The organism is Pseudomonas sp. AK181 (assembly GCF_051122975.1).
In the GTDB taxonomy this organism is placed as follows: Bacteria; Pseudomonadota; Gammaproteobacteria; order Pseudomonadales; family Pseudomonadaceae; genus Aquipseudomonas; species Aquipseudomonas lactis.
The window spans coordinates 453,369-906,186 of sequence record NZ_CP146348.1; the positions used below are offsets into that span (position 1 = coordinate 453,369).

At 58.0% G+C, this 452,818-nt stretch carries 433 protein-coding genes, 13 tRNA genes, 3 rRNA genes, 6 pseudogenes and 1 riboswitch (2 of these 456 only partly in view); of the genes and pseudogenes, 234 read left to right on the forward strand and 221 right to left on the reverse strand.

What is annotated here, in order from left to right; all coding sequences use genetic code 11:
• The 10 genes from V8689_RS02145 to madM all read left to right on the forward strand — a co-directional run.
• Positions 1 to 181, forward strand: partial view of a hypothetical protein gene (locus V8689_RS02145; RefSeq protein ID WP_150073306.1) — the end only. Its footprint begins 548 nt before the window's first position; 181 of the gene's 729 nt are visible here — the last part of the coding sequence; the start codon falls outside the window, past its left edge; it ends in the stop codon at positions 179 to 181.
• A gap of 83 nt (positions 182 to 264) precedes the next feature.
• A complete protein-coding gene (mdcA, locus tag V8689_RS02150; RefSeq protein WP_056783012.1) occupies positions 265 to 1,935 on the forward strand; it encodes a malonate decarboxylase subunit alpha in 1,671 nt (556 codons plus the stop codon).
• Positions 1,936 to 2,769, forward strand: a complete 834-nt coding sequence (locus V8689_RS02155) for a triphosphoribosyl-dephospho-CoA synthase (RefSeq protein WP_056783010.1) — start codon at positions 1,936 to 1,938, stop codon at positions 2,767 to 2,769.
• Positions 2,769 to 3,068 (forward strand): malonate decarboxylase subunit delta, encoded by a 300-nt coding sequence (locus V8689_RS02160; RefSeq protein WP_056783007.1) that lies wholly within the window; start codon positions 2,769 to 2,771, stop codon positions 3,066 to 3,068. Before V8689_RS02155 ends, V8689_RS02160 begins: the two co-directional genes overlap by 1 nt.
• Positions 3,061 to 3,903: a biotin-independent malonate decarboxylase subunit beta gene (locus V8689_RS02165; protein ID WP_056783005.1), complete on the forward strand. Its 843-nt coding sequence runs from the start codon at positions 3,061 to 3,063 to the stop codon at positions 3,901 to 3,903. Before V8689_RS02160 ends, V8689_RS02165 begins: the two co-directional genes overlap by 8 nt.
• A complete protein-coding gene (gene mdcE, locus V8689_RS02170; RefSeq protein WP_056783003.1) occupies positions 3,900 to 4,670 on the forward strand; it encodes a biotin-independent malonate decarboxylase subunit gamma in 771 nt (256 codons plus the stop codon). The genes V8689_RS02165 and mdcE overlap by 4 nt, the downstream gene beginning before the upstream one ends.
• The gene (locus V8689_RS02175) at positions 4,664 to 5,260 is read left to right on the forward strand and encodes a malonate decarboxylase holo-ACP synthase (protein ID WP_056783002.1); all 597 of its coding nucleotides are present in this window, start codon (positions 4,664 to 4,666) and stop codon (positions 5,258 to 5,260) included. The genes mdcE and V8689_RS02175 overlap by 7 nt, the downstream gene beginning before the upstream one ends.
• The gene (gene mdcH, locus V8689_RS02180; protein ID WP_056783000.1) at positions 5,257 to 6,156 is read left to right on the forward strand and encodes a malonate decarboxylase subunit epsilon; all 900 of its coding nucleotides are present in this window, start codon (positions 5,257 to 5,259) and stop codon (positions 6,154 to 6,156) included. The genes V8689_RS02175 and mdcH overlap by 4 nt, the downstream gene beginning before the upstream one ends.
• Positions 6,157 to 6,223: 67 nt before the next feature.
• Positions 6,224 to 6,616 (forward strand): malonate transporter subunit MadL, encoded by a 393-nt coding sequence (gene madL, locus V8689_RS02185; RefSeq protein WP_056782997.1) that lies wholly within the window; start codon positions 6,224 to 6,226, stop codon positions 6,614 to 6,616.
• 5 nt (positions 6,617 to 6,621) lie between these two features.
• On the forward strand, positions 6,622 to 7,386 hold the full coding sequence (gene madM / locus V8689_RS02190) for a malonate transporter subunit MadM (RefSeq protein WP_032897715.1): 765 nt from the start codon (positions 6,622 to 6,624) through the stop codon (positions 7,384 to 7,386).
• 126 nt (positions 7,387 to 7,512) lie between these two features.
• On the opposite strand, the gene V8689_RS02195 is transcribed toward madM, so the two are convergent.
• Entirely contained in the window at positions 7,513 to 8,427 is a 915-nt protein-coding gene (locus tag V8689_RS02195; protein WP_056782994.1) for a LysR family transcriptional regulator, read from the reverse strand.
• A 145-nt stretch (positions 8,428 to 8,572) separates the two neighbouring features.
• Here V8689_RS02195 and trhA point away from each other — a divergent pair, with 145 nt between their 5' ends.
• On the forward strand, positions 8,573 to 9,190 hold the full coding sequence (trhA, locus tag V8689_RS02200; RefSeq protein ID WP_046069907.1) for a PAQR family membrane homeostasis protein TrhA: 618 nt from the start codon (positions 8,573 to 8,575) through the stop codon (positions 9,188 to 9,190).
• On the opposite strand, the gene V8689_RS02205 is transcribed toward trhA, so the two are convergent.
• Positions 9,171 to 10,094 carry a LysR family transcriptional regulator gene (locus tag V8689_RS02205; protein ID WP_056782992.1) on the reverse strand — a complete coding sequence of 308 codons (924 nt, stop codon included), beginning with the start codon at positions 10,092 to 10,094 and terminating at the stop codon, positions 9,171 to 9,173. The two genes, trhA and V8689_RS02205, sit on opposite strands and share 20 nt — an antisense overlap.
• 106 nt (positions 10,095 to 10,200) lie before the next feature.
• On the opposite strand from V8689_RS02205, the gene V8689_RS02210 reads away from it, so the two are divergent.
• Positions 10,201 to 11,442, forward strand: coding sequence for a D-amino acid dehydrogenase (locus V8689_RS02210; protein ID WP_056782988.1), 1,242 nt, complete (start codon positions 10,201 to 10,203; stop codon positions 11,440 to 11,442).
• Positions 11,443 to 11,541: 99 nt separating this feature from the next.
• Positions 11,542 to 12,459, forward strand: a complete 918-nt coding sequence (locus V8689_RS02215) for a transporter substrate-binding domain-containing protein (RefSeq protein WP_162259473.1) — start codon at positions 11,542 to 11,544, stop codon at positions 12,457 to 12,459.
• A 61-nt stretch (positions 12,460 to 12,520) separates the two neighbouring features.
• Here V8689_RS02215 and V8689_RS02220 read toward each other — a convergent pair whose 3' ends face one another.
• On the reverse strand, positions 12,521 to 13,240 hold the full coding sequence (locus V8689_RS02220) for a 16S rRNA (uracil(1498)-N(3))-methyltransferase (RefSeq protein ID WP_056782985.1): 720 nt from the start codon (positions 13,238 to 13,240) through the stop codon (positions 12,521 to 12,523).
• A 137-nt stretch (positions 13,241 to 13,377) separates the two neighbouring features.
• Positions 13,378 to 14,784 carry an adenosylmethionine--8-amino-7-oxononanoate transaminase gene (locus tag V8689_RS02225; protein ID WP_034128920.1) on the reverse strand — a complete coding sequence of 469 codons (1,407 nt, stop codon included), beginning with the start codon at positions 14,782 to 14,784 and terminating at the stop codon, positions 13,378 to 13,380.
• Between the two features lie 272 nt (positions 14,785 to 15,056).
• On the opposite strand from V8689_RS02225, the gene V8689_RS02230 reads away from it, so the two are divergent.
• On the forward strand, positions 15,057 to 15,608 hold the full coding sequence (locus tag V8689_RS02230) for a cytochrome b (protein ID WP_056782984.1): 552 nt from the start codon (positions 15,057 to 15,059) through the stop codon (positions 15,606 to 15,608).
• Between the two features lie 32 nt (positions 15,609 to 15,640).
• Positions 15,641 to 16,219 carry a YceI family protein gene (locus V8689_RS02235; RefSeq protein ID WP_032894782.1) on the forward strand — a complete coding sequence of 193 codons (579 nt, stop codon included), beginning with the start codon at positions 15,641 to 15,643 and terminating at the stop codon, positions 16,217 to 16,219.
• A 157-nt stretch (positions 16,220 to 16,376) separates the two neighbouring features.
• On the opposite strand, the gene V8689_RS02240 is transcribed toward V8689_RS02235, so the two are convergent.
• From V8689_RS02240 to ahcY, 5 genes are all read right to left on the reverse strand, one after another.
• Positions 16,377 to 18,254, reverse strand: coding sequence for a DEAD/DEAH box helicase (locus tag V8689_RS02240; RefSeq protein WP_044271888.1), 1,878 nt, complete (start codon positions 18,252 to 18,254; stop codon positions 16,377 to 16,379).
• A gap of 222 nt (positions 18,255 to 18,476) precedes the next feature.
• Positions 18,477 to 19,280 carry a substrate-binding periplasmic protein gene (locus tag V8689_RS02245; protein WP_056782982.1) on the reverse strand — a complete coding sequence of 268 codons (804 nt, stop codon included), beginning with the start codon at positions 19,278 to 19,280 and terminating at the stop codon, positions 18,477 to 18,479.
• Positions 19,281 to 19,343: 63 nt separating this feature from the next.
• Positions 19,344 to 20,426, reverse strand: a complete 1,083-nt coding sequence (locus V8689_RS02250; protein WP_056782980.1) for a hypothetical protein — start codon at positions 20,424 to 20,426, stop codon at positions 19,344 to 19,346.
• A gap of 79 nt (positions 20,427 to 20,505) precedes the next feature.
• Positions 20,506 to 21,351 (reverse strand): methylenetetrahydrofolate reductase [NAD(P)H], encoded by an 846-nt coding sequence (gene metF / locus V8689_RS02255; RefSeq protein ID WP_003194992.1) that lies wholly within the window; start codon positions 21,349 to 21,351, stop codon positions 20,506 to 20,508.
• Between the two features lie 178 nt (positions 21,352 to 21,529).
• A complete protein-coding gene (gene ahcY, locus V8689_RS02260; protein WP_056782979.1) occupies positions 21,530 to 22,939 on the reverse strand; it encodes an adenosylhomocysteinase in 1,410 nt (469 codons plus the stop codon).
• 21 nt (positions 22,940 to 22,960) lie between these two features.
• A riboswitch (S-adenosyl-L-homocysteine riboswitch) is annotated at positions 22,961 to 23,067 on the reverse strand.
• A 198-nt stretch (positions 23,068 to 23,265) separates the two neighbouring features.
• On the opposite strand from ahcY, the gene V8689_RS02265 reads away from it, so the two are divergent.
• From V8689_RS02265 to V8689_RS02275, 3 genes are all read left to right on the forward strand, one after another.
• Positions 23,266 to 23,670: an acyl-CoA thioesterase gene (locus V8689_RS02265; protein ID WP_003194988.1), complete on the forward strand. Its 405-nt coding sequence runs from the start codon at positions 23,266 to 23,268 to the stop codon at positions 23,668 to 23,670.
• Between the two features lie 100 nt (positions 23,671 to 23,770).
• Complete coding sequence (locus tag V8689_RS02270) at positions 23,771 to 25,690, forward strand: patatin-like phospholipase family protein (RefSeq protein WP_056782978.1); 1,920 nt, start codon at positions 23,771 to 23,773, stop codon at positions 25,688 to 25,690.
• Between the two features lie 71 nt (positions 25,691 to 25,761).
• The gene (locus V8689_RS02275; protein ID WP_032894799.1) at positions 25,762 to 26,652 is read left to right on the forward strand and encodes a formate/nitrite transporter family protein; all 891 of its coding nucleotides are present in this window, start codon (positions 25,762 to 25,764) and stop codon (positions 26,650 to 26,652) included.
• A 19-nt stretch (positions 26,653 to 26,671) separates the two neighbouring features.
• Here the strand turns inward: V8689_RS02275 and V8689_RS02280 are convergent, their stop codons facing one another.
• Together V8689_RS02280 and V8689_RS02285 are read right to left on the reverse strand one after the other, a co-directional pair.
• Positions 26,672 to 27,961: a cation:dicarboxylate symporter family transporter gene (locus tag V8689_RS02280; RefSeq protein ID WP_223816946.1), complete on the reverse strand. Its 1,290-nt coding sequence runs from the start codon at positions 27,959 to 27,961 to the stop codon at positions 26,672 to 26,674.
• A gap of 34 nt (positions 27,962 to 27,995) precedes the next feature.
• Positions 27,996 to 28,409, reverse strand: a complete 414-nt coding sequence (locus V8689_RS02285) for a VOC family protein (RefSeq protein WP_019817440.1) — start codon at positions 28,407 to 28,409, stop codon at positions 27,996 to 27,998.
• Between the two features lie 92 nt (positions 28,410 to 28,501).
• Here V8689_RS02285 and V8689_RS02290 point away from each other — a divergent pair, with 92 nt between their 5' ends.
• Entirely contained in the window at positions 28,502 to 29,377 is an 876-nt protein-coding gene (locus V8689_RS02290) for a LysR family transcriptional regulator (RefSeq protein WP_056782975.1), read from the forward strand.
• Here V8689_RS02290 and V8689_RS02295 read toward each other — a convergent pair.
• A complete protein-coding gene (locus tag V8689_RS02295; RefSeq protein WP_056782973.1) occupies positions 29,361 to 30,596 on the reverse strand; it encodes a cation:proton antiporter in 1,236 nt (411 codons plus the stop codon). The two genes, V8689_RS02290 and V8689_RS02295, sit on opposite strands and share 17 nt — an antisense overlap.
• A gap of 103 nt (positions 30,597 to 30,699) precedes the next feature.
• On the opposite strand from V8689_RS02295, the gene V8689_RS02300 reads away from it, so the two are divergent.
• On the forward strand, positions 30,700 to 31,533 hold the full coding sequence (locus tag V8689_RS02300; protein ID WP_056782972.1) for an EamA family transporter: 834 nt from the start codon (positions 30,700 to 30,702) through the stop codon (positions 31,531 to 31,533).
• 29 nt (positions 31,534 to 31,562) lie between these two features.
• Complete coding sequence (locus V8689_RS02305; RefSeq protein WP_003194977.1) at positions 31,563 to 31,949, forward strand: MAPEG family protein; 387 nt, start codon at positions 31,563 to 31,565, stop codon at positions 31,947 to 31,949.
• Between the two features lie 164 nt (positions 31,950 to 32,113).
• Here the strand turns inward: V8689_RS02305 and mltA are convergent, their stop codons facing one another.
• On the reverse strand, positions 32,114 to 33,307 hold the full coding sequence (mltA, locus tag V8689_RS02310) for a murein transglycosylase A (RefSeq protein WP_056782971.1): 1,194 nt from the start codon (positions 33,305 to 33,307) through the stop codon (positions 32,114 to 32,116).
• Positions 33,308 to 33,436: 129 nt separating this feature from the next.
• Between mltA and V8689_RS02315 the strand changes: the two genes are divergently transcribed.
• Positions 33,437 to 33,886, forward strand: coding sequence for a c-type cytochrome (locus tag V8689_RS02315; RefSeq protein WP_003194972.1), 450 nt, complete (start codon positions 33,437 to 33,439; stop codon positions 33,884 to 33,886).
• A gap of 6 nt (positions 33,887 to 33,892) precedes the next feature.
• Here V8689_RS02315 and V8689_RS02320 read toward each other — a convergent pair whose 3' ends face one another.
• From V8689_RS02320 to V8689_RS02340, 5 genes are all read right to left on the reverse strand, one after another.
• Positions 33,893 to 34,288 (reverse strand): DUF1090 domain-containing protein, encoded by a 396-nt coding sequence (locus V8689_RS02320; protein ID WP_056782969.1) that lies wholly within the window; start codon positions 34,286 to 34,288, stop codon positions 33,893 to 33,895.
• A gap of 39 nt (positions 34,289 to 34,327) precedes the next feature.
• Positions 34,328 to 35,992, reverse strand: coding sequence for an NAD-dependent DNA ligase LigB (gene ligB / locus V8689_RS02325; protein WP_056782967.1), 1,665 nt, complete (start codon positions 35,990 to 35,992; stop codon positions 34,328 to 34,330).
• Between the two features lie 95 nt (positions 35,993 to 36,087).
• On the reverse strand, positions 36,088 to 36,438 hold the full coding sequence (locus tag V8689_RS02330) for a DUF1090 family protein (RefSeq protein WP_032894904.1): 351 nt from the start codon (positions 36,436 to 36,438) through the stop codon (positions 36,088 to 36,090).
• Positions 36,439 to 36,649: 211 nt separating this feature from the next.
• A complete protein-coding gene (gene metK, locus V8689_RS02335; protein WP_003194964.1) occupies positions 36,650 to 37,840 on the reverse strand; it encodes a methionine adenosyltransferase in 1,191 nt (396 codons plus the stop codon).
• 19 nt (positions 37,841 to 37,859) lie between these two features.
• Complete coding sequence (locus V8689_RS02340) at positions 37,860 to 38,855, reverse strand: ArsR/SmtB family transcription factor (RefSeq protein WP_003194962.1); 996 nt, start codon at positions 38,853 to 38,855, stop codon at positions 37,860 to 37,862.
• Positions 38,856 to 39,115: 260 nt separating this feature from the next.
• Between V8689_RS02340 and tkt the strand changes: the two genes are divergently transcribed.
• The 8 genes from tkt to V8689_RS02380 all read left to right on the forward strand — a co-directional run bounded on the left by tkt (position 39,116) and on the right by V8689_RS02380 (position 47,142).
• Positions 39,116 to 41,113, forward strand: a complete 1,998-nt coding sequence (tkt, locus tag V8689_RS02345) for a transketolase (protein WP_034133964.1) — start codon at positions 39,116 to 39,118, stop codon at positions 41,111 to 41,113.
• Positions 41,114 to 41,251: 138 nt separating this feature from the next.
• A complete protein-coding gene (gene epd, locus V8689_RS02350; protein WP_003194958.1) occupies positions 41,252 to 42,307 on the forward strand; it encodes an erythrose-4-phosphate dehydrogenase in 1,056 nt (351 codons plus the stop codon).
• Positions 42,308 to 42,324: 17 nt separating this feature from the next.
• Positions 42,325 to 43,488, forward strand: coding sequence for a phosphoglycerate kinase (locus tag V8689_RS02355; protein ID WP_056782965.1), 1,164 nt, complete (start codon positions 42,325 to 42,327; stop codon positions 43,486 to 43,488).
• Between the two features lie 31 nt (positions 43,489 to 43,519).
• On the forward strand, positions 43,520 to 43,747 hold the full coding sequence (locus V8689_RS02360; protein WP_003194953.1) for a hypothetical protein: 228 nt from the start codon (positions 43,520 to 43,522) through the stop codon (positions 43,745 to 43,747).
• A gap of 61 nt (positions 43,748 to 43,808) precedes the next feature.
• The gene (locus V8689_RS02365) at positions 43,809 to 44,141 is read left to right on the forward strand and encodes an MliC family protein (RefSeq protein WP_034133963.1); all 333 of its coding nucleotides are present in this window, start codon (positions 43,809 to 43,811) and stop codon (positions 44,139 to 44,141) included.
• Positions 44,142 to 44,417: 276 nt separating this feature from the next.
• Positions 44,418 to 45,482, forward strand: a complete 1,065-nt coding sequence (gene fba, locus V8689_RS02370) for a class II fructose-bisphosphate aldolase (RefSeq protein ID WP_003177554.1) — start codon at positions 44,418 to 44,420, stop codon at positions 45,480 to 45,482.
• Between the two features lie 144 nt (positions 45,483 to 45,626).
• Complete coding sequence (locus tag V8689_RS02375; RefSeq protein ID WP_056782961.1) at positions 45,627 to 45,878, forward strand: helix-turn-helix transcriptional regulator; 252 nt, start codon at positions 45,627 to 45,629, stop codon at positions 45,876 to 45,878.
• On the forward strand, positions 45,871 to 47,142 hold the full coding sequence (locus tag V8689_RS02380; RefSeq protein WP_056782959.1) for a type II toxin-antitoxin system HipA family toxin: 1,272 nt from the start codon (positions 45,871 to 45,873) through the stop codon (positions 47,140 to 47,142). The genes V8689_RS02375 and V8689_RS02380 overlap by 8 nt, the downstream gene beginning before the upstream one ends.
• A 45-nt stretch (positions 47,143 to 47,187) precedes the next feature.
• Here the strand turns inward: V8689_RS02380 and V8689_RS02385 are convergent, their stop codons facing one another.
• Positions 47,188 to 47,481, reverse strand: coding sequence for a hypothetical protein (locus V8689_RS02385; RefSeq protein WP_056782957.1), 294 nt, complete (start codon positions 47,479 to 47,481; stop codon positions 47,188 to 47,190).
• 473 nt (positions 47,482 to 47,954) lie between these two features.
• On the reverse strand, positions 47,955 to 48,620 hold the full coding sequence (locus V8689_RS02390) for a polysaccharide lyase family 7 protein (RefSeq protein ID WP_056782955.1): 666 nt from the start codon (positions 48,618 to 48,620) through the stop codon (positions 47,955 to 47,957).
• A 312-nt stretch (positions 48,621 to 48,932) separates the two neighbouring features.
• Here V8689_RS02390 and V8689_RS02395 point away from each other — a divergent pair, with 312 nt between their 5' ends.
• Genes V8689_RS02395 through V8689_RS02405 form a run of 3 tightly spaced genes read left to right on the forward strand, consistent with a single transcriptional unit; the run spans position 48,933 to position 51,895 of the window.
• Positions 48,933 to 51,038, forward strand: coding sequence for a putative bifunctional diguanylate cyclase/phosphodiesterase (locus V8689_RS02395; RefSeq protein WP_056782954.1), 2,106 nt, complete (start codon positions 48,933 to 48,935; stop codon positions 51,036 to 51,038).
• 42 nt (positions 51,039 to 51,080) lie between these two features.
• Positions 51,081 to 51,581, forward strand: coding sequence for a M48 metallopeptidase family protein (locus V8689_RS02400; protein WP_003194942.1), 501 nt, complete (start codon positions 51,081 to 51,083; stop codon positions 51,579 to 51,581).
• Positions 51,582 to 51,598: 17 nt separating this feature from the next.
• Complete coding sequence (locus V8689_RS02405) at positions 51,599 to 51,895, forward strand: winged helix-turn-helix domain-containing protein (protein WP_056782952.1); 297 nt, start codon at positions 51,599 to 51,601, stop codon at positions 51,893 to 51,895.
• Between the two features lie 97 nt (positions 51,896 to 51,992).
• Here the strand turns inward: V8689_RS02405 and V8689_RS02410 are convergent, their stop codons facing one another.
• Positions 51,993 to 52,445, reverse strand: a complete 453-nt coding sequence (locus V8689_RS02410) for a GNAT family N-acetyltransferase (RefSeq protein WP_003194938.1) — start codon at positions 52,443 to 52,445, stop codon at positions 51,993 to 51,995.
• A gap of 197 nt (positions 52,446 to 52,642) precedes the next feature.
• Between V8689_RS02410 and V8689_RS02415 the strand changes: the two genes are divergently transcribed.
• Positions 52,643 to 53,380 (forward strand): substrate-binding periplasmic protein, encoded by a 738-nt coding sequence (locus V8689_RS02415; RefSeq protein WP_003194936.1) that lies wholly within the window; start codon positions 52,643 to 52,645, stop codon positions 53,378 to 53,380.
• Positions 53,381 to 53,467: 87 nt separating this feature from the next.
• Here the strand turns inward: V8689_RS02415 and yccS are convergent, their stop codons facing one another.
• The 10 genes from yccS to betI all read right to left on the reverse strand — a co-directional run bounded on the left by yccS (position 53,468) and on the right by betI (position 68,200).
• Entirely contained in the window at positions 53,468 to 55,651 is a 2,184-nt protein-coding gene (yccS, locus tag V8689_RS02420) for a YccS family putative transporter (protein ID WP_434520678.1), read from the reverse strand.
• Positions 55,652 to 55,858: 207 nt separating this feature from the next.
• Positions 55,859 to 57,037, reverse strand: coding sequence for an NAD(P)/FAD-dependent oxidoreductase (locus V8689_RS02425; RefSeq protein ID WP_056783178.1), 1,179 nt, complete (start codon positions 57,035 to 57,037; stop codon positions 55,859 to 55,861).
• Between the two features lie 145 nt (positions 57,038 to 57,182).
• Positions 57,183 to 58,520 (reverse strand): ATP-dependent RNA helicase DbpA, encoded by a 1,338-nt coding sequence (gene dbpA / locus V8689_RS02430; RefSeq protein ID WP_229999345.1) that lies wholly within the window; start codon positions 58,518 to 58,520, stop codon positions 57,183 to 57,185.
• Between the two features lie 130 nt (positions 58,521 to 58,650).
• Positions 58,651 to 60,078 (reverse strand): multidrug transporter subunit MdtD, encoded by a 1,428-nt coding sequence (gene mdtD, locus V8689_RS02435; RefSeq protein WP_032894917.1) that lies wholly within the window; start codon positions 60,076 to 60,078, stop codon positions 58,651 to 58,653.
• A 36-nt stretch (positions 60,079 to 60,114) separates the two neighbouring features.
• Positions 60,115 to 61,005, reverse strand: a complete 891-nt coding sequence (locus tag V8689_RS02440; RefSeq protein ID WP_056782949.1) for an alpha/beta fold hydrolase — start codon at positions 61,003 to 61,005, stop codon at positions 60,115 to 60,117.
• 201 nt (positions 61,006 to 61,206) lie between these two features.
• The gene (locus V8689_RS02445; RefSeq protein ID WP_056782948.1) at positions 61,207 to 62,523 is read right to left on the reverse strand and encodes a TldD/PmbA family protein; all 1,317 of its coding nucleotides are present in this window, start codon (positions 62,521 to 62,523) and stop codon (positions 61,207 to 61,209) included.
• A complete protein-coding gene (locus V8689_RS02450; protein ID WP_056782945.1) occupies positions 62,523 to 63,965 on the reverse strand; it encodes a TldD/PmbA family protein in 1,443 nt (480 codons plus the stop codon). The genes V8689_RS02445 and V8689_RS02450 overlap by 1 nt, the downstream gene beginning before the upstream one ends.
• A 206-nt stretch (positions 63,966 to 64,171) precedes the next feature.
• Positions 64,172 to 65,866 carry a choline dehydrogenase gene (betA, locus tag V8689_RS02455; protein WP_056782944.1) on the reverse strand — a complete coding sequence of 565 codons (1,695 nt, stop codon included), beginning with the start codon at positions 65,864 to 65,866 and terminating at the stop codon, positions 64,172 to 64,174.
• Positions 65,867 to 66,023: 157 nt separating this feature from the next.
• A complete protein-coding gene (gene betB, locus V8689_RS02460) occupies positions 66,024 to 67,496 on the reverse strand; it encodes a betaine-aldehyde dehydrogenase (RefSeq protein ID WP_056782942.1) in 1,473 nt (490 codons plus the stop codon).
• 110 nt (positions 67,497 to 67,606) lie between these two features.
• A complete protein-coding gene (gene betI, locus V8689_RS02465; protein ID WP_044271839.1) occupies positions 67,607 to 68,200 on the reverse strand; it encodes a transcriptional regulator BetI in 594 nt (197 codons plus the stop codon).
• A gap of 389 nt (positions 68,201 to 68,589) precedes the next feature.
• On the opposite strand from betI, the gene V8689_RS02470 reads away from it, so the two are divergent.
• Positions 68,590 to 70,524 carry a BCCT family transporter gene (locus tag V8689_RS02470; protein WP_225931683.1) on the forward strand — a complete coding sequence of 645 codons (1,935 nt, stop codon included), beginning with the start codon at positions 68,590 to 68,592 and terminating at the stop codon, positions 70,522 to 70,524.
• A 155-nt stretch (positions 70,525 to 70,679) separates the two neighbouring features.
• On the opposite strand, the gene choV is transcribed toward V8689_RS02470, so the two are convergent.
• The 3 genes from choV to V8689_RS02485 all read right to left on the reverse strand — a co-directional run bounded on the left by choV (position 70,680) and on the right by V8689_RS02485 (position 73,717).
• Positions 70,680 to 71,858 carry a choline ABC transporter ATP-binding protein gene (choV, locus tag V8689_RS02475; protein WP_032894931.1) on the reverse strand — a complete coding sequence of 393 codons (1,179 nt, stop codon included), beginning with the start codon at positions 71,856 to 71,858 and terminating at the stop codon, positions 70,680 to 70,682.
• Positions 71,855 to 72,700 (reverse strand): choline ABC transporter permease subunit, encoded by an 846-nt coding sequence (gene choW, locus V8689_RS02480; RefSeq protein WP_003194913.1) that lies wholly within the window; start codon positions 72,698 to 72,700, stop codon positions 71,855 to 71,857. Before choW ends, choV begins: the two co-directional genes overlap by 4 nt.
• Positions 72,701 to 72,769: 69 nt before the next feature.
• Positions 72,770 to 73,717, reverse strand: coding sequence for a choline ABC transporter substrate-binding protein (locus V8689_RS02485; RefSeq protein WP_056782940.1), 948 nt, complete (start codon positions 73,715 to 73,717; stop codon positions 72,770 to 72,772).
• A gap of 416 nt (positions 73,718 to 74,133) precedes the next feature.
• Between V8689_RS02485 and V8689_RS02490 the strand changes: the two genes are divergently transcribed.
• Entirely contained in the window at positions 74,134 to 75,510 is a 1,377-nt protein-coding gene (locus V8689_RS02490; RefSeq protein WP_014720257.1) for an L-serine ammonia-lyase, read from the forward strand.
• Positions 75,511 to 76,034: 524 nt separating this feature from the next.
• Positions 76,035 to 77,138 carry a GlxA family transcriptional regulator gene (locus tag V8689_RS02495; RefSeq protein WP_003194907.1) on the forward strand — a complete coding sequence of 368 codons (1,104 nt, stop codon included), beginning with the start codon at positions 76,035 to 76,037 and terminating at the stop codon, positions 77,136 to 77,138.
• Positions 77,139 to 77,270: 132 nt separating this feature from the next.
• Here the strand turns inward: V8689_RS02495 and V8689_RS02500 are convergent, their stop codons facing one another.
• From V8689_RS02500 to choX, 5 genes are all read right to left on the reverse strand, one after another.
• On the reverse strand, positions 77,271 to 77,534 hold the full coding sequence (locus V8689_RS02500) for a hypothetical protein (protein ID WP_032894934.1): 264 nt from the start codon (positions 77,532 to 77,534) through the stop codon (positions 77,271 to 77,273).
• 224 nt (positions 77,535 to 77,758) lie between these two features.
• Positions 77,759 to 78,253 carry a thioesterase family protein gene (locus V8689_RS02505; protein WP_056782937.1) on the reverse strand — a complete coding sequence of 165 codons (495 nt, stop codon included), beginning with the start codon at positions 78,251 to 78,253 and terminating at the stop codon, positions 77,759 to 77,761.
• Between the two features lie 118 nt (positions 78,254 to 78,371).
• Positions 78,372 to 79,337, reverse strand: a complete 966-nt coding sequence (locus tag V8689_RS02510) for an L-carnitine dehydrogenase (RefSeq protein ID WP_056782935.1) — start codon at positions 79,335 to 79,337, stop codon at positions 78,372 to 78,374.
• 142 nt (positions 79,338 to 79,479) lie between these two features.
• Complete coding sequence (locus tag V8689_RS02515; RefSeq protein WP_056782933.1) at positions 79,480 to 80,367, reverse strand: 3-keto-5-aminohexanoate cleavage protein; 888 nt, start codon at positions 80,365 to 80,367, stop codon at positions 79,480 to 79,482.
• Positions 80,368 to 80,453: 86 nt separating this feature from the next.
• A complete protein-coding gene (gene choX / locus V8689_RS02520; protein WP_056782931.1) occupies positions 80,454 to 81,398 on the reverse strand; it encodes a choline ABC transporter substrate-binding protein in 945 nt (314 codons plus the stop codon).
• Between the two features lie 195 nt (positions 81,399 to 81,593).
• On the opposite strand from choX, the gene V8689_RS02525 reads away from it, so the two are divergent.
• On the forward strand, positions 81,594 to 82,538 hold the full coding sequence (locus V8689_RS02525; RefSeq protein ID WP_032894941.1) for a GlxA family transcriptional regulator: 945 nt from the start codon (positions 81,594 to 81,596) through the stop codon (positions 82,536 to 82,538).
• Positions 82,539 to 83,119: 581 nt separating this feature from the next.
• Entirely contained in the window at positions 83,120 to 83,548 is a 429-nt protein-coding gene (locus V8689_RS02530; protein ID WP_056782929.1) for a hypothetical protein, read from the forward strand.
• Between the two features lie 7 nt (positions 83,549 to 83,555).
• Here the strand turns inward: V8689_RS02530 and V8689_RS02535 are convergent, their stop codons facing one another.
• Both V8689_RS02535 and V8689_RS02540 read right to left on the reverse strand, forming a co-directional pair.
• On the reverse strand, positions 83,556 to 83,972 hold the full coding sequence (locus V8689_RS02535; RefSeq protein WP_056782928.1) for a DUF3010 family protein: 417 nt from the start codon (positions 83,970 to 83,972) through the stop codon (positions 83,556 to 83,558).
• A 40-nt stretch (positions 83,973 to 84,012) separates the two neighbouring features.
• Positions 84,013 to 84,414, reverse strand: a complete 402-nt coding sequence (locus V8689_RS02540) for a lysozyme inhibitor LprI family protein (RefSeq protein WP_014720247.1) — start codon at positions 84,412 to 84,414, stop codon at positions 84,013 to 84,015.
• Between the two features lie 218 nt (positions 84,415 to 84,632).
• On the opposite strand from V8689_RS02540, the gene V8689_RS02545 reads away from it, so the two are divergent.
• The 6 genes from V8689_RS02545 to V8689_RS02570 all read left to right on the forward strand — a co-directional run bounded on the left by V8689_RS02545 (position 84,633) and on the right by V8689_RS02570 (position 92,377).
• On the forward strand, positions 84,633 to 85,610 hold the full coding sequence (locus tag V8689_RS02545) for a dipeptidase (protein WP_003176573.1): 978 nt from the start codon (positions 84,633 to 84,635) through the stop codon (positions 85,608 to 85,610).
• A 78-nt stretch (positions 85,611 to 85,688) separates the two neighbouring features.
• Complete coding sequence (locus V8689_RS02550; RefSeq protein WP_005792152.1) at positions 85,689 to 86,219, forward strand: DUF5943 domain-containing protein; 531 nt, start codon at positions 85,689 to 85,691, stop codon at positions 86,217 to 86,219.
• Positions 86,220 to 86,234: 15 nt separating this feature from the next.
• Entirely contained in the window at positions 86,235 to 88,295 is a 2,061-nt protein-coding gene (gene dgcA / locus V8689_RS02555) for a dimethylglycine demethylation protein DgcA (RefSeq protein ID WP_056782926.1), read from the forward strand.
• A gap of 137 nt (positions 88,296 to 88,432) precedes the next feature.
• Complete coding sequence (gene dgcB / locus V8689_RS02560) at positions 88,433 to 90,376, forward strand: dimethylglycine demethylation protein DgcB (protein ID WP_044271824.1); 1,944 nt, start codon at positions 88,433 to 88,435, stop codon at positions 90,374 to 90,376.
• Positions 90,376 to 91,596 carry an electron transfer flavoprotein subunit alpha/FixB family protein gene (locus tag V8689_RS02565; protein ID WP_056782924.1) on the forward strand — a complete coding sequence of 407 codons (1,221 nt, stop codon included), beginning with the start codon at positions 90,376 to 90,378 and terminating at the stop codon, positions 91,594 to 91,596. Before dgcB ends, V8689_RS02565 begins: the two co-directional genes overlap by 1 nt.
• A gap of 4 nt (positions 91,597 to 91,600) precedes the next feature.
• Positions 91,601 to 92,377 (forward strand): electron transfer flavoprotein subunit beta, encoded by a 777-nt coding sequence (locus tag V8689_RS02570; protein ID WP_164545343.1) that lies wholly within the window; start codon positions 91,601 to 91,603, stop codon positions 92,375 to 92,377.
• Between the two features lie 73 nt (positions 92,378 to 92,450).
• Here the strand turns inward: V8689_RS02570 and V8689_RS02575 are convergent, their stop codons facing one another.
• The 3 genes from V8689_RS02575 to gbcA all read right to left on the reverse strand — a co-directional run bounded on the left by V8689_RS02575 (position 92,451) and on the right by gbcA (position 96,080).
• Positions 92,451 to 93,671 carry a lytic polysaccharide monooxygenase gene (locus V8689_RS02575; RefSeq protein ID WP_056782922.1) on the reverse strand — a complete coding sequence of 407 codons (1,221 nt, stop codon included), beginning with the start codon at positions 93,669 to 93,671 and terminating at the stop codon, positions 92,451 to 92,453.
• A gap of 51 nt (positions 93,672 to 93,722) precedes the next feature.
• Positions 93,723 to 93,935 (reverse strand): prepilin-type N-terminal cleavage/methylation domain-containing protein, encoded by a 213-nt coding sequence (locus V8689_RS02580; RefSeq protein WP_060766328.1) that lies wholly within the window; start codon positions 93,933 to 93,935, stop codon positions 93,723 to 93,725.
• An 849-nt stretch (positions 93,936 to 94,784) separates the two neighbouring features.
• Positions 94,785 to 96,080 (reverse strand): glycine-betaine demethylase subunit GbcA, encoded by a 1,296-nt coding sequence (gbcA, locus tag V8689_RS02585; protein WP_032894948.1) that lies wholly within the window; start codon positions 96,078 to 96,080, stop codon positions 94,785 to 94,787.
• A 282-nt stretch (positions 96,081 to 96,362) separates the two neighbouring features.
• Between gbcA and gbcB the strand changes: the two genes are divergently transcribed.
• Positions 96,363 to 97,463, forward strand: a complete 1,101-nt coding sequence (gene gbcB / locus V8689_RS02590; RefSeq protein WP_014720237.1) for a glycine-betaine demethylase subunit GbcB — start codon at positions 96,363 to 96,365, stop codon at positions 97,461 to 97,463.
• Between the two features lie 353 nt (positions 97,464 to 97,816).
• Here gbcB and V8689_RS02595 read toward each other — a convergent pair whose 3' ends face one another.
• The 3 genes from V8689_RS02595 to V8689_RS02605 form a co-directional block, all read right to left on the reverse strand.
• A complete protein-coding gene (locus tag V8689_RS02595; RefSeq protein WP_056782920.1) occupies positions 97,817 to 98,350 on the reverse strand; it encodes an REP-associated tyrosine transposase in 534 nt (177 codons plus the stop codon).
• A gap of 131 nt (positions 98,351 to 98,481) precedes the next feature.
• On the reverse strand, positions 98,482 to 98,682 hold the full coding sequence (locus V8689_RS02600) for a hypothetical protein (RefSeq protein WP_056782918.1): 201 nt from the start codon (positions 98,680 to 98,682) through the stop codon (positions 98,482 to 98,484).
• 193 nt (positions 98,683 to 98,875) lie between these two features.
• Positions 98,876 to 99,916 (reverse strand): threonine aldolase family protein, encoded by a 1,041-nt coding sequence (locus V8689_RS02605; protein WP_032894950.1) that lies wholly within the window; start codon positions 99,914 to 99,916, stop codon positions 98,876 to 98,878.
• Positions 99,917 to 100,006: 90 nt separating this feature from the next.
• Here V8689_RS02605 and V8689_RS02610 point away from each other — a divergent pair, with 90 nt between their 5' ends.
• The 8 genes from V8689_RS02610 (at position 100,007) to fdhA (ending at position 109,954) form a co-directional block, all read left to right on the forward strand.
• On the forward strand, positions 100,007 to 100,735 hold the full coding sequence (locus tag V8689_RS02610; protein WP_056782916.1) for a TraX family protein: 729 nt from the start codon (positions 100,007 to 100,009) through the stop codon (positions 100,733 to 100,735).
• A gap of 236 nt (positions 100,736 to 100,971) precedes the next feature.
• Complete coding sequence (gene glyA / locus V8689_RS02615) at positions 100,972 to 102,225, forward strand: serine hydroxymethyltransferase (protein ID WP_003194857.1); 1,254 nt, start codon at positions 100,972 to 100,974, stop codon at positions 102,223 to 102,225.
• A 22-nt stretch (positions 102,226 to 102,247) separates the two neighbouring features.
• On the forward strand, positions 102,248 to 103,498 hold the full coding sequence (locus V8689_RS02620) for a sarcosine oxidase subunit beta (protein WP_056782914.1): 1,251 nt from the start codon (positions 102,248 to 102,250) through the stop codon (positions 103,496 to 103,498).
• A gap of 15 nt (positions 103,499 to 103,513) precedes the next feature.
• A complete protein-coding gene (locus V8689_RS02625) occupies positions 103,514 to 103,816 on the forward strand; it encodes a sarcosine oxidase subunit delta (RefSeq protein WP_003194855.1) in 303 nt (100 codons plus the stop codon).
• Positions 103,813 to 106,830, forward strand: coding sequence for a sarcosine oxidase subunit alpha (locus V8689_RS02630; protein ID WP_056782912.1), 3,018 nt, complete (start codon positions 103,813 to 103,815; stop codon positions 106,828 to 106,830). Before V8689_RS02625 ends, V8689_RS02630 begins: the two co-directional genes overlap by 4 nt.
• A 125-nt stretch (positions 106,831 to 106,955) precedes the next feature.
• Positions 106,956 to 107,588 carry a sarcosine oxidase subunit gamma gene (locus tag V8689_RS02635; RefSeq protein WP_056782910.1) on the forward strand — a complete coding sequence of 211 codons (633 nt, stop codon included), beginning with the start codon at positions 106,956 to 106,958 and terminating at the stop codon, positions 107,586 to 107,588.
• A gap of 125 nt (positions 107,589 to 107,713) precedes the next feature.
• Positions 107,714 to 108,571, forward strand: a complete 858-nt coding sequence (gene purU, locus V8689_RS02640; protein ID WP_044271799.1) for a formyltetrahydrofolate deformylase — start codon at positions 107,714 to 107,716, stop codon at positions 108,569 to 108,571.
• 183 nt (positions 108,572 to 108,754) lie between these two features.
• Positions 108,755 to 109,954, forward strand: coding sequence for a formaldehyde dehydrogenase, glutathione-independent (gene fdhA, locus V8689_RS02645; protein ID WP_003194849.1), 1,200 nt, complete (start codon positions 108,755 to 108,757; stop codon positions 109,952 to 109,954).
• Positions 109,955 to 110,091: 137 nt separating this feature from the next.
• Here the strand turns inward: fdhA and V8689_RS02650 are convergent, their stop codons facing one another.
• Positions 110,092 to 110,595 carry a hypothetical protein gene (locus V8689_RS02650; protein ID WP_150073265.1) on the reverse strand — a complete coding sequence of 168 codons (504 nt, stop codon included), beginning with the start codon at positions 110,593 to 110,595 and terminating at the stop codon, positions 110,092 to 110,094.
• Between the two features lie 221 nt (positions 110,596 to 110,816).
• Positions 110,817 to 111,275, reverse strand: coding sequence for an anti-sigma factor domain-containing protein (locus V8689_RS02655; RefSeq protein WP_003194846.1), 459 nt, complete (start codon positions 111,273 to 111,275; stop codon positions 110,817 to 110,819).
• A 136-nt stretch (positions 111,276 to 111,411) separates the two neighbouring features.
• Here V8689_RS02655 and V8689_RS02660 point away from each other — a divergent pair, with 136 nt between their 5' ends.
• The 3 genes from V8689_RS02660 to V8689_RS02670 all read left to right on the forward strand — a co-directional run bounded on the left by V8689_RS02660 (position 111,412) and on the right by V8689_RS02670 (position 112,720).
• A complete protein-coding gene (locus V8689_RS02660) occupies positions 111,412 to 111,987 on the forward strand; it encodes a DUF2780 domain-containing protein (protein ID WP_056782909.1) in 576 nt (191 codons plus the stop codon).
• 173 nt (positions 111,988 to 112,160) lie between these two features.
• Positions 112,161 to 112,391: a hypothetical protein gene (locus V8689_RS02665; RefSeq protein ID WP_150073266.1), complete on the forward strand. Its 231-nt coding sequence runs from the start codon at positions 112,161 to 112,163 to the stop codon at positions 112,389 to 112,391.
• Positions 112,392 to 112,522: 131 nt separating this feature from the next.
• Complete coding sequence (locus tag V8689_RS02670) at positions 112,523 to 112,720, forward strand: hypothetical protein (RefSeq protein ID WP_056782907.1); 198 nt, start codon at positions 112,523 to 112,525, stop codon at positions 112,718 to 112,720.
• Between the two features lie 49 nt (positions 112,721 to 112,769).
• On the opposite strand, the gene V8689_RS02675 is transcribed toward V8689_RS02670, so the two are convergent.
• Positions 112,770 to 113,672, reverse strand: coding sequence for an acyltransferase (locus tag V8689_RS02675; protein ID WP_056782905.1), 903 nt, complete (start codon positions 113,670 to 113,672; stop codon positions 112,770 to 112,772).
• 171 nt (positions 113,673 to 113,843) lie between these two features.
• On the opposite strand from V8689_RS02675, the gene V8689_RS02680 reads away from it, so the two are divergent.
• The 5 genes from V8689_RS02680 to V8689_RS02700 are packed head-to-tail and all read left to right on the forward strand — an operon-like array spanning position 113,844 to position 118,040.
• Positions 113,844 to 114,344: an ATP-dependent zinc protease family protein gene (locus tag V8689_RS02680; protein WP_014720226.1), complete on the forward strand. Its 501-nt coding sequence runs from the start codon at positions 113,844 to 113,846 to the stop codon at positions 114,342 to 114,344.
• Positions 114,345 to 114,352: 8 nt separating this feature from the next.
• On the forward strand, positions 114,353 to 115,021 hold the full coding sequence (gene creB / locus V8689_RS02685; RefSeq protein ID WP_034133934.1) for a two-component system response regulator CreB: 669 nt from the start codon (positions 114,353 to 114,355) through the stop codon (positions 115,019 to 115,021).
• Positions 115,021 to 116,460, forward strand: coding sequence for a two-component system sensor histidine kinase CreC (gene creC / locus V8689_RS02690; RefSeq protein WP_056782903.1), 1,440 nt, complete (start codon positions 115,021 to 115,023; stop codon positions 116,458 to 116,460). Before creB ends, creC begins: the two co-directional genes overlap by 1 nt.
• Before the next feature lie 51 nt (positions 116,461 to 116,511).
• Entirely contained in the window at positions 116,512 to 117,861 is a 1,350-nt protein-coding gene (creD, locus tag V8689_RS02695) for a cell envelope integrity protein CreD (protein WP_056782901.1), read from the forward strand.
• Positions 117,858 to 118,040 carry a hypothetical protein gene (locus tag V8689_RS02700; protein WP_056782899.1) on the forward strand — a complete coding sequence of 61 codons (183 nt, stop codon included), beginning with the start codon at positions 117,858 to 117,860 and terminating at the stop codon, positions 118,038 to 118,040. Before creD ends, V8689_RS02700 begins: the two co-directional genes overlap by 4 nt.
• On the opposite strand, the gene V8689_RS02705 is transcribed toward V8689_RS02700, so the two are convergent.
• The 9 genes from V8689_RS02705 to V8689_RS02745 form a co-directional block, all read right to left on the reverse strand.
• The gene (locus tag V8689_RS02705; protein ID WP_056782897.1) at positions 118,025 to 118,654 is read right to left on the reverse strand and encodes a glutathione S-transferase family protein; all 630 of its coding nucleotides are present in this window, start codon (positions 118,652 to 118,654) and stop codon (positions 118,025 to 118,027) included. The genes V8689_RS02700 and V8689_RS02705 overlap by 16 nt on opposite strands.
• A gap of 162 nt (positions 118,655 to 118,816) precedes the next feature.
• On the reverse strand, positions 118,817 to 119,764 hold the full coding sequence (locus V8689_RS02710) for an IS110 family transposase (RefSeq protein ID WP_056791073.1): 948 nt from the start codon (positions 119,762 to 119,764) through the stop codon (positions 118,817 to 118,819).
• Between the two features lie 230 nt (positions 119,765 to 119,994).
• On the reverse strand, positions 119,995 to 120,177 hold the full coding sequence (locus tag V8689_RS02715; RefSeq protein ID WP_056783911.1) for a hypothetical protein: 183 nt from the start codon (positions 120,175 to 120,177) through the stop codon (positions 119,995 to 119,997).
• The gene (locus tag V8689_RS02720) at positions 120,174 to 121,277 is read right to left on the reverse strand and encodes a PepSY-associated TM helix domain-containing protein (protein WP_056783914.1); all 1,104 of its coding nucleotides are present in this window, start codon (positions 121,275 to 121,277) and stop codon (positions 120,174 to 120,176) included. Before V8689_RS02720 ends, V8689_RS02715 begins: the two co-directional genes overlap by 4 nt.
• Before the next feature lie 62 nt (positions 121,278 to 121,339).
• A complete protein-coding gene (locus V8689_RS02725; RefSeq protein ID WP_056783918.1) occupies positions 121,340 to 123,769 on the reverse strand; it encodes a TonB-dependent siderophore receptor in 2,430 nt (809 codons plus the stop codon).
• 209 nt (positions 123,770 to 123,978) lie between these two features.
• Positions 123,979 to 124,947: a FecR domain-containing protein gene (locus V8689_RS02730; protein WP_056783920.1), complete on the reverse strand. Its 969-nt coding sequence runs from the start codon at positions 124,945 to 124,947 to the stop codon at positions 123,979 to 123,981.
• Positions 124,944 to 125,462, reverse strand: coding sequence for an RNA polymerase sigma factor (locus V8689_RS02735; RefSeq protein ID WP_003194824.1), 519 nt, complete (start codon positions 125,460 to 125,462; stop codon positions 124,944 to 124,946). Before V8689_RS02735 ends, V8689_RS02730 begins: the two co-directional genes overlap by 4 nt.
• Before the next feature lie 154 nt (positions 125,463 to 125,616).
• Positions 125,617 to 126,324, reverse strand: a complete 708-nt coding sequence (locus V8689_RS02740) for a 3'-5' exonuclease (protein WP_056783922.1) — start codon at positions 126,322 to 126,324, stop codon at positions 125,617 to 125,619.
• The gene (locus tag V8689_RS02745; RefSeq protein WP_056784050.1) at positions 126,321 to 128,243 is read right to left on the reverse strand and encodes a putative nucleotidyltransferase substrate binding domain-containing protein; all 1,923 of its coding nucleotides are present in this window, start codon (positions 128,241 to 128,243) and stop codon (positions 126,321 to 126,323) included. Before V8689_RS02745 ends, V8689_RS02740 begins: the two co-directional genes overlap by 4 nt.
• A 246-nt stretch (positions 128,244 to 128,489) precedes the next feature.
• On the opposite strand from V8689_RS02745, the gene V8689_RS02750 reads away from it, so the two are divergent.
• Positions 128,490 to 128,936 (forward strand): response regulator, encoded by a 447-nt coding sequence (locus tag V8689_RS02750; RefSeq protein WP_056783925.1) that lies wholly within the window; start codon positions 128,490 to 128,492, stop codon positions 128,934 to 128,936.
• A gap of 245 nt (positions 128,937 to 129,181) precedes the next feature.
• On the opposite strand, the gene V8689_RS02755 is transcribed toward V8689_RS02750, so the two are convergent.
• On the reverse strand, positions 129,182 to 131,359 hold the full coding sequence (locus V8689_RS02755) for a malate synthase G (RefSeq protein ID WP_032894981.1): 2,178 nt from the start codon (positions 131,357 to 131,359) through the stop codon (positions 129,182 to 129,184).
• A 139-nt stretch (positions 131,360 to 131,498) separates the two neighbouring features.
• Positions 131,499 to 131,723: a hypothetical protein gene (locus V8689_RS02760; protein WP_155717306.1), complete on the reverse strand. Its 225-nt coding sequence runs from the start codon at positions 131,721 to 131,723 to the stop codon at positions 131,499 to 131,501.
• On the opposite strand from V8689_RS02760, the gene V8689_RS02765 reads away from it, so the two are divergent.
• Complete coding sequence (locus V8689_RS02765) at positions 131,722 to 132,234, forward strand: glycine cleavage system protein R (RefSeq protein WP_003194815.1); 513 nt, start codon at positions 131,722 to 131,724, stop codon at positions 132,232 to 132,234. The genes V8689_RS02760 and V8689_RS02765 overlap by 2 nt on opposite strands.
• A gap of 222 nt (positions 132,235 to 132,456) precedes the next feature.
• Here the strand turns inward: V8689_RS02765 and rarD are convergent, their stop codons facing one another.
• From rarD to V8689_RS02790, 5 genes are all read right to left on the reverse strand, one after another.
• Positions 132,457 to 133,341 carry an EamA family transporter RarD gene (gene rarD, locus V8689_RS02770; protein ID WP_056783927.1) on the reverse strand — a complete coding sequence of 295 codons (885 nt, stop codon included), beginning with the start codon at positions 133,339 to 133,341 and terminating at the stop codon, positions 132,457 to 132,459.
• A gap of 183 nt (positions 133,342 to 133,524) precedes the next feature.
• Positions 133,525 to 134,499 carry a serine/threonine protein kinase gene (locus V8689_RS02775; protein WP_003194811.1) on the reverse strand — a complete coding sequence of 325 codons (975 nt, stop codon included), beginning with the start codon at positions 134,497 to 134,499 and terminating at the stop codon, positions 133,525 to 133,527.
• 161 nt (positions 134,500 to 134,660) lie between these two features.
• Entirely contained in the window at positions 134,661 to 136,559 is a 1,899-nt protein-coding gene (locus V8689_RS02780; protein ID WP_056783930.1) for a PhoX family protein, read from the reverse strand.
• Positions 136,560 to 136,638: 79 nt separating this feature from the next.
• On the reverse strand, positions 136,639 to 137,403 hold the full coding sequence (locus V8689_RS02785; RefSeq protein ID WP_056783932.1) for a TOBE domain-containing protein: 765 nt from the start codon (positions 137,401 to 137,403) through the stop codon (positions 136,639 to 136,641).
• Between the two features lie 58 nt (positions 137,404 to 137,461).
• On the reverse strand, positions 137,462 to 138,199 hold the full coding sequence (locus tag V8689_RS02790) for a ComF family protein (RefSeq protein WP_056783934.1): 738 nt from the start codon (positions 138,197 to 138,199) through the stop codon (positions 137,462 to 137,464).
• Between the two features lie 92 nt (positions 138,200 to 138,291).
• On the opposite strand from V8689_RS02790, the gene bioB reads away from it, so the two are divergent.
• The 10 genes from bioB (at position 138,292) to V8689_RS02840 (ending at position 150,895) form a co-directional block, all read left to right on the forward strand.
• Positions 138,292 to 139,347 carry a biotin synthase BioB gene (gene bioB, locus V8689_RS02795; RefSeq protein ID WP_434520679.1) on the forward strand — a complete coding sequence of 352 codons (1,056 nt, stop codon included), beginning with the start codon at positions 138,292 to 138,294 and terminating at the stop codon, positions 139,345 to 139,347.
• Positions 139,348 to 139,492: 145 nt separating this feature from the next.
• Positions 139,493 to 140,674 carry an 8-amino-7-oxononanoate synthase gene (gene bioF / locus V8689_RS02800; protein WP_056783937.1) on the forward strand — a complete coding sequence of 394 codons (1,182 nt, stop codon included), beginning with the start codon at positions 139,493 to 139,495 and terminating at the stop codon, positions 140,672 to 140,674.
• Entirely contained in the window at positions 140,667 to 141,398 is a 732-nt protein-coding gene (locus tag V8689_RS02805) for an alpha/beta fold hydrolase (protein ID WP_056783938.1), read from the forward strand. The genes bioF and V8689_RS02805 overlap by 8 nt, the downstream gene beginning before the upstream one ends.
• The gene (bioC, locus tag V8689_RS02810; protein WP_056783942.1) at positions 141,391 to 142,203 is read left to right on the forward strand and encodes a malonyl-ACP O-methyltransferase BioC; all 813 of its coding nucleotides are present in this window, start codon (positions 141,391 to 141,393) and stop codon (positions 142,201 to 142,203) included. Before V8689_RS02805 ends, bioC begins: the two co-directional genes overlap by 8 nt.
• Positions 142,200 to 142,880, forward strand: a complete 681-nt coding sequence (gene bioD / locus V8689_RS02815; protein ID WP_047711931.1) for a dethiobiotin synthase — start codon at positions 142,200 to 142,202, stop codon at positions 142,878 to 142,880. The genes bioC and bioD overlap by 4 nt, the downstream gene beginning before the upstream one ends.
• 107 nt (positions 142,881 to 142,987) lie before the next feature.
• Positions 142,988 to 143,269 (forward strand): hypothetical protein, encoded by a 282-nt coding sequence (locus V8689_RS02820; protein ID WP_020302162.1) that lies wholly within the window; start codon positions 142,988 to 142,990, stop codon positions 143,267 to 143,269.
• Positions 143,270 to 143,592: 323 nt separating this feature from the next.
• Positions 143,593 to 145,398: a phenylacyl-CoA dehydrogenase gene (locus V8689_RS02825; RefSeq protein WP_056783945.1), complete on the forward strand. Its 1,806-nt coding sequence runs from the start codon at positions 143,593 to 143,595 to the stop codon at positions 145,396 to 145,398.
• Between the two features lie 318 nt (positions 145,399 to 145,716).
• Positions 145,717 to 147,006, forward strand: coding sequence for a GGDEF domain-containing protein (locus V8689_RS02830; protein ID WP_060766330.1), 1,290 nt, complete (start codon positions 145,717 to 145,719; stop codon positions 147,004 to 147,006).
• Positions 147,007 to 147,096: 90 nt separating this feature from the next.
• Entirely contained in the window at positions 147,097 to 148,866 is a 1,770-nt protein-coding gene (locus V8689_RS02835; RefSeq protein WP_056783948.1) for an acyl-CoA dehydrogenase C-terminal domain-containing protein, read from the forward strand.
• 250 nt (positions 148,867 to 149,116) lie between these two features.
• Positions 149,117 to 150,895: an acyl-CoA dehydrogenase C-terminal domain-containing protein gene (locus V8689_RS02840; protein WP_056783952.1), complete on the forward strand. Its 1,779-nt coding sequence runs from the start codon at positions 149,117 to 149,119 to the stop codon at positions 150,893 to 150,895.
• Positions 150,896 to 151,121: 226 nt separating this feature from the next.
• On the opposite strand, the gene V8689_RS02845 is transcribed toward V8689_RS02840, so the two are convergent.
• On the reverse strand, positions 151,122 to 152,021 hold the full coding sequence (locus tag V8689_RS02845) for a LysR family transcriptional regulator (protein WP_019817406.1): 900 nt from the start codon (positions 152,019 to 152,021) through the stop codon (positions 151,122 to 151,124).
• A gap of 209 nt (positions 152,022 to 152,230) precedes the next feature.
• On the opposite strand from V8689_RS02845, the gene V8689_RS02850 reads away from it, so the two are divergent.
• The 4 genes from V8689_RS02850 (at position 152,231) to V8689_RS02865 (ending at position 154,637) form a co-directional block, all read left to right on the forward strand.
• Positions 152,231 to 153,493 (forward strand): aspartate aminotransferase family protein, encoded by a 1,263-nt coding sequence (locus tag V8689_RS02850; RefSeq protein ID WP_056783955.1) that lies wholly within the window; start codon positions 152,231 to 152,233, stop codon positions 153,491 to 153,493.
• A gap of 225 nt (positions 153,494 to 153,718) precedes the next feature.
• On the forward strand, positions 153,719 to 154,084 hold the full coding sequence (locus V8689_RS02855; RefSeq protein ID WP_056783959.1) for a type II toxin-antitoxin system RelE/ParE family toxin: 366 nt from the start codon (positions 153,719 to 153,721) through the stop codon (positions 154,082 to 154,084).
• Positions 154,068 to 154,385 carry a helix-turn-helix domain-containing protein gene (locus tag V8689_RS02860; protein WP_034133912.1) on the forward strand — a complete coding sequence of 106 codons (318 nt, stop codon included), beginning with the start codon at positions 154,068 to 154,070 and terminating at the stop codon, positions 154,383 to 154,385. Before V8689_RS02855 ends, V8689_RS02860 begins: the two co-directional genes overlap by 17 nt.
• Before the next feature lie 93 nt (positions 154,386 to 154,478).
• The gene (locus V8689_RS02865; RefSeq protein WP_003194776.1) at positions 154,479 to 154,637 is read left to right on the forward strand and encodes a YqaE/Pmp3 family membrane protein; all 159 of its coding nucleotides are present in this window, start codon (positions 154,479 to 154,481) and stop codon (positions 154,635 to 154,637) included.
• A 5-nt stretch (positions 154,638 to 154,642) separates the two neighbouring features.
• On the opposite strand, the gene pqqE is transcribed toward V8689_RS02865, so the two are convergent.
• From pqqE to rpsU, 14 genes are all read right to left on the reverse strand, one after another.
• Entirely contained in the window at positions 154,643 to 155,773 is a 1,131-nt protein-coding gene (gene pqqE / locus V8689_RS02870) for a pyrroloquinoline quinone biosynthesis protein PqqE (protein ID WP_056783961.1), read from the reverse strand.
• Positions 155,766 to 156,041, reverse strand: coding sequence for a pyrroloquinoline quinone biosynthesis peptide chaperone PqqD (gene pqqD, locus V8689_RS02875; RefSeq protein ID WP_003194772.1), 276 nt, complete (start codon positions 156,039 to 156,041; stop codon positions 155,766 to 155,768). Before pqqD ends, pqqE begins: the two co-directional genes overlap by 8 nt.
• Positions 156,038 to 156,790: a pyrroloquinoline-quinone synthase PqqC gene (gene pqqC / locus V8689_RS02880; protein WP_003194770.1), complete on the reverse strand. Its 753-nt coding sequence runs from the start codon at positions 156,788 to 156,790 to the stop codon at positions 156,038 to 156,040. Before pqqC ends, pqqD begins: the two co-directional genes overlap by 4 nt.
• A gap of 11 nt (positions 156,791 to 156,801) precedes the next feature.
• Positions 156,802 to 157,713 (reverse strand): pyrroloquinoline quinone biosynthesis protein PqqB, encoded by a 912-nt coding sequence (pqqB, locus tag V8689_RS02885; RefSeq protein ID WP_056783965.1) that lies wholly within the window; start codon positions 157,711 to 157,713, stop codon positions 156,802 to 156,804.
• 71 nt (positions 157,714 to 157,784) lie between these two features.
• Positions 157,785 to 157,859 (reverse strand): pyrroloquinoline quinone precursor peptide PqqA, encoded by a 75-nt coding sequence (gene pqqA / locus V8689_RS02890; RefSeq protein ID WP_003194766.1) that lies wholly within the window; start codon positions 157,857 to 157,859, stop codon positions 157,785 to 157,787.
• Positions 157,860 to 158,017: 158 nt separating this feature from the next.
• Positions 158,018 to 160,393, reverse strand: coding sequence for a pyrroloquinoline quinone biosynthesis protein PqqF (pqqF, locus tag V8689_RS02895; protein WP_081089488.1), 2,376 nt, complete (start codon positions 160,391 to 160,393; stop codon positions 158,018 to 158,020).
• Positions 160,394 to 160,441: 48 nt separating this feature from the next.
• Positions 160,442 to 161,236, reverse strand: a complete 795-nt coding sequence (locus tag V8689_RS02900) for a carbon-nitrogen hydrolase family protein (protein WP_056783967.1) — start codon at positions 161,234 to 161,236, stop codon at positions 160,442 to 160,444.
• Between the two features lie 10 nt (positions 161,237 to 161,246).
• Positions 161,247 to 162,950, reverse strand: coding sequence for a flavin monoamine oxidase family protein (locus V8689_RS02905; RefSeq protein ID WP_032895015.1), 1,704 nt, complete (start codon positions 162,948 to 162,950; stop codon positions 161,247 to 161,249).
• 147 nt (positions 162,951 to 163,097) lie between these two features.
• Positions 163,098 to 163,544: an Lrp/AsnC family transcriptional regulator gene (locus V8689_RS02910; RefSeq protein WP_003194755.1), complete on the reverse strand. Its 447-nt coding sequence runs from the start codon at positions 163,542 to 163,544 to the stop codon at positions 163,098 to 163,100.
• A gap of 113 nt (positions 163,545 to 163,657) precedes the next feature.
• Positions 163,658 to 163,734 (reverse strand) — tRNA-Ile (locus V8689_RS02915).
• A gap of 15 nt (positions 163,735 to 163,749) precedes the next feature.
• Positions 163,750 to 167,493 (reverse strand): EAL domain-containing protein, encoded by a 3,744-nt coding sequence (locus V8689_RS02920; RefSeq protein WP_434520680.1) that lies wholly within the window; start codon positions 167,491 to 167,493, stop codon positions 163,750 to 163,752.
• Between the two features lie 134 nt (positions 167,494 to 167,627).
• The gene (gene rpoD / locus V8689_RS02925) at positions 167,628 to 169,475 is read right to left on the reverse strand and encodes an RNA polymerase sigma factor RpoD (RefSeq protein WP_003194751.1); all 1,848 of its coding nucleotides are present in this window, start codon (positions 169,473 to 169,475) and stop codon (positions 167,628 to 167,630) included.
• A gap of 67 nt (positions 169,476 to 169,542) precedes the next feature.
• Complete coding sequence (gene dnaG / locus V8689_RS02930) at positions 169,543 to 171,513, reverse strand: DNA primase (RefSeq protein ID WP_056783976.1); 1,971 nt, start codon at positions 171,511 to 171,513, stop codon at positions 169,543 to 169,545.
• A gap of 442 nt (positions 171,514 to 171,955) precedes the next feature.
• Positions 171,956 to 172,171, reverse strand: a complete 216-nt coding sequence (gene rpsU, locus V8689_RS02935) for a 30S ribosomal protein S21 (RefSeq protein WP_002551877.1) — start codon at positions 172,169 to 172,171, stop codon at positions 171,956 to 171,958.
• 203 nt (positions 172,172 to 172,374) lie between these two features.
• Here rpsU and tsaD point away from each other — a divergent pair, with 203 nt between their 5' ends.
• A complete protein-coding gene (gene tsaD / locus V8689_RS02940) occupies positions 172,375 to 173,400 on the forward strand; it encodes a tRNA (adenosine(37)-N6)-threonylcarbamoyltransferase complex transferase subunit TsaD (protein ID WP_056783979.1) in 1,026 nt (341 codons plus the stop codon).
• A 30-nt stretch (positions 173,401 to 173,430) separates the two neighbouring features.
• Here tsaD and plsY read toward each other — a convergent pair whose 3' ends face one another.
• The gene (gene plsY / locus V8689_RS02945) at positions 173,431 to 174,000 is read right to left on the reverse strand and encodes a glycerol-3-phosphate 1-O-acyltransferase PlsY (RefSeq protein WP_032895027.1); all 570 of its coding nucleotides are present in this window, start codon (positions 173,998 to 174,000) and stop codon (positions 173,431 to 173,433) included.
• 74 nt (positions 174,001 to 174,074) lie between these two features.
• Between plsY and folB the strand changes: the two genes are divergently transcribed.
• Together folB and folK are read left to right on the forward strand one after the other, a co-directional pair.
• The gene (gene folB / locus V8689_RS02950; RefSeq protein WP_032895029.1) at positions 174,075 to 174,428 is read left to right on the forward strand and encodes a dihydroneopterin aldolase; all 354 of its coding nucleotides are present in this window, start codon (positions 174,075 to 174,077) and stop codon (positions 174,426 to 174,428) included.
• Positions 174,419 to 174,937 (forward strand): 2-amino-4-hydroxy-6-hydroxymethyldihydropteridine diphosphokinase, encoded by a 519-nt coding sequence (folK, locus tag V8689_RS02955; RefSeq protein ID WP_056783980.1) that lies wholly within the window; start codon positions 174,419 to 174,421, stop codon positions 174,935 to 174,937. Before folB ends, folK begins: the two co-directional genes overlap by 10 nt.
• 72 nt (positions 174,938 to 175,009) lie before the next feature.
• Here folK and V8689_RS02960 read toward each other — a convergent pair whose 3' ends face one another.
• The 11 genes from V8689_RS02960 to V8689_RS03010 form a co-directional block, all read right to left on the reverse strand.
• Positions 175,010 to 176,242, reverse strand: a complete 1,233-nt coding sequence (locus tag V8689_RS02960; protein WP_056783983.1) for a multifunctional CCA addition/repair protein — start codon at positions 176,240 to 176,242, stop codon at positions 175,010 to 175,012.
• A 63-nt stretch (positions 176,243 to 176,305) separates the two neighbouring features.
• A complete protein-coding gene (locus tag V8689_RS02965; protein WP_003194736.1) occupies positions 176,306 to 177,871 on the reverse strand; it encodes a SpoVR family protein in 1,566 nt (521 codons plus the stop codon).
• Positions 177,868 to 179,139 (reverse strand): YeaH/YhbH family protein, encoded by a 1,272-nt coding sequence (locus tag V8689_RS02970; RefSeq protein ID WP_003194735.1) that lies wholly within the window; start codon positions 179,137 to 179,139, stop codon positions 177,868 to 177,870. Before V8689_RS02970 ends, V8689_RS02965 begins: the two co-directional genes overlap by 4 nt.
• Positions 179,140 to 179,252: 113 nt before the next feature.
• On the reverse strand, positions 179,253 to 181,175 hold the full coding sequence (locus V8689_RS02975) for a PrkA family serine protein kinase (protein ID WP_003194732.1): 1,923 nt from the start codon (positions 181,173 to 181,175) through the stop codon (positions 179,253 to 179,255).
• A gap of 285 nt (positions 181,176 to 181,460) precedes the next feature.
• Positions 181,461 to 181,790 (reverse strand): thiosulfate sulfurtransferase GlpE, encoded by a 330-nt coding sequence (gene glpE, locus V8689_RS02980; protein ID WP_056783987.1) that lies wholly within the window; start codon positions 181,788 to 181,790, stop codon positions 181,461 to 181,463.
• A gap of 9 nt (positions 181,791 to 181,799) precedes the next feature.
• Positions 181,800 to 182,651, reverse strand: a complete 852-nt coding sequence (locus V8689_RS02985) for a symmetrical bis(5'-nucleosyl)-tetraphosphatase (protein WP_056783990.1) — start codon at positions 182,649 to 182,651, stop codon at positions 181,800 to 181,802.
• Positions 182,651 to 183,031 carry a Co2+/Mg2+ efflux protein ApaG gene (gene apaG / locus V8689_RS02990; protein WP_056783994.1) on the reverse strand — a complete coding sequence of 127 codons (381 nt, stop codon included), beginning with the start codon at positions 183,029 to 183,031 and terminating at the stop codon, positions 182,651 to 182,653. Before apaG ends, V8689_RS02985 begins: the two co-directional genes overlap by 1 nt.
• Before the next feature lie 194 nt (positions 183,032 to 183,225).
• Positions 183,226 to 184,038 (reverse strand): 16S rRNA (adenine(1518)-N(6)/adenine(1519)-N(6))-dimethyltransferase RsmA, encoded by an 813-nt coding sequence (gene rsmA, locus V8689_RS02995; protein ID WP_056783997.1) that lies wholly within the window; start codon positions 184,036 to 184,038, stop codon positions 183,226 to 183,228.
• On the reverse strand, positions 184,035 to 185,024 hold the full coding sequence (gene pdxA / locus V8689_RS03000) for a 4-hydroxythreonine-4-phosphate dehydrogenase PdxA (protein WP_056784000.1): 990 nt from the start codon (positions 185,022 to 185,024) through the stop codon (positions 184,035 to 184,037). The genes rsmA and pdxA overlap by 4 nt, the downstream gene beginning before the upstream one ends.
• Positions 185,021 to 186,355: a peptidylprolyl isomerase gene (locus tag V8689_RS03005; RefSeq protein WP_138762894.1), complete on the reverse strand. Its 1,335-nt coding sequence runs from the start codon at positions 186,353 to 186,355 to the stop codon at positions 185,021 to 185,023. The genes pdxA and V8689_RS03005 overlap by 4 nt, the downstream gene beginning before the upstream one ends.
• A complete protein-coding gene (locus tag V8689_RS03010) occupies positions 186,336 to 189,110 on the reverse strand; it encodes an LPS-assembly protein LptD (protein ID WP_056784004.1) in 2,775 nt (924 codons plus the stop codon). The genes V8689_RS03005 and V8689_RS03010 overlap by 20 nt, the downstream gene beginning before the upstream one ends.
• A 130-nt stretch (positions 189,111 to 189,240) precedes the next feature.
• Between V8689_RS03010 and V8689_RS03015 the strand changes: the two genes are divergently transcribed.
• The 3 genes from V8689_RS03015 to V8689_RS03025 are packed head-to-tail and all read left to right on the forward strand — an operon-like array spanning position 189,241 to position 191,706.
• Complete coding sequence (locus tag V8689_RS03015; protein WP_056784006.1) at positions 189,241 to 190,266, forward strand: aminoglycoside phosphotransferase family protein; 1,026 nt, start codon at positions 189,241 to 189,243, stop codon at positions 190,264 to 190,266.
• Entirely contained in the window at positions 190,263 to 190,937 is a 675-nt protein-coding gene (gene murU / locus V8689_RS03020; RefSeq protein WP_056784009.1) for an N-acetylmuramate alpha-1-phosphate uridylyltransferase MurU, read from the forward strand. The genes V8689_RS03015 and murU overlap by 4 nt, the downstream gene beginning before the upstream one ends.
• A gap of 1 nt (position 190,938) precedes the next feature.
• Positions 190,939 to 191,706 carry a TerB family tellurite resistance protein gene (locus tag V8689_RS03025; RefSeq protein WP_047711911.1) on the forward strand — a complete coding sequence of 256 codons (768 nt, stop codon included), beginning with the start codon at positions 190,939 to 190,941 and terminating at the stop codon, positions 191,704 to 191,706.
• A gap of 142 nt (positions 191,707 to 191,848) precedes the next feature.
• On the opposite strand, the gene V8689_RS03030 is transcribed toward V8689_RS03025, so the two are convergent.
• A complete protein-coding gene (locus V8689_RS03030) occupies positions 191,849 to 192,823 on the reverse strand; it encodes an alpha/beta hydrolase family protein (protein WP_056784012.1) in 975 nt (324 codons plus the stop codon).
• A 213-nt stretch (positions 192,824 to 193,036) separates the two neighbouring features.
• Between V8689_RS03030 and V8689_RS03035 the strand changes: the two genes are divergently transcribed.
• The 4 genes from V8689_RS03035 to trpE all read left to right on the forward strand — a co-directional run bounded on the left by V8689_RS03035 (position 193,037) and on the right by trpE (position 197,310).
• On the forward strand, positions 193,037 to 194,185 hold the full coding sequence (locus V8689_RS03035; RefSeq protein ID WP_056784016.1) for an iron-containing alcohol dehydrogenase: 1,149 nt from the start codon (positions 193,037 to 193,039) through the stop codon (positions 194,183 to 194,185).
• A gap of 84 nt (positions 194,186 to 194,269) precedes the next feature.
• The gene (gene rpe, locus V8689_RS03040) at positions 194,270 to 194,944 is read left to right on the forward strand and encodes a ribulose-phosphate 3-epimerase (protein WP_032895049.1); all 675 of its coding nucleotides are present in this window, start codon (positions 194,270 to 194,272) and stop codon (positions 194,942 to 194,944) included.
• The gene (locus V8689_RS03045; protein WP_056784019.1) at positions 194,941 to 195,759 is read left to right on the forward strand and encodes a phosphoglycolate phosphatase; all 819 of its coding nucleotides are present in this window, start codon (positions 194,941 to 194,943) and stop codon (positions 195,757 to 195,759) included. The genes rpe and V8689_RS03045 overlap by 4 nt, the downstream gene beginning before the upstream one ends.
• 69 nt (positions 195,760 to 195,828) lie before the next feature.
• Positions 195,829 to 197,310: an anthranilate synthase component I gene (gene trpE, locus V8689_RS03050; protein ID WP_056784024.1), complete on the forward strand. Its 1,482-nt coding sequence runs from the start codon at positions 195,829 to 195,831 to the stop codon at positions 197,308 to 197,310.
• A gap of 121 nt (positions 197,311 to 197,431) precedes the next feature.
• Here trpE and estP read toward each other — a convergent pair whose 3' ends face one another.
• Positions 197,432 to 199,354 (reverse strand): esterase EstP, encoded by a 1,923-nt coding sequence (gene estP / locus V8689_RS03055; RefSeq protein ID WP_056784026.1) that lies wholly within the window; start codon positions 199,352 to 199,354, stop codon positions 197,432 to 197,434.
• A 413-nt stretch (positions 199,355 to 199,767) separates the two neighbouring features.
• Here estP and V8689_RS03060 point away from each other — a divergent pair, with 413 nt between their 5' ends.
• From V8689_RS03060 to V8689_RS03075, 4 genes are all read left to right on the forward strand, one after another.
• Positions 199,768 to 200,361, forward strand: a complete 594-nt coding sequence (locus V8689_RS03060) for an aminodeoxychorismate/anthranilate synthase component II (RefSeq protein WP_044269431.1) — start codon at positions 199,768 to 199,770, stop codon at positions 200,359 to 200,361.
• 9 nt (positions 200,362 to 200,370) lie between these two features.
• The gene (trpD, locus tag V8689_RS03065) at positions 200,371 to 201,420 is read left to right on the forward strand and encodes an anthranilate phosphoribosyltransferase (protein WP_003194694.1); all 1,050 of its coding nucleotides are present in this window, start codon (positions 200,371 to 200,373) and stop codon (positions 201,418 to 201,420) included.
• A complete protein-coding gene (trpC, locus tag V8689_RS03070; RefSeq protein WP_056784029.1) occupies positions 201,417 to 202,253 on the forward strand; it encodes an indole-3-glycerol phosphate synthase TrpC in 837 nt (278 codons plus the stop codon). Before trpD ends, trpC begins: the two co-directional genes overlap by 4 nt.
• 143 nt (positions 202,254 to 202,396) lie before the next feature.
• Positions 202,397 to 203,092: a lipoate--protein ligase family protein gene (locus V8689_RS03075; protein ID WP_056784031.1), complete on the forward strand. Its 696-nt coding sequence runs from the start codon at positions 202,397 to 202,399 to the stop codon at positions 203,090 to 203,092.
• Here the strand turns inward: V8689_RS03075 and crp are convergent.
• Positions 203,089 to 203,733, reverse strand: coding sequence for a cAMP-activated global transcriptional regulator CRP (gene crp, locus V8689_RS03080; RefSeq protein WP_044269426.1), 645 nt, complete (start codon positions 203,731 to 203,733; stop codon positions 203,089 to 203,091). The genes V8689_RS03075 and crp overlap by 4 nt on opposite strands.
• Positions 203,734 to 203,979: 246 nt before the next feature.
• Here crp and V8689_RS03085 point away from each other — a divergent pair, with 246 nt between their 5' ends.
• Entirely contained in the window at positions 203,980 to 204,402 is a 423-nt protein-coding gene (locus tag V8689_RS03085) for an OsmC family protein (protein WP_003194686.1), read from the forward strand.
• Between the two features lie 46 nt (positions 204,403 to 204,448).
• Here the strand turns inward: V8689_RS03085 and coq7 are convergent, their stop codons facing one another.
• From coq7 to hemJ, 6 genes are all read right to left on the reverse strand, one after another.
• A complete protein-coding gene (coq7, locus tag V8689_RS03090; RefSeq protein WP_056784034.1) occupies positions 204,449 to 205,096 on the reverse strand; it encodes a 2-polyprenyl-3-methyl-6-methoxy-1,4-benzoquinone monooxygenase in 648 nt (215 codons plus the stop codon).
• Between the two features lie 85 nt (positions 205,097 to 205,181).
• Positions 205,182 to 205,520 carry a histidine triad nucleotide-binding protein gene (locus tag V8689_RS03095; RefSeq protein ID WP_005792015.1) on the reverse strand — a complete coding sequence of 113 codons (339 nt, stop codon included), beginning with the start codon at positions 205,518 to 205,520 and terminating at the stop codon, positions 205,182 to 205,184.
• 44 nt (positions 205,521 to 205,564) lie between these two features.
• A complete protein-coding gene (locus V8689_RS03100; RefSeq protein ID WP_003194680.1) occupies positions 205,565 to 206,353 on the reverse strand; it encodes an SDR family NAD(P)-dependent oxidoreductase in 789 nt (262 codons plus the stop codon).
• 61 nt (positions 206,354 to 206,414) lie between these two features.
• On the reverse strand, positions 206,415 to 207,371 hold the full coding sequence (locus tag V8689_RS03105) for a DUF805 domain-containing protein (RefSeq protein ID WP_056784036.1): 957 nt from the start codon (positions 207,369 to 207,371) through the stop codon (positions 206,415 to 206,417).
• Between the two features lie 68 nt (positions 207,372 to 207,439).
• Positions 207,440 to 208,402 carry an NAD(P)H-dependent flavin oxidoreductase gene (locus V8689_RS03110; protein ID WP_044269422.1) on the reverse strand — a complete coding sequence of 321 codons (963 nt, stop codon included), beginning with the start codon at positions 208,400 to 208,402 and terminating at the stop codon, positions 207,440 to 207,442.
• A gap of 24 nt (positions 208,403 to 208,426) precedes the next feature.
• Positions 208,427 to 208,855 (reverse strand): protoporphyrinogen oxidase HemJ, encoded by a 429-nt coding sequence (gene hemJ / locus V8689_RS03115; protein ID WP_056784039.1) that lies wholly within the window; start codon positions 208,853 to 208,855, stop codon positions 208,427 to 208,429.
• 134 nt (positions 208,856 to 208,989) lie between these two features.
• On the opposite strand from hemJ, the gene argC reads away from it, so the two are divergent.
• Positions 208,990 to 210,024, forward strand: a complete 1,035-nt coding sequence (gene argC / locus V8689_RS03120) for an N-acetyl-gamma-glutamyl-phosphate reductase (RefSeq protein ID WP_044269421.1) — start codon at positions 208,990 to 208,992, stop codon at positions 210,022 to 210,024.
• 165 nt (positions 210,025 to 210,189) lie between these two features.
• Positions 210,190 to 210,540 (forward strand): iron-sulfur cluster insertion protein ErpA, encoded by a 351-nt coding sequence (erpA, locus tag V8689_RS03125; RefSeq protein ID WP_003176443.1) that lies wholly within the window; start codon positions 210,190 to 210,192, stop codon positions 210,538 to 210,540.
• A gap of 65 nt (positions 210,541 to 210,605) precedes the next feature.
• Here the strand turns inward: erpA and V8689_RS03130 are convergent, their stop codons facing one another.
• A complete protein-coding gene (locus tag V8689_RS03130) occupies positions 210,606 to 211,697 on the reverse strand; it encodes an anhydro-N-acetylmuramic acid kinase (protein WP_056784042.1) in 1,092 nt (363 codons plus the stop codon).
• Between the two features lie 3 nt (positions 211,698 to 211,700).
• Positions 211,701 to 213,113, reverse strand: a complete 1,413-nt coding sequence (locus V8689_RS03135) for a peptidoglycan DD-metalloendopeptidase family protein (protein WP_056784044.1) — start codon at positions 213,111 to 213,113, stop codon at positions 211,701 to 211,703.
• 209 nt (positions 213,114 to 213,322) lie between these two features.
• Here V8689_RS03135 and tyrS point away from each other — a divergent pair, with 209 nt between their 5' ends.
• The 55 genes from tyrS to bfr all read left to right on the forward strand — a co-directional run bounded on the left by tyrS (position 213,323) and on the right by bfr (position 255,780).
• Positions 213,323 to 214,522, forward strand: coding sequence for a tyrosine--tRNA ligase (gene tyrS, locus V8689_RS03140; protein ID WP_056784047.1), 1,200 nt, complete (start codon positions 213,323 to 213,325; stop codon positions 214,520 to 214,522).
• 495 nt (positions 214,523 to 215,017) lie between these two features.
• Positions 215,018 to 216,554: ribosomal RNA gene (locus V8689_RS03145) — 16S ribosomal RNA — on the forward strand.
• 82 nt (positions 216,555 to 216,636) lie between these two features.
• A tRNA-Ile gene (locus V8689_RS03150) sits at positions 216,637 to 216,713 on the forward strand.
• Between the two features lie 30 nt (positions 216,714 to 216,743).
• Positions 216,744 to 216,819, forward strand: a tRNA-Ala gene (locus tag V8689_RS03155).
• Between the two features lie 247 nt (positions 216,820 to 217,066).
• A 23S ribosomal RNA gene (locus tag V8689_RS03160) occupies positions 217,067 to 219,958 on the forward strand.
• Positions 219,959 to 220,116: 158 nt separating this feature from the next.
• Positions 220,117 to 220,232: ribosomal RNA gene (gene rrf / locus V8689_RS03165) — 5S ribosomal RNA — on the forward strand.
• The 16S, 23S and 5S rRNA genes sit together here with 2 tRNA genes alongside, the layout of an rRNA operon.
• Positions 220,233 to 220,377: 145 nt before the next feature.
• Complete coding sequence (gene birA / locus V8689_RS03170; protein ID WP_056785298.1) at positions 220,378 to 221,337, forward strand: bifunctional biotin--[acetyl-CoA-carboxylase] ligase/biotin operon repressor BirA; 960 nt, start codon at positions 220,378 to 220,380, stop codon at positions 221,335 to 221,337.
• On the forward strand, positions 221,327 to 222,076 hold the full coding sequence (locus V8689_RS03175; protein ID WP_047711899.1) for a pantothenate kinase: 750 nt from the start codon (positions 221,327 to 221,329) through the stop codon (positions 222,074 to 222,076). The genes birA and V8689_RS03175 overlap by 11 nt, the downstream gene beginning before the upstream one ends.
• A gap of 7 nt (positions 222,077 to 222,083) precedes the next feature.
• Positions 222,084 to 222,530, forward strand: a complete 447-nt coding sequence (locus tag V8689_RS03180; protein WP_032895069.1) for a hypothetical protein — start codon at positions 222,084 to 222,086, stop codon at positions 222,528 to 222,530.
• Between the two features lie 142 nt (positions 222,531 to 222,672).
• Positions 222,673 to 222,757, forward strand: a tRNA-Tyr gene (locus tag V8689_RS03185).
• Between the two features lie 24 nt (positions 222,758 to 222,781).
• A tRNA-Gly gene (locus V8689_RS03190) sits at positions 222,782 to 222,855 on the forward strand.
• Positions 222,856 to 222,881: 26 nt separating this feature from the next.
• A tRNA-Thr gene (locus V8689_RS03195) sits at positions 222,882 to 222,957 on the forward strand.
• Between the two features lie 143 nt (positions 222,958 to 223,100).
• A tRNA-Trp gene (locus V8689_RS03200) sits at positions 223,101 to 223,176 on the forward strand.
• Between the two features lie 45 nt (positions 223,177 to 223,221).
• A complete protein-coding gene (secE, locus tag V8689_RS03205) occupies positions 223,222 to 223,590 on the forward strand; it encodes a preprotein translocase subunit SecE (RefSeq protein WP_003194658.1) in 369 nt (122 codons plus the stop codon).
• Positions 223,591 to 223,599: 9 nt separating this feature from the next.
• The gene (gene nusG / locus V8689_RS03210; RefSeq protein ID WP_003176436.1) at positions 223,600 to 224,133 is read left to right on the forward strand and encodes a transcription termination/antitermination protein NusG; all 534 of its coding nucleotides are present in this window, start codon (positions 223,600 to 223,602) and stop codon (positions 224,131 to 224,133) included.
• Positions 224,134 to 224,249: 116 nt separating this feature from the next.
• Positions 224,250 to 224,681, forward strand: coding sequence for a 50S ribosomal protein L11 (gene rplK, locus V8689_RS03215; protein WP_003176435.1), 432 nt, complete (start codon positions 224,250 to 224,252; stop codon positions 224,679 to 224,681).
• Complete coding sequence (gene rplA / locus V8689_RS03220) at positions 224,681 to 225,376, forward strand: 50S ribosomal protein L1 (RefSeq protein WP_028618134.1); 696 nt, start codon at positions 224,681 to 224,683, stop codon at positions 225,374 to 225,376. The genes rplK and rplA overlap by 1 nt, the downstream gene beginning before the upstream one ends.
• Before the next feature lie 199 nt (positions 225,377 to 225,575).
• Positions 225,576 to 226,076, forward strand: coding sequence for a 50S ribosomal protein L10 (gene rplJ, locus V8689_RS03225; protein ID WP_003176433.1), 501 nt, complete (start codon positions 225,576 to 225,578; stop codon positions 226,074 to 226,076).
• 78 nt (positions 226,077 to 226,154) lie between these two features.
• Positions 226,155 to 226,520 (forward strand): 50S ribosomal protein L7/L12, encoded by a 366-nt coding sequence (rplL, locus tag V8689_RS03230; RefSeq protein ID WP_003176432.1) that lies wholly within the window; start codon positions 226,155 to 226,157, stop codon positions 226,518 to 226,520.
• Between the two features lie 219 nt (positions 226,521 to 226,739).
• Positions 226,740 to 230,813, forward strand: a complete 4,074-nt coding sequence (gene rpoB, locus V8689_RS03235; RefSeq protein ID WP_010206926.1) for a DNA-directed RNA polymerase subunit beta — start codon at positions 226,740 to 226,742, stop codon at positions 230,811 to 230,813.
• A gap of 64 nt (positions 230,814 to 230,877) precedes the next feature.
• The gene (gene rpoC / locus V8689_RS03240) at positions 230,878 to 235,077 is read left to right on the forward strand and encodes a DNA-directed RNA polymerase subunit beta' (RefSeq protein WP_003194653.1); all 4,200 of its coding nucleotides are present in this window, start codon (positions 230,878 to 230,880) and stop codon (positions 235,075 to 235,077) included.
• Between the two features lie 216 nt (positions 235,078 to 235,293).
• The gene (gene rpsL / locus V8689_RS03245; protein ID WP_002555494.1) at positions 235,294 to 235,665 is read left to right on the forward strand and encodes a 30S ribosomal protein S12; all 372 of its coding nucleotides are present in this window, start codon (positions 235,294 to 235,296) and stop codon (positions 235,663 to 235,665) included.
• 118 nt (positions 235,666 to 235,783) lie between these two features.
• On the forward strand, positions 235,784 to 236,254 hold the full coding sequence (rpsG, locus tag V8689_RS03250; protein ID WP_002555493.1) for a 30S ribosomal protein S7: 471 nt from the start codon (positions 235,784 to 235,786) through the stop codon (positions 236,252 to 236,254).
• A 30-nt stretch (positions 236,255 to 236,284) separates the two neighbouring features.
• On the forward strand, positions 236,285 to 238,390 hold the full coding sequence (gene fusA, locus V8689_RS03255) for an elongation factor G (protein WP_003194651.1): 2,106 nt from the start codon (positions 236,285 to 236,287) through the stop codon (positions 238,388 to 238,390).
• Positions 238,391 to 238,420: 30 nt separating this feature from the next.
• Complete coding sequence (tuf, locus tag V8689_RS03260) at positions 238,421 to 239,614, forward strand: elongation factor Tu (RefSeq protein ID WP_003176426.1); 1,194 nt, start codon at positions 238,421 to 238,423, stop codon at positions 239,612 to 239,614.
• A 157-nt stretch (positions 239,615 to 239,771) separates the two neighbouring features.
• Positions 239,772 to 240,083 carry a 30S ribosomal protein S10 gene (gene rpsJ / locus V8689_RS03265; protein ID WP_003186070.1) on the forward strand — a complete coding sequence of 104 codons (312 nt, stop codon included), beginning with the start codon at positions 239,772 to 239,774 and terminating at the stop codon, positions 240,081 to 240,083.
• Between the two features lie 81 nt (positions 240,084 to 240,164).
• Positions 240,165 to 240,800 (forward strand): 50S ribosomal protein L3, encoded by a 636-nt coding sequence (gene rplC / locus V8689_RS03270; protein ID WP_003194649.1) that lies wholly within the window; start codon positions 240,165 to 240,167, stop codon positions 240,798 to 240,800.
• Between the two features lie 12 nt (positions 240,801 to 240,812).
• On the forward strand, positions 240,813 to 241,415 hold the full coding sequence (gene rplD / locus V8689_RS03275) for a 50S ribosomal protein L4 (RefSeq protein WP_003176424.1): 603 nt from the start codon (positions 240,813 to 240,815) through the stop codon (positions 241,413 to 241,415).
• Positions 241,412 to 241,711, forward strand: a complete 300-nt coding sequence (gene rplW / locus V8689_RS03280) for a 50S ribosomal protein L23 (RefSeq protein ID WP_002555488.1) — start codon at positions 241,412 to 241,414, stop codon at positions 241,709 to 241,711. The genes rplD and rplW overlap by 4 nt, the downstream gene beginning before the upstream one ends.
• Before the next feature lie 14 nt (positions 241,712 to 241,725).
• A complete protein-coding gene (gene rplB / locus V8689_RS03285; RefSeq protein WP_003186055.1) occupies positions 241,726 to 242,550 on the forward strand; it encodes a 50S ribosomal protein L2 in 825 nt (274 codons plus the stop codon).
• 16 nt (positions 242,551 to 242,566) lie between these two features.
• The gene (gene rpsS, locus V8689_RS03290; protein ID WP_002555486.1) at positions 242,567 to 242,842 is read left to right on the forward strand and encodes a 30S ribosomal protein S19; all 276 of its coding nucleotides are present in this window, start codon (positions 242,567 to 242,569) and stop codon (positions 242,840 to 242,842) included.
• An 11-nt stretch (positions 242,843 to 242,853) separates the two neighbouring features.
• Positions 242,854 to 243,186: a 50S ribosomal protein L22 gene (gene rplV, locus V8689_RS03295; RefSeq protein ID WP_003103908.1), complete on the forward strand. Its 333-nt coding sequence runs from the start codon at positions 242,854 to 242,856 to the stop codon at positions 243,184 to 243,186.
• Positions 243,187 to 243,199: 13 nt separating this feature from the next.
• Positions 243,200 to 243,886, forward strand: a complete 687-nt coding sequence (rpsC, locus tag V8689_RS03300; protein WP_003176422.1) for a 30S ribosomal protein S3 — start codon at positions 243,200 to 243,202, stop codon at positions 243,884 to 243,886.
• Between the two features lie 12 nt (positions 243,887 to 243,898).
• Complete coding sequence (rplP, locus tag V8689_RS03305; protein WP_003176421.1) at positions 243,899 to 244,312, forward strand: 50S ribosomal protein L16; 414 nt, start codon at positions 243,899 to 243,901, stop codon at positions 244,310 to 244,312.
• Positions 244,312 to 244,503 carry a 50S ribosomal protein L29 gene (gene rpmC / locus V8689_RS03310; protein WP_002555481.1) on the forward strand — a complete coding sequence of 64 codons (192 nt, stop codon included), beginning with the start codon at positions 244,312 to 244,314 and terminating at the stop codon, positions 244,501 to 244,503. The genes rplP and rpmC overlap by 1 nt, the downstream gene beginning before the upstream one ends.
• Before the next feature lie 2 nt (positions 244,504 to 244,505).
• Entirely contained in the window at positions 244,506 to 244,772 is a 267-nt protein-coding gene (rpsQ, locus tag V8689_RS03315; protein ID WP_003194644.1) for a 30S ribosomal protein S17, read from the forward strand.
• Between the two features lie 23 nt (positions 244,773 to 244,795).
• Entirely contained in the window at positions 244,796 to 245,164 is a 369-nt protein-coding gene (gene rplN, locus V8689_RS03320; protein ID WP_002555479.1) for a 50S ribosomal protein L14, read from the forward strand.
• Positions 245,165 to 245,175: 11 nt separating this feature from the next.
• Positions 245,176 to 245,490 (forward strand): 50S ribosomal protein L24, encoded by a 315-nt coding sequence (rplX, locus tag V8689_RS03325; protein ID WP_003176416.1) that lies wholly within the window; start codon positions 245,176 to 245,178, stop codon positions 245,488 to 245,490.
• A gap of 22 nt (positions 245,491 to 245,512) precedes the next feature.
• Positions 245,513 to 246,052: a 50S ribosomal protein L5 gene (gene rplE / locus V8689_RS03330; RefSeq protein WP_003194642.1), complete on the forward strand. Its 540-nt coding sequence runs from the start codon at positions 245,513 to 245,515 to the stop codon at positions 246,050 to 246,052.
• A gap of 13 nt (positions 246,053 to 246,065) precedes the next feature.
• Positions 246,066 to 246,371 carry a 30S ribosomal protein S14 gene (gene rpsN, locus V8689_RS03335; protein WP_003176414.1) on the forward strand — a complete coding sequence of 102 codons (306 nt, stop codon included), beginning with the start codon at positions 246,066 to 246,068 and terminating at the stop codon, positions 246,369 to 246,371.
• Positions 246,372 to 246,579: 208 nt separating this feature from the next.
• Complete coding sequence (gene rpsH, locus V8689_RS03340) at positions 246,580 to 246,972, forward strand: 30S ribosomal protein S8 (protein ID WP_003176413.1); 393 nt, start codon at positions 246,580 to 246,582, stop codon at positions 246,970 to 246,972.
• A 12-nt stretch (positions 246,973 to 246,984) separates the two neighbouring features.
• Entirely contained in the window at positions 246,985 to 247,518 is a 534-nt protein-coding gene (gene rplF / locus V8689_RS03345) for a 50S ribosomal protein L6 (RefSeq protein ID WP_003194640.1), read from the forward strand.
• Positions 247,519 to 247,528: 10 nt separating this feature from the next.
• Entirely contained in the window at positions 247,529 to 247,879 is a 351-nt protein-coding gene (gene rplR / locus V8689_RS03350; protein WP_003186037.1) for a 50S ribosomal protein L18, read from the forward strand.
• Positions 247,880 to 247,882: 3 nt separating this feature from the next.
• The gene (gene rpsE / locus V8689_RS03355) at positions 247,883 to 248,383 is read left to right on the forward strand and encodes a 30S ribosomal protein S5 (RefSeq protein ID WP_003176409.1); all 501 of its coding nucleotides are present in this window, start codon (positions 247,883 to 247,885) and stop codon (positions 248,381 to 248,383) included.
• 2 nt (positions 248,384 to 248,385) lie between these two features.
• Entirely contained in the window at positions 248,386 to 248,562 is a 177-nt protein-coding gene (rpmD, locus tag V8689_RS03360) for a 50S ribosomal protein L30 (RefSeq protein ID WP_003176408.1), read from the forward strand.
• Between the two features lie 3 nt (positions 248,563 to 248,565).
• Positions 248,566 to 249,003, forward strand: coding sequence for a 50S ribosomal protein L15 (rplO, locus tag V8689_RS03365; RefSeq protein WP_003176407.1), 438 nt, complete (start codon positions 248,566 to 248,568; stop codon positions 249,001 to 249,003).
• Positions 249,004 to 250,332, forward strand: coding sequence for a preprotein translocase subunit SecY (gene secY, locus V8689_RS03370; protein WP_003194637.1), 1,329 nt, complete (start codon positions 249,004 to 249,006; stop codon positions 250,330 to 250,332).
• A 28-nt stretch (positions 250,333 to 250,360) separates the two neighbouring features.
• Entirely contained in the window at positions 250,361 to 250,477 is a 117-nt protein-coding gene (gene rpmJ, locus V8689_RS03375; RefSeq protein WP_002555468.1) for a 50S ribosomal protein L36, read from the forward strand.
• Positions 250,478 to 250,606: 129 nt separating this feature from the next.
• Positions 250,607 to 250,963, forward strand: coding sequence for a 30S ribosomal protein S13 (gene rpsM, locus V8689_RS03380; RefSeq protein WP_003194635.1), 357 nt, complete (start codon positions 250,607 to 250,609; stop codon positions 250,961 to 250,963).
• A gap of 30 nt (positions 250,964 to 250,993) precedes the next feature.
• Positions 250,994 to 251,383, forward strand: a complete 390-nt coding sequence (gene rpsK, locus V8689_RS03385) for a 30S ribosomal protein S11 (protein WP_002555466.1) — start codon at positions 250,994 to 250,996, stop codon at positions 251,381 to 251,383.
• 18 nt (positions 251,384 to 251,401) lie between these two features.
• On the forward strand, positions 251,402 to 252,022 hold the full coding sequence (gene rpsD, locus V8689_RS03390) for a 30S ribosomal protein S4 (RefSeq protein WP_003176404.1): 621 nt from the start codon (positions 251,402 to 251,404) through the stop codon (positions 252,020 to 252,022).
• 22 nt (positions 252,023 to 252,044) lie between these two features.
• Positions 252,045 to 253,046, forward strand: coding sequence for a DNA-directed RNA polymerase subunit alpha (locus V8689_RS03395; RefSeq protein ID WP_003176403.1), 1,002 nt, complete (start codon positions 252,045 to 252,047; stop codon positions 253,044 to 253,046).
• Positions 253,047 to 253,087: 41 nt separating this feature from the next.
• The gene (gene rplQ, locus V8689_RS03400; protein WP_003176402.1) at positions 253,088 to 253,474 is read left to right on the forward strand and encodes a 50S ribosomal protein L17; all 387 of its coding nucleotides are present in this window, start codon (positions 253,088 to 253,090) and stop codon (positions 253,472 to 253,474) included.
• A 237-nt stretch (positions 253,475 to 253,711) separates the two neighbouring features.
• Positions 253,712 to 255,160, forward strand: a complete 1,449-nt coding sequence (locus V8689_RS03405) for a catalase (protein WP_056785293.1) — start codon at positions 253,712 to 253,714, stop codon at positions 255,158 to 255,160.
• A gap of 155 nt (positions 255,161 to 255,315) precedes the next feature.
• A complete protein-coding gene (gene bfr / locus V8689_RS03410; RefSeq protein WP_056785292.1) occupies positions 255,316 to 255,780 on the forward strand; it encodes a bacterioferritin in 465 nt (154 codons plus the stop codon).
• Between the two features lie 67 nt (positions 255,781 to 255,847).
• On the opposite strand, the gene uvrA is transcribed toward bfr, so the two are convergent.
• A complete protein-coding gene (gene uvrA, locus V8689_RS03415) occupies positions 255,848 to 258,682 on the reverse strand; it encodes an excinuclease ABC subunit UvrA (RefSeq protein WP_056785288.1) in 2,835 nt (944 codons plus the stop codon).
• A gap of 178 nt (positions 258,683 to 258,860) precedes the next feature.
• On the opposite strand from uvrA, the gene V8689_RS03420 reads away from it, so the two are divergent.
• The 3 genes from V8689_RS03420 (at position 258,861) to tam (ending at position 261,727) form a co-directional block, all read left to right on the forward strand.
• Positions 258,861 to 260,255 carry an MFS transporter gene (locus V8689_RS03420; protein ID WP_056785285.1) on the forward strand — a complete coding sequence of 465 codons (1,395 nt, stop codon included), beginning with the start codon at positions 258,861 to 258,863 and terminating at the stop codon, positions 260,253 to 260,255.
• Between the two features lie 9 nt (positions 260,256 to 260,264).
• Positions 260,265 to 260,780, forward strand: a complete 516-nt coding sequence (locus V8689_RS03425; RefSeq protein ID WP_003194626.1) for a single-stranded DNA-binding protein — start codon at positions 260,265 to 260,267, stop codon at positions 260,778 to 260,780.
• Between the two features lie 185 nt (positions 260,781 to 260,965).
• Complete coding sequence (gene tam / locus V8689_RS03430; protein ID WP_056785281.1) at positions 260,966 to 261,727, forward strand: trans-aconitate 2-methyltransferase; 762 nt, start codon at positions 260,966 to 260,968, stop codon at positions 261,725 to 261,727.
• 21 nt (positions 261,728 to 261,748) lie between these two features.
• Here the strand turns inward: tam and V8689_RS03435 are convergent, their stop codons facing one another.
• Complete coding sequence (locus V8689_RS03435) at positions 261,749 to 262,312, reverse strand: cysteine hydrolase family protein (protein ID WP_056785279.1); 564 nt, start codon at positions 262,310 to 262,312, stop codon at positions 261,749 to 261,751.
• A 96-nt stretch (positions 262,313 to 262,408) separates the two neighbouring features.
• Between V8689_RS03435 and V8689_RS03440 the strand changes: the two genes are divergently transcribed.
• From V8689_RS03440 to V8689_RS03450, 3 genes are all read left to right on the forward strand, one after another.
• Positions 262,409 to 263,380, forward strand: coding sequence for a GlxA family transcriptional regulator (locus V8689_RS03440; RefSeq protein ID WP_056785276.1), 972 nt, complete (start codon positions 262,409 to 262,411; stop codon positions 263,378 to 263,380).
• 168 nt (positions 263,381 to 263,548) lie between these two features.
• Positions 263,549 to 264,658 carry a DUF3182 family protein gene (locus tag V8689_RS03445; RefSeq protein WP_056785274.1) on the forward strand — a complete coding sequence of 370 codons (1,110 nt, stop codon included), beginning with the start codon at positions 263,549 to 263,551 and terminating at the stop codon, positions 264,656 to 264,658.
• On the forward strand, positions 264,648 to 265,403 hold the full coding sequence (locus V8689_RS03450; protein ID WP_003194616.1) for an alpha/beta hydrolase family protein: 756 nt from the start codon (positions 264,648 to 264,650) through the stop codon (positions 265,401 to 265,403). Before V8689_RS03445 ends, V8689_RS03450 begins: the two co-directional genes overlap by 11 nt.
• Positions 265,404 to 265,516: 113 nt before the next feature.
• Here the strand turns inward: V8689_RS03450 and V8689_RS03455 are convergent, their stop codons facing one another.
• From V8689_RS03455 to V8689_RS03470, 4 genes are read right to left on the reverse strand one after another with little or no spacing between them, the layout of a single operon-like run.
• Positions 265,517 to 266,482: a lysylphosphatidylglycerol synthase domain-containing protein gene (locus tag V8689_RS03455; RefSeq protein ID WP_003194614.1), complete on the reverse strand. Its 966-nt coding sequence runs from the start codon at positions 266,480 to 266,482 to the stop codon at positions 265,517 to 265,519.
• Positions 266,472 to 267,734: a cardiolipin synthase ClsB gene (gene clsB, locus V8689_RS03460; protein WP_056785271.1), complete on the reverse strand. Its 1,263-nt coding sequence runs from the start codon at positions 267,732 to 267,734 to the stop codon at positions 266,472 to 266,474. Before clsB ends, V8689_RS03455 begins: the two co-directional genes overlap by 11 nt.
• Positions 267,731 to 268,522, reverse strand: a complete 792-nt coding sequence (locus V8689_RS03465; protein WP_434520681.1) for an endonuclease/exonuclease/phosphatase family protein — start codon at positions 268,520 to 268,522, stop codon at positions 267,731 to 267,733. The genes clsB and V8689_RS03465 overlap by 4 nt, the downstream gene beginning before the upstream one ends.
• Complete coding sequence (locus V8689_RS03470; RefSeq protein ID WP_056785269.1) at positions 268,519 to 269,445, reverse strand: DUF72 domain-containing protein; 927 nt, start codon at positions 269,443 to 269,445, stop codon at positions 268,519 to 268,521. Before V8689_RS03470 ends, V8689_RS03465 begins: the two co-directional genes overlap by 4 nt.
• Positions 269,446 to 269,633: 188 nt before the next feature.
• On the opposite strand from V8689_RS03470, the gene V8689_RS03475 reads away from it, so the two are divergent.
• A complete protein-coding gene (locus tag V8689_RS03475) occupies positions 269,634 to 271,718 on the forward strand; it encodes a mechanosensitive ion channel family protein (protein ID WP_056785266.1) in 2,085 nt (694 codons plus the stop codon).
• 112 nt (positions 271,719 to 271,830) lie between these two features.
• Positions 271,831 to 272,715, forward strand: coding sequence for a sugar nucleotide-binding protein (locus V8689_RS03480; RefSeq protein WP_056785263.1), 885 nt, complete (start codon positions 271,831 to 271,833; stop codon positions 272,713 to 272,715).
• Positions 272,716 to 272,881: 166 nt separating this feature from the next.
• On the opposite strand, the gene V8689_RS03485 is transcribed toward V8689_RS03480, so the two are convergent.
• The 5 genes and pseudogenes from V8689_RS03485 to V8689_RS03505 form a co-directional block, all read right to left on the reverse strand.
• Complete coding sequence (locus V8689_RS03485; protein WP_056785261.1) at positions 272,882 to 273,580, reverse strand: OmpW/AlkL family protein; 699 nt, start codon at positions 273,578 to 273,580, stop codon at positions 272,882 to 272,884.
• 148 nt (positions 273,581 to 273,728) lie between these two features.
• A pseudogene (locus tag V8689_RS03490) lies at positions 273,729 to 273,842 on the reverse strand (DUF3299 domain-containing protein); the annotation flags it as partial.
• Between the two features lie 20 nt (positions 273,843 to 273,862).
• Positions 273,863 to 274,822: a YbgA family protein gene (locus V8689_RS03495; protein ID WP_056785349.1), complete on the reverse strand. Its 960-nt coding sequence runs from the start codon at positions 274,820 to 274,822 to the stop codon at positions 273,863 to 273,865.
• Positions 274,823 to 274,934: 112 nt separating this feature from the next.
• Positions 274,935 to 275,150, reverse strand: coding sequence for a TIGR02450 family Trp-rich protein (locus tag V8689_RS03500; RefSeq protein WP_044271430.1), 216 nt, complete (start codon positions 275,148 to 275,150; stop codon positions 274,935 to 274,937).
• A complete protein-coding gene (locus V8689_RS03505) occupies positions 275,147 to 276,133 on the reverse strand; it encodes an NAD(P)/FAD-dependent oxidoreductase (RefSeq protein ID WP_056785346.1) in 987 nt (328 codons plus the stop codon). Before V8689_RS03505 ends, V8689_RS03500 begins: the two co-directional genes overlap by 4 nt.
• 212 nt (positions 276,134 to 276,345) lie before the next feature.
• On the opposite strand from V8689_RS03505, the gene V8689_RS03510 reads away from it, so the two are divergent.
• Positions 276,346 to 277,245 carry a TIGR01777 family oxidoreductase gene (locus V8689_RS03510; protein ID WP_054896874.1) on the forward strand — a complete coding sequence of 300 codons (900 nt, stop codon included), beginning with the start codon at positions 276,346 to 276,348 and terminating at the stop codon, positions 277,243 to 277,245.
• Positions 277,246 to 277,259: 14 nt separating this feature from the next.
• The gene (gene hemH / locus V8689_RS03515) at positions 277,260 to 278,285 is read left to right on the forward strand and encodes a ferrochelatase (RefSeq protein WP_056785343.1); all 1,026 of its coding nucleotides are present in this window, start codon (positions 277,260 to 277,262) and stop codon (positions 278,283 to 278,285) included.
• Positions 278,286 to 278,798: 513 nt separating this feature from the next.
• Here hemH and V8689_RS03520 read toward each other — a convergent pair.
• The gene (locus V8689_RS03520; protein ID WP_056785340.1) at positions 278,799 to 280,892 is read right to left on the reverse strand and encodes a TonB-dependent siderophore receptor; all 2,094 of its coding nucleotides are present in this window, start codon (positions 280,890 to 280,892) and stop codon (positions 278,799 to 278,801) included.
• A gap of 112 nt (positions 280,893 to 281,004) precedes the next feature.
• Complete coding sequence (gene algW / locus V8689_RS03525) at positions 281,005 to 282,165, reverse strand: Do family serine endopeptidase AlgW (protein ID WP_003188388.1); 1,161 nt, start codon at positions 282,163 to 282,165, stop codon at positions 281,005 to 281,007.
• Positions 282,166 to 282,266: 101 nt separating this feature from the next.
• Between algW and V8689_RS03530 the strand changes: the two genes are divergently transcribed.
• The 3 genes from V8689_RS03530 (at position 282,267) to cysN (ending at position 286,700) form a co-directional block, all read left to right on the forward strand.
• Positions 282,267 to 283,025, forward strand: a complete 759-nt coding sequence (locus tag V8689_RS03530; RefSeq protein ID WP_150073130.1) for a Nif3-like dinuclear metal center hexameric protein — start codon at positions 282,267 to 282,269, stop codon at positions 283,023 to 283,025.
• A gap of 849 nt (positions 283,026 to 283,874) precedes the next feature.
• The gene (gene cysD, locus V8689_RS03535; RefSeq protein ID WP_003171640.1) at positions 283,875 to 284,792 is read left to right on the forward strand and encodes a sulfate adenylyltransferase subunit CysD; all 918 of its coding nucleotides are present in this window, start codon (positions 283,875 to 283,877) and stop codon (positions 284,790 to 284,792) included.
• A 9-nt stretch (positions 284,793 to 284,801) separates the two neighbouring features.
• On the forward strand, positions 284,802 to 286,700 hold the full coding sequence (gene cysN, locus V8689_RS03540; protein ID WP_003188392.1) for a sulfate adenylyltransferase subunit CysN: 1,899 nt from the start codon (positions 284,802 to 284,804) through the stop codon (positions 286,698 to 286,700).
• Between the two features lie 215 nt (positions 286,701 to 286,915).
• Here the strand turns inward: cysN and V8689_RS03545 are convergent, their stop codons facing one another.
• The 3 genes from V8689_RS03545 to V8689_RS03555 all read right to left on the reverse strand — a co-directional run bounded on the left by V8689_RS03545 (position 286,916) and on the right by V8689_RS03555 (position 290,282).
• A complete protein-coding gene (locus V8689_RS03545) occupies positions 286,916 to 287,815 on the reverse strand; it encodes an acyltransferase (protein WP_056785337.1) in 900 nt (299 codons plus the stop codon).
• Positions 287,816 to 289,915: a phosphate acetyltransferase gene (gene pta, locus V8689_RS03550; protein WP_056785333.1), complete on the reverse strand. Its 2,100-nt coding sequence runs from the start codon at positions 289,913 to 289,915 to the stop codon at positions 287,816 to 287,818. It abuts the gene before it with no gap.
• Between the two features lie 79 nt (positions 289,916 to 289,994).
• Positions 289,995 to 290,282, reverse strand: a complete 288-nt coding sequence (locus V8689_RS03555) for a DUF3565 domain-containing protein (RefSeq protein WP_078802457.1) — start codon at positions 290,280 to 290,282, stop codon at positions 289,995 to 289,997.
• On the opposite strand from V8689_RS03555, the gene V8689_RS03560 reads away from it, so the two are divergent.
• Complete coding sequence (locus V8689_RS03560) at positions 290,281 to 290,766, forward strand: FKBP-type peptidyl-prolyl cis-trans isomerase (protein ID WP_003188398.1); 486 nt, start codon at positions 290,281 to 290,283, stop codon at positions 290,764 to 290,766. The two genes, V8689_RS03555 and V8689_RS03560, sit on opposite strands and share 2 nt — an antisense overlap.
• Before the next feature lie 289 nt (positions 290,767 to 291,055).
• Here V8689_RS03560 and rpsT read toward each other — a convergent pair whose 3' ends face one another.
• Positions 291,056 to 291,334 carry a 30S ribosomal protein S20 gene (gene rpsT / locus V8689_RS03565; RefSeq protein ID WP_003188401.1) on the reverse strand — a complete coding sequence of 93 codons (279 nt, stop codon included), beginning with the start codon at positions 291,332 to 291,334 and terminating at the stop codon, positions 291,056 to 291,058.
• Between the two features lie 253 nt (positions 291,335 to 291,587).
• On the opposite strand from rpsT, the gene murJ reads away from it, so the two are divergent.
• The 6 genes from murJ (at position 291,588) to ispH (ending at position 299,109) form a co-directional block, all read left to right on the forward strand.
• On the forward strand, positions 291,588 to 293,126 hold the full coding sequence (gene murJ / locus V8689_RS03570; protein ID WP_056785330.1) for a murein biosynthesis integral membrane protein MurJ: 1,539 nt from the start codon (positions 291,588 to 291,590) through the stop codon (positions 293,124 to 293,126).
• 119 nt (positions 293,127 to 293,245) lie between these two features.
• The gene (gene ribF / locus V8689_RS03575) at positions 293,246 to 294,184 is read left to right on the forward strand and encodes a bifunctional riboflavin kinase/FAD synthetase (RefSeq protein ID WP_003188404.1); all 939 of its coding nucleotides are present in this window, start codon (positions 293,246 to 293,248) and stop codon (positions 294,182 to 294,184) included.
• Positions 294,185 to 294,198: 14 nt separating this feature from the next.
• Positions 294,199 to 297,030, forward strand: coding sequence for an isoleucine--tRNA ligase (gene ileS, locus V8689_RS03580; protein WP_056785327.1), 2,832 nt, complete (start codon positions 294,199 to 294,201; stop codon positions 297,028 to 297,030).
• A complete protein-coding gene (gene lspA, locus V8689_RS03585) occupies positions 297,023 to 297,535 on the forward strand; it encodes a signal peptidase II (RefSeq protein WP_056785324.1) in 513 nt (170 codons plus the stop codon). The genes ileS and lspA overlap by 8 nt, the downstream gene beginning before the upstream one ends.
• Before the next feature lie 7 nt (positions 297,536 to 297,542).
• A complete protein-coding gene (locus tag V8689_RS03590; RefSeq protein ID WP_169855857.1) occupies positions 297,543 to 297,980 on the forward strand; it encodes an FKBP-type peptidyl-prolyl cis-trans isomerase in 438 nt (145 codons plus the stop codon).
• A 181-nt stretch (positions 297,981 to 298,161) separates the two neighbouring features.
• Positions 298,162 to 299,109, forward strand: coding sequence for a 4-hydroxy-3-methylbut-2-enyl diphosphate reductase (ispH, locus tag V8689_RS03595; protein WP_032893637.1), 948 nt, complete (start codon positions 298,162 to 298,164; stop codon positions 299,107 to 299,109).
• On the opposite strand, the gene V8689_RS03600 is transcribed toward ispH, so the two are convergent.
• Positions 299,063 to 299,644 (reverse strand): GspH/FimT family pseudopilin, encoded by a 582-nt coding sequence (locus V8689_RS03600; protein WP_056785322.1) that lies wholly within the window; start codon positions 299,642 to 299,644, stop codon positions 299,063 to 299,065. The two genes, ispH and V8689_RS03600, sit on opposite strands and share 47 nt — an antisense overlap.
• Before the next feature lie 195 nt (positions 299,645 to 299,839).
• Here V8689_RS03600 and pilV (V8689_RS03605) point away from each other — a divergent pair, with 195 nt between their 5' ends.
• The 5 genes from pilV (V8689_RS03605) to thiO are packed head-to-tail and all read left to right on the forward strand — an operon-like array spanning position 299,840 to position 303,150.
• On the forward strand, positions 299,840 to 300,325 hold the full coding sequence (gene pilV, locus V8689_RS03605; protein WP_056785319.1) for a type IV pilus modification protein PilV: 486 nt from the start codon (positions 299,840 to 299,842) through the stop codon (positions 300,323 to 300,325).
• On the forward strand, positions 300,322 to 301,029 hold the full coding sequence (locus V8689_RS03610; RefSeq protein WP_056785316.1) for a prepilin-type N-terminal cleavage/methylation domain-containing protein: 708 nt from the start codon (positions 300,322 to 300,324) through the stop codon (positions 301,027 to 301,029). Before pilV (V8689_RS03605) ends, V8689_RS03610 begins: the two co-directional genes overlap by 4 nt.
• Positions 301,030 to 301,034: 5 nt before the next feature.
• Entirely contained in the window at positions 301,035 to 301,565 is a 531-nt protein-coding gene (locus tag V8689_RS03615) for a pilus assembly PilX family protein (RefSeq protein WP_056785313.1), read from the forward strand.
• A gap of 11 nt (positions 301,566 to 301,576) precedes the next feature.
• A complete protein-coding gene (locus tag V8689_RS03620; RefSeq protein WP_056785310.1) occupies positions 301,577 to 301,981 on the forward strand; it encodes a type IV pilin protein in 405 nt (134 codons plus the stop codon).
• Between the two features lie 59 nt (positions 301,982 to 302,040).
• Positions 302,041 to 303,150, forward strand: coding sequence for a glycine oxidase ThiO (gene thiO, locus V8689_RS03625; protein ID WP_056785307.1), 1,110 nt, complete (start codon positions 302,041 to 302,043; stop codon positions 303,148 to 303,150).
• Here thiO and V8689_RS03630 read toward each other — a convergent pair.
• Positions 303,137 to 303,370 carry a PP0621 family protein gene (locus tag V8689_RS03630; protein ID WP_032897621.1) on the reverse strand — a complete coding sequence of 78 codons (234 nt, stop codon included), beginning with the start codon at positions 303,368 to 303,370 and terminating at the stop codon, positions 303,137 to 303,139. The genes thiO and V8689_RS03630 overlap by 14 nt on opposite strands.
• 127 nt (positions 303,371 to 303,497) lie before the next feature.
• Positions 303,498 to 304,523 carry an outer membrane protein assembly factor BamD gene (locus V8689_RS03635; protein WP_056785305.1) on the reverse strand — a complete coding sequence of 342 codons (1,026 nt, stop codon included), beginning with the start codon at positions 304,521 to 304,523 and terminating at the stop codon, positions 303,498 to 303,500.
• A 149-nt stretch (positions 304,524 to 304,672) separates the two neighbouring features.
• Here V8689_RS03635 and rluD point away from each other — a divergent pair, with 149 nt between their 5' ends.
• From rluD to V8689_RS03670, 7 genes are all read left to right on the forward strand, one after another.
• Positions 304,673 to 305,635: a 23S rRNA pseudouridine(1911/1915/1917) synthase RluD gene (rluD, locus tag V8689_RS03640; protein ID WP_003188422.1), complete on the forward strand. Its 963-nt coding sequence runs from the start codon at positions 304,673 to 304,675 to the stop codon at positions 305,633 to 305,635.
• Positions 305,632 to 306,357, forward strand: coding sequence for a peptidoglycan editing factor PgeF (gene pgeF, locus V8689_RS03645; protein WP_056785302.1), 726 nt, complete (start codon positions 305,632 to 305,634; stop codon positions 306,355 to 306,357). The genes rluD and pgeF overlap by 4 nt, the downstream gene beginning before the upstream one ends.
• Before the next feature lie 135 nt (positions 306,358 to 306,492).
• Positions 306,493 to 309,057, forward strand: coding sequence for an ATP-dependent chaperone ClpB (clpB, locus tag V8689_RS03650; RefSeq protein ID WP_003188426.1), 2,565 nt, complete (start codon positions 306,493 to 306,495; stop codon positions 309,055 to 309,057).
• Positions 309,058 to 309,352: 295 nt separating this feature from the next.
• Positions 309,353 to 309,428, forward strand: a tRNA-Asn gene (locus V8689_RS03655).
• A gap of 9 nt (positions 309,429 to 309,437) precedes the next feature.
• Positions 309,438 to 309,514, forward strand: a tRNA-Pro gene (locus V8689_RS03660).
• 5 nt (positions 309,515 to 309,519) lie between these two features.
• Positions 309,520 to 309,595: transfer RNA gene (locus tag V8689_RS03665), tRNA-Lys, on the forward strand.
• A 188-nt stretch (positions 309,596 to 309,783) separates the two neighbouring features.
• Positions 309,784 to 309,860, forward strand: a tRNA-Pro gene (locus tag V8689_RS03670).
• A 169-nt stretch (positions 309,861 to 310,029) separates the two neighbouring features.
• Here the strand turns inward: V8689_RS03670 and V8689_RS03675 are convergent.
• Both V8689_RS03675 and mobH read right to left on the reverse strand, forming a co-directional pair.
• A complete protein-coding gene (locus V8689_RS03675; protein WP_008432853.1) occupies positions 310,030 to 311,349 on the reverse strand; it encodes a site-specific integrase in 1,320 nt (439 codons plus the stop codon).
• Complete coding sequence (gene mobH, locus V8689_RS03680; protein WP_008432854.1) at positions 311,346 to 313,232, reverse strand: MobH family relaxase; 1,887 nt, start codon at positions 313,230 to 313,232, stop codon at positions 311,346 to 311,348. Before mobH ends, V8689_RS03675 begins: the two co-directional genes overlap by 4 nt.
• A gap of 205 nt (positions 313,233 to 313,437) precedes the next feature.
• Here mobH and V8689_RS03685 point away from each other — a divergent pair, with 205 nt between their 5' ends.
• Both V8689_RS03685 and V8689_RS03690 read left to right on the forward strand, forming a co-directional pair.
• Positions 313,438 to 313,926 (forward strand): hypothetical protein, encoded by a 489-nt coding sequence (locus tag V8689_RS03685; protein WP_019821334.1) that lies wholly within the window; start codon positions 313,438 to 313,440, stop codon positions 313,924 to 313,926.
• A gap of 235 nt (positions 313,927 to 314,161) precedes the next feature.
• A complete protein-coding gene (locus tag V8689_RS03690) occupies positions 314,162 to 314,485 on the forward strand; it encodes an Ac45/VOA1 transmembrane domain-containing protein (protein ID WP_008432855.1) in 324 nt (107 codons plus the stop codon).
• Between the two features lie 32 nt (positions 314,486 to 314,517).
• Here the strand turns inward: V8689_RS03690 and V8689_RS03695 are convergent, their stop codons facing one another.
• Genes V8689_RS03695 through V8689_RS03715 form a run of 5 tightly spaced genes read right to left on the reverse strand, consistent with a single transcriptional unit; the run spans position 314,518 to position 319,166 of the window.
• Positions 314,518 to 316,032, reverse strand: coding sequence for a conjugal transfer protein TraG N-terminal domain-containing protein (locus V8689_RS03695; protein WP_008432856.1), 1,515 nt, complete (start codon positions 316,030 to 316,032; stop codon positions 314,518 to 314,520).
• Positions 316,029 to 316,409, reverse strand: a complete 381-nt coding sequence (locus V8689_RS03700) for a hypothetical protein (protein ID WP_008432858.1) — start codon at positions 316,407 to 316,409, stop codon at positions 316,029 to 316,031. Before V8689_RS03700 ends, V8689_RS03695 begins: the two co-directional genes overlap by 4 nt.
• Before the next feature lie 8 nt (positions 316,410 to 316,417).
• Positions 316,418 to 317,779 carry an integrating conjugative element protein gene (locus tag V8689_RS03705; RefSeq protein WP_024073345.1) on the reverse strand — a complete coding sequence of 454 codons (1,362 nt, stop codon included), beginning with the start codon at positions 317,777 to 317,779 and terminating at the stop codon, positions 316,418 to 316,420.
• A gap of 20 nt (positions 317,780 to 317,799) precedes the next feature.
• Positions 317,800 to 318,741, reverse strand: a complete 942-nt coding sequence (locus V8689_RS03710) for a TIGR03756 family integrating conjugative element protein (RefSeq protein WP_008432863.1) — start codon at positions 318,739 to 318,741, stop codon at positions 317,800 to 317,802.
• On the reverse strand, positions 318,738 to 319,166 hold the full coding sequence (locus V8689_RS03715; protein WP_008432865.1) for a TIGR03757 family integrating conjugative element protein: 429 nt from the start codon (positions 319,164 to 319,166) through the stop codon (positions 318,738 to 318,740). The genes V8689_RS03710 and V8689_RS03715 overlap by 4 nt, the downstream gene beginning before the upstream one ends.
• Before the next feature lie 948 nt (positions 319,167 to 320,114).
• On the opposite strand from V8689_RS03715, the gene V8689_RS03720 reads away from it, so the two are divergent.
• The 5 genes from V8689_RS03720 to V8689_RS03740 all read left to right on the forward strand — a co-directional run bounded on the left by V8689_RS03720 (position 320,115) and on the right by V8689_RS03740 (position 323,703).
• Entirely contained in the window at positions 320,115 to 320,447 is a 333-nt protein-coding gene (locus V8689_RS03720; RefSeq protein WP_008432869.1) for a DUF2790 domain-containing protein, read from the forward strand.
• Between the two features lie 217 nt (positions 320,448 to 320,664).
• Positions 320,665 to 321,990, forward strand: coding sequence for an OprD family porin (locus tag V8689_RS03725; protein WP_008432871.1), 1,326 nt, complete (start codon positions 320,665 to 320,667; stop codon positions 321,988 to 321,990).
• A 219-nt stretch (positions 321,991 to 322,209) separates the two neighbouring features.
• Positions 322,210 to 322,485 (forward strand): metal/formaldehyde-sensitive transcriptional repressor, encoded by a 276-nt coding sequence (locus tag V8689_RS03730; protein WP_024073346.1) that lies wholly within the window; start codon positions 322,210 to 322,212, stop codon positions 322,483 to 322,485.
• 11 nt (positions 322,486 to 322,496) lie between these two features.
• A complete protein-coding gene (dmeF, locus tag V8689_RS03735) occupies positions 322,497 to 323,462 on the forward strand; it encodes a CDF family Co(II)/Ni(II) efflux transporter DmeF (RefSeq protein WP_008437453.1) in 966 nt (321 codons plus the stop codon).
• 43 nt (positions 323,463 to 323,505) lie between these two features.
• Complete coding sequence (locus tag V8689_RS03740; RefSeq protein WP_008437450.1) at positions 323,506 to 323,703, forward strand: DUF1289 domain-containing protein; 198 nt, start codon at positions 323,506 to 323,508, stop codon at positions 323,701 to 323,703.
• A 303-nt stretch (positions 323,704 to 324,006) separates the two neighbouring features.
• Here V8689_RS03740 and V8689_RS03745 read toward each other — a convergent pair whose 3' ends face one another.
• From V8689_RS03745 to V8689_RS03765, 5 genes are all read right to left on the reverse strand, one after another.
• Positions 324,007 to 324,474 (reverse strand): DUF411 domain-containing protein, encoded by a 468-nt coding sequence (locus tag V8689_RS03745; RefSeq protein ID WP_008437448.1) that lies wholly within the window; start codon positions 324,472 to 324,474, stop codon positions 324,007 to 324,009.
• 162 nt (positions 324,475 to 324,636) lie between these two features.
• Entirely contained in the window at positions 324,637 to 325,689 is a 1,053-nt protein-coding gene (locus tag V8689_RS03750; RefSeq protein ID WP_008437443.1) for a copper resistance protein B, read from the reverse strand.
• On the reverse strand, positions 325,661 to 325,906 hold the full coding sequence (locus tag V8689_RS03755) for a hypothetical protein (protein WP_024073347.1): 246 nt from the start codon (positions 325,904 to 325,906) through the stop codon (positions 325,661 to 325,663). The genes V8689_RS03750 and V8689_RS03755 overlap by 29 nt, the downstream gene beginning before the upstream one ends.
• A gap of 12 nt (positions 325,907 to 325,918) precedes the next feature.
• Positions 325,919 to 327,823 carry a copper resistance system multicopper oxidase gene (locus V8689_RS03760; RefSeq protein ID WP_008437439.1) on the reverse strand — a complete coding sequence of 635 codons (1,905 nt, stop codon included), beginning with the start codon at positions 327,821 to 327,823 and terminating at the stop codon, positions 325,919 to 325,921.
• A 177-nt stretch (positions 327,824 to 328,000) separates the two neighbouring features.
• Positions 328,001 to 328,207, reverse strand: coding sequence for a co-regulatory protein PtrA N-terminal domain-containing protein (locus V8689_RS03765; RefSeq protein WP_019821302.1), 207 nt, complete (start codon positions 328,205 to 328,207; stop codon positions 328,001 to 328,003).
• Between the two features lie 386 nt (positions 328,208 to 328,593).
• On the opposite strand from V8689_RS03765, the gene flgB reads away from it, so the two are divergent.
• Positions 328,594 to 329,007 carry a flagellar basal body rod protein FlgB gene (gene flgB / locus V8689_RS03770; protein WP_008437437.1) on the forward strand — a complete coding sequence of 138 codons (414 nt, stop codon included), beginning with the start codon at positions 328,594 to 328,596 and terminating at the stop codon, positions 329,005 to 329,007.
• A 30-nt stretch (positions 329,008 to 329,037) separates the two neighbouring features.
• On the opposite strand, the gene V8689_RS03775 is transcribed toward flgB, so the two are convergent.
• From V8689_RS03775 to V8689_RS03795, 5 genes are all read right to left on the reverse strand, one after another.
• On the reverse strand, positions 329,038 to 329,238 hold the full coding sequence (locus V8689_RS03775; protein ID WP_008437435.1) for a heavy-metal-associated domain-containing protein: 201 nt from the start codon (positions 329,236 to 329,238) through the stop codon (positions 329,038 to 329,040).
• Positions 329,239 to 329,349: 111 nt separating this feature from the next.
• The gene (locus V8689_RS03780; RefSeq protein ID WP_024073349.1) at positions 329,350 to 331,707 is read right to left on the reverse strand and encodes a heavy metal translocating P-type ATPase; all 2,358 of its coding nucleotides are present in this window, start codon (positions 331,705 to 331,707) and stop codon (positions 329,350 to 329,352) included.
• 2 nt (positions 331,708 to 331,709) lie between these two features.
• Positions 331,710 to 331,955 carry a DUF2933 domain-containing protein gene (locus V8689_RS03785; protein ID WP_032899631.1) on the reverse strand — a complete coding sequence of 82 codons (246 nt, stop codon included), beginning with the start codon at positions 331,953 to 331,955 and terminating at the stop codon, positions 331,710 to 331,712.
• 94 nt (positions 331,956 to 332,049) lie between these two features.
• The gene (locus V8689_RS03790) at positions 332,050 to 332,586 is read right to left on the reverse strand and encodes a cupredoxin domain-containing protein (protein WP_008437431.1); all 537 of its coding nucleotides are present in this window, start codon (positions 332,584 to 332,586) and stop codon (positions 332,050 to 332,052) included.
• 165 nt (positions 332,587 to 332,751) lie between these two features.
• Positions 332,752 to 333,105 (reverse strand): co-regulatory protein PtrA N-terminal domain-containing protein, encoded by a 354-nt coding sequence (locus V8689_RS03795; RefSeq protein ID WP_008437430.1) that lies wholly within the window; start codon positions 333,103 to 333,105, stop codon positions 332,752 to 332,754.
• A gap of 205 nt (positions 333,106 to 333,310) precedes the next feature.
• Here V8689_RS03795 and V8689_RS03800 point away from each other — a divergent pair, with 205 nt between their 5' ends.
• The 8 genes from V8689_RS03800 to V8689_RS03835 all read left to right on the forward strand — a co-directional run bounded on the left by V8689_RS03800 (position 333,311) and on the right by V8689_RS03835 (position 343,484).
• Complete coding sequence (locus V8689_RS03800) at positions 333,311 to 334,006, forward strand: heavy metal response regulator transcription factor (RefSeq protein ID WP_008437429.1); 696 nt, start codon at positions 333,311 to 333,313, stop codon at positions 334,004 to 334,006.
• Positions 334,003 to 335,391 (forward strand): copper resistance membrane spanning protein CopS, encoded by a 1,389-nt coding sequence (gene copS / locus V8689_RS03805; RefSeq protein ID WP_008437425.1) that lies wholly within the window; start codon positions 334,003 to 334,005, stop codon positions 335,389 to 335,391. Before V8689_RS03800 ends, copS begins: the two co-directional genes overlap by 4 nt.
• Positions 335,392 to 335,750: 359 nt before the next feature.
• Positions 335,751 to 336,134 carry a copper homeostasis periplasmic binding protein CopC gene (gene copC / locus V8689_RS03810; protein ID WP_008437424.1) on the forward strand — a complete coding sequence of 128 codons (384 nt, stop codon included), beginning with the start codon at positions 335,751 to 335,753 and terminating at the stop codon, positions 336,132 to 336,134.
• Between the two features lie 3 nt (positions 336,135 to 336,137).
• Entirely contained in the window at positions 336,138 to 337,076 is a 939-nt protein-coding gene (gene copD / locus V8689_RS03815; RefSeq protein WP_008437423.1) for a copper homeostasis membrane protein CopD, read from the forward strand.
• Positions 337,077 to 337,150: 74 nt separating this feature from the next.
• Positions 337,151 to 337,492, forward strand: a complete 342-nt coding sequence (locus V8689_RS03820) for a hypothetical protein (protein WP_073844967.1) — start codon at positions 337,151 to 337,153, stop codon at positions 337,490 to 337,492.
• Positions 337,493 to 337,591: 99 nt separating this feature from the next.
• The gene (locus V8689_RS03825; protein WP_008437421.1) at positions 337,592 to 338,848 is read left to right on the forward strand and encodes a TolC family protein; all 1,257 of its coding nucleotides are present in this window, start codon (positions 337,592 to 337,594) and stop codon (positions 338,846 to 338,848) included.
• A complete protein-coding gene (locus V8689_RS03830) occupies positions 338,845 to 340,329 on the forward strand; it encodes an efflux RND transporter periplasmic adaptor subunit (protein ID WP_008437420.1) in 1,485 nt (494 codons plus the stop codon). Before V8689_RS03825 ends, V8689_RS03830 begins: the two co-directional genes overlap by 4 nt.
• Positions 340,326 to 343,484, forward strand: a complete 3,159-nt coding sequence (locus V8689_RS03835; RefSeq protein ID WP_008437418.1) for an efflux RND transporter permease subunit — start codon at positions 340,326 to 340,328, stop codon at positions 343,482 to 343,484. Before V8689_RS03830 ends, V8689_RS03835 begins: the two co-directional genes overlap by 4 nt.
• Before the next feature lie 105 nt (positions 343,485 to 343,589).
• Here the strand turns inward: V8689_RS03835 and V8689_RS03840 are convergent, their stop codons facing one another.
• From V8689_RS03840 to V8689_RS03945, 22 genes and pseudogenes are all read right to left on the reverse strand, one after another.
• Positions 343,590 to 344,273, reverse strand: coding sequence for a DsbA family protein (locus V8689_RS03840; protein ID WP_008437415.1), 684 nt, complete (start codon positions 344,271 to 344,273; stop codon positions 343,590 to 343,592).
• On the reverse strand, positions 344,270 to 344,566 hold the full coding sequence (locus tag V8689_RS03845; protein WP_008437414.1) for a hypothetical protein: 297 nt from the start codon (positions 344,564 to 344,566) through the stop codon (positions 344,270 to 344,272). Before V8689_RS03845 ends, V8689_RS03840 begins: the two co-directional genes overlap by 4 nt.
• The gene (locus V8689_RS03850) at positions 344,563 to 347,526 is read right to left on the reverse strand and encodes a conjugative transfer ATPase (protein WP_024073351.1); all 2,964 of its coding nucleotides are present in this window, start codon (positions 347,524 to 347,526) and stop codon (positions 344,563 to 344,565) included. The genes V8689_RS03845 and V8689_RS03850 overlap by 4 nt, the downstream gene beginning before the upstream one ends.
• Positions 347,526 to 347,954: a TIGR03751 family conjugal transfer lipoprotein gene (locus V8689_RS03855; protein WP_008437412.1), complete on the reverse strand. Its 429-nt coding sequence runs from the start codon at positions 347,952 to 347,954 to the stop codon at positions 347,526 to 347,528. Before V8689_RS03855 ends, V8689_RS03850 begins: the two co-directional genes overlap by 1 nt.
• Positions 347,932 to 349,422 carry a TIGR03752 family integrating conjugative element protein gene (locus V8689_RS03860; RefSeq protein WP_024073352.1) on the reverse strand — a complete coding sequence of 497 codons (1,491 nt, stop codon included), beginning with the start codon at positions 349,420 to 349,422 and terminating at the stop codon, positions 347,932 to 347,934. Before V8689_RS03860 ends, V8689_RS03855 begins: the two co-directional genes overlap by 23 nt.
• Entirely contained in the window at positions 349,412 to 350,314 is a 903-nt protein-coding gene (locus V8689_RS03865) for a TIGR03749 family integrating conjugative element protein (protein WP_008437410.1), read from the reverse strand. The genes V8689_RS03860 and V8689_RS03865 overlap by 11 nt, the downstream gene beginning before the upstream one ends.
• Complete coding sequence (locus tag V8689_RS03870) at positions 350,314 to 350,967, reverse strand: PFL_4703 family integrating conjugative element protein (protein ID WP_020302977.1); 654 nt, start codon at positions 350,965 to 350,967, stop codon at positions 350,314 to 350,316. Before V8689_RS03870 ends, V8689_RS03865 begins: the two co-directional genes overlap by 1 nt.
• Positions 350,964 to 351,344 carry a TIGR03750 family conjugal transfer protein gene (locus tag V8689_RS03875; protein ID WP_008437403.1) on the reverse strand — a complete coding sequence of 127 codons (381 nt, stop codon included), beginning with the start codon at positions 351,342 to 351,344 and terminating at the stop codon, positions 350,964 to 350,966. The genes V8689_RS03870 and V8689_RS03875 overlap by 4 nt, the downstream gene beginning before the upstream one ends.
• A 13-nt stretch (positions 351,345 to 351,357) precedes the next feature.
• Complete coding sequence (locus V8689_RS03880; protein ID WP_008437401.1) at positions 351,358 to 351,696, reverse strand: TIGR03745 family integrating conjugative element membrane protein; 339 nt, start codon at positions 351,694 to 351,696, stop codon at positions 351,358 to 351,360.
• A gap of 18 nt (positions 351,697 to 351,714) precedes the next feature.
• Complete coding sequence (locus V8689_RS03885) at positions 351,715 to 351,954, reverse strand: TIGR03758 family integrating conjugative element protein (protein WP_008437400.1); 240 nt, start codon at positions 351,952 to 351,954, stop codon at positions 351,715 to 351,717.
• Positions 351,951 to 352,259, reverse strand: a complete 309-nt coding sequence (locus V8689_RS03890; protein WP_178110642.1) for an RAQPRD family integrative conjugative element protein — start codon at positions 352,257 to 352,259, stop codon at positions 351,951 to 351,953. The genes V8689_RS03885 and V8689_RS03890 overlap by 4 nt, the downstream gene beginning before the upstream one ends.
• Positions 352,260 to 352,416: 157 nt before the next feature.
• Entirely contained in the window at positions 352,417 to 352,728 is a 312-nt protein-coding gene (locus tag V8689_RS03895; RefSeq protein ID WP_008437393.1) for a hypothetical protein, read from the reverse strand.
• Between the two features lie 75 nt (positions 352,729 to 352,803).
• Positions 352,804 to 354,282: a UvrD-helicase domain-containing protein gene (locus V8689_RS03900; RefSeq protein WP_008437391.1), complete on the reverse strand. Its 1,479-nt coding sequence runs from the start codon at positions 354,280 to 354,282 to the stop codon at positions 352,804 to 352,806.
• Positions 354,283 to 354,291: 9 nt separating this feature from the next.
• Entirely contained in the window at positions 354,292 to 355,047 is a 756-nt protein-coding gene (locus V8689_RS03905) for a TIGR03747 family integrating conjugative element membrane protein (protein WP_008437388.1), read from the reverse strand.
• Between the two features lie 18 nt (positions 355,048 to 355,065).
• Entirely contained in the window at positions 355,066 to 357,282 is a 2,217-nt protein-coding gene (gene traD / locus V8689_RS03910; RefSeq protein WP_024073353.1) for a type IV conjugative transfer system coupling protein TraD, read from the reverse strand.
• Positions 357,283 to 357,285: 3 nt separating this feature from the next.
• Complete coding sequence (locus V8689_RS03915; protein WP_008437384.1) at positions 357,286 to 357,696, reverse strand: hypothetical protein; 411 nt, start codon at positions 357,694 to 357,696, stop codon at positions 357,286 to 357,288.
• Complete coding sequence (locus V8689_RS03920; RefSeq protein WP_024073354.1) at positions 357,656 to 357,940, reverse strand: hypothetical protein; 285 nt, start codon at positions 357,938 to 357,940, stop codon at positions 357,656 to 357,658. Before V8689_RS03920 ends, V8689_RS03915 begins: the two co-directional genes overlap by 41 nt.
• A gap of 7 nt (positions 357,941 to 357,947) precedes the next feature.
• Positions 357,948 to 358,451, reverse strand: coding sequence for an integrating conjugative element protein (locus V8689_RS03925; RefSeq protein ID WP_008437383.1), 504 nt, complete (start codon positions 358,449 to 358,451; stop codon positions 357,948 to 357,950).
• Positions 358,448 to 359,005: a lytic transglycosylase gene (locus V8689_RS03930; protein WP_008437382.1), complete on the reverse strand. Its 558-nt coding sequence runs from the start codon at positions 359,003 to 359,005 to the stop codon at positions 358,448 to 358,450. The genes V8689_RS03925 and V8689_RS03930 overlap by 4 nt, the downstream gene beginning before the upstream one ends.
• Positions 358,990 to 359,742 carry a TIGR03759 family integrating conjugative element protein gene (locus V8689_RS03935; RefSeq protein WP_024073355.1) on the reverse strand — a complete coding sequence of 251 codons (753 nt, stop codon included), beginning with the start codon at positions 359,740 to 359,742 and terminating at the stop codon, positions 358,990 to 358,992. The genes V8689_RS03930 and V8689_RS03935 overlap by 16 nt, the downstream gene beginning before the upstream one ends.
• Positions 359,743 to 359,782: 40 nt before the next feature.
• The gene (locus tag V8689_RS03940; protein WP_024073356.1) at positions 359,783 to 360,499 is read right to left on the reverse strand and encodes a hypothetical protein; all 717 of its coding nucleotides are present in this window, start codon (positions 360,497 to 360,499) and stop codon (positions 359,783 to 359,785) included.
• Between the two features lie 159 nt (positions 360,500 to 360,658).
• Positions 360,659 to 360,890 (reverse strand): annotated as a pseudogene (locus V8689_RS03945) (DEAD/DEAH box helicase); the annotation flags it as partial.
• A gap of 191 nt (positions 360,891 to 361,081) precedes the next feature.
• On the opposite strand from V8689_RS03945, the gene V8689_RS03950 reads away from it, so the two are divergent.
• The 5 genes and pseudogenes from V8689_RS03950 to V8689_RS03970 form a co-directional block, all read left to right on the forward strand.
• Entirely contained in the window at positions 361,082 to 361,387 is a 306-nt protein-coding gene (locus V8689_RS03950) for a transposase (RefSeq protein WP_093235877.1), read from the forward strand.
• A complete protein-coding gene (gene tnpB, locus V8689_RS03955) occupies positions 361,384 to 361,719 on the forward strand; it encodes an IS66 family insertion sequence element accessory protein TnpB (RefSeq protein ID WP_024073357.1) in 336 nt (111 codons plus the stop codon). The genes V8689_RS03950 and tnpB overlap by 4 nt, the downstream gene beginning before the upstream one ends.
• 61 nt (positions 361,720 to 361,780) lie before the next feature.
• Positions 361,781 to 363,088 (forward strand): annotated as a pseudogene (tnpC, locus tag V8689_RS03960) (IS66 family transposase); the annotation flags it as partial.
• A gap of 578 nt (positions 363,089 to 363,666) precedes the next feature.
• Positions 363,667 to 365,328 (forward strand): group II intron reverse transcriptase/maturase, encoded by a 1,662-nt coding sequence (ltrA, locus tag V8689_RS03965; RefSeq protein WP_024073359.1) that lies wholly within the window; start codon positions 363,667 to 363,669, stop codon positions 365,326 to 365,328.
• Between the two features lie 104 nt (positions 365,329 to 365,432).
• A pseudogene (locus V8689_RS03970) lies at positions 365,433 to 365,654 on the forward strand (transposase domain-containing protein); the annotation flags it as partial.
• 38 nt (positions 365,655 to 365,692) lie between these two features.
• On the opposite strand, the gene V8689_RS03975 reads toward V8689_RS03970, so the two are convergent.
• Positions 365,693 to 366,655, reverse strand: coding sequence for an arsenic resistance protein (locus tag V8689_RS03975; RefSeq protein ID WP_024073360.1), 963 nt, complete (start codon positions 366,653 to 366,655; stop codon positions 365,693 to 365,695).
• Between the two features lie 93 nt (positions 366,656 to 366,748).
• Here V8689_RS03975 and V8689_RS03980 point away from each other — a divergent pair, with 93 nt between their 5' ends.
• The 5 genes from V8689_RS03980 (at position 366,749) to V8689_RS04000 (ending at position 372,170) form a co-directional block, all read left to right on the forward strand.
• The gene (locus V8689_RS03980; RefSeq protein WP_024073361.1) at positions 366,749 to 367,183 is read left to right on the forward strand and encodes a MerR family transcriptional regulator; all 435 of its coding nucleotides are present in this window, start codon (positions 366,749 to 366,751) and stop codon (positions 367,181 to 367,183) included.
• Positions 367,184 to 367,448: 265 nt separating this feature from the next.
• Positions 367,449 to 367,580 (forward strand): hypothetical protein, encoded by a 132-nt coding sequence (locus V8689_RS03985; RefSeq protein WP_024073362.1) that lies wholly within the window; start codon positions 367,449 to 367,451, stop codon positions 367,578 to 367,580.
• Between the two features lie 514 nt (positions 367,581 to 368,094).
• The gene (locus V8689_RS03990) at positions 368,095 to 370,554 is read left to right on the forward strand and encodes a heavy metal translocating P-type ATPase (protein ID WP_024073364.1); all 2,460 of its coding nucleotides are present in this window, start codon (positions 368,095 to 368,097) and stop codon (positions 370,552 to 370,554) included.
• 46 nt (positions 370,555 to 370,600) lie between these two features.
• Positions 370,601 to 370,999 carry a zf-TFIIB domain-containing protein gene (locus V8689_RS03995; RefSeq protein WP_073844972.1) on the forward strand — a complete coding sequence of 133 codons (399 nt, stop codon included), beginning with the start codon at positions 370,601 to 370,603 and terminating at the stop codon, positions 370,997 to 370,999.
• A 190-nt stretch (positions 371,000 to 371,189) separates the two neighbouring features.
• Entirely contained in the window at positions 371,190 to 372,170 is a 981-nt protein-coding gene (locus V8689_RS04000; RefSeq protein ID WP_014003920.1) for an IS5-like element ISPa41 family transposase, read from the forward strand.
• Between the two features lie 125 nt (positions 372,171 to 372,295).
• On the opposite strand, the gene V8689_RS04005 is transcribed toward V8689_RS04000, so the two are convergent.
• Positions 372,296 to 372,577, reverse strand: a complete 282-nt coding sequence (locus tag V8689_RS04005) for a DUF411 domain-containing protein (protein WP_181125140.1) — start codon at positions 372,575 to 372,577, stop codon at positions 372,296 to 372,298.
• Positions 372,578 to 372,810: 233 nt separating this feature from the next.
• On the opposite strand from V8689_RS04005, the pseudogene tnpC (V8689_RS04010) reads away from it, so the two are divergent.
• Positions 372,811 to 373,655: pseudogene (tnpC, locus tag V8689_RS04010) on the forward strand (IS66 family transposase); the annotation flags it as partial.
• A gap of 761 nt (positions 373,656 to 374,416) precedes the next feature.
• On the opposite strand, the gene V8689_RS04015 reads toward tnpC (V8689_RS04010), so the two are convergent.
• Together V8689_RS04015 and V8689_RS04020 are read right to left on the reverse strand one after the other, a co-directional pair.
• Positions 374,417 to 375,091: a heavy metal response regulator transcription factor gene (locus V8689_RS04015; protein ID WP_019818115.1), complete on the reverse strand. Its 675-nt coding sequence runs from the start codon at positions 375,089 to 375,091 to the stop codon at positions 374,417 to 374,419.
• A 495-nt stretch (positions 375,092 to 375,586) separates the two neighbouring features.
• A complete protein-coding gene (locus tag V8689_RS04020; RefSeq protein ID WP_024073368.1) occupies positions 375,587 to 376,930 on the reverse strand; it encodes an OprD family porin in 1,344 nt (447 codons plus the stop codon).
• A 392-nt stretch (positions 376,931 to 377,322) separates the two neighbouring features.
• Between V8689_RS04020 and V8689_RS04025 the strand changes: the two genes are divergently transcribed.
• The 7 genes from V8689_RS04025 (at position 377,323) to V8689_RS04055 (ending at position 387,150) form a co-directional block, all read left to right on the forward strand.
• On the forward strand, positions 377,323 to 378,594 hold the full coding sequence (locus tag V8689_RS04025) for a TolC family protein (RefSeq protein ID WP_131672237.1): 1,272 nt from the start codon (positions 377,323 to 377,325) through the stop codon (positions 378,592 to 378,594).
• Positions 378,595 to 378,661: 67 nt separating this feature from the next.
• Positions 378,662 to 379,906: an efflux RND transporter periplasmic adaptor subunit gene (locus tag V8689_RS04030; protein ID WP_024073370.1), complete on the forward strand. Its 1,245-nt coding sequence runs from the start codon at positions 378,662 to 378,664 to the stop codon at positions 379,904 to 379,906.
• A gap of 24 nt (positions 379,907 to 379,930) precedes the next feature.
• Positions 379,931 to 383,083, forward strand: coding sequence for a CusA/CzcA family heavy metal efflux RND transporter (locus V8689_RS04035; protein ID WP_024073371.1), 3,153 nt, complete (start codon positions 379,931 to 379,933; stop codon positions 383,081 to 383,083).
• A gap of 149 nt (positions 383,084 to 383,232) precedes the next feature.
• Complete coding sequence (locus V8689_RS04040; RefSeq protein WP_019818112.1) at positions 383,233 to 383,559, forward strand: DUF2790 domain-containing protein; 327 nt, start codon at positions 383,233 to 383,235, stop codon at positions 383,557 to 383,559.
• Positions 383,560 to 384,348: 789 nt separating this feature from the next.
• Positions 384,349 to 384,768 (forward strand): GtrA family protein, encoded by a 420-nt coding sequence (locus V8689_RS04045; protein WP_024073372.1) that lies wholly within the window; start codon positions 384,349 to 384,351, stop codon positions 384,766 to 384,768.
• Entirely contained in the window at positions 384,734 to 385,717 is a 984-nt protein-coding gene (locus tag V8689_RS04050) for a glycosyltransferase family 2 protein (protein WP_024073373.1), read from the forward strand. Before V8689_RS04045 ends, V8689_RS04050 begins: the two co-directional genes overlap by 35 nt.
• Positions 385,711 to 387,150 (forward strand): ArnT family glycosyltransferase, encoded by a 1,440-nt coding sequence (locus V8689_RS04055; protein WP_019818109.1) that lies wholly within the window; start codon positions 385,711 to 385,713, stop codon positions 387,148 to 387,150. Before V8689_RS04050 ends, V8689_RS04055 begins: the two co-directional genes overlap by 7 nt.
• Before the next feature lie 187 nt (positions 387,151 to 387,337).
• Here V8689_RS04055 and V8689_RS04060 read toward each other — a convergent pair whose 3' ends face one another.
• The 4 genes and pseudogenes from V8689_RS04060 to V8689_RS04075 form a co-directional block, all read right to left on the reverse strand.
• Positions 387,338 to 387,568 (reverse strand): hypothetical protein, encoded by a 231-nt coding sequence (locus V8689_RS04060; RefSeq protein WP_019818108.1) that lies wholly within the window; start codon positions 387,566 to 387,568, stop codon positions 387,338 to 387,340.
• Between the two features lie 604 nt (positions 387,569 to 388,172).
• Positions 388,173 to 389,588, reverse strand: coding sequence for a heavy metal sensor histidine kinase (locus V8689_RS04065; protein ID WP_019818107.1), 1,416 nt, complete (start codon positions 389,586 to 389,588; stop codon positions 388,173 to 388,175).
• On the reverse strand, positions 389,585 to 390,259 hold the full coding sequence (locus V8689_RS04070) for a heavy metal response regulator transcription factor (RefSeq protein ID WP_019818106.1): 675 nt from the start codon (positions 390,257 to 390,259) through the stop codon (positions 389,585 to 389,587). Before V8689_RS04070 ends, V8689_RS04065 begins: the two co-directional genes overlap by 4 nt.
• 486 nt (positions 390,260 to 390,745) lie before the next feature.
• Positions 390,746 to 391,652: pseudogene (locus V8689_RS04075) on the reverse strand (cation diffusion facilitator family transporter).
• Between the two features lie 854 nt (positions 391,653 to 392,506).
• On the opposite strand from V8689_RS04075, the gene V8689_RS04080 reads away from it, so the two are divergent.
• Complete coding sequence (locus V8689_RS04080; protein WP_434520682.1) at positions 392,507 to 393,241, forward strand: NADPH-dependent F420 reductase; 735 nt, start codon at positions 392,507 to 392,509, stop codon at positions 393,239 to 393,241.
• Positions 393,242 to 393,726: 485 nt separating this feature from the next.
• Here V8689_RS04080 and V8689_RS04085 read toward each other — a convergent pair whose 3' ends face one another.
• The 18 genes from V8689_RS04085 to V8689_RS04170 all read right to left on the reverse strand — a co-directional run bounded on the left by V8689_RS04085 (position 393,727) and on the right by V8689_RS04170 (position 409,389).
• Entirely contained in the window at positions 393,727 to 393,951 is a 225-nt protein-coding gene (locus V8689_RS04085; RefSeq protein WP_019818103.1) for a hypothetical protein, read from the reverse strand.
• A gap of 83 nt (positions 393,952 to 394,034) precedes the next feature.
• Positions 394,035 to 394,640 (reverse strand): DUF3275 family protein, encoded by a 606-nt coding sequence (locus tag V8689_RS04090; RefSeq protein ID WP_019818102.1) that lies wholly within the window; start codon positions 394,638 to 394,640, stop codon positions 394,035 to 394,037.
• A 77-nt stretch (positions 394,641 to 394,717) separates the two neighbouring features.
• Entirely contained in the window at positions 394,718 to 395,053 is a 336-nt protein-coding gene (locus tag V8689_RS04095; RefSeq protein ID WP_019818101.1) for a hypothetical protein, read from the reverse strand.
• A gap of 74 nt (positions 395,054 to 395,127) precedes the next feature.
• Complete coding sequence (locus tag V8689_RS04100) at positions 395,128 to 395,625, reverse strand: hypothetical protein (protein WP_019818100.1); 498 nt, start codon at positions 395,623 to 395,625, stop codon at positions 395,128 to 395,130.
• Positions 395,626 to 395,733: 108 nt separating this feature from the next.
• The gene (locus V8689_RS04105; protein WP_019818099.1) at positions 395,734 to 396,270 is read right to left on the reverse strand and encodes an STY4534 family ICE replication protein; all 537 of its coding nucleotides are present in this window, start codon (positions 396,268 to 396,270) and stop codon (positions 395,734 to 395,736) included.
• A gap of 95 nt (positions 396,271 to 396,365) precedes the next feature.
• Positions 396,366 to 396,617, reverse strand: a complete 252-nt coding sequence (locus V8689_RS04110; protein WP_008437363.1) for a hypothetical protein — start codon at positions 396,615 to 396,617, stop codon at positions 396,366 to 396,368.
• A gap of 304 nt (positions 396,618 to 396,921) precedes the next feature.
• Positions 396,922 to 397,221, reverse strand: coding sequence for a hypothetical protein (locus V8689_RS04115; protein ID WP_073451708.1), 300 nt, complete (start codon positions 397,219 to 397,221; stop codon positions 396,922 to 396,924).
• Between the two features lie 931 nt (positions 397,222 to 398,152).
• Entirely contained in the window at positions 398,153 to 398,593 is a 441-nt protein-coding gene (gene pilM / locus V8689_RS04120) for a type IV pilus biogenesis protein PilM (protein WP_019818097.1), read from the reverse strand.
• A 57-nt stretch (positions 398,594 to 398,650) separates the two neighbouring features.
• Positions 398,651 to 399,088 (reverse strand): hypothetical protein, encoded by a 438-nt coding sequence (locus V8689_RS04125; RefSeq protein ID WP_124356003.1) that lies wholly within the window; start codon positions 399,086 to 399,088, stop codon positions 398,651 to 398,653.
• Positions 399,021 to 400,337, reverse strand: a complete 1,317-nt coding sequence (gene pilV / locus V8689_RS04130) for a shufflon system plasmid conjugative transfer pilus tip adhesin PilV (protein WP_019818096.1) — start codon at positions 400,335 to 400,337, stop codon at positions 399,021 to 399,023. The genes V8689_RS04125 and pilV (V8689_RS04130) overlap by 68 nt, the downstream gene beginning before the upstream one ends.
• The gene (locus V8689_RS04135; protein ID WP_008437359.1) at positions 400,327 to 401,268 is read right to left on the reverse strand and encodes an ATPase, T2SS/T4P/T4SS family; all 942 of its coding nucleotides are present in this window, start codon (positions 401,266 to 401,268) and stop codon (positions 400,327 to 400,329) included. Before V8689_RS04135 ends, pilV (V8689_RS04130) begins: the two co-directional genes overlap by 11 nt.
• A 10-nt stretch (positions 401,269 to 401,278) precedes the next feature.
• Positions 401,279 to 401,794, reverse strand: coding sequence for a type 4 pilus major pilin (locus V8689_RS04140; RefSeq protein ID WP_019818095.1), 516 nt, complete (start codon positions 401,792 to 401,794; stop codon positions 401,279 to 401,281).
• 25 nt (positions 401,795 to 401,819) lie between these two features.
• Positions 401,820 to 402,959: a type II secretion system F family protein gene (locus tag V8689_RS04145; RefSeq protein WP_019818094.1), complete on the reverse strand. Its 1,140-nt coding sequence runs from the start codon at positions 402,957 to 402,959 to the stop codon at positions 401,820 to 401,822.
• A complete protein-coding gene (locus V8689_RS04150; protein WP_019818093.1) occupies positions 402,949 to 404,508 on the reverse strand; it encodes a GspE/PulE family protein in 1,560 nt (519 codons plus the stop codon). The genes V8689_RS04145 and V8689_RS04150 overlap by 11 nt, the downstream gene beginning before the upstream one ends.
• 12 nt (positions 404,509 to 404,520) lie before the next feature.
• Positions 404,521 to 405,093 carry a type IV pilus biogenesis protein PilP gene (gene pilP, locus V8689_RS04155; RefSeq protein ID WP_057005134.1) on the reverse strand — a complete coding sequence of 191 codons (573 nt, stop codon included), beginning with the start codon at positions 405,091 to 405,093 and terminating at the stop codon, positions 404,521 to 404,523.
• A complete protein-coding gene (gene pilO2 / locus V8689_RS04160; RefSeq protein ID WP_024073376.1) occupies positions 405,083 to 406,414 on the reverse strand; it encodes a type 4b pilus protein PilO2 in 1,332 nt (443 codons plus the stop codon). The genes pilP and pilO2 overlap by 11 nt, the downstream gene beginning before the upstream one ends.
• Before the next feature lie 3 nt (positions 406,415 to 406,417).
• Positions 406,418 to 408,232, reverse strand: coding sequence for a PilN family type IVB pilus formation outer membrane protein (locus V8689_RS04165; RefSeq protein WP_019818091.1), 1,815 nt, complete (start codon positions 408,230 to 408,232; stop codon positions 406,418 to 406,420).
• The gene (locus tag V8689_RS04170) at positions 408,232 to 409,389 is read right to left on the reverse strand and encodes a TcpQ domain-containing protein (RefSeq protein WP_019818090.1); all 1,158 of its coding nucleotides are present in this window, start codon (positions 409,387 to 409,389) and stop codon (positions 408,232 to 408,234) included. Before V8689_RS04170 ends, V8689_RS04165 begins: the two co-directional genes overlap by 1 nt.
• Before the next feature lie 456 nt (positions 409,390 to 409,845).
• Between V8689_RS04170 and V8689_RS04175 the strand changes: the two genes are divergently transcribed.
• Genes V8689_RS04175 through V8689_RS04195 form a run of 5 tightly spaced genes read left to right on the forward strand, consistent with a single transcriptional unit; the run spans position 409,846 to position 413,290 of the window.
• Positions 409,846 to 410,196, forward strand: a complete 351-nt coding sequence (locus tag V8689_RS04175) for a metalloregulator ArsR/SmtB family transcription factor (protein ID WP_008437351.1) — start codon at positions 409,846 to 409,848, stop codon at positions 410,194 to 410,196.
• Between the two features lie 22 nt (positions 410,197 to 410,218).
• Positions 410,219 to 411,508, forward strand: coding sequence for an arsenic transporter (locus tag V8689_RS04180; RefSeq protein ID WP_434520683.1), 1,290 nt, complete (start codon positions 410,219 to 410,221; stop codon positions 411,506 to 411,508).
• A 9-nt stretch (positions 411,509 to 411,517) separates the two neighbouring features.
• Positions 411,518 to 411,988, forward strand: coding sequence for an arsenate reductase ArsC (locus V8689_RS04185; RefSeq protein ID WP_008437349.1), 471 nt, complete (start codon positions 411,518 to 411,520; stop codon positions 411,986 to 411,988).
• Positions 411,988 to 412,722 (forward strand): arsenical resistance protein ArsH, encoded by a 735-nt coding sequence (arsH, locus tag V8689_RS04190; RefSeq protein ID WP_008437348.1) that lies wholly within the window; start codon positions 411,988 to 411,990, stop codon positions 412,720 to 412,722. The genes V8689_RS04185 and arsH overlap by 1 nt, the downstream gene beginning before the upstream one ends.
• Positions 412,723 to 412,741: 19 nt before the next feature.
• Positions 412,742 to 413,290 carry an arsinothricin resistance N-acetyltransferase ArsN1 family B gene (locus V8689_RS04195; protein WP_008437347.1) on the forward strand — a complete coding sequence of 183 codons (549 nt, stop codon included), beginning with the start codon at positions 412,742 to 412,744 and terminating at the stop codon, positions 413,288 to 413,290.
• A 255-nt stretch (positions 413,291 to 413,545) separates the two neighbouring features.
• On the opposite strand, the gene V8689_RS04200 is transcribed toward V8689_RS04195, so the two are convergent.
• The 22 genes from V8689_RS04200 to V8689_RS04305 form a co-directional block, all read right to left on the reverse strand.
• A complete protein-coding gene (locus V8689_RS04200) occupies positions 413,546 to 415,501 on the reverse strand; it encodes a DEAD/DEAH box helicase (protein ID WP_024073377.1) in 1,956 nt (651 codons plus the stop codon).
• Positions 415,498 to 417,378 carry a hypothetical protein gene (locus tag V8689_RS04205; protein WP_019818088.1) on the reverse strand — a complete coding sequence of 627 codons (1,881 nt, stop codon included), beginning with the start codon at positions 417,376 to 417,378 and terminating at the stop codon, positions 415,498 to 415,500. The genes V8689_RS04200 and V8689_RS04205 overlap by 4 nt, the downstream gene beginning before the upstream one ends.
• A gap of 110 nt (positions 417,379 to 417,488) precedes the next feature.
• Entirely contained in the window at positions 417,489 to 419,393 is a 1,905-nt protein-coding gene (topA, locus tag V8689_RS04210) for a type I DNA topoisomerase (RefSeq protein WP_434520684.1), read from the reverse strand.
• A gap of 99 nt (positions 419,394 to 419,492) precedes the next feature.
• On the reverse strand, positions 419,493 to 419,690 hold the full coding sequence (locus tag V8689_RS04215) for a CrpP family ICE-associated protein (RefSeq protein WP_073845721.1): 198 nt from the start codon (positions 419,688 to 419,690) through the stop codon (positions 419,493 to 419,495).
• Positions 419,691 to 419,868: 178 nt separating this feature from the next.
• The gene (locus V8689_RS04220; RefSeq protein WP_008437339.1) at positions 419,869 to 420,294 is read right to left on the reverse strand and encodes a hypothetical protein; all 426 of its coding nucleotides are present in this window, start codon (positions 420,292 to 420,294) and stop codon (positions 419,869 to 419,871) included.
• A gap of 110 nt (positions 420,295 to 420,404) precedes the next feature.
• Positions 420,405 to 420,869 (reverse strand): single-stranded DNA-binding protein, encoded by a 465-nt coding sequence (locus V8689_RS04225; RefSeq protein WP_008437336.1) that lies wholly within the window; start codon positions 420,867 to 420,869, stop codon positions 420,405 to 420,407.
• Positions 420,870 to 420,884: 15 nt separating this feature from the next.
• On the reverse strand, positions 420,885 to 421,424 hold the full coding sequence (locus V8689_RS04230; RefSeq protein WP_008437334.1) for a DUF3158 family protein: 540 nt from the start codon (positions 421,422 to 421,424) through the stop codon (positions 420,885 to 420,887).
• A 5-nt stretch (positions 421,425 to 421,429) separates the two neighbouring features.
• Positions 421,430 to 422,155, reverse strand: a complete 726-nt coding sequence (locus V8689_RS04235) for a PFL_4669 family integrating conjugative element protein (RefSeq protein WP_008437331.1) — start codon at positions 422,153 to 422,155, stop codon at positions 421,430 to 421,432.
• A 68-nt stretch (positions 422,156 to 422,223) separates the two neighbouring features.
• On the reverse strand, positions 422,224 to 422,814 hold the full coding sequence (locus V8689_RS04240) for a hypothetical protein (protein WP_124356005.1): 591 nt from the start codon (positions 422,812 to 422,814) through the stop codon (positions 422,224 to 422,226).
• 203 nt (positions 422,815 to 423,017) lie between these two features.
• On the reverse strand, positions 423,018 to 424,319 hold the full coding sequence (locus V8689_RS04245) for an STY4528 family pathogenicity island replication protein (protein WP_019816979.1): 1,302 nt from the start codon (positions 424,317 to 424,319) through the stop codon (positions 423,018 to 423,020).
• The gene (locus V8689_RS04250; RefSeq protein ID WP_008437329.1) at positions 424,316 to 425,011 is read right to left on the reverse strand and encodes a DUF2857 domain-containing protein; all 696 of its coding nucleotides are present in this window, start codon (positions 425,009 to 425,011) and stop codon (positions 424,316 to 424,318) included. The genes V8689_RS04245 and V8689_RS04250 overlap by 4 nt, the downstream gene beginning before the upstream one ends.
• Before the next feature lie 28 nt (positions 425,012 to 425,039).
• Positions 425,040 to 426,806, reverse strand: a complete 1,767-nt coding sequence (locus tag V8689_RS04255; RefSeq protein WP_008437328.1) for a ParB family protein — start codon at positions 426,804 to 426,806, stop codon at positions 425,040 to 425,042.
• On the reverse strand, positions 426,803 to 427,039 hold the full coding sequence (locus V8689_RS04260; RefSeq protein ID WP_008437327.1) for an Arc family DNA-binding protein: 237 nt from the start codon (positions 427,037 to 427,039) through the stop codon (positions 426,803 to 426,805). The genes V8689_RS04255 and V8689_RS04260 overlap by 4 nt, the downstream gene beginning before the upstream one ends.
• 33 nt (positions 427,040 to 427,072) lie before the next feature.
• Positions 427,073 to 428,074 carry a nucleoid-associated protein YejK gene (yejK, locus tag V8689_RS04265; RefSeq protein ID WP_008437326.1) on the reverse strand — a complete coding sequence of 334 codons (1,002 nt, stop codon included), beginning with the start codon at positions 428,072 to 428,074 and terminating at the stop codon, positions 427,073 to 427,075.
• A complete protein-coding gene (locus tag V8689_RS04270; RefSeq protein ID WP_008437325.1) occupies positions 428,074 to 428,313 on the reverse strand; it encodes a type II toxin-antitoxin system HicA family toxin in 240 nt (79 codons plus the stop codon). The genes yejK and V8689_RS04270 overlap by 1 nt, the downstream gene beginning before the upstream one ends.
• Positions 428,310 to 428,831: a hypothetical protein gene (locus V8689_RS04275; protein ID WP_008437321.1), complete on the reverse strand. Its 522-nt coding sequence runs from the start codon at positions 428,829 to 428,831 to the stop codon at positions 428,310 to 428,312. Before V8689_RS04275 ends, V8689_RS04270 begins: the two co-directional genes overlap by 4 nt.
• 180 nt (positions 428,832 to 429,011) lie before the next feature.
• Complete coding sequence (gene dnaB, locus V8689_RS04280; RefSeq protein WP_008437319.1) at positions 429,012 to 430,361, reverse strand: replicative DNA helicase; 1,350 nt, start codon at positions 430,359 to 430,361, stop codon at positions 429,012 to 429,014.
• Complete coding sequence (locus V8689_RS04285) at positions 430,358 to 430,576, reverse strand: hypothetical protein (protein ID WP_008437317.1); 219 nt, start codon at positions 430,574 to 430,576, stop codon at positions 430,358 to 430,360. Before V8689_RS04285 ends, dnaB begins: the two co-directional genes overlap by 4 nt.
• On the reverse strand, positions 430,560 to 431,279 hold the full coding sequence (locus V8689_RS04290; RefSeq protein WP_020301295.1) for an HNH endonuclease signature motif containing protein: 720 nt from the start codon (positions 431,277 to 431,279) through the stop codon (positions 430,560 to 430,562). Before V8689_RS04290 ends, V8689_RS04285 begins: the two co-directional genes overlap by 17 nt.
• Positions 431,276 to 431,977: a DUF2786 domain-containing protein gene (locus V8689_RS04295; RefSeq protein WP_008437315.1), complete on the reverse strand. Its 702-nt coding sequence runs from the start codon at positions 431,975 to 431,977 to the stop codon at positions 431,276 to 431,278. Before V8689_RS04295 ends, V8689_RS04290 begins: the two co-directional genes overlap by 4 nt.
• A complete protein-coding gene (locus tag V8689_RS04300) occupies positions 431,974 to 432,732 on the reverse strand; it encodes a hypothetical protein (protein ID WP_008437314.1) in 759 nt (252 codons plus the stop codon). Before V8689_RS04300 ends, V8689_RS04295 begins: the two co-directional genes overlap by 4 nt.
• 1 nt (position 432,733) lies before the next feature.
• Positions 432,734 to 433,594, reverse strand: coding sequence for a ParA family protein (locus tag V8689_RS04305; protein ID WP_008437313.1), 861 nt, complete (start codon positions 433,592 to 433,594; stop codon positions 432,734 to 432,736).
• A 242-nt stretch (positions 433,595 to 433,836) separates the two neighbouring features.
• On the opposite strand from V8689_RS04305, the gene V8689_RS04310 reads away from it, so the two are divergent.
• Positions 433,837 to 433,913 (forward strand) — tRNA-Pro (locus V8689_RS04310).
• Positions 433,914 to 434,106: 193 nt separating this feature from the next.
• Here the strand turns inward: V8689_RS04310 and V8689_RS04315 are convergent.
• Genes V8689_RS04315 through V8689_RS04325 form a run of 3 tightly spaced genes read right to left on the reverse strand, consistent with a single transcriptional unit; the run spans position 434,107 to position 436,323 of the window.
• Positions 434,107 to 435,405 carry an NAD(P)/FAD-dependent oxidoreductase gene (locus V8689_RS04315; RefSeq protein ID WP_014716868.1) on the reverse strand — a complete coding sequence of 433 codons (1,299 nt, stop codon included), beginning with the start codon at positions 435,403 to 435,405 and terminating at the stop codon, positions 434,107 to 434,109.
• A 60-nt stretch (positions 435,406 to 435,465) separates the two neighbouring features.
• On the reverse strand, positions 435,466 to 435,639 hold the full coding sequence (locus V8689_RS04320) for a DUF3094 family protein (protein WP_032893628.1): 174 nt from the start codon (positions 435,637 to 435,639) through the stop codon (positions 435,466 to 435,468).
• 54 nt (positions 435,640 to 435,693) lie between these two features.
• Positions 435,694 to 436,323: a DUF1780 domain-containing protein gene (locus tag V8689_RS04325; RefSeq protein WP_003188431.1), complete on the reverse strand. Its 630-nt coding sequence runs from the start codon at positions 436,321 to 436,323 to the stop codon at positions 435,694 to 435,696.
• Positions 436,324 to 436,450: 127 nt separating this feature from the next.
• Between V8689_RS04325 and V8689_RS04330 the strand changes: the two genes are divergently transcribed.
• Positions 436,451 to 437,140 (forward strand): energy-coupling factor ABC transporter permease, encoded by a 690-nt coding sequence (locus V8689_RS04330; RefSeq protein WP_056790531.1) that lies wholly within the window; start codon positions 436,451 to 436,453, stop codon positions 437,138 to 437,140.
• A gap of 64 nt (positions 437,141 to 437,204) precedes the next feature.
• Complete coding sequence (locus V8689_RS04335) at positions 437,205 to 437,420, forward strand: hypothetical protein (RefSeq protein WP_056789521.1); 216 nt, start codon at positions 437,205 to 437,207, stop codon at positions 437,418 to 437,420.
• Here the strand turns inward: V8689_RS04335 and yacG are convergent.
• From yacG to V8689_RS04355, 4 genes are read right to left on the reverse strand one after another with little or no spacing between them, the layout of a single operon-like run.
• Positions 437,417 to 437,617, reverse strand: coding sequence for a DNA gyrase inhibitor YacG (yacG, locus tag V8689_RS04340; protein WP_003188437.1), 201 nt, complete (start codon positions 437,615 to 437,617; stop codon positions 437,417 to 437,419). The genes V8689_RS04335 and yacG overlap by 4 nt on opposite strands.
• Positions 437,614 to 438,237 (reverse strand): dephospho-CoA kinase, encoded by a 624-nt coding sequence (coaE, locus tag V8689_RS04345; protein ID WP_032893625.1) that lies wholly within the window; start codon positions 438,235 to 438,237, stop codon positions 437,614 to 437,616. Before coaE ends, yacG begins: the two co-directional genes overlap by 4 nt.
• Positions 438,234 to 439,100 (reverse strand): prepilin peptidase, encoded by an 867-nt coding sequence (locus tag V8689_RS04350; RefSeq protein WP_056789523.1) that lies wholly within the window; start codon positions 439,098 to 439,100, stop codon positions 438,234 to 438,236. The genes coaE and V8689_RS04350 overlap by 4 nt, the downstream gene beginning before the upstream one ends.
• Positions 439,097 to 440,305: a type II secretion system F family protein gene (locus tag V8689_RS04355; RefSeq protein WP_056789526.1), complete on the reverse strand. Its 1,209-nt coding sequence runs from the start codon at positions 440,303 to 440,305 to the stop codon at positions 439,097 to 439,099. The genes V8689_RS04350 and V8689_RS04355 overlap by 4 nt, the downstream gene beginning before the upstream one ends.
• 201 nt (positions 440,306 to 440,506) lie before the next feature.
• Here V8689_RS04355 and V8689_RS04360 point away from each other — a divergent pair, with 201 nt between their 5' ends.
• The 3 genes from V8689_RS04360 (at position 440,507) to V8689_RS04370 (ending at position 441,515) form a co-directional block, all read left to right on the forward strand.
• A complete protein-coding gene (locus tag V8689_RS04360) occupies positions 440,507 to 440,920 on the forward strand; it encodes a pilin (RefSeq protein ID WP_056789529.1) in 414 nt (137 codons plus the stop codon).
• Between the two features lie 64 nt (positions 440,921 to 440,984).
• A tRNA-Thr gene (locus V8689_RS04365) sits at positions 440,985 to 441,060 on the forward strand.
• Between the two features lie 149 nt (positions 441,061 to 441,209).
• Complete coding sequence (locus V8689_RS04370; RefSeq protein WP_003188444.1) at positions 441,210 to 441,515, forward strand: DUF6388 family protein; 306 nt, start codon at positions 441,210 to 441,212, stop codon at positions 441,513 to 441,515.
• 119 nt (positions 441,516 to 441,634) lie between these two features.
• On the opposite strand, the gene nadC is transcribed toward V8689_RS04370, so the two are convergent.
• Positions 441,635 to 442,483 carry a carboxylating nicotinate-nucleotide diphosphorylase gene (gene nadC / locus V8689_RS04375; RefSeq protein WP_056789531.1) on the reverse strand — a complete coding sequence of 283 codons (849 nt, stop codon included), beginning with the start codon at positions 442,481 to 442,483 and terminating at the stop codon, positions 441,635 to 441,637.
• Between the two features lie 246 nt (positions 442,484 to 442,729).
• Between nadC and V8689_RS04380 the strand changes: the two genes are divergently transcribed.
• The 5 genes from V8689_RS04380 (at position 442,730) to V8689_RS04400 (ending at position 449,170) form a co-directional block, all read left to right on the forward strand.
• Positions 442,730 to 444,877 (forward strand): DUF1631 domain-containing protein, encoded by a 2,148-nt coding sequence (locus tag V8689_RS04380; RefSeq protein WP_056789533.1) that lies wholly within the window; start codon positions 442,730 to 442,732, stop codon positions 444,875 to 444,877.
• A gap of 61 nt (positions 444,878 to 444,938) precedes the next feature.
• Positions 444,939 to 445,502, forward strand: coding sequence for a 1,6-anhydro-N-acetylmuramyl-L-alanine amidase AmpD (gene ampD / locus V8689_RS04385; RefSeq protein ID WP_056789536.1), 564 nt, complete (start codon positions 444,939 to 444,941; stop codon positions 445,500 to 445,502).
• Positions 445,499 to 446,335, forward strand: coding sequence for a regulatory signaling modulator protein AmpE (gene ampE, locus V8689_RS04390; RefSeq protein ID WP_003188449.1), 837 nt, complete (start codon positions 445,499 to 445,501; stop codon positions 446,333 to 446,335). The genes ampD and ampE overlap by 4 nt, the downstream gene beginning before the upstream one ends.
• Positions 446,336 to 447,911: 1,576 nt before the next feature.
• On the forward strand, positions 447,912 to 448,616 hold the full coding sequence (locus V8689_RS04395) for a methyl-accepting chemotaxis protein (RefSeq protein WP_374992239.1): 705 nt from the start codon (positions 447,912 to 447,914) through the stop codon (positions 448,614 to 448,616).
• A 125-nt stretch (positions 448,617 to 448,741) separates the two neighbouring features.
• Positions 448,742 to 449,170, forward strand: a complete 429-nt coding sequence (locus tag V8689_RS04400) for a hypothetical protein (protein ID WP_434520685.1) — start codon at positions 448,742 to 448,744, stop codon at positions 449,168 to 449,170.
• Here the strand turns inward: V8689_RS04400 and V8689_RS04405 are convergent.
• Both V8689_RS04405 and cra read right to left on the reverse strand, forming a co-directional pair.
• Positions 449,117 to 449,893 carry a TatD family hydrolase gene (locus tag V8689_RS04405; RefSeq protein WP_056789543.1) on the reverse strand — a complete coding sequence of 259 codons (777 nt, stop codon included), beginning with the start codon at positions 449,891 to 449,893 and terminating at the stop codon, positions 449,117 to 449,119. The genes V8689_RS04400 and V8689_RS04405 overlap by 54 nt on opposite strands.
• A 2-nt stretch (positions 449,894 to 449,895) precedes the next feature.
• On the reverse strand, positions 449,896 to 450,891 hold the full coding sequence (gene cra / locus V8689_RS04410; RefSeq protein WP_003188455.1) for a catabolite repressor/activator: 996 nt from the start codon (positions 450,889 to 450,891) through the stop codon (positions 449,896 to 449,898).
• 284 nt (positions 450,892 to 451,175) lie between these two features.
• On the opposite strand from cra, the gene ptsP reads away from it, so the two are divergent.
• A protein-coding gene (ptsP, locus tag V8689_RS04415) for a phosphoenolpyruvate--protein phosphotransferase (RefSeq protein ID WP_056789547.1) crosses the window boundary here: on the forward strand, positions 451,176 to 452,818 show its 5' portion. It continues 1,216 nt past the right edge of the window; only the first 1,643 of its 2,859 coding nucleotides appear in the window; its start codon is at positions 451,176 to 451,178; its stop codon lies beyond the right edge, outside the window.

Below are 452,818 nucleotides of genomic sequence, written 5' to 3' on the forward strand. Positions count from 1 at the left end.
CGGACTGGGTCTATTTCTCATACTAGTTGTGCTCTTGGTGCTCTATGTAGGGACGCTTGCCTCTGTATGGTCCAAGGCACCGGGTTGGATACTGACGTTAAATAGTCTGGTGGCTTGCTCGATATTGAGCACATCGATGTATTACCGCAGACGTGGTGCTGCACTGTTACTCCAGCCGTAACGATCCAGCACCCAGCTTGATTGATGCCTCTGCACATTCGCTCCTAAGGTACAGCCCACGACAGCAAACCCCGTGGAGCGACCATGACAACAACCATCACCCCCGACTCGCGCTGGACGCGGCGGCGCGACGAGAAGCAGCGGCGGCTCGGGCTGGTCAAGAAATACGCAGACGGGGCGGTGTTGCCCAGTGACAAGATCGTCGAGGCCCTTGAAGCCTTGATCCTCCCCGGCGACCGCGTGGTGCTGGAGGGCAACAACCAGAAGCAGGCCGACTTCCTCTCGCGCTCCCTGGCCAAGGCCGACCCGGCCACGCTCCACGATTTGCACATGATCATGCCCAGCGTCGGCCGTTCCGAGCACTTGGACCTGTTTGAAAAGGGCATCGCCCGCAAGCTGGATTTCTCTTTCGCCGGCACTCAATCTTTGCGCATCAGCCAGTTGCTGGAAGACGGCCTGCTGGAAATCGGCGCGATCCACACCTACATCGAACTCTACGCACGGCTGGTGGTGGACCTGATCCCCAACGTGGTGCTCTCCGCCGGTTTCATGGCCGACCGCGCCGGCAACATCTACACCGGCGCCAGCACCGAAGACAGCCCGGCGTTGATCGAGCCCGCCGCCTTCAGCGATGGCATCGTTATTGTGCAGGTCAATCAGTTGGTGGATGACGTCACCGACTTGCCCCGCGTCGACATCCCCGCAAGCTGGGTGGATTTCGTGGTGGTGGCCGACAAGCCGTTCTACATCGAGCCGCTGTTCACCCGCGACCCGCGCCATATCAAGCCGGTGCATGTGCTGATGGCGATGATGGCGATCCGTGGCATCTATGAAAAACACAATGTGCAGTCGCTCAACCATGGCATCGGCTTCAACACCGCCGCCATCGAATTGATCCTGCCCACTTACGGCGAATCCCTGGGGCTGAAAGGCAAGATCTGCCGCAACTGGACCCTCAACCCGCACCCCACATTGATCCCGGCGATTGAAAGCGGTTGGGTGCAAAGCGTGCATTGCTTCGGCACCGAACTGGGCATGGAAAACTACATCGCCGCGCGCCCGGATGTGTTCTTCACCGGCCGCGATGGTTCGATGCGCTCCAACCGCATGTTCTGCCAACTCGCCGGCCAATACGCCGTGGACCTGTTTATCGGCGCAACCCTGCAAGTAGATGGCGACGGGCATTCCAGCACCGTGACCCGTGGCCGCCTCGCCGGTTTCGGTGGCGCGCCGAACATGGGCCACGACCCACGCGGCCGCCGTCATGGCACGCCGGCCTGGTTGGATATGCGCCACGACGATGCGCCAGAAGCCCTGCTTGAGCGCGGCAAAAAACTCGTGGTGCAGATGGTCGAGACCTTCCAGGAGGGCGGCAAACCGACCTTCGTCGACACCCTGGACGCGGTGGAAGTGGCGCGCAAAAGCGGCATGCCCCTGGCGCCGATCATGATCTACGGTGACGACGTCACCCACTTGCTCACCGAAGAAGGCATCGCCTACCTGTACAAGGCGCGCTCCCTGGAAGAACGCCAGGCGATGATCGCCGCCGTCGCCGGGGTGACCGCCATCGGCATGCGCCACAACCCCAAGGACACGGCGCGCATGCGTCGCGAAGGCTTGATTGCCTTGCCCGAAGATTTGGGTATTCGCCGCACCGACGCCACCCGCGAGTTGTTGGCTGCCAAGAGCGTGGCCGACCTGGTGGAGTGGTCTGGTGGCCTGTACAACCCGCCCGCCAAATTCAGGAGCTGGTAAATGCGCGCGCTCAAACTGCATGAACTCAGCCTCGCCGATCGCCTCGCGGACATGGCCGTCGATGCGCTGATCGATGAAGCGGATTTGTCGCCTAAACCCGCATTGGTAGACCGGCGCGGCAACGGCGCTCACAGCGATTTGCACCTGGGGCTGATGCACGCCTCGGCGCTGTCGCTGTGGCCGATGTTCAAGGAAATGGCCGAGGCCGCGCTCGACATCGGCGAAGTCGGCCTGCCCCTGCGCGAAGCGCTCGGGCGTATTGGCCGGGAAGGCGAGCAGGCCATGCTCGCTACCACCCAGGGCGTGAACACCCATCGCGGTGCGATCTGGGCGCTGGGTTTGCTCACCGCGGCGGCGGCCCTGGAACCGCATGCCATAACCCTGACCGCCGCCAAACTGGCGCTGCTCAACGACCGTTACGCACCGCAGCCCATGAGCCATGGCGCCCAGGTCGCCCAGCGCTACGGCGCACGCGGTGCCCGTGAAGAAGCGCAACTCGGCTTCCCCTCGGTGACCCAACGCGGCCTGCCGCAACTGCACAAGAGCCGCCGCGCAAACGCCGGTGAACAGAACGCTCGCCTGGATGCCTTGCTGGCGATCATGACGGACCTGGCGGACACCTGCGTGCTCTACCGCGCCGGTACCGAAGGCTTGGCCGCCATGCAACAGGGCGCCCAGGCCGTGCTCGACGCCGGTGGCAGCGCAACCCTCGCCGGACGCCGCCAACTGCATGAGCTGGACCTGCAACTGCTTGCCTTGAATGCCTCCCCCGGTGGCGCCGCCGACCTGTTGGCCGCCTGCCTGTTTATCGACCGCCTCGACGGAGCGTTGTGATGGAAACCTTGTCCTTTGAATTCCCCGCCGGGCAGCCCCCCAAAGGCCGTGCGCTGGTAGGTTGCGTCGGCTCGGGCGACCTGGAAGTGCTGCTGGAACCGGGTACGCCCGGCACCCTGACCATTCAGGTGCAAACCTCAGTCAATGGCGCGCAGCAACGCTGGCAGCACCTGTTCGAACGCATCTTCCAGGAGCAGACGCTGCCGGCCCTGAACATTGATATCCACGACTTCGGTGCCACGCCCGGCGTAGTGCGTTTGCGCCTGGAGCAAGGTTTCGAGGAGATCGGCCATGACTGACTTACTCGCCAAACACAGCTTTGTGGAGCTCGGTGCCCGGCAGCGCGCCAAGGCGCTGTTGGATGCGGGCACCTTCCGCGAGTTGATCGACCCGTTCCAGCGAATCATGTCGCCGTGGCTCAGCCGCCAAGGCGTGGTGCCCCAGGCCGATGACGGCGTGGTGATCGCCAAGGGCAGCATCGGCGCCAAGCCTGTGGTGATTGCCGCTATCGAAGGCAATTTTCAGGGTGGCAGCCTGGGTGAGGTCGGCGGTGCAAAGATCGCCGGTGCGCTGGAACTGGCCGCCGATGACAACCGCAACGGCATTCCCACCTGCGCGGTGCTACTGCTGGAAACGGGCGGCGTACGTTTGCAGGAAGCCAACCTCGGCCTGGCCGCGATTGCCGATATCCACGCGGCGATTGTCGACCTGCGCCAGTACCAGCCGGTGATCGGTGTGGTGGCCGGCAGTGTCGGATGCTTTGGGGGCATGTCCATCGCGGCTGGCTTGTGCAGTTACCTGGTGGTCACTCGCGAAGCACGCCTGGGTTTGAATGGCCCGCAAGTGATCGAACAGGAGGCGGGCCTGGAGGAATACGACTCCCGCGACCGGCCTTTTATCTGGAGCCTTACCGGTGGCGAACAACGCTTCAACAGCGGCTTGGCCGACCGTTATGTGGCGGACGATGTGGCGCAGATCCAGCAGACCGTCAGCGCACTGTTGCAGCAAGGTGTGCCCGTACAACCTCGCAGCCGGCGCGCTGATTTCTACCTGGCGCGCCTGGCCGAACTGGACGCGAGCGCGCAAATCGAGCCGGCGACTGTTCGCGGCCTATATCAGGGAGAACGCTCATGAGAGGCTCGCAGTGGTTCAACGCGTTGAGCGCCAACGCAACGCCCGTTGAGGGTTTGCCGGGCTCATTGAAAGTGGCGGACGGAGTATTGGGTGAACAGGCGGTGCGCTATATCGCCGTGGTTCCCGACCCGCACAACCGCTTCCCCCGCGCCCGCCATGGCGAAGTCGGCCTGCTGGAAGGCTGGGGCTTGGCCCAGGCGGTGGACGAAGCCATCGCCCGGGGTGACAAGCGTCCTATCATCGCCATCGTCGACGTACCCAGCCAAGCTTATGGCCGTCGCGAAGAAGCCTTGGGCATTCATCAGGCCCTGGCCGCTGCCGCTGACAGCTACGCTCGTGCCCGGCTTGCCGGTCACCCGGTGATCGCGCTGCTGGTGGGCAAGGCCATGTCGGGCGCGTTCCTCGCCCACGGCTACCAGGCCAATCGCCTGATCGCCCTGCGCGACCCTGGCGTGATGGTGCATGCCATGGGCAAAGCCTCGGCCGCCCGGGTGACCTTGCGCAGCGTCGAAGAGCTGGAAGCCCTGGCCGCCAGTGTGCCGCCGATGGCCTATGACATCGACAGCTATGCCAGCCTGGGTTTGCTGTGGGAGACGCTGACAGTCACCCAGATTGAACAGCCCACGGCGGATGACGTGGCGCGGGTTCACGATTGCCTGGTGCAGGCGGTCAAGGATATCGGCAGTACCGACTTGAGTTCACGCCTCGGCGCGACCAACCGGGCTGCCTCCAGCCACGTGCGCCAGCTGTTGCGGGAGCAATGGTGAACGCCCACGACTTGCTCTGGGGCATGACCCTGGCGCATCTGCCTGCCGATGCCCCAGCCTGGGTGCGGGATGCGATCCGTGCCGGGCATCCAGTGGTGGTGCGGCGCGCCATCGCCGAGCCGGGCCATGTGGCGGTCGGTGTACGTGGGCGTTTGCGTGAGCAGCGTTTTGCCGCCCGGATGCCTGTGGCGGCGGTGCAACGACGGGTGTCGCCGCAAGCTTTGCGAGAGGTGCTCTCGCCACGGGATTTACCAGCGCTGCGGGCCCTCGATCAACTGCGCCCGGTGCTGGCGCAGCAAGACTGGGGCGTCAGCGGCAGTGCCGGGTTTGAATTGGCCAGTGGCATTGAAGCGCTGCATGCCCAAAGTGACCTGGATTTGATTCTGTGCACGCCCAATCCTTTGGGGCGTAGCGAGGCGCAAGCGTTGTTGGCGATCCTGGACACCGCGCCCTGCGCCGTCGACCTGCAACTGCAAACCCCTTTCGGCGCCGTCGCCTTGCGCGAATGGGCCGGCTCCTCACGCCGTGTACTGCTCAAGACCGTCAGCGGTGCGCACCTTGTGCTCAACCCTTGGCAGGCCGTGGCATGAGCAGCCTTCTGGTGTTTCCGGGGCAGGGCGCCCAACGCAGCGGCATGCTCCAGGCGTTGCCGGCCGACATTGTGCAAGAGGCCAGTGATGCCCTGGGTGAAGACGTTCGTCAGCTCGATTCGACGCAAGCGCTTGAGTCGACGCGGGCTGTGCAGCTGTGCCTGTTGATCGCCGGCGTGGCCCATGCGCGGCAATTGGCGTGCACGCCGGATTATGTGGCGGGCCTGTCCATCGGCGCCTACCCAGCTGCGGTGATCGCCGGCTCCCTGGGCTTTGCTGATGCGATAAAACTGGTCAGCTTGCGTGGCGAATTGATGCAGCAGGCTTATCCACAGGGCTATGGCATGACCGCGCTGATCGGTCCTGATCTGGCCAGCGTCGAGGCCTTGCTGGCGGATATCCACAGCCCACAAATGCCGGTGTACCTGGCCAATATCAATGCCGATAACCAGACCGTCATCGCCGGCAGCAACGAAGCGATGAAGCGGGTCGCCGAGTGCATCAAAGGCAACGGCGTCGCCAAGCGCCTGGCCGTGAGCGTGCCGTCTCACTGCTCGTTGCTTGAGCCACCCGCCCAGGCTCTGTTCCAAGCCTTCGTCCCACTCAAGGCACCGCGCATCACTTACCTGAGCAGCACCCGCGCACGGCCTATCCACAACCCCGAACACTTGCGTGACGACCTGGCCTTCAATATGTGCCGCGTCGTCGATTGGCGCGGCACGGTGCAAAGCGCCTACGAGCGCGGTGTGCGCCTGCAAATCGAACTGCCGCCGGGCGCGGTGCTCACCGGTCTGTCACGCCGTGTGTTTGAACAAGGCACGGTGATCGCCTGCGAAGGCGCCCGCCTGGACACCTTGCAGGCCCTGCTGCAAGAGGAGGAACGCCGCCACCGATAACGCAGTACCCAAGGCTTTCGAAGCACAAAAACAACAATTTCGAACGAGCACTTTGAGGACAACAACCATGATTATCTACGGTGTGGCTTTTTTGGCGTTCTGCACGTTGGCAGGGCTGTTTGTGGGTGAACTGCTGGGCAAGCTGCTGGGTATTCCGGCCAACGTCGGCGGGGTGGGTATCGCCATGCTGCTGTTGATCGGCCTGGGCAGCTACCTGAGCAAACGCGGCCTGTTTACCGGCAAGTCAGAGCAAGGCGTGAGTTTCTGGGCGGCGGTGTATATCCCGATTGTGGTGGCGATGGCTGCCCAGCAAAACGTATATGGCGCCATCAGCGGTGGGCCGATGGCGATTCTGGCCGGGACCCTCGCCGTGGTGCTTGGCTTTGCCCTGGTGCCCGTGCTGGTGCGTATCGGTAACCGCGAGCCGGTTACTCCTGTTCCCACCAAAGAAGCCGGGTGATCGCCATGTACGAATCGATGATGAAAGTGATCACCGGCTACGGCTTGATCAGTGGTTTTGCCGTGATCGGCCTGACCATGTGGGTGTCCTATTGGATCTCCGATACCTTCACCAAGGGCCGCCTGCATGGTTCGGCCATTGCCATTCTGCTGGGGTTGGCGCTGTCGTATGTGGGCGGTGCGTTTACCGGTGGTTCCAAGGGTGTGGTGGACATTCCACTGTTGTCGGGCATCGGCCTGCTCGGTGGTGCGATGCTGCGGGACTTTGCCATTGTCGCCACGGCGTTTGGCGTGAGTGTCGATGAGCTCAAACGCGCGGGCTTCGTGGGTGTGTTGGCGCTGTTTGTCGGCGTGGGCTCGTCGTTCGTTGCCGGGGTAGGAGTGGCGATGGCGTTCGGGTACACCGATGCGGTGAGCCTCACCACCATCGGCGCCGGGGCCGTGACCTATATCGTCGGCCCGGTGACCGGCGCGGCGATTGGGGCCAGCTCCGAGGTGATGGCGCTGTCCATTGCCGCAGGGTTGATCAAGGCCATTCTCGTCATGGTGATGACGCCGTTCGTGGCACCGCTGATCGGGCTGAACAACCCACGTAGCGCGGTGATCTTCGGTGGCTTGATGGGCACCTCCAGCGGCGTGGCGGGCGGCCTGGCGGCGACAGATCCGAAGCTGGTGCCTTATGGGTGTTTGACGGCGGCGTTCTATACGGCGCTGGGGTGCTTGCTGGGGCCGTCGTTGTTGTTTTTGCTGATGCGTGGGTTGGTGGGCTGACAGGGGATGCTCGTTCCCACGCTCCGCGTGGGAACGCCTCTTGTGCCGCTCTGCGGCACGGTCTCAAAAAGCGGACGCGGAGCGTCCTAAACTGCGCTCCCACGCAGAGCGTGGGAGCGATCGTCCTCAGCTTTGGCGATTGGCATACATCCGACACTCCGCCAACAACGCCAGCAAGTTCGGATCGCGCTCTTTGGCTTTCAAAAACACCACACCGATTTGCTGCTGCAACCGATACCTGGGCTGCAGCGGTATCAGCTTCACGCGGTTCTCATACACCGCCGCGATCCGCCCAGGCAGCAGCGCATAACCCACCCCTGAACTGACCATGCTCAGCAAGGTGAAGATATCGTTCACCTGCATCGCCACCTTCGGTTCGAACCCTGCCTGATGGAACACGCGGTTGCCGTCCTGGTGCGTAGCGAAGCCCTGGGTGAGCGTGATAAAGGTGGCATCGCACACGTCGGCCAGGTCGATTTCCTGATTGCGGTCCAGGGGCGAATCGGCCGGGGTGGCGAGGAAGATGTCATCGCTGAACAGCGCGATCTGCTCACAGTCGGGGTCGTGGGCGTGTTCGTCGAGGGAGATGAGGATCGCGTCCACTTCCATGTTCTTGAGCTTGTAGAGCAGGTCGAAGTTGGAGCCCAGGATCAGGTCGATATTGAGTTCGCTGCGCCGGATTTTCAGGCCCATGATCAATTGCGGTACGGTTTTGACCGTCAGCGAATACAGCGAGCCGAGCTTGAAACGTTCGGCCGAGAACCCAGCGGCTTCGCGGGTCAGGCGCACGCTGTCGACCACATCCGCCACCAGTTTCTGCGCACGCTCTTCGAGCACGTAGGCGCTTTCCAGCGGGGTAAGGTTGCGCCCCTCGTGTTTGAACAGCGGGCAGCGCAGGGCACTTTCCAGCGAGTGGATGGCGCGGTGCACGCTGACATTGCTGGTTTGCAGCTCGGCGGCGGCGCGGGCCAGGTTGCCGGTGCGCATGAACGCCAGGAAGATCTCCAGCTTCTTGAGGGTGAATTCTTCGTCGATCAGCATGGCCTTGGGCTCTTGTTCGATTGCGCTCGATTGTGCCCGTAAATCCGGCTGTCGTCGCCGGAACGTCACGTGCCGCTTGCACTCTGATGCGCAAGGCAGGACGCTTGTCCGCCTGTTCTTGAGGGTGACGGGAGGTCAGTGACAGATGTACCACGGGGAACGATTCAACGCCTGGAGCCATTTGCTCGGTGCAGTCGCGGCCTGTATTGGCGCCGTGTGGATGTTGGTGGTGGCGAGCCTGGACGGCAGCCCCTGGAAGATCGTCAGCGTGGCGATTTATGGCTTTACCCTGATGGTGCTGTACAGCGCGTCAACGGTGTACCACAGCGTGCAGGGCCGGCGAAAAGCGATCATGCAGAAGGTCGATCACTTTTCCATTTACCTGTTGATCGCCGGCAGCTACACACCCTTCTGCCTGGTGACCCTGCGCGGGCCGTGGGGCTGGACGCTGTTCGGGATTGTCTGGGGGCTGGCGGTGATCGGCATCCTGCAGGAGATCAAGCCGCGCTCGGAGGCGCGGATTCTGTCCATCGTGATCTACGCCGTGATGGGCTGGATCGTACTGGTAGCGGTCAAACCGCTGATGGCGGCGCTGGGCACGGCCGGGTTTATCTGGTTGGCGTCGGGTGGGGTGCTGTACACCGTAGGCATTATCTTTTTTGCCCTGGAGGATCGCTTGCGCCATTCCCATGGCATCTGGCATTTGTTTGTGATCGGCGGCAGCCTGCTGCATTTTGTGGCGATCATGCATTACGTGCTCTGACCTGCGGGAGGTCCAGCAACTCACGCGCCCGAGTGCCGAAAATCTGTAGCAGGTCGGCCAACATATGCGGTGGCGGTTCGTGGGCGCGGGTCAAGGCGTAGAGGGTAATCGGCAGGGGTGGCGTGAGCGTACGGATACACACGGTCGCCGTGGAGGCACTGAGGGCGGTGAAGGGATCGATGACCGTTATGCCCGCGCCCGATTCGACCATCGCCCTGGCCAGGGAATAGGTTTGTACGGAAATGCTTATTTGTGGTGGTGGGCTGACGTTTTCCAGATAGTTGTCGAGCTTTGCCGCCAACGGATCGGCGCTGGAAAGGCCGATCAGCGACGTACTTGCCAGGTCGGCCAACGGCAGTGCCTTGTGTGATTCAGATTCAGGCCAGTAGCCTTTTGAGGCCAACGCCACCAGCGCTCCGTTCGCCAGTATCTGGGTGGTGAGGCCCGGGTGGCCGGAGAAATTGAGGGTCAACGCCAGGTCGATTTCACGCATCAGTAACTGCTGCACGAGCTCGCGGCTATGGTCGCTGGACAGCTCGCAGGCGATGTCCGGGTAGCTGCGCTTCCACTCCAGAATGGAGGGAGGCAGCAGTGACTGCGCCAGCGCGGGGATCGCCCCAATGCGCACACTTTGCTCAGGCGTATGGCGCAAGCTCTTGGCCAGCCGCTGCACCCCCTGCAGGCTCGTCGTCACTTTCTCTACTTCACTTTCCAGGGCCAGAGCTTCCGAGGTGGGCTGCAATTTGCCGCGCACCCTTAGAAACAAAGGAAAGCCCAGTTGCAATTCGGCGTGTTGCAATACCTTGGTTACCGCGGGTTGCGAGACATGAAGCAACTGCGCGGCGGCGCTGACGGAGCCCGTCTGCCGGATGGCCTGGAAGATTTCTATATGTCGCAAGCGCATGAAAGTTCATAACCTCAACTTATGGGTCGCTTACCTTTATTCATTGTTCAACTTTTGTCACTGGAACCTACTCTGGAATTCGTTTCAATCCATGTGAGGTGTCAATATGGCAAGGCGAGTATGTATCATCGGCGGCGGCGTCATTGGCTTGGCGAGTGCCTATGCATGTGTGCGTGCAGGCATGGAAGTCACTCTGGTCGAAGCGCAAAAAAAGTTGGGCAATGCCAGCAGCTTCGCGAACGGTGGCCAACTGTCGTATCGCTATGTCACACCCCTTGCCGATGCCGGCGTGCCGCTGCAGGCACTCAGTCTGCTGTTACGGTCGGAGTCGCCCCTGAAACTCAGACCCCGGCTGGACCTATCGCAATGGCGCTGGCTTGCGTCCTTCCTTGGGGCATGCCGCACCTCTGTCAACCGCACCAACTCCGCGCATTTGCTTCGCCTGGCGTCGATGAGCCAGGACGTGTTGAACCGTTGGCGGGTAGAGGACCATCTGGAGGGGTTCAACTGGAAACGCAATGGAAAACTGCTGACCTTCCGCTCCGAAGACAGCTTCGCAGAGGCGCGGCGCAAACTGACAGACCCCCTCCAGCAACAGGTGCTATCGGCCGAAGACTGCCGCAAGCTTGAGCCGTCGCTGATGGAGGGCACCTTTATCGGAGGTATTTACAACCCTACCGAAGAAGTCGCCGATTGCCATGCATTTTGCCAGCTGCTAGGCGGGGAATTGGAGGCGTCGGGACGTTGCCGCATTGTGTACGGGCGCAAGGTGCAACGTATTCATGAGGCATTTGGTGCGGTCGTGGCGGTGGAGCTTGAAGATGAAGTCCTGCCTGTAGAGAACCTCATTCTGGCGGCAGGCCATAACAGTTCGAGCCTGGGGTTGCCGGGGATGCGTTTACCGCTTTACCCCCTCAAGGGCTACAGCCTCAGTGTACCCATCGGCGAACATCACTGTGCGCCGAAGATCAGCGTGACGGATTACGATCGCAGGACTGTTTATGCCCGAATCGGCGAGCAGTTGCGCGTCGCCGCGATGGTCGACATGGTGGGCTTCAACAGCGCACCAGAGCCTAAGCGTCTGGCGGTCGTAAAACGCTTGGCCCGCCAGACATTTCCGATGGCCGGAAATTACGACGCTGCGGTTGAATGGGCAGGTATGCGGCCAGCGACGCCCACGGGCCTGCCACTGATTGGCGCCAGTTCCTATCGCAATCTGTGGCTCAACCTCGGGCACGGCGCCCTCGGTTTCACGCTTGCGTGTGCCAGTGGCCAGTTGTTGGCCGAAATGATTGCCGAACGGCCCACCTCGATCGACGCCCATGTATTTCTTCCCAGGGCGGCCTGATCGCTAATTAGCGGAGCGTACAACGATGAATAATGATGTCTGGTTAGGCGTGACACTGGTTCGAACGGCAGCCCGGCCCGTGGCCAGTGGTATCGCCTGATGCCAGGAAAAGTGGCTACCCGTTGCATTTTCAAGGCGTGTGCTTTTGTTTCGCTGGCGCTGGGAGGGCATCTGGCGCTGGCGGACGACGTCAGCGCAACCTTGAAAAAAATCACCACGACCCAACAAATTTCTGTCGGCTATCGTGATTCGTCAGTGCCGTTCTCGTATATAGGCGATCAAAGCGGCAGGCCAATGGGCTATTCGGTGGACCTCACGCACAGAATCATCGAGCGCCTTCGGGAAAAAACCGGCCTGCCGAAGTTGCGGGTGAAGTATCGCCTGGTGACGTCCCAGACGCGTATTCCATTGGTGCAGAACGGCACCGTCGACCTGGAGTGTGGCTCCACTGGGGTGACAGCCGATCGACAGAAGCAGGTGGCGTTTTCCTATGGGTTTATCTATGTCAAAGGGCAGTTATTGACGGCCAAGGACAGTGGCATCAATGGCTTTTCTGACCTCAAGGGCAAGCACGTAGTGACTACCGCCGGCACTACCAACGAGCGGTTTCTCAAACGCTATAACGCCGAGCATCAGAGCAATATATTCGTGATCAGCGCCAGGGATCATGGCGAAGCGTTCAAGATGCTCGAAACCGGCCGGGCGGTAGCGTTCTATATGGATGACGCCCTGCTTTACGGCGAGCGCGCCAAGGCCAGGGACCCGCATCATTGGGTGGTGGTAGGCAAGGAACAGTCGCGGGAGATCTACAGCTGCATGGTGCGCAAGGATGACCCGCAGTTTCTGGCGGTGGTCAACGAAACCCTGGGCGATCTGTACCGCTCGGGGGAAATCAACGGGATTTACCAGCGCTGGTTCGAGCAGCCGATTCCGCCCAAGGGCTTGAACCTGGAGTTCCCGATGACCAGCGAGTTGAAGGCGATCATCGCCAAGCCGGTGAGTGACCCGGTGGAGTAAATCTGGGGTTACGCGATAGAACTGTGGGAGCAGGCAAGCCAGCTCCCACCTTTGATTGGGTTTAGAAGTCGCCCCAGAGTTGTTGGGCGACGGATAGTGCGACGACGGGGGCGGTCTCGGTACGCAACACCCGCGGGCCGAGGCGAGCGGCGTGGTAGCCGGCGTCTTGGGCGGTCTCGACTTCATTATCGGTGAGCCCCCCTTCGGGACCGATCAAGAACGCCAAGCTGGATGGCTTGGCGTGGCTGATCATCGGCTGTGCCACCGGGTGCAACACCAGCTTCAAATCCGCCTCGGTTTGCTTGAGCCAGTCTGCCAGCAAGAGCGGTGGGTGAATCACCGGCACCGTCGAACGCCCACACTGCTCGCACGCACTGATTGCCACCTGGCGCCAGTGCAGCAAGCGCTTGTCGGCGCGTTCGTCCTTGAGGCGAACTTCGCAGCGGTCGCTGAAGATCGGTGTGATCGCGTTGACGCCCAGTTCAGTGGCCTTCTGGATCGCCCAATCCATACGCTCGCCCCGGGACAGGCCCTGGCCGAGGTGAATGTGCAGGGGAGATTCGGCCTGGCCGGCAAAGCTATCGGTGAGTTGCACGGTGACGCGTTTTTTACCGACTTCCAGCAAGGTGCCACGAAACTCCTGGCCAGAGCCGTCGAACAATTGCACGGCATCGCCCTCAGTCATGCGCAACACACGGCTGATGTAATGCGCCTGGGCTTCGGGCAGTTCGTGATCACCGAGGCTCAGCGGGGTGTCGGTGAAAAAGCGGGACAGTCTCATGTCTGTTCTCTGAAGAGGTTGTTTATGTAGGAGCGAGGGGGACGCCTAGTTCTTGCTCGCGAAAAATGTACATCCGACGCAGCGGTGCGCCTGGAATGCCTTCGCGAGCAAGCTCGCTCCTACAAGGATTTGGGCAATCAGCCTGGGTCGCGGAAGCCTGGGTGGAAGTCTTTCGGCACCGCCACACTGACCTTGCTGTTAGTGGCGATATCGATGCCTTCGCTGGCCACCTCGGCCAGAAAGTCGATCTGTTCGGGTGTAATCACATACGGCGGCAGGAAATACACCACGCTGCCCAATGGCCGCAACAGCGCACCGCGCTCCAGAGCATGCTCGAAGACCTTCAGGCCACGGCGCTCCTGCCACGGGTAGGCGGCCTTGGTGGCTTTGTCCTGCACCATCTCGATGGCCAGCACCATGCCGGTCTGGCGCACTTCGGATACGTGAGGGTGGTCCACCAAGTGCGCGGTGGCGGTGGCCATGCGCTGGGCCAGGGCCTTGTTGTTCTCGATGACGTTGTCTTCTTCAAAGATATCCAGCGTTGCCAACGCCGCCGCACAGGCCAGCGGGTTGCCGGTGTAGCTGTGGGAGTGCAGGAAGGCACGCAGTGTGGGGTAATCGTCGTAGAAGGCGCTGTAGACCTCTTCGGTGGTGACCACGGCGGCCAGCGGCAGGTAACCTCCGGTAAGGGCCTTGGACAGGCACAGGAAGTCCGGGCGGATGCCGGCTTGTTCACAGGCGAACATGCTGCCGGTGCGGCCAAAGCCCACGGCGATTTCGTCGTGGATCAAGTGCACGCCATAGCGGTCGCAGGCTTCGCGCAGCAGCTTGAGGTACACCGGGTGGTACATGCGCATGCCACCGGCGCCCTGGATCAGCGGCTCGACAATCACGGCGGCGACGGTGTCGTGGTGCTCGGCCAGGGTCTGTTCCATGGCCAGAAACATGTTGCGCGAATGTTCCTCCCAGCTCATGCCTTCGGGGCGCAGGTAGCAGTCCGGGCTCGGCACTTTGATCGTGTCGAGCAGCAGCGCCTTGTAGGTCTCGGTAAACAGCGGCACGTCGCCCACCGACATCGCGGCGATGGTTTCGCCGTGGTAGCTGTTGGTGAGGGTGACGAAGCGCTTTTTATTCGGCTGGCCGCGGTTGAGCCAGTAGTGAAAGCTCATCTTCAGCGCCACTTCGATGCAGGACGAACCGTTGTCGGCGTAGAAGCAGCGGGTCAGCCCTTCGGGCGTCATTGCGACCAGGCGCTCGGACAGCTCGATCACCGGCTGATGGCTGAAGCCGGCGAGGATCACGTGCTCCAGCTGGTCGACCTGGTCCTTGATGCGCTGGTTGATACGTGGGTTGGCGTGGCCGAATACATTGACCCACCAGGAACTGACGGCATCGAGGTAGCGCTTGCCTTCGAAGTCTTCCAGCCATACGCCTTCACCGCGTTTGATGGGCACCAGCGGCAATTGCTGGTGGTCTTTCATCTGGGTGCAGGGATGCCACAGCACCGCGAGGTCGCGTTGCATCCACTGGTTGTTCAAGCCCATCGGTGATCTCCTCGAAGCGGTCCTGCGGCCGGCGCAGGCGAAACAATCGCGCAAGCCTATGCAATGGTGGCTTGGCTCACAAGCCATTGTGGGGAAATTGGCGGTAAATGCAGGACGGTCTGTCACGTTTCTTGGGAATAGTCTTAATCCCTTGTTAATTTATGATGCATAGCCTCTTTATCGTATTTCTCGATATTTCAAAGCAAAATTTTCCGCTTTAATTCGATAGGTAAAGCGCTAGTCTTGGGCACAGTTCTTACGGGATTAAGTACATGCAGCTACGCAATTCGCCGGCCCGCTATGGTTGGGTCAGCATGGTTCTGCACTGGGGCGTCGCCCTGGTGGTGTTCGGTTTGTTTGCCTTGGGCTTGTGGATGGTCGGCCTCGACTACTACAGCGCCTGGCGCAAAGATGCGCCCGACTTGCACAAAAGCATTGGCATCACGCTGTTCGCCATCATGCTGGTGCGGATCGTCTGGCGCCTGGTCAGCCCGCCACCACCACCGCTGGCCAGCTATAGCCGCATGACGCGGATCGGTGCCGCATTTGGGCACGCGTTCCTTTATCTCGGGCTGTTTGCCGTGATGATTGCCGGTTACCTGATTTCCACCGCAGACGGTGTCGGTATTCCGGTGTTTGGGCTGTTTGAAATTCCTGCGCTGGTTTCCGGTCTACCGGACCAGGCAGATACCGCCGGTTGGGTGCACCTGTACCTGGCCTGGGTGTTGGTGGTCTTCGCCGGCTTGCACGGCGTGGCGGCACTGAAACACCACTTTATCGATCGTGATGCGACCCTTACGCGAATGCTGGGACGCAAAGCCTGATGTTCAACCTCGACTCACAAGGAATAGAAAGCATGTTGAAAAAAACACTCGCTGCGCTGGCAATCGGTTCTGCCCTGCTGTCCGCAGGTTCGGCGATGGCCGCTGACTACAAGATCGATAAAGAAGGCCAGCACGCCTTCATCGATTGGAAAATCAGCCACCTGGGCTACAGCTACATCCACGGTACCTTCAAGGACTGGGATGGCACTTTCAGCTGGGACGCAGCCAAGCCTGAAGCCAGCAAAATCGCGGTCGACGTGAAAACCGCCAGCCTGTGGTCCAACCACGCAGAACGTGACAAGCACATCGCCAGCAAAGACTTCATCGATGTGGCCAAATTTGCCGATGCCAAGTTCGTGTCTACCGCCGTCAAATCCACTGGCGAAAAGACAGCTGATGTGACTGGCGACCTGACGTTCCACGGTGTGACTAAGCCTGTGACCTTCAAGGCCACCTTCAACGGTGAAGGCAAGGATCCATGGGGCGGCGAACGTGCCGGCTTCAACGCCAAGACCACGATTGACTTGAACGACTTCGGCGTGAAAGGCCCAGGCCCGACTTCGCAGACTGTCGACTTGGACATCTCGCTGGAAGGCGTGAAGCAGAAGTAATTTCTGCCTGTACACAAAAAACCGGATTCTGAGATCCGGTTTTTTTGTGTCTGAAATGCAGTCAATGTGGGAGCTGGCTTGCCTGCGATGCAGGCAACTCGGTACATCAGGTGCACCGGGTTGATGCCATCGCAGGCAAGCCAGCTCCCACAGAAAATCAGCGGTTGCGAGTCAGCAGCGCTGGTTTCTCACCACGAGGACGGCCTGGCAGTTGGTCCAACTGCTCAGGTGTCGGGAAGCGATCCGCTTTCGACTCCTTGTGGATGATCTTCGGCGCCGGGCCACCACGCGGGTTTTGTACCGCAGGCTCGGACGAACGAGGCTGATCGTCACGGGCCGGGCGGCGGTTGTTGCTGCGCGAGTCTTCGCGACGGGCCTGGCCGTCACGCGGTGCGCCATTACGCGGGCCGCTGCGCTTGGCAGGCGGGGTACCGGTGGTGCCGCCGCTGCTGTTGCGCGGTGCGTTCTGACGACCGCCCTGTGGCTGGCCGCTACGTGGAGCGCCTGCACCCTGGGCCGGAGCCCCTGGGCGACGGCCACGGCCCTGAGCCGGTTTGGCCTGGGGTACGTAGTCAACGCGGTTACCGAAGTTATCGATATCGTCGTCAAGGAACTCGTCCGGGGCACGGTCGGCCGCGGCGCGTGGTGGCTGGCTCGGCTGGCGCTGTTCGCGGGCCGGGGTACCTTCACGGGGCTTCTGCTCACGGGCCGGGCGTTCGCCACGGCTGCTGGTCGCGGATTTTTCCTTGCCCTTGTCCTTGCCTTTGTCGCGACGACCACCGCCACCACCGCCGCCGTTCGGGCCATCGCCTTTGGGGCCGCGTGGGTTGCGTGGGTTACGCACGTCTGGGCGTTCGCGCGCTTCTGGCTTCTCGGCCTCCACGGCGCTGGCATCGAAGCCCATCAGGTCGCCGTCGGCGATTTTCTGCTTGGTCATGCGTTCGATGCTTTTCAGCAGTTTTTCTTCGTCCGGCGCGACCAGCGAAATGGCCTCGCCCGAACGACCGGCACGGCCCGTACGGCCGATACGGTGCACATAGTCTTCATCGACGTTTGGCAGCTCGAAGTTGACCACGTGTGGCAACTGGTCGATATCCAGGCCGCGTGCGGCGATATCGGTGGCCACCAGGATACGTACGGTACCGGCCTTGAAGTCGGCCAGGGCTTTGGTGCGCGCGTTCTGGCTCTTGTTGCCGTGGATGGCGACGGCGGTGAGGCCGTGCTTGTCCAGGTACTCGGCCAGGCGGTTGGCGCCGTGCTTGGTGCGAGTGAACACCAGCACCTGTTCCCAGGCACCGTGGGTGATCAGGTGCGCCAGCAGCGAGCGCTTGTGGCTGGCGGCCAGGCGGAACACACGTTGCTCGATACGCTCGACCGTGGTGTTCGGTGGCGTGACTTCGATGCGCTCGGGGTTGTGCAGCAGCTTGCCAGCCAAGGCAGTGATGTCCTGGGAGAACGTTGCCGAAAACAGCAGGTTCTGACGTTTGGCCGGCAGGCGGGCGAGGACCTTTTTCACGTCATGGACAAAGCCCATGTCGAGCATGCGGTCGGCTTCGTCCAGCACGAGGATTTCCACGTGGGACAAATCGACGCTGCCTTGGCCGCACAGGTCGAGCAAACGACCTGGGCAGGCTACCAGCACATCGACGCCACGGGACATGGCCTGAACCTGTGGGTTCATGCCGACGCCGCCGAAGATGCAGGCGCTGACGAACTTCAAGTCGCGGGCATACAGCTTGAAGCTGTCGTGCACTTGGGCTGCGAGTTCGCGGGTTGGGGTCAGGACCAGTACACGCGGTTGGCGCGGGCCGTGACGTTGGGATTTGTCCGGGTGACCGTTGGGAAACAACCGCTCCAGGATCGGGAGGGCGAAACCGCCGGTTTTACCAGTACCTGTCTGAGCCGCGACCATCAGGTCGCGACCTTGCAACACGGCGGGAATGGCCCGCTGTTGCACCGGAGTAGGCTCGGTATAGCCCGCTGCCTCGATGGCGCGGACTAAAGCCTCGGAGAGACCGAGGGAAGCAAAGGACATGAGTAATCCTGTTTTAGTTAGGGCTTGGCCCAAAGGGATAATCTTGCCGGGCGTGAATGGCGCTTAGGGGAGCGCAACCCCGTCCGGTCCTGCTGTGTCTGGCGGGCACTCCACCGGCTCGCGCGGGCCGCAAAGCTGCGCAGTAGCTGGGTTGGGTGCCGTTTTCAAGACCCGAGCGGCCGGGCGTAAGCCTGGCGGAAAGGCCGCAGTATAACAGAGCAATCACTGCGCGCTGCTTTCCTGCTGCTCAACGGCGTGTTCGGGGGCCGGTATGGGTGCCGCTTGCTCGTGCATCCGGCCATATTTAGCACTCAAGGTGGCATAGGCCGGCTCTTGCTTGAAGCGCTTGAGCTCGGCGGCAAAGCGTTGCACCAGCAGGTCCATGCCTGCGCCACGGCGTACCGCAAGAAATTGCTGCTGGCGGCTGACCACCACCGACGCCTGGCTGACTTTACCTTCCAGGCCCAGCGCCTTGATCACGTGGTGCCCCACGCGCCGGTCAGTCACCACCATATCGACGCGCCCCAGCATGAGTTTGCCAAAATTGGCTTCATGGCTGGGCGCAGGTTCACGCTGGAAGGTGTTGGACTCACTGAACGCGTCGCCATACAGGTAGCCTGGGGAAACGCCAACCGTCAGGCCACGCAGGTCGTCGAGGGTGGCGGCGGGGTGGGGGCGTTCGTTGGCATAGAACAAGACAAATTCGACTTCCGACAACGGCTCGCTGGGATAGAGCAGCAAGGCGTCGCGCTCCTGGCTGTGGAAAATATCCAGCGCGCCGTCGGCGTGGCCCTGCTCGAGCATCGCCAGGCACCGCTTCCAGGGCAGGAACTGCCATTGCACCTCCACCCCCAGGCGCTGGAACACGATCACCGTGGTTTCATAATCCAGGCCGGCCATGGTGCCGTTGTCTTCGTAGACATAGGGTGCCCAGGGTTCGGTGACAATGCGCAGTTTCTCGCCATGAGCGGCCAGGCTCAGGCAAGAAAACAACACAGCGGTGATCAGCTTGAAGAGGACGGGCATACCCTGAGGTTACGACGCTGCCCACAGAAAGAGAAGCTCTGGCACGCGCATTGGCGGGCGGTCTTACTTCGCGGGTGCGTTCAGCAGGTGCTCGTGGATCGCGGCGCGGCGCTCACCCAGAATCAAACGCACCACGGGGTTGGCGAACCAGTGTTCCAACTGGTGGGCATCAATCGGGCGCTTCTGGCGTTCTTCCTGGTTTTGTCGAGCCTTGTCCCACCAAACCGGGCCGCACGCCTGGTCGAACTCGTTTTCGTGTTCGTAACAGCCGTAGAGGATTTCGCGGATGAACTGCTGCTGGTGCTTGGGCAGCAGCAGGGTGATCAGCTTGTACATCAAACGCTGCAAGCGCGGCGGGCGCGGCAGGTGCGATGAGACATGGCGCGTATCGGCCAGGGCTTGTGCGCTGGTGGGCGCGCTGGCGTGCTTGGCGATCCACGCCTTGACCTTGGCCCGGAACAGCTGTTTACGGCTCCAGTAATGGTGGATCAGGTCCGGGCACTCGCGCACCTTGACGGTGCGGTAGGCGGCGATGGACAGGCAGAACTCTTCCAGGGTGTACGCGCCCTGGGCATGGGGGAACAGTTCATCCATCAACTCGATGGAGCGGTCGAGGATGTGCGCATCCTGTTGGGTCAGGCCCATGACGCCGGAGTTGAGGGTCATCATGTCATCGTCGGCCACGCCCATGTCCAGCAGGCGCTGGCGCAGGGCGGTGTACAGGATGCTTTCGTGGTTGTCGCCGTACTTGGTGTAGAAGGCGTTGCACAGCAGGGTGCCAGGCTGTACGCGTTCGAACAGGGCCATGGGCGAATGATGGAAGAAGGTATCGGTGTCGATCAGCAGCGCCACCGGGGATTCTTGCAGCACCTGGCGCAGCACCACGTGTTTGGTGCGAAAGTGATAGCCGTGAGGCTCGCTCCAGCGCTTGCGGGTGGTTTCGTCCAATGGGCGCACGCGCACCGGCAGCAGGCGATAGGGCTCGGGGTTGTCGCTAAATACCTGAATGTCGATGTTCGCGTCCGGCGTGTCCTGCAGGAATGCCAGTGCGCTGGCGATGCTGAATACGGCTTCCTGATGGTAGGTGTCGGCGCCGAAGACCAGGTAAACCAGTTGCGGGCGGGACGTCGGGGGCACTGTATTCATGGACTGCGGGGTTCCGTGGGTAACGTAAAACGACAAAGGCCCTCGTCAGAACGAGGGCCTTGGTACAACCGGTCAAGCGTTAACGTGGCAGCTTGAGGTTGTTCCAGATGGCAAGGCTGGGTTCAGCCTGGTTCAGGGTATAGAAATGCAACCCTGGTGCACCACCTTGCAACAATTGCTCACACATCTCGGTGATGACCTGCTCGCCGAACGCCTGGATGCTTTTGACGTCATCGCCATAGGCTTCCAGTTGCTTGCGTACCCAGCGTGGGATCTCGGCGCCGCAGGCGTCGGAGAAGCGCGCCAGCTTGCTGTAGTTGGTGATGGGCATGATGCCCGGCACGATGGGGATGTTCACGCCCATCGCCCGTACACGCTCGACGAAGTAGAAGTAGCTGTCGGCGTTGAAGAAATACTGGGTGATTGCGCTGTCGGCGCCGGCATTGGCCTTGCGCACGAAATTCTGCAAATCATCTTCGAAATTGCGCGCCTGGGGGTGCATCTCCGGGTAAGCGGCCACTTCGATATGAAAGTGATCACCACTTTCTTCGCGAATGAAGCTCACCAGGTCGTTGGCGTAGCGCAGCTCACCGCTGGCCATGCCCATACCCGATGGCAGGTCGCCACGCAGCGCAACGATGCGCTTGATGCCGGCGGCTTTGTATTGGGTCAGCAGGCTACGCAGGTCGGCCTTGCTGTCGCCCACGCACGACAAGTGCGGAGCGGCGGGAACTTTGACTTCACTTTCCAACTGCAACACGGTGTTGATCGTGCGATCACGGGTCGAACCGCCAGCGCCGTAGGTGCAGGAGAAGAAGTCAGGGCTGAAGCTGGCCAACTGCTTGGCAGTGGTCATCAGTTTTTCATGCCCAGCATCGGTCTTGGTCGGGAAGAACTCGAAGCTGTAGCGACGGTCTTGGGACATGGTCATACCCTTGGAAACTCGAAAGCCTGGAAGGCATACGCAATCGATGCGGGTGCCTGGCTTTCTGTGGGAGCTGGCTTGCCTGCGATAGCATCAGCTCGGTGTTACTGGAACACCGAGGCGTCTGCATCGCGGGCAAGCCCGGCTCCCACAGAAGAGCCGGCGCCAGCAAGGTCGATCAGTAGCGGTAAGCGTGCGGCTTGAACGGACCTTCAACCGTCACGCCGATGTAGTCGGCCTGGGTCTTGGTCAGTTGAGTCACCACGCCGCCGAAGCCGCGGACCATTTCCAGGGCCACTTCTTCGTCGAGTTTCTTGGGCAGTACTTCCACGGTCAGGCGCTCGGCTTTCTGGGCTGGCGACAGGTCGGCGTACTTCTGTTCGAACAGGAAAATCTGCGCCAGTACCTGGTTGGCGAACGAGCCATCCATGATGCGGCTTGGGTGGCCAGTGGCGTTGCCCAGGTTCACCAGGCGGCCTTCGGCCAGCAGGATCAGGTAGTCATCGTTCTGTGGGTCGAAATCGCCAGCGCCGGTACGGTGAACCTTGTGTACCTGCGGCTTCACTTCTTCCCATGCCCAGTTCTTGCGCATGAAAGCGGTGTCGATCTCGTTGTCGAAGTGACCGATGTTGCAGACAACGGCGCGCTTCTTCAAAGCCTTGAGCATGTTCGCATCGCACACATTCACGTTACCGGTGGTGGTGACGATCAGGTCGATCTTGCCCAGCAGGGCTGTGTCGATGCAGGCGGAGGTGCCGTCGTTCTGGCCGTTGATGAACGGCGAAACCACTTCGAAACCATCCATGCAGGCTTGCATGGCGCAGATCGGGTCAACTTCGGAGACCTTGACGATCATGCCTTCCTGACGCAACGACTGGGACGAACCCTTGCCCACGTCACCGTAGCCGATTACCAGGGCTTGCTTGCCCGACAGCAGGTGGTCGGTACCGCGCTTGATCGCATCGTTCAGGCTGTGACGGCAGCCGTACTTGTTGTCGTTCTTGCTCTTGGTCACCGAGTCGTTGACGTTGATGGCCGGGATTTTCAGCTCGCCCTTGGCCAGCATGTCCAGCAGGCGGTGTACGCCGGTGGTGGTCTCTTCGGTCACGCCGTGGACGCGGTCGAGGATCTGCGGGTACTTCTTGTGCAGCAGCTCGGTGAGGTCGCCACCGTCGTCAAGGATCATGTTGGCATCCCAAGGCGCGCCATCTTTGAGGATGGTTTGCTCCAGGCACCACTCGTACTCTTCTTCGGTCTCGCCTTTCCAGGCAAATACCGGGATACCGGCAGCAGCGATAGCGGCGGCGGCCTGGTCTTGAGTCGAGAAGATGTTGCAGGACGACCAACGCACTTCGGCACCCAGGGCAACCAGGGTTTCGATCAGCACGGCAGTCTGGATGGTCATGTGGATGCAGCCGAGGATCTTCGCACCCTTGAGTGGCTGCTCAGCGGCGTACTTGCGACGCAGGCCCATCAGGGCTGGCATTTCGGATTCGGCGATAAAGGTTTCACGACGGCCCCAGGCAGCGAGGGACATATCGGCGACTTTGTAGTCATTGAAATCAGCAGGCGTCATTACAGCGCTCATAGAGAGCCTCCATTCGTAGGGTGCGAATGGGCGCCGTTGTGCGTTTAGTATCAGGCCAGGGCAACCAGGCCGGACAACGCCCCATCCGAGCCTGACAGGTTGAACCTGCTGCAGCGCCCCTCGGACAGGTGGCGGGAGAACGGTATCAATCGAAGATGACCGTTTTGAAACGGAGGCGATTATAGCCGTGTCAGCGGCACTTCCCAAGCCTTTCTGTCGGCGGCATGAAGATCGCTCATGGGCCTGATAGCTAATGGCTCATAGAGCTTGGGCCCTGGCTCTGCCATGATGTTGCCCATCATTTGGCAAGACGCTTTGGAGTGATCATGAACTTCCACACCCGCAAATGGGTAAAACCCGAAGACCTCAACCCCAACGGCACCCTGTTCGGCGGCAGCTTGCTGCGCTGGATTGACGAAGAAGCGGCCATCTACGCCATTGTCCAACTCGGCAACCAGCGCGTGGTCACCAAGTACATCTCGGAAATCAACTTTGTCAGCGCCTCGCGCCAGGGCGACATCATCGAACTGGGCATCACCGCCACCGAGTTCGGCCGCACCTCCATCACCCTGACCTGTGAAGTGCGCAACAAGATCACGCGCAAAAGCATCCTTACCGTAGAAAAAATGGTCTTCGTCAACCTGGGCGAAGACGGTTTACCAGCGCCCCACGGTCGCACCGAGATCAAGTACGTGAAGGACCAGTTCAAGGACGACAGTCTTCCCGAGTAACAACTGCACGGCGTGATTTGCGTTACCAAATCATTCCACATGGATCTATCCGAGGCTCTCTCATCACTCAGGCCTACACCCTGTAGAGAGAGCCTCGTGTATGAAAGTCTCCAGTTCTGTTGTACAGAATCAGCCCCCTCAGCCTCAGACCGCCGGCCAGGACGTAAAGACGCCTTTGGTCAAAGGTGTGGGCGAGCGCAACCTGAGTATTTATCGTCACAGTGACGGGCGGGTGGAGGTGGTGCTGTCACCGCCGCCGCCTGCTCACTTGGTGCTCAGTGGCGGTGGCGCCAAGGGCATCGCCTTTCCAGGCATGGTGCAGGCGCTTGAAGAGGCCGACAAACTCAAAGGCGTCAAAGTGGTTTCCGGCTCTTCTGCCGGCGCCATTTCGGCAGCGCTGCTCGCCAGCGGCATGGATGCCAAGGCCTTTACGCAACTGTCGAATAACCTTGACCTGCCTAGCCTGCTCAATAGCAAAGACCCGGTCACGGCGTGGTTGCAGGAGGCCAGTTCCCAGCTCGGCAAATTCGTCGCAAAAGTGCCAGGGCCGGCGGGTAATATCTCTCAACTGCTGCTGACGTTGCTGCCGCGCCTGCAAACCGATGGGCAGCAGCTGGAAGACTTGATTCGTAATGAATCACGTAAGTCTGTTCTCGCCCATATCGCGGGCATGCCAGCGGCTAACCGCCCGCCCGAAGTCACGGAAATTGCCGACCGGCTAAGCGCTGGCGCAGGGCCGACGTTTCGCGACTTGGAAATTTTGAGCCGGCATATTCCGGCGATCAAGCAACTGAACATCACCGGCACGGGCATGTTCGATGGTCGCCCGCAGTTGGTGGTGTTCAATGCCAGCCTGACACCGGATATGGATATCGCCCGCGCCGCGCTTATTTCGGGGGCGCTGCCTGGGTTGTTCAAGAGCCCTTCCGAACAGGGCCATGGGTTTCAGGCTGCTTCAGAGGTCACGGCGTTTCAGGACGGAGGTTTGCTCCTCAATACCCCGGCGCCAGGCATTATTGAACGTTCTTTCCCGGAAAGCCCCCTTGGCAAGGACGAAGCCCTGATCGTCAAGTTCGAGTCTGACAAACCATCAGCGCCCCCAAAAAGCGGTGGTTTTTTCAGCTATCTGGCCGACACGTTCACCGGCACGCCACACACCGCTGCTGAAAGCTATCAGGATGACCGGCTCAAAGCGTATTCGGAGCAAACGGTAACGTTGCCGTTGAACTCCGATAAAGGCGACTATCGCGGCCTGCTCGGTGGCACCGTCAACTTCACTATGACCTCCGAGCAGAAGCAGCATTTGCAGGCCCAGGCCCGCCAGGCGGTGTCAGGGCACCTGCAAAAACGTGAGCTGGAGCGTGAGCGCCATGAATTCCCCTCGCTGAACGATGCCGTGATGGCGATGGATGATCAAATGCTCGCCAGCGTGCAGGACGAACTGCAAAAGGACCCGGCCGGCGCCGAGGCGTTGCGTTTTCGCAAAGACGCACAACAGGCGTTGAAGGCGTTGGACAGTGCGATTGCCGAAGCGAATCAATCCGATACGTCGCTGGTGATGACGCCCAAAATAGCCTCGGCGCTGCGCAATCTGGACGCCCTCGCCCGTAGACCGGAGGATATCGAATGGTTGGGCAAGCGCCTGAATGCGCCAGGCCAGCGTAATTTTCAGCAACTGCTGCAGGTGGGCGCCAAACGCGGGACGGGCAATGGCTCTGGCCTGTCCAAGGTGTTGAGCAGCGCCGTCACTGAAATGCGAAAACGCGATATCGGGGTGAAGGCAGAGAATTTTATCCGCGAAGTCATTTATCCCTCGCTATACCGCCCTGGCCAGCCGGCTGCCAACGTCGAGTTATTGCAACGCGCGGTGCGTGATTTGGGCGAGGCGACGACGCCAGCGGAGTTTAACCGTGTGCTTGATGGCATCGTCAAACACTACCGGGCGCGCAATAAACCCTGGAGTAAACCCTTCAGCTCTACCACCGTGGAGCAGGCCAAGGCCTGGCGTATTCCGGTTTAGTTGCGGTGCCACTGAACAGCCATCGTCGCGGCGTGTCGTAGCTACAGGCACCCCTTGGACTCTGGTACATCATGGCCACTCAAGCAGACGGCAAGACCCCCAACCTGTCGCAGGAAGAGCAGCAGGATGTTGATGACAACCAGCCGCCTCGCGCGGCTGTATTACACGAAATTATCCGCACCCAAGGCGACCAGGAGCTGGAGCGCAATGTGGCCGCGCTGTGGTGGTCGGCGCTGGCTGCCGGCTTGACCATGGGCCTGTCGCTGATGGGCATGGGCCTGCTCAATTCGCGCCTGCCGGACGGTGAGGAATTCAAGGTCATCGCCAGCTTTGGCTATTGCGCAGGCTTTCTCGCGGTAATTCTTGCCCGTCAGCAATTGTTTACCGAAAACACCCTGACTGCCGTGCTGCCGGTGATGAGCAAGCCGACCCTGGCCAATGCCGCGCGCTTGTTGCGGCTGTGGACGGTGGTGCTGGTGGGCAACCTGTGTGGCACCTTGCTGGTGGCCTACGTGATGCTGCACCTGCCGATCTTCGATACCAAGACTGACCTTGCCTTCCTCGAGATCGGGCGCAAGGTCATGGAGAACGACCCCGCGCAGATGTTCGCCAAGGGCATCGTCTCCGGTTGGATGATCGCCACCATGGTCTGGATGATTCCGTCGATGGAGAGTGCCAAGGTGTGGATTATCATCCTGATCACCTACTTTATGGCGCTGGGGGACTTCACCCATATCGTCGTCGGTTCAGCGGAAGTGTCCTACCTGGTATTTGCCGGCGAGTTGCCGTGGAAGGATTTCTGGCTGGTCTTCGCCGGGCCGACCCTGGCCGGCAACATCATCGGCGGTAGTTTCATCTTTGCGTTGATCAGCCATGCTCAGGTTCGCAGCGAGGCTTCCGTGCCCGCTGTTACTCAATCTCATACGCGGGCCAAGCCCCGCCAGGATAAGGATAAAGCCTGATATCGCCCTGGCTGCCGCGTCAGGCCTTGAATGGCACGCTGGGAGGTTCGGAGGCCGGCGTGCTGTCGGGTGCCCTGAGCTGGCCTTCCCAGCGTGCGATGACCAAGGGTGCCAATGCGTTGCCCAGTACGTTCAGTGCGGTGACGGGCATATCCATCAGCCGATAGATGCCTGCGATGATCGCCACGCCTTCCACCGGCAGCCCTGCGGCGGTCAAGGTCGCGGTCAGGATGATGAACATGAAACCTGGCACGCCTGCCGCGCCTTTTGATGTCAGCACCATGATCAAGACCAGCATGCCTTGATCCGCCAGGCTCAAGTCGATGCCATACGCCTGGGCGATGAACAACGTGCCGAGTGCGGCAAACAGCGATGCTCCATCCAGGTTGAACGAGTACCCCAGTGGGATCACCATGCTCGTAATGGGCCGGGGCGCGCCATAACGCTCCATCTTCTCGATCAGTTGAGGCATGACCGTCGCCGAGGCGGCGCTGCTGAAGGCCAGTAACAGTTCACTGCGTATTTCTCGCAACAGGTGAAAAAAGCCGACGCCGGCCAAGCGTGCCACTGCCCCCAATACACACAGGGCAAACAAGAGCACCGCGACATAGGTGGTGCCGATCAGTTTGGCCAGCGGCAGCAACGCGCTGAGGCCAAAGCTGGCGACGGTGACCGCGATCAGCCCGAAAATACCTATCGGCGAGTAATGCATAACCAAGTGGGTGACTTTGAACATGGTGTCGGAGACGCCCTGCATCACGCTGATCAACGGTGCTTTGCGCTCCTCGGGCAGCAACGACAAGGCACAACCGAACAGGATTGCGAAAAACAGCACCGACAGCAGCTTGCCCTGCGACATGGCAAGGACGATGTTATCCGGCACGATCGCCAGCAGTATCTGGCCCAGGTTCTGCGGGGTGCCGCTGGAGGCCAGCCCCGTGGCCGGTGCCTGCAGCGTGCTGCCGAATTCGGCGCCCGAGCCCGGCTGCACCACATTGCCAACCAGCAGGCCGAAGATGATGGCAATGCTGGTGATGGTGAAGAAGTACACGAAGGTCTTCAGGCCGACGCGACCCAGGGCGGCCGGGTTGCCCATGCCGGCGATGCCGACGGTCATGCAGGCGAAGACGAGCGGCACGACGATCATCTTCATCAGCTTGATGAACAGGTCGCCCGCCGGTTGCAGCAGGTTGTCGATGAACCAGGCTTTTTGCTCGGGAAATTGGTTGAGCAGGATGCCGACGATTATCCCGGCAACCAGGCCGATCATGATGCGGGTGATAAGGCTGGTGGGTTTTCTGACGGTCATGGGGGTGGCCCTTATTGATGTGGTGGTCAGGGATTTACTGGGCGAACAACCCTTCGAAGTGCTTGAACCCTTTCACTTCGATGGGGTTACCGCTGGGATCGAGGAAAAACATCGTGCGCTGCTCGCCCGGTTCGCCGGCAAAGCGCGTCACGGGTGGGATCTCGAAGCGTGTGCCCAGGCGGGTGAGGCGCTCGGCAAGCGTTAACCACTCATCAAGCGGCAGCACCACGCCCAGGTGCGGCATCAGTACCTGATGCTCACCGACCAGGCCGGTACGTGTGGTTGGAAAGGGCGTACCCAGATGCAGTGAAAGTTGATTGCCGAAAAAGTCGAAGTCGATCCAGGTCTCGCTGCACCGGCCCTCGGTGCAACCCAAAACATCTCGATAAAAAATGCGCGCCTCGTCTAAGTCATAAACATGGTATGCAGCGTGGAAGGGTCTGTTCATGGCTGGCTCTCCAGGTGGGGAGCTGTCAGGTTAAACAGGCGGTGCCGCCAGGGTAAAACGGGTTTGCCTTGGTCTGAGCGAAAGGAAAACTTATGGATGTTCGATTCCTGAGGAGCCTGGTCGCTGTCATTGAAACCGGGTCTATAGCCGCTGCTGCACGGCGTGAAAACCGCAGTGCGGCGGCGATCAGCCAGCGGGTCAAGGCGCTTGAGCGCACGCTGGGCTGTACGTTGCTCATGCGCACCGCACATGCCGCGTGGCCTTCGGACCAATGCTTGCTGCTTTTGCCCAGAATCCAGGCCGTCATTGAACAAGCGCGCCAGTTGCAGGAGCACCTGAGCCAGGACGAGTTATCGGGGGAGATTAACGTCGGGGCCATTTCCACGGCGCTGACTGGCGTCTTGCCGGGAGTGATCGAGCGGCTGACAGTGTCGGCACCCAAGCTGAGGCTGAAGATCACACCCGGCGACTCCAGAAGCCTCTATGAGAAGTTGCTCAACCAGGAGTTGGATGCAGCGATACTGGTGCGACCGCCCTTTCAACCGCCCAAAGCCTTGTCGATGACCTTGCTGCGTGCCGAACCCTTGATTCTGATTGCGCCCGCCGAGTGGGGTGCGCAGTCACTGGCAGCCTTGTTACGCGAATGCCCGTTTATCCGCTATGACGCTCGCTCCTGGGGTGGGCAGATCGCCCAGCGCTTTCTCGATGAACAGTCCTTCGAGCCCGAGGTGTTATGTGAGCTGGATGCGCTGGAAACTATCCTGATGCTGGTCGCCCAGGGGATGGGAGTATCGCTGGTGCCGCAGTGGGCGGGCATGCCCTGCAACGGCATCCATGTGTTACCGGCCGGCGACCGGCTGTGCTATGCACGCGAGATGGTGGTCATGTACAGCTCGACACCGCGCCGCCCGTTAGCGATGCGGCATCTGCTTGAAGTGTTGCGCGGCGCGGTTACTGCGGCGCAGTGACGCGGCTGACAACGCGACCGATCGTCAACCCCTGCAACAGGATCGAAGACAGCACCACGATGTAGGTGATGCTCAGCAACAAGTCGCGCTCCGGGCCCAAGGGCAGGGCCAAGGCCAGTGCCACCGAGACGCCGCCACGCAGGCCGCCCCAGGTGAGGATGCGGATTGTGCCGCGTGGCACCGAGCGCCAACGGCGCAGCAACAGGATCGCCGGGGCCACGGTCAGCAGGCGCGAGAGCAGGATCGCCACCGCCAGCAGGCTGGCTGCGAACACGTGCAGCCAGTTGAATGGCAATAGCAGCAGCTCCATGCCGATCAGCGCAAACAGCAGCGCGTTGAGCATGTCATCGAGCAGTTCCCAGAAACCATCCAGGTAGCGACGCGTCATGTCGTTCATCGCCAGCTTGCGTCCCAGGTTGCCGATGATCAGCCCCGCGACCACCATCGCAATCGGTGCGGACACATGCAGTTCTGAAGCCATGGCCGAGCCGCCGATCACCAGGGCGAGGGTCAGCATGACTTCGATCTGGTGCTGTTCGATGCTCTTGATCATCAGGTACACGAGGTAGCCGATCAGCCCGCCAAACAGCACGCCGCCGATGGCTTCGTGGGCAAACAGCATGGCCGTGGCGCCGACGGTGGGTGTCTCACCCAACTGCGCGATGCCCAGCAGCACGGTAAACACCACCACGGCGGTGCCGTCATTGAACAGCGACTCGCCGACGATGGTGGTTTTCAGCGGTTTGGAGGCATTGGCGGTCCGCAGCACGCCGAGCACCGCAATGGGGTCGGTGGGGGAAATCAGCGCGCCGAACAGCAGGCAGTAAAGGAAACTCACGTGCCAGCCAAACAGGGCGAAGATGTAGTACGCCAGGCTGCCGATCACCACGGTGGCGATCAACACGCCAAAGGTTGCCAGCAGGCCGATGGGCCAGCGGTAGCTGCGCAGGTCGTTCAAGTTGACGTGCAAGGCGCCGGCGAACAGCAGGAACGACAGCATCCAGTTCATCAGCAAATCGCCGAAGTCGATCTGGCCGATCAACTGCTGGATACGTTCTTCCAGGCCCGGGTAGCCGAGCACGCTCAGGCCTTGCAGGATCAGCGAGAACAGCAGTGCGGTGACCATCACGCCGATGGTGGGCGGCAGGCCGATAAAGCGGAAGTTCACATAAGTGAGCAGGGTGGTGAGGCAGATGAAGGCGGCGACAAGTTCAAGCATCCGGGGTCCTTGGAGCGGGGGAATATAGGTGCACGAGGTGCGTCGAATCGGGGTTTAGTATAAACAGGTGCTGTTACATGACGTATCAATTAAGGAGGTTCGGGTGGTAGCGACAGCCCTGGTGCTGGTAGCGGCGCTGTTGCATGCGACGTGGAACACCTTGATCAAGTTCAGTGGCGAGCGCCTTTTGGTCATCGCCTGCATGGACAGCGTGGCGCTGCTGTTCGTGATAGTGGCGGTGGGGTTCGTGTCCTTGCCGCCGTTGGACATCTGGCCGTGGATCGCGGCCTCGGCGCTGTTTGAGTTGCTCTATCGCTATTTGTTGATCCAGGCCTATCGGGTGGGGGACCTGGGCCTGGTGTATCCGTTGATGCGCGGTTTGTCGCCGCTGGTGGTGCTGGTGCTGACCCTGGTGTTTGCTGGCGAAGTGCTGAGCACCCAGCAGATTCTGGGGATCCTGCTGATCCCGTTCGGCATGGTATGCCTGTTGTGGCAGGGCGGCGGCGGTGACCGGTTGCCCTGGTCGATGCTGCCGGTGGTGTTGCTGATCGGCCTGTGCATTGGCTGTTACACCTTTCTGGATGGGCAGGCGCTGCGGCGCTGGTCGCACCCGCTGGATTATCTGGTGTGGCTGACGCTGGTCAGTGCCTGGCCGTTTCCGTTGCTGGCGCTGTTGCGCAAGCGTGCAGCTTTCAACCTGTTCTGGCGCAACCAGTGGCGGTTGGGCTTGAGCGTGGGGCTGTGCGTATTGTTGAGCTACGCTTTGGTACTTTGGGCCATGCAGTTGGGCTCGATTGCCGAAGCCGCTGCGCTGCGGGAAGTCAGTGTGATCCTGGTGGTGCTGTTCGGCATGCGTTACTTGAAAGAACCTTTTGGCCGTCCACGGCTCATAGCCTGTGGGTTGGTGTTGATTGGCATGTTGGTGATGAAACTCTAACCGTCGGATAAAACTAAAAGGAATCGGTGATGACAGTCGCTTTATGGTGTGTGTTGATCGCAATTTTTCTGCCGTACATTTGCACCGGTGTGGCCAAGTTCAGTACAGGCAAGTTCGGGCCACGGGATAACCACGACCCGCGTGCCTTCCTCGATAGCCTGGAAGGCGTCGCCAAGCGTGCGCATAGCGCGCAGCTCAACAGTTTCGAAGTGACCCCTGCGTTTGCCGCCGCAGTGATCGTTGCGCACCTGGCCGGCAACGCCGACCTGGTGACGATCAATGTGCTGGCAGTGCTGTTTATCACCAGCCGCCTGCTGTACATCATCTGCTATCTGGCGGACTGGGCGATCTTGCGGTCGCTGGTGTGGGCCGTGGGTATGGCGTTGATTGCGAGTTTCTTCTTCGTTTCGATGTAAGTGGGGGGCGGCAAACCCGACTGTAGGAGCGAGCTTGCTCGCGAAGAACGTCAACGATAACGCGTGCTTGCTGAGTAAGCGTGGCGCCTGTGCGTTTTTCGCGAGCAAGCTCGCTCCTACATGGAATTAGGGCAAGTCCCTCCCACATTGATTATTAGCGGTTGTCAGGTGCCGGCAGGCGCATCCGGCACCTGGGGCAATGCCGCACCTTTGGGCCACAGCATCCAGATTTGCCCTTGCTGTTTCATATTCCCCGCCAATTCGCCTGCGGCATTGCCTGTGCCCCAGAACAAATCTGCGCGCACTTCGCCAGTAATCGCGCCGCCCGTATCCTGGGCTGCGACCGGGCGTGCCAGTGGCGTGCCGTCTGGTTTGGTGGTCGACAACCACAACAGGCTTCCCAGCGGAATCACCTTGCGATCCACCGCCACACTGTAGCCGGCGGTCAATGGCACGTTCAGCGAGCCGCGCGGGCCTTCGTTGCTGTCGGGGCGGGCACTGAAGAATACGTAGCTGGGGTTGCTCGCCAGCAGTTCTGGAATGCGCTGCGGGTGGGCCTTGGCCCAGGCGCTGATGGCGCCCATGGTCACGTCTTCTTTTTTCAGCTCGCCTTGTTCCACCAGCCAACGGCCGATAGGGCGGTACGGGTAGCCGTTCTGGTCGCCGTAACCCACACGCAGTTGGCGCCCGCCGGCCAGTTGGATACGCCCCGAGCCCTGGATCTGCAGGAATTGCAGGTCCATCGGGTCGGTCAGCCAGGCGATCGGCTTGGCAGTGGAACCTTGGCTGTTGAGAGTGCTGGCATCGTCATACGGCTTGAGTACGCGGCCTTCCAGGCGCCCGCGCAGGCGCTTGCCCTTGAGTTCCGGGTAGATGCTCTCGAGGTTGACGATGATCAGGTCATCCGGCACGCCGTATACCGGCACGTGGGCGGTGGCGGTCTTGGTCAGGCTGCCGGGGTAGACGGGCTCGTAATAGCCCGTGATCAACCCGTTTGGCGTGTTGTCGGCCGAGCGCAGGCCGAAGACATCCAGGTGTTCCTTAAGAAAGCCGCGAACTGCCACGGCATCGCCCGGTACGCTGGCCGCGGCCGCGCAGGTCGCGCCCCAGATCGGGTCGGCCTTGAGGCGCTGGCAGGCGCTGCGCCAGGATTCAAACCCGGCGAGCAAGTCGCTGTCGGAAACGCTCGGCAGGGCTTCCCACGGTGCGCTCACATAGGTGGCAACGGCGTGAGGTTTGGTTGGCTCCTGGGCAACTTCTTTGCCGGTGTCTTTACCGCCATCGCAGCCGGCCAGTAGCGCGAACATCGGCAGAGCCCACGCCAGGCGCCGGCCCCAGGGTTTGAAGGTGACATTCATGTAGGTAGTTCCTGAAACGATTGCCCGTGCTTCACTGCATCCGGGCAACCCTTATTATTAATAGGGCTATTGGTCTTTGTAGGCGGTGCGAGGATACTGGCCGCCGTTTCCCGTGACCTTGAAGCCATGATGATGTTAAAAAAATTGACTGTTGTATTGCTGGCCTGCCTGGCGGTGTCTGCCTGTGGCGGTGTTGACCCCAATTCTCCCTTGGGCCAGCGCAAGGCGATCTTCAAGCAGATGCTCAAGACCGGTGAAGACCTGGGCGGCATGCTGCGCGGGCGTATCCCATTCGATGGCGCCAAGTTCGCCGAGGGTGCGGTCAAGCTGGATGCGTTGTCCCATGAGCCGTGGAAACATTTCCCGAGCGTGCGCGAAGAAGACCACACCAGTGCCAAGGATGATGTGTGGCAAAAACAGGCGCAGTTCCAGCAACTGGCTCGTGACCTTGAGGCGGCCACCGGTGAATTGGTGATCGCCAGCCAGGTGCAGCCTTATAAAGCCAGCAACCTTCAGCCTGCGGTGCAAAAAGTTGAAGATGCCTGCAGCGCTTGCCATAAACAGTTCCGCGATCATTGATCGGTTTTACTGGTCGAGTTCTTCCACCGCGTCTTGCAGCTCTTTGCGCGCTTCGGCCAGCTTCTCCTTGCGCTTGTTGATCTTGTCCGGGTCACCTTTTTTCATGGCCTTGTCGAGGTCGGCCTGACGGCGGCTGACGTCATGCTTGGCGTCGAGCACTTTGTTTTCACGTTCTTTCTTCAAGCTGGCATCGGTGCAGTTGGCGGTGACTTCGGCCAGGGCTTTTTCCAGGCCGGCCTGTTGGTAGCTGTTGCCGTGGGCCTTGGCCTGTTCGATCTGGCTGCTGATGGCCTGGCGTTTGGCGGCGCAGCCTGTGAGCGGTTGCGCGTCTTCGGCGGCCAACAGTGGCGTGCTCATGAAGCCTGCGAGGGTCAGCAAGGCAAAGGGGGCGAGAAATTTCATATAAAGCTCCAAGTTCGCAATCAGGTGGCCGGGTGGTGTTCAAAACCCATCTACCCCGGCTGCGCGTAATGTTTCAGCCATGGCTTGTACCTGCGGGTCGCGAAAAAAAGCGCTGAGTTGCGCTGCGCGTCCCGGGCCGATGCCATCTGAGGCCAGCCAGGCTTGGGTGTCTTTGGCGACCAGCGTCTGCCAGTTGCCTTCCAGGTTGTTGCGCGCCGCTGGCGGTATGCCCAAGGCGCAGAGCCATTGTAAAAAAGGGCGTTGCCGGGCGCTTTGAATACTGTCGAGCACCCGTGCGCGGGTACGCTCGCCTAAGCCCTCAATGGTAGCAAGCTCGGCCGCATCCAGGGTTAACCAATCGAGAAAGCCTGCGATTAGACCTGCCTGGATCAATACGTTCCAGGTTTCACGGCCCATATGGGGCAAGGCCAGGCCGTGTTTGCCGCTCAGCCAAGTGAGGCGGGCGAGCAGTTGATCTTCGCAACCGGGGTCCAGTTGCCAGCAGCTCAAGGCGTGGAAGTCTTGAGGGTCGGGTACCTGCACGTCCACGCGTGTCTTGTTGCGCAGGATCACCTCGTCCAGCCGCGGTATCACCTGGCCCGCCAGGCTGATCGACACATGATCGCCAGGGCGAATATCCAGGGCTTGCCAGCGCTTGAGCGAGCTGGCGCTGACCCGGCTGATCTGCCGATCATCCAGCCGTACGGGCTCCAGTTCGAGGATTGGGGTAATGCGCCCGGTGCGCCCCACCCTGAACTGAACGTTGCGCACCAGGGCCAGTGCCTTGATGGCCGGGTACTTCCAGGCAACCGACCAGTAAGGCGCACTGGCTTGCCAGCGCTCGGCGGGTGCTCGCGCAGCCTGGTGCAGCACCACGCCATCGCTGGCGAAGGGCAATGGCGCGTTGTACCAATGGGTACGCCAATGCGCGGCTTCGCTGATGGTGCCGACGGGCTGGCTGTACTGTTGACTGTCGGTGAACCCCCAGCGCGCCAGGGTGGCCAGGCGTTCGGTGAAGTCCGCCGGGCCGTCGGGCCATGCCCAGACGAACAGGCCGATCCCGGCAGCCTCGGCATCGTTCAACTGGCGACGGTTCATCAGGCCGGCCACTTTGCTGCGCGCATTGAGCCCGCCCTTGAGCGATTGCACATGGTGGTTGAGGCGCCAATAGAGTTCGCCTTGCAGCACAACATCAACGGCGTCGGGCAGCTGTTGGACAATGCCGGGGATCTTGGCGGCGGAGGCTGACCAGTCGTGACCCAGCAGGCCGTCGCCCCGACTGATGAGCTGGTGCAAGCGGCCCTGGCGATACACCAATGTCACCGCGACGCCATCGACCTTGGGTTGGACCCAGACATCCTGTCGAGTGCTGAGCCAGTCACTGACGGCCGGCTCGCTCGGCAGCTTCTGTAAACCCGTGTGCGCGACCGGGTGACGTAAGGTGCCGCGCGCCCTGGCCAGTGGGTTATCAGCCTTGGGTGTCTGCTGGCGGGCGCATTCCTGCCAATGCGCCAGGCGTGTGCGGGCCTGGTCGTAGAGCTCGTCGCTGATCAGCGATTGGCCCTGTCGATGGTAGCTGTCGTCCCACTGCTGGATTTGCCTGGACAAGGTTTCCAACTGTGAGTGAACGTCATCGGGGCAGGCTTCGGCCCAGGCCCAGGCCGGCAGGGCGCTTAGGAGAACAGCCAGTAATACGCGCATCATGAGCATCCTTGCTCGAAAAGGGTGCCCAGCCTAAGTGATCCACGCGCCCACAAAAAAGCCCCGACCGAGCGGGGCTTTTTACCGGGTATTTCTGTTTACTTGAACAGGCCGCCCAAGGCCTTCACAGCGTCGTTGTTTTCAGCCTTGGCCTGCTGCTTTTGCTGCTTGGCGTCGACTTTTGCCTGGCTGTCGGCGAGTTTGTTGCAAGCTTTGTTGACCTGCTCCAGCGCAGCCTCATACGCACGCACTTTTAACAGATCGTTCTTGGCATTGGCCGCGTCGATCTTGGCTTGCAGGTCTTTGGGTTGCTGCTGGCAATCGCCGGCATTGCCGCCACCGAGCTGGGCACTCAGGGCGCCGCTCAGTGCGTTCAGGTCAGCGGCCTGGGCTGGCAGGGTGAACAGGCTGAGCAGAAGGGCGGCAGGGGCGAGTGTGGAAATGCGCATGAAAACCTCAATGTTCGATTGCCTGCGCGCTTATCCATCCCGGGCGGGCGCAGTGCAATATCCAGTAAGGTGAAGGGCCCGAGAGGGCGCGGATTCTAGTGGGCCATCATTTGGCCTGCAAGCCTTGGATCCAAAAAAGCCCGAAGTGGCCCTGCAGACAACAAAAAGCCCCGCCAGGCAGGCCTGGCGGGGCTTTATTTACCGCGAACGATTACAGGCCGGCGGCGGTACGCAGGTCGTTGGCGCGGTCGGTTTTTTCCCAGGTGAAGGTGCTGAAGGTGTCATCGCCCACAGTCTTCTGCGCAGGGGTACGGCCGAAGTGGCCGTAGGCTGCGGTTTCCTGATACATCGGGTGCAGCAGGTCGAGCATGGTGGTGATCGCGTAAGGGCGCAGGTCGAAGATCTCGCGCACCAGCTTGACGATCTTGTCATCGCTGATCTTGCCGGTGCCGAAGGTATTCAGCGAGATCGACGTAGGCTGGGCCACGCCAATGGCGTAGGAAACCTGGATTTCGCAGCGCTCGGCCAGGCCGGCAGCGACGATGTTCTTGGCCACATAACGACCGGCGTAAGCGGCAGAGCGGTCAACCTTGGACGGGTCCTTGCCGGAGAACGCGCCACCACCGTGACGGGCCATGCCGCCGTAGCTGTCGACGATGATCTTGCGGCCGGTCAGGCCGCAGTCGCCCACCGGGCCACCGATGATGAACTGGCCAGTCGGGTTGATGTGGAACTGGGTGTCCTTGGTCAGCAGTTCGGCAGGCAGCACGTGCTTGACGATCAGCTCCATCACGCCTTCACGCAGGTCGGCGTAGGACACGTCGGGGTTGTGCTGGGTCGACAGTACGACGGCGTCGATGCCCACCACTTTGCCGCCTTCGTAGCGGCAGGTCACCTGGGACTTGGCGTCCGGGCGCAGCCATGGCAGTACGCCGGATTTGCGCGCCTCGGCCTGGCGTTGTACCAACTGGTGCGAAAAGGTGATCGGCGCGGGCATCAGCACGTCGGTTTCGTTGCTGGCGTAGCCGAACATCAGGCCCTGATCGCCCGCGCCCTGGTCTTCTGGCTTGGCTCGGTCAACACCCTGGTTGATGTCCGGGGATTGCTTGCCGATGATGTTCATCACGCCGCAGGTCGCGCCGTCAAAGCCAACGTCGGAGCTGTTGTAGCCAATGTCGGTGATCACGTCACGCACGATCTGCTCAAGGTCAACCCAGGCAGTGGTGGTGACTTCGCCGGCGATGATCGCCACGCCCGTTTTCACCAGCGTCTCGCACGCCACACGGGCGAACTTGTCTTCAGCGATGATAGCGTCCAGCACCGCGTCAGAAATCTGGTCGGCGATTTTGTCCGGATGCCCTTCAGACACGGACTCGGAGGTGAAAAGGGAGTATTCGCTCATCTCGATGTTTTCCTGATATTTACCGATGGTGAGTGTCGCCAGCCGGTCGCTGAAAATGGCGGACCTGAATCTGGAAACCATTACGTAAACCTACATAGAGGCTTTCCCCGGGAACGAGTCCCGCAGCGGTGGCCCAACGGGCCAGATCGTCCTGTTCAAAACCCAGCCAGAGATCACCGCAGGCCTCCTTGGCCCAATTCTGGTTGTGGCTGCATAAATCCGTAACCAGCAGGCTACCGCCGGGGTGCAGCAACCCGGCCATTTGCTTGAGGGCTTCTGCCGGTGCAGCGAAATGGTGCAAGACCATGTTCAGCACCACGCAATCGGCCCGCAGGCCGGTGTCACTCAGGGCGTCGGCCAACTGCAGGCGCACATTGCCCAGGGCTTCGCGCTCACAGAGTTGGCGTGCCAGTTCAAGCATTGCCGGGCTGTTATCCAGCGCCGTGACCTGCTCGAAGCGGCGCGCCAGTTCGGGCAGGAAACCGCCGTCGCCAGGGCCGACTTCCAAGGCCGTGGCCTCTTCACTGAAGCTCAGCTTGTCCAACAACGCCAGTACGCTTTCGCGGTACTGAGCCAGGCCGGCGATCAGGTCCTGTTGGGCGCGAAACTTGTCGGCCACCCGTGAGAAAAAATCCTGGCTGGCGGCGGCGCGTTGCCCGTGCACCTGGCCGATGCGCGACTGCACATCACCGGGCAGGCACAAGTTGTCCACTTCGTCGAGCAGGGCAGCGTGCAATTTGCCGCCAAGCAGTTCGGTATGGGGCAGGGCGCGTCGGTAGAAAATCGCATTGCCTTCGCGACGGGTGGCCACCAGGTCGGCCTGGGCCAGCACCTTCAAATGGTGGCTCATGCCGGACTGGCCGATGGCGAAGATCTGCGCCAGCTCCAGTACCCCGAAAGAATCGTTGGCCAGTGCGCGCAATACGTTCAAGCGCAACGGATCGCCAGCGGCCTTGCACAAGGCAGCCAGTTCATCGCCGTCGTCAGGACGCAGGGAGGGCACGGGTAGGTTCATAAGGCCAGCAGTCTAGTGACGGGTGTAGATCCCCGCAAGGCCAATATCAAAAAGTTTTGATATTGATCGATAAGTGGCGGTTATAAGCCATCGCTATAACCTTTAGACGAACCGGTTAAAGGTTTCTGCAAGGGATTGGTGCCCAAAGCACAGGAAAAACGCCCACAAGTGACTATCTGTCATTGCCCGCAGGCGGTGGCTGAGGGAAAATGCCGGTCCTTTTTTCCGTTTCTTTATAAGCAAACTCCAGGAGATCAGCGATGCCCAGCCGTCGTGAGCGTGCCAACGCCATTCGTGCCCTCAGCATGGATGCCGTGCAAAAAGCCAACAGCGGCCATCCCGGTGCCCCGATGGGCATGGCGGATATCGCCGAGGTACTTTGGCGTGACTACCTGAAACACAACCCGAGCAACCCGTCGTTCGCCGACCGTGACCGCTTCGTGCTGTCCAACGGTCATGGCTCGATGCTGATTTATTCGCTGCTGCACCTGACCGGCTACGACGTCACCATCGACGACCTCAAGAGCTTCCGTCAGCTGCACAGCCGCACCCCGGGCCACCCGGAATTCGGCTACACCCCAGGCGTTGAGACCACCACCGGTCCCCTGGGCCAAGGCCTGGCCAATGCGGTTGGTTTCGCCCTGGCGGAAAAAGTATTGGGCGCGCAGTTCAACCGCCCTGGCCACGACATCGTTGACCACCACACCTACGTATTCCTGGGTGATGGCTGCATGATGGAAGGCATTTCCCACGAAGTTGCGTCCCTGGCCGGCACCCTGGGCCTGGGCAAGCTGATTGCCTTCTACGATGACAACGGCATCTCCATCGACGGCGAAGTCGAAGGCTGGTTCACCGACGACACGCCAAAGCGTTTCGAAGCCTACAACTGGCAGGTGATCCGCAACGTCGACGGCCACGATCCGGAAGAGATCAAGACCGCCATCGACACCGCTCGCAAGAGCGCGCAGCCAACCCTGATCTGCTGCAAGACCACCATCGGTTTCGGCTCGCCGAACAAGCAAGGTAAAGAAGACTGCCACGGCGCCCCACTGGGTGACGCGGAAATCGCCCTGACCCGCGAAGCGCTGAAGTGGAACCACGGCCCGTTTGAAATCCCGGCCGACATCTATGCCGAATGGGATGCCAAGGAAAAAGGCCTGGCCGCCGAAGCCGAGTGGGACCAGCGTTTCTCGGCCTACTCCGCCGAATTCCCGGAATTGGCCAACGAACTGGTGCGCCGCCTGGCCGGTGACCTGCCTGCCGACTTCTCGGAAAAAGCCTCGGCCTACATCGCTGAAGTCGCGGCCAAGGGCGAGACCATCGCCAGCCGTAAAGCCAGCCAGAACACCCTGAACGCCTTTGGCCCGTTGCTGCCTGAGTTCCTCGGCGGTTCGGCTGACCTGGCCGGTTCCAACCTGACCCTGTGGAAAGGTTGCAAAGGTGTCTCGGCCGAAGACGCCAGCGGCAACTACATGTACTACGGCGTGCGCGAGTTCGGCATGAGCGCCATCATGAACGGCGTGTCCCTGCACGGCGGGTTGGTGCCTTACGGCGCGACCTTCCTGATGTTCATGGAATACGCACGTAACGCTGTACGTATGGCCGCGCTGATGAAGAAGCGCGTGATCCATGTCTACACCCACGACTCCATCGGCCTGGGTGAAGACGGCCCGACGCACCAGCCGGTCGAGCAACTGACCAGCCTGCGCACCACGCCGAACCTGGATTGCTGGCGCCCAGCCGACGCGGTGGAATCCGCCGTGGCCTGGAAGCACGCCATCGAGCGCAAGGACGGCCCTTCGGCGCTGATCTTCTCGCGTCAGAACCTGCAACACCAGGTGCGTACCGACGCGCAGATCGCCGACATCAGCCGTGGCGGTTATGTGCTCAAGGACTGCATCGGCGAGCCGGAGCTGATCCTGATCTCCACCGGTTCCGAAGTGGGCCTGACCGTTCAGGCGTACGACAAGCTGACCGCCCAAGGCCGCAACGTGCGTGTTGTGTCCATGCCCTGCACCAGCGTGTTCGAAGCCCAGGACGCCGGCTACAAGCAATCGGTATTGCCGTTGCAGGTCAGTGCGCGTATCGCCATCGAAGCGGCTCACGCTGACTACTGGTACAAGTACGTGGGCCTGGAAGGCCGCGTGATCGGCATGACCACCTACGGTGAGTCGGCGCCGGCGCCAGCCTTGTTCGAAGAGTTCGGTTTCACCCTGGAAAACATCCTGGGTCAGGCTGAAGAGTTGCTGGAAGACTAAGTCAGTCTGCGTTGTCTGTACTGACGCTATCGCGGGCAAGCCCGCTCCCACATTTGGATCGCGGTCCACTGTGGGAGCGGGCTTGCCCGCGATAGCGTCAGTACGTTCGACACCGAACTAACCTTGATCGAGAACCCCATGCCTCAACCGCGTCCCTACAAAGTTGCACTCAACGGCTACGGCCGCATTGGTCGTTGCGTCTTGCGTGCTCTGTTCGAGCGAGGGGCGGCGGCCGGGTTTGAAATTGTCGCGATCAATGATTTGGCCGACATGGCCAGCATCGAATACCTGACACGCTTTGACTCCACCCACGGCCGCTTCCCGGGCGAAGTGCGGGTTGAAGGCGATTGTCTGCATATCAATGGCAACTGCGTGCAAGTGTTGCGCAGTGCCACCCCCGAAGGCATCGACTGGAAAGCACTGGGCGTCGACCTGGTGCTGGAATGCTCCGGTGTCTATCACACCCGTGCCGATGGCCAGCGTTTCCTCGACGCCGGCGCACCGCGTGTGCTGTTTTCCCAGCCGATGGCCAGCGAGGCGGATGTCGACGCCACCATCGTCTACGGCATCAACCAGGATTGCCTGACCGGCGATGAGCTGCTGGTGTCCAACGCGTCGTGTACCACCAACTGCAGCGTGCCGTTGTTGCGCCTGCTGGATCAGGCGATCGGCCTGGACTACGTGTCGATCACCACGATTCACTCGGCGATGAACGACCAGCCGGTGATCGACGCCTATCACCACGAAGACCTGCGTCGCACCCGTTCGGCGTTCCAGTCAGTGATTCCGGTGTCCACCGGCCTGGCGCGCGGCATCGAGCGACTGCTGCCGGAACTTGCCGGGCGAATCCAGGCCAAAGCCGTACGGGTGCCGACGGTGAACGTGTCTTGCCTGGATATCACCATGCAAACCGTGAGCGACACTGACGCGGCCGAGGTTAACCGGATCCTGCGCGACGCCGCCACCAGCGGCCCGCTCAAAGGCCTGTTGGCCTACACCGAGTTGCCCCACGCCAGTTGCGATTTCAACCATGACCCGCATTCGGCAATTGTCGATGCCAGCCAGACCCGCGTTTCCGGCCCCAGGCTTGTGAACATCCTGGCCTGGTTCGACAACGAATGGGGCTTTGCCAACCGCATGCTGGATGTTGCCGAACACTATCTGCACATCGCTTCTAAACAACCTCAACAGTAATTCAGGAACTGCGACCCATGACCGTGTTGAAGATGACCGACCTCGATCTGCAAGGTAAGCGCGTACTGATTCGCGAAGACCTCAACGTCCCCGTCAAGGACGGTGTTGTCACCAGCGATGCGCGAATCCTGGCCTCGCTGCCGACCATCAAGCTGGCCCTGGAAAAAGGCGCGGCCGTGATGGTCTGCTCCCACCTGGGTCGCCCGATCGAAGGTGAGTTCTCTGCCGAAAACAGCCTCAAGCCTGTCGCTGAGTACCTGAGCAAGGCCCTGGGCCGTGACGTGCCATTGGTCGCAGACTACCTGGGCGGCGTGGACGTGAAAGCCGGCGATATCGTGCTGTTCGAAAACGTGCGCTTCAACAAGGGCGAGAAAAAGAACAGCGACGAACTGGCCCAGCAATACGCCGGCCTGTGCGACGTATTTGTGATGGACGCGTTCGGCACCGCCCACCGCGCCGAAGGTTCGACCCACGGCGTGGCCAAGTTCGCCAAGGTCGCCGCGGCGGGCCCGTTGTTGGCTGCCGAGCTGGATGCACTGGGCAAGGCCCTGGGCGCTCCGGCCCAGCCAATGGCCGCTATCGTGGCCGGCTCCAAGGTCTCCACCAAGCTGGACGTACTCAACAGCCTCAGCCAGATCTGCAACCAACTGATCGTCGGCGGCGGCATTGCCAACACCTTCCTGGCTGCTGCTGGCCACCCGGTGGGCAAGTCCCTGTACGAGCCAGACCTGCTCGACACCGCCCGCGCCATTGCCGCCAAGGTCAGCGTGCCGTTGCCGGTGGACGTGGTGGTTGCCAAGGAATTCGCTGAAAGCGCCGCCGCTACCGTCAAGCTCATCGCTGACGTGGCCGACGACGACATGATCCTGGACATCGGCCCGCAAACCGCGGCCAACTTCGCCGAGCTGCTCAAGGCATCCCAGACTATCCTGTGGAATGGCCCGGTGGGCGTGTTCGAGTTCGACCAATTCGGCAATGGCACCAAAGTACTGGCTAAAGCGATCGCTGAAAGCTCGGCGTTCTCCATTGCGGGCGGCGGCGATACCTTGGCGGCCATCGATAAATATGGTGTGGCTGATCAGATCTCCTACATTTCTACCGGTGGTGGCGCTTTCCTCGAGTTCGTCGAGGGCAAAGTGTTGCCAGCCGTGGAAGTGCTGGAAACCCGAGCCAAAGGTTAAGGCTCGCGTGATCAGGAAAAGGAGCGTTCCCATGATCAAGTCGTTGGCACTGGTGATTGCAGCGGGCCTGTTGGCCGGCTGCGGCAGCACACCCAGCGCGGCGCCCGAGGCGGATAATGCCAAGGCACCGTTGAGAAAAAGCTGTTACCAGGCTGACTGGCAAGCCGAGACCATGCCGGTGATCAACAAGCGCATCGGCAACGAACGGCTGGAGAAATACGACTCCGCGCCCAACGGTCAGGAACAGGGTTGCCCATGACGGGTCTGATCCACTAACCGACAGCAACGGCGGCCCATAGGCCTCCCTGCGAGGATTGGCAATGAAAGGCGTTTTCGCCCTGGCAGCCTTGGCCCTGTTGGCCGGCTGCAGCAGCATGAACCTGTTCGACAAGGCAGAGCCGGCTGACAAATGGACCACCTGGACCTGCGACAGCAAGGCCGAGGTCAACTGGCGCTTTGCCAACCCGGCCCGTTCCGAAGTGGATGTACGCCTCGGCGGTTCGGACCAGGTTTACCGGCTCAAGCAAGAAGTAGCCGCCTCCGGCGTGCTGTACAGCGACGGCCAGTTGGCGTTTCACACCAAGGGTGAGGAAGGCCTGGTTTACTGGGTGGCGACGGATGATTTGATTGGGCGCGGCTGTAAGGCCCAGTGAGAATACGATCTGAAGTCCAATGAGATCAAAGTGTGGGAGCTGGCTTGCCTGCGATTGCGGTGGGTCAGCAAAGCCAATATCGACTGGCTCGCCGCCATCGCAGGCAAGCCAGCTCCCACATTGACCTGCTTCACAGTGGCATTAGCGCTAGGCCACACCAGCAATAACGATTCAGCAGCACAAGGCTCAACCCCTTGATCTGCAATAACTTGAATAGCAGCCGCCGCTACGGCAGGCTTGCACGATTAACGACCCTCGACCGGGAGAGACAACACAATGGCACTTATCAGCATGCGTCAAATGCTGGACCACGCAGCCGAGTTCGGCTACGGCGTCCCAGCCTTTAACGTCAACAACCTTGAGCAGATGCGCGCCATCATGGAAGCCGCTGACAAGACCGACTCCCCAGTGATCGTCCAGGCTTCGGCCGGTGCGCGCAAATACGCCGGCGCCCCGTTCCTGCGTCACCTGATCCTCGCCGCGATCGAAGAATTCCCACACATCCCGGTGTGCATGCACCAGGACCACGGCACCAGCCCTGACGTGTGCCAGCGCTCGATTCAACTGGGCTTCAGCTCGGTAATGATGGACGGCTCCCTCGGCGAAGACGGCAAGACCCCAACCGACTACGAGTACAACGTACGCGTGACCCAACAAACCGTGGCCATGGCCCACGCCTGCGGCGTATCGGTTGAAGGCGAGCTGGGCTGCCTGGGTTCGCTGGAAACCGGCATGGCCGGCGAAGAAGACGGCATCGGCGCCGAAGGCGTGCTGGACCACAGCCAGATGCTGACCGACCCGGAAGAAGCCGCCGACTTCGTCAAGAAAACCCAGGTCGACGCCCTGGCCATCGCCATCGGCACCAGCCATGGCGCCTACAAGTTCACCAAGCCACCTACTGGCGACGTGCTGGCCATCGACCGCATCAAGGAGATCCACAAGCGCATCCCCAACACCCACCTGGTGATGCACGGTTCTTCCTCGGTACCGCAAGAGTGGCTGGCGATCATCAACCAGTACGGCGGCGACATCAAAGAAACCTACGGCGTACCGGTTGAAGAAATCGTCGAAGGCATCAAGTACGGCGTGCGCAAGGTCAACATCGACACCGACCTGCGCCTGGCCTCCACCGGTGCGATGCGTCGCCTGATGGCTACCAACCCGAGCGAGTTCGACCCGCGTAAATTCTTCGGCGCCACTGTGACGGCGATGCGTGATGTGTGTATCGCACGGTATGAAGCGTTTGGTACTGCGGGTAATGCTTCGAAGATCAAGCCGATCTCGTTGGAAGCGATGTACCAGCGGTATTTGAAAGGTGAGTTGAACGCTAAGGTGAATTGAACCTCAAGCGTTTAACTGAAGAAGCCCGCAGCGATGCGGGCTTTTTTGTGGGTGCCTGTTTATCCAGACGTAAGGTGATTGAAATGTCCGTCATAATGGACATAATCAGATTAATTTATTTAAAAGTTCGATATAGGTGACATTTTGCTCATCACGACCCCTCCAGCTTTTGGCGAGCGGCTCAGGCAACTACGCCGAGCTAAGCACTACAGCCAGCAGCAACTCGCGGAAAAAGCGCGGTGCAGTCGCAAGACCATCATCGACCTTGAGGCAGGGGAAAATGTCGCGATGTACACCGCCTTCAGGGTGATTACTGCGCTAGGCATGGCGCTGGAAGTGGTTGATCGGCGTATTGATCTCAAATCGCTTGCCGAACTGGTAGAGCACGATGAGTAAGATCAAACGGCTCAACGTCGCTACTCCCCAAGGCATTAGCGGCGAACTGTCCAAAGGATCGCAATTTTCCTTCGCCTACTCGTCGGCTGAGTCCCCTCGTGAAGTATCGTTGGTAATGCCTTATGACCCGACACCGACGGTCAGTAATGTTCTGCATCCGATTTTCGATATGAATGTTCCCGAGGGCTTCCTGGCTGATCAGATTAAGCGCCGCATGGCCAAGCATATGCAGGTGGATGAAATGCGCTTGCTGTCGGTCATTGGAGGCAACCAGATTGGTCGGCTGAGTTATGAAAACCCGATAGAGGCGTCCATGCCTGTAAAGGCTCAGGTCGGGTTACAGGAGATTCTGTCTGCCGATACCTCCCAAGGCGTATTCGATTTTCTGGTCGACACCTACTTCGAGTCCGGAATTTCAGGGGTGCAGCCGAAAGTACTGGTACCTGATCTGGACAAGTTGACGGGCAACCGCAAAACCATGCTCAGCTCTGACCTGATTGTAAAATCCGGTGCAGATGAATATGCCCACTTGGCGCAAAACGAATTCCTCTGTTTGGAAGCCGCTCGCCTTGCCGGGTTGGAAACGCCGCGTTTCTGGCTGTCCGACAGCGGTGATTTATTTGTTATGGAGCGCTTCGATCTGACCCCCTCGGGCAGGTTAGGATTCGAAGATATGGCGGTACTATTGGGGCTGAACAAAGACCCCCACGACAACTATAAGTATTCCCAGAGTTACGAAACGCTCGCGGCAGTGATTCGCGAGGTGTGCCAGCAGGGTGATGTGTTGCGTGAACTTGAGCGCTTTTTCTCCTCTGTTTGCTTGTCGGTCATGGTGCGCAATGGCGATGCCCACTTGAAAAATTTCGGTGTGCTCTATACCCATCCGGGAGCCCTCGAAACGGTGCAATTGGCACCTGTGTTCGATGTGACAACGACCACTGCCTATGAGCATTACAACCCCAAATCCGGCCAGGCATTGGTTGACCGTACCCTCGCCATCAAAATGAACAAAGTGAAGGCGTACCCTGATCGTCAACAGCTGATTGAGTTCGGGCGCAAGCACTGTGGTATCGCAGCCCCAGGCGTCATTATTGAACGCATCGCCCAAGCCATGTCCCAGGCGCTGAGTGCGCATCAGGCGCGTATTGATAGTGAGCTTTTTTCAACGATGCAAAAGGAGTGGGACGCGGGCCGTGCCATGGCGCTTCACGACTCGGTAACACCGGCTATGAGGCGCAGGCCGGTGGTAAGACCGTTGCGCTGAGGTCTATGAAAAACCCGCACGAATGCGGGTTTTTTGTTGTTGGGATCAGAAGACCACGGGTGTATCGAATCCACGGTGTTCAATGACTCGAAACACATAACTCACGTCCTGCACCAGAATGCGTGCGGTGTTGGCCACGTTGTTCAGGTCGCGCTCGGCGAAGTCTGGCAGGCTGGAGCAGGCCATCAGGTTTAGGTGTTCCAGAGCGGCGTTGAGACGTTCGCGCAGGCAGGCGTGGAGGTCGAGCAGTGGGGCTTTGCTGTCGATCAACAGCACGGGGTGGTCGGTGGCGGTTTCGGTGCAAGGGGTGAAGCGACGGGGTGGTAGTTGCTGGGTCATGGTGAATCCTTAACTCAAGAGAAGAATAACCACCGTTTGCTGCGAAACAAATTGGGTGGCAGCTGTACGCGGGTTCGCAGACCGAGGAGTTAAGACCCGGCAGACCCGAAGGTCTCCCACGCACAGCCGCCATAACAAAGACGACCTTCGGCAAGAGTACCGGGGTTGTTTTTGACGGGTGCGGTTTTAACTCTGTAGGGCTGCGAAACCCTATCGCCGATCAATGCCAGCGACGGGGCGAACTATAAGCGGCGATCTGGCTTGTCGCAATGGCACTGTAGGACCCGCACCGGACCTTGAGCCGATGCACGGTCAATGTGGGAGCCGGGCTTGCCCGCGATGGCGGTGTGTCAGGCGCCGAGGAGAGTGACTGATGCGCCGCCATCGCGGGCAAGCCCGGCTCCCACAGGGGGCTGCGGGGTGTTTAAGGTGTGGGATTTATCCGGGAAAAATCCTGCGCGTTGCGGGACGTTTCACTCATGATCAATATCCAACTTCGCAAACGTCACCCGCGCGCCCTCATTGGTGTCGCCCGAATTGTCCTGCACGTACACCCCCGCCTTGAAGTACAACGGCTTGTCGCCCCAGGCCGCGCCAATCCGTTCATTCCACTCGCTGTCGGCGGCATACACGCTGAGCAACCCGGCTTTGTTGAGGTTGATCACATAGGTGAAGCTCTTCTCCAGCGGCACATTGGAGGCGACGATGATCACCCGGCTTTCGGCCTCGTCCGGGCGCATGCGCACCTTGGCGACGATGTTGCCGGTCTGGGTTTTCTCCTTGAATTGGTACTCCAGCTTGATCAAGGGTTTCTGGCTGTCGTAGGCATGGATCTGGCCGATCACGATCTTGCCGGAGGAGGGCACCTGGTTGACCGTGAGGGTGGCGCGCAGGAAGTTGTCGGCTTCGGGGTAGGTCCAGTTGCGCAGGCGGCCGTCGGCGTAGGTTTCGCGCAGTTCGCTGCGTGGGTAGATGGCGTTTTCGGTACGCGAGCCCGTCACAGGTGTCCAGAACTGCACGTCGCTGTCTTTGGCCTGGAAGTATTGATCGTTGAAGCCGCTCAGTAGCCTTGGCGTTTCAATGGTCGTGGGTGGGGAGCCGACCGGAATGCTCAGGTTCCAGGTGGAAAGGTCGATCATGGTGTTGGCCTTTTTACAGAGGGTGAAGGCATTGGCCCAAAGGGCCTTCCAGGTTCTTTATAGGCGGTGCTGGTGAGATTGTTAAACAATTGCTGGCAATTTATTGGCGTCAGAGGAATGCCAAAAAGCCATGTTGCCCGTGAACCGCGGGCTACAGGGCCTTACCGTTAGTCGGCTTCCTGGCCTTTGGCACAATGATGGCCCCCACGTCACTTCTGCTTTTTTAGAACCACGGCTAGAGTGAGCCCTCAGTGTTTATCCGGCCTTTGTAACAAAAGTGACCGGTGTAGCTCCCTAAGGAAGAGACGTAGCATGGATGGCGCTCCACAACACGACGATGCAATTTCGGTTCTGTTGGTGGTCGATGACTACCCGGAAAACCTCGTCAGCATGCGTGCGCTGTTGCAGCGTGACGATTGGCGTGTGATCACCGCCGCGTCTGGCCTGGAGGCCCTGGAGTTACTGCTGGCCCACGACGTCGACCTGGTGCTGCTGGACGTGCGCATGCCGGGCATGGACGGCTTCGAGGTGGCACGCCTGATGCGGGGCAGCCAGCGCACGCGCATGACGCCGATTATCTTTCTGACCGCCACCGCCCATTCCCCCGACGCGGTGCTTGAAGGCTATGCCAGCGGGGCGATCGACTACCTGTTCAAGCCCTTTGACCCGCATATCCTCAAGCCCAAGGTGCAGGCGTTGCTGGAGCACCAGCGCAATCGCCGTGCCTTGCAGCGCCTGAGCCATGACCTGGAGTTGGCCCGCGCCTTCAATGCCTCGGTGCTGGATAACGCCGCCGAGGGCATTTTGGTGGTGAGCGAAGCCAGTGTGATTGAGTACGCCAACCCGGCCATTTCGCGGCTGTTGAATGCGACGATGGCTGAGCTGCAGGGCGAGAGTTTCCTCAGTTTTCTGCAAAAACCCCATGTGCCAGCCTGGTTGGGTTTCCCCATGTACGAGGCGTATCGCCGGGGCGAGACGTGGCGCCAACACGATGCCATTTTGCGCACCGGTCGGGGCCAGCAGGTGCCAGTGGCGTTGTCCTGTGCGCCCTTGCCTGCCGAGCAGAAGGCAATGGTGGTGACGGTGCTGGACATGTCTGAAGTGCGTCACCTGCATCAGCAGCTTGAGTTCCAGGCCGTGACCGACCCGTTGACCGGGCTGTTGAACCGGCGTGGTTTCCATCAGGCGATGGAGAACACCTTGCTGCGCAGCGAACGTAGCGAGCAGGCGCTGGTATTGCTGTACCTGGACCTGGATGGCTTCAAGCGGGTCAACGATACGCTGGGCCATGACGCCGGGGATCGCGTGTTGCGTTGGGTCTCGGAGCAAATGCAGGCGTGCCTGCGCTCCTACGACATTCTGGGGCGCATGGGCGGGGATGAATTCACCGCGTTGCTGGAGCTGGAGTTTCCCGAGCAGGCCGCGAAGATCGCGGAAAAGCTCATCGAGCGGGTGTCTGTGTGCCAGCAGGTCGATGGGTTGGAGGTGATGCTGGGGGTCAGTATCGGCATCGCGACCTTCCCGGATTGCGGCTCGGACTTGGGCGGCCTGCTGCGGGCCGCGGATATTGCCATGTACGAAGCCAAGCGCGCCGGCCGTCAGCAGTATCGTTACTACGACCAGGAAATGAACGGCCGCGCCCGCTCGCGGCTGATGCTGGAAGACAGTGTGCGCACTGCCATTGCGAACAAGGATTTCACTTTGGTGTACCAGCCTCAGGTCTGCCTGGAAGACGGGCGCTTGCGCGGCGTCGAGGCGCTGTTGCGCTGGCAACATCCCAGCGTCGGCGATGTGCCGCCGGGCCTGTTCTTGCCGCTGCTGGAAGAGGCGCGGTTGATCAACCAGTTGAGTGCCTGGATCTACCAGCAAGTCGCTGCCCAGCGCCAGGCCTGGCAAGCTACCTTCGACCCCGAACTGGTGTTGAGCGTGAGCCTGAGCAGCAGCCAGTTCAACATGCCCAACCTGGCTAACCAACTGCAGCAGGTGCTGGAGCGGCATGGGTTAGAGGGGCGGCAACTGGAAGTGGAAATCGGCGAGGACTGCTTGATGAGTAATCTTGCCGAGTCTACCAAGCAACTCCAGTTACTGCGCCGGATCGGGGTGCGGATTGCCCTGGACGATTTTGGCTGCGGCCAGTGCTCCCTGGCCCATTTGCGCGACCTCAAGTTCGATACCCTCAAACTTGACCCTCAACTGGTGGCGCGCCTGCCTGGCTCGGCGCGGGATGCGGCGATGGCGCGCAGCATCATCCAACTGTGTGAGCATTTTGGTGTGCTGGTGATCGCCGAAGGCGTGGAGACCCTTGAGCAAACACAATGGCTAAAGGTCAATGGCTGCGCGTATATCCAGGGGCCGTGGGCGGCGCTGCCGTTGATGGCCGAAGACGTTGCCGGCTGGTCGTACCCTCGCGCGCTTTGAATTCGCTACACTGGCGCCCGTCCCAATTGCGTTGCCGAGCCCATGACCGCGTTGAAATACCTCCAGGCCTACCCCGCCGCGCTCCAGGAGCAAGTGCGCCAACTGATCGCCAAGGACCAGTTGGGTGCGTACCTGGAACAGCGTTACCCCGAACGCCATGCGGTGCAGAGCGACAAGGCCCTGTACGCCTATGCCCTGGCCTTGAAGCAGGAGCACCTGCGTAACGCGCCGTCTATCGACAAAGTGCTGTTCGACAACCGCCTGGACCTGACCCATCGTGCCTTGGGTTTGCACACCACGATTTCCCGGGTGCAGGGCGGTAATCTCAAGTCCAAGAAAGAGATCCGCATCGCTTCGCTGTTCAAGGAAGCGGCCCCGGAGTTTCTGCGCATGATCGTGGTACACGAGCTGGCGCACTTCAAGGAGTCGGACCACAACAAGGCGTTCTACAAACTCTGCCAATACATGATGCCGGGCTACCATCAGGTGGAATTCGACCTGCGTGTGTACCTCACCTGGCGCGATTTGCAGGGCAAGCCCTAACCCCAAGGCGACTGACCATGGATGTGAGCAAGACCAAAAGCAGCTTCTACCGCCGCCTGTACGTGGCGTACTTGATCGACAGCCAACTGGCCAGCAGCGTCCCGGCGCTGACCGAGGCCACCGGCATGCCTAGGCGTACCGCTCAGGACACGATTGCGGCGTTGGCCGACCTGGATATTGTGTGTGAGTTCGAGCAGGAGGACGGTGCGCGCAACCATGCCGGGCGCTATCGGATTCGGAATTGGGGGGCGATTGATCGGGGGTGGATTGAGGCTAATCTGGCGTCGATCAAGCAGGTGTTGGGCTATCCCTGAGTTTAGCGGTGGCAGGGCTGACGCTATCGCGGGCAAGCCCGGCTCCCACAGTTGAATGCGTTCCAATGTGGGAGCTGGCTTGCCTGCGATGGCGCCCTCAGAGGCGGCGCATACCGATATGGGGAATATCGTCCTCCAGGTATTCCTCACCCGCCACCACAAACCCATACCGCCCGTAATACTTCTGCAAGTGCGCCTGGGCCGAGAGAAAAATCGGCGTTTGCGGCCAGATATCCTCAATACGCTCAAGCGCCTCTTCCATCATTTGATGCCCCAGCCCGGTGCCCCGCGCTGCCGGCGAAACGATGACGCGGCCAATCACCACATCGCCGCCCTGGGACTCCGGGTCCAGCAGGCGCAGGTAAGCCACCAGTTCATTATCGTTCCAGGCCATCAGGTGATGGGTATCACCCGCCAGGTCCTGCCCGTCGATGTCCTGATACGCGCATTTCTGCTCGACGACGAATACCTCGCTGCGCAAGCGCAGGAGGGCGTAAAGCTGGTCCTTGCCCAAGTCGTTGTGATGTTTACAAACCCAATCAACCGTCATGATGTGTGCTCTTATAAAGACGTGCCTGGATAGTAAGCGGGACGGGCGCCGCTGTCTAAAATTGGCAAATGTGTGAATGGCGTCAATTTGCCATCATTCAGTGCGTGCGCCGTTGGCTGCTTTGTGTAATCTGCAATGCAAGCTTATTGATGAGCTACTGTTATCAGGCCACCGCCTGCCCGCCAAGGACTTTGAGCATGCCGCGATTGACTCGTGCCGTTGCTTTGATCGCAGTGCTGTTGCTGGCCCAGCCGGTGCTGGCCCAGCGTCTGCGTCTAGTGGCGGATGGCTGGCCGCCGTTCACCGATGCCACCTTGATCAATGGCGGCCTGGCCACGGATATCGTCAGTACAGCCCTGGCCCGTGCGGGGTACGCCAGTGATTTTGAACAGGTGCCCTGGGCCCGTGCGCTCAAGGGCGTGGGGGATGGGCGCTACGATGTGCTGATCAACGCCTGGTACGACGAGGCCCGCACGCAGTTTGGCCAATTTTCTGCTGAGTACCTGCTTAACCGCGTGCGCTTTCTCAAGCGCAGCGATGATGACATTGGTTATCAGAGCCTGGCCGAACTGCGCGACGAGACCATCGCCGTGGTGCGCGGTTACGCTTACTCGGCGGCGTTCGACCAAGACACCCAGCTACAGAAAGTACCCGTGCACAACTTCGCCATGGCGGTGCGCATGCTCGCGGCGCGGCGGGTGCGGTTGACGCTGGAAGACGAATACGTGGCGCGTTATTACCTGGCTCGGGAGTCGCCGCGGGTGCGCAATACCGTGGCGTTTGTGGGCAAGCCCTTGAGCGAGAACAGCCTGCATATTCTGGTCAGTTTGAAGAACCCCGAGCATGCGCAGATCGTTGCGAGTTTTGATCGGGAGATTGCCAGGATGAAGGCTGATGGCAGTTATGCGCGGTTGATGAAGGCGCATGGGATGTAGCGTGCTTGCGGGCCTCATCGCGGGCAAGCCCGGCTCCCACAGTTGAATGCGTTCAAATGTGGGAGCTGGCTTGCCTGCGATAGCGGCCTAAGCCGCACCGGTATCCTTGATCAGATGCGCCGCCAACGTACGCAACGGCCCCAACTGCCGGCAGATCAACGCCAACTGCGTCTGTACCAACCGCTGCCCTTCGTCGATCTCATCGGGCATTTGCTCAAGCTCGGCGGCCAGCGCTTCCTCGGCATCGCTCTGGATCGCAATCGACTGTTTGTTGGCCAGGCCGGTGGCGATCTCATCAATGCTCGCCGCCAGGCTGTTGCCCGCGCCTTCGATCAAGTGCTCACGCACATCGCTCGGTAGCGAAGTATCGCGATGCGCGCCCAGGCCCGATAAATAGCTGAGCAAGGTGTGAGACAGCACCAGGAAGCGAAAGCCCACGTCGGCTTCCTTACGGAAGTGCCCAGGCTCCATCAGCATATTGGCCAGGGTGGTGGACAACGCGGCGTCGGCGTTGTGGGCGTTGCGGCGGGCCAGGCGGTAAGCCAGGTCGTCGCTCTTGCCGGCGGCGTATTGCTGCATGATCTGGCGCAGGTAGATGCTGTTGCAGGTCAGGGTGTTGGCCAGCACTTTGTTCAAGCGTCGGCCTTGCCAGTCTGGCAGGAACAGGAACACCGCCAGGCCCGCGATCAGGCTGCCGAGCAACGTATCGAACAGGCGCGGCAGGAACAGCCCGTAGCCATCGCCCACCTGGTTGAAGCAGAACAGCACCATCAAGGTGATCGCCGCCGTCGCCAGGGTGTAGCGGGTGGTGCGGTTGATAAAGAACACCAGGCCTGCGGCGATAGCGAACATCGACTGCACCACCGGGTTGGGGAACAGATCGAACAGCGCCCAGGCCACGGTGAGGCCGATGGCGGTGCCAATGATCCGCTGGCCGAGTTTGCGCCGGGTGGCGCCGTAACTTGGCTGGCACACGAACAGGGTAGTGAGGATGATCCAGTAACCCTGAGACGCATGGATGGCGTGCAGCGTGGCGTAGCCGACGGTCAACGCCAGGGACAGGCGCAGGGCGTGGCGGAACAGCAGCGACGTCGGCGTGAGTTGAGTGCGCAGGCGCGTCCACATCTCCTTGAGGTTGCGCGGGGCGCGGTCCAGCAGGTTGCTGTCGGTGGCGTCGGCCAGGGCATCGGGGTTGCTGGCGTCGCCCAGCAGGCGGTCGAGCGTAGACAGGTTGGCCGCCAGGGCGCGCAAGGAGCGCAGCAGGCCACGCCAGGCCGGGTTGCTCTGGATGCGCAGGTGCTCCAGGGACGCGTTGAGGTCGCCCAGGGCTTGGGCAAAACTGTCGTCGTAGATAAACGGTTGGCGCAGTTGGATCGACTCGGCCAGGGTCTGGCAGGCCTTGCCTTGCTGGCGCAATAGGCGCTGGCAACGAAACAGCACATCGCTGTGGATGAAGGCTTCGGTGAGGGCGTTGTAGGGGTAGTGGGAGGAACTGGCGCGCTCGTGGATGTCCTGGGCCAGGAAGTAGAGTTTCAGGTAACGGCTGACCTTCGAGCCCGGCCGGCCATTGCCGACGCGGTGCAGGATGATTTCCTTGGCGGCATTCAGCGCTGCGACTACCCGGCCATTTTGCTGGGCCAATTCCAGGCGCCGCGCTTCTACATCCAACTGCCGGATCGGTTCGAACAGGGAGGACTTGAGCTTGAGGTAACGCCCCAGCTCGCGGAACAACCGCGCCAGGCTCTGCTGCACCGGCTGGTTGGAAAACAGCGCCTGCCACAGCACCGACAACGCGCCGTACCAGGCGGCACCGGCGACCAGCAGCAGGGGCTCATGCCAGAAATCCGTGACGGCGCCGCCGCGCTGGTCCACGCCGATCATGGTGTAGACCGACAGAATCAAGGTGGCCGAAGCAATCGCGCCATAGCGTTCGCCCAGCGCGCCGAGCATGGTCAGGCAGAAACTGGCCAGGGCCAGGGCAATGGCAAATATCCAGGGGTAAGGGAACAGCAGCTCCACCGACAGCGCGGCGATGCTGAAACACACCAGTGTCACCGCCAGCGCATTGAGGCGGCCTTGCCAGCTGTCATCGGTCTCGGCCAGGGCGCTGGCGATAATCCCCAGGAACAGCGGGATCAGCAGCGTCATTTCATCCTGGTACCAACACAACGCCATGCTGCCGGTGAGGGCGATGAACACCCGTACGCTGTAGCTGAATTTATCCAGCGCCCACAGGCGCCGCATGGACTGCTTGAACGAGGTCGATGACATGAAGTCTGGAGTCTTCCGGGACGTTGTCGCTAAATTGAGCCAGTAATGACGCCACGGCAAGCGCGACGATCACATCGGACAGCAAAATTTTCAGTATCACTGCAAAACCAATGTGGGAGCTGGCTTGCCTGCGATAGCGGTGTTGGATTCACCACCGCTATCGCAGGCAAGCCAGCTCCCACAGGGGATTGCATTTCAAAGTGCAAGTCAGGCGTATTGCGCGGCCGCGTAGCCCGAGGCCCAGGCCCACTGGAAATTGAACCCGCCCAGGTGGCCGGTCACATCCAGCACTTCGCCGATAAAGTACAGGCCGGGGCTTTTCAGCGATTCCATGGTCTTGGACGACACTTCCCGCGTATCCACCCCGCCCAATGTCACCTCGGCGGTGCGATAACCCTCGGTGCCGGCCGGTACCAGTTGCCAGCTCCCCAGCTTTTGCGCGATATCGGCAATTTCAGCGTGGGTGTACTGCTTCATCGGCTTGGATTCGAACCAGCTTTGAGCCAGCAGGTTGGCCATCTTCTTGGTGAAGATCTCGCCCAGCAGGGTTTTCAACTCGCTATTGGGGTGTTCGGCCTGTTGCTGTTGCAGCCAGGCATGGGCGTCGTGGTCGGGCAGCAGGTTGATTTCTACCGTGTCGCCGGAGTGCCAATACGAGGAAATCTGCAAAATCGCCGGCCCGCTCAGGCCGCGGTGGGTGAACAGGATGTTCTCGCGAAAGCTCTGGCCGTTGCAGCTCACCAGGCAGTCGACCGAGGTGCCGGACAACTCGCCACACAAATCCTTGAGCTGGTCGGTGATGGTGAACGGCACCAGCCCGGCGCGGGTCGGCAGCAGTTCATGGCCGAATTGCTTGGCCACCTGGTAACCGAAACCAGTGGCGCCCAGTGTCGGGATCGACAAACCGCCCGTGGCGATCACCAGGGATTCACAGCGCAGTTCGCCCAGGGTGGTTTGCAGTTGATAGCCGCTTTCGAGCTTGGCGATGGCCTCGATGGAGGTGTCCAGGTGCAGGCTCACGCCGGTCTGGATGCACTCATCAAGCAGCATGCCGAGGATGTCGCTGGACTTGTTGTCGCAGAACAGCTGGCCGAGTTTCTTCTCGTGGTACGGCACGCCGTGCTTGGCCACCAGCCCGATGAAATCCCACTGGGTGTAGCGGGCCAGGGCGGACTTGCAGAAGTGCGCGTTATGGGAGAGGAAGTTGGCCGGCTCGGTGTACATGTTGGTGAAGTTGCAGCGGCCACCCCCAGACATCAGGATTTTCTTGCCGGCCTTGTTGGCGTGGTCGATCAACATCACTTTGCGCCCACGCCCGGCGGCGGTCAGCGCGCACATCAAGCCTGCGGCGCCGGCGCCAATGATCACAACTTCGGTCGAGCGCACAGCCATGTCCTCACAAAAATTCTGAATTGAAATACAGTCAAAACTGTGGGAGCTGGCTTGCCTGCGATGGCTGTAGTGAGTTCACCACCGCTATCGCAGGCAAGCCAGCTCCCACATTGATTCGGTTCCTACAGTAACTATGTTGTTACAGGATGCGCACGCGCAGCGAACGGCCCTTGATCTTGCCGTCATTCAAACGCTGCAACGCCTGCTTGGCGATGCCGCGTTCCACGGCCACGAAGGCCTGGAAATCAAAGATCGCGATCTTGCCGACCTGGGCACCCGGAATGCCGGCTTCACCGGTCAATGCACCGAGAATGTCGCCTGGGCGCACCTTGTCTTTACGCCCGGCGGCGATGCACAGGGTGCTCATCTGCGGCAACAACGGGCCACCGCTTTGCGGCTTGAGGTTGTCCAGTTGGTCCCAGTTCAGCGGCGACTTTTGCAGTTGCTCGATGGCCTGGGCGCGGTGGGCTTCGGACGGTGCCACAAGGCTGATGGCGATGCCGGTCTCACCGGCACGGCCAGTACGGCCAACACGGTGGATGTGAATTTCCGAGTCGCGGGCCAGTTCGACGTTGATCACCATGTCCAAGGCGTCGATGTCCAGGCCGCGGGCGGCGACGTCGGTGGCCACCAGCACCGAGGTGCTGCGGTTGGCAAACATCGCCAGTACCTGGTCACGGTCGCGCTGTTCCAGGTCACCATGCAGGCCAACGGCGGAAATGCCCTTGGAGGTCAGGTGGTCGACGGTTTCCTGCACTTGCTGCTTGGTAAAGCAGAACGCCACGCAGGAGGCCGGGCGGAAGTGCGCCAGCACCTTGGTCACGGCGTCCATGCGCTCTTCCGGGGAGATCTCGTAGAAGCGCTGTTCAATCTGGTCGTCGGAGTGGAACGCTTCGGCTTTCACTTGCTGAGGCGCACGCATGAACTTGGAGGCTAGTTGCTTGATGCTCACCGGGTACGTGGCCGAGAACAGCAGGGTCTGGCGGCGCGGTGGGGTCTTGCTGATGATGTCTTCGATGGCGTCGTAGAAGCCCATGTCGAGCATGCGGTCGGCTTCGTCGAGGATCAGGGTGTTCAAGCCGTCCAGCACCAGCGAGCCTTTACGCAGGTGCTGCTGGATACGGCCCGGCGTGCCGACGATAACGTGGGCGCCGTGCTCCAGGGAGGCGATCTGCGGGCCGAGGGACACGCCGCCGCACAGGGTCAGTACCTTGATGTTGTCTTCGGCACGGGCCAAACGACGGATTTCCTTGGCGACCTGGTCGGCCAGCTCACGGGTCGGGCACATCACCAGCGCCTGGCAACCGAAGTAGCGCGGGTTGATCGGGTTCAACAGGCCGATGCCGAATGCAGCGGTCTTGCCGCTGCCGGTCTTGGCCTGGGCAATCAGGTCCAGCCCTTTGAGGATCACCGGCAAGCTTTGCGCCTGGATCTGCGTCATCTCGACATAACCCAGCGAGTCGAGGTTAGCCAGCATGGCGGCGGACAGGGGCAAAGTATTAAAAGCGGTGGCGATGGTAGTCACGGGACTGGCTCTGCAAAACAAAATGTCGCGCAGTGTACCAGTCTCGTGGGATTTTCCCCGCAAGTTCTCGACGAGACGCCCGTTAGTGCTCGATATCGTGCTCGCGGCTGACCACGCGTTTGCCGTCCTTGGGCGACAGTTGCAGGAAGATCGCCGCCGCCAGCATCGCCATGATGCCCACGGTGAGGAAGGTCAGTTGAAAGGCGCCCAGCACCGTATTGACCCCGTCATTGCCGGCTTCGGCGGTAAAGCCGCCGAGCAATGCACCGGCACAGGCCACGCCCAGGCTCAGGGACAACTGCGCCACCACCGACAGCAAGCTGTTGCCGCTGCTGGCCTGGGCGTCGTCGAGGTCGATCAGGGTGACGGTGTTCATCGCGGTAAATTGCAGGGAGTTGATGGCCCCCAGTACCGCCAGCATGCCTAACAGCAGCGGGTAGGGCGTTTGTTCGCTGACCAGGCCCATGCTCGCCAGCATCAGGCCCAGGGCCAGGGTGTTGCCGGTCAGGACGATGCGGTAGCCGAGGCGCTCGATAAGAGGGCGCGCGATGGATTTGGCGAACATTGCCGCCGCCGCCAGCGGCAGCATGCTCATGCCGGCTTCTGACGGCGAATAGCCCAGCGCCACTTGTAACAGCAGCGGCACCAGGAACGGCAGTGCGCCGCTGCCCAGGCGCGCAAACAGGTTGCCGAGGATCCCCACGGCAAAGGTGCGCGTCTTGAACAGCACCGGCGAGAACAGCGGGTTATCGATATGCCCGGCGCGCAGCCAGTACGCCGCCAGGCAGGCAAGCCCGCCGAACAACAGCAACATCACCCGCAGGTGCGGCAGGTGCAGTTCGCCCAGACCCTCCATGGCGATGGTGATCAGCACCATCGCCGCGCCGAACAGCAGAAAGCCCAGGCCGTCGAAGCGCGTGCGCTCGCTGCCGCGCAGGTCGGGGATGAATTTCCAAACGGCATAGCAGCCGATCATGCCCACCGGCAGGTTGATCAGGAAGATCCAGTGCCAGGTCAGGTATTGCACCATCCAGCCGCCCATTGTCGGGCCAAGCAAGGGGCCAAGCAGGCCGGGAATGGTGATGAAGCCCATGATCCGCACCAGCTCGGAGCGCGGATAAGCCCGCAGCACCACCAGCCGCCCGACCGGCAGCATCAGCGCGCCGCCCAGGCCCTGGACCACCCGTGCGCCCACCAGCATGCTCAGGCTACTGGACAGCGCACACAGCAACGACCCGATGCTGAACAGCATGATCGCGCCAAAGAAAATCTTCTTGGTGCCAAAGCGGTCAGCGATCCAGCCCGAGGCGGGAATCAGCAAGGCCACGGTGAGCATGTAGGCAATCACCACCCCTTGCATGCGCAGCGGGTTTTCCGCGAGGTCCTGGGCCATGGCCGGCAGCGCGGTGTTGAGAATCGTCCCGTCCAGCGACTGCATGAAGAAGGCAATCGCTACCACCCAGGGGAGCCAGCGGGCGGTCTTGGCATCGAGAGGGGCACGATTCGGCATGGGATCCCTTTTTATTAGCAGGCTATGTGTTGGCGATTATGCGCCATCCGTCGCCCCTTTTCCCACTGGCGGTTCGTCTATAGCTGACGAGCTCGCATGCTCGCCCACCAGGAAGTCCAGCAAGGCCCGATGCACTGCCAGCGCGGCTTCGCGGGACTCCAGGTCCAGCAGATGGCCGGTGTGTTCGGCCACGGCAAAGCTGCTGCGGCCTACATAGTGTTTGAACAGCTGGGCCTCGTCGGCCGGGGTGTATTCGTCCAGCGCGCCGTTGAGAAAGTGCACCGGTGTTTCAATCTGCTTGAGCGCCGGCAGGTAATTGCCATCACCCAAGGCCAGCACCTGATGGATATGAAAGCGCGCCTGGCGGTACTCGGTGGTGGCCATGGTCGACAGGTGCCGATGGTTATTGCGTTTGAGGCGCGGCGACAGGTATTTGCCCACCGTTTCGTTGAGCAGATGGCCGACCGCCGACTTGTCATCGGCCTCGATCAGCACACGCACGCGCTCGACATATTCCAGCATCGCCTGGTTGAGGTTGGGCGCCAGGGCCATCACCACCGAGCTTTCGATGGAGGGCGGGTTGTGCGCCAGGGTCAACAGCGTGGAAATGCCGCCCCATGATGCCGAGACCAGATGGTTGACCGCAAAGCGCGCCACCAAGGCACGCAGGATTTGCACTTCGTCGTCCTTGGTAACCAAATCGAGTTCAGTGTTGTACTCGCGTGACAAGCCAGAGAAGGGCAAGTCGAACAGCAGCACATTGAAGTGCTCGGCCAGGCATTTGCTGGTACGGGCAAAGGAGCGCGTGGTGGATAGCGCGCCGTTGACCATCAGTACGGTTTTTCTGTGCGGGTCGTTCCCCAGTTGCTCGACGTGAACGTTGTAGTGCTTGTACAACTTCTCAATGACAAAACTTCCATGGTTCATCTCAAGACTCCAGCTTGCCTTTCCCAGGCAAGGTTATGCTCTCGTGGGCAGGGGTGGCGGGATAGACGTTTCTTTGCAGTGCAGGTTATTGCTCTGTAGGAGCGAGCTTGCTCGCGAAAAACGTCAACGATAACGCAGTGCTGACAGCCAGCCCGCGGTGTCTGTACGTTCTTCGCGAGCGAGCGAGCTCGCTCCTACAGTTTATAAGGTCAGCGTCAGGCGTTTTACCAAAGCGCCTGGCAACAGGTTGGAAGCGGTGTTGCGCTGGTCATAGGTACTGGCCGACAACAGCAGCTCACGATCAGCGGTCAGCGCTTCCAATTGCGAACCGAGCAACTGATAGACACTGTCATCAAAGCGCATGGTGCTGACCGGCGCCTGGATCTCGCCGTTTTCCACCCAGAAGGTCGCGAAGCGCGTCATGCCGGTCAGGCGCGCTGCCGGCAGGTCGGAGTAGTTCAGGTACCAGAGGTTGCTGATATACAGCCCAGTGCCCAACTGCTTGAGAATATCGGCCTGGGCCAGGTTGCCGGCCGCCATTTGCAAGGCGCTGGGCGACTCGTCGCTGCTGGCGCCGTTGGTGTTCAAGCCGTATTCGGCGGCGCTGCGCGAGTTGATCAACTGGCCCTCGGCTTGGCCTGCGTTGATCAGGGTGACATCCTCGCGCGGGTAGCCTTCAGTGGAAAACGCCTGGCTCAGGGAACCGCTGATCTGCTCATCCACCGTCACCAGCGGGCTCAGTGACTGATCACCCGCGTACAGGCGTTGCAACGAACTGCCTTTGCTGGCGATGGCCTGGGCCGAAAAACCACCCCAGGTGATGATGCTGATGATTTCTTCCAGCGCTGCCGGCGCAAGGTAAGCGCGGTATTGGCCGGGCGCCAGGTTGTGCAGCGGGCGCCCGAGAAACGCCAGTTGCTCACGGGCCTGTTGGAAACGGGCGGCGAAGTCAGCGCTGTTCCAGGTGTGTCCGGCGTAGCTGGCTTTTACCGCTTCGCCATTGGCGTGGAACAGGCTGAAATCGAAATTGAAGCTGGTAGCCCGGTGCCAGCCGAACGCGCCCGTTGAGCTGGCGAAACCACGGCTGATGGGGCCGGCGGCGTAGAAACCGACCAGGTCCACGCCGTCGGCGGCCTGGCTGATATCGTTCAGCACTTGGGCCAGTTCCGGCAGCGGGCGCAGCTGTTCGTTATGGTTTTGCCAGGCGTCTGGGTTCAACCTCAAGTACGGGTCTGGCGGCAACAGCGGCAAGGTCTCGCGCAGTTGTTGCAGGCCATTCGCCAGGCGTTGGCGATCCAGCTCCGCCTCGCCCGACAGGGTGATACCCAGGTCGGCGTGGCGCCCATCGTTGATCAGCTTGAGGTTCAGGCTGGCCTGCTGTACCTGACCCGCCTGGCGCACCTGCGCGTGGTTGAAGCGCACGAACTCGGACGCTTCATCCGCATAGCCGAGTTGAAAGTGCTCCTTGTCGGTGATGGCTTGCTGGAGCCAGTCCACCAGTGCCTTGAAGTGGTTCATCAGGCATCTCCCCCGAATACATCGACATTGCTGAACACACAGGCCGGCGACGCATGGCCGACGCGGATCACCTGGTTGGGTTCGCCCTTGCCGCAGTTCGGCGTGCCCAAGACCTTGAAGGTGCTGGCATCACCCACCGCGCTGAGCTTGCGCCAGAACTGCGCGGAGATCGCCCGATAGTTGGGGTTCTTCACCACGCCCTTGAGCTCGCCGTTTTCGATCAACTGGCCCCACTCGCAGCCGAACTGGAACTTGTTGCGCGCATCGTCGATGGACCACGAACGGTTGGTCGACATCAGGATGCCGCTCTCGATGCCGCCCACCAATTGCGCGAGGCTTTTATCGCCGGGCTCGATATTCAGGTTGGCCATGCGGTCGATGGGCGCACGGTTCCAGCCGCAAGCGCGGCTGTTGGCGACGCCGGGCAAGTTGGCGCGAAACTGCGACAAGGCCCCGCCCAACGGCTTGAGCAGCAGGCCCTCGCGAATCAGAAATTGCTTGCTGGCAGGCGTGCCGTCGTCGTCATGGCCGTAACTGGCAAGCTGTTCGGGGATGTCCGGGTCGAAGGTGACGTTGAGCAGCGGTGAGCCATATTGCAGGTGGCCAAAGTCGCTGGCCTTCACAAAACTGGTGCCGGCGTAATTGCGCTCGTCACCGAGGATGCGATCCAGCTCCAGCGGATGGCCGATGGACTCGTGGATCTGCAGGATCATCTGGTCAGGCATCAGCAGCAGGTCACGCGGGCCGTGGGGCGTATTCGGAGCGAGCAGCAATTGCAGGGCTTCGTCGGCCACCTTGCGGGCGGCGCCTACCAGGCCGAAGCGCTGGATTACGCCGGCACTGCCTTGCTGGCCGAAGTTGGTACCGCCCAGGGTGCGGGTCTGGCTGTCGTTGCCGTCGAAGGCGGTCACGCTCAGGCCGGGGAACACGAAACGCTGGGCCTGACGCAGTTGCGCGCCGGCGCTGTTGAGGTAGATCTGTTCGACTCGCGTGGTCCCCAGGCTGACTTCCCAGCTCACCAGGCGCTCATCCTTGGGCACGGCGACGGACTCATCGCCGAGCAATTGGTAGCAGTCGCTCAGGGACGGGAATGGCTGGTCGAGGTCGGGCGACAGGTAGTCGGCGACGTCGCTGGACACCGGCTGCTGGTGCAGGTCGAGCAGGGCGTGGGGCTTGATCAACCGGGCTTGCTGTTCCGCACGCTCAAGGGCGCTTTGCAGGCCGGCAAGGGAAATATCGTTGGTCGCGGCGTAGGCTTCCACGCCGTTGAGACGCACGGTGAGCATGGCGCCTTCGTCATGGCCCAGGTGAGGCGGCTCGGCGACGTTCTTGCGCACCGACAGGTACTGGCCGGATTCGCGAACGTAGCGCAGGGAGAAAAATTCGGCGGAGGTGCGCAGGGCACCGAAGTGTTTCTTGAGCGTGGCGTGGTGTTCGAACATGGGGCCTTCCTTGTGGGCGGCTCGGCGCGGGCAGGCCAACAGAGTAGGCCTGGGCGGGGAGCTGATCAAGGGAGGTTTTGTTGTGTGATCGTTCCCACGCTCTGCGTGGGAATGCCACCCCGGACGCTCTGCGTCCGCTCTTGAAGGGCGTGACGCGGAGCGTCACAGGATGCGTTCCCACGCGGAGCGTGGGAACGATCAATCAGTTACTGCGCAATCTCACGCAACGGCTTGCCACGCACCGGCGCATCGCCTGCCACGTAGTAGTCGGCGGTGCTGCGCGGCAGCGGCTTGCGGCCACGGATCTTGTCGGCGATTTTCTCGGCGATCATGATCGTCGGCGCGTTCAGGTTGCCGGTGGTGATGATCGGCATGATCGAGGCATCGACCACACGCAGGCCCTGCATGCCATGCACGCGGCCTTCGCCATCGACTACGGCCATCTCGTCGGTGCCCATCTTGCACGAGCAGGACGGGTGGAACGCAGTCTCGGCGTGCTCGCGGATGAACTTGTCCAACTGCTCATCGGTTTGCACGTCGATGCCCGGGCTGATTTCGCGGCCACGATACGGGTCCAGTGCCGGCTGCTGCATGATTTCACGGGTCAGGCGGATGCCATCGCGAAATTCCTGCCAGTCCTGCTCGGTAGCCATGTAGTTGAAGAGGATGCTCGGGTAGTCCCGTGGGTTCTTCGACTTCAGATGGATACGGCCGCGGCTTGGCGAACGCATGGAACCCATGTGCGCCTGGAAACCGTGCTCTTTCACACCGTTGCTGCCGTTGTAGTTAATCGCCACCGGCAGGAAGTGGTACTGGATGTTCGGCCACTCGAATTCTTCACGGGTACGGATAAACCCGCCCGCTTCGAACTGGTTGCTGGCGCCGATGCCGGTGCCGTTGAACAGCCATTCGGCACCAATCGCCGGCTGGTTGTACCAGAGCAGCGAAGGGTACAGCGACACGGGCTGGGTGCACGCATATTGCAGGTACAGCTCAAGGTGGTCCTGCAGGTTTTCACCCACGCCCGGCAGGTCGTGGACCACTGGGATGTCGAGGCTTTCCAGCAATTTGGCTGGGCCGACGCCGGAGCGTTGCAGCAGTTGCGGCGAAGCGATTGCGCCGCTGCACACCAGTACTTCTTTACGCGCACGGGCTTCAACGCGTTCTTCGGCGGCGCCAATCAGGTAACGCACGCCCACGGCACGCTTGCCTTCGAACAGTACTTTGTCGGTGAGGGCATGGGTGACGATGGTCAGGGTCGAACGCTTTTTAGCCGTGTCCAGGTAACCGCGAGCGGTGCTGGCGCGACGGCCGTTCGGCGTGACGGTACGGTCCATCGGGCCGAAGCCTTCTTGCTGGTAGCCGTTCAAGTCTTCGGTGCGTGGGTAACCGGCCTGTACGCCCGCTTCAACCATGGCGTGGAACAGCGGGTTGTTGCCCGCTTTCGGCGTGGTCACGCTGACCGGGCCGTCGCCACCGTGCCAATCGTTGGGGCCGATGTCGCGGGTTTCGGCTTTGCGGAAATACGGCAGGCAGTCCAGGTAGGTCCAGTCTTCCAGGCCCGGCAGCTTCGACCAATTGTCATAGTCCATGGCGTTGCCGCGGATGTAGCACATGCCGTTGATCAGGGAAGAGCCACCCAGGCCCTTGCCGCGACCGCATTCCATCCGGCGGCCGTCCATGTGGGGCTCTGGATCGGTTTCGTAGGCCCAGTTGTAGCGGCGGCCCTGCAGCGGGAAGGCCAGGGCGGCTGGCATCTGGGTACGAAAGTCGAGGCGGTAGTCCGGGCCACCGGCTTCCAGCAACAGAACGGTGACGCCTTCGTCTTCGGTCAGACGGGTCGCCAGGGTGTTACCGGCAGAGCCGGCACCCACAATGATGTAATCGTATTCTTGGGACATGAATGTACCCTCTTTGAAGTGTGGTCAGGTCTGGCGAGTGCTTCGCACTCGATCGCAGGCAAGCCAGCTCCCACATTTGATCGGGTTCACACAGAACAAATGTGGGAGCCGGGCTTGCCCGCGATGGCGGCCTTACAGGCAATACAAGGCTCGGGTGTTAGAACACCGAGGCGTAATCGCCCAACTCAACCTGTACCGACTTGATGCGGGTGAAGTTGTTCAGCGAGCTGATGCCGTTCTCACGGCCCACACCCGACTGCTTGTAGCCACCGACCGGCATCTTCGCGTCGGACTCGCCCCAGGCGTTGATCCAGCAGATACCGGCTTCCAACTGGTGAATCACGCGGTGGGCGCGGTTCAGGTCGCGGGTTACAAGGCCAGCGGCCAGGCCGAAGTCGGTGTCGTTGGCGCGACGGATCACTTCTTCTTCGGTTTCATAGGTGAGGATGCTCATCACCGGGCCAAAGATTTCTTCACGCACGATCACCATGTCATCGGTGCAGTCGGTGAACACAGTCGGGGCCACGAAGGCGCCTTTGGCGAAGTCGCCGTCGGTCAGGCGCTCGCCGCCGCACAGCAGGCGTGCGCCTTGCTCTTTGCCTTTGGCGATGTAGCCCAGCACGCTTTCCATGTGGGCGAAGCTGACCAGCGGGCCGAAGTTGGTGTTTTCGTCTTCCGGGTTGCCGATGCGAATACGCGCAACACGCTCAACGATCTTGGCTTCGAACGCGGCTTGCAGGTGCTTGGGCACGAACACGCGGGTGCCGTTGGTGCAGACCTGGCCGGAGCTGTAGAAGTTGGCCATCATGGCGGTGTCGGCGGCGCGGTCGAGGTCGGCGTCGTCGAAAATGATCAGCGGGGACTTGCCGCCCAGCTCCATGGTCACGTCCTTGAGCGAGGAGCTCGACGCGCTGGCCATGACTTTCTTGCCGGTGTCGGTGCCGCCGGTGAAGGAGACTTTCTCGATGCGCGGGTGCTCGGTCAGCCAGGTGCCGACTTCACGGCCGCTGCCGGTCAGTACGTTGAACACGCCCGCTGGAACGCCAGCCTCGGTGTAGATCTCGGCCAGTTTCAGGGTGGTCAGCGAGGTGACTTCGCTTGGCTTGAAGATCATCGCGTTACCGGCAGCCAGGGCCGGTGCGGATTTCCACAGGGCGATCTGGATCGGGTAGTTCCACGCGCCGATACCGGCGACCACGCCCAGCGGCTCGCGGCGGGTGTAGACAAACGAAGTGTCGCGCAGTGGGATCTGCTCGCCTTCGATGGCAGGTACCAGGCCGGCGTAGTATTCCAGCACGTCAGCACCGGTGACGATGTCGACGTACTTGGTTTCGGAAAAGGCTTTACCGGTGTCCAGGGTTTCCAGGGCGGCCAGTTCATCGTTGCGCTCGCGCAGGATGTCCACGGCACGACGCAGGATGCGCGAACGCTCCATGGCGGTCATGGCGGCCCAGATTTTCTGGCCTTTTTCAGCGCTGACCACGGCACGTTCAACGTCATCGAAGGTGGCGCGTTGCACTTGGGCGAGAACTTCACCGTTAGCCGGGTTGATGGCTTCGAAGGTGGCATCGCTGCCAGCGTCGCTGTAGCCGCCGTCAATGTAGAGTTTTTGCAGGTCGAAACGGGCCATAAAGTCCTCGCAAGTGCATAAGTGGTTGGCGTTACCCGCCGAACAGTGGGCCATGGGGTTGTGGCAACACTGAGCGGCGGACGTTCAGGGGTTGAGCGGTTATGTGTGCTCTAACTCACCTGCTTGGCCAATTGGAAATCCATGTATTCGTAAGCGATCCGTTGCGCCTGCGCCGTGTCGAAAGCGTCTCCCGACAGGGCGCCGCGCAACCACAAACCGTCGATCAGGGCCGCCAGGCCTCGGGCTGCTTTGCGTGCGTGCGGCAGCGGCAGCACTCGGCGGAACTGGCAGCACAGGTTGGAATACAGACGTTGATCGTTGATCCGCTGCAACCTGTGCAATGACGGGTGGTGCATGCTGGTGGCCCAGAAGGCCAGCCAGGTTTTCATTGCCGGGCCGTTGACCTGGCTGGCGTCGAAGTTGCCTTCGATGATCACCTGAAGGTGCGCCCGTGGGCTGTCATCCTTCAAGGCACGCCTGCGTTCTTGCACGTTCTCGATCAGCGCATTCATCAGGTAGCGCATCGTCGCTGCGATCAGGCCGTTCTTGTCCTGAAAGTAGTGGCTGATGATGCCGTTCGAGACGCCGGCCAGACGGGCGATCAGCGCAATGCTGGCATCTCCCATCCCGACCCGATCGATGGCCGTCAACGTGGCTTCGATCAACTGCTGGCGGCGTATGGGTTGCATACCGACCTTGGGCATGTAGCACCTCTCCTTAGGCCTGCCGATGGGCGATCCACGTCCGTCGGCTTGAGGGCCAGTCTATTTTGTTTTGATTGAACGTTCAATCAACAAAGAATAAGATCTGCGACAAATGGTCGCTGCCTACAGATGTTTCCTACCTGCGAGCTGCAACCTTCGACACCTGCAAAAACCCTTGAAACAGGCCACTTCAGAGCCTGATCACCGCTTCGGCGGGCTCAAGAATTTTGGGGTGTCTTTATAACACCCGTCCGTCGACTGCCGAAAAATCGATGTCCCGGGATAACCGTTGCCTTGTGTTTCTCTCTCGCACTGCCTGGAGCATCTGCGCCATGAGTTCTGCCTCTCTTATAAAGACCCCACCGGAAAAGGTCCGGGTCAACGGTTGGGTGTTCTACACCTCCACCGCGCTGATTTTATTGTTGACCGCCATTCTGATCGTCGCCCCGCAGGAGGCCGGGCGCCTGCTCGGTGTAGCACAGGCCTGGCTGTCGAAAAGCTTTGGCTGGTACTACATGGTGGTCATCGCCGCCTACCTGGTGTTTGTGGTCGGCCTGGCGTTTTCGTCCTATGGGAAACTTAAGCTGGGTGCGAAGGACGATACCCCAGACTTCAGCTACGGCGCCTGGGCCGGCATGTTGTTCTCGTCGGGTATCGGCATCTCGCTGTTGTATTTCGGTGCGTCCGAGCCGTTGGACCACTACTTCAACCCGCCCGAAGGCGCTGCCGCCAGCAATGGCGCGGCACGCCAGGCGCTGCAACTGACCTTCCTGCACTGGGGCCTGCACGGCTGGGCGATCTATGCGCTGGTGGGCCTGGCCGTGGCGTACTTTGCCTACCGTCACAACCAACCGCTGGCACTGCGTTCGGCGCTTTACCCGCTGGTGGGCGAGCGTTGGGTGAAGGGCGCGGCGGGCCATGCGGTAGACGGTTTCGGCATGTTCGTGACCCTGCTGGGCCTGGTGACCAACCTGGGGATCGGCTCGATGCAGGTGTCGTCGGGGCTGGAAAACCTGTTCGGCATGGAACACAGCAACACCAACCTGCTGATCGTGATCATCGTGATGAGTACCGTGGCGACCATCGCCGCCGTGTCGGGCGTGGAAAACGGTATTCGCCGCCTCTCCAACCTCAATATCGTGCTGTTCAGCGGTTTGCTGATTTTTGTGCTGCTGTTCGGCCCCACCTTGCACCTGCTCAATGGCCTGGTGCAAAACACCGGTGATTACCTCAACGGTATCGTGCTCAAAACCTTCGACCTGTATGTGTACGAAGGCGACGGTGCCAAGACCGAACGCTGGATGGGCCTGTGGACCCTGTTCTACTGGGCCTGGTGGATTTCCTGGGCGCCATTTGTAGGCATGTTCATCGCGCGTATTTCCCGCGGGCGTACCGTGCGTGAACTGGTGGCTGGCGTATTGCTGATCCCGCTGGGCTTTACCCTGGCGTGGCTGTCGATCTTCGGCAACTCGGCCCTGGACCTGGTGTTGAACCATGGGGCCGTGGAGTTGGGCAAGACGGCGCTGGAGCAACCGTCCATGGCCATCTACCAACTGCTTGAGCATTACCCAGCGTCGAAAGTAGTGATCGGCGTGTCGATCTTCGTGGGCTTCGTGTTGTTCCTGACGCCTGCGGATTCCGGCGCGGTGATGATGGCCAACCTTTCCTGCAAAGGCGGCAATGTGGATGAAGATGCGCCGCACTGGTTGCGCATCTTCTGGTCGGCGGTGATCACCCTGGTGACCATCGGCCTGCTGTTTGCCGGCAACTTCGAAGCCATGCAAACCATGGTGGTGCTGGCGGGGCTGCCGTTCTCGGTGGTGCTGGTGTTCTTTATGTTCGGTTTGCACAAGGCCATGCGCCAGGACGTGGCCACCGAACAGGAGCAGGCGCAATTGGCTGAACGCGGGCGTCGTGGTTTCAGCGAGCGCTTGACGGCGCTGGACCTGCAACCGAGCCAGGCCACCGTGCAGCGCTTTATGGACAAGCACGTAACGCCGGCGTTGGAGGAAGCCGCGATTGCGTTGCGTGATCAGGGATTGGAAGTGCAGACCTTGCTGGGCAAATCCAAACGCTGCATCGGCGTGCGGATCGAGATGGACGAAGGCAACCCGTTTGTCTACGAAGTGAGCCTGGATGGCTACTCGGCAGCACCCGCTGACCTGCCTGAAGAAGAGCGCACCCGTTACTACCGTGCCGAGGTGTACCTGCACAACGGGCCTCAGGAGTATGACCTGATGGGCTTCACCCAGGAGCAGATCACCCGGGATGTGCTCGATCAGTTCGAAAGCCATCGGCAGCTCCTTGGCCGGGTCTATAGCTGATAGTTGAAGCCTGGTGGTGTCCTCCCTGACATGATCGTTCCCACGCTCTGCGTGGGAACGCCGCCATGGACGCTCCGCGTCCCGCTCTTGAAGTCGTGACGCGGAGCGTCACAGGGTGCATTCCCACGCAGAGCGTGGGAACGATCCACAGTGTTCTAACCCAGGTTCTTGCCCAGCAGGGCATGGTAGAGCTCACTGTCGCCCAAGATCCCCACCACCTTGTTGTTGTCATGCAGCACCAGCTTGTTGCCTGTCTGGTAGCGAATCTGCAACGCATCGCGCATGCCGATGTTTGAGTCCACCAGGGTCGGTACGCGACCCAAGCCTTCCACGGCCTGCCCTGGCGCCCAGTTCTGCAGGTTCATCGTCACGCCATTCTGGCGTGCGCCCTGGATGGTGTTGCCTTCGGCCAGGTCCAGCCAGGAGTCGCCACCCGGATCAAGGCACACCGAACCATTCACACGCGTGCAGTTATCCAGGGTGCGCATCAGGCTGCGCCCGCACAGCACGTTCAATGGGTTGGTATGCGCAACGAAGGTGCGCACATAGTCATCCGCCGGGTTCAGCACGATCTCTTCCGGCACGCTGTACTGGATGATCTTGCCGTCTTTCATGATCGCGATACGGCTGCCGAGCTTGAGTGCTTCATCCAGGTCGTGGCTGACGAACACGATGGTCTTGCTCAACTTGCGTTGCAGTTCCAGCAGTTCATCTTGCAAGCCTTGACGGATCAGCGGGTCGAGGGCCGAGAAGGGTTCGTCCATCAGCAGGATATCGGCGTCCATCGCCAGGGCGCGGGCCAGGCCGACGCGCTGCTGCATGCCGCCGGACAATTCATCGGGCTTCTTGTTGCGCCATTGGCTCAGGCCCACCAGTTCGAGTTTCTCGTCCACCAGTGTGCGTCGTTCTTTCTCTGGGCGGCCCTGCATCTCCAGGCCGAAGCTGATGTTCTCGCGCACCGTCAGCCACGGCATCAGGGCGAACTTCTGGAACACCATGGCGATGCGTTTGGTGCGCATCATTTTCAGTTCGGCAGGGGTGCAGGAGGCGATGTCGATCTGGCGACCTTCATGCTCCACAAACAGCTGGCCACGGCTGACGGTATTGAGGCCGTTGATGCAGCGCAGCAAGCTGGACTTGCCTGAGCCCGAGAGGCCCATCAGCACACAGATCTCGCCTTTCTCGATGTCCAGGCTGGCCTTTTCAACGCCGACAATCTGCCCGGTCTTCTTCAGAATTTCGTTACGGCTCATGCCCTGGTCCAGCAGCTTGAGCGCTTCGCGTGGGTCTTTGGAAAAGATCACGTCGACATTGTCGAATCGGATAATGCTCATGCATCACCCCCTACTTTAGCGTCGGGTTGTTTGCAGATACGGTCGAGCATGATGGCGAGCAACACAATGGCCAGGCCCGCTTCAAAGCCCAAGGCAATGTCTGCGGTGTTGAGTGCGTTGACCACCGGCTTGCCGAGGCCATCAGCGCCCACCAGGGCCGCGATCACCACCATCGACAGCGACAGCATGATGCACTGGGTAATGCCGGCGGCGATGCTCGGCATGGCGTGGGGCAGTTCAATGCGCGAGAGCAACTGGCGGCGCGAGCAGCCAAAGGCCTTGCCGGCGTCCATCAGCTCTTGCGGGACATCGCGGATACCCAGGTAGGTCAGGCGGATCGGCGCGGCAATCGCGAACACCACCGTGGAAATCAGCCCAGGCACCACACCCAGCCCGAAGAGGGTCAGGGTAGGGATGAGGTAGACGAAGGTCGGCACGGTCTGCATCAGATCGAGTACCGGCCGCATCATGGTGTAGAACATCGGTTTATGCGCGGCAACAATGCCCAGCGGCACACCGATGACCACGCAGACCAGGGTAGCGAACAGCACCTGGGCGAGGGTTTCCATGGTTTCCTGCCAGTACCCCAGGTTGAGGATCAGCAGGAAGGAGGCGATGACAAAAACAGTCAGTCCCCATTTACGTTGGATAAAGTGAGCCAGCAGCGCAATCAGACCGATCAATGCCAGTGGATTGAACCAGGTCAGCGCAAACGTCACGCCGTGGATCATCGTTTCCAGTGTCGATGCGATTGCGTCGAAGTAGTTGGCCCCGTGTTGGGTCAACCAGTCGACGAAGGCAGCGATGTACTGGCCTAGTGGGATTTTCTGTTCAGTCAGCATGGTAGTGAATGTCCACATGCGAAGGGGAAAACATCCCAGGCCAGCGCACCGGCCTGGGGTCAGCGGGTGCTATTTGGCGAGGTAAGCTTTAACGGCATCGAGCCCTGGTTTGCCATCAACGGTGGTGACACCGGCGAGCCAGGTGTCGAGCACTTGCGGGTTCTTTTTCAACCAGGCCTTGGCGGCAGCATCGGCCTTCATCTTGTCGTCCAGGACGTTCCCCATCAGGGTGCTTTCCATGTCGAGGGTGAACACCAGGTTCTTCAGCAACTGACCAACGTTGCTGCATTCCTGGGTGTAGCCTTTGCGGGTGTTGGTGTAGATGGTGGCCTGGCCGTAGTTGGGGCCGAACGAGTCGTCACCACCGGTCAGGTACTTCATCTTGAAGCGGGTGTTCATCGGGTGCGGTTCCCAGCCGAGGAACACGATGGCCTGGTTGCGCTTGGAGGCGCGTTCAACCTGAGAGAGCATGCCGGCTTCGCTGGATTCGACCACCTTGAAACCGGCGGTTTTCAGGCCGAAGGCATCTTTGTCGATCAGCGTCTGGATGGTGCGGTTGCCATCGTTGCCCGGCTCGATGCCGTAGATCTTGCCGCCCAGCTCATCCTTGAATTTGGCGATGTCGGCGAAGTCTTTCAGGCCCTTCTCATACAGCGCCTCTGGGACCGCCAGGGTGTACTTGGCGTTCTCCAGGTTGGCGCGCACGGTTTCCACGGTGCCGGCATCACGGTACTGCTTGATGTCGTTTTCCATGGTCGGCATCCAGTTGCCGAGGAAGATATCCATGTTCTTGCCGTCGGCCAGGGACTTGTAAGTCACCGGTACCGAAATCATCGTGGTGCGCGGCTTGTAGCCCAGGCCCTTGAGGATCTCGCTGGTGGTCGCGGTGGTGACGGTGATGTCGGTCCAGCCGACATCGGAGAAGTTGACGGTCTTGCACTGTTCCGGTTCTGCGGCGTGTGCCACGACTGGCAGACTCAGCATGGCGGCCAACAACAACGAGGGTGAACCTTTCATGTGGGTAGACTCCTGTGTCTTTTCTGGCGGCATTCGCCGCGCTTTATAAGTGTTGCGGTTGGAGCGTGAGGCAACAGCTCTGGCGCGGTGCCTTGCAAACGAGTCGAGACTGATCATGTACCAGTGAAAATCTGACGCCTACAGGGGGCGTCGTATCCAGTACAGGGAGGGTCGCATCCAGTACCGATGACGTCGCTTACAGGTTTTTCCGAAGGTAAAACTGCTGTTTTTACCCTTGTGCACCGCAAAAAACGGCCAAAACTGGCGTTCGCACGCGAGCGCCGCTGGTGAGCATGAGTGCGTCGGTGTGAGACGCCGTGATGGCGAATAAAAGCTTGATGATGCCGCCATCTGGGCGATCTGAGCGTAGCACCTCGTTCAAGCCCGGCCCGTGCTTATCGAGGAGTTTCACGTTAATGGCTATCAGCGTTTTCGACCTGTTCAAGATCGGCATCGGGCCTTCGAGTTCCCACACCGTGGGGCCCATGCGCGCCGCGGCGTTGTTCGTTCAAGGGTTGCGTGAACGTGGGTGGCTGGAACAGGTGCAGCGTGTCGAGGTGCAACTGTACGGCTCGCTGTCGGCCACCGGCATCGGTCATGGCAGCGACACCGCCACCATCATGGGCCTGATGGGCGAATGGCCGGACGCAATCGACCCCACGCAAATCGGCGCCCGCATTCACACCTTGCGCGAAACCGACACGCTGCTGCTGGACGGGCGTCTGCCGGTGCCGTTTGTGTGGGCGCGGGACATGCGCCTGCTCGATGAGAACCTGCCGTTCCATCCCAATGCCATGACCCTGGTGGTGTTTGGCGAAAACGGCGAGTTGCACCGCGACACCTATTACTCGGTGGGCGGCGGTTTCGTGGTGGATGAAGCCCAGGCCCAAAGCGGTGTGGCGGATATGGACCGCACCGAGCTGCCCTATGACTTTTCCAGTGCCGTGGAGCTGTTGCAGCTGTGCAAGACCCACAACCTGCGCGTTGCCGAACTGATGCTGGCGAATGAAAAAACCTGGCGCAGCGAAGAAGAAATCCGCAGCGGCCTGATGAAGCTCTGGCGCGCTATGCAAGATTGCGTGGAGCAGGGCCTCAAGCACGAAGGCATCTTGCCTGGCGGCTTGAACGTGCGCCGTCGCGCCGCCAAGTTGCACCGCAGCTTGCAGGAGCTGAACAAGCCCAATGTGATCGGCTCGACCTTGAGCGCCATGGAATGGGTCAACCTGTTCGCCCTGGCGGTCAACGAAGAAAACGCCGCCGGTGGGCGCATGGTCACGGCGCCTACCAATGGCGCGGCGGGGATCATCCCGGCGGTGTTGCACTACTTTATGAAGTTCAGTGAAGAAGTCACCGAAGCCAACGTGGTCGACTACCTGCTCGGCGCGGCGGCAGTGGGCATCCTGTGTAAAAAGAACGCCTCGATCTCGGGGGCCGAAGTCGGTTGCCAGGGCGAGGTCGGTTCTGCGTGCGCCATGGCCGCGGCCGGGCTGGCGGAGATTCTCGGCGCCACGCCGGAGCAACTGTGCAACGCCGCTGAAATCGGTTTGGAACATAACCTCGGCCTGACCTGCGACCCGGTGGGCGGTTTGGTGCAAGTGCCGTGTATCGAGCGCAATGCAATTGCGGCGGTGAAGGCGATCAACGCGGCGCAAATGGCGTTGCGTGGCGATGGCCAGCACTTCATCTCGTTGGACCGGGTGATCCGCACCATGCGTGATACCGGGGCCGATATGCATGACAAGTACAAAGAGACATCGCGGGGTGGGTTGGCGGTGAGTGCTGTCGAGTGCTGAGACCGAGTTGATCGTTCCCACGCTCCGCGTGGGAATGCCGCCCCGGACGCTCCGCGTCCCATGGGTGACGCGGAGCGTCACAGGATGCATTCCCACGCAGAGCGTGGGAACGAGCCGTAGTGCAGACACAATTGCTCACAAAGTGAACACCCCGGCCAAAATCGCCACCTTTTAGCGCGTCGCAAATAGATAAGTAGCTTCCGAACGATTCCTACACGATCACACGCCTGATGTGCTTTGGGTGACAGACTTCTCCTACGCCCGCAAAGCGCCTTCCCACAAGTGCTACCGATCTGCTCACACCCCTTGAACCCCGCCCGTTAGGCGTCATATCCCGCACTTCACGCGCGGGCTTGTATAGACGCATCAACAGGTCGTTTTCAGGAGTTCTTGAATAGCCATTCAATTTTAGGCATGGCATTTGCTCTATCAATTACAAAGCCTCTCCTTTCCAGGACGAGCGCAATAACAAGAGCCTCGCCTGAGGCCACCACCTGCTTTGTGTGATGTGAGGAGATACTGCGATGACGTCGACCAACTCCGGGGCCCAACCCCAGAACCGTGCGCCTCAATCCATCGGCTTTTTGCTGCTGGACAATTTCACGCTGATTTCCCTGGCGTCAGCCGTGGAGCCACTGCGCATGGCCAACCAGCTGTCCGGCCGCGAGCTGTATCGCTGGACAACCCTGAGTGTCGACGGCAACCAGGTGTGGGCCAGCGATGGCCTGCAAATCACCCCCGATGCCTCCATGCACAAAGCGCCCGTCCTGGACACGGTCATCGTGTGTGGCGGTGTGGGCATCCAGCGCACCGTCACCCGTGAACATGTGTCGTGGCTGCAAAGCCAGGCACGCCAGTCTCGTCGTCTTGGCGCGGTGTGCACCGGCAGCTGGGCCCTGGCCTGCGCCGGCTTGCTCGACGGCTTTGATTGCAGCGTGCACTGGGAATGCCTGGCGTCGATGCAGGAAGCCTTCCCGCGGGTGGCCATGAGCACGCGCCTGTTCACCCTCGACCGTAACCGCTTCACCAGCTCCGGCGGCACCGCGCCCCTGGACATGATGCTGCACCTGATCAGCCGCGACCACGGCCGTGAATTGTCGGCCGCCATCTCCGAGATGTTCGTGTACGAACGCATCCGCAACGAACAGGATCACCAGCGTGTGCCGCTCAAGCACATGCTCGGCACCAACCAGCCGAAGCTGCAGGAAATCGTCGCGCTGATGGAAGCCAACCTCGAAGAGCCGATCGACCTGGATGAACTGGCGGTGTACGTCGCCGTATCGCGCCGGCAGTTGGAGCGGCTGTTCCAGAAATACCTGCACTGCTCGCCGTCGCGCTACTACCTCAAGCTGCGCCTGATCCGCGCACGGCAACTGCTCAAGCAGACGCCGATGTCGATCATCGAAGTCGCCTCGGTGTGCGGATTTGTGTCTACGCCGCACTTTTCCAAGTGCTACCGCGAGTACTTCGGCATTCCGCCACGGGATGAACGCGTAGGCTCCAACACCACCCAGCAAGTGGCGATGATGCCGATTCCGCCAGCGTTGGTGTTGTCCCCATTGTCGGGGCCGATGTCGGCGTTGAGCCAGGCGCGCAATGAGTCGACGTTTGCCAGCGTAAGGCTCTGACGCCGGGCTGCCTTATGCTTATGGTAGGAGCGAGCTTGCTCGCGAAAAACTCAAGATCGCCGTGGGGTATCTGATGCCCGCGTTATCGTTGGCGATTTTCGCGAGCAAGCTCGCTCCTACAGAGGATGTATTTCAGGCGCCAGAGCTTTGTTTGAACTGCATCAGCGCCGGCAACAATTGCTTGTCGATCGCCTGCCTCACCGCCGGCAAAATCGTCGCGCTGCCGCTGTACATCTTTTCAACCATGCCCTTGAGCGCCTTGGCCCGCGCTTCGCTCAACCCGCGCACCGCACATTCGCAAGCCTGCTCGGCGGTAGCGCCGCTGGACACTTCAAAACCCAGCGAGCGCAGTTGGCCCAGCAGGTCATCCTGGTCAATCAAATCCGCGTGCATCATGACGGTCATCCTGGTGTAGGGAGCGGGAATTGACTTGGATTCTGGTAGGCCCCAGCACTCGCGGCAAGGGCAGAATCCACCGATGGCTCGTATGGCTATGAACAGGTCGTTTTCGGGGTACTTGACCTGACCCGTAACGGGCACACTGACTCCAGGCACGCAGCTTGAAGGTTTGGTCACCCTCGAAATGCACGGCTCACACAAAGCACTCTGCCCCGATCCCGTCACGGCTGGATCGGGGCTTTTTTTTGCGCGGGCAGCCCGATCACCCGGCCAAGTAGGGCAGGCCGGGGTAGGGCGGCGTGCTCCTGGCTGAGGGCGATGAGTTTTTCCAGGGTCGCGCCGGCAAACGGCGCCGACTGCGGCCCGGCCAGGTCGACATGCAGCAGCATCTGTTCGTTACCCGCCAACTCGCGTGCTTCGCCCACAAGGTGCAGGCTGTGATAGAGGTGCAGGCGCTTGGCGTCGTGGGCGATCAGTTGGGTATGCACCTCAACCTCGGCGCCGAGCTTTACCTCGTGCAGGTAGTTCAGGTGCAACTCCAGGGTGAACAACGAGTGGCCGCTGGCTTCGCGGTTTTCGCTGTCCAGCCCCAGGGTGTCCATCAGCGCATCGGTGGCATAGCTGAAGATCAGCAGGTAGAACGCGTCACGCAGATGGCCGTTGTAGTCGACCCAGTCGGGCAGGATTTTGGTGGTGTAGGTGGTCAGTGCGGGCATGGTATGAATTCCAATGTGTAGGAGCGAGCTTGCTCGCGAAAAACTCAAGATCGCCGTGGGGTAACTGATGCCCCGCGTTATCGTTGGCGATCTCGCGAGCAAGCTCGCTCCTACAGGGTTATTCGGCGAAGTTCATGCCGTGCTTGGCTTTGGTTGTTTTTACGGCTTCCAGTACCGCCAGCAGGCAATCATCACGATAGCGCTCCAGCGCCGAAATGCTGTGGTTGCCCAACTGCTCAGCGGTGCCGTCGACCACATCATCAATCAGTTTTTCAGTCAATTCAGGCGCCGGCAGGTAAGTCCACGGCAACTGCAACGCCGGGCCGAACTGCGCCATGAAGTGGCGCATACCGGCATCGCCGCCCGCCAGGGTGTAAGTGAGGAAGGTGCCCATGAACGACCAGCGCAACCCGGCACCAAAGCGAATGGCATCGTCGATTTCGCCGGTGGTTGCCACGCCGTCATTGACCAGGTGCAGGGCCTCACGCCATAGCGCTTCCAGCAGGCGGTCCGCAATAAACCCCGGCACTTCCTTGCGGACATGCAGCGGGCGCATGCCCAGGGATTCATACACCGTGATCGCCGCCTGGATCGCCTCTGGCGCGGTGTTTTTACCGCCCACCACCTCTACCAGTGGCAACAGGTAGACCGGGTTGAAGGGGTGGCCGACCACGCAGCGTTCCGGGTGGGTGGAGCCCTCATAGAATTCGCTGGGCAACAGCCCGGAGGTGCTCGAACCAATCAAGGCATTGGGCTTGGCCGCGGCGCTGATCTGGCTGTGCAGTTGCAGCTTGAGCTCCAGGCGTTCCGGGGCGCTTTCCTGGATGAAGTCGGCGTCTTTTACGCAGTCTTCGATAGTAGTGACAAACCGCAGGCGGTCCTGGGAGGCACCGGGCGCCAGGCCCTGTTGCTCTAGGGCGCCCCAAGCGTTGGCGACGCGTTTGCGCAAGGCCGCCTCGGCACCGGGCGCGGGGTCCCAGGCCACCACATCCAGGCCATGGGCAAGGGCACGGGACACCCAGCCGCTGCCGATGACGCCGCTGCCCAACGCAGCAAAGGTTTTGATTTCGGTGATAAAGCCCATGGCATATTCCTAAAGTGTTCGATGATCCTTTGTGGGAGCCGGGCTTGCCCGCGATGGCGGCATTCCAAGCTCTAGAGATGTGGCGGATGTACTGGCCTCATCGCGGGCAAGCCCGGCTCCCACAGGAATGATGGTGTTTGTGTTAGCCGCGTTGGGTCAGGCCCATCTTGATGCGGCCTTCGGCTGGGGTCAGGACCCGTGCGCCTAACCGGCTGAGGATTTCACTGGCGCGTTCCACCAACTGGCCATTGGTGGCGAGCACGCCCTTGTCCAGCCACAGGTTGTCTTCCAGGCCCACCCGTACGTTGCCGCCCAGCAGCACCGCTTGTGCGGCCATCGGCATTTGCATGCGACCAATGCCGAAGCCGGCCCACACGGCGTTGGCGGGCAGGTTGTCGACCATGGCTTTCATGGTGGTGGTATCGGCCGGCGCGCCCCAGGGAATGCCCAGGCACAGTTGGAACAGCGGGTTATCGAGCAACCCTTCCTTGATCATCTGCTTGGCGAACCACAGGTGGCCGGTGTCGAAGATTTCCAGCTCGGCCTTTACGCCCAGTTCCTGGATACGTTTGGCGCCGGCACGCAGCTGCGCCGGGGTGGACACGTAAATGGTGTCGCCATCGCCGAAGTTCAGCGTGCCGCAGTCCAGGGTGCAGATTTCCGGCAGCAGCTCTTCAACGTGGGCCAGGCGGGTCAGCGGGCCGACCAGGTCGGTATTGGGCCCGAACTCCATGGGGTTCTCGCCGCCACCGATCTCCAGGTCGCCGCCCATGCCGGCGGTGAGGTTGACGATGATGTCGATGTCGGCCTCGCGGATGCGCTCCATCACTTCGCGGTACAGGGCCACATCGCGGCTGAACTTGCCGGTCTGTGGGTCGCGTACATGGCAATGCACCACGGTGGCGCCGGCCTTGGCGGCCTCTACCGCGGCGGCGGCGATTTGTTTAGGGGTGACCGGCACGTGCGGGCTTCTGGCGGTCGTGTCGCCAGCACCGGTGAGTGCGCAGGTGATGATGACGTCGTGGTTCATGAGGCGGTTCCTTACAGGCGTGTGATTTCAAGGCGCAGGGTGCCGTTCGCAACCGTCAGGGGCTGCGAAGCGGTGATCTGGGTGGGTTATTTGGTGGTCAATTGCAGGTTGGCGGCAGCAGGCTTGCCATCGAAGGTGGTCACACCCTCCAGCCAGCGCGCCTGGTCTTGTGGGTGATCCTTGAGCCACTGTTTGGCGGACTCGATGGCGTCCTTGTGGTCCAGCAGCGGCTGCATCATCCGGCTCTCGTCGGCGGCAGTGAACGTCAGGTTGGTCAGCAGCTTATGCACATTGGGGCACTGGTCGGCGTAGGCCGGCGCGGTCACGGTCCACACGGTGGCCATGCCTTCGTTCGGGCCCAGGGCGTCTTCGCTGCCGGTGAGGTAAGTCATCGCCACATTGACGTTCATCGGGTGCGGCGCCCACCCAAAGAACACCACGGCTTCCTTGCGGCGCACGGCACGGTCCACGGCGGCCAACATGCCGGCTTCGCTGGACTCCACCAACTGGAACTTGCCCAGGCCGAACTGGTTCTTAGCGATCATCGCCTTGATCTGCGTATTGGCGCCCGAGCCCGGCTCGATGCCATAAATCTTGCCGCCCAGCTCTTTCTCGAACCTGGCGATGTCGGCAAAGGTTTTCAGGCCCTTGTCGGCCAGGTAAGTCGGCACGGCGAGGGTGGCGCGGGCGTCTTGCAGGCTGGCTTTGTCGAGGACTTTGACTTGCTTGGCGTCGACGAACGGCGTGATGGTCTGGGTCATCAGCGGGTTCCAGTAACCGAGAAACAGGTCCAGGCGCTGGTCGCGGATGCCGGCAAAGATGATTTGCTGAGAGGCGCTGGTTTGTTTGGTCTTGTAGCCGAGGCCATCGAGCAGCACCTGGGCCATGGCGCTGGTGGCGATGACGTCGGTCCAGTTGACCACGCCCATGCGCACGTTCTGGCAAGCAGGGGCATCCGCTGCCATGACAGGGGTGCTCAAAATAGCGCTGGCGCTGAGTGCAAGTACGCAGCGGCTGATCAGTCGGTTCATGGGTGGAGCCCTCGGCAGGTCGTTATTGTGGGTGCCGGCGTCTTGGTGCGCCGTGGGATCACGTTACGCAGCTTGGCGCCCCGCAAAGCGCACGGCGGCGACTCGCTCTTGCACTGCAGCGACCTGTGCTCTTGAATGGCCGGTTGAACTGGCGTATCACAGTGACCACGCTGCCCGTCCGACGAGAGCGCCACCATGTCCCAGGATGTCTATTTCTTGCTGATGCCGGGTTTCTCGGCCCTCGGTTTTATCTCCGCACTGGAACCGTTGCGGGTGGCCAACCGCTTTCGCGGCGAGCTGTACCGCTGGCACATCTTGAGTGCCGATGGCGGCGCGGTGCTGGCGAGCAACGGCATGTCGGTCAACGCTGACGCAGCGCTTGAGCCGCTGAAAAAAGGCGCGACTTTACTGGTGGTGGCCGGCTTCGAACCCCTGCAGTTCGCCACGCCCGCCCTGGAGCATTGGCTGCGCCGCCTCGACCATGAGGGTGTGACCCTCGGCGCCATCGACACCGGCGCCTGCGTGCTGGCCGAGGCGGGCCTGCTCGACGGCCACCGCCTGACCTTGCACTGGGAAGCCATCGACGCCTTCAAGGAAGCCTATCCGCACCTGAGCGTGACCCAGGAACTGTTCGAAATCGACCGGCGCCGCATCACCTGCGCCGGCGGCACTGCCTCCATCGACCTGATGCTCGACCTCATCGCCCAGGCCCACGGCCCGGAGCTGGCTATCCAGGTTTCCGAGCAATTCGTACTCAGCCGCATCCGCCCGCGCAAAGACCACCAGCGCATGCAGATCGCCACGCGCTACGGCATCAACAACAAGAAGCTGGTGCACGTGATCGGCGAAATGGAACAGCACACCGAACCGCCCCTGAGCACCTTGGCCCTGGCCGAAACGATCAAAGTCACCCGACGCCAACTGGAGCGGCTGTTTCGCCTGCACCTGAACGACACCCCCAGTAACTTCTACCTTGGCCTGCGCCTGGAAAAAGCCCGCAAACTGCTGCGCCAGAGCGACATGAGCGTGCTTGAGGTAAGTATTGCGTGCGGGTTTGAGTCACCGTCGTATTTCACGCGAAGTTATCGAGCCAGGTTCGCCAAATGCCCGAGGGAGGACCGGCGGCGGGAGGTCGTTTAATCCATGTGGGAGCTGGCTTGCCTGCGATAGCCATAGGTATCTACACAACTTTTGGGCTGTAGCAGCAGACGCTAACCACGATGCGAAGCGAGCCGCTCTTGATCTTGCTCTTGACCTGCTTTTGATCTTAGGCGCCCCGTTAAACCACGCTGGCCGGAATTCGACAGGGATTTGGGGGGTAAACCGGCAGGGATGCCGGTTTAGCCGCCCCGCGCCATGGATGGCGCGTGGCGGCGGCCCCCCAAATCACTGGCGAATTACGGGCACACCGAGCCTAAGCGAGGTGCCGAGTGGTGGGGCAAGAGCGTTTTGCTTACTTTTGCGCTTTTCAAAAGTGAGCCGCTGTCAGAGCGGAACCCTAAGTGGCCGTTACCGCAGGAATGGATATGTACACGATCCAACTGTGGTTGACTGTCAGGCCGCCTTCGCAGGCAAGCCAGCACCCACATTGATAAGCAGTCAGGTGTCTGAAAGCGCATCTGGTGGCGTGGGAATATTCTTGTTTTGCAAGGTTGCGGGCGATTACTGGAAACGGACTGCTAACGTCCAAAGGGTTCCTTACGTAACCATAAGAGGTTGGCATGCTGAAAAAACTAGTCACTCTGATCGCACTCGCGTCCACCCCAGTGTGGGCAGCCCAGGCGCCAGCGCCGTTCACCGGCGCCGATTACAGCGGGCGTTATGAATGTACCGGCCAGGACAAACATATCGGCAACTTCAAAGGCGTTGTCGACATGAAACTCGACGCCAAGCAAAGCACTGGCAAATATGCGGCCTACACCTTCACTCTGACCCTGGAAGACAAGTCCCGCTATGAAGGCATGGCTGCCGGGACTGCCGATACCCTGGGTATCTACTTCGCCCATACCGACCCTGCCTTGAAAGACTTTGGTGTGGGTGTCGCCCAAGTAACACCTACCCCGGAAGGCAAGGTGTCCTTCGTCAAGTATTACTACGGCCCAGAATACGAAGGCGGCGGGCACGGCTTGGAGCACTGCGTCAAAAGCTGATGTGCGGTTATTTCTTCATCAGACATGAGCACGCGGTCTTATAGGCCTCGTGCTGATACTTGTTGAGCGTCGCTGGCAGATCAAAGGTGTGTTTTTTGTATTGCGCATTGATGGTCTGCGGCGACAGCAGCGTCACCTCCACCCCTTCCAGCAATTGAAATACGCCTTCAATCTTAAATGTCGTCGGGCCGCCGGCGAACTCACCCTTTTTGCTGCGTTTCTTGATGGCAATACGCGTGATGCCGTTGGCCTGGACGAATGCTTTTACCTGGGCGGCAAAGGCTTTGACGTTGGCCGCTTCATCGTCATCGTCGAGGGCGATTTTCTTGGTGGCCAGGGCGACGTGGGTCAGCGCCTGGTTGTCCAGAGAGGCAACGGCGATGATGGCTTCGCTGCCTTTGATTTCGATGCCGCAGAGAGTCATGAGTAGCCTTGATCAAAAGAGAAGGTGGCGCGATTGTCGCTTATTCCTGGCCAATCGACTCCAAAAACTCCGACCGCTCATCACTCATCCGCGCCAGGCAGTCGTTGTGCGCAATGGCATAGGCCTTGGTGCCGGTTACCGCCGGGAAGGTGTCCACTGCACAATCGGCGTCGCGCAGTTTTTCCCATTTTTGCTGGGCATCCTTCAGACGGGCGGTAATGTCCGCCAGTTTGGTCTTGTCGCTGCCGTAGGTCGAACCCATGCGCTCGAGCAACCCCTGATAGTTATCCTTGAGCAATTGCTCGGCGGTGGTTTTGTTGTAGGTGGCGCATTCCAGGGTTTGCTGGTCGTTCTCGATGCCGTCGCACGGCGTGCTGTCGGTGTCTTCGGCCGCGTGGGCGGTGGTTGCGATGAGTGCCAAAGCCAGGAAAATCGATTTCATTGCGCCGTCTCATATCAGGTGATGAGGAATTCTGGCTCAAGCGTAAGACAAAGAACAGCCGACCGTGGGGCCTGTCTTCGCAGCCTTTGTCGCGGATTGACGCTTTCGGCAATTCCCCTGTCGTTTTTGCACCCGGCTCCGTCGGTGCCTGGGCATATGCTGGCCCCAAAGCGCCGGCAGACGATTCGGCGCATGAATCGCCAATAAGGGGACGCCTGATGAGCCCAGCCGAGTTGCACGCCGACAGCATCGTTATCGACGGTCTGATTATTGCCAAGTGGAACCGCGACCTGTTCGAAGACATGCGCAAAGGTGGCCTCACCGCCGCCAATTGCACGGTGTCGGTGTGGGAAGGCTTCCAGGCCACGATCAATAACATCGTTGCCAGCCAGACCCTGATCCGGGAAAACAGCGACCTGGTGATCCCGGTGAAAACCACCGCCGACATCCGCCGCGCCAAGGAGCTGGGCAAGACTGGCATCATCTTCGGCTTCCAGAATGCCCATGCCTTTGAAGACCAACTCGGCTATGTCGAGATCTTCAAGCAGCTCGGCGTGGGCGTGGTGCAGATGTGCTACAACACCCAGAACCTGGTGGGCACCGGTTGCTACGAGCGCGATGGCGGCCTCTCCGGTTTCGGGCGTGAGATCGTCGGCGAGATGAACCGCGTCGGCATCATGTGCGACCTGTCCCACGTCGGCTCCAAGACCAGCGAAGAAGTCATCCTCGAATCGAAAAAGCCGGTGTGCTACTCCCACTGCCTGCCGTCCGGGCTTAAAGAGCACCCGCGCAACAAGTCCGATGAAGAGCTGAAGTTCATCGCCGACCATGGCGGTTTTGTCGGCGTGACCATGTTCGCGCCGTTTTTGGCCAAGGGCATCGACTCGACCATCGACGACTACGCCGAAGCCATCGAATACACCATGAACATCGTCGGCGAAGACGCGATCGGCATCGGCACCGACTTCACCCAGGGCCATGGCCAGGATTTCTTCGAAATGCTCACCCATGACAAGGGTTACGCCCGCCGCCTGACCAGCTTCGGCAAGATCATCAACCCGCTGGGCATCCGCACCGTGGGCGAGTTCCCCAACCTCACCGAGACCCTGCTCAAGCGCGGCCACAGCGAGCGCGTGGTGCGCAAGATCATGGGCGAGAACTGGGTCAACGTGCTCAAGGACGTCTGGGGCGAATAAGCCACTGCTCGCTTAATCCTTCACCCGCCGCCATCCGCGTGGCGGGCATCAAAACGAATTTTCTGGAGTTAAGTTTCCATGGCCAAGATCGCCCCGCAATTGCCAATTGAAGTCGACAGCGAAACCGGTGTCTGGACCTCCGACGCCCTGCCAATGCTGTACGTACCACGCCATTTCTTCGTCAACAACCATATGGGTATCGAAGAAGTGCTGGGCGCTGACGCCTACGCCGAGATCCTCTACAAGGCCGGCTACAAATCCGCCTGGCACTGGTGTGAAAAAGAAGCTGAATGCCATGGCCTGGAAGGCGTCGCGGTGTTCGAGCATTACATGAAGCGCCTGTCGCAACGCGGCTGGGGCCTGTTCAAGATCCAGGACATCGACCTGGATAAAGGCACCGCCAGCGTCAAGCTGGAACACTCGGCGTTCGTCTACGTGTACGGCAAGGTCGGCCGCAAGGTGGACTACATGTTCACCGGCTGGTTTGCCGGCGCCATGGACCAGATTCTTGAGGCCCGTGGCAGCAAGATCCGCACTGTCGCCGAACAAGTCTACGGAGGCTCCGAAGAGGGCCACGATGATGGTTTGTTCACCGTCAAACCGTTGTAAGCCGAGGACCGTGCCATGGCTTTCGAAGCAATGTTCCAGCCGATCCAGATCGGCAAACTGACCATCCGCAACCGCGTGCTCAGCACTGCGCATGCCGAGGTGTATGCCACTGACGGCGGCATGACCACCGACCGCTATGTGAAGTACTACGAAGAGAAAGCCAAGGGCGGTATTGGCCTGGCAATCTGCGGCGGCTCCTCGGTGGTGGCCATCGACAGCCCGCAGGAGTGGTGGGCGTCGGTGAACCTGTCCACCGACCGCATCATCCCGCACTTCCAGAATTTGGCCGATGCCATGCACAAGCATGGCGCCAAGATCATGATCCAGATTACCCACATGGGCCGTCGCTCGCGTTGGGACGGCTTCAACTGGCCAACCCTGATGTCGCCGTCCGGCGTGCGTGAGCCGGTGCACCGTGCCACCTGCAAGACCATCGAGCCGGAAGAGATCTGGCGTGTGATCGGCAACTACGCCCAGGCCGCGCGCCGGGCCAAGGCCGGTGGCCTGGACGGGGTGGAATTGTCGGCGGTGCACCAGCACATGATCGACCAGTTCTGGAGCCCGCGGGTCAACAAGCGTACCGACGAATGGGGCGGCACTTTCGAGGGGCGCATGAAGTTCGGCCTGGAAGTGTTGAAGGCCGTGCGTGCCGAAGTGGGTGACGACTTCTGCGTGGGCATGCGCCTGTGCGGTGACGAGTTCCACCCGGACGGCTTGTCCCACGAGGACATGAAGCAGATCGCCAAGTATTACGACGACACCGGCATGCTCGATTTCATCGGCGTGGTGGGCTCGGGTTGTGACACCCACAACACCCTGGCCAACGTCATTCCGAACATGAGCTACCCGCCGGAGCCGTTCCTGCATTTGGCGGCCGGTATCAAGGAAGTGGTCAAGGTCCCGGTGCTGCACGCGCAGAACATCAAGGACCCGAACCAGGCCACGCGCATTCTGGAAGGCGGCTATGTGGACATGGTCGGCATGACCCGTGCGCACATCGCCGACCCGCACCTGATCGCCAAGATCAAGATGGGCCAGATCGACCAGATCAAGCAGTGCGTGGGCGCCAACTACTGCATCGACCGCCAGTACCAGGGCCTGGATGTGCTGTGCATCCAGAACGCCGCGACCTCCCGTGAATACATGGGCGTGCCGCACATCATCGAGAAGTCCACCGGGCCCAAGCGCAAGGTGGTTGTGGTGGGCGCCGGCCCGGCCGGGATGGAAGCTGCACGCGTGGCGGCTGAACGTGGCCACGACGTGACGTTGTTCGAGAAAAAAGAGTTTATCGGCGGGCAAATCACCACCGCGTCGAAAGCGCCGCAGCGCGACCAGATCGCCGGTATCACCCGTTGGTATCAACTGGAACTGGCGCGTTTGAAAGTCGACCTGCGCCTGGGCGTGGCGGCAGACGCCGAGACCATCCTGGACGTGCGTCCGGACGTGGTGGTGCTGGCGGTGGGCGGTCACCCGAATATCGAGCAAAACGAACACTGGGGCGCCGCCGAAGGCTTGGTGGTGAGCAGTTGGGACGTGCTCGACGGCAAGGTGGCGCCTGGCAAGAACGTGCTGGTGTACGACACCATCTGTGAGTTCACCGGCATGTCGGTGGCCGACTTCTTGGCCGACAAAGGCAGCCAGGTGGAAATCGTCACCGATGACATCAAGCCGGGCGTGGCGATCGGCGGTACGTCGTTCCCTACCTACTACCGCAGCATGTACCCCAAGGAAGTGATCATGACCGGCGACATGATGCTGGAAAAGGTCTACCGCGAGGGCGACAAGCTGGTGGCCGTGCTGGAGAACGAATACACCGGCGCCAAAGAGGAGCGGGTAGTCGACCAGGTGGTGGTGGAGAACGGCGTGCGTCCGGACGAAGCCATTTACTACGGGCTCAAGGAAGGCTCACGCAACAAGGGCCAGATCGACGTTGAAGCCTTGTTTGCGATCAAGCCGCAGCCCTGCTTGAGCGAAGCGGGCGAGGGGTACTTGCTGTTCCGCATTGGTGACTGTGTGGCCCAGCGCAATACCCACGCCGCCATCTATGACGCCCTGCGCTTGTGCAAGGATTTCTGACGCACCTGATCGTTCCCACGCTCTGCGTGGGAATGCCGCCCTGGACGCTCCGCGTCTGCTTTTAAGGTCGTGACGCAGAGCGTCACAGGATGCATTCCCACGCAGAGCGTGGGAACGATCTTAGTGGGAGCTTCACCATGCTCAATACCCTTCTTCCCATCCTGCTCTTCGCCGCCCTGGGCCTCGCCGTCCTCGGCGCCCTGCGCCGGGTGAACATGTGGCGCCGTGGCCGCGCATCCAAAGTCGACCTGCTCGGTGGCCTGCTGGCCATGCCCAAGCGCTACATGGTCGACCTGCACCACGTGGTCGCCCGTGACAAATACATCGCCAACACCCACGTTGCGACGGCGCTGGGCTTTGTGCTGTCGGCGCTGCTGGCGATTGTGGTGCACGGCTTCGGCCTGCAGAGCCGCATTCTTGGCTATGCGCTGCTGCTGGCGTCGACATTGATGTTTGTCGGCGCGATCTTCATGTACCTGCGCCGCCGCAATCCGCCTGCGCGCCTGTCCAAAGGCCCGTGGATGCGCCTGCCCAAAAGCCTGATGGCGTTCTCGGTGAGCTTCTTCCTGGTGACCTTGCCGGTGGCCGGGATTCTGCCCGCCGACTTCGGCGGCTGGTTGCTCGCGGCATTGCTGAGCGTGGGCGTGTTGTGGGGCGTGTCCGAAATGTTCTTCGGCATGACCTGGGGCGGGCCGATGAAACACGCCTTCGCCGGTGCCCTGCACCTGGCCTGGCACCGCCGCGCCGAACGCTTTGGCGGTGGCCGCTCCACCGGGTTGAAACCGTTGGACCTGAGCGATAAAACCGCGCCGCTGGGCGTGGAAAAACCCAAGGACTTCACCTGGAACCAACTGCTCGGCTTCGACGCCTGCGTGCAGTGCGGCAAGTGCGAAGCGGCGTGCCCGGCGTTTGCCGCCGGCCAGCCACTGAACCCGAAAAAACTCATCCAGGACATGGTGGTCGGCTTGGCCGGTGGCACCGATGCCAAGTTCGCCGGCAGCCCGTACCCCGGCAAACCGGTGGGCGAACACGGCGGCAATCCGCACCAGCCGATCGTCAACGGCCTGGTGGACGCCGAGACCCTGTGGTCGTGCACCACCTGCCGCGCTTGCGTGGAAGAGTGCCCGATGATGATTGAGCACGTGGACGCTATCGTCGACATGCGTCGCCACCTCACCCTGGAAAAAGGCGCCACGCCGAACAAGGGCGCCGAGGTCCTGGAAAACCTGATCGCCACCGATAACCCTGGCGGTTTCGCTCCCGGTGGTCGTTTGAACTGGGCGGCGGACCTGAACTTGCCGTTGCTCAGCGACAATGGCAGTTGCGATGTACTGTTCTGGGTCGGCGACGGCGCCTTCGACATGCGTAACCAACGCACCCTGCGCGCGTTCGTCAAAGTGCTCAAGGCTGCCAAGGTGGACTTCGCCGTGCTTGGCCTGGAAGAACGCGACAGCGGTGACGTGGCGCGGCGCCTCGGCGATGAAGCGACCTTCCAGCTGCTGGCCACGCGCAATATCCAGACCCTGGCCAAGTACAGTTTCAAGCGCATCGTCACCTGCGACCCGCACAGCTTCCATGTGCTGAAAAACGAATACGGCGCCTTCAACGGTAACTATCGCGTGCAGCACCACAGCACCTTCATGGCCGAGCTGATCGGCGAGGGCGCGCTGAACCTGGGCCAGCACAAAGGCAACAGTGTGACCTATCACGACCCTTGCTACCTGGGCCGCTACAACGGGGAATACGAGGCGCCGCGCCAAGTGCTGCGGGCGCTCGGTATCGAGGTCAAGGAAATGCAACGCTCGGGCTTCCGGTCGCGCTGCTGCGGTGGCGGTGGCGGCGCGCCGATCACCGACATTCCCGGCAAGCAACGTATTCCCGATATGCGCATGGACGACATCCGCGAGACCGGTGCCGAACTGGTGGCCGTGGGTTGCCCGCAATGCACGGCGATGCTGGAAGGCGTGGTCGAACCACGCCCGTTGATCAAAGACATCGCCGAGCTGGTCGCCGACGCGCTGCTTGAAGACGCCGCGCCGGCCAAAGCCCCCCTCAAGCGTGAACCTGCGGAGGTGCACTGATGAGCGACATTATCCGCCGCGACCCACGGGCCGAATGGATCGCCCGTAACCGCCTGCACCCGTTGCACGCGGCGATGCAGCCGGTGCAACACAGTTGGATGGGGCCCAACGGCGTCATTCGCAAAAACGTGCATGGTGTCGGTTTTATCGGCCCCAACGGCATCAAGCGCATCGACCGCAGGGGTGCCCAGCAGGGCGGCGCGGCCAAGCGTATCGCGGCAGTGCAAGTGCAATTGCCGCTGCATCAGGTGCCGGCCCCGGCGTTTTACATCAACGTGGTGCCTGACATGGTCGGCGGCCGCCTGAGCAGCCACGACCGTGACCTGCTGGGCCTGGCGCGCCAGTTGGCCGGCAGTGACGGCGCGGTGTTGGCGGTGGTGTTCGGTGAACACAAGGAAAGCGCCTTTGCCACGGCCGGCGTCGACCGTCTGTTGGTATTGGATGGGCATGAGTTCGAGGGTTATGCACCGGAGCAACGCGTGCAGGGTTTGCGTGCTGTGGATAATCAATTCAGCCCGCGCCACTGGTTACTGCCAGACAGCCGCAGCGGTGGTGGTGAGCTGGGGCGACGTTTTGCCGCCAGCCTCAAAGAACGCCCGGCGACGCGGGTGTGGCAGATCAAGGGCGAGGAATGCATCGGCCGGGCCGGTGCCGGCCAGGAAGACCTGGCGCGGCCGTTGCCCCGTCTGATCCTCGCCGCCGCTGAATGTGCCGACCCAGTCAGTGAAACCCGCCACGAAGTCTTGCCCGTGGAGTTATCCACAAGCTTGGCGCGCAGTTTGCCGCGTATCGAAGACCTCGGCGCGGTGGCGGTCGACCCGGCAGCGATTCCAATGGCCGAGGCCGAGTTCATTTTCTCCGGTGGCAACGGCGTGAAGGACTGGGCGCTGTTCCACCAGACCGCCGCGGCCCTGGGCGCCACCGAAGGCGCCTCGCGGGTGGCAGTGGACGATGGTTTCATGGCACGTGATCGCCAGGTCGGCGCCAGCGGTACCTGGGTCACTGCGCGGGTGTACGTGGCCGTCGGGATTTCCGGGGCGATCCAGCACCTGCAAGGCATCGGTGCCTGCGACAAGGTGGTGGCGATCAACCTCGACCCAGGGTGCGACATGATCAAGCGTGCCGACCTGTCGGTGATCGGCGAAAGCGCTGCGATACTGCAAGCCTTGATCGCCGCGGTCGAAACCTACCGCAACGGCGCCAAGCGCGATGCAGCCTGAGGATATGACCATGACGAACACTGTATTTAGCTTGGTGTCCATCGGCGCTCACCCCACCTCCGGACGACCACGGCGCGCCGAGCAGGACGCGCGCGCGGTCGAGCTGGGGCTGCAACTGGCTGGGGATAAGTTGCAGGTGCTGCACGCGGGTGATGTCAGCGAGCCGACCCTGCGCAGCTACCTGGGCATGGGCCTGCCGCAACTGCAGGTACTCGAACAGCCGGCGGGCGCGGATGCGTTGCCGGTGCTCAGCGAGTATCTGCGCGACGCGGGCGCCCAAGTGGTACTGACCGGAAGCCAGGCAGAAACCGGCGAAGGTTCGGGGATGCTGCCGTTCCTGTTGGCCGAACAACTGGGCTGGCCGCTGATTGTGGGGCTGGCGCAGGTGGAGTCCATCGACGCCGGCGTCGCCCTGGTGCTGCAGGCGTTGCCTCGCGGCCAGCGGCGGCGCTTGAAGGTGCGCCTGCCGTTTCTTGCCACTGTGGATAACGCGGCGCCCAAGCCACGGCAGAGCGCCTACGGCCCGGCGCAACGGGGTGAGCTGGCGGCCCATGACGTCGAGATTGAACAGGATGAGTTATTCACAGGCGCACTGCTGCAACCGGCCAAGCCACGACCCAAGCGCCTCAAGGTGATCAAGGCCAAGAGCGGCGCCGATCGTATGAAAGCTGCCACAGCCAAGGCCAGTGGGGGTGGGGGGCAGGTGCTCAAGGGCGTCAGCGCCGAAGAGGGCGCGCAGGCGATTCTCAAGTTGCTGGTGGAGGAAGGCGTGGTTCGCTAAGCCCTTCTGAAAAGATAGCGAGGCAAACGCTGTATACACCACAGCGTTTGTCTCGCAACAGACATTTTAATTCTCAGTCTTTCTTATCCCACGCATCGTTCCATTGGCTGCCTACACCAGGTTCGTAATAGCTGGGTGATTGCGAGCACCAGCCGCTATTTGGGTAGGGTTTGCACACATAATTGGCGCCCTTGTTGGATACAACGTCACCTGGCTTGTAAGGGGGGCTCTTGTTCGGCACGTACGCGGGGTATTCCCCACCGCCCGCTTCGACTATCGCCATGGCCTTGGAGTAACCCTTGACCTGTACGAATACCGAATTGACCTGCGGATCAGCTGTGTTGAACACAATGTCATTGCCGTCTTTTTCCCCTACTTTGGCGATGCTTGAAGGGATTTGATTGGCCAGTTGCGGGCCCCATATCTTCGCGTCCAGATTGTTTGCGTCAATGGGCAGGGTAATGTCTACGACCTCTTTCGCTTGTGGCGTGTTGTCCAGAATACGGAAGTGAACGGCGTCTCCTGGGGTGAGGTCTTTCATGACGGCATCGATGAATTGACCCAGATCAAACCACCGCTCAGGAACGCCTGCCCCGAGGATATTGATATCGCTGCAGTTGTAGAATCCTTCCCCGGCCGGGTCAATTCGTTGCCATTGCACGAAGAGGGTCGCGTTGCCGAATTGTTCTGCAGGGATAGGCACTGGAAATCTGAAGTACCCCGAAGACGAAATGGCAGGCGGCCTGGTGCCCCAGTCGGTTTGAGCGACTGTCAGTTGCTCGGTATGGATAAGGACCAAATCATTCCAGGTCAGCGGTGCTGTGGTCGGATCAAAGCCAGGTTTTGTCAGGAATACCTTTGCAAAACTGGGGACGTGAGGGGCCGTACCGATGATGCGAACGTTGATTTTACCGTTGTGAGGCGTGACGTCCGTTCGATACCAATCATTTGACACCAAGTTAAGGCCGTCTTTCTTCTTGTCACCTGCTGAACATAGTTGCCCATCTGGAACTGCTTTTTTAACGATTTCCGGGTCGTTATACCCCGGGGCAGCAATTAAATGGGCAACTTCATTCCATTGCTGGCCTGGATACTGCCCGCTTGTCTTGGCTAACGCCGCGCATCCTGGATCGCTGGGGTTTCCCGACCAGAAATCTGGAAGCGCTTTGCAATGAACCTGGCGTGATACCGGCTCATCGACGGCACCGTGTGCCATGACCAACAGGGGGGCCAGAAGCACCGCTGCCAGCAGCCACTTGATGAGAACGTTCGTATGTTGCTGTAAGTTATTCATGCTTTAGTCCACCTTCAATTCAGACAAACAAGTTCCGAACTGCTGGAACGCTCAGTGTGTTGTTAGCGTTTTGTAAGCATCGATGGCACAGCGAATTTCTCGCAGCGAACGCTGCAAGTCGAGTTCCCGAATGTGTTGACCCATCAGCGCCGTCAGCGGATAAGCCACTGTCGAAAGCGTGGCCAGTGAGGCCAGCGTCAGTAGTAATTCAATCAGCGTAAAACCTTTGGCGCGGTGATGGCTGGGATTGCCCTGCCACGTCACCGGTCTATCTCCTCTTTTGCGCCAAGGACTTCTGTACTTACCTGGGCCAATGGATATAACTGCAAGAAAGAGTGTAGATGAAGTTTAAATTTGAGCGTTTCCGCACAGGGAACGGACAAACGGGCAATTACCCACAATCGCTGTGCACGTGCCTGTGGATAAGGTGTTTGTGTTTGTCCGTAGGGCACGTATTTAAAGGCCTGTGCGCTATTGGCTGAAAAATGATCAGGCTAAGTGGCGGTTTTCTCTAGGGTTTTGATGTGGATAAAGCTAAGCGGATTTTATAACTTGCCCCCAAAGTCTGTTGGCGGATCTGTGGATAAGATGTTCGCTATCCGTTGTAGGCCAGGTGATACGAGGCCTACAGAGGATTGGTTAAAAAATCACCAAAACACTGTATTTAACCCTGAAAACGTCTCATGACCCGCGGAAATAGCGACTTTAGGTGGTTTTCCACAGCCCAGGCAAAGTTGCCCCCAAAGTCTGTTGGCGCATCTGTGGATAAGGTGTTCGCTTACCGCTACAAGCCACGTAAAACAAGGCTCTTGGAGGTTTGATCAATAAATGAACAGCTTGCGGTGAAAACCGAAATATTGAATAAGTCACGGTTTTTCTTGATTTAATTCTCGTGCGCAGCGCACTTGCCCACAATGGCTGTGGGTGACTTTGTGGATAAGTTGTTGGGTAAAGGCTGGAGGGCAGGGCCCTAGCGGCCTGCGCGAGAAATGATGTAGGAGCGAGCTTGCTCGCGAAAAACGTCAACGATAACGCGTGCTTCCTGAATAAACGCGGTGCCTGTGAGTTTTTCGCGAGCAAGCTCGCTCCTACATTGTGATCATAGGGTGTCAGTTATTCGTGTGCTGCCACACCTTTGAGGTACGGCGCCGGCGCAGCGCCCAGGTTGCTCAACATGCGCTCGCTGTACCAATCCACAAAATTCACCACGCCAAACTCATAGGTCTTGGAGTAAGGGCCAGGCTGGTAAGCGGTGGAGTTGATGCCACGCTGGTTCTCTTCGGCCAGACGGCGGTCCTGGTCGTTGGTGGCGTCCCACACCTGGCGCATGCGCTCCACGTCGTAGTCCACGCCTTCCACGGCGTCCTTGTGCACGATCCACTTGGTGGTGACCATGGTCTCTTGGGCGCTGATCGGCCACACGGTGAACACAATGATGTGGTCGCCCATGCAGTGGTTCCAGGAGTGGGGCAGGTGCAGGATGCGCATCGAACCCAGGTCCGGGTTCTTGATGCGGCCCATGAGCTTGGCGCAGCCTTGTTTGCCATCCAGGGTCATCGACACGGTGCCCTTGAGCAGCGGCATGCGCACAATGCGGTTACGCAGGCCGAAGCTGGCGTGGGCGTAAGGGATTTTTTCGGCATCCCAAGCGGCAGCAGAAGCGGCCACGTGGTCCTTGAACGCCTGGTCGGCGCGTGGGTCGGTGACGTCGTCCCACTCCAGCAGGGTTTTCAGCAGTTCGGGGTGTGACGCGTTGCAGTGGTAGCACTCGCGGTTGTTTTCCAGCACCAGTTTCCAGTTGGCTTTTTCGAACAAGGTGGTCTGGATCGCCACCTTGGTGTTCTCCATGTCGTAGGGTTCCATGTAATGGCTGAGCGTCGACAGGAAGTCATCGATGGCCGGTGGGTTTTCGGCCAGGCTGATAAAGATGTAGCCGCCAGCGGTCTTTACGTTCACCGGCTTGAGGCCGTACTGCTTCATGTCGAAATCGGCGCCCATCTCGGTGCCGGCGAACAGCAGGCGGCCGTCCAGCTCGTAGGTCCACTGGTGGTAGTGGCAGACCAATTTGGCGACCTTGCCCTTGTCGCTGGTGCACAAGCGCGAGCCACGATGGCGGCAGACGTTGTGGAACGCATGCACCACGCCGTCGGCACCCCGGATCACGATGATCGGGTTTTTGCCCACTTGCAGGGTCAGGTAGTTGCCCTTGGTGGGGATTTCGCAGGTCATGCCGGCGATCAACCACTCTTTCTGGAAGATCTCCTGCATGTCGATATCGAACAGCCGCTCATCAGAGTAAAACGGCTGCGGCAGGGAAAAAGTGCGCTCGCGCTCTTGCAGCATTTGCGCGGTGGCCTTGCGTGCGGGTTCCAGCGGATCGCCCAAGCTTAAGGTTGCGGTGACGTCCATCGTGTGTGTCCTCATGGCCATTCTGTGTGGCCGGCGAATAGTGGCTACGGTTGGTGCTGTGCAAGGCGTAAAGAACGCGTCTTTGTTGGGAGCGAGTGTGGGCCCGGCGTCACGTCGGACCTTATCCATGGGCGACATGGCCCAATCTGATCCCGACGCGCAAGCCCCTGTCTTTGGGGGCTGGTCGCCGTAAGTATGTGAATGTCGCAGATAGGTAAATGGGTGGTTCTCGCGTTACGCAGAATCGCCACCATAAGGCCGACGTCGGCGGTGGAGAACAACATGTCCAATAATTTCCTGAATCCGGTAACCACCCAGACCTGGGCCAATGGTCGGCACATCGTCCGTTGCGTCAAAGTCATCCAGGAAACCTGGGATGTGCGCACCTTCTGCTTTATGGCTGACCAGCCGATCCTGTTCTTTTTCAAGCCGGGGCAATTCGTCACCCTGGAGCTGGAAATCGAAGGCCAGCCGATCATGCGCTCCTACACCATTTCCAGCTCACCGTCGGTGCCTTACAGCTTTTCGGTGACCATCAAGCGTGTGCCGGGCGGCCGGGTTTCCAATTGGCTGCACGATACCTTGCACGAAGGCCAGGAGTTGGCGGTGCACGGCCCGGTCGGGCTGTTCAATGCCATTGATTTCCCGAGCCCTAAAGTGCTGTACCTCAGCGGCGGTGTGGGGATTACGCCGGTGATGTCCATGGCGCGCTGGTTCTACGACACCAACGCCAACGTCGACATGACCTTTATCCACAGCGCCCGCTCGCCCAAGGACATCATCTATCACCGCGAGCTGGAGCACATGGCGTCGCGGATCGACAACTTCAGCCTGCACCTGATCTGCGAAAAACACGGCCTGGGCGAACCCTGGGCCGGGTATCGCGGCTATCTGAACCACAAGATGCTCGAGCTGATGGTGCCGGACTTCCTGGAGCGCGAAGTGTTCTGCTGCGGCCCTACGCCGTACATGAACGCAGTGAAGCGTTTGCTGGAAGTCGCCGGTTTCGACATGACCCGTTATCACGAAGAATCCTTTGGCGCGACGCCACCGGAAGCCCGTGCCGATGCGGTGGAGCAGGCCGAGCAAGCCGCGGATGCGCCGGAGATCGACCTGGCGGACCTGCATCAGGTGGAATTTATCGCGTCCGGCAAGAGCATTCGCGTGGCACCGGGGGAAACCGTGCACGCCGCAGCCGCCAAGCTCGGCCTGCTGATCCCCAAAGCCTGTGGCATGGGCATCTGTGGCACGTGCAAGGTGATGAAGCTGGGCGGCGAGGTGGAGATGGAGCACAACGGCGGGATTACCGAAGAGGACGAAGCCGAAGGCTATATCCTGTCGTGCTGCAGTGTGCCGAAGGGTGATGTACGCATCGAATTCTGATCTGATCGTTCCCACGCTCTGCGTGGTAACGCCTTCCAGGACGCTCCGCGTCCCATCGCAATTGAGGTGTGACGCGGAGCGTCACGGGCTGCATTCCCACGCGGAGCGTGGGAACGATCTTCCCAGCAGAAGGCTACATGCTCGTTCCCACGCTCTGCGTGGTAACGCCTTCCAGGACGCTCCGCGTCCCATCGCAATTGAGGTGTGACGCGGAGCGTCACGGGCTGCATTCCCACGCGGAGCGTGGGAACGATCTTCCCGGCAGAAGGCTACATGCTCGTTCCCACGCTTTGCGTGGTAACGCCTCCCGGGACGCTCCGCGTCCCGTCGTCAGGGAAGGGGTACGCGGATCTTCAGAGCCAAGGTTGGATGTCGATCAGGCCTGTCATACCTGCATAGTTGCGCGCGCTGGAGTAACGCCAGTGTTCAGCCAGGTCCACATAGCCTCGCTTTATGGGGTTGTGATGAATGTAATCAAGCTTCTGGCGCATGACTGCCTCGCTGTAAACCAACTCCGCATGTGAACCTTCCTGCCAAAGTTGATAAACACGATCTGTCTTGTGTGCACGCTTGCAGAAACGCAGGCGCTGCAATACCCGCTCCGCGCCTTTGCTTTGCAGGTCGTCAATGATGGTGCGGGCGGTGAAGGACTTGAATTGGCTGACGCACTTTCCCAGATCGGGCGCTTGAGCAATAAAGTGCAAGTGGTTTTCCAGGATGACGTAACCAAACAAGTTTAAAGCGTGGTTGCTTTGTTGATAACGCCAGCAATCCAGAAGATGGTCCACCAGGTAGTTGCGTGTGAAGAGGGGGAGCCATTCCATGACAGTGCAGGTGAGGAAGTGGGGTTTTTCGGGTTCGGTGATGACATAGCGGCTTCTACCCACGTGTTCATCCTTGAGTTCGGGTGGACGCCGAGCGTCCGAGGAGGCATTCCCACGCGGAGCGTGGGAACGATCATGATTCAGCGTCGCGTCGCAGGCCATGAATCTGCGACGCGGCGCTTAGGTGTTAACGCTTATTGGGCGTAGATATGAACAACAAAGTGCTGACCTGAGGTTGTCAGTTCGTAGACTTTGTCGTAGATGGTCAGGGTTTGCGATGGCTCTTGAATGGTATCCCCGATTTTGGCGTGTTTCCTGAACTCATCCCAGTCCACGACCGTGGTGCTACTGCTGCCGCCGCTTTGTAATGTGTTGCTATTGCTTTGATATTCCATGATTAAGCTCTCCATTGATTTACCTTTTCCGCCGATTATTCAGCGGGCGATGAAACCCGAAAGGTGGCAGATATCGCTGCGTTTTCCTTGCGGGTAACAAGAGGCTAGACAATAAAAACGAGCTGAATGGCTGTCAGAAATATCAAAAAACAGTCTCGGCGATCGGCCAGTACGGACTGGCCGAATTCGTACGTTAAGCGTTCATGACTTCCCGAATATCGGCGGCTAATTCCCTTACACGCTCTTCCTCGGTATCCCACGCACACATGAAGCGCGCACCGCCTTTGCCGATGAAGGTGTAGAAACGCCAGCCCTTGGCAGTCAGCGCTGCAATCGCGGGTTCAGAGAGTTGCAGGAACACGCCGTTGGCCTGTACCGGGAACATCAATTCCACGCCGGGAATATCCGCCACCAGGCTGCTCAGCAATTGCGCGCAATGGTTGGCGTGGCGTGCATGCTTGAGCCAGGCGCCATTTTCCAGCAGGCCCACCCATGGCGCAGAGAGAAAGCGCATTTTCGACGCCAATTGACCGGCCTGTTTGCAGCGGTAGTCGAAGTCTTCAGCCAGCTTGTGATTGAAGAACAGGATGGCTTCACCCACCGCCATGCCGTTTTTGGTGCCGCCAAAGCACAGCACGTCGACGCCGGCTTTCCAGGTCAGGTCGGCCGGTGAGCAACCCAGGAATGCACAGGCATTGGCGAAGCGTGCGCCGTCCATGTGCAGGTTCAGGCCCAGCTCCTTGCAGGTGGCGCTGATGGCGCGGATTTCTTCGGGGGTGTACACGCTGCCGACTTCGGTGGCCTGGGTCAGGGTGACCACGCGAGGCTTGGGGTAGTGGATGTCCTGGCGCTTGAGGGCGATCTCGCGGATCGACTCGGGGGTCAGCTTGCCGTTTTCGGTGCGGGCAACCAGCAGTTTGGAACCGTTGGAGAAAAACTCCGGCGCGCCGCATTCGTCGGTCTCGACGTGGGCGGTTTCCGAGCAAATCACGCTATGGTAGCTCTGGCACAACGAGGACAGCGCCAGGGAGTTGGCGGCCGTACCGTTGAAAGCGAAGAACACCTCGCAGTCGGTCTCGAACAGATTGCGGAAACCGTCGGCGGCGCGGTGGGTCCATTCATCATCGCCGTAGGCGCGCTGATGGCCCTGGTTGGCTTGTTCCATGGCGGCCCAGGCTTCCGGGCAGATGCCGGAATAGTTGTCACTGGCGAATTGTTGGCTCTTGTCGGTCATGGCCCGTTCCTGTGGTCGATGTTGGTGCGCACTTTACCCAAGATTGCCGGGGGCGCGCACGCACTGTAAATGCAAAGTCGTTGGGGAATTATGCACGGTACTCAAACCCTGCCTGTCGGACCTGTCCGAGATGGCGCTTTGGATCTGCTCAAGTGGCTGGCGCTGCTGAGTATGGTGCTTGATCACCTGCGCTATGTGGGGCTGAGCCTGGATGGGCTATACGTGCCGGGGCGCCTGGCGTTCCCGTGGTTCTGTCTGGCGATTGCGGCCAATTTGCATCGCGTCCGTTACGCCCCTGTGACCGGCCATTGGCGCTACGTGGGTTGGTTGCTGCTGTTCAGCGTGATCAGCGAAGTGCCGTATCGGCTATTTATCGAGGACGCCGATACGTTGAATGTGCTGCCGACCTTGGCGTTAGGTTTGCTGGTTGCCCGAGGATGGCAACAAAAGGCGCTTTTTGATCGAGGATTAGCGCTGATAGCACTCACTATCGCGGCGGTGTTTGCGACACATTTGATGTTCGGTTTTTTCGGCGTGTTATTGCCCTTGGCGATGTTGCTGGTGTTCAGTCGCCCTTGGTATTTCAGTGTGCTTCCAGGCTTGGTTTGTGTTGCTGCCAACCAATGGCAGATTTTGCTTAGTAGCGGCACGCCGGTGGCGCTGTTGGGGTTGGCAGCATGCCTGATTGCGCCATTGGTGGGTTTGGTCTTGTTGCGACATGCCAAAAATGTCTCGCCACCAGCGATGCGGCGTTGGGCCTATGCGTTATATCCACTGCATTTCTTGCTGCTGCTACTTATCCGCCAGATCATCGCCTAACCCCTGTGGGAGCTGGCTTGCCTGCGATGCAGACACCTCGGTCTGCCAGTTGCACCGCAGCGATGCCATCGCAGGCAAGCCAGCGCCCACACAAGCGTTTGCACATTCTTCGGTCCATGTCGTAAACGCACCTTTGCGTGGCGTGCGCAGGCATTTGGCCCGCACGCGCCAGCCCTACCATCGCATCAAAGGGCCCTGCACGGGCCTCAACAATACGAAAGGCTGGGAGAGACGCGATGTTCAGCAAACAAGACCAGATCCAGGGATATGACGACGCACTGCTGGCGGCGATGAATGCCGAGGAGCAGCGCCAGGAAGATCATATCGAGCTGATCGCGTCGGAGAACTACACCAGCAAGCGCGTGATGGAAGCCCAAGGCAGCGGCCTCACCAACAAGTACGCCGAAGGCTACCCGGGCAAGCGCTACTACGGTGGTTGCGAGCATGTGGACAAGGTCGAAGCCCTGGCCATCGAGCGCGCCAAGCAACTGTTCGGCGCCGATTACGCCAACGTGCAGCCGCACTCCGGTTCCTCGGCCAACAGCGCCGTGTACCTGGCGCTGATCAATGCCGGCGACACCATCCTGGGCATGAGCCTGGCCCACGGCGGTCACCTGACCCACGGCGCTAAAGTGTCGTCCTCGGGCAAGCTGTACAACGCGGTGCAATACGGCATCAACACCGACACCGGCCTGATCGACTACGACGAAGTCGAGCGCCTGGCGGTCGAGCACAAGCCGAAGATGGTCGTGGCGGGTTTCTCGGCGTACTCCAAGACCCTGGATTTCCCACGCTTTCGTCAGATCGCCGACAAGGTAGGCGCGCTGCTGTTCGTCGACATGGCCCACGTTGCCGGCCTGGTTGCCGCTGGTCTGTACCCGAACCCGCTGCCTTACGCCGACGTGGTCACCACCACCACCCACAAGACCCTGCGCGGTCCACGGGGCGGCCTGATTCTGGCCAAGGCCAACGAAGAAATCGAAAAGAAACTCAACGCCGCGGTATTCCCCGGCGCCCAGGGCGGCCCGCTGATGCATGTGATCGCCGGCAAGGCCGTGTGCTTCAAGGAAGCGCTGGAGCCCGGCTTCAAGGCTTACCAGCAGCAAGTGATCGATAACGCCCAGGCCATGGCCGAAGTGTTCATCAAGCGTGGCTACGACGTGGTCTCCGGCGGCACCGACAACCACCTGTTCCTGGTCAGCCTGATCCGCCAGGGCCTCACCGGCAAAGAGGCGGACGCCGCCCTGGGTCGCGCCCACATCACCGTCAACAAGAACGCGGTGCCGAATGACCCGCAGTCGCCGTTCGTGACCTCGGGCCTGCGCATCGGTACCCCGGCGGTGACCACCCGTGGCTTCAAAGTGCCGCAGTGCGTCGAGCTGGCCGGCTGGATCTGCGACATCCTCGACAACCTCGGTGACGCCGATGTCGAGGCCAACGTGGCCAAGCACGTGTCTGCCCTGTGCGCTGATTTCCCGGTTTATCGCTGAGCGCGGTTTTGGAGTAATGACTATGCAACGCTACTCAGGCTTCGGCCTCTTCAAGCACTCCCTCAGCCATCACGAAAACTGGCAGAAGATGTGGCGCACGCCGACCCCTAAAAAGGTCTATGACGTGGTGATCGTCGGCGGTGGCGGGCATGGTCTGGCGACCGCCTACTACCTGGCCAAGGAGCACGGCATCACCAACGTGGCCGTGGTCGAAAAAGGCTGGCTGGGCGGCGGTAACACCGCGCGCAACACCACCATCGTGCGTTCCAACTACCTGTGGGACGAGTCGGCGCACCTGTACGAACATGCAATGAAACTCTGGGAAGGCCTGTCCCAGGACCTGAACTACAACGTGATGTTCTCCCAGCGCGGCGTGTACAACCTGTGCCACACCCTGCAGGACATTCGTGATTCCGAGCGCCGTGTGAGCGCCAACCGCCTCAACGGCGTAGACGGCGAACTGCTGAATGCCCAGCAAGTGGCCGACGAAATCCCGTACCTGGATTGCTCCAAGAACACCCGCTACCCCGTGCTCGGTGCCACCGTGCAACGGCGCGGCGGCGTGGCCCGTCACGATGCCGTGGCCTGGGGCTTTGCCCGCGCTGCCGACGCCTTGGGCGTGGACTTGATCCAACAGACCGAAGTGATCGGTTTTCGCAAGGAAAACGGCGTGTGCATCGGTGTGGAAACCAACAAGGGCTTTATCGGCGCCAAGCGCGTCGGTGTGGTCACAGCCGGTAACTCCGGGCACATGGCTTCGCTGGCGGGCTTTCGCCTGCCGATCGAATCCCACCCGCTGCAAGCCCTGGTGTCGGAGCCGATCAAGCCGATTATCGACAGCGTGATCATGTCCAACGCCGTGCACGGCTACATCAGCCAGTCCGACAAGGGCGACCTGGTGATCGGCGCCGGTATTGACGGCTACAACGGCTACGGCCAGCGTGGCTCGTACCCGGTGATCGAGCACACCATCCAGGCCATCGTTGAGATGTTCCCGGTGCTGTCGCGGGTGCGCATGAACCGCCAGTGGGGCGGCATCGTCGACACCACGCCGGATGCCTGCCCGATCATTTCCAAGACCCCGGTACCGAACATGTTCTTCAACTGCGGTTGGGGTACGGGCGGCTTCAAGGCCACACCAGGCTCAGGCAACGTGTTTGCCGCCAGCCTGGCCAAGGGTGAAATGCACCCACTGGCCGCACCTTTTTCCATCGAGCGTTTCCACAACGGTGCGCTGATCGACGAACACGGCGCTGCGGCCGTCGCCCACTAACAGGAGAAATTCCCTATGTTGCATATCTTCTGTCCTCACTGTGGCGAACTGCGCTCCGAAGAGGAATTCCATGCGTCCGGCCAAGCGCACATCCCGCGCCCGCTGGACCCGAATGCCTGCACCGACGAGCAGTGGGGCGACTACATGTTCTTTCGCGACAACCCGCGCGGCCTGCACCACGAGCTGTGGATCCATGCCGCCGGTTGCCGCCAGTATTTCAACGCCACCCGCGACACTGTGACCTACGAAATTCTTGAAACCTACAAGATCGGTGAGAAGCCTCAGTTCACCGCCAAGGCCTCTGGAGAGAAGGTATGAGCCAGATCAATCGCCTGTCCAACGGTGGCCGCATCGACCGTAATAAAGTCCTGACGTTTACGTTCAACGGTCAGAGCTACAAAGGCTTTGAAGGCGACACCCTGGCCGCAGCCCTGCTGGCCAACGGCGTCGACATCATTGGCCGCAGCTTCAAGTACTCGCGCCCACGGGGCATCTTTGCCGCAGGCGCCGAAGAGCCGAACGCGGTGCTGCAGATCGGCGCCACCGAAGCCACGCAGATCCCCAACGTGCGCGCCACCCAACAGGCGCTGTACCAGGGCTTGGTTGCTACCAGCACCAACGGCTGGCCGAGCGTGAACAACGACATGATGGGCATTCTCGGCAAGGTCGGCGGCAAGCTGATGCCGCCGGGCTTCTACTACAAAACCTTCATGTACCCGCAATCGTTCTGGATGACCTACGAGAAGTACATCCGCAAGGCGGCGGGCCTTGGCCGTTCGCCCACCGAGAACGATCCGGACACCTATGACAACTTCAACCGTCATTGCGACGTGCTGGTGGTGGGTGCAGGCCCTGCGGGCCTCGCGGCTGCGCTGGCCGCTGCGCGCAGCGGTGCTCGGGTAATCATCGCCGACGAGCAGGAAGAATTCGGTGGCTCGCTGCTTGATTCCCGTGAAAGCCTCGACGGCAAGCCGGCCACTGAATGGGTTGCCAGCGTCATCGCCGAATTGAAAGCCCTGCCGGACGTGGTGCTGCTGCCCCGCGCCACCGTCAACGGCTACCACGACCATAACTTCCTGACCATTCACGAACGCCTGACCGACCACCTGGGTGACCGTGCGCCGATTGGTGTGGTGCGTCAGCGTATCCACCGCGTACGTGCCAAACGTGTGGTGCTGGCCACTGGTGCGTGCGAGCGTCCGCTGGTGTACGGCAACAACGATGTGCCGGGCAATATGCTCGCAGGTGCGGTGTCTACCTACGTGCGTCGTTATGGCGTGGCACCGGGTAAAAAACTGCTGCTGTCGACCAACAACGATCATGCCTATCGCGTAGCGCTGGACTGGTTCGATGCGGGCCTCACCGTCGTCGCGGTGGCCGATGCGCGCCACAACCCACGCGGTGCACTGGTGGAAGAAGCCCGCGCCAAAGGCATCCGCATCCTCACCGGCAGCGCCGTGATCGAGGCCCGTGGCAGTAAGCACGTGACCGGCGCCCGCGTGGCAGCCATCGACGTCAAGGCGCATAAAGTCACCAGCCCTGGCGAGTGGCTGGACTGCGACCTGGTCGCCAGCTCCGGCGGTTACAGCCCGGTGGTGCACCTGGCCTCGCACCTGGGCGGCAAGCCGACCTGGCGTGAAGATATCCTCGGGTTTGTACCGGGCGAAGCACCGCAAAAGCGCGTGTGCGTCGGTGGCATCAACGGTGTCTACGGCCTTGGCGATTCCCTCGCCGATGGCTTTGAAGGCGGCGTGCGTGCGGCCAGCGAAGCCGGTTTTGCCCCGGTTGAAGGCACGCTGCCAAAAGCCTTGAGCCGTCTTGAAGAACCCACCCTGGCGCTGTTCCAGGTGCCCCACGAAAAGGCCACTGCTCGGGCGCCAAAGCAATTTGTCGACCTGCAAAACGACGTGACCGCCGCTGCCATCGAACTGGCCACTCGCGAAGGTTTCGAGTCGGTGGAGCACGTCAAACGCTACACCGCGCTGGGCTTTGGCACCGACCAGGGCAAGCTGGGTAACGTCAACGGCCTGGCCATCGCGGCCCGTTCGCTGAACGTGACCATCCCGCAGATGGGCACCACCATGTTCCGTCCCAACTACACGCCGGTCACGTTCGGCGCCGTAGCGGGCCGTCACTGTGGGCACATTTTCGAGCCGGTACGCTACACCGCGCTGCAAGCCTGGCACGTGAAAAACGGCGCCGAGTTTGAAGACGTCGGCCAGTGGAAACGCCCGTGGTATTTCCCGCGTAACGGTGAAGACCTGCACGCCGCGGTGAAGCGCGAATGCCTGGCGGTGCGTGACAGCGTCGGCCTGCTGGACGCCTCCACCCTCGGCAAGATCGACATTCAGGGCCCGGATGCCCGCGAGTTTCTCAACCGCATCTACAGCAACGCCTGGACCAAGCTCGACGTGGGCAAGGCGCGCTACGGTCTGATGTGCAAGGAAGATGGCATGGTCTTCGATGACGGCGTGACTGCCTGTCTGGCCGACAACCACTTCCTGATGACCACCACCACTGGCGGCGCCGCCCGCGTATTGCAGTGGCTGGAAATCTACCAGCAGACCGAATGGCCGGACCTCAAGGTGTACTTCACCTCGGTCACCGACCATTGGGCAACCATGACCTTGTCGGGCCCCAACAGCCGCAAGCTGCTGGCGGAAGTCACCGACATCGACCTGGACAAGGACGGCTTCCCGTTCATGACCTGGAAAGAAGGCCTGGTGGGCGGCGTGCCGGCGCGGGTGTTCCGTATCTCGTTTACCGGTGAGCTGTCGTACGAAGTCAACGTGCAGGCCGACTACGCCATGGGTGTGCTGGAAAAGATCGTCGAGGCCGGCAAGAAGTACAACCTGACCCCGTACGGCACCGAGACCATGCACGTCCTGCGCGCCGAGAAGGGCTTCATCATCGTCGGGCAAGACACCGACGGCTCGATGACCCCGGACGACCTGAACATGGGCTGGTGCGTTGGCCGTACCAAACCGTTCTCGTGGATCGGCTGGCGCGGCATGAACCGTGAAGATTGTGTGCGTGAGGAGCGCAAGCAGTTGGTGGGGCTCAAGCCGATCGACCCGAACGTGTGGCTGCCGGAAGGCGCACAGTTGGTGTTCGATCCGAAGCAGACGATCCCGATGAAGATGGTGGGTCACGTTACCTCAAGTTATGCGCATAACTCCCTGGGCTATTCGTTTGCCATGGGTGTGGTGAAGGGCGGCTTGAAGCGCATCGGCGAGCGGGTGTTCTCGCCGCAAGCGGATGGCAGCGTGATCGAGGCCGAGATTGTGTCTTCGGTGTTCTTTGACCCCAAAGGCGATCGCCAGAACATTTGACACCTGATCGTTCCCACGCTCCGCGTGGGAATGCATTTCGGGGCGCTCTGCGCCCCAAGAGCGTCCATGGCGGCATTCCCACGCAGAGCGTGGGAACGATCAACAGAATTCAGAACAGGTGCTTTATGACAGCAGCCAATGTTTACCAACAACGCCCCACCACCGGTGCCAAGGCCGAGTCGTCGCTGCACCATGCCGACCTCGCCAGCCTGGTGGGCAAGGGCCGCAAGAACGCCGGCGTGACCGTGCGTGAAAAGAAACTCCTCGGCCACCTGACTATCCGTGGCGATGGCCACGACGCCGCCTTCGCCGCTGGCGTACACAAGGCCGTCGGCATTGAACTGCCCGGCCCGCTGAGCGTGGTCTTCAAAGGTGAAACCAGCCTTCAGTGGCTCGGCCCGGATGAGTGGCTGTTGATCGTGCCGAGCGGTGAAGAATTTGCCGCCGAGCAAAACCTGCGCGCCGCCCTGGGCGACCTGCATATCCAGATCGTCAACGTCAGCGGCGGCCAGCAGATTCTTGAACTGAGCGGCCCGAATGTGCGCGATGTGCTGATGAAGTCCACCAGCTACGACGTGCACCCCAACAACTTCCCGGTCGGCAAGGCCGTGGGTACGGTGTTCGCCAAGTCGCAACTGGTGATCCGGCATACCAGCGACGACACATGGGAACTGCTGATCCGTCGCAGCTTCTCGGATTACTGGTGGTTGTGGTTGCAGGATGCCTCGGCCGAATTCGGCCTGAGCGTTGTCGCATGATGATCATTCCCACGCTCCGCGTGGGAATGCATACCGGGACGCTCTGCGTCCCAAAAGCGGACGCAGAGCGTCCATGGCGGCATTCCCACGCAAAGCGTGGGAACGATCAGCCTGAGGAGTGACCCATGAGCCGCGCACCCGATACATGGATTTTGACCGCCGACTGCCCCAGCGTGCTCGGCACGGTGGACGCGGTCACCCGCTACCTGTTCGAGCAGGGCTGCTACGTCACCGAGCACCATTCGTTCGATGACCGCCTTTCGGGCCGGTTTTTCATTCGTGTGGAGTTTCGCCAGCCCGATGGCTTCGACGAGCAAGCCTTTCGCGCAGGCCTGGCGAGCCGTGGCGAAGCGTTTGGCATGATCTTCGAACTGACGGCGCCGAACTACCGGCCCAAAGTGGTGATCATGGTCTCCAAGGCCGATCACTGCCTCAACGACCTGCTGTACCGCCAGCGCATCGGCCAGTTGTCGATGGATGTGGTCGCGGTGGTGTCCAACCATCCCGACCTCAAACCGTTGGCCGACTGGCACCAGATTCCCTACTACCATTTCCCGCTGGACCCCAACGACAAACCGTCCCAGGAGCGTCAGGTGTGGCAGGTGATTGAAGACACCGGTGCCGAATTGGTGATCCTTGCGCGCTACATGCAAGTGCTGTCACCAGAGCTGTGCCGCAAGCTGGACGGCAAGGCCATCAACATTCACCACTCGTTGCTGCCGGGCTTCAAGGGCGCCAAGCCGTATCACCAGGCGTACAACAAGGGCGTGAAACTGGTGGGCGCCACGGCGCATTACATCAACAACGATCTGGATGAAGGGCCGATCATCGCCCAAGGCGTGGAGGTGGTGGATCACAGCCACTATCCCGAAGACTTGATTGCCAAGGGGCGGGATATCGAAGGGCTCACATTGGCGCGGGCGGTGGGGTATCACATTGAGCGGCGGGTGTTCTTGAATGCCAATCGCACCGTCGTTCTCTAGATCGCTATCGCAGGCAAGCCAGCTCCCACATTCCTGGAGGTGTGAACCCATTCCACTGTGGGAGCTGGCTTGCCTGCGATGAGGCCCTTATAGCAACACAAGAAACAGCATCTGTAATCCGAGCACTTAACGCGCTGTCCCAAGGGCAACGCAGTTCCATAAAAACAACAGCGAGGTGAAAGCATGTCTGGTAATCGTGGTGTCGTGTATCTCGGCAACGGCAAGGTCGAAGTACAGAAAATCGACTATCCCAAAATGCAGGACCCCCGTGGCAGGAAGATTGAGCACGGCGTCATCCTGCGCGTGGTCTCCACCAACATCTGCGGCTCCGACCAACACATGGTGCGCGGCCGCACCACGGCCCAGACCGGCCTGGTGCTGGGGCATGAAATCACCGGTGAAGTGATCGAGAAGGGCAGCGACGTCGAGAACCTAAAAATCGGCGACCTGGTGTCCGTGCCCTTCAACGTGGCGTGCGGCCGCTGCCGCTCGTGCAAGGAACAACACACCGGCGTCTGCCTGACCGTCAACCCGGCCCGTGCCGGTGGCGCCTACGGCTACGTGGACATGGGCGACTGGACCGGCGGCCAGGCCGAGTATGTGCTGGTGCCGTATGCCGACTTCAACCTGCTGAAACTGCCGGACCGCGACAAGGCCATGGAGAAGATCCGTGACCTGACCTGCCTCTCTGACATCCTGCCCACCGGCTATCACGGCGCCGTCACGGCCGGCGTTGGCCCTGGCAGCACCGTGTACATCGCTGGTGCCGGCCCGGTGGGCCTGGCGGCTGCCGCCTCCGCTCGTTTGCTGGGTGCAGCGGTGGTGATCATCGGTGACGTCAATTCAATCCGCCTGGCCCACGCCAAGGCCCAGGGTTTTGAAGTGGTCGACCTGTCTACCGATACCCCTCTGCACGAACAGATTGCCGCGTTGCTCGGCGAGCCGGAAGTGGACTGCGCCGTTGACTGCGTAGGCTTTGAAGCACGCGGCCACGGCCACGATGGCGTCAAGGCCGAAGCCCCGGCCACGGTGCTTAACTCGCTGATGGGCGTGGTGCGCGTGGCGGGCAAGATCGGTATCCCAGGCCTGTATGTGACCGAAGACCCAGGTGCTGTCGATGCCGCCGCGAAAATGGGTAGCCTGAGCATTCGCTTTGGTCTGGGCTGGGCCAAATCCCACAGCTTCCACACCGGACAGACGCCGGTGATGAAATACAACCGCCAACTGATGCAGGCGATCATGTGGGACCGTATCAACATTGCCGAGATCGTCGGCGTGCAGGTGATCAGCCTGGATGACGCGCCACGCGGGTATGGCGAGTTCGATGCGGGTGTGCCGAAGAAGTTTGTGATTGATCCGCATAGTTTGTTTAGTGCAGCTTGAGTTCAAGATAAAAGGGCGGCCAACGGCCGCCCTGCTGCATTATTTGAAAGCTAGGACTTTCATAGTGAGGTAACGCGCGTTTAGCGGCTTTGAATTCTCCACGCGACAACCCACGCTGAGAGGTCTGGTAGTCGTATTTATTTAAAAGAGCAACTTGTATGGGTGCAGTACTTGTTGATCGTGCCGGCTGTATTAGTGGTGGTTTCATTTTCCCAAGTGCCAGCATCCGGTTTAGGTAGCTCGCCGACGCGTTTGACCAGTCGGATTCGAGCGTCATCTCCCGCGCCAACATAATCGCATCTGATGTAGGCGACAGTTGTGCCCGGACTTTCTGTTTCATTGGGATCCTCCGATCCCTCTGTGCTTGAAATTACCCGTTGCGCCAGTGTGACCCTGTCAAAGTGTAGCCCTGCATTCAGGTAAGACTTCTCTGCGTCGGGTGCGCCGGGCTGATTGGAGCCTTTCCAATTACCAAACTGGTATTTGTAGGTTCCGTTGTCCAAGGAACCATTGACCTGACTGAGATCTGGACAGCTTTCCGCCGACGCGTAAGTGGCTCCAAATAACGCAGCCAGCGATATAAAACCTGACAGGCAGAACATGCTCAGAGAAGGCTGTTTTTTGAATGTTGAGGGGTTCATCCTTGTTTGCTCCAGTGCTTGAAGGAGTCTCCATCATCAATATTTAATCTGATATGAGCTACTGTGAATGTTGACAGGTTTTTAGATTCATTTTTTATACGATCTATAATCAAATTGAATAAGTATTCAAAATGTCTGATCGTGTGATGGGTGATTTACAGGTGACGTTGGAGCGGGCAAGCCCGCTCCGACAGTTTGAACCGAGTTTGCGCAGCCGATGATTAGCGAGTGGCCAGTGCCCCTTGATACACCGTAGGCCCGGTTGGCTGCTTACTCACTGAACCACCTTTGGTTTCAGAACTTACCATCAACTCCACGGGCTGTTTGATCGTCTCCTGCTGGCGGGGGTTCAGGCCAATGATGCCTTTGCCATCCTCCGGTAACAGGCCCAGTGACACCGGTGCGCCATCTTTAGGGATCGCCCAGAGTTCAAGGCTTTGGTCCGGTGCTGGCGCCGTGGAGGCAATCGGTTCTACTTCCAGGTAATCCTTGTGGGCCATGATCTGTGCGGCTGGCTGCTGGGTCGTGGTCACCAATGTCGCCGCGGATTTGACGCTGTCCTGGGTGTAGAGCGCGCCGCCGATACCGGCAACCACCACCACGCAGGCGCCGATGAACAGGCGAGGGCGGCTCCAGAACGCAGGCTTGTGCTCAATCACTGGGGGTTGGATCGCAGTCATAAGTCTCTTCTCGACAAATTTTGTAGTCAGTTCATGGACCCGCTTATCCTCGATGGGTTCCTGAGTGGCTCCGGAACAACCGACGGGATACCCAGTCCAACGCCTGCTTTTACCCCTATACCCAGAGGTTGTTTCGATGAAGATTTCACGCGGTTTTGCCCTGTCCTGCCTGTTGACCGTGGCCGCCGGCCCGGTGTTCGCCGCAGGTTTCAGCCTTGGCGATGCAGCCAACGCCATTTCCGGCATGCAGGGTGGCAACAACAAGGCCGCTGCCGCCGCGCCTACGTCGGAGACGGCTGACCTGCTGACGGCCCTGACCTCGCAACTGAACATCACCCCCGAGCAAGCGGTGGGCGGCACGGGTGCCATGCTGGGCCTGGCCAAGAACAAACTCAGTGGCAACGACTTCTCGCAGTTGAGTAGCAGTGTGCCGGGCCTCGAGCAACTGTCGGGTAATAACGCATTGGGCAGCCTCGGTGCCTTGAGCGGGATGCTCGGCCAAACCGGCGGCAGCAAAACCAGCGGCCTGGACGGCCTGTTGGGCAACGTTAAAAGCACCAATGACTTGAACACCGCCTTCAGCGCCCTGGGCATGGACAGCGGCATGATCGGCCAATTTGCCCCGGTGATTTTGAAGTATCTGGGCGGTGAGGGTGCCAACAGCTCCGTGCTGGGCAAATTGGCTCAGGCTTGGGGCACCACTGGCGGTTGATACCTCACGCAACGTGTCGTTTTATGCGTTTCATCGCTGAAAATTCATACATGGTGAAAATCACCAGGTTGTAGGGAACCGTAGGAAGCAAGACGCCACATAAAGTTACCTTTCAAGGTCTCGTTCACAGCGACCTTGGAAGGTTTCCTTAATAGCTGATGAGTGGTGGCGTTTTGAATATCAAAGAAACACAAACTTCAGACATCAAATACTATTTTAATCCGCCTGCGCTTGCGCGCAGTGACACGGATGACGCCTTGCGTTCACGTCTTGCAGAGATGGGGGTTAGCAAAGCAAATGTTCAATACCCACTGCCTGACCTGCGCTTTATCGTGCAGGGTGGGATAGACCATGCCGCGTCGATGGCTACTGTCTTCAATGGCGCTGCTCGAACGGCCACTTAACGTTTTTCATAGTCAGATTTCGTAGCATTTCGGTGGGAACGAAGGAGGTGGGTTGACCACACAATCGAACCTTCCCGAGGTTTTTGGCATTGCGGAAGGGACTCTTGACTAACCATAAGGACGTATAGTTTATGAATGCGATTGGACAACTTATAAACACCTCGTTTTACCCGCAACTTCCTGAAGCCGCTCCGGAACCAACGATGTCCAGCAAGCACGGCGGTAATGCGAAGTGGCAGGTGCAGAACGACCGTGACATCAATGACATTTACGCGATGGTAAGTAAAACAAAGACGGACTGCGGTATGGATGGGAACGTGCGAACCTGATGCATCGCGTGCCAAGGGATACGTTGAGTAGAGAGGCTAGTACTCATCGTTATCCCTCGCGTTGCCCCCCGTCGTTTTCCAGCAGTTCCTGAATTCGACGGTCTTTTTCCGTCCAGAGCTGGTTGACCCAGTTCTGGACGGTCTGGCGAAACGCCGGATCATTCTCGTAATCCCCTTGCCACAACGCCGGGTCCAGCTCGCGGGTACGGATATCCACGATCACCTTCGGCACCGCGCCGCTGATCAAGTCCCAGAACCCCGGAATCTTTTGCTGCGGGTACACCACGGTCACGTCGAGGATCGCGTCCAGTTGTTCGCCCATCGCCGCCAGCACAAAGGCCACGCCGCCTGCCTTGGGCTTGAGCAGCCGGTTAAACGGTGAAGCCTGTTGCGTGCGCTTGGCCTCGTTGAACCGCGTGCCCTCCAGGTAATTGACCACCGTGACCGGCTGGCGCTTGAACAGCTCGCAGGCCTCTTTGGTGATCTTCAGATCCTGCCCCGCCAGCTCCGGGTGCTTGGCCAGGAACGCCTTGGTGTAGCGCTTCATAAAGGGGTAATCCAGCGCCCACCAGGCCAGGCCGAGGAAGGGCACCCAGATCAGTTCTTTTTTCAGGAAGAACTTGAAGAACGGTGTGCGCCGGTTCAATGCCTGGATCAGTGCGGGAATGTCGACCCAGGATTGGTGGTTGCTGATCACCAGGTAAGAGGTATCGCCGCGCAGGTCCTCGCCACCGCGAATATCCCATTGGGTGGGGATGCACGCGGCGAAGATCAGCTTGTCGATCTCGGCCCAGGTCTCGGCGATCCACATCACCGCCCATGAGGCATAGTCGCGCGAGCGCCCTGGCGCCACCAGCTTGAGCAGGGCAAAGACCATCAAGGGGCCGATCAGGATCAGCGTGTTGAGTAACAGCAGCAGTGTAACCAGACAGCCGGTGAGCAGGCGGCGCATAAGCAACTCTTGGAATTCTGTGGGCGGGCCATGATAAGCAAGGTGAGTCTAGAGGCCAAATCGCAAAATCGCGCACGAATGTTTCACACTGTGCGCGATATGCTCGGTCATCCAACTAAGTGCTGTGTTTGCGGTCTAGACTCCGCCCACTTCTTTCGAGGAAATCCTGCCGTGAAATTACTCCTTGCCGCGTTCGCCCTGGTTGCCGTACCTGTCATGGCGGCCGAGCCGACCCTTTACGGTCGCTACGAATACATCCAGTTGCCGGAGATCGGCCAGACCTTCAAGGCCAAGATGGACACCGGCGCACTGACCGCCTCGCTGTCGGCGCGTGACATCGAAACCTTTCAGCGCGACGGCGATGACTGGGTACGCTTCCGCCTCGGCGGTGAGGATGCCGGTAACAAGGTGTATGAGCACAAGGTGTCGCGCATCAGCAAGATCAAGAGCCGCGCCGACGAAGATGATGACAAGGACGAAGCCAGCGTGGCCAAGCGCCCGGTGATCGACCTGGAAATGTGCCTGGGCGACGTCAAGCGCACCGTCGAGGTCAACCTTACTGACCGCAGCAGTTTCAACTACCCACTGCTGATTGGCGCCAAGGCCCTGCGTGAGTTTGGTGCTGCGGTAAACCCGGCGCGTCGTTACACTGCCGACAAACCGGACTGCTGATTGAACCCATGCCGCACATCCTGATTGTCGAAGACGAAGCGGCGATAGCCGACACGCTGATCTTTGCCCTGCAAGGCGAAGGCTTCACCACCACTTGGTTGACGCTCGGCCAGGCGGCGCTGGAGCATCAGCGCCAGACCCCGGCGGACCTGGTCATCCTCGACATCGGCCTGCCGGACATCACCGGCTTTGAAACCTGCAAGCAGTTGCGCCGTTTCAGCGAAGTGCCGGTGATGTTCCTCAGTGCCCGGGATGCGGAGATCGACCGCGTGGTGGGGCTGGAGATCGGCGCCGATGATTACGTGGTCAAACCTTTCAGCCCACGGGAAGTGGCGGCGCGGGTCCGGGCAATTCTCAAACGGGTCGGCCCGGGTGTGGCGCCGACGCTGTTCCAGGTAGATCTGGAGCGCATGCAGATTCTCTATCGCGGCCAACCCTTGAGCCTCACGCGCCATGAGTTCCGCCTGCTGCAAAGCCTGCTGGAGCAACCCGAGCGTGTGTTCAGCCGCGAGCAACTGCTGGACGCGGTGGGCGTACCTGCCGATGCCGGTTACGAGCGCAATATCGACAGCCATATCAAAAGCCTGCGCAGCAAGCTTCGGAGTGTGGCGGCGGACGCCGAGCCGATCCAGACCCATCGTGGCCTTGGCTATAGCTACAGCCCGAGCCACAGCTGATGCGCCTGGGGCTGCGGATTTTCCTGGTGTATGCGCTGTTTATCGGCCTGACCGGCTACTTCGTGCTCAACACCGTGATGAAGGAAATCCGCCCCGGCGTGCGTCAGTCCACCGAAGAAACCCTGGTGGACACCGCCAACCTGCTGGCCGAGATCCTGCGCGAGGACGTGAAGAACGGCACCCTCGGCCAGAGCCATTGGCCAGCGCTGCTCAAGGCCTATGGCAACCGTCAACCGGGTGCGGTGATCTGGGGGCTGCCCAAGAACCAGGTCAACCATCGCATCTACGTGACCGACGCCAAGGGCAGGGTATTGCTCGACTCCAGCGGTGAAGCGGTGGGCCAGGACTATTCGAAATGGAACGACGTGTACCTGACCCTGCGTGGCGAATACGGTGCGCGCTCCACCCGCAGTGACGCGGATGACGCCACCTCATCGGTGATGCACGTGGGGGCGCCGATTCGTGATAACGGCCAGATCATCGGCGTGGTCACCGTGGCCAAGCCCAACAGCTCGTTGCAACCCTACGTGGATCGCACCGAGCGGCGCCTGCTGTGGTACGGCGCTGGGCTGGTCACCCTGGGGCTGCTGCTTGGCGCGCTATTGTCGTGGTGGCTGACGGCGGCCCTCAGACGCCTTACCGCCTATGCCGAAGCCGTGAGCGAGGGCCGCCGCGCCGAGTTGCCGCATTATCGCGGCGGCGAGCTCAAGCAGTTATCCACTGCCGTGGAACACATGCGCACGCAGCTGGAAGGCAAGGCTTACGTAGAGCGCTACGTGCATACGCTGACCCATGAATTGAAAAGCCCGTTGGCGGCGATTCGCGGAGCAGCGGAGCTGTTGCAGGGCGACATGAGCCGCGAGCAGCAGCAGCGTTTTGTCGGCAATATCGACAGCGAAAGCGCGCGCCTGCAACAGTTGATCGAACGCCTGTTGAACCTGGCCCAGGTGGAGCAGCGCCAGGGTCTGGAGGAGCAGTCGAGCATTCCTTTGTCCGCGCTGGTTGAGGATGTGCTCAAGGCTCAATGTGCGCGGATCGAAGGCGCCGGCTTGCACGTTGAACAGGCCATCGCCGCTGATGTGAAGGTGTTTGGCGAACCTTTCCTGCTGCGCCAGGCCTTGGGTAACCTGCTCGACAATGCCCTGGATTTCACCCCGCCCGGCGGCACGCTGAGGTTCAGCGCCCAGGTGCAGCATCACGAGGTGCAGGTCACCCTGTTCAACCAGGCCGAGGCGATTCCCGATTACGCCTTGCCGCGCCTGAGCGAGCGCTTCTATTCGCTGCCGCGCCCGGCCAGCGGGCGCAAAAGTACGGGCCTGGGGCTCAACTTTGTCGAAGAAGTGATGAAGCTGCACGGCGGTACCCTGCAGATCGGCAACGTACCCGGCGGCGTGCAAGCGGTGCTGCATCTCCACACAGTCTCCACATTGCCCACATAAATCCCCCATACCGGCTGGGCAGACTCTCCCCATCAAAACAGGGAGAGACCCATGAACCGCAACCTGCTTTTCAAACTGGGCGCGATTGCGCTGCTGATCCTGCTGTTGCTGATTCCATTGCTGATGATCAACGGCATCATCAGCGACCGCCAGCAACTGCGCGACGGCGTGTTGATGGACATCGCCAGAAGCTCAAGCTTTGCCCAGCGCCTCACCGGGCCGGTGATGGTGGTGCCGTATCGCAAGACCGTGCGTGAGTGGAAGCTCAATGAAAAACTCAACAAACGCTACGAAGAAACCCGTGAAGAACGCGGCCGTCTGTATTTCCTGCCGGACCGTTTTGAGCTCGACGGCAAGGTGCAAACCGAACTGCGCTCGCGGGGGATCTACCAGGCGCGGTTGTTCCATGCCGACAACCGTATCAGCGGGCGTTTCGAGCTGCCTGCGCAGTTGGGGATCACCGAAGACTTTGCCGATTACCGCTTTGAACCGGCGTTTCTGGCGGTGGGCATCAGCGATATTCGCGGCATTGAAAACGCACTGAAGCTGGAACTGGGTGAGCAGCGGCTGGAGTTCTCGCCGGGCTCCCAAGTCGATTGGCTGGGCGAGGGCGTGCATGTGACGTTGCCCGAGCAAGACAGCAAGAAACCCGCCGTGGTGGAGTTCGCCTTCGACCTGCGCCTGCAAGGCACCGAGCAACTGCAAGTGGTGCCCGTGGGCAAGACCAGCCAGGTATCACTGGCATCCAACTGGCCGCACCCAAGCTTTATCGGCAACTTCCTGCCGGCTCAACGTGACGTCACCGACCAGGGCTTCAGCGCCAATTGGCAGACGACATTCTTCTCCACCAACCTGGAACAAGCCCTGCAGAACTGCCTGGACGGGCAAGGCTGTGAAAACTTCAGCAACCGCAGCTTTGGTGTGAACTTTATCGACCCGGTAGACCAGTACCTCAAGAGCGACCGGGCGATTAAATATGCGCTGTTGTTTATCGCCCTGACCTTTGCCGGCTTCTTCCTTTTCGAGGTGCTCAAGAGTCTGGCCGTGCACCCGATCCAGTACGCCTTGGTGGGCGTGGCGCTGGCGTTCTTCTACCTGCTGCTGTTGTCGCTGTCCGAGCATCTGGGCTTTGCCCTGGCCTACCTGATATCCGCCAGCGCCTGTGTGGTGTTGATCGGCTTCTACGTGTGCCATGTGCTGCGCAGCGTCGCCCACGGCCTGGGGTTTTCGGCCGGGCTGGCGGCGTTGTATGGCTTGCTGTACGGGTTGCTCAGTGCCGAGGATTACGCGCTGTTGATGGGCTCGCTGTTGCTGTTTGGCCTGCTGGGTACCGTGATGGTGCTGACGCGCAAGCTGGATTGGTATGGGGTGGGTAAACGCAAGGTGGAGCAAGGGCAATGATCGGACTGCGCGAAGACCAGCAAATGAAAGCGAAGATGGTCAACTTCCTCACCCACGCCACCTTCCACTGTAGGAGCGAGCTTGCTCGCGAAGAACGCAAGAACACCGCGTTTAACCAGACGACCCGCGTTATCGTTGACGATTTTCGCGAGCAAGCTCGCTCCTACAGAGGCGGCTGAGTCTGCTGCATCGAAGGCCGCTGGCTGACCTCGGCGTACCAGGCGGCGAGCTTGGGGTTGTCCGAGCGCCACTGCATGTCCGGGTGACGAAAGTCGATATAGCCCAGTGCACAGGCCACACTGATGGCGGCGATGTCGAAGTGGCTGGCCAGTTCGGCAATGGCGTCCCGCTCCAGTTCGGCGAGGGCGCGGCGGATCTTGTTGCGCTGTTCGTCCAGCCAGGGCGCCCAGTGTTTTTCTGGCGGGCGCATGGCGGTCTCGTAACGCACCAGCACGGCGGCATCCATGATGCCGTCAGCCATCGAGGCCAGGGTCAGGCGCCGCCAGCGGGCCGAGCCGTCGCGGGGGATCAGCGGGTTGCCGACATGCTGGTGGTCGAAGTAATCGAGAATCACCCGGCTGTCGTGCAGTACCGAACCGTCGGCCAGGCGCAGGGCCGGGATCTTGCCGGTGGGGTTGCCTTGCACCACCTCGGCGTCCGGGGTGATGGGCGTGGGCATGCAAGCGTGCAGGGCCACGCGGTCCTGTTGGCCGGTCTCGATCAGCAGCACACGGACTTTGCGCACGAAGGGTGACGCCGGGTTGTGGAACAAGGTCATGCTGGGCGCGGACATGGGCATTCCTCGAGGTGAATTGTGGCTAGCCTAGAGGGTTGTGCGGTGCCTGGCGAGGGGGCTGCGTTGTTTTTGAGGGCCTCATCGCAGGCAAGCCAGCTCCCACATTTGAATGCGTTAACAGATCAAAATGTGGGAGATTCTATGGTTGAGGGGCAACCCTCAACCAACCTTTGGCTGATATTCGCTTTGCCCTTTCAGTAGAGCGAATACCACCCGAGCAAGCTTGCGAGCCAGTATTACCAACGCCTGAGTGGTGCTATAGCCTCGTGCCCTCTGTGCTTGATAAAACGCTTTCCATGTCTCTGTTCGGCTAGCCGCCATCGCGGCGTTATGCAGCAGGCGCCGGGCCTCCGAGTCGCCGCGCTTACTTAAACTACGACGACCATCTTTCTGTCCTGACTTGTTGACGCGCAAATCCATACCAAGAAAGGCGATAAACGCGTCTGAATTCCTGAATTCTCCCCGTTGGAAGGTGGCAATCAAGCGCGCGCCAGTCAAAAAGCCGATGCCTTCGACCTTCAAGCAACGCTTCAACTGCCCCAGCAAACCTGCTTCTTTCAGGCAATCACTGATCATCTTTTCAATTAACCCTTCAAGTCTCTGCATCGACTTCACCTGCTCGGCAAACGAAGCCTTAAGCAGCGGTTCATTCGCCCAGCTTTGCGTCAGGCTGACGCGCGCCTGAACCAAGGCTGCGCGCCGACGAAACAGGCTTAGAAGGTGGCGATACAGCGGCGATGGCGGTGTCCAGGGACGCAGTTCGTCTGCCTCCTTTCTCAAATAGCGGGCGAGCAACTGGGCATCCAAAGCATCGGTCTTGGCCCGGATCTTCAAACTTTCGCGGTAATGCTTGAGCTCATAACCTCCAACCATGTAAACCACGCAACCAGCTTCATGGGCTAGATCGGCAAACTCCAAGTGGTAGATGTTGGTGGCTTCAATTGCGATGGCCACTTTGCAGGACAGCGTTTTCAGCCATTTTTTGATAGCAGCTTTGTTGTTTGCGATCGTTTCCAGTAGATCGGCTTCAGCGTGATAAATCACCAGCTCATTCTTAGCGACATCAACGCCTACGATCGGCTTTGAGACAGAAACTGGCATTGCCATGGGGGCTTCCTCCGGGCTATGTTTTTGAGCACTTGAAGGGCTCACCCAGAGGCGCAGGCTTGTTCCTATCGTCGGTCATAGCCAGATGCATTCTTTATCGGCGCTTGGGTGAAAGGAGGAGGGGTGAAATCTCCCACGGTCTGTACTGCGTCAACAGTCAGAATCGGGCTTCGTCCCTTCTCCTCCCTTCAAGTCCTAGCATACAAGCTGGCTTGCCTGCGATAGCACCCTCAGCCGCGCCGCTTCAACAACGCCGAAGCACCCAGCACAGCAGGGATACCCAAGCCAACCCAACTCAAAGAATCCCACCACCCATCCCCCAGCAGCGCCGCAAACAACCCCGCGGCACTGAGCAGGCCAATCCCCAGCGGTAGGGCAAACACCTTCCAGAAATTCGACTGCCGCGGCTTCATACCTTGGCCGCCTTGCGCCGCACGATCCATAAGTAAATGCCGCTCACCAGCACGATGATGGTCAGCACATCCAGCACCGCCCACAGGACCTTCATCGGCATGCCGCCGTAATCACCAAAATGCAGGGGTTGGGACATGCCCATGGCGTCCATGTACCACGGCCGTTCGGCGATGGCGGTGACGGCCAGGGTACTGGCGTCGATCAGGACCGGTGTCAGCAAATGGGAGGTCAGGTGCGTGCTGCCTTTCATGAACACCGCGTAGTGATGTTCGCTGGAGAAGCGCGTGCCGGGGAAGGCGATAAAGTCCGGCTCCATACCCGGTGCGGCCTTGGCGGCAATGCTCAACAGCTCGGTGGCGGGTGCGCGCTGGGTCAGCGGCGGGGCGTTCTTGTAGGGTTCGATCATGGCGCTGAGGCTGTCCTGGCGCCAGGCGGCGATGATCAGGTCGGCGCAGGCGCTGATCACGCCAGTCACCCCCACCACCAGCGCCCAGGTCAAGGTGACCACGCCGATCAGGTTGTGCAGGTCGAGCCAGCGCAGGCGAGTGGACTTGTCCTGGCGCACGGTGGCGAACTTCAAGCGGCGCATGAACGGCAGGTACAACACCGTGCCCGAGATAATCGCCAGCACAAACAGAACGCCCATGAACGCCAGCAGCAACTTGCCCGGGAGCCCAGCAAACATATCCACATGCAGGCGCAGCAGGAACAGGGTGAAACCCCCATTGGCAGACGGCATTTCGACGGTTTCGCCAGTGCGGGCATCGAGCATGAAGGTGTGCGACGAGTTCGGCTCCGTGCCGGCGGTGGCCGCCATGATCGCGATCACGCCGTTGTTGTCGTCTTCGTCCCAGGCCAGGTACTGCATGGCCTCGCCGGGGCGATGGGCCTGGGCTTTGGCGACTAGCTGCTCGAGGTTGAGCCGGGGCGTATCGGCAGGCATCTGCGCCAGTTCGGGCTCATTGCCCAACAGGTGGTCGATCTCGTGGTGAAACACCAACGGCAGGCCGGTGAGGGCGAGCAGCAGCAGGAATACGGTGCAGATCAGGCTGGTCCAGGTATGGATGAAGGACCAGCGGCGGATGGTTTTGCTTTTCATTGTCTAGCCTTCAGATGCACCAAAGCCGCCCGATGGGGCGGCCTGGCTGTTAACTCAGCTGATTACCACTGGTAGGTGGCGCTGGCGACTACGCTGCGTTGGTCGCCGAAGTAGCAATAGGAGCCATCACAGGTGGAAATGTAGTCCTTGTTGAACAGGTTGGTCGCGTTCACTTTCACCGACGCGCCCTTGAGGCTGTTGTCCAGGCGGCCGAGGTCGTAGTGCACCGCGCCGTCGAAGACGGTGTAGGCGTTGGCCTTGCCGGCCCAGGTATTGGCCTGGTCGCCGTAGGTGTTGCCGGTGTAGCGGGCGCCGAAGCCGATACCGAAACCGTCGAGGGCGCCGGTGTGCCAGGTGTAGTCGGTCCAGAGGGAGGCTTGTTGATTTGGCATCAGTTGCAGGCGGTTGCCCTTGAAGTCGCCCTTTTGTACTTCGGATTTGGCCAACGTGTAGGCGGCGATCACTTTGAGGTTTTCGGTCACGTCAGATACGGCTTCCAGCTCCAGGCCTTTGACTTTCACTTCGCCGGTCTGGTCGGTGACAGACACTCCACCGGACTGGAAGCTGCTGACCAGAACGTTTTTCTGGGTCAGGTCATACAGCGCGGCACTCAGTAGTGTGTTCGAACCCGGCGGTTGGTACTTGATCCCCAATTCCCACTGCTTGCCTTCGGTGGGTTTATAGGACTCTGTAGGAGAGGCACTGGCGTTGCTCGCCGGCTGGAAAGATTCGGCGTAGGAGATATACGGTACGAAGCCCGAGTCGAACACATAGCTGAGTGCCGCGTTCCCGCTGAAATTCTTGCTGCGGTCAGTATTGGTCGCGTCGTTTTTGTTGAGGTACGTAGTGCCTTGGTGCACCCAGTCTTCACGGCCACCCAGGGTCAAGCGCCAGTTATCAAGAGCCATCTGGTCTTGGACGTAGAGGCCGGTCTGGACGGTTTTCTGGTTGTAGTCGTAGAAAGCGCCGGAGCGGGCGGGGCGTTCAACCGGCGTGGTGTTGACCGGGTTGAAGATGTTGACTCGTCCGGCCTGCCCGTAAATCGACAAGTACGAGGTATCGGTACGCTGGTGGTCAAGCCCGAGTAGAAGGGTGTGGGTGACGTCGCCGGTGGAGAAGTCGGCCTGAAAGTTGTTATCTACCGCCAATTGTCCGATGTTCTCGTCCACGTTGGTCGAAGAACGGTCCATATTTCCTTCGGCGTCGACCGGTGCCCAGCCAAAGGCGCCCACGGTCAATTGTTGGAACGACAATTCTGATTTGGTGTAACGCAGATTCTGTTTGAACTGCCAGGTATCGTTGAAGCGGTGCTCGAATGCGTAGCCGAGTGCGTAATAGGTACGGTCGTAGAACTCGTAGTCCGGATCGCCCAGGTTTTTATGATGCGAAACGTCACCCAGTGGCGACTTGATCTTGGTGCCGACTATCGGCAGGAACTGGCTGGTCGCCCCGGTATCGTCACGGGTGAACTGCGACAGCAAGGTCAATTTGGTATCGGTGTCGATGTTCCAGGTCAGGCTGGGCGCGATGTTGTAGCGCTTGTTGTCGATATGGTCGATCTGCGTACCGGCATCACGTACCACGCCGCCAACGCTGTAGAGAAACTGGCCCTCATCATCGATCTTGCCAGTGCTTTCGAAATTGATCTGGCGGTGGTTGTCACTGCCGTATTGCACCTGGATAGCACTGCTCTGTTCGGCGCTGGGACGGCGGCTGACCATGTCCAGCAAGCCACCAGGTGGAGTTTGACCATAAACCGATGAAGCCGGACCGCGCAGCAGGGCGAGGCGGTCGAGGTTCCAGGTTTCGGCTTTAGGGTTGGCGTACACGCCACGGGGCAGTGGCAGGCCGTCGAGGAATTGGGTGGGTTCAAAGCCGCGCACGCGCATCCAGTCGTAACGGGTGTCGCTGCCGTAGCTGGCGGACACGATGCCGGGCATGTATTTGACCGCATCGTCGAGGTTCTGCACGTTACGGTCCTGCATCTGCTCGCGGGTGGCAACCGAGATCGAGCGTGGTGCCTCAACCAGCGCGGTATCGGTTTTGGTGCCGGCGGCGGTGCGCTTTGCTACATATCCCTCCACCGGCCCCCAAGCGCTTTCATAGCTGCCTTGGCCGGTGATGTTGGTGGTCGGCAAGGCGACGACGCCCTCCGGAACCGGCATCAGGGTGTAAGTGCCCGCACTGCTTTGTTCCAACTGCAACCCCGTCCCCCGCAACGCCTCACGCAACGCGCCCTGCGCATCGAACTGGCCTTTGACCGGCGCCGAGGTCTTGCCGGCAGCGAGTGCGGGGTTGAGGGTCAGGGCCAGGCCGGCTTGGCTAGCGATCTGGTTCAGGGTGGTGGCCAGGGGCGCAGCTGGCAGGTTGTAGGCGCGCACGCTCAAGGCTTGTTCTGCGGCATACAGCGTAGTGCTGGCCAGCGGGGCGCTGAGGGCGATCGCCACGGCTAACAGGCTGGGGCGCAACAAGTTGTCTAGCGTGCGGGACATAGGGGCGGCTCCTGAATGGAAATATTTCTCAATTGCCTAGGTGCCGAGCGAGAATCGAAAAGTGATAGGGGTGAGTGAAAATATTTTCCGCAGGTGTGTGATCGTTCCCACGCTCCGCGTGGGAACGCCTCGTGTGACGCTCTGCGTCACGGCCTGGGACGCAGAGCGTCCGGGCTGCATTACCACGCGGAGCGTGGGAACGATCAAACTTAAGGCTTACCCTTGACGGTCACCCACCACGGCGTGTGCTGCTCGATCTGCACCGGCAAAGTCGGCAACAGCGCATTCAATGCCAACGTGGTGTCGTGCAGCGGGAAACTGCCGGTGATGCGCAGATCGGCCACGGCCTTATCCACACCCAGGTAGCCGGTGCGATAGCGTGCCAACTCCGCGATCACGTCCCCCAGCCGGGCGTTGTCCACCACCAGCATGCCGCGGGTCCAGGCATCGGTGGCCGGGGTGACGGCCAGCAGCGGGCCAAGGCCGTCGCTGCGCATCAGCACCTGCTGGCCCGCCTTGAACACCTGTTCCTGGTGCAATGCCTCGGGCTGGGCGGCCACGGCGGACTGCAACACACTCAGGCGTGTGGCATCGTCTTCGCGCTTGACGATAAACCGGGTACCCAGCGCCCGCAGGCTGCCGTCACGGGTTTGCACGTAGAACGGGCGTGAATCGTCGTGGCCGGTTTCGACGAGGATTTCGCCTGCCTGCAACACGATCAAGCGGCGTGTTTCGTCGAAGCGCACATCAATGGCGCTGTGGGTGTTGAGGTTGACCCGCGTGCCGTCCGCCAGTTTCAGCGTGCGTTGTTCACCGGTGGCGGTGCGTTGGTCGGCCAGCCAATAGTGGATAGGTACGTAACGCTCACCGGCAAACAGCGCCAGGCCGCACACCACAACGATACTGGCCAGGCCCCGGCCCAGTTTGCGCACGCGCTGGCGGATGCCGTGGCGCGATTGCAGCAGCGCCGCCCGGGCCGGGCCCGAGGCCACGCTGAAACGCTGGTCGAGCATGCCCAACTGGCGCCAGGCGCGAGCGTGTTCCTCATCGCTGGCCAGCCACTTGCTGAACTCTTCCCGTTCCACCGCGCTGCCGTCGCCCGAGTCGAGGGACAGTTGCCAGGCAATCGCGGCATCCAGCACGCGCGACGACACCGGTTTGGAGCCGATGGCGGTCACGACGGCTCGCCATACAGTGCGATGTAGCACTGGCGAATGCCCTGGGCCAGATATTGGCGCACGCGGGGCACTGACACGCCCAGGCGCTGGGCGATTTCGGCGTGGCCCAGGCCGTCGAGGCGGTTATAGAGGAACGCGGCGCGGGCCTTGCTCGACAGTTTGCCGAGCAGGCGGTCGATGGCCTTGAGGTCTTCGAGGATCAGTTGCTGGGCTTCCGGCGAAGGCTGTTCGCTTTCCGGGATCAGCATCAATTCGGTGAGGTAGGCCTGCTCCAACGCTGCACGACGGAAGTAGTCGAACAGCAAACCCTTGGCGATAGCCACCAGGAATGCCCGCGGTTCGCGGGGCTCGCGCAGCTCATCACGGCCCAGCAGGCGCATGAAGGTGTCCTGGCTCAGGTCTTCGGCACGGCTCGGGCACGCTACGTTACGTCGCAGCCAAGCCAACAGCCAGCCACGGTGGTCGCGATATAACGCACCAACAAGCTCACTGCGTGGGGTCTGGACCGACGACAAGGCATCACCGAATAAACAAGAGGTTTAAACTAACGAGAATTATTCGCGATTGTCGCAGAGGCGTGGGGTGGGCGCAATTGGCGTCTGTCGGGAGATCGTCCCCACGCTCTGCGTGGGAATGCATTCCGCGATGCTCCGCGTCGGGCGCGAAGCGTTAAAGGGAAGGTGACTGTTTGCGTCGTTTCCATTGGGCCAAACGCTCTTGCAGCGCCTGCGCCGTGTCTATCTGTTGCTGCCGCGCACGGCTGAACAGGATCAGCATCAGCTCAGCCGTCGCCAATGCATCGGCGCTGGCGTGATGGCGTTCGCCGGCCTGTAGGCTGAAGTGGTTGAGCCAATCATCCAGCCCGGCCTCGCGAATGTGCGCCTCTGGGCACAACAACGGGGCCAGGTCTGCCACATCCAGGAACGGATGGGCCAGGCGATACCCCAGGCTGTCCTTGAGCGCCCGGCACAGCATGTGTTGATCAAACGGCGCATGAAAAGCCAGCAGAGGGCTGTCGCCCACGAACGCCATGAAATCCAGCAACGCTTCGGCCGGGTCGCTGCCGGCAGCGATTGCACTGGGCCCCAGCCCATGGATCAGCACACTGGGGCTGAGCTTGGTGTCGGTGCGCTGCAGGGTACGTTCGAACAGCTGGGAAAAATCCACCGCACCGTCCTCGATGACCACGGCGCCGATCGACAGCACCTGGTCGCGGTGAAGGTTCAGGCCGCTGGTTTCCAGGTCGACCACCACCCAGCGCTGGCTGCGCAATGGGCCGTTGCCCAGTTCGGCGGGCTTGGGTAACTGCTCCAGGCGCTGCTGTTGCGCGGTGCTGAGCCCAGGTTTTTTGGCGCGCAGCCAGCCAAACAAACTCACAGTTGATACCGCAAGCTCAGGCTGCTTTGCAGGCGTTGGGCCTGGCGCAGGGACTCACGCAGGATGCGCCTGTCGAGGTGGTTGAGGTTGTCGGGGTCGACGCGGTTGGAATAGGGCAGGTTCTCGCGGGTCTGCAATTGATGCTGCTGCATACGGGTCTGCTGGATAAAGTGGTATGCCTCTTCATAAGCGGCGCCATCCAGGGGCTCGATCACGGCCTTGTCCACCAATTGGCGCAGGCGTTCCAGGGTGTTGTTGGCGTGGATGCCATTGGCCAGCGCCAACAGGCGCGCGCCGTCTACAAAGGGCGTAAGGCCCTGCACCTTGAGGTCGAGGGTGGCTTTTTCGCCATTTTTTCGGGTCAGCACAAACTCGCGAAAACGCCCCACCGGCGGGCGTCGCAGCAGTGCGTTTTCGGCCAGCATCCGTTGGAACAAGCGGTTATCCGCCACCTGATCGAGAATACCCTGGCGCAGTTGCTCGCAACCGCGCTCGTCGCCCCACACCACGCGCAAGTCAAAATAGATGCTTGAGCCCAGCAGGTTTTCCGGCGTCGCCTCACGAATGAACGCGCCAAAACGCCGCGCCCACTCCGCGCGGGACAAGCACAACTCGGGGTTGCCGGCCATGATATTGCCCTTGCACAGGCTGAAGCCGCACAGCGCCAGGCTTTGGTTGATGTGCTGCGCCAGGGGCAGCAAACGCTCACGCATGTTGGCGGCTTCGACGGCGTCCTTGGCCTCGAACAGGATGCCGTTGTCCTGGTCGGTGTACAGCGTTTGTTCGCGGCGGCCTTCGCTGCCAAAACACAGCCAACTGAAGGGCACGCCGGGGGCGCCTTTTTCCGCGAGGGTCAGCTCGATCACCCGGCACACGGTGTGGTCGTTGAGCAGCGTAATGATGTGGGTGATCTGGGTGGATGAGGCGCCATGGGCGAGCATGCGCTCCACCAACTGGCCGATTTCACCGCGAATCGCCACCAGGTTTTCCACCCGGGGCGCGTTGCGGATGGTGCGGGCCAGGTGCACCAGGTCCACGCGCTGCAAGGAGAACAAATCCCGCTCGGAGACCACGCCACACAGGCGCTGGTCTTGCACCAGGCACACATGGGCGATATGCCGCTCGGTCATGGCGATGGCTGCGTCGAAAGCGCTGTGCTCCGGGCTCAAGTAAAACGGCGCCTGGGTCATGTGCCCGGCAATGCTCTGGCTGAAATCGCTGGTGCCATCGGCGACCACCTGGCGCAGATCGCGCAGGGTGAAGATGCCCAGAGGCGCCTTGTGTTCGTTGACGATCACAATGCTGCCCACCTGCTGTTCGTGCATCAAGGTCACCGCTTCACGCAACGGCGTGTGCGGGCTGCAGGTGACCGGGTGGCGCATGGCCAATTCACCCAGGCGGGTATTCAAGGAATATTGGGTGCCGAGGGTTTCCACGGCTTTTTGCTGTACTTGCTGGTTGACCTGGTCGAGCAGGCTGCTGACCCCGCGCAAGGCGAAATCACGAAACGGGCTGGACAGCGCGAACAGCTTGATGAAGGCCGGCTTGTTCAATTGCAGGCAAAAAGTGTCTTCAGCGGCTTTGTGTTCTGTGCGGGTCGCGCGTTCACCCAGCAAGGCGGCGAGGGGGAAGCATTCGCCGGTGGCGATTTCAAAGGTGGTGTCCGCCGAGTCGGGCCGTTCACCCACGACCCGGCCCTGCTTGACGATATAAAAATGCTCGACCGGGCCGCCCGACGGTTTGAGGATGCTGTCGCCAGGGCCATAGAACCGCAGTTGGCACTGTTCCACCAGGAAAGCCAGGTGCGCCTGTTCCATCTGGTTGAACGGCGGGAAGCGTTGCAGGAATTGCAGGGTGCCGTGGATGTTCTGCAACACAGCGGTTTTACCCGCCTGTGCGAATGCATCAGCTTTACTCATAACAGTGACCGCAGTGTTTTTGTCGTTATCGTGCTGCATGGTCGACTCCTGCGCAGTGGGTGCCCATTGGACGTAAGTCTAGGTCGAGGAATACCGCGCAAAACTAGGGAAAAACCTTACATGACAATCGTCCAAAACCCGTAGAACGCCCACTAGGCAAACTTTCCGACGAAGTGCACATTGATCGCCCTTCCGCAGATGTCTGACGAGTGTGCTGGGAGATTGATGAGAACTGCTGAGAAACGTATGTCCGACCACGATATTTTGAGTGATGCCGAGCGCGAGGCGCTGAGCGCCGTAATGCTGGAGCCCGATTTACCCCCCCAACGCGTATTGATCGTGGACGACGACAAGGACGCGCGTGAACTGTTGGCGGAAATCCTTGGGCTCGACGGTATTCGCTGCATGACTGCCGAAAGTGGGGAGGCAGCGTGGGAGTTGTTGAAGACGCGTAGTTCCATCGGTTTGTTGATCACCGACCTACGCATGGCGCCCAGCAATGGCCTGGAATTGATTCGCCAGGTACGGGAGTCCACCCGTGCGGCGTTGCCGATCATCATCATGTCGGGGGACGCGGAAGCGCCGGATGTGATTGATGCGATGCATTTGAGCGTGGTGGATTTCTTGCTCAAACCGATTGATAGCGTGAAGCTGGCGAAGTTGGTGAAGCGGGAGTTGGGGATGGTGCCCTGAGAGTAGGGTGACTGGCCTGCCCAATTCCCACATTTGAAATGCATTCCTCTGTGGGAGCTGGCTTGCCTGCGATTCAGGCAACGCGCTCTAACTGACACACCTGATAAAAAAGCCCCGATCTTTCGATCAGGGCTTTTTTGCATCTGTAGGAGCGAGCTTGCTCGCCAAGAATGCACAGGCACCGCGTTTGTCCAAGGTGCCTGCGTTATCGTTGGCGTTTTTCGCGAGCAAGCTCGCTCCTACCATTACAGGCCGTTCTTGGCCTTGAACTCCCGACGCCTGCGATGCAACACCGGCTCGGTATAGCCATTGGGCTGCTTGGTCCCTTCAATCACCAACTCCACCGCTGCCTGGAACGCGATGTTGCTGTCGAAATCCGGAGCCAGTGGCCGGTACAACGCGTCCCCGGCATTCTGACGGTCTACCACCGGCGCCATGCGCTTGAGGCTTTCCATCACTTGAGCTTCGTTGACGATGCCGTGGCGCAGCCAGTTGGCGATGTGCTGGCTGGAGATACGCAGGGTGGCGCGGTCTTCCATCAGGCCGACGTCATTGATGTCCGGCACCTTGGAGCAGCCCACACCCTGGTCGATCCAGCGCACTACATAGCCGAGGATGCCCTGGGCGTTGTTGTCCAGTTCGTTGCGGATCTCTTCTTCAGACCAATCGGTGTTGCTGGCCAAAGGAATGGTGAGGATATCGTCCACCGAAGCGCGCTCGCGCTTGGCCAGCTCGGCCTGGCGGGCGAACACATCAACCTTGTGATAGTGCAACGCATGCAGGGCCGCGGCAGTCGGCGACGGTACCCAGGCGGTGTTGGCGCCGGCCAGTGGGTGAGCGATTTTCTGTTCGAGCATCGCTGCCATCAGGTCGGGCATGGCCCACATGCCCTTGCCGATCTGTGCACGACCTTGCAAGCCAGTGCTCAGGCCGATATCGACGTTCCAGTTCTCATAGGCGCCGATCCATTTTTCTGCCTTCATGGCCGCTTTGCGCACCATCGCGCCGGCTTCCATGGAGGTGTGGATTTCATCGCCGGTGCGGTCGAGGAAACCGGTGTTGATAAACACCACACGCTCGCTGGCCGCCTTGATGCAGGCCTTGAGGTTGACCGTGGTGCGGCGCTCCTCGTCCATGATCCCGACCTTGAGGGTGTTGCGCGCCAGGTTCAGCACCTCTTCGATGCGACCGAATAGTTCGTTGGTGAACGCGGCTTCTTCCGGGCCGTGCATCTTCGGTTTCACGATGTACACCGAACCGGTGCGGCTGTTCTTGCGGGTGTTGTTGCCGTTGAGGCTGTGGATCGCCGCCAGGCTGGTGATCAGGCCGTCGAGGATGCCTTCGGGCACTTCGTTGCCGTCTTTATCGAGGATCGCGTCGATGGTCATCAAGTGGCCCACGTTACGCACGAACAACAGCGAACGGCCGTGCAGGGTCACGTCGCTGCCATCCACGCCGGTGTAGACGCGGTCAGGGTTCATGGTGCGGGTGAAGGTCTGGCCGCCCTTGGCCACTTCTTCGGCCAGGTCGCCCTTCATCAGGCCGAGCCAGTTGCGGTAGATCACCACTTTGTCATCGGCGTCCACGGCAGCCACGGAGTCTTCGCAGTCCATGATGGTGGTCAGCGCGGCTTCCATCAGCACGTCTTTGACGCCGGCAGCGTCGGTCTGGCCGACCGGGGTGCTGGCGTCGATCTGGATTTCGAAGTGCAGGCCATTGTGCTTGAGCAAGATTGCAATCGGCTCGGCAGCAGGGCCCTGGAAACCGATCAACTGGGCATCGTCACGCAGGCCGCTGTTGCTGCCGCCTTTGAGGCTGACGATCAGCTTGCCGTCGACGATTTTGTAGCCGGTGGAATCGACGTGGCTGCCGGCGCTGAGCGGTGCGGCTTCGTCGAGGAAGGCGCGGGCGAAGGCAATCACCTTGTCGCCACGCACTTTGTTGTAGCCCTTGCCCTTCTCGGCGCCGTTGGCTTCGCTGATGGCGTCGGTGCCATAGAGCGCGTCGTACAGCGAGCCCCAGCGCGCATTCGAGGCATTCAGGGCGAAGCGGGCGTTCATCACCGGCACGACCAGCTGTGGGCCGGCCATGCGTGCGATCTCGTCATCGACGTTTTGGGTCGAGGCCTCAAAGTCCGCGGCTTCTGGCAGCAGGTAGCCGATGTCTTGCAGGAAGGCTTTGTAGGCCACCGGGTCATGGGCCTGGCCCGCGTGGGTCTGGTGCCAGGTATCGATCCGCGCCTGGAAGTCGTCGCGTTTGGCGAGTAGGGCTTTGTTCTTCGGGGCCAGGTCATGGATGACCTTGTCGGCACCGGCCCAGAACTGGTCGGCAGTGATGCCGGTACCGGGAATGGCTTCGTTGTTCACGAAGTCGAACAGGACTTTGGCGACCTGCAGGCCACCGACTTGAACGTGTTCAGTCATTGCTTGCCTCACTCTGCGGAGCTTATGCGCTTTTTCAGATTTTCATTATGTAGTGCACGGTTGGGCATACTACATGATGACTTGCGGTTGTGAAAATTAGACTAAATACGTCGTTTAGCGACCCACTTTGGTCGTACGGTCACAGCGGAGAACCGGATGTTCTCAAAAAACTATTGGATTGTTCCAGATAAATATCAAAATGGTACACGATTTGTCTTCCAGCGACCGCGCGTCCACTTTGTAGGAGCGAGCTCGCTCGCGAAAAACCTGAGAGCACCGCAAGTGTCAGTTTTTTCGCGTTATCGTTGACGACCTTCGCGAGCAAGCTCGCTCCTACAGGAATAGCACCGAGGTATTTCGCCATGGACCATCTTGTACTCACTATTATCGCCGCCGACAAACCCGGCCTGGTTGAACGCATCGCGCAGAACATCGCCAGTCATGGGGGCAACTGGCTGGAAAGCCGCATGGCGCACATGGCCGGGCAGTTTGCCGGGATTCTGCGGGTCAGTGTGCCGAGCGAGCAGCGCCAGGCATTGGTGGGGGCGCTGGAGGACTTATCCACCCACGGCATTCGCGTGTTGGTGGGTGAGGGCAGCAGCGGCCAGGCATCGGCGTCCAAGCCGATTCTGATGACCCTGGTGGGCAATGACCGCTCGGGCATCGTGCGTGAGATCACCGCGCTGTTGAGCCAGCAGGGTGTCAACCTGGAACGCCTGAGCACCGATGTGCGCCCGGCGCCCATGAGTGGTGATCCGCTGTTCAACGCCGAGGCGTTATTGCAAGTGCCGGCCACGCTGTCGCTGGAAACCTTGCAAGAGGCTTTGGAAACCTTGGCCGATGACTTGATGGTGGAGCTGCGTCAGGAGGAATAACGATCCACAAGGTTATGCATCGAAATCTTGCATGGGCCTGTGGATAACCTGTAGAGACCCGACGCCAGGCCACGCCCGGCGGGCATCTGCGCAAGTTGAGCAAAAAACGAGCAGTTTCAAGGGCTTGTGCACAAATGGCGGGGATCAGGTTGTGGATAACCTTGGGGTGGAACGCTGCAAGCCACGAATGCTGTGGCTTGCAGAGGTTTGTACGTTATTTGATCAGCGTTTGCGCACGGTCAGCCAGGCATCCAGGCTGTACACCACCAGCCCGGCCCAGATAAAGGCGAAGGCAATCAGCGTGCTCGGTGCCAGGTGTTCACCGAACAACAGCACGGCTTCGAGCAACACCAGCGTCGGCGCCACATACTGCAAAAAGCCCAGGGCGGTGTAGGGCAAATGCCGTGCAGCGGCGTTGAAGCACACCAGGGGGATCAGCGTCACCGGGCCTGCGGCCACCAGCCACCAGGCCTCGGAGGTGCTCCAGAACGCCAGTTGCGCGCTGTGGGCGGTGGGGTTGAACAGCAACCAGGCGATGGCAATGGGTACCAGCATCCAGGTTTCCACCACCAGCCCTGGCAGCGCCTTGACCGGCGCCTGCTTGCGGATCAAACCGTAGAAACCGAACGTCAATGCCAGCGCCAGCGACACCCACGGCAGGCTACCGACCTGCCACACCTGCTGCGCCACACCCGCCGCTGCCAACCCGACAGCCACCCATTGCAAGCGACGCAGGCGCTCGCCGAGAATCAGCATCCCCAGCAGCACATTCACCAGCGGGTTGATGTAATAACCCAGGCTGGCTTCAAGCATGCGCCCGGTGTTCACCGACCACACATAGGTCAGCCAGTTAGCGGCAATCAACGAACCACTGAGGGCCAGGATCGCCAGACGCTTGGGGTTGTCGCGCAGCTCGCGAAACCAGCCGGGGTGTTTCCACACCATCAGCAACAGCCCACCGAACAGCGCCGACCACAACACGCGGTGCACGATGATCTCGGCAGCGGGCACGCTGGCGATGGCTTTGAAGTAGAGCGGGAACAGACCCCAGATGACATAGGCGCTCAGGCCCAGGATGTACCCCTTGCGAGGGTTGGCGGCTTGCATTGCAGAATCCTTGCTTAGGCAGCTAACAAAGCGCAATTGTAAGGATATTTGTCAGACAACGCTCGTTCCCACGCTCTGCGTGGTAACGCCGCCTTGGACGCTCTGCGTCTGCTCTTAAATCGTGACGCGGAGCGTCACAGGATGCGCGCCCACGCAGAGCGTGGGCGCGATCATGGAACGTGTTCAGAAGAGCTTCAGCGGTTCTTCATTGAGCGCCGACAGTTGCTCGCGCAACGCCAGTACCTGGTCACCCCAATACCGCTCGCTGCCAAACCACGGAAAGCTATGGGGGAAGGCGGGGTCGTCCCAGCGTCGCGCCAGCCAGGCACTGTAGTGCATCAGGCGCAGGGCGCGCAGCGGCTCGATCAGCGCCAGTTCGCGGGGGTCGAAGTCGTGGAACTCCTGGTAGCCGTCCATCAGCTCCGAGAGCTGGCCGAGGCATTCCTGGCGGTCGCCCGCCAGCATCATCCACAGGTCTTGCACCGCCGGGCCCATGCGGCAGTCATCCAGGTCGACGATATGGAACATCTCGTCGCGGCACATCATGTTGCCGGGGTGGCAGTCACCGTGCATGCGGATGTTCTTGTGCGGGGTGGCCTTGTAAACCTCTTCCACACGCTTGAGCAAGTCGCGGGCCACGGACTCGTAGGCCGGCAACAGGCTTTTGGGAATGAAGTTGCCTTCAAGCAGGGTGGTGAGGGAGTCATGACCGAAATTCTTCACCCCCAGGGCTTCGCGGTGTTCGAACGGGCGGGTGGAGCCTACGGCGTGCAAACGCCCGAGCAGTTGCCCAAGCCGATAAAGCTGATCGAGGTTGCCAGGCTCCGGCGCGCGGCCGCCACGGCGGGGGAACAGGGTGAAGCGGAAACCTGCGTGTTCGAACAGGCTCTCGCCGTTGTGGACCAACGGGGCGACCACCGGTACATCGCACTCGGCCAGTTCGAAGGTGAAGCGGTGTTCTTCCAGGATCGCCTCGTTGGTCCAGCGCTGGGGGCGATAGAACTTGGCGATCAGCGGTTCGGCGTCTTCGATGCCCACTTGGTACACGCGGTTTTCGTAGCTGTTGAGGGCTAGAACCCGCGCGTCGCTGAGGAAACCGATGCTTTCGACGGCGTCGAGCACCAGGTCTGGGGTGAGTGTTTCAAACGGGTGGGCCATGCGAACTCCTGCGCGCAGCAGGGCGCCGCGTCCGGCCGGGTATGGTAACAGCATAGATAGGCGGTGGCTGTGCGGACGCCTTCGCAGGCAAGCCAGCTCCCACACTGGCATGTATTTACACATCGAGATGTGGGAGCTGGCTTGCCTGCGATAGCGGCCTATCAGGCGCCTACGATCCCACCATCATCCCGCCGAATTGCCATCACCGACGAACGCGGCTTGCCGTTAGGCAGGTGTTCCGGCCAGGTCGAACCACCGGTTTCCCCTGGGTGTTGAATACCCACGAACAGCGTCTTCTGGTCCGGCGAAAAACTGATCCCCGTCACCTCACACGCCACCGGCCCCACCATGAAGCGACGGATTTCACCGGTGCTCGGGTCGGCACACAGCATCTGGTTATTGCCCATGCCCGCAAAGTCGCCAGCGTTGCTGTAGTCGCCATCGGTGAGGATCCAAAGACGCCCGGCTTTGTCGAAGCCCAGGCCGTCGGGGCTGTTGAACATGTTTTGCGGGTTGATGTTGGACGAGCCGCTCTTGGGGTTACCGGCATGTACGCCGGGGTTGCCGGCCACCACGAACAGGTCCCAGGTGAAGTCCGTGGCACCGTGGTTATCGGCGTCGGCTTTCCAGCGCAGGATCTGGCCGTAGACGTTTTTCTCCCGTGGGTTTGGCCCGCCCACCGGCTGGCCCTCTTCGCCGCGCTTAGCGTTGTTGGTCAGGGTGCAATAGACCTGGCCATCGGTGGGGCTGACCACGATCCATTCCGGGCGGTCCATGCGTGTGGCTTTCACCACGCTGGCGGCCAGGCGCGCGTGAATCAGCACCTCGGCCTGGTTGGCGAACCCGCTGCTGGCGTCGATGCCATTTTTGCCATGGGTGAGTTCAACCCACTGGCCTTTGCCCTTGGGGTGGTCGGCGTTGCCGTCGCCCGCGTCGAAGATCGCCACGTACAAGGTGCCGTGGTCGAGCAGGTCTTTGTTGGCCTTCGGGTTGGTGTGGTTGATCTGATCGCGGCTGACGAACTTGTAGATGAACTCACCGCGTTCATCGTCGCCCATGTACACCACGGCGCGGCCGTCACGGGTTTCGGCGAGGGCTGCGTTCTCGTGCTTGAAGCGCCCCAAGGCCGTGCGTTTTACCGGGGTGGATTGCGGATCGAACGGGTCGATTTCCACCACCCAGCCATGGCGATTGAGTTCGTTGGGGTTCTTGGTCATATCAAAGCGCGGGTCGTGCTGATGCCAGTTGATGTCCTTGCTGGCGGCCACCACGCCGTAGCGCTTCTGCCCGGCGTCGAAGGTTTGCTGCGGGTTGCTGCTGCCAAAGCAATCGGTGAAGTTTTCTTCGCAGGTCAAGTAGGTGCCCCACGGAGTCTTGCCGTTAGCGCAGTTCTGAAACGTGCCGAGAACTTTTTTGCCGGTCTTGTCGGCGCTGGTTTTCAGCCAATCATGGCCGGCAGCAGGGCCGCTCAAGCGGATCGGTGAATTGCCGTGGATGCGCCGGTTGTAGCGCGAGTCCTGGACGAACTGCCAGGTGTCACCCTGGCGCCGCACTTCGATCACCGACACGCCTTCGCTGGCCAGGGCCTTGCGCACGTCTTCGGCAGATTGTGGCGCGCCGCCGTGGGCGTAGAGGTAACGGTAGTTGGTGTATTCGTTGTTGATTGCCATCAGCGCGCGGTTGTCGTCACCGGGGAATGGAAACAGGCTCATGCCGTCGTTGTTGTCGCCGAACTGCTGTTCCTGGGCCTTGGCGGTGCCATGGCCGGTCGGGTCGAAAGCTGGGGCGTTCTTGTGTAGGGGCTGGCCCCAACTGATCAGCACCGAAGCGCTGTAGCCCGGTGGCAGGGTGATGGTGTCACTGGTGGCGGCGGCGATGCTGGTAAACCCCAGCAGCGGGCTGGCGGAAGCGGCATTCACGGCCAGGGCGCTGCGGCTCAGCAGGTTACCGCCGAGGAACATTGCGGCGCCGCACAAGGCGCCTGCGCCGATAAAGCGACGGCGGGTCAGGCCCACCATCTGTTCAAGGTCGGTGGCTTGGTTTTCTTCTAATAGGCTCATCACAGGCTCCTTAAGGTTTTTGCAGACACCTTAAGCAGCGCTTGTGACCGAATTGTTGCAGCTTGAAGACGCGGGCCCGTTACACCGGGGTGCCGAGCAATACATGGCTGGGTGCAAACTGCACGCGGATCGGCTGGCCCTGCGCTGCGTCGATGGCCTTGAGTGCGACGGGCTGCGCCAGCGCGCACAACACTTGGCCGTTGGGCAGGGCGATACGCACCTCGCTGGGGCCGTCTTCGGCGGCGAGAATGGTCTCGATCCTGCCTCCCAGGCAATTGTGTCCAAGTGTTTCAGCTTGCCCCTCCGCCAGTAATTCCAGCCATCCGGCCTTGATCAGCGCGACCACTTCCACGCCAGTCTGCAGTTCCAGGCGCAGGGTGCTGTCGTGGGTAATCTGTGCGTCGAGGTGCAGACCGCCGGCCAGTTGCAGGCGGATCATGTCGTTGTGGCCATGGCTCTCTATAGCGCTGACCTGGCCGTGCAATTGGTTGCGCGCGCTGGTGCGCAGCATCAAGCGGCCCAGCAGGTTGAAGTCGCTGGCCGCTTCGTCCGAGCCAAGGATCTCGGCCTGTAGCAGTTGCAGGCGCTGATAAAGGCGCAGCACCCGTTCACCTTCTTGCGTCAGTTTGGCGCCGCCACCGCCCTTGCCGCCGACGCTGCGTTGCACCAGCGGTTTTTGCGCCAGGTTGTTCAGCTCATCAATGGCGTCCCAGGCGGCCTTGTAACTCAACCCGGCACTCTTGGCCGCACGGGTGATGGAACCCTGCTCGGCGATGTGCCCCAGCAAGGCAATACGCTGGGGGCGGCGGATGATGTGTTGGTTGAGAGGGCTGGGCACAGACATGGCAGATACGCTTGGGTGAGATGCGCCGACGTTGCCGCGCTGGCGCAGGGGAGTCAAGTCAGCTGCCGGGTTTGGGCGTACGGGCCAGGCAATACACGTCCACCTGGCGGGCGCCGGCATTGATCAACAAGCGCGCCAGGCTGTGGGCCGTGGCGCCGGTGGTGAGGACGTCGTCTACCAGCGCCAGATGTTGCCCGGCGACCTGGATGCCGGGAGCCAGGGCGAAGGCGTTGAGCAGGTTGCGTTTGCGGGTTTTGGCATCGAGGTCTTGCTGCGCCACGGTTTCATGGGGGCGCAACAGCGCATGCTCATCAAAGGGAATGTCGAGGGCGTGACTGAGCCAGCGGGCCAGCATCAACGCTTGATTAAAGCCGCGTTCGCGCAGACGTTTGCGCGCCATGGGCACCGGCAGCAGGCAGTTGGGGCGCTCCAGTTCGGCGTTATCGAGGCGATGTTGCAAGTGCTGCCCCAGCAGGCGCGCCAACAGATGCCCCAGCGGCCAACGCGCCTGATGCTTGAAGCGGCTGATCAGGGTGTCCACGGGAAAGCTGTAGGTCCATGGCGCCACCACTTGGTGAAAGGCCGGAGGCTGTTTTTGGCACTGGCCGCAGATCAACCCATCCATGGGCAAGGGCAGGGCGCAGCGTTCGCATTGTTCCATCAGCCACGGCAATTGTGTTTCGCAGGCGCTGCACACGGCCTCGGCCGATTCGGTGCATTCATCGCAAATCAGACAGGGCTGTATACTTTTTAACCAGATGTAAACCTGGTTCTTGTGCTTGGGTTGACAGTGCATGGATCTTCCTTAAATATGCCGAGCATCCGTGTCGTGCCTGTGGGTATTGCCCTTCCCACAGCGCTTGCCAAAGCATAATCAAGGAATCGCCCATGAGCGCCAGCACCTCTGCCACCCTGCGTCACGATTGGTCTTTAGCTGAAGTCAAAGCCCTGTTCGTGCAGCCCTTCAACGACCTGTTGTTCCAGGCGCAGACCGTGCACCGCGCGCATTTCGACGCCAACCGCGTGCAGGTCTCGACCCTGTTGTCGATCAAGACCGGCGCCTGCCCGGAAGATTGCAAATATTGTCCGCAGTCGGGCCACTACAACACGGGCCTGGAAAAAGAGAAGCTCATGGAGGTGCAGAAGGTCCTCGAAGAGGCCGCGCGCGCCAAGGCCATCGGTTCGACGCGTTTCTGCATGGGCGCGGCATGGAAACATCCGTCGGCTAAAGACATGCCCTACGTGCTGGAAATGGTCAAAGGCGTGAAGGCCATGGGCCTGGAAACCTGCATGACCCTCGGTCGCCTCGACCAGGACCAGACCGAAGCCCTGGCCCAGGCCGGCCTGGACTACTACAACCACAACCTCGACACCTCGCCGGAGTTCTACGGCTCGATCATCACCACCCGCACCTACAGCGAGCGCCTGCAAACCCTGACGTACGTGCGTGATTCGGGGATGAAGATCTGCTCGGGCGGCATCCTCGGCATGGGCGAATCTCTCGATGACCGCGCCAACTTGCTGATCCAACTGGCCAACCTGCCGGAGCATCCGGAATCGGTGCCGATCAACATGCTGGTGAAGGTAGCGGGTACGCCGTTGGAAAACGCCGATGACATCGACCCCTTCGATTTCATCCGCATGCTGGCGGTGGCGCGCATCCTGATGCCGCAGTCCCACGTGCGCCTGTCGGCCGGCCGCGAAGCCATGAACGAGCAGATGCAGGCCCTGGCGTTTTTTGCCGGCGCCAACTCGATCTTCTACGGCGACAAACTGCTGACCACCGCCAACCCCCAAGCTGACAAAGACATGCAGTTGTTCGCACGCCTGGGCATCCTGCCCGAAGCCCGTGAAGAGCATGCCGACGAAGTGCACCAGGCGGCGATCGAGCAGGCGTTGGTGGAGCAAAAGAGCAGCGAGCAGTTCTACAACGCTGTGGTGTAACCACCTTTGGATGCATTCCAGTGTGGGAGCTGGCTTGCCTGCGATGACGGCGGCACTTTCAGCATAGAAGTGTCAGAAGAACCGCTATCGCAGGCAAGCCAGCTCCCACATAGGACCCAGTTGAACCTGTTGAATCGAGGCCAGCATGTCTTTCGATCTCGCCGCGCGCCTCGCTGCCCGCCGTGCCGACCATCTTTACCGCCAGCGCCCCTTGCTGCAGAGCCCCCAAGGCCCGCACGTGGTGGTGGACGGGCAACCGTTGTTGGCGTTCTGCAATAACGATTACCTGGGCCTTGCCAATCACCCGCAAGTGATCGAAGCCTGGCGCGCCGGTGCGTCCCGTTGGGGCGTGGGCGGTGGTGCTTCGCATTTGGTGGTGGGCCATGCCACACCGCACCATGAGCTGGAAGAAGCCCTGGCTGACTTGACCGGTCGCCCGCGTGCCTTGCTGTTCACCACCGGCTACATGGCCAACCTCGGCGCGGTCACGGCGCTGGTAGGGCAGGGCGATACGGTATTGGAAGACCGGCTTAACCACGCGTCCTTGCTGGATGCCGGTTTGCTGTCCGGTGCGCGTTTCAACCGCTACCTGCATAACGACGCGGGCAGCCTGGCCAAGCGCCTGGAGAAAGCCACCGGCAATACCTTGGTGGTCACCGACGGTGTGTTCAGCATGGACGGCGACCTCGCCGACCTGCCCGCGCTGGCCCGTGAAACCCGGGCCAAAGGTGCCTGGCTGATGGTGGATGACGCCCATGGCTTTGGCCCGCTGGGCGCCAACGGCGGCGGTATCGTCGAGCATTTCGGCTTGAGCCAGGACGACGTGCCCGTGCTGGTTGGCACCTTGGGCAAAGCCTTCGGCACTGCGGGGGCTTTTGTGGCCGGCAGTGAGGACTTGATCGAGAGCCTGATCCAATTCGCCCGCCCGTATATCTACACCACCAGCCAACCACCGGCCCTGGCCTGCGCCACCCTCAAAAGCCTAGAACTGCTGCGCAGTGAACATTGGCGCCGCGAGCACCTCAACGCGTTGATCCGCCAGTTCCGCCATGGCGCCGAGCAGATAGGCCTGGCGTTGATGGACAGTTTTACGCCGATCCAGCCGATCCTGATCGGCGACAGCGCCCGGGCACTGCGCCTGTCGCAGATGCTGCGCGAGCGCGGCCTGATGGTGACCGCCATTCGCCCACCGACCGTGCCCGCCGGCAGTGCTCGATTACGGGTGACATTGACGGCGGCCCACAGCGAGGCGCAGGTGCAGCTACTGTTAGACGGGTTGCAAGCGTGTTTTCGCTTGTTAGACGCCTCGGAGCCCGGCTATGCGTAATCGACTGATCCTGCTACCGGGCTGGGGCCTGGGTGTGTCACCGCTGGAGCCGTTGGCCGCTGCGCTGCACGGCCTGAACGAGCATTTGCAGGTACAGATCGAACCCTTGCCAGCGCTTGAGGCCAGCGAACTTGGTGAATGGCTCGACGAACTCGATGCGACGCTGCCGGACAACGCCTGGCTTGGGGGCTGGTCGCTGGGCGGCATGCTCGCGTCCGAGTTGGCGGCGCGCCGTGGCGAGCGGTGCTGCGGTTTGCTGACCCTGGCGAGCAACCCGTGTTTCGTCGCCCATGATGGCTGGCCTCACGGGATGCCTGCCGAAACCTTCGATGCATTCTTGGCCGGCTGTCATGCTGATTCCCAAGTCACGCTCAAGCGTTTTGGCCTGTTGTGCGCCAAGGGTGCCGAAGACCCACGCGGCTTGTCGCGGTTGTTGGTCAGCGGCGCGCCGAAAACCTCCCCCAGCGTGTTGATGCCCGGCCTGGAGTTGTTGGCCCAACTGGATACGCGGGCGGCGTTGCAGGCTTTTCGCGGGCCGCAGTTGCACCTGTTTGCCGGCTTGGATGGGCTTGTGCCTGCCGAAGCCGCCAACGACCTGCTGGCCTTGCTCCCCGATGTAGAAATCGGCCTGATTGAACAGGCCGGTCACGCGTTTCTTCTGGAAGACCCTCACGGAGTAGCCGGGGCTATCCAGGCTTTTTTGCATGAGTGTGTTGATGACTGACCTATCCCACCCTCCCTTGCCTGGGGGCTTGCCGGACAAGCGCCAGGTCGCAGCCTCGTTCTCCCGTGCGGCGGCCAGTTACGACAGCGTGGCCGAGTTGCAGCGTGCGGTCGGGCATGAACTGCTCAGCCGCTTGCCGCACGGCCTGGTGCCCCAGCGTTGGCTGGACATGGGCTGTGGCACGGGTTACTTCAGCCGCGTATTGGGTGAGCGTTTGCCCGGTAGCCAGGGTGTGGCGCTGGACATTGCCGAGGGCATGCTCAACCACGCGCGTCCACTGGGTGGCGCTGCGCATTTCGTGGCTGGCGATGCAGAACGTTTGCCGCTTGCAGCGGACAGCTTCGAGCTGCTCTTCTCCAGCCTCGCGGTGCAGTGGTGCGCCCATTTTGATGCGGTGCTCAGCGAAGCCCAGCGTGTGCTGCGACCAGGTGGCGTGCTGGCCTTTGCCAGCCTGTGCGTAGGCACTCTGGATGAGTTGCGCGAAAGTTGGCGGGCGGCGGATGGCCTGGTCCACGTCAATCGCTTCCGCACCTTCGAGTCTTATCAGCAACTGTGTGCGGCCAGTGGTTTGCGCGTGATCAGCCTGGAGCGACAGCCCCACGTATTGCATTACGCGGATGTGCGCAGCCTGACCCATGAGCTCAAGGCATTGGGCGCCCATAACCTCAACCCAGGCCGCCCGGGAGGGTTGACGGGCCGTGCGCGGATTGTCGCGTTGGTAGAGGCCTACGAGCAGTTCCGCCAGGCCCAGGGCCTGCCCGCCACGTACCAAGTGGTGTATGCCGTACTGGAGAAACCGCTATGAGCGCCGCTTACTTCATCACCGGTACAGACACCGATGTTGGCAAAACCACCATCGCCGCCGGCCTGTTGCATGCCGCCAGGCTCGCCGGCAAAAGCACGGCCGCCGGAAAGCCGGTGGCGTCGGGCTGCCAACTGACGGCCAAGGGGTTGCGCAATGCCGATGCCTTGGCGTTGCTGGCCGAATGTTCCGTGCCGCTCAGTTATGCCGAGGTCAACCCGGTGGCCTTCGAGCCGGCTATCGCGCCGCATCTGGCAGCGCGCGAGGCGGGCGTCGGGCTCACGGTGCAATCGCTGCTCAAGCCGATGCAGCAGATTCTGGCACGGGGCGCGGACTTCACCTTGATCGAAGGGGCGGGCGGTTGGCGCGTGCCCTTGGCCGACCAAGCCAACCTGTCGGACCTGGCCATGGCACTCAAGCTGCCGGTGATCCTGGTGGTAGGCGTGCGCCTTGGATGCATCAGCCACGCGTTGCTCACCGCCGAAGCCATCGCGCGGGATGGCTTGCCGCTGGCGGGCTGGGTGGCAAACATCATCGACCCTAAGACCTCCCGTCTGGAAGAAAACCTCGCCACCCTGGCTGAGCGCCTGCCCGCGCCGTGCCTGGGGCGAGTGCCGAAACTCAAGCATGCCGGGGCCGCCGCAGTGGCCGAGTACCTGGAGCTGGACCTGCTTGACTGATTTTGGCTATCGCTAAGGCAATATGCCATTAGTGTTTTTGACGGGCCTTTTGCCAGGATGTCTGGTTCAATCGGGCTTCACGATTTTCTCAAAGGCAGGCTTACGCCATGGACATCTCTGGAAGCAGCGCGTTTTATTCGGGCCTGAGCACCATTCAGACCGGGCAGAACCGCGTCGACCAGGCGGCCGGCAAGATTGCCAGCGCCGCGACCACCCAGCCATCGGCCGCGCAAAGCGACCGTCTGCAAGCCAATGACCGCGCCCAAGCGTCCAACTCGGCGAGCAACATGGTGGAAATGGCCCAGGGCAAGTTTCAAGTCGAGCTGGGGGCGAAAGTCGCCAAGGCTTCGGACGAAATGCTCGGTACGTTGATCGATACCTACGCTTAACGTCGCTATCGCACGCCCGCTCTTCTGTGGGAGCTGGCTTGCCTGCGATAGCATCAACGCGTACTGCCTGATACACCCTGGCGTCTGCATCGCAGGCAAGCCAGCTCCCGCAGTGGTTCTGCGACATTCTGCTCTTCCTTAAATCATGAGGCATCCCGCCGCAGGCCTTGCCGTGTCTGGCGCTGACCCGCGTCAAGACAAACGGCATCTGGCCGACGCTTGACAACCCTGGGTCGTAAACGTATGTTTCAAACACCTGTTTGACCGCCATAACAAATCCACGCGGTTGTTCATCCCAGTTACATCAGCAGAGGTTTATCGCTATGCCTGACTACAAGGCCCCCTTGCGTGATATTCGCTTCGTTCGTGACGAACTGCTCGGTTATGAAGCGCACTATCAGAGCCTGCCGGCTTGCCAGGACGCTACCCCGGACATGGTCGACGCCATCCTCGAAGAAGGCGCCAAGTTCTGTGAGCAAGTACTGGCACCGTTGAACCGCGTGGGCGACATCGAAGGGTGTACCTGGAGTGAGTCAGGCGTTAAGACCCCAACAGGTTTCAAAGAAGCCTACAAGCAATTCGTCGAAGGCGGCTGGCCAAGCCTGGCCCACGACGTGGAGCACGGTGGCCAAGGCCTGCCGGAATCCCTGGGCCTGGCTGTGAGTGAAATGGTCGGCGAAGCCAACTGGTCGTGGGGCATGTACCCTGGCCTGTCCCATGGCGCGATGAACACCATTTCCGAGCACGGCACCCCCGAGCAGCAAGACGCTTACCTGACCAAGCTGGTGTCGGGCGAATGGACCGGCACCATGTGCCTGACCGAGCCACACTGCGGCACCGACCTGGGCATGCTGCGCACCAAGGCCGAGCCTCAGGCTGACGGTTCCTACAAAGTCTCCGGTACCAAGATCTTCATCTCGGCCGGCGAACACGACATGGCCGACAACATCGTCCACATCGTACTGGCCCGCCTGCCGGACGCACCGGCTGGCACCAAAGGTATCTCGCTGTTTATCGTGCCCAAGTTCCTGCCCAACGCCGATGGCTCGGTGGGCGAGCGCAACGCGGTCACCTGTGGTTCCCTGGAACACAAAATGGGCATCCACGGCAACGCCACCTGCGTGATGAACTTCGACGCGGCCACCGGTTTCCTGATCGGCCCGGCGAACAAAGGCCTGAACTGCATGTTCACCTTTATGAACACCGCTCGCCTGGGCACCGCGCTGCAAGGCCTGGCCCACGCCGAGATCGGCTTCCAGGGCGGCTTGAAATATGCGCGTGATCGCCTGCAAATGCGCTCCCTGACCGGCCCCAAAGCACCGGACAAAGCCGCTGACCCGATCATCGTGCACCCTGACGTACGCCGCATGCTGCTGACCATGAAAGCCTTCGCCGAAGGTAACCGTGCGATGGTGTACTTCACCGCCAAGCAAGTGGACATCGTCAAGTACGGCACCGACGACGAAGCCAAGAAACAGGCCGATGCCCTGCTGGCTTTCATGACTCCGATCGCGAAGGCGTTCATGACCGAAGTCGGTTTTGAATCGGCCAACCACGGGGTGCAGATCTACGGTGGCCACGGCTTTATCGCTGAGTGGGGCATGGAGCAGAACGTGCGCGACAGCCGCATTTCGATGCTGTACGAAGGCACCACCGGCATCCAGGCGCTGGACCTGCTCGGCCGTAAAGTGCTGATGACCCAAGGCGAAGCGCTCAAGGGCTTCACCAAGATCGTGCACAAGTTCTGCCAGGCCAACGAAGGCAATGAAGCGGTTAGCGAGTTCGTGGCACCGCTGGCAGCATTGAACAAAGAGTGGGGCGAGTTGACCATGAAGGTCGGCATGGCCGCGATGAAAGACCGTGAAGAAGTCGGCGCCGCTTCGGTGGACTACCTGATGTACTCCGGCTACGCGTGCCTGGCTTACTTCTGGGCCGACATGGCACGCCTGGCCGCCGAGAAACTGGCCGCCGGCACCAGCGAAGAGGCGTTCTACACCGCCAAGTTGCAGACTGCGCGCTTCTACTTCCAGCGCATCCTGCCGCGTACCCGCACCCACGTGGCAACCATGCTGTCGGGCGCCAACAACCTGATGGACATGAAAGAAGAAGACTTCGGCCTGGCTTACTAAGCCTTACCGGGTCCTTGAAAAAACCGCCGCCTCCCTCGGGACGCGGCGGTTTTTTTTGCACTCCTGTAGGAGCGAGCTTGCTCGCGAAGGTCGCTAACGATAATGCGGGCGGCCTGATTAAACGCGGTGCCGGTGATATTTTCGCGAGCAAGCTCGCTCCTACAGGGGGGCGAGTTAAAAAACCGCAGTGATGCACTCAGGGATTGCGATGAGCTGCCGTTACAGTGATGGCAATGTGATACATGCCCGGTCGGTTTTGCTTAACTGACCGCTTAGAGGCACAGTGCCATTATTTGTTTGCGGGTCGGAGTTTTACCCTTGTCACGCGTGTCCGCTGTACGTTTCAGTCATTTCCTCCCTTCGCTGCTGCTGTTGCTGGCCGGGCTTTCGGCTGCGTACGTCAAGGACCTGAGCGTCTTCTTCACCTCGCTGTTTAACGTGTTGCCCACCCTGGTCCTGTTGCTGGGCGGCGCCTATTGCGCGGTGTATCGACGCCAGCGTGAACTGTTCCTGATGATCACGGTGTACGTCGCCTATTTCCTGCTGGATACCCAGACCGACTTTTATCGCGACAACGGCCGCGTGCGTGAAGACGCTGCGGTGGTGTTCCACCTGTGCTGCCTGCTGTTGCCCTTGCTGTTCAGCATCTATGCGCTTTGGCAGGAAAAAACCCATCTGTTCCGTGACTTCGTCGCCCGCTGCGCGGTGCTGCTGGCGGTGGGCAGTGTGGCGCTGGCCCTGGAGCAGAGTTTTCCCCAGGCGTTGCTGGGCTGGTTGGCGGAGATTCGCTGGCCGATGCTGCACGGCGCGTGGATGAGCCTGATCCAACTCTCCTACCCGATGTTCCTGATTGGTTTCCTCACCCTGGCCGCCCAATACTGGTACCAGCCGCGCCCGCTGCACGCCGCGCAACTGGTGGGGTTGCTGGGGATGTTCTGGATGTTGCCGCAAACCTTCATCCTGCCGTTCACCCTCAACATTATGTGCAGCCAGGTGATGCTGATGATCGCCGCGGGGGTGGCGCACGAGGCGTATCAAATGGCGTTTCGTGATGAGCTCACCGGCTTGCCGGGGCGACGTGCCCTTAACGAGCGTATGCAGCGGCTGGGGCGTAACTATGTGCTGGCGATGAGCGACGTCGATCACTTCAAACGTTTCAATGACACCCACGGCCACGACGTGGGTGACCAGGTGCTGCGCCTGGTGGCGAGCAAGCTGTCCAAGGTCAACGGCGGCGGGCGGGCCTACCGTTACGGCGGTGAAGAGTTTGCCGTGGTGTTTGCCGGCAAGACTCTGGATGAGTGCATGCCGCACCTGGAGGAGATCCGCGAGATCATCGCCAGCTACGACATCAAGTTGCGCAACCCGGACCGTCCCCAGGACGACCATCAAGGCCGCCAACGCCGTGCGGGCAGCGGTGCATCCAGTGTGTCGGTGACGGTAAGCATCGGCGTGGCCGAGCGCCAGGCCGAGCAGCGCAGCCCCGACGAGGTGCTCAAGTCCGCCGACCAGGCGCTGTATGCCGCCAAGGGGGCGGGGCGTAATTGTGTGGTCGCAGCCGGGCAAACCCGCCGTGGCGCGGTGCGCATGCAAAGCGCTGCCGGTTGAGTAATGGCGCTGTATTCAGCAGCGCTACAGTGATTGTCCACGGCCATGGCCGGCAGTAGGTTAACCCTATCTGCTGCCGGAGACATTGCCATGCCTGAGTACAAAGCTCCCCTGCGCGACATGCGCTTTCTGATCGACACCGTATTCGATTTCCACGGCCACTACGCGGCGCTGGGTGCCACGGATGCCAGCCCGGACATGGTCAGTGCGATCCTCGAAGAAGGCGCCAAATTCTGTGAGAACGTACTCGCGCCGCTCAATCGCAGCGGCGATGAAGAGGGCTGCCATTTCGATAATGGCGTGGTAACCACTCCTAAAGGCTTCAAGCAAGCCTTCGCCCAGTATGTGGAAGGCGGCTGGCATGGCGTGGCGGCAGACCCGGCCTACGGTGGCCAGGGCCTGCCCCATTCCCTGGGCCTGGTGCTGAGCGAGATGATCGGCTCCAGCAACACCTCCTGGGGCATGTACCCGGGCCTGACCCACGGCGCGATGTCGGCCATCCACGCCCACGGCACTGACGAACAGAAAGCCACCTACCTGAGCAAGCTCACTGCTGGCGAATGGACCGGCACCATGTGCCTGACCGAAGCCCACTGCGGCACCGACCTGGGCTTGATCAAGACCCGCGCCGTGCCGCAGGCAGACGGCAGTTACGCGCTCACCGGCAGCAAGATCTTCATCTCGGCCGGCGAGCACGACATGAGCGCCAATATCATCCACCTGGTGCTGGCCAAGCTGCCGGACGCGCCGGCGGGCACCAAGGGCATCTCATTGTTTATCGTGCCCAAGTTCCATGCCGACTCCGGCGAGCGCAATGCGGTGCACTGCGGCTCCATCGAACACAAGATGGGTATCAAGGCTTCGGCCACCTGCGTGCTGAACTTCGATGGCGCCAAAGGCTATTTGATTGGCGAGGCGAACAAGGGCCTCAACTGCATGTTCACCATGATGAACCACGCACGCCTGGGTACCGGCATGCAGGGCCTGTGCAACGGCGAGGCGAGCTTCCAGGGTGCGATCAAATACGCTAACGATCGCCTGCAAATGCGTTCGCTCACCGGTGCCAAGGCCCCGGAAAAAGCCGCCGACCCGATCATCGTGCACGCCGATGTCCGTCGCATGTTGCTGACCATGAAAGCCTTCAACGAAGGCAACCGCGCCTTGACCTATTTCACCGCGCAACTGCTCGATACCGCGCACCTGGGCAGCGACGCCGGCCAACGCCAAGAAGCCGAGGACCTGCTGGCCTTCCTCACGCCGATCTGCAAAGCCTTCATGACCGAAACCGGCCTGGAGGTGACCAACCACGGCATGCAGGTATTCGGTGGTCATGGCTATATTCGTGAGTGGGGCATGGAGCAACTGGCCCGTGACGCACGGATTGCCCCGATCTATGAAGGCACCAACGGCATCCAGGCTCTGGACCTGCTCGGTCGCAAGGTGCTGGGCAGCCAAGGCAAGTTACTGCGCGGGTTTACCAAAATTGTGCATAAGTTCTGCACGGCCAATGCCGAGCATGCGCAACTCAAAGCCCATGTGGCGCAACTCAATGAGCTCAACCAGCAATGGGGCGAACTGACCCTGAAGGTCGGCACGGCGGCGATGAAAAACCCTGACGAAGTGGGTGCAGCGGCCATGGATTACCTGATGTACAGCGGTTACATCATCCTCGCCTACCTGTGGTTGCGCATGGCGATCGCGGCGCACGCCCAGGATGACGAAGGGTTTGCCCAGGCGAAGCTTGCGACCTGCGACTTTTATTTCAAGCGTCTGTTGCCGCGTACGACCATGCACCGTGCTGCGGTCGAGGCGGGAAGCGAATGCCTGATGAGCTTACCGGCGCAGGCCTTTGCACTGTAGAGGTCACTGATTGCTCGGGGACAAAATGTGGGAGCGGGCTTGCTTGCGAATGCGCTGGTACAGTCAAAAGATGTAGCGACTGACACGCCGCATTCGCGAGCAAGCCCGCTCCCACAATGGTTTGTATGTGACTTATAAATACTTAATGGTCACGAATGGACCCTATGTGTCTGAAAAGTTGTTCGGGTACACTCGGCGTCTATAAAACCGATCCTATCGAATCACTTTTCACGTTCTCACGAGGTTTGCCATGGCTGATTACAAAGCGCCGTTGCGTGATATGCGCTTCGTCCTCAACGAAGTTTTTGAGGTCGCTAATACTTGGGCCCAGTTACCGGCATTGGCAGACAGCGTTGACGCCGAAACCGTCGAGGCGATCCTGGAGGAGGCCGGTAAGGTCACCGCCAAATCCATCGCCCCACTCAGCCGCGGCGGCGATGAGCAAGGCTGCCATTGGGCAGACGGTGCCGTCACGACGCCCGACGGTTTCCCCCAGGCCTATAGCACCTACGCCGAAGGCGGCTGGGTAGGCGTGGGCGGCGACCCGACCTACGGCGGCATGGGCATGCCCAAGGCCGTGTCGGCGCAGGTTGAAGAGATGATCAACTCGTCGAGCCTGGCTTTCGGCCTTTACCCGATGTTGACTTCCGGTGCCTGTGTATCGATCAACACCCACGCCAGCGAAGAGCTCAAGGCCACCTACCTGCCGAAGATGTATTCCGGTGAGTGGGCCGGTTCCATGTGCCTGACGGAGGCCCATGCCGGTACCGACCTGGGGATGATCCGCACCAAGGCCGAGCCTCAGGCGGACGGCTCTTACAAGGTCAGCGGCACCAAGATCTTCATCACCGGTGGCGAGCATGACCTGACCGACAACATCATCCATCTGGTGCTGGCCAAACTGCCGGACGCACCGGCCGGGCCCAAAGGCATCTCGTTGTTCCTGGTACCGAAGTTTTTGGTGAATACCGATGGCAGCCTGGGCGCGCGTAACCCGGTGAACTGCGGCTCCATTGAACACAAAATGGGCATCCAGGCCTCCGCCACCTGCGTGATGAACTTCGACGAAGCCGTGGGCTACCTGGTTGGTGAGCCCAACCGTGGCTTGGCGGCGATGTTCACCATGATGAACTATGAGCGTTTGGGCGTCGGTATCCAGGGCTTGGCTTCTGGTGAGCGGTCCTATCAGAACGCGATTGAATATGCCCGCGACCGCCTGCAAAGCCGTTCCCCATTGGGGGCGCAGGCCAAGGACAAACCGGCAGACCCGATCATCGTGCATCCGGATGTCCGTCGCATGTTGCTGACCATGAAGGCGGCGAACGAAGGCGGCAGGGCGTTCTCCACCTACGTGGCGACGCAGTTGGACATCGCCAAGTTCAGCGACGATGCGCAGGCCCGCGAGCGTGCCGATAACCTGGTGGCGTTGTTGACCCCAGTGGCCAAGGCGTTCCTCACTGACCTGGGCCTGGAAACCACCGTACTTGGCCAGCAGGTGTTTGGCGGCCACGGTTACATCCGCGAGTGGGGCCAGGAGCAATTGGTGCGTGACGTGCGCATCACCCAGATCTACGAAGGCACCAACGGCATTCAGGCCCTGGACCTGATGGGCCGCAAGATCGTCGGCAGCGGCGGTGCGTTCTATACCTTGTTCGCTGATGAGATTCGCCAGTTCATCGCCGCATCGGGCCCTGAGTTGGCCGAGTTCACCCAGCCGCTGAGTGCGGCTGTGGATAACCTGGATGAGCTGACGGCCTGGGTGCTGGACCGCGCCAAGAGCAACGCCAATGAAATCGGTGCGGCCTCGGTGGAATACCTGCATGCGTTCGGCTACATGGCCTATGCCTATATGTGGGCGCGCATGGCCAAGGCGGCGTGGGGCAAAGAGCGCGAAGAAGATTTCTACGCCAGCAAACTGGGAACTGCACGTTTCTACTTTGCCCGTCTGTTGCCGCGTATCCACTCGTTGAGTGCGTCGGTAAAAGCCGGTAGCGAATCCCTGTTCCTGATGGATGAAGCCCTGTTTTAAGGGCGAGGAGGGCGTGTAAGCATTCTCTTACATGACGTGCTGCTAATCGTCCTCTATCGCCACATTGGATCCACGGCTAATCTACTTCACATGGACGTCGCGCAGGAAGCGCAAAGCAACAACACGGACACGTAGGATTCTGCCAGGACGGCGGAGTGAAATGGATGTCAGGGAAACAGTCTGCAAAGCCCCGCTTCGGCGGGGTTTTCTTTTGCCCGCGAAAAAGTCAGGCGGTTGCCGACGGAGCATTCATGACGTCTTCCAGCAGGGTGCGCAATAACGCCACCGTCGCCTGCTGGCGTTGCACATCGCGGCATACCAACCCCACTTTCAGCGGTACCCTGGGCTCGCTCAAGGGTTTCCACAGCAGCGCCTTGCTGTTGTGCTCGTCCTGGGAGCGCCCGGGCAGCACCGTCGCCAAGCGGGTGTGAGGCAGGCTGTCGAGAATGCCCACCATGGTATTGAGCTCCGCCTGCACTTGCGGACGCCGCCCGAGGTTGGACAGTTGGCCTTGCCAGATCTGCCGAACCTGAAACTCTTCCCCCAGCAGCAACATCGGCAATTCGGCGGCTTGTTTGAGCGAGACTTTCTTGAACTCGCGCAAGGGATGGTCTTCGGGAATCACCACCTTCAACTCGTCTTCATACAGCAGCACGCCATGCAGGCCCGGTTGACGCGGTGGCAGGTAGCTGATGCCGATATCGAGTGAGCCATTGAGCAGCCGCCGTTCAATCTCAAGCCCGGTCAACTCGTAGATCTGCACCACCAGATGGGGCTGGGCTTTGCGCACGCGCTCAAGCATCTGTGGTACCAGGCTGGTGTGTACGGTTTGCAGCACGCCGATGGCCAGGGTGCGCATGGCCTGGCCCTTGAAGTTGCGCAGCGCCTCGACGGCTTGCTGCATGCCATCAATCAGCGGCAACGCATGGTTGTATAAGGTGTGGGCCGCCAGGGTCGGCAACAGGCGCTTGCTGCTGCGTTCGAACAGGCTGACGTCGAGGTTCTGTTCCAGTTGGCGAATCTGTTGCGACAGCGCTGGCTGGGAGATCGACAGACGCTCCGCGGCACGGCCTACGTGGCCTTCCTCATACACCGCGACGAAATAACGCAGTTGCTTGAAATCCATAAGGTTTGCTTATCGAAAAAGCTGGAAAATCGAAATGGCCGCTGGCCCCCGAGGCGCCTAGTCTAGCGCCTATTCGCAGGGCTTACAGGGCCGGATCGGACAATGAACAGCGTTTTTGTTGATAGCGTTTACATAGGCAAGGCAAAAAATCGAAAGGCCCCAGTGGCAGGCGGCATCGACCAAGGTCAGGTTGCCAGCGGGGGTGAAGTGTGAGCTTGTTCCGTCGCTCTGCGCCGAGTCTGGATGACCTGGTTGTGCATGCCCCGCGTGCAGAGGTTTCCAGCCAGTGCCTGATGCCCACTGTGGCGCGCCCGCCCCAGGTGTTTGTGCAGGGGCAGGGCTCCTGGCTTTCGGACGCTGACGACCGTGCCTATCTGGATTTCAGTCAAGGCGGTGGCGCCAACAGCCTGGGCCACAGTCCCCAGGCCGTGCGCGACGCCGTTACCGAACAGATGCACACCGTGATCAACCCCGGCCTGGGCTTGCACAACCGTGCGCAACTGGACCTCGTCGACCGTCTGTGCCACCACACCTGCAGCGACCAGGCCTATTTGCTCAACAGCGGTGCCGAAGCCTGTGAAGCGGCCATCAAGTTGGCACGCAAGTGGGGCCAACTGCATCGCGGTGGCGCTTACCACATCATCACCGTAAGCAACGGCTGTCACGGCCGTAGCTTGGGGGCGATGTCGGCGTCGGCTGTGGCCTGCGAAAACCGTTTCGAACCGCAGTTGCCAGGTTTCAGCCAGGTGCCGTTCAACGATCTGCCGGCCCTGCACGCAGCGGTGGATGCGCAGACCGTCGCTATCATGCTGGAGCCGATACAAAGCGGCGGCGCTGTCATCCCCGCGACCGAACATTACCTCAAGGGCGTCGAACGCCTGTGTCGTGAGCTGGGGATCCTGCTGATCTTCGACGAAGTGCAAACCGGCGTGGGCCGTTGCGGCAGCTTGCTGGCCGAACAGCAATACGGCGTGCGTGCCGATATCATTGCCATGGGCAAAGGCCTGGGCGGCGGCGTGCCCCTGGCGGCGCTGCTGGCGCGTGGCACGGCCTGTTGCTTCGAACCGGGCGAGCTGGACGGTACGCATCATGGCAATGCGCTGATGGCATCTGCGGGTATCGCAGTACTCGACACCCTATTGGCGAACGGCTTTCTCGAGCACTTACGCGAATCCGGCTTATACCTGGCAGAAGGCCTTGCCCGCCTGGCCTACCGTTACGGCCATGGACCCTTGCGCGGCAACGGGCTGCTTTGGGGCCTGACACTGTCGGACGATTGCGCCGCAGCAGTGGTCAAGGCCGCGCTGCACGAAGGCCTGATTCTCACCGCCTCACAACCTGACTGCCTGCGCTTTACCCCTGCGCTGAACATCAGCAAAACACATATCGATGAAATGCTGCTGCGGCTTGCCCGTGCTTTTTCCCGGGTGCGTACCGCTCAAGTGCAATGCCGCAAGGGCATCGCTGTTTGACCCCAGTTTCCTGAACCGTCTCGCGGCATACGCGGCGCCTCCAGCCTGATTCTTTTGGCTGGGGGCGTTTTTTTGTCTGGGTAATTTCTGGTGTGAAAACGTTGATTGAGTCTCTCTGGAAACAGTGGTTTTTTAGCGTGCGTCGGCAAGGAATGCCGATGGGGTACGACGTGCTCGACTTTCAATCTATACCACTGGGTGGTATGTTTTACGGAAGGGATCTCCATGAAGCTCAGGTTGTTCAAAACACGGCGATTTGCCGAGGCGGCCACAAAAGCCTGGATCTGCGATTCGGAGTTGAGGGAGGCGTTTGGCGAAATGCTGAGGGGGCAGGCAGATAATCTGGGAGGTGGTGTCTGGAAAAAGCGCCTCAACCAAAATCGGCATCGTTCCATCGTATTGGCCAAGGGCAGGCACTATTGGGTCTATCAGTTGCTATTCGCGAAGAAGGATCAAAGCAACATTACTCAAAGCGAACTTGTTTGGTTTCGATCACTGGCCAAAACTTATGAAGGGTTAAACGAGGCACAGATTCAGCAAATGCTGGATCTCAAGGAGTTTGTGGAGATACATCATGACCAAGAAGTATAAAAGCGAGGCGTTTGAGTCCATTCACGAGTCAGCCAAAGCGCTTCATGCTGTCGGCGCCATCAGCAAAACCACTCTGCGAGAATATGATGAGGCATGTTTATCTATGCCAGACCAAATCCCTGCCGAACAGATCAAGCAACTACGTGAAAGCAGCCATGTCAGCCAACCTGTATTCGCCCGCTACCTAAACACCAGCGCGTCCACGGTCAAAAAATGGGAGTCGGGAGAGAAACGGCCCAGTGGCATGGCGCTCAAGTTATTGAGTATCGTGCAAAAACATGGCCTGGAGATTCTGGCCTGAGATGGCCCAATGCCAGAATCCACTGAACCCTCACGAACCGCCAAGGTCGATTAGCTACACGGCTCACACGAGCCGATTTTCTGGAGCTGACCCATGGACATTATTCGTATCATCATCGCCATTCTGCTGCCGCCATTGGGTGTGTTCCTGCAAGTAGGTTTCGGCGGTGCCTTCTGGCTGAATATCCTGCTGACCCTGTGCGGTTACTTCCCCGGCATCATCCATGCGGTGTACATCATCGCCAAGCGTTGAGGCCCTCAGCCTTTTGCAATGAGCCTTGAGTTGCGCTCATTGCGAAAGGCCAGTTGCTCGATGGTCTGGGTGGCCTGTTCGGCCTCTTCCCGCGCCTGAAGGATGATGCCGTGCTGCTCGGATTTGCTGCATACCGGGTCGGCGTTGCTGGCGTCACCGGTGAGCATGAAGGCCTGGCAGCGGCAGCCGCCGAAGTCCTTTTCTTTTTCGTCGCATGAACGGCACGGCTCGGGCATCCAGTCGTAACCACGAAAGCGATTGAAGCCAAACGAGTCGTACCAGATGTGCTGCATGCTGTGGTCGCGCACATTGGGGAACTGCACGGGCATTTGCCTTGCGCCGTGACAGGGCAGGGCGGTGCCGTCGGGTGTGACTGTCAGGAAGATGCTGCCCCAGCCGTTCATGCAGGCTTTGGGGCGCTCCTCGTAATAATCCGGTGTCACGAAGATCAGCTTGCAGGGGTGGCCTTCGGCTTCCAGCGTGGCGCGGTATTCATTGGTGATACGTTCGGCGCGCACCAGCTGCTCGCGGGTCGGCAGCAAGCCCACGCGATTGAGCTGCGCCCAACCGTAGAACTGGCAGGTGGCGAGCTCGACGAAATCCGCTTCCAGCGCAATGCACAGTTCGATGATGCGGTCGATCTTGTCGATATTGTGCCGGTGGGTGACGAAGTTCAGCACCATCGGGTAGCCGTGGGCTTTCACCGCTCGGGCCATTTCGAGTTTTTGCGCGAAGGCTTTTTTCGAGCCGGCCAGCAGGTTGTTCACCTGCTCGTCACTGGCCTGGAAGCTGATCTGGATATGGTCCAGGCCGGCTTTCTTGAAGTCGCTGATTTTTTGCTCGGTGAGGCCAATGCCAGAGGTGATCAGGTTGGTGTAGAAACCCAGCTTGCGCGCCTCGCCGATCAGTTCGGCCAGGTCCTGGCGCACCAGCGGTTCACCGCCGGAAAACCCTAGCTGCGCCGCGCCCATTTCACGGGCTTCGCGAAAAACCTTGATCCATTGTTCGGTGCTCAGCTCCTTGCCCTGCTCGGCGAAATCCAGCGGGTTGGAGCAATACGGGCACTGCAACGGGCAGCGATAGGTCAGCTCGGCCAGCAGCCACAGCGGCAGGCCGATGGCGGGTTTTTCAGGCAAGGGTGATCCAGTGCTCAGCACGGGCGACCTCCATGAATTGCTCGATGTCGTCACCCAGCTCCGGCACGCCGGGGAATTGCTTGTCCAGCTCGGCAATGATGGCCGCCACGTCGCGCTCGCCGTCGATCAGGCCACCGATCAATGCGGCGCTGTCATTGAGCTTGATCATGCCTTCGGGGTAGAGCAACACATGGCCTTTTTGCGCAGGCTCGTACTGGTAGCGATAGCCCTGGCGCCAGGTCGGTTTTTTGCTGCGATCAAAGCTCATAGGGTGATCCCTTTATGCCATACCCGCTGCTCGGTCACGCTGTGATAGGGCGGGCGTTTGAGTTCGTAGGCCATGCTCATGGCGTCCAGCATGCTCCACAGGATGTCCAGTTTGAACTGGAGAATTTCCAGCATGCGCTCCTGCCCCTCGCGGGTGGTGTAGTGCTGCAGGGTGATCGCCAAGCCGTGTTCCACATCGCGACGGGCCTGGCCCAGGCGTGTGCGGAAGTACTCGTAACCGGCCGGGTCGATCCACGGGTAATGCTGGGGCCAACTGTCGAGGCGCGACTGGTGGATTTGCGGCGCGAACAGCTCTGTCAGCGAGCTGCTGGCGGCTTCTTGCCAGCTGGCGCGGCGGGCGAAGTTGACATAGGCATCCACGGCGAAGCGTACGCCGGGTAGCACCAACTCCTGGGAACGCAGTTGGTCGGGGTCCAGACCTACAGCCTGGCCCAGGCGCAGCCAGGCTTCGATACCGCCGTCTTCACCGGGCGCGCCGTCGTGGTCGAGCAGGCGCTGGATCCATTCGCGACGGATTTCACGGTCTGGGCAGTTGGCCAGGATCGCCGCGTCTTTCAGCGGGATATTCACCTGATAGTAGAAGCGATTGGCGACCCAGCCCTGGATCTGCTCACGGCTGGCGCGGCCTTCGTACATCGCCACATGGTAAGGGTGATGGATATGGTAGAAGGCGCCTTTGGCGCGCAGGGCCGCTTCGAACTCAGCCTTGCTCAACGGTGTGTCGGTCATTTCGATCACTCCTACAATTCAATGCTCATGCCGTCGTAAGCCACTTCGACATTGCGCCGCACCAGTTCCGCTCGCTCGGGGGAGTCTTCATCGAGGATCGGGTTGGTGTTGTTGATGTGGATAAGCACTTTGCGCTGTTTGGGCAGTTGCTCCAGCACTTCAAGCATGCCGCCGGGGCCGTTCTGTGCCAGGTGGCCCATCTCGCGCCCGGTGCGGGTGCCGACGCCACGGAGCTGCATCTCATCGTCGTCCCACATCGTGCCGTCGACCAGCAGGCAGTCACTGCCGGCCATGATGTCCAGCAGCGGCGCGTCGACCTTGCCCAGCCCAGGGGCGTAGAACAGTTTGCCGCCGGTGCGCAGGTCTTCGACGATCAGGCCGATGTTGTCACCGGCGTGCGGGTCGAAGCGGTGCGGCGAATAGGGCGGTGCGGCGCTGCGCAACGGCAGCGGGGTGAAGCGCAGGTTGGGGCAGGCCGGGATGGTGAAGCTGGCGTCCAGCTCGATGCGGTTCCAGGCCAGGCCACCGTTCCAGTGGGTCAGCATGGTGAACAACGGGAAGCCTGTGCTCAGGTCTTCGTGGACCATGTCGGTGCACCACACCTGATGCGGGCAGCCTTCGCGCAGGCTCAGCAGGCCGGTGGTGTGGTCGATCTGGCTGTCCATCAGGATGATTGCGCTGATGCCGGTATCGCGCAGGGCGCGGCCCGGTTGCATGGGCGCAAAGCCTTGGAGCTGCGCGCGGATATCCGGCGAGGCATTGCAGAGCACCCAGTTCACGCCGTCGTCGGAGATCGCGATGGACGACTGGGTACGCGCGTGGGCCCGCAGGCTGCCATCACGAAAACCTGCGCAGTTCACGCAGTTGCAGTTCCACTGCGGGAAGCCACCGCCGGCGGCGGAACCTAGAATCTGGACAAACATGATCGCTCCATCAAGCACAGCTCAAAACAAAAACGCCCCGGGCGAACCGAGGCGTTGTATCACTCAGCCAATCAACGGCTGGCGAAGTACATGGTGACTTCGAAACCAATACGCAGATCAGTGTAAGCAGGTTTGGACCAGGTCATATTCTTACTCCTATCAAGGGATGGGACGTTCACTACCAAGTAATACATATAGTCCACCTCCCATTGGAGATGTTCAGATATTGCTGCGCAATGTTACGCAATTTTATTCAAGTTAGCGCTGTCTCGGTGGAGAAAGCCTGTTGCAGGGTTGGCAATGATCACGGCACTGCTTGCCAGTCGTCGTTGATACGCGGCCCGTTGGCCACGCAACGCCAGCCGCCTGCTGCGTCATTGAGTTGGTGCGCGGCGTGCTGCACATCCTCGCGTGTGCGCTGTTGAATCAACTGTTGAAGCTGATCCAGATAACCCGACGAATGACCTGCCAGATGCGCATGCCAGAGCAACTCGGCAGCTTCGTTGATGGGCAGCGTCTGGGCCGAGAACTGCTGCGCGAGGGCCTGGTTACCCAGGTCGGGGCAGCGCTTGATCAACGACGGCAGTTGTTCGAGGAAGGCCTGCAACTGTTCGACGATGCCGTCCAGGGAAGTGCTGGGCGATTGCACCCCAAACAGCAGGCCGGTTTGGCCGTTGATTTGTCGGATGCCGCTGAACACGGCGTAGCCGATTTGCAGTTCGACTCTCAGGCGCTGGTAGAACGGCCCCTTGAGCACATGCCCGAGTAACCGCCAGTTGGCTTCATCGGCGAGGGTTTGCGTCGGCGTTGGGCAAAATAGCAGTAGCGCCGCCTCGCTGGATTCGGTGTTGACTGCGTGCCAGCGCTTTTTTCCGTCAAGGGGCTGAGGTGTGAGAGACATAGTTGCCGGTTGCCCAGGCAGCCGGGCCGCTGCGGCTTTGATTGCGGCTTCACAGGAGGCGGGCAGACCTGCGCCCAGCCCCTGCCAACGCGCAGTGGCCCATGACGCTGTCGTCCCCTGAGGCTCGGGCTGAACACCCGCACAGCAAGCAGGCAACGCCTTGAGCAGTTCCCGGATGGCGATCATCGGCACGGGAGCGGGCACTGGTAAAGTTTCATCCGAGCCAGTCAAGCACCGAGCCAACGCTTCGAGCACCGCCGGCATGGGCTCGTTGAGGCCGTGCATTTTTACCTGCCAGTCAGTGGCGATCGTTTCGCAAGACAACTCGACGCCCGCCTGCCGTGCCTGTTCGCACAGCGGCCGCAACAGGCTTTCCAGCCCGGTGGGTACCGCCGAGTCAAACCGCCAGTGCAGGTACAGCGCGCCTTCGCCCGTGTCATCCGCCAACGCCTGGCTGAAGGTCAACGCTGACAGCTCCCGTCGGCCCCGTGAGCGATCCTGGGCAAAGGTTCGCAAGCCACGGTGGGCGCTGGTTTGGCCGCGAATCAGGCCGGCGCGTTCGTCCTTGGCGGGTGCACGGAGAAAGGGATTGTCAGGCGGCAGTTGCCAAGGGTGCCGGGAGGCGGGCAGGTGCAGTGAATCGAGCATGGCCTTGAGGGCTGCGGCGCCTTGTTCCGACAGGTCTTGGGCATCGTTGCGCGCCAAGGCCAGGGCGCCTTGAACCTGTTGTTGACGGGCATTGAGCAAGGCGAACTCTTCGCGTAACGCTGTCCAGTCGCTGTGTACGAAGAAGCTCAGCCAGTCGTGCAGCAACGCTTCGATCTGTGTGGCCGGTTCGCGCTCGCTGCCGAGAGTGAAGTGGATATCCAGCACGGCTTGATCCGCGAATTGGTACAGCACGGACGCTTGCAGCGTGGTGGTCAGTCGTCGAGCTTGCAGTTCAGCGAGCAACCCGCCGGACGCCGAGGCGTTGAGCCAGGTGCAGAGAAACGCCAACGCTTCCCGTGGGGCGTTACAGGTAATGACCTGATGCAGATGCTGACCGTCGGCGTGTTGATAGCAGCGTGCCGAGCCTTGCATCAAGGCCGGTGGAGCGGCCTGCGGGTGTAATGGCCCGGGCGTCAGTTGGTCACTGAACTGCTGGGCCAAGGCCTGTAGGTTGGTCAGCGATTGTGGGCCGGCAAGGCTCAAAGTCATCTGCCCGCTTTGATAAAAGTGTGCGTGGAACCCGCGCAAGGCTTGCTGAAAGGCATCGCTTTCCACTGGCAGGCTGTCGCGGTTGCCGGCATGAAAACCGCGCAATGGATGATCCGCCGCCAAGCCTTGCAGCAGCGCCACTTGCTGTTGGGCCTTGGCATCCTGGGACCAGGCGATGAACTCCGCGTCGAGAACTTCGCGCTCACGCTGTTGATCGTCAAGGTTCAGGCGTGGGTGAGTCAGCATATCCGCCAACCGCATCAGCCCGTCTGCAAACACCGGCACCGGCAGTTCAAAGAAAAACTCGGTGGTGCGCTCACGGGTGCTGGCGTTGACCTGCCCACCATGGCGTTGCACGTAGGCCATCAGCCCTTCGTCGGCTGGAAAACGCTCGGTACCGAGAAACAACAAGTGCTCAAGAAAATGCGCCAGCCCAGGCCAGGCCAGTGGCACGTCATGGCTGCCGGCAGCCACCTGTAAAACGGCGGCGCAGCGCTTCAAGCGCGGCGCATGGCGCAGGCAAACCCGCAGGCCATTGGCGAGGGTCAGGTGAACGGGATGAGGGTGAACCGGCGCAGGCATGGGCACTTCCGAGGCGTGGGAAGTGCCTATGCTAGCAAACCCAATGGGTCAGGGCTTGTGCAGTGCGCCGTAGAGTTCGGCGCGCCGGTCTTGCAGGTAGTGGTTGGCGGCGCGGGCGTCGACAATAGATTGGCGCTCCAGGGTGCCGACGATCAAGGCTTCATCCAGGCCGGCCTGGGCAATTCGCTGGCCGTCCGGCGCGGCAATGCTGCTTTGCCCGCAGTAGTGAATCTCGCCTTCGTGCCCGCAGTAGTTGGCATAGGCAACGAAACATTGGTTTTCAAAGGCTCGCGCCCGCACGGTGACGTCGGCGACAAAGTCGAACGGCACCATGTTGGCGGTGGGCACCAGGATCAGTTCGGCACCGGCCAGGGCCAGGCGCCGGGTGTTTTCCGGAAACTCCAAGTCGTAGCAAATCAGCATGCCCACCTTCCACCCGTTCAATTCCACCACCGGGAAATCATCGGGGCCGGCGCTGAACATCGAGTGGTCAAGATCGCCAAACAAGTGGGTCTTGCGGTAATTGCATAGGCGTGTGCCCTGGGCATCGATCAACTGCACGGCGTTGTAGACCTGGCCGTCTTCGGCCCGTTCCGGGTAGCCATACAGGATCGCCAGCCCGGCACCTTGCGCCAGTTCGGCAATCGCCTGCGCCGACGGCCCGTCCTGTGCCTCGGCCAGTGCGCCAACGGCTTCGGCGCCAATGTTATAGCCGCTGAGGAACATCTCTGGCAGCACCAGCACATCGGCGCCGTGTGCCTCATGGGCCAACCGGTGCAGGCGCTGCAGGTTAGCGGCCACATCCAGCGGCAGTGGCGGGCATTGGTACAGGGCGACACGCATGCTCAACTCCTTATTCTGCCAGGGCGATGGGCCCTATTTCATCGAACACGTCGCCCGGGCCTGGGTTTTGCGGGTGAGTGCTGCCACCGAAGTGGTTCATGATGCCCCACACCGCGTTGAGCGAGGTTTGTACCGCGCCTTCGACCCAGGCAGGCGTCCACGATACATCATCACCCGCGATGAAGATCCCGCGTTGTTCGGCGGGCATATCCTTCTGCATGAAGTGCGCATACATCCGCTGGTTGTAGCGATAGTGGCCGGGCAAGGCGCCTTTGAAAGCCCCGAGGAAATGCGGGTCGGCCTCCCAGGACACGGTGATCGGGTCGCCGATGATGCGCGCCTTGATGTCGACCTTGGGGTAGATCTTCTTCAGTGCATCCAGGGCCAGTTTCACCCGCTTGTCGATAGGCTGGGGCAGCATCTTCAGTGCGTCGCTCATCCACGAGTAGGACAAGCAGATCACCCCCGGCTTGTCGTCACCGTTATCGAACAGGTAGGTGCCTCGGGTCAGGCGGTCGGTGAGGGTCATGCTCATCAGGTCGCGACCGGTTTGTGGGTCTTTGTCTTTCCAGAATGGGCGATCAACCATCACGAAAGTTTTCGATGACTGCATGTAGCGAGTGCGGTCCAGGGCCATCCACATTTTTTGCGAGAACAGGGTTTCGTCGCATTCGATCTGGGTGGTCAGCAGCCAGCTTTGGCAGGTGGTCAGCACTGCCGCGTATTCGCGGGTGTCGCCATAGTTGTCGGTAACGGCAAAGCGGCCATCGGCGGCGTGGGCAATGCGCTTCACGCCGGCCCGTGGTGCACCTCTATGCAGCGAGCTCAGGCTGGTGCCGGCTGGCCAGTGGGCGCAGCGCTCCGGCACATGGCGCCAGATGCCCATTGGCACTTGGGCCACGCCGCCGACGATCAGGTGTTGATGATCATCGCAGTTGGTCATCACCACGCGGAAGATTTCCAGCATGGAGTTGGGGAAGTCCGAGTCCCAGCCGCCGGTGCCGAAACCGACCTGGCCAAACACCTCGCGGTGGTGGAACGACAATTTGGCGAAGGCCTTGGAGGTGGCGACGAAGTCGTAGAAGGTACGGTCATCCCACAGCGGCACGAGCTTGTTCCACAGCTCCTTGAGCCGCGGGACGTCGCGGTCGCGGATCGCCTGCTGGATATCGCCGAACTGTGAGCCGGCTTCCAGAGCGTCGGCCCAGGCATCGGCTACTTCCTGAAACAGTGCAGGTAAATCGGAGAGTTTTTGCGCGTAGTGAGTCTGGCCTTCCAGATCGATCACAGTGCTGCCGGACGCCGGTGTCAGCGGGTTGGGAAAGGGCTTGGTTTCCAGTCCCAGTTTGTCCACGTAATGGTAGAACGCCGTGGACGACACCGGGAACCGCATGCCGCCCAGCTCGGCGATGATGCCTTCGGCGCCTTCAAAGGCCTGCGAGCGCAAGCGGCCACCCATCTTCGAGGCTTCATACACCACCGGCTTGAGCCCTAGCTTCATCAGCTCGTAGGCCGCAACCAGGCCCGCGATCCCGGCCCCTACGATCGCCACCTCGGCGCCATGATTAGCCGCAGGAATACTGCCCAGCCCGGCGGGGTGTTCGATCCAGTCATCAAAGGCAAACGGGAAGTCCGGGCCGAAGATGGTGATGGGTTTCTTGCCGTCGCCCGGGTGGCGATTGGGCTTGCTGAGGGTGCTGGACGGAATGCTCATGGCTGACCTTACTGACGGCTCGGCGGGAGGAGGGCCCGTTGAGTATAGGAAAAGATGGCAGCCAGTTTAGGGAGCGTTGCGCTCGTTAATAAGACGCAATGTGTCGTCGTATTGCGCTAGTTTTAGTCAATATGACGAGTTTAGTGATCAGATTGGTTGTCCGCGATCCAATTTGTTACTGAGGATGATCGAGGTGGTGGTTTTCTCCACGCCGTCGACACTGCCGATCTGGTCCAGCAATTGGTCCAGTTGCTCCGGCGAATCGGTGCGCAGCCAAGCCACGTAATCGAACTCCCCACTTACCGCACACAACTGCTGCACCTGGGCCATGGCGCTCAGCCTGCGCAACACCTCTTTGCCCGAACGGGGTTGTACGGTAATGCCCACATAAGCCTGCAACCCGCCATCCGCAACACGCTGGCCCAGGCGCACGCCGTAACCGGTGATGACCTGGGTCTTCTCCAGGCGTGCCAGACGCGACGTGACGGTGGTGCGCGCGATGCCCAACTGCCTGGCGAGCATGGCCACGCTTTCACGGGCGTTGAGCTGCAGGGCGGCGATCAGTTGGCGGTCGATTTCGTCTAGGGCGGGCAAGGGGAGAGCTCCAGTGCGGGAGGGCAGTGAGCAGGCATGTTACAGGCTTGGCCCTGCGGGCAAAATGATTCAGCCAGATACGCAAAAGCCGCGCAATGCGCGGCTTTCTTGTGTGGTGGGCCCAGTAGGACTCGAACCTACGACCAAGGGATTATGAGTCCCCTGCTCTAACCAACTGAGCTATAGGCCCTCAGTAGGTCGCGGATTATAACGATGGTTTGTTCACTGTGCCATCCGAAAAATCCTCATGCCGTGTACGAAGGAAGCTGGCGGCAAAAAGCTCCGGCGGCAGGGGCAGGCTGACGATGTAGCCTTGCATCTGTTCACACCCCTCGCTTGCGAGGAATGCTTGTTGTGCCGGGGTCTCCACGCCTTCGGCGATGATGGTGAATTGCATGCTGTGGCCGAGGGCGATGATGGCGCGCACGATGGCTGCATCGTGAGGGTCGTCGGGCAGGCCGCGGACGAAGGATTGGTCGATTTTGAGGAAGTCCAAGGGCAGGCGTTTGAGGTAGCTGAGGGACGAATAACCCGTGCCGAAATCATCGATCGCCAATTGGACGCCCAGGCGCTTGAGGTGGTGCAACACCGCAAGCGCTTCTTCGGCTTGGCTCATGATGAAGTTTTCGGTGATTTCCAGTTGCAGGCAGCCGGGTTCGAGGCGGTAATCGCGCAGCAGTTGTTCGATGCGTGACAGCAGGTTGGGGTGACGCAGTTGCGCGCCTGCGAGGTTGACCGACAGGGGGCCGAAATCCTCGAAAGCCGTTTGCCAGGCGTGCAGCTGTCGGCAGGCCTGTTCCAGTACCCAGTCGCCGATTTGCAGGATCATGCCGTTTTCTTCGGCCAGGGCGATAAAGTGCTCTGGCGGGACCTCTCCTAGAGTGGGGTGATGCCAGCGGATCAAGGCTTCGGCGCCGATCAGTTGTTGGGTGACTAGGCTGCGTTTGGGTTGGTAATACAGGCTCAATTCTTCACGTTCGATGGCGCGGCGCAGTTCGTGCTCCAGCGCTACGCGTTCATTGGCCTGGGCCGTCAGGTCTCGGGTGTAGCGCTCGACCCGGTTACGCCCCTTGGCTTTGGAGCGATACATCGCGGCGTCGGCATTTTTGACCAGGGTGGCCACATCGGTACCGTCTTGCGGATACAGGCTGGTGCCGATACTGGCGCTGATAAAGAACTCATGCTCGCCGGCCTGGAAGGGCGGGGTAAAGCAGTCGAGCAGTTTGTTCGCCAAGTGCTGGGCGTCGCTGGCCTGTTGCAAACCGGGCAGCAGGATGATGAATTCGTCGCCGCCCAGGCGAGCAACGGTGTCCACGTCCCGCAACTGCTCCTTGAGGCGTACCGCGATGTCTTTGAGCAGCAGGTCGCCGACCGGGTGGCCGAGACTGTCGTTGATGTGTTTGAACCGGTCGAGGTCGAGAAACAGCACCGCGCCCTGCTTGCCACTTTCCTGCTGGCCGTTGAGGGCGGCTTGCAGCCGGTTTTCGAACAGCGTGCGATTGGGCAGGCCGGTCAATGGGTCGTGGTGGGCTTGATAGTCGAGGCGTGCCTGGGCCAGCTTGAGGCTGGAGATGTCGGCGAACACGGCAACGAAATGCGTAACCAAGTGCTCACGGTTACGCACGGCACTGATGGTCAACCAACTCGGATACACCTCGCCGTTCTTGCGGCGGTTGGAGATCTCGCCTTGCCAGTGGCCGTGGGTCGTCAACTGGTGCCACATCGCCGGGTAGAACGCGCTGTCATGCAGGCCGGAGGCAAGCAGACGCGGGGTATGGCCAAGGGCTTCAACCTCGCTGTAGCCGGTTATCTCAGTGAAGGCGCGGTTGACGGCGCTGATGTTCTGCCGTGTGTCGGTGATCAAGACACCTTCGGCGGTGCTTTCGAACACCGTGGCGGCCTGCTGCAGTTTTTCCTGCATCACCTGGCGTTCGGTGATGTCCCGGGCGATGGTCAGCATGCAATCTTCGTCGCCAATCGGCAGTGGGCGGCTGGACACTTCGCACAGACGAATCTGGCCGTCGGCACGGCGGATATGACAGATGAAATCGCGGACAAAGCCGTCGCGCTGCATCAATTCGAGCATGTGCTTGCGTTCGTTGAGGTCGACCCAGATGCCCAGGTCCAGGGCTGATTGGTCGAGTGAAGAGGCGCTGGTGAAGCCGGTCAGGTGGCTGAAGCCCTCGTTTACTTCGATCAGCAGGCCGTCGCTCTGGCGGCTCAGCAGCAAGCCATCGGGGGAGGCATGGAAGGCTTTGGCAAACTTTTCTTCGGAGGTTTGCAGTCGCTGTTGGGTTTCCTTGAGCTGGGTGATGTCCCGCACCACCACCACCAAGGCTTCGGTGGTGTCGAGTTGGAACGGCTCGGCTGAGATCAGCCCGGTAAAGGCCTGGCCATTGCTGCGCAGAAAAGGCATTTCCAGGTTACGGATGCTGGTGGTCTGTACCCGTTGCAGCAAATCCGGGCCGCCCCCTTGAATACCCCATATATTCAGGTCGGTGGCGGTTTTGCCTACCACCTCGTCGGCGCGCAGGCCAATCTGGTCCTCGAATGCCTTGTTGACCTCCAGCAGGCAGCCATCAGACAACCGGGCAATCACCAGAATGTCGGGGCACTGCTGAAACACCGAGGCAAATTTCTGCTCGGACAGTTGCAGGGCTTCTTCGGTGCGCTTGGCTTCGCTGATGTCGATCATCAGGCCGCGCAGCACTGGCTCGTGGCCGTGTTCGATCAGGCTGACAATGTCACGTACCCACAGGCAGCGGCCATCAGCGGTAATGACTCGGTAATCAATGCTGTGATCACGGTTGGCACGGGTTTCCCGATAGCAATAGGCCTCGGCGCGGGTCAGGTCGGCGGGGTGGATGATGTTGCGCCAGAAGCCTGGAATCAGCCAGTGGGCGCGGGGATAACCGAGCAGGTTTTCGGCATGGGGCGACACGTAGCTGTAGGTGAAATCGCTGATGCTTGCTTCCCAAGCGATGGCGGACAAGCTCTCCACCAGGCCGCGATAGTGGTACTCGCTGCTACGCAGTTCTTGCTCAAGGGCGACCCGGCGGGAAATTTCCGAGCTGAGCCGGCGATTGATCCGAATGACGATCGCCAGCACCGTACTCAATAGCAGCACCGCTGGCAGGCCGTACGTGAGCAGGTCAGCCCAGAAGGTGCGGTGATCGGTGAAGCTGCCGACCCAGTGTTGCTGGATCGCGTCAGTTTCGGCAGAGCTGAGGTCGGCGAGGACTTTGTCCAAAATGCCTACCAGTATTTTTTCGTCGCGTGGGACACCCATCGCCAGTTGGTAGCGATAGGGTGTTTCTCCGCTGACGTATAAACCGTCGAGCTTGAGTTGGCGTAGGCTCCAGACGCTGGAGGCCAGGTCACCGACTACGGCATCCACTTCATCGGTGGCCAGGGCTTGCAGCGTCGAACTGACGTTGGGCAGGGCCACCAGATTCAGGTCCGGATGGTGGGTACGCAGCAGTTCATGGGGCGCGTAGTTTTCCACCACGGCAATTTTCAGCCCGTACAAATCCTTGAGGCTGCGGGGTTTCGCGCCGCCTTCATGGGCCAGGATGACGATGGGAAAGTCGAGATAGGGGCGTGTGAAGGCCAGGAAATTCTGGCGTTCGGGGGTGGACATGATGCCAGGCAGCAGGTCGAGCTGGTTATTGCGGGCTTGTTCAAGCACCGCGGTCCAGTTAACCGGTTCGATCAGTTTGATTCGCACGCCCAGGCGGTCTTGGAGTAGGCGTACGTAATCGGCAGCCAGGCCCTGATATCGGCCATTTTCATCGCGATATTCAAACGGTGGCCAGGACGCGTCCACGCCGAGGCGCAGCTCCTGATGGTCCGCCAACCAGCTACGCTCATCATCCGTAAGAGTCAACGCGCCAGCCGTTGCGGTCCAGGTCAGCAGCGACAGCAGTATCACGGTCGGCAATCTGGGCATAACGGTCTCGTTATGGCACGGGGAATGTCTCGAGTGTAGACGGGCATTGCGAGGGTGGGGTGGTGCGGGGCAGTTAATCTGTCAAAGCAATCGGTAGAAAGCAAAACCCCCGGCCTGGGCCGGGGGTTCTGGTATCACTCGTCGAGGAAGGAGCGCAGATGCTCGCTTCGCGTCGGGTGGCGCAACTTGCGCAGCGCCTTGGCTTCGATCTGACGGATCCGCTCACGGGTCACGTCAAACTGCTTACCGACTTCCTCAAGGGTGTGGTCTGTATTCATGTCGATGCCGAAACGCATGCGCAGTACCTTGGCTTCACGGGCAGTGAGGCCGGACAGTACGTCGCGAGTCGCTTCTTTCAAGCTCTCAACAGTGGCGACATCGATTGGCGACTGCATGGTCGAGTCTTCGATGAAGTCACCCAGATGGGAGTCTTCGTCATCACCAATCGGCGTTTCCATGGAGATCGGCTCTTTAGCGATCTTCAATACCTTGCGGATTTTATCCTCAGGCATTTCCATGCGTTCGCCCAGCTCTTCCGGGGTCGGTTCACGACCCATTTCCTGCAACATCTGCCGGGAAATACGGTTGAGCTTGTTGATGGTCTCGATCATGTGCACCGGAATACGGATGGTGCGGGCCTGGTCGGCGATCGAGCGAGTGATCGCCTGACGGATCCACCAGGTGGCATAAGTCGAGAACTTGTAGCCGCGACGGTATTCGAACTTGTCCACCGCCTTCATCAAGCCGATGTTGCCTTCCTGGATCAGATCAAGGAATTGCAGGCCACGGTTGGTGTACTTCTTGGCGATGGAGATCACCAGACGCAAGTTCGCTTCAACCATCTCTTTCTTCGCGCGGCGGGCCTTGGCCTCACCGATCGACATGCGACGGTTGATGTCTTTGATTTCTGCAATCGTCAGGCCGGTTTCGGTCTCAAGCGCGGTCAGCTTCTGCTGGCAACGGATGATATCGGGCTGCAGGCGGCCGATGGCTTCGGCGTATTTCGCCTTGCCCTTGGCCAGTGCGTCGCTCCAGCTTTCGTCAACTTCGTTGCCCGGGAACTGGCGCAGGAAATCGGTACGCGGCATGCGCGCATCACGCACACAGAGCTGCATGATTGCGCGCTCTTGGGCACGCAGACGCTCAAGGGCACTGCGAACACGCTCAACCAGGCCTTCGAACTGCTTGGGCACCAGCTTGATCGGCATGAACAGCTCAGCCAGGGCCACCAGCTCGGCAATTGCCTGCTTGTTGCCGCGACCGTGCTTCTTCAGGGCCTTGCGGGTGATTTCCATTTGATCGGAAACCGCACCGAAGCGCTGGGCAGCGATAACCGGGTCTGGACCGCTTTCGGCTTCTTCTTCGTCGTCGCTGCTTTCAGCTTCGTCGTCGTCGGTGTCGTCGTCCGCTTTTGCGGCTTTCGCATCAACAGGCGGCGGCACTTCGGCGGCAGGCGGCGCAATGCCGTCGTCCGGGTCGATATAACCGCTCAGGACGTCGGACAGGCGGCCACCTTCGGTGGTGACGCGGGTGTACTCGGAGAGAATGTGGTCAACCGTGCCAGGGAAGTGCGCAATTGCGCCCATCACTTCGCGGATGCCCTCTTCGATACGCTTGGCGATTTCGATTTCGCCTTCGCGTGTCAGCAGCTCGACGGTACCCATTTCGCGCATATACATGCGCACCGGGTCTGTCGTGCGGCCGATATCGGTCTCTACTGCAGCCAGCGCGGCAGCAGCTTCCTCAGCGGCGGCCTCGTCGGTATCAGCGTCGGCCAGCATAAGGGAATCCTTATCTGGCGCGACTTCGAATACGTTGATCCCCATGTCGTTAATCATGCGGATGATGTCTTCCACCTGCTCAGGATCTGAAATATCCTCAGGCAGGTGGTCGTTGACCTCCGCGTAAGTCAGGTAACCCTGCTCACGACCAAGAAGTATCAACTCTTTGATACGAGACTGCTGTTGCGCTTTTCCGGACATAACACCCTATCCACTGAAGGTCTTGGCGGGCAAAAAACAAGCCGAGGATTATACCCGAGCTATGACCTCACACGCCAGCTGAGGTCGGGTTTGATGCGTAAACATTCTGTTTTAAGAGGTCGCGCATCTGTTTTGCTATCTGAATTTGCTCTTCAGCCGATAATCCCGGCTGCCTCGCTCTCTTGATAAGTTCATCGAGGGTCTGAGTGTGTTGACCCGCGGATAACCTATTAATGGTGTCTAAAAACTGTTGTTCAAGGTTGTCGCCGTCAATTAGCCACTCCTTTTCCGCCAGTGCCCGCAATAAACGGCCCTGTTCCGTGCCATGCCAGCGAGCCATCAACTGAATTGAGTTTAGCTTAGGGTTTTTCTGCACGGCTTCGATCAGTGCGATAAGCACCTGAGCGTAGGTGTTGCTCTCGTTGGCAAAGTGGTCGGCACTTTCAACCTTGCCGGCCAATTGCGGGTGATGAATCAGTGTGCGCAGTGCAATCAGTGTGGGGGCTTCCACCGCTACGGGTGTGCGTGGCGCGTAGGCTTCATCGCGATCACCGCGTTTGCCGTTTTTGCTCCACGGCTTTTTATCCCACTTTTTGCCGCCGGCGCCGGGCTTCTTCGGCGTCCATTCCTGCTGGGGCGCGAAGGCCTCCTGAGGTTGGTGAAAGTCAGCGTAGTCCGGCATGGCGTCGTAATCCATGCCGGGGTCGTAGGCTGGCGGCGTATCCTGTGGGGCGCTGTGCACCAGCTGGCTCACGGCTTCGCCGCTCAAGCCGGTGATCTCCAGCAGGCGCTGACGCATCAGTGTGCGCAAGTTGGCGCCCGGGACCTTGTCGATCAGCGGCGCCGCGAGGGTGGCCATATGGGCCTTGCCTTCGAGGGAGCGCGGGTCGGCCTCTTCGGTCAGTTGCTGGAAAAAATAATCCGCCAGCGGCTGCGCATGTTGATTGATGCGTGCGCGGAACGCGTCGGTACCTTCCGAGCGCACCAGGGTGTCCGGGTCTTCGCCTTCGGGCAGGAACAGGAAGCGAGCGCGGCGCCCATCCTGCAGGCTCGACAGCGTGGCTTCGAGCGCGCGCCAGGCGGCGTTGCGGCCGGCCTGGTCGCCGTCGAAGCAAAACAGCACGCTGGGCACGACGCGGAACAGGCGCTTGAGATGTTCTTCGCTGGTGGCGGTGCCGAGGGTCGCGACCGCGTTGCGCAGGCCTTGTTGGGCCAGGGCGATCACGTCCATATAGCCTTCAACCACGATGATCTCGTCGAGGTTGCGGTTGTTCTTGCGCGCTTCGAACAGGCCGTAGAGTTCCTGGCCCTTGTGAAACACCGGGGTCTCCGGAGAGTTCAGGTACTTGGGCTTGTCGTCCCCGAGTACACGGCCGCCGAAGGCGATGATGCGGCCACGGCTGTCGCGGATCGGGAACATCACGCGGTCGCGGAAGCGGTCATAGCGCTTGCCGGTCTCGGCGTTTTCCACCAGCAGGCCGGCATCGATCATGGCCTTTTGCTGGAGGGTGTCGCTGCTCAGGTGCTTATACAGGTTGTCCCAGCCCGGCGGGGCGAAGCCCAGTCCGAAGTCCCGAGCAATTTCGCCGGTGAGGCCGCGCCCTTTGAGGTAATCGACAGCGGCCTTGCGCTGCGGATGGCTCTTGAGTGCCTGGCGGTAAAAATCGGCAGCGGCGGTCAGCAGTGGATACAGCGGCGAATCGGTGGGTTGCCGGGGTTTGTGCGGGCGACCACTGTCTTCGCGGGGCACTTCCATGCCGGCGGCTTTCGCCAGGTCCTCGACGGCCTGGGGGAAGTCCAGGTTGTCGTGGTCCATCAGGAAGCCCAGGGCATTCCCGCCCGCGCCGCAACCAAAGCAGTAATAGAACTGCTTGTCGGGGCTGACGCTGAACGATGGGGTTTTTTCTTTATGGAACGGGCAGCAGGCGGTGTAGTTTTTGCCGGCTTTTTTCAGCTGTACGCGTGAGCTGACAACATCGACGATGTCGGTGCGGTTCAGAAGGTCGTCAATAAAGCTCTGGGGAATCAGCCCGGCCATGGCGTTCTCGTCATCACTGCGTGTAAATGAGGGCCCGTGACGTGTTCAAGCGCACGTATGGAGTGCTCGATCATCATCGTCTGCATGGGTCATCAGGAAGTGTATCTGCCGAATATTCACTGAGGGTAGTTTCTGATCAGTCTTCGGCATGGAAATGTTGCCCGGGCGTCCGGTCTTGGCCAATGGCGGCCTCGGAAACGCATCGTTGGGCACAGCCGACACGGTTGATCGTCTGTTTGAAGAATAGGTGTGCTCGTCAGTAGCCTTGTTAGGCTCGTCAGAAGAGACGTGCACCGCTGGCAAAAGAGCCAGCCCTGACGTGTGAAGCAGTGTCTCGGTCGCATGTGCGGCGTCGACGGTGAAGCATCAAGCGATATCCGCAAATGCCAACAGCCCGGCTGAGGGCCGGGCTTGGCAGAAGCTTGCTACGAACGTCTGTGTATTAGTACAGACGAACGGCGCGGCGCTGTTCGCGCTGAACTTTCTTAGCGTGACGCTTAACAGCGGCTGCTGCTTTGCGCTTACGCTCAGAAGTTGGCTTCTCATAAAATTCGCGGCTACGAACTTCAGCCAGAACACCGGCTTTTTCGCAGGAGCGCTTGAAACGACGCAGAGCTACGTCGAAGGGTTCGTTCTCTTTTACTTTGACGGCTGGCATCCAGAGCTACCTTCTTTCATTACCGGGAATCAACGTTCTCGTCGCAAAAAATTCGCGGCTGAGGTCGTCGGTTTTTAAGGGTTGCGGATGTTAACCCCTCATTGCCCGGAATGCAAAGCCTCTGATCGAAAACCGCTAGTCGGGAGGGGGAGTGGCGACTATTATGCGCGCCTTCGAATTCAGCCTCTACAAGGCGCAAACCCATGCTAGTACTGGGACTTGAAACCTCCTGCGACGAAACCGGAGTCGCACTATACGACAGTGAACGCGGGCTTTTGGCCGATGCACTGTTCAGTCAGATCGACCTGCATCGCGCCTATGGCGGCGTGGTGCCGGAGCTTGCCAGCCGCGATCACGTCAAGCGCATGCTGCCGCTGATCCGCCAAGTGCTGGATGAAGCCGGCTGTGTGGCAACCGAGATCGATGCCATCGCCTACACGGCAGGGCCCGGATTGGTCGGAGCCCTGCTGGTTGGGGCCTCTTGTGCCCAAGCGCTGGCCTTTGCCTGGGGCATTCCTGCCCTTGGCGTGCACCATATGGAAGGCCATTTATTGGCGCCCATGCTGGAAAAAACACCGCCAGAGTTCCCGTTCGTCGCTTTGTTGGTTTCGGGCGGGCATACGCAGCTGGTTCAGGTGGATGGGATCGGCCAATACACGCTGTTGGGCGAGTCGCTGGACGATGCTGCCGGCGAAGCGTTCGACAAAACCGCGAAGATGATGGGGCTTAATTATCCTGGCGGTCCGGAAATCGCCCGCCTGGCTGAGAACGGTGTTGCCGGTCGCTACACCTTCCCGCGGCCGATGTGTGATCGTCCTGGCTTGATGTTCAGTTTCAGCGGCTTGAAAACTTCTGCCTTGAACACCTGGCAGCAGAGCGTCAGCGCCGGGGGCGACGGCCAACAAGCCCGTTGCGACATCGCGCTGGCGTTCCAGCAGGCTGTGGTGGAGACTTTGACCATCAAGTGCAAGCGCGCCCTGAAACAGGCGGGCATGAAGCGGCTGGTGATCGCAGGCGGCGTCAGCGCCAACAAGGCATTGCGTAGCTCCCTGGAAACGATGCTCGGCGACATGAATGGCAATGTGTTCTACGCACGCCCTGAGTTCTGCACTGACAACGGCGCGATGATCGCCTACGCCGGTTGCCAGCGCTTGCAGGCCGGGCAGCACGAAAGCCTGGCGATCAGCGTGCAGGCGCGCTGGCCGATGGAGCAACTGCCGCCGTTGTAAGGGTTGAGGGCGCCGGGTTCGGGCGGGTATTTAAAAATGCCGTTCGCGCCCGGCAAACAGGTCGCGTAGATTGCCGCGGTGGCGCCAGACGATCAGCAGTGTCAGCACGCTCATCGGCACCAGCGCTTGCGGTTCCTGCCAGGCCAGCAACGGTAGGGTCAGTGGCGTGGCAATCAGCGCGGCCAGCGAGCTGGTGCGGGTCAGGTAGAACGTCAGCAGCCAGGCGAGCATGGCCAGTAACGCCGCAGGGGGGTAGATGCCCAGCAGCATGCCGGCCGCCGTGGCGACGCCCTTGCCGCCGCGAAAACGGAAGTACAACGGGAACAGGTGGCCCAGGACGGCACATAGGCCCACCCAGGCTTGCTGTTGCAAGCTAAGGCCAACGAGGCTGGCGATCAGCACGGGCAGCAGGCCCTTGCACAGGTCGCCCAGCAAGGTCAGGACGGCGAGTTTCTTGCCAGCCAGGCGCAACATATTGGTGGCGCCGGCATTGCCTGAGCCACTCATTCGCGGGTCGGGATTTCCCGTCAAGCGGCTGAGCAAAATGGCGAAGGACAGCGAGCCGAGCAGGTAGGCGAAAATCGCCAGTGACCAAAACATGCTAACTATTCCGGGCGAGGACGCCCTGATTCTAACGGGGCATCGCGCCCTTGTCGTGCTGCGGAGAAAAGTGCTTGGACAGAGTGTTTATCGAAGGCCTGGAAGTCGACACCGTGATCGGGGCTTACGACTGGGAGCGCGGAATCCGGCAATGCCTGCGCCTGGACCTGAGCTTCGCCTGGGATAATCGCCCAGCTGCGGCCGGTGATGACCTGACCCTGGCACTGGATTACGCCAGGGTGTCTGCGCGTATCCAGGCCTTTGCCGAGCAGTCCCAGTACCAGTTGGTGGAAACCTTTGCCGAGCGCCTGGCCGAAGTGCTGATGAGTGAATTCCAGATTCCCTGGCTGCACCTCAAGTTGACCAAGCCCGGCGCGGTACCGGCTGCCAAGGGCGTGGGCGTGGAGATCGAGCGCGGATGTCGTTGACTCAGGTTTACCTCGGGCTTGGCAGCAATATCGAGCGCGAGGCTCGTTTATGCGCTGGCTTGGATGCGTTGGCGGGCTTTTTGACGGATATGCGCTGTTCAGCGGTGTTCGAAAGCCAGCCGGTGGGTATCAAGAGCGGGCCGTTTTTCAATCTGGTGGTATCGGCTTATACCGACCTGCCATTGACGGAATTGGATCGCCGCTTGAAATCCATCGAGGCCGACAATGGCCGCTACGCGCCCGACCGCAAAGGCCTGCCGCTGGATATCGATGTGTTGTTGTATGGCGATCTGGTGGGCGATTTTGATGGCTTGGTCCTGCCGCGAGCCGAAATTCTGAAAAACGCCTTTGTGTTGTGGCCTTTGTCGATGATGGCGCCGGAGCGTATGCATCCTGAGGCCGGCAAGACGATGGGCCAGTTGTGGCGAGACGCGCAGATTGATCAGGTGCTGGCACCTGTGGCGTTCGAGTGGCAGGGGCAGCCACTCACGCCGCTAGCTCTGTTGTAGGCGCCGAGCTTGCTCGCGAAAAACCTGAGGGCGCTGCGTCATCGTTGAGGTTCTTCGCGAGCAAGCTCGCTCCTACAAGGGCTTTTGCTGTTCCTTGTAGGCTTTCAATGCGTTTAGTCGTTCGCGCTTGAGCGCTTCGCCCAGTTCGGGGCCTTTGAAGCCTTTTTCCAGCAGTGGGGCTACCGGCACTTCGCGTGCGGCCTTTGCCGCTGCGCGCAAATAATCGGCCTGTGGATAACTGCGTTGCTCAAAACCCAGGCGGCCACGAGCGTCCATTTCGCAGGCCACCACGAATTCTTCAAAGCGTTGCGGCCGACGGTAAACGTCGAAACTTTGCAGCAACTCCAGCAATGTCGAGGCTTTGAGCTCTAGCGCACGATGCCCATGGGTATGATATTGCCCCACGAGCAAGGCCAATTCCTGGCAATCCTTTGGCACCTTGAAGCGCTCGTTCACCGCTTTGATCAGCTTCAGGCCGCGCTGCTCGTGGGCAATATGCTGCGGTAACTTATCCACAGGCGTCAGGCCTTTGCCCAAGTCATGCAGCAGGCAGGCCCAGCGCACGCTCAGCGGTTGCTTGTGTAGGGCGGCCTGCTCCAGCACGCTCAAGGTGTGCACCCCGGTGTCTATTTCTGGGTGATGCGCTGCGGGCTGCGGCACGCCGAACAGCGCGTCCACCTCCGGCATCAAGGTTTTCAGCGCGTCGCAGTCACGCAGTACTTGGATAAATACCTGGGGTTGAGCTTCCATCAGCGCCCGTGAGATTTCCTTCCAACTGCGTTCGGGGGTAAGGGCCTCCAACTCGCCGGACTCACTGAGTTGGCGCATTAACTCCAGGGTCTCAGGGGCGACTGTGAAGCCCAGAGGCGCATAGCGCGCGGCGAAGCGTGCAACGCGTAAGACGCGGAGCGGATCTTCGGCGAACGCGGGAGAAACATGCCGCAAAATACGCGCTTCAAGGTCGCGTTGCCCGTGGTAAGGATCAGTCAGGTTACCCTCGTCGTCCTCCGCCATGGCATTGATGGTCAGGTCACGCCGGATCAGGTCTTCTTCCAGCGTAACGTCGGGGCTCGCATGGAATATAAAGCCGCCGTAACCTCGGCCATTCTTGCGTTCGGTGCGAGCGAGGGCGTATTCGTCACCGTTCTTCGGGTCGAGAAATACCGGGAAATCGGCGCCCACCGGTTTATAGCCCTTGGCGAGCATCTCTTCGGCCGTCGCGCCAACGACGACGCGGTCGATATCGGTGACCTCGATGCCCAGAAGGCGATCACGCACGGCGCCGCCGACTTTGTAGATTTTCATGAAAAAGCCTCCATTAGCGGCACAGGATAACGCCTGAGCCTGGCCAATGGAGGCTTTGCTGTTTCAGAGATGAACGACGGCCATGTCCAGGCGGCCGTAGTCGTTGTCGTTATGATCGCTGCGCGGTGGTACATGGTGGGTTTTCATCACCTGGTCGCCCTGCAGGGTTTCCAGATGAATATCAAAACCCCAGAGCCGATGCAGGTGCTTGAGCACTTCCTCAGTGGATTCGCCCAAGGGTTTGCGGTCGTGCTGCTGGTGACGCAAGGTCAGCGAACGGTCGCCACGCACGTCGATGCTGTAGATCTGCACATTAGGCTCGCGGTTACCGAGGTTGTATTGCGCGGCCAGGGTTTCGCGAATGATACGGTAGCCGGGTTCGTCGTGGATGGCAGGCACCACCAGGTCATCCTTGAGGTCGTCGTCCAGGATGCTGAACAGCTTGAGGTCGCGAATCACCTGGGGCGACAGGTACTGCAGGATAAAACTCTCATCCTTGAAGCTGCTCATGGCGAACTTGATGGTCGATAGCCAGTCGCTGCCGGCGATTTCCGGGAACCAGCGGCGGTCTTCCTCTGTGGGATGCTCGCACATACGGCGAATATCGCGGTACATGGCAAAACCCAGCGCATAGGGGTTGATGCCGTTGTAATACGGGCTGTCGAAGCCTGGCTGAAAGACCACGCTGGTGTGGGACGTGAGGAACTCCATCATAAAGCCGTCCGTGACCAGGCCTTCGTCGTACAGGTCGTTCATCAGGGTGTAATGCCAGAAGGTAGCCCAGCCTTCGTTCATCACCTGGGTTTGGCGCTGTGGATAAAAATATTGCGCGATCTTGCGCACGATACGCACGATTTCGCGCTGCCAGGGTTCCAGCAGCGGTGCGTGTTTTTCCAGGAAATACAGGATGTTTTCCTGAGGTTCGGCGGGGAAGCGTGCATTGTCCTTGTCGCTGTTTTTGTCGGCGCGCTTGGGGATGGTGCGCCACAGGTCGTTGATCTGTTTCTGCAGGTGCTCCTCGCGTTCTTTCTGGCGCAGCCGCTCCTCCTCGGCAGAAATCGGATACGGGCGTTTATAGCGATCAACCCCGTAATTCATCAGCGCATGGCAGGAGTCCAACAGGTCTTCCACCGCATCGATACCGTGGCGCTCCTCGCACTGCATGATGTATTGCTTGGCGAACACCAGGTAATCGATGATCGAACTGGCATCGGTCCAGGTGCGAAACAGGTAATTGCCCTTGAAGAAACTGTTATGCCCATAGCAGGCATGGGCCACTACCAGCGCCTGCATGCAGATGGTGTTTTCTTCCATCAGGTACGCGATGCACGGGTCGGAGTTGATCACGATCTCGTAGGCCAGGCCCATCTGGCCACGGGTGTAGGACTTCTCGGTACTGAGGAAGTGTTTCCCGTAGGACCAATGGTGATAGCCCAGCGGCATGCCCACCGAGGCATAGGCATCCATCATCTGTTCAGCCGTGATGACTTCTATCTGGTTGGGGTAGGTATCCAGGGCATAACCCGCCGCGATACGGCTGATTTCCCGGTCATAGGCCTGGATCAGTTCGAAGGTCCACTCGGAGCCGGTGGAAATGGGTTGGCGCTTGTTCTCTTTTTTGGCGGTCATGTCACTAACCTGCGCTGGAAGAGTTCACGGAAGACCGGGTAGATATCGCCGGCCGAGACCAGTTGCTGCTGGGCGAACGTGTCGGCAAAGGCTTCGCCGATGCGCTCGTATTCGAACCACAGGGCCTGGTGCTCACGGGGGGTGATTTCGACGTAAGTGTAGTACTGCACGAACGGCATGATCTGGTTGATCAAAATGTCCCGGCAGATCGGCGAGTCGTCGTTCCAGTTGTCGCCGTCAGAAGCTTGGGCGGCGTAGATGTTCCACTCGTTGGCGGGGTAGCGCTCTGCCATGATCTCCTGCATCAGCTTCAGTGCACTGGAAACGATGGTGCCGCCGGTTTCCCGCGAGTAGAAAAACTCCTCTTCGTCCACTTCCCGGGCGCTGGTGTGATGGCGGATGAACACGACGTCGATCTTGTCGTAGTTCCGTTTCAGGAACAGGTACAGCAGGATAAAGAAACGCTTGGCGATGTCCTTGGTGGCCTGGGTCATGGAGCCGGAAACGTCCATCAGGCAGAACATTACAGCCTTGGAGCTGGGGTTGGGTTGCTTGACCAGCAGGTTGTATTTCAAGTCAAAGGTATCGAGGAACGGCACGCGGTGAATGCGCGCGCTGAGTTTTTCGATTTCCGCCTCTATTTCCTGGATATCGCCGAAGTTGTCCGGTTCTTCGCGCTTCAAACGTGCCAACTCTTCCTTGGCCTGCTTGAGTTTGGCGCGGCTGCTGCCGGACAGGGCGATGCGCCGGGCATGGGCTGAACGCAGGGTGCGGATGATGTTGATACGCGAAGGGTTGCCCTCGTTGCTGATGCCTGCGCGTACGGTCTTGAAGGTGTCGGTGCCGGTGAGATTGCGCTTGACCAGGTTGGGCAATTCCAGGTCTTCGAACATGAATTCGAGGAATTCTTCCTGGGTGATCTGGAACACGAACTCGTCCATGCCTTCGCCAGAGTTGCCGGCCTTGCCCGGGCCTTTACCACCGCCACCGCCTTGCGGGCGCTGGATATGTTCGCCGGTGGTGAATTCCTTGTTGCCGGGGTGCACCACGGTCTGTTTGCCGCCGCGGCCATGGTGGAGCACCGGTTCGTCGATGTCCCGGCCGGGAATACTGATTTGTTCGCCATGCTCCATGTCGGTGATGGAACGGCGGCTGACGGCCTCTTCTACCGCCTTTTTGATGTGGTCACGGTAACGCCGCAGGAAACGCTGGCGGTTTACCGTGCTCTTGTTCTTGCCATTGAGGCGTCGGTCGATCACATAGCTCATAGGGAGCCCTCCGGGCAGCTTCACGTTACAAGCTTCAAGCCGCGAGCTGGAAGCTTAGGGACAAGCGGTCGCCTGCCAGGCCGGTTGCCTGGCAGTGCGCGCTTGCCGCTGCCTTACTGCGATTTGCGAACCCGCAGATACCACTCGGAGAGTAGCCGTACCTGTTTGTCGGTATAGCCTCGCTCGACCATGCGTGTGACGAAGTCGTTGTGTTTTTGCTGATCCTCCTTGCTGGCTTTGGCGTTGAAGCTGATGACGGGCAGCAGGTCCTCGGTGTTGGAGAACATTTTCTTCTCGATGACCACTCGCAGCTTCTCGTAGCTGAGCCAAGTGGGGTTCTTGCCGTTGTTGTTGGCACGGGCGCGCAGTACGAAGTTGACGATTTCGTTGCGGAAATCCTTCGGATTGCTGATGCCGGCGGGTTTCTCGATCTTTTCCAATTCTTCGTTGAGGGCCACGCGATTGAGGATTTCGCCGGTTTCCGGGTCGCGGTATTCCTGGTCCTGGATCCAGAAATCGGCGTACAGCACGTAGCGGTCGAAGATGTTCTGGCCGTACTCGCTGTAAGACTCCAGGTAAGCGGTCTGGATTTCCTTGCCGATAAACTCGATGTAGCGCGGCGCCAGGTATTCCTTGAGGAAGCGCAGGTAGCGCTCGCGGGTTTCGGCCTGGAACTGCTCCTGTTCAATCTGCTGTTCCAGCACATAGAGCAAGTGCACCGGGTTGGCGGCGATCTCGTGAGGGTCGAAGTTGAAAACTTTGGACAGGATCTTGAACGCAAAGCGTGTCGACAGACCGTTCATGCCCTCGTCCACACCGGCTGTGTCACGGTACTCCTGGATCGACTTGGCCTTGGGGTCGGTGTCCTTGAGGTTTTCGCCGTCGTAGACGCGCATCTTCGAATAGATATTGGAGTTCTCCGGCTCCTTGAGGCGCGACAGCACAGTGAACTGGGCAAGCATTTTCAGGGTGTCGGGCGCGCAGTGGGCCTTGGCCAGGGAGCTGTTGAACAGCAGCTTGTCGTAAATCTTGATTTCATCGCTGACCCGCAGGCAGTACGGCACCTTGACGATATAGATCCGGTCGATGAAGGCTTCGTTGTTCTTGTTGTTGCGGAAGGTATGCCATTCCGATTCGTTGGAGTGGGCCAGCAGGATCCCGGTAAACGGAATCGCCCCCAGGCCCTCAGTACTGTTGTAGTTGCCTTCCTGGGTAGCGGTCAGCAGTGGGTGCAGCACCTTGATCGGTGCCTTGAACATCTCCACGAATTCCATCAGGCCCTGGTTGGCCCGGCACAATGCGCCCGAGTAGCTGTAGGCATCGGCATCGTTTTGTGGGAATTCTTCCAGTTTGCGGATATCGACCTTGCCCACCAGCGCCGAAATGTCCTGGTTGTTTTCATCGCCGGGTTCGGTCTTGGCCACGCCGATCTGGTTGAGGATCGACGGGTAGAGTTTCACCACACGGAACTGGCTGATATCGCCGCCAAACTCGGCCAGGCGCTTGGTGGCCCACGGCGACATGATGGTGTTTAGATAGCGCCGCGGTATGCCGAAGTCTTCCTCGAGGATCGCGCCATCTTCCGTGGCGTTGAACAGGCCCAGGGGCGACTCGAAGACGGGCGAGCCCTTGATCGCATAGAAGGGCACCTTCTCGATCAATTGTTTGAGCTTTTCCGCCAGGGACGACTTGCCGCCGCCGACCGGGCCGAGCAGGTAGAGGATCTGCTTCTTCTCTTCCAGGCCTTGGGCGGCATGGCGGAAGTAGGAAACGATCTGGTCGATGCATTCTTCCATTCCATGGAAGTCTTCAAAGGCCGGATAGCGGCGGATCACCTTGTTGGAAAATATCCGCGACAGGCGCGAATTATTGGCGGTTTCCACCAGTTCTGGCTCGCCAATCGCCAGTAGCAGGCGTTCGGCGGCAGAGGCGTAGGTGCTGCGGTCCTGTTTGCACAGCTCGAGATACTCCTGAAGCGTGAGTTCTTCCTGCTGTGTGGACGCGAAGCGTTGTTGGAAGTGGCTAAAGATACTCATGACGTCGTCACCTCGCTCGATACGTGGAGCCGACGCCGGATCAATCAGTCGATGCTGGCAGCCATTGACGCACGCCAATGGCTGTTTTCCCCCCAGAACACCCTGAAACGCTACCGATGACCCGAACGCCGGTGTACCGGCTCTCCCCTGATTCGGATGGCCTGCGCTTAAGGATAGTTCGGAATCCGGGAGGTCAAGGCGCGATGCGCAATTAGTTTGGCTGCGCCGTTCGTCAGAAACGGCGCAAGCCCAAGCGTCACGCGGGGTAGCGGGGTGTGAAAAAAATTATTGCGAATCGCCTGAAGAAATTTCCGAAGGAAAGGTCGCACGCCACAGCTCAAACCCGCCGTCCAGGCTATAGACGTCGGCGAAACCCTGGCTGACCAGATAGGCGGCTGCGCTCTGGCTGGAATTGCCGTGGTAGCAGGCCACGATCAGCGGCGCATCGAGGTCTGCGGCGCGGATGAAGTCGGCGATGTTGACGTTATCCAAGTGCTGGGCGCCGGTGATGTGAGCGGCGGCATAAGTGGGCTGGTCGCGGATGTCGACGACTACGGCACCTTGCTCGCGCAGGGCCTGGGCTTGTTCGGGGGGAATACGTTTGAATTCGGTCATAGCGGGCTCCTAGGGCTTGGCGGCGGCCGGCGGGGTAATGGAAAGAGGTGATTCGCACTGGCAGTCGAGGCGTTCGCCCGTGTCGATGTTCATCAGGGTCATGGCACCGCCCCACACGCAGCCGGTGTCGAGGGCGAACACGCCGGGCTCATCGCACTTGCCTTCCAGCGCGGCCCAGTGGCCAAAGATGATCTTTGTGTCGCGGGTCTTGCGTTCCTTGTAGGCGAACCAGGGCTGGTAGCCGGGGAGGGCGGTGTCGGCGCCTTCCTTGCTTTTGAGGTCCAGTTTGCCTTCGGCCGTGCAGAAGCGCATGCGCGTGAAGTAGTTGGTGATCACTCGTAGGCGGGCCACGCCCGTGAGGTCGTTGTCCCACTTCACTGGGTCGTTGCCGTACATGCCGTCGAGGTACGCGGTGTACAGGTTGTCATCGGCCAAGGCAGTTTCAACTTCGGCAGCGCATTTGAGGGCTTTTTTCAGTGACCACTGGGGCGGGATGCCGGCATGCACCAAGGCCATGTTGCGGCCTTCATCGTAGTGCATGAGTTTTTGCCGGCGCAGCCAGTCGAGCAGTTGAGCGCGGTCTGGGGCTTCGAGGATTTCCCGCAGGGTGTCGCCTTTTTTGAGGCGCTCGATGTTGTTGCCGGCCGCAAGCAAGTGCAGGTCATGGTTGCCCAGTACGCATACCAGAGAGTCGCGCAGGCTATAGAGGTAGCGCAGGGTTTCCAGGGACTGTGGGCCGCGGTTGACCAAGTCGCCCACCAGCCACAAGCGATCATTTGCCGGGTCGAAGGCTACGCGCTCCAGCAGGCGCTTGAGAGGGTCCAGGCAGCCTTGCAGGTCGCCGACCGCGTACGTCGCCATCAGTGCAGGGCTCCTGGTACGGCCAGGCGGAAGGGCTTGATGATTGCGTCGAACAGTTGGCCGTCGGTGGCCTTCATTTGATACGAGCCTTGCATGGTGCCGACCTTGGAGGTCATCACCGTGCCGCTGCTATAAGTGTGGCTGGTGCCGACGTCGATCAACGGCTGTTGGCCGACAACGCCTGCTCCGCGCACTTCCTCGACCTGGCCGTCGCCATCGGTGATGACCCAGTGGCGCGACAGCAGCTTGGCCGGCACCAGCCCGTTGTTCTTCACCGTAATGGTGTAGGCAAAGGCGAAGCGGTTATGTTCGGGTTGTGATTGGTCCGCCAGGAAGCGGGTAACGACGCTGACGTCGATCTGATAGCGAGGATCGGACATGCAAGAGGCCTTAAAAGCGAAGGACAGCAGATGCGGGTCAGTCTAGGCCAAGAGGAGGGCACTAGGCCAGACATGCTGTCTGATGCTCTGTAGGAGCGAGCTTGCTCGCGAAGGTCGTTAACGATAACGCGTTCAGTCTGAAAAAACGTGGCGCCTGTTAATTCTTCGCGAGCAAGCTCGCTCCTACAGTTTTGTCATTCCATTGACGGCGCTGGCTGGATGGCAAGCTGGTCAGCCAAGCGCACGAACGCGGCCAGGTCCAGTTGCTCGGGGCGCAGACCGCCGTCGACGCCGGCGGCTTCGATTTCAGCGTTGCTCAGCAGGGCCTTGAGGGTGTTACGCAGGGTCTTGCGGCGTTGGTTGAACGCTTCGCGTACCACACGCTCCAGCAGTTTGTGATCCTTGGCCGGGTGCGGCAGTACGGCATGCGGCACCAGGCGCACGATGGCCGAATCGACCTTCGGCGGCGGGTTGAACGCGCCCGGGCCGACGTTGAACAGGTGCTCTACGCGGCAGTGATATTGGACCATGATCGACAAGCGGCCCCAGTCACCACCACCGGGGCCGGCCGCCAGACGTTCCACCACTTCCTTTTGCAGCATGAAGTGCATGTCGCGGATGATCCCGGCGTTGTTCAGCAGGTGGAAAATCAGCGGCGTGGAAATGTTGTACGGCAGGTTGCCGACTACCCGCAGGCTGTTAGGCGCAGCGTTAAGGCTGTTGAAGTCGAACTTCAGCGCATCGCCCTGGTGCAGGTTGAAGTTGGCTTTGCCGGCGAACTGCTGGTTGAGGATCGGAATCAAATCCTTGTCCAGTTCCACCACGTCCAGTTGCCCACCGCTGGCCAGCAAGCCTTGGGTCAGCGCGCCCTGGCCCGGGCCGATTTCCAGCAGGCGGTCTTCAGGCTTGGCATGGATGGAGCGCAGGATGCGATCGATCACGCCAGCGTCGTGCAGGAAGTTTTGCCCGAAGCGCTTGCGCGCCCGGTGTTGGTAATGCTCAGTCATATACGGGTCTCGGCCATCTGATAGGCGGTTTCCAGGGCCACGTGCAGGCTGCCGGTATCGATCTTGCCGCTGCCTGCGAGGTCCAGGGCGGTGCCATGGTCGACGGAGGTGCGGATGATCGGCAGGCCCAGTGTCACGTTGACTGCGGCGCCAAAGCCTTTGTATTTCAGCACAGGCAGCCCCTGGTCGTGGTACATCGCCAGCACTGCGTCGCAGTGCTCCAGATATTTGGGGGTAAACAGAGTGTCTGCAGGCAATGGGCCGCGTAGGTCCATGCCTTCTTGGCGCAGGCGCTCTAATGTCGGTTCAATGATGTCGATTTCTTCATGGCCCAAGTGGCCGCCTTCACCGGCGTGGGGGTTGAGCCCACACACCAGGATACGCGGATGGGCAATGCCGAACTTGTGTTGCAGGTCGCTGTGCAGGATGCGCGTGACACGCTCCACACGTTCGGCAGTGATGGCATCGGCGATTTCACGCAGCGGCAAGTGGGTGGTCACCAGGGCCACACGCAGGCCACGGGTGGCGAGCATCATCACCACTTGAGCGGTATGGGTCAGTTCGGCGAGGAATTCGGTATGGCCGGAAAAGGCGATGCCGGATTCGTTGATCACGCCTTTGTGCACGGGTGCGGTGATCATGCCGGCAAAGTCGCCGTCGATGCAGCCTTGGCCCGCACGGGTCAACGTCTCCAGCACAAATGCCGCGTTGGCCGTGTTCAACTGCCCGGCCACTACCTTGGCCTGCAGCGGGGTGTCCCACACATACAGGCTACCGGCGGGGGCCGGCAGGTCGGGCCAGTTGCCCGGCGCTGCGTCCAGCAGGTTGACGGCCACACCCAGCTGCGCGGCCCGCTCAAGGAGCAGGTCGCGGCTGGTAATGGCAATCAGGGGGTGTGGCTGGGGTTGCGAGGCGAGCAGCAGGCACAGGTCTGGACCAATGCCGGCCGGCTCGCCGGGTGTCAGCGCGAAACGCTGGGGTTTCACTGGGGTGCCTGGTCGGTGCCTGTTTGCTCGGCGCCTGGCAGCTTGTTCTCTACATAAGCTTCGTCACGGATCTGACGCAGCCAGGTTTGCAGCTCTTCGTCGTATTTGCGGTTACGCAACACGGTCAGGGCTTGTTGCTCGCGGGCCTGGGTGGTGTTGTCCGTGGCGCGACGGCCAAGGACTTCCAGCACATGCCAGCCGTACTGAGTCTTGAACGGCTTGGACAATACGCCTTGCGGTGTCTCGGCCATAACCTGCTGGAACTCAGGCACCAGGGCTTTCGGGTCGATCCAGTTCAGGTCGCCGCCGTTGAGGGCAGAACCTGGGTCTTCCGAGAAGCTTTTGGCCAGGGTGGCGAAGTCTTCACCGCTTTCAATGCGGTCGTAGATCTTCTGCGCCAGTTCCTTGGTTTGGGCCTCGGTGCGGATTTCGCTCGGTTTGACCAGGATGTGACGAACATGGACTTCGTCTTTCAACGAGGTTTCGCCGCCGCGGCGCTCCAGCAACTTCAGGATGATGAAACCACCCGGAGTGCGTGCTGGCTGGGTAATGCCGCCGACTTCCATGGCGCTCAATTCGCGATCAAACGGAGGTGGCAATTGAGCGGCTTTACGCCAGCCCATGTCACCGCCTTCAAGAGCGTTGTCGCTGCCGGACTGAGCAATGGCCATCTGGGCAAAGTCTGCACCCGCTTTCAGGCGCTCGTAGATCGCCTGGGTTTTAGCGGCAGCGGCATTGAGCTGCTCAGAGTTGGCTGCGTCCGGGGTTGGAATCAGGATATTGGCCAAGTGCAACTCTTCGGAGAGCTGCATCTTGCCCAGGTCCGAAGCCAGGAAGTTCTTCACTTCCTGCTCGGACACCTGAACCCGCTCAGCCACACGACGCTGGCGCACACGGCTGATGATCATTTCACGCTTGATCTGGTCACGGGCGTCCTCATAGGACAAACCATCGTGAGCCAGGGCGGCGCGGAACTGATCAATGCTCATGTTGTTACGCTGAGCGATGGTGCCAACGGCCTGGTTCAGTTCTTCGTCCGAAATACGGATGCCGGAACGGTCGCCAATCTGCAATTGCAGGTTTTCGACGATCAGACGTTCCAGTACCTGGGGTTCCAGGACGCTGCTCGGTGGCACACCACCGCCACGCTTGGCGATGGTTTGCTGAACTTCCTTGACCCGTTGGTCCAGCTGGCTCTGCATGATCACGTCGTTGTCGACGATGGCCGCTACTTTATCCAGCTGTTGAACCGCGGCGTGTGCCGACACAGTACCCAGGAACAGCGCGCCCAGCACTAGCGGGCGCAAACACTCAGAAAGCTTTGTCTTCACGTTCACGATAACCTTCAATGCCTTTGTCGAGGAAGCTCTCTACCTTGGCGCCGGTCAGGCCGCCGAGTCCTTTGAGGACGATCTGGAAGAAGAGCCCGTGGTCACCCTTTTCGTTAAGCGGGGCGATCTGGGTATATTCATCGTTGGAAACCCAGTAACGGTTGATGACACGCAGTTTCCAGCAGCAGTTGTCGTACTCGAAACCACCGAAGGCTTCCAGGGTGCGGTTGCGGGCATAGTCGTACTGCCAGCGGGTGATCAAGTTCCACTGGGGAATGATCGGCCACATCATCGAGAAGTCGTGTTGCTGGATTTTGTAGTAATCCTTCACGAAGTTCGGATCGCCTGGCTGGCCATAGTCGCCACCAAATTGCCATTTACCGGTCAGCTGGTTGTAGACCACTTGGTCGTTGCGATAGCGGTAACCAAGGTTGACGACCTTGTTCGGGTTGTCTTCCGGCTGGTAGTGAAACATCGCGCTGCCAGAGCGTGGGGCATGGCTTTCAGTGTCCCAGTTATAGTCAGCTGTGGCGCGCCAGTCACGGTTAAAGCGGAACTCGTATTCCAAGGCAATAGGTGAGACATCGGCGCGAGCATCGTCGCGATCGGCGGCCAGTACGCCCGGCAGTTGAACTTCGCGATCCTTAAAGTACAGCGCTTGGCCTACGGAAACACGTTGGCGTTCGAAGCCGTTGTCTTCGATCCAGCGACTGGTGACGCCCAAGGATAATTTGTTTTCGTCACCAATCCGGTCGGAGCCGCTGAAGCGGTTGTCACGGAACAGCGAGGAGTAGCTGAACGAATATTCACTGGTATCAAAAACCGGAATATCGCTTTGGTCCTTGTTCGGTACGTAGAGGTAGTACGCCCGCGGTTCCAGGGTCTGGTTAAAGTCCTTACCGAACCAATTGGTTTTGCGATCAAAGTACAGACCGCTGTCTACGCTGGCGATAGGTACCGCACGGTCTTGGGAGCTTTTGAATTTATCTCCGGCAGCCAGTGAGTTTTTACCGATCGTATCAAGGTCCAAGTCATACTTTGTATAGACGTACTTGAGCTTCGGCGTAATAAAACCGTAAGTCCAGTTCATCGGGTATTCAACCGCTGGCGCAACGTTTAAACGCGTGCCGTTTGCGCGGGTGAGCCCTCTGACATTGGTATCCAAACGAGGTGTCACTGCACCGTTCTCGTCGGTAAAGGTGCCATTTTCCAAGTCACGATCAAAGCGGACGGCTTCAGTCTCATAACTAAAGTTCAAGCCACCCGGATGGAATGGCAATTGACCGTTGAGAGTGAGCTGCGGCAACCGATCATACGGTGTGATCTGAGAAATCGTCGCTAACTGGTATGCCTGGAGATTCAGGCGAGCCTGATATGAGTCGCCCCGGTACGTCAGGGAACCTTGCTGGTTCAGGAAGTCCTGGCTCTCAACCCCTTCCTCAAACGACTTCAAATCCTGGAAGTAATAAGGATCGCTGATCCGGGTGTAATCCACCTGCGACGTCAGACGCGAATCCAACCCGCCCTTATGCTGCCAATTGAGCATATAGCGGGTCTTTTCGTAGTCGGTCTGGTTCTTGCGCTCGTCGTTATCGTCGTTGAGGTAAGCCCCACCAAACTGCCCTTCACTCGACTTGGTCAGATAGCGGAATTCGCCCTCCATCAACAAGCCACGCTTGGTCATGTACTGCGGGTACAACGTGGCATCGTAGTTTGGTGCCAGGTTGAAGTAGTACGGCGTTACCAGCGTAAAGCCAGTTTCCCCACCGGTGCTGAAGCTCGGCGGCAGGAAGCCGGATTGACGACGGTCGTCGATCGGGAAGTAGATGTACGGGGTGTACAGGATCGGGATGTTCTTGACCCGCAACGTCGCGTTGGTCGCCGTACCGAAACCGGTGGCCGGGTTCAACGTGATGTTGTTGCCCTTGAGCTGCCAGGCGTTGCTGTCCGGCTCGCAGGTGGTGTACGTACCGTCCTTGAGACGGATGATCGCGTTCTCGGCACGCTTGGCGTACAGCGCGTTACCGCGGATGCGCGACTTGTGCATCACGTATTCGGCGTTGTCGATCTGGGCGGCGCCGGTGTCGAGCTGGACCTGGGCATGGTCGCCCACGATCAGGGCACCGTTGTCGCGCAGGCGCACTTTGCCGTTCAGTTCGCCACGGTTCTCGGCCTGGTACAGGCTGGCTTCGTCCGCTTCCAGCTGCATGCTGCCCTGGCGCATGACCACGTCACCGGCCAGGGTAGCGACCTGCTGCTCCTGCTCGTAACGAGAGGCCTTGGCGCCGATGAAGGTCGGTGCATCGCTCTTGTTCGTCTTGTCGTTCATGCCAGGACGAGTCGGCTCGATGTACGCGCCGCCGCAGTAAGGGCCGGTTTCGGCCAACTGTGCTGCGGTCAGCTTGTCGCGAGGTACCCAGTCCAGGTGGCTGTAGTCGGCACTGCGCGAACGCAGGCCACGGCCCTTGGCTTCGGTGACCAGCATGGTCTTGGGCTCGGCGTCGACGCTGCCGCCAGCTTTGCCTTGCGGCGTGCTGTTGGCCGAGCTGACGGCAGCACCGTCATGCACCGGGCGCGGTGGCAATGGGGCGGCGGCCGTCTTCGGCGCGCAATCCCAGGCACCCGAAGCAGAGACTGAGCAGTCATACTGTTCCGCGGCGACCACGAATGAGGTGGCGAAAGGTTGCAAGGCCAGCAGACTGCCGGTTACCAGCAACGGAAATTTTCTACGAAACGCGGGGGATTTCAATGCCATCTTATTAGTCCGGGCTTCCTGCGTGCCATCTGCCCGCGGTTTGGGCCGCACGCCTCTCGATGGTCTGAAAAAGATGCGTGATAATAAAGCATGCCCCGCTTGACGGCTAGCGCCGTCGGAGACCCTTGTAATGCCCGAGCACGATCTACGTTTACAACAGCTGGAAGTCTGGCTGGATGAGCAGTTGCCGATCCTCTTCAACGCTCAGGACTGGGGCCCCGTGCCCCCGGCCACATTGACCGCGGCCAGCAGCGACGCGAGTTTCAGGCGTTACTTCCGATGGGAGGGCGGTGCCCATACGTTCATCGTCATGGACGCGCCACCCCCTCAGGAAAACTGCAAACCTTTCGTCGATATCGCGCATTTGCTCGCGAAATCGGGAATAAATGTGCCAAAAATTTATGCAGAAGATTTGCCCCGAGGCTTTCTTTTGCTCAATGACCTGGGCACAAAAACCTATCTGGACGTGATTGACGGTGAAAACGCCGACCAATTATTTGCCGATGCCATCGACGCGCTGTTGGCGTTCCAGCAATTGCCGATGGATGCGCCGTTGCCCAGTTATGACGTGGCCTTATTGCGTCGCGAGCTGGAATTGTTCCCGGAATGGTACGTGCGTCGTCACCTGGGCATCAACCTCGACGCTGAGCAACAGGCCCTTTGGCAACGTGCCAGCCAGCAGTTGATCGACAGCGCCCTGGCCCAGCCCAAGGTGCTGGTGCACCGCGACTACATGCCGCGCAACCTGATGATCAGTGAGCCAAGCCCTGGCGTGCTGGATTTCCAGGACGCGGTCTACGGGCCGGTGACCTATGACATTACCTGCCTGTTCAAGGACGCCTTCCTCAGTTGGCCCCAGGCCCGCGTGCGCGAATGGCAGCGTGGCTATTGGCAGCGTGCCGGGCAGTTGGGCATTCCCGTACAGGACGACTTTGAAGAGTTCCTGCGTGCCAGCGACCTGATGGGCGTGCAGCGTCACCTCAAGGTCATCGGCATCTTTTCGCGTATCTGCCACCGCGACGGCAAGCCACGCTACCTGGCCGACGTGCCGCGGTTCTTTGCTTATATAGAAGCGGTGCTGGCCGACCGACCTGAGTTGAGTGACCTGGGCGAATTGCTCGCCAGCCTGCGCGAACCTGCCGAGGCCAGCGTATGAAGGCGATGATCCTGGCGGCGGGAAAGGGCGAACGCATGCGTCCGCTCACCCTGCATACGCCCAAGCCGCTGGTGCAAGCCGGCGGCAAGCGGTTGATCGAGTATCACCTTGAAGCCTTGGCGAAGGCCGGCTTTACCGAGATCGTGATCAACCACGCATGGCTTGGCCAGCAGATTGAAAACTACTTGGGCGACGGCGCCCAGTTTGGTCTGCGCATCCGCTACTCCCCAGAGGGTGAACCGCTGGAGACGGGGGGCGGGATATTCCAGGCGTTGCCGCTGCTGGGCGACGAACCGTTTCTGGTGGTCAATGGCGATATCTGGACGGACTACGATTTCACCCAGCTCAAGCAGCCGATCCGTGGCCTGGCGCACTTGGTGATGGTCGACAACCCAGCGCACCACCCGTCGGGCGGGGATTTCTACCTGGATCACGGCGTGCTTCATGATGCCGCGCCCGGTGCCGATAACCTGACCTTCAGTGGCATTTCAGTGCTCGACCCTAAATTGTTCGCGGGTTGCAGCGCCGGTGCCTTCAAGCTGGCCCCGCTGTTGCGCGAGGCCATGGCCAAAGGTTTGGTAACGGGGGAGCACATGGCAGGACGCTGGGTGGATGTAGGGACGCTGGAGCGACTGGCGCAGGTCGAAACCTTGCTGACAGCGGGGCAGTAGGATGTTGTGGCCAGGGACGCTGATCGGCGCCGGGGCTGGCTTTGCCATTGCCAGTATCCCGGGGGCTCTGTTGGGGGCATTGCTGGGGCAGGCGCTGGATCGCCGCCTGCAATTGCACAGCTGGGCGCAGTTGCGTGAACGCCTGGGTGGGCGCCCGGCCTTGCGCAACGATGAACTGTTGTTTGTGCTGCTGGGGCGCTTGGCCAAGAGTAACGGCCGGGTAGTCGATGGGCATATCCAGCAAGCGCGCCAGGAAATGCGTGCACTGGACATGACTGAGCCGGCCCAGCGCCGCGCGATAAGCGCCTTCAACCGAGGCAAGTCCGGCAGCGACCGGGTACGCAGTTACCTGCGGGTGCTCAAGACGCAGCCCCATGCGGCGGAAGGCGTGCTGCGCGCCTGTTGGCGCATGGCGTGGGCGGACGGTCGGGCGGATGCCGCCGAGCGCGACCTGATCGACCAGTGGGGCAAGTGGCTGGGCTGGACGCCGCAACAGCTGCAGGCATTGGCGAGCGATTACGCGCCGGAGCGCAAGCCACTGGCCAATCGTGGCGGTGCCTATCAGGAGGCGTTGCGTATTTTGGGGGTGACGGCAACCACTGAACCATCGGTGATCAAGCGCGCCTACCGCCGCCTGCTCAGCCGCCACCATCCGGACAAGATCGCCGGCACGGGAGCCAGCCCTGCGCAAGTGCGTGAGGCGACCGAGCGAACCCGAGAGTTGCACAATGCCTATGCCTTGATTCGTGAACGGCGGGATTTTCGCTGAGGCTATCGCCACTCAACTCCATGTTGTAGGAGCGAGCTTGCTCGCGAAAAACTCCCAGGCGCCGCGTTTATTCATGAAGCACGCATTATCGTTGACGTTTTTCGCGAGCAAGCTCGCTCCTACAGAAAGCGATGTTGCCCTGTCAGTCTGCGCCGCCCTGCGGGCTCAACCACCCGCGAACCCTGCGGTACAACTGTTCTTGCTGCGCCGCGCTATTACCGGGCAACGCCGTGAGCGACACCTGCTTATAGCCGTCATTCTTCGAGCGCTTGGCCGCCTGAAGTCGTTCCTGGGCGTTTTTGCGATCCTGAGCGCCCTCTTGATAGAACACATCCGCCGTGGGCACCTTCAAAGCCGGCGCCAGTTGTTGCAGGTCCGGTTGGCGAGCCGCAGGCGTCTTGCCGGCCACCATCACCAATCTCTGCACCTGGGAGGGTTGTTTCTCGCTGAGGTAGCGTGCGGCCCACCAGGCGCCGGTGCCATGGCCGAGCAACACCACGCTGCGTGCGCTTTGGGTCTGAGCGAAGGCGACGGCGGCGTCGATACGGTCGAAGATGCGCTTGGCGTCGGTCTTGTCCTGTTCATCCGCCCCCGGCACCACCGCCGGGTCAGTGCCTTCGGCCTCGGCGCTGGCGGCCTGTTCGACCGGCTTGGCTGCGGTGCTGCCTTCCTTGCTGCTGGTGTCGACCGCCGCTGTCGGCGGTTCGATGACCCGTGGCGGCAGGGTGTCCACACTGACGTCAGGCAGTGACAGACTGAGGGTGCTCCAGGCGGCGTCCGGCAACTTGCGCCGCAGAGGCGCGATGGCCTGCGGCCAGTCCGCGTTCTCCCCAGCACTGGGTATGAGGATCACCACACCCTCGGCTTCGGCGCTGTTGGCAGGTTTCCACAGCGCCAGGAACGAATCGCTACCCGCCTGCAATTGTTGTTGCTCCTGCTGCGGCACCTGGCGTTCGAGCGCACTGGCTTCTTGCTGGCTACGCTCGGGCAAAGGCTGGCGTTCAGCCGGTTTTTCGACGGCAGGCGAGGGCGCATCCTCGGCCTGAACAGGCAAGACGCTGGTAAACAGCAGTGACAGGCACAATGCTGGCAGTGCCGAACGGTGAAGAAAAAGCATCGTTGATTCCCGGCCAGAAGTGATTCCAGCAGCCTAATGGGTTGGTCGGTATTTGTCAGGGGTATGAGGCGCGGTTCTCGCTACCGACAGGCTATCCGCGGTTTGTTAGCTGTCTTGATGGTCGCGGCGCGGCCATTCAACCAATGAATGGCAGACAACACGCCAGGGGCAGCTATCCTTGTGCCAGCCCACCATTCATAAGAGGCCGCGCACATGAGTACCTCCTCATTCAAGATCGCCCACAAACTGCTGACCGGCGCAGGTGCCATCGAGCAACTGGCTGCCGAGCTCACGCGCCTGGATGTGGATAACCCGCTGATCGTCACCGACGCCGCGCTGGTCCAGTCCGGCACCGTGGCGCTGGCCCTGGAGCACCTGGGCGATCGAGCCTATGAGATTTTCGACCGCGTGCTGCCCGACCCGGAAATTGCCATCGTCGAAGACTGCATGCGGGCGTACCGCGAAGGCGGGCATGATGGCCTGATCGGTGTGGGCGGCGGCAGTGCTATCGACATCGCCAAGAGCGTGGCGGCCTATGCCGGTTATCACGGCGCACTGGCGGACTTGTTTGGCGTCGATCAGGTGCCGCGCAAAGGCCCGCCGTTGATCGCCATCCCCACCACGGCCGGCACCGGCTCGGAGGTGACCAATGTGGCGATACTGTCCGACAAGGCTGCACAGCTGAAAAAAGGCATCGTCAGCGATTACTTGCTGCCGGATGTCGCGCTGATCAGCCCGCAAATGACCCTGACCTGCCCACGGGGTGTCACGGCCGCCAGTGGCGTTGATGCCTTGGTGCACGCCATCGAGTCCTACCTGTCGCTGAATGCCTCGCCGATTACCGATGCCCTGGCCATCGGTGCGATCAAGTTGATTGCCAGCGCGTTGCCCAAGGCTTACGCCAACCCGGCGAACCTGCAGGCCCGTGACGACATGGCCACCGCCAGCCTGATGGCCGGCATGGCCTTTGGCAACGCGGGCGTCGGTGCCGTGCATGCGCTGGCGTACCCGTTGGGCGGGCGCTTCAATATTGCCCATGGCGTAAGCAACGCGCTGTTATTGCCGTATGTCATGCATTGGAACAAATTGGCCTGCGTCGAGCGCATGCAGGACATTGCCCAGGCCATGGGCGTCAATATCGCCGGGCTGAGCGTGAATGACGCTGCCGACCAGGCGGTAGCGGCGATGACGCGACTGTGTGCGGCGGTGGAGATCCCGTCCGGCCTGCGCAGTTTCGGCGTGCCCGAGGACGCCATCCCGGCCATGGCCAGTGAAGCCGCAGGTATTGAGCGCTTGATGCGCAACAACCCGCGCAAGCTCAGCCCCGCCGATATCGAAAAAATCTACCGGGCAGCTTACTAACCGTTGAGATAGGTCACGGTGCGCGCAGCAAAGCATGAGGTATACAATGCGCGCCATCGTGATTTAGCTCAAAAAAGGTGCGTCATGCAGCCCTTCGTCATTGCTCCATCGATTCTCTCTGCCGACTTCGCCCGCCTGGGTGAGGAAGTGGACAAGGTGTTGGCCGCCGGTGCCGACTTCGTGCACTTCGATGTCATGGACAACCACTACGTACCCAACCTGACCATCGGCCCGATGGTGTGCGCCGCATTGCGCAAGTACGGCATCACCGCGCCGATTGATGCGCACCTGATGGTCAGCCCCGTGGACCGTATCGTCGGTGACTTCATCGAGGCGGGTGCGACCTACATCACCTTCCACCCGGAAGCTACGTTGCACGTTGACCGCACCTTGCAACTAATCCGCGAGGGCGGCTGCAAGGCGGGCCTGGTATTCAACCCGGCTACTCCGCTGAGTGTGCTTGAGTACGTGATGGACAAGGTCGACATGGTCTTGCTGATGAGCGTCAACCCAGGCTTCGGCGGGCAGAAGTTCATCCCTGGCACCTTGAACAAACTGCGTGAAGCCCGTGCGCTGATCGACGCCTCGGGGCGTGACATCCGCCTGGAGATCGACGGTGGGGTCAACGTCAACAATATCCGTGAGATCGCCGCAGCGGGTGCCGATACCTTCGTGGCCGGCTCGGCGATCTTCAACGCCCCGGACTACCAGGCCGTCATCGACCAGATGCGTGCCGAACTGGCGCTGGCGCGTCCATGAGCGGTTTTGAGCAGTTGTTTCCCGGCAAATTGCCACGGCTGGTGATGTTCGATCTGGACGGTACCTTGATCGACTCGGTGCCTGACCTGGCGGCCGCGGTGGACCAGATGCTGCTCAAGCTGGGGCGCAAGCCGGCAGGGATTGATTCAGTGCGCGAATGGGTCGGCAATGGCGCGCCGATGTTGGTGCGCCGGGCCCTGGCCAACAACATCGATGCCACGGGCGTGGATGAGGTCGAGGCGGAACATGCCTTGGAGTTGTTCAATGCCGCTTATGAAAGCAGCCACGAACTGACCGTGGTTTACCCCGGTGTGCGCGACACCCTCAAGTGGTTGAGCAAGCAGGGCGTGGAAATGGCCCTGATCACCAACAAGCCGGAGCGCTTCGTTGCGCCGTTGTTGGACCAGATGAAAATCGGTCGCTACTTCCGCTGGATCATCGGCGGCGATACCTTGCCGCAGAAAAAGCCCGACCCGGCGGCGCTGTTTTTCGTGATGAAAATGGCCAATATCCCGGCGTCGCAATCGCTGTTTGTCGGCGATTCGCGCAGTGATGTGCTGGCGGCGAAAGCGGCGGGCGTGCAGTGCGTGGCCTTGAGTTATGGTTACAACCATGGCCGGCCGATTGCGGAAGAGTCCCCAGCGCTGGTGATTGATGACCTGCGACTGTTAATCCCCGGTTGCTTGGGCGCTGGTGCTGAGATAACGTTGCCCGACATTGAATCGTCCCCTTCTGGAAACTCCATCGTGGTGGTCACTCGCAAACTCTGGATGAAAGTCATCAAGGCCCTGGCCCGCTGGCGTTGGCGCGCCTGACTGATCCTGGCCGCGTGTGCGGCACGTTTGCCTACCTGACTGTTTGACCCTCACACCACGAGGCACCTCATGACCCGCGAAGAATTCCTGCGTTTGGCCGCTGCCGGCTATAACCGTATCCCCATGGCTTGCGAAACCCTGGCCGACTTCGATACGCCGCTGTCGATCTACCTGAAGCTGGCCGACGAGCCCAACTCTTACCTGCTCGAGTCGGTACAGGGCGGTGAGAAGTGGGGCCGTTACTCGATCATTGGCCTGCCATGCCGCACGGTGCTGCGGGTACACGACCATCATGTGAGCATCACCCATGACGGCGTGGAGATCGAAAGCCATGACGTAGAAGACCCGCTGGCGTTTGTCGAAGCCTTCAAGGCGCGCTACAACGTGCCGACCATTGCTGGCCTGCCGCGTTTCAATGGCGGGCTGGTGGGATACTTCGGCTATGACTGCGTGCGCTATGTGGAGAAGCGCCTGGGCAAATGCCCGAACCCGGACCCGCTGGGCGTGCCGGATATTTTGCTGATGGTGTCCGACGCGGTGGTGGTGTTCGACAATCTCGCCGGCAAGATGCATGCGATTGTCCTCGCCGACCCTGCCCAGGGTGATGCCTTCGAACAAGGCCAGGCCAACCTGGAAGCGCTGCTGGAAAAACTCCGCCAGCCGATCACCCCGCGTCGCGGCCTCGACCTCAGCCGCCCACCCGCCGCCGACCCGGTGTTCCGCTCAAGCTTTACCCAGGATGACTACGAGCGCGCCGTCGATACCATCAAGGAATACATCCTTGCCGGTGATTGCATGCAAGTGGTGCCGTCGCAACGCATGTCCATCGACTTCAAGGCGGCGCCGATTGACCTGTACCGCGCCCTGCGTTGCTTCAACCCGACCCCGTACATGTACTTCTTCAACTTCGGCGACTTCCACGTCGTGGGCAGTTCGCCGGAAGTGCTGGTGCGGGTTGAAGACAACCTGATCACCGTGCGCCCGATTGCCGGTACGCGCCCCCGTGGCGCGACCGAAGAAGCAGACGTGGCGCTGGAAGAAGACCTGCTCAGCGACGAAAAGGAAATCGCCGAACACCTGATGCTGATCGACCTGGGGCGCAACGACACTGGGCGTGTTTCGGAAATCGGCTCGGTGAAACTGACTGAGAAGATGGTCATCGAGCGGTATTCCAATGTGATGCATATCGTGTCCAACGTCACCGGCGAACTGAAAGCCGGGCTGACGGCGATGGACGCGCTGCGGGCGATTTTGCCGGCGGGCACCTTGTCGGGGGCGCCGAAGATCCGTGCGATGGAAATCATCGACGAACTGGAGCCGGTCAAGCGTGGTGTCTATGGCGGCGCCGTCGGGTATTTTGCCTGGAACGGCAATATGGACACCGCCATTGCGATCCGTACGGCGGTGATCAAGGATGGCGAACTGCATGTGCAGGCCGGTGGCGGGATTGTGGCGGACTCGGTGCCGGCCCTTGAGTGGGAAGAAACCCTGAACAAGCGTCGGGCGATGTTCCGTGCGGTGGCGTTGGCAGAGCAAACCCCACAAGACTAAAGCTGGAATAAAAAATGTGGGAGCGGGCTTGCTCGCGATCGCGGTGTGTCACTTGAGATATTCAATGACTGATCCACCGCCATCGCAGGCAAGCCAGCTCCCACATTTGTTTGCGCAGTATTTAGAAATCCAGACTGACCCCGACATTGACGCCTTGCTGGGTCAAATTGTCATCCTTCCTCAGGTTATACGCCGCCCGCAATGCCAGGTCCTGCGTCAGCTTGTGGCTGACACCCAGGCTCAAACGGTCAGAGTTGCTGCGAGGCGTATACCCGTCCAGCTTGAAGTCGATTCCCTGCACGCTGTTGAGCGAAATGTTCACCTTCTGGGTGTCATTTTCAAACTCATGCTCGTGGGCCACTTCGCCAAAAGCTTGCGTTTGTGGCGTGATGCGGTAGCTGCCTTGCAGGCCGACGCCCAGGCGCTTGGAGTCACGTTGTTGATCGTCAAAGGTCAGGGCGGTGGAGCGGCTGCTTTTCTCCGAGTAACCATTGACTTCAACCCGCGCGTAATCGGCGCTGATGAAGGGCGACAGGTGCCAGTCGCTGCCCGGTGCGGCGATGTCATACCCCACGCGTCCACTCAAGGCCCAGAGCCAGCCATCGGTGTCACCTTTCTCCGAACCTTCGCTGACGCCCAGGGCGAACTTGCGCTTGAGGCTGTCGAAGTCCAGCTTGCCGCCGGTCAATGCGGCATCGGCCCACCAGTGATTTTGCTGGTACTGAGCGAATGCCGTACCCATATAACTGTTGAGCTTGTAGTCCGAATCATTGGCGCCGGCTTCGAGTGTCTGCCGATACAGGCCGGCGGCAACGCCCACGCGCCAGTTTTCATCGAGCCGGTAGCTGCCACCGATATTCAGGTTATAGCCGCTGCCGTCGCCACTGGCCGAGCTGCTTTGATCATCAAAATCCAGGCGCTGGCCGCCGCCGGCCACTATGGCGCGCCATTGGCCGACGGCTTGCCAACTGCCGTTGTCTGCTTGCCATTGGTTGCGCAGCTCGTCCTGGTGGGCGCGCAAGGTGCCTTGGGCCATTTCCGGCAGCAAGGTCAGTTCCCACGGCGCGGCGAGTAGCGAATAGGCGTAGTCGGCAATCAAGCGTTGCCCGGCCACGGTAGGGTGGACCGAGTCGTTGTAGATCAGCTTGGTTGGGTCCGGGTTGGTACCACCGATGCCGTAGGTTGGGTTGGCGGTGCAACTGTTACCGCTGAAGCAAGTGCCCGTCAGGTTCTGCCCGGTGGCGAGGCCGAAGCGGGCCGGATCGGCGAAAGCCTCGTTCAACAACAGCGGGATGTTCAGCGGGATAACCTGGGCATCCACTTGTGACAGGCGCTGTACCAGGGACTGGTTGAAAATATTACTCAGGGCCGAAGTCGCTGCTTGCTGTGGGGTGCCGTTGATGGCCGGCGTCAGCCCCAGGTCGGGTAGCATCCAGACCATGATGTAACGCGCGCCGGCTTGTTGCAGGGCCTGGGCGCTGTCCGCCAGCCTGCCACCGGCGGCGACCGCTTGAGCGGGGCTGAGCACCCGGCCCTGCAGGAAGTCATTGCCGCCCCCTGAAAGAAAGTAAAGCGCGTTCGGGTCGGCTCTCCCACCATTAGCCGGCAGATAGCCCTGCCGGCTGCGCAACACAGTGCCGCCCCCGGGGTTGCCTGGGGGAATCGCAGCATTGGAGACTGAGGTAATGGAGTCGAGGATATTGTCGGTGCGGTAGCCACCCACTGCCCAGTTGTTGCCGTCTGGCAAACCCTGGGCTGCGCGAACCGGTGAGGTGGAGGCATTCAGGTCGTTGGGAGTGACGCCCAGTTTTGCGCCCAACAGGGTCGAGGAGACCAGGCCGTATTCACCCTGGAAGTTCGCCCCGGTTCGGTTGGTAAAACGTAATGTGGCGCCGGCCGAACCGTCGGGAAACTGGCCCGCATCCGCCAGGCTGTCTCCGAAAACCACCATGGTTGAATAAGGTGACGGGGCTGCGAGCGCCTGGGCGCAGGCCAATGACAGAAGGCAGCCGGCAAGGGGCGCGTAAAACGCTGGTCTGAGCATGCAAGATTCCATTCGGTTGTTTTTATGTTGGAAGTGAAACACTAGCAAAATATTTGGCATTTTCTGTAGGGAAATCCGGAATCCGCCTACGTTGCGTCCCCGTATTTGCGGCTCCATATTGCACCGCTGGCGAGCCTACGTTACTGTGCCTGAACGTATGAATGAGACCCTCCCCGTGTTGATCATCAGCAAACTCTTGATGCGAGTAGTCAAGGCACACGCCCGTTGGCGTTGGCGCGCCTGACATTTTTCTCTGCCGGCCTGGCCGGACCTGTACCGATTTGCCTTCTTCACCCGTTGTCTGACGCCCCTTGCCAACTCCCCCCTGGCAACCGGAACGTGCGTCTGGCAGCGGGTCACGCTCTTGGAAGGCGGTCATTTGAAATCAGTGAATTCAAGAGGTTTGAACCCACATGTTGCTGATGATTGATAACTACGACTCCTTTACCTACAACGTTGTGCAGTACCTGGGCGAGCTGGGTGCCGAGGTCAAGGTGGTGCGCAACGATGAACTTACCGTTGCCGAAATCGCCGCGTTGAACCCCGAGCGCATCGTGGTCTCACCTGGCCCATGCACGCCGACCGAGGCGGGCATTTCTCTGGAAGCTATCCAGTATTTCGCCGGCAAGCTGCCGATCCTGGGCGTCTGCCTGGGCCACCAGTCCATCGGCCAGGCGTTTGGCGGTGACGTGGTGCGCGCGCGCGAGGTGATGCACGGCAAGACTAGCCCGGTATTCCATCGCGACCTGGGTGTGTTCCAAGGCCTGAACCTGCCGGTGACCGTGACCCGTTACCACTCACTGGTGGTCAAGCGTGAAACCTTGCCCGAATGCCTGGAGCTGACCGCCTGGACCCAGCTGGAAGACGGCTCGGTCGACGAGATCATGGGCCTGCGTCACAAGACACTGAACATCGAAGGGGTGCAATTTCACCCTGAATCAATCCTGACCGAGCAGGGCTACGAGCTGTTCGCCAACTTTCTCAAGCAGAGCGGCGGCACGCGCTAAGGACTTTTCATGGATATCAAGACTGCCCTGAGCCGTATCGTCGGCCATCTGGACCTGAGCACTGCGGAAATGAGCGATGTGATGCGCGAGATCATGACCGGTCAATGCACCGATGCTCAGATCGGCGCTTTTATGATGGCGATGCGCATGAAGAGCGAAAGCATCGACGAAATCGTCGGTGCGGTGTCGGTGATGCGTGAGCTGGCGGACAAGGTCGAACTCAAGACCCTCGACGGCGTCGTCGATGTAGTGGGTACCGGCGGTGACGGTGCGAATATTTTCAACGTGTCGACTGCCTCATCTTTTGTGGTGGCCGCCGCTGGTTGCACCGTCGCCAAGCACGGTAACCGTGCAGTGTCTGGCAAGAGCGGCAGCGCCGATTTGCTGGAAGCGGCCGGTATTTACCTGAACCTCACGCCGGTGCAAGTAGCGCGCTGCATTGACAGCGTTGGCATTGGCTTCATGTTTGCCCAGTCTCATCACGGCGCGATGAAGCACGCTGCCGGCCCGCGCAAGGACCTTGGCCTGCGCACCCTGTTCAACATGCTCGGCCCGCTTACGAATCCGGCCGGTGTGAAGCATCAGGTGGTGGGCGTGTTCAGCCAGGCGCTGTGCCGGCCGCTGGCCGAAGTCTTGCAACGCCTGGGCAGCAAGCATGTGCTGGTGGTGCATTCCAAGGATGGCCTCGACGAATTCAGCCTGGCAGCGCCGACCTTTGTGGCGGAGCTCAAGAACGACGAGGTCACCGAATATTGGGTCGAGCCCGAAGACCTGGGGATGAAAAGCCAGAGCCTGCACGGCCTGGCGGTGGAAAGCCCGGCGGCTTCGTTGGAGCTGATTCGTGATGCCCTGGGGCGTCGCAAGACCGAAAACGGTCAGAAAGCTGCGGAAATGATTGTCCTGAATGCTGGCGCAGCCCTTTACGCGGCCGACCATGCCTATAGTCTCAAGGAAGGTGTTGCCTTGGCCCACGATGCGCTGCACACCGGCCTGGCTCGCGAGAAGCTCGAAGAGCTGGGAGCATTCACCGCCGTATTCAAGATGGAGAATGAAGGATGAGTGTGCCAACCGTTCTGGAAAAGATCCTGGCCCGCAAGGCTGAAGAAGTGGCCGAGCGCCGCGCCCGTGTGAGCCTGGCCGAGTTGGAAGCGCAGGCGAAAAGCGCCGATGCGCCACGCGGCTTTGCCAATGCCTTGATCGCCCAGGCCAAGCTCAAGCAGCCGGCCGTGATCGCCGAGGTCAAGAAAGCCTCGCCGAGCAAAGGGGTGATTCGCGAACACTTCGTACCTGCTGAAATCGCCGCCAGTTACGAGAAGGGTGGGGCGACCTGCCTCTCTGTGCTGACCGATATCGACTACTTCCAGGGTTCCGACCTGTTCCTGCAACAGGCGCGCGCCGCGTGCAAGTTGCCGGTGATCCGCAAGGATTTCATGGTCGACCCGTACCAGATCGTCGAAGCCCGAGCCTTGGGTGCCGACTGCGTGTTGCTGATTGTCTCCGCGTTGGATGACGTGAAGATGGCCGAGCTGGCGGCCGTGGCCAAAAGCGTCGGCTTGGATGTATTGGTCGAAGTGCACGACGGCGACGAGTTGGAGCGCGCATTGAAGACCCTCGATACACCGCTAGTGGGCGTCAACAACCGTAACCTGCATACCTTCGACGTCAGCCTTGAAACCACTCTCGACCTGCTGCCGCGTATCCCTCGCGATCGTCTGGTGATTACCGAAAGTGGCATCGTCAACCGCGCCGATGTGGAACTGATGGAAATCAGTGGCGTGTACTCGTTCCTCGTGGGCGAGACGTTTATGCGCGCCGAGAACCCAGGGGCGGAATTGCAGCGCTTGTTCTTCCCGGAGCGCGGCGTAGCGGTCAGCGGCTCGACCTTGGATTGATGTGAAACACGCTCGAAACTGTGGGAGCTGGCTTGCCTGCGATAGCGGCGGGTCAGCCAACCGCTGTGTAGCTGATACACCGCCATCGCAGGCAAGCCAGCTCCCACATTGGGTTTGTGGTTATTCAGGTAGGTAGGTGTTCGATGCTCCAGCCCGTGATCATGACTGTCGAAGCTGGCCTTGCCGCCGAGCAAGACCTATTGGCAGCCGTTTGCGCGGGGGAGCAAGCGTTCGGATTGCTGTTCTGGCAGCCCAGTGACCAAGCGCTGGTCATGCCGCGCCGTTTGAGCCGGCTGCCGGCATTCGAGGCGGCGAGCCAGGTCTCGGCCGATGCGGGTTGGCCCGTGTTGCTGCGTGAAACCGGCGGTGAGCCGGTGCCGCAGTCCGGCGCCACGGTCAATATCGCCCTGGTCTATGCTCCGCCGCGCAGTGAAGGCGACCAGGGGCGTATCGAAACTGGCTATCGGCGCTTGTGCCAACCCATCTGTGATCTGTTGATCGAGTTGGGGGGCGATGCGTCCGTCGGCGAAATTGACGGTGCTTTTTGCGACGGTCGTTACAACGTCAACCTCAATGGCCGCAAAATGGTGGGCACTGCCCAGCGTTGGCGACAAAGCGGTGGCCGCCCGGTCGGATTGGTGCATGGCGCGATGTTGCTGGAGAATGATCGTGAGCAATTGATTGCGGCGGTCAACCGCTTCAACCAAGCCTGCGGCCTGGAGCAGCGAGTTCGCGCCGACAGCCATATCGCACTGCACGAAGCGTTTCCCGCGCCGGATGCTATCAGTCGGCTCGACACGCTGTACCGGCAGATGCTGGCTGGCTTCCTGCCGGTTTAACGGGTGCCGAACACCACCATCGTCTTGCCTTTGACGTGCACCAGGTTGCGTTCTTCCAAGTCCTTTAGCACGCGGCCGACCATTTCTCGTGAACACCCGACAATCCGTCCGATCTCCTGGCGCGTGACTTTGATCTGCATGCCGTCGGGATGGGTCATGGCGTCGGGTTGCTTGCATAACTCCAGCAGGCAGCGAGCGACGCGACCGGTGACATCAAAGAACGCCAGGTCGCCGACCTTGCGCGTGGTGTCGCGCAGGCGCTGGGCGATCTGTCCGCTCAGGGCATACAAGATATCCGGATCATGCTGGGCCAGTTCGCGAAATTTCGAATAGCTGATCTCGGCCACTTCGCACTCAACTTTGGCCCTTACCCAAGCGCTGCGTTCCTGCTCTTTGCCTGCTTGTTCAAACAGGCCCAGCTCCCCGAAGAAATCCCCGGTGTTGAGGTAGGCAATGATCATCTCACGGCCATCTTCATCCTCGATCAGGATGGTGACCGAGCCCTTGATAATGAAAAACAGGGTTTCTGAACGCTCGCCGGCGCAGATGATGTTGTGCTTGGCCGGATGACGCCGGCGCTGGCAATGCAACAGCAGTTTGTCGAGGTTCTTGATCTTGGGTGTGGGAGTAAGAGCAACCATGGTTGTATCCCGAAAAGACTGCGCGGTGTAGTTGGCGTTGTTTTTATCCAGCGGCATCTCATTGATAGACGCTGTACAAGTCATGGCAATGCGCCATTCATTTGGCGCCAGCTTACCAGACACCTTCTGTCACGATTAGCCAATTTACCGGGCAAACGCTGTCATTTATCGAATTTATGCAGGGCGCTGCTGTTTCAAAGCCCTGTGCTAAGCTGGCGACCCTTTTTTAGCAGTGGAGTCTGGGCGATGAAGGCACGCATCCAATGGGCGGGCGAAGCCATGTTCCTCGGTGAGTCGGGCAGCGGCCACGTGGTGGTCATGGACGGTCCGCCGGAAGCCGGCGGGCGTAACCTGGGGGTACGCCCGATGGAAATGTTGCTGCTGGGTGTGGGCGGTTGCAGCAATTTCGATGTGGTCAGCATCTTGAAGAAGTCGCGCCAGGCCGTGGAAAGCTGCGAAGCCTTCCTGGAAGCCGAGCGCGCTACTGAAGACCCCAAGGTTTTTACCAAGATCCATATGCATTTCGTGGTCAAGGGCCGGGCGCTGAAAGAAGCCCAGGTCAAGCGTGCCATCGAGCTGTCGGCCGAGAAGTACTGCTCCGCGTCGATCATGCTGGGGGCTGCGGGCGTGGTCATTACCCACGACTACGAAATCATCGAGTTGGGTTGATTGCAGCAGGCAAAAGAAAGGGCGCTTCGGGCGCCCTTTTTTCGGTTCAGATTCGATAGGTGCTTTTGGTCATGACCTTGGCCAACACGCTCATGCCGAACCGTACCGGGGCTGGAAAGCGGAAGCCGCCCGCGTCCAGCGCGCTTTCTGCGTGGTGTTCTTCGTCGATACGCATCTGCTCAAGAATGGCCCGGGACTTTTCGTCTTCGGCTGGCAGTTGCTCCAGGTGTTCATCCAAGTGCTTGCATACCTGATGTTCTGTCGCGGCCACAAACCCCAGGCTGACTTTATCGCTGATCAGCCCGGCAGCCGCGCCGATACCAAACGACAAGCCATAAAACAGTGGGTTGAGCACGCTGGGATGGCTGCCCAACTGGCGGATGCGTTGTTCGCACCAGGCCAGGTGGTCGATCTCTTCCTCGGCTGCATGCTCCATCGCCGTGCGAACCTGCGGCAACTTGGCGGTCAGCGCCTGGCCCTGGTACAGCGCCTGGGCACAGACTTCACCGGTATGGTTGATGCGCATCAGGCCGGCGACGTGTCGAGTGTCGGTCTCGCTCAGCTGTACATCCGGCTGCACGATGGCGGGCGATGGACGGTAAGGTTGGCCGCTGAACGGCAGCAGGGTGCGCATGGCCATGTCGGCTTGCAGCAACAGACGGTCAATCGGCGAGTAGTGACGTTGGGTAGTCATGCTGACCTCCGGGAAGAATCTCGGCGGCCAGTTTACCGCAAGAGAGCGTCCAGCGTTTGTGCTGAGTCAATTTGCCCTTGTGCACTCAGCCCGGTGGCCAGTTCATCTGGCGCTGACCGAGCACGTGCATATGGATGTGATAAACGGTTTGCCCGCCGTCTTCATTGCAATTCATCACCACGCGAAAGCCTTTTTCGCAGCCTTGTTCCACGGCCAGGCGTTGAGCAGTGAACAGGATATGGCCGGCCAGCGCCTTATCTTCCTCGGTCAGGTCATTGAGGGTACGAATGGGCTTTTTCGGGATAACCAGAAAATGCACCGGCGCCTGTGGGGCAATATCGTGAAAAGCCAGGACCTGGTCATCTTCATAGATGATCTTCGCCGGTATTTCTCTGTTGATGATCTTGGTGAACAGAGTATCCACAGCTGTATCTCCATTGTGAAAGTGAGGTGAGTGTACGCAGGCCATCAGCGTGGGCAATAGGCCTTGTTGATGGCGCCGGCAATTTTGCGGGTCAGCCAGCGCGGGCTCAGGCGTGGGCTGAACGTCAGCCAACGGTTGCGGCGCCCGGGAATGATGATGGCTTTGTTCTTTTCCAGTGCGCGTACGGTGTAGAGCGCGACTTCTTCCGGGCTCATCAGTTGCTGGCTGCGGTCGAGTTTCGCCGTATCCATCTGTGCGGTGCCGAAGAATGCGGTGCGCGTAGGGCCGGGGCACAGCACTGACACCTTGATGCCGCAGGTCTTCAATTCTTCGCGCAACCCTTCGGAGAAGTGCAACACGTAGGCTTTGCTGGCGTAGTAGCTGCTCATCCACGGCCCGGGCTGAAAGGCGGCGACCGAGGCAACATTGAGGATTTGCCCGCCGCCATGCAGGGCCATGGCATTGCCCAGTGCGTGGCACATGCGGGTCAGGGCCAGGATGTTGACTTCGATGAGGTCCTGCTCGGTCATCCAGTCCTGGGCCAGGAACGGCCCGCTGGTGCCGATGCCGGCGCAGTTGACCAGCAGGTCGATCTGTCGCTCACCCTCTTCGAGCTCCAGCAAAAAGCCGGACAAGCGCAGCGGCTCGCCCAAGTCACAGGCGCGAAACAGTACCTCGACGCCGAAGCGTTGGGTCAATTCCAATGCAATGCTTTCCAACTGATCACGCTGGCGGGCCACCAGAATCAAGCTGCGGCCGCGCCGTGCCAAGGCTTCGGCCAATGCCAGGCCGATGCCGCTGGAGGCGCCGGTGATCAGAGCGTAACGGGTCATGCCTTTCTCCATCGCAACGCCGCCGGCCCATGACAGTGCGTCACAGGCGGCAGGCGTTTCTTCACTGTTCTGGAGAGTCTACAGGTTCGGCTGCGTCGTCAGCACTTTGCGCTGCGGCTTCATCAACGATAACGCTTTGATCGGCGTCTGCATCGGAGGTGATGGAGCTGCTTTCGTAGCTGCTGTCCATGTTGGCTTCAAGCTGGTCCAGGTAGCCGTTCATGCCCAGGGTGACGACAATGATGAGCATCAAAGGGATAAACGCCAGCCACAGCGAGGCCAGTATTTTCACCGCAGTGGAGTTGCGTGGTGGTGGCGCGCCGTATTGGTTGGCGCCCGTGTTGCCTGGCAATACCAGCAACAGCAGAGGGAACACACTGTTGACCAGCGGAACCAGGTTCAGCAGGTACAGCCAGCCAGACCAGCCCAGGTCATGCAGGCGCTGCACGCCGATTTGCACGCTCACCACTACCAGTGCCACAAACAGCGCGAAACCCAGCAGCGAGCCAATAAGGATGGCGATGGTTGGCGAGGCCGTCGCCACCGCGAAGCCGACCGTACTGATGATGCCCGCTGCCACCAACATCGCGACGGTCAGTGCCAGCGTCCAGGCCAGGTAGCGCAGACGCCCGATGCGCCCGTGGATGGTGAATACCTTGAGAGTGGCGAACTCCGGCAGGTCATCGCCAACAGCGGCGCGTGGCGGTGCATAAGGTGACGCGGCGGCGCGGTCAGCGGTTGACGAGTCGGTCTCGTGGGTTTCTGCCAGGCTGAATGCCACGGGGTGTTCCTCTTCGATGCGTGCGTCCACCCCGGCATTGTGCAGTGCCGTGAGGTAGGTTTCAGCGTCGGGGCGCGACAGGTCGCGCTTGAGTGCGACCGGGCGGCCGGTAAAAAGCTTTTCGATCGCCGCGACATCGCTTTTGAATAACTCGGCGAGATTCAGCTTGGCGGTGGTGCTTTCGACACCTGGGCGCAAGGCTCCGTCAAACACAATCTTGAAACGGCTGTCGCTCATGCGGGCATCCTTGTCACTTAATCAGGGGGAGTATGCAGGCCTGTCCAATTGGCAGGCCCGGCAGTGGGTCAGCGTGGCCAGCGCAGTTGCGCGGCGTGCTCGCGTGCTTTGCGGTATTCGGCATCCAGGCGCGCTATGAGCTCATCCACACTGGGCACATCATTGATCTCACCGACGCCTTGGCCGGCAGACCATACAGTTTTCCACGCTTTGGCCTCATCGCTCAATGGCTTGAGCTTGGAACCGAAGTTGACTTCCCCTTTGCCTTGAAGCGCAGCGAGGTCAAAACCGGCATTTTCCAGGCTCTGACGCATGAAGCTTGCAGGTACGCCGGAGACTGCAGGAGTGTGCACGATGTCGGCGGCGCGCGATGTGAGCAGCATCTCCTTATAGGCATCCGGTGCCTGGCTTTCGGTGGTGCCGATAAAGCGCGTGCCGAAATAAGCGAGGTCTGCCCCCAGCACCTGGGCGGCTAGGATTTCGTGCCCATGGTTAAGGCAGCCCGCCAGCAGCAGGGTTTTGTCGAAGAACTGGCGAATTTCGGCAATCAGTGAAAAGGGACTCCAGGTGCCAGCGTGGCCCCCCGCGCCAGCGGCTACGGCAATGAGGCCGTCGACGCCCGCTTCAGCGGCTTTCTCGGCGTGGCGTCGTGTAGTGACGTCATGAAATACCAGGCCGCCGTAGCTGTGAACGGCGTCTACCAATTCCTTTACCGCACCCAGGCTGGTGATGACGATGGGCACCTTGTGTTCGACGCAGATCGCCAGGTCGGCCTCCAGCCGCGGGTTGCTGTTGTGCACGATCAGGTTCACGGCATAGGGCGCAGGGTTGTCCAACTGCGCCAAGCCCGCTTCGATTTCTTCCAGCCAGGCCTTGAATCCACTGCTTTCGCGTTGGTTGAGCGCGGGGAAACTGCCAACTACGCCGTTGCGGCAGCAGGCCAGGACCAGTTGCGGATTGGAGATCAGAAACATCGGCGCGGCCACCACGGGCAGGCGCAAACGTTGTTCCAGCAGAGCGGGCAGCGACATTGGAGGTTCCCCGAGTAATTGAAGTTAGAACGGTTTGACCACGACCAAAATTACGATAGCCAGCAATATCAGAACCGGGACTTCATTGAACCAGCGATAAAAGACATGGCTGCGGGTGTTTTCGCCACGGGCGAAGCGCTTTACCTGTGCGCCGCACATGTGATGGTAGCCAATCAGCAGGACGACCAGGGTCAGCTTGGCGTGGATCCAGGCGCCCGACTGGAAAATGCCGGGGTTGAGGGCCAGCATCCAGATGCCGAAGACCAGTGTGGCAACCATCGCCGGGCCCATGATGCCCCGGTACAACTTGCGCTCCATGACGCTGAAGCGCTCCTTGCTGACGGTGTCTTCGCTTTGGGCGTGGTAGACGAACAGGCGCGGCAGGTAGAACAGCCCGGCAAACCAGCAGACGATGCTGACGATATGGAAGGCTTTGACCCATAGATAGAGCATTTTAGTTATTCCCAGGTTCACGGTAGCGAAGATAGTAGTGGCTCATGCGCCCGTACGTCACGTTGACGGTTGTCGCAGGACGATACGGCCCCTATTATCGACGGCTTTCCAGTGGGTTCGTTGAGGGCAGGTTTATGGTCAAGGTCGGTATCGTCGGCGGCACGGGTTACACCGGTGTCGAATTGCTGCGTCTGTTGGCTCAGCATCCGCAAGCTGAGGTGGTGGTTATCACTTCCCGATCCGAAGCCGGGCTGGCCGTGGCCGATATGTACCCGAACCTGCGAGGCCACTATGACGGCCTGGCGTTCAGTGTGCCGGACACCAAGACCCTGGGTGCCTGCGACGTGGTGTTCTTCGCCACGCCTCACGGTGTAGCCCATGCGTTGGCCGGTGAGCTGTTGGCGGCGGGTACCAAGGTTATCGACTTGTCGGCAGACTTCCGCCTGCAAGACGCCGATGAGTGGGCCAAGTGGTACGGCCAGCCCCATGGTGCGCCGCAGCTGTTGGAAGAGGCCGTCTACGGCCTGCCCGAAGTCAATCGCGAGCAGATCAAGCAAGCACGCCTGATTGCGGTGCCGGGTTGCTATCCAACAGCCACGCAATTGGGCTTCCTGCCATTGCTGGAAGCTGGCCTGGCGGATGCGTCGCGCCTGATCGCCGACTGCAAGTCGGGCGTCAGTGGTGCGGGCCGTGGCGCGGCGGTCGGTTCTCTGTACTCCGAAACGTCGGAAAGCATGAAAGCCTATGCGGTAAAAGGTCATCGTCACTTGCCGGAAATCCGCCAAGGCCTGCGCCGCGCTGCCGGCCAGGAGGTAGGGCTGACCTTCGTGCCGCACCTGACGCCGATGATCCGCGGGATTCACTCCACGCTGTATGCGACCGTCACCGATCGCTCGGTAGACCTGCAGGCGCTGTTTGAAAAGCGTTATGCCAATGAGCCGTTCGTCGATGTGATGCCGGCCGGCAGCCATCCGGAAACGCGCAGCGTGCGTGGCGCCAATGTGTGCCGTATTGCGGTGCATCGTCCGCAGGATGGCGACCTGGTGGTGGTGTTGTCGGTGATCGACAATCTGGTCAAGGGCGCGTCGGGCCAGGCGGTGCAGAACATGAACATCCTGTTCGGCCTGGACGAGAAGTTGGGCCTGTCCCACGCGGGCATGCTGCCTTAACGCGGGCTTACCGTTGTGCAAAAGGCCCGTTGATCGGGCCTTTTGCATTTTTAATGGGCGCTGGGCAGATTGATATACCGTAACAATAGTTGACCGCTTTTCTAGGAGAAGCGGATAATACCCGCCATTACGCATATGGCGGCGCTACGCCGGGAGATTATCAGCATGAGCGTTGAGTCCTTCACCCCCACGGCTTTGCAATTCACCCACGGTGCTGCGCACAAGGTGAAGAGCCTGGTCGATGAAGAGGGTAATGATCGCTTGAAGCTGCGCGTATTCGTTACGGGCGGCGGTTGTTCAGGGTTTCAGTACGGTTTTACCTTCGATGAAGATGTGGCCGATGACGACACTATCGTTGAGCGCGAGGGTGTGAGCCTGGTCGTGGATCCGATGAGCTTCCAGTACCTGGCGGGTGCCGAGGTGGATTATCAGGAAGGTCTGGAAGGCTCGCGTTTCGTGATCAAGAACCCTAATGCCACCACGACGTGTGGTTGCGGGTCCTCGTTCTCGATCTGACCGGTAGCAGATACAAAAACGCCGCTTGGCTCTTACGGGCCAAGCGGCGTTTTGCTGTCTGGGGTTCAGGCGGGGTAGATCGCGCCAAGCACTCGAAGCCCGCGAGCGCCAGTGACGCTGGGGCGATTGGCGGCAATGCCTTCAAGGCAGCAATGGGCCAGCCAGGCGAAGGCCATGGCCTCTACCCAGTCCGGGTCTACGCCGTAGGCCGCTGTAGTGCTGACATGGGTGGAAGGCAGTAGCGCGGTCAGCCGGCTCATTAGTGCCCCGTTATGGGCGCCGCCGCCGCAGATCAGCAAAGTTGTTGTGTCAGTCTGGGCGCTTTGCAGGGAGTCGGCGATGGTCAGGGCCGTCAGCTCCAGCAGGGTGGCCTGTACGTCTTGGGGTTCAAAGGCGGGCAAGCGGCCAAGGTGCTGCTGCAGCCAGGCCAGGTTGAACACCTCTCGGCCCGTACTTTTCGGGCCTTTGGTCAAGAAAAACGGATCGCTGAGCAACGTGGTGAGCAACTGGGGCTGTACCTTTCCGCTGGCCGCCCATTGCCCGTCCCGATCGAAGTGTTCGCCGCGCTGCAGATGAATCCAGGCATCGAGCAGCACGTTCCCTGGGCCGCAGTCGAAACCGGCGACAGGCTTGCCCGTCTCGATCAGGCTGAGGTTGCTGAACCCGCCGACATTCAATACCGCGCGATTGCCCGTCTGCTCGCCGAACAAGGCTTCATGAAAGGCAGGAACCAAAGGAGCGCCTTGGCCGCCGGCAGCGACATCGCGGCTGCGGAAGTCGCTGACGACGGTGATGCCTGTCAGCTCGGTGAGTAGGGCAGGGTTGCCGATCTGAACGGTAAAGCCTCGGGCGGGCTCATGGCGAATCGTTTGGCCGTGGCTACCAATCGCCCGAATGTCCTGAGGCTTGAGGTTCTGTTGATCCAGCAAGGCGTGGATGCCTTGAGCGGCAAGCGTTACCCATTGTTGCTGGGCAATTGCCGAGCGGGCGATTTCATCCGGGCCGCTGGCGCATAGGCTCAGCAGTTCTGTGCGCAAGGCGTCAGGCATTGGGATGTAGCGGGTGGCGATCAGATTGATCGCCGCGCCTTGTTCGATAAGGGCGATATCCAGGCCGTCGAGGCTGGTCCCGGACATCACACCAATATAGAGCGGCATACCTTAACGCTTCGCCGAAGCCAGCAAGGTGGAGCGCTCTTGATCCATCCGTGCCATCAGCGGCTGGCTCTGTTGCATGAAGCGTGCGCGTTCGGCCTTGGCAATCGGGTCAGCCATCGGCAGCTTCTGGCCCAATGGGTCGACGTGTACGCCGTTTACCTGGAACTCGTAGTGCAAGTGCGGGCCGGTGGAGAGGCCGGTGGTTCCGATGTAACCGATCACTTGCCCCTGTTTCACGTTACCGCCAGTCTTGACACCCTTGGCGAACCCTTGCATGTGGCCGTACAGCGTGCGGTAAGTGTTGCCGTGCTGGATGATCACCGTATTGCCGTAACCACCACGGCGCCCCGCCAGCAAGACCTTGCCGTCGCCCGCCGCCTTGATTGGCGTGCCACGCGGCGCGGCATAGTCGACGCCCTTGTGTGCGCGAATTTTGTTCAGAATTGGATGCTTGCGGCCCATGGAGAAACGCGAGCTAATACGGGCAAAGTCAACGGGTGTACGGATGAAGGCCTTGCGCATGCTGTTGCCATCAGCCGTGTAATAGCTGCTGTTGCCTTGTTTGTTGGTGTAGCGCACGGCGGTGTAGGTTTTGCCGCGGTTGGTGAAGCGTGCAGACAGAATGTTGCCAGTGCCGACTACTTTTCCGTTGGCTACTTTCTGCTCGTAGATCACGTCGAATTCGTCGCCTTGACGGATGTCCTGAGCGAAGTCGATGTCGTAGCCAAATACGCTGGCCATGTCCATGGTCATGCTATGCGACAGGCCCGCACGCGCGGCCGATTGCGACAGGGAGCTGTTGATCACGCCGTGTACGTAGGCGGAACGCATGACGGGTTTGGTGGTGATTCGGTTGAAGGCGAAGCCTTTGGCGCCTTTGCTCAGGCTGATGCTTTCCAAGTCACTGATGCTGGTGTGCAGGTTGTTCAACTGGCCGTCTGGCGTCAGCTCAAATTCAAGCTTTTGGCCACGTTTGAGCTGGGTGAATTGCTTGGCTTGCTTATCGCTGGCGAGCACGTCATTTACAGTGGCGGCAGGCAACCCAACCTTTTCGAATAGGGTAGAGAGTGTGTCGCCTTTGCCCACGATGACTTCGCGATGCTGGGGATTCTTGGCTGCGGCTGTCGCAGGTGCTTCCTGAGTGGCCTGCTGGGTGTCTTCGGGAGTGCTTTCGATCTGTGCGAAAGGTGATTCAGTTGCAGTGTTTGTGGCTTGTTGAGCGTCGGAAGCGTCTTGGTCTTGTGTCAGTTGTTCAACTGGGCTTTCCAGGTCAAGGCTCAGGGATGTTCGTTTGGCTTCAACGTCACTGGAAGGGAATACCAGCAGTGCCAGGCTGAGAAGGGCGGCGATACCACTTGCGGCGAGCAGGTGGGTCTTCGGGTAAAGCGGCGGCGCTTTAGACGGTTCAGTGGTCATAGGTAATTTTGACTTTGAAGATGAAATGGAAAAGATGAATGACATGATGAAGATGAAATAACTGTATAAAATATAACCAAATCATCTGTGGCGCAAGCTCGCGAACGCTGTGCTTGCTGAACGGTGTCCGTGCGCAGGGCAAAACTTGTAATTAGTCCCTGATCTTGTATGGTTGGTTCCCTTTTGAATCTGAGCCTTGCGGGTCTGTTATGAAGTCGGTTGAAGAGCAGCTAGCGCTGATAAAACGTGGTGCGGAAGAACTGTTGGTCGAGGCCGAGCTGATCGAAAAGCTCAAGCGTGGCCAACCCCTGCGTATCAAGGCTGGCTTTGATCCGACTGCGCCGGATCTGCACCTGGGTCATACCGTGCTTATTAATAAGCTGCGTCAGTTCCAGGAACTGGGCCATCAGGTCATCTTCCTTATAGGTGACTTCACCGGGATGATCGGTGATCCAAGCGGCAAGAGCGCTACGCGCCCGCCGCTGACTCGCGAACAGGTGCTCGATAATGCCGAGACCTATAAGACCCAGGTATTCAAGATCCTTGATCCAGCCAAGACCGAGGTGGCGTTCAACTCCACCTGGATGGACAAAATGGGGCCGGCAGATTTCATTCGCCTGACTTCCCAGTACACCGTGGCGCGCATGCTTGAGCGTGATGACTTCGACAAGCGCTATTCGACCAATCAGCCAATCGCCATCCATGAGTTTCTCTATCCGCTGGTTCAGGGGTACGACTCGGTGGCGCTGCGTGCGGACGTTGAGTTGGGCGGCACCGATCAGAAGTTCAACCTGTTGATGGGGCGTGAATTGCAGCGCGCCTATGGTCAGGAGGCTCAGTGCATTCTGACCATGCCATTGTTGGAAGGCTTGGATGGCGTCAAGAAGATGTCCAAGTCCTTGGGTAACTATGTCGGTATCCAAGAAGCACCGGGTGTGATGTACGGCAAGCTGGTGTCTATTCCGGATGCGCTGATGTGGCGTTACTTCGAGTTGTTGAGCTTCCGCTCGATGGACGAAATCAATGCGCTGCGTGCGGATGTCGAGGCGGGCGCTAATCCTCGGGATGTGAAGATTAAGCTGGCTGAAGAAATCGTTGCGCGTTTCCACGGTGAGGAGGCAGCGGCCAGCGCTCACCGTGCGGCAGGTAATCGCATGAAAGATGGCGAGCTGCCTGATGATTTGCCGGAGATTGAGCTGAGTGCTGCCGAGGCTATGCCGATTGCGGCTGTGCTTAATAAGGCTGGCCTGGTGAAGAATTCGGCGGTCGCGCGCGATCTCTTGGGTTCGGGCAGTGTGCGTATAGATGGTGAGGTGGTTGATCGCACCTTTATATACGAGCTGGGCGCCACTCACGTTTGTCAGGCAGGGAAGAAGGCATTTGCGCGTATTACGCTCAAATCCGAATAAGTCTGAAATAGGTGTTGACGGCGAATTATATCTGTCTATAATTCGCCCCACTTCCGGCGCAGTCGAAACGGAAAACTCCTTGGTAAACAATGAGTTACGCAGTTATCGACAGCAAGTTGCTTCAGTTCATCGAAGCCAAAAGGAAGTTGAAAAAGAGGTGTTGACAGCAGCGTGTAACGCTGTAGAATTCGCCTCCCGCTTACGAGAGATCGCAAGCGCAAGTGGTTGAAGTTGTTGAAGAAATCTTCGAAAACTTCTGAAGATAACCACTTGACAGCAAATGAGGCTGCTGTAGAATGCGCGCCTCGGTTGAGACGAAAGATCTTAACCAACCGCTCTTTAACAACTGAATCAAGCAATTCGTGTGGGTGCTTGTGGAGTCAGACTGATAGTCAACAAGATTATCAGCATCACAAGTTACTCCGCGAGAAATCAAAGATGTAACCAACGATTGCTGAGCCAAGTTTAGGGTTTCTTAAAAACCCAAAGATGTTTGAACTGAAGAGTTTGATCATGGCTCAGATTGAACGCTGGCGGCAGGCCTAACACATGCAAGTCGAGCGGTAGAGAGAAGCTTGCTTCTCTTGAGAGCGGCGGACGGGTGAGTAATGCCTAGGAATCTGCCTGGTAGTGGGGGATAACGTTCGGAAACGGACGCTAATACCGCATACGTCCTACGGGAGAAAGCAGGGGACCTTCGGGCCTTGCGCTATCAGATGAGCCTAGGTCGGATTAGCTAGTTGGTGAGGTAATGGCTCACCAAGGCGACGATCCGTAACTGGTCTGAGAGGATGATCAGTCACACTGGAACTGAGACACGGTCCAGACTCCTACGGGAGGCAGCAGTGGGGAATATTGGACAATGGGCGAAAGCCTGATCCAGCCATGCCGCGTGTGTGAAGAAGGTCTTCGGATTGTAAAGCACTTTAAGTTGGGAGGAAGGGTTGTAGATTAATACTCTGCAATTTTGACGTTACCGACAGAATAAGCACCGGCTAACTCTGTGCCAGCAGCCGCGGTAATACAGAGGGTGCAAGCGTTAATCGGAATTACTGGGCGTAAAGCGCGCGTAGGTGGTTTGTTAAGTTGGATGTGAAATCCCCGGGCTCAACCTGGGAACTGCATTCAAAACTGACTGACTAGAGTATGGTAGAGGGTGGTGGAATTTCCTGTGTAGCGGTGAAATGCGTAGATATAGGAAGGAACACCAGTGGCGAAGGCGACCACCTGGACTAATACTGACACTGAGGTGCGAAAGCGTGGGGAGCAAACAGGATTAGATACCCTGGTAGTCCACGCCGTAAACGATGTCAACTAGCCGTTGGAAGCCTTGAGCTTTTAGTGGCGCAGCTAACGCATTAAGTTGACCGCCTGGGGAGTACGGCCGCAAGGTTAAAACTCAAATGAATTGACGGGGGCCCGCACAAGCGGTGGAGCATGTGGTTTAATTCGAAGCAACGCGAAGAACCTTACCAGGCCTTGACATCCAATGAACTTTCTAGAGATAGATTGGTGCCTTCGGGAACATTGAGACAGGTGCTGCATGGCTGTCGTCAGCTCGTGTCGTGAGATGTTGGGTTAAGTCCCGTAACGAGCGCAACCCTTGTCCTTAGTTACCAGCACGTAATGGTGGGCACTCTAAGGAGACTGCCGGTGACAAACCGGAGGAAGGTGGGGATGACGTCAAGTCATCATGGCCCTTACGGCCTGGGCTACACACGTGCTACAATGGTCGGTACAGAGGGTTGCCAAGCCGCGAGGTGGAGCTAATCCCATAAAACCGATCGTAGTCCGGATCGCAGTCTGCAACTCGACTGCGTGAAGTCGGAATCGCTAGTAATCGCGAATCAGAATGTCGCGGTGAATACGTTCCCGGGCCTTGTACACACCGCCCGTCACACCATGGGAGTGGGTTGCACCAGAAGTAGCTAGTCTAACCTTCGGGAGGACGGTTACCACGGTGTGATTCATGACTGGGGTGAAGTCGTAACAAGGTAGCCGTAGGGGAACCTGCGGCTGGATCACCTCCTTAATCGACGACATCAGCTGCTCCATAAGTTCCCACACGAATTGCTTGATTCATTGAAGAAGACGAAAAGAAGCAGCCCGAAATTGGGTCTGTAGCTCAGTTGGTTAGAGCGCACCCCTGATAAGGGTGAGGTCGGCAGTTCGAATCTGCCCAGACCCACCAATTTTGTGTGGGAAACGCCTGTAGAAATACGGGGCCATAGCTCAGCTGGGAGAGCGCCTGCCTTGCACGCAGGAGGTCAACGGTTCGATCCCGTTTGGCTCCACCACTACTGCTTCTGTTTGTATAAAGCTTAGAAATGAGCATTCCATCGTTGTGATGGTGAATGTTGATTTCTAGTCTTTGACTAGTTCGTTCTTTAAAAATTTGGGTATGTGATAGAAAGATAGACTGAACGTTACTTTCACTGGTAACGGATCAGGCTAAGGTAAAATTTGTGAGTTCTCTTAACTGAGAAATTCGAATTTTCGGCGAATGTCGTCTTCACAGTATAACCAGATTGCTTGGGGTTATATGGTCAAGTGAAGAAGCGCATACGGTGGATGCCTTGGCAGTCAGAGGCGATGAAAGACGTGGTAGCCTGCGAAAAGCTTCGGGGAGTCGGCAAACAGACTTTGATCCGGAGATGTCTGAATGGGGGAACCCAGCCATCATAAGATGGTTATCTTGTACTGAATACATAGGTGCAAGAAGCGAACCAGGGGAACTGAAACATCTAAGTACCCTGAGGAAAAGAAATCAACCGAGATTCCCTTAGTAGTGGCGAGCGAACGGGGACTAGCCCTTAAGTGGCTTTGAGATTAGCGGAACGCTCTGGAAAGTGCGGCCATAGTGGGTGATAGCCCTGTACGCGAAAATCTCTTAGTCATGAAATCGAGTAGGACGGAGCACGAGAAACTTTGTCTGAATATGGGGGGACCATCCTCCAAGGCTAAATACTACTGACTGACCGATAGTGAACTAGTACCGTGAGGGAAAGGCGAAAAGAACCCCGGAGAGGGGAGTGAAATAGATCCTGAAACCGTATGCGTACAAGCAGTGGGAGCCCACTTTGTTGGGTGACTGCGTACCTTTTGTATAATGGGTCAGCGACTTATTTTCAGTGGCGAGCTTAACCGAATAGGGGAGGCGTAGCGAAAGCGAGTCTTAATAGGGCGTCTAGTCGCTGGGAATAGACCCGAAACCGGGCGATCTATCCATGGGCAGGTTGAAGGTTGGGTAACACTAACTGGAGGACCGAACCGACTACCGTTGAAAAGTTAGCGGATGACCTGTGGATCGGAGTGAAAGGCTAATCAAGCTCGGAGATAGCTGGTTCTCCTCGAAAGCTATTTAGGTAGCGCCTCATGTATCACTGTAGGGGGTAGAGCACTGTTTCGGCTAGGGGGTCATCCCGACTTACCAAACCGATGCAAACTCCGAATACCTACAAGTGCCGAGCATGGGAGACACACGGCGGGTGCTAACGTCCGTCGTGAAAAGGGAAACAACCCAGACCGTCAGCTAAGGTCCCAAAGTTATGGTTAAGTGGGAAACGATGTGGGAAGGCTTAGACAGCTAGGAGGTTGGCTTAGAAGCAGCCACCCTTTAAAGAAAGCGTAATAGCTCACTAGTCGAGTCGGCCTGCGCGGAAGATGTAACGGGGCTCAAACCATACACCGAAGCTACGGGTATCACGTAAGTGATGCGGTAGAGGAGCGTTCTGTAAGCCTGTGAAGGTGAGTTGAGAAGCTTGCTGGAGGTATCAGAAGTGCGAATGCTGACATGAGTAACGATAATGGGTGTGAAAAACACCCACGCCGAAAGACCAAGGTTTCCTGCGCAACGTTAATCGACGCAGGGTTAGTCGGTCCCTAAGGCGAGGCTGAAAAGCGTAGTCGATGGAAAACAGGTTAATATTCCTGTACTTCTGGTTATTGCGATGGAGGGACGGAGAAGGCTAGGCCAGCTTGGCGTTGGTTGTCCAAGTTTAAGGTGGTAGGCTGGAATCTTAGGTAAATCCGGGATTCTAAGGCCGAGAGCTGATGACGAGTTACCTTTTAGGTAACGAAGTGGTTGATGCCATGCTTCCAAGAAAAGCTTCTAAGCTTCAGGTAACCAGGAACCGTACCCCAAACCGACACAGGTGGTTGGGTAGAGAATACCAAGGCGCTTGAGAGAACTCGGGTGAAGGAACTAGGCAAAATGGCACCGTAACTTCGGGAGAAGGTGCGCCGGTGAGGGTGAAGGACTTGCTCCGTAAGCTCATGCCGGTCGAAGATACCAGGCCGCTGCGACTGTTTATTAAAAACACAGCACTCTGCAAACACGAAAGTGGACGTATAGGGTGTGACGCCTGCCCGGTGCCGGAAGGTTAATTGATGGGGTTAGCTAACGCGAAGCTCTTGATCGAAGCCCCGGTAAACGGCGGCCGTAACTATAACGGTCCTAAGGTAGCGAAATTCCTTGTCGGGTAAGTTCCGACCTGCACGAATGGCGTAACGATGGCGGCGCTGTCTCCACCCGAGACTCAGTGAAATTGAAATCGCTGTGAAGATGCAGTGTATCCGCGGCTAGACGGAAAGACCCCGTGAACCTTTACTATAGCTTTGCACTGGACTTTGAATTTGCTTGTGTAGGATAGGTGGGAGGCTTTGAAGCGTGGACGCCAGTCTGCGTGGAGCCATCCTTGAAATACCACCCTGGCAACTTTGAGGTTCTAACTCAGGTCCGTTATCCGGATCGAGGACAGTGTATGGTGGGTAGTTTGACTGGGGCGGTCTCCTCCTAAAGAGTAACGGAGGAGTACGAAGGTGCGCTCAGACCGGTCGGAAATCGGTCGTAGAGTATAAAGGCAAAAGCGCGCTTGACTGCGAGACAGACACGTCGAGCAGGTACGAAAGTAGGTCTTAGTGATCCGGTGGTTCTGTATGGAAGGGCCATCGCTCAACGGATAAAAGGTACTCCGGGGATAACAGGCTGATACCGCCCAAGAGTTCATATCGACGGCGGTGTTTGGCACCTCGATGTCGGCTCATCACATCCTGGGGCTGAAGCCGGTCCCAAGGGTATGGCTGTTCGCCATTTAAAGTGGTACGCGAGCTGGGTTTAGAACGTCGTGAGACAGTTCGGTCCCTATCTGCCGTGGACGTTTGAGATTTGAGAGGGGCTGCTCCTAGTACGAGAGGACCGGAGTGGACGAACCTCTGGTGTTCCGGTTGTCACGCCAGTGGCATTGCCGGGTAGCTATGTTCGGAATAGATAACCGCTGAAAGCATCTAAGCGGGAAACTAGCCTCAAGATGAGATCTCACTGGAACCTTGAGTTCCCTGAAGGGCCGTCGAAGACTACGACGTTGATAGGTTGGGTGTGTAAGCGCTGTGAGGCGTTGAGCTAACCAATACTAATTGCCCGTGAGGCTTGACCATATAACACCCAAGCAATTTGACTACTCTAACGAGCATCAGATTGCGGTGTGTGAAGACGAAGATGAACCGAAAGTTCGACGCTCACAAAACACCAAGCTCTATCACATACCCAATTTGCTGAAGCGAGGCCAGCTGGCCACGACTCAGTACCCGAATTTCTTGACGACCATAGAGCATTGGAACCACCTGATCCCATCCCGAACTCAGCAGTGAAACGATGCATCGCCGATGGTAGTGTGGGGTTTCCCCATGTGAGAGTAGGTCATCGTCAAGATTAAATTCCGAAACCCCAATTGCGAAAGCAGTTGGGGTTTTGTTTTGGGCGCTTGAAAATGTCGATCCAGACTGATATCCAGCCTTTCTATGCAATGACCCTGCGCATGGCTATCATGCGTGCCTCATTCTGAGGCGATATGTGCATGCTGACGTTGTTGAAACTTCTGAAAGATGGTCAGTTCCATTCTGGAGAAGCGCTTGGCGCTGCCTTGGGCGTTAGTCGCAGTGCCGTGTGGAAGCAGCTTCAGCATCTTGAGGCAGAATTGAATCTCCCCATTCATAAGGTGCGGGGCCGCGGATATAGATTGGCTGCGCCATTGGTGTTTTTGAATGCGCAGGAGATTTCTCTGGTCGCGGCTTCCTTGGCTTGGCCCGTTCACATTTTCGGCTCCATTGATTCCACTAATGCTGAGGCTTTACGTCTTATCGGTGCGGGCAGTGCGGCTCCTTTTGTTGTGCTGGCGGAGCAGCAGACGGCTGGTAGGGGGCGACGAGGCCGAAAGTGGGTTAGCCCATTTGCGCAAAACGTTTACTACAGCCTTGTATTGCGTATTGAGGGCGGTCTGCGGCAACTAGAAGGGCTGAGTCTGGTGGTGGGGCTGGCAGTCCTGCAGGCTCTGCGTGAGTCGGGTGTGCGGGGCGCAGCTTTGAAGTGGCCAAACGACGTCCTGGTTGGGAAAAAGAAAATCTCAGGCATCTTGCTTGAGTTGGTGGGAGATCCCGCAGATATCTGTCACGTTGTGCTAGGGATAGGTATCAATGTGAATATGCAGAAGGCTGTAGAGGTTGATCAGCAATGGACTTCGATGCAGCTCGAGGCTGGCTCTCCTGTGGATCGTAATCACTTGGTGGCGCGTTTGAGTTTGCAACTACAAGCCTACCTAGATCGACACAAGGCTGCGGGTTTTGCAGGGTTGCAAGACGAATGGGAGCAGCATCACGCCTGGCAGGGGAAGTCTGTGTCGCTTATCGCGGGCGTCAATCAGATTGATGGGGTTGTGCTGGGCGTGGATCGTCAGGGCGCCTTGCGTTTGGATGTCGGTGGCGTTGAGAAAATATACAGCGGTGGTGAGTTAAGCCTGAGGTTGCGTGATGATTCTTGAACTCGACTGTGGAAATAGCTTTATCAAATGGCGTGTTCTTGAGTTGAGTGAGGCAACTGTTCGCGCGGAAGGCATCGCAGGTTCGGATATCGCGCTGATCGATAGTTTAGTGGCATTGCCTGGTCTATTGCTCACGCGTTGTCGGTTGGTGAGTGTTCGCGCGCTTGAGGAGACCGATAAGCTGATAGCTGCCTTGGTGGCGGCATTTGGCGTTGCTGTTTCCTGCGCCACCTCTGCTCAAGAAATGGGCGGAGTGCGCAATGGCTACGACGACTTCCAGCGCCTGGGGATGGATCGATGGCTGGCCATGCTAGGCGCCTTCAAGTTGGCGTCAGGTGCATGCTTGGTACTCGACTTTGGTACAGCGGCGACAGCAGATTTTATTGGTCCGGACGGTGGCCACCTGGGTGGGTTTATTTGTCCAGGTATGCCGCTTATGCGTAATCAACTGCGAACCCATACCCGCAAGATACGCTATGACGACGCGGCCGCTGAGCGGGCTCTGGAGCGTCTCTCTCCTGGTCGAACAACCGTAGAGGCGGTCGAGCGTGGTTGTACGCTCATGCTTAGAGGGTTCGTGCTGACCCAGCTCGAGTTGGCGCGAGGCTATTGGGGGGAGGATTTCACGGTCTTCCTCACTGGAGGCGATGCCGACCTGGTTAGGGATGCTGCGCCTCAGGCTCGGCTGGTCCCGGACCTGGTGTTTGTTGGTTTGGCGATGGCGTGTCCTTTGTCTTGAGGTGATTATGCGCTGGCTGTTTTTACTTTTACTGGTTCTCAATGTTTTCTATTACGTCTGGCATCAGCAAGAGGCGCCATTGCGGGCCAAGGATGTCACGCCCTTGAGTCTCCATCGGGGAGCGCAGCAAGACATTCGCCTCTTGAGTGAGTCGGCAGACACGGTGGCTCGGCGCGATCGAGCGAGGCCGGCCGAGGCGCAAAATACCTGCTTATACATCGGTGGCTTCTCGGATCGACGCCAAGCCTCCTCTCTCGAGCAGAGGCTCACGAGCCTGGATATCAAGGTCAAGGTCCAGTTGCTGAACGCACCGGACGCCTCGGGTTATTGGTTGCGCGTAGCCCCTGAGAGCCGTCGCCTGGCTGACGATCTGCCCTTTGAAAGCCTTGCTAATGAATTCAATGAGTTAAAACATAAAATAATGCTGTGTGAAGGCATTGCAACTCTCGAGTAGTTTGCATAGAATGGCGCCCGCTTCGCAGTGAAGACCTTTAAGGGCTACAGTGCAAAGCTACCGTCAATGCAGCTAACCTCATAATTTAAATGAGAAAATGCTTGACAGAAGGTCGGCGTAATGTAAAATGCCGGCTCGCTTAGGAGGGGTTCCCGAGCGGCCAAAGGGATCAGACTGTAAATCTGACGTCTACGACTTCGAAGGTTCGAATCCTTCCCCCTCCACCATTTTTAGCGTGAGCTGCAAGCTCCGCGGGTATAGTTTAGTGGTAGAACCTCAGCCTTCCAAGCTGATGATGCGGGTTCGATTCCCGCTACCCGCTCCAAGTTTGCAGGTTGTGCAAGGTGTTTCGCTCTTGTAGCTCAGTTGGTAGAGCACACCCTTGGTAAGGGTGAGGTCAGCGGTTCAAATCCGCTCAAGAGCTCCATATAACAAGGCAGATATGAAAATATCTGCCTTTGTTTTAACAGCTGCCTCGGCTTGAATGTTGTTCGATGTTTCAGGTCTTGTGGGGTTGGTTGTTGTAAAGTCTTTTTCAGGCCTGCATAATGGTCGGCCTGATTTTGTTTTAGGTCAGTAGCTCAATTGGCAGAGCGACGGTCTCCAAAACCGTAGGTTGGGGGTTCGATTCCCTCCTGACCTGCCAGATTCACGTGGTGTGTCTGGCTTTCTTTTCACAGGATCTTCATAGATGACTCCTAAGGCTGAAGCTCAAAGCTCTCGTTTCGATCTGGTAAAGTGGCTCGCTGTAGTCGCCTTAGTGGTCGTAGGCGTTGTTGGCAATCAGTACTATTCTGCTTCGCCGATCCTGTACCGTGTACTCGCTTTGCTTGCCCTTGCTGCTGTAGCTGCCTTTGTAGGCCTGCAGACTGCTAAAGGCAAGTCCTTCGCGGTACTGGTTAAGGAAGCTCGCACCGAAATCCGTAAAGTCGTTTGGCCGACTCGCCAAGAAACCACTCAGACCACATTGATTGTCGTGGCTGTTGTTTTGGTTATGGCGTTGCTGTTGTGGGGGCTTGATTCCCTGCTCGGCTGGCTTGTTTCCTTGATTGTTGGCTAAGGGTGTCCCGTGGCTAAGCGTTGGTACGTTGTGCATGCTTACTCGGGTTACGAGAAGCATGTTATGCGCTCTTTGCTGGAGCGCGTAAAGCTGGCAGGCATGGAAGATGGCTTCGGCGAAATTCTGGTTCCCACTGAAGAAGTGGTTGAAATGCGGAATGGGCAGAAGCGCAAAAGCGAACGCAAGTTCTTCCCTGGCTACGTGCTGGTACAGATGGACATGAACGAAGGTACTTGGCACTTGGTCAAGGATACCCCTCGCGTCATGGGCTTCATTGGCGGTACTGCCGATAAGCCTGCTCCGATCACCGACAAAGAGGCGGAAGCAATTCTGCGTCGTGTTGCTGATGGTAGCGACAAACCCAAGCCGAAGACATTGTTCGAGCCGGGTGAGGTTGTTCGCGTTACAGACGGTCCGTTTGCTGATTTCAACGGTACGGTCGAAGAAGTTAACTACGAAAAGAGCCGGATCCAAGTGGCAGTGCTCATTTTCGGTCGCTCTACTCCGGTAGAGTTGGAGTTCAGTCAGGTCGAGAAGGTCTAGCTGGGCAAGCATCCCAACCCCGCAGCCTCGGCTGTGGGGTTTTGTCGTCACTGGGATAAACGCGCAAGTAACCGGGGAGCCTTTCGAGGCGTTTGAACCCGTAATTGGAGTGCCTCATGGCCAAGAAGATTACCGCTTACATCAAGCTGCAAGTGAAGGCCGCTCAGGCCAACCCTAGCCCACCCGTCGGTCCAGCTCTGGGTCAGCACGGCGTGAACATCATGGAATTCTGCAAGGCCTTCAATGCCCGTACTCAGGGTCTTGAGCCAGGTCTGCCGACTCCAGTGATCATCACTGTATACAGCGACCGTAGCTTCACCTTCGAAACCAAGTCGACCCCGGCTTCGGTTTTGCTGAAGAAAGCTGCCGGTCTGACCAGCGGTTCCGCTCGTCCTAACACCGTTAAGGTTGGCACTGTAACCCGTGCTCAGCTGGAAGAAATCGCGAAAACCAAAAACGCGGATCTGACTGCAGCTGATATGGATGCAGCCGTGCGTACCATCGCCGGTTCTGCTCGTAGCATGGGCCTTAACGTGGAGGGTGTGTAATGGCTAAGCTGACCAAGCGCCAAAAGGCTATCGCCGGCAAAATCGAAGCAGGCAAGTCCTACAGCTTCGTAGACGCTGCTGCCCTGCTGACCGAGCTGTCGACTGTCAAGTTCAGCGAGTCTGTTGACGTTGCTGTAAACCTGGGTGTTGACCCACGTAAATCCGACCAGGTCGTTCGTAGCGCTACTGTGCTGCCACACGGTACTGGCAAGACTGTACGTGTTGCTGTCTTCACCCAAGGCCCAGCTGCTGAAGCTGCTCTGGCCGCTGGTGCTGATCGCGTTGGCATGGACGACCTGGCTGCCGAAATGAAAGGCGGCGACCTGAACTATGACGTCGTAATTGCTTCCCCGGATGCAATGCGCGTTGTAGGTCAGTTGGGTCAGATCCTCGGTCCACGTGGCCTGATGCCTAACCCTAAAGTCGGCACCGTAACTCCAGACGTAGCTACCGCGGTTAAAAACGCCAAGGCTGGTCAGGTTCGTTATCGCACCGACAAAAACGGCATCATTCACACCTCCGTTGGCAAAGTCGGCTTCGATGCCGTCAAGCTGAAGGAAAACGTTGAAGCCCTGATCGCTGATCTGAAGCGTATCAAGCCTGCTTCCTCGAAAGGTATCTACGTCAAGCGCGTTACCCTGAGCACCACTATGGGCCCAGGTCTGGTCATCGACCAAGGCTCGCTGGACGTATAAGACATAAATTGGCGCAAGTAATTGCGCCAATTGAAAGATTGGGGTCCCTGCCTGGCGGGGGCTATCCAAGACCGTAGGCGACGCAAGTCTTAAACCAACAAGCCTACGCAGATGGTGCTCCCGGTTCCTTACCGAATCAGACACCAAAACGACATCAGGCCTAGGCCAGATGAAACGGTAACAAGCAGGAGTTAAACCCGTGGCAATTAATCTCGAAGACAAGAAGGCCATCGTCGCTGAAGTCAACGAGGCTGCCAAAGCTGCTCTGTCCGCTGTCGTGGCTGATGCCCGTGGTGTGACAGTAGGCGCTATGACCGGACTCCGTAAAGAGGCTCGTGAAGCTGGCGTATACGTACGTGTTGTACGTAACACCCTGCTCAAGCGCGCCGTTGCTGACACTGAATACAGTGTTCTCAACGACGTGTTCACCGGCCCGACTCTGATCGCGTTCTCTAAAGATCATCCAGGCGCTGCTGCCCGTTTGTTCAAAGAATTCGCCAAGAGTCAGGACAAGTTCGAGATCAAGGCAGCTGCGTTCGAGGGCAAGTTCCTCGCAGCTAACCAAATCGACGTACTGGCAACACTGCCGACCCGTAACGAAGCTATTTCGCAGCTGATGAGCGTGATTCAAGGCGCTACCAGCAAGCTGGCTCGTACTCTGGCTGCAGTTCGCGAGCAAAAAGAAGCTGCCGCAGCCTAAGGCTGAGCAAATTCTCTCGCGTATTTTTGTTTATTTCGATGGCCGCGTAGGCCGTCCCCCAATTCAGGAAATACAGCAATGTCTATCTCCCAAGACGATATCCTCAACGCCGTAGCTGAAATGTCGGTTCTGCAGGTTGTTGAGCTGATCAAAGCTTTCGAAGAAAAATTCGGCGTTTCCGCTGCCGCTGCTTCCGCTGGCCCAGCTGTTGCTGCTGTCGCTGCTGAAGAGCAAACCGAATTCAACGTCATGCTGCTGGAAGCTGGCGAGAAGAAAGTAAACGTGATCAAGGCAGTACGTGAACTGACCGGTCTGGGCCTGAAAGAAGCCAAGGCTGTAGTTGACGGCGCTCCTGCCCAGGTTCTGGAAGCAGTGTCGAAAGACGCCGCTGACAAAGCCAAAGCTACTCTGGAAGAAGCAGGCGCTAAAGTCGAGCTGAAGTAAGCATCGACCTTGCGTCTCCAGCCCAAGCGTTAAGCTGAAGGCTGATGGCTGGTGGCTCTTGCCACCGGCCTTTTTCCGTTCTTGGCTGTCGACTCGGTCGCCGCCATTAACGTGCTGTAGCCACCCGAAGCGGTGGTGCAAACCATGGGGTTTGCAAGATTTTCTGGCTGCTCCCGTCGGAGGGGCCAAACAAGCAGGTGACCAAGCTGGGGAACGCTGATGGCTTACTCATATACTGAGAAAAAACGTATCCGCAAGGACTTTAGCAAGTTGCCGGACGTCATGGATGTCCCGTACCTTCTGGCTATCCAGCTGGATTCGTATCGTGAATTCTTGCAGGCGGGAGCGACCAAAGATCAGTTCCGCGACGTGGGCCTGCATGCGGCCTTCAAATCCGTTTTCCCGATCATCAGCTACTCCGGCAATGCTGCGCTGGAGTACGTCGGTTATCGCCTGGGCGAACCGGCATTTGATGTCAAAGAATGCGTGTTGCGTGGCGTTACGTACGCCGTACCTTTGCGGGTAAAAGTCCGTCTGATCATTTTCGACAAAGAATCGTCGAACAAAGCGATCAAGGACATCAAAGAGCAAGAAGTCTACATGGGCGAAATCCCACTGATGACTGAAAACGGTACCTTCGTAATCAACGGTACCGAGCGTGTAATCGTTTCCCAGCTGCACCGTTCCCCGGGCGTGTTCTTCGACCACGACCGCGGCAAGACGCACAGCTCCGGCAAACTCCTGTACTCCGCGCGGATCATTCCGTACCGCGGTTCGTGGTTGGACTTCGAGTTCGACCCGAAAGACTGCGTGTTCGTGCGTATCGACCGTCGTCGCAAGCTGCCGGCCTCGGTATTGCTGCGCGCGCTCGGTTACACCACTGAGCAGGTGCTGGACGCTTTCTACACCACCAACGTATTCAGCCTGAAGGATGAAACCCTCAAGCTGGAGCTGATCGCTTCGCGTCTGCGTGGTGAAATTGCTGTCCTGGACATCCAGGACGAAAAAGGCAAGGTCATCGTTGAGGCTGGCCGTCGTATCACTGCGCGCCACATCAACCAGATCGAAAAAGCCGGTATCAAAGAGCTGGAAGTGCCACTGGACTACGTCCTGGGTCGCACTACCGCCAAGGTCATCGTTCACCCGGCTACAGGCGAAATCCTGGCTGAGTGCAACACCGAGCTGAACACCGAGATCCTGGCCAAGATTGCCAAGGCCCAGGTTGTTCGCATCGAGACCCTGTACACCAACGATATCGACTGCGGTCCGTTCATCTCCGACACACTGAAGATCGACTCCACCAGCAACCAATTGGAAGCGCTGGTCGAGATCTATCGCATGATGCGTCCTGGTGAGCCACCAACCAAAGACGCTGCCGAAACCCTGTTCAACAACCTGTTCTTCAGCCCTGAGCGCTATGACCTGTCTGCGGTCGGTCGGATGAAGTTCAACCGTCGTATCGGTCGTACCGAGATCGAAGGTTCGGGCGTGCTGTGCAAGGAAGACATCGTCGCGGTATTGAAGACCCTGGTCGACATCCGTAACGGCAAAGGCATCGTCGATGACATCGACCACCTGGGTAACCGTCGTGTTCGCTGCGTAGGCGAAATGGCCGAGAACCAGTTCCGCGTTGGCCTGGTACGTGTTGAGCGTGCGGTCAAAGAGCGTCTGTCGATGGCTGAAAGCGAAGGCCTGATGCCGCAAGACTTGATCAACGCCAAGCCAGTGGCTGCGGCGGTGAAAGAGTTCTTCGGTTCCAGCCAGCTTTCGCAGTTCATGGACCAGAACAACCCGCTCTCCGAGATCACCCACAAGCGCCGTGTTTCTGCACTGGGCCCGGGCGGTCTGACCCGTGAGCGTGCCGGCTTTGAAGTCCGTGACGTACACCCGACGCACTACGGTCGTGTTTGCCCGATCGAAACGCCGGAAGGTCCGAACATCGGTCTGATCAACTCCCTGGCTGCCTATGCGCGCACCAACCAGTACGGCTTCCTCGAAAGCCCGTACCGTGTGGTGAAAGACGCCCTGGTCACCGACGAGATCGTATTCCTGTCCGCCATTGAAGAAGCTGATCACGTGATCGCTCAGGCTTCGGCCACGATGAACGACAAGAAAGTCCTGGTCGACGAGCTGGTAGCTGTTCGTCACTTGAACGAGTTCACCGTCAAGGCGCCGGAAGACGTCACCTTGATGGACGTTTCTCCGAAGCAGGTAGTTTCGGTTGCAGCGTCGCTGATCCCGTTCCTGGAGCACGATGACGCCAACCGTGCGTTGATGGGTTCCAACATGCAGCGTCAAGCTGTACCGACCCTGCGTGCTGACAAGCCGCTGGTAGGTACCGGCATGGAGCGCAACGTAGCGCGTGACTCCGGCGTTTGCGTCGTTGCTCGTCGCGGCGGTGTGATCGACTCCGTTGATGCCAGCCGTATCGTGGTTCGTGTTGCCGATGACGAAGTAGAAACTGGCGAAGCCGGTGTCGACATCTACAACCTGACCAAATACACCCGCTCGAACCAGAACACCTGCATCAACCAGCGTCCGCTGGTGAGCAAGGGTGATCGCGTTCAGCGTAGCGACATCATGGCCGACGGCCCGTCCACCGACATGGGTGAACTGGCTCTGGGTCAGAACATGCGCATCGCGTTCATGGCATGGAACGGCTTCAACTTCGAAGACTCCATCTGCCTGTCCGAGCGTGTGGTTCAAGAAGACCGCTTCACCACGATCCACATCCAGGAACTGACCTGTGTGGCGCGTGATACCAAGCTTGGGCCTGAGGAAATCACTGCAGACATCCCGAACGTGGGTGAAGCTGCACTGAACAAGCTGGACGAAGCCGGTATCGTTTATGTAGGTGCTGAAGTTGGCGCTGGCGACATTCTGGTCGGTAAGGTCACTCCGAAAGGCGAGACCCAACTGACGCCGGAAGAGAAGCTGCTGCGTGCCATCTTCGGTGAAAAAGCCAGCGACGTTAAAGACACCTCCCTGCGTGTACCTACCGGTACCAAAGGTACTGTCATCGACGTACAGGTCTTCACCCGTGACGGCGTTGAGCGTGATGCTCGTGCACTGTCCATCGAGAAGACCCAGCTCGACGAGATCCGCAAGGATCTGAACGAAGAGTTCCGTATCGTTGAAGGCGCGACCTTCGAACGTCTGCGTTCCGCTCTGGTAGGCCACAAGGCTGAAGGCGGCGCGGGCCTGAAGAAAGGTCAGGACATCACCGACGAAATCCTCGACGGTCTTGAGCACGGCCAGTGGTTCAAACTGCGCATGGCTGAAGATGCTCTGAACGAGCAGCTCGAGAAGGCCCAGGCCTATATCGTTGATCGCCGCCGTCTGCTGGACGACAAGTTCGAAGACAAGAAGCGCAAACTGCAGCAGGGCGATGACCTGGCTCCAGGCGTGCTGAAAATCGTCAAGGTTTACCTGGCAATCCGTCGCCGCATCCAGCCGGGCGACAAGATGGCCGGTCGTCACGGTAACAAGGGTGTGGTCTCTGTGATCATGCCGGTTGAAGACATGCCGCACGATGCCAATGGCACCCCGGTCGACGTCGTCCTCAACCCGTTGGGCGTACCTTCGCGTATGAACGTTGGTCAGATCCTTGAAACCCACCTGGGCCTCGCGGCCAAAGGTCTGGGCGAGAAGATCAACCGTATGATCGAAGAGCAGCGCAAGGTCGCAGACCTGCGTAAGTTCCTGCACGAGATCTACAACGAGATCGGCGGTCGCAACGAAGAGCTGGACACCTTCTCCGACCAGGAAATCCTGGATCTGGCGAAGAACCTGCGCGGCGGCGTTCCAATGGCTACCCCGGTGTTCGACGGTGCCAAGGAAAGCGAAATCAAGGCCATGCTGAAACTGGCAGACCTGCCAGAAAGCGGCCAGATGCAGCTGTTCGACGGCCGTACTGGCAACAAGTTCGAGCGCCCGGTTACTGTTGGCTACATGTACATGCTGAAGCTGAACCACTTGGTAGACGACAAGATGCACGCTCGTTCTACCGGTTCGTACAGCCTGGTTACCCAGCAGCCGCTGGGTGGTAAGGCTCAGTTCGGTGGTCAGCGTTTCGGGGAGATGGAGGTCTGGGCACTGGAAGCATACGGTGCTGCATACACTCTGCAAGAAATGCTCACAGTGAAGTCGGACGATGTGAACGGTCGTACCAAGATGTACAAAAACATCGTGGACGGCGATCACCGTATGGAGCCGGGCATGCCCGAGTCCTTCAACGTGTTGATCAAAGAAATTCGTTCCCTCGGCATCGATATCGATCTGGAAACCGAATAACACGTGACGCGAATCGAGGGCGGGGCTGTTTAGCCCGCTCTCTGCTCCGCCAGGAGGAAAGGCCTTGAAAGACCTACTGAATTTGCTGAAAAACCAGGGTCAAGTCGAAGAGTTCGACGCCATCCGTATTGGATTGGCATCGCCTGAGATGATCCGTTCGTGGTCGTTCGGTGAAGTTAAAAAGCCGGAAACCATCAACTACCGTACGTTCAAACCTGAGCGTGACGGCCTGTTCTGCGCCAAGATCTTTGGCCCGGTAAAGGATTACGAGTGCCTGTGCGGTAAGTACAAGCGCTTGAAGCACCGTGGTGTGATCTGCGAGAAGTGTGGCGTTGAAGTCGCACTGGCCAAAGTTCGTCGTGAGCGCATGGCGCACATCGAACTGGCTTCGCCGGTTGCCCACATCTGGTTCCTGAAATCGCTGCCGTCCCGTATCGGCTTGCTGATGGACATGACCCTGCGTGATATCGAACGTGTTCTCTACTTCGAGAGCTATGTCGTTATCGACCCAGGCATGACCACCCTTGAAAAAGGTCAGCTGCTGAACGACGAGCAGTACTTCGAAGCGCTGGAAGAGTTCGGCGACGATTTCGATGCCCGCATGGGTGCCGAAGCTGTCCGCGAACTGCTGCACGCTATCGACCTGGAGCACGAGATTGGTCGTCTGCGCGAAGAGATTCCGCAAACCAACTCCGAAACCAAGATCAAGAAGCTGTCCAAGCGTCTGAAGTTGATGGAGGCCTTCCAGGGTTCCGGCAACTTGCCAGAGTGGATGGTGCTGACCGTTCTGCCGGTTCTGCCGCCAGACCTGCGTCCGCTGGTACCGTTGGACGGTGGTCGTTTCGCGACGTCCGACCTCAACGACCTGTACCGCCGCGTGATCAACCGTAACAACCGCTTGAAGCGCCTGCTTGATCTGTCCGCTCCGGACATCATCGTGCGCAACGAAAAGCGTATGTTGCAAGAAGCGGTCGATGCCCTGCTCGACAACGGTCGTCGTGGCCGCGCTATCACCGGTTCGAACAAGCGTCCTCTGAAATCCCTGGCTGACATGATCAAGGGTAAGCAAGGTCGTTTCCGTCAGAACTTGCTCGGTAAGCGTGTTGACTACTCCGGTCGTTCGGTAATTACCGTAGGCCCGACCCTGCGTCTGCACCAGTGCGGTCTGCCTAAGAAGATGGCACTCGAGCTGTTCAAGCCGTTCATCTTCGGCAAGCTGGAAATGCGCGGTCTCGCGACCACCATCAAAGCGGCCAAGAAAATGGTCGAGCGCGAACTGCCAGAGGTTTGGGACGTTCTCGCTGAAGTGATTCGCGAACACCCGGTTCTCCTCAACCGTGCACCGACCCTTCACCGTCTGGGTATCCAGGCGTTTGAACCGGTACTGATCGAAGGTAAGGCTATCCAACTGCACCCTCTGGTCTGTGCCGCGTACAACGCCGACTTCGACGGCGACCAAATGGCCGTGCACGTACCGCTGACACTGGAAGCCCAGTTGGAAGCGCGTGCGTTGATGATGTCGACCAACAACATTCTGTCGCCAGCCAACGGTGAGCCAATCATCGTTCCGTCGCAGGACGTTGTATTGGGTCTGTACTACATGACCCGTGAAGCGATCAACGCCAAGGGCGAAGGTCGTGTGTTCGCTGACCTGCAAGAAGTTGACCGTGTGTTCCGTGCCGGCGAAGCCGCACTGCACGCCAAGGTCAAGGTGCGGATCCACGAAACCGTCAACGACCGTGACGGCGGCAGCGTGAGCAACACCCGTATCGTCGACACCACTGTCGGCCGTGCGCTGTTGTACCAGGTTGTGCCAAAAGGTCTGTCGTACGACGTCGTCAACCTGCCGATGAAGAAAAAGGCGATCTCCAAGCTTATCAACCAGTGCTACCGCGTGGTTGGTTTGAAAGAGACCGTTATCTTCGCTGACCAGTTGATGTACACAGGTTTCGCTTACTCGACTATCTCCGGCGTTTCCATCGGCGTTAACGACTTCGTTATCCCGGATGAAAAAGCCCGCATCATCAGTGCTGCCACTGACGAAGTGAAAGAGATCGAGAGCCAGTACGCCTCCGGCCTGGTAACCCAGGGCGAGAAGTACAACAAGGTGATCGACCTTTGGTCCAAGGCGAACGACGAAGTTTCCAAGGCGATGATGGCCAACCTCTCGAAAGAGAAAGTCATCGACCGTCACGGCGACGAAGTTGACCAGGAATCCTTCAACTCGATGTACATGATGGCCGACTCGGGCGCGCGGGGTTCTGCTGCGCAGATCCGTCAGCTCGCCGGTATGCGTGGCCTGATGGCCAAGCCGGACGGTTCCATCATCGAAACGCCGATTACTGCGAACTTCCGTGAAGGTTTGAGCGTACTCCAGTACTTCATCTCCACTCACGGTGCTCGTAAGGGTCTTGCGGATACCGCGTTGAAAACCGCTAACTCCGGTTACCTGACTCGTCGTCTGGTAGACGTTGCACAAGATCTGGTTGTAACCGAGATCGATTGCGGCACCGAGCACGGCCTGCTGATGACTCCGCACATTGAAGGCGGTGACGTTGTAGAGCCACTGGGTGAGCGCGTATTGGGTCGTGTGATTGCCCGTGACGTATTCAAGCCAGGCACCGAGGAAGTTATCGTTCCTGCCGGCACCTTGGTTGACGAGAAGTGGGTCGAGTTCATCGAACTCAACAGCATCGACGAAGTGATCGTTCGCTCGCCGATCAGCTGCGAAACCCGCTACGGCATTTGCGCCAAGTGCTACGGCCGTGACTTGGCTCGTGGTCACCAGGTGAACATCGGTGAAGCGGTCGGCGTTATCGCTGCCCAGTCCATCGGTGAGCCGGGTACCCAGCTGACCATGCGTACGTTCCACATCGGTGGTGCGGCAAGCCGGACCTCCGCAGCCGACAGCGTTCAGGTGAAGAATGGCGGTACCGTCCGCCTGCACAACCTCAAGCATGTTGAGCGAGTGGATGGCCACTTGGTTGCTGTGTCCCGTTCCGGTGAGCTGGCCATTGCTGATGACTACGGTCGTGAGCGTGAGCGTTACAAGCTGCCGTACGGTGCTGTGATTTCGGTTAAAGAAGGTGACAAGGTCGACGCTGGCGCAATCGTGGCCAAGTGGGATCCGCACACTCACCCAATCGTTACCGAAATGAAAGGTACCGTGACCTACGTGGGCATGGAAGAAGGCATCACGATCAAGCGTCAGACTGACGAATTGACCGGTATGACCAACATTGAAGTACTCGACGCCAAAGATCGTCCAGCTGCCGGTAAAGACATCCGTCCTGCCGTGAAGATGGTCGATGACAACGGCAAGGATCTGTTGCTGCCAGGTACTGACGTAATCGCTCAGTACTTCCTGCCAGCCAACGCCCTGGTCGGTGTAGCGGATGGTGCGAAGATCGCGATCGGTGATGTTATCGCGCGTATCCCGCAAGAAACTTCGAAGACCCGTGACATCACCGGTGGTCTGCCGCGTGTTGCCGACTTGTTCGAAGCTCGTCGTCCGAAAGAAGCGTCGATTCTGGCTGAAGTCAGCGGCACCATCGCGTTCGGTAAAGAGACCAAGGGCAAGCGCCGTCTGGTCATTACCCCGAACGACGGTAGCGATCCGTATGAAGAGCTGATTCCGAAGTGGCGTCACCTGAACGTGTTCGAAGGCGAACAGGTAAACCGCGGCGAAGTTATCTCCGACGGCCCGAGCGATCCACACGACATCCTGCGTCTGCTGGGTGTGAGTGCGCTGGCCAAGTACATCGTTAACGAGATCCAGGACGTTTACCGTCTGCAAGGCGTGAAGATCAACGACAAGCACATCGAGACCATCCTGCGTCAGATGCTGCGTAAAGTTGAAATCGCTGAATCCGGCGATTCCAGTTTCATCAAGGGCGACCAGATGGAACTGACTCACGTACTGGTAGAAAACGAGCGCCTGGCGAACGAAGAGAAATTTGTCTCCAAGTTCACTCGCGTGTTGCTGGGTATCACCAAGGCCTCGTTGTCCACTGAGTCGTTCATCTCGGCGGCCTCCTTCCAGGAGACCACTCGCGTACTGACCGAAGCAGCGGTAACCGGCAAGCGCGATTACCTGCGCGGCCTGAAAGAAAACGTAGTCGTGGGTCGTCTGATCCCGGCAGGTACCGGTTTGGCTTACCACAGCGAGCGTAAGCGTCGCCGTGATGCTGACAAGCCGCTGCGCGTAAGCGCCAGTGAAGTGGAAGCTGCACTGACCGAAGCGCTGAACTCAAGCGGTAACTGAGTTCTGCGATAGATGAGTCTGGGCCCTGACACTCCCATTCGTCGGATCGAGGCATTTTTGCCCCGGTTCGACGCGAGGGGAGGTCGGGGCCTTGCCTTGACTGGGGACAAGATCCTCTTTAGACTCTTGTACCCCTAAATTTGGCGGGAATTCGTTCCTGCCATTTTGCTTTTCTTGCAAGACAATAGCGTCGCAAGACAACAGTGGAGCTAGTAGATGGCAACTATCAACCAGCTGGTACGTCAGCCGCGTAAGCGTATCGTCGAGAAATCCGACGTACCTGCGCTGCAGAACTGCCCGCAACGTCGTGGCGTATGCACCCGTGTGTATACCACCACGCCGAAAAAACCTAACTCGGCACTGCGTAAAGTATGCCGTGTGCGTCTGACCAACGGTTTCGAGGTTTCCTCGTACATCGGCGGTGAAGGCCACAACCTGCAAGAGCACAGCGTGGTACTGATCCGCGGCGGTCGTGTAAAAGACTTGCCAGGTGTTCGTTATCACACCGTACGCGGTTCTTTGGATACTTCCGGCGTTAAAGGTCGTAACCAGGGTCGTTCGAAGTACGGTACCAAGAAGCCTAAGTAGTAGCGGCTTTTTGTAAACCTGAATCATCTTATTTTCTGAGTCGATAAGAGTAAGGTCGGAGGCGTCCCGAAAGGGCACCGATTCCGAGCGAACCTGAAGACCGTTTGAGGGCTTATCCATGCCAAGAAGACGCGTAGCAGCCAAGCGCGAAGTGCTTGACGATCCAAAATACGGAAGCCAAATTCTGGCCAAGTTCATGAACCACGTGATGGAAAGCGGCAAGAAAGCCGTTGCCGAGCGTATCGTTTATGGCGCGCTGGAAAAGGTTAAAGAACGCAAGAACAGCGACCCCCTGGAAATCTTCGAGAAAGCTCTCGACGCCATCGCTCCGCTGGTCGAAGTGAAGTCGCGCCGTGTAGGCGGTGCTACTTACCAGGTTCCGGTTGAAGTTCGCCCGTCCCGTCGTAACGCTCTGGCAATGCGCTGGTTGGTAGACTTCGCCCGTAAGCGCGGCGAGAAGTCTATGGCTCTGCGTTTGGCCGGCGAACTGTTGGACGCTGCTGAAGGTAAAGGTGCTGCTGTTAAGAAGCGTGAAGACGTGCACCGTATGGCTGAAGCCAACAAAGCTTTCTCGCACTACCGCTTCTAATTTTAGCTTCACTAATTTTGCGAGGGCTTTATGGCTCGTACTACTCCGATTAGCCGCTACCGTAACATCGGTATCGTCGCTCACGTGGATGCTGGTAAAACCACCACCACCGAGCGCGTACTGTTTTACACCGGCAAAAGTCACAAAATGGGCGAGGTGCATGACGGCGCCGCGACCACAGACTGGATGGTTCAGGAGCAGGAGCGTGGTATTACCATTACTTCTGCTGCTATTACCGCCTTCTGGAAAGGTTCCGAGAAGCAGTACAAAGACGAGCATCGCTTCAACGTAATCGATACCCCGGGCCACGTAGACTTCACCATTGAAGTTGAACGTTCCCTGCGCGTACTTGACGGCGCTGTCGTTGTGTTCTGCGGCACCTCGGGTGTTGAGCCTCAGTCGGAAACCGTATGGCGTCAGGCCAACAAGTACGGTGTTCCACGTCTTGTTTATGTAAACAAGATGGACCGTGCTGGTGCCAACTTCCTGCGCGTGATCGGTCAGATCAAGCAGCGTCTGGGTCACACTCCGGTGCCTATCCAGTTGGCTATCGGTTCCGAAGACAACTTCCAGGGTCAGATCGATCTGATCAACATGGAAGCTGTTTACTGGAATGATTCCGACAAAGGTATGGTTCCTGTTCGTAAGCCTATCCCTGAAGAGCTTCAGGAACTGGCTGACGAGTGGCGCAACAACATGGTTGAGGCTGCTGCCGAAGCCAGCGAAGAGCTGATGAACAAGTACCTCGAAGGTGAAGAACTCACCAACGTGGAAATCAAGGCCGCTCTGCGTCAGCGTACTATCGCTGGTGAGATCGTCTTGGCTGTTTGCGGTTCCTCGTTCAAGAACAAGGGTGTTCCCCTGGTTCTCGACGCCGTTATCGACTACCTGCCTGCTCCAACCGACATTCCTGCTATCAAGGGTTCCAACCCTGATAACGAGGAAGAAGAAATGGAGCGTCACGCCGATGACAACGAGCCGTTCTCGGCTCTGGCGTTCAAGATCGCTACCGACCCATTCGTGGGTACTTTGACCTTCGTCCGCGTTTACTCGGGCGTGTTGGCCTCCGGCGACGGCGTGATCAACTCGGTTAAAGGCAAGAAAGAGCGCGTGGGTCGTATGGTGCAAATGCACGCAAACGCCCGTGAAGAGATCAAGGAAGTACGCGCTGGTGACATCGCGGCCCTGATCGGCATGAAGGACGTCACCACTGGTGAGACTTTGTGCGACGCTGCCAAGCCAATCATCCTGGTTCGCATGGACTTCCCGGAGCCGGTTATTTCGGTTGCCGTAGAGCCTAAGACCAAGGATGACCAGGAAAAAATGGGTATCGCTCTGGGCAAACTTGCTCAGGAAGATCCATCTTTCCGCGTCAAGACTGATGAAGAGACTGGTCAAACGATCATCTCCGGCATGGGCGAGCTGCACCTGGACATCCTGGTTGACCGGATGCGCCGTGAGTTCAACGTCGAAGCCAACATCGGTAAGCCTCAGGTTTCCTATCGTGAGCGCATCACGAAGAACTGTGAAATCGAAGGCAAGTTCGTTCGTCAGTCCGGCGGTCGTGGTCAGTTCGGTCACTGCTGGATCCGTTTTGCTCCTGCTGACGAAGGTCAGGAAGGTCTGCAATTCGTGAACGAAGTAGTAGGTGGTGTTGTTCCTAAGGAATACATCCCTGCTATCCAGAAGGGTATCGAAGAGCAGATGAAGAACGGTGTTGTTGCCGGCTATCCGCTGATCGGCCTGAAAGCAACCGTTTTTGACGGTTCTTACCACGACGTCGACTCCAACGAGATGGCGTTTAAGGTGGCTGCTTCCATGGCAACCAAGCAACTGGCCCAGAAGGGCGGTGGTGAGTTGCTTGAGCCAATCATGGCGGTAGAAGTTGTTACACCTGAAGACTATATGGGTGATGTCATGGGCGACCTTAACCGTCGTCGCGGCATGATCTTGGGTATGGAAGACACGGTTTCCGGCAAAGTGATTCGCGCCGAGGTTCCGTTGGGCGAGATGTTCGGTTATGCGACCGACGTTCGTTCCATGTCCCAGGGTCGCGCAAGCTACTCTATGGAATTCAAAAAATACAACACAGCTCCGGCGCACATCGCTGAAACTGTATCCAAAAAACAAGGCTGATTCAGTCCTTTAGGCAAGGAGTTAATTGTCGTGGCTAAAGAAAAATTTGATCGTTCCCTACCGCACGTCAACGTTGGCACCATCGGTCACGTTGACCACGGTAAAACCACTCTGACTGCTGCACTGACTCGCGTTTGCTCCGAAGTATTCGGTTCCGCAATCGTTGATTTCGATAAAATCGACAGCGCGCCAGAAGAGAAAGCTCGTGGTATCACCATCAACACCGCGCACGTTGAATACAACTCGCTGATCCGTCACTACGCTCACGTTGACTGCCCAGGTCACGCTGACTATGTGAAGAACATGATCACCGGTGCTGCCCAGATGGACGGCGCAATCCTGGTTTGCTCGGCCGCTGATGGTCCGATGCCACAAACCCGTGAGCACATCCTGCTGTCCCGTCAGGTTGGCGTTCCGTACATCGTGGTTTACCTGAACAAGGCTGACCTGGTAGACGACGCTGAGCTGCTGGAACTGGTTGAGATGGAAGTGCGCGATCTGCTGAGCACTTACGACTTCCCAGGTGACGACACTCCGATCATCATCGGTTCTGCTCGTATGGCTCTGGAAGGCAAGGACGATAACGAAATGGGCACCACGTCCGTTCGTAAACTGGTTGAGACTCTGGACAGCTACATCCCAGATCCAGTCCGTGTTATCGACAAGCCGTTCCTGATGCCAATCGAAGACGTATTCTCGATCTCCGGTCGCGGTACTGTTGTAACTGGTCGTATCGAGCGCGGTATCGTCAAGGTACAAGATCCACTGGAAATCGTTGGTCTGCGTGACACTACCGTCACCACCTGCACCGGTGTTGAAATGTTCCGTAAGCTGCTCGACGAAGGTCGTGCTGGCGAGAACTGCGGCGTTCTGCTGCGTGGTACCAAGCGTGACGACGTTGAGCGTGGCCAGGTTCTGGTCAAGCCAGGTTCGGTTAAGCCGCACACCAAGTTCGAAGCTGAAGTGTACGTGCTGAGCAAAGAAGAAGGCGGTCGTCACACTCCGTTCTTCAAAGGCTACCGTCCACAGTTCTACTTCCGTACTACTGACGTGACTGGTAACTGCGAACTGCCGGAAGGCGTAGAAATGGTAATGCCAGGCGACAACATCAAAATGGTTGTCACCCTGATCAAAACCATCGCTATGGAAGACGGTCTGCGTTTCGCAATCCGTGAAGGCGGCCGTACCGTTGGTGCTGGCGTTGTAGCTAAAATCATCGAGTAATCTCTCTTTTGAGTGAGCTTTGATGTTTTGAGAAAGCCCCCGCTTAGCGGGGGCTTTTTTATTGGGTTGACACCTATCTAGGGCGTCTATAGAATTGCGCCTCCTTTTAACGGGCGTATTGCGCCCGGTGGGAATAGCAGCCGGAGTCTGAAATCCAATGCAAAATCAGCAAATCCGTATCAGGTTGAAGGCTTTTGACCATCGCCTGATCGACCAATCCACCCAGGAAATCGTGGAAACCGCGAAACGTACTGGTGCTCAAGTGCGTGGTCCAATTCCACTGCCTACCCGTAAAGAGCGGTTCACCGTTCTGGTCTCCCCGCACGTCAACAAAGACGCGCGTGACCAGTACGAGATCCGTACTCATAAGCGCGTACTGGACATTGTCCAGCCAACGGATAAAACCGTTGATGCACTTATGAAGCTCGATCTGGCGGCCGGTGTGGAAGTACAGATCAGCCTCGGCTAAGACTTGGGTCTTAGTCGTGTAACGCTCTGAAATGGGCGGCCATAGCGGGTGAAAGCCCCGTACACTCATGAGGTTTACAACATGACTATTGGTGTAGTCGGTCGTAAATGCGGTATGACCCGTATTTTCACCGAAGAAGGTGTCTCCATTCCGGTCACGGTCATTGAGATCGAACCGAATCGCGTCACCCAGTTCAAAACTGAAGAAACCGATGGCTATCGTGCAGTGCAAGTCACTGTCGGCGAGCGTCGTGCTTCGCGCGTGACTGCTGCTCAAGCAGGTCACTTCGCTAAAGCAAACGTTGCAGCTGGTCGTACTGTCATGGAGTTCCGTCTTGAAGACGGCGACTACCAGGCTGGCGATCTGATCAACGCTGAAATCTTCGCCGCTGGTCAACTGGTTGATGTAACCGGTCAGTCCAAAGGTAAAGGCTTCCAGGGTACGATCAAGCGTTGGAATTTCCGTGGTCAAGACAACACTCACGGTAACTCCGTTTCCCACCGCGTCCCGGGCTCTATTGGCCAGTGCCAGACTCCTGGTCGTGTATTCAAGGGCAAAAAAATGTCCGGTCATATGGGCGCTGAGCGCGTGACCGTGCAGTCCCTCGAAGTAGTGCGCGTCGACGCTGAACGCAATCTGTTGTTGGTCAAGGGTGCTGTTCCTGGCGCTACTGGCGGCAACCTGGTTGTACGTCCAGCGGCCAAGGCTCGCGGTTAAGGGGAAGCTGACATGCAATTAAATGTAAATGACGCTCAAGCGATCGAAGTTTCCGAACTGACATTTGGCGGCGAATTCAACGAGACGCTCGTTCACCAAGCAGTCGTGGCCTACATGGCCGGCGGCCGTCAAGGTAGCAAGCAGCAAAAGACCCGTTCCGACGTACGTGGTGGCGGTAAGCGCCCTTGGCGTCAGAAAGGCACTGGCCGTGCTCGTGCCGGTACTATCCGTAGCCCAATCTGGCGTGGCGGCGGTACCACTTTCGCAGCTCGTCCACAGGATCACTCTCAGAAGCTCAACAAGAAGATGTACCGCGCAGCACTGCGCTCCATCCTTGCTGAACTCGTGCGTACTGATCGTCTGGTCGTGGTTCAGGACTTCGCTGTTGAAAGTCCAAAAACCAAAGATCTGCTGGGCAAACTGAACAACATGAGCCTGACCGACGTTTTGATCGTGTCCGAAGCTGTTGATCAGAACCTGTACCTGGCTGCTCGCAACCTGCCACACGTTGATGTACGTGACGTGCAAGGTTCCGATCCAGTTAGTCTGATCGCATACGACAAGGTGTTGATCACCGTGTCGGCCGTGAAGAAATTCGAGGAGCTGCTGGGATGAACCAGGAACGCGTATTTAAAGTTCTGCTTGGCCCGCACGTTTCCGAAAAGGCTACGGTTCTGGCTGACAAGAAAGGCCAGTTCGTTTTCAAGGTTGCAACTGACGCAACCAAGCTGGAAATCAAGAAGGCCGTCGAAAGCCTGTTCAGCGTGAAAGTAGAGCGTGTTACTACCCTGAATGTTCTGGGTAAGAGCAAGCGCACTGCTCGCGGTCTGGGCAAGCGTAATGACTGGAAGAAGGCAGTTATCTCCCTTCAGCCAGGCCAAGATCTCGATTTCAGCAGCAGTGCTGAGTAAGGAAGGGGTGCATCATGGCAATCGTTAAATGCAAACCGACTTCCCCTGGCCGCCGTTTTGTGGTCAAGGTGGTCAACCAGGAGCTGCATAAAGGCGCTCCTCACGCACCGCTGCTCGAGAAAAAATCGAAGTCTGGTGGTCGTAACAACAATGGTCGCATTACCACTCGTCACATCGGTGGTGGCCATAAGCAGCATTATCGTCTGGTCGACTTCCGTCGCAACGACAAAGATGGCATCGCTGCCACTGTCGAGCGTATCGAATACGATCCAAACCGTACTGCTCACATCGCTCTGCTGCTGTACGCAGATGGCGAGCGTCGCTACATCATCGCCCCTAAAGGCGTGAGTGCTGGCGACCAGCTGATCGCAGGTGCTCTGGCACCGATCAAGCCGGGCAACGCTCTGCAACTGCGTAACATTCCAGTTGGTAGCACCGTACACGGCATCGAATTGAAGCCAGGTAAAGGCGCACAGATCGCTCGTTCCGCTGGTGCTTCGGCTCAGCTGATCGCTCGTGAAGGTGTCTACGTGACCCTGCGTCTGCGTTCTGGTGAGATGCGTAAAGTACTGGCTGAATGCCGTGCGACCCTGGGCGAAGTCTCGAACTCCGAGCACAGCCTGCGTTCGTTGGGTAAAGCTGGTGCCAAACGCTGGCGTGGCGTTCGCCCAACCGTTCGTGGTGTTGCCATGAACCCGGTTGACCACCCACACGGTGGTGGTGAAGGTCGTACCTCTGGTGGTCGTCATCCGGTATCGCCATGGGGCTTCCCGACTAAGGGCGCGAAGACTCGTGGTAATAAGCGTACCGACAAAATGATCGTCCGTCGTCGCAAGTAAATAGAGGGATACGACAGTGCCACGTTCTCTGAAAAAAGGTCCTTTTATTGATCTTCACCTACTGAAGAAGATCGAAGTGGCGGCGGAAAAGAACGATCGCAAACCAGTTAAAACCTGGTCGCGTCGTTCGATGATCCTGCCACAAATGGTCGGTCTGACCATCGCAGTACACAACGGTCGTCAACACGTCCCAGTTCTCGTTAACGAAGACATGGTCGGCCACAAACTGGGCGAGTTTGCCGGTACCCGCACTTATCGTGGGCACGTGGCAGACAAGAAAGCCAAGCGTTAAGGGGTTAGGAAATGGAAGTAGCCGCTAAGTTGTCGGGCGCTCGAATCTCCGCCCAGAAAGCCCGCTTGGTCGCCGACCAGATCCGCGGGAAGAAGGTGGGCGAAGCGCTCAACCTGTTGGCTTTCAGCAGTAAGAAAGCCGCCGAGATCATGAAGAAAGTGCTGGAGTCGGCCGTAGCCAACGCCGAGCATAACGAAGGCGCAGACGTTGATGACCTGAAGGTCAGCACCGTTTTCGTCAACGAAGGGCGTTCGCTGAAGCGCATCATGCCACGTGCCAAAGGCCGTGCTGATCGCATCGTCAAGCGGTCTTGCCATATCACTGTCAAGGTTGCTGACAAGTAACGGAGTCGAAGAGATGGGTCAGAAAGTACATCCCATTGGCATTCGCCTGGGAATCGTCAAGGAGCACACCTCCGTCTGGTACGCAGACGGTCGGACTTATGCGGACTACTTGTTCGCTGATCTGAAGGTGCGTGAGTATCTCCAAGACAAACTAAAAAGCGCGTCCGTAAGCCGTATCGATATCCATCGTCCGGCCCAAACTGCACGTATCACCATCCACACCGCTCGTCCAGGTATCGTTATCGGGAAGAAAGGTGAAGATGTTGAGAAACTGCGTCAGGACCTGACCAAGCAAATGGGTGTGCCTGTGCACATCAATATCGAAGAGATCCGCAAGCCGGAGCTCGACGGTATGCTGGTTGCGCAGAGCGTAGCTCAGCAGCTGGAGCGTCGCGTAATGTTCCGTCGCGCTATGAAGCGCGCCGTACAGAACGCCATGCGCATTGGTGCCAAAGGCATCAAAATCCAAGTGAGCGGTCGTCTCGGCGGTGCTGAAATCGCACGTACTGAATGGTATCGCGAAGGTCGTGTGCCACTGCACACCCTGCGTGCCGATATCGACTATGCCAACTACGAAGCTCACACCACTTACGGTGTGATCGGTGTAAAGGTTTGGATCTTCAAAGGCGAAGTAATTGGTGGTCGCCAAGAAGAACTGAAACCACAAGCACCAGCGCCTCGTAAAAAAGCTGCTAAGTAAGGGGTACGCCAAATGTTGCAACCTAAGCGTACGAAGTTCCGCAAGCAGATGACAGGCCACAACCGTGGTCTGGCTCAGCGCGGTAGCAAAGTCAGCTTCGGCGAGTTCGCGCTGAAGTCTGTAGCTCGTGGTCGTCTCACCGCTCGTCAGATCGAGTCAGCGCGTCGTGCTCTGACCCGTCACGTAAAACGTGGCGGCAAGATCTGGATCCGTGTATTCCCGGACAAGCCGATCTCCAAAAAACCTCTCGAGGTTCGGATGGGTAAAGGTAAGGGTAACGTGGAATACTGGGTAGCCCAGATTCAGCCAGGCAAAGTCCTGTATGAAATCGAGGGTGTTTCTGAAGAGCTGGCGCGTGAGGCTTTCGCCCTGGCTGCTGCAAAGCTGCCGCTCGCCACCTCCTTTGTTAAACGGACGGTGATGTGATGAAAGCGAATGAACTTCGTGAAAAATCCGCACAGCAGCTGAACGAGCAACTGCTCGGCCTGCTGCGCGACCAGTTCAATCTGCGTATGCAGAAAGCAACTGGCCAGTTGGGGCAGTCTCATCTGCTCTCGCAAGTTAAGCGTGACATCGCTCGCGTGAAGACTGTGCTCAACCAGCAGGCAGGTAAGTGATCATGGCTGAAGCCGAAAAGACTGTCCGTACGCTGACTGGCCGTGTTGTCAGCGACAAGATGGACAAAACCATCACCGTTTTGATCGAGCGTCGCGTTAAGCACCCGATCTACGGTAAATATGTTAAGCGTTCGACTAAGCTGCACGCGCACGACGAAACCAATCAGTGCCACATCGGCGACAAAGTCACTATTCGTGAAACTCGTCCGATGGCCAAGACCAAGTCTTGGGCACTGGTTGATGTTCTCGAACGCGCTGTGGAAGTCTAAGGACTAGGGGTCGGAGAAATTATATGATTCAGACTCAATCCATGCTCGATGTGGCCGATAACAGCGGCGCTCGCCGTGTTATGTGCATCAAGGTGCTGGGTGGCTCCCATCGTCGTTACGCTGGTATCGGTGACATCATCAAAGTTACCGTGAAGGAAGCAATTCCTCGCGGTAAGGTGAAAAAAGGCCAAGTGATGACTGCTGTTGTAGTCCGCACTCGTCACGGCGTACGTCGTGCTGATGGCTCCATTATCCGCTTTGATGGCAACGCTGCTGTTCTTCTGAACAACAAGCAAGAGCCGATCGGCACCCGTATCTTTGGGCCAGTGACCCGTGAACTTCGTACTGAGAAGTTCATGAAGATCGTCTCGCTCGCCCCAGAAGTGCTGTAAGGAGATCCGACATGCAAAAGATTCGTCGTGACGACGAGATCATCGTGATCGCCGGCAAAGACAAAGGTAAGCGCGGTAAGGTGCTTAAGGTTCTCGCTAATAACCGTCTGGTTATCGGTGGTCTGAACCTGGTCAAGCGTCATACCAAGCCTAACCCGATGTCGGGCGTGCAGGGCGGTATCGTCGAGAAAGAAGCTCCGCTGGATGCTTCTAACGTCGCCATCTTCAACGGCGAAACCAACAAGGCTGACCGCGTTGGTTTCAAAGTAGAAGACGGTAAGAAAATTCGTGTCTTCAAGTCGACCCAAAAAGCGGTTGATGCTTGAACACTGCTAGGTAGATTAGACCATGGCACGACTACAAGAGATTTACCGGAAGGAAATCGCCCCTAAGCTTAAGGAAGAACTTAAGCTCGGGAACGTGATGGAAGTTCCGCGCGTCACCAAAATCACCCTGAACATGGGTCTGGGCGAAGCGATCGGCGACAAAAAAGTCATCGAGCACGCTGTTGCCGACCTGGAAAAGATCACCGGTCAGAAAGTCGTTGTGACTTACGCTCGGAAATCCATCGCTGGCTTTAAAGTCCGTGAAGGTTGGCCGATCGGCGTCAAAGTGACTCTGCGCCGTGAGCGTATGTACGAATTCCTGGATCGTCTGCTGTCGATCTCCCTGCCTCGGGTCCGCGACTTCCGCGGCCTGAATGCCAAGTCCTTCGATGGTCGTGGTAACTACAGCATGGGCGTGAAAGAGCAGATCATCTTCCCGGAAATCGACTACGACAAGATCGATGCTCTCCGCGGTCTGGACATCACCCTGACCACCACTGCCAAGAACGATGATGAAGGTCGCGCCCTGTTGCGTGCTTTCAAATTCCCGTTCCGCAACTGATTGGAGTAGGACCATGGCCAAGATGAGCATGAAAAACCGCGAGCTGAAGCGTCAGCTCACGGTTGCCAAGTACGCCAAGAAGCGTGCAGCACTGAAAGCAATCATCGTTGATCTGAACGCAAGTCCAGAAGCGCGTTGGGAAGCTACAGTTGCTCTGCAAAAGCAGCCACGTGACGCAAGCGCTTCGCGCATGCGTAACCGCTGCCGCCTGACCGGTCGTCCACACGGCGTTTACCGCAAGTTCGGCCTCGGCCGTAACAAACTGCGTGAAGCGGCAATGCGTGGTGACGTACCAGGTCTGGTTAAAGCCAGCTGGTAAGTACTTTCAACGTCCAGGTGGTCGGAATCACAAGATACTGACCGCCGGTGACCTTGAATCTGGATCAAGCCCCTTTTGGGGCTTGTTTCATTTCTGGAGTATGTCTAAAATACGCGGCTCGCCTGAGCCCGTGTTTTTTGTGCTCGGAGATTCTCGGCGACATATGTAGCCGCAAGGCTAATTTTTTTGTATTAGGAGCGTCTAGCCCATGAGTATGCAGGACCCGTTAGCGGACATGCTAACTCGTATCCGTAATGCCCAGATGGCTGAAAAGTCCGTCGTAAGCATGCCATCTTCCAAGTTGAAGGTAGCTGTTGCCAAAGTCCTGAAAGACGAAGGCTACATTGCGGGTTATCAGATCAGCAGCGAAATCAAACCACTGCTGTCCATCGAGCTGAAGTACTTCGAAGGCCGTTCGGTCATCGAGGAAGTGAAGCGCGTTAGCCGTCCAGGCCTGCGTCAGTACAAGTCCGCTGAAGATCTGCCGAAAGTTCGTGGCGGTCTGGGCGTGTCTATCGTCTCCACCAACAAAGGTGTGATGACGGATCGTGCTGCGCGCGCTGCCGGTGTCGGCGGCGAAGTTCTTTGCACTGTGTTCTAAGGGGGGATAAGCATGTCTCGCGTCGCTAAGAACCCCGTTAAGCTGCCAGCCGGTGTCGAAGTCAAATTCGCAGGCCAACAGCTTTCGGTGAAGGGTGCCAAGGGTACTCTTGAACTGAACATCCATTCGTCCGTTGAGATCGTTGAAGAAGCTGGTGAGCTGCGTTTCGCTGCTCGCAATGGCGATCAACAAACTCGCGCAATGGCCGGTACCACGCGTGCGTTGGTAAACAACATGGTCCAAGGCGTAAGCCAAGGCTTCGAGCGTAAGCTCCAGCTGGTCGGTGTTGGTTACAAAGCGCAAGCAAAAGGCACGGTTTTGAACCTTGCCCTTGGCTTCTCGCACCCAGTGGATTACGAACTGCCAGCGGGCATCACTGCTGAGACTCCTAGCCAGACCGATATCCTGATCAAGGGCATCGATAAGCAGCTGGTAGGTCAAGTGGCCGCTGAGATCCGCGACTTCCGTCCACCAGAGCCGTACAAAGGCAAAGGTGTGCGCTACGCGGACGAAGTCGTCCGTCGTAAAGAAGCCAAGAAGAAGTAGGGCATAGCAAATGACCGACAAAAAAGTTACTCGACTGCGTCGCGCTCGCAAAGCACGCCTGAAAATGCACGAACTCGAAGTCGTGCGTCTCTGCGTGTTCCGCTCGTCGCAGCACATCTACGCCCAGGTCATCTCGGCCGACGGCAACAAAGTCCTGGCAAGCGCCTCGACTTTGGATAAAGAACTGCGTGATGGTGCCACTGGCAACATCGACGCGGCCACAAAGGTTGGCCAGCTGGTCGCTACGCGTGCTAAGGCCGCTGGCGTCTCGCAAGTGGCTTTCGACCGCTCTGGCTTCAAGTACCACGGTCGCGTGAAAGCGCTGGCTGATGCTGCTCGTGAAGCTGGGCTGGAGTTCTAAGTTATGTCAAATAACGACCAAAAGCGCGACGAAGGCTACATTGAGAAGCTGGTTCAAGTTAACCGCGTAGCCAAAACCGTTAAAGGCGGCCGTATCTTCACTTTCACCGCGTTGACCGTGGTGGGTGATGGTAAAGGGCGTGTTGGCTTCGGCCGTGGCAAGTCACGTGAAGTGCCTGCTGCGATCCAGAAGGCAATGGAAGCTGCTCGTCGCAACATGATCCAAGTTGATCTGAACGGCACCACTCTGCAGTACGCAATGAAGTCCGCTCACGGCGCTTCGAAGGTGTACATGCAGCCTGCTTCTGAAGGTACCGGTATCATCGCTGGCGGCGCTATGCGTGCTGTCCTCGAAGTTGCTGGCGTTCAGAACGTTCTGGCCAAGTGCTACGGCTCGACTAACCCGGTAAACGTGGTTCACGCCACTTTCAAGGGTCTGAAGGCTATGCAATCTCCTGAGTCCATCGCTGCCAAGCGTGGTCTGACTGTCAAGGAGATCTTCTGATCATGGCTACCGTTAAAGTAACGCTGATCAAAAGCATGACCGGCCGCATCCCTAACCACAAATTGTGCGTTAAAGGTTTGGGTCTGCGTCGCATCGGTCACACTGTAGAAGTCCAGGATACTCCCGAGAATCGCGGGATGATCAACAAGGCTTACTACATGCTGCGTGTAGAGGGTTAATCGATGAAACTCAATGATCTGAGTCCAGCGCCGGGTTCCCGTCGCGAAAAGCATCGTCCGGGCCGTGGTATCGGTAGTGGTTTGGGTAAGACCGGTGGCCGTGGCCACAAGGGTCAAACCTCCCGCTCCGGTGGCACCATCGCTCCAGGCTTTGAAGGCGGTCAACAGCCGCTGCATCGTCGCCTGCCTAAGTTCGGTTTCGTATCCCTGAAAGCCATGGACCGCGCAGAAGTGCGTCTGTCCGAGCTGGCTAAAGTGGAAGGCGACATCGTTACTGTGCAGACCCTGAAAGATGCCAACGTGATCAACGTCAACGTACAGCGTGTGAAAATCATGCTGTCCGGTGAAGTGACTCGCGCTGTCACTATCGGCAAGGGAATCGGCGCCACCAAAGGTGCGCGTTCGGCTATCGAAGCAGCTGGCGGCAAGTTCGAGGAATAAATGGCTAAGCAAGGTGCTCTCTCAGCGCTCGGCAAAGGCGGTATGTCTGAACTTTGGGCTCGTCTGCGTTTTCTGTTCCTGGCGATTATCGTCTACCGAATAGGCGCACACATCCCGGTTCCAGGTATCAACCCGGACCGACTCGCAGACCTGTTTCGACAGAATGAGGGGACCATTCTTAGCTTGTTCAACATGTTTTCCGGCGGCGCGCTGGAGCGGATGAGCATCTTTGCACTGGGGATCATGCCGTATATCTCGGCATCGATCATCATGCAGCTGATGACAGCCGTCAGCCCGCAGCTGGAGCAGTTGAAGAAGGAAGGTGAAGCTGGCCGTCGCAAGATTAGCCAGTACACCCGCTACGGCACTGTCGTCCTCGCCCTGGTTCAAGCTATCGGCATGTCCGTTGGCCTGGCAGGGCAGGGCGTTGCGTTCACTGGTGACTTTGGCTTCCATTTCGTCGCAGTATCCACGTTTGTGGCTGGTGCGATGTTCATGATGTGGCTGGGTGAGCAGATTACTGAGCGTGGTGTTGGCAACGGTATCTCGATGTTGATTTTCGCAGGTATCGTCGCCGGTCTTCCGAGAGCAATCGGGCAGTCTTTCGAGTCTGCGCGTCAGGGTGATATCAATATCTTCGCCTTGGTTGCCATCGGTTTGCTGGCAGTAGCGATTATCGGTTTTGTGGTGTTCATTGAGCGTGGCCAGCGTCGTATTGCTGTTCACTACGCCAAGCGTCAGCAGGGCCGTAAGGTCTTTGCTGCGCAGACCAGCCACTTGCCGCTGAAAGTGAATATGGCCGGTGTTATTCCGGCAATTTTCGCGAGCAGCATCTTGCTGTTTCCGGCTTCGTTGGGTACCTGGTTTGGTCAGTCTGAAAATATGGGCTGGCTGCAGGACCTCTCTCAGTCGATCGCTCCTGGTCAGCCGTTGAATATTCTGCTGTTTAGTGCAGGGATTATTTTCTTCTGCTTCTTCTATACGGCGTTGATGTTCAATCCGAAAGACGTAGCGGAAAACCTGAAGAAGTCCGGTGCCTTTATTCCGGGCATCCGTCCAGGTGAGCAGTCGGCACGCTACATTGATGGCGTTCTGACTCGTTTGACCCTGTTCGGTGCTCTATATATGACGGCCGTGTGCTTGTTGCCCCAGTTCCTGGTGGTTGCAGCAAACGTTCCGTTCTACCTTGGCGGGACCTCGTTGCTGATCGTGGTCGTGGTTGTGATGGACTTCATGTCCCAAGTACAATCGCACCTCGTTTCGCACCAGTACGAATCCCTGATGAAGAAAGCCAACCTGAAGGGCTACGGCAGCGGCATGTTGCGCTGAGTACCCCATAAGGTTCGAGGAGTTGGTGATGAAAGTTCGTGCATCGGTGAAAAAGCTGTGCCGTAACTGCAAGATTATTCGCCGCGAAGGTGTTGTTCGAGTAATTTGCAGCGCGGAACCGCGTCACAAACAGCGCCAAGGCTGAGTGTGATCCGCTTGAAGCCCGGCAGCTAGTGCGCTGCCGGGTTGATTATTTGTTATTACAGCGATATTATCTCGCGCCCTATTTCTTGGCTTCCGGGGCGTAGGTAGCTGTCAATTGGAGTCCCACTGAATGGCCCGTATTGCAGGCGTTAACATTCCAGATAACAAGCACACTGTTATCTCGCTGACCTACATCTATGGTGTTGGTCGCACTACTGCGCAGAAAATTTGCGCAGTCGCTGGGGTAAACCCAGCCGCTAAGATCAAGGATCTGAGCGACGAGCAGATTGAACAGCTGCGTGGCGAAGTGGCGAAGTTCACCACTGAAGGTGACCTGCGTCGCGAAATCAACATGAAAATCAAGCGTTTGATGGACCTCGGTTGCTATCGCGGTCTGCGTCATCGTCGTGGTCTTCCAGTACGCGGTCAGCGTACCAAGACTAACGCGCGTACCCGTAAAGGTCCGCGTAAGCCGATCCGCAAGTAATCGCCCCAGCGAATCGACAGGAAAATTATCATGGCAAAACCTGCTGCTCGTCCTCGTAAAAAAGTTAAAAAGACAGTGGTTGATGGCATCGCCCACATCCATGCATCTTTTAACAACACCATCGTGACCATCACCGACCGTCAAGGTAACGCGCTTTCTTGGGCTACCTCCGGTGGTTCGGGTTTCCGCGGTTCCCGCAAGTCCACCCCGTTTGCTGCTCAAGTAGCTGCTGAACGTGCTGGTCAAGCTGCGCTGGAATATGGCCTGAAAAACCTCGACGTTAACGTCAAAGGTCCAGGTCCAGGTCGTGAGTCTGCTGTCCGTGCTTTGAACGGCTGTGGCTATAAGATCGCCAGCATCACCGACGTGACGCCAATCCCGCACAACGGGTGCCGTCCGCCGAAGAAGCGCCGCGTGTAATCCAGGAGATTGTAAAGAATGGCTCGTTACATTGGTCCAAAATGCAAACTCGCTCGTCGCGAAGGCACCGATCTCTTCCTGAAGAGCGGCGTGCGCGCGATCGAATCGAAGTGCAACATTGAAGCAGCACCTGGTATCCACGGCCAACGCCGCGGTCGCCAGTCCGACTACGGCACCCAACTGCGTGAAAAGCAGAAGGTCCGTCGTATCTACGGCGTTCTCGAGCGTCAGTTCAGCGGCTACTACAAAGAAGCTGCTGGCAAGAAAGGTGCAACCGGTGAAAACCTGCTGCAACTGCTCGAATGCCGTCTGGACAACGTTGTATACCGTATGGGCTTTGGTTCGACTCGTGCCGAATCCCGTCAGCTGGTATCGCACAAGTCGATCAGCGTTAACGGTCAGACCGTAAACGTTCCGTCCTACCAGGTTCGTGCTGGTGACGTGGTCGCAGTTCGCGAGAAAGCAAAAAACCAACTTCGCATTGTCCAAGCTCTCGATCTGTGTGCCCAACGTGGCCGCGTAGAATGGGTAGAAGTAGACACTGAGAAGAAGTCGGGCGTTTTCAAGAACGTTCCTGCTCGCAGTGATCTGTCCGCCGACATCAACGAAAGCCTGATTGTCGAGCTCTACTCCAAGTAAGGGCTAGAAAATAGGTGCATCCATGCAGATTTCGGTAAATGAGTTCCTGACACCCCGCCACATTGATGTGCAGGTTGTCAGTCCAACCCGCGCCAAAATTACTCTCGAGCCTCTCGAGCGTGGTTTTGGCCACACCCTGGGCAACGCGCTGCGCCGCATCCTGTTGTCCTCAATGCCCGGCTGTGCAGTAGTCGAGGCCGAGATTGACGGTGTGCTCCACGAGTACAGCGCCATCGAAGGTGTACAGGAAGACGTAATTGAAATCCTGTTGAACCTTAAAGGTCTGGCTATCAAGCTGCACGGCCGTGACGAAGTTACGCTGACCTTGTCGAAGAAGGGTTCGGGGGTGGTTACCGCTGCCGATATTCAGCTGGATCATGATGTCGAGATCGTTAACCCCGATCACGTAATCGCTAACCTGGCGTCTAACGGCGCCCTGAACATGAAGCTCACTGTAGCTCGTGGTCGTGGTTATGAACCGGCCGACTCGCGTCAGAGCGATGAAGACGAAAGCCGCAGCATTGGTCGCTTGCAGCTTGACTCTTCGTTCAGCCCGGTTCGCCGTATCGCATACGTGGTGGAAAACGCCCGTGTCGAACAGCGTACTAACCTGGACAAGCTGGTTATTGATCTGGAAACCAACGGTACCCTGGATCCTGAAGAGGCTATCCGCCGCGCTGCAACCATTCTGCAACAGCAGTTGGCTGCGTTCGTCGACCTCAAAGGTGACAGCGAACCAGTGGTAATCGAGCAGGAAGACGAGATCGATCCGATCCTGCTTCGCCCGGTTGACGATCTGGAACTGACTGTACGTTCGGCTAACTGCCTTAAGGCGGAAAACATTTACTACATCGGTGACCTGATCCAGCGCACCGAAGTAGAACTGTTGAAGACTCCGAACCTGGGCAAGAAATCCTTGACTGAAATCAAGGACGTTCTGGCCTCCCGCGGTCTGTCCCTCGGCATGCGCCTCGACAACTGGCCGCCTGCAAGTCTTAAGAAGGACGACAAGGCGACTGCCTGATCGTCGTAATCACCGAACGTGAGTTTGGTAAGGAATGAACCATGCGTCATCGTAAAAGTGGTCGTCACCTGAGCCGTACCAGCTCGCACCGCAAGGCCATGTTCCAAAACATGGCGGTGTCGCTGTTCGAGCACGAGCTGATCAAAACTACACTGCCGAAAGCTAAAGAACTGCGTCGCGTTGCTGAGCCGCTGATCACTTTGGCCAAGACAGACAGCCTGGCTAACCGCCGTCTGGCTTTCGACCGTACTCGTTCGAAAGCTATCGTTGGTAAGCTCTTCAACGACCTGGGCAAGCGTTACGCTACCCGTGAGGGTGGCTACCTGCGCATCCTCAAGTGCGGTTTCCGCGCTGGCGACAACGCGCCTATGGCGTACGTCGAGTTGGTTGATCGTGCTACTGCCGGCGAAGCTGTAAGCGCCGAGTAAGACGACAAGCTGCAACGAAAAACCGGGCCTAGTGCCCGGTTTTTTGTGCGCGTAACAAAAGCGCGCTGCGTACAAGAATCCTCAAGCGAGACGCTTCACTATGAGCGTTGGGTATGTTGGTAGTTATTTTCTATTGATGCCTACAATTTAATGAATTTGTAGGTGTCATGTGGATGGTCAATACTCCCTCCAAGCCGATTAGCCGGCAGTTCCAAGCCCGACCTGAGGAAGATGCGCATGAGCCAGAATAAAGTCCTTACCACCGCCAGCGGCGCGCCCGTTGCGGACAACCAGAACTCACGTTCTGCCGGCCCGCGTGGCCCTTTGCTGCTCGACGATTTCCACCTGATCGAGAAGCTTGCTCACTTCAACCGTGAAAATATCCCTGAGCGTCGCGTGCACGCCAAAGGTTCGGGTGCCTTCGGTACCTTTACCGTGACAAAAGACATTACCCAGTACACCAGCGCCAAGTTGTTCGAGTCCGTTGGCAAGCAGACGCCTACGTTCCTGCGTTTCTCCACCGTAGGCGGTGAGCGTGGTTCGGCTGACACTGAGCGCGATCCACGTGGCTTCGCCTTGAAGTTCTACACCGAGGAAGGCAACTGGGACATTGTCGGTAACAACACCCCTGTGTTCTTTATCCGTGACCCGCTGAAATTCCCGGACTTTATCCACACCCAGAAGCGTCTGCCCCAAAGCAACCTGAAAAGCGCGCAGATGATGTGGGACTTCTGGTCGCACTCCCCAGAGGCGTTGCACCAGGTCACCATTCTGTTTTCGGACCGTGGCATTCCGGACGGCTACCGTCACATGCACGGTTTCGGCAGCCACACTTACAGCCTGATCAACGCCCAGGGCGAGCGTCATTGGGTAAAGTGGCACTACAAGACCAAGCAAGGCATCAAGAACCTGGCGCCGGCCGAGGCTGCCCGCTTGGCGGGTACCGACCCTGACTACGCCCAGCGTGATCTGTTTGGTGCAATCGAGCGCGGTGACTTCCCCAAGTGGCGCGTGTGCATCCAGATCATGACTGAGGCACAGGCGAACGCCCATTACGAGAACCCGTTTGACGTGACCAAGACTTGGTCGCAAAAAGAATTTCCGTTGATTGAAGTGGGTGAGTTGGAGCTCAATCGTAATCCGCAGAACTACTTCGCCGAAGTCGAGCAGGCTGCATTTGGCCCAAGCAACATGGTCCCAGGCGTTGGCCTGTCGCCAGACCGTATGCTGCAAGGTCGGGTTTTCGCCTACGCCGATGCTCACCGCTACCGTGTGGGCACCAACCACCAGCAACTGCCGGTGAACGCGCCACGTAGCCCGGTTAACAGCTACCAGCGTGACGGCTCTATGGCTTTCGGTAATAACGGCGGTGCGGCTCCGAACTACGAGCCAAACAGCTATGCCGACGCACCGAAACAAGCCCCGCACTATGCAGAGCCGGCACTGGCCCTGAACGGCGCCGCTGATCGCTACGATCATCGTGAAGATACGGACTACTACAGCCACGCCGGTGCGCTGTTCCGTCTGATGAATGACGAGCAGAAAGCCCTGCTCACCAATAACATCGCCGGTGCAATGGGTGGCGTTTCCAGCGATGTCGTCCAGCGTCAACTGCAGCACTTCTATAAAGCCGACCCGGCTTATGGAGAAGCAATCGCAAAGGCGCTGGGTGTATCGCTTAACTGACTCTAAACGATAAGCAGAACCGCCCTCATTTGGGCGGTTTTTGCGTTATTTCAGCCACTTTTCCCTGAAAATCTTCACTTTTCTGCCGTTTGTCCCGTGACCTTCAAGTCAGCATGGTTCAAACTACAGTCTTTCAAGCAGGGAGATGTAGGGCGATGCAAGGTCACCCCGACGTAATCGATTACCTCAACACGTTGCTGACGGGCGAACTGGCAGCTCGTGACCAATATTTCATCCATTCGCGTATGTACGAAGACTGGGGCTTTACCGAGCTCTACGAGCGTATCAACCACGAAATGGAAGAAGAGGCGCAGCACGCTGACGCCCTGATGCGCCGCATTCTGATGCTCGAAGGCACGCCGCGTATGCGTCCTGATGATCTGGACGTGGGTACTACGGTGCCTGATATGCTCGCCGCCGACCTTCGTCTTGAGTACAAGGTTCGTCCCGCACTCTGCAAGGGCATCGAGCTTTGCGAGCAGCACAACGACTATGTCACCCGGGAAATACTGCGGGTGCAGTTGAATGACACCGAAGAAGATCACACCTACTGGCTGGAAAAGCAGTTGGGCCTGATCAAGCTGATCGGCCTGGAGAATTACCTGCAATCGCAGTTCTGATTCCCGGTTACAAAAAAGCCCCTGTCACCGCAAAGTGACAGGGGCTTTTCATTGGGCGATGAAAAAATCAGGCCCGGTCGCGTTCCAGCAACGGTTTCAAGTAGTAACCTGTGTGCGACTGCGGCATTTCGGAGACTTGCTCCGGCGTGCCCACTGCGATGATCTGGCCACCCTTCGAACCGCCTTCTGGCCCCAGGTCTACCAGCCAGTCGGCAGTCTTGATCACATCAAGGTTGTGCTCGATCACCACCACGGTATTGCCGTGGTCTCGCAAGCGGTGCAGTACGTCCAGCAACTGCTGGATATCCGCAAAGTGCAGACCAGTGGTCGGCTCGTCGAGGATGTACAAGGTTTTGCCTGTATCGCGCTTGGACAACTCGCGAGACAGCTTGACCCGCTGCGCCTCGCCACCCGACAGCGTAGTCGCCGATTGCCCCAGCTTGATGTACGACAGGCCCACATCCATCAGCGTCTGCAGCTTGCGCGCCAACGCCGGCACTGCGTCGAAGAACTCGCGAGCTTCCTCGATGGTCATTTCCAGGGTCTCGTGGATGCTCTTGCCCTTGTACTTGATCTCCAGGGTCTCGCGGTTGTAGCGCTTGCTCTTGCACACATCGCACGGCACGTAGATATCAGGCAGGAAGTGCATTTCCACCTTGATCAGGCCATCGCCCTGGCACGCTTCACAGCGGCCACCCTTGACGTTGAACGAGAACCGACCCGGCCCATAACCCCGTGAGCGCGACTCTGGCACGCCAGCAAACAGCTCGCGGATAGGGGTAAACAGCCCGGTGTAAGTGGCTGGGTTTGAACGCGGCGTACGCCCAATCGGGCTCTGGTCGATGTCGACCACCTTGTCCAGATGCTCCAGGCCCTTGATGCTGTCGTGAGCCGCCGCTTCCAGGGTGGTCGCGCCGTTCAGGGCGGTGGCACTCAGGGGGAACAGGGTATTGTTGATCAGCGTCGACTTGCCCGAACCGGAAACACCGGTCACGCAGGTCAACAGGCCCAGCGGGATCTCGAGGTCGACATTGCGCAGGTTGTTGCCGCGCGCGCCCTTGAGATGCAGCGCCATCTTCTTGTTGCGCGGCGTTCGCTTGGCGGGCACTTCAATCTTCACACGGCCGGACAAGTATTTGCCGGTCAGTGAATCAGGATGTGCCATCACCTCGGCAGGCGTGCCTTCAGCAACGATATGGCCTCCATGCACGCCCGCGCCGGGGCCGATATCGACCACGTAGTCCGCCAGGCGGATAGCGTCTTCATCGTGCTCGACCACGATCACGGTATTGCCGATATCGCGTAGGTGTTTGAGCGTGCCCAGCAGGCGGTCATTGTCCCGTTGGTGCAAGCCAATCGAAGGCTCGTCGAGGATATACAGCACGCCCACAAGGCCCGCGCCAATCTGGCTGGCCAGGCGAATACGCTGTGCCTCACCGCCAGACAAAGTGTCGGCGCTGCGGTCCAGCGACAGATAGTCCAGGCCCACGTTAACCAGGAACTGCAACCGCTCGCGAATCTCCTTGAGGATCTTGTCGGCAATTTCCCCGCGACGACCGGTCAGCTTCAGCACGCCAAAGTATTCACAGGCATCGCCGATCGGCAGGTTGGTCACTGCCGGCAGGGTCTTCTCGCCCACCCATACATGCCGGGCTTCACGGCGCAGGCGCGTGCCACGGCAATCCGGGCATGGCTGTGTGCTGAGGAATTTCGCCAGCTCCTCGCGCACGCTCGCCGATTCGGTTTCGCGGTAGCGGCGTTCCAGGTTCGGCACGATGCCTTCGAACGGGTGCGAGCGCTTGACGATATCGCCACGATCGTTCAGATACTTGAAGTCGACATTCTGCGAACCGCTACCATGGAGAATGACCTTCTGCTGGTCTGCCGGCAGTTGGTTGAATGGCACTTCCAGGCTGAACTTGTAGTGGGACGCCAACGACCCGAGCATCTGGAAGTAGTAGACGTTACGCCTGTCCCAGCCACGTATCGCACCCTCGGCCAAGGTCAGTTCGCCATTGACCAGGCGCTTGATATCGAAAAACTGCTTCACACCCAGGCCGTCGCAAGTCGGGCAGGCGCCGGCCGGGTTGTTGAAGGAAAACAGCTTGGGTTCCAGCTCGCTGATGGCATGGCCACAGATCGGGCAGGCAAAACGCGCGGAGAAGATGATCTCTTCGCCGGGCTCGTCATCCATCGGCGCTACCAGGGCAATGCCATCGGCCAGCTTCAGCGCGGTTTCGAACGATTCCGCCAAACGCTGCTGCAGGTCGGCGCGCACCTTGAAACGGTCGACCACCACATCAATGGAGTGCTTTTTCTGCTTGTCCAGCTTCGGCGCTTCGTCCAGCTCATAGAGCTTGCCGTTGATGCGCGCCCGCACGAAGCCCTGGGCCCGCAGCTCTTCGAAGACCGACAGGTGTTCACCCTTGCGCTCGCGAATGACGGGCGCCAGCAGCATCAGCTTGGCGCCTTCGGGCTGGGCCAGCACCAGGTCGACCATCTGGCTGACGGTCTGGGCTTCCAGGGGTATATCGTGATCCGGGCAGCGGGGGATACCCACGCGTGCGTACAGCAGGCGCAGGTAGTCGTAGATCTCGGTAATGGTACCTACGGTAGAGCGCGGGTTGTGGGACGTGGACTTCTGCTCGATGGAAATAGCCGGCGACAGGCCTTCAATGGTGTCGACATCGGGCTTTTCCATCATCGAGAGGAACTGCCGGGCGTAGGCCGACAGCGATTCCACATAGCGACGCTGACCTTCGGCATACAGCGTGTCGAACGCCAGGGACGATTTGCCCGAGCCGGACAAGCCGGTGATGACGATCAGTTTGTCCCGGGGCAGGGTCAGGTCGATGTTCTTCAGGTTGTGGGTTCTAGCCCCACGAATCAGGATCTTGTCCAAGATGGCCTCGCACGGCGGGCGTAAATGATGCCGGAGTATACGGCTAAAGACTGGATGAATATACACTGTCAAAACGCCGCTTGCAGCCTTACATGAAAGCTGCGCGGCAAAGCGCCGCATATACCCTCTCAATCGATGGGACTGGTAGAATCGCCGCCGGTTCACACGAGGTTTTTCCATGCACGATCCCCACAGCGAACGCATGAGTAGCGGCGAGACCCGAGCGGCAAGCGGGCTGGCCCTGGTGTTCGCCTTCCGTATGCTGGGCATGTTTATGGTGTTGCCGGTGCTGGCCACCTATGGGATGGATCTCGCAGGCGCCACCCCCGCCTTGATCGGCCTGGCGATTGGCGCCTATGGCCTGACCCAGGCAATTTTTCAGATTCCGTTCGGGATTATTTCCGACCGCATTGGCCGTCGCCCGGTGATCTATCTCGGGCTGATCGTATTCGCCCTTGGCAGTGTGCTAGCGGCCCAATCCGATTCGATCTGGGGCGTGATCGCCGGGCGCATCCTGCAGGGCGCCGGAGCGATTTCCGCCGCCGTGATGGCGCTGCTCTCGGACCTGACCCGCGAACAACACCGCACCAAGGCCATGGCGATGATCGGCATGACCATCGGCCTGTCGTTTGCCGTGGCCATGGTGGTCGGCCCCTTGCTCACGCGTGCGTTCGGCTTGCATGGGCTGTTCCTGGCCACGGGCGGCATGGCGTTGTTTGGCATCCTGATCGTGGCCTTTATGGTGCCGCGCTCCACCGGCACCCTGGCGCACCGTGAATCGGGCGTTGCACGCGAGGCGTTGCTGCCGACGCTCAAGCACCCGGACCTGCTGCGCCTGGATTTAGGTATCTTCGTATTACACGCCATGCTGATGTGCAGCTTCGTCGCCTTGCCCCTGGCCCTGGTGGAAAAAGCCGGGCTGCCCAAGGAGCAGCACTGGTGGGTCTACCTCACTGCGTTGTTGATTTCGTTCTTCGCCATGATCCCGTTCATCATCTATGGCGAGAAGAAACGCAAAATGAAACGAGTTTTACTCGGCGCCGTCGCGACATTGATGCTCACTGAACTATTCTTCTGGCAGTTCGGCGACAGCCTGCGCGCACTGGTGATCGGTACGGTGGTGTTTTTCACCGCGTTCAACCTGCTCGAAGCGTCGTTGCCGTCGCTGATCAGTAAAGTTTCACCGGCGGGCGGCAAGGGCACGGCCATGGGGGTGTATTCCACCAGCCAGTTCCTGGGCTCCGCGTTAGGCGGCATCATGGGCGGCTGGATGTTCCAGCATGGCGGTTTGTCGGTTGTGTTCCTCGGATGCGCCGCGCTGGCTGCACTTTGGCTGGTCTTTGCTGTTACCATGCGCGAACCTCCCTACGTCACCAGCCTGCGTTTGCCGCTATCGCCCGAGGCGATCCGCGAAGCTGGCCTGGTCGAGCGCCTGAAGGCCGTCGTAGGGGTAACGGATGCAGTCGTGGTCGCGGAAGAAGCGGCCATTTACATCAAATTGGACACCGAATTATTGGATCGCGCGACGCTCGAGCAACTGGTCAACCCAGTGCCGACAGCGCGCCCAGCCTAGGAGAACGTTATGGCCCGTGGGGTTAACAAAGTCATATTGGTCGGTACTTGCGGCCAGGATCCCGAAGTTCGCTACTTGCCTAACGGTAATGCTGTGACCAACCTGAGTCTGGCGACCAGCGAGCAATGGACTGATAAGCAGACCAACGAGCGCAAAGAGAAAACCGAGTGGCACCGCGTGTCGTTGTTCGGCAAGGTCGCAGAGATCGCCGGTGAATACCTGCGCAAAGGTTCGCAGGTGTACATCGAAGGCAAACTGCAAACCCGCGAGTGGGAAAAAGACGGCATCAAGCGTTACACCACCGAAATCGTGGTCGACATGCAAGGCACCATGCAACTGCTGGGCGGCCGTCCACAGGGCGACCAACAGGGCCAGGGTGGCATGTCCAACTCGGCACCGCGCCCGCAGCAGTCGCGTCCGCAGCCAAGCCAACAGCCACAGCGTGAGTCGCGCCCAGCGCCACAACAGGCTGCTCCGCAACCGGCTCCGGATTTCGACAGCTTTGATGACGATATCCCGTTCTAAGGTCCAAGACCGACCCTGAACAAACAAAACCCCCGATAGCGAAAGCATCGGGGGTTTTTTATAGGCAATGCCCAGGTGTCGGTGCAGGGGATGCCTTTGTATAGACAGCACCCCAACCCCGTCATTTGTTCTCATGGCCCACAAGATTTAGGCTGTCGCCACCTCTAGCAAGAAGGAAAGCTGTGATGACCTGGTCCGCCAAGCAGTACACGATGTTCGAACAGCAGCGCACTCGCCCCGTCCGTGACCTGGTGGCGGCCATTCCCAACACCGAGGTGAACAGCGCCGTCGACCTGGGATGCGGGCCGGGGAACTCCACCGAGGTGCTGGCCGAGCGTTTCCCCCATGCGCACGTCACGGGCATGGACAGCTCCGACGACATGTTGCTGGACGCCCGCAAGCGTCTGCCCAGGTTGAACTTCGAGCTGGCAGACATCGGCGCCTGGCATCCGGCGCAACGCTTGGATGTGATCCTGGCCAATGCCTCGCTGCAATGGCTGCCCGACCACGCCACGCTGTACCCGCACTTGGTCCACCAACTGAACCCAGGCGGTACGCTGGCGGTGCAAACCCCGGACAACCTTGACGAGCCCGCCCATCGCCTGGCCCGTGAAGTTGCGGCCGATGGCCCATGGGCGGCAAAGATTGGGGCGGTCAAACACAATGAGCGGCACACCGCCAGTTACTACTACGAACTGCTGAGCAAGCATTGCAGTACCGTGGATGTGTGGCGCACCACCTATCAGCACCCGTTGGCGGACCACGGGGCGGTGGTGGAGTGGTTCAAGGCTTCGGCATTGCGGCCTTTTCTTGCGCCGTTGACCGACGATGAAAAAGCCGCCTTCCTGCAGCAATACCAGGCGCGAATTACCCAGGCTTATCCCGCCCTGGCCGATGGCACGGTGTTGTTGCCCTTTCCGCGGCTGTTCATCATCGCCACACGCTAAAGCGATCGGCCTGAGTGGCGGTCACGCGGCCGCTGCTTGGGCCTTCAGATATTCCTCTGCCGACACTACACCCGCATAGCCAAAGGCCAAGGAGGCCATGTACGCGCCGTGCACCTGCGCCGCCGGAATCACCTGGCCGTTGAATTCCTGATCGCGGGTCGCGCAGGCATCATGAATCACCGTCACCTTGTAGCCCAGGTCCGCCGCCGCCCGCACCACGGCGTCAACGCACATATGGCTCATGCTGCCCACTACCACCACGTCGGTGATGCTGCGCTGCTCCAGCAGTTCGCGCAGGTTGGTTTGGCGAAACGCATTCACGAAGTGTTTGAGCACTACCGGTTCCTCGCCCTCGTTGAGCACCTTGGCATGCAAGTGCGCGCCTTCGGAGCCCGGGGTGAAGAACGGTGCGTCGTCGCCAGCGAACTCATGGCGTACATGAATCACCGCATCGCCTGCTTGCCGAAACGCCTGTAGCACCTGCGCCGCCTTGTCCGCTGCGGCTTCCACGCCGTCGAGCGGCCACTTGCCCTGGGGGAAGTAGTCGTTCTGGATATCGATTAGGATGAGCGCCTGCTTGGCCATGTGTGTTGCCTCGTGATGGGTTGATGGGCCTAGTATCTTAGCTGGCGATCACACCGAGAATTGGCTGCACCGACAATAACAGGGGGAAAACTGACAATGGCCGCGCAACGCAGCACTCTCGAGCTGGGTGTATTGATCTACCAGGGCGCGCAACTCGCCGCAGTCCACGGGCTGACCGACCTGTTCGGGGTCGCTAACCGCATCGCCGCCGAGCATGGATCTGCGCAACTGCCGCTGCTGCGGGTCAGCCACTGGCAGGTTGATGCCCACGGCACACCCGCGCGCACGTTCGACAGTCACCCCGGCCCCGACCAACCAATGATGGCCGTGCTGGTGCCACCCTCGATTGCCGAGTTCACCGAAGACCAGGCGCCGCCTGCACTGCTGCAATGGCTGCGCCAGCAACATGCAGCCGGCACCGTGCTGGGCGGCGTGTGCATCGGTTCGATCATGCTGGCGCGCAGCGGCCTGTTGGATGGCCGCAGCGCCACCACTCACTGGTCTTCCGCTAAGTCCTTTGCGGCCAGTTATCCGGCGGTGCGCCTGGAGGCGGATAAACCCATTGTCGATGACGGCGACCTGGTCACCTCCGCTGGGCTGATGGCCTGGTCTGAACTGGGCCTGCGCCTGGTCGACCGCCTGATGGGTCCGAGCGTTGCGGCCGACACGGCGCGCTTTCTGGTGATCGAACACAGCGCCAGTGCCAGCCAGTGCGGTAGCAATTTTGCGCCGATTCTCAGGCATGGTGATGGTGCGGTCCTCAAGGTCCAGCATTGGCTGCAGGCCAGTGGCGCGGTGGATGTGTCCGTGGCGGCGATGGCGCAGGAGGCCAACCTGGAAGAGCGCACCTTTCTGCGGCGCTTTCGCAACGCCACCGGTTTGAAACCCACCGAGTACTGTCAGCACCTGCGGGTCGGCAAGGCGCGGCAGATGCTGGAGTTCACCAACGGCACGATCGATCACATTGCCTGGACCGTGGGCTATCAGGACCCCAGCGCCTTTCGCGCTATTTTCAAGAAAATCACCGGCCTGTCCCCCAGCGATTACCGTAACCGTTTTGGGGTTTGAATCGTGCAGAACGCCGCAGGCTTAACCTCGGGTCGTGCAGAATAAAACAGGCTAACAGCCATCACTTTGTGCGCAACTGATTGATTTAAAGGCCATCCCCGCAAGCCCTGCGTTGGCCTGATCTATGCAGTCTTCCTGCTACACAACGGCTGATAGAAAGGGGAACGCATGACCCCCATAAGTCGCAAGAAGCTGGTGGTTGCCCACTCCATGCGAGAAGGCGCGCCCCTGCATGAAATCGAAACCAACCGTGCCCTCGCACGCTGGCTGGCGCAGATTCTGGGGCTCAAGTTCGGTGATAGCTACGACCCAGCCCTGCATGCGGGTCGGGAATTGTATCTGCTGCCCACGCAAACGCTGGTCGGACCTGCCCAAGCGCAACAGCTCAATATCAAGGGGCCACAAGATCTGTGGGGCGGCTATGTTGATCACGCCTTCATCTGCACCAAAGCCATCAGTCACGGCCTGCTGAGTCCCGAGGCCAAGGCGCCCGAAGGCTGGTCGCCCACATTTTGCGAGCGTGTGCGTGACGTGGTGTTGGACGGTGTGAGTGTGTTCGCCCTTGAGGATGCACGGCCTGCCGCGACCCGCTTGCTCTACAGCGGCCCGATTCGTCTGAAACCCGTAAATGCCTGTGCAGGGCGGGGCCAGGAAGTTATCCACAGCCTGGATGAATTCGACGCGATCGTGGCGCGCCCGGAAGCGGCCCGAATGTTCAATCAAGGCGTGGTGCTGGAACAAGACCTGCACGAGGTGATCACCCATAGTGTGGGTCAGAGTTTTATCGGCGATCACCTCTTCAGCTACTGCGGCGAGCAGCACTTGACGCAAGACGCGCAGGGGGAAGAGGTCTACGGCGGTTCCGATCTGCTGGTCGTCCCCGGTGACTACGCAGCCCTGCTCAAGCTGGATCTGCCTGAAGACGTGCGTAAGGCTATCGAACAGGCGCTGGTTTTTGACCGAGCCGCGAATGAAGCCTACCCAAGCTTCTTCGCCTCGCGCCGCAACTACGACATCGCCCAGGGCCTGGACAGCGCAGGTCAGCGCCGCAGTGGCGTGCTCGAACAATCCTGGCGCATGGGCGGGGCCAGCAGCGCGGAAGTCGCGGCGCTGCAGAGCTTTATCAACCATCCGGGCCTGAAGGCCATCCGTGTGTCCTCGGTAGAAACCTATGTAGACCAAGCGCTGCCGGCGGATGCCATCGAGGTATACCGAGGCCCGGCCGAAAACAGCGACTTTCTCCTCAAGTATGTGACGGTCAAGACCTATGACGGCTAGAAGCGAGAGCATCAGCATCGATATAGACGACGAACAAATGAGCGGGACATTCCTGAGTCCCAAGTCCAAAGTGCCCGGCGTGTTGTTCGTGCACGGTTGGGGCGGCAGCCAGGAGCGCGACCTGGAGCGGGCCAAAGGTATCGCAGGCCTTGGGTGTGTGTGCCTGACCTTCGACTTGCGCGGCCATGCTGGCACGGGCATCCCTCTGTCCCGCGTCACCCGTGAAGACAACCTGCGCGACCTGCTGGCTGCCTACGACCGCTTATTGTCCCACCCGGCTATCGACACCTCGGCGGTGGCGGTGGTGGGCACCAGTTATGGCGGCTACCTGGCAGCGATCCTCACCTCACTGCGGCCGGTACGTTGGCTGGCGCTGCGAGTGCCGGCGCTGTACCGCGACCAGGAATGGCTCAAGCCCAAGCGCGACTTGGACAAAGCCGACCTGATGGATTACCGCGGCACCCTGGTGCACGCCGAAACCAACCGGGCTCTGCATGCCTGTGCGCAATTTACCGGCGATGTGCTGATTGTCGAGTCGGAAACCGACGACCATGTACCCCACGCCACCATCATGAGTTACCGCGCGGCGTGCCAGCAGACCCATTCCCTGACCCACCGCATCATCGACGGTGCCGACCATTCCCTGAGCGACCCGGTGTCGCAACAGGCGTACACCTCGATCCTGGTGGACTGGATTACCGAGATGGTGGTGGGGGAGCGGTTGAGCATCATCCAGGCCCGATAGGTGTTGCCTTGGTGATCGCTATCGCGGGCAAGCCCGGCTCCCACAGGGGAATGCGTTCCGAGGTGGGAGCCGGGCTTGCCCGCGATAGCGATTCAACAGTCACCACCGTCTCATCAGGCTGTCTTCTTCACCCGCAACGCCTTGGCCTTGGCCTCCACCCCCAAATACATCACCAGTGCAATCAACAACGGGCAAATAAAATAAATCGCCCGGTAAGCGATCAACCCAGCCAGCAAACTCCCCCGCGACGCCTCATGCTGCAACAGCGCAATGAACACCGCCTCCAACACACCCAGCCCGGCCGGGATATGAGTGACCACCCCGGCAATCGCACTGATCAACAGCACCCCCAGCACCAACGGGTAATCCAGTTTGGCCGGCAACAAGGTAAATATCACCGCGGCCATCAATGACCAGTTCAACGCACCCAGAGCCAGCTGCAAACAGGCCATGCGCAGCGACGGCAAGTTGATCTCGATACCGCGAATCGACCACGCGCGCTTTTTAGAAAACCGGCACGCCGCCAGGTAGCCCAGGCTCGCGAGCACCAATAACACCCCGACCCCTTGCAAGGCGCCGCTGCTGAGCTTCCAGCCCGGCGGCAGGGTCACCAACCCGCTGCTGAACACCACCCCGGCCAACGCCATATAGCCGAACCAATTGGTGGCCAGGCTCAGACCGAGGATCTTGGCGATATTGCTGGTGCTCACGCCCAGGCGCGAATACAGCCGGTACCGCATGGCAATACCGCCGACCCAGGCGCTGAGGTTGAGGTTGAACGCGTAGCTGATGATGCCCACCGGCAATATCTGCTTCCAGCGCAATGGTTGGCGAATGTAGGTGCGACCGATCAGATCGAAACAGGCATAGACGATAAAACTGCACAGCGTCAGCGCGCCGGCGATGAACAATGTGCGCAGCTTGAACTCGCTCAGGGTCTGGAACACTTCGCTCCAGTCGATGCGCCGGGCGAGCAGGGTAAACAACACGATCAGCAGCACGAAGAACGCAATCGTCAGCGGTTTCTTCCAGCGCTTGAACCCGGAGGCTTGCGCTTGGGGGCGGGCTTCAGACGTCATGGGGCGTGGCCTCAAAAGGTTTCAAGCGCGGTTTGTGGGCCGGCAACCAACTGGCCAGGACCGGGAAATGGCGCATCACATGGAACACCAGGAAACCCACGGTCAGGCGCCAGAGCCACAGGCGCGGCTTGCGCTTTTCCGGCATGGTCTGGCAATGATTCTTGGCGAGTGCTTCCAGGCGTTCGTAGAGCTGTTGATTGAAAGCCCGGTCGCGAATCAGCACATTGGCTTCCAGGTTTAATGCCAGGCTGAGTGGGTCCAGGTTGCTGGAGCCGACGGTGCTCCATTCGTCATCCACCAGCGCCACCTTGCCGTGCAGCGGGCGTTGGCAGTATTCGTGAATCACCACGCCATCCTTGAGCAAGTAGTCATAGAGCATGCGCGCGGCCAGTTTCGCCAACAGCACGTCGGGCTGGCCCTGCATGATCAACTGCACATGCACGCCACGGCGCGCCGCGTTACGGATCTCGCGAAGCAGGCGGTAGCCGGGGAAGAAATACGCGTTGGCGATCACCACCCGCTGCCGGGCCTGGCTCAAGGCGTGGATATACGCGTCTTCGATGTCGTCACGATGCTGGATGTTGTCGCGATAGATCAGGCGCACCAGGCCGTCGCCTGGCTCGTTCGTCCAGGGCGAAGGCCGCTGCTGGCGCCGTCGCCAACCGCGACGGCTGCGCACCTGGCGGCCACTTTGGGCGAGGGCGAAATGGTGCAGGTCGGCCACAGCCGGGCCGATCACCTGTACTGAGTAATCCTGCTTGGCTTCGGGGCCGAAATCCGCCAAGTGGTCGGCAGAAAAATTGATCCCGCCGATAAACGCCACGCGGGCGTCCACCACGACAATCTTGCGGTGCAGGCGGCGAAACCAGTTAGTCCGTATGCCGAGCGTCTTGGGCGCCGGGTCGAACATCTGCACCATCACCCCGGCCTCGGCCAGCTCCCGCAGGAAGCCCGGGCTCAGTTCGCCGCAGCCAAAACCGTCGAGGCTGACCACCACCTTCACCCCGCGCTTGGCCGCCTCGATGAGGATGCTGTGCAGCTCAAAGCCGACCTTGTCTTCAAAGAGGATAAAGGTCTCCAGCAGGATCTCGCGCTCGGCGCCGCGCAACGCCTCGAATACGGCAGGAAAGTACGCCTCGCCGTTCTCCAGCAATTGCACCTGGTTGCCGCTCTGCCAGCCGTAATCCAGATCCCGCGCCTTGCTGTCGTCTGGCGGTTGGTCTGTGGCGATATGGTCTACCGCAACGTTCATAGCTCAACCTCCACCGACAGCGGCACATGGTCTGAAAGATGGGACCAAGGGCGAGTGGTGAGCACGCGCGGGTTGTGCACCGTCAAATTGCGCACATAAATACGGTCCAGCGGCAGTAGTGGCAGGCGCGCCGGGAAGGTGCGCGCCGGGAAGGTGCGCGCCGGTTTGCCGAGGGTGTGCATAAACACTTCCTGCAAACCGCTTTGACTCAGGTCGGCCTTTTGCCGCCAGTCGTTGAAGTCGCCGGCGACCACCAACGGCGCATCGGCCGGAATCTCGCTGATACGTTGTTCCAGCAACCGCAATTGTTGTTGGCGATGCACCTCGCGCAAGCCCAGGTGGATGCAGATCGCGTGCACTTGCTGGCCGCTGCCCGGCAGGCGCAGCACGCAATGCAGCAGGCCGCGGTTTTCATGGCCGCTTTGCGAAATGTCGAGGTTGTCGTAGCGAATGATCTGGAATTTCGACAGCAGCGCATTGCCATGGTCGCCATGGGGGTACACCGCATTGCGTCCATAGGCAAACTGCGGCCAGATGCTGTCGGCGAGGAACTCATACTGCGGCATTTTCGGCCAGTCGCTGTAGCGCTGGGGATGGCGTTCGTGGGTGCCATGGATTTCCTGCAAGAACACCATGTCCGCGCCCACACTGCGCACCGCTTCACGCAGCTCGGGCAAGATGAAGCGGCGATTAAGCGCGGTGAAACCCTTGTGGATATTGACCGTCAGCACCGTGAAACGGGTGATGGCGGTGGTCGGCGGGGTGGGGATCAGCTCTGGATGCGTCATGGCAATACTCCTGGTTCCGGCAGCCGGCCAGGTTCGGTGAGCAGGTGTTGGTCCAGCCCGAAACGTTGCAGCAATTGGCGTGCATCGAAGGGGGCGCGAACTTTGATGTCGTTGTCGAAAAAACAGAACACATCGCGCTGTTTACGCCTGCGGGGTGTGTGGTGCGGGTCGACCAGGTGTGCATCGGCAGGCTGCCTGCCCTGGGCCCAGCGCTCGATGCGGTCACCCCAGCGCTGGAGCGCTTCGGCGCTATAGCCACTGGCGTATAACTGCTTGTCGCCGTGCAGGCGCAGGTACATGAAGTTGGCGGTCACGTCTTCCATGTACGGCCACTTGCCTGCAGTGTCGGCGACCACCAGGGCCACCCCGTGTTTATCCAGCATCTGGATGAACTCCGGCACCGCAAAACTCGTGTTGCGAATCTCCACGGCATGGCGCAACGGCTTCTTGGCATAGGCCTTCATGCTCGCCTTGCCGTTAAGGCGCGGCTCATGCTGGCGGGCGAGGGCGGCGGCCTGCTGGGTGTCGGTGGGTAATTCAGCCAGAAAAGTTTCGAACAGCGTGGCGTCGAATTTGAAGCTGGGCGGAAACTGCCAGAGGATGGGGCCGAGTTTTTCTTTGAGTTCCAGCACGCCGGAAGCGAAGAAATTCGCCATCGGTTTGTGCACATCCCGCAGGCGCAGGATATGCGTGATGAAACGCGGCGCCTTGACACTGAACATGAAACCTTCGGGCGTATCGGCATACCACTCGGCATAGCGCTTGGGGGTTTGCAGCGCGTAGAACGAGCCGTTGATTTCGATGCTGTTGACGGCGCGTGACGCAAACTGCAACTCGCGTTTCTGGGTCAGCCCTTCGGGGTAGAAATCCCCGCGCCAGGGCGTGTAGCGCCAGCCGGAAATGCCGATGTGAATCGCCGCCATGTGTGCTCCCGTGGTTGGTGGGTGAGGTGACCTCCGTTATGGGATGACTGCGCTATTTGGCTGAAAGTTTCCACATTCCTACAGGCGGTACAGGGTAGGAAAAGATCGGAGGGCATCGCCCATGCGGGGAACGATCAAGGCCTAAACCCGTCAGTTCCTTACAGACCCTGCTGAAGGAGCTCGCTGTTTTGCTGAATCTAAAGACTGCATTACTGCTCGGTGCGTTGCTGCTTTGCGGTAACGGCGCACTGCAAGCCGCAGCGACGGCACCCGCTGCCGAGACGCCGGCCAAACCGGAATTGCTGGTGCAAGGCGGGCTGCTGGGGGCCATCAGTTCCAGTATTGATGACGTGCAAGACAAGCTCGACCTCAACCAGAACCTCATTGACGCCTGGCGCCTGCGTGCCGACCGCGCCGCTGACGAAGTAGGGCGCCTGGTGGACCAGACCACCGCACGCTCGCCGTGGAGCGTGGCCGGCGATTTCCTGCTGTTGTCCGGCGTGTGGGTCGGTGCCTTTGCTGTGCTGACGATGCTGGGGCGCCTGATCGTGAAGCGCGCGAGCCGCCGCCCATTCCTTGCGCGGCGTCAACGGCTGCAAGGCTTGCTGGGCTATGTGGTGCCCTACACGATTCCAGCGCTGATCTGCCTGCCGTTGACGCTTTATGTCAGTCACTTTTTAGCCGCGTCTGTCGGCCGAGCCCTGGCACTGTGTTTTGCCTACGCCACCAGCAGTGGCATCTTTTCCACCTCGCTGTTGCTGTGCGTCATTGTCATGTTCAACGTCGGGCACAAGCGCCCTGCGGTGCAGATCATTCGTGACTATTGCCCCAAGCCACTGTTCCTGATCGGCTTTCTCGCGGCCCTCAGCGATGCGTTGACCAGCCCGCAAATCGCCCGTCAGTTGGGCGGCAATATCACCAGCAGCATCGCTGTGTTTACCGGCCTGTTTGCTGCGGTCATCTTTGGCGTGCTGGTGGTACGCCTGCGTCGCCCGGTGGCCCATTTGATCCGCAACCGGCCGCTGGCCCAGCGCCTCAAACACCCGGCATTGCAACAATCGCTGCGGGTGTTTTCCGGGCTCTGGTACTGGCCGATTCTGTTGATGGTGCTGGTCTCGGCGGTCAACCTGATCGGCGCCGGTGACGACAACCAAGAGGCCCTGCGCTGCGCGCTGCTCACTACACTGTTGCTGATCGGCACGGTGTTTCTCAGCACCGTGCTGCAACACTTGTTCAAGTCCCGCAGCCAGGTGTCGATCCAACGCAGCAGCGCCTACAAGGAACGCTTCCTGAGTTTGCTGCACGCGATTTTGCGCATCGTCATGGCCATCGCGTTTATCGAGATACTCGGGCGTATCTGGGGTGTCTCGCTGTTCGAATTCGCCCAGCGCAACTCCGTGGGCCGGGCCATCAGTGACTCCCTCAGCAGCATCGGCCTGATTCTGTTGGTGACCTGGCTGTTCTGGGTGGTGCTCGACACCGCGATCCAGGAAGCCCTCAAGCCACCGGTGAATAAACGCTCCAGCCGCCAGCCCAGTACCCGGGTCAAAACCATCCTGCCGCTGCTGCGCAATGCGGTGAAGATCATCCTGGTGGTGATCTGCGCGATCACCACCATGGCCAACCTGGGCATCAATGTCGCGCCGTTGCTGGCGGGCGCCGGGGTGGTGGGCCTGGCCATCGGTTTCGGTTCCCAGCAACTGGTGCAGGACGTGATCACCGGCCTGTTCATCATTATCGAAGACACCCTGTCCATCGGCGATTGGGTGGTGCTCGACTCCGGCCACGCCGGCACCGTGGAGGGCCTGACCATCCGCACCCTGCGCCTGCGTGATGGCAAGGGCTTTGTGCATTCGGTGCCGTTCGGGCAGATCAAGGCGGTCACTAACCAGTCCCGTCAATTCGCCTATGCGTTCTTCTCGGTGCAGTTCACTTACGACACCGACGTGGACAAGGCCGTGGAGCTGATACGCGAAGCCGGCCAGTCGATCCGCGACGATGTGTTCCTCAAGTACAACCTGCAAGGGCCGCTGGAGGTGTTCGGGGTGGACAAGATGGACCTCAATGGCGTGGTGCTCACCGCGCAGTTCCGCACGGTTTCGGGTGGCCAGTATGCGGTCAGCCGTGCGTTTAACCAACGTCTGAAAAAGCTTGTGGATAACTGTGAGGCGGTGCACTTCGCCCAGACTTATCCACAGCAGCTCTTGCTCGCACCGCGCACGGCGCTGAAACAGGAGGCCGCCGAACCCGACGTCAAGACACTTAATCCGTGACGGTTGCGCTACAAGCCCGCAAAATGCAACGATTCTGGCAATGACCTACGACAGGGCACACGCGCCTGTCGATAATAACCATCGTTCCAAACAGACCGGGCCTGCTCAATCTATGCGAATGCGCCTTATGTTACTGGGCGGCGGGAATGCCCTCGGGCAGGCGCTGATTCGCCTCGGTGCGGAGGAAGACATCGGTTTCCTCGCCCCCAAACCGCCCCAAGACGGCTGGGATGCCGCAAGCCTTACCCAATTGCTCGACGACACCCGTCCCGATGCCTTGATCAACCTCGCCTACTATTTCGACTGGTTCCAGGCCGAAGCCGTGAGCGAAACCCGCCTGGCCGCCCAGGAGTTCGCCATCGAACGTTTGGCTGAGCTGTGCCAGCATCACAGCATCACCCTGCTGCAACCGTCCAGCTACCGCGTGTTCGATGGCTCCCGCGCCACCGCCTACAGCGAGAAAGACGAGCCGGTGCCCCTGGGCCTGCGCGGCCAGGCGTTGTGGCGTGTCGAACAAAGCGTGCGTGCTACATGCCCGCAGCATGTGCTGCTGCGGTTTGGCTGGTTGCTCGATGACAGCGCCGACGGCACACTCGGGCGCTTCCTGGCCCGGGCCGAGAACGCTGACGAGCTACTGATGGCCGACGACCGCCGGGGCAACCCGACGCCGGTGGACGATGCGGCGCGGGTGATCATCTCGGTGCTCAAGCAACTCGATTGCGCGGCGCCACTGTGGGGCACTTACCATTACGCCGGCCACGAGGCGACGACGCCGTTGGCGCTGGGCCAGGCGATTCTCACCGAAGCGCGCAACTTCCATCCGCTCGCCATCGAGTCCCCCACCGCCCAGGCTCACGCAGCGCGGCCGGATGCGGCGGATGAGCCGCAGCATGCGGTGTTGGCCTGCAAGAAAATCCTGCATACCTTTGGCATCAAGCCACGGGCATGGCGGGCAGGCTTGCCGGCGCTACTGGATCGCTTCTACCGCCATAGCTGACACCCCCAAAACCAAAAGTGGGAGGGGGCTTATGTGGGAGCTGGCTTGCCTGCGATAGCATCACCTGGGTATCACTGATACACCGAGGTGTCTGCATCGCGGGCAAGCCCGGCTCCCACATAAGCTCCCTCCCACATTGGGTTATGCGGTGTGGCTTAAACCGGACTTAGAACTTGTAGCCGATACCCACCATGTAAACCATCGGGTCTACATCCACATTGACCTTGGCCCGAGTGCCCTGGCCCAGCGCGTTGTTATCCACAGTCGCTTTGGTGCTGATGTCGATGTAGCGCGCCTGGGCGTTGATCATCCACTTGTCGTTGATCATGTAGTCGGCGCCGATCTGCGCGGCCCAGCCCCAGGAGTTCTCGGCCTTGAAGTTGCTGAAACCGGCCTGTTCGGCACGGCTGCCGACGTGCTCGTCGTAGATCCAGGTGTAATTGATACCGGCACCCACATATGGCTGGAACGCAGACTTATGATCCAGGGGGTAGTACACGACGCTCAAGGTCGGCGGCAGGTGTTTCAGGGTGCCGAGCTTGCCGTTGGCGGCACCGAGGGCGGTGTTCTTGATCTTCACGTCATGCTCGAACGGCGTAGCCGCGAGCAATTCGATGCCGACGTGGTCGGTGATCATGTAGGCGAAGTTCAAGCCCAATTGGGTGTCGCTGCTCATGGTCGCCTTGCCGCCCAGGTTGGTGCCGGCCAGCGGGCCCTGGTCAACCTTGACTTTGCCGCTGTCGGCCTCCGGGTTGACGGTGATTGCACCGGCACGCACCAGAATATCGCCCGCCTGGTGAGCGTGTGCGACCGGGGCGACGAGGGCGAGCGCGAAGAGGGACGCGCCGAGCAGAGACTTGTTCATGGGAGCTCCAAAGGACGTTTAAAAGTTGTACGTCCAATGGTAAAGATCGTTCCGTTCGGTCTTTTGACTCAGCTCAATGAAAGGGCGATCAGTCACTTTTGCCACTGATCTAAACCTGTGGGAGCTTCGGTGTGTTCGTAGGTGAGGATTATTCCTCGAGCTCGTACATGTAAATCTTCTGAGCGTCCATCTGGTAACCGGCATCGGCCAACTCGCTGGACGATGGCTTGACCTGCATCGCGCCCTCGATCCAGTACGGTCGAGCAGGGCAGGTTTCATGGGTTAGATCGCATTACGCAGGCTGAGGTTTTCCGGGTGCGGTTGCAGGTAGGCCTGCTGCGCGATGTAGCGGTCCGGGTGTTGGCGAAAGTGGTGCTTGAGCAGGGTCAGCGGCACCACCAGCGGCACGATGCCGTGGCGGTATTGGCCGATGACGGTCTGCATTTCCTGTTTGTCATCGGCGCTGATGGCCTGCTTGAGGTAGCCACTGATGTGTTGCAGCACATTGGTATGGGTGCCGCGCGTCGCGCATTTTTTCAGGCCCGCCATCAGTTCGCTGAAATAGCCGTCGGCCAGGGCTTGCAGGTCAATGCCCTTGCCCATGCTGCCGAGCAAGTGGCCCAGGCTTTTGTAATGCGCCGGGCTGTGGGCCATCAGCAGGTACTTGTAGCGCGAGTGAAACGTCAGCAAGCGGTGACGGGTAAGCCCTTCGGCCAACAGTTGCTGCCAACTGGCGTACACGAATACGCGGGTGAGGAAGTTTTCCCGCAGCACCGGGTCGTTCAGGCGACCGTCTTCTTCCACCGGCAGGTTGGGGTGGCGAGCACAAAACGCCTGGGCGTAAATGCCGCGCCCGCCACCGTCGACGGGCGTGCCATTGTCGCGGTAGACCTTGACCCGCTCCAGGCCGCAGGACGGTGACTTTTGCATGAAGATGTAGCCGCACAGGTCGGTGTGTTCCCGGGCCATTTGCTGGCCATAGTCGTCCAGTGGCTGCGTGACATTGAGCGCAGGGTTTACGCTGCCCACGGCCTGCGGATGGTCAGGGTCCCCGACCAGGCGGATCGCTTGCCGAGGAATGCCCAGGCCGATGGCAACTTCAGGGCACAGCGGGACAAAATCGAAATAGTCACTGAGGGTCTGGCTGCACAGCAGGGACTGTTTATGCCCGCCGTTGAAGCGCACGTTCTCACCCAGAAGGCAGGCGCTGATGGCGATCTTCGGTTTCACATGGCTGGACATAAGCAAACCTCTGCAAGAATCCTGTACAAGCTACAAAGCTTGTACAACTAAATCTCATCATAGGCTCGATGTTGTACAAGTCAAATAATTTGTACAGGTTTGTGCGGCCGCGTTATTTCCAGCCGATTTTCCAGTCCTCAGCGTTTTTCAACGTCTCCCAGGGCAGGCGTTCGGCGCGCCGGGTGAGGACGGCCTGCAGTTCGATGTCCAGCACCGTGCCCTCGTCGTCACGGAACAATTCGGTGACCAGGAAGTGTTTTTCCTTGTGGCGAGGATGGGCTGCCGTCCATTTTGACAGCAGCAGTTTGGCGGGGTTGATGCGGTTCATTGCAGGTGCTCGATCAAGCGTCGCGCCGCTTCCTGGCCACTGAGCCAGGCGCCTTCCACCCGACCGGACAGGCACCAGTCGCCGCAGACGAACAAGCCCAGGTCGGCGTCGGCCAGCACGCCGAACTCATGGCTGCTGGAGGGGCGTGCGTAGAGCCAGCGATGTGCCAGGCTGAACGATGGCGGGGGCATGGCGCTGTGCAGCAATTCGGCAAAGGCGCCGTGCAGGTGTTCGATCACCGCTTCCTTGGGCAGGTCCAAGTGGGCCTTGCTCCAGGCGCTGGTGGCGTGCAGCACCCAGGTGTCGAGGGTGGTGTCGCGCCCGGGCTTGCTGCGGTTGCGCGCCAGCCAGTCGAGGGGGCTGTCTTGTACGAAGCAGCCCTCCATCGGCGTATCCAGGGGCTTGTCGAACGCCAGGGCGATGGCCCAGGTCGGGTCCATTTTCACCCCGGCGGCGGCGCTCGCCAGTTTGGGCGCGGCGGCCAGCAGGGCGGTGGCTTGGGGCGCCGGCGTGGCAATGATCACGTGACTGAAAGGGCCGTGATTGCCGCCGTCCGCGTCGAGCAGGTTCCAGTGCTGCGTGCCCTGGAAGACTTCGGTGATGCGGCAACCGAACTCCACCGGCAAGTCGTCGAGCAGGGCGCGAGTGATGGCGCTCATGCGCGGCGTGCCTACCCAGCGGATCTGCTCATCGGGGGAAGGCGTCAGTTGGCCAGACTTGAAGTTATACAACTGCGGCTTCCACTGCTCGGCCCAGCCGTTGCTCTGCCAGCGCTGCACTTCGTTGACGAAGCGCCGGTCGCGGGCGGTGAAGTATTGCGCGCCCATGTCCAGCGCGCCGGCGTCGCTGCGCTTGCTGGACATGCGGCCACCGCTGCCGCGGCTTTTATCGAAAAGTTTTACTGCGTGCCCGGCGTCTTGTAACGCTCGGGCGGCGGAGAGACCGGCGATGCCGGTACCAATGATCGCGATGGGGACAGTCATGGGAGGCCTCGTTTTACCGTTGGGTACAGACTACGCCGACACCAATAGCTGTACAATATTGTTTTTTGGTATAAGTTTTGGCGTGCCTGATTGTGTGGCGTGACCTATGGTTAAGCTAAGGCTTGAACCCCCGTCACGCTCCATTATCAAATTGATCCCTGCTTATAAAATAGACCAGTGAGCGGCGGCGAACGTTACATGAGGAGAGTCCCATGCATATTTTGCTGACCGGCGGTACCGGCTTGATCGGCCGTCAACTCTGCAAGCACTGGCTCGCGCAAGGCCACCGCCTGACGGTGTGGAGCCGGCAACCGGAAACGGTCGCCCGGGTGTGCGGTGCGCAGGTGCTCGGAGTGGCTCGCCTACAAGAGGTGATTGGCACGGTGGACGCGGTGGTCAACCTGGCAGGCGCGCCTATCGCGGACCGGCCTTGGACCCACAAGCGCAAGGCATTGCTGTGGAACAGTCGCATTCACCTCACCGAAACCTTGCTGGCCTGGATGGAAAGCCTGGAGCAGAAACCGGCGGTGCTGATCTCCGGCTCTGCGGTGGGCTGGTACGGCGACGGCGGCGAGCGCGAACTGACCGAAGCCAGCGGCCCGGTGCTGGATGACTTCCCCAGCCAGTTGTGTATCGCCTGGGAGGAAACCGCCCAGCGTGCCGAAGCCTTGGGCATTCGCGTGGTGCTGGTGCGTACGGGGTTGGTGCTGTCTGCCGAGGGCGGCTTTTTGTCGCGCCTGCTGCTGCCGTTCAAACTCGCGCTGGGCGGGCCGATTGGCAATGGACGGCAGTGGATGCCCTGGGTGCATATCAAGGATCAAATCGCCCTGATTGATTTTCTTCTGCACAAGCAGGACGCCAACGGTCCTTATAATGCCTGCGCGCCACACCCGGTGCGCAACCGCGAATTTGCCAAGACCCTGGGCCAGGTGCTGCACCGCCCGGCGTTCATGCCGATGCCGGCATTTGCGTTGAAGGTTGGCCTGGGTGAGTTGTCCGGCTTGTTGCTGGGCGGGCAAAAGGCTTTGCCTGAACGGCTGCAGGCCGCAGGTTTCACTTTCCAGTTCACTGAGTTGCGTGCGGCTCTGGACGACTTGTCCAGCCGCCTCTAAAGATAGGATGTTGCATGACCGATCACGCGTTGTTACTGGTCAACCTGGGTTCGCCAAAGTCCACTTCAGTGGCCGATGTGCGCAGCTACCTCAATCAGTTCCTGATGGACCCTTATGTGATCGACTTGCCGTGGCCGGTGCGGCGCTTGCTGGTATCGCTGATCCTGATCAAGCGCCCCGAGCAATCGGCCCATGCCTATGCGTCGATCTGGTGGGATGAGGGTTCGCCGTTGGTGGTGCTGAGCCGCCGCCTGCAGCAGCAGATGACCGCGCAGTGGACCCAGGGCCCAGTGGAACTGGCGATGCGTTATGGCGAGCCGTCCCTGGAAACGGTCCTGACGCGCCTGGCCGCCCAGGGTATTCAAAAAATCACACTGGCGCCGTTGTACCCGCAGTTTGCCGACAGCACCGTCACCACGGTGATAGAGGAAGCCAAGCGAGTGGTGCGCGACAAGCAACTGAATGTGCAGTTTTCGATCCTGCAACCGTTCTACGATCAGCCTGAGTACCTGGATGCGCTGGCGGCGAGTGTGCGCGCTTATGTGGAGCAGGATTACGATCACTTGCTGCTCAGTTTCCATGGTTTGCCTGAGCGTCACCTGACCAAGCTCGACCCCACGGGCCAGCACTGCTTCAAGGACGCCGATTGCTGCAAGAACGCATCCCCCGAGGTGCTTGCCACTTGTTATCGCGCGCAGTGTTTCAGCGTGGCGCGGGACGTGGCCGCGCGGTTGGGTTTGCCGGAGGGTAAGTGGTCGGTGGCGTTCCAGTCCCGCCTGGGGCGGGCCAAGTGGATCGAACCCTACACCGAGGCGCGCCTTGAGGCATTGGCCCAGCAAGGCGTGAAGAAGCTGCTGGTGATGTGCCCGGCGTTTGTCGCCGATTGCATTGAGACGCTGGAGGAAATTGGTGATCGCGGTCGCGAGCAATTTCGTGAAGCGGGGGGCGAGGAGTTGGTGTTGGTGCCTTGTCTGAATGATGAGCCGCAGTGGGCGGCGGCGCTTAATACACTGTGCGAGCGGGCGCCGGTTGCCTTGTAATCGAGCCCTGCGGTGAGCCAATTGTGGGAGCTGGCTTGCCTGCGATGGTGGCCTGCCAGCCGACACCTACCTACCTGGCACCCCAACGATCCTAGTGTGGGAGCGGGCTTGCTCGCGAAGGCGGCCTGGCAGTCAGCACAGTTGGATTGTGTACATATCCATTGCTGCGGTAACGGCTGCTTAGGGTTCCGCTCTGACAGCGGGTCACTTTTGGAAGGACCCAAAAGTAACCAAAAGGTCCTCGCCCCACCACTCGGCACCTCGCCTAGGCTCGGTGTGCCCGAACGCAGGCTTGAATCCGTGGGCCGCCGCCACGCGCCATCCATGGCGCGGGGCGGCTAACCCGGCGTCCTGCCGGGTTACCCACGAATTCAAGCCTGCGTTCGGCCAGCGTGGTTTGACGGGGCGCTTCAGATCAAGATCACAAGCAGATCAAGATCAAGAGCGGCTCGCTTCGCATCGTGGTTACCTATGGCCATCGCAGGCAAGCCAGCTCCCACAATTTGACTGTATTTACAGATTAAGGGTCAGGCTAACCGTGAAGTTGCGTGGCTCGCCGGGGTTGACCCAATAATTGCTATAGGACCGCTCGTAATACTTTTCATTGAACAGGTTGTTGAGGTTCAGCCCCACCGTCACGTTCTGCGTGGCCTTGTAATGGGCCAGCAAATCCACGGTGTGGTAGGCGGGCAGTTCGAAGCCTGTGCCGGCTTCGCCTGAGCGGTCACCCACATAGGTGAACGCTGCGCCCAGGTCTGAGCCACGCAATGCGCCGTCCTGGAATTCATACACGCCCAATACACTGCCGCTGCGTTTGGCCACGCCGAGAATGCGGCTGCCCGTGGGGATGGTTTTGTCGCCCTTGGTCACTTCGGCGTCGATGTAGGCCAAGGCGCCGATCACGCGCACGGAGTCGGTCACTTGCCCGGTTACTTGCAGGTCGAAGCCCTGGCTGCGGGCCTTGCCCATGGCGCGGTTGAGGTTGGTCGCCGGGTCCAGGGTCAGTACGTTTTCCTTTTCGATATGAAAGGCCGCCAGGGTGGCGCTGAGGCGGTCGTCAAACAGCTCGCTTTTGATTCCCACCTCATAACCCACGCCTTCTTCGGGCTTGAAGGACTTGCCGCCGGCATCCAGGCCGCTATTGGGCTTGAACGAGGTGGAAGCGTTGGCAAACACGCCGACTTCTGGCGTGAGCTGGTAGAGCAGGCCGGCGCGCTGGGTGAAGGCGTCGTGGGTTTGGCGGCTCTTGGCGTGGTTGCGGGTGAAGTCGTCGGTGCTTTGTTCGAAGTGTTCGAAGCGCGCACCGATCATGCCGCGCAGGCGGTCGGTGAAGATGATCTGGTCTTGCAGGTTCAACGCGTGGCTTTTGGTTTGTTCGAAGAAGTCGGTGCCGGAGCGTGTGCCGTTGGGTTTGGGCTGGCCGTACACCGGCTTGTAGATGTCGATGGGATAGTCGCCAGCGATCGCCGTCACACGCTCTTTCTTGCGGTAATCCTCGTATTCGGTACCGATCAACAGTTCGTGTTGCCAACTGCCGATATCGAACACCCCACGCAGTTCCAGCTGGGTGATGCTGTCGTGCCAACCGGTGGAGCGTTCACGGTAGCGGCGATTGACGCTGTGGCCGTCTGGGTTCAGCGCACGGCTTTCCGAAGCATCGCCCCACAGGCTGCCCTGTTTGTAATGACTGGCCAGGCGCAGTTTCCAGGCGTCGTTGAGGTGGTGTTCCAATGCCGCCTGAATGCGGTTGTTGTGGTTGCGGATATTGCCGTCGTTGGGCTCGCCGAGGAAGGTGGAATGTGACATGCCGGTGTTGGCGACGATGCCTCGGTCGAAGGTGGAACTGTGGCGTACGAACTCGCTTTCCACCAGCAGGGTGGTGTCCGGGTCTAACTGCCAACTGAAAGAGGGTGCGACGAACACGCGCTTGGCGTCGACGTGATCGCGAAAGCTGTGGTTGTCTTCAACCGCCAGATTCACCCGCGTCAGCACACGCCCCTCGCTGTCCAGCGGGGTATTCACATCCAGCGCCGTGCGGTAGCGGTCCCAGCTGCCGGCGCTGGTCTGCAGCGTGGTGAAGGCCTCGGGTTGGGGTTTCTTGGTGACGATATTCACCGTGCCGCCGGGATCGCCACGCCCATACAGGCTGGCGGCGGGGCCCTTGAGCACTTCGATACGCTCGATATTCGCTGCTTCCGGGGTACTGGGGTAACCGCGATTGGCGCTGAAACCATCCTGGTAGAACTCGGACGTGGTGAAGCCGCGCACGCTGTATTCGTAGAGGGTCAGGCCGCCGAAGTTGTTTTGCTTGGACACACCGCCGGCGAATTCCAGGGCGCGCTCCACGCTGGTACTGCCCAGGTCTTTGAGCACCGTGGCCGGAATCACGCTGATCGACTGCGGGATGTCGCGCAAGGCCGTGTCGGTCTTGGTCGCACTGGCAGAGCGGGTGGCCCGGTAGCCGTCGACTGGGCCGGTGGCGGATTCATAGGCGTCGGAAGTGACGCTGATGGTGTCCAGTTCCAGGGTGTTGTCTTCGGCGTAGGCAGGGTCGAGCAGCAAACCCAGGGCCAGGCCGGCCAAGGGCACAAACTTTCGAGACGGCATGATAGAGCGTTCCAATAGCGATATTGAAACAATATAACATGCCTAATGAGAATGAATCGCTAAGAAATATGGTCTTACAAGCGCCCGCGAACGGGCGCTAGGGTCGCGACGGTTATTGCTCTTCTTTCACTGGCGCGGTCGCCGGTGGTGGGCGCAGGCCGATTTCCGCCGACAGTTTGATCTCCTTGCCGTTGCGCATCACCAGGATCGCCACCTTGTCGGTCGGTTTGATCCGCGCCACCTGGTTCATCGACTTGCGCCCATCACCCGCCGGGGCGCCGTCGATGCTGAGGATCACATCGCCCAGCTGCAGGCCGGCTTTCTGCGCCGGGCCGTCGCGGAAAATTCCCGCCACTACGATGCCTGGACGCCCAGTCAGGCCGAACGACTCGGCCAGCTCCTTGGTCAAGGGTTGCACTTCAATGCCCAGCCAGCCACGAATCACCTGGCCGTGCTCGATGATCGACTTCATCACTTCCATCGCCAGCTTCACCGGGATGGCAAAACCAATGCCCTGTGAACCGCCGGACTTGGAAAAAATTGCGGTGTTGATGCCAGTCAGGTTGCCATTGGCGTCCACCAGCGCACCGCCCGAGTTGCCGGGGTTGATCGCCGCGTCGGTCTGGATGAAATCTTCGTAGCTGTTAAGGCCCAGCTGGTTACGCCCGGTGGCGCTGATGATGCCCATGGTCACCGTCTGCCCCACCCCGAACGGGTTGCCGATGGCCAGCGCCACATCGCCCACGCGCAAACCGTCGGAGCGGCCGAGGGTGATGGCCGGCAGGTTCTTCAGATCAATCTTGAGTACCGCCAGATCCGTTTCCGGGTCGCTGCCCACCACGCGGGCCAGGGTTTCGCGGCCGTCACGCAGGGCCACCACGATCTGGTCGGCGCCGGTGGTCACGTGGTTGTTGGTGAGGATGTAGCCCTCGGGGCTCATGATCACGCCGGATCCGAGGCTGGATTCCATACGGCGCTGCTTGGGGCCGTTGTCACCGAAATAGCGGCGAAATTGCGGATCTTCAAACAACGGATGCGCGGGCTTGTTGATGACTTTGGTGGTGTACAGGTTGACCACCGCCGGCGCGGCAATGACCACGGCGTCGGCATAGGTCACCGGACCCTGCACCACCGTGTTGGTCTGCGGCGCCTGTTGCAGGTTCACATCCAGTGTGGGCAGGCCCACCCACTGGGGATAACGCTGGATAATCAGCATCGCGATCAGCACGCCAGCCAACAATGGCCATCCAAAAAAACGCAGTGCCTTGAGCATCAAGTAAGTCCTGACAGGTTGCAGGGGGCGGGAGAGCGCCCATAATGTCGCGCATTATACGAGGCTGTGACGCCTGCGAACGGGATATTTAGGAGTCTTTTATGGCCGTGCCCCTTACTACCCTCGTCGAGGAAGCCGACCGCTACCTCGGCAGCGCCAAAATTGCCGATTACTGCCCCAACGGCCTGCAGGTCGAGGGCCGGCCCCAAGTGATGCGCATCGTCAGCGGCGTGACCGCCAGCCAGGCGCTGCTGGACGCCGCCGTCGAGGCCAAGGCCGACCTGGTGCTGGTGCACCACGGTTATTTCTGGAAGGGCGAAAACCCCTGCATCACCGGCATGAAGCAACGCCGCCTCAAAACCCTGCTCAAGCATGACATCAGCCTGCTGGCCTACCACTTGCCCCTGGACCTGCACGCCGATGTGGGCAACAACGTGCAACTGGCTCGCCAGCTGGACATCACCGTCGAAGGCCCGCTGGACCCCGGCAACCCTAAAATCGTCGGCCTGGTCGGCTCCCTGGCCGAGCCCCTGTCACCCCGCGACTTCGCCCGCCGCGTGCAGGACGTGATGGGTCGCGAACCGCTGCTGATCGAAGGCAGCGAAATGATTCGTCGCGTCGGCTGGTGTACCGGTGGCGGCCAGGGCTACATCGACCAGGCGATTGCCGCCGGTGTCGATTTGTACCTGAGCGGTGAAGCGTCCGAACAGACCTTCCACAGCGCCCGGGAAAACGACATCAGCTTCATCGCCGCCGGCCATCACGCCACCGAACGTTACGGCGTACAGGCGTTAGGCGACTACCTGGCGCGACGCTTTGCCCTGGAGCACCTGTTCATCGACTGCCCCAACCCGATCTGAAGCACAGCACTGAACACGGTGGGAGCTGGCTTGCCTGCGATTGGCCGTACGCCTCTACACAACTCTGTAGTGAACAACGGTAACCACGATGCGAAGCGAGCCGCTCTTGATCTTGATCTTGATCTGCTCTTGATCTTAGGCGCCCCGTTAAACCACGCTGGCCGAACGCAGGCTTGAATTCGTGGGTAACCCGGCAGGACGCCGGGTTAGCCGCCCCGCGCCATGGATGGCGCGTGGCGGCGGCCCACGGATTCAAGACTGTGTTCGGGCACACCGAGCCTACGCGAGGTGCCGAGTGGTGGGGCAAGAGCGCTTTGCTTACTTTCGCGCTTTTCGAAAGTGAGCCGCCGTCAGGGCGGAACCCTAAGTGGCCGTGACCTAAATAACGGATATGTACCCGGTCCAGCTGTGTTGACTGTCAGGCCGTCTTCGCAGGCAAGCCAGCTCCCACATTTGGATCGTGGGGTGTCAGATAGAGATGCGTTGGCTGGCGGGCCGTCTTCGCAGGCAAGCCAGCTCCCACATTTGGATCGTGGGGTGTCAGATAGAGATGCGTTGGCTGGCGGGCCGTCTTCGCAGGCAAGCCAGCTCCCACATTTGGATCGCGGTGCGTCAGCTAGATCAGCGTCGGCTATCAGTCCGTCGCGGGAGCAAGCTCCCTCGCCACAGTACGGCTTTCGCAGGCAAGCCAGCTCCCACACTGCCCAAATTGAAGCCCAAACCGGCCGGCATATTCATATATCGTTTCGGTCTAGCCGGCGCCCTAAATAGAAGAAGTTGCTGTGCTAGCATGCCTCGCTCGAACACGGCCCGCTGGCCGTCCATAAGATCGTTTTTCCGTGAGTAACCATGGTCGACAAACTGACGCATCTGAAACAGCTGGAGGCGGAAAGCATCCACATCATCCGCGAGGTCGCCGCCGAGTTCGATAACCCGGTGATGCTCTACTCGATCGGTAAAGACTCCGCCGTGATGCTGCACCTGGCACGCAAGGCCTTCTTCCCAGGCAAGTTGCCGTTCCCGGTGATGCACGTCGACACCCGCTGGAAATTCCAGGAAATGTACAAGTTCCGCGACAAGATGGTCGAGGAGCTGGGCCTGGACCTCATCACCCACATCAACCCCGATGGCGTGGCGCAGAACATCAACCCGTTCACCCACGGCAGCGCCAAGCACACCGATATCATGAAGACCGAGGGCCTCAAGCAGGCGCTGGACAAGCATGGTTTCGACGCAGCATTCGGCGGTGCCCGTCGCGATGAAGAGAAATCCCGTGCCAAAGAGCGCGTGTACTCGTTCCGCGACAGCAAACACCGCTGGGATCCAAAAAACCAACGCCCCGAGCTGTGGAACGTCTACAACGGCAACGTCAACAAGGGTGAGTCGATCCGCGTATTCCCGCTGTCCAACTGGACCGAGCTGGACATCTGGCAGTACATCTACCTCGAAGGCATCCCTATTGTGCCGCTGTATTTCGCCGCCGAGCGCGACGTGATCGAGAAGAACGGCACGTTGATCATGATCGACGACGACCGCATCCTCGAGCACCTGTCCGACGAAGACAAAGCCCGCATCGTCAAAAAGAAAGTACGTTTCCGCACCCTTGGCTGCTACCCGTTGACGGGTGCGGTGGAGTCCGAAGCCGAGACGCTGACGGACATCATTCAGGAAATGCTCCTGACGCGAACTTCCGAGCGCCAGGGCCGTGTCATCGACCACGATGGTGCCGGCTCGATGGAAGATAAAAAACGTCAAGGCTATTTCTAAGGGGCTGTCATGTCGCATCAATCTGATTTGATCAGCGAGGACATCCTCGCCTACCTGGGCCAGCACGAGCGCAAAGAGATGTTGCGCTTCCTGACCTGCGGCAACGTCGACGACGGCAAGAGCACCCTGATCGGGCGCCTGCTGCACGACTCCAAGATGATCTACGAGGATCACCTGGAAGCCATTACCCGCGACTCGAAAAAGTCCGGCACCACCGGTGACGATATCGACCTGGCGTTGCTGGTCGATGGCCTGCAGGCCGAGCGTGAGCAGGGCATCACCATCGATGTCGCCTACCGCTATTTCTCTACCGCCAAGCGCAAATTCATCATCGCCGACACCCCCGGCCATGAGCAGTACACCCGCAACATGGCCACCGGTGCGTCCACCTGTGACCTGGCGATCATCCTGATCGACGCCCGCTACGGCGTGCAGACCCAGACCCGTCGCCACAGCTACATCGCCTCGTTGCTGGGCATCAAACACATCGTGGTCGCCATCAACAAGATGGACATCAACGGCTTTGACCAAAGCGTATTCGAGTCGATCAAGGCCGATTACCTGAAGTTCGCCGAAGGTATCGCGTTCAAGCCGAGCACCCTGGCCTTCGTGCCGATGTCGGCGCTCAAGGGCGACAACGTGGTGAACAAGAGCGAGCGTTCGCCCTGGTACACCGGCCAGTCGCTGATGGAGATCTTGGAGACTGTCGAGATCGCTAACGATCGCAACTACACCGACCTGCGTTTCCCGGTGCAATACGTCAACCGCCCGAACCTGAACTTCCGTGGGTTTGCCGGCACCCTGGCGAGCGGCATCGTGCACAAGGGCGACGAAGTAGTGGTGTTGCCGTCGGGCAAGAGCAGCCGCGTCAAATCCATCGTCACCTTTGAAGGCGAGTTGGAACACGCAGGCCCAGGCCAGGCCGTGACCTTGACCATGGAAGACGAGATCGACATCTCCCGTGGCGACCTGTTGGTGCATGCCGACAACGTGCCGCAAGTGACCGATGCCTTCGACGCCATGCTGGTGTGGATGGCCGAAGAACCGATGCTGCCGGGCAAGAAATACGACATCAAGCGCGCCACCAGCTACGTGCCGGGCTCCATCACCAGCATCGTGCACCGCGTGGATGTGAACACCCTGGCCGAAGGCCCGGCGAGTTCGCTGCAGCTCAACGAGATTGGCCGGGTCAAGGTCAGCCTGGACGCCGCCATCGCCCTGGACGGTTACGACAGCAACCGCACCACCGGCGCGTTTATCGTGATCGACCGCTTGACCAACGGCACGGTGGCCGCGGGCATGATCATCGCACCGCCGGTGGGTCATGGCGGTGCTGCGCAGCATGGCAGCCTGGCGCATGTGGCCACCGAGGAACGCGCCCTGCGTTTCGGCCAGCAGCCGGCCACGGTGTTGTTCAGCGGTTTGTCGGGCGCTGGCAAGAGCACCCTGGCCTATGCGGTTGAGCGCAAGCTGTTCGACATGGGCCGTGCGGTGTTCGTACTCGATGGCCAGAACCTGCGCCACGACCTGAACAAAGGGTTGCCGCAGGACCGTGCCGGGCGTACCGAGAACTGGCGTCGTGCCGCTCATGTGGCGCGCCAGTTCAACGAAGCCGGCCTGCTGACCCTGGCGGCCTTCGTTGCCCCGGATGCCGAAGGCCGTGAACAGGCCAAGGCGCTGATCGGTGCCGACCGCCTGCTGACCGTCTACGTACAGGCATCGCCGTTGGTGTGCGCCGAGCGTGACCCGCAAGGTTTGTACGCGGCCGGTGGGGATAACATCCCTGGCGAATCCTTCCCGTATGACGTGCCGTTGAATGCCGACCTGGTAATCGACACTCAGGCGTTGTCGCTGGAAGACAGCGTCAAGCAAGTGCTGGAGCTGTTGCGTCAGCGCGGCGCGATCTAAACCTCGCGGCCATCAAAAAGCCCGCCATCGATCACTCGGTGGCGGGCTTTTACATGCTTGAGGCCTGGCTATTGCCTTCTGTAGGAGCGAGCTTGCTCGCGAAAAACGTCAACGATTACGCGTGCTTCCTGGACAAACGCGGCGCCTATGAGTTTTTCGCGAGCAAGCTCGCTCCTACAAAGTGATATTAAGGCAAGCCTGCTCCCCCATTTTGATCAGCGGCTGGCTGGAAAGTCTTTGTGAAGCTGCTCCAGCAATGCATCCTTGTCTTGCCACAACTGGTTGATCCAGCCCTGGAACGCCAACCGATAGTCCCCATCCTGCTCATAATTCTTGCCGATGAACTCAGCCGGGATCTGTACCTCTTCAAAGTGCACCACCACCTCCTTCACATTGCCGCACAGCAGATCCCAATAGCCTGGGCGCCCGCCGGGGTAGTGGATGGTCACATTCACCAGTGATTTGAGCTGCTCGCCCATGGCGTCCAGCACAAACGCAATACCGCCCGCCTTGGGTTTAAGCAGGTAGCGAAACGGTGACTGCTGCTGCGCGTGCTTGCCTGGGGTAAAGCGCGTGCCTTCGGCAAAGTTGAAAATCCCCACGGGGTTGTCGCGAAACTTCGCACAGGTCTTGCGCGTGGTTTCCAGGTCTTTGCCTTTCTTCTCCGGGTGCTTCTCCAAATAAGCCTTGCTGTAGCGCTTCATGAAGGGAAAGCCCAGTGCCCACCACGCCAGGCCAATCACCGGTACCCAGATCAGTTCTTGCTTGAGGAAAAACTTCAGGGGGCGAATGCGCCGATTGAGCACGTACTGCAACACCATGATGTCGACCCAGCTCTGATGGTTGCTGGTCACCAGGTACGAGTGCTGGTAGTCCAGGCCCTCAAGGCCGGTCAGGTGCCAGCGCGTACGCCGCACCAGGTTCATCCAGCCCTTGTTGTTGGTGACCCAGGCTTCGTGGGTGTGGTTCATCAGCCATTCGCTCAGGCGCTTGGCGAACGGCAGCGCCTTGAACAGCGCGACGATAAACAGGAACGAACACAGCAGGATCGTGTTCAGCGCCAGCAACAGCGAAGCGATCACCCCGCGCACGGCGGCAGGTAGAAAATCCAGCATTTAGATATCCATGGGTCGGTTGGCGGCTTGGATCGCCGTGAGGGCGATGGTGTACACGATGTCGTCCACCTGGGCGCCACGTGGCAGGTCATTGACCGGTTTGCGCAGGCCCTGGAGCATTGGCCCCAGGCTCACGCAATCGGCGCTGCGTTGTACGGCTTTGTGAGTGGTGTTGCCAGTGTTCAGGTCTGGGAACACAAAGACAGTGGCCTTGCCCGCCACCTGGCTGTTGGGCGCCAGTTGCCGGGCGACGTTTTCGTTGGCGGCGGCGTCGTATTGCAACGGGCCGTCGATCAGCAACGAACTTTGTTGTTCGTGGGCGAGCAGGGTGGCTTCGCGGACTTTTTCCACCTCCTCGCCGCTGGCCGAGTCACCGCTGGAATAGCTGATCATCGCCACCCGTGGCGTGATGCCGAACGCGGCCGCCGAGTCGGCGCTTTGCAGGGCAATTTCCGCCAGTTCCGCAGCGCTTGGGTGCGGGTTCATCACGCAGTCCCCGTACACCAGCACCTGCTCGGGGAACAGCATGAAGAACACCGACGACACCAGGGTGCAGCCCGGCGCGGTCTTGATCAGCTGTAACGCGGGGCGAATGGTGTTGGCGGTGGAGTGAATCACGCCGGAGACCAGGCCATCCACTTCGTCGAGGGCGAGCATCATGGTGGCGATCACCACGGTGTCTTCCAGTTGTTGCTCGGCCATGGGCGCGTTGAGGCTTTTGCTCTTGCGCAGGGCGACCATCGGCTCCACATAGCGTTGGCGAATCAGATCGGGGTCGAGAATCTCCAGGCCTTCGGGCAAATCGATGCCCTGGGCACGGGCAACGGCTTCCACATCCTCAGGCTTGGCCAGCAGCACGCAACGGGCAATGCCGCGTGCCTGGCAGATCGCGGCGGCCTGTACGGTCAGCGGCTCGCTGCCTTCGGGCAACACGATGCGTTTGTTGGCGGCCTGGGCGCGTTGGATCAGTTGGTAACGGAATACCGCCGGCGACAGGCGCATCTCCCGTGGCGTGCCGCAACGCTGGTGTAGCCAGCGCGCATCGAGGTGGCTGGCGACGAAATCGGTGATGATTTCCGCGCGCTCGCGGTCGTCGATGGGGATTTCCTTGTTGAGGCTATTGAGCTGGTTGGCGGTGTCATAGGAGCCGGTGCTCACCGACAACACCGGCAACCCGGCCTGGAAGGCGCCTCGGCACAGATCCATGATGCGCGGGTCGGGCAGGGTGTCGCTGGTCAGCAGCAGCCCGGCCAGCGGCACGCCATTGATGGCGGCCAGGCTGACGGCGAGGATGATGTCGTCGCGATCGCCCGGGGTCACCACCAACACACCGGGCTTGAGCAGCTCGACGGTGTTACGCATGGTGCGCGCGCAAATGATGATCTTGGTCATGCGCCGGCTTTCGTAGTCACCGGCGTTGAGGATCTGCGCGCCCATCAGGTCGGCCACGTCGCGGGTGCGCGGGGCATTCAGCTCGGGTTGGTAGGGGATGCAGCCAAGCAGGCGGAAATCGCCGCTGCGCAACAGCGGCGAATGCTCTTTGAGGCGCGCCGAGAAGGCTTCCATGCTTTCGTCGGTGCGTACCTTGTTGAGGATCACGCCCAGCACTTTCGGGTCTTTGGGACCGCCAAACAGTTGGGCCTGCAATTCCACGCGGCCGGAAAGCTCGGTGAGCACTTCATTTTCCGGGGCCGAGACCAAGATCACTTCTGCGTCCAGGCTCTTGGCCAGGTGCAGGTTGACCCGTGCCGCATAGCTGGCGCTGCGGGTCGGCACCATGCCTTCGACGATCAACACATCCTTGCCCACGGCTGCCTGCTGGTACAGCGTGATGATTTCTTCGAGCAGCTCATCGAGCTGGCCGTCGCCGAGCATGCGCTCTACGTGAGCCAGGCCAAGCGGCTGCGGCGGTTTCAGGCCGTGGGTGCGTGCCACCAGCTCGGTGGAGCGTTCCGGCCCGGTATCGCCCGGGTGTGGCTGGGCGATGGGTTTGAAAAAGCCGACTTTCAGGCCGGCCCGTTCCAGGGTGCGCACCAGCCCAAGGCTGATGGAGGTCAGACCCACACCAAAATCGGTGGGCGCGATAAAAAAAGTCTGCATGCGAATTCTCTGGAGGTGCATGGCTTGGGTGGCGCTCTATGGGTGAGTGCCTACCGCGAATCAGGCGCCAAGGTTATCGTTATTCGTGCCCTTGCGCACACCAGCCGCACGCAAAGGCCTGGCCGATTTTTTCAAGGCGTTGCGCGGGGTCGAGCACCCAGGCGCGTGACTGCCAGGGCGGTTGGTGGCGTAAATGCTGGGTGTGGCCGCAAGACAGCTCGGCCACCCAGTGCCCATCGTCGTCCTGATGAAAACCTGTGATCGTGACCGTTGATCGGCCCCGTCCGTCCGGGTTCCGTTCGCTTTCGGGCAAATCCTTGTTTAGACTTGTCCGTTCTTCATTCTTTTGCAAAAGGTCTCGCCCCATGACGATCGCCGCTAACAAGGCTGTCTCCATCGACTATACCCTGACCAACGACGCTGGTGAGGTCATCGACAGCTCCGCCGGCGGCGCGCCGCTGGTTTACCTGCAAGGCGCAGGCAACATCATCCCGGGCCTGGAAAAGGCTCTGGAAGGCAAGAACGTCGGTGACGAACTGACTGTCGCCGTAGAACCTGAAGATGCCTACGGCGAATACTCCGCCGAACTGGTCAGCACCTTGAGCCGCAGCATGTTCGAAGGTGTTGATGAGCTGGAAGTGGGCATGCAGTTCCACGCTTCGGCGCCGGACGGCCAAATGCAGATCGTCACCATCCGCGACCTGGACGGCGATGACGTTACCGTTGACGGCAACCACCCTCTGGCTGGCCAGCGCCTGAACTTCCAAGTGAAGATCGTGGCCATCCGCGACGCTTCCCAGGAAGAAGTGGCTCACGGCCACGTCCACGGCGAAGGCGGTCATCACCATTGATTGTCGTTTGATCAATAGGTAGCAAAAACGCCCCGACTGGTTCGGGGCGTTTTTTTGCCCTGAGAATATCCCCGGCCAACTCTCTGTAGGAGCGAGCTTGCTCGCGAAAAACCTGAGAGTCCCGCTGGGCGCCAGGCTTCCCGCGTCATCGTTAACGATTTTCGCGAGCAAGCTCGCTCCTACAGTTGTTGGGCGTGTTTTCGGGGGCACACAAAAATGCCCCGGACCTTTCGGTACGGGGCATTTCTTAACTGTTACGCAACCTGAGCTGCGTTGCAGTTGTTACCACTTAGGCTGCAGCAGGAACGCTCAGAGCCTTGATGTGGCCATTCAGGCGGCTCTTATGGCGAGCGGCCTTGTTCTTGTGGATGATGCCTTTATCGGCCATACGGTCGATAACAGGCACAGCCAGAACGTAAGCTGCTTGAGCTTTTTCAGCGTCTTTGGTGTCGATGGCTTTGACTACATTCTTGATGTAGGTGCGAACCATGGAACGCAGGCTGGCGTTGTGGCTGCGACGCTTCTCAGCCTGTTTTGCACGTTTTTTGGCGGAAGGTGTGTTGGCCACCGTCGAGCTCCTCGAAAGACTTTTTAGGAAATAGCAAACAAAATAGGCCGCGAATCATGCCGATGACTTGACGGGTTGTCAAGGGCGGCTGATGCGAACTGCTGAGTGGTCGATCTGAAGAGGCGGGTGATTTATTTCCGGCGCTTGACCTGTAAACTCGCGAGCTTTGGCTCTGTGCTGTTGCAGGCGCGCAGTATCGCATAAGTGGGCGCGTAGTTCGCCTGCTCTTTATCTATAGGCGCAAACTCTTTCAATGAATCTGCTCAAATCGTTGGCTGCCGTCAGCTCTATCACGATGATCTCCCGGGTTTTGGGGTTTGTGCGTGACACCCTGCTGGCGCGCATCTTTGGCGCCAGCATGGCCACGGATGCGTTCTTTATTGCCTTTAAACTGCCCAACCTGTTGCGGCGGATCTTCGCCGAAGGCGCATTTTCCCAAGCATTCGTGCCGATCCTGGCCGAATACAAGACCCAGCACGGCGAGGAGGCGACCCGTACGTTCATCGCCTACGTCTCGGGCCTGCTGACCCTGGTCCTGATGCTGGTAACCATCGTCGGGATGCTCGCCGCGCCCTGGGTGATCTGGGCCACCGCCCCCGGCTTTGCCAATACCCCGGAAAAATTCGCACTGACCACTGATCTGCTGCGCGTGACCTTTCCTTATATATTGCTGATCTCCCTGTCGTCCCTGGCCGGCGCGATCCTCAATACCTGGAACCGTTTCTCGGTGCCGGCCTTCGTGCCGACCTTGCTGAACGTCAGCATGATTATTTTTGCGCTGTTCCTCACGCCGTATTTCGACCCGCCCGTCATGGCCCTGGGCTGGGCGGTGCTGGCCGGCGGCCTGGCGCAGTTGCTGTACCAACTGCCCCACCTGAAAAAAATCGGCATGCTCGTACTGCCGCGCCTGAACCTCAAGGACACTGGCGTGTGGCGCGTCATGCGCAACATGCTGCCGGCGATCCTCGGGGTGTCGGTCAGCCAGATCTCCCTGATCATCAACACCGCGTTCGCCTCGTTGCTGGTGTCCGGCTCGGTGTCGTGGATGTACTACGCCGACCGCCTGATGGAATTGCCATCCGGTGTGCTGGGCGTGGCGTTGGGTACGATCCTGCTGCCGACCCTGGCGCGTACCTACGCCAGCAAGGATCGCCAGGAATATTCGCGCATCCTCGATTGGGGCCTGCGCCTGTGCTTTTTGCTGGTGTTGCCGTGCGCCCTGGCACTGGGCATCCTCGCCGAACCGTTGACGGTCTCGCTGTTTCAATACGGGCAGTTCGACGCCCATGACGCCTTGATGACCCAGCATGCGCTGGTCGCCTACTCCGTCGGCCTGCTCGGCATTATCGTGATCAAAGTGCTGGCGCCCGGCTTCTACGCCCAGCAGAACATCCGCACCCCGGTGAAAATCGCGATTTTCACCCTGGTCGTCACGCAATTGCTCAACCTGGTGTTTATCGGCCCGCTGGCCCACGCCGGCCTGGCCTTGGCGATCAGCGCGGGTGCATGCATCAACGCAGGCCTGCTGTTTTACCAATTGCGTAAACAGCAGATGTACCAACCGCAGCCAGGCTGGGGCGTGTTTGCGTTCAAACTGCTGGTGGCGGTAGCGGCGATGTCGGTTGTGCTGTTTGGCCTGATGCACATCATGCCGGCCTGGAGCCAAGGCAATATGCTGGAGCGCTTCATGCGCCTGGGTGTATTGGTAGTAGCGGGCGTGGTGGTGTACTTCGGGATGTTGCTGTTGCAGGGTTTTCGCCTGCGCGATTTCAATCGTAAGTCGCTGGGGTAGCGAGTTTGCCGCGATAAAACGGTTGTTTTATCGATTCGACCCATTTGGCCTGCGCTGTTGCCTGTCGTCCGGGGCTGGGTGTGGTTATAATCGACCACTTTATGAGCAAGAAGCGCGTTATGCAGCTGGTTCGAGGTCTCCACAACCTGCGCCCCGAGCACCGGGGCTGCGTCGCCACTATTGGCAACTTTGACGGTGTTCACCGTGGCCACCAGGCTATCCTGGCTCGGCTGCGCGAGCGTGCGGTCGAGTTGGGCGTGCCCAGCTGCGTGGTGATTTTTGAGCCACAACCGCGGGAGTTCTTTACCCCGGAAACGGCGCCGGCCCGCTTGGCGCGCTTGCGGGACAAGCTGCAGCTGTTGGCGGAGGAGGGCGTGGACCGTGTCCTCTGCCTGGCATTCAACCAGCGTTTGCGCAGCCTCAGCGCCGCCGAGTTCGTCGACCGCATCCTGGTGGACGGCTTGGGTGTGCAGCATCTGGAGGTCGGCGACGACTTCCATTTCGGTTGTGACCGGGTCGGGGATTTCGATTTCCTGCAACATGCCGGTGTCAATCAGGGGTTCACTGTCGAAGCCGCGCAAACCGTCGAGCTGGACGGCCTGCGCGTGAGCAGCACCCAGGTGCGTAACGCCCTGGCCGCCGCCGACTTCGACCTGGCCGAGCGTTTGCTCGGTCGCCCGTTCCGCATTGCCGGGCGGGTACTGCACGGCCAGAAGCTGGCGCGCCAACTGGGCACGCCAACCGCCAACGTGCAACTCAAGCGCCGTCGTGTGCCGCTGACCGGGGTTTACTTGGTGAGCGTCGATATCGACGGCCAATCGTGGCCAGGAGTCGCCAATATAGGCGTCAGGCCCACGGTTGCAGGTGATGGCAAGGCCCACCTGGAAGTTCACCTTTTGGATTTTGCCGGTGATTTATACGACCGGCGTTTGACGGTGGTTTTCCACCAGAAGCTGCGTGAAGAGCAGCGTTTCGCCTCCCTGGAGGCGTTGAAAACGGCGATCAATGCGGATGTCGCCGCCGCCCGTGCACTAGCCGCACCTAGCGCCCATCGCTAACCGAAGAGCCTTAAATGACCGACTATAAAGCCACGCTAAACCTTCCGGACACCGCCTTCCCAATGAAGGCCGGCCTGCCACAGCGCGAACCGCAGATCCTGCAGCGCTGGGACAGTATTGGCCTGTACGGAAAGTTGCGCGAAATTGGCAAGGATCGTCCGAAATTCGTCCTGCACGACGGCCCTCCTTATGCCAACGGCACGATTCACATCGGTCATGCGCTGAACAAGATTCTCAAGGACATGATCCTGCGCTCCAAGACCCTGTCGGGCTTCGACGCGCCGTATGTCCCGGGTTGGGACTGCCATGGCCTGCCGATCGAGCACAAAGTCGAAGTGACTTACGGCAAGAACCTGGGCGCGGACAAGACCCGCGAACTGTGCCGTGCCTACGCCGCCGAGCAGATCGAAGGGCAGAAGTCCGAATTCATCCGCCTGGGTGTGCTGGGCGAGTGGGACAACCCCTACAAGACCATGAATTTCAAGAACGAGGCCGGTGAAATCCGTGCCTTGGCCGAAATCGTCAAGGGCGGTTTCGTGTTCAAGGGCCTCAAGCCCGTGAACTGGTGCTTCGACTGCGGTTCGGCCCTGGCCGAGGCGGAAGTGGAATACGAAGACAAGAAGTCCTCGACCATCGACGTGGCCTTCCCGATCGCCGACGACGCCAAGCTGGCCGAGGCGTTCGGCCTGGCAAGCCTGGCCAAGCCAACCGCCATCGTGATCTGGACCACGACCCCGTGGACCATCCCGGCCAACCAGGCACTGAACGTGCACCCGGAATTCACCTACGCCCTGGTGGACGTCGGTGATCGCCTGCTGGTGCTGGCCGAAGAAATGGTCGAGTCATGCCTGGCGCGTTACGAGCTGCAAGGTTCGGTGATCGCCACCACCACCGGTTCTGCGCTGGAGCTGATCAACTTCCGTCACCCGTTCTATGACCGTCTGTCGCCGGTGTACCTGGCTGACTACGTCGAGCTGGGTTCGGGTACTGGCATTGTTCACTGCTCGCCAGCCTATGGCGTGGACGACTTCGTGATCTGCAAAAAGTACGGCATGGTCAACGATGACATCATCAACCCGGTGCAGAGCAACGGCGTATACGTGCCTTCGCTTGAGTTCTTCGGTGGCCAGTTCATCTTCAAGGCCGACCAACCGATCATCGAAAAGCTGCGTGAAGTCGGTGCGCTGATGCAAACCGCCACCATCCAGCACAGCTACATGCATTGCTGGCGTCATAAGACCCCGCTGATCTACCGCGCTACGGCGCAGTGGTTTATCGGCATGGACAAAGAGCCGATCAGCGGCGACACCCTGCGTGTACGTTCGCTCAAAGCCATCGAAGACACCACGTTCGTCCCGGCCTGGGGCCAGGCGCGCCTGCACTCGATGATCGCCAACCGTCCTGACTGGTGCATCTCCCGCCAACGTAACTGGGGCGTGCCGATCCCGTTCTTCCTGAATAAGGAAAGCGGTGAGCTGCACCCGCGCACCGTCGAGTTGATGGAAGTCGTGGCCCAGCGCGTTGAGCAAGAAGGCATCGAAGCCTGGTTCAAGCTGGACGCCGCCGAGCTGCTGGGCGACGAAGCGCCGCTGTACGACAAGATCAGCGACACCCTCGACGTGTGGTTCGATTCGGGTACCACTCACTGGCACGTGCTGCGTGGCTCGCACCCGATGGGTCACGAGACCGGCCCGCGCGCCGACCTGTACCTGGAAGGTTCGGACCAACACCGTGGCTGGTTCCACTCGTCATTGCTGACCGGTTGCGCCATCGACAATCACGCGCCGTATCGCGAGCTGCTGACCCACGGCTTCACCGTCGACGAGACGGGCCGCAAGATGTCCAAGTCGCTGAAGAACGTGATCGAGCCGAAAAAGATCAACGACACCTTGGGCGCCGACATCATGCGTCTGTGGGTGGCCTCCACCGATTACTCGGGTGAAATCGCCGTGTCGGACCAGATCCTGGCCCGCAGCGCCGACGCCTACCGTCGTATCCGCAATACCGCACGCTTCCTGCTGTCGAACCTGACCGGTTTCAACCCGGCCACCGACCTGCTGCCGGCCGAAGACATGCTCGCCCTGGACCGTTGGGCCGTGGACCGTACCCTGTTGCTGCAGCGCGAGCTGCAAGAGCACTACGGCGAATACCGCTTCTGGAACGTCTACTCCAAGATCCACAACTTCTGCGTGCAGGAGCTGGGCGGTTTCTACCTCGACATCATCAAGGACCGCCAGTACACCACCGGCGCCAACAGCAAGGCGCGCCGTTCGGCGCAGACCGCGCTGTACCACATCAGCGAAGCGCTGGTGCGCTGGATCGCACCGATCCTCGCGTTCACCGCCGATGAGCTGTGGGAGTACCTGCCGGGCGAGCGTAACGAGTCCGTCATGCTCAATACCTGGTACGAAGGCTTGACCGAACTGCCGGCCGACTTCGAACTGGGCCGCGAGTACTGGGCAGGCGTCATGGCCGTCAAGGTTGCAGTGAACAAGGAACTGGAAGTCCAACGTGCGGCCAAGGCCGTGGGTGGCAACCTGCAAGCCGAGGTCACTCTGTTTGCCGAGGATGGCCTGACCGCCGACCTGGCCAAGCTGAGCAACGAACTGCGCTTCGTGCTGATCACCTCCACCGCGAGCCTGGCACCTTTCGCCCAGGCCCCGGCAGATGCCGTGGTCACCGAGGTGCCGGGCCTGAAGCTCAAGGTGGTGAAGTCGGCCTTCCCTAAATGCGCCCGTTGCTGGCACTGCCGTGAAGATGTTGGTGTGAACCCTGAGCACCCGGAAATCTGTGGTCGTTGTGTCGATAACATCAGCGGTGAAGGCGAGGTTCGCCACTATGCCTAATGCAGCCAGTCGTTTCGGACGTCTGGGCTGGCTCGTACTGAGCCTGCTGGTGCTGGTCATTGACCAGGTCAGCAAGGCTCACTTCGAGGGCTCCCTGGAAATGTTCCAGCAAGTCGTGGTGATCCCGGATTACTTCAGCTGGACCCTGGCCTACAACACTGGCGCCGCCTTCAGCTTCCTGGCTGACGGCGGTGGCTGGCAGCGCTGGCTGTTTGCGGTGATCGCCGTGGTGGTCAGTGCCGTGCTGGTGGTGTGGCTCAAGCGCCTGGGTCGCGACGACACCTGGCTGGCTATCGCGCTGGCCCTGGTGTTGGGCGGCGCGCTGGGTAACCTGTATGACCGCATCGCCCTGGGCCATGTGATCGACTTCATCCTGGTGCACTGGCAGAACCGCCACTACTTCCCGGCGTTCAACTTTGCCGACAGCGCGATCACCGTTGGTGCAATCATGCTGGCGCTGGATATGTTCAAGAGCAAGAAAACCGGAGAAGCTGTCAATGACTGATCAGGTATTGGCTGAGCAACGTATCGGCCAGAACACGGAAGTCACTTTGCATTTCGCATTGCGCCTGGAGAATGGCGACACGGTAGACAGCACTTTCGATAAGGCCCCGGCGACCTTCAAGGTGGGCGACGGTAACCTGCTGCCTGGTTTTGAAGCGGCATTGTTCGGGTTCAAGGCGGGCGACAAGCGCAACCTGCAGATCCTGCCGGAAAACGCCTTCGGCCAACCCAACCCGCAAAACGTGCAGATCATCCCGCGTTCGCAGTTCGAAGGCATGGACCTGTCGGAAGGCTTGCTGGTGATCTTCAATGATGCGGCCAATACCGAATTGCCCGGTGTGGTTAAAGCCTTCGATGATGCGCAAGTGACCATCGACTTCAATCATCCGTTGGCCGGTAAAACCTTGACGTTTGATGTTGAAATCATCGACGTTAAAGCGCTCTAACTGACGAAACCGGTTCCTGTGGGGCTGGCTTGTGTGGGAGCTGGCTTGCCTGCGATAGCATCACCTCGGTGTACCTGATACATCGAGTCGTTTGCATCGCGGGCAAGCCCGCTCCCACAGACGCTTATTCTATAGAGCTGAGTTGATCCAATTTCTTGGCCTGCAAGGCACGAGGCACAGCATGCAAATCAAACTCGCCAACCCCCGTGGCTTCTGCGCTGGCGTGGACCGGGCGATCGAAATCGTCAACCGCGCCCTGGAAGTCTTCGGGCCGCCGATTTATGTGCGCCACGAAGTCGTGCATAACAAGTTCGTGGTCGAAGACCTGCGCGCACGCGGTGCGATCTTTGTCGAAGAACTCGACCAGGTGCCCGATGACGTTATCGTCATCTTCAGTGCCCATGGTGTGTCCCAGGCTGTGCGTACCGAAGCGGCCGGCCGTGGCCTTAAAGTGTTCGATGCCACCTGTCCGCTGGTGACCAAGGTGCACATCGAGGTAGCGCGTTATAGCCGCGACGGTCGCGAATGCATCCTGATCGGCCATGCCGGTCACCCGGAAGTCGAAGGCACCATGGGCCAGTACGACGCCAGTAACGGCGGCGCCATCTACCTGGTGGAAGACGAAAAAGACGTTGCCAACTTGCAGGTGCACAATCCCGACCGCCTGGCTTTTGTCACCCAGACTACCTTGTCCATGGACGATACCAGCCGCGTCATCGACGCCCTGCGCACGCGATTCCCGGCCATTGGCGGCCCCCGCAAGGATGACATTTGCTACGCCACGCAAAACCGCCAGGATGCGGTCAAGCAACTGGCGAATGAGTGCGATGTGGTGCTGGTGGTCGGCAGCCCAAACAGTTCCAACTCCAACCGCTTGCGTGAGCTCGCCGAACGGATGGCCACACCGGCGTACCTGATCGACGGTGCCGAAGACATGCAGCGCAGCTGGTTCGACGGTGTCGAGCGTATTGGCATCACGGCGGGCGCCTCCGCTCCGGAAGTGCTGGTGCGCGGCGTGATCCAACAGTTGCAGGCCTGGGGTGCCACCGGCGCCGATGAGCTGGCGGGTCGTGAAGAGAACATCACGTTCTCGATGCCCAAGGAACTGCGGGTCCGCTCGCTGCTCTGACGGCCAGGGTGCTGGAATAGCCTCGGCATAATGCCTGTTCGGTCTTGTCACTGCGCAGGCTGATGCGCCCGCTGGGGGCCAGCACGATCTGATACAGGCTCTGTGCCTGGTCCTTGCCACACACGTGCACGGTGCCGGCACGAAATCCCCCGCCGGCGAACACCGGTTCCCCCAGGCCGCTGAAGCGCACCTGGCTCGTCACCGGGCCATTACCGGCGACCGGCACGCGCCCACTGCGCTCACGCTCCAGCAATACTGGATTGTCGTCATCCAGGTGGCCGCGCCCACTCACATCCAGTATCACGCGCCATCCCAGGCTCCAGTCCTCGTCCTTTGCATGAATGACCACCGCCCGGTTGCGCGTGATGGCCTCGGTGCGTGCGTAGCGCAACCCGGAGGCGAGTGATTGGGCCACGCCTTGTCGTTGCTGCGATTCAAGTAAACCCTTGAAACCGGGTACGGCCAGTTGCGCTAGAAAACTGGTGACGATCAGCCCCAGCAACATTTCAATCAGGGTGAATCCTTGTTGTTTCATGTGCGTTCCCTCCTTGGGCACGAGTGGGTTTTATAGGTATAGCGCTTGGTCCTTGGCGCTGGATGATGGCCTTTATGTCCAAAGTATTTCCCTTTATTCCGGGAGCTGCGCGGCTCGAAAACCGACGCTAGTCTTGGGTCGTACAGCAGGCTTTGCCTGTTTTTTCACCGGCCTTCGACATGGATGACGACGCAAATGCCAGCCTGCCAGAACCGATTTTTCCTGCGCGTTGCGCACTCGCGCCAGTCCGGCATGACGCTGGTCGAAGTGCTGGTAGCGCTGTTGATATTGGCGATCGGCCTGATGGGCGCTGCGGTACTGCAACTCAACGCGCTCAAGTACACCAACAGCGCCAGGATGACCAGCCAAGCCAGTTTTATTGCTTACGACATGCTCGACCGCATTCGCACCAATGCTGGCGCGGATTACACATGGGGCAGGGCAGAGCTGGCACCACCCAACACTGCCACCTCCAGCGTGCGTGACCTGGACCTGCACGATTTCGAAGCCAATATCATGGGGTTTGCCGGAGAGGGTGCCAAAGGTTCAGTGGTGGTGAACGGGCACGAGGTCACCATCAGCATCAGTTGGGCGGATGCCCGGGCAGCAAACCGTCCAGGGGCGCGGGAAACCTTCACCCTGAGCAGTCGCATCAGTAATGAACAAGGAGTGTCGCAATGAAGCGTGTTGTGCGAGGTTTCAGCCTGGTGGAAGTGCTGCTGGCGCTCGCCCTCGGGTTGGTCTTGATACTGGGGGCGAGCCGGATACTGATCAGTGCGCGGTTGACCCATGCCAGCCAGCAGGCCGCCATGCTGCTGCAGGATGATGCGCGGTTTGTGCTGAGCAAGATCACCCAGGATATTCGCCAGGCAGGCATGTTGGGGTGTTTGGCCGTGGCCGTTATCGACAATGCTCCGGCTGCCTTTGATCGGCCGATAAGCTGGGAAGCGGCGGGGAGTGCGAAGTCACTGACGCTGGTGACCGCGAACGTCGGCGACGGCGTCGGCAAGCCCGACTGGACGGTGCTCTCCGACTGTAAGGAGGCGGCCCAAGCTTATGCCGGCACACCATCCGCTGCCGAACCCGGCCAACTTCGCTTTGGCATACGCCAACTCACCTACACCTACGAGTCGGGCCAGTTGAAGATCAGTACCCCGGCAGCACCGGCCAGGGCGGTATTGATGGATAACGTACGGGCATTCGATGTCAGCTTCGGCATGGCGGCCACCTCGGCATCAACGGGTGTGGTGCGCTACGACAGCCATCCCGCCGATGAGTCGCTGATACGTAGCGTGCGCATCCTCATGACCCTTCAGGACCCCGCTGGGCGGGTGAAAGACCAGACCTACAGTGTCGTGGCGGCACTGCGGAATCGACTGGGGTAGGGGCGATGACCATACAGGGTGGTATTCGTGTACGGCAGGCCGGGATGGTGCTGCTGATCAGTCTGGTGTTTCTGTTGGTGCTGTCGCAGGTGGGGCTGTCTTCGATACAGGCTGCGGTCTCCCAGCAAAAAGTCGCGAGCAGCCTGTGGCATCGCAATCAATCGTTTCAAGCTGCCGAAAGCGGGCTGAGGTGGGGAGAGTCGGCCGTGCAAAGGGCTGGCCAGGCGATGCCCGTCTGTCACTCGATCACCCGCTGTGCGCCGCCTGCTGAAGCTTTTTTCTTGACGGCGGCCGGGACGAACCCTGCCTCGGCGGTCACCTGGATTGCCTTGAAGGATGGGTTTTATGGCATTCAATCCCTTGGGGAGGGTAAAGGGCTGGCTCATTTGCCGCCCCGTTCCCCGGCCATGCTTTTTCGAGTCACGTCGGTCGGGCTTGCGGGGCAATCGCGCACGGTGCTGGAGACGGTCTATGCACGGGTGGAGGAGGGCAGCCGTGTCAGGTTTCGACGGGTCTTATGGCGGCAACTTCAATAAGGAGCAATCGGATGGGCAAGGAGAGCCAGGGTTTTACCCTGATGGAGTTACTGATCGTCGTGGCGATCATCGCGTTGCTGGCCGGGATTGCGTATCCCGCGTACCTCGGCCAGGTAAAAAAGGCGTATCGGGCGCAGATCGTCGCGTTGTTGAGCGAACAAGCCCAGCATCTGGAGCGTTCTTACACCAGAAATGGCACTTTTATTGATGCGGGCGACGTCAGCGCGGGCAATGATCACTATAGAATCAGTGTCGTCCTGAACCCCCAGGATTTTGACCTGCTCGCCACACCTGCTGCGGACTCGGTCATGGCGAACGACGCGTGCGCAGCCTTCAGCTTGACCAGCACCGGTATGCGCAGCAACCCGGGAGCGGTGCCTGAACTGTCGCCCAAGGTCTGCTGGGGGCAAGGATGAGCGTACTTGAAGCGTGGGCGCCGGGCGCGCCTTTCCCTGTTTATCGGCTGGATCAAATGATGGCTAAGCAACAGCAAGTGGTGATTGTCGGCGGCGGAGTAATCGGGCTGTTGACGGCGTACAACCTCGCCAGTGAGGGCCAGGCGGTCACGCTGCTGGAGCGCGGTGGGCTTGGGCAGGAGTCTTCCTGGGCGGGCGGTGGGATTGTTTCGCCGTTGTATCCGTGGCGCTATAGCCAGGCGGTCACGGCCTTGGCCCATTGGTCCCAGGATTTTTACCCGCAACTGGCGCAACGGCTGTTTGCTGCCACCGGCGTTGATCCAGAGGTTCATACCACGGGTTTGTATTGGCTCGACCTGGATGACGAAGCGGATGCACTGGCCTGGGCTGCCCGTGAAGGGCGGCCGTTGAGCAAAGTGGACGTGTCGGCGGCCCATGACGCCGTGCCGGTGCTGGGGGGCGGCTACGCCCAGGCGATCTATATGGCCGACGTGGCCAATGTTCGCAACCCGCGCCTGGTCAAATCACTGAAGGCGGCGTTGCTGGCGTTGCCGAACGTGACGATTTACGAGCAATGCGCTGTGTCGGGCTTTGTGCTCGGCGACGACAGGGTGGTGGGTGTGAATACCGCTACCGGCCAGGTTTTGGGTGATCAGGTTGTACTCGCGGCCGGCGCCTGGAGCGGGCAATTGCTGGGTACGCTGGGCCTGGGGCTGCCCGTGGAGCCGGTCAAGGGCCAAATGATCCTGTACAAATGCGCGTCCGACTTTTTATCCAGCATGGTCCTGGCCAAGGGGCGCTATGCGATCCCGCGGCGTGATGGGCACATCCTGATCGGCAGCACGTTGGAGCATGAAGGATTCGACAAGACGCCAACCGACATTGCGCTGGAAAGCCTCAAGGCGTCTGCGGTGGAACTGATTCCCGCCTTGGCGGACGCCGAGGTGGTCGGGCATTGGGCCGGTTTGCGGCCTGGCTCCCCCGAAGGTATACCGTTTATCGGTGAGGTCCCTGGCTTCAAGGGGTTGTGGCTCAATTGCGGGCATTACCGCAATGGCCTGGTACTCGCACCAGCCTCTTGCCAGTTGTTCACCGACTTGCTGCTGGCGCGGGCTCCGATCATCGATCCAGCGCCTTACGCCCCCGCAGGTCGCCTCAACGCTGGATAGACTTTGGCCCTTGCTCCAGGTGCGCCTGGGTGCAGTACCATTGCTGGCGTGAACTCAGTGCGCGGTCCTGCGGCAGGTGCACGCCACAGTGGGCGCAACGCACCATCAGGGCCGCATCCGGCTCGGCGGGCCGTTGCTGACGGGCGGCAGGGTTTTTGAATTTGCGCCAGAACCATACCGCGGCAGCAATGACAGCAATCCAGAACAGTAGACGAAGCATGATGGGCAGTTTCTCGACAAGGAATGCGCCAGTTTAGCCAAGGTGATACCGGGCGCACAGGGCAATAAATACTCGCTCATAAAAAAGGGAGCTCCTTAAGAGCTCCCTTTTGCGTTGCGTCGAACAATCAGTCGAACACACCGAAGGTCATGTAGCTGAACCACGAGCGGTCCTGGTTATCGCCCAGGGCTTGCGGCTCTTCTTCTTCGATCACATCGCCGTTCTCGTCGTGCGGCTTGAGCTCGGAAGGAATGGCGTCCTTGGCGTCCTGGTACATCTTGATCACGTCCTGGTTGGCGCGGGTTTCACCCGGCGGCAGCGGTGGACGGGATTCGATCAGGCCCAGGGTGTACTTGCTCAGCCACGAACGGTTGTCCGCTTCGTCAACCTGGGGCACGAACTGGCCGTCTTTCAGGCTCGGGTGGTCAGGGTAGTTGAGCTTCAGGGTTTCCAGGCTGGTGGTGGCCAGGGTGTCCAGGTGCAGACGCTGGTAAGCCTCGGTCATCACGGCCAGGCCGTCACCCACGGACGGGGTTTCCTGGAAGTTTTCCACCACGTAGCGGCCACGGTTGGCGGCGGCCACATAAGCCTGACGGGTCAGGTAGTAGTGGGCCACGTGGATCTCGTACGAAGCCAGCAGGTTGCGCAGGTAGATCATGCGCTGCTTGGCGTCCGGCGCGTAGCGGCTGTTGGGGTAACGGCTGGTCAGCTGGGCGAACTCGTTATAGGAGTCGCGGGCAGCACCCGGGTCGCGCTTGGTCATGTCCAGCGGCAGGAAGCGCGCCAGCAGGCCAACATCCTGGTCGAACGAGGTCAGGCCCTTCATGTAGTAGGCGTAGTCCACGTTCGGGTGCTGCGGGTGCAGGCGGATGAAACGCTCGGCAGCGGACTTGGCAGCTTCCGGCTCGGCGTTCTTGTAGTTGGCGTAGATCAGCTCAAGCTGGGCCTGGTCGGCATAGCGGCCGAACGGGTAACGCGACTCCAATGCCTTCAGCTTCGCTGTGGCGCTGGTGAAGCTATTATTGTCCAAGTCTGTCTGAGCTTGCTGGTACAGCTCGACTTCGCTCAGGTTTTCGTCGACGACGTCCTTTGTTGACGAGCAAGCAGCAGTCATGGCGAGGATGGCGATCAGCAGCAGGTGTTTCACTTGCATGGCGGCTTGCGTCCCTATGACGGCCGCTGTCTTGGGCGGGGCCGTCCTGTTATGATGAGCGCCCCGTTGAAAGCCTCGGGGCAAAAGACGCCGTATTTAACCACAAGCGCGCAGCCGAAACCAAAGGCTACGCCACGCCTAGTCTGAGCATGTCCGATAAAATTGAACTTCGCGCAGAGGTGCCGTCCGAATTGGGCGGCCAACGCCTCGATCAAGTCGCCGCACAATTATTCGCTGAGCACTCGCGCTCGCGCCTTTCCGCCTGGATCAAAGACGGCCGCCTGACTGTGGATGGAGCGGTTATCCGCCCGCGAGACATAGTCCATGGCGGTGCGATTCTTGAGCTGACTGCCGAGCAGGAAGCCCAGGGAGAATGGGTCGCCCAGGACATCGAGCTGGATATCGTCTATGAAGACGACGACATCCTGGTCATCAACAAACCCGCAGGCCTGGTGGTTCACCCGGCTGCCGGGCACGCTGATGGCACCTTGCTCAATGCTCTGTTGCACCACGTGCCGGACATCATCAATGTGCCGCGCTGCGGCATCGTGCACCGTCTGGACAAGGACACCACCGGCCTTATGGTGGTGGCCAAGACCATTCAGGCGCAGACGCAACTGGTTACGCAATTGCAGAGCCGTAGCGTCAGCCGCATCTATGAGTGCATTGTGATCGGCGTCGTTGTGGCCGGTGGCAAGATCAACGCACCCATTGGTCGTCACGGCCAGCAGCGCCAGCGTATGGCGGTGATGGAGGGCGGCAAGCAAGCCGTCAGCCACTACCGTGTGCTGGAGCGTTTTCGCTCCCACACCCATGTGCGGGTCAAGCTGGAAACCGGGCGTACCCACCAGATTCGCGTGCACATGGCGCACATCAACTTCCCGTTGGTCGGCGATCCGGCCTACGGTGGTCGCTTCCGTATTCCGCCAGCGGCCAGCCAGACCATGGTTGAATCGCTCAAGACGTTCCCGCGCCAGGCACTGCATGCACGCTTCCTGGAGCTGGATCATCCGACGAGCGGTAAGCGCATGAGCTGGGAATCGCCACTGCCGGACGATCTGGTCTGGCTGTTGTCGCTGCTCAAGCAGGATCGCGAGGCGTTTGTCGGATGAGTGACTGGCTTATACCTGACTGGCCCGCGCCGGCTCGGGTAAAAGCCTGCGTCACCACCCGTGCGGGCGGCGTCAGCCTGGCGCCGTTCGACAGCCTCAACCTGGGCGATCATGTCGAGGACAGCCTTGAGGCCGTTCTTGAAAATCGCCGTCGCCTGAGTGACGCCTTCGATATCCAGCCTGCCTGGTTGCGCCAAGTCCACGGTACTCACGTGGTTGAGGCCGATCCGAGCCGTACTGTCGAGGCAGATGGCAGTTGGACTAGCACCCCTGGCATCGCCTGCACATCCATGACCGCCGATTGCCTGCCTGCGCTGTTCTGTAATCGGGCGGGCACCCGGGTTGCCGCAGCCCATGCCGGTTGGCGTGGCTTGGCGGCTGGGGTGTTGGAGGCCGCTTTCGAAAGCCTGGATAGCGCACCCGAAGACGTTCTGGTCTGGCTCGGCCCTGCCATTGGCCCACAAGCCTTTGAGGTCGGCCCGGAAGTGCGTGAAGCATTCATGCAGCAACTGCCGGCCACCGCTGAAGCCTTTGTTTCCAGCCACAACCCTGGCAAGTTCATGGCCGACATCTACCAGCTGGCGCGCCTGCGCCTGGCAGCGCGTGGTGTCACCGCTGTGTATGGTGGCGGTTTGTGCACTGTCACCGACCCGCGTTTCTTTTCTTATCGCCGCAGCCCGCGTACGGGCCGATTCGCCTCCCTTATCTGGCTTGAACGCTAGACTCTCCTGACCTGTATCAACCGTCCGCCGCTTGAAACGCCCAGAATCCACCCCATCTATAAGGGTATCTGGCAGGTTTCTTCATTCAGGATGTGTTTGTTCATAGCTCCGGCCTGCTCAAAAGGAAGGTGACTAATGCGTATTGATCGTTTAACCAGCAAATTGCAGTTGGCCTTGTCTGACTCTCAATCCTTGGCGGTGGGCCTCGACCACCCGGCCATTGAGCCTGCGCACTTGATGCAGGCACTCCTGGAACAGCAAGGTGGTTCAATCAAACCCTTGCTGATGCAGGTGGGCTTTGACGTCAACAGCCTGCGCAAGGAGTTGAGCAAAGAGCTCGACCAACTGCCGAAAATCCAGAACCCCACCGGCGACGTGAATATGTCCCAGGATCTGGCGCGCCTGCTCAACCAGGCCGACCGCCTGGCCCAGCAGAAAGGTGACCAGTTCATCTCCAGCGAACTGGTGCTGCTCGCCGCCATGGACGACAACAGCAAACTCGGCAAGTTGTTGCTGGGCCAGGGCGTGAGCAAGAAAGCCCTGGAAAACGCCATCAACAACCTGCGTGGTGGCGAAGCGGTGAACGACCCCAACCATGAGGAGTCGCGCCAGGCCCTGGACAAATACACCGTCGACCTGACCAAGCGTGCCGAAGAAGGCAAGCTGGACCCGGTGATCGGTCGTGACGATGAAATTCGTCGCACCATCCAGGTGTTGCAACGTCGCACCAAGAACAACCCGGTGCTGATCGGTGAACCTGGCGTGGGTAAAACCGCGATTGCCGAGGGCCTGGCCCAGCGCATCATTAATGGTGAGGTGCCGGACGGCCTCAAGGGCAAGCGCCTGCTGTCTCTGGATATGGGCTCGCTGATTGCCGGTGCCAAGTTCCGGGGTGAGTTCGAAGAACGCCTCAAATCCTTGCTTAACGAATTGTCGAAGCAGGAAGGGCAGATCATTCTGTTTATCGACGAATTGCACACCATGGTCGGCGCCGGTAAGGGCGAAGGCTCCATGGACGCCGGTAACATGCTCAAGCCCGCCTTGGCGCGGGGTGAGCTGCACTGCGTCGGTGCGACCACGCTCAACGAATACCGTCAGTACATCGAAAAGGACGCGGCCCTTGAGCGTCGCTTCCAGAAAGTATTGGTGGAAGAACCGAGCGAAGAAGACACCATCGCGATCCTGCGTGGCCTGAAAGAGCGCTATGAGGTCCACCATAAGGTGGCGATCACCGACGGTGCGATTATTGCGGCGGCCAAGTTGAGCCATCGCTATATCACTGATCGTCAGTTGCCGGACAAGGCTATCGACCTGATCGACGAAGCGGCCAGCCGCATCCGTATGGAGATCGACTCCAAGCCGGAAGTGCTGGATCGCCTGGATCGACGCCTGATTCAACTGAAAGTCGAATCCCAGGCGCTGAAGAAAGAAGAAGACGAGGCGGCCAAGAAGCGCCTGGAAAAACTTCAGGAAGAAATTGTCCGCCTGGAACGCGAGTATTCGGACCTCGAAGAAATCTGGACCTCGGAAAAAGCCGAAGTACAGGGTTCGGCGCAGATCCAGCAAAAAATCGAGCAGTCCCGCCAGGAGCTGGAAGCCGCGCGCCGCAAAGGCGACCTGAACCGCATGGCCGAGTTGCAGTACGGGGTGATCCCGGACCTGGAACGCAGCCTGCAGATGGTCGACCAGCACGGCAAGCCCGAAAACCAGTTGCTGCGTAGCAAGGTGACCGAGGAAGAAATTGCCGAAGTGGTCTCCAAGTGGACCGGTATTCCCGTGTCGAAGATGCTCGAAGGCGAGCGCGACAAGTTGCTGAAGATGGAAAGCCTGTTGCATCAGCGCGTCATCGGCCAGGAAGAGGCAGTGGTGGCGGTGTCCAACGCGGTACGGCGTTCCCGGGCAGGCTTGTCCGACCCTAACCGTCCAAGCGGCTCGTTCATGTTCCTGGGCCCGACCGGTGTGGGTAAGACCGAGTTGTGCAAGGCCCTGGCCGAGTTCCTCTTTGATACGGAAGAGGCCATGGTGCGGATCGATATGTCCGAATTCATGGAGAAACACTCGGTGGCTCGCCTGATCGGTGCTCCACCAGGCTATGTGGGCTATGAAGAGGGCGGTTATCTGACCGAAGCCGTGCGGCGCAAGCCTTATTCGGTGATCCTGTTGGATGAGGTCGAGAAGGCGCACCCGGATGTGTTCAACATCTTGCTGCAGGTGCTGGAGGATGGTCGCTTGACGGACAGCCACGGGCGTACGGTGGACTTCCGTAATACGGTGATCGTGATGACCTCTAACCTGGGCTCGGCGCAGATCCAGGAGTTGGTAGGTGATCGTGAAGCCCAGCGTGCGGCGGTGATGGACGCGTTGACCACGCACTTCCGTCCGGAATTCATCAACCGGGTCGACGAAGTGGTGATCTTCGAGCCTCTGGCGCGGGATCAGATCGCGGGCATCACCGAGATCCAGTTGGGCCGCCTGCGTAGCCGCCTGGCTGAGCGCGAGCTTGACCTGGAACTGAGCGGCGAAGCGTTGGATAAGCTGATCGCGGTCGGTTACGACCCAGTGTATGGCGCACGGCCGCTTAAACGTGCGATCCAGCGCTGGATCGAGAACCCACTGGCGCAGTTGATCCTGTCGGGCAGCTTTATGCCTGGCACTCGCGTCACGGCGACGGTGAAAGACGACGAAATCGTCTTCCATTAAGCCCAGCGCTTGGCGTAAACAGAGAAGGCCCCGCATCGCGGGGCCTTTTTTTTCGATAGGGCGTTGAACTGTAAGGCAAAGGCTTGTAAAGTGCGCCCCGCAGCAACGTCAGCCCACGGGTTTCTTCTCCCCAAGAAGAAATCAGAAAGAAGCGCAAATCATTGTCTTAAAAGCAATTTAAAGGGTTGACAGGGGGTTTTAAGATTGTAGAATAGCGCGCCTCAGAGACGCTAACGTAGCGATACGGACAGGGTCGAAGAGGAAGCAACACAGCAGTAACTTTGAAATATGTAGTTCCGTGATAGCTCAGTCGGTAGAGCAAATGACTGTTAATCATTGGGTCCCAGGTTCGAGTCCTGGTCACGGAGCCAATTTCAAACCGGGGTATAGCGCAGTCCGGTAGCGCGCCTGCTTTGGGAGCAGGATGTCGGGAGTTCGAATCCCCCTACCCCGACCATATTTGGGTCGTTAGCTCAGTTGGTAGAGCAGTTGGCTTTTAACCAATTGGTCGTAGGTTCGAATCCCACACGACCCACCATTTTTGAGACCAGTTGACGCTGGAATCAAATCTTAGAATCAGAGGTTCTAGCTCTGATAGAGGCGGTTTTACGGTTTTGGAAAGTGTTACAGCACTTAGATATCGCCGTAGACATGCAGCCGTCTGAGGCGAACAGTAGTTTCGGTTCGTCATGATGTCAATGTGCATAGGCTTTGCGATGCGCATTCCGGGGTATAGCGCAGTCCGGTAGCGCGCCTGCTTTGGGAGCAGGATGTCGGGAGTTCGAATCCCCCTACCCCGACCATATTTAATGAAAAAGGCGTCTTTATGACGCCTTTTTTTGTGCCTTGAGCAAAGTCGTACCGTTCGTCTGGAAAAAATCCGGATTTCGACCTGGTTCTTTATTCCGGGCATGCGAAAGCCTCTGGCCAACCAGAATTCCCTATAGCCAGTGCGCTTTGATTATGAGCGTACTAGGGCGATGCTCTGGAAAATGATGAGCTTCGCATTGAATGCTCAGTTGAGGTGCGTTTCCTGAATGTGCCGACACCAAGCCCGCTCGCCATTAGCGTCAATAGTAGACTCTGCTCTACTTGATCTACTGGTGGGTCCATAGAGCATGTCATTGACTCGCGATGCAGTTGCGCAGATGCGAGCTCGAGAGCCTTCTGTAGCGCGCTTCGGCCAGTCGACTTGGTCCGCCGATCAATACTGACCTCTGTGCTGCTAGATTGTTGTGGAGCTGGCAGCTTCTTGGGCTCTGGTTGAGCGGTTTCCTGTGAATGCACACCTATTTTGGCGGGTAAGGGGGCAGAGGGTTTGCCACTTGGATCAACCCGTGTCACTCGGCTCAGAGCGCCCTGAGCCCGACTCCGCTCATGTAGAACAGCACGCATATGGTCGTAGTCCGCCTCTATGTAATTCATCGTTGTCGCTAGATTCGAATGATTCAGCAGGCTTTTCGTGAGATGAATGTTTCGCTCAGGCTGCTTCATCAAGTCTGTTGCTAATGTGTGCCTGAAGCGGTGAGGGGTCATGCGCACGCCGATCTTATCGGTGAGCTTGCCGTACATTGACTCCACCTGGTCGATGTTCATTTCCTTGCCATGGAAGTGACGAGAGAATCTGTTGACGTTGAACAGCTGATCGTCTGGTGAAAAACCGATTTTCTCGGCCTCCCCCAAGATCCTGGATAAGTGTGGAGCGAGTCCTTCCATAATGGGGAGGAAAAACTCCCGATGGGTCTTCTCTGTTTCACCGCGGACCAAGATCATCTGGCTGTCCCAGTCGATATCTTTGTAACGCAGGCACAGCAGGGCATTCAGACGTATGCCTGTGTAATAAAACATCTCGAAGACGCTGAGCCAGAACCAGGCAGGTGTGATCTGGCTACGTTCATGCGTACAACGTTCTTGGCCTACAAGGGATATGAGCCAGTTGCGTGCTCGTTGGATGGCGTCTCCATTGATTGTCTTGCTGGCTCGCTTTGGTGGGATAACGCTGGTTTTCTTGAATGGGTTGATCGTGGTATGGGTCATCAGGCCGTGTTCTATGGCGTAGCCCCAAACAGTTCGAAGGTGATTTGAATAGGTGTTCCAGCTGCGTTTGGATAATCCGTTCTCAAGGACTTTTTTTCGCCATGTCAGAACCGCACGATGATCGATCTCCTCAACTGAGGCCGTTCGGAAATGCTTGAGTAGTGCTTTGGTCGAGGCGCGATAGATCTTTGCACTGGCAGGCCGCAGATCATGGGCAAAGATGTATTCCTCCGTCAGATTCGAGGGCGTCGTCATTGTGGCGGCTCCGTTGCTTCTGACTTCAAGGACAGGCTGATATTGTCGAAAGGGACCTCAGAGAAGATTGTTCGCGGGTCTAGTAGTAAGTACCCCTTGAGCTGCTTGGATTTTCGAGGTCCAACAACGTCACAGGTCCAAATATTCAAACTCTTATGCGTTTTTCGATGAAGTTTCTGTTTCTCGAAACTACGTTGAACCAGCTGCCAGGCGCTGACTTGCTGTACTTTGGCTTGCTGTTCGATATGGGGGAATTCAAGGACGTAGCGTTTGAAAATTCCAGGCGTTACCAGCATAGCGGTCCCTGCTACGGTATGAACCAGCGCTTTGGTATCGTTGATAATGATGGTCCGGGATGCGATGCCTTTCTTAAGCCATTCAACAAATCCCTGACCGATCTCGGTGTTATTGCTAGGCATCGGAGTGACTTCTTCGATTATTGCTAAAGGCGCACCTCCTTGATTGGAGGTTTGGGAAGGCTGGATTTCATCCAGTTTCGGAGGCGCGGTATGTGCCGCTGAGACCGCTTTGTTTTTGGTGTCTTCTGATGGCTCATTGATGTTACCAAGGAGCGCCAGTAGCTCGTCAAATTCATCTGTACTGCTCGAGGAATGCTGAGGTAGTTCGAACGGTGATGGCTGTGCCGGTGCTAAAGGCGCCGGCACAGGGCTGGATTGAATTTCCGAAGGCAACTTTTTGGCCGGTGTGGCGACGGTATTTTCAGCTGCAGAGTCTTCTACCGGGTTGCCAGCTTCTACCTCAAGAGTCCCAGCGTAAGCTGTGGGCCGATCACTTGGATCATTCCAGATCAGTGCCGGTGAGAGCTTCAGCAGGGTGAAGGTGTTTCGCCAACCACGACCATTGTCTATCGTGGCTTTCCAGATTGCCTTGTCTTGGGCATTGGTTTGGATTACCCCCTGATCTTGCAGCATGTTGAAGAAAGGCGCATTCGTACTGGGTACACCTTCAACGCCTTTGGTCAGCAAATAGGCTCGCAATTGATCAGCAATAGGCTTGCTAACCAGCCAAAGAGCATCCTGTGTCAGCCATCCATCTGACGGTCCATCGGGTTGATTCAGTTTGAATGTATCTCGGACCAGGTGACGCAACCCATCTGCTAATTGACGCTGCAAAGACTGTTTGGGCGCGGACAGCGCGCGGGCTGGATTTCCACCGAGCTCCTGTGCGACGGACGCCTGATCGGCCTTGACCACGATCTCTCCCAAAATGCCGGCATGTTCGTACTGACCAGCCAAAATGAAGATTAACTGCGACCACACTTCGGGGAAATTACTGAGCCAATCTAAGATTTCTGAGGAGAGGATCTGCGCGTAGATCAGTGCGGCAGCGGCTCCGTGAAGTTGGTAGTTGCGTCCTTTCACGTAACGGAATCGATAGGGACGATCGATTGGGCCGTGCCACGGGTGCCAGGTTTTACCTCCTGCCAGCTCGACGTGCACGTCGACGGCGATCTTGCCGAGGTCGTGTATCAGAGCGCCGTAAGCCGCGGCGGCAGTCCAGGCCTCAGCCTGTGCTGATTGAGACTCCGGCGGTGCGCCTATAGGAAGCAGGTAGCTCTGTCGAATTTTCAAGGCATAGGCGACGATTTCAAGCCCGTGATCCAGCATGCCGCCAGGGTGTGCATGATGGTGGTTTTGCGAAGCAGGGAGCTGCTGGACCAACTCCGCGTAGCGCTCAAGTGGACGCCTATAGAGCTCGACAAACTGTGAGCGAGATAACGATGCGCGCTGCCAAATGTTCTCCAGTAGTTTCTGACGGCGCGGCGATGCCAGTAGTGCTTGGCTAGAGGCCGGCTGTATAAAACCGTTAGGGGAGGGGCTTTGGGCGGGTAGCGCTTTATTGCGGCGGAAAATAGAGAACATCGCCTGCTCCGTAAATGATTCATGGGGCAGGCTTTTCTCCTATCAAAGGGGGGGCGAGCAAGGGGAAAGGATCACTGGTTGCCTCGGGTATTTCTTTTGGCGAAGAGCCATCTTTCTATGGTGGTGACGGAGAAAGGAATGCAGAATTATCGTCGTTTCGGTCTAAGGGCACGGGGCCGCAGATCGACTATGTGAGGAAAAAATGATGGTTTCACTTCGCTACGCTACGAAATCAACCTCAGATAATGTTTGGGCACTTTGTGATTTGATACGTGACAATAAGTGTGATGAGATCATTCTTTTTGCTAGTGTAGGGAATGATCTTGATGATGAGGAAGCAAGGTGGGACAACAACCTTCCTCTGGTTGTCGCCTTAGCTAAATATATTATTCCTCACGTTGATAGCGTCTTGGTCATTTTTGATGGAGTGTTTCTAACCGCTGCGCGTTCCGCTCGTTATGGTGAAGTACGTGAACTGCTGGATGTAGCTATTGCGTCTGACAAGGTTTATTACTCTGGGCAGAGAGCCCCACTTACTAGCGAAATGACTCCTGACGAGGCTGTTTCAACTCTTATTAATTTAGGTTCTATCCAACCGTTGACGGTTGAGTCCAGAGCTGAATACTTTTCTTTGCTTAGTAATTTTACAGAAGACGAGTTAGTTGAAGTTTATTCGACTCGCGAGATGCGTTGATGAGATTGGACCTTTTTCCCGCTGAAAGCGGCCCTTTCGGGTAAGGCTTTTACCCTTGTGAACCATTCCATTCGCTTCTACAAAACCTTTTACCTTTTGGGCCATTTTTGTTGTGAAAGGGGGGCATCTGGTGCTGAAGGCAAAGGCCGTTTGTCTCATGATCTTGCAGCATAGAAAAATCGGTATTATAAGTAATGTCAAATCGCCCCTAGACCGGGTAAGAAGGAGACGCACCATGACCGCACAGACCTCTCAGGGAGTAGCAAGTCGCTTAGGCTATGGCCTGGGTCAGGCTGCGCGCCTCGTTTGGTGCAGTCAGAACCGTACCCTGCGTTGGGTCAAGCGTCTGGTTGTGGCTGCCGTACTCCTATATTTTTCTGCAGACATTTTCAGCGGGATTATCAGCGTTGCAGTATTTACCTTGGTTTTGGGTGGAGGGCTCTGGGCGTTGAATCACAGACCTACGCCTCGCAGAAACCAGATAGAGTATGGTCAATGCTATGGCCCCGATGGCTATGGGTACTATGTTGCTGGTCAACGTGTAGACGACGATGATTAAGGGTCTCATATCAATGATATGAGACCCTTACGTTACATAACGCTACGTTTGACAGTATTCACCCCTTCCTGACCTGCCTTTTGAACATCTTTTGTTCCGCTGGTAAGGCCTTCCAATGCTTTTCCTGCGCTCACCCCTGCCCATCCCAGCGCGCCCATCCAAAACACTGGCAGGATGATGAACATCGAGCCCATCACGAAGTTTAAGATTGCGTCCTGGGTGGCAGTGTTCAAACCCATCACAGGATCAAATGATAAATGCGGAGAACCGGCTCCATATAAAGCGTCCAATATCGTGGTATCGACCCATCTAGCCAGTTGAAACCAAAAGTCCACGAATATCAGAGCGAAAAAAACAACGGACATAGTCATGGCCACTTTTAGTTGGTAAGCCCCGACGATTAGCACCAAGGGAATGCAAATCACCATCGCCATTTTCAAGAACGCCATGACCATCGGTAGCGCCTGGCGAACCATGTCCATCGCTGGAAAATAGGCCATAGATCCTAATGCAACCCCGAGAGTCCCCGCTGCCCGGGCTGCACCATTCCACACAGTTCCGTCGATTTGTCCCCCGTAGTCCGTATAAACATCCCCTTTCACCTGGTTCGACGGCGAGACCAGTTGCCGGACAAGCGAGTCAGTGACTTCGTCCGGGGACAACCACTTTGCCCAGCCGAGCATTTTGGTCATGAGGTCCGGCGACACTTGAGCCTTGATACGGTCCCGCAGTCCCACTCCGCTATCTGACCACCATTGTTTGCAAGTTGGATAGCCCCCACCTCCACCCACTTGTGGTAAACCCACATCACGAGATGCGTTATAGGGCCATGATGCCCTTGGAGTTTTGGAGTAGTCCGTGTCGTAATAACCCGAGGTGTTCAATAAATAGTGCGAACCAATCCAGCTGAGTTCCTGCGCAAAACGAGGGTCATTCCCTTGCGCTCCCAATTCGGGTTGGCGCATGAATAATCTGGCACGGGAGGGTCCATAGCAATCGTGCGTAAAGTCGCCAATTTCCTGAGCCAATAGCGGGTTGTTGATCTTGGTGTTGCTAACTTCCATGCGTACTTGCCGTAAATCAGTCCCGCAGGGAATTGCTGCTACAGCGCCATTGGTTAATCCCTTTGATAATGCATGCATTAATGCCCACCACATGGGCATCTGGGCACTCTTTCCTGCCAGTGAGCTGAATGTTGTGTTCCAGCCTGTGTCTGTGGGTTTAGGTAAGTTGTATTGACATTGCTGAGCTCTACTCTGGTCAAATGCCAAGGTATCAAAACTCACATTGACGGCTGGTACAGCGAAGAATGCGACTACGATGTAGCCAACGTAGATATTGGTTTCGATACGTGCCAGTGAGAGAACGCCTTTGTTGCCCTCATCGGCCCCCTCACCACGGACTTTCAGCCACTCTCGAATAACGATGATGCAGAAGGGGAGGGCGAATAGACCGGTATCTGAAATCATCGCCCAGATACCATTGTTGATGATCCAACCGACCAACGTCAGGTAGTACTCTAAATAGTCATTGGTGTAGAGCGTCACAGAACACCCCCTGCCTGATACAGCACCTTGCTCAGTTCAACCATCAGAAATAATAAGATCACCATTATCTCGATCTTCAACAGGCCTTTGCGCCGTTTCGAGCGTTCTGAGTTCGATAACCGTACCTTGAATTTGAACCAGGCAACGGTCAGTGCGATATAAAGCATTAGGCGCCAGGTAAAGAGCGGCCAATAGTGGTCGGTGCGCCAGGCTTGCCATTGCTCGGCGCTGTCGAACATGTTCATCAGGACAGCGCTGAGTAGGACTACGAGGGCGGCAGTCGCGAGCAAAACACCCAGAACAAGCAGAATGCTCCTCCCGGTTCGTCGAACCAGCGAACGGTTGGGAGCGGCGACAGGCTCCTGTATTTCGGTCATGGCCTTTCTCACTGTTTGTTCTGGGCGGGTGACTGCAACTGGTCCAATCGATTCGTTTCTGGGGCTCCCGGGGACACGCCACGAGAGTCTTCTGCCCGTGCTTTGCTGCGTTCAATGATGGTCAGAGGCGAGTTCTTCGCGAGCTGCTGACGCATGTCCAGTTCCATTTTGAGGTTGCCGATCTCCTGTTGCAGCGAGGAGCTCTGCTGGCCGACTGCCTGGACGGCGAGGTCATTAGCCGCGACGTTCGGTTCCCGACTGCCTGCCATCAAGGTGCGCTGTAGGGTCAGAGCTTTCTCCAACACATCGGACAACGCGACTTCGGAGGCAAGCCGGCGAGCGAGTACGTCCTGGTCGCGCTCATCCTTGAGTGCTGCTACAACGCCTCGGGTGATGGGTAACGAGTTGCTGCTCGCTGCTTCCAGGTTTTCTAGCGACAGCGTTTTGCTTCCGCTCAGCAGTTCCTGCAGGGCCTTCAGCTTGGTGTCGTACGTTTCCTGGATCAGCGGCGTGAGGCCGACGCCTGCGGCTGTCACCGTTTTAGGGCAACTGTCACAGGTCTGCTGTTGTTGTTCACCCAGGACACGATTGGCAAAGGTGGTGGCTTCCTGGGGCGATGACCAGACATTGCACACCATGCCGTTGTTGCAGTTCGCTTTACTGATGGATGCGGTGTCGCCGGCCGCGCGCTTGTTCAGAAGGTTGTAGCCCGCCTTGGTGACGTCGCCTACGATACGAATTGGCTTCTGACCGGAACCACCTGCTCTATCACCACCAACCCAAGTGACGCCATCGTTTCCACCTTTCTTTTCGACTTGTTCCACCGCCGACACTGCGTCTGTGTTGGATGTTAGCGCCTGACTCATAGCCTGACCTTCAGCAAGCTTGCCCCAGCCCATTTGGTTACCGGCGATATCCGCCATCTTTTCGCCAATGGCGCGGCAGGTGCCTTTGGAGCGGTCGAAGTCCAGGCGGGCCTGCAAAATGCCGTTGGTGATGAGGTTGTATAGCGCCGGGTTCGCACGTTGAAGAATCAGTGCCGGCAGCGAAGCCACGGCGCTGGTGGCGCTCTGTACCACCGAGCTCATGATGTTTTTGAAGCCGGAAGTGGCACCATTCAATTGGTTTTCAAGGGTTGTGCTCAGGCTCATGTTTCCGCAGATTAGATTGGTATTCCAACCGCCTCCCACAGAAATACTATCCATGTTGCCTGCGCTCCCCATGGTGACTGCGTTGCCGCCGCCAATGCTATACAGCACGTTGTCCCCAATGACGCTTCCGGAGGAGGAGACGTTGATTGGATCAGCAGAGAGCGCTATTGCACTGCTGAGGCTGCAGGCGAGCCCTATCGCCAAGGTAGTGAGTTTCATGCTTTGCTCCGATCGCTGTTTCATTGGAAGTCCGTACTGCCGAGGAAGGTCTGTCCTCGACGCTGGCAACACGAATAAGGGCGCCAGAGTGCCCAGGCGTAGCCGCCATCCTGCGCATCGATGTTCGGATCGATGGTGGGAAAGGTTGCGCAAGTCGGGTTGAGGACTGGGGTGAGCTCTTGCCACTTACCAGTGGAGGCGTCACCTTCGCGTAGCGGCCCTGCGGGCCAGTAACCGGGGTAGGGAAGGGCGAGCATCGGCAAGTAGACATGGACCTGGCCTGGGCGGGTAACCACGTCGCCGGCACGCTGCGCAATAACTGCGCCCGTTTTGTAGTCGTCAGTCTGGTTAAGGAAGCCGCTACGCGGGTAGACGTTCCCCCAGCTGCTTGCTGAGAGCAGGCTACCGACTTCGCGCATGCCCGGAATGAGTGCTTCGGGGTATACGGATTCCGGGACGCCGTATCGCCAAGCAATGGGGTCAAGGGTGCTCAGAAAGTAAGGCACAAGCGGTAAGGTTGCGCCTTTGCATACATAGCCCGAGGCGCTGGCAAACTGACTCAACGCCGCACCACCTGGATGGCCGATGACATCGGCTTCCTTAAATTTGATGATGTTGTTCTCTGCAACGTGATTGGTAGTGCCGTCGTTGCCCGCTTGGGCCATCGGATTCGGGGTGCCAAGAGGTGACATCTCTATCCAAGGGTTCATCCCGGTATTCGCATATGCAGACACCACAGCGTCCGGTACGTAGTGACGAACCTTGGTCGAGGTTTTGACTTTGCATCCGAATGGCGTGCAGAGCAGCCAATAGCAGATGCCGACCACTTTGTACTCCAGGCAGGTTGGTGACAGGGTCGAGGCAATAATCGCTGCCGAGTTGATCGCAGCCGATGCACTGAATGACAGGCTGAAAGTGATAGCCAGCGACAAAGGCCGGATCGCAAAACGTGAGCGTCTCATCGTGACAGGCTCCGTGCTCGTTCAATCAACGCGACGGCTTTAGCTGCGTCAGGCTCGCCGTACACGACGTAGCGACGATCTACGACCACGGCTGGGAGTTTTTCGACTCGCAGGCTCCAGGCGTCTATGACGCCCTGCTGGGCTTGGGCCAACTCGTTTTGCAGATGCTTCCCTGCAGGGCTGACAAGGTAGCGTTGAATGGCCGCTTCTGCCTGGCGTGGATCGGCGGGTAGTTGGTTGGAAAGTTGTTCTTCAAGGCGCTGCTGATCATCCAGGAAGATGACGCGAGCGCCAGAAGGTGCGGATACTGGATGTGCTCGGTTTGTAATGACCCACGTCTCCGCGTGGGACGCAGTTGACAAGAACAGTAGCAGTGAAAACAGCCAGCGCCGCGTTTCGCTAATGTGGGTAAGGATCTGGAGCATGGCACCGTACCTGATATGGATTCAGGTACAGAAGACCGGATGGCTGTCTTGAGCGCAGTAAGAAATAGGAATTTGGAAGCTTTGGGTATTTGAGAGCGACGAATTCGTGTGGGTTGGATTAGAGATGGCACTTGGTCGGCTCAAATTGACGACGCAGTGAGTACGCAGTTAACTGGCTATCCACACAGCAAGAGTTCAAGCCAAGTTTATGAGGCGACCCTTCTTGGCCCCATCGCCGCCGATGGTCCACAGTACGCCAGTCGGACGAGTCTCGCCACCGCCCCACGACATAACGAAAAATCACTTCTATTGAAGCTTCGGGCGACATCAACGGCAAAATGCTCGCCCTGCCGATATCGTCAGCGGGTTTGGTCGTGCTGGAGAAAACAACCTCAAGATTCGAAGGCTTTATCTTTATCCTTGGGCAGGCAGTAGTTTGTGCTGTCCTGCTTGAGATCCTTCACGATCAAATGTTGCAAACGGAGCGCCTGCTGCACAGCTTCAATGTCATCTTCGATGACGTTAAGGATAAGATAAAAACCTATCCTCCGAGACCGTATTGCTGTTAAAGACCATCCTGCCGATTGCGTTTTCGGTGCTCTACGTAGTGCCTAATTTCCGCAGCCCATGAGGCTTTTGTGACACGTTCGTAGTCTCATTTAGCTACGCCCAAACGATTCATCCGCCTGTAGCGGTCAAAGCCGCTTTTCATAATAGGAAGATATGCATTTTTATAAAAAATCTCTAGATGCTCCAGGTGGGATACGAGTTGATTTCTGATGGTCGTATGATGCATTCAGCGTGCTCTGCCAATAAAGCTAAACTTTAAATAGTTGAACTCACGAGCTCTACGAGAGGCCTTACAGATATGTAATATTCGCGGCAGCTTCCTGAAAGGCATCACTGGTTATCCTCTAGTCAGAAGTAAGTGAGCACTAGGAGAAAATCATGAAATTATTAAAAGTTGTTTTTGCCGCTTCCATCTTGACCATGTCTTCTTTGGCCATGGCTGAAGGAGGTGGTGACCGTGTTTATGGTCGAATGATGCAAGAGAACCAGAAGGCGATGGAGCAGTACGCCTTAGAAAACGGAAAGGCGACACCTGAAGTTGTTCATTATGAATACGGAATGAACCTCGATGTCCAGAAGGTAATCAGTACCACTCAAGCCAATAAAACCTGTGGCGTAGCCCCTTCGCGCATGACCTATGAAGATTCGGCGGGCAAGCTCAACACCTTGGAATACAAGGTTATGGGTACTAACTGCCCTCACGGAAGTTAATTAGCGTTAGCCCTGACTGCGCAAGGTTGTTCGGTATGTTTTGAGCCTGCTTGCTGTTCGCTGACACAGAAGTAATTTTCAGGTCACGCTGGAGTTATCTATTGTATGAAATTATGTCTGCCGGCACGTAGGAGAAATCCTCACGTGCTGGTGGCTTTTATAATTATAAAAAATATTTCATAAAGAAACTCTGCCAAGCTAAAGCCTGGAGTGTTAAATGAACAATAAAAGCATTTATGGTCTTTCTCTCATTTCCCTTGGCATGAGCATGGGGCAAGTTGCAGTAGCTGTGGAGCAAAAGCCTGAAGGGTTCATTGAGGGGAGCACCTTTAGTATTCTCAATCGGAATCTCTATCTCAATCGTGATTATCGAAAGGGTCAATCAAGCCCCACGGGCAATGGTTACTCAGCCGAATGGGCTCATGGCATCATTGGCCGATTCGAATCAGGCTTTACTCAAGGTACCGTAGGCTTCGGCATTGATGCGTTTGCAATGGAAGGCCTCAAGCTCGATTCAGGTGATGGTCGCTCGGGAGCCCGTAGCTCAGTCGATGTCTTGCCGCACAATAGCAAAGGCCAACCTGAAGACTCCTACTCAAAAGTAGGCGGGGCCGCAAAAGTGCGTTTCCTGGATACAGTCGTCAAGGTAGGCGACGTATTTCCATCGACGCCTGTCGTTGCCTATGGGGATTCCCGACTTCTCCCGGAGAGTTTCCGGGGTGCAACGTTCACTAATACCAGCATCAAAGGCCTGACCCTTCAGGGGGGCCGGCTGCATGCGATGAGCCAACCCAATTCCAGTAGCATGCGTGACGGCTTTTCAACTTTTTACGCCGGTGTAGTAGATGCTCCATGGATCGCTTATCTAGGGGGCGATTACACGGTCAATGAACACGTAGGTGTGAGTCTTTACACCAGCCAATTCAAGGATGTGTGGAACCAATACTACGCGGGCACCACATTGAGCTATCCACTCTCAGAAAGCGTATCGCTAATTGGCGGCTTTAATTACTACCGAGCGGTTGATGAGGGTGAAAAACTTCTGGGAAGCTTCGATAACAAGATCTGGAGCGGCAAGACCGGGGTCAAATTCGGAGCGCACGCCGTGACCGTTGGTTACCAGCGCAATAATGGTAACGACGACTTTGACTACCTTCGCCAGTCCGACTCAATTTTTTTGGATAACTCCATTCAGTACAGCGATTTCAACTCACCGAAAGAGCAATCCTTGCAGCTGCGCTACGATCTAGATATGCAGGCTTTCGGCATCCCCGGTCTGAGCTTCATGACCCGCTACGCTAAGGGTTGGGATGCGGACTATTCCAACGCAAACAGCGTGTACATGCGTCGCGGAGCGGACGGTGCCCCATTGCAGGACCAAAAGCGTTGGGAGCGAGACATCGAGGCTAAGTATGTCATCCAGTCAGGCTCACTGAAGGACATGTCTTTACGTGTCCGCCAAGCAACGACACGAGCTACCGATTTCGAATCTGATTTGGACGAGGTCAGACTGATTGTTGAATATCCACTGCAACTCCTTTAACGGGCATTAGCCATCGGCATCAACTGTCCGGTATCCCCGATACACCCCGTCTCCTTGTTTCTCCTTTGGTTTGGAGACGGCTTAGGCGCCCTAGTGGCGCCTTTTTTTGTGGATTGAAGAAACTGTTGGTATATCCATCCCGGCGGCGAGCGTCCCTGGGGTTGTATGGCTGATTGGAACGTGTGAACATACTCTCAATATAGGTAGGGGGGGTATGGTATGGGTCATATGAGATCAAGCAAAGACAATCTTCTTAAGCGTGTAAAGCGAATCGCTGGGCAAGTCCAGGCGATTGAGCGAGCACTCGACTCTGATGATGACTGCTCGAAAACCCTGCTTTTGGTCGCTTCTGCCCGTGGCGCTATCAATGGGCTGATGGATGAAATTATCGAAGACCACGCTCGTGAACACGTTGCGAATCCGACACTCAGCAACGAAGAAAGAGCGAAAGGCGTCGATGAGCTTCTCGAAGCCATTCGCCGCTATTCCAAATAGGATTTGCCCAGATGAGTAATTCGTACACCGACTATTCCCACGACCATATGTTCCTGGGGAAATCACATGAAGAAAACGCCAAGCGAACCTTGTGGGTAGTGGCTCTGACCGTCGTAATGATGGTTGCTGAAATCACCGCAGGTTATCTCACTGGCTCAATGGCGTTGCTTGCTGATGGATTTCACATGGCAACACACGCTGGAGCACTTGGCATAGCCGCAGCTGCTTACGGTTACGCAAAAAGACATGCCTCAAATGCTCGCTACAGTTTTGGAACTGGCAAGGTTGGAGACTTGGGTGGCTTCGCATCTGCTCTGATTTTGGGACTGGTCTCTTTGGGAATTGCCGGAGAGTCGCTATTTCGTCTCTTTCAACCGACTCAAGTGCAATTCGGGACAGCGACTCTTATCGCAATTGTCGGATTAGCAGTGAATGTGGTGAGCGCGCTTTTGCTGTCTGGCGGTCATAATCATCACCATGGGCATGACCACGGCCAAGATGAATCTCACCATGCACATGGTCATGACAATAATCTGCGCTCTGCTTATATTCACGTCATTGCAGATGCACTGACTTCGGTTCTGGCCATCGCAGCACTGCTTGCTGGTCGTTACCTTGGTTGGGTCTGGCTCGACCCTGCAATGGGGATTGTGGGTGCAGTTGTCATCGCACGCTGGGCTTGGTCGTTGATGCGGGTGACTGCGAGTGTATTGCTAGACCAGACAGATGATCATGTCGCTGAAGAGATTCGTGAACTGGTTGAGCGACAGGGAGATGCTTCGATCATAGATCTTCATGTCTGGCAGGTAGGGCCGCAAGCCCGCGCCGCTATTGTGAGTGTTCTAGGCAGCCCAGCAGTGAATGCACAAAACATACGAGAACGGCTTGCGACAGTTCATGAGATCACTCATCTGACAGTTGAGTACCGCACGAAGCCGGGCGCTGTTTCACCCGATCAGGTCGCCGTTCAGGCTTAGCAATGAGCCCGTAGTTCGCATAAGTTCGCCGAGGAATTGACCAATGGCCAAGGACATCGAGAATCCGTGTACTTCTGTCTGCCAGTTGAACAGCGAACTGTGCGTCAGCTGCGGTCGCACCAAGGAAGACATCAGAAAATGGAAACGAATGAAGCGTCCAGAAAAAATGGCCGCTGTACAACGCGCGACCCTGCGTCTGAAAAGCCTGCAAAAAAAGAACTCTCAAACCACTGTAATTTAACTTTTCTACGCTTTCAGCCGAGACAGATGTCCAGATTCGGAAAGGCAAGCTGAGTGGCAACGCCACCCGAACTTAGCACTATCGTGGTCAGATGCGCAGTGCTTGTCAGCAGACGGAGCATGGCGTCATCTCAAATTGTTATTGAGGACAGCGGTACGGGGTTATCCGATTCGGCGCAGGCGCGCCTTTACAGCTTGTTGCTGATCGTCCTTTGCGTATTGCTTGAGAATGAAATCAACATAGCATGTCCCGCTGCATGGCCATGAGCTGGGACCATGCTGTGGCCGAATGGATGAGGTGGGATTAGTTTGCGGGGTATTCAGCAATGACCTGATCTACGCCGGCTTTGGTCAGGCCGATTATTTGGTAGGTCTCATGTACTCCGTCGACTTCCATTCCTGGAGAACCTGCTGGCATTCCAGGAGCAGCGATCCCGAGAAGGTCGTCACGCTTACTCATCGCAATTATTTGCTCAACTGGCACATGACCTTCAACAAACTTCCCGTTGATCATCGCAGTGTGACAAGACGAGAGTCGTGGAGCGACACCTAGATCTTGTTTGACAGCACTCATGTTGGTTTCTACATGATCAATGACGGTGAAGCCATTGGCCTCAAGATGCTGAATCCATTTTTTGCAGCATCCGCAGTTTGCATCTCGATGCACATCGATGGTCAGGGCCTGCGCCGCTTGAGCCGTTGAGCCGATGAACAGCGCAGCGAATGTTGCAATACGCAGAAATCGACTTGAAAGTCGGAAGCTACCTGTCATGAATATTTCCTTTTCCCTTGGAGACGGCGAGATGTTCTACGAAGCAATAGAACCCCACTCAAGCGTTCATGCCGCTGCAAAGGTTACATTGAAGGATCTACTTTAGAGTCGGGGAGCCAACTCCCCGATCATTTGAATTCGTAGGGCTAGTGCTCAAATCGCTCAGAACCACATCCGAATACCAGCTACAAACCGGGCCTCGTTTGTCTTTTCCCCTTCATCGCTGGCTAGGTCAGCCGTCTTACCATATGAGCGATTCCAGCTAACACCAATGTAGGGTGCGAATTGACGAGTAATTTCGTAGCGCAACCGCAGGCCTAGTTCGGTGTTGGCCAATCCAGATCCTATGCCGCGCTGAGGATCATTTTTCCCGTACAAGTTTACTTCGGCGGTCGGCTGCAAGATCAGGCGATTGGTCAACAGGATGTCGTAATCGCCTTCAAACCGAGCTGCGGTTTGACCGTTCTCACCAATATAAGCAGTCGCTTCAGCTTCAAAGTTATAGAGGGCCATGCCCTGAATACCGAGCGCTCCCCATGTTTGAGGTGACCCAGGTTTGAAGTCTTGTCGAATGCCGGTGACGACATCCCACCAAGGACCGATGGCGTGTCCCCACAGAGCCTGAAGTTCAGCGTTCTCGGTTACGCCATTGGTACGTTCGCCTTCCGAACGCAACCATAGGCGATCGACGTCACCGCCGATCCACCCTTTTGCATCCCAAGCCAGCGCACTACCGTTGTCAGCGTCTTGGTACTCAAATTTATCCAGGAGGATGAACGAGTTAATTTTTTTATCGTGCACACCATGGCCTGGTAAGTCTGGAAAAGCGGCGGCCCGGTCAGCGTCGGTAAGTACGGGGATTGGGGTTCGGCTTGTGGTAGTCGCCCCTCCATCCATGCTTTCCATACCGTCCATTTGCCCGTTATCGCTGTGATCCATAGCCCCCATCTTGCTATGGTCCATGGCTCCCATTGAGCCGTGGTCCATCTTGGAGTGATCCATCGCGGCATCTTTCGGTTTGGCGGGTTTGGATTTTTGTGCAGTTGAAGACTTTGCGTCCGCACTTGATGGCATCGCCATCGACGGATCCATCTCTTCAGCGGCTTGAGCCATGAAAAAGAATGCTGGACCGGTAGAGACTGCAAGTGCCATCAGCGTTGGGCGTAAAAACTTACTGGTCATGATCTCAATCTGCCTTTTTGGTTTTTTGGTCATGATCCATCGACTCATGGCTCATCTGGCTATGGTCCATCGCCCCGTGATCTAGCTTCGAATCGTTTGCCGTTGCTGGCTTGTCCGTTGCTGTAACAGGAACAGTGGTTGAATGGTCGCTGCCATTTTCCTCTGCCAGCACCGTGGACGAGAGTCCACCCAGCAGGACAGCGGCAAAGAGGCAACCCACGAGGGAATTACGATTTCGGTATGTGCTCACAGATCGTCTCCTTTACTCATCAACCCGTACTTCACGGAACATGCCCATTTCCATATGGAAAAGCAGGTGACAGTGATATGCCCAACGGCCTAAGGCATCAGCGGTGACTCGATAGCTGCGTTTGGTACCTGGTGGCATATCGATCGTGTGCTTGCGCACCATGAACTTGCCGTTCTCGTCCTCAAGGTCACTCCACATGCCGTGAAGGTGGATGGGGTGTGTCATCATGGTGTCGTTCACCAAGGTGATGCGCAGACGCTCGCCATACTTCAGGCGCAGCGGTTCGGCGTCAGAGAATTTGATGCCGTTGAACGACCACGAAAACTTCTCCATGTGACCGGTCAAATGAAGCTCGATGGTACGATTTGGCTCGCGGCCGTCAGGGTCTTGGAAAGTGCTTTTCAAGTCGGAGTAAGTGAGCACTCGACGACCATTGTTCCGCAAGCCTATGCCCGGATCACTTAGCTTTGGCGTTGGATTCATGGCTTGCATATCAACCAGGGGATTGTTGGTTTCAGAGGCAGGGTGTGTCTGCATTTCTCCACCCATACCACCCATGCCAGCCATCCCTGACATATCACCATTGCCCATCCCAGCCATCTTGCTGTGATCCATGCCCGCCATGTTAGTCATGTCACCGCTGTCCATGCCGGTCATCCCGGTCATGTCACTTTGGTCCATACCGGTCATCTTGCTGTGGTCCATGCCCGCCATGCCCGCCATGCCGGACATGTCACCTGGTGTCTTCTCTGCGCCGCCCATACCAGCCATGCTGCCATGGTCCATACCAGCCATACCGCCCATCCCCATGTCATCCATAGTGACGATTGGACGTGGATCTATAGCAGGTACCTGAGCAACTAGCCCTTCACGAAGAGCGAGGGTTCCGCGTGCATAACCCGTCCGATCCATAGACTGGGCGAAGATGGTGTAAGCCTCTTCACTGGCAGGCTCTACGATCACGTCATACGTTTCAGCTACGGCGATGCGGAATTCGTCAACACTCACTGGGTTGACGTGTTGGCCGTCGGCGGCCACAACGGTCATTTTCAAACCAGGAATGCGGACGTCGAAATAGCTCATCGCCGAGCCGTTGATAAAGCGTAGTCGTAGCTTCTCACCCGGCTTGAAAATACCGGTCCAGTTACCGTTTGGCGCCTGGCCATTCATGAGATAGGTGTAAGTATCTGCGCTGACGTCTCCAAGGTCGGTTGGGCTCATGTTCATTTCAGCCCACATCTTCCTGTCAGCTACTGTAGCTGACCAACCTTGCTTACTGACATCGTCGATAAAATCACCAACGGTGCGTTTATGGTGGTTGTAGTAGCCCGACTGTTTCTTAAGCTTGGCCATGACGCGACTAGGATCTTCATCGGTCCAATCAGTCAACATCACCACATAGTCGCGGTTGTATTGAAAAGGTTCAGGCTCTTTCGAGTCGATAACGATTGGCCCGTAAACCCCTGCCTGCTCCTGTAAGCCCGAGTGGCTGTGGTACCAGTACGTACCATTCTGATGAACCTTGAACTTGTACTCGTACATGCCGTCGGGTGCGATGCCATGGAAACTCAAGCCAGGTACACCGTCCATATTGGCCGGCAGAATGATCCCGTGCCAATGGATTGAGGTGTCTTGGTCCAGGCGGTTTTTTACACGCAGGGTGACTGTCTCTCCTTCGCGCCAACGCAGCAAAGGTCCTGGCAATGATCCATTGATGGTCATGGCTGTTCGCGGCGAGCCGGTAATGTTTACAGGTGTTTCACCAATAAACAGATCAAATTCATTGCCGGTGAGTACGCTCGGCAGACCTGGACTTGTCACCGCCCATACTGGAGTGCGCCAAAGGCCAAAGCCGCCGAGAATGCCACCAGCGGCCAAGCCTTTTACGAATGTCCGTCTAGAGGTTTTGGAATGCATGCCGTTTATTTCCAATCAGTCAAAAGGGAAGCCGTGCGAAACAACCGATCATGAGTTGCCCGGATCAGCTTTGCCCACCGTCACAAAAGACAAACTCTTACGGCAAGCGAGCTCAGAAATTGCCACATTTAAACCACCGCAGTGATTACATTTCTGTCAGCTTGGAGGGCTAGCTATTTAGCAATTCTTGTGATCCATCGCCTTGGCTTTGCTTTCAGCGACGGGATGTTGGGCATTTTGCGTTTGAGCTACTCGGTACGATTCCATCGAATTATTCCTGGCCACTTCCATGCGTGCGAAAGTCCGGTCACCACCCCCTTCAGCCATAGCCAAAGAAGAGACGGTCAGAGCCGCGATGACGAACAAGGTTTTGATAGGGTTCATTTGGGGGGCCTCGGATGATTATTGGTGACCCCTGAATCCACATCAGTCGTTGACTCTAGGGGGTGAGCTTGAGGCTCAATAGGACTATAAGACTCATCCCCTGTCAGGAAGCTTAGGCCAATATTACAGTTGTGTCAGGTTGCGATATTTCTCTTGAGATGCAGAGTGATTAGTCCGTAAGGTCTAAGCTATCCAACGACACATAACCTCCATCCACCATCTAAAATTTACCTGTGCGGCGTTGTAAGTTTCCGGTCACTGCACGATGGCGTGGCGTTTTTTGAGTTTTTCGCTGAAATCATACATCGGCTCGGACGCACTACGTTAAGCACTTGAGTGTTCGATAGGTGGGAATTAAATGGCAGCGTAACTAAAGGTGGCCACCGGTGAGTATTAATTTTGACAAAGCGCTTGGCTCCGCAGAAAGAGCATTACGTTTTCGCAGCCAACGAGCTGAGGTACTTAGCAATAATATCGCTAATGCCGACACTCCTAACTTTAAGGCCAGGGACTTGGACTTTTCTGCTGTACTGGCTAGCCAAACAAAAGGAGGTTTGGCTACTCCGTTCTCTTTAAAAACAACAAACCCAAAACATATTGCCGTAAACGAATTAGTAAGTGATATTCACGGCGGTGCTTTGCTTTACAGTACGCCGAACCAACCTTCCATTGATCAAAATACTGTGGATCAACAGGTCGAGGTCGCAAAGTATACGGAAAATGAAATTCATTTCGAAACCGCCTTTACTAGATTAAATGGAGCATTTAAGGGGCTACTTAAAGCTCTGCGAGGTGAATAATAAACTTTACCCAGCGAGGGAATCAGCGCCTCAGGCGCTGATTTGGGAAGGGAAACCGAGTGCTTCGACAGTTTTACGGACTTGCTCTGGGTTTTCACTGCTTTCAACGCTTACCTTACCTGCTGCGCGATCCACGGAAATCATAGCCTCGCTGTCCAGTGACTGAATTGCTTTGGTGATTTTGCTGACGCAGCTACCGCAACCAATGCCTGATACGTTTAAGACGAACATGGTTATTCCTCTTGTGCTGAGCAGTCTATTTTCACCGCAACAACAAGATCAACGTTGACACCACGGTAAGGTCAAGAGTTATGTATAGCGGGCTGTGAGCATCGGTTACGCTCATTCAATTCGGGTATTCCTCAGCCTCAAAGCATTGAAAACTACAGACGCAGAACTGACGCTCATGGCTAACGCAGCAATCATTGGAGACAGAAGGTGCCCCGTCAGTGGATAGAGCAGGCCTGCGGCGAGGGGAATACCCATTGAGTTGTAAAGGAAGGCGAACCCCAAGTTTTGCCGCATGTTTTTTACCGTTGCAACCGAAAGTGCCCGTGCCCGTAAAATCCCCATCAGGTCGCCTTTTACCAGCGTGAGCTGCGCGCTATTCATCGCGACGTCAGTCCCTGTACCCATGGCAATGCCCACATCTGCTCGCGCCAAGGCCGGTGCGTCGTTGATACCGTCGCCGGCCATGGCAACCTTTCGACCGGATTGCTGGAGGTCCGCCACCAGGCGCTCCTTGTCCTGAGGTTTCACTTCACCATGAACCTCTTCAATACCCATCTCCTTGGCGACAGCACGTGCGGTGGTGAGCCCGTCTCCCGTGGCCATGATGATTTTTACGTTATCAGCCTTAAGCTTGGTGACTGCTTCTTTAGAGGTCGGTTTTATCGGGTCTGAGACCGCTAGTAATCCTGCCAAGACCCCGTCAACTGCTAGATAGATGATGCTGATGCCTTCAAGGCGCAACAACTCTGCACGTTCTTGTAAGACCTTTGTGCTCACGCCGGCAGCTTCCATCAGTGCAGTGTTGCCCAGCTGTACTTTCTTGCCATCAACGAGACCACTCACCCCAATCCCTGAGCCGGACTCAAACGATTCAGGCTTGGTGAGCGCAATATTTTCAGTTCGGGCGTGATCGACGATGGCGTGTGCCAAAGGATGTTCGCTGCCTTGATCAAGGCTAGCGGCCAGTTGAAGCACATCGCGTGGGTTGAAATCTGGTGTGGCCTCCACACTGTGAAATACCGGCCGTCCCTCTGTCAGGGTTCCCGTTTTATCGACAATCAGTGTGTCGATCTTGCAAAGGTTTTCGATGGCACTGGCATCTCTGAACAGCACACCCATACTGGCGGCTTTACCCGTCGAAACCATGATCGACATGGGCGTTGCCAGACCCAGAGCACAGGGACAAGCGATGATAAGCACGGCGACAGCGTTGATCAGGCCGAAGACCCAGCTGGGTTCCGGGCCGAACAGTCCCCAACCTATGAGGGTCAGCAACGCAATCGCGATAACCGCCATCACAAAGTAGCCGGCGATCGAGTCGGCCATTCGTTGCATGGGCGCTTTGGAGCGTTGGGCTAGTGCGACCATTTGTACTATCTGCGACAGCATGGTGTCAGCGCCGACCTTTCGCGCCTCCATCACCAAGCTTCCATGAGTATTAAGCGTGGCACCGATCAGACTATCCCCTGCTCTTTTCATGACCGGCACAGGTTCACCAGTGAGCATGGATTCATCCACCGCACTTTCTCCCTCGAGTACAGAGCCATCAACTGGCACTTTTTCACCAGGTCTGACCCGCAAATGGTCTCCCAAGTGAACATGGGTAAGAGGAATGTCTTCCTCCTGACCATCGGCGTTGATCCTGCGTGCAGTCTTGGGAGATAGGCCAAGAAGGGACTTAATGGCGGCGGAGGTTTGTGACCGTGCTTTGAGCTCAAGAATCTGCCCAAGCAAGGTGAGCGAGATGATGACCGCAGCGGCTTCGAAGTAGACGCCGATGCGTCCATCTTGCATGAAGGTGGTGGGAAAACTTTGGGGAAATAGGGTTGCCGCGACGCTGTAAAGATAGGCTGCGGCAGTACCTAAACCAATCAGAGTCCACATGTTTGGACTGCGATTTCTAACGGATGCTATGCCTCTTACAAAAAAGGGCCAACCTGCCCATAAGGTGACCGGAGTGGCAAGAGCGAACTCGATCCAGTTTTGAACCGAACCATGGAAGATTTGTAATGAGTGACCCGCCATGGCTAGAAGGGCCACCATTACGGTTAAAGGCAGCGACCACCAAAAGCGGCGGGTGAAATCCAGGAGCTCGGGTTTGTCATCGTCATCAAGCGCGGGCATGACGGGCTCTAATGTCATGCCACATTTAGGGCAATTGCCGGGCCCTGGCTGTCTTATTTCCGGGTGCATAGGACAGGTAAACTCAGTGGCTACCTGTAGCGTGGGCTCTATAGCGGCGCTGCTGGGTTCAGCGCTGGGATGATTACCAATGTAGCGTTCTGGATCTGCCCGAAATTTCTCTTGGCATTTCTGGCTACAAAATTGATACGTCTGTCCTTGGTAAGACTCGCCAAATTTACTTGGAGGTATAACCGCCATACCGCACACCGGGTCGCGTAGACCACCGTCATTGGGTGAGGCAGCGTGGGCGGGACCGTGATCGTGGTGGCTCGGTGGAGTGGGCATAGCTATTTCTCTTCCTTGTTGGTTCCTGCCTGATCGCCATGGTCATGTCCGCCATGTCCATGTCCAAAAAAATGCATCAATGGACAGATCAACAGGATGAGGTAGGGCAAATACGGATAAACGTGGGTGAAATGTTCCCGCACCCCGTAAAAGGCACCGATCGCAATGAGCATGATCAGTACAACGCCTGTTTTGCGCCTCCAAAATGGTGGGGAGGTGCTTCCAGCCGGATGCTGATGCTTATCCATGATCTAGACCCCGTGTGTGAGCGTGTTGCTCTGATCTCTGCCTCAGAGCATAGCGAACTCTTGCGTCGACGCGGTTTTAGCGGTCGGTTCAGGCTTACTTCAAGTCAAATTGACCGACCATCCCCGACTGGTAATGACCTGGCACGTTGCAGGCAAATTGAAGTCCAGTTGTGTTGTTGAAGGTCCAGATCAACTCCTTGGTTGCCCCTGGCTCGATCAGCACGCTATTCGGGTCGTTGTGTTCCATTCCAACCATCTTCATGCCTCCCATGCTATGGCCCATGTTGCCCCACATTTTTCCAGTTCCGGTGGGTGTAAGCGTTCCATTCTGGAACATGCTCGCCATTTCTTTTTGGTGCGCCGCGTGAGCAGCGGCTTGGCCGATATTGAACTCGTGCAGCAACGCCCCTTTGTTGTGAAGTACAAAGCGAACCGTTTCACCGGGCTTTACGTCGATGCTTTTAGTTTTGAAGAAAATATCACCCATCTCTACATCAACCGTGCGAGTGACCTCTGAGGCGACTCCAGGCTGACCGATATCCTCTTTCCCATGACCTACGCTGGCCATCGCCGTAGCGCCGAGGAGTAGGGTGATTGCCGCAATAACTGGAGTAATGAGCTTAGTTTTCATGGTGACCTCGAGAGCCAGTGGAAAATACTAGCTATGCTAAAGGGATAGAGCTGAGCGTTAACTGACTTGAACACTACATTTCTGTCAGTTTTCCTGAGAAAACACGGCGCCCAGATGACGCCGTGTCTAGTGGGCGGTTCAGAGAGCCCCGTAGGAGTTATTCGGTTACTGATGGTTCTCAGAAAGCATCAGTTTGTGCTCGCGCTGCATTTGGTTCAAAACGTCATCAACCATGGCGTCGTGTTTTTCCATCCAGGCGAGATGTTCCTGAGGTGACATTGATGCTTTTGGATGATCTAGATGAAGCTGGCCCATGATCTCGCCCAGTATTTTCATATGCTCGGCCATGTGAACATGGCGCTGCCCTTCAGGAGCTTTTTCAGCTTGTACCAAGGTCGCTTCGGCTTTATCGCGCAGGCTTTCCATGCGCTCCATAATCCGATCTGCACCACCTTCAGCCAACGCAGATGCTGAGATGAGTATCGAACTAGCAAAGAATAGGACTTTTAAACGGTTCATGAGGAAGCTCCTTTTTGATTTGTTTTCCGGCTCCTCTAGCTTTCATGGTTAAGAGTCGGTCGAGCACCAGAAAGTACTCATGCTCGAACCCTAGACAGCACTCGCTGACATCTACCTGAAGCCAATATTACTTTTCTGTCAGTTGCTGGTTGGCAGAGGCATTTCATTGCAGACTCAGCCTCACAATTATTCGAGAGCCATCCCCATGAGACTTCTGGTTGCGGAAGACGAACCCAAAATAGGTATTTATTTGCAGCAAGGACTCACCGAGGCGGGGTTCAATGTTGATCGTTTTACCAATGGCAAAGACGCGCTTCAGCACGCCTTGAGCGAGGCGTATGACCTGCTGATTCTCGATGTGATGATGCCTGGGCTGGATGGCTGGGAAGTACTTCAGAAAGTGAGAGCATCCGGAAAAAATGTCCCTGTGCTTTTCCTCACGGCGCGAGACCGAGTTGAGGATCGGGTAAAAGGACTTGAGCTGGGGGCTGACGATTACCTGATCAAACCCTTCGCATTTTCTGAATTGCTGGCTCGCGTCAGAACGCTGCTGCGTAGAGGTACCACTGCCCCCTCCCAAACCCATATGAAATTGGCTGATTTGGAGGTGGACCTCCTCAAACGCAGGGTTATCCGCGCAGGCAAACGTATAGATCTAACGGCCAAAGAGTTTGCGTTGCTCGAATTGCTGCTCCGTCGTCGAGGTGAGGTTCTGCCCAAGTCGCTTATTGCTTCCCAGGTCTGGGACATGAACTTTGACAGCGATACTAACGTCATCGAGGTTGCTGTCAGGAGGCTCAGAGCAAAGATTGATGATGATTTTGAGGTCAAGCTTATCCACACCTCTCGAGGCATGGGGTACATGCTGGATGCGCCGGATTCGGGGACGGGGTCGGAATGAAGCGAATGTCCCTGACTACGCGCATGAGCCTGATGTTCATGCTAGCTGTAACGGCTGTGCTCACCGTCGCTGGACTCAGTTTTAACAACCTCAGCCGGCATCATTTCAAGATGCTGGATCAGCAGGCGCTGAACGAAAAGCTTCACTCGACGCAAAGAATTTTGACTGGGTTGAACAGCATTGATCAATTCAGTGATGTTAAGCCTGAGCTGGAGGCACTGCTTGGTGCTCATCGTGATTTGACAGCTCTTATCATCGATGGTGACGGTAAGCTCCTGTTTGCTGACCCAGGTCCGATCGTAGTTCCTGAAGACTTCCGAACGGTCACAAACAGCAATGTCTGGGAGTGGCGAGACCAGGAGCAGATATTTCGAGGCGTGACGGCGCAAGCCATAGTGACGGGGCAGGACAAGCCATTGACAGTGATGTTGATCTTTGATGTTACTCAACATATGGCCTTCTTCGAGACGCTTGAACGATGGTTTTGGATAGGACTGGTGATAAGCGCGCTGGTCAGTGCTGCACTGGGCTGGATGGTAGCGCGTAGTGGACTACGACCTATTCGCCTAGTCACTCAGGTAGCAGCTTCGATGTCAGCTAAATCGCTCAAAGAGCGTATTCCATTAGGTCCCGTTCCCCAAGAGCTCCAGCAGATGGTGCTCTCGTTCAACGCAATGTTATCTAGACTGGACGATGCGTTTGTTCGTTTATCGAACTTCTCTGCGGACATTGCTCACGAATTACGGACACCCGTTAGCAATTTGATGACTCACACTGAAGTGATTTTATCTAGAAAAAGAAATATTGAGGACTACGAGGACAATCTGTACTCAAATCTTGATGACTTGAAACGTATGGGACGTATGATTGATGACATGCTTTTTCTAGCGAAATCAGATAACGGTCTAATTACACATGAAAACAAACCGATTGACCTGGTAGCAGTAGTAGAGAAATTACTCGAGTACTACCGTTTGCTGGCTGATGAGCGAGGGATCGACCTGAAGGTCACAGGCAGGGGTAGCGTCCGAGGTGACGTACTCATGCTCGACAGGGCCATCTCTAATCTGCTCTCAAATGCGCTCCGGTACACCCCCGAAGGAAAGTGTATTACTGTCGATATTCGGCAGAAAGGAACTTCAATATCAGTCTCTGTGGAGAACCCGGGAGAGCCCATTGCGTCCGAGCATCTTGAAAAGCTGTTTGATCGATTTTATCGCGTGGACCCAGCTCGCAGAGAAGGAAGTCCAAGTAATGCAGGGCTAGGTTTATCGATTACTCGATCTATCATTGAAGCGCATGACGGAAAAATATGGTGTACGTCGTTAAACGGAATAACAGCCTTTCATATTGAACTCCCATGTGCTGATGCAAGAAAGGTCTAAGACACCTTGTTCATATGTATGCAGGCAACATGTGGTTAGCTCAATAGGATCGTTTTTGGATGAGAGAAAACTCTTGGAGCGTTCCAAAGAAAGTCGCGTATTTGGCGCCGTATCCGGGCAGATCAGTGCCAAAAACCCGCCCCAAGCTGACTGAAATGTAATCGAACAGTTTGCGTTCATGTGGCATCGTGTACTCGCACTGTGACGTTGGAAATCTTGTGATTCCTCCCTGTCCAGCCGGCCCTAGAACACGGAATTTGCTAGGTATTCGTCAGTGGTTTTAACGAGCGTCAAAAAGTAAAAAACTAGATATTCCCTAAAAACCTAGAACCAACAGCTTTTGCTGTCAGGAGTCTTGCATGTCATTCCTTAAAACTACCACCGTAGCTGTTGCGCTGACTGCGGGTTTGCTTCTGAGTGCAGTTGCTCAGGCGCATCCAAAGCTGGTTTCTTCTACTCCCGCTGAAGGATCGGATGCGGCGGCTCCGTCTAAAATCGAACTGCACTTTTCTGAGAATCTAACGACTCAGTTCTCTGGTGCAAAGCTGATTATGACCGATATGCCTGGTATGCCGAATTCACCTATGGGCGTAAAAGCTAACGTGGCAGGTGGCGGTGATCCGAAGACGATGGTTATTACACCCGCATCGCCATTGACCACGGGTACTTACAAAGTCGAATGGCGTGCCGTTTCCTCGGACACTCACCCGATTACCGGCAACTTTTCTTTCAAAGTGAAATGATTCATGAGCGACTCATTAAATATCGTTGTTCGCTTTGCTCTTTATTTCGACCTGATGCTGTTATTTGGACTGGCAATTTTTGGTCTTTATAGCCTCAGGGGAAAAGAAAGAATATCGGGAACAGTTTTGAATTTTGAGTCGCTTCTTTACAGTACTTCTGCTGTAGGTGTAGCTCTGTCCCTTGCCGCCATGTTGTTACTTGCGAAAGCAATGAGTGGCGTGTCGGGTTTCATGGAGCTACATCACCATATCTTTCAAATGGTTCTCATGGGGACTGACGTCGGTTTGACCTGGATGGTCCGAATAGGGGCGTTGGTGACGGCCATTATTGGCGTTTCCCTGAACAAGCGCTTTCCAACACTGAGTCTTTGGATTGTCACTGTCTGTGGCGCGATTGCGCTAGCGACGCTGGCATGGACAGGGCACGGAGCAATGGACGAGGGGAGCCGTCGCTACTGGCACTTTATTAGCGATATCTTCCATCTTTTGGCCGCAGGCGGTTGGTTGGGTGCGCTAGCGGCATTTGCCCTGCTGCTGCGTTTGAAATCACTGAAAGGTGAGCGAGAAGCACGAATTCTTGCTCGGGTACTGACAGGGTTTGAATCGGCCGGCGCGGTGATTGTAGTGATCATCAGCATTACGGGAGTGGCGAACTACCTATTTATCGTTGGGCCAAATCTCGATGAGGTGATGCTCAGCACTTATGGCGAGTTGCTATTTTTGAAGGTCCTGCTCTTTGCCGGGATGATCGTATTAGCGACGCTCAACCGTTTTCACCTAAGCCCGCTCTTGGAACGTTCTGTTCGAAATGGAGACTATGCTGTCGCGGTCAATGCCTTGCGCCGTAGCATGAAGCTCGAATTTTCAATGGCAGTCATCATTATTTGTCTAGTCGCATGGTTAGGTACTTTAAGCCCGGTCATGGAAATGAGCGCGGCATAGCGGTTGGTGATGGCCGACTAAGGAGTCTCAAGGGTGAATTGTAAGGGCCATTTGCACCGTCTACACTCCAGCTCATGAAACGCTACCTGCGGTTTTGCCTAATTTTCCTGATTAGCTTGGCGCTTCCCCTCAGCGGGATGGCGGGTGTTCAGACATCGATTGAACCATGCCCGATGAAAACCATGGGCATGGCGATGATGGATGGTATGGGGCAAGACTGCTGCCACGACATGAAAAGTCCCACCGAGCATGGCAAACCTTGTAAGCCCGGTCAGGAATGCAAAACTGGCGGCATGTTGCAAGTATCGATCATCAAGCCTCCTATCACCCTGTCCAGTCCTCTCATTCTATCATTCTCCAGCCATTTCCCGCTCGTACAAACCTCTTCAGGGGTATGGCGACCCCCACGTACTTGATTCCTGTACCACACTGAGCCTCATTCCGCGTTAGCGGGATGGCATATCTGCGCGCATGTCTTATGAAGCGCGCGGTGGATCATCACAGGAATCGTGAACATGAACTCCAAGTGCTGTTGCACAGGTTGGTCCTTCCTGGCCGGCCTGGCGGCAAGCGTACTTGCATTGCCGAGCTTCGCTAGCGCATTGACATTCGATGAAGCGCTGCGTCTGGCCGAAAACAATGCACCATCGTTGACCGCACAAGACGCCAAAATTCAAGCAGCCACTAGCGCGGCCATTCCCGCCGGCGAACTACCCGATCCCAAGCTACTGCTGGGCGTGCAGAACTACCCCATTGGTGGACCCGACAGATGGAGCATCGACCAGGACTTCATGACCATGCAAGTGGTCGGGATTAGGCAGGAGATGCCCAACAGCGACAAGCGCAAAGCACGTATCGAGGTCGCGGATGCGGCTGTTGATCGAGCGTCAGCCGAGCGTCGAGTGGCGCGTCTGAACGTCCGACAGTCCACGGCATTAGCCTGGATCAGAAGCTACTCGGTTGAGCGTAAAGATGCGTTGTTCCAGGACTTCTACAAAGAAAACCGTCTTCTGACCGATACCGTCAGAGCTCAGATTGCGGGTGGCCGAGCCCAACCCGCCGATGCGGTGACACCTAAACAGGAAGCTGCTCAACTGGCTGAGCAGCAGGATGATTTAGTTCGTCAACGTGCACAGGCCCGGGCCGCCCTCAAGCGCTGGATTGGCCCTGCCGCCGATGACAAACCGGTAGGCGGTTTGCCTGATTGGCCTATTGAGACCTCAGGTTACTCCCATAAGCTGCAACATCACCCCGAATTAGCGGCTTTTGTGCCGATGACCCGTGAAGCACAAGCCAAGATCCGTGAAGCTGAGGCGGAAAAGCAGTCTGACTGGAGCTGGGAATTCGATTATCAGCACCGAGGCCAACAATTCGGTGACATGGTCAGCGTGCAGTTTTCATGGGATCTCCCGCTGTTCCCTAACTCTCGGCAAAACCCCAAGATTGCGGCCAAGCACGCCGAACTAAACCAGCTTGAGGCTGAGCGCGAAGCCCTGTCACGCGAGCATACCCAGCAACTGGAGGATGAGTTGGCTGACTACGAGCGCCTCAATCGTGCAGTCAGCCGTAATCAGGAAAGCTTGTTGCCGTTGGCTAAAGAAAAGGTCGAACTCACGATGGCCAGCTACCGCTCCGGCAAGGGTGATTTGAACTCGGTTGTTGCCGCCCGACGCGAACTCATCGAAGCCCGTCTCAAGCAGGTTGACGTTGAAGAGCAACGTGCCCTGACCAGCGCTCGCCTGTATTTCTCTTACGGGGAGTCCGCTCAATGATTTTTAAATTATGGAAAGGGACTTTAATCATCGGCATCTCGATTGCCTTGGGTGTTGCCGGGGGTTACTGGTTAGCCCAACCGCGAATGAGCGGAGTAGCTGGTGTCGTACCGGATCATGAACCCAAAGCCTCTGCCGATCGAAAAGTTCTGTATTGGTATGATCCCATGTACCCACAACAGAAATTCGATAAACCGGGTAAGTCACCCTTCATGGACATGCAGATGATCCCTCAATACGCAGATACCAAGGGGGACAGCGCTGCCATTCGAATTGATCCAAGCCTGACTCAGAACCTTGGTGTGCGACTGGCTAGTGTCAGTCGAGGCGTATTTGCCTCGACACTGAACGTGGTAGGTGTGCTGGCCTTCAACGAACGGGACGTTGCAGTCATTCAGGCCCGTACAGCGGGTTTTGTCGAGCGTGTGTATGCCCACGCACCTGGTGATGTGCTGAAAGCGAATGCCGCCTTGGCAGATATCTTGGTGCCGGAGTGGGCAGCTGCTCAGGAGGAATTTCTCGCCCTCAAGCGTAGTGGCGATGCTGGCTTGCTGACAGCGGCCCGGCAGCGACTGCGGCTAACCGGAATGCCACTTACGTTAATTGCTCAAGTTGAGCGCACTGGCAAAGTTCAATCGAACCTGACGCTGACCAGCCCTATTGGTGGTGTGCTTCAAGAGCTGAGTGTGCGTGAAGGTATGACGGTGGCCGCAGGCGAGACGTTGGCTCGTGTTAATGGTTTGAGCAGTGTCTGGCTGGCCGTGGCTGTACCAGAGGCGGAAGCTGGGTCAATCGTAGTAGGGCAAGCAGCTGAAGCGCGTTTATCCGCATTCCCTGGAGTTGTGCTCAAGGGCGTCGTCAGTGCGATTCTTCCGGAAACCAGTTCGGACAGTCGCACACTTCGCGTTCGAGTTGAGTTACCCAATCCAGATGGCCGACTCAGACCAGGTTTGACCGCACAGGTAAGCCTCAATCGTTCAACGGAGCAAAGTGTTCTGTGGGTGCCGAGCGAGGCCGTCATTCGTACCGGTCGACGTGCGTTGGTCATGCTCTCTGAAGACGCTGGTCGATATCGCCCGGTGGAGGTGCAGCTAGGCCAGGATAACGATGGCAAGACGGCGATATTGAAAGGCTTGGAAGAGGGGCAGAAAGTGGTGACCTCTGGCCAGTTCCTGCTCGACTCGGAGGCCAGTCTCAAGGGCGTTGTCGCAAGCTCATTGGACGTTTCGCCATCTACTATGCCCGTTGGCGCTTTGCATGAGGCCGATGGTCAGATCGTTGAGATCAACGACAAAGAAGTCACGCTCGCCCACGGTCCCTTCAAGACATTGGGTATGCCAGGCATGACGATGACTTTCCCTCTCGCCACTCCTGCTCTGATGAAGGGCCTAAAAACGGGCGACAAGGTTCGGATCGCTGTTAGCCAGACGGACGATGGTCTGCGTGTTGAACGTCTGGAACGCTCTGGGGGCCAGCCATGATTGCGGCCCTTATTCGCTGGTCGGTGGCCAACCGCTTTCTTGTGTTGCTGGCGACGCTGTTCGTCACGGCATGGGGGATCTGGGCGGTTCAAAGTACGCCCATCGATGCATTGCCAGACCTGTCGGATGTTCAGGTAATTATCCGTACACCTTACCCAGGCCAAGCCCCACAGATCGTCGAAAACCAGGTGACCTATCCACTGGCAACCACCATGCTCTCGGTACCTGGGGCCAAGACTGTGCGCGGTTACTCCTTCTTTGGCGACAGCTTCGTTTATGTGCTGTTCGAAGACGGAACTGACTTGTACTGGGCCCGCTCGCGGGTGTTGGAATACCTGAGCCAGATACAAAGCCGCCTACCAGCCAGTGCTAAGCCAGCCTTAGGACCTGATGCCACTGGCGTTGGCTGGATTTTCCAGTACGCGTTGGTTGATCGCAGCGGTGGGCACGATCTGGCGCAACTGCGAGCCCTACAGGACTGGTTTCTCAAATTCGAGCTCAAGACGCTGCCGAACGTTGCGGAAGTTGCCACCGTAGGTGGCATGGTCAAACAGTATCAGGTCCAGCTCGATCCGCTAAAGTTGGCGAACTTGGGTATCACGCAGTCTGAGGTGACCGAGGCGATCGGCAAAGCCAATCAGGAAACCGGTGGAGCCGTGCTGGAAATGGCGGAGACAGAGTTCATCGTACGAGCTTCCGGCTACCTAAAGACGCTCAATGACTTTCGCGCCATCCCGCTCAAACTGGGCGCGGGCAGTGTGCCGGTCACGTTGGGCGATGTTGCCACGATTCAGTTAGGGCCTGAGATGCGTCGAGGCATTACCGAACTCGACGGTGAAGGTGAGACCGTCGGCGGCGTGGTGATTCTGCGCAGCGGGAAGAATGCTCGTGAAACCATTGCGGCGGTCAAAACCAAACTCGACGAGCTGAAAAGCAGTCTGCCGGCGGGGGTTGAAATCGTCACCACCTACGACCGCAGCAAGTTGATTGATCGTGCCGTGGAAAACCTCAGCCACAAGCTGATCGAAGAGTTCATCGTCGTCGCGTTGGTCTGCGGAATCTTTCTCTGGCACCTGCGTTCATCTCTGGTGGCAATCATTTCCCTGCCGGTTGGGGTGCTGATCGCCTTCATCGTGATGCGCTATCAGGGTATCAACGCCAACATCATGTCCCTTGGCGGGATTGCCATCGCCATCGGCGCTATGGTCGACGCTGCCGTGGTGATGATTGAAAATGCCCACAAGAAGGTCGAGGCTTGGCACGTGGCCAATCCTGGGGAGGAACTGAAAGGTGAACGTCATTGGCACGTGATGACTGAAGCGGCTGCCGAGGTAGGACCTGCATTGTTCTTCTGTCTGCTGATCATCACCCTGTCGTTCATTCCGGTGTTCACGCTGGAGGCTCAGGAAGGACGTCTATTCGGTCCATTGGCGTTCACCAAAACCTACGCTATGGCCGCAGCGGCTGGACTGTCGGTAACTCTCGTACCGGTGTTGATGGGGTATTGGATTCGTGGACGAATTCCCAATGAGCAGCAGAATCCGCTAAATCGCTGGTTGATCCGGATCTACGAACCCGCTCTGGACGCCGTATTACATCGACCTAAAATAACGCTGCTGGTTGCGTTGCTAGTCTTTGTCAGCGCGTTGTGGCCGATCTCTCGTCTGGGTGGTGAGTTTCTTCCCCCGCTGGACGAAGGGGACCTGCTCTATATGCCATCAGCTCTGCCTGGATTATCGGCGCAGAAGGCCGCGCAACTGCTTCAACAGACTGACCGTCTGATAAAGACAGTTCCAGAGGTCGAACACGTTTTCGGCAAAGCCGGCCGCGCTGAAACCGCGACTGACCCAGCACCTTTGGAAATGTTCGAAACCACCATCCAATTCAAACCACACGAACAGTGGCGCCCAGGCATGACCCAGGAAAAGCTCGTTGAGGAGCTAGACCAAGCGGTGCGTGTCCCAGGATTGACCAACATCTGGATACCGCCGATTCGTAACCGCATCGACATGCTGGCCACTGGCATAAAAAGCCCTATTGGTGTGAAGGTTGCCGGTACCAACCTGACGGAGATCGATGCCGTCACCCAAGCCATCGAACGTGTTGCCAAGGATGTCTCAGGTGTGAGTTCAGCGTTGGCCGAACGACTGACCGGTGGCCGCTATATTGATGTGGATATCGATCGTAAAGCTGCGGCCCGCTATGGGTTAAATATTGCCGATGTGCAATCGATCGTGGCCGGCGCAATCGGCGGTGAAAACGTCGGGGAGACGATTGAAGGGTTGGCTCGTTTCCCAATTAACGTACGTTACCCTCGTGAGTGGCGGGATTCACTCGGCGCTCTGGAGCAGTTACCTATCTATACCCCTCTAGGCAGCCAGATCACTCTTGGCACCGTTGCGAAGATCAAGGTCAGCGATGGTCCGCCGATGCTTAAGAGTGAGAACGCCCGACCTTCAGGCTGGGTGTATATCGACGTGCGGGGACGGGATATTGCTTCGGTAGTCGCCGATCTACGACGGGTCGTCAGCGAGCAGGTTAAGTTGCAGCCTGGTATGAGCCTGAGCTACGCAGGACAGTTCGAATTTCTCGAAAGGGCCAACGCACGACTCAAGCTGGTGGTGCCTGCCACGCTGTTGATCATCTTCGTGCTGCTTTATTTAACCTTTGCTCGCTTCGATGAGGCCTTGCTGATCATGGCCACTCTGCCATTCGCACTGACTGGTGGGGTATGGTTTCTCTATCTATTGGGATTCAACCTGTCGGTCGCCACTGGTGTCGGCTTTATCGCTTTGGCCGGTGTTTCTGCCGAATTTGGCGTAATTATGCTGCTTTATCTGAAGAACGCCTGGGCTGAGCGTGAAGACCTCGGCGATAGGACCGAGCACGGGCTGATGGCCGCGATTCGTGAAGGCGCTGTCCAGCGCGTTCGGCCCAAAGCCATGACTGTGGCTGTCATCATTGCTGGCTTGTTACCCATTTTGCTGGGCAGCGGGACCGGCAGCGAGGTGATGAGCCGAATTGCGGCACCCATGGTTGGAGGCATGATTACCGCGCCCTTGCTGTCGCTGTTTGTCATTCCGGCAGCCTATCGACTGATGCGTCGCCGGCACCTCTCAGTTGAGCCCATCAATCCTCAAGAAAAAGTCGTATGAAACTGACCCTGATTGCAGTTGCAAACACCGTATTTGCGCTGTCTCTTTCGGCCCACGCGTAGGACATGCCGGGCATGAAAATGTATGAATGGAATGCAAGCTCATTTAATGACAATGGCTAAGTGATTTAACGTTCGACTTTTGCAGAGCGTCGCAGCTCTTTTTTTGAGCCAGCCAATCACGAGCTGATAATAACAATACCCCGTCAGCTGGTCCCTCAAGCTTTACGGAGCTGCCAGTCGTGTTGTCTTTAATTATCACAGTAGGAGTTGCCGTAATGCCCGCTTTGAGGGCCTCCTCGACCTGTTGGCCAACATGCCGGGCGATCACTTTGTCGGTAGCTGCACAGGACAATAAGTCCTGGTAAGTAACATCAACGACGTTCAGATGCCCATTGAAACCCTCACCGTTGCTACGGGTCCGGTCAAAAATCTGGTCAATGGCTTGCCAGAAGGCAGGTGCGCCACCAAGCGCCCCCGCACATTCAGCGAGCTTGGCTTCGTGTAATGCGGTCGGACCGTGCACATCCAGTGGCAGATGATGCCACTGCAGGTTTACATCCTTCTGCTGCTGTATCCAGGTTTTCAACGCAGGTGTGTACGTCTTGCAGTAGGGGCACTCCAGATCCGCGAACTCAGTCACAGTCCAGCGTGCTTTGGAAGGACCAAACAACCACGGGCCTGTGTTGTGCGGGGATGGTATCTCACTTCGAGTGAGGGCTAAGCAGGCCATCGATGTGCCTGCCAAAACGCACCCCAGCATCAACCAATATTTGCGAAGGCCTATCATGCCCGAGCCTCTGCTGGCTTCGATGAAAGCAGCGCTTGTTTACGAAGGGCCTCAAGAAGAGCGTTCTCAGCATTCTCGGGTTGTGGGTGCTGTAGCAGCCAATTGGCTAACACCGCGTGAAGTTGGGACTCGATGTCACGACGATCCACCGCACGAACCAAAACCTGTTGCAGTTGCTCTATCAAAACGGGGGCACACACCTCAAGGGTTTGAAGGGCGTCTTCACCCGGTTGTTCAAGCAGCTGGGTCAGACTTTCTATAAGGTTCTGGGTCAGGGAATTCAATGCTCTCATGCTTGGCGCTCCAAGGCCGTGACTTGCTCGGGGAAAGTAATGATGTGAGGTTCGATACCGCGATAGCGGTCAAGCGTTGCAGCAACTTCAATGGCCGCATCCAGCTCGCTGCAGCCTTTGGCTTGCATGATGTCGAAGCGTTGCTTTTTCTCTTCCGGCTCGGTCATGGCCAGGGCCAGATACAAACTCGGTGGTACCGCCCGGAATAACATTTCCATGCTTTTGGACAACACGACGCCCTCGGTGAATTTGCCGCTTTCTTTACGCGCTGACAGCATCATCGACTTCTGTGCAGGAGTCAGTTCACGAAACCGCGCGATCTTCTCCACCTCATCAGGCGGCATGTTTAAGCACATCCACCACTCGATCATGTTGAGCAGGGCTGAGGCCTCTGGCGGCACGTCGTCAACGTTCTGGGTGGCCATCCAGAACCAGGCGCCGAGCTTTCGCCACATTTTGGTAATCTTGACGGAGTAGGGGGATAGGAGTGGGACCTTCAACTGGATGTGGCCTTCGTCGGTGAAGCAGATCAGCGGACGGCCTTTAAACTGGTCACGCTCGGCAATGTTGTTGACCGTGTTGAGCAGGGAAATATAAGCGATGGCCATCTGTGCGCTATAGCCTTCTCGCGCATAGGTGGCAAGGTCGACAATGGTAATGTCCGCTTCTGGCCATGGGGTGCCAGGACGGTTGAACATGTCGCCTTCGGTGCCCATACAGAACATGGACAAGGCTTCCGCCATCTCCAAGAATCGTGAGCTTCGGGCGTCTGGAATACCGGGCTCGAGTCCCATTTCTCGCAGCGCTTCACGGATATCTTCCGGCAGAACGATACGTTGCTCCGTCACGCATTTTTTCGCTGCATTCAGTATGCATTGGCGGATGGCGCTACGGTCGGCACGAGTAAGACGGGCATCCTCTTTTTCTTCACCACCGGTGATCATCAGCCTGGCCGCAATTTCCATCTCGCCCAGGATGTCGCGTTGTTCATCCTCGGTCTGGCTAGTCAGATGTTCGTCCGACGCCTCAAGATCATCAGCTTGGATAATCTTCACGTTTTGGCTGGGTTCGATGAGCTTCACGGCATCAGCGAATGGCGCGAGGCTGACACCCGATCCAGGTGCAAGTCGAACCCGGTTTACCGTCAAACCCAACTTTTTGGCGAAATCACCGAGTAAGCCGAAGCTGTTGCCAGCCTCCACAATGAATAGACGTGGCCGATAGATGGCGATGATTTGGCTAAGGATGTTTGTCGCGCTGGCCGATTTACCTGAACCCGTAGGCCCGAAAATGAACAAATGCGCGTTCATCTGCCGGTCCAGCTTGTTCAGCGGGTCGAAGGTTATCGGCGCTCCCCCACGGTTAAACAGGGTAATACCCGGGTGCCCGGTTCCGGTCGACCTACCCCAGACGGGGGCCAGGTTCGCAATGTGTTGGGCGAACATCAGTTGTGCGTACCACTCCAGTGCTTTGCGCGCATTGGGGTCGAAGTTGCCGGGTAGCCATCTAAGGTAGGAGTTCAGCGGTGCCACTTCATCCCGAGGTTCCACCGGCTCCATGCCCGCACCCAGCAATGCGCTGCTGAGTTGCAAACTGCGTTCGTGCAGCTGGGCATCATCTTTACCCCGCAGGTAAAACGCTACGCTACCTCTGTACAGCTTGTGCTTGCGCCCGAGCAACTGACGGGCGGTGGCGACGTCTTCGCGTGTCAGGATCGAGGCCTGAGTGTCTCCAACTGCCTTGCGTGAAAGCTGTTCCAGATGCCCTTCGAGAATGTCCTGCGGGGTGATCACGAGAGTGATACAGAGAATGGTGTCCTCTGGCATTTTGTCGAACAGTGCGTTGAGCGCATCACCGCCCTTTCGGGTTTCACCGGTTAAGTGCCCGGTCTTGGGAGCATCCCTCAAGCGGTCAAGCATCACCACCTGATGGGGAAGGCCGTCGAAATACCACAGACCTTTCTCTATATCTGACAGTGGTTCGCGATAAAACAGGTTTTGCGAGAAGTCAGTGCCGCTGGCGAGCGGCAGCTCGCCCTCTGCAGCACCAGGTGCTTGCTTGCACACCAATTCGTAGAAGCGGCGAATATCTGCATCGGCAGGGCCAAGATGATCGGGACGTGGATTGAACCAATGAATCAGCCAATGGCGAATGGCGTGGCCATCCATGCGATGGGTTTTAATGCCGGCGTTCGCCAAGCCGCCCACCAAGCGATCGCAGATGATTTTCAGGTAAGGACCTGGTGCCTGGCCTCGCACATCCGCTTGCGCGCCTTGGGTACGGCGGTAGACAACAACACGGACGCGGCGCTGTTGGCCCCTCCAGGGCAGTTGGCTGACCTTGGTGTCTTCAAACAGCCCGCCTGGTTTGGAGATGGATTCCAGGTGTTGCTTCATCAGCTTCAAATAAAGCTCGGTGAATGCACTGCCTTGTGCGCGTGGTTGAACGTAGTCATGCAGTTGCTGAAGGTAATCGTCCCAGCTGGTTTCGTCCTGGGCATAGAGCTGAACCACCCAGGGTGAGGTTTCAAGCTCGTCGAAGGAGTCCTGGAGGGCGTTTTCCAGGGCGTCGCGGGCCTTGCGTAACCATTCGGGATCCCGACCTTCAGTACCAATCGGTGTCAGCTCAAAAAAGGCAGCACGAGACACGCCGTCTTCCAATAGCATGGCTTTTTCTGCAGGCAGGTAATCTACCCACGGCAGTAGGTCTACGAAGGAGGGGTTGACGTGGTATAGACGGTCAGCATCAGCGGTTGTGGCTGGCTTTTTCTTTGGGTTACGCCAATCGCTCGGCGAGGGAATACCCATGGCAGCAAGGCGTTCGTAGTAACGCTCTGTAGCAGCCTCAAACGTCTCGGTTGCTGGTCCCTGCACATCGTCAGATAACGGCGAACCTGGTGTTACGCCAGGTTCCACACGCTCTGTCGCCCGTCGCGTTTTGAATCGTTCAAAAAAACCCATCAATATGCCTCCGTGCGTTCGCCAGGCATGGCGTATTGCACCCGCTGATACAGCGGAAACACCGTGGTGTAGCCTGGGATCGGTGCCGGGTCTGAACCCGCTAAATGAGGAAAGACGTACATCACCAGGTCGGGATTGGGTAGGCGTTTAAATTGGCTGTAGATCTCGTTTTGTGCGGTACGTGTGAACATGGTGTTGTCTGTTTCCCTCGTCTCCAGAGGCCGACGAAGATCTTGGCGTGCATCGAGCAATTGGCGGCTGCTCGAGCTGCTTGAGCCGCTGGAGCCTTGATCCCAAACGTCCATCATTGTGCGGTCCCCATGGGGGAGCAATTCGTCTTTGTTGGTGGAACAGGCCGAGGCGAGTAGGGCGATGGCCAGGTATGCACCTAGTTTTAAGCCATGATTAGTCAAGCGCAGTCGAAACATGACGGGCTCCTGAGCGATAGTTGACCTTGCGGCCATTGAGTTCGTAATCGATGGTCAGTTGCTGGTCCAGGTGCACAGCTATCTTTGCCCCGGGTTGTACATACACCGCTGCGAAGGCTTGCCCGTAGAGTTTGTTGACCCAGCTGGAGACGTCATTGACGCCCTGGCCAATAATTTTGCCCATGGCTTCACTGCCCGAGCCGCCGACAGAACCGATGGTCCCGGACTGAGGGTTTATAAAAGAGCCGCTGTTTCCATCTGACTTGATGAGGGAGGCAGCACCTGCGCCGGCGGCGGTAATCAGTACCTGCGAGCCAATGTATTGCGAGGCGTTGCTTTTGCGGTCGCCACTGATACAAGGAATGCCATAGGCATCGCTTATCCAGCCCAGGCCACCCTGAATGGTGGTTTGGTTGCCATTGTTCTGATTGTTACTATTTTGACTGCTATTCGTTTCTTCCTGAGGTTGTGGCAGCGTGCGCACAGTGCCGTCATTGAAGACGAACGTCAGGCTTTTGATCTGACCGCGTACGCAAGACAGGGTCCAATCGCCGGAAGCCGTTCCGCTGGCCACCGCGCCGGCGACGTCGGGCAAGTCGATGCCGTTGGCCGTGAGATTGTCCGGCCCGATCAATACCTTGAACGGGTAGGGGTCGTTGACAGTGCCGTCAATGGGCACCCGGCCGATCAGCGCGGACATGGCCACCGAACCCATCAATGTCGAGTTCTGCGGCAAGGTGTAGACCTTGCGCACCTGTTTGCGGGCCTCCTGTGGCGAGATTTCATTCGCAACACTTTGAGCGCCCGTGCGCAGTGCATTTTGTCCTCGGTCCACGGACTCGCCAAAAGAGGTCGGGAAGTTGAAGCCGCTTGCCGTTTGATTTGTCCCTGCAGCGATGGGCTTGCCGTTGACATCGACCGGCGTTGCGTCCTGCGGCTCTATCCAAACAACGTCCGCGCCAGGTCCGCCTTTGAAGCCTTGACCGTCACCTGGCTGAACGCCGAAGCCGATCGGCAAATCAGATCCAGACTCATTGCCACTGCCCGATTTGCTGCTCAGGGTATTGTACTGCTGCTGCAGTGTGTCCAAGAGGGTTTGGCTCTGTTGTTGCGCCTCCTGCTTCATCGTTTGCTGAACGTTCTGCAGTTTGTTATCGACGTTGAGGTCGATGTTCTGCAGGCGTTTTTGCAGCTCGATGTTCTGTTGCTTTAGTTCGTCATTGTTCTTCAAAGCATTGGAGACTTGGTCCTTGAGTTGTCTGCTTTCCACGACAATGGTGCGCAATGTGTCGCTGGGTGTATCTCCGTCAACCCCAAGCTTTTTAGCCTCCTTCGTACTAAGTACAACCGTTTCCGGCGCATGAACCTGTTGGTCGGCACTTTCGCGATTGAATAATTTGACCACTACGTATATCGCCAGGATCGCGAACGGTATGACCAGGTATTTAACAAGTGGATTACTCTTCACGACGGCCTCCCTTCGGATCGATCTGGCTGATGGCGGCCGGCAATAACGATTCGGCTAGACCATGACCACGGGTCACCAAGTAGACCGTCGAGGTGTCGCTGGAATCACCTTTGGCGCCAAGGTAGGGATGCTGAAAAGTCGCGGTGACAAAGTCACCCATCAGGTCACGCGGATCCAATGTGAGGTTTTGGGCGCTTGTGTTACGTAGCTTCACCGCCGTGACCCAATACTCGTCTAACCGCCACGACCCCAACGCAGAGGCTTCGACCGGCAATATCGGCATTAGGGTGGTGAGGTCCAAACCGCGCTTCAGATTGATCTGAGCAATCCCCTCCACGGGCTCAACGGTGCGTAGGGGCGCGTAAAGCATCTGTGCGGCATAGCGCGTCATGACCACCGGAAGAGGGGTCTCACGACGCGGTTTCGGCGCGTCCTCATCCTCCTCGGCTTGAGCGCTGGCTTGGGCCGTGGAAGAAGTTGAATGGTTGCTTGTAGGTTTGGCGTTGACTTGGCCGTAACGCGGGGCGGGACTGTCCCCGGCTACAATTTTAGCCGGCTCGGATGCGACCTGATTTGGTTTCCCTACCGTTGCGATGATATCCACGAGCATGATCTCACCGGAGTTCATGTTCTGCAGCTGTAAGCGAGTCGGTTCAATCGGCTCTTTCGCCAACAGGTAGAGGGCACCACCGGTGCTCTGCACGCGCAGTTTGTCGACGAGGTTACGAGGCAGACCCACCCGTACGTTTTGGTCCACAAAGACAATACGCTCCTGACCCACGATCAAGGGCAGTGCTATAGGGATACGATCCCAGCGCAGGATTTCGACGGCGTTGGCCAACCCGCAGAAGTGAAGGGCTACGAGCCCGATGATCAGTAGGCGGCGTGTCATCATTTGCCTCCTGCTCTGGTCGTTTCTGCGGAGACTTCGATGCGTTGTGGATTACTGCTATAACAGTCCCAGGCCAAGCCGAATGGGTTTTTTTCGGGATCGACGTCGAATCGGATAATTCTTAACGGATAGCGAGCAAATGCCCGCTTTACGCGCTCCCCGCCGTAGTGCTCGTCAGCGGTGATGTCCAGGTTGACGGTCCAGTCATTGATGCTGTGCTGTTCAATATGTTGCTCAGACTTATCGTCGATGCCTCTGCCTGGAATTTCAAATACACCCCGCTCACGTTTGCGCAGTTCCCCGCTATTGCGGCGTAGCTCGAAATCTTTCTGCAAGTAGGCTTTGCAGCTGGGAGTCAGGTAGCTTTCCAAGCGGGTAATGTTGTCCTCGTAGTCGGTTTCACCGTCAACGGGCCAACGGTTCATCTGCTGAAAAATGTACAGACCGAAGGCGTATACCGACTCCGGTGGAATATCCCACCACTTACGGGTGCTACCTGAACGTAGATCTGGAGGTACATGAACAGTTAGGTCACGCGGTGCGCTCTGCCAGCCATAAGCCATGTACAGACCCAGGGCAATGAGAAAACCAATGACCATGCGCAGGCTGTTAATGTGGGCCAGTTGGGCGTCTACTTTTTTACGGTAAGTCATTGAACCTCCGTTCGATGACAGGTCCACGCACCTGTACGAGTAATCAGCAGGGCTTTATTCCAGGTAGGAAAGAACCGCGCGATGTTCAATTGCATCTGGCGGTATAGCCATGTATCAGGTCGGCCGCGTTTCCACCGACGCAAGAAACGACTGGCAAGAAACAGCCCTAGGACAGCACAGAGCATGGCGGCGCCGATGATAAGTGCCCAAATCTGGGTCAATATCGCGGCCGGAATACCGATAACCAGCCCTGCGCCGGTGCTCAACGCCAAGGTGGCCCACATTTCGTCAGCGGTAAGGCCGCCCATGATGACTGGCTGATTGTTCAATCGCACAGGGAGGAAAATCAGGGTCCCATCGTCTGAGAGTTCTGTCATGGCCACGGCTCTTTTAAAGAATATTTGAAGCCTTGGTGACCAGAAAAATGGCGACACCGAGGATGGCGACGCCAACGGCGGCTGTCGCCCCCAGATCTCCCCATTTTTTCTTGCCAAGTTGAATTTCGTGGTAGGTGCCGAAGGCATGCCAAGCAACGCCACTGAAAATGACTGCGCAGATGATGAGGCCAAGCAAAGTAAAACCGTCAAAGGCGTAGTTCTGCATGGTTTGCATCAGGTTAGAGCCTTCCCCCCGGGTAGGAGGCTGAGACTGCGGAAGAGCCGCCATGGCCAGTTGGGGGAGAGCAAGCAACCCGATCAGCATGCGGCCCGGTTTTAAGAATGAAGTCATGGTGTATCTCCCATAGGGTCAACTAAGAACAAATGTGGTGAGGATCATGCAAAGCAGTAGGATGCGGACGAGCGAGGTCGAGGCAATCGTTCGATCAAGGTTGCCAGTGGCCCATCCTCGGTAGCAGCTCCAGATAGCCCAGGCGCCCCACATAAAGATGATGGCTACAGCGACGCCGACGAAAAACAGGTAGCTCGTCGAGGCAGGAAATCCTCCTGCCGCTTGAAACGCAGCAGCCTGAGCGCCGCTCATGCTCATGGCTTGCGTCCTTCGGTCGTGTATTGGCCTGACAGCTCAACAGGATCACGAGGCTGGGCTCGGGTTGGGGTTAGATAGCCCTCCAACCCATGACGAATTCGAGCGATATCACCTGCTAGACGCTGGTAATCGAAGAAGTAACGCTTGCCAGGTTCGTCGGCCACTTGAGCGCTACGACGTGCGGTGTCCTCTAAGGCATTCAACTGGCGGATCATCACGTCCAGGTTGGCCTGTTCGGAGGCTGAAGCAGCGGTCGCATGAGAGACAGGCAGGCCGCATCCAAAAAGTGCGATGAGGCCTGGCAAGGCAAGTCGGCAAGTGAGTGCAGTGAGACGCGGGTACTGGATCACGGCTGGGCTCTAGTCATTCCTGATGCCGTCAGCTTGCCGTGATCAAGCTATGGTCGCCGCAAGAAAACCATATTCAGGACTGTAAGGATTTCTTCTGACGGTACTGACACCATCAATCACAGTGGATAGGGCGTTTGAAGAACAGCAGATACCCGATGGGCAAGGCGAATCCGTAAGCCCAGCCTTGGGCGTTTTGATTGCCAACCTTGACTTCTCCTTTGACCACGGGCTGCACGCTGACCAGCTCCCAGCCTTCGCTGCCTAATTGAGCAAGGCGGTTTTGACGTTCAGAATCTTCCAGAAAACCCTGGGTGTCGGGTTCAGTGGTGGGCTCTTCGGACTTGAACATGAAGAGCTTTTTGGTTCTGACAACGTACTGAAAGGGAGAGAACTCAGTGTGGTATTCAAATTTCTGACGGCCCATGGCGACGTCCTCAATGTGCAGAGCTACCAGGGTTTCAATAATAAGCGCGTGCCAGCAATCTGAAATAGTTTGTTGCTAAGCGCGTGATTTCTGAGGTTGGAGTGCAGAGGTCCGAGCATCGACATAGCGCTGCATGATAGAAAGCACCATTGAGTTCAACGCTAGGATCTTCATCCCTCGCGTCACCGCCACGTACAGCAAATTCAACTCGTCATCTTTACGACCTTGATCGATATCGGGTGAAAGCGGATCAGCGCTAAAGTCGTCATACAGGCTGACAAAGTCCCACTCCAGCCCCTTGGCCTTGTGCCCAGTCGTGAGTGTCACGGTGGCGTCGAGCTCGTTATCTACAGAGCGGGAACGTAGGGTTTGGATCCGCTGGGGCAGGTCCGGATAGGCTGTAATGATCTTGATCGATCGCAACATCTCCGTATCCTGGCTTACCTCGGCTATTTCCACGTACTGTGAAAAGTCCCGGTAATCTCTCAACAGCCTGCGGTTCTGCACCTCATGGTTACGGTTGCGGCTGAATAGGTATAAATCTTCCAGATCGCGTAGCGAGTAGCTGTCGATACCGCCGACCCAGAAAATCTTGGGGTTGCTTGCGACCAGCTGCAGGGCGTTCTCGATGACGCCGGTCACGGTACGATGGATAAACGTGCGATGCGGTAGCTCTTCAGGCAGAGCCCGTTTAACCAGGGTATTGCAACCTAACCCCTGCAGCTTTCGTGTCTCACCCTTGTAAAAAAGAATGATGTTGGCCACATGCGCGACGGCAGGGCCGAAGCGAAAGCTTTGGGTCAGGTAGTGACGTTCGGCGTCGGCCATCCAGTCGCTGTTGAGCGCATCTTCTGCGCCGCGGAAGCGATAGATCTGCTGGTGGGGATCGCCGACTGCCACCTTGCGGACCCGTTGTATTTTTACTATGTCGGCAATAACTGGGTTCACGTCTTGACCTTCGTCGAGCAGAATGGCGTTAAATCGTTCGCTCAGGTCGGGCTTGCTTAGCTGATACAGCTTCAAGTAAGCGTCATGGGTGATCGACATTGCTGTGTCCTGCAGATCGATCATCCGGTTCCAGATGGTTTTAGCCACGTTTAAAGCATTGTTCAGGAAACGTTCCTGGGCACTTGTGAGCATTCGTTGCCCCTGGAATCTGGGAAAATGCACACGGCCCAACTCGTCATCGGCGCTGGCCATGAAGTTGTTAAGCGTGCTGAGGACATCCCGCACGAGCTCCCAGTCCTGGGTGTTGATGGCCCTTGCGATGTCCGTCAGGCGTAAGTTATTGGTCTGCTTGGTGGCGTACTGACTGCCATAGACTGCATATGCGAGGCCATGCGCCGTCTTACACACCACGTTTCTGCGTGGAAAGCGGCCCCTGGCAGCGAGCTCGACGGATTTGTTGTAGCAGAGGTAGAGCATTTTCACCGAGGCGTGTTGTGTGGCGTAGCCCACCAGTGTGGTGGTTTTGCCGGTACCGGCAAAAGCCTGAACCAGTAGCTTGTCAGCCGTGGAATGGATGATGGGCTGCTGTTCTTGTGTCCACTGCATGGGCAGCTCCTAAAGGTATTTTTTGAAGCTTGAAACGGTGATGTAAACGGACACACCCAACAGCACGGCGCAGGGCAACAGAATCAAAAGGGGGCTGATGCTGATGGGGATGGCCAGGTAGACCGTCCAGGGCACGATGGTCAGCGGAATGATCGTCCCCCGGGCTTTGTGATACAGGTAACTTGACTCGCGGCCGGAGCCGAATTTTCGTAGATCACGCCGCACCAGGCCATCGACCAAGCCAGTGAACGCCGCCAGTGCGAACAGCGGAATCGTCAACGTCAGAATGACCATTCGCACACAGAAGGTCAGGACTGTGTATAACGCGGCTAAGCCATAGTCCTGGAATTTGATCATCGCCCGACCGAGTTCGTAGCGAAGGTTCAAGGTTCCCGTTTGTTGTGGTGATGTTGAGCGAGCGTACTGTGTCAGTGCATTTATATTGTCCTGCATGCCGGTTTTCACCATCAGCCAGTCATAGACCGTTTGTGCCAGCCAGGTTGCCGTACGCCCCGGTTCTTTGATGACAACGCTGTGCAGCAGATCCTGGGACAGCCAGCCCAGTTCATGTTGGAACATCTGCTGAGCATGTTTCCAGCCGGCATCCGGCCAGAACGTGTACATGCAAAGCCATTCAACGACGATGGCGCCGAGCAAGGAGCCGAACATCACCCCCAAGAAATGAAAAGGGGTAGAGAACAGCATGCCCAGGAAGTTTTTTTGACCTTCCTGCTGTTGCTGGGCTTTTTCCGCGATATCGGCCATGGCTCTGTTCCTTCAAGCCTATGCGGCTTTTCCGTTATTGGCCATCTGGCGGAAGTCGTCTACCAAGTCATCAGGAAGCGACTCACTTAGTGCGTCATATCCCGGTGCTTGCCACCAGTCGCTGCTGGTTCCGGATCCTTTACGCATGCCCTCAACCAAGGCCTGAAGATCCTTGGGCATCACTTCATCGGGATCGCTTGCCGGCAACGGCATACGAATCTTCCACAAATTCCCGCCCTCTATCAGGGCAAAGCATTGCCCCTTGGGTAGGGCAACCACATGCGCCGGTTCGATCATCGGTACGCTGACACTTTGGATCTGATCGTGAGTGTTAGAGGTGAAAGCGGTGTTGCCGTTAATAGCGTCGTTTGCACTGCTTGCTGGTGTACTGGTAAACACCTGGACCTTTGGCAACTGGTTGGTCAGCAGCTCGGCGGTTGCAGTCTCACGTACACGTAACATGAACAGGTTGTTGAAGTTACCGATGACTTGGCCAGCTTTAGCCCGGTTACCGATTTTTGCCTCAATATCGCTCATGGTTTGGGTATAGGCCGTGACCTGCATGCCGGCACCACCGCCTTTGTTGATCATCGGTATGAATTCATCGCCCATCAGTTCGTTGAATTCGTCCGCATGTACGTTAATTGCTACCTTGCCGCCGGTGGCCCCGGGCAAGCCATCATCGATGCCAAACTTATAGATGTGACCCGCAACTGACACCAGGTCGCTGAACATCGAGTTGCCCACCGCTGCAGCTACCTCTGTATCAGATAAAGCGTCCAGGCCGACATAGACCACTGCCCGTTTGCGGATGATCTGCATCCAGTCAAAGATTGGTCGTGGGTCCTCAAGATCCATGTAGTCGGGAGATAGCAGCTCTGCAATCCGGCCTGTGGTCAGTTTTTCCAGCAATGGCAGAAGGCTGGCCACGATCTTGTCGAAATAGGTTTTGTCATAGCGTACGGCTGATCGCAGACCCTCCATCACTGGGTCGGAGATGCGTTGCTGAGTGAGGTACATGTCCAGGGCCACCACGCGTAGCGGTCGATCCTTCATGGCGAAACTGAGGTTCTTACGATCGATCTTTCCTTCCAGCTCAACGATGGTTTGCCAGGCTTTGGGATCATTTTCAGCAAAGTGCTTCTGCGCATACTCAATAAACAGCGCGTCAATGTTTGTCACATGCTTGAGGATCTGTTCATAGTCCGGCCGACGTCCCAGTGCCACGAGGGCGCGCGCGATGATGTTGACGAAACGCCAGGCGAATTCCCGGAATGCCGCGGAATTGCCTTCCCCCGAAAGTTGGCCGGCAATGCGGGTGGCAACCTCCGAGATCCGACCAAACCGGCCGACGGCGTTGTAGCGAGCGGAGTGATCGGGCCAGCCTAGGTGGAACACGTAGAATTCCTCCAGTCGGTTTGCGCGCTTGCATTCGATGTACATGCGCTTCAGGAGGTCTGCGTCGCCTTTAGGATCGAAGACAATCACCACTTCGCGGTCCAGGTCCATTTCTACATTGCGCTGGCTTCGATGAACGGGTTGCACGCGGCGCCCCATATGAACGCGGCGCCGGGGGCTACGGCGGGTACGCCTGATGTCTTGGGTGATAAACAACTCTGCCAAGCGGGTTTTTCCAACACGAGTAGTCCCCAATACAAGGGAGTGTCCAACCCGCTCACCCAGTGGCAGGCTGACATCCGCTTCGTTCGGCTCTATACCGTGTAAGCGCGGTAGCCCCCCGACTGGAGGAAGTGGACGCGCCGGGTTAAATGGCACATCCCACGAGGTAGCCTTTGACAGCAATTTGAGTGGAAAGGGTGCGAACTCCAGACGCTCCTCAATTCTGCGAGCAAAGGTATAGATAGACGTGGGCTCGACATACTCGGCGTACTTTGGGAGGTAAGTCTCCATCAACCGCTGAGTATGTTTTTGGGTCCAGCGAAAGCCTTTACCGATGAATAGCCGCTCATTGCTGACCGGCATGTCTTTGCTGGTCATGGTGTAGTGGGGTAGGCGCCGAATATTGCGCCGGTAACGCAGCACTACCAACGCTTGTTTGAGGCGGACGAACCCTAGACCCAGAAAGCCTGTACCGGCAACCATGCCGAATAAAGGCGTCAGAGCAACCGCCCAGGGCGCGAAAATACAGAGCAACGCCGCAGCGGCACATACGCAAACTGTGTACAGCTCAACAGCAGGGCGTAGTAACGACTCAATGGTGTAGGAGGTGGTCATGGATCACTTCCTATGAGTGAAAGGGGACAATGGCCCCACTGTTTCGAAATGGAAAACGACTGGCTTGCCTGTCTCAGCGATCAGCCCATAGGACTTGGCCAGGCGGTATATGGGGTGGTAGCTGTTAAGGGAGTTGACGTGTCCAGCAATGCGCTCTCGCCAGACTTCTAGTGGCATCGCTGCCTTGCTCAAATTACACGGCACGCACGCGGGCATCATGTTGCTGATGGCGTGGTTCTCTGGCCGCCCCAAAATGATGGCACCGGAGTACTTGCCGTCCACCCTCTCTGGTTCTCGCCATACTGCTTCCATGTGGTCCGCATGCCACCGGTCACCCAACAGCACACCGCAGTATGCGCAATGGCCCGCGAATTTAGCGTGAAGCTCGCAGCGTTGCTTCTTGGTCAGCTTCATGGGGCCGGGATCCTCCTTTCATGCGTGATGATGAATTGGCCAACTCTTGCCTCGCTTGCTCAACTGCCTCGGGCAGTCGTTCTTTTAGCCGCTGACATAGCTCCACCTCGTCACCAGGTACGCGGGCGATGACGGTGCCGCCATAGAGCTTGGCGACATAGGTGACCTGTTCAAAAAGCAGTTGGCCTGCTCGTGGGTCATCTGGTTGCTTGATGACCAAGGTGATGTGCGTAAGAGAGGCCATACCCTGGTTACTGCTGGATCGTTGTGGCAGTGATCAACAGCGGGTAATGCTGGACTCCCAAGCGCTGTGCCAGATCATTTGATGGAGCCGGGACCAACTGTAGATTTCCTGCCCATCGTTGGATTTCGGCAAACCGCTCGGCGCTGGCCACGTTAACCACAAGGCCCACTGCCTGCAGTTGCTGTAACTGATCGCGGCGCTGTGATAACCACTTTCTGGAGCTTTCATCGTCGCCTACAAGAAACAATGGTTGCAGGCCAGGTGCATTGATTACCCGGCCCTGTACCTGCCCGGGTGTCAGTTGGTCAGAGCGCACTGGAAACGAGCCTTGCCCACGCACACCAATATTCTCTGACTGTGCTGACTGCTCAGTAGGTTCTGGAGCCAAGTACTGGTAGTAGGGCAGAGCGGAAACACCCCCTCGGTCTTCAACAACAATCAGCGAGGTGGCATGCACTGCCATGGGGGAGGCCAAAGACAGCAAAACAGGCAGATGCAGCAATCTATTCATGGATTATTCGCCATCAGGTTGATACCGGTGACCCGGCTGAGGTGTTTGGCAAAAGCTCGTCGGTATCGGGCAGCGGGTTCGCCTCCGGCAGGGCGGTGGTACCGACCAGCAGCGGTGATCCAGTCGCCTCCTTTGGCTTTTTGCTCAGCCAGGATCTGGGCCGTAACCGAGAGGTTTTTGTACGGATCCAGCCCTTCGCAGGGATAGCTATAACGGTGGCCGTTGGCACCGATGTTGGTTTGTCCAAGCCCGACGTCGACTCTATTTGGGCCTGCGGTCTGAAGGGCGATCATCAACGCTCTGCAAGCATCGCTGCGTGTCGCAAAGCGATATCCGGCGCCGGCGACATTCAACGTCCAGGGCCAGGGGACGATCTGGCCGCGAAGTCGGGTGCCACTCTCTTGCAGTGCAACGGAGTACAGCACCTCGGACGGAACGCCGGCAGGCAGGGCAATCAACTGATAGGCCGGTGGCGGAACCTCGGCACCGTTAGCAAATGCCGCGGTGAGCAGTAGCCCCCCCGTTAAAGCCGCGCGAATTACAGACGCTGCCATTGTCCATTCACCTCGCGTACCACGGCCGGCAGCTCACCGCCGAGTCCAAGGCCAAGCCATCGACCGGCATCGTGATTCAATGTGATCTGTCGGCTTCTCACGCTGGCCGGTTCGACTCCAGCCAAGATGGCCCAGCGGCGAATTATTTCGTCATCACCTTGACTACCAACGAAGTACAGATCAAAGGACTGTTTCTGGTTTTGTAAGTCTTTGACGCGGTCAATACATGCGTTGCAACTGTCTTGAACAAAAACGGCTAGTCGTCCAGTGCCTTTCACAGCAGTTAACGCTCCCGAGCCAGGAGCAGATGCAGGGTTGGACGATAGTTGGATGACTTTTTCATTGGGGTAAAGACGTGCGAAGGCTTGGTCATAGGCCCTTTGGTACGCCAGTTCCTTATCGATACGCTGTCGCTCGGCTCGCACCTGCAGCTCTGCATAGCGTCGCCGCTCCTCCTCCGACTTCGCTTCGATGCCAAGTGCTGTCAGAGGATCCAGGCCTGGCGAATAGATTCCGCGAGGACCCTCCATCACAGTTTGAAAACGGGACCATTCTTGGGGGGTCAATCCCCACTCGCGGGCGAGTTCTGTCTGACTTGCTCCTTGAGAAGAGTTGTGAACTTCACTGTTCTGAGTGTTCGAGATCGACGTTGATTGCCCCGAAGCCGCATGACAGCCGTATGCAAACGCGAAGGTGGCCAAGCCTGCAATGAAACCCAAAATGTTCCTGGGCTTCATTGTTTTCGAGGAAGTGGTAGGGGAGTGCATAAAGGAGGTCCTATTGCGCGACGGTTACGGTTTGAGGTGTTCCGGCCACGTCAAAGCGTGCGGATCTTCCGTCCAGCGCGTTGAGTCGCCAGGCGGTGCCCGCCACAGCGTCACCAGGTCGGATAAGGTAAATTTGATTCAACTGCGTGCTGCCAGGCGGTGCTACGGACAAAAAGCGTTCACCGCCGCGATACTCGATACCGACAACGGTAAAAGGGGGTGTTTGCGGTGTGACAGTGGCGGTAGCGGGCGGTTTTGGCCGCTTTGGTTGGCGGGCAACGGGCTTAGGCTTGGGCTTGAGGGGCACAGCAGTGGTTTGTTTGATGCGTGACTGACTGAGTTCTTGAAGACGGCTATCGAGTGTTTCGACGCTGGCTTTGAGGACTAGCAATTCACCAGCAGACGCAGCATTTTGAGAGATTTCTTGCGCTGACTCCGTCGCTTGCTTTGCATACGCTTGTGCGGCATCAATTCGATTCGATAAAGCCTGCTGCCCGGCTCGGAAGTCCTCGTTGGTCACCAGGTGGTTGCCGGCTACCGTGCCCAGTCGCTCATCGACTTTGCCAAGCCGCGTCAACAACGCATCGAGCGACTCTTTGTCTGCAGTCGCAGCCAAGCTGGTGCGGAGTTGGGAGAGTTGATGATGCTCATAACACAGAATGCCTGCCAATAATGCAAGGCACAGACTGAGTATCGCTGTGGTTCGAGTAGGGCGTGGTAGGTTCATGGGCGTCCTCGCGCAAAAGCGAATACACCCTCTCAAACCAGTCTCTTAGGTGCATCAGGAAATAGGTTTTCCAGGACGCATGGTTTTTGAAGTGTCGAGTTGGCCGCTGGTAAATTGGGATCGTTATAAAAAAATGGCCACCCGAAGGTGGCCGTCAAACTATGAAGCAATGAGCTGCCTTGCAAGTGTCATTTCAACTGAATCACCATCTTGGTTCAGCGAGTCGAGACCAGAATCTGGCACATCTCCCGACGTGCTTTGAATCACGGCGATTTTCTTGGCCATCAACTGCAGGCAAGTAATCTGAGAGCTGCCGGCATAGCCAAAAAAACACCCTCACTGGCTGCTTTTGCCCAATCCGCCATCACCGTCGAAATGCCTGTTGCAAGGTGTTGGGTAAAGCCATATACCGTAGCCCCACTGCGCGGAGTAAAGTCTTAAAAACCCGTGATAATGATCTGCGGAGTCAGAATAAAGTGGGTAACCGTCCGGCCAGGTCATCTACCCAGCTCTGCAAAGCGAAGACATGGTGTGCATTTAAATTAAGTGGACACCAATTCTAGCCTTTCAAGCGGGTATTTCATGCAGCCAACACGCCGTTCCTATTCCAAATCCTTCAAAGCCCAGATCATTCAAGAGTGCGCCCAACCAGGCGCTTCGATTGCCAGCGTCGCGCTCGGCCATAGCCTCAACGCAAACCTCGTCCACAAATGGATTCGGCTGCAAACGCAGAAAATTCCGGCACACCCACCTGCGGGGGCGAACTCCCATCCAGCATCATCGAATATCTGCGTTGAAATACAGCACCCGCGCGCCATCATCAAAGTGGACTGGCCCACTGAAAGTGCTGCCGCCTGCGCGACTTTTCTTCGAGATATTCTGCGATGATTCACATCGACTCCATCTGGCTCGCCACCGAACCGATGGCCATGCGCGCAGGCACCGAAACGGCGCTAGCCAAGGTGATCGCGGTGTTCGGTGCGGCGCAGCCGCACTGCGCTTATCTGTTCGCCAACCGCCGCGCCAATCGCATGAAAGTGCTGGTGCATGACGGCTTCGGAATATGGCTGGCGGCGCGCCGGTTAAACCAAGGCAAGTTCCACTGGCCTGGCATCCGCCATGGTCCTGAGATGGAACTGGATGCCGAGCAACTTCAAACGTTGTTGCTGGGGCTGCCATGGCAACGCGCAGGTTCTGGAGGCTCGATCACACTGCTTTAACGGCAGCCATTAGCCTATCGGTCTATCGTCGCGAAACGCCCGCTCTGGCAAAGTCCGGCGTATGACTTCTTCGCCCAATCTCGACCAACTGTCTCCCAATCAACTGCGCGTCCTCGCAGCGCAGTTGCTCTCGCAAGTCGACACTATGGGCAAGAAAATCAACCGTGATCAAACAGTCATTGAGAAACAGACCCACGAGATCGCCCAGCTCAAGCGTTTGAAGTTTGCCAAGCGCAGCGAGCAGATGAATCCTGAACAGGCCAGCCTGCTAGATGACCTGATCGATACTGATATCGCGGCGATTGAGGCCGAGCTTCAGGCGTTGCAAATAGCACCAGAGGCGACCGAGGAAAAGCTAAGGCCCAAGCGCACGGCATTGCCGGCAGAATTTCCGCGAACGTTGATCCATCACGAACCGGACAACACTCACCGCCCATGCGGCTGCGCCCTGAAGCGCATCGGTGAGGACGTTAGCGAGAAGCTGGACTACACGCCCGGCGTGTTCACCGTCGAACGCCATGTCCGTGGCAAGTGGGTCTGCGATAACTGCGAAACGCTGATCCAGGCACCGGTTCCGCCGCAGGTCATTGATAAGGGCATCCCGACTTCGGGCCTGCTCGCACACGTCATGATCGCCAAGTTTGCTGACCATCTGCCGCTTTACCGTCAGGAATCGATCTTAGGTCGAGCGGGCTTGGCGATTCCACGTTCAACCTTGGCTCAATGGGTTGGCGTGACCGGAGTTCAGTTGCAGCCGCTGGTCGATGCGCTGCGCGAAGTAGTGCTTGGGCAACAAATCATCCACGCAGATGAAACACCGGTGCAGATGCTCATGCCGGGAACAAAGAAAACCCACCGCTCCTATGTGTGGTCCTACGCTACCAGCCAGTTCTCGGATGTGGCAGCGGTGGTTTATGACTTCAGCCCCAGTCGCGCCGGAGAGCATGCTCGCGACTTCCTTCAGGACTGGAATGGCAAGTTGGTCTGCGACGATTTTGGCGGCTACAAGGCCAGCTTTGAACTCGGCGTGACCGAGATCGGCTGCATGGCCCATGCACGGCGCAAGTTCTTTGAACTGCACGCTACGAATAAAAGCACGCTCGCCGAGCAAGCCCTGCGCTATATCCAGTTGTTGTACGAAATCGAAAGAGAAGTCAGAGACCTGGAGCCGGATTTACGGCGCCGAATACGGCAAGAAAAAGCCGTACCGGTGAAGGATAGGCTGCATGCCTGGATGAACGCGCAGCGTGATCTTGTGCCCGAAGGTTCGGCCATCAGCAGAGCGCTCGATTACAGCCTTAAACGCTGGGCAGCGCTGTCGCGCTACCTCGATGACGGGGCGGTTCCCATTGATAATAATTGGGCGGAGGTGCGACACGAAGTCGCTTAATGAAGTTGTTCCCCCTTGGTGGGAACCACCCGTGTCACCGGGTGAATCTAGAAGGCTGAATCAAGAGCGCCTTCGACAATGTTACGAGGCGCCGCAAGGTGCGGGGTACCAATCGTGAGAGGCGTACCCTTCTGGCAGCCATGGCCGGACAAGTGCTAGATAGTTGGTATGGTGAACACACGTGAATCTGCGCAACGATCGTTAAATTAAGCGAGCGGAAATGGCTTACACGCTCGAACCAAAATGGTAATGGAGGTGGGAACTGCGTCTTTCTACTACGCATTCGTGACCCACATGCCTCCCGGTCGATAGCAGGCACCTAACCCGACGCACTTCAGTAAGCGGAACGTGGAAATCCCGTATCGCTCCCGTCAGGGAAAGCCGTTTGTAAAAATTGCCCATGGCGGTGCGGGCGAAGGAACGAGGAAAAAGCGAACGCCGTCCTGTAATGGGTTGGATAGAGGTTGAAACATCACTTCACGCGAAAGCGGGCAGACGTCCTCATGGTCTCTCTTCACACGAGAGTAGGTAGAACCCTTTCAACGGAAGGAGAGCAAATGAACGCAGCAGCATTGGCGTGTGCACCTTCCGGCACGTCGTGGGACAGCATCGATTGGATCGCCGTACAACGTCGTGTCAGAGGGCTGCAAGCGCGTATTGTGAAGGCTGTACAAGATGGCAGACATAACAAGGTGAAAGCCCTGCAATGGCTGCTGACTCACTCGTTCAGTGGCAAGGCATTTGCTGTGAAACGGGTGTCTGAAAACAAAGGCAAAAATACCCCCGGCGTGGACAAGGTTACTTGGAATACGCCTAGGGCCAAGCTCGGCGCGATAGAGTCGTTGACGCGGCGAGGTTACTCGCCGCTCCCGCTTCGGAGAGTGCTTATTCCGAAGAAAAACGGCAAAACGAGACCTCTTGGAATTCCCGCGATGAAATGCCGGGCCATGCAGGCGCTTCATCTGCTGGCTCTGGAACCGATAGCGGAAACTACCGGCGACCCGAACTCTTATGGGTTCAGGCCGGAACGCTCAACTGCGGATGCCGTCGCACAGTGCTTTGGTGTGCTGTCACGAAAAGCAAACGCGGAATGGGTGTTAGAGGGCGACATTCAAGGCTGTTTCGACAATATCAGCCATGACTGGTTGATCGCCAACATTCCCATGGACAAGGCGATTTTGCAGAAATGGCTCCGGGCTGGTTATGTCTACCAAAAGCAGCTATTCCCCAGCCACGCCGGAACCCCGCAGGGAGGCATCATATCCCCGGGGTTGGCGAACATGACGCTGGATGGGTTGGAAGCGATGCTGGCGAAGAGATTTCCCAACGCGAAGTGGACAGCCCGAAAAATGCGCGTGGTGCGTTATGCAGATGATTTCATCATCACTGGTTGTTCGAAAGAATGGCTGGAGAATGAAGTCAGGCCCGCCGTGGTTGAATTTCTGGCAGAGCGTGGACTTGTCCTCTCTCCGGAAAAAACCAAGATAACGCACATAGGGGACGGGTTCGACTTCCTCGGATGGAACCTGCGCAAGTACAACGGCAAGCTCCTGATCAAGCCGTCCAAGGCGAACATCGGGGCTCTACTTGCCAAGCTGCGAGAGTTGATCAAGACCAACAAAACGATACGACAGGCTAACTTGATAGGTTTGCTCAACCCGGTTCTACGGGGCTGGGCGAACTATCACAGTCATGTCGTCGCCAAGAAGGTCTTCAACCAGGTGGACAGCGCAGTGTGGGAAATGCTCTGGCGATGGGCGGTACGTCGCCACCCTCGCAAGACACGCCGATGGGTGAAGGATCGGTATTTCAAAGTACAAGGGGCGCGCCGTTGGGTGTTCTCGTGTACTGAAAAATCCGCCGATGGTCGGAAGCGTCAGTACACGCTAGTAGACGCCTCAGACACACCGATTGTGCGACATATCAAGATTAAGGCTGCTGCCAACCCTCACGACCCTGCATGGGATGAGTACTTCGAGTCCCGCTGGGGCAAGAAGATGCTCACTTCCGTTAAAGGTCGAGCCAAGCTGTATCGGGTATGGGTGCAACAGGGCGGCAGGTGCTGCGCCTGCTTCAAGCCGGTGACCAAAGACACACCGTGGCACAGTCGCCATATTGTGAAGCTAGGTCATGGCGGGACGGACGCTGCGGCTAATCTTGAGATTTACCACCTGCGTTGCCCACGAGATGTGCAATTTGCCAATGTCGACGATGTATAACCGGGTGCCCAATGGCGCCTTAGCAGAGGCTTGAGCCGTGTGCTGGGAAACTCGCATGCACGGTTCTTAGGGGGTTGGACGCGGGCAACCGCGTCTGACTACCCGACAACCAGATCCGGCCATGGGCTCTTGGGCGCAAGAACTGGCTCTTCGCCGGGTCGCTACGCAGCGGAAAACGGGCTGCGGCGATCATGAGCTTGATCCAGTCAGCGCGGCTGAATGGCCATGATCCGTACGCCTATCTAAAGGATGTTCTCACGCGCCTGCCGACGCGGCGCGCGAGTGAGATTAACAAGCTGCTGCCGCACAGGTGGGCACCTGTTTAATCGCGCAGGGTGTTTTGTGCTTATGTCTTCCCTGGCATCTACATTTTGCGCCACACCAAAGCAGGAATTGCTCGGATGTAAATTAGTTCGCTGACCAACTCAATCAGCGTTTGAGTAATCACTGCTGCCGCAGCGAGCCCTCTGATTTCCTCGGGCAAGGCCAATGCCAATGGTAGAACTACCAATGAGTTTCGTGTCGAACTGCTGAAAGCGACAGATCTTGCCGTGCTAGCCGGTAACTTAAACGCCCGAGCCACCAGCGCACCCACCACGGGTGCCAAGAGCATGAAACCAATGTAGACGGGAATAACAGGCAGCAGCTTGTCCATGTCTCTGACCACCGTTGAAATCTGAGAGCCGATCACTACGACCAATACAGCCGCCATAGCTGGCACAGGCATCCAAGCCCATACATTGTTCCAGCCCTCAACGATGCGTGACCCCTTTGCCCCGGCAGCTGTTGCTACTGCCAAGACCAAGGGTAAAGCGATCAGCACTACGAAGGCCTCAACAAATGGGCCGACCGATATAACCACCGCCGAGTCATCACTCACCATGAAGGCTAGATAGAGGGGTAGTAGCACAAGCTGAAGCACGAGTAGTAATGGTGTTGCCGCCAGAGTCAGTTTGGAGTCGCCCTTACCGATATGGGTAAACACAACAACATAATCGATACAAGGCGTCAGCAAGACCAATAGTGCGCCCACCAAAATCGCCGGGTGGTCGGCTAGGCCCATCGTCAACGCCCAAACCAACAGGGGGATGGCGACGAAATTGGCGGTCAGCAGCGCGGTCATGAAACGCTTGTTTGCAAGCCCTTTGCGAAGATCCAAGAATGGGATCTGCAGAAACATGGCGTACATCAGCACAGCGATGGCTGGTGTCACCAACGCACCTAACGCTTGAGAGGCATCAGGTGCGAGCAGGCCCCCGATAGCCGCGACAATGACCGCGACGAAGTAAACGGGAATCTGGTTCTTCTCTAGCTGTTCTCTGTCCACGGAATGCCCTTAAAACGCGTGAAATCATTTTTCGATTGAGCAGGTTAATATCTGTAGCTACTACAGGTTCAAGAAAATGCTTGGGGAGTTTGGATGTCAGGAATCGGAGCGCTGTCGAAATCAACGGGTTGCCACATTGAAACGATTCGCTACTACGAGAAAATAGGCCTTCTCCCTCCGGCCCTACGGTCGACAGGGCGGCATCGAATCTATACCGAAAAGCATCGGTCACGACTCATCTTCATCAGGCAGAATCGTGAACTGGGCTTTCCACTCGACGATATCCGCGAACTCATTGCGCTCGCGGCAGATGCTGATCGTCCGTGTGCTGATGCGTTGTCGGTGGTCAAGAAGCACTTGGCAGAAGTGGAATCTAAGGTAGCTAAGCTCCTGCAGATCCGGATAGAGCTGCTCTCAATGGCAGGCACGTGTGAGTCAAGATGCCTAGGCTCGAACACTCCAGACTGTACGATTATTGAGTCACTGTTCGAACCCGCTGCTGGGGCTCGCTCTGGTTGCTGCTCCTAGACGAGTCAAGAGCATAGGGGAGCAAGCTGCCATTGAAACCGAATAGCGCGATAGTCTCGACAGGGTCTTTCGAGCGTCCGTCTACACCAAACGGGCTGGTGCAAGATGTGTTCGGCAGACGCTTACTAAAGTGGTGCGCCACTGCTGGCATAAAAATATCAAGCTATAGTGTTTGGGGCCCTCAATCTCGTGACCGTACTGAGCGAACGCTTACACGGCAGACGTTTGCCAGGGCATATACCTATCAACTGAAGGAGCAAGTTCTATGGCCATCAAACCTGGGCCCAAGCCAATTGCCGAATCAACCGGCAAGACAGACCAGCGTCGCCGTGTAACCCCCGAGAACAAGCCTAAGCATCCCGACCTGGACGTGCATAAGCACAAGAAGGGTGATTGATGAGACCCCGCCAGACATGGCGGGGTTTTATTCTCGGTTAGCAGGTGTCACCGGATTTCCAGTGGGCATCTCCTAATTAATGCCGAAAAGCTTGTAGTAGGGTTGTTGAGGAGGACATGCTGGTGCGACTGTGTCGAGGAGCTTTCTGGATATTTCTACCCTTAACCCTGTCGGCTACCGATGGTAATGAGCGCTTAGAGAGGTCTACAGCCGACACATGCCAATGGCGTCGAAAACCATCATGGCGGATTTCTCCAAACGTTTACTCGTAGGCTTCACAACGCGATTGACGACTTGCTCGATATGCATGACTCCCAGGGTGAAAGCTGAGTGGGCATTTGAGGTGCTGACCAACCTGGCTGATGCATCGCAGCATGCAGCTATCAGGCGCTCGCACTGAGGGACGTAGACTCGAGCGGCGCCCTCGGCCCAGTCGAAATTTCAAACTCATTGCTTGACACTGTAGCTACTACAGGCTGTTCAATGACGCCATATCCTTATTGGTAGATGCGTCATGAGCCAGGAAAACCCGTCGAAAGCCAAATTGCACCTCGTGCCGAAGTCGGACGATTGCTGTTCTGCTGACCCCCGCGAGACCTTCGCCAAACAGGTTCATTCTCGTGCACATCATGTTGAGCATGGGCCTGATCACGCCGAGAGCTTGGGCAGAACGGGATCGCATGCGTGCGGTTCGAAGGATTCTCAGCCTTGTGGAGCCAAGTCCACCGACCATAATCAAGACCATAGCGCACACGATCATGGCACTTCAGCTCAAGCCCATTCCGATGCCGACCATTGCTGTTTGAGCAAAGTGGATTCCGCAGGGGCGGTGACTTCACATTCGGCCATGGCTGAGCCAGAAGGCACGACCCTGGTTCGGTATCGCATTGATAAGATGGATTGCCCTACCGAAGAGCGGCTAATTCGTAATCGCTTAGAGCCGATGCCTGGCATCGCACGACTTGATTTCAATCTGTTGGATCGTGAGCTGACAGTGCATCATCGCTTGGATGATCCGAAGGCGATAGTCATCGCTTTGACCGCGCTGGATATGGGGCCCAATCTCATCGAGGCCGGCGCAACCCCGAATGCCATTTCACCTGCTCTGACGACGCGCTTGAAAGGGCTGCTGGCGGTCAGCGGTCTAGCTGCCATCGCCGCTGAAGTGATCGCTTGGACGACCGGACAGGAGGGTTCTTTGCCTGTAATGTCCTTGGCTGCGCTGTCCATTCTTACTGCTGGTCTACCAACTCTGAAGAAGGGGTGGATCGCTGTAAAGAACTTCACATTGAACATCTACTTCTTGATGTCTTTGGCTGTCTTGGGTGCCATGGTGATTGGCAAGTGGCCGGAAGCCGCGATGGTGGTTTTCCTTTTCGCTATTGCCGAAGCCATCGAAGCACTCTCACTTGAGCGAGCGCGTAACGCGATTAAATCGCTGACTGCATTAGCTCCTGAGACTGCGGAAGTCATGACCGAAGCTGGCTGGAAAGAACACCCGGTTGAGAATGTCGTTCTCGGCAGCCGTATTCGTGTTCGCACAGGGTCGCGGGTACCGCTGGATGCGAGGGTGGAATCTGGTCGTGCTGCTCTCGACCAAGCCCCTATCACTGGTGAAAGCTTGCCAGTAGATAAGGCAGAGGGGGATCCGCTATATGCTGGCAGTATCGTGACAGACGGCGTCGTGGAGGCGACTGTCACGGCAGTCGCTGGCGAAAGTACGCTCGCTCGTATTGCTGCCGCGATTCAGGATGCGCAGTCTCAGCGGGCGCCGACGCAGAGGTTCGTTGACCAGTTCGCACGGTATTACACCCCAGCCGTAGTGGCGGTGGCATTTCTTGTTGCCGTTTTAGGCCCAGTGCTGCTTGGTGGTACGTGGGGTGAATGGTTGTATGAGGCCCTGGTGTTGTTGGTCATCGCGTGTCCTTGTGCCTTGGTCGTCTCAACGCCTGTCACTGTTGTGAGTGGTCTTGCCGCAGCCGCACGGCATGGAATCTTGATCAAGGGTGGTGCCTACCTGGAAAGCGGGCGCCTGCTGAAGGTGGTTGCTCTGGATAAAACAGGCACGTTGACTCAGGGCAAGCCAGTTCTGACTGACTCAGATATATTCAGTGACTTGTCTATCGAGAAGGCAACTTTGATTGCTGCGAGTCTTGATGAGCAAAGTACCCACCCAGTAGCGAAAGCATTGGTCAATGGGTGGAAATCGCAGCAGCCTGGCGCTGTGGCTCTGCCTGTCAGTGACTTCAGTGTGCTAAATGGCCGAGGCGTGAAAGGCACGATCGACGGTCATCTTTGGCATCTAGGCAACCATCGTTTGGTTGAGGAGTTGGGCGTGTGTTCTTCGGAGCTGGAGGCCAGACTTTCACGGCTTGAGGAAACTGGCAAAACGGTGATCGTGCTATGCGGCAATAGCGGCCCCGCCGCGATATTCGCGGTCGCAGACACAGTCCGACCGGAGAGTGTTGAAGCTGTGGCTGCTTTGAAGGCTTTGAACGTGGTTCCAGTAATGCTGACTGGGGATAATCCTGCGACGGCGAGGTCGATCGCTGAGCAATTGGGCATCGAGGATGCCCGTGGAAATCTGATGCCAGAGGACAAGCAGACTGCAGTCGCTGAACTCAAACGCAGATATGGCGCCGTTGGGATGGTTGGTGACGGCGTTAATGACGCCCCCGCCTTAGCGCAATCCGATATAGGTTTCGCAATGGGAGCCGCAGGGACAGCGACAGCTCTCGAAACAGCTGACGTTGCGATCATGGACGACGACCCTCGAAAAATCGCGTACTTTATCAGCCTGAGTCGCCGATCCGCCTCGGTTCTAAAGCAAAACATCATTTTGGCTCTGGGCATAAAAGTTGTCTTCTTGGCGTTGGCTCTCTCTGGTTTCGCGACATTGTGGATGGCCGTTTTCGCCGACATGGGGGCGAGCTTGCTCGTCGTATTCAATGGCTTGCGGCTGCTGCGTCGGTGAAATGGCTGCTGCGTTTTATATAGCTCATTCGCTGGAGGAGAGAACCATGCACTGCCCAGTTTGCAAAGAAGTACTGTTGGTAATGTCGGAACGTCAAAACGTTGAAATCGACTATTGCCCGCAATGTCGAGGTGTTTGGCTTGACCGGGGAGAACTCGACAAGATCATCGAGCGTAGCCAGCAGGAAGAACAAGAAGCTCGTTTTCTTCCACAGAGCGTATCTCAGTCGCTGCAAGGTACACCTCCGTCTGAACCTGTGTATGCCCAGCCGTCTTCTGGCCACCATGACAACAAACGCGGCACTAAGCACGGCCACTCCGCGCCGCAGCCTGGTCACGGTGGTGGTTGGCGGGACGGATATCAGAACGGCCATCAGAATCAGTCGAGGCATCAGGAAGAGCAGGTTTATCATAAGAAATCGTTTTTACGGGAAATTTTCGACTAATATTTGCTTGGATACAGCGATCCGCTAATCAGACTCCAGCCGGAAGATTTGATCAGCCGGCTGTAGCTTTTTCGAAACCCGGTATCCGGTATTCAACCAGTTTAGTAGAGCGGTTCCTCAGCCACTAGGGAATCTCCGAACAAGCCTTCAGTTATGCGAGAATCCCCGCAACACCTGATCCGAGCCGCCCATGAGCCAGATGAGCTTTTCCGACTTTGAGTACGCCGGCAAGCGCAAGCAAACCCGCCGAGAGCGCTTCCTCGCCGAAATGGATCAGGTGGTGCCCTGGGCAGGCCTGCTGGAGCTGATCGAACCGTTCTACCCCAAGGCCGGCGGCGGTAGAAAACCCTATCCTCTGGAAACCATGCTGCGCATCCATCTGTTGCAGAACTGGTTCTCCCTGAGCGACCCGGCCATGGAAGAAGCGCTCTACGAAATCACGCCCATGCGCCAGTTCGCACGCCTGACGCTGAGCGCGCCAATCCCCGAAGACACCACGATCATGAACTTCCGGCACTTGCTGGAGAAGCATCAGCTCGCACCGGCAATCCTTGCGGTCATCAATGGTTATCTGCAGGAAAAAGGCCTGTCGCTGCGCCAAGGCACCATCGTCGATGCCACCATTATTCATGCCCCCAGCTCGACCAAAAATAAAGAAGGCAAGCGTGATCCCGAGATGCACCAGACCAAGAAAGGCGGTCAGTATTTCTTCGGGATGAAGGCGCACATCGGTGCCGATGTCGAGTCCGGCCTGGTGCATCACGTCCATGGCACCGCTGCCAATGTGGCCGATGTCACGCAGGTGGCTGAACTGTTGCATGGCGAAGAAAACGCCGTGTATGCAGATGCCGGTTACACCGGTGTCGAAAGGCGCGAAGAGCATGAAAATCGGGGGGTGATCTGGCAGATTGCAGCGCGTCGCAGCACCTATTCCAAGCTGAACCAGCGCAGCGTACTGTACAAAGCCAAGCGCAAGATCGAGTTCTGCAAGGCTCAGACACGGGCCAAGGTCGAGCATCCGTTTCGCGTGATCAAGCGGCAGTTTGGTTACGTGAAAGTACGTTTTCGTGGGCTGATGAAAAACACGGCTCAGTTGACCACGCTGTTCGCCCTGGCAAACCTGTGGAGGGTTCGAAAACAGCTCATGGGTATGGGTGAGGTTCGCGTTTAACACGGAGAACCGGTCGAAAAAGCTCTCCGTACATGATTTTTCGGTCACTTTTCGTCCAATGACGCTGTAGGTGCCTGGAAAATTGCAACTTGCCGCGGCTGCACGACAAGTTGATCGGAGCATCCCTAGCGGGCCCGAAAATCCTGTAAAACCGTCTCTCCCCTTGACTTGCTCATCCCAATTACCGGGTAGGCGCTGCGTCGGTCACCTGACTCCATTCCGAGCGATCCCACGGGCATACCGAAGGCAGCTATTCCGTCCAGATTGGCTCGTCGACTTAGTTCAGCAATTTGTGTGACCGGAACATGGCCTTCGACGAATTTCCCACTTACAACTCCCGTGTGGCACGACGCCAGATTTACGGGTACGCCGAGCTTCTCGTTCATATCGCTAATGTTGTTTTCCATATAGTCGACCACTCCTTCAGATAAGCGATCCACCTGGTCCAGCAGCCACAGTTAGGGGCTTTGTAGACGGCAATTGATTACGCTGCCTGTAACAATGAGGCTGCATTTAGCGTTGCAACGAGTGCAATGACTTGAACGGTCTTTTTGAATGAATTCATGGCTGATGCTACTTAACGAAGAGAAAGAGAGGAGGAGTTAGCGTGCATAGCCTCACCGACGGTGGCCAGATGGCCGTGACTGGGGTTCAGTTCCAGCCGCTGGTTGATGCGCTGCGCGACGTGGTTCTCGGGCAGCAGATTATTCAAGCCGATGAGACACCTGTGCAAATGCTCATGCCGGGAACTAAGAAAACCCACAGTTCTTATATTTGGTCCTATGCCACCAGCCAGTTCTCGGACGCGGCAGCGGTGGTTCACGACTTCAGCCCTAGCCGCGCCGGAGAACACGCTCGCAACTTCCTGAATGACTGGAAGGACAAGCTGGTCTGCGATGATTGTGTCGGTTACAAAGCCAGCTTCGAACTAGACGTGACCGAGATCGGGTGAATGGCTCATGCGCAACGTAATTTCTTTGAGCTGCACGCTAAGAATAAAAGCACGCTTGCGGAGCAAGCTCTGCGTTATATCCAGTTGTTGTACGAAATTGAAAGCGAAGTCGCGATCTGGGGCCGGATTTACGACTCCGAATACGGCAAGAAAAAGCTGTACGGGTGATGAATATGCTGCACGCCAGGTTGATTGCCTAGCGTGACCTCGTGCCTGAAGTCTCAGCCATCAGCAGAGCACTCGATTACAGTCTCGAACGCTGGGCAGCGCTGTCGCGCTACCTCGATGACGGGGCTGTACCCATAGACAATAACTGGGCAGAGAACCAGATCCGATCATAGGGCCTTGGGCGCAAGAACTGGCTCTTTGCAGGGGCCTTACGCAGCGGAAAACGTGCGGCAGCGATCATGAGTCTGATCCAGTCTGCGCGCCTGAATGGTCATGATCCGTATGCATATCTGAAGGATGCTCTCACGCGGCTGCCGACGCAGCGGGCGAGTGAAATCGATCAGTTGCTGCCGCAATCTTTTTAATCACGCAAGGCGTGATGCCCGGACGCTTATGGCGATACTCAAGCTAATGCAAAAGTTCTGACGATTGAGCAAGTGTGACGGCTTAACCCGACGGCAAGGGGAGGTGTCGAATATCGTCAACCATCAACGCAAAACGCCGTAATCGTTTCAATATGTAGCTTTCACTGTAGAGTTTAAAAGCGTTATGCAATGAGCTTGCAAGGTATCTAGAGAGCCGGAGTGATTCACTTGCTCGCCTTCAGAGATCATAGAGTATGCGACCTTTAAGTCACGACCGTATTGTCCACTCCATGGCATGCTTAGGCTTCATGCCCCGGTAGATTTATCATATCCACACGCAACTACATGGATATGTGCGCCGTGGCACCGTCACGTAGTTCGTCTCACCAGATTATGAGAGTATCAACTGATAAAAATCCACGTTCCTTGAACTACACTTTATCATCGGCAACTACGTTACTCACAAATACCTAAAGTGAAAGCGGGTCTGAACGCTTCCACATACATTGGACACTGAAATCCAGCTTGTGGATAAGCATTATCGAGCGCTGTTTCGGGGGGGTATGGTGTTTTTTCGCACCACGGTTTTGGACCGGTAGGCGAGTTGAAAGCTTCGATTAGCAAGTTTTTTGCGCGCCGAAATGTATATCCGACGCGGTAGGCCAGAAGCGCCAAGTGAAAGACAAACTTGGATGAAACCTGAAGTGCCCGTGAGTCGGCGAAATCACAGGAGCGTATGTGATTGCTTCAAGAACAGCACGCTAGCGTTTTTCTAGAACATATCCTACGCCTCTGAGTGTATGTATCAGTTTGTTTTCAAAAGGATCATCCATCTTGGCTCTTAATCTTCTAATTGAAACTTCTACAACATTTGTATCGCAGTCGAAATTCATGTCCCATACCTGAGATATGATCTGTGTACGACTCAGGACAATTCCCGTATTTCTCATTAAATAGTGCAGAAGTGCGAATTCCTTCGTTGTTAAGTCGATACGCTGACCGTCTCTAAACGCCCTATGACGGCTTTGATCCAGCTCCAGATCGGCTACGCGAATGATCTCAACAGATGCTGGATTATCAGACCTGCGCATCAGTGCGCGAACTCGAGCAAGCAGTTCCGGGAATTCAAAAGGCTTAATTAGGTAATCATCTGCACCATTCTCTAGTCCTCTGATTTTATCAACCAAGCGACTTCGAGCAGTAAGCATCATAATTCTACAAAGACAATTGTTTCTTCGCAACAATTCAAGTACCTGCCACCCATCCATCTCCGGCAGGTTGATATCTAGGATGATTAACTCGTACATATGTTGTTTGGCCAGAAAAAGCCCGTCGTATCCGGTATGTACGCAATCCACGATATAACCGCTCTCCGTAAGGCCTTGGCGCACATATTCGGCAGTTTTTACTTCGTCCTCAATTACCAGAATTCGCATTGGATTTTGTCTCGATATGACTGAGCTGTTTTAACTACGCGAATGCGCTGTCATCATTGGCAGGAATGATAATTCAAAACCACTTGGGTGGGGGCTAAATAACGTACTTGTAATCAGTGAGCAATACACTTGATAACATCGCGATATATTATATCGTGGCTCGGACCAACCAGTTGCGGGTTATTTCTCTACTGCTGAATTGACCTTATGAAATGTTGGGTTGTTTTTTTTATTATGGCCATTTTATTCCGTGCAGATGAGGGCGATTTTTCTCATGCTGAAGAAGGCGGTCACTGGTGCAGTCATGAACTCCATCGGGACGCGGTGCGCGTACTCGAAGATTTACTCGAATTTTAGGTAAAAAAAAGCGCCCCAGGGGGGCGCAAAATATTCACCTTTTACCAAAGGAGCATTTAAGCAACTCAAGGTGAATTCTTTAAGCTCGCTATTTTTGTTTTAGGCGAGTCACATGAATAAATCGATCTTGTTTAGGGCTCACAGTATCGAAAGTGGATATTCAACGATCAGGCGTACTTCATCCAAGTCCGATTCGAATGCAGTGGCACGAGTATTTGCTTGACGTAATCGCAAGGAAAGATCTTTCGCCGCACCTGTTTGTACGACGTATTTGACTTCAATATCACGCTCCCAACGTTTTTGATTCGTGAGCGGATCGCCGTTACCATCAGTGCGCATATAGAATTGATTGGCGTTCGAATAGTCTGCACCAGAACCTCTGGCATAACGAGTCATGAACGATAGCCCCGGAATACCGTAGCTGGTCATGTTCAAGTCGTAGCGCAGCATCCAAGAGCGTTCCTTCGGTGAGTTGAAGTCGCTGTACTGTATTGAGTTGTCAACGAAGATTGAGTCTGATTGACGAAGGTAGTCGAAGTCGTCATCGCCATTGTTTCGCTGATGAGACAGTGCAAGAGTATGCGCACCGTACCGGACGCCGAGCTTGGCGCTCCATATATTGTTGTCGAATTCGCCCAGGCGCTTCTTGCCTTCATCTACAGCTTTGTAGTAGTTGAATCCGCCGATAAGCGTCAAATCATCGCTGAGTGGGTAAGTGAGGCTGCTACCGGCATAGTATTGATTCCAAACATCCTTCAATTGGCTGGCGTAAAGGCTCACCGTGATGTTGTCGTTGACTTGGTAATCACCGCCGCCGTACCCAATCCAAGGCGAGTTGACCGGGCCGGCATAAAATGTGGCAAAGTTATCGTTCAAGTTGCTGGAACCAGGCTGGCTCATCGCATGCAGTCGACCACCCTGCAAGGTTAGGCCTTGAATGCTACTATTTTCGACCGTCACGCCGCGGAAACTTTCAGGGAGTAAGCGAGAATCTCCCGATGCCACGACGGGTGTTGCGGGGAAAACATCTCCAACCTTTACGACAGTATCAAACAGCCGAAACTTCGCTGCTCCACCCACCTTAGTGTATTCATCACGTGCTTCGCCGTCACCGTTAACAGGCAGCACGTCAAAGCTGCTACGGCCACCGTTGCGCCCGCCACCAGTATCAAGCTTGATGCCAATCATTGCAAACGCATCTATACCAAAGCCCACAGTGCCCTGCGTAAAACCAGAGTTGAATTTAGTGATTATCGCATGTGCCCAAGCTTCGGAATAACCGTTGGTATTGCCTTTGCCGCTGTTGAAAGTCGGCGCAGATGCATCACGATTATCACGATTGAAATAGAAGTTGCGGTTTAGAACAGTAAGGCTGCTACCTTCAATAAAACCTTCTGGTTTACCTTCCGCTTGTGCCGTGAGGGCATAGCTTCCAGAAAAAGCTGAAACCGCAGCCAAATACAAAGTTACTTTGTGTCTCATGCGATGCTCCTTTGATTACGGCAGTTTTTATTATGATTTACCTACGCGGGTATAGTCTGTTGTTTTGGCCCGGTGGAGCACTTAGAATAGCGCCTGGGTCATATTTGCAGATCAAAGATAACGAGTCGGTGACGGGGTGATTACAATTCTGTTATCAGGTATTTCCACCGTTGCAGGGCTTCCAGAATCTTTTTCACTAAATCCCTGCGTTTCGCCTGAAAGCTTTCTATTTCGACTATCCCCCCAGGGTTTCTAACGAAATTGTAATTTTATAGCCACCCCTCTGATAGTGATCGCTGATTAGAGTGCCATCACCTGATCCAGAGGAGCTTGGCAGCTGTTTAGGCGTTCTCGCCAAGCTTTATCAAAGTTTGTGCATGAGGACTATCAAAGTGCCCTGGTATAATCACATTGCTTTATCTAAAACCCCCATCTTTCCTTTGAAAGTCTTTGTGTTCTGTATGGTCTTGTCTGGATTGTGGGTGCCTGCCGCATTTGCCCAGAGTCTCAGTCTGGCTGAAGCGCTTTCGACGGCAATAGACGCTAACCCCGATCTTGCAGCAGCACGTCAAGAGATCGGAATCTCTGAAGGAGTGCGCAAGCAGGCTGGACTCATCCCCAATCCTGAAATTTCTTATCAAGTAGAAGACACCCGTCGTAATACCAGCACGACGACTGTCGCGCTTAGTCAGCCGTTAGAGTTGGGTGGCAAGCGACGTGCTCGTGTCGAGGTTGCAACCTACGGTCAAAGCGTCGCGCAGTTAGAGCTGGACCGTCGAGTCAATAGCCTTCGTGCAGATGTTGTTCAATCTTACTACGCTGCTTTGAGAGCTCAGACCGGCTTGAATCTGGCAAAACAATCATTGGAGCTCACCGAACGCGGTCTGCGCATCGTCGATGGACGGGTGCGTGCCGGTAAGTCCTCGCCGGTGGAAGCCACGCGCGCTCAGGTGCAACTGGCTGAAGCCAAGTTACAGGTAAGGCGCGCTGAAACCTTGAAGTCAACGGCTTACCAGCAATTGGCCCAGTTAATAGGCAGTTCGGTCACTGCATTTGATCGTCTTGACTCGCCAGACCTATCTCCCGGCAAGCCGCCGCAAGCTACAGAATTACTGGCGAAGCTCGATCAAACCGCAGATATGCGTCAAGCGCTTGCTCAAATAGATAAGAGCGATGCCTCACTAGGCGCGGAAAAGGCGCAGCGCATCCCGAATCTCACCGTGAGTGTTGGTAGCCAATACGACCGCTCTATTCGCGAGAGGGTCAATGTCGTGGGGCTGTCGATGCCTTTACCGCTGTTTGATCGCAATCAGGGCAACATTCTTTCCGCTTCTCGCCGCGCAGATCAGGCCCGAGACCAGCGAAACGCTGTTGAGCTCAGGCTACGTTCCGAAACTCAAACCGCAGTGAATCAGTGGGCTACCGCCATGCAGGAGGTCGAGTCCTATGACAAGACGATCCTGCCTTCAGCTCAACAGGCCGTGGATACCGCAACTCGTGGATTTGAGATGGGCAAATTCGGTTTCATCGAAGTGCTGGATGCTCAGCGCACCTTGATAGTTGCTCGTGGCCAGTACCTCGACTCTTTGGCGGCTGCGACCAATGCGCGTGCTCAAGTGGAAAGGGTGTATGGCGACGTCGGCTTGACTGCCAATACGCGCTGAACAGGCCAGGCATTTTCCTTGTATGCGTCTTTGAATAAGCCGGTACCTAAGATCAGCAGGAGTAGCAATGGATAACAAACGCAAGATCGCGCTCGCGGTAATCGCTGTGGCAGTCCTCGGATTTGGCAGTTTCGCCTGGAACTCCAGTTCCGAGCAGCCTCCAGTCAGTAAGGCCGAACATGGCACTGAAGATGGCCATGAGAGAACTGCTGTAGCACCTGCTAAAGACGGGGGGGATGAAGGTCACGGTGAGGAAGGCCACAGCGAAAATGCCAATGAGGAAGAGGGCAAGATGACGCTTAGCGCCGAGCAGATTGAGGCTGCGGGCGTCGTTCTGGAAGCAGCTGCTCCCCGTGAGATTAGCACTATTGTGACTTTTCCTGGCGAAATACGGTTTGATGAGGACCACACCGCACATGTGGTACCTCGCGTTCCTGGAGTTGTTGAAAGCGTTCAGGCGAACCTGGGCGAGTCGGTCAAGAAGGGCCAAGTCCTTGCGGTGATTGCCAGTCAACAGATCTCGGATATGCGCAGTGAGCAACAAGCTGCACAGCGACGTGTTGAGTTGGCACGCTTGACTTTTGACCGCGAGAAGCAGTTGTGGCAGGACAAAATCTCCGCCGAGCAAGATTACCTTCAGGCGCGACAAGCTTTGCAAGAAGCTGAAATATCACTGGCCAACGCTAAGCAAAAGGTCGGAGCAATCGGCGCTTCGGTCAATTCTGCAGGCGGTAACCGCTATGAACTGCGTGCGCCTTTCGACGCAGTTGTAGTGGAAAAGCACCTGACCGTCGGTGAGGTGGTCAGCGAGGCAACCAATGCTTTCATCCTGTCCGATCTTAATCAGGTGTGGGCAACTTTCGCGGTTCCTCCTGGCGATCTCGGAAAGGTCGTGACTGGCCGCTCGGTAAAGGTTTCTTCTCCTGACATGAAGGCTGAGGTCGAGGGCAAGGTGGGTTACGTAGGCAGCCTTTTGGGCGAGCAGAATCGTGCAGCGCCCGTCCGTGTCACTCTGACCAATCCCAATGGGGCCTGGCGACCGGGGCTGTTCGTGAGCATCGCAGTCACGTCACAAACTGATCAAGTTGCTGTAGCTGTTCCAGAGTCAGCGGTGCAGACCGTCGAGGAAAAAACTGCAGTTTTCGTGAGGACCACTGAGGGCTTCGACACTCGCAGGGTAACTCTAGGTCGCCGTGCCGGTGGCTATGTGGAAATAACCGAAGGCCTCCAATCGGGTGCCCAAGTGGCAACCAGTGGCAGCTTCACGCTCAAGTCTGAGCTTGGCAAAGCGTCTGCCGAGCATGGCCACTGATGCGAATTTACAGGATGATTTCTTATGTTTGAACGTATCATCAGATTCGCCATTGAGCAGCGCATCGTAGTAATGATCGCAGTTCTAATCATGGCCGGTATAGGTATCTACAGCTACCAAAAACTGCCCATTGATGCGGTGCCTGATATCACAAACGTCCAGGTGCAGATTAACACTGGCGCCCCTGGTTACTCGCCGTTGGAAACCGAACAGCGGATCACGTTTCCAGTTGAAACGGCCATGGCCGGTCTTCCGGGCCTTCAGCAAACCCGATCCCTATCTCGCTCCGGCTTGTCACAGGTCACCGTGATCTTCAAAGACGGTACTGACATCTTTTTTGCCCGCCAACTCATTAACGAGCGTTTGCAGGTTGCAAAGGAACAGTTGCCAGATGGGGTCGAGGCCGTCATGGGGCCTGTATCCACCGGGCTTGGTGAAATCTTCCTGTGGACCGTTGAAGCGGAAGATGGCGCACTCAAAGAAGATGGTACTCCTTACACTCCCACCGACCTGCGAGTGATCCAGGATTGGATTATCAAGCCGCAGCTGCGCAACGTCCCTGGTGTTGCCGAGATCAACACCATCGGTGGCTTCGCCAAGCAGTTTCTGATTGCGCCGGACCCGAAGCGGTTGGCTACCTACAAGCTGACACTTAATGACCTGGTAGTTGCATTGGAAAGCAACAACGCCAACGTGGGCGCCGGTTACATCGAGCGTAATGGTGAGCAGTTGCTCATTCGTGCGCCGGGTCAGGTAAGCAATATCGAAGATATTGCCAACATCGTAATTACCAGTGTAGATGGCACGCCGATTCGCATCAGCAACGTTGCTGAAGTCAGCATCGGTAAAGAACTGCGAACGGGGGCTGCTACTGAGAATGGTCGCGAAGTAGTACTCGGTACCGTATTTATGCTGATTGGTGAAAATAGTCGTACAGTGTCCCAAGCTGTGGCCACCAAATTGACCGACATCAACCGCACCCTGCCGAAGGGCGTGGTTGCTGTGACCGTTTATGACCGTACCAACTTGGTTGAAAAAGCCATTGCGACGGTGAAGAAGAACTTGGTGGAAGGCGCGATTCTGGTAATTGCTATTCTCTTCCTGTTCCTCGGCAACATCCGCGCAGCACTGATCACCGCAATGGTGATCCCGCTGTCCATGCTATTTACCTTCACAGGTATGTTCAACAACAAGGTTAGTGCAAACCTAATGAGTTTGGGAGCACTCGACTTTGGCATTATTGTAGATGGTGCCGTGGTTATAGTAGAAAACGCGATCCGCCGACTGGCTCATGCGCAACACAAGCATGGTCGCATACTCACCAAAGCAGAACGCTTCCATGAAGTCTTTGCCGCTGCAGGTGAAGCTCGCCGGCCACTGATATTTGGCCAGTTGATCATCATGGTAGTGTATCTGCCGATCTTCGCCCTAACCGGCGTCGAAGGAAAAATGTTCCACCCCATGGCATTCACTGTCGTAATGGCGCTGCTGGGGGCAATGATTCTTTCCGTAACCTTTGTTCCTGCTGCTATCGCCATGTTCATCACTGGCAAGGTCAAGGAAGAGGAGGGCGTGGTAATGCGCACCGCCCGACAGCGCTATGAGCCGATACTGCAATGGGTTCTTGGGCACCGGAACATTGCGTTCTCGGCTGCAGTAGCTCTGGTCGTACTTAGCGGTATACTTGCAAGTCGTATGGGTAGCGAGTTCATTCCCAGCCTTAGTGAGGGCGACTTTGCGATGCAGGCTATGCGAGTGCCCGGAACGAGCCTTACTCAGTCCGTCGAGATGCAACAGCGCCTGGAGAAAGCGGTAATAGCGCAGGTCCCAGAAGTAGAGCGGATGTTCGCACGCTCGGGTACTGCAGAAATCGCATCTGATCCAATGCCGCCTAACGCCTCTGACGCCTACATAATGCTTAAGCCTCAGGATCAGTGGCCAAATCCCAATAAGCCTCGTGATGAGCTGATCGCTGAGGTGCAGAAAGCCGCAGCAGGTGTCCCGGGAAGCAACTATGAGTTGTCCCAGCCGATCCAGTTGCGTTTCAACGAGCTGATTTCGGGCGTGCGTAGTGACGTTGCGGTGAAAGTTTTTGGCGATGACATGGACGCGCTCAACAGCACCGCCAACAAAATCGCGGCATCGCTTAAAGCGGTACCGGGCTCATCGGAGGTCAAGGTTGAGCAGACTTCCGGCCTTCCTGTGTTAACCATCAACATCGACCGCGAAAAAGCAGCACGCTACGGTTTGAACATCGCGGATGTGCAAAACTCAATTGCTATTGCTGTGGGTGGCCGCCAGGCAGGTACATTGTATGAGGGCGATCGTCGGTTCGATATGGTGGTGCGACTGCCTGAGACCGTGCGCACTGACGTAGCGGGTATGTCCAGCTTGCTGATTCCTGTGCCTGCTAATGTTGCTCAGGATGCTAATCAGATAGGGTTCATTCCTCTGTCCCAAGTCGCTAATCTTGACTTGCAGTTGGGCCCGAACCAGATCAGCCGCGAAAATGGGAAACGGCTGGTAGTAGTTAGTGCAAACGTTCGAGGCCGTGACCTAGGCTCGTTCGTTGAAGAAGCGACTAAGTCGCTGGCTACTGTGCAGATCCCAGCAGGCTACTGGACTACCTGGGGTGGCCAGTTTGAGCAGTTGCAATCAGCAGCCAAGCGTCTGCAGATCGTTGTTCCAGTCGCATTGCTTCTGGTCATGACACTGCTGTTCCTGATGTTCAACAACTTGAAGGATGGCATGCTGGTCTTCACCGGAATTCCATTCGCACTCACCGGCGGTGTAGTTGCACTGTGGTTGCGGGATATCCCGCTGTCTATCTCGGCGGGAGTTGGCTTCATTGCGCTGTCCGGTGTGGCAGTTCTAAACGGCCTGGTTATGATTTCTTTTATCCGCGGGCTGCGGGAGGAAGGACGTACCCTCCGGCAAGCGGTAGATGAAGGCGCGTTGACACGGTTAAGGCCCGTTCTGATGACAGCCCTAGTCGCATCCCTCGGATTTATCCCGATGGCTCTCGCAACAGGTACCGGTGCTGAAGTTCAGCGGCCACTGGCGACAGTGGTGATTGGCGGGATTCTTTCGTCTACCGTGCTTACTCTGTTGGTGCTTCCTGCTCTGTATCAATGGGCACACCGCAAAGATGATGATGGTGATGAAGCGGGTAGCTGATAGCCCATAACAGAAGCCCACAGCAACGTTGTGGGCTTTTCATTCTGGATATTGTTGTCACCTTTCAAAATTGTAAGTTTACCGTCATGCCGGTGATGCCTGTGAGTTGATAAGGTTACTCCCAATAAGATTGATATTGAGAGGACCTTATGAAAAAGCTTATCATTGCGGCAGCCCTAGCTGTTTTGCCTATAGTTTCACAAGCTACTACGTTTTCCGAAAAGAAGCAGTTGCAATATATTCAGGAACATCAGAACGCCGTGGCTAGCTATGCGGCGAAAAATAATAAGCCAATACCAGAGATTCAGGACTACAAGTATGGAATGAAGATTGATGTTGCAAAATTTGTGCGTCAGTCCCAGGATCCCCGTACTTGCGAGGTGTATCAACGGTTGATGACCTACGAAGACTCGCGGGGTGAGCTTAATACGATTCGTTATTCTTTGTTTTCCCAATGTGTCAACAACAAAAATTGAATGCATCGATAGGATTTTTAGAGGCCATAGAAAAACGCCAGGCGATGCCTGGCGTTTTCTATGGTCCTTGACATGTTTTAACCAAAGATTGTCAGTCCTTGCCCCCCTCCCCAAAAGTAAGTCAAGTCCAGCTAAAAAATTTAGGCCGGCGAATTTGCACTCAGAAGCAGCGAATTTTGAAAAAAACTGATTTCTGTGACATCCAGGCAAAGCATGAGCACTGACTCAGTCGAAGTGCGGCTTGATAAGGGTGTTTATTGGAAAGTTTATAATTGGCTCGGGGCTTAGGCTTACTTAAAGACTTAACTCCGGATAATTGCTTTAGGTGAGTCCTCAGGCTTTGAACGAAAAACGAAAGTCGATGGTGTGGCAGCAAGTTCTGGGTCGTACTAGCTTGCTACCCAACCAAAAATAAACACTGAATATATGGGCTTAGCTCGACGACACGTACGTTTAGCAGGTTGCTTCTTGTTTAAACTGATGGGCGCTCGTGAGAAAATGGATCACTGGTTGGTAAGTTGATACTTAATTGGTGTAATTATTGGTGTCGTTACTGGTTTTCATGTTTTGAGAAAGTGCTTAATTGTCCAAGATCTAAAGTGCCATCATGTATATGCTCTTATCAGAATTGTAATCTCTGGATCATGCTAGAGTTATTTGTTCAGTTTATTATTAGGGTTTTTTGGTGTTTGTTGGGTGGCACAGCTATTGTCGAGGTGCTGCATCATTTAGTTCTGAAATTACATGCAGTTCACTTTTTTTTCACTTCGGGTTGTTTAGTCTTTGTAGATGGAAAATACAAGCATGTCGATCATAGCTTTGCTTATTCGTTATCTAGGCATTGGATTCGTAGCAACCGGGGGGCACTATTTTGTATTTCTCCTGCTTATTGTAAATGGAGTTACTGATCCAGTGTTAGCCAGCGTTGGCGGAGGCGTGATAGGCGCTATTATTAGCTATATTGGTAATAGAAGGCTCAGTTTCGTGGCGACGGGAATTTATAAGCTTCAACCTATCAGGTTTGTACTTGTCTCGTTGGCAACTAATATCGGTAATGGTGTAGGTATGTGGGTTCTGATTAAATTCAATCTCTCACCGCTTGTCTCTCAGATTTTAGTGACTTTAACCCTAACTGCGCTCGGATTCACTGCGCATCGTTTCTGGACATTCAATCATGCGGACATCACATCGGCTTTCCGAACGCGCTGACCCCTTGTTAACAATAGTGGTTCCTTGCTTTCAAGAAGAGCAAACCATTCCGGAATTTCACAAGCGCATCACCAGAGTTGTAAAGCGCCTGCCTGTTTCGTGCGAGATTCTCTATGTCGACGATGGTAGTAGCGATCAAACTGCAGACCTACTTCGACACTATCAAGATGGATCAAATGTACGATGCCTGTTCCTAAGTCGGAACTTCGGAAAAGAGGCTGCGTTAAGTGCAGGGATCGACCATGCACGCGGTAGCGCATTGATCTTCATTGATGTCGACCTTCAGGATCCACCTGAACTCATCTCGAGTATGGTATATCATTGGCAGATGGGTTACGACGTTGTGAACATGCAACGCGACTTGCGAACTGGCGACTCCTGGCTAAAACGCACGAGTGCACGTAGCTATTACTGGATCATGCAGCGCCTGGTGGAGAAAGTTGATCTTCCGGTGGATGTCAGTGACTTCCGTCTGATTGGTCCTGCTCCATTGGCCGCCTTAAGAGCGCTGGACGAACGCTCCAGAATTCTTAAGGGTTTGATCGGCTGGGTAGGCTTTCGCACCATTGAGTTACCCTACAATCGCACTTCCCGTCATGCCGGCAATACCAAGTGGAACGCCGCTAGCCTGCTGGACCTAGCCATCGAAAGTATTCTCAGCTTCTCCCGCAAGCCGCTTCGTATATTCAGTCTCATTAGCTTCAGTTTCTTTGTCTCCAGCATCTGCTACCTGCTCGCAGTACTGGTAGCAGGCTCCTTTGACATCCATCACCTGCTTGTCGGAATTGCTTCATTCATGTGCGTGGGTGTTGCACTGGTGGGCGAGTACGTAGGCGTAACGCTCGCGGAGGTCAAACGCCGCCCCCTTTATTTTCTAAATAGTAATAATGAAGCGCGACCCATGACTATTCATCCTCCGGCTTCCTCACTCGAGGGTAAGAAATGCTGAATTTGAAAAGCGAGCGAACATTGTGGTTCATCCTGAGTTCGATTCTGCTTTTGCGTCTCCTGGGGCTGGGCGTATATCCCCTGATGGATACCTCTGAAGCACGCTACGCTGAAATGGCACGCAAGATGGTTGAACTGAGTGACTGGGTGACTCCGATGTTCGATTACGGAGTTCCATTTTGGGGCAAGCCACCGCTGTCTTTCTGGACCCAAGCGGCGAGCATGACGGTATTCGGCACCAATGAGTTTGCTGCTCGATTCCCAGCCTGGTTTCTCCACTTGGCAAGCTGCTTCATCATCATCAGGCTCGCGACACAGGAGGTATCGCGCAAGGCGGGCATTTGGGCAGCCATCATCTTTTCCGGCACGGCGCTGGGCTTGGTGTCCAGTGGTGTTGTGCTGACTGACCCCGTTTTATCGTTCTCGATCCTGTTGGCCAGCTATGGTTTCTGGCGTTGGATGAAGTGCGCAGGCAAAGGGGATGCCTACCTTATGTTCTTAGCTCTCGGCTTGGGCCTGCTTGCTAAAGGGCCACTGACCTTGGTACTGATGGGCGCGCCAGCATTTTTTTGGATCGTCATCTACAAGCAATGGAATCGGGTATTGAGGCTTCCTTGGGTAACGGGGATTGCTCTCATGTTAGGTATATCAGTGCCTTGGTACATTGCAGCCGAAATGAAGACGCCGGGTTTCCTTGAGTATTTTTTTGTCGGCGAGCACTGGAGCCGATATGTTGTAAGTGATTGGGCCGGGGATCTCTACGGGAGTGCTCACGCCAAGCCCTACGGCACCATATGGATTCAGCTTGGCTTAGCGTTGCTTCCTTGGACTTTCTTTCTACCCCTCGTTATTAGCAGGCGTGGGACGATGCAGCGCTTCGATGTATACCTTTGGCTTTGGGCATTGGCGACACCTGTTTTCTTTACTTTCTCTGGTAACATTCTCTGGACCTATCTTCTTCCTGCTCTGCCTGCATGGACGCTACTCCTTGCCGAATGTATCAGCGAAGTGGGCAGAAAGACTGCTTGGGCTGCTGCAGCGAGCGCTCTGATGCTGCCAGTCGCGGGCGCCGGTATTATCTATAACGGTGTGCTTGAGGATCGTCCTCAGAACCAGCGAGATTTAGTGCAGGCCTGGCTGGATGTGCAGTCGTCTCAATCGGGCCCCCTGATTTATCCTGGCCGCCGCTCGTATTCGTCGGAGTTTTATAGCCGGGGAATGTCCAAAAGCATCAAAGATCCTGACAAGTGGCCTCGCGACAGATCGTTCTACCTTTCCAGGCGTTTGCGCGACAGCGATTCTGATCTACCTGTAGACGTTGGTTGCAAAATAATCACTGAAACGAACGCGAGCCAACTGCTTCTATGCCGCTGGAAGGACACTGCACAGGATGGTGAAAATATTCTAGGAGATAGTGCTACTGGCTCCCGTTGAAAGTAAGAGCCCGGCGAAGAGAGTATTTAAATTTCTAGCTGCTTTTCAGTTTAAAGTGAATAATCCATCTCAGGATTTATCTTTGATGCTGAAAAATTATTTAATAAGTACAATTAGGGAGAGGTTGCTAAAAAGCCAGATATTAATCTGGCTTTTTGTCGATGGCTTTGATCGTGTTAATTGTTTTTTACTGTCTCTTAGTTGTCGACTTGCTGCTAATGCCCTTAGGTTCTTTCTGTTTTTCTTGAGCAATTTTCTGCTTACTTTTCTCCGATACATCAGGACCCCATAGACGAGCTTGCTCGGCTCGGAAGTTATCTTTGAAATTTTTGGTTCGCTCGAAACCGTCTTCAGCAAAAGCGGAACTCATAAATCCAGTCAGTACGATACCAATAGAGAGGAGTTTTATGAATTTCATTGTGCCCTCGATGTTTACTAGGTCTGCTTAACTAGCAGCCTTTGTGGTTTGATAGTTTAGGATTTTGAAGCTAACAGCAGGGTGAGGGAATCATTACAATTTCGTAATTTATGCGTTTGGTGAAACGGTATAAATTTTGTGTTTGTGAAAGCTCCGAAGCAGGCTATTTTTCTTTCATAACCTTTAATGTGATATCTAAGCCATTGATGTTTTTGGATTTTTTGCCACTAGTGGAAGCTAGCCATAAACGATCTAAAGACTGTGTAGCAGCGATTGGATATTTTTGTTTACGCATCGAAGCTAACGGCTAGATTAGCTGGCATCTCAAATGCGGCGCCGTTGGCGGTTAGTCAAACTGGCTGTCGAATTTTTTTGACTCCGTCTGTGGTTCACTCAGAGGGGCGTGAAAGAGTTTAAGGCGGGGGGGGGGGGGCGTGCCGATAAGGTCGCGTTATATGTGGCTGCTCGCCATATTTTCGGGTAGGGCTGCCTTCCCCTCTAGACGTCGAGCTAAAGACCAAAACAATACGGCAGCCCTCAGGCATTAAAGCTTTCAAGTAAAAAAGAGAGCTCTTCTAAAATCGGCCCCCTCCATATACGGGACCTAGGCTGCGCCCATTTGCGTTTGCTTCATTTGGGTGTCGGGAAAGTTGAGGTGAAACCAGGTAAAATTCTGATCAGTCACTTCTACGCTCGCAGAACCCTGATGCAATCCCATAATTGACTGTACTATAGCTAGGCCCAGACCCGTACCACCTTCATTTCGTGCTCGGCTTTTGTCTACACGGTAGAACCGCTCGAACAAATGCACCTGGTGTTCCTTGGCGATTCCGCGCCCCGGGTTACCAACACTCAAGGTAGTTCCGTTAGCACCGCGTTGAACTTTCACGTAAACCGTCCGGCCTCTTGGGCAGTAGCGAATCGCGTTCGAGACAAGGTTCGAGATGGCTCGTTGAATCATTATCTGATTGCCACGCACCACGCCATTTCCTGTGAGCTGGAGTTGTATTTCGCCTTCTTCGGCCGTAATGCTGAAGAGGTCGCAGACCCGCTGAATTTCGTCGAGCAAACAGACATTTTCGAATTCTACCATTGACGCGGGGTGGCTGACCTGGGCTAGAAATAGCATGTCGGAAACCATTCGACTCATGCGGTCCAACTCTTCCGTGCACGACTCCAAGACTTCTCGGTACTCAGGAAGAGACCTTTCCCGGGTCAGCGCAACCTGAGCCTTACCCATGAGATTGGACAAAGGTGCACGCAGTTCGTGAGCAAGATCGTCCGAGAACTGCGATAGCTGCTGAACCCCATCATCTAGACGCATCAGCATGATATTGATTCCATCGCCGAGCTTCTTCAGTTCTGCCGGCATCCCCTTCGTTGGTAGGCGATGATCAAGGCTCTCGGTGGAAATTTTCGAGGCAATCCTCAAGAACTTGGTCAGAGGCAGTAGTCCTCTGCGCACAGTCCACCATCCAATGGCCAAGATCAGCAAGAGAATAAGAGGCGAGACCATCAGCGCCCAGGTTAGCAATGCATCGAGCAGGGCTTGGTTGGCTGACTGGTCCATGGTCATGAACACACTAACTTCGGTTCCATCGCCTAGATTCATTACTCGCGAAGCGCTAAGTAGCGGGCGACCCGTGGAGTCACGCCACTCGTGCTGTTTAACCTGCTCGGTTGGCTTGAACTTGTGCACTTCCAGGTTGACTGCCTTCGAACCTATTGAGAGCAGTGGAGTTTGCGTTTGTCCTGACTCAAAGATGCTGACGTACAGATTATTGTGCCCCATGACCAAGTCAACTAGCTGGTGCGCGTCTGGATTGACATCAGCGATACTAGTGATAGCGGATAGGTTGTGAGTCATACCCGCCATTTTCACTTCGAGGTCCATTCGGGAGTTTCTCTCGAGAGCTTGGCTCACCATCACATACCCAAAGGTGGCGAAAAGGAGGAGCAGCGCTGCGCTCATCAAACCGACTTTGAATCCCAGCTTCACAGCCAGACTGAACGGCCTCATGCGCGCTCCTCCAGAACGTACCCTATGCCTCGAAGTTTATGTATGAGCTTGGTCTCAAATGGATCATCGATCTTCGAGCGTAATCGCCGGATAGAGACGTCAATAACGTTATTATCGCAGTCAAAGTTCATGTCCCATATCAGCCAGATGCTCTGAGAGCGTGTAAGTGCTTTGCCAGCTCGACTAATGAGAAGGTGCAGGAGAGCAAATTTCTTGGTGTTGAGGTCTATGCGTGTAGATCCACGGAACACCCGATGGCGCACAGAGTCGAGCTCTACATCCGAAATTCTCAGCGCGTTTTTCTCAAAAAGCTCGTCGCCACGTCTTTGCAGCGAGCGCATGCGAGCAAGCAGCTCGGGAAACTCGAAGGGCTTGACGAGGTAGTCATCTGCGCCACCGTCCAAACCCTTGAGCTTGTCGTTGGTTCGTCCCCAGGCAGTCAGCATAATGACGCGGACCCGGCTGGTTTCTCTAATGACTTCCAAAAGGTCCAAGCCATTGATGTCAGGGAGGTTCACATCGAGAAGCAGAAACGAATAAATATTAGTATTGAATAAGTGAGCGGCATCAACACCATTGTTTGCTATATTTACGATGTACCCGCTTTCAGAAAGGCCCTGCTGAAGGTATTCTACGTTTTTGGTTTCGTCTTCCACAACTAGAACGCGCATAACTTATCTCAGGATGTGAGTAAAATAATAGTCCAATCGGCCGCCAGTGTGGTTATACGCTGATTGGTAGTACTGCTGTGTGCTTGGTGTTTAATTTCATTATTTATTTTCATGCGCATTACATTAACTCAATAATAACTGATCCTAGCGCGAATTGGCTAAATGCGCGTAAGCTTTGCAAATTTGTAATTTTTGCGCAATATTATTGATAGTTATGATAAATTGATTGTTTGGAATAATCGAGAATCTGTCAATGGTAAGGTTTTTAAGGCCAAAGCTGGCGGATGCCTTCAGTGCGCGTAGCAGGCGAATCTGCCTGAAGGCTCCTTTAATATTGGCCGCCGGTCAACTCGATTAGTCGTTAAATTTAGAGGTGGCAGTAATGCATATTTAAAAGCGCGTATAGTCTTGGGGAACGCATCTTAAGTCGATTTTTCTTAGGGCTTCTGCCTGCAAATACAACAATTAGCGTCATCAAAAAAACGACTAGTGTGAAGGCTTCGGAGCATTATCATGAAAGGCTGCTTGCTCCATTTGAATCGTGCAGTGATGAATTTCGAACGATTTACTCACCGCGTCAATGACTGATGCGAGAATAACATCTCGATTTAATGAATCTCGCACGACTACGTGCGACGTCAGGATATTGCGGCCACTACTTAGAGCCCAAACATGCAGATCATGGACCTCCATGACCCCATCTACTCCAAGTATCAGGGACTCTATTTCCGCAATATTGAGATTGTCGGGTACCCCTTCCATAAGTACCCCCCAAGCTTTCGCGCAACAACTGCCAAGTACGTGGAAACACCCATATACCGATTGCTACGGCGACAATCGTATCGACCCAGCTCCAACCTGTAAATCGGATGACAAGTGCCGCTATGATCACGCCCAATGAACCAAGCATGTCGCTCCAGACTTCAAGATAGGCTCCCTTGAGATTCAGACTTTCACTGCTGGCAGAGGAGAGCAGACGCATCGATATCAGGTTCACAAAAAGACCCCCAATTGCGATCCACATCATCGCACCGGTAGCAATCTCCGACGGTACTAGCAAGCGCTGATACGCCTCGTACAAAATGTAGGCAGCGACCATAAAGAGTAATAAGGCATTGAACGTTGAGGCTAGGATCTCTATGCGAGCATATCCAAAAGTCCGTTTCTGGTCCGCTGGCCGCTTGGCTATTTGGAGAGCAATCAGTGAAATTGCCAGAGCAGCAGTATCTGTGAGCATATGTGATGCATCAGACAGCAGGGCTAGGCTGCCGGTAACGCATGCTCCGATAACCTCCGCAATCATAAAAATACCAGTCAGGGCAAGCGCCATGAGTAGTTTTTTCTGGTGTCCTTCACGTAGAGCGGCACCGCCATGAGCGTGATTGGATCCCACATGCTTCTCCTTGCCTAATGTAGTGGTTGGCTTCAATCTAGATTCTCATCGCTACAAACAAAAACACAAATATGGATCCTACCTTTCAGAACGGCTAATAAAACTCATTTAAACTAATTGTAGTTTAGGATGAAAGTATGTTGTTGGTATGCGATTTTTTGCAGACCTGCGTCTCCTCTAGCCGGCGATACGGTGCTAGTCAACAGCCTACTTTGACACGGCTCAAAAAAAGAAGGTTCCGCTGGGATTGTGTCAGAATTGTAATTCTGCTGTAGCTATCTCGTTATCCGTCGTCAAAAATAATACGGCTAGCTAAAAATTTACGCTACGTAGCGGTGTCGCTAAGCACAGACACGAAATTACCTCAAACTCCTCGCAACGCTGCTGAGTAACATAATTACCTAGTTTTTTAACGCCGGCCGCGGTCAATATTTTCATCGCAAATTCTGATTCCTTAATCACTGAACTATCTCGTAAGGAAGAAACCGCGGGTTTTGAAATGATGCTCGGCGATACGGAGCTCGAGAGTGCCGTTCGATGTGAGGGGTTAGGTCGATGACACCGTTGAGATGCGGAACGGACTGAGGCTTAACCATTAACACCGATTGTCGAAAGTGGTCGTCGCTACCGACCCAAAAGGGGCGAATGGCGGTAATTTGGATGCCGCTAGACGCTGGCATCGTGTGCCGATTACCGACAGCGTAACCTTTCATTCTTGAAGAGTCGTATTTACCTGAGTCAAGCGACATGCGTGCTCACCCCAGATCGCAGCGGCTTTGCGACACGCTTGATTCATTCGCACACCTAGCCAGGTAGCAACTTGAATATTGGTTGTGGGTGAGGAGGTTATTGAAGTGAAAATCGGAGTTAGCGGCGCCGGCAATATTGGGGCTACCCTTGCCCGCAAGCTCGTCGCGTGCGGCCATGAAGTTAAGCTGGCAAATTCGAAAGGCCCCGAAAGCCTTCAAAACCTGGTCAGTAAAATCGGCGCACACGCTGTGACCAAGGAAGAGGCAGTGTCCGAGGTAGGCGTTGTGATCCTCTCGATACCCTTCCCAAAATATCCAGATCTCAAACAGACGTTAAAGAATGTCCCCGAGAAAGTCGTTGTCATTGACACGTCCAATTACTATCCGGGACGCGACGGGGCAATCATAGAAGTTGACGACGGCAAGCCCGTGAACGTTTGGGTAAGCGAGCAGTTTAGCCGCCCGGTCATTAAGGCTTGGAACGCCGTCCTTGCAGCGACTCTTGCCGACAATCGGCAACCAACTGGATCTTCGACACGCATTGGCTTACATGTAGCAGGGGATGACACTCATGCAGAGGCCGTCGCGCAGGATCTCGTTGAGGATACGGGCTTTATCGCGCTTGCCGCTGGTAGCCTTGAAGATTCGTGGCGTCAGCAACCAGGAACACCAGCCTACTGCACCGAGCTAACATTGCCGGAGCTGAAGATGGCGCTGGAGGCGGCAGACAAGGTACGGGCACCTCAAAACCGAGACGCACTTATCGCAAAATTTATGGTTCCCGGCAGTCAGTTTACAGATGAGCAAATTGTTGCCACAAATCGCGCTAGGACGGCCTGACTACCGGATTAGGCGGGATTCTTTGCTAGAATTTCGCCTAATTGATCTAGTCGCTAAACTCATCTCTTTACGTAAACAGGGCACTGCAGACGCGTGCCTAACTCAGCGTCTGGATGAGGCCGCGAATTTCCTAACCTGTCCTGTATCGCGGCCTAGGCCACGTCACGTTGTTCAAGCATCCGCTCAATCTCAGCGCCAGCTAAAGCGTCGCAAGCGTGCGGCGTGGTCTACTACCGATCTCAACTATTAAGGCGTTGGCGTCAGGAAGGCGTGTTTACCGGACGCTTACCTTCAAGGAATTCCGGGCAACACAGAAACAAGAACGCCGATTTGATTGATGATGTTCGTGCGAGCAAACACATCTAACAAACCGGCGTTCTTATGTGCGATATTATACTTTTCTTCCTTTTTGGGAGGGCTTTTCTGTCGTTAACACAAAGCCTGATGGTGATGCCCTCCAGATCGATCTGACTCCCCGCGCCAAACTAGACCGTCTCGTTTTGAAATAGTGGGCTGTGCCCAGTGAGAAAGATTTGCCCCAGGTATTTGGGGCGAAGGGCAACGGCGCCATCGGCTTGTTCTGCCGTCATTTCGAGCTCCTCTACGAAGAAGTCCCAAAGCTCCTCATTCGTCGATACCTCGTTATTGGCGAGCTGATCTTCGATGTTTTCAAGGATTTGTTGGGTCAGGTTATTGAAGATTAGATTCATGTGCTGCTCCTGTTGAGTCGAGGAGCGCCCAGGAGGGAGCCTCTCATGAATGTGCCGATTGGCTTGGCGTATCGCCGGCATCGTTAGGTATTGGAGATATTCCATACCTGCAGTTTGAAGTTGTGTAAATAGCCGAGCTCCGAGAGCCGACTGCACTGTTGGCGTAGTTGCTGACGATCAACAGTTGTGTCCAGCCTGACTGTATAGCTTAGAGGCCAGATTGTGCCGAACAACTCGGCATCTGCCTCGAGGTCGTTGGTTGCGCCGGTCGGGGTCATCCCGAACGGGGCATCCTCTTTTGATACCTGTTTATTGGTGGCCGGTAGGGCGGGCGGATTATTACGCTGCACAGGCTTGGAGAGGTTGGAAGAAGACTCTTCATCCATAGGGTCAGGCTCGTTTGGCGAGAGCCTGGCGGCGTCTTCTGGTGTCAGATTGTCGACGTCGTCGAGGCTCATGCTTTCCAGCCTTGCACGGATCTCAACGATCAGGCGGCCTGCTGTGGAGTAATACGAAGGACGGATCTCCGTTATCAGAAAGTCGCCTCGGTATTTGCCTTCATCGTACTGATCGAGGAGTGCGTCTTTGATCACGAACTCACCGATAGAGGTCGAAAGCCGTCCGACGTTGAATTCGCCATTACGGCCGCTGATGGTACGGATGGCCAGTTGGCCGGGGATGTTGATCATGGGCAGCTCCACACTGCTACGAATGAAAAAAGCCCGACAGGTGTCGGGCTTTGGGCAGTGCTGTGATTGTCGAAGGATTACGGGCAAGAAGTATGAGTTTCTTCCTTGAGTGAGATGTACAGATAGAAAACGCCTGGCGGTGATTCTATACGGTCAAGTTTTAGGTCCAGCCAGACTCGATCAGTGCTATTGCCGGCAGGCAATAAACGATAGAGGCCGAAATGGATCTGTGTGCTGTCAGGTTGCAAGTGCAGTTCTCGGTAGGCCTCCAGGACAACTTCGCCCAGTCGCTCACTGACAACACTTGCATCCTGAGGGTTTTCAATATGCACCGCTTCCTGCCAGGCCCGGGGTGTTAAAACGACCGGGAGCTTGAGCAGGTCAGACGACACGAGGTTAGTGGTGCTTTGCATGTTTATCTCCAGGTGTGAGAAACCACCCGGCCCGTCCGGGAAGTGGTTTCCCGGTTAGGTATGTTTTGGTTATGTCAGGACCAGCACACGTGGCGTTGTGTCCAGAGGTTGAGGTCAAAAGCTTGTTTCGCGGCATATTCGCTGCGGTAGTATTCTTCGGACTCCCTTGATACCGGTTCAAACTCATCAGCGGTACCAATGTAATAGCCCGCAGCGCTCTTCAGTATTTGGAGGGGGTACTCGATACCGCACTCGGCGAATGCAAGTTTCCCGTATGCAAAATCCGACACAATGTATGGTTCCGGTGTTATTAGCTGCTGCTGGTCTTCTTCAGTAAAGCGTGACCAACCGCCACCATTAATGGCCGCGTTCACTCCTTCGCCCCAAGCTCGACTGAGCGCAGGAACGGTTTTGAACAGCTCGGGTACGATCGGCTGGCCGGCGCGGTACGCGTCGGCACCCAGAATATGAGCCTCGATCTCAGCCTCATATTGGGTAATCTCGTCGCCATAGATTTCCGCTTTTGCATAAGCAACGCGTATATCGAGAGATTGCGTAAATAACGTGTTCATAAAGGTGAGTCTCCAACGGACGAGAATCACCGTGCCCGGAAGGGAGGTGTTCCCTGCGGACTTTGATAATAATGAAGGCACCCGAAGGGTGCCTTTCAACAAAGTGAATCAAGATGCCGTACGCTGCTGTTTAGCGGGCGTTGGCTTGGATTGTTCCTCTGCTACTGGCTCGGATGCTTCTTCGCTTGCGAGCTGTGCTTCAGGTTCCGCTTCGCCGTCTTCAACAACTGGTTCTACTTCACGAGGCTTTGCTTCATAGACGGTTTGGCCATCCACCTTGATCCAGCCGATAAACAACAGGCGTCCCTTGAGGCTTGCTCCAGGTTGACCTTTTTTATCGCCTTTCTCGTAGGTAAATGCGTCGGTCCAGATATCACCGATGCGGAAGCTCACAAGGACCTTCTTTCCGGCTTCAACGGCTGCTTGGCTGCGACGAATCAGCTTTTCAGCTTCAGCGCCGACCACGTTGCAGTCGATATAGGAATACTCGGCATCATCCATCGAGCCGCGCAGAGCCGCAACGGTAACTGCCATGAATGGCTTACCTTTGCCGCGAGGTTTCACTTCACGGATACGGTTGAGATAACCGATACCAGTGGTGTGAAGGTCGAAGAATTTTGCTTCGTTGGATTGATTAGTGCTCATGGTGATTCTCCAGTTTCGAAATAACAGAAAGCGGAGAAACACTTCGCCCTAGGGGGAAAGTATTCCCCGCGAGGGTGGGTGGAGCTTAAGGTTGTTTAATGCATCAGCTTCATTGCAGCAATCATTACACCGACAGCTGCAGACAACATGACGCCCATGCGAATGGTGAGCTTGACTTCAAGCTGTGAAATCTCAGATTTGAACTCTGCAGCAAGAGCAGTTAAATCTGCCTTGGTAGCCAAACGTGAAAGCATGTCGGTCTCCAAAGCTTCAATAACAGCATTTGCCTTCTGTTCCGGGACGTTAATCGAAATCAACGCCTGGTAGAGAGCCAGTTCAGTTTTCATCAGACCTCCAAAAGTGAGAGGCCTGCCCTGACGGGGTAGGCCCGTCATGGGTGGGAAAGGTGCTTCCATCGACTAAGTCGACTGATCGCGCTACCGGAAGCTATGGCGATCTTGGGAGTGGATCAATGCAGAAAACCGCATCGTAGTCTTGCGGATCCAGACTACTTGGGCATGTTGCTGACGACGTCAGCGATACATGTGCAGATCATGGAAATACGATTGTCGCTTGTCAAGCCCCTACCGTGAAAACTCTGAGGAAACCTTCCCTTTGGGAAGGCTCCCTACAGAGGCGAAGGACGCAGACTTAGCAAGTTGCTGGCACCAACGAGCGTGCAGCTGGCTTCTTACGCGGTTTCCGAGCTGGCTTTTCGACCACTCGAGTGTTAGCCGCGTACCAAAGGTTCAGGTCGACACCTTTACGAGTTATTGCCGGTACATGATCCATCTCACGTACGAGACGCTCAGGTACGCAGGGCGGTGGAAGCAACGGAGCTGCTTTGGTATGGATAGCTGTGGGCGCAGCGCTGGTTTTCTTTACCGCACGCAGAAACTGTCGCGTGATGGTGCCAAGCGCGAAACCGAAGCCATAAGCAAGTTTGGACATGGTGATTCTCCTGCAGGTTGAATGCGGAGAACCCACTGACCCCGTTGGGGAAGTGATTCCCCGCGAGGTGAGTTGCATAAGGTGCTTCCATCGACGATTGTCGACCGACCGCGCTACCAGAAGCTCAGCGGTCTTGGGCGGATCTGACACGAACATCGTGTCGCAGTCTTCAAGATCCTGACTGCCTGGGCATGATGCTGACGACGTCAGCAAAGCACGTCCATATCATCGAAGGGGGGATGGTGATGTGTCAAGCGGAGAGGGATATTTCGCGGAGGGCAAAGAAGGTTCAGGTCGACAGGAGAAGCTACCGAGAGTAGCTGGGTCAACAGTCACTCTCGGATGTAGTAAGTAGCGTCTTTCAGAAAAAAATACCACCTGTGCGGGATGAAGGCGTTGTTGATCCCTGGGCTGTGATCTGAACGTCTTACTTCCAACACCTGGCCGATTATCGTGGCTGAGGCCAGCTAGCATAAGGCACGCATCCGCGCACAAAGGGAGCCCTGCGTTTCGCCGGCGGGCCACCGGCAAGGAAAAGCAGCTACCAATAGGTAGCCTGATCATCCTTTGCAAGATGATCAGGCTACCTATTGTGTGAGCTTTAAAAAGTGTGGGCCACAACACCAGTGTGGCCCTTAGACTACGGTGCTTCGAACCTCAACAGAGCCCTATGTGCCTTTGAACTCGCAATTCACGAGTTAGACGGCTGCGTGTCTGGCTTGAACAGGGAGACACAGGGAGAGCTCTGAACCAGGTCCGCACGCCCTTCCCGGAGCTATGCGTGCTTTGGGGTTGGTGATGAGGCAAGCCGCATCACCGGGCGCTACTGATGACCGCCAGTAGCCAACGGGGTGGAAACGTTGTTGTGATCATTATGTTGATAGGCCGGAGCTTATGCAACCCGGCGCCTTTCAAAGTCGGTCGACTCAGACTAATTGACTGCGACGACCGCACCTTCGGGAACAGGGGACGGAATTGCTATACCGGTCGCCCCAGTTATCTGTGAAATCAGCATTCCTGAACGCTTTAAACCAACGGTAGTTGTCTTTGTCAGGTCTACCAGCACAGAAGGCAAGCCTGACGGTGCAACCCCATCAAAATAAGTATAGGCCGTTCCTGATGAGATGTAAGAACCTACGCCCACAGGTTTCACAAACCACCCAGGTAGGTTGAGCGCAGAATCGCTCGGTACTCCGCTGAAGCCCGGGTTGGCCTGGGCATATTCGGTAGCGGCAGATCGGTACACCAGAAAGCCGCGACCCAGTGAGTCGAGGGTAGCGTAGTCGGATGTACGTTGGTCCTGATGTTGGTTCTCCATGAAAATGCTGGAGGCAATGAGCACAATCATCAAAACGAGCCATTGCATTGTCATGATATGAGCTCCATCCACAAAATGGTGGTTGTTACCACCTACGCGTCAATAACAAAACTATTTCGTGAGGATAATCAATGTTAAGCAAATTCCTACTAGGCCAAGCGCAATGACAGTCCACTTTGCGGCTCGCTTGATGCTCATTGGTTTGCGTTGTGGATTGATTAATTCCATAGTGGCGATCTTTTTTACTAAATAACGACCAGAGGCCGTTGGTTGTAACTTGTAAGTGAACTCGCCGACCTCGAATGCCTCTTTTTCTTCTAGTGCGCGACGCCATAGCACAGTTGAGCATATCCTGCTTCGGGTGCTTAGCCAGGTCTGTAATTCTCCAGCACTATACTCAACGTTATTCTCAAGCGTCTGCACTGCAATAATCCCCATAAACATACTATAAAACGTTTTTGAAATTTTATAAATGGATGCTTTATTTGAAGCAGCTCCAATAGAAAAGACCTGGCCAGGAAAGTCGAGATGTGGAGAGAAACCATCCACTTGCATTTCTGAAGATGTACCCAGTCTCACTATCCCCGATGCCAAAAGCGCCAGTTAAAGAGCATGACTTCCATGTAGTGTCGCCAAGGGAGCAGGTCACACTTCCTCTGGCAGGCGCCTGGCAGGTGCCCTGGATCAGCTGGAATTCCCACCCACCTGGTCTTTTCCATAAGCCTTGTTCGCAGGACAACGTTATTCCCGCGGCGCTTTTTGCAAGAAGGGTTCGGTCACTGCACTGTTGCCCCTCGGTAGCTATGCCTCCCAGGGACAAATATTCATTTGTCTGAATGCGATCATAGGCCGTTATCTTGCCCGTCGAGGTTATCTTTCCACCCCATAGTTCACCTCCGGTTGAAAAGTTTTTGTCGTTATAAACTTGGACCCAGTTGGGGCTATTTTGATAAATCCCGCCTCCCCATTTTTCGCTGTACCAGCCTGTGTCACCACGTGTTCTGAACCAACCACCTGTGCTGGTATCACCGGTAATGGTTGCAGTAGCGGCATTAACATTGGCTGTGGCGATAACGTTTCGAGCTGTAATGTCGGCGTTAGCTGTTATGTTGCCTGACGCTGTGATACTTCCTGCGTTGTTAATATTGTGGTTGCCCATCGTGATATCAGTATTCATCGTGTTGAATTCTGGATGATTGGGCACTGCGTTTCGATATAGATAGTCATTAGCCAACGCTCCATCCATAAGAAAAAGTGCGCTAGCTGTATGTCCTGGGCCAGGAGCTATAGCATAGTTACTTAGTGCTACCTGCCATCCACCCCGCACGCCCTGGACGATGTTCGGATTGGCAGAAGAGATGAACCCACCAGGTCCTCCGAGATTTTCAGCGATGGTTCGAATACCCATTTCAGGAATCGTCTGCCCACCTGTAGTAACCACAATCACTTCCAGTTGATTGGCGTTGGGTTTCCGGGCGAGGCCGACAATGGTCTGCCCAAAGGCGTTAGTGGGGCTATAACCTGCAGGAAGGTAGTTGGTGTTGACGAGCATCGGAACGGTTATTTGCACCGGTACGGTTGCTGCCGCGTTGGCCAGCACCACGCTGTAGTTATCCTTCAGATATTTGGCCAATGCCTCTGAAATGGTTCTCTGTTGATCAGCCGCAATTCGATAGTCCTGAGAATCCATCTGCTTGATTTGCCATGCGATCGCCAAAGTGACGACAACGGAGAAAACGGCCAATCCGATCGCCATGTCCAAGCTCAAGAACCCCCGCTGCTTGATCCTACTGGTCATTCCAGAGACTCCTTGATGATTGGTGAGCGATGTCGTGATCGAGCATCGTGATCTTTCCTGCATGGACTTTCTCTCGGATGCCCGGTCCGTCATCGCCTGTGAAAAGCAGGCTCTGCAGGGTTAATCGACGACTTCCTTCGTTGCCACTTGATAAGGACTGGTGAAGAACAGCCACCAACCCCTTGGAGAGCAGCTCTCGGGCGTTATTGAGTAACGGCTGAGCCAGGGCTGATATACGTTCAATGCCTTGAGTAACGCTGCCGGCATGACCTGTGCTGATAATGAGATGGCCATTGATCGAGGCTTGAATTACTTGTGCTGCTGTCGAGCTGTCGCGAATTTCTCCCACGAACAGGAAATCGGCTCTTGTGCGCAGCGCTAGGATCAAAGCTTCCTCGTATCCCCCCATCCGGCGAGAGACCGGAACTTGAATGCAGCGCCCACTCCCATGCCTGCCATTCAAAAATGGTTCTGGAGGATCCTCTACAGCCACACAAATGCCTCCCCAGGCCTCGAGACGTGCTTTCACCAGTGATGCAGCACTTGAGGTTTTCCCTGTGCCCATTTCCCCACAAATAAATATCAGGCCGCGTACCGTGTCGCTCATCAGCGCGTCCTGCAGATAGTCGGGCAGACCCAGCATGTCCAATGGACGGATCTGGACTGAGGATTTGCTTACGACAAACACAGGCTTGCCATTCAAATCCAGCAACTGGGTTACACGAAGGACGACGCCATCTTCAATTAGGGCGAACTCTGGATCCTGGGTTGCCTTGTGCTTTTCCTCGCACTGCGCCCGTAAGCGCTCAAGGTCTGCCCGCCATTCGGCGGGCGCTTCAACCCTTCGTGCCTGCCCAGGGAGACCTTTGGCGTCGGCAAATCCATCGCCGAGGTACAGGTCGACGAATTCAGCATCAGAGATCACGCTCACACTGAGTTCCTTAGTACGAAGTCCAAGCGATGGTATTGGCGTCCGAGGAGCAGCTGGTCGCAGCTGCCACCGCAGTGATTTCGCCGGCAATTGCAGTGCCGCCATTGATCGCCGTCGTTGTCTGTTTGTCCTTGGCCATGTTCGAGGCAAGGGTGATGCAGGCATTTTTCGGAAGGTTGGATTCTGTGATGGTGAAGGTCATGCCGTTGCTCATTACGGTCACTGCGCCGTTCCAGCGGTTGGACAGGGCATTACCGTTGATGCTCATGCCGCCAGTTGCCTCGAGGTTGATCAAAGAGGGCGCCAAGTTGGTGCCTGCCGTGGCGTAGCCCGTGGTGCTTTTCAGTCGTTTGGTATTGCTCAGCAACGTGCCGAGATTGCTCTGTTCAATGGTGACGTCCGAGCTGCCGAACGTTCTGTAGCCCATGAACACGATGAAACCAAGTGCCACCGCGATCAGCATCAACCAGAACATCCCGTCCAGGGAGAGAAATCCGCGTTGGTTGTTTTGAGTGTTTGTTGGCATTTCCAGTACCTCATTTAGGTTTGATTTAAAGCGTTGCAGTCACATTGCCGGCCAACTGGAAGATCCCGACCACTACCAGAATCATCATGACCCCCATGGCCATGGAGGACATGCCGATAAGAGATTTGGCGATGGCTTCGACGCGCTGAAGCGTTTGCTCCAGCCACCGGTTGGAAAACCGTTCCATCGACTCAGCGAAGCCTTTGCGGGTGGCGAGCACTTCCAGAAAATGCATCGCCATGGGGTCTGGGAATTGATGACCCGCAAGCTTCAATGCGGTACCGAAGTTTTTGCCGGCGCTCACTCCGTAATGAATGGCGCTCAGGCGCTCTTTCAACCATGGAGAGGCATTGCGTTGAAGAGAGGTCAGCGCATCTAGTTGGTTGATGCCGGAGCGCAGCATCACAGCCATGTTGAGCAGAAAGATCGATCCGTGGAGCGCCTTGTAGACTGACCAAGGCGGGAGCCTCTCTGCTCGGACTCGCAGGACCTGGAGCAGCTTGTTCAACTGCAGCTTCCACGAAGGGCTGGCGGCCGTAATCTGAAGGCCGCAAAACACGGGTAGAGTGATGATCGATATGAGGATAAAGACGATTACAGCTATCAGCGTCACTAGCCCGTAGTGGGTCACGAAATTCGATAGGGCATAGAGGAAGGCCGGCACGCCGGTCCACGCCTCGGGGTTGGAGCGTCGTGTCATGGAGGGCACCATCCACACTGCAATCACATACAGCAACGCCGCCATGACGCTCCACACCATGGAGGGGAAAACGGTGGCGGACGCTACGAGTTTGCTGATCCGCTGACGTACTTCGATGATCCTCACGCAGTCCCGAAATGCCTGCACCAGGTTGCCGGTGTCTTCCCCGGAAGCGATCAAAGAGTTCTCGTCATAGGGAACCCAGCCTTCGCAGGAAATGCTCAGCGATTTCCCACCTTTTACCGATTGCGCGATATCCCTGCAGGCAAGGGACACTGGATGGAGCTTCTGCCCGTTATCGCTGAATGCTCTGGCCACCGTGTGCAGTGCGTCTTCAAGCGACACACCATCCTCAAGGATGCCCATCAGGCTCTCGTAGAACTGGATTCTTTCGTTTTTGCCAAACTGCTTGGCATAGAAGGTCTCTGCCCAACGATTCAGCATCGCTCTGACGTCACTCAGCATGAGCGAGCTCCAGGATTTGCCGGTCAAAGTCCAACGGCCCCACCGTCATTTCGGCGTGGCGGGGGTCTACTAATCCTTGTTTCAGTTTGATGATCGTGTGTGCGGTCTTGGTAATACCGCCCATTTCCTTGACCCAGTGGCGACGTGCCGCACTTGCACCCTGCCCATTGAAAACGCGCATGAATTCAAGGTCGGTGAGCAAAGTTTCCGCAACCACCGTGCGACCGGTGATGCCCAAGCCTTTGCAATGCGGGCATCCCGGTCCTTTGAGGTAGGTCTCATCAATCGCTTCCAAATCGCGCAAGTGCTGCACCAGCGCACTGTTGAGCTGCCCGAGATGCTCGCGTGCGGGGACGCGGCAGTGGGAACACAGCACGGGCAAGAGGGATTGATTGACCACGCTTGTCATCAGTGCAGGATCAGTAACCAGGTGTCGGTCTACACCCATGTCGATCAGTCGTTGAAGAGCTGCTACAGCGTTGTTGGTGTGCAGTGTCGTCAGCACCAGGTGACCAGTCATACCGCCGCGGAAAGCCGCTTGTGCTGATGCAAGGTCCCGGATCTCCCCATACATGAGAATGTCAGGGTCGAGTCGCATGGAATTGGTGATCCCGTCATTCCAGGTTTCACCGGCGCCCAGCGGTGACTGATTGGCGAGAAGTGGATATTCAGGTGGATCTTCCATCGTCAGAATGTGTTTTGTTCCACCGCACTCTTCGTGCAAGAGGTTCAGGTTTACCTGCAGCGACTTCGATTTGCCGGAACCGGTGGGTCCAGTGATCAGGTTCACCCCATAAGGCAAGCTGCGGATGCGGCTGAATGCATCAATTTGCTGCGTCAGGAAACCGAGATCACTAAGCGTCATTTTGGTTTTGTCGTCATACAGCAGACGCAAAACCATCAGAGGGCCATCTACGAGCGGCCGAGTGGCGACTCGGGCACCGAACAAACCGAGTTGGTCGACATAGGCGCGTTTTACCCTGGCGTCCTGGCTCACCTGCGGCTGGTAGTGGTCTTTCGCGACATCGCACATGCTGTTGTAGAGGGACGAGCAGAGCTCCATGCCCACCTGGCTCTGGTGCTGTTCTGCCTCCCACAAGAGCCCGTGGATGCGAAAGAAGATTCGAGTGATATCGTGACCTACGACAAAGTGGACGTCGCTGGCATTGCGCCGGTGGGCTTCTCCTAAAAGCTGCACCACCTGGGCCTGGCGCTTCGTCTCAGTCGCCGATAGTGCTTTACCATTTGCATCATCATTGGCGCGGTAGAGTGCCTTGATTGTGCTCATCGAGCAGACCTTGACCTCAAAGTGGTGATTTTCGTGTTCCAGCTGGTCCTCGAATGCCATGACATAGGCATCCGTTTGGTGTTGGGCTGACACATACAAAATCCCATCGCTGGTCAACGCACATAGTTGACGCAGCTCGGGTTTCAGCTCAAACGGTCCACCAGGGGCCGTCAGCAGTATTTGGTGCGACGTCAGTAGGACTGCAGCAGACTCATCACTGTCAGGCTCTATGACATCTGGTTTTTCAGTCAGGATCGTCATCGAACTTCTCAATCAACGTTGGCCAGGGATCAGCCCAGGCGGCATAGGTGCTGATGGGGTAATGCTGGGGGCTGAATTGTTAACGTTGCTCAAGCTGGCCGGGGGCGTACTGGAAAAGCCGAGGGGGTAGTGCTTACCGCCACGCTCGAGGGTCACGTTTTCGACGGAGAGGATGGCCATGCGATAGCCACCGGGTAACTCCCGAGATGAGGCATCTGCGTCTACTTCAAATCCGCTGCTGTAGAGCAGAGTCGCACGCAGCCGTTTTGCTGAGCCGAATACCGCTTTCACGACAGGCAAGTCAGACTGTGTATCACTGCTGTGCGCCGAGGCTGCAGCCGGCTGTGTGAGGTTTCCTTGAGAAAAAAACACAGTTGACGGCTGCGTCGTCGCACTTTGGTCTTCGCCCTTGATCGATCTTTCGGCCTTGGCCTTCTCGGCTTTGGCATTCAACAAGATCGTCTGGCTTTGAATCTGGGCCAGCTCGCCGACGTTCACCCCAGATAGGGTGTTCTCATCTGCCCAGCTCGATGGTGCCCCTAACGCAAGGATGGAGCACAAAAAGCACAGCGCTTTATTTCGCATATAGGTCACCTATTACTGACCAGACAAGGTGGCCGGTCTCATATTTGGTTGTGATTTCGCGCAGCCGTAAGCCCTGACTGGGTGCGCCGGATAATGAGTCCAGCGGCGTAATGCCAGTGGCATAGCTCAGCTCGAATTGCTTCCATTGAGGCGGTGGGGGCGGCGGTGGCGCAGGTTGGCCCGGTATCGCTGGTTGAATGGGCACAACGACCGGCACTTCTTTCAGCACTGGGGTTTGAGTGAAGCTGTGCAGCCAAGACGACAGGTTCGCCAACATCACGATGGCGTCTTTTAGAGGCTCATCACCGGCTGCGGGTAGAGAGATGTCGAATTTCAACGTGGCCGAGTTGCCCTCGTCAAAGAAGGCCGGCCGATCAGAAAAGTGGCCCTGCGTCGCCTGTATCAGTTTGTCGGCCGTGCTATTGCCCGAGCGCTTATAGGAGGACAAAACCTGTGCGCCGTCGCAGACGGCACTCGTGAACTGCCATCCCTGAATGGACAGAGGCAACTGATAAATGACGTTGCTGCAACCCTCCAGGAAATCTGCAACAGATGGACGTTTGGCCCAAGGGTGTTCAAGCGCTTGGGGCGTCTGTTCCATACCGGATTCTTTTTGCAGTCTGGCCAACTCTGCCAGGCGTTGCTGTTCAGCCTGGAAAGCCGCCTCTTTGGCTATCTGGTCCTGATGGTTCTGCCATTGAGCCCATCCGATGATGCCGGCAGCGATCAGCACGCCAAGAACCGCCAGCTGTACAAGTTCTGGTTTGGATAGCCCAAAGACGAGTGGCCGTAGCCGGTACTCGCGTTTTAGATGCGACGGCTGAAGCAGCTCTGCCACGTCCAGTGGTTGACCGCCCATATCGAACTCTGGGGGCAGGTACTCGTTGTCGAAGTTGATCCCACGACTGCGTTGTTGCGCGACTCGGCGGCGGACCTCAGCACCAGTGCCGATCATGTCGCAGCCAGAGATCACGCCACCTTGATACACAGCAACGAGGGCATATTGGTCAATCTCGCTTTCAGTTTTCCAGGCCGCGATCCATGAGTCCCCCAGCTGTCCAGCCAGGGTGGCCGCGAGCGAGTACATCCCTTTGATGACCTCCTCGCTGCGCGCTACAAAACCTGCCTGAATAATGGCTGGTGTTCTTCTAATGGCGACAATGTCGAGGTGGTGCTCACGACCGTACTGGCGCGCTTCCTTCATGTGCCCGGTGACACTACCCAGCGGATGCCAGCGCAGACCGGTGACAAATGATTTTCCACGATACTGGAGTACCTGGACTCGAGCAGAGCGTGCATTTTTTGAGGTTTCCGCAACCATGGCTTACCCCTTGGAACCTGTGCAATGCAGCAGTGGGGTAGGGCAAGAGCCCCAAGGCTCGTTGGCAGCAGGTGAAATCACCGCGCTGGGGCTGCCTGTGTCGCTATCAACAACAGGAGTAATCAGCACTACGAGTACGCTGTGCCCTGTGGTGCGGACACGGCTGCCGCCCAAACCGAAGAATCCAGGATCCCCTACGCCAGACTTGGTTGCGTTTTCGCTGTTCTCCTCAAAACCAGTCAGTACGAGGGTTTGACCGCTGCGCAATTTGACCTTGGGCGACAGATTCTTGGTGTCGTAATCCGCTGTCTGGACACTGGAGCCGTTGCTCGTAAAAGTGGTGAAGGTCGGTTTGCTACTCATGCTCAGGGTGATCATCAGCAACATGTTGTCCTGGTCGATGATTCGAGGGAGCAACATCATGTTGAAGCCGCTGGTGATAGTCGCGGGGGTGAGCGAAGTAGACGATCCAACGGAAGCCGTAGTGGTTGTCGAGCTTGATGCGACATAGCTCTTTACGTTGCCGATCTGGATGGGTGCCGGCTGCAGATTCAGCGTGGTGACCGACGGCGAGCGAACGTTCGAGATTCGGCCCTGTTCGGAAAGTGCTTTGATGATTAAGTTGGAGCCAGCCCAAGGAGACTTCGACGTGTCCAAAATACTCAACGAGCCCGACACCGCGCCCGTGCTTATGCCGGTGGTGGCATTCTTCAGCGAAAAGCCCCATTTGTTGCTCAAGGACGTATAGACAGCCGTCCAGTCCAGGCCGGTCTGGTCTGTGTCGGTGAGAGTTACCTCGAAAACTTTGACGTTGAACAACACCTGACGGGTGATACTGCTGTTGATCGAATTCAGGTATTTAGCAACGTTTGAGAGTACTTCTGGTCGATCACTTACCGTCAGGGTGCCAGTGGAACGCGAGAGGAACATCCGACCTTGGGGCTGTTGGCTCAGCATCGCCTTGACGTTTTTTTCAATGTCTCCGATCAGCGAGGTCTTGATGGTAACGGTGGTGCTCTGGTTGCTGCCTGATTCACCCGATGCACCTGTCGACGAAGATCCGCCGCCACCACCACCGGAACTGCTCCCGCTGCCTGTAGCGGTCAGCAAGCCCGACTTCACTGTGCTTTCAATGACCTGGTCATCACCAAATGCCCAGACGTCGAACGTCTTGGTGTCGAAGTAAGTGACATGCACGCTTCGATCATCGGAGGAATAATTCCACGCTAAGCCCAACTGGGAGGTCGCTTGATTCAACAACCCTGACAGCTTGCCGCTGTACTTAATGGGGAATGTGTTGGGTGCAGTCAGCCCAATCGAATTCATTGAGCGGGCGTTGCTCGGAACATTGCCGATGACGCCGGCGGGCATGAAGTTGGTCAGGTTGTCGGCAGAGCCCAAACCAGGTGGAACTGCAGGTCCTGAGTTGCCCTGCGTCGAACTGGAAAGGACACTTGGGTCGATTGCGTCAGGGGCTACGATGACCGGTACACCACATTCACTAGTGATGTACTGCGCGATCTCAGCGATCCCAACGTTATATGAGGGGCGATAGGTGATGTCGCAATCCATGGTCAGCGGTAAACCACGCTTGGCGACCAGCGGTTTTTTGGACACCCATGGTTTGTCGCTGAACACCACCGTAGCGCGCGCGGACTCTTGCTGCTGATTTCTCAGAAATCGGCTGTATTGAGAGGCTGTCGCAGCGTCATTTTCAGCTCGGCTGGCCGATTCATTCACACGCTGCAGCGAACAGGAACTCACCAGTGCGACGATAAGTGACAAGGCTGTGCTTTTGATCCAGAGACGAGCAGTCATCATTTGTTCCTCTCTGTAATAAAAATCAGCCGCTGTGAGGAGTTACTGTCGACCACATCGACCAGAAAGGACCGTGGAGCCGAGTCGTAGAGAGGGAAAATCGACCCAATGGCTTCTTGGAAACTGCCCTCAAATCGAAGTGGAGCGTCAATTGAGTAATCCAAATCATCGACCTGCCACATCAGTTTCCAGCCCGCTTTTTCAGCCCAGCCTTCGACGGTTTGACGAAGGGTTGAGCCAGTTGAAGCCGTCCATGTCTGGGCCAGCGGCTTCGGCGCTGCAATGTCCGTCGCAACCGGCTTTGGCGCTGCAGAAACTGCGGACGGCGCGGTGACCAGTTTCGGAGTTGAAGCGGCCTTGGCATCTGGGTTGCTGGACGAAGTCGAGGCCGGACTCTGAGTCGGCAAGGCAGACGTTTGTTTTGTAGAGCCATCCTTGGTAATCACCGTAGGAGGGGCCACGGTTTTGGCTGGTGCAGCGTTCGCCACAGGGGTAGCGGCTGATGCCGTTGTTGTGAAAGGCGCTGTTTGGGGAACGGCGGCGACTACTACTTGGCTGCCCGCATCATTGTTATTGCTCTTCGCTGCGATAGGCTGTGCAGCTGTCGATGTGTTGAGTTGAGCAATCTGAGTTGATGCAGGACGTGGAGAGTCCGGGAGCTGGTAGCCAGGGCGCAGGACGTAGCACACCTGACGGTTGACCTCGTCGACCTTCACCTGCCAGGCCGGACCTGCGAGCACCTGCAGGGTGTTACGCAGGGTCATAGGGCCAAGTTTATATTGGGCTGCTGGGAGTGGTCGGGTGTAAAGGATGTTGACGTGGCCAGAGTCTGCCGAGCAAAGCGTATAACCTGAACGGTCCACCACGTACTGCATGGCCTCATGCACATTTGGGTGCATGTTGGCTGGAATGCTGATGTCGATAATCTGAGCCATCAGGTCACGTTGGCCAGAATCTGGCAGCGTGCTGACGAGGGTGTAGCGGCCATAGCGCACTACTGGTTCTTTTTCAGGAACGGCGCCGCCAGGATAGAGGTCTGGCGTCAACATGTCCGGATTGCGACTGCTGTCGAAAGCGGGCTTGGGTGTCTGCGCCGTTTGGGTCGTGCAACTGGCGATTAACGCTAGAAGCGAGAGCGTGGTGACGTGCCTGATCATGTGCCGAGAGGCCCCCTGTAATGATAGGGGAACGGTGACAGGCTGGTACCAGCTGCGCAGTAGGAAATAGAAAACTACGTCTATAGGTATTTATAGGCTATACAAAGATGACGCGACCGAGGTGGAAAATTACCTAGTATCTGATCACCCATTTCCATTCACGCTGAGCATTCATTTGCATTCACGCTGACCACTCAATTGCATTCGACCTGACCAGCTATCCTGCCATTACGCCTAGAGTAATGAATCCAAAATCGCGTTCAGCGAACATCCATTCGAACATCAAATCTCCGTCCGCGTGCTGAGGCGATTGTTAATCCCTCCTGGTCGTTACCCTGTGGTCGACCGGTGAGCATTGATCCCCATCGTTAACTCCCGCCACAGGCATTTGTGCAAGCAGGCTGAACGTGGTTAAATCTGCATATTCGATTATCCACATATGCAGAGCGATTGCTTATGAGCCTTACACCACACACATTCTTCAAGTGCTTGGGTGATGAAACTCGCGCCCGGATCATGCTCATGCTTTCGGCTGAGGGTGAGTTGTGCGTGTGCGAGTTAATCTGGGCACTGGACGATAACCAGTCGAAGGTCTCCAGGCATCTTGCCCAACTGCGTGCTTGCGGGTTACTCGCAGATCGGAGGCAGGGTCAGTGGGTTTACTACCGGCTGCATCCCGAGCTTGAACAGTGGGCACTGGATGTTCTGAACGTCACTACGCAGGCACACCAGTCCTGGGTTAACGACCATCAAGGACGGCTGGCTTCCATGGAAGACAGACCCGTGCGCCAAGCCTCCTGCTGCTGACATCCTGATCTGGAACATACTCATGCTCATCGCAGCATCGATTTTCGTAGTTACGCTCGTCTTTGTTATCTGGCAACCCAAGGGGTTAGGTGTCGGCTGGAGCGCGGCAGCGGGTGCCGTTCTGGCACTACTGACTGGCGCCGTAAGTCTAGGGGATGTGCCGGTTGTGTGGCACATCGTCTGGAACGCTACCGCGACCTTCATTGCTGTGATCATCATCAGTTTGTTGCTCGATGAAGCGGGATTCTTCAAATGGGCGGCGCTTCATGTCGCTCGCTGGGGTCGGGGCAAAGGCGGACGTCTGTTTGCGCTGATGATCCTGCTCGGTGCAGCCGTTTCGGCACTGTTCGCCAATGATGGAGCCGCACTGATTCTGACCCCAATCGTCATCGCGATGCTGACGGCGCTTCGCTTCAGCCCGGCATCCACCTTGGCATTCGTGATGGCCGCAGGCTTCATCGCTGATACCGCCAGTCTGCCGATGGTGGTGTCCAACCTGGTGAACATCGTTTCGGCAGACTTTTTTGGCGTGGGTTTCGGTGAATACGCTTCTGTCATGTGGCCAGTGAACCTAGTGGCCGTGGCCGCGACACTGTTCATGCTCTGGATGTTCTATCGCAAGGACATTCCCGCCCAGTACGACGCGGATCAGCTTGAGGCCCCGGAGTCGGTGATTCGAGATCGGGCGACCTTCATTGCTGGCTGGTGGGTACTTGGCCTGCTGCTGGTTGGTCTGTTCGCACTGGAGCCGTTAGGTATCCCCATCAGCGCTGTTGCTGCTGCGTGTGCAATGATCCTGCTGGTCATCGCAGGTAAAGGCCAAATCATCTCCACGAGAAGGGTCATCAAGGACGCGCCCTGGCAAATTGTCGTGTTTTCGCTGGGCATGTATCTGGTGGTCTATGGCCTGCGTAATGCTGGCCTAACCAACTCGCTCTCGGGGCTGCTGAACATATTTGCCGAGCATGGCCTATGGGCCGCTACCTTGGGCACCGGTATCACCGCTGCGCTGTTGTCCTCGATCATGAACAACATGCCGAGTGTGCTTATCGGCGCTCTGTCCATTCAGGGCAGCGACGCTACAGGACTGGTACGTGAGGCCATGATCTACGCCAACGTCATCGGTTGCGATCTTGGCCCCAAGATCACGCCCATCGGAACCCTGGCCACGTTGCTGTGGCTGCATGTGCTAGCGCAGAAAAATATCCGCATCACCTGGGGTTACTACTTCAAAGTCGGCAGCATCCTCACCCTCCCTATCTTGCTGGTAACGCTGGTGGCACTGGCGTCGCGGCTGAGCATCCCTGTCTAGGAGAAACCCATGAAAGTGCTATTTATGTGTACGGCAAACAGCTGCCGGAGCGTTCTCTCGGAGGGGTTGTTCAACCACCTGGCCCCGAGCGGTTTTAACGCCGTCAGTTCGGGCAGCTTCCCAAGCGGACAACTGAATCCACGCGCCGTGAGTACGTTGCAAGCGCTTGGTATCGACACCACAGATCTCTACAGCAAAGGCTCAGAGGTGTTTTCGGACTCACCACCGGATGTGGTGATCACCGTGTGTGATAAGGCTGGAGGCGAACCCTGCCCGGTCTATTTCGGGCCTGCTGTCAAAAGCCACTGGGGCCTCGCCGACCCTTCCGATGTAGAAGGCACAGACAGCGACATCCAAGCCGCATTTGACGCGACCGTCGTCCAGATTAAAAAGCGTTTCGAGGCATTCTTCAGCTTGGATCATTCGGCGCTCACACCGCAGGAACTGAAGCGCGAGCTAGATCAAATAGGTGAACTGTAATGGACGAATTTTCCTCGGAAAGCAGCCTGGATCTACCTAATCTGGATCAGTCGCTAATCGACTTCGTCACACTGGATCGCCTGCAAGGCAACGAGCAACCGACTCACAAACCACGCATCTTGTTGCTGTATGGCTCAACCCGTGAGCGCTCTTTCAGCAGGCTGCTGACCCAAGAGGCCGCGCGCATCCTGACCCTAATGGGAGCCGAGACCGTCATCTTTGATCCCTCGGGTCTGCCTCTCCCTGATGACGCTCCGGAAGACCATCCAAAGGTTAAAGAGCTGCGGGATCTGGTTCTGTGGTCAGAGGGACAGGTGTGGTGTTCGCCAGAGCGTCACGGTGCAATGTCTGCTGTATTCAAAGCCCAAATAGACTGGATACCTCTCACGTTGGGCGCTGTCCGCCCCAGCCAGGGCAAGACGTTGGCCGTCATGCAGGTCTGCGGTGGATCACAGTCCTTCAACACGGTAAACCAGCTTAGGATCCTCGGGCGCTGGATGCGGATGATCACCATCCCAAACCAGTCGTCAGTACCCAAAGCCTTTCTGGAGTTCGACGACGCAGGGCGTATGAAGCCATCCGCCTACTACGACCGTGTTGTGGACGTGATGGAGGAACTGATGAAGTTCACGCTGATGGTTCGGGGCCGGGAAACGTATTTGGTAGACCGCTATTCGGAGCGCAAGGAAAGCGCCGAAGCACTCTCGAAACGAGTCAATCAAAGATCGATTTGAGCGACCAAGGGGATAGAGGATGAGCAACACCACAGTAAGGATTGCGCAGATTTCGGACGCTCAAGCCATCCAGGCAATTTACGCACCGATGGTTGAGCATACGGCGATTTCGTTTGAGCTTGAGCCGCCCACAGTCGAAGAGATGGCCAAGCGGATTGGGTCGACTTTGCCGACTTACCCGTATCTGGTAGCGGAGCGAGACGGCCAGCTCATCGGCTATGCATATGCCAGTCAGCACCGGGCTCGTGAGGCCTATCGCTGGTCGGTCGACGTCACCGTTTATATATCGCCAGAAGCGCACCGTAGCGGGGTCGGCCGGGCACTGTATGGCGTGTTGCTGCCGACATTGAAAAGGCAAGGGTTTCACGCAGCCTTTGCCGGGATCGCGCTGCCAAACGATGGCAGCGTGGGGCTGCATGAAGCACTAGGCTTCGCTCACATCGGTACGTATCCAGAAGTAGGATTCAAGCATGGCGCTTGGCATGATGTTGGATATTGGCGTATCGCGCTGGATTCAACGAGTCCGCCAAAACTGTCCGTGCCTTTCAGTGAGATCAGTCTCTTCTGAATGGGTCTCGACGGCCATTATGAGCGATGGGAAGATTCTAATACGTAACAAAGTCAATTATGTTCGACTCCTCGAAATGAATACGAGCAAAGTGGGTAAAATCGAAATAGATTTGCCACTTTCGGAAGTTTGCAGATATCGAACGAAACTATTGTTGCCGATGGGGAGGCCTATTAGATTCCAGAAAACAAAAGTAATGGTTCCAAGTACGTTTACAAGGTCTCAGCCACTAAGAAGCAGTGATATACCGCAGATCTACAAATTGGTCGCCAATGCTTGTCTCGCGTTGCCGGCCGCGTCGGGCTCAATGAGGTCACTTGCCAACTGACGCTTATCCTGCAGCATTTGCCAAAGCATCTGGTCGATTGTGTTTTCCACCAGCGGGATTTTCACCACGACCATGCGCAATTGCCCATTGCGGTAGGCCCTGTCCTCAGCCTGGTCCTGCAGTCCAGGCGTCCAGGGGAGGCCCAGGAACATCACATAGTTGGCCGCAGTGAGGTTGTTGCCGGTGCCGGCAGCGGAGGTAGTGGCGGCAAAGACGCGGGTTTCTGGATCACTTTGGAATTGATCGATCGCCTTCTGCCGTTTGCCTACAGAGTCACTGCCGACAACCGTGACGCACCCGTACTCAGCTTGCTTGCACCGAGTGCGAAGTGTTCCTACCGTATCCTTGAACTCACAGAACAAGATTACTTTGTCCTCCGCGTCCAGTTCGCACAGCAGATCCATTACGACACGAATCTTTACCTGCTCAAGCAACTGACGCAGTGATCCCAACCTGGCGAGGCTAGGCCTGTCTTCGAGCCGAATTTGATCGTATTGCTTGCGCTCTTCAGCAGTGAGTTCGATGGGTAAAGTTTGGCGCTGTTTGCCCTTGAGACCGGGCAAGACATCCTTGCGTCGACGGAGCATCCAATCGCCGATTGCGCCCCGCAGATTCATGCGGAAATCCTGACTGCCGGCGAACTGTTCGCAGAATTCTTTCAAGGGCAGTTTCCCAACGGGGTGGCCGGATAGCCGTAGCAGCGTGTGCAGCTCAGATTCTCGGTTGAGGACTGGCGTACCCGTCAGCAGGTAACGGTTGGGTATCTTGGCGGCAATGTCGAAGCCGTGACGTGTCCACGCGGCGGTCGGCTCTTTCAGGCGGTGCGCCTCGTCGATGATCATCACTTCAAAGTGTCCTGCATGCAGAACAAAATCGCCAAGGCGTTCGTAGTTGGTGATAATCCATTGCGAAGAGGGATCAAAGACCTGTTGGCCGATAGTGGCCTTGGGATACACCATCTGGATTTCGCGTTGCCAGTTGATGATCAACGTCGACAGGGTGATAACCAAGATGGGTCTATTAGCTGCTCGGATTGCAGCGGCAATGATTGCTTGGCGAGTTTTACCAAGCCCCATGTCATCCGCAAGCAAGGCGCTTGTGCGCTGTAGCAAGTGCCGGATGCCTGCCGGTTGATGGTCCAGTAAAGAATAACCAGCCAATGCCTGGTTAATCTGTTCGGTAGTGGACCCGGTGCGCTCGATTGAGGGCACCGCGGCTAAATACACATCGGTTGAGGTGCTATCGTCAGCCGCTTTTGCTGCGCGCTCTTGTGGCGGTCCACCAAGACTGATGCGGGTGATTTCATCAGCTGGAACAACGGATCCGTCGGTCAGCAGCTCTTGCACGGTGTCGAGGATTTCGAACTGATCCTCCGACAATCCAAGCTCCAGGATCAAGTTGCTTCGCACCACTTCCGCACCAGCGTCAATGCGCCAGGACTTGGAATGCCCGAGAAACACGCCGTGCATGCGCCTTGAAACGGCGACCGCGCCAGGATGGTAGTCACCTGACAGCAGGATCCCGCCCTGAACGAGTGGAGCTATCCGAAAGGTCAGCCCCCACGTGAATGCCTGCCGATCTGGGTCGTTTTGTGCGGCTGTGATTTTATGTGAAAACGTCTCCCAACTTTCATTGAAACGGTCCTCGGACAACTCCATCAAACGGTGGAAGAGCACATCCAGGTCATCCAGCAACTTGCCTTTTGGTAATCGCCAATAGCGATGTTGAGGATGCTCGGCACGCCGAATATAGAAACCATTACGTTCGAGAAACAGCCGGTTCGCACCCTCAACGTATTGCATTAAGACCCCGAAGTCATAGCCGTCAAAAATGACTTTTTCGACCAGGTCCTGCCGGCGGTTCATCAGACGTGGACGACTCATGTCCTGCTCAATCGTTGGTTGATCCATTCCGCACAGGCCTGGGCATGCATTTTTTTCCGGTTTCGATTTGTATAGCGCGACATGGATAGTGTTTGGTCGGGCCATTCCAGGTTAATGGCGAGCTCACCCGATTTGATCTTTGCCCAAAACCATTGATAGGCCCGGTCAACCCTGGAGCCCGACTTAGGTGTGCGATTGCGGAGCCCTCTCAGTTGTATCGTCACCAGGTGTTTGGGAGTCAATTTTGCTAACGTTTCGCCCCAGGCACTTTCATCCATTTGGATTTCTGCAGAGGCCAACGATTTCCCGTTTTCGCGAACCGAAAAAAGACGGCAGATGCCCCGATAAGCACTGTAGTCGTAACCATCAATGCAATGGCCCAGCGCTCGATGTTCCGCATCAAGATCGGCGGGGCACTTCAGTTCGATAATTTGCAGCCCATTTGGACTCACGAGGGGTGTGCTGGTTGAATAAAGCAGCGGCTTCCAGGGCGTTAAAGAGTCTGTTCTTGTTTGTGGATCTACTGCATCTAAAGCCTCACGGATGTCTATCAACGCGAGGTGAAAGCCATTCACCAAGCTGGCGATCTGGTGATAGGAAGCAGTAGCAATGAAGCTTTTGAGTTTCTGCAGTGCTTCACCAGAAGCTGGTCCGTCGCTCTCATCAACGTTGTTAAAGAGCTCGTTCAGGTCTCGAAAGTCGTCGGCGATTTTGGACCAATTGTCGTCCGACCAATCAGTTGGACACCCTGACAGCAGCCTGTTCCAGTCCTGCGTTTGATCCAGCAGTTGATACGGGATTTTATCCAGCAGCGCGAAGAGAGTGATCCAGTGCGCTTTTTTAAGAGGACGGCGATTGCCCAGTGAGGCTCCCAGCAGCAGTCGATGCCAGGGTCCTTGTGGCCCCTCGCGGCTGATACGGGTCAATGCACTGCCGGTATCGAATACCCGCTGTTGACCCAGGTAGCGCACTGCAGCGCGCGGCGCCTGTAGCAGCCAAGCCAGTGTGTCGGAAAGGGGGAGGCCCGCGTCGGCTATGCGACCTACCAGGCACTCTTCAGCGGAAATCAAATAACGGTCCTCACTCCAGTATGGGCGCCACGCCTGAAGTTCATCCCATGGGCAGTTCATGTATACCTGCTGCTGCCCATCCCACGGCCACGGCCATTGATCTGCTAGTACCAGAAGTGGAATCAGTACTGGCTGGGCTTTTAGGGCCTGAAGGCGGCGTTTTCGGTCACCTTGAGCCAGCCAGTTATAGAGCTTGGGTGAGGGACATTGCGCTGAACGAATGGCGAATAAAAGCTCTTGGTCCAGACACTGGCAAAACTGCTTCAGCGTGCTGCCAATCTGCTTCAGGTAAAATCGGGTGCGGGGATTGAAGTACCGATTGTTGCTCGCCGTCCAATCGAAGCCGCGGCGATTAAAGCTTCCTAGATCTTCAATCGAAAGGGCTTTCGCCCTCTCTCCAGCAGACTTGCAGAAGGAGGTCAGTAGGACGTCTGCATACCAGCGTTTTTCAAACCTGAGCAGTAGCTGCTGGGCCACCATTGCGGTGGGTTTTCTCTTATGCACGCGGTCCTTGCTGAAGATTTTGCAGGCCTTAACCTGATGACCATCGAAGTACTGGAGGTGATCGCCGATTCTGGCCAGGAGCCGCCGTGTTTGATCATCTGTAGAGGGCAGGGCTACGCACCAGCAACGAGTATGGACAGTGGAACTCAGATAGGTATCGATGAAGGAGGTCAGCTGGGAGGGCGGTACGTTAAATTGTAAAGCCCAGGTCTGGGCGACTTCAATTTGCCGGTCTGAGAACTTCTCCAGCTTCGGCGCTAAGATGCGCAGCCCCACCACCGATTGTCTCTTCTGTACGCTCACCCATGACCTCCTCTGCAATTTCGCAGAGGACTGTCAGGTATAGGAATGGTGGGCTTCTAGGGTTAATGCGTAACGGCGTTGTCGGTGATTTATATCGGCAATGGCAGAAGTCACACCCCTCTGGGTTTATTGAGATCTGGTTTGCCATTCAAGTTTGGAAAACTCACCTTGCATCCATTCGATTTGAAGCCTGTGCAACCCCAAAAGTCATAGCCACCGCCCCCTTTTTTTTGTCGCCTTGCGAGGGGTTGATTGCACTTGGGACAGTTGAAAGCGCCACCTGCTGTGGCTGGGCGTGGAGCGGACGCCATCGGCACACTCGGCATTCCACGTTGCTGAGACAGTTCCTCTTCCAGGCGTCTATGCAGACGCGCAACGACAGCTCCATAGGTGTCTTGGCCCTGGGCGACTTTGTCCAAATCCCGCTCCAGCTCCCTCGTAAAATCGAGCTCCACGAAACTGTAGAACCCTTCCAGCTTCGCGATTGTTTCCTCCCCCAGCGGCGCCGGTACCAGCTTGCGGCTTTTTTCCTCAATCATTCCTTTGCTGGTGATGTTCTTCAAGATCGAGGCGAACGTGCTGGGACGACCAATACCGCGGCGCTCCATTTCTTTGATTAGACTGGCCTTGGTGTAGCGGGATGGCGGCTGAGTTTTCTTCTTCAGCAGTTCTCCGTTGTGCACAGAGATGATCTGTTTTGGTGTGAGTGCAGGAACTGGGTTGCTCGCTGCTCCATCTTCCTCATCGTCTGTGTCATCGCCCTTGAGCAGTTTCCGCCACCCAGGATGAAAAAGGGTTTCACCAGTTGCATTGAATCGCAAAGCCTTACCATTTGGGCCAACCGCGAGCAGTTTTACAGCACGCACGTCGAATACCGCCGCTTCGATCTGGCTGGCCAGCGCCCGGACCCAAATCAACTTGTACAGGGCGAGTTCCTCGTCGTTCTCACCAGCTTTTGTATCAGCCCAATGCGTCGGGGTAATAGCGGGGTGGCCTTCCTGCGCGCCTTCGGCGGCCTTGAATGTACGTCGCTCGTCGACGGTCTTCAATCCGATAGATCTAGCTACGGTTCTAATATCCTCCATGGCCTCGTCTGGTACGTTGGGATTATCCGTCCTGTGGTAGGTGATCACGCCTTGTTCATACAATCGCTGGGCGACTTGCATGGTCTTGTCCGGGTCCCATTTCAAGGCGTTGCTGGCTGCTTGTTGAAGGGTGGAAGAGATGAAGGGCGCGGGTGGGTGGCGCTCGGCCTTGCGGTCTTCACAGGACTCGACGACGACATTACGTGTGCCGGCGACGAGTCGGGCCAGGTTGGCATCTTGAACGTAAGGAAAGTCTTTGCTCGCGAAATCCGGTACCGGTCGCCAGTCTGCATACCAGGTGGTGCCCTGATTCATATCCACAAAGTTCAGACGCACACCGAAGTGGTTGATTACCTGAAAGTTGCGGATCTCGCGCTCGCGCAAAACCACCAGGTATACGGCAGGCGATTGCACGCGGCCTGCAGAGGTGGGCTTGCCCATCAGTCGGCGTAGCTCCTGAGTCACCAGGTAACCCACCAAACGATCAAGTACACGCCGGCATTCTTGTGACGCGACTCTGTTCAAATCGATTTGGCGAGGATTGGCTAGAGCCTCTGCGACACGCTTCAGGGTGATTTCATTGAAGGTGATGCGTTTGTAGGATTTGACCGCCAGTACCTGCTGGATGTGCCAGCTGATGCTTTCACCTTCGCGATCCGGATCGGTTGCGAGGTAGATTTCATCGGCCTGTTTAGCTGCGGCCTTGATGGTCCGCACGGCCTTGGCGCTCTTATCCAGGATCTCGTACACCGGTGTGTAATTTTTGCGGACGCCTGTGGTGATCATGCTGTCGTCCTGCCCTCTGGCGGGCAAGTCACGTATGTGCCCACCACTGGCGACAACCAACCAGTGTTCGCCTGGGCGCAGTTTCTTCATCATTGGCTGAAGCTTTTTCAGCTTCCCAGGTGCCTCGATGATCAATAGCTTCACGGTGTGCCCCTTCTCAATTATGCAGAGCGGGACTGTCACGTCATGGCAGGTAAGGCTTCAATGGGAAATGGTCAATGCACAACGGGAGGCTTTTAGCGGCTAGAGGTCCAGCGTCAGCTGCTGTTCCTGGGCAAAGCCCTTTAGCCACGACGCGCGCATCGCAGGATGGTGGTAAGGGCAGTCATACACCCGTAGCCCTTTTCGGGCGGCGTCAGCACCGGCTATTTGAACGGCAGTATGGGGGTTATTGAATTGCCGCCTATCTGCTGGTTTCAAAGAAGTTCGAGATTGCGCCATTGGCTATCGGTCCCCGAAGAACAGATCTATCAGACAGTAACATCACGAATAGCGCATTTTTTTGCATCAAAAACGGAAGTTTTAAACTTCTGTGCTTGAGATAGCCGAATGGAAGTGTGACTCAACCTGAAAGTTAACGAATGGCGCGATTTTTTGCCAACCAATTGGCGGTTTGATGTCAATTCGAAGCTGGCTCGTCCGTCCAGTTCGCAACTCTGATCCACGCGATGAAGTCCTGAGTGGATTGTCCGCTTTGAACACGTAGTTGTTCCAGCTTGCCGTATAAGTGTTCAGTCATTTCGTCGTCGTCGTCAAAGTCGACGCGGTATTCAGTATCTAAGCGGTATTCATCGAGCAAGGTGTTGATAAATCGGCGGGCTTGCCAGGTATCAAGGTCTGTCTCTCCACGGCCCCCCATCAGATACTCTCCCGTTCGCCACCCAACTGGAGCCCATGATGCTCGGTTTATGTCCAGGGTGAGCCCGTAGTAGTCCGGAGCATTCACCTCGCTTTCATCAAAGTAAGCCCAGTAAACACGGCCTAAAGCTGGGTGCTCTGCGCCAATGACAACGTACCCTGTTGGGTCCCTCAAAACTTCATCCATCGGCACGTCCTAATTTGTAGTGGTTCTCTAATGAGGTCGGGGGAAACGATGAGCTGTTTCCCCCAACACCGACAGCTACACGAATGGGCCGAAAAATTAAGCCCCTGTTTTCAGAATTGCGGTGGATCGGTATCTGGATATTCATCCGGGCCTGGAGCTGGCTGCGGCCGCGATTCGGGTCTGTTGGACTGTTGCGAATTCTGGTTTTGCGAAGGCGCCAGATTCACCATGGTCACGCGGTGTGGCAGCATGCCGACCCGGCTGGCCTGGATTTTCAAAGCTTCGAATTCGCCATCGTCGTTCTTCCAACGGTCCATAACGGCGCGACCGGAAACCAGCACTCGCATACCTTTCTGGAACAGTTGCGAATAATGCTCGGCGTCCTTGTGCCACCACTCCACATTCGCCCAAAAACCGCCACGATCTTCGTAGCCGCCTTTGCCATCCGGAATCGAATTGTCGAAGTAAACGTTGGCTCGCATGAGTCGACGTGGGTCTTTATTGCCGTTGGGGAATTCTTTGAATTCCGGTGCAGAACCGATATTGCCTTCCCAGCCTTGTACGGGCGTGCCCATGAGTATTCTCCGAGGTTATTGGTGTTGCGTTGGGTTGTTGAGCTGCTGCAGGCGAGCGGTATACACGGCCTCTGCCTGGCCCATTTTTTCTGCGCACTCGGCGGCCTGTTTGGTGATCGAGTGCAGCAAACTCATTTGCATATTCAAGGTGATGCGCTGCAGCTCCATCACGTAAAGATCCTGCAGCATGGATTCCGGTGTTCTGGGTGAGCCCATCATTTCTGCCCAAACCCCTACGCCCATCCGCCGATCTGTCACCTGCTGCCATCTCAAAAACTGGGTGCCGGCTTGGGTGTTCTGCTCAGTCAACCGCACTGGAACTAGGGTGAATGGATATCGGCGGGCCTGGCTCAGCACTTCCTGGGCAAGAGCTTTTAAGTCCGATTCTTGAGCTCGGCAAAGATCGGCAAATTGGGTCAGCTCCCCCTTACCTTTAAAAGGCTTTAAAAGGCCCTTTAGTGAGGCAGCCTGTTGCAGTCGCTGGAAGGCTTCCTGTTGCAGTGGCCGGAAGGCGGTCTGTTGCAGCGACCCATCATTGGAGGGAATCTGGCCCATGCTCTTTAACCCTCAACGGGGTCATCGAGATGATCATCCGTCTCGGTTTGCTGCTGACCGCGGATGATCGGTGGCGCGAAATTCGAACGGCGGGTGCCTTCCAGGATGTCTTGTGGCAGCTCACCGTACCGCTCGTACATTTTGCGGGCTGCTTCAGCCTTGGCATTGTTTGCAGCGAAGTCGTCGCGGGCAGCGCCTGAGTACTTATAGATCTGGGCCAGACCAAACAGTCTCCGCAGTACCGCTGCGCCTTCGTCGATCCAGGTTTCCATATCGTGGCGCCCGACAAGGCCAACGTGCTGGGCCAACAGAATGCGTCTGACAATTTCGTCGTAGTTCGTCAGCAGGTACACAGCCTGAAATCCCAGGGGATTGGAGATGTACAGCGGGAGGCTGACAGGCTGGATCGAGAGGTTTTCGCTAATGCTGATGGCCGGTGGAAGAGAGGCCATGGCTGTGTCCAGGCGATCTTCGATGGTCTTTAACGCTTCCTTGGAATCGTTGATCTTTTCCTCGAGGAGGATCATCCACCAGTCAGAGTAGGGATCATCCTGTTGGGCGCCTCGAGACATTCGATTGACGACAGTGCAGAACCCTGACAGACCAATGATGCCGGCTTTGAGGTCATTTTTAGGGCGCCCCATCCATATACGAGCGGCGTGGTGAGTGTGAAGGGTGAGCTTCACATCGCTGCGCAGTGAACCGATGTTGAGCCGGAAGTTATCAGCCATGGTGCAGTGTTTCCTTGGGAAGAGGATTGACGTACCCATGCTGCAATTTGGCTATAGGAGACGCAGCATTAAATACGTAGCCCGATGGAAGGGGATTTGTTGAGGCTTCTATATAGGAAGAGCTGAAACTCGCCGGTGCGGACCGAATCCCTTGCGTGGCGGCCACCTCCGGTGCCGGATGCTGTCAGGGTGTTGTGGGCCACAACACTTGCCATGTCGCCGGCACGGATGCCGGATCCTGCCAAGGTGGTGCGGGCCGCACCACTTATATGGCTGCCACCTCCGGTGCCGGATGCTGTCAGGGTGTTGTGGGCCACAACACTTGCCATGTCGCCGGCACGGATGCCGGATCCTGCCAAGGTGGTGCGGGCCGCACCACTTATATGGCTGCCACCTCCGGTGCCGGATGCTGTCAGGGTGTTGTGGGCCACAACACTTGCCGTGTCGCCGGCACGGATGCCGGATCCTGCCAAGGTGGTGCGGGCCGCACCACTTATATGGCGGCCACCTCCGGTGCCGGATGCTGTCAGGGTGTTGTGGGCCACAACACTTGCCATGTCGCCGGCACGGATGCCGGATCCTGCCAAGGTGGTGCGGGCCGCACCACTTATATGGCGGCCACCTCCGGTGCCGGATGCTGTCAGGGTGTTGTGGGCCACAACACTTGCCGTGTCGCTGGCACGAATGCCGGATCCTGGGCAAGTGATTTGGGCCGAGTCACTTGCGTGGCGGCCGCGGCGTATTTCGGTTCCTGTCAGGGTGTTGCGGGCCGCAACACTTGCTGTGTAGCTGGCACAGATTCCGGTCACGACCGCTTCGCTCTGGGCCGCGTTACCACGATATTCTGGTTGTCCACCTGACATCATGGATGTGTACCCCGATTAGGCTTCAGCAGATGCAGCATTCCGCTGAGTGTGTGTTTTGCGGTTTGTATCGACTCAGGGCTACGCGTCTGCGTTAGCGTCTTCGTCGGCTGCTCTGCGCCCTCTGGCGGGGCTGAAGCGTCTTGACGCTCGGGGCTCGCTTTTGCCTTGTCGTCAGGGTTCCATTGGCTGTTGAAATCGCCGCGAACGGCCATGCCGACGAGCGTCATTAAGTATCCAAGCGGGTTTCGGACCCCTCCCGAGTCACAGCGGTGGACCCATTGTTTGATGAGCGCGGTTTTCAACTCTGCTGGAACCTTTTGCAGCGCCAGGACCGCGTTCTGTTTTTGCTCGACCGGTAGTCGATGCAGTGCACCGAGCAAATCGGCAGCGATGTCGTTTGGTGTGGGCGGTACATGTACAGAGCTTTTACAAACATCTTTGTGTGTATCTGTATACGTACTATATGAGTTCGGATGCCGAACTAAGTCCGAACTCAGTGATTTACGGCTGAGTTCGGCATCCGAACTCTGCTCCAAAGCGATTCGCTCTTCGCCTTTTTCACTGAGTTCGGTATCCGAACTCAGTGGAGATAGAGCTATATTTTGCTGAGTTCGGATTCCGAACTCAGTCGCTTTAAGAACGACTGGAGCCTGCGCTTTGGTCCAGGCCTGGCTATTCATGCGGGATTCGATGATGTCCAGCCTGCTAGGTAAGCGTTGGCCAACATCAGGATCAGCTGCAAATTCCTTCCAGGCAATTTCTGCCACTTCGCGAATCACCTTGGTCTGGTGCTGCATTGACTGCGCGAGTAGCTGCAAGTAGTCCTTGTCGAACTCTATAGCTTCGGCCGGTGTGACCGGTTCGTCGTGAAGCAGGTAGACGTTGCCTTGCACTTGTCCACTCAGATCATTGCGCACCCGTCGCCCCAGGCTAAGCCAACGGGTGAGACGTAAGGTCACTAATGCTTTTGATACAGTTTCACGCGAGGCAGGCCTACCGGGTTGCATACCCAAATATGGCCGCAGTTGGTCATAGGTAGGGAACGCCGTAAGGCCGTCGTCATTGATCAGTAGGCGAAATACCTGCCAGGTGTTTCTTTCAAGCGGGGTTAAGCGATCATCCAAAAGCAATCGGCGAGGAACCGTTTCGTGTGGGTTCCCGCTGAAAATAATTCCGGAGTAGGGGGAAGACCCTTCAATCCCCGGAGGCGCCGACTCTTTTTTCTGAAGCAAATGAGCTTCAAGGTGACCCGAGGCCGAGTCTAAAAGCGTCGACAAGGGAAGCCGAGACAACCTCATAATACAGAGTCACCTTCCACCGATGTCGCTGCAGGCTGTGCAAGTCGTTGAGAAGACACAAGCTGTAGCCTTCTCGGAAGGCCAGGGTTTGCAGGAGGGTAAAGCCCTTCCTTTATCCAGGACTGAATGCGATGCCAGATGATGGCCAGGCTGAGGTTTTCGTGGGTCTCATCTGGGCTAGTATCCTGTGGAGCATTGAGTTCCTCGGCGACCAACATGGCGATGTCCAGCAACGCGAGACTGTCGCCAAGCTCTACCTGATGCTCTTGCATTAGGTGCGTCCATCGGTACCAAAGCTGAGCGTCCATCTCCTCACTGAATTCGCGCCAACGGCCACGACGTGCCGTCACGCCGATCATTAGGCGTTGAAGGGCCACATCCTGCGGAGACAGCCCGAAGAACTGTTGCAGCATTTGAGTGGTCGCGCCAAGTCGCAGCGCACGTTCAATCATGCGCACTTCTTCATCAGAACGCTGCGCGCCTGACAGTAGTTTTTTTACCATGTCCCCATCAATGGTGACGTTGCACCAAGACACGGGAGTGTTAAGCAGCAAGCTCAGTACTGAAGGTTGTTGGAGCTGAGCCAATATCTCTGGCTCCAGGCCCATTTCGATGCAGCGCCGAAGTTGGCCATTACGCATGTGATGAAGCACCTGTGACAGGATTGCTTCATTTATTGGTGTCTTGGACATGACGACTCCCCCTTGTAGAGTCCGTGTGTTAACTGGCTGAATTCGGACCGTTGTTGGCGACTGACTGGATTTCCAGGTCAATCAAACGTCTTGCGAGACGAATAATGCGGAACAGCTTCACTAGAGCGCCGTCGCTGAGACGGCATTCACTTTCAGGGGGCTGATCTTTTGTGTGAGGCTGGCCCAGTAAGATCTGGCCCAGTCCGGCTGCGAACTCAAAGTCAGCCAACGCGTCGATTTGAAGCTTGGGTTGCTGCTGAATCATTTTCAGTACGATGGCCATCGAGCCGCTCAAAGACTGGAGCAGCGTCAAGGTATGTTGGGCTGTGGCAGTAATTTCGACTTCCGCTTCGGGGTGTCGGTAGCTGAACCCGACGCCACCATCGATATCGATAAATTGACCTGGGGCTTTGACCGAGCTGGCTATTTCGCGAGCCAATTGAGCGATGTGCTGACGCAGGGTCGCGGTATTGTCTATTTCGCGTTCGATGTACCAAAGGTCAGAAATGGGATTGAGTCCGCCAGCTTGAACAGGGATGGCCACCAAGGCATTGGAGGCGAAGTCGGGCAAGACCTCACCGTCAAGCGCAGCGAGCTCCCGTTTCATCTTGTCGACTCTGGGAGAAGTCTTCACAGGGCTCGCAACGTGCCCATCGATACGTGCTTGGCGCTCTTGTGGGCTCATTTGCTCCTGCGGAGTTGGGGCCAGTTGCTGTTGCACCCCTTGAGGTGAAGGACTCTCTTTGGAGGGCGTCGTCTTATGTGTGCTGCCCCCCGAAGTAGTAGGGGGTAGTTGTAGAGGGTTCTGATTAGCCTCAATGCCATTGTTCGAAACGTTAAGTTGAGTCCCCCCCTCAAATTGCGATGCAGGGTACTGTGGCAGCTCAAGAACCGGCGTAGACCGGCGCAATTGGTCCTGGTTCTGAGTGATTTCCAACAGTATTTGCTCGTAGCCGAGGTTCAGCGGCTTTTTAAGGTGATCTATCAGTTCGTCCTGAAATCGCTGGAATAGAAATTCTTCAGCGTCGCCCTCAAACTGGGACAGTACATCTTGGAAAAGCGTATCGAAATCAAGGTGCTGCTCCTGCTCTTGATAATTGCGATCCCAGCACTGAAGAGCTGTTTTGCGCAAAGACAGAAGCTTTATGATTCTGTCTACTCCCAGTCCAGAGTACAGCGCGCCTGGAATTGCTGGCAGTAAGTACCGAATGGTGTCGTGCATACGACTCAAGTGAGACGCGGAGACCGGGTAGCCATCCGCTGACAGCCGCCGTGAAAGCTCACGTAATGAGATAGACTCCCCTGCCTCTGTTTCATACAGCGCTCTCGCTTTGTCGACCCCAATAGCCCGCTCAATGAACAGGAGCTGGCCTTGGAGGTCGTTTTCAGCCAAGTGGCCGGTGAGCGAGATGATTTCGCCCCGAACGGCGTCCCAGGGTCGAAATAGGCAGTGAAACTTGAAGTACTTCTCGTCGCCGGTCTCACGATACAACTCGTTTAAAATTGCCAGGCGAGTGTTGCCGCCGTTGCGGATCCGGTACTTATCTTCCCCAGGTTTACGAGTGACGGGAGGTGGCGTATCGAGTCCCCGATTTCGTATCGACTCTTTAATTTCATCGTACTTCGGGTTACGAGTCGTCCTTGGGTTTTCGTCATACGGCAGCGTTTCGTCGAGAGTCAACAGCATGGGGGTATCGACGATGGGGTCGCTCATTCGCGCTGCCACCGGCGACTTCGATTCAAACGCCGGCAGCAACAGCTTATCTTTCATGGTTTGGGCCAAAGACGCTTTCATACTCTGGCTCCTGGCTGCTCATAAGCCGGGCTTGCCGCCAAAAGCTGGTCAATGATTTTCAAAGCACGATCCAGAGCAGCTTCAAGTTCGGCAGTTGTCTCCAGCCGATAAACAATTTCTGAGTTCATCGACCTGGCGTTTTCACGTGCTTCCAACGCGATGCGTTCGCGCATCCCGTCGGGCAGGCGAATAACGAATTTTTCTTCATGCAGACGCTGTGGTTTGTTACTCATGGTGGGCTCCGATGCCTAGGGTAGAAAGTGTGTTCAGCGACGTTTCAACTGATCAGTGAGTTGGGTAGGTAACCCCTTGATGACTAATGAATTGGACGCCTCGTCGTACTCGATCTTGTCCCCTAGCAGATGCGCTTCAAAACTGATGGACAAGCCTTCGGCACGGCCGGTGAACCGACGGAATTGGTTGAGAGTGCGTTTATCCAGGGGGATTTCCGGCGACAGGCCGTAGTCCTTATTGCGGATATGGTCGTAGAACGCCTTGGGGCGATCTTCATCGATCAAGCCTGACAGTTCCTCCAGGCCCATGGGTTCACCGAGCTTGGCCTGGCTGGTGGCGTAGTCCACTAGGGCCTTGGTTTTCTCGCGGGCCGATTCGTCTGGCAGGTCTTCGTTTTCAACGAAGTCGCTGAACGCCTTGAGGAGGGCGCGGGTTTCGCCCGGGCCGTCGACGCCTTCCATGCAGCCAATGAAGTCGCTGAAATACCCCGAGATCTTCTTACCGTTTTTGCCTTTGATGTACGAGATGTACTGCTTGGATTGCTTGTTGTTCTGCCACTCGGACAAGTTGATACGCGCTGCCAGGTGCAACTGGCCAACGTCCAGGTGGCGTGAAGGAGTGACGTCCAGATCGTCAGTAACCACCACGCCTTCACTGTGGTGGAGCAGGGCGACAGTTAGGTAGTCGGTCATGCCTTGCTGGTAATGGGCAAACAGTACGTGGCCACCGGTGGAGAGGTTGGACTCTTCCATCAGCTTTTGCAGATGCTCGACCGCCGTGTGGCTGAAGGCGGTGAAGTCCTGGTCACCTTCAAAGTACTGCTTTAACCAGCCGCTAAACGGGTGCGCGCCGGACTCGGCATGGAAGAAACCCCAGGCCTTGCCTTGTTTGGCGTTATAGCTCTCGTTGAGGTCGGCAAGCATGTTCTCGATGGCGACCGATTCGGATAGCTCCGAATCGCGTGCCTGGAGAACAGCAGGTGTGCCATCGGGTTTTTTGTCGATCAGGTGGACGATGCAATGACGGATAGGCATTAGATTGCCTCCTGCGAGTGTAGGGTTTGAGCTCGATCAGCACGACGAATACGGGCTTTGGCGTTGAGGCCTGAGCGGTAATCGCTTGCGGTTGATGAGGTGTAAATCGATCCAAGGCCAGATTTCGTGAACTTGATATGGCCACCTTGAGTGCGAGACACCGTCCAGCCATTCGCTTCAGCAAACTTCACGAGTACACGAAGGCTCTCGCTTTTTCCGCGTAGGAGATTGGTGGTCATAGCTCTGCATCCCTGTCTGCCAGAACGTTACCGGTCTGGATCGCGATGATTTCAGCCTGATCGCCAGGAAACTTGGTACCGAGCTCATGCAAAAAGTGACGCGTAGCCTCACGTGCTCCAGGCACGCGGAACACCACGCTGCAGTGCTGAACTTCCGCGGGGTGTTGCAGGTGAGACATGACGGCCACTTTCAGCGAGCAGCACTGGAGGTAGCGGGGCACCCAAACCGACCAGAAGTAGCTGGATAGCAAGGCGCCCGCACAGAGCAGTTCAACGGTAATTGTTGCGCTGGGCGTGTTGGTCAGCTCGACGTAGCCGAGCTTCTCAAACTCCAACAGATCCTCACGCATGCTCATTGGGACCACGGTGCTGTGGTCACGAGCAAGGCGGCCGATCGCTTGAGCTAATGCGTCGAGCTCCACCGGGTTGATCCCAGATTTATGGGCATGAGCCACAGCAGAGGCTTCGAACACGGCACCGGCATGGATACTAGGAAATAGCTCGGCGCTACTGTGCATCCGACACCTCCTGAAGCTCCTCGATGTCATAGCTATTGCAAGTAGGGCAAATAAGCTCGTCCACTTCACCGCCGGGTAAGGCTGGAGCGCCACTCACTTGATGTTTCGGGTGGTGGCTATCGCATTGAAGGCACCAGTGAGTGATGCGTACGAGAGTATTCATCGCTGAGGTGTGCTTTTTCATAGTTGAGCCCCTTGCCAGCCGGCGTTGGGACTGAGGTTGGCAAACCGGGTCTGATTGGCGATGAAGGCTGTTCGTACGGTCCCAGTTGGGCCGTTACGCGCCTTGCCGAGAATGATTTCTGCAATGCCTTTGTGTTCGCTCTGAGGGTGGTACACCTCGTCCCGGTAGACGAACATAATCAGGTCCGCGTCCTGTTCAATCGCACCGCTATCACGCAGGTCTGCGTTGATCGGACGCTTATTTGGCCGTCGCTCCAGTTCTCGGTTGAGCTGGGAAAGCGCAACCACCGGGCAATTCATCTCTTTCGCTAGGGCCTTGAGGGACTGGGATATAGCGCTGATCTCGTTGGCCCTGTTTTCCTGACCTGGGCAGCGCATGAGCTGCAGGTAATCGATCAGGATCAAGCTCGGGTGTCCGAAGCGACGAGCTGCTCGACGAGATTTAGCTCTGATTACTGCAGGCGTGAGCGCTGATGAGTCGTCGATGACCAGCCGCTCTCCATAGCCATTAATACGAGAAACCGCTGCAGTCAGCTTCGGCCAATCATCATCATCGAGCTTGCCCTTCAATAGCCTGCCCAGATCGATATGGCCTAGGATGCCCATCAATCGATACATCAGTGCTTTGGCCGGCATTTCCATGCTGAAAACCTGAACTGTACGATCAAGCTTTGCCTGCAGAGCCGTATCTATGAAGTTCAAGGCCAGAGAGGTCTTCCCCATAGACGGGCGCGCGCCGAGGATGATCAGGTCGGCTTCTTGAAAACCCGACGTCAGCTCGTCCAGGTCCTCCAGGCCTGAAGGCAGGCCGGTCACGGTGATATTGCCGTTGAAATGTTCGTCTATTTGTTCGACGACGTTCGTCAGGCATTGGTTGATATTGACGAATTCCGTTGCGCTCTTGCCTTCACCCAGAGCGAACAGTTGCTGTTCAATTGATTCTTGAACATCCTCCGCACTTGCCAACGGGTCTGTCGCCTCGCGAGAGCATTGGTATCCAAGGGACATGAGCTGTCTGAGCCGAGAGCGATTACGCACGATGGATGCGTAATGCTCGATGTTGGCTACAGACGGCGTGTTTTTGGCCAGCTCGCCCAGATAGCTCAGCCCTCCGGCTTCGTCTGGCTCCTCCAACGCGTTGTGGACGGTGACGATGTCGAACGGAATGGACTTGTCAGCAAGGCTTGCCATTGTCCGGAACAGCAACCGATGGTCGTGTCGGAAAAAATCAGAGGCATCCAGTTTGTCTGCGACGAGATCCCAGGTGTTGTTGTCGAGCAGTAGCCCACCTAACACACCTTGTTCAGCCTCTACGGAGTAGGGAGGTGAGAGGTCAAGGTGATTCATTTCCCAGACTCCTGGCCTATCTGAAGAAAACCACTCCCGTTGCGTGCCCCCAGGGCTTTGACCATGTCGACTTCAACCTTCGCTGAATTGATCATGACCTGAGCAACCTCGGCAACCGCTTTGGCCCGTTCGATTTCCATTGGTCTTTCTGGGTCCAGGAGGCTCTCGATCGCGACGAACAGGTGATTACGTAGATCTTCAATCTTGTTCTTCATGTTCAACCTCCCGGATGGTGCGTTTGAGTTTGCCGATAGCGCGTATTGCGGATTTCAGCTCTTCCGGATACCGATGAATGGTGTTCCGACGCATACGTTCTGCTCTCGTCAGCAACTCCAGGTTATTCAGGGCTATATGGGCCTTGTTGCCGTCCTTGAAGCACACGCACATGTTTATAGGGACTGGTCCGTGATGCTCCTCCCAAAGCAGTACATGCACGGCTTTCCAGTCAACGGGTGGGTAACCGGTATCGGTGATTTTCTTCTGCTGATAACCGTCAGGAGTTGTGCGCAGGCTGCCAATAGGCAGCCAGTTCCCCGGTTTATTGCCGGCCTTAAACTGCGTCTGAGTCATACGGCCAGAGGAGGGGAGCCCCTTAAGGCCCTTATTCCATGGGACGGATCCCTTGGGAAAGCGGAATTCTGCGCCCAACTTGCCGTCAAGCCGGCCACAGAGACTACTGCGAAGAAACTCGGCGCTTTTGCTCAAGCCCAGCCGTTTGGCTTTGGCATAGACCTGATAGACGCTGAGCCCCAATTCGGCGGCTAGGACCTGAGTCGGTTCATTGGGATAGCGGGCAATGAGCGAGCGCTCTTCTGCCTCACTCCAAACATGGTGTTTGTGAACCGGGGCAAGCCCAAGTTGGGATCTGGCTTGTTCCAGCGCCGCCATGGCCAAAGGTGAAAGCGAATGAGTTCTCATTGGCTCCCTCCATGCCCAAGGGCTCCTTGTGACTGCTGTCCGACACCACGATGCAGCCTGGCATGCTTGCCCTGGTCCCATCCCGCTTGCAAAGAGCGGGTGTCATGACCTTTGGCTTCGATGGGCTTGATAATGGCTAGCGTTAGTTTTGGATGATGCCATTCCAGGTAGGCTTGGATCTCCAGCGCAGTGTTTTCGTCTATCCCACCTGCAAACTGGTTCACCTTAGAGGCGACGGCATTGAGCCAGCCCTCGGCAAACAGTTGGCCGCGGTGACGTTTGGTTTTCAGTTGGCAGCGCTTCTGCTGGGCAACATGAGCTCGTCGGGCTGCGACAAGCTGGTGATGCAGCGTTGAATAGGTGTGAGCTGCCAGATCGGGTGAAATACCTTTCCCCAAGAACTTGAAGGACCAGCCAAGTAGCGGATTGAAATACGCCAAGTGGCTGCAATCGAAGGCTTGGGAACAGATTGAGGCCAGGTTGTGCAGCCAATCCTGCGGTGCCCGACGGGTTTTGGTACCCACAATGGATTCTTCGATTGTATGGGCAGCGACTTCGGTGTGTTCCAAGTTGTACTGATTCATCAAATGGCGAGCTTGACGAAGTGCAATTTCCACTTCGTTTGGGGCAGCGCCTTGTGACTTGGCCAGCGCCATGAGTTTGGCGACCTTGCTGAGGACTTTTTGCTTGTCCATCATTCACCCCCTTCCTGTTGGAGGCGGGGGGAGAGCGCCTCTGACCACAGGCGAAGTGTTTCTTCCTCATCAGCAGAGAGGTGAGTCCGGGCAAGGCAGTCCGCAACCTTCTGTTTCAGGGCATCAAGGCGGTCTTGAACACTTGACCCATCGTCGTAAGCAATCTCTTGCTCAACAGCTTGCACAACGTCATTACGAAGAGAGAGAACCGTGCTTATCCAAAAAGCACTTGGGCTGGTCCAGCCAATGAGCTTTCGAGTTCTGGCAGGCGACAGGTAATCACGGAGCCTGAGATTGAACTCCCTAGGGGAATAACCATTCCTGAAAACGTCTGCTCGATTAAGCGTCAGCGCTGTTTTAAGAATATCTAGAAGAGGGTCCAAAGCCGTTGGCTCAGGAGCAAAGGGTTCTAAATATGTTTCAGCTACCAGGCGTTTGGCTTCGGCATATCGACTTTGCTGACGGCGTTTGGCTTGGTTTTCGTCGCGGCCGCGCTTTTCCTTCGCGTGCTTAATGTTCGAGTTCACTGACTCGATAAGCTTCGCGGCGTCCTGCAAAAGCTGAAGCTGGTCAACGCTCAACTGAGCGCCAATCCGACCGGGTAATTGGTAACCGCTTGTCAGGGCTCGGATTTCTCGTGCGGTTCCACTGAGCTTGGCTTGCAAGCTGCGCAATTGCTGAGCGCTGTAGTACTTGCCAACCTCTAGGATGAGGTTTGCAGTAATACTGCGGGCGTCGGTAATGGAGGGCTTCGCCATTTCAACGACCCTCCCTCACCAAGTTAGCTACCTTTTCCTCGGTCATGGCCTCGAAGCGGTCACGCCATTCTGGAAAAAGCTCAATGGCCAATTGGCGGATCACGACAAGGGCTGCAGGGGATATGCGGTTGGAAGGCTGTCTGTATTCCAAGCGGTGTACTGGGACGCCCAGGGATGAACTGTTACGAAACACCACTGCGGAGGGGACGACGCATTCCAGAACGTTGATTTCGTCATTGTCCTGGAAAATTTCCCGTACCGACTGCTCGATCATTTGCGCGTCGGTGGTTTGGTCGAGATTGTTGACGACGATCCGCACAGGAGGGATTTTCATGCCCAGGCGCCCATAGGCGCGCAGGCCGTCCAGCATCTGCATGGATCCCCGGCTGAACTCCCGTGCAGCGAGCATATTGGGCGGAAGTGGGGATATGACCAAATCAGAGGCTAGGACCACCATTTCGAGCATTGCCGACCTGGCGCCTTGGGTGTCAATCAGTACCAGGTCGAAATGATCTTTGAAGCCCGGCATCAGGTTGGCGAGTCGCAACCGTCCGTCAGGTGCTTGCAGGATCAGGCTGTTCAGTTGGTTGTTGATGTCGTTGGAAATGACAAGCGACAGGTTTGGTATCGTGGTGCTGGATATGATCTTGGCTGATTCGGTGATATTGAATGCCAGCAGGTCGTAGATGCCTCCTTGAGCTTCATCGACCAATTGGTAATACGAGGAGAGCGAAGGCTGTGCAGGATCTAGGTCGATCATGAGCACGCGCAGGCCTGCATCCGCACAAAAAGCGCCGAGGTTGGCCTCGATGGTAGTTTTGCCTACGCCGCCTTTGGTCGAAACGACCGCAGAGATTTTCATGGTTTGGAGCCTCTAATGTGGGTTCATTAGAGGCTGCGAGGCCACGGAAACAGCTATGTGTAGCGAACACGATCCTGGGCTATGAAGCACTAAAACCAATTGTCTTTTAACCAATTGGTCGTAGGTTCGAATCCCACACGACCCACCATTTTTGAGACCAGTTAACGCTGGAATCGAATCTTAAGATCAGAGGCCAAAAGCGCTGATCGAAGAAGGCGACTGAAAGGTCGCCTTTTTATTACCGGGGTATAGCGCAGTCCGGTAGCGCGCCTGCTTTGGGAGCAGGATGTCGGGAGTTCGAATCCCCCTACCCCGACCATATTAAAAATCCTCGTATCGAAAGATACGGGGATTTTTTTTGCCTGTTGTAGGAGCGAGCTTGCTCGCGAAAAACGTCAACGATAACGCGGGCTTTCTAAGTGAACGCGTCGCCTGTGAGTTTTTCGCGAGCAAGCTCGCTCCTACAGGGGGCAAGATTCGCTTAACTTGCCCCCCACAGGTGTTATGCGTTGTTAATGCAATTTAAGGCGTGGCTCGGTGCCGCGGCCGATCTTGCTGCCCAGCATCAGCATCGCCGTGCGGAAGAACCCATACAGCGCCATCTGGTGCATGCGGTACAGCGACACGTAGAACATCCGCGCCAGCCAGCCTTCCAGCATCACACTGCCCGTCAAATTACCCATCAGGTTACCCACCGCGGAAAAGCGCGACAGCGAGATCAGCGAGCCGTAGTCGGTGTACTTGTAGGTCGGCAGCTCTTTGCCTTCAATCCGCAGCTTGAGCGATTTGGCCAGCAATGACGCCTGTTGGTGGGCGGCTTGGGCCCGTGGCGGTACATTGCGGTCGGTGCCCGGTTGCGGGCAGGCGGCGCAATCACCAAAGGCGAAGATGTTTTCGTCGCGGGTGGTTTGCAGGGTTTGCAGGACTTGCAGCTGGTTGATGCGGTTGGTTTCCAGGCCATCGATGTCCTTGAGGAAACCGGGTGCGCGGATACCGGCCGCCCAGACCTTGAGGCTGGCCGGAATCACCTGGCCGCTGCTGGTAATCAGGGCGTCGGCGGTTACTTCACTGACCGCCGAGTTGGTCAGTACCGTCACCCCTAGTTTTTCCAGGGTCTTGTGCACTGGCCCACCGATCCGCTCCGGCAGGGCAGGCAATACCCGCGGGCCGGCTTCGATCAGGGTGATGTGCATGTTTTCTGGTTTGATACGGTCCAGGCCATAGGCGGCCAGCTCATGGGCAGCGTTATGCAGCTCGGCGGCCAGCTCGACACCGGTGGCACCGGCGCCGACGATGGCGACGCTGATCTGTTCAACGGCGTCGGTTTGGCCTGCATGGGCGCGCAGGTAGTGGTTGAGCAGTTGCTGGTGGAAGCGCTCGGCCTGCTTGCGGGTGTCGAGGAACAGGCAATGTTGCGCCGCGCCCTCGGTGCCGAAATCGTTGGTGGTGCTGCCTACGGCAATCACCAGGCTGTCGTAGCCCAGCACGCGTGCGGGCACCAGTTCGCGGCCTTCTTCGTCGAGGGTGGCGGCCAGCTGGATTTTCTTCTGTTCACGGTCAAGCCCGCTCATACGGCCCAGCTGGAACTCGAAGTGGTTCCATTTCGCCTGGGCGACGTAGTTGAGTTCGTCTTCCGAGGAATTCAACGAGCCGGCAGCCACTTCGTGCAGCAACGGCTTCCAGATGTGGGTCAGGTTAGTATCGACCAGCGTGATGCTGGCCTTGCCACGCTTGCCCAGGGTCTTACCCAGGCGGGTAGCCAACTCCAGGCCGCCGGCACCGCCGCCGACGATAATAATACGATGGGTCATGGGGATATCTCGCAAGGCTAAAAGAAATCGGAGCAGTTACCCTCGCGAGCGCCAGGCGGCTCATAGCGTCAGGTAACTCAATAGGCGGCTCAGCGCACCGAGCCCGATCACCACTACCAGCACCACGCAGAGGAGCAGCCACGGCCGGAAAGGCTTGCGCTCGACTCTGTTCTGGGAGAGTTGCAGGTACTCTTCGACACGCTCTTGGTCATCGGGTTTCAGGCGGCTGGTCATAAAGGCCTCGTCAGGTAGACGTTGCAAAGGGGCGCCACGTTACAGCCAGGGGCATCACAGGCTGATGCCGACATCAAACACTATGCTGCGGCCCAGGTTGTTGCGCAAGAAGTCCGGCGCGTCGGGATGTGCGAACAGCACCCGCGCGAACGTCGGCCCCACTAGCGATAGCGAGCGCCAGCCCTGACGCAGGTATTCGGTCGGCGGCGGAAAATGGCTGTTGAGGTCCAGCACCTCGCGTTTGAGGCTGGTAAACGCAATCAAGTCCAACTCACCCAAGTCCATGCCGCGTTCTTTGTAGTTGTGGGCCTTTTTACGCAGTGTGGGGGCCAGGCGCAGCAGGAACTCATGGGCGGGGATACGCCGTGGCTTGGCTTCGCGCCGTACCAGTTGGCTCAAGGAGAAAGCACTGCGCCTGCGCAGTAACTCATCGCGCCACTCGTCGTTCAGGCGACGGCCCTCGTCCAGCACAAAAAAGACCTCGAAGCTGGCGTCGCGAAACAACACGTCGGGCGGCTCCTGGCCCGCCGCGTGAAATTCTTCGACACGGTAGGGCACGTTCAAGCCTTGCAGCAGGCGCTGGCAGACCCAACGCTCACGCTCCCACTTGCGGGCATTGGACAGGAATGCGTTGGCTTGTTCGGCCGCTACGGTGAGCAGGCGCAAGTAATCTGAGTCATCCATAGTCGCAGCTTAGCGTTCAAATGATGACCACAGGAAGTCTTGCCTTAAAACGCGGGTGTAGAATGCTCACGTGAAACAGGCCAGGGACGAGGTGTGTGATGAGTTTTTTGGTAAAGGCAGAGCGTCCGTGATCAGTGCAGCGGTTCTGGCACCCCAGACCCTCGGTATCGGCTGGCTGGTGTATGCGCCCGTGGTGATATGGGCGATCCTGCGCTCGCCCTGGGTGGAGCTGTTTGCCGACCGGCGGCGCCAGCATTTGCTCTTCGGCACGGTGTTCGCGCTGTTCATGCTGTGGCTGGTGCGGCGGGATTTCGATGCCGGCGTGTCCTATCACTTCATCGGCATGACCGCCGTGACCTTGCTGCTCGATTGGCCGCTGGCAATCGTCGGTGGCTTTGCCGCCCAGCTTGGCTTGATGCTGTTGGGGCGCCAGGACCTGGCCGCGCTTGGCGTCAATGGCCTGCTCCTGATCGTGCTGCCGGTGCTGGTCACCGAAGGGTGCGCGCTGTTGGTGGAGCGGGCGCAGCCGCGAAACCCCTTTGTGTATATCTTCTGTTCGGGCTTTTTTGCTGCCGCACTGTCGGCATTGCTGTGCCTGTTGGCCGGCCTGGGACTGCTGTGGTTCGACGGCCTTTTTGCAATGCCGCAATGGCTGGAGGATTTTGTCGGTTACCTGTGGCTGATCATCTTTCCCGAAGCCTTTATCAACGGCATGGTCATTAGCGCGCTGGTGGTGTTTTGCCCCGAATGGCTGGAGACCTTCAACCGCACCCGCTACCTCTCGGCGCCCTGGAAGGACGACGATTCGCGGCGTTGATCCAGGTCAAATGCAGGGCAGCGGCGCAGGTCCATGCTCGGCAAAATTTTCAGGAGCATGAATCATGAGTGTGTATGAATGGGCACGGCAGGAGTTGCGCAGAAGCCAGGATGCAGCGCAGGAAATCGGTTTTGACCCCGGTTTGACCTTGCGCGCCATGCTCAGCGCAGTGGTGCAGCAAAGCAAGGCTGTACGCAGCTTTGAAGACCTGGCCGACGAGTTGCAATACCTTGCAGAAAACCTCGACGACCAGCAGGAATATGCCTTTATGCGGCCTTAGTGGCGCGGCGGCAGGTCTTCGGAAAACAGTTCGTCTTCGGCGTCCGGGGCCACGGGAATCTTGTGTTCTTCAGCGGCCCAGGCACCCAGGTCGATGAGTTTGCAACGGTCCGAGCAGAACGGCCGGTTGAGGTTGGTCGCTTTCCATTCCACGGGGGCGCCGCAGGTTGGGCAGTCGACGGTCAAGGGTTGGCTCATGATCGGCCTCCACGCAAAGTAAGGTAAAAGTGGTGCAGTCGCTCGACCTCGCCGTGCAGCCAGGCCAGGTCCTTATCGTTGACCAGCACGTCATCGGCATGGTTCAGGCGGTCTTCGCGGCTGGACTGGGCCTTGAGAATCGCCTGCACCTGTTGTTCGCTGATGCCGTCGCGCTGCAGGGTACGCTGAATCTGCAGCGATTGCGGCACGTCGATCACCAGGATGCGCTGGGTCATGCTGTACTGCCCGGACTCGATCAGCAGCGGTGACACCAGGATCGCGTAGGGCGACTGGGCGCGTGCCAGATGGCTGCGAATTTCCTCGGCGATCAGCGGGTGCAGCAAGGCTTCCAGCCACAGGCGCTCTTGTGGGACCTCAAAGATCAGTTTGCGCAGCGCGGCGCGGTCCAGTTGGCCGTCGGCTTGCAGCACGCCACTGCCGAAATGTTCGGCAATGCGCGCCAGCGCCGGGCGGCCAGGTTCGACCACCCAGCGCGCGGCGTGATCGGCGTCCACCAGGTCGATGCCCAGCTTGATAAAGTGCTCGGCCGCAGCGCTTTTGCCGCTGCCAATGCCGCCCGTGAGCCCAAGAATCCAGGGTGTTGCAACAGAAGTGGTCATCTGAAACCGACAGACTGCAAATAGAAGTCGGTTATTTGACCACCCCAGAGCAATGCAATCCAGCCGGCAATTGCCAGGCAGGGGCCAAACGGCATTGGCGCTGACACCTGGGCCTTACGCAAACGCAGCAAAATCAGCCCGGCAAACACGCCCAGCAGCGAGGCCATCAGCAGAGTCATCGGCAGAATCTGCCAGCCGCCCCAGGCTCCCAGCAAGGCCAATAACTTGAAGTCGCCATGGCCCATGCCGTCTTTGCCGGTGGCCAGCTTGAACAGCCAGAACAGGCACCACAAGCTCATGTAGCCGATAACCGCGCCCCATACTGCATCGTGCAGTGGCGTCAGCAGGTCAGCGCTGTTGAGGATCAGCCCCAGCCATAGCAGCGGCAGCACCAGCACATCCGGCAGCAGTTGGTGGTCCAGATCAATCAGGCTCATCCCCAGCAAGCCCCAGCTCAACAGCATCACCGCGCCGGCTTGCCAGCCAAAGCCGAAGTGCCAGGCGACAGCGGTTGAGATCAGCGCGCAGACCAGTTCGGTGAGAGGGTAACGCCGGCCGATGGGTTCGCGGCAGTGGGCACAATGCCCCCGGAGCAGCAGGTAGCTGAGCACCGGGATATTTTCCCAAGGCCGAATCGGTTGATTGCAGTGCGGGCAGCAGGAGTTCGGGCGCATCAGGTTATAGGCCGGCCCACCGGGCTCGGCTGGCAAGTCGAGAATCTCATGGGCCTGGGCACGCCACTCCCGCTCGAGCATTTTGGGCAGGCGCCACACCAGCACATTGAGGAAGCTGCCGACGATCAGGCCCAACACCAGCGCCAGGCCTACAAACGCCCAAGGATGTTCGCTCAGCAGCAGGCTCAAAACGCCGTCCCCAATTGGAATACCGGCAAGTACATGGCGACTACCAGCGCGCCGACAATCCCCCCCAATACCACCATGATCAGCGGCTCCATCAGGCTGGTGAGGTTGTCGACCAAGGTATCCACGTCTGACTCGTAGTGGTTCGCGACTTTTTCCAGCATGCGGTCCAGGGTGCCGGACTCCTCACCGATTGCGGTCATCTGGATCGCCATGCCTGGGAACAGGCCGCTGTTATGCATGGATTGATTCAACTGCATGCCTGTGGATACATCATGGCGCATACGTTCGATTGCCTGTTTGAAGGGGCCATGACCGACGGCGCCAGCCACCGAACCCAATGCCTGTACCAGAGGGACGCCCGCCGCAAAGGTGGTGGATAGCGTGCGAGCGTAGCGGGCGACCGCAGATTTGTGCAGCAGTTTGCCTGCCACGGGCACTTTCAACAAACCTGCTGCCCACCCATGGCGAAACCCCGGGTGAGTCCGGTAGGCGTAGCGCCCCGCAACCAGCGCCGCGCCCACACCCAGCCCCAGCATCCACCACGCCTGTTGCAGCAGTTCCGACAGCGCGATGACCCCCAGGGTAAACCCCGGCAATTGGCCGTTGACCCCGGCGAACAAGTTCTGGAATTGCGGCACCACATGAATCAACAGCACTGTGCTCACCCCTGTGGCAATTATCAGTACCGCGATAGGGTAGGTCATGGCTTTCTTGATCCTGGTTTTGAGCCGTTGGCTTTTTTCCAGATGAATCGCCACGCGCTCCAGCAGGGTTTCCAGGGCACCGGCCATTTCGCCAGCCGCTATTAGATTGCAGTACAGCTCATCGAAGTGGCGGGGATACTGACGCAGGGCAGCGGCCAACGGGTGGCCGCTGGCAATATGCTGTTTCAGCGCCTTGACCAGTTCGCGCAGTTGTGGGTTTTCGACGCCTTCACTGATGATGTCGAAGGCTTGCAGCAGCGGGATGCCGGCCTTGAGCAAGGTGGCCAACTGGCGAGTGAACAGGGCGATATCCACAGGCGTTATGCGCGTTTTGAAGGTCGGCAGTGCACAAGACTTCTTGCGCACACGCTCGGGGCAGATCCCTTGCTGGCGCAGTTGTACCTTGATCAGCGCAAGGTTATGGCCGGTGATTGTTCCGGACACCCGGCGCCCTTTGCGGTTGATGCCCTCCCAGGCATAGATTGTCGACGTGTCGTTCATGTGAGGTTGGCGCACCCAGGTCGTGAAGAATTTATAGCTTAGTCAGGTGGCGGAGTCGGGCAGGCTGGTGCTGGGCGATAAAATGTCAGATTGTGCGTCTTGCAGGCGAACGGCTGCGTGGGGATGAGTACACTGGCGCCGTTGCACACTACGGGGCGCAGGACGCGCCTTGTCATGGTTCTATTCTGGAGAGTGAAAGAGATGCGTCAAAAAGGTTTTACCTTGATCGAGTTATTGATCGTCGTGGCAATCATCGGCATTTTGGCCACCATCGGTCTGCCCATGTACACCAAGCACCAGGCCAAGGCCAAGTTCACTGCGGGGTTGGCTGAAATCAGCGCCTTGAAGGCTGGCTACGAGGACGCCATCAATCAGGGCGAAGTGCCGAAGCTGGCGCTGATCGGTGGAACCAGCCCTACCGCCAACTGCACTATCGAAGTGACAGGCGATGTAGCCTCGGGCGCAGGTACTATCCGTTGTGAAATCCTCGATGCGCCCGGCCCCGTGCTCGGCAAGACCATCACCCTGACCCGCAGCGCTACCACCGGCTGGAGCTGTGCCACCACGGTAGAGCCGCAGTACGCTGCCAAGGGTTGCGGCGCCAACGGCGCGTGACAGTCGCCGGGCGGTGAGCGAGCAAGTTGCTGCATGCCCAATGCAGTGCTAGCTTTAGCCCACCGCCCGTGTAGCTCAGCCGGTAGAGCAGCGCACTCGTAACGCGAAGGTCGCAGGTTCGATTCCTGTCTCGGGCACCACAGGCACCACTGTTTCAACGGCAATGTTTTCAGATGATCCCAGAATGGTTCTGAAGGCCAGGTGAGCCGGGCATTTGCGCCCGCTCTTTTGTATCTGCGCAACCTTGAAGACCCAGATGCATTCCCATTCCTCGATCTAAGAGAACAACATGACCACGACTGAAATGACCCAGGACGCTCGGCACGAACAAGCGCTCAAGCACTACCTTGAGGACACGCCGCAGCTAAAAGAAGAGATCAAGGACCTGAGTGCCGACGATCAGCGCGACCAGATTCAATGGGCATTCGAGGACGAGGCCGAGAGCCAGAACCTCCAGCCTTGGGAGCTGACCCTCAAGTACACCACGACCCCTGAAGAGTTCGAAGCTGCACGGTTGGCCTTGCATAAAGAGGCGGCCGAGGTGCTGGGTGTCGATTGGGACGAGTACTGCGAGATGAATAACCTCGTCGTTTAAAAGCAGCCTGTAGGAGCGAGCTTGCTCGCGAAAAACTCAAGACCACCGCGTGCCCCCAGAGGTACGCGTTATCGTTAGGGTTTTTCGCGAGCAAGCTTGCTCCTACAGTTACGGCATCTTCAGATACTGAGGCGCATCGACAGGTCCACCGCCTTCACATCCTTGGTCATCGCGCCGATGGAGATGTAGTCCACGCCGGTTTCAGCGATAGGCAGCAAGGTGGTTTCATTGATCCCGCCGCTGGCTTCCAGCTTGGCCTTGCCGGCGTTCAGGCGCACGGCTTCGCGCATGTCGTCCAGGCTCAGTTCATCCAGCATGATGATGTCGGCACCCGCCGCCAGGGCTTCGCGCAATTCCCCCAGGCTTTCCACTTCGATTTCCACCGGCTTGCCTGGGGCGATCTTGTGGGCGGCGGTGATCGCTTGGGCAATGCCACCGCAGGCAGCGATGTGGTTTTCCTTGATAAGGAACGCGTCATACAGCCCGATGCGGTGGTTGTGGCAACCGCCGCAGGTCACCGCATATTTTTGCGCCAAGCGCAGGCCGGGCAATGTCTTGCGGGTGTCCAGCAGTTTGACCTGGGTGCTCGCGACAAAGTCCGCCAGAAACTGCGCTCGGGTGGCTACACCTGACAGCATCTGCAAAAAATTCAGCGCACTGCGTTCACCCGTGAGCAGCGAGCGTGCTGGGCCTTCAAGGTGGAACAGCGCCTGGTTGGGGCTGACACGTTCACCGTCAGCTACCTGCCAATGCACGGCGACCCGTGGGTCCAGTTGGCGAAATACCGCGTCCACCCAGGCCGTACCGGCAATCACGGCCGCCTCACGGGTAATGACCGTGGCCTTGGCCAGCCGTTCGGCCGGGATCAACTGCGCAGTGATGTCACCACTGCCGATGTCTTCCAGCAGTGCGCGGCGCACGTTGGCTTCGATTTCGGCGGTGAGGTCGGCAAGACGGAGGTTCGGCATAACAGGCTCCACAAACAAAGTGCCTCGATTATAGGGCTAGCGTGCGTTCTAACCCAGGCTCGCCACTCATTTACCGCACAAAGTCAGAGTGTGCTGGCGCAACTGCCCTCGTTTGCAAGATAATCTCGCGCCTTGCAATTGGCGTCATAGCTTTGACGTCTTGGTGGTAACCGGGATATTTGCAGTGCCTGCCGGGCCTGCTCCCGGTCTTTCCACCTCTCAAAACCGCCGTTTCAGGAGGCCAGGATGCACAATGACGGGAAGGTGGTGCCTATCAACAGGGCACAGGCCACGCCATCGCCGCTCGCGCGCCTGCCGGTGGTGTTGCTGCAGGTGCGTGACAAGGCTGCGCAACAGCTGCAACAGGGTTTGCAGGAACTGTTTGATAACGCCGACGACACCCTGTTTGAAATGGCCGAAAAGGCCCGTAGCACCGTCGACCATCATATTTTTTTCGAGGCCATGCGCGACCTGCGCCTCAAGCGCAAGAACTTCGAACGCGTGTTCATGGAGCAGTTGTTCGTGGCGTTCGCCAACCTGGGCCAGGCCCGGTGCAGCGGGGCACATCTGGTGCCGCTGGTGTCTTATGAGGCGGTACCCGGCACCAGCGCCGATGACGTGGAGAAAGCCGTGGCCCTGGAGGCGATGCTCGGTCGGGTGCGCCACCGTGATGGCTTGGCGCTGGGGCAATTGAACGCGCGCTTGAGTGAACTGCTCGGCAGGCGCCTGGATGATCCGGAAAACCCCTTGGCCCCGGCGCGGCTGTGCGAGTTTTTCTTGCAGGCAGGGCGCAGCCTGGGGGTGGAGATCCGCGTCAAGCTGGTCATGCTCAAGCTGTTTGAGAAGTACGTGCTCAGTGACGCCGACCTGTTGTATGGCGAGGCCAACCAATTACTCATCGCCACTGGCGTATTGCCGGAACTCAAGGCGCTCCCGTCCCGCCGAGCCGGCGGGCGTGCGGCCCGGGAGCATCAGGACTGCACCGGCCAAGCAGTGGCCGACCCGCCGCTGGATAAAAGCGGCCAGCAAGCGTTCAGCGCCTTGCAGACGCTGCTGGTAGCCGTGCGTGGCAGCGTGGCGCCGACCCTTGAAGCCAGCGCCGAGCCGCAACCCATTGCCACGCGCGATCTGCTGCGGCTGCTGTCGCATTTGCAGCAATATGTACCTGAGCCGGAGTGCGAGGACGATTTCGACCTGCGCAGCCAGCTTGAACAGTTGCTCACTCGGGTCAGTGTCAAAAGTGGCAAGTCGCGGGTGTTGGAAGAAGCAGACGAAGATGTGATCAATCTGGTGGCCATGCTGTTCGAGTTCATGCTCGATGACAACAGTGTGCCAGACGCTTTCAAGGCGCTGATCGCTCGCTTGCAGATCCCGCTGCTGAAAGTGGCGGTGCTGGACAAGAGCCTGCTCAGTTGCACGCAGCATCCGGCGCGGCGCTTGCTCAATGACATCGCGAGCGCCGTCATCGGCTGGAGCCCGCCCCATGAACCCCCACGGGACAACCTCTATCTGTGTATCGAGCAACTCGTACAGCGGTTGCTGAATGAGTACGTCGAAGACCCGGCGATTTTCTCCCAGTTGCTCACCACGTTCAGCGCATTTACAGCCCAAGAGCGCACGCGCAGTGAACGCCTTGAGCGGCATACCCGTGACGCCGAGCAAGAGCGCCTGCATATCGAGGTGGCGCGTCAACGTGTGGCGCAGGTGCTCAATCGGCGACTTGTGGGCAAAACCTTGCCGGCATCGGTGCTGCAATTTGTGCAGCAAGCCTGGAGCCAGGTGCTGTTAGTGGCCGTTCTCAAGCACGGCGAACAATCGCTGCAATGGCAGACGGCGCTTCGCACCCTGGATGAATTGGTCTGGAGTGTCGGCCTGCGTGAAGACACCGAAGCCGGCCGGCGTCTGCTGGAGCAATTACCCGGGCTGCTCAAGGCATTGCGTGACGGGTTGGCCGGTGCGGCGTTCGATCCTTTCAGCACCCGCGAGTTCTTCCTGCGGTTGCAGGCCATGCATGTTCAGCCGCTCGAGGGCGAGGTGCTGGTTGAAGTGCGCGAGCCTTTTATCCTTGGCTCTGGGCCGCCGACTGCCGACGAACCACTGTCCCCTGACGACCCCGACCAGCTCAAGGCCCAGCAGTTGCGAGTCGGTGCCTGGGTCGCGTTGCAGCAACATGAAACCGGTACCCTGCGCTGCAAATTGACCGCAATCATGCCGCCCGCCGACACCTATATTTTTGTCAGCCGCACGGGCCTCAAGGTCCTGGAGAAAAGCGCGGGCCAGTTAGCTCTGGCGTTCAAGCAGGGCATCCTGCACACCTTGGACGATGGCCCGCTGTTCGAACGTGCGCTGGCAGCCGTGGTGGGCAACCTGCGGCAACTCAATCGCGGCAAGTGATCGCAACCGCAGGGTGGAACGCGGCATACTGGTCACACCTCGTCTCACTCAAGGAGCCTGTATGCAGTTGGACCCCGCCAGCGGTTGGTGCCAGGGCATTCGTCATTGCCCTTCGCCCAACTTCAACGAGCGCCCTGAAGGCGAAATCTCGCTGTTGGTGGTGCACAACATCAGTTTGCCTCCGGCGCAGTTCAACACCGGCAAGGTGCAGGAGTTTTTCCAGAATCGCCTGGATATCTCAGAACATCCCTACTTTGAAGGGATTGCCAGCCTACGAGTGTCTGCGCATTTTCTGATTGAGCGTGACGGCGCTGTGACGCAGTTTGTTTCGTGCCGCGATCGGGCCTGGCATGCCGGTATCTCCTGCTTCAAGGGGCGCGAGGTGTGCAACGATTTTTCCCTTGGGATCGAGCTCGAAGGTACGGACGACCTGCCGTTCACCGATGCCCAGTACGCGGCGTTGATCGACCTGACGCGCCAACTGCTGGCCGCTTACCCAGATATCACCTACCAAAATATTTGTGGTCATAGCGACATCGCTCCGGGGCGCAAGACCGACCCGGGCCCCGCTTTTGATTGGACGCGCTTTCGCAGCGCCCTGCAGGATGGAGGACACGAACGATGAGTTTCCTGGTGTTGGTGCTGGCGGTATGGATCGAGAAGTTTTCGGCCTTGCGCCTGCGGTTGCAGCGTGACGGCGGATGGCTGCGTGAACTGGCCAAGCTGGAATCGAGCCCGCGCATGGGCAAGCGGCCCTGGTTGATCCTGCTGGTATTGGTGCTGTTGCCGGTGGCATTGCTGGCCTTGTTGTTGCTGGTCCTGGAGCCAGTGGCCTATGGCCTGTTGGCATTGCCGGTGCATTTGCTGGTGGTGATCTATAGCTTGGGCCGTGGCGACCTATTGGCAGGGCTGGGGCCGTTTCGTGATGCCTGGCGGCGCGGTGATCTGCAAGCGGCCGAGCATGTGGCCGAACGCGACCTCAAGCTTGGCGCCGACAGTGGCGAACAACTGCTGGAGCGCGTCCAGGGCTACCTGCTGTGGCAGGCGTACCAAAGCTTCTTTGCGGTGATTTTCTGGTATTTCCTGCTGGGCCCGGTGGCCGCCCTGGCGTACCGCCTGTTGGCGCTGGCCAGCGAACACAGCCAGAACCCCTTGGTGGCCGAGCGCGCCACGCAATTGCGCCACGCGTTTGACTGGTTGCCGGTACGCCTGCTGGCGGCCAGCTTTGCCTTGGTGGGCAATTTCGTCGGGGTCAGCCGTGTGATGCTCCACGAACTGCTGAGCTGGGACATCAGCGCGGCACAGCTGGTGGAAAAAGTCGGCCTGGCCGCTGCGGAAATCCCGCCGCCAGTAGTGGGGGCCGATGGCATCAACAGCCTGGATCGCCTGTGGGAACTGCTGCTGCGCGCGGCGGTGCTGTGGTATGCCGGGTTTGCCATCTGGACGGTACTGCCCTGATGCCAATTTGTAGGAGCGAGCTTGCTCGCGAAAAACGCCAACGATAACGCGTGCTTCCTGAATAAACGCGGCGTCGTTAAGTTTTTCGCGAGCAAGCTCGCTCCTACATGGCGTTAGGGCTTCCAGACACGCCGTTAACCTTACGTTACAAAACTCCCTTTCGAATTGAGCTATACAGATAGAGCGCCAAATAGTGGCTATCTGCCGCCGCCCTGCGCCTCAATAAAAATAAAAGAAGGGGAGGTCACCTGTGAAGAGCTTGCTCTATCCCGCCGTTGCGCTGATGAATCGCCTGAGCTTCGGCATGAAGTTCAGCCTGATCAGCGTGCTGTTCCTGCTGCCAATGCTGGCGACCAACTATTACCTGGTGCGCGACTCGTGGCGTGAATACCAGGGCACCCGCGTCGAACTGCAAAGCCTTGACCTGCTCGGCAGCAGCCTGGCGTTGCGTCGCGAGCTGGAAACCCTCAACAACCAGGTACAGATCAACGCCACCCTCGGCCAGTCTGGCAAAGCGGCAGACCTGGAGACCAAGATCAGTGCCTTGGAAGCGAGTGTAGTGGAGCGCTTGCAGGGCTTGCGCGCCATCGCGACCCAGGCCGAGCAAGTTGCCGTCTTCGACAGTAAACGCGACGAACTGATCGCTGCGTTCAAGGCCCAGCAGCAGGAAACCTCGTTGCTCAACAAAGCGGCGTTGATCGGCAAGTTACTCAGCCAGGCCCAGATGTTCAGCCAGATCATTGCCAGCCAAGCCGGCTTGAGCCGTGATCCGCAAAGTGATCTGCGCCAGCTCAGCGACCTAGTCACCACCGTCACTCCTCAAGTCACCCAGGCCTTGGGTGAAGGCCGTGCCATGGGCGCGTACTCCCTGGGGCAGGGCTTTATCAATTCGTCCTCCAGCACCCGTTTTGACGAACTGTTGCAGCAACTGGAAAAACTCCACGGTGAATATGGCCTGAAGCTGCAGGACGCGCTTGGCGCCAGCCAGGCCGCGCACGCCGCCCTCGACGTCTCGGCGCAAGCCAGCCAAGCGAGCCTCAAGCAAGGCAGTGAGTTTTTCGAAGAGCAGGTGGTGATGGCCGAGACCCTCGACGCGCCTTGGCAGGGCTTTTATGACGGCGTCAGCCAACTGATGGCCAAGACCTATCAATTGGATGACGCCACCCTGGCGTTCCTCGGGCAGCAGTTGCAGCAGCGCCTGGCGCAGAACCGTTTGCACATGGTGTTGCTGGTCACGGCCCTGGCGGCGGTGTTTGCGCTGATTTTCTATCTCTATGCCGGTTTCTATGTTTCCACCCGTACCACCTTGCGCCGCTTGGGGGCGATGATGGACAAAGTGGCGGCAGGTGACATGACAGTCACCTTCGTTGCCCAGAGCCGTGACGAACTGGGCGACCTGGGCCAGGTGTTCAATGGCACTGTGGCCAAGATTCATGACCTGATCGAGCGCGTTGGGCATACGGTCAGCCAGGTGGAGTTGCAGGCCGGCCAGGTGCAGGCGGTGTCGGCGCAGAGTAACCAGGCGGTGTCCGGCCAGCGTAGCCAGATCGAGCAAGTGGCGACGGCGATGAACCAGATGTCCGCCACCGCCCAGGAGGTGGCGCGCAGCGCGGCGGCGGCGGTCAGCAGTGCCCAGAGTGTCAACGATGAAACCGTCAGCGGGCGTGCGCTGGTGCAATCCCAGCAAGGCGGCATCGCGCGCCTGGCGGCGGAGATCGACGAATCGGTGCGGGTGATCAACCAACTGGCGACCGACAGCCAGTCCATCAGCAGCGTCTTGGAGGTGATCAAGAGCATCGCCGAGCAGACCAACCTGCTGGCGCTCAACGCGGCCATCGAAGCGGCGCGCGCCGGTGACCAAGGGCGCGGGTTTGCGGTGGTGGCCGACGAGGTGCGCACTCTGGCCCGGCGCACCCAGCACTCCACCGAGGAAATCGAGCAGATGATCATCCGCTTGCACAGCGGCGTCGGTGCGGCGGTAAAGGCCATGGGCAGCAGCCATGAAATGGCGAATGGCACGGTAGGGCAGTCGGAAAAAGTCCAGCAAGCCCTGGAAAATATCCTGGGGGCGGTTGGGATGATCGTCGATCAGAACCAGCAGATCGCCGCCGCCGTGGAGCAGCAAACGGCGGTCGCCCACGACATCGACCAGAACATTGTCGAAATTAACCGTGCTGGCGAGCATGCGGCGCAGGGCGCGCAGCACACGGAGGCGGCCAGTCGGCAACTGGCAACCCAGGTGGTTGAGTTGAAGCAATTGATTGGCGCGTTTCGGGTGTAGGGCGGTTCTGAAGGACGGAGCGGCGGGCGATGTGGCTTATGTCTTGATTTGCCGAGGCGTGTTTTATCGGGGCGTGAATAGGTGAAAATTTATTTCATCCGTCACGGTCACGAGAGGACAAAACGATGGCCGCCGCAATCGGTATCAAAGGGCATTGCGCCCAATGCAACATGACGTTTGAGCTCAAGCCCTGGCAACTGAACGCCATTGCCATTGAGGTGCCGTTTGACTGTATGTATTGCCACTGCGGTTTGCAGTTGGAGTGTGTCAAGCAGTTGCGCCAGTTCAGGGCCCTGGACCACTGGGCGCTGGTGCGGCCGAGCATGATCATGCTGACGTGCGCAACCTTGCTGATGGCCTTGGTCGCTGAATGGTTGGGGCTGCTTAGTGTGATCGGGCAACTGAACATTTCGCTGGTCGCCGTGCTGATCCATTTGCTGGTGGTGCGCTATGTCCGCCATCGACAGACAATGACCTTGAAGCTGCAGGTGATCAGTCCGCTACCAGTTGAACAGCTCGCACGCATTGCGTGTGCTCGCCTCAGCCAGCAATAAAGGGCTGATCCCCATGCGCTCGGCGAGGGCCGTGCAGATCTGCGGCAGGTGCTGCGGGCTATTGCGCTGGTTGGGGAACATGGCTGGGGCCATATCCGGCGAGTCGGTTTCCAGCACCACCGCGTCGAGTGGTAACTGCGCCAGTACCCGGTGCATGCGCAGGGCCTGGGGCCAGGTGGCAGCGCCGCCCAGGCCCAGTTTGAACCCGAGCTTGATGTACTCGCGTGCCTCTTCAGCGCTGCCGGCGAACGCATGGATGATGCCGCCTCTGGGCACGCGGATGCGCTTGAGGGTGGCAATCACGGCGGCGTGGCTGCGGCGAACGTGGAGCAAAGCCGGCAGCTGGAAATCCACCGCGAGTTTCAGTTGGGCTTCAAACAGCGGTTGCTGGCGCTCGTGGTCGAGCTGTTCCAGAAAGTAATCCAGGCCAATTTCGCCCACGGCGCACAGTTGCCGGTGGCCATGCAGGCGCGTCAACCAGTCGCCCAGCTCCAGCAGGTCGGCGGGGCGATGCTCTTCGAGATACACCGGGTGCAAGCCGAAGGCGGCGAACAGGCCTTCGTCCTGTTGCACCAAGTCCCACAGCCGCTGCCAATTTTTCTGGTACACCCCCAGCACCACCATGCGCCGCACGCCGAGTTGACGGCTGTGGGCGAGGACGTGCGAGCGATCGGGGTCGAAGTCCTCGAAGTCCAGGTGCGTGTGGGTGTCGATCAGCTCCACGCTCAGGCCTCGTGGATACGCTGCTTGAAGGTCCGGCCAATCGCATGCACGCCGGGTTGGTACTGTTCCTCTTCAATGGCGGCCAGGGCCAGGCGCAGGGCGGTTTCGGCAATCAACTGATGTTGCTGGGCCATGGCGTTGACCGGCAGCGGCAGGAAATCCAGCAACTGCGTATCGCCGAAGGTGCCCAGGCGCAGGGGCCGCGACTTGAGGGGGAAGTCATGCAGCGCGTCGAACACGCCTTGCAGCAGTACGTAGGAAGTGGTCACCAGCGCGTCCGGCAGATGCCCCAGGCGTTGCAGCAGTTGCTCCATCAGCTCTCGGCCGCAGTCACGACTGAAGGCTTCGCCCTGCTCGATGATCACGTCGCCCGTAAAGCCTTGCAGCGCATCCCGGAAACCGGCGGTACGTGCCTGGCTGATGCTCAGCTCGGGCCGTGCGCCAATCAGCGCGATCTGCTTGGGCAGCGGTTGCAGCAGGCTGCTGGTGAGTTGCTGGCAGGCCTGGTGGTCGTCGCTGACCACGGAGCAGAACTGGTTCGGCTCCATCTCCCGGTCGATGGCAATCACCGGCAGCCCCTTGGCCTGCAGCTCGCGATAGCTGTCATCGCTGGCCGGCAGGCAACTGGCGACGAACAACGCATCGCAACGCCGCGCCCGGAACAGTTGCAGCAGTTGGCGCTCGCTGTCCGCTTCGTCATCGGAGCTGGCGATCAGTAACTGATAGCCCCGCGCCCGTGCACCTTGTTCCAGCAGTTTGGCGATGCGTGCGTAGCTGGGGTTTTCCAGGTCTGGCAGGATGAACCCCAAGGTCCGCGTATGCCGGCTGCGCAGCCCCGCGGCTTGAGGGTTGGGGGTAAAGCCATGGGCTTGGACCACGGCACGCACACGCTCAACGGTGGCGTTGCTGATGCGCTGCTGTTCGGCCTTGCCATTGATGACATAGCTGGCGGTGGTAACGGACACACCGGCCAGACGTGCGATATCACTGAGTTTCAAACCGGGATTTCCTTGTTTTTTGGCGCTCGCCCCGACATTTTGTCCAATCGTAACCGATTCCAGCATTCGACCAATGTCCCACAGCAAGCGCCGAGTGGCCCTTCAAGCTTGCGTAATTAACGCGTAATCTGCCATAAATTCTAGATTAAACGTTTCAGCAAGCGTATTTTTACGATGTTCGCTACTGAGTGACCACTGCCAATTGACCGCTCAGTCAGTTAATTTTGATCATATTTACCTACAACAATACCTAGTGCGCCCGTCGCACTAACTAGGAGAACGGCATGCTTGAGCTCACTGTAGAGCAGATATCCATGGGCCAGGTGGCTGTGGATAAATCTGCTGCCTTGCACCTGCTCGCTGACAAATTAGTGGCCGATGGCCTGGTTGCCGAAGGTTATCTCAGTGGCTTGCAAGCCCGTGAAGCCCAAGGCTCGACCTTTCTCGGCCAAGGCATTGCTATCCCCCATGGCACGCCAGAAACCCGCGACCAAGTGTTTTCCACCGGTGTGCGCCTGCTGCAGTTCCCCGAAGGGGTGGACTGGGGCGATGGCCAGATCGTCTACCTGGCGATTGGCATCGCGGCTAAATCCGATGAACACCTGCGCCTGTTGCAACTGCTCACCCGTGCCCTCGGTGAAACCGACCTGGGCCAGGCGTTGCGCCGTGCCGGCAGTGCCGAAGCGCTGTTGAAACTGTTGCAAGGCGCGCCGCAGGAACTGGCGCTGGATGCGCAGATGATCAGCCTGGGCGTGTCGGCCGATGATTTTGAAGAGTTGGTGTGGCGCGGTGCGCGCCTGCTGCGCCAGGCCGACTGCGTGAGCAATGGCTTTGCCGCCGTATTGCAGCAAGTCGACGCGCTGCCCCTGGGCGATGGCCTGTGGTGGTTGCACAGCGAGCAGACGGTCAAGCGTCCGGGCCTGGCCTTTGTGACGCCGGACAAACCTATGCGTTACCTCGGCCAGCCCTTGCACGGCCTGTTCTGCCTGGCGAGCCTCGGTGAAGCGCACCAAAGCCTGCTTGAACGCCTGTGTGCCTTGCTGATTGAAGGACGCGGCCAGGAATTGGGACGCGCCACCAGCAGCCGCGCCGTGCTGGAAGTGCTGGGCGGTGAACTGCCGCCGGACTGGCCCAGCGCCCGTATTACCCTGGCCAACGCCCACGGCCTGCACGCGCGCCCGGCCAAGATCCTGGCGCAATTGGCGAAAAGTTTTGACGGCGATATCCGCGTACGTATCGTCGATGGCGCGGTGGGCGCCGTGTCGGTCAAAAGCCTGAGCAAGTTGCTCAGCCTCGGCGCACGTCGTGGCCAGGTGCTGGAGTTTGTGGCCGAGCCGACGGTGGCCGGCGATGCACTGCCCGCCCTCTTGGCCGCCGTGCAAGAGGGCCTTGGCGAAGAGGTCGAGCCCTTGCCCACGGTGAGCGCACAGCCCGCACTGGTCGATATCGAACCGGTGCTCAGCGCGCCACTGAGCGGTAGCCAACTCCAGGCCATTGCCGCCGCGCCGGGTATCGCGATCGGCCCGGCTCATATCCAGGTGCCGCAGGTGTTCGATTACCCGCTACGGGGTGAATCCGCCGCCGCCGAACGCCAGCGCCTGCACACCGCTTTGAGCGACGTGCGCACGGATATCCAGGGCTTGATCGAGCGTAGCCAGGCCAAGGCCATCCGCGAGATTTTCATCACTCACCAGGAAATGCTCGACGACCCGGAACTCACCGACGAGGTCGACACCCGCCTCAAGCAAGGCGAAAGCGCCGAAGCTGCCTGGATGAGCGTGATCGAAGCCGCCGCCAAGCAGCAGGAAGCCTTGCAGGATGCCCTGCTGGCCGAGCGTGCTGCCGACCTGCGTGACATCGGCCGCCGCGTGCTAGCCCAGTTGTGCGGCGTTCAAAGCGTGCAGGAACCGAGCGAACCCTACATCTT

Bases quoted from the DNA above. Each gene is read 5' to 3' on its own strand.
- mdcA (WP_056783012.1), top strand. From the start codon at position 265: ATGACAACAACCATCACCCCCGACTCGCGCTGGACGCGGCGGCGCGAC.
- V8689_RS02155 (WP_056783010.1), top strand. From the start codon at position 1,936: ATGCGCGCGCTCAAACTGCATGAACTCAGCCTCGCCGATCGCCTCGCG.
- V8689_RS02160 (WP_056783007.1), top strand. From the start codon at position 2,769: ATGGAAACCTTGTCCTTTGAATTCCCCGCCGGGCAGCCCCCCAAAGGC.
- V8689_RS02165 (WP_056783005.1), top strand. From the start codon at position 3,061: ATGACTGACTTACTCGCCAAACACAGCTTTGTGGAGCTCGGTGCCCGG.
- mdcE (WP_056783003.1), top strand. From the start codon at position 3,900: ATGAGAGGCTCGCAGTGGTTCAACGCGTTGAGCGCCAACGCAACGCCC.
- V8689_RS02175 (WP_056783002.1), top strand. From the start codon at position 4,664: ATGGTGAACGCCCACGACTTGCTCTGGGGCATGACCCTGGCGCATCTG.
- mdcH (WP_056783000.1), top strand. From the start codon at position 5,257: ATGAGCAGCCTTCTGGTGTTTCCGGGGCAGGGCGCCCAACGCAGCGGC.
- madL (WP_056782997.1), top strand. From the start codon at position 6,224: ATGATTATCTACGGTGTGGCTTTTTTGGCGTTCTGCACGTTGGCAGGG.
- madM (WP_032897715.1), top strand. From the start codon at position 6,622: ATGTACGAATCGATGATGAAAGTGATCACCGGCTACGGCTTGATCAGT.
- V8689_RS02195 (WP_056782994.1), bottom strand. From the start codon at position 8,427: ATGCTGATCGACGAAGAATTCACCCTCAAGAAGCTGGAGATCTTCCTG.
- trhA (WP_046069907.1), top strand. From the start codon at position 8,573: ATGTACCACGGGGAACGATTCAACGCCTGGAGCCATTTGCTCGGTGCA.
- V8689_RS02205 (WP_056782992.1), bottom strand. From the start codon at position 10,094: ATGCGCTTGCGACATATAGAAATCTTCCAGGCCATCCGGCAGACGGGC.
- V8689_RS02210 (WP_056782988.1), top strand. From the start codon at position 10,201: ATGGCAAGGCGAGTATGTATCATCGGCGGCGGCGTCATTGGCTTGGCG.
- V8689_RS02215 (WP_162259473.1), top strand. From the start codon at position 11,542: ATGCCAGGAAAAGTGGCTACCCGTTGCATTTTCAAGGCGTGTGCTTTT.
- V8689_RS02220 (WP_056782985.1), bottom strand. From the start codon at position 13,240: ATGAGACTGTCCCGCTTTTTCACCGACACCCCGCTGAGCCTCGGTGAT.
- V8689_RS02225 (WP_034128920.1), bottom strand. From the start codon at position 14,784: ATGGGCTTGAACAACCAGTGGATGCAACGCGACCTCGCGGTGCTGTGG.
- V8689_RS02230 (WP_056782984.1), top strand. From the start codon at position 15,057: ATGCAGCTACGCAATTCGCCGGCCCGCTATGGTTGGGTCAGCATGGTT.
- V8689_RS02235 (WP_032894782.1), top strand. From the start codon at position 15,641: ATGTTGAAAAAAACACTCGCTGCGCTGGCAATCGGTTCTGCCCTGCTG.
- V8689_RS02240 (WP_044271888.1), bottom strand. From the start codon at position 18,254: ATGTCCTTTGCTTCCCTCGGTCTCTCCGAGGCTTTAGTCCGCGCCATC.
- V8689_RS02245 (WP_056782982.1), bottom strand. From the start codon at position 19,280: ATGCCCGTCCTCTTCAAGCTGATCACCGCTGTGTTGTTTTCTTGCCTG.
- V8689_RS02250 (WP_056782980.1), bottom strand. From the start codon at position 20,426: ATGAATACAGTGCCCCCGACGTCCCGCCCGCAACTGGTTTACCTGGTC.
- metF (WP_003194992.1), bottom strand. From the start codon at position 21,351: ATGTCCCAAGACCGTCGCTACAGCTTCGAGTTCTTCCCGACCAAGACC.
- ahcY (WP_056782979.1), bottom strand. From the start codon at position 22,939: ATGAGCGCTGTAATGACGCCTGCTGATTTCAATGACTACAAAGTCGCC.
- V8689_RS02265 (WP_003194988.1), top strand. From the start codon at position 23,266: ATGAACTTCCACACCCGCAAATGGGTAAAACCCGAAGACCTCAACCCC.
- V8689_RS02270 (WP_056782978.1), top strand. From the start codon at position 23,771: ATGAAAGTCTCCAGTTCTGTTGTACAGAATCAGCCCCCTCAGCCTCAG.
- V8689_RS02275 (WP_032894799.1), top strand. From the start codon at position 25,762: ATGGCCACTCAAGCAGACGGCAAGACCCCCAACCTGTCGCAGGAAGAG.
- V8689_RS02280 (WP_223816946.1), bottom strand. From the start codon at position 27,961: ATGACCGTCAGAAAACCCACCAGCCTTATCACCCGCATCATGATCGGC.
- V8689_RS02285 (WP_019817440.1), bottom strand. From the start codon at position 28,409: ATGAACAGACCCTTCCACGCTGCATACCATGTTTATGACTTAGACGAG.
- V8689_RS02290 (WP_056782975.1), top strand. From the start codon at position 28,502: ATGGATGTTCGATTCCTGAGGAGCCTGGTCGCTGTCATTGAAACCGGG.
- V8689_RS02295 (WP_056782973.1), bottom strand. From the start codon at position 30,596: ATGCTTGAACTTGTCGCCGCCTTCATCTGCCTCACCACCCTGCTCACT.
- V8689_RS02305 (WP_003194977.1), top strand. From the start codon at position 31,563: ATGACAGTCGCTTTATGGTGTGTGTTGATCGCAATTTTTCTGCCGTAC.
- mltA (WP_056782971.1), bottom strand. From the start codon at position 33,307: ATGAATGTCACCTTCAAACCCTGGGGCCGGCGCCTGGCGTGGGCTCTG.
- V8689_RS02315 (WP_003194972.1), top strand. From the start codon at position 33,437: ATGATGTTAAAAAAATTGACTGTTGTATTGCTGGCCTGCCTGGCGGTG.
- V8689_RS02320 (WP_056782969.1), bottom strand. From the start codon at position 34,288: ATGAAATTTCTCGCCCCCTTTGCCTTGCTGACCCTCGCAGGCTTCATG.
- ligB (WP_056782967.1), bottom strand. From the start codon at position 35,992: ATGATGCGCGTATTACTGGCTGTTCTCCTAAGCGCCCTGCCGGCCTGG.
- V8689_RS02330 (WP_032894904.1), bottom strand. From the start codon at position 36,438: ATGCGCATTTCCACACTCGCCCCTGCCGCCCTTCTGCTCAGCCTGTTC.
- metK (WP_003194964.1), bottom strand. From the start codon at position 37,840: ATGAGCGAATACTCCCTTTTCACCTCCGAGTCCGTGTCTGAAGGGCAT.
- V8689_RS02340 (WP_003194962.1), bottom strand. From the start codon at position 38,855: ATGAACCTACCCGTGCCCTCCCTGCGTCCTGACGACGGCGATGAACTG.
- tkt (WP_034133964.1), top strand. From the start codon at position 39,116: ATGCCCAGCCGTCGTGAGCGTGCCAACGCCATTCGTGCCCTCAGCATG.
- epd (WP_003194958.1), top strand. From the start codon at position 41,252: ATGCCTCAACCGCGTCCCTACAAAGTTGCACTCAACGGCTACGGCCGC.
- V8689_RS02355 (WP_056782965.1), top strand. From the start codon at position 42,325: ATGACCGTGTTGAAGATGACCGACCTCGATCTGCAAGGTAAGCGCGTA.
- V8689_RS02360 (WP_003194953.1), top strand. From the start codon at position 43,520: ATGATCAAGTCGTTGGCACTGGTGATTGCAGCGGGCCTGTTGGCCGGC.
- V8689_RS02365 (WP_034133963.1), top strand. From the start codon at position 43,809: ATGAAAGGCGTTTTCGCCCTGGCAGCCTTGGCCCTGTTGGCCGGCTGC.
- fba (WP_003177554.1), top strand. From the start codon at position 44,418: ATGGCACTTATCAGCATGCGTCAAATGCTGGACCACGCAGCCGAGTTC.
- V8689_RS02380 (WP_056782959.1), top strand. From the start codon at position 45,871: ATGAGTAAGATCAAACGGCTCAACGTCGCTACTCCCCAAGGCATTAGC.
- V8689_RS02385 (WP_056782957.1), bottom strand. From the start codon at position 47,481: ATGACCCAGCAACTACCACCCCGTCGCTTCACCCCTTGCACCGAAACC.
- V8689_RS02390 (WP_056782955.1), bottom strand. From the start codon at position 48,620: ATGATCGACCTTTCCACCTGGAACCTGAGCATTCCGGTCGGCTCCCCA.
- V8689_RS02395 (WP_056782954.1), top strand. From the start codon at position 48,933: ATGGATGGCGCTCCACAACACGACGATGCAATTTCGGTTCTGTTGGTG.
- V8689_RS02400 (WP_003194942.1), top strand. From the start codon at position 51,081: ATGACCGCGTTGAAATACCTCCAGGCCTACCCCGCCGCGCTCCAGGAG.
- V8689_RS02405 (WP_056782952.1), top strand. From the start codon at position 51,599: ATGGATGTGAGCAAGACCAAAAGCAGCTTCTACCGCCGCCTGTACGTG.
- V8689_RS02410 (WP_003194938.1), bottom strand. From the start codon at position 52,445: ATGACGGTTGATTGGGTTTGTAAACATCACAACGACTTGGGCAAGGAC.
- V8689_RS02415 (WP_003194936.1), top strand. From the start codon at position 52,643: ATGCCGCGATTGACTCGTGCCGTTGCTTTGATCGCAGTGCTGTTGCTG.
- yccS (WP_434520678.1), bottom strand. From the start codon at position 55,651: ATGTCATCGACCTCGTTCAAGCAGTCCATGCGGCGCCTGTGGGCGCTG.
- dbpA (WP_229999345.1), bottom strand. From the start codon at position 58,520: ATGCTGGCTAACCTCGACTCGCTGGGTTATGTCGAGATGACGCAGATC.
- mdtD (WP_032894917.1), bottom strand. From the start codon at position 60,078: ATGCCGAATCGTGCCCCTCTCGATGCCAAGACCGCCCGCTGGCTCCCC.
- V8689_RS02440 (WP_056782949.1), bottom strand. From the start codon at position 61,005: ATGAACCATGGAAGTTTTGTCATTGAGAAGTTGTACAAGCACTACAAC.
- V8689_RS02445 (WP_056782948.1), bottom strand. From the start codon at position 62,523: ATGAACCACTTCAAGGCACTGGTGGACTGGCTCCAGCAAGCCATCACC.
- V8689_RS02450 (WP_056782945.1), bottom strand. From the start codon at position 63,965: ATGTTCGAACACCACGCCACGCTCAAGAAACACTTCGGTGCCCTGCGC.
- betA (WP_056782944.1), bottom strand. From the start codon at position 65,866: ATGTCCCAAGAATACGATTACATCATTGTGGGTGCCGGCTCTGCCGGT.
- betB (WP_056782942.1), bottom strand. From the start codon at position 67,496: ATGGCCCGTTTCGACCTGCAAAAACTCTACATTGACGGCGGCTACAGC.
- betI (WP_044271839.1), bottom strand. From the start codon at position 68,200: ATGCCCAAGGTCGGTATGCAACCCATACGCCGCCAGCAGTTGATCGAA.
- choV (WP_032894931.1), bottom strand. From the start codon at position 71,858: ATGAGCATTATCCGATTCGACAATGTCGACGTGATCTTTTCCAAAGAC.
- choW (WP_003194913.1), bottom strand. From the start codon at position 72,700: ATGCTGACTGAACAGAAAATCCCACTAGGCCAGTACATCGCTGCCTTC.
- V8689_RS02485 (WP_056782940.1), bottom strand. From the start codon at position 73,717: ATGAAAGGTTCACCCTCGTTGTTGTTGGCCGCCATGCTGAGTCTGCCA.
- V8689_RS02490 (WP_014720257.1), top strand. From the start codon at position 74,134: ATGGCTATCAGCGTTTTCGACCTGTTCAAGATCGGCATCGGGCCTTCG.
- V8689_RS02495 (WP_003194907.1), top strand. From the start codon at position 76,035: ATGACGTCGACCAACTCCGGGGCCCAACCCCAGAACCGTGCGCCTCAA.
- V8689_RS02500 (WP_032894934.1), bottom strand. From the start codon at position 77,534: ATGATGCACGCGGATTTGATTGACCAGGATGACCTGCTGGGCCAACTG.
- V8689_RS02505 (WP_056782937.1), bottom strand. From the start codon at position 78,253: ATGCCCGCACTGACCACCTACACCACCAAAATCCTGCCCGACTGGGTC.
- V8689_RS02510 (WP_056782935.1), bottom strand. From the start codon at position 79,337: ATGGGCTTTATCACCGAAATCAAAACCTTTGCTGCGTTGGGCAGCGGC.
- V8689_RS02515 (WP_056782933.1), bottom strand. From the start codon at position 80,367: ATGAACCACGACGTCATCATCACCTGCGCACTCACCGGTGCTGGCGAC.
- choX (WP_056782931.1), bottom strand. From the start codon at position 81,398: ATGAACCGACTGATCAGCCGCTGCGTACTTGCACTCAGCGCCAGCGCT.
- V8689_RS02525 (WP_032894941.1), top strand. From the start codon at position 81,594: ATGTCCCAGGATGTCTATTTCTTGCTGATGCCGGGTTTCTCGGCCCTC.
- V8689_RS02530 (WP_056782929.1), top strand. From the start codon at position 83,120: ATGCTGAAAAAACTAGTCACTCTGATCGCACTCGCGTCCACCCCAGTG.
- V8689_RS02535 (WP_056782928.1), bottom strand. From the start codon at position 83,972: ATGACTCTCTGCGGCATCGAAATCAAAGGCAGCGAAGCCATCATCGCC.
- V8689_RS02540 (WP_014720247.1), bottom strand. From the start codon at position 84,414: ATGAAATCGATTTTCCTGGCTTTGGCACTCATCGCAACCACCGCCCAC.
- V8689_RS02545 (WP_003176573.1), top strand. From the start codon at position 84,633: ATGAGCCCAGCCGAGTTGCACGCCGACAGCATCGTTATCGACGGTCTG.
- V8689_RS02550 (WP_005792152.1), top strand. From the start codon at position 85,689: ATGGCCAAGATCGCCCCGCAATTGCCAATTGAAGTCGACAGCGAAACC.
- dgcA (WP_056782926.1), top strand. From the start codon at position 86,235: ATGGCTTTCGAAGCAATGTTCCAGCCGATCCAGATCGGCAAACTGACC.
- dgcB (WP_044271824.1), top strand. From the start codon at position 88,433: ATGCTCAATACCCTTCTTCCCATCCTGCTCTTCGCCGCCCTGGGCCTC.
- V8689_RS02565 (WP_056782924.1), top strand. From the start codon at position 90,376: ATGAGCGACATTATCCGCCGCGACCCACGGGCCGAATGGATCGCCCGT.
- V8689_RS02570 (WP_164545343.1), top strand. From the start codon at position 91,601: ATGACCATGACGAACACTGTATTTAGCTTGGTGTCCATCGGCGCTCAC.
- V8689_RS02575 (WP_056782922.1), bottom strand. From the start codon at position 93,671: ATGAATAACTTACAGCAACATACGAACGTTCTCATCAAGTGGCTGCTG.
- gbcA (WP_032894948.1), bottom strand. From the start codon at position 96,080: ATGGACGTCACCGCAACCTTAAGCTTGGGCGATCCGCTGGAACCCGCA.
- gbcB (WP_014720237.1), top strand. From the start codon at position 96,363: ATGTCCAATAATTTCCTGAATCCGGTAACCACCCAGACCTGGGCCAAT.
- V8689_RS02600 (WP_056782918.1), bottom strand. From the start codon at position 98,682: ATGGAATATCAAAGCAATAGCAACACATTACAAAGCGGCGGCAGCAGT.
- V8689_RS02605 (WP_032894950.1), bottom strand. From the start codon at position 99,916: ATGACCGACAAGAGCCAACAATTCGCCAGTGACAACTATTCCGGCATC.
- V8689_RS02610 (WP_056782916.1), top strand. From the start codon at position 100,007: ATGCACGGTACTCAAACCCTGCCTGTCGGACCTGTCCGAGATGGCGCT.
- glyA (WP_003194857.1), top strand. From the start codon at position 100,972: ATGTTCAGCAAACAAGACCAGATCCAGGGATATGACGACGCACTGCTG.
- V8689_RS02620 (WP_056782914.1), top strand. From the start codon at position 102,248: ATGCAACGCTACTCAGGCTTCGGCCTCTTCAAGCACTCCCTCAGCCAT.
- V8689_RS02625 (WP_003194855.1), top strand. From the start codon at position 103,514: ATGTTGCATATCTTCTGTCCTCACTGTGGCGAACTGCGCTCCGAAGAG.
- V8689_RS02630 (WP_056782912.1), top strand. From the start codon at position 103,813: ATGAGCCAGATCAATCGCCTGTCCAACGGTGGCCGCATCGACCGTAAT.
- V8689_RS02635 (WP_056782910.1), top strand. From the start codon at position 106,956: ATGACAGCAGCCAATGTTTACCAACAACGCCCCACCACCGGTGCCAAG.
- purU (WP_044271799.1), top strand. From the start codon at position 107,714: ATGAGCCGCGCACCCGATACATGGATTTTGACCGCCGACTGCCCCAGC.
- fdhA (WP_003194849.1), top strand. From the start codon at position 108,755: ATGTCTGGTAATCGTGGTGTCGTGTATCTCGGCAACGGCAAGGTCGAA.
- V8689_RS02650 (WP_150073265.1), bottom strand. From the start codon at position 110,595: ATGAACCCCTCAACATTCAAAAAACAGCCTTCTCTGAGCATGTTCTGC.
- V8689_RS02655 (WP_003194846.1), bottom strand. From the start codon at position 111,275: ATGACTGCGATCCAACCCCCAGTGATTGAGCACAAGCCTGCGTTCTGG.
- V8689_RS02660 (WP_056782909.1), top strand. From the start codon at position 111,412: ATGAAGATTTCACGCGGTTTTGCCCTGTCCTGCCTGTTGACCGTGGCC.
- V8689_RS02670 (WP_056782907.1), top strand. From the start codon at position 112,523: ATGAATGCGATTGGACAACTTATAAACACCTCGTTTTACCCGCAACTT.
- V8689_RS02675 (WP_056782905.1), bottom strand. From the start codon at position 113,672: ATGCGCCGCCTGCTCACCGGCTGTCTGGTTACACTGCTGCTGTTACTC.
- creB (WP_034133934.1), top strand. From the start codon at position 114,353: ATGCCGCACATCCTGATTGTCGAAGACGAAGCGGCGATAGCCGACACG.
- creC (WP_056782903.1), top strand. From the start codon at position 115,021: ATGCGCCTGGGGCTGCGGATTTTCCTGGTGTATGCGCTGTTTATCGGC.
- creD (WP_056782901.1), top strand. From the start codon at position 116,512: ATGAACCGCAACCTGCTTTTCAAACTGGGCGCGATTGCGCTGCTGATC.
- V8689_RS02700 (WP_056782899.1), top strand. From the start codon at position 117,858: ATGATCGGACTGCGCGAAGACCAGCAAATGAAAGCGAAGATGGTCAAC.
- V8689_RS02705 (WP_056782897.1), bottom strand. From the start codon at position 118,654: ATGTCCGCGCCCAGCATGACCTTGTTCCACAACCCGGCGTCACCCTTC.
- V8689_RS02710 (WP_056791073.1), bottom strand. From the start codon at position 119,764: ATGGCAATGCCAGTTTCTGTCTCAAAGCCGATCGTAGGCGTTGATGTC.
- V8689_RS02715 (WP_056783911.1), bottom strand. From the start codon at position 120,177: ATGAAGCCGCGGCAGTCGAATTTCTGGAAGGTGTTTGCCCTACCGCTG.
- V8689_RS02720 (WP_056783914.1), bottom strand. From the start codon at position 121,277: ATGAAAAGCAAAACCATCCGCCGCTGGTCCTTCATCCATACCTGGACC.
- V8689_RS02725 (WP_056783918.1), bottom strand. From the start codon at position 123,769: ATGTCCCGCACGCTAGACAACTTGTTGCGCCCCAGCCTGTTAGCCGTG.
- V8689_RS02745 (WP_056784050.1), bottom strand. From the start codon at position 128,243: ATGAGTAAAGCTGATGCATTCGCACAGGCGGGTAAAACCGCTGTGTTG.
- V8689_RS02750 (WP_056783925.1), top strand. From the start codon at position 128,490: ATGTCCGACCACGATATTTTGAGTGATGCCGAGCGCGAGGCGCTGAGC.
- V8689_RS02755 (WP_032894981.1), bottom strand. From the start codon at position 131,359: ATGACTGAACACGTTCAAGTCGGTGGCCTGCAGGTCGCCAAAGTCCTG.
- V8689_RS02765 (WP_003194815.1), top strand. From the start codon at position 131,722: ATGGACCATCTTGTACTCACTATTATCGCCGCCGACAAACCCGGCCTG.
- V8689_RS02760 (WP_155717306.1), bottom strand. From the start codon at position 131,723: ATGGCGAAATACCTCGGTGCTATTCCTGTAGGAGCGAGCTTGCTCGCG.
- rarD (WP_056783927.1), bottom strand. From the start codon at position 133,341: ATGCAAGCCGCCAACCCTCGCAAGGGGTACATCCTGGGCCTGAGCGCC.
- V8689_RS02775 (WP_003194811.1), bottom strand. From the start codon at position 134,499: ATGGCCCACCCGTTTGAAACACTCACCCCAGACCTGGTGCTCGACGCC.
- V8689_RS02780 (WP_056783930.1), bottom strand. From the start codon at position 136,559: ATGAGCCTATTAGAAGAAAACCAAGCCACCGACCTTGAACAGATGGTG.
- V8689_RS02785 (WP_056783932.1), bottom strand. From the start codon at position 137,403: ATGTCTGTGCCCAGCCCTCTCAACCAACACATCATCCGCCGCCCCCAG.
- V8689_RS02790 (WP_056783934.1), bottom strand. From the start codon at position 138,199: ATGCACTGTCAACCCAAGCACAAGAACCAGGTTTACATCTGGTTAAAA.
- bioB (WP_434520679.1), top strand. From the start codon at position 138,292: ATGAGCGCCAGCACCTCTGCCACCCTGCGTCACGATTGGTCTTTAGCT.
- bioF (WP_056783937.1), top strand. From the start codon at position 139,493: ATGTCTTTCGATCTCGCCGCGCGCCTCGCTGCCCGCCGTGCCGACCAT.
- V8689_RS02805 (WP_056783938.1), top strand. From the start codon at position 140,667: ATGCGTAATCGACTGATCCTGCTACCGGGCTGGGGCCTGGGTGTGTCA.
- bioC (WP_056783942.1), top strand. From the start codon at position 141,391: ATGACTGACCTATCCCACCCTCCCTTGCCTGGGGGCTTGCCGGACAAG.
- bioD (WP_047711931.1), top strand. From the start codon at position 142,200: ATGAGCGCCGCTTACTTCATCACCGGTACAGACACCGATGTTGGCAAA.
- V8689_RS02820 (WP_020302162.1), top strand. From the start codon at position 142,988: ATGGACATCTCTGGAAGCAGCGCGTTTTATTCGGGCCTGAGCACCATT.
- V8689_RS02825 (WP_056783945.1), top strand. From the start codon at position 143,593: ATGCCTGACTACAAGGCCCCCTTGCGTGATATTCGCTTCGTTCGTGAC.
- V8689_RS02835 (WP_056783948.1), top strand. From the start codon at position 147,097: ATGCCTGAGTACAAAGCTCCCCTGCGCGACATGCGCTTTCTGATCGAC.
- V8689_RS02840 (WP_056783952.1), top strand. From the start codon at position 149,117: ATGGCTGATTACAAAGCGCCGTTGCGTGATATGCGCTTCGTCCTCAAC.
- V8689_RS02845 (WP_019817406.1), bottom strand. From the start codon at position 152,021: ATGGATTTCAAGCAACTGCGTTATTTCGTCGCGGTGTATGAGGAAGGC.
- V8689_RS02855 (WP_056783959.1), top strand. From the start codon at position 153,719: ATGAAGCTCAGGTTGTTCAAAACACGGCGATTTGCCGAGGCGGCCACA.
- V8689_RS02860 (WP_034133912.1), top strand. From the start codon at position 154,068: ATGACCAAGAAGTATAAAAGCGAGGCGTTTGAGTCCATTCACGAGTCA.
- V8689_RS02865 (WP_003194776.1), top strand. From the start codon at position 154,479: ATGGACATTATTCGTATCATCATCGCCATTCTGCTGCCGCCATTGGGT.
- pqqD (WP_003194772.1), bottom strand. From the start codon at position 156,041: ATGAGCTTTGATCGCAGCAAAAAACCGACCTGGCGCCAGGGCTATCGC.
- pqqC (WP_003194770.1), bottom strand. From the start codon at position 156,790: ATGACCGACACACCGTTGAGCAAGGCTGAGTTCGAAGCGGCCCTGCGC.
- pqqB (WP_056783965.1), bottom strand. From the start codon at position 157,713: ATGTTTGTCCAGATTCTAGGTTCCGCCGCCGGCGGTGGCTTCCCGCAG.
- pqqF (WP_081089488.1), bottom strand. From the start codon at position 160,393: ATGCCTGCGCCGGTTCACCCTCATCCCGTTCACCTGACCCTCGCCAAT.
- V8689_RS02900 (WP_056783967.1), bottom strand. From the start codon at position 161,236: ATGCGTGTCGCCCTGTACCAATGCCCGCCACTGCCGCTGGATGTGGCC.
- V8689_RS02905 (WP_032895015.1), bottom strand. From the start codon at position 162,950: ATGAGCATTCCGTCCAGCACCCTCAGCAAGCCCAATCGCCACCCGGGC.
- V8689_RS02920 (WP_434520680.1), bottom strand. From the start codon at position 167,493: ATGCCCAGATTGCCGACCGTGATACTGCTGTCGCTGCTGACCTGGACC.
- rpoD (WP_003194751.1), bottom strand. From the start codon at position 169,475: ATGTCCGGAAAAGCGCAACAGCAGTCTCGTATCAAAGAGTTGATACTT.
- dnaG (WP_056783976.1), bottom strand. From the start codon at position 171,513: ATGGCCGGGCTGATTCCCCAGAGCTTTATTGACGACCTTCTGAACCGC.
- rpsU (WP_002551877.1), bottom strand. From the start codon at position 172,171: ATGCCAGCCGTCAAAGTAAAAGAGAACGAACCCTTCGACGTAGCTCTG.
- tsaD (WP_056783979.1), top strand. From the start codon at position 172,375: ATGCTAGTACTGGGACTTGAAACCTCCTGCGACGAAACCGGAGTCGCA.
- plsY (WP_032895027.1), bottom strand. From the start codon at position 174,000: ATGTTTTGGTCACTGGCGATTTTCGCCTACCTGCTCGGCTCGCTGTCC.
- folK (WP_056783980.1), top strand. From the start codon at position 174,419: ATGTCGTTGACTCAGGTTTACCTCGGGCTTGGCAGCAATATCGAGCGC.
- V8689_RS02960 (WP_056783983.1), bottom strand. From the start codon at position 176,242: ATGAAAATCTACAAAGTCGGCGGCGCCGTGCGTGATCGCCTTCTGGGC.
- V8689_RS02965 (WP_003194736.1), bottom strand. From the start codon at position 177,871: ATGACCGCCAAAAAAGAGAACAAGCGCCAACCCATTTCCACCGGCTCC.
- V8689_RS02970 (WP_003194735.1), bottom strand. From the start codon at position 179,139: ATGAGCTATGTGATCGACCGACGCCTCAATGGCAAGAACAAGAGCACG.
- V8689_RS02975 (WP_003194732.1), bottom strand. From the start codon at position 181,175: ATGAGTATCTTTAGCCACTTCCAACAACGCTTCGCGTCCACACAGCAG.
- glpE (WP_056783987.1), bottom strand. From the start codon at position 181,790: ATGACCGAATTCAAACGTATTCCCCCCGAACAAGCCCAGGCCCTGCGC.
- V8689_RS02985 (WP_056783990.1), bottom strand. From the start codon at position 182,651: ATGGCGACGTACGCGGTCGGCGACCTGCAAGGCTGCCTGGACCCTCTC.
- apaG (WP_056783994.1), bottom strand. From the start codon at position 183,031: ATGTCCGATCCTCGCTATCAGATCGACGTCAGCGTCGTTACCCGCTTC.
- rsmA (WP_056783997.1), bottom strand. From the start codon at position 184,038: ATGACTGAGCATTACCAACACCGGGCGCGCAAGCGCTTCGGGCAAAAC.
- V8689_RS03010 (WP_056784004.1), bottom strand. From the start codon at position 189,110: ATGGCATTGAAATCCCCCGCGTTTCGTAGAAAATTTCCGTTGCTGGTA.
- V8689_RS03015 (WP_056784006.1), top strand. From the start codon at position 189,241: ATGCCCGAGCACGATCTACGTTTACAACAGCTGGAAGTCTGGCTGGAT.
- murU (WP_056784009.1), top strand. From the start codon at position 190,263: ATGAAGGCGATGATCCTGGCGGCGGGAAAGGGCGAACGCATGCGTCCG.
- V8689_RS03025 (WP_047711911.1), top strand. From the start codon at position 190,939: ATGTTGTGGCCAGGGACGCTGATCGGCGCCGGGGCTGGCTTTGCCATT.
- V8689_RS03030 (WP_056784012.1), bottom strand. From the start codon at position 192,823: ATGCTTTTTCTTCACCGTTCGGCACTGCCAGCATTGTGCCTGTCACTG.
- V8689_RS03035 (WP_056784016.1), top strand. From the start codon at position 193,037: ATGAGTACCTCCTCATTCAAGATCGCCCACAAACTGCTGACCGGCGCA.
- rpe (WP_032895049.1), top strand. From the start codon at position 194,270: ATGCAGCCCTTCGTCATTGCTCCATCGATTCTCTCTGCCGACTTCGCC.
- V8689_RS03045 (WP_056784019.1), top strand. From the start codon at position 194,941: ATGAGCGGTTTTGAGCAGTTGTTTCCCGGCAAATTGCCACGGCTGGTG.
- trpE (WP_056784024.1), top strand. From the start codon at position 195,829: ATGACCCGCGAAGAATTCCTGCGTTTGGCCGCTGCCGGCTATAACCGT.
- estP (WP_056784026.1), bottom strand. From the start codon at position 199,354: ATGCTCAGACCAGCGTTTTACGCGCCCCTTGCCGGCTGCCTTCTGTCA.
- V8689_RS03060 (WP_044269431.1), top strand. From the start codon at position 199,768: ATGTTGCTGATGATTGATAACTACGACTCCTTTACCTACAACGTTGTG.
- trpD (WP_003194694.1), top strand. From the start codon at position 200,371: ATGGATATCAAGACTGCCCTGAGCCGTATCGTCGGCCATCTGGACCTG.
- trpC (WP_056784029.1), top strand. From the start codon at position 201,417: ATGAGTGTGCCAACCGTTCTGGAAAAGATCCTGGCCCGCAAGGCTGAA.
- V8689_RS03075 (WP_056784031.1), top strand. From the start codon at position 202,397: ATGCTCCAGCCCGTGATCATGACTGTCGAAGCTGGCCTTGCCGCCGAG.
- crp (WP_044269426.1), bottom strand. From the start codon at position 203,733: ATGGTTGCTCTTACTCCCACACCCAAGATCAAGAACCTCGACAAACTG.
- V8689_RS03085 (WP_003194686.1), top strand. From the start codon at position 203,980: ATGAAGGCACGCATCCAATGGGCGGGCGAAGCCATGTTCCTCGGTGAG.
- coq7 (WP_056784034.1), bottom strand. From the start codon at position 205,096: ATGACTACCCAACGTCACTACTCGCCGATTGACCGTCTGTTGCTGCAA.
- V8689_RS03100 (WP_003194680.1), bottom strand. From the start codon at position 206,353: ATGACCCGTTACGCTCTGATCACCGGCGCCTCCAGCGGCATCGGCCTG.
- V8689_RS03105 (WP_056784036.1), bottom strand. From the start codon at position 207,371: ATGAGCGACAGCCGTTTCAAGATTGTGTTTGACGGAGCCTTGCGCCCA.
- V8689_RS03110 (WP_044269422.1), bottom strand. From the start codon at position 208,402: ATGTCGCTGCCCGCTCTGCTGGAACAACGTTTGCGCCTGCCCGTGGTG.
- hemJ (WP_056784039.1), bottom strand. From the start codon at position 208,855: ATGCTCTATCTATGGGTCAAAGCCTTCCATATCGTCAGCATCGTCTGC.
- argC (WP_044269421.1), top strand. From the start codon at position 208,990: ATGGTCAAGGTCGGTATCGTCGGCGGCACGGGTTACACCGGTGTCGAA.
- erpA (WP_003176443.1), top strand. From the start codon at position 210,190: ATGAGCGTTGAGTCCTTCACCCCCACGGCTTTGCAATTCACCCACGGT.
- V8689_RS03130 (WP_056784042.1), bottom strand. From the start codon at position 211,697: ATGCCGCTCTATATTGGTGTGATGTCCGGGACCAGCCTCGACGGCCTG.
- V8689_RS03135 (WP_056784044.1), bottom strand. From the start codon at position 213,113: ATGACCACTGAACCGTCTAAAGCGCCGCCGCTTTACCCGAAGACCCAC.
- tyrS (WP_056784047.1), top strand. From the start codon at position 213,323: ATGAAGTCGGTTGAAGAGCAGCTAGCGCTGATAAAACGTGGTGCGGAA.
- birA (WP_056785298.1), top strand. From the start codon at position 220,378: ATGCTGACGTTGTTGAAACTTCTGAAAGATGGTCAGTTCCATTCTGGA.
- V8689_RS03175 (WP_047711899.1), top strand. From the start codon at position 221,327: ATGATTCTTGAACTCGACTGTGGAAATAGCTTTATCAAATGGCGTGTT.
- V8689_RS03180 (WP_032895069.1), top strand. From the start codon at position 222,084: ATGCGCTGGCTGTTTTTACTTTTACTGGTTCTCAATGTTTTCTATTAC.
- secE (WP_003194658.1), top strand. From the start codon at position 223,222: ATGACTCCTAAGGCTGAAGCTCAAAGCTCTCGTTTCGATCTGGTAAAG.
- rplK (WP_003176435.1), top strand. From the start codon at position 224,250: ATGGCCAAGAAGATTACCGCTTACATCAAGCTGCAAGTGAAGGCCGCT.
- rplA (WP_028618134.1), top strand. From the start codon at position 224,681: ATGGCTAAGCTGACCAAGCGCCAAAAGGCTATCGCCGGCAAAATCGAA.
- rplL (WP_003176432.1), top strand. From the start codon at position 226,155: ATGTCTATCTCCCAAGACGATATCCTCAACGCCGTAGCTGAAATGTCG.
- rpoB (WP_010206926.1), top strand. From the start codon at position 226,740: ATGGCTTACTCATATACTGAGAAAAAACGTATCCGCAAGGACTTTAGC.
- rpsL (WP_002555494.1), top strand. From the start codon at position 235,294: ATGGCAACTATCAACCAGCTGGTACGTCAGCCGCGTAAGCGTATCGTC.
- rpsG (WP_002555493.1), top strand. From the start codon at position 235,784: ATGCCAAGAAGACGCGTAGCAGCCAAGCGCGAAGTGCTTGACGATCCA.
- fusA (WP_003194651.1), top strand. From the start codon at position 236,285: ATGGCTCGTACTACTCCGATTAGCCGCTACCGTAACATCGGTATCGTC.
- rpsJ (WP_003186070.1), top strand. From the start codon at position 239,772: ATGCAAAATCAGCAAATCCGTATCAGGTTGAAGGCTTTTGACCATCGC.
- rplC (WP_003194649.1), top strand. From the start codon at position 240,165: ATGACTATTGGTGTAGTCGGTCGTAAATGCGGTATGACCCGTATTTTC.
- rplD (WP_003176424.1), top strand. From the start codon at position 240,813: ATGCAATTAAATGTAAATGACGCTCAAGCGATCGAAGTTTCCGAACTG.
- rplW (WP_002555488.1), top strand. From the start codon at position 241,412: ATGAACCAGGAACGCGTATTTAAAGTTCTGCTTGGCCCGCACGTTTCC.
- rplB (WP_003186055.1), top strand. From the start codon at position 241,726: ATGGCAATCGTTAAATGCAAACCGACTTCCCCTGGCCGCCGTTTTGTG.
- rplV (WP_003103908.1), top strand. From the start codon at position 242,854: ATGGAAGTAGCCGCTAAGTTGTCGGGCGCTCGAATCTCCGCCCAGAAA.
- rpsC (WP_003176422.1), top strand. From the start codon at position 243,200: ATGGGTCAGAAAGTACATCCCATTGGCATTCGCCTGGGAATCGTCAAG.
- rplP (WP_003176421.1), top strand. From the start codon at position 243,899: ATGTTGCAACCTAAGCGTACGAAGTTCCGCAAGCAGATGACAGGCCAC.
- rpmC (WP_002555481.1), top strand. From the start codon at position 244,312: ATGAAAGCGAATGAACTTCGTGAAAAATCCGCACAGCAGCTGAACGAG.
- rpsQ (WP_003194644.1), top strand. From the start codon at position 244,506: ATGGCTGAAGCCGAAAAGACTGTCCGTACGCTGACTGGCCGTGTTGTC.
- rplN (WP_002555479.1), top strand. From the start codon at position 244,796: ATGATTCAGACTCAATCCATGCTCGATGTGGCCGATAACAGCGGCGCT.
- rplX (WP_003176416.1), top strand. From the start codon at position 245,176: ATGCAAAAGATTCGTCGTGACGACGAGATCATCGTGATCGCCGGCAAA.
- rplE (WP_003194642.1), top strand. From the start codon at position 245,513: ATGGCACGACTACAAGAGATTTACCGGAAGGAAATCGCCCCTAAGCTT.
- rpsN (WP_003176414.1), top strand. From the start codon at position 246,066: ATGGCCAAGATGAGCATGAAAAACCGCGAGCTGAAGCGTCAGCTCACG.
- rpsH (WP_003176413.1), top strand. From the start codon at position 246,580: ATGAGTATGCAGGACCCGTTAGCGGACATGCTAACTCGTATCCGTAAT.
- rplF (WP_003194640.1), top strand. From the start codon at position 246,985: ATGTCTCGCGTCGCTAAGAACCCCGTTAAGCTGCCAGCCGGTGTCGAA.
- rplR (WP_003186037.1), top strand. From the start codon at position 247,529: ATGACCGACAAAAAAGTTACTCGACTGCGTCGCGCTCGCAAAGCACGC.
- rpsE (WP_003176409.1), top strand. From the start codon at position 247,883: ATGTCAAATAACGACCAAAAGCGCGACGAAGGCTACATTGAGAAGCTG.
- rpmD (WP_003176408.1), top strand. From the start codon at position 248,386: ATGGCTACCGTTAAAGTAACGCTGATCAAAAGCATGACCGGCCGCATC.
- rplO (WP_003176407.1), top strand. From the start codon at position 248,566: ATGAAACTCAATGATCTGAGTCCAGCGCCGGGTTCCCGTCGCGAAAAG.
- secY (WP_003194637.1), top strand. From the start codon at position 249,004: ATGGCTAAGCAAGGTGCTCTCTCAGCGCTCGGCAAAGGCGGTATGTCT.
- rpmJ (WP_002555468.1), top strand. From the start codon at position 250,361: ATGAAAGTTCGTGCATCGGTGAAAAAGCTGTGCCGTAACTGCAAGATT.
- rpsM (WP_003194635.1), top strand. From the start codon at position 250,607: ATGGCCCGTATTGCAGGCGTTAACATTCCAGATAACAAGCACACTGTT.
- rpsK (WP_002555466.1), top strand. From the start codon at position 250,994: ATGGCAAAACCTGCTGCTCGTCCTCGTAAAAAAGTTAAAAAGACAGTG.
- rpsD (WP_003176404.1), top strand. From the start codon at position 251,402: ATGGCTCGTTACATTGGTCCAAAATGCAAACTCGCTCGTCGCGAAGGC.
- V8689_RS03395 (WP_003176403.1), top strand. From the start codon at position 252,045: ATGCAGATTTCGGTAAATGAGTTCCTGACACCCCGCCACATTGATGTG.
- rplQ (WP_003176402.1), top strand. From the start codon at position 253,088: ATGCGTCATCGTAAAAGTGGTCGTCACCTGAGCCGTACCAGCTCGCAC.
- V8689_RS03405 (WP_056785293.1), top strand. From the start codon at position 253,712: ATGAGCCAGAATAAAGTCCTTACCACCGCCAGCGGCGCGCCCGTTGCG.
- bfr (WP_056785292.1), top strand. From the start codon at position 255,316: ATGCAAGGTCACCCCGACGTAATCGATTACCTCAACACGTTGCTGACG.
- V8689_RS03420 (WP_056785285.1), top strand. From the start codon at position 258,861: ATGCACGATCCCCACAGCGAACGCATGAGTAGCGGCGAGACCCGAGCG.
- V8689_RS03425 (WP_003194626.1), top strand. From the start codon at position 260,265: ATGGCCCGTGGGGTTAACAAAGTCATATTGGTCGGTACTTGCGGCCAG.
- tam (WP_056785281.1), top strand. From the start codon at position 260,966: ATGACCTGGTCCGCCAAGCAGTACACGATGTTCGAACAGCAGCGCACT.
- V8689_RS03435 (WP_056785279.1), bottom strand. From the start codon at position 262,312: ATGGCCAAGCAGGCGCTCATCCTAATCGATATCCAGAACGACTACTTC.
- V8689_RS03440 (WP_056785276.1), top strand. From the start codon at position 262,409: ATGGCCGCGCAACGCAGCACTCTCGAGCTGGGTGTATTGATCTACCAG.
- V8689_RS03445 (WP_056785274.1), top strand. From the start codon at position 263,549: ATGACCCCCATAAGTCGCAAGAAGCTGGTGGTTGCCCACTCCATGCGA.
- V8689_RS03450 (WP_003194616.1), top strand. From the start codon at position 264,648: ATGACGGCTAGAAGCGAGAGCATCAGCATCGATATAGACGACGAACAA.
- V8689_RS03455 (WP_003194614.1), bottom strand. From the start codon at position 266,482: ATGACGTCTGAAGCCCGCCCCCAAGCGCAAGCCTCCGGGTTCAAGCGC.
- clsB (WP_056785271.1), bottom strand. From the start codon at position 267,734: ATGAACGTTGCGGTAGACCATATCGCCACAGACCAACCGCCAGACGAC.
- V8689_RS03465 (WP_434520681.1), bottom strand. From the start codon at position 268,522: ATGACGCATCCAGAGCTGATCCCCACCCCGCCGACCACCGCCATCACC.
- V8689_RS03470 (WP_056785269.1), bottom strand. From the start codon at position 269,445: ATGGCGGCGATTCACATCGGCATTTCCGGCTGGCGCTACACGCCCTGG.
- V8689_RS03480 (WP_056785263.1), top strand. From the start codon at position 271,831: ATGCGAATGCGCCTTATGTTACTGGGCGGCGGGAATGCCCTCGGGCAG.
- V8689_RS03485 (WP_056785261.1), bottom strand. From the start codon at position 273,580: ATGAACAAGTCTCTGCTCGGCGCGTCCCTCTTCGCGCTCGCCCTCGTC.
- V8689_RS03495 (WP_056785349.1), bottom strand. From the start codon at position 274,822: ATGTCCAGCCATGTGAAACCGAAGATCGCCATCAGCGCCTGCCTTCTG.
- V8689_RS03500 (WP_044271430.1), bottom strand. From the start codon at position 275,150: ATGAACCGCATCAACCCCGCCAAACTGCTGCTGTCAAAATGGACGGCA.
- V8689_RS03505 (WP_056785346.1), bottom strand. From the start codon at position 276,133: ATGACTGTCCCCATCGCGATCATTGGTACCGGCATCGCCGGTCTCTCC.
- V8689_RS03510 (WP_054896874.1), top strand. From the start codon at position 276,346: ATGCATATTTTGCTGACCGGCGGTACCGGCTTGATCGGCCGTCAACTC.
- hemH (WP_056785343.1), top strand. From the start codon at position 277,260: ATGACCGATCACGCGTTGTTACTGGTCAACCTGGGTTCGCCAAAGTCC.
- V8689_RS03520 (WP_056785340.1), bottom strand. From the start codon at position 280,892: ATGCCGTCTCGAAAGTTTGTGCCCTTGGCCGGCCTGGCCCTGGGTTTG.
- algW (WP_003188388.1), bottom strand. From the start codon at position 282,165: ATGCTCAAGGCACTGCGTTTTTTTGGATGGCCATTGTTGGCTGGCGTG.
- V8689_RS03530 (WP_150073130.1), top strand. From the start codon at position 282,267: ATGGCCGTGCCCCTTACTACCCTCGTCGAGGAAGCCGACCGCTACCTC.
- cysD (WP_003171640.1), top strand. From the start codon at position 283,875: ATGGTCGACAAACTGACGCATCTGAAACAGCTGGAGGCGGAAAGCATC.
- cysN (WP_003188392.1), top strand. From the start codon at position 284,802: ATGTCGCATCAATCTGATTTGATCAGCGAGGACATCCTCGCCTACCTG.
- V8689_RS03545 (WP_056785337.1), bottom strand. From the start codon at position 287,815: ATGCTGGATTTTCTACCTGCCGCCGTGCGCGGGGTGATCGCTTCGCTG.
- pta (WP_056785333.1), bottom strand. From the start codon at position 289,915: ATGCAGACTTTTTTTATCGCGCCCACCGATTTTGGTGTGGGTCTGACC.
- V8689_RS03560 (WP_003188398.1), top strand. From the start codon at position 290,281: ATGACGATCGCCGCTAACAAGGCTGTCTCCATCGACTATACCCTGACC.
- V8689_RS03555 (WP_078802457.1), bottom strand. From the start codon at position 290,282: ATGGGGCGAGACCTTTTGCAAAAGAATGAAGAACGGACAAGTCTAAAC.
- murJ (WP_056785330.1), top strand. From the start codon at position 291,588: ATGAATCTGCTCAAATCGTTGGCTGCCGTCAGCTCTATCACGATGATC.
- ribF (WP_003188404.1), top strand. From the start codon at position 293,246: ATGCAGCTGGTTCGAGGTCTCCACAACCTGCGCCCCGAGCACCGGGGC.
- ileS (WP_056785327.1), top strand. From the start codon at position 294,199: ATGACCGACTATAAAGCCACGCTAAACCTTCCGGACACCGCCTTCCCA.
- lspA (WP_056785324.1), top strand. From the start codon at position 297,023: ATGCCTAATGCAGCCAGTCGTTTCGGACGTCTGGGCTGGCTCGTACTG.
- ispH (WP_032893637.1), top strand. From the start codon at position 298,162: ATGCAAATCAAACTCGCCAACCCCCGTGGCTTCTGCGCTGGCGTGGAC.
- V8689_RS03600 (WP_056785322.1), bottom strand. From the start codon at position 299,644: ATGAAACAACAAGGATTCACCCTGATTGAAATGTTGCTGGGGCTGATC.
- pilV (WP_056785319.1), top strand. From the start codon at position 299,840: ATGCCAGCCTGCCAGAACCGATTTTTCCTGCGCGTTGCGCACTCGCGC.
- V8689_RS03610 (WP_056785316.1), top strand. From the start codon at position 300,322: ATGAAGCGTGTTGTGCGAGGTTTCAGCCTGGTGGAAGTGCTGCTGGCG.
- V8689_RS03615 (WP_056785313.1), top strand. From the start codon at position 301,035: ATGACCATACAGGGTGGTATTCGTGTACGGCAGGCCGGGATGGTGCTG.
- V8689_RS03620 (WP_056785310.1), top strand. From the start codon at position 301,577: ATGGGCAAGGAGAGCCAGGGTTTTACCCTGATGGAGTTACTGATCGTC.
- thiO (WP_056785307.1), top strand. From the start codon at position 302,041: ATGGCTAAGCAACAGCAAGTGGTGATTGTCGGCGGCGGAGTAATCGGG.
- V8689_RS03630 (WP_032897621.1), bottom strand. From the start codon at position 303,370: ATGCTTCGTCTACTGTTCTGGATTGCTGTCATTGCTGCCGCGGTATGG.
- V8689_RS03635 (WP_056785305.1), bottom strand. From the start codon at position 304,523: ATGCAAGTGAAACACCTGCTGCTGATCGCCATCCTCGCCATGACTGCT.
- rluD (WP_003188422.1), top strand. From the start codon at position 304,673: ATGTCCGATAAAATTGAACTTCGCGCAGAGGTGCCGTCCGAATTGGGC.
- pgeF (WP_056785302.1), top strand. From the start codon at position 305,632: ATGAGTGACTGGCTTATACCTGACTGGCCCGCGCCGGCTCGGGTAAAA.
- clpB (WP_003188426.1), top strand. From the start codon at position 306,493: ATGCGTATTGATCGTTTAACCAGCAAATTGCAGTTGGCCTTGTCTGAC.
- V8689_RS03675 (WP_008432853.1), bottom strand. From the start codon at position 311,349: ATGACGACGCCCTCGAATCTGACGGAGGAATACATCTTTGCCCATGAT.
- mobH (WP_008432854.1), bottom strand. From the start codon at position 313,232: ATGTTCTCTATTTTCCGCCGCAATAAAGCGCTACCCGCCCAAAGCCCC.
- V8689_RS03685 (WP_019821334.1), top strand. From the start codon at position 313,438: ATGGTTTCACTTCGCTACGCTACGAAATCAACCTCAGATAATGTTTGG.
- V8689_RS03690 (WP_008432855.1), top strand. From the start codon at position 314,162: ATGACCGCACAGACCTCTCAGGGAGTAGCAAGTCGCTTAGGCTATGGC.
- V8689_RS03700 (WP_008432858.1), bottom strand. From the start codon at position 316,409: ATGACCGAAATACAGGAGCCTGTCGCCGCTCCCAACCGTTCGCTGGTT.
- V8689_RS03705 (WP_024073345.1), bottom strand. From the start codon at position 317,779: ATGAAACTCACTACCTTGGCGATAGGGCTCGCCTGCAGCCTCAGCAGT.
- V8689_RS03710 (WP_008432863.1), bottom strand. From the start codon at position 318,741: ATGAGACGCTCACGTTTTGCGATCCGGCCTTTGTCGCTGGCTATCACT.
- V8689_RS03715 (WP_008432865.1), bottom strand. From the start codon at position 319,166: ATGCTCCAGATCCTTACCCACATTAGCGAAACGCGGCGCTGGCTGTTT.
- V8689_RS03720 (WP_008432869.1), top strand. From the start codon at position 320,115: ATGAAATTATTAAAAGTTGTTTTTGCCGCTTCCATCTTGACCATGTCT.
- V8689_RS03725 (WP_008432871.1), top strand. From the start codon at position 320,665: ATGAACAATAAAAGCATTTATGGTCTTTCTCTCATTTCCCTTGGCATG.
- V8689_RS03730 (WP_024073346.1), top strand. From the start codon at position 322,210: ATGGGTCATATGAGATCAAGCAAAGACAATCTTCTTAAGCGTGTAAAG.
- dmeF (WP_008437453.1), top strand. From the start codon at position 322,497: ATGAGTAATTCGTACACCGACTATTCCCACGACCATATGTTCCTGGGG.
- V8689_RS03740 (WP_008437450.1), top strand. From the start codon at position 323,506: ATGGCCAAGGACATCGAGAATCCGTGTACTTCTGTCTGCCAGTTGAAC.
- V8689_RS03745 (WP_008437448.1), bottom strand. From the start codon at position 324,474: ATGACAGGTAGCTTCCGACTTTCAAGTCGATTTCTGCGTATTGCAACA.
- V8689_RS03750 (WP_008437443.1), bottom strand. From the start codon at position 325,689: ATGACCAAAAAACCAAAAAGGCAGATTGAGATCATGACCAGTAAGTTT.
- V8689_RS03760 (WP_008437439.1), bottom strand. From the start codon at position 327,823: ATGCATTCCAAAACCTCTAGACGGACATTCGTAAAAGGCTTGGCCGCT.
- V8689_RS03765 (WP_019821302.1), bottom strand. From the start codon at position 328,207: ATGAACCCTATCAAAACCTTGTTCGTCATCGCGGCTCTGACCGTCTCT.
- V8689_RS03775 (WP_008437435.1), bottom strand. From the start codon at position 329,238: ATGTTCGTCTTAAACGTATCAGGCATTGGTTGCGGTAGCTGCGTCAGC.
- V8689_RS03780 (WP_024073349.1), bottom strand. From the start codon at position 331,707: ATGCCCACTCCACCGAGCCACCACGATCACGGTCCCGCCCACGCTGCC.
- V8689_RS03785 (WP_032899631.1), bottom strand. From the start codon at position 331,955: ATGGATAAGCATCAGCATCCGGCTGGAAGCACCTCCCCACCATTTTGG.
- V8689_RS03790 (WP_008437431.1), bottom strand. From the start codon at position 332,586: ATGAAAACTAAGCTCATTACTCCAGTTATTGCGGCAATCACCCTACTC.
- V8689_RS03795 (WP_008437430.1), bottom strand. From the start codon at position 333,105: ATGAACCGTTTAAAAGTCCTATTCTTTGCTAGTTCGATACTCATCTCA.
- V8689_RS03800 (WP_008437429.1), top strand. From the start codon at position 333,311: ATGAGACTTCTGGTTGCGGAAGACGAACCCAAAATAGGTATTTATTTG.
- copS (WP_008437425.1), top strand. From the start codon at position 334,003: ATGAAGCGAATGTCCCTGACTACGCGCATGAGCCTGATGTTCATGCTA.
- copC (WP_008437424.1), top strand. From the start codon at position 335,751: ATGTCATTCCTTAAAACTACCACCGTAGCTGTTGCGCTGACTGCGGGT.
- copD (WP_008437423.1), top strand. From the start codon at position 336,138: ATGAGCGACTCATTAAATATCGTTGTTCGCTTTGCTCTTTATTTCGAC.
- V8689_RS03820 (WP_073844967.1), top strand. From the start codon at position 337,151: ATGAAACGCTACCTGCGGTTTTGCCTAATTTTCCTGATTAGCTTGGCG.
- V8689_RS03825 (WP_008437421.1), top strand. From the start codon at position 337,592: ATGAACTCCAAGTGCTGTTGCACAGGTTGGTCCTTCCTGGCCGGCCTG.
- V8689_RS03830 (WP_008437420.1), top strand. From the start codon at position 338,845: ATGATTTTTAAATTATGGAAAGGGACTTTAATCATCGGCATCTCGATT.
- V8689_RS03835 (WP_008437418.1), top strand. From the start codon at position 340,326: ATGATTGCGGCCCTTATTCGCTGGTCGGTGGCCAACCGCTTTCTTGTG.
- V8689_RS03840 (WP_008437415.1), bottom strand. From the start codon at position 344,273: ATGATAGGCCTTCGCAAATATTGGTTGATGCTGGGGTGCGTTTTGGCA.
- V8689_RS03845 (WP_008437414.1), bottom strand. From the start codon at position 344,566: ATGAGAGCATTGAATTCCCTGACCCAGAACCTTATAGAAAGTCTGACC.
- V8689_RS03850 (WP_024073351.1), bottom strand. From the start codon at position 347,526: ATGGGTTTTTTTGAACGATTCAAAACGCGACGGGCGACAGAGCGTGTG.
- V8689_RS03855 (WP_008437412.1), bottom strand. From the start codon at position 347,954: ATGTTTCGACTGCGCTTGACTAATCATGGCTTAAAACTAGGTGCATAC.
- V8689_RS03865 (WP_008437410.1), bottom strand. From the start codon at position 350,314: ATGACACGCCGCCTACTGATCATCGGGCTCGTAGCCCTTCACTTCTGC.
- V8689_RS03870 (WP_020302977.1), bottom strand. From the start codon at position 350,967: ATGACTTACCGTAAAAAAGTAGACGCCCAACTGGCCCACATTAACAGC.
- V8689_RS03875 (WP_008437403.1), bottom strand. From the start codon at position 351,344: ATGACAGAACTCTCAGACGATGGGACCCTGATTTTCCTCCCTGTGCGA.
- V8689_RS03880 (WP_008437401.1), bottom strand. From the start codon at position 351,696: ATGACTTCATTCTTAAAACCGGGCCGCATGCTGATCGGGTTGCTTGCT.
- V8689_RS03885 (WP_008437400.1), bottom strand. From the start codon at position 351,954: ATGAGCATGAGCGGCGCTCAGGCTGCTGCGTTTCAAGCGGCAGGAGGA.
- V8689_RS03895 (WP_008437393.1), bottom strand. From the start codon at position 352,728: ATGGGCCGTCAGAAATTTGAATACCACACTGAGTTCTCTCCCTTTCAG.
- V8689_RS03900 (WP_008437391.1), bottom strand. From the start codon at position 354,282: ATGCAGTGGACACAAGAACAGCAGCCCATCATCCATTCCACGGCTGAC.
- V8689_RS03905 (WP_008437388.1), bottom strand. From the start codon at position 355,047: ATGGCCGATATCGCGGAAAAAGCCCAGCAACAGCAGGAAGGTCAAAAA.
- traD (WP_024073353.1), bottom strand. From the start codon at position 357,282: ATGACCACCTCCTACACCATTGAGTCGTTACTACGCCCTGCTGTTGAG.
- V8689_RS03915 (WP_008437384.1), bottom strand. From the start codon at position 357,696: ATGAAGCTGACCAAGAAGCAACGCTGCGAGCTTCACGCTAAATTCGCG.
- V8689_RS03920 (WP_024073354.1), bottom strand. From the start codon at position 357,940: ATGGCCTCTCTTACGCACATCACCTTGGTCATCAAGCAACCAGATGAC.
- V8689_RS03925 (WP_008437383.1), bottom strand. From the start codon at position 358,451: ATGAATAGATTGCTGCATCTGCCTGTTTTGCTGTCTTTGGCCTCCCCC.
- V8689_RS03930 (WP_008437382.1), bottom strand. From the start codon at position 359,005: ATGGCAGCGTCTGTAATTCGCGCGGCTTTAACGGGGGGGCTACTGCTC.
- V8689_RS03935 (WP_024073355.1), bottom strand. From the start codon at position 359,742: ATGAAGCCCAGGAACATTTTGGGTTTCATTGCAGGCTTGGCCACCTTC.
- V8689_RS03940 (WP_024073356.1), bottom strand. From the start codon at position 360,499: ATGAACCTACCACGCCCTACTCGAACCACAGCGATACTCAGTCTGTGC.
- V8689_RS03950 (WP_093235877.1), top strand. From the start codon at position 361,082: ATGCAGCCAACACGCCGTTCCTATTCCAAATCCTTCAAAGCCCAGATC.
- tnpB (WP_024073357.1), top strand. From the start codon at position 361,384: ATGATTCACATCGACTCCATCTGGCTCGCCACCGAACCGATGGCCATG.
- ltrA (WP_024073359.1), top strand. From the start codon at position 363,667: ATGAACGCAGCAGCATTGGCGTGTGCACCTTCCGGCACGTCGTGGGAC.
- V8689_RS03980 (WP_024073361.1), top strand. From the start codon at position 366,749: ATGTCAGGAATCGGAGCGCTGTCGAAATCAACGGGTTGCCACATTGAA.
- V8689_RS03985 (WP_024073362.1), top strand. From the start codon at position 367,449: ATGGCCATCAAACCTGGGCCCAAGCCAATTGCCGAATCAACCGGCAAG.
- V8689_RS03990 (WP_024073364.1), top strand. From the start codon at position 368,095: ATGAGCCAGGAAAACCCGTCGAAAGCCAAATTGCACCTCGTGCCGAAG.
- V8689_RS03995 (WP_073844972.1), top strand. From the start codon at position 370,601: ATGCACTGCCCAGTTTGCAAAGAAGTACTGTTGGTAATGTCGGAACGT.
- V8689_RS04000 (WP_014003920.1), top strand. From the start codon at position 371,190: ATGAGCCAGATGAGCTTTTCCGACTTTGAGTACGCCGGCAAGCGCAAG.
- V8689_RS04005 (WP_181125140.1), bottom strand. From the start codon at position 372,577: ATGGAAAACAACATTAGCGATATGAACGAGAAGCTCGGCGTACCCGTA.
- V8689_RS04015 (WP_019818115.1), bottom strand. From the start codon at position 375,091: ATGCGAATTCTGGTAATTGAGGACGAAGTAAAAACTGCCGAATATGTG.
- V8689_RS04020 (WP_024073368.1), bottom strand. From the start codon at position 376,930: ATGAGACACAAAGTAACTTTGTATTTGGCTGCGGTTTCAGCTTTTTCT.
- V8689_RS04030 (WP_024073370.1), top strand. From the start codon at position 378,662: ATGGATAACAAACGCAAGATCGCGCTCGCGGTAATCGCTGTGGCAGTC.
- V8689_RS04035 (WP_024073371.1), top strand. From the start codon at position 379,931: ATGTTTGAACGTATCATCAGATTCGCCATTGAGCAGCGCATCGTAGTA.
- V8689_RS04040 (WP_019818112.1), top strand. From the start codon at position 383,233: ATGAAAAAGCTTATCATTGCGGCAGCCCTAGCTGTTTTGCCTATAGTT.
- V8689_RS04045 (WP_024073372.1), top strand. From the start codon at position 384,349: ATGGAAAATACAAGCATGTCGATCATAGCTTTGCTTATTCGTTATCTA.
- V8689_RS04050 (WP_024073373.1), top strand. From the start codon at position 384,734: ATGCGGACATCACATCGGCTTTCCGAACGCGCTGACCCCTTGTTAACA.
- V8689_RS04055 (WP_019818109.1), top strand. From the start codon at position 385,711: ATGCTGAATTTGAAAAGCGAGCGAACATTGTGGTTCATCCTGAGTTCG.
- V8689_RS04060 (WP_019818108.1), bottom strand. From the start codon at position 387,568: ATGAAATTCATAAAACTCCTCTCTATTGGTATCGTACTGACTGGATTT.
- V8689_RS04065 (WP_019818107.1), bottom strand. From the start codon at position 389,588: ATGAGGCCGTTCAGTCTGGCTGTGAAGCTGGGATTCAAAGTCGGTTTG.
- V8689_RS04070 (WP_019818106.1), bottom strand. From the start codon at position 390,259: ATGCGCGTTCTAGTTGTGGAAGACGAAACCAAAAACGTAGAATACCTT.
- V8689_RS04085 (WP_019818103.1), bottom strand. From the start codon at position 393,951: ATGAATCTAATCTTCAATAACCTGACCCAACAAATCCTTGAAAACATC.
- V8689_RS04090 (WP_019818102.1), bottom strand. From the start codon at position 394,640: ATGATCAACATCCCCGGCCAACTGGCCATCCGTACCATCAGCGGCCGT.
- V8689_RS04095 (WP_019818101.1), bottom strand. From the start codon at position 395,053: ATGCAAAGCACCACTAACCTCGTGTCGTCTGACCTGCTCAAGCTCCCG.
- V8689_RS04100 (WP_019818100.1), bottom strand. From the start codon at position 395,625: ATGAACACGTTATTTACGCAATCTCTCGATATACGCGTTGCTTATGCA.
- V8689_RS04105 (WP_019818099.1), bottom strand. From the start codon at position 396,270: ATGAGCACTAATCAATCCAACGAAGCAAAATTCTTCGACCTTCACACC.
- V8689_RS04110 (WP_008437363.1), bottom strand. From the start codon at position 396,617: ATGAAAACTGAACTGGCTCTCTACCAGGCGTTGATTTCGATTAACGTC.
- V8689_RS04115 (WP_073451708.1), bottom strand. From the start codon at position 397,221: ATGTCCAAACTTGCTTATGGCTTCGGTTTCGCGCTTGGCACCATCACG.
- pilM (WP_019818097.1), bottom strand. From the start codon at position 398,593: ATGACAATGCAATGGCTCGTTTTGATGATTGTGCTCATTGCCTCCAGC.
- pilV (WP_019818096.1), bottom strand. From the start codon at position 400,337: ATGACCAGTAGGATCAAGCAGCGGGGGTTCTTGAGCTTGGACATGGCG.
- V8689_RS04140 (WP_019818095.1), bottom strand. From the start codon at position 401,794: ATGCCAACAAACACTCAAAACAACCAACGCGGATTTCTCTCCCTGGAC.
- V8689_RS04145 (WP_019818094.1), bottom strand. From the start codon at position 402,959: ATGCTGAGTGACGTCAGAGCGATGCTGAATCGTTGGGCAGAGACCTTC.
- V8689_RS04150 (WP_019818093.1), bottom strand. From the start codon at position 404,508: ATGACGATCCTGACTGAAAAACCAGATGTCATAGAGCCTGACAGTGAT.
- pilP (WP_057005134.1), bottom strand. From the start codon at position 405,093: ATGCGAAATAAAGCGCTGTGCTTTTTGTGCTCCATCCTTGCGTTAGGG.
- pilO2 (WP_024073376.1), bottom strand. From the start codon at position 406,414: ATGGTTGCGGAAACCTCAAAAAATGCACGCTCTGCTCGAGTCCAGGTA.
- V8689_RS04165 (WP_019818091.1), bottom strand. From the start codon at position 408,232: ATGACTGCTCGTCTCTGGATCAAAAGCACAGCCTTGTCACTTATCGTC.
- V8689_RS04170 (WP_019818090.1), bottom strand. From the start codon at position 409,389: ATGATCAGGCACGTCACCACGCTCTCGCTTCTAGCGTTAATCGCCAGT.
- V8689_RS04175 (WP_008437351.1), top strand. From the start codon at position 409,846: ATGAGCCTTACACCACACACATTCTTCAAGTGCTTGGGTGATGAAACT.
- V8689_RS04180 (WP_434520683.1), top strand. From the start codon at position 410,219: ATGCTCATCGCAGCATCGATTTTCGTAGTTACGCTCGTCTTTGTTATC.
- V8689_RS04185 (WP_008437349.1), top strand. From the start codon at position 411,518: ATGAAAGTGCTATTTATGTGTACGGCAAACAGCTGCCGGAGCGTTCTC.
- arsH (WP_008437348.1), top strand. From the start codon at position 411,988: ATGGACGAATTTTCCTCGGAAAGCAGCCTGGATCTACCTAATCTGGAT.
- V8689_RS04195 (WP_008437347.1), top strand. From the start codon at position 412,742: ATGAGCAACACCACAGTAAGGATTGCGCAGATTTCGGACGCTCAAGCC.
- V8689_RS04200 (WP_024073377.1), bottom strand. From the start codon at position 415,501: ATGAGTCGTCCACGTCTGATGAACCGCCGGCAGGACCTGGTCGAAAAA.
- V8689_RS04215 (WP_073845721.1), bottom strand. From the start codon at position 419,690: ATGGCGCAATCTCGAACTTCTTTGAAACCAGCAGATAGGCGGCAATTC.
- V8689_RS04220 (WP_008437339.1), bottom strand. From the start codon at position 420,294: ATGGATGAAGTTTTGAGGGACCCAACAGGGTACGTTGTCATTGGCGCA.
- V8689_RS04225 (WP_008437336.1), bottom strand. From the start codon at position 420,869: ATGGGCACGCCCGTACAAGGCTGGGAAGGCAATATCGGTTCTGCACCG.
- V8689_RS04230 (WP_008437334.1), bottom strand. From the start codon at position 421,424: ATGGGCCAGATTCCCTCCAATGATGGGTCGCTGCAACAGACCGCCTTC.
- V8689_RS04235 (WP_008437331.1), bottom strand. From the start codon at position 422,155: ATGGCTGATAACTTCCGGCTCAACATCGGTTCACTGCGCAGCGATGTG.
- V8689_RS04245 (WP_019816979.1), bottom strand. From the start codon at position 424,319: ATGAGGTTGTCTCGGCTTCCCTTGTCGACGCTTTTAGACTCGGCCTCG.
- V8689_RS04250 (WP_008437329.1), bottom strand. From the start codon at position 425,011: ATGTCCAAGACACCAATAAATGAAGCAATCCTGTCACAGGTGCTTCAT.
- V8689_RS04255 (WP_008437328.1), bottom strand. From the start codon at position 426,806: ATGAAAGCGTCTTTGGCCCAAACCATGAAAGATAAGCTGTTGCTGCCG.
- V8689_RS04260 (WP_008437327.1), bottom strand. From the start codon at position 427,039: ATGAGTAACAAACCACAGCGTCTGCATGAAGAAAAATTCGTTATTCGC.
- yejK (WP_008437326.1), bottom strand. From the start codon at position 428,074: ATGCCTATCCGTCATTGCATCGTCCACCTGATCGACAAAAAACCCGAT.
- V8689_RS04270 (WP_008437325.1), bottom strand. From the start codon at position 428,313: ATGACCACCAATCTCCTACGCGGAAAAAGCGAGAGCCTTCGTGTACTC.
- V8689_RS04275 (WP_008437321.1), bottom strand. From the start codon at position 428,831: ATGCACAGTAGCGCCGAGCTATTTCCTAGTATCCATGCCGGTGCCGTG.
- dnaB (WP_008437319.1), bottom strand. From the start codon at position 430,361: ATGAATCACCTTGACCTCTCACCTCCCTACTCCGTAGAGGCTGAACAA.
- V8689_RS04285 (WP_008437317.1), bottom strand. From the start codon at position 430,576: ATGAAGAACAAGATTGAAGATCTACGTAATCACCTGTTCGTCGCGATC.
- V8689_RS04290 (WP_020301295.1), bottom strand. From the start codon at position 431,279: ATGAGAACTCATTCGCTTTCACCTTTGGCCATGGCGGCGCTGGAACAA.
- V8689_RS04295 (WP_008437315.1), bottom strand. From the start codon at position 431,977: ATGATGGACAAGCAAAAAGTCCTCAGCAAGGTCGCCAAACTCATGGCG.
- V8689_RS04300 (WP_008437314.1), bottom strand. From the start codon at position 432,732: ATGGCGAAGCCCTCCATTACCGACGCCCGCAGTATTACTGCAAACCTC.
- V8689_RS04305 (WP_008437313.1), bottom strand. From the start codon at position 433,594: ATGAAAATCTCTGCGGTCGTTTCGACCAAAGGCGGCGTAGGCAAAACT.
- V8689_RS04315 (WP_014716868.1), bottom strand. From the start codon at position 435,405: ATGACCCATCGTATTATTATCGTCGGCGGCGGTGCCGGCGGCCTGGAG.
- V8689_RS04320 (WP_032893628.1), bottom strand. From the start codon at position 435,639: ATGACCAGCCGCCTGAAACCCGATGACCAAGAGCGTGTCGAAGAGTAC.
- V8689_RS04325 (WP_003188431.1), bottom strand. From the start codon at position 436,323: ATGGATGACTCAGATTACTTGCGCCTGCTCACCGTAGCGGCCGAACAA.
- V8689_RS04335 (WP_056789521.1), top strand. From the start codon at position 437,205: ATGAGTGTGTATGAATGGGCACGGCAGGAGTTGCGCAGAAGCCAGGAT.
- yacG (WP_003188437.1), bottom strand. From the start codon at position 437,617: ATGAGCCAACCCTTGACCGTCGACTGCCCAACCTGCGGCGCCCCCGTG.
- coaE (WP_032893625.1), bottom strand. From the start codon at position 438,237: ATGACCACTTCTGTTGCAACACCCTGGATTCTTGGGCTCACGGGCGGC.
- V8689_RS04355 (WP_056789526.1), bottom strand. From the start codon at position 440,305: ATGAACGACACGTCGACAATCTATGCCTGGGAGGGCATCAACCGCAAA.
- V8689_RS04360 (WP_056789529.1), top strand. From the start codon at position 440,507: ATGCGTCAAAAAGGTTTTACCTTGATCGAGTTATTGATCGTCGTGGCA.
- V8689_RS04370 (WP_003188444.1), top strand. From the start codon at position 441,210: ATGACCACGACTGAAATGACCCAGGACGCTCGGCACGAACAAGCGCTC.
- nadC (WP_056789531.1), bottom strand. From the start codon at position 442,483: ATGCCGAACCTCCGTCTTGCCGACCTCACCGCCGAAATCGAAGCCAAC.
- V8689_RS04380 (WP_056789533.1), top strand. From the start codon at position 442,730: ATGCACAATGACGGGAAGGTGGTGCCTATCAACAGGGCACAGGCCACG.
- ampD (WP_056789536.1), top strand. From the start codon at position 444,939: ATGCAGTTGGACCCCGCCAGCGGTTGGTGCCAGGGCATTCGTCATTGC.
- ampE (WP_003188449.1), top strand. From the start codon at position 445,499: ATGAGTTTCCTGGTGTTGGTGCTGGCGGTATGGATCGAGAAGTTTTCG.
- V8689_RS04395 (WP_374992239.1), top strand. From the start codon at position 447,912: ATGTCCGCCACCGCCCAGGAGGTGGCGCGCAGCGCGGCGGCGGCGGTC.
- V8689_RS04400 (WP_434520685.1), top strand. From the start codon at position 448,742: ATGGCCGCCGCAATCGGTATCAAAGGGCATTGCGCCCAATGCAACATG.